The 461,373-nt window shown below is 44.5% G+C and carries 418 protein-coding genes, 2 tRNA genes, 1 other RNA gene, 4 pseudogenes and 4 riboswitches (2 of these 429 only partly in view); of the genes and pseudogenes, 225 read left to right on the forward strand and 200 right to left on the reverse strand.

Features of this window, described 5'->3' with window-relative positions:
- Window positions 1-703, forward strand: the 3' portion of a protein-coding gene (locus L1D23_RS08790; protein ID WP_239865631.1) for a DNA topoisomerase III. 1,262 nt of this gene lie to the left of the window's left edge; only the last 703 of its 1,965 coding nucleotides appear in the window; its start codon lies beyond the left edge, outside the window; the stop codon is at window positions 701-703.
- On the opposite strand, the gene L1D23_RS08795 is transcribed toward L1D23_RS08790, so the two are convergent.
- From L1D23_RS08795 to L1D23_RS08805, 3 genes are all read right to left on the reverse strand, one after another.
- Window positions 700-1,485, reverse strand: a complete 786-nt coding sequence (locus L1D23_RS08795; protein WP_239865633.1) for a helix-turn-helix transcriptional regulator — start codon at window positions 1,483-1,485, stop codon at window positions 700-702. The genes L1D23_RS08790 and L1D23_RS08795 overlap by 4 nt on opposite strands.
- A 14-nt stretch (window positions 1,486-1,499) precedes the next feature.
- Window positions 1,500-2,033, reverse strand: coding sequence for a YbhB/YbcL family Raf kinase inhibitor-like protein (locus tag L1D23_RS08800; protein ID WP_239865636.1), 534 nt, complete (start codon window positions 2,031-2,033; stop codon window positions 1,500-1,502).
- A 121-nt stretch (window positions 2,034-2,154) separates the two neighbouring features.
- Window positions 2,155-2,835: an SDR family oxidoreductase gene (locus L1D23_RS08805; RefSeq protein ID WP_239865638.1), complete on the reverse strand. Its 681-nt coding sequence runs from the start codon at window positions 2,833-2,835 to the stop codon at window positions 2,155-2,157.
- A gap of 148 nt (window positions 2,836-2,983) precedes the next feature.
- Here L1D23_RS08805 and L1D23_RS08810 point away from each other — a divergent pair, with 148 nt between their 5' ends.
- Both L1D23_RS08810 and L1D23_RS08815 read left to right on the forward strand, forming a co-directional pair.
- Window positions 2,984-3,910 (forward strand): histone deacetylase, encoded by a 927-nt coding sequence (locus tag L1D23_RS08810; protein WP_239865646.1) that lies wholly within the window; start codon window positions 2,984-2,986, stop codon window positions 3,908-3,910.
- 8 nt (window positions 3,911-3,918) lie between these two features.
- A complete protein-coding gene (locus L1D23_RS08815; RefSeq protein ID WP_239865648.1) occupies window positions 3,919-4,401 on the forward strand; it encodes an NUDIX domain-containing protein in 483 nt (160 codons plus the stop codon).
- Window positions 4,402-4,481: 80 nt separating this feature from the next.
- Here the strand turns inward: L1D23_RS08815 and L1D23_RS08820 are convergent.
- The 5 genes from L1D23_RS08820 to L1D23_RS08840 all read right to left on the reverse strand — a co-directional run bounded on the left by L1D23_RS08820 (window position 4,482) and on the right by L1D23_RS08840 (window position 7,871).
- Window positions 4,482-4,572: transfer RNA gene (locus L1D23_RS08820), tRNA-Ser, on the reverse strand.
- A 158-nt stretch (window positions 4,573-4,730) separates the two neighbouring features.
- Window positions 4,731-5,480: an antibiotic biosynthesis monooxygenase gene (locus L1D23_RS08825; RefSeq protein WP_239865650.1), complete on the reverse strand. Its 750-nt coding sequence runs from the start codon at window positions 5,478-5,480 to the stop codon at window positions 4,731-4,733.
- A 200-nt stretch (window positions 5,481-5,680) separates the two neighbouring features.
- Window positions 5,681-5,757: transfer RNA gene (locus L1D23_RS08830), tRNA-Pro, on the reverse strand.
- A gap of 53 nt (window positions 5,758-5,810) precedes the next feature.
- The gene (locus L1D23_RS08835; protein ID WP_239865652.1) at window positions 5,811-7,619 is read right to left on the reverse strand and encodes a DUF3413 domain-containing protein; all 1,809 of its coding nucleotides are present in this window, start codon (window positions 7,617-7,619) and stop codon (window positions 5,811-5,813) included.
- 27 nt (window positions 7,620-7,646) lie between these two features.
- Window positions 7,647-7,871: a YejL family protein gene (locus tag L1D23_RS08840; RefSeq protein WP_239838202.1), complete on the reverse strand. Its 225-nt coding sequence runs from the start codon at window positions 7,869-7,871 to the stop codon at window positions 7,647-7,649.
- 85 nt (window positions 7,872-7,956) lie between these two features.
- On the opposite strand from L1D23_RS08840, the gene yejK (L1D23_RS08845) reads away from it, so the two are divergent.
- Entirely contained in the window at window positions 7,957-8,958 is a 1,002-nt protein-coding gene (gene yejK, locus L1D23_RS08845; RefSeq protein ID WP_239865654.1) for a nucleoid-associated protein YejK, read from the forward strand.
- A 119-nt stretch (window positions 8,959-9,077) separates the two neighbouring features.
- Entirely contained in the window at window positions 9,078-10,316 is a 1,239-nt protein-coding gene (locus L1D23_RS08850; protein ID WP_239865656.1) for an Hpt domain-containing protein, read from the forward strand.
- 170 nt (window positions 10,317-10,486) lie between these two features.
- Here the strand turns inward: L1D23_RS08850 and L1D23_RS08855 are convergent, their stop codons facing one another.
- From L1D23_RS08855 to nhaC, 4 genes are all read right to left on the reverse strand, one after another.
- On the reverse strand, window positions 10,487-11,941 hold the full coding sequence (locus L1D23_RS08855) for a sucrose-6-phosphate hydrolase (protein ID WP_239865658.1): 1,455 nt from the start codon (window positions 11,939-11,941) through the stop codon (window positions 10,487-10,489).
- 68 nt (window positions 11,942-12,009) lie between these two features.
- Window positions 12,010-13,389 (reverse strand): PTS transporter subunit EIIC, encoded by a 1,380-nt coding sequence (locus L1D23_RS08860; RefSeq protein ID WP_239865659.1) that lies wholly within the window; start codon window positions 13,387-13,389, stop codon window positions 12,010-12,012.
- Between the two features lie 207 nt (window positions 13,390-13,596).
- Window positions 13,597-14,325 (reverse strand): GntR family transcriptional regulator, encoded by a 729-nt coding sequence (locus L1D23_RS08865; protein ID WP_239865661.1) that lies wholly within the window; start codon window positions 14,323-14,325, stop codon window positions 13,597-13,599.
- Window positions 14,326-14,539: 214 nt separating this feature from the next.
- On the reverse strand, window positions 14,540-15,973 hold the full coding sequence (nhaC, locus tag L1D23_RS08870) for a Na+/H+ antiporter NhaC (RefSeq protein ID WP_239838206.1): 1,434 nt from the start codon (window positions 15,971-15,973) through the stop codon (window positions 14,540-14,542).
- A gap of 446 nt (window positions 15,974-16,419) precedes the next feature.
- Between nhaC and asd the strand changes: the two genes are divergently transcribed.
- The gene (gene asd / locus L1D23_RS08875) at window positions 16,420-17,535 is read left to right on the forward strand and encodes an aspartate-semialdehyde dehydrogenase (protein ID WP_239838207.1); all 1,116 of its coding nucleotides are present in this window, start codon (window positions 16,420-16,422) and stop codon (window positions 17,533-17,535) included.
- Window positions 17,536-17,628: 93 nt separating this feature from the next.
- Here asd and L1D23_RS08880 read toward each other — a convergent pair whose 3' ends face one another.
- Both L1D23_RS08880 and L1D23_RS08885 read right to left on the reverse strand, forming a co-directional pair.
- Complete coding sequence (locus L1D23_RS08880) at window positions 17,629-18,468, reverse strand: ion transporter (RefSeq protein WP_239865663.1); 840 nt, start codon at window positions 18,466-18,468, stop codon at window positions 17,629-17,631.
- Window positions 18,469-18,518: 50 nt separating this feature from the next.
- Window positions 18,519-19,157: a YchE family NAAT transporter gene (locus L1D23_RS08885; RefSeq protein WP_239838209.1), complete on the reverse strand. Its 639-nt coding sequence runs from the start codon at window positions 19,155-19,157 to the stop codon at window positions 18,519-18,521.
- Between the two features lie 638 nt (window positions 19,158-19,795).
- On the opposite strand from L1D23_RS08885, the gene adhE reads away from it, so the two are divergent.
- On the forward strand, window positions 19,796-22,498 hold the full coding sequence (adhE, locus tag L1D23_RS08890; protein WP_239838210.1) for a bifunctional acetaldehyde-CoA/alcohol dehydrogenase: 2,703 nt from the start codon (window positions 19,796-19,798) through the stop codon (window positions 22,496-22,498).
- 229 nt (window positions 22,499-22,727) lie between these two features.
- Here adhE and minE read toward each other — a convergent pair whose 3' ends face one another.
- From minE to minC, 3 genes are read right to left on the reverse strand one after another with little or no spacing between them, the layout of a single operon-like run.
- Entirely contained in the window at window positions 22,728-22,991 is a 264-nt protein-coding gene (minE, locus tag L1D23_RS08895) for a cell division topological specificity factor MinE (RefSeq protein ID WP_239838211.1), read from the reverse strand.
- Window positions 22,992-23,804, reverse strand: a complete 813-nt coding sequence (minD, locus tag L1D23_RS08900; RefSeq protein ID WP_239838212.1) for a septum site-determining protein MinD — start codon at window positions 23,802-23,804, stop codon at window positions 22,992-22,994.
- Between the two features lie 18 nt (window positions 23,805-23,822).
- Window positions 23,823-24,485, reverse strand: coding sequence for a septum site-determining protein MinC (minC, locus tag L1D23_RS08905; protein WP_239866759.1), 663 nt, complete (start codon window positions 24,483-24,485; stop codon window positions 23,823-23,825).
- A 161-nt stretch (window positions 24,486-24,646) separates the two neighbouring features.
- Here minC and L1D23_RS08910 point away from each other — a divergent pair, with 161 nt between their 5' ends.
- Together L1D23_RS08910 and L1D23_RS08915 are read left to right on the forward strand one after the other, a co-directional pair.
- Complete coding sequence (locus tag L1D23_RS08910) at window positions 24,647-24,928, forward strand: YcgL domain-containing protein (protein ID WP_239838213.1); 282 nt, start codon at window positions 24,647-24,649, stop codon at window positions 24,926-24,928.
- A 61-nt stretch (window positions 24,929-24,989) separates the two neighbouring features.
- Window positions 24,990-25,961 carry a lytic murein transglycosylase gene (locus L1D23_RS08915; RefSeq protein ID WP_239865665.1) on the forward strand — a complete coding sequence of 324 codons (972 nt, stop codon included), beginning with the start codon at window positions 24,990-24,992 and terminating at the stop codon, window positions 25,959-25,961.
- Window positions 25,962-26,037: 76 nt separating this feature from the next.
- Here L1D23_RS08915 and L1D23_RS08920 read toward each other — a convergent pair whose 3' ends face one another.
- Complete coding sequence (locus tag L1D23_RS08920; protein ID WP_239865666.1) at window positions 26,038-26,286, reverse strand: YkgJ family cysteine cluster protein; 249 nt, start codon at window positions 26,284-26,286, stop codon at window positions 26,038-26,040.
- 278 nt (window positions 26,287-26,564) lie between these two features.
- On the opposite strand from L1D23_RS08920, the gene L1D23_RS08925 reads away from it, so the two are divergent.
- The gene (locus tag L1D23_RS08925) at window positions 26,565-26,972 is read left to right on the forward strand and encodes a DUF2850 domain-containing protein (RefSeq protein ID WP_239865668.1); all 408 of its coding nucleotides are present in this window, start codon (window positions 26,565-26,567) and stop codon (window positions 26,970-26,972) included.
- 145 nt (window positions 26,973-27,117) lie between these two features.
- Window positions 27,118-27,567 carry a YcgN family cysteine cluster protein gene (locus L1D23_RS08930; RefSeq protein WP_239865672.1) on the forward strand — a complete coding sequence of 150 codons (450 nt, stop codon included), beginning with the start codon at window positions 27,118-27,120 and terminating at the stop codon, window positions 27,565-27,567.
- Window positions 27,568-27,696: 129 nt separating this feature from the next.
- Here the strand turns inward: L1D23_RS08930 and L1D23_RS08935 are convergent, their stop codons facing one another.
- The 14 genes from L1D23_RS08935 to gap form a co-directional block, all read right to left on the reverse strand.
- Window positions 27,697-28,377: a hypothetical protein gene (locus tag L1D23_RS08935; RefSeq protein WP_239865673.1), complete on the reverse strand. Its 681-nt coding sequence runs from the start codon at window positions 28,375-28,377 to the stop codon at window positions 27,697-27,699.
- 8 nt (window positions 28,378-28,385) lie between these two features.
- A complete protein-coding gene (locus L1D23_RS08940; RefSeq protein ID WP_239865675.1) occupies window positions 28,386-29,135 on the reverse strand; it encodes an SDR family oxidoreductase in 750 nt (249 codons plus the stop codon).
- A 1-nt stretch (window position 29,136) separates the two neighbouring features.
- A complete protein-coding gene (locus L1D23_RS08945) occupies window positions 29,137-30,294 on the reverse strand; it encodes an MFS transporter (RefSeq protein ID WP_239865677.1) in 1,158 nt (385 codons plus the stop codon).
- A 2-nt stretch (window positions 30,295-30,296) separates the two neighbouring features.
- Entirely contained in the window at window positions 30,297-30,800 is a 504-nt protein-coding gene (locus L1D23_RS08950) for a cupin domain-containing protein (protein ID WP_239865678.1), read from the reverse strand.
- Window positions 30,801-30,817: 17 nt separating this feature from the next.
- Window positions 30,818-31,978: an acyl-CoA dehydrogenase family protein gene (locus L1D23_RS08955; protein ID WP_239865679.1), complete on the reverse strand. Its 1,161-nt coding sequence runs from the start codon at window positions 31,976-31,978 to the stop codon at window positions 30,818-30,820.
- Between the two features lie 3 nt (window positions 31,979-31,981).
- Window positions 31,982-33,409 (reverse strand): FAD-dependent oxidoreductase, encoded by a 1,428-nt coding sequence (locus tag L1D23_RS08960; RefSeq protein WP_239865680.1) that lies wholly within the window; start codon window positions 33,407-33,409, stop codon window positions 31,982-31,984.
- Window positions 33,410-33,426: 17 nt separating this feature from the next.
- Window positions 33,427-34,485 (reverse strand): GNAT family N-acetyltransferase, encoded by a 1,059-nt coding sequence (locus tag L1D23_RS08965; RefSeq protein ID WP_239865681.1) that lies wholly within the window; start codon window positions 34,483-34,485, stop codon window positions 33,427-33,429.
- 414 nt (window positions 34,486-34,899) lie between these two features.
- The gene (locus tag L1D23_RS08970) at window positions 34,900-35,601 is read right to left on the reverse strand and encodes a LuxR family transcriptional regulator (protein ID WP_239865682.1); all 702 of its coding nucleotides are present in this window, start codon (window positions 35,599-35,601) and stop codon (window positions 34,900-34,902) included.
- 458 nt (window positions 35,602-36,059) lie between these two features.
- A complete protein-coding gene (locus L1D23_RS08975; RefSeq protein ID WP_239865683.1) occupies window positions 36,060-37,637 on the reverse strand; it encodes an alkaline phosphatase in 1,578 nt (525 codons plus the stop codon).
- Window positions 37,638-38,071: 434 nt separating this feature from the next.
- Entirely contained in the window at window positions 38,072-38,428 is a 357-nt protein-coding gene (locus L1D23_RS08980) for a hypothetical protein (RefSeq protein WP_006962936.1), read from the reverse strand.
- Window positions 38,429-38,629: 201 nt separating this feature from the next.
- Window positions 38,630-39,556, reverse strand: a complete 927-nt coding sequence (locus L1D23_RS08985; RefSeq protein WP_239865684.1) for a ChaN family lipoprotein — start codon at window positions 39,554-39,556, stop codon at window positions 38,630-38,632.
- A gap of 71 nt (window positions 39,557-39,627) precedes the next feature.
- Complete coding sequence (gene rlmA / locus L1D23_RS08990) at window positions 39,628-40,458, reverse strand: 23S rRNA (guanine(745)-N(1))-methyltransferase (RefSeq protein WP_239865685.1); 831 nt, start codon at window positions 40,456-40,458, stop codon at window positions 39,628-39,630.
- A gap of 116 nt (window positions 40,459-40,574) precedes the next feature.
- Complete coding sequence (locus tag L1D23_RS08995) at window positions 40,575-41,459, reverse strand: D-hexose-6-phosphate mutarotase (protein ID WP_239865687.1); 885 nt, start codon at window positions 41,457-41,459, stop codon at window positions 40,575-40,577.
- A gap of 156 nt (window positions 41,460-41,615) precedes the next feature.
- Complete coding sequence (gene gap / locus L1D23_RS09000; protein WP_006962931.1) at window positions 41,616-42,611, reverse strand: type I glyceraldehyde-3-phosphate dehydrogenase; 996 nt, start codon at window positions 42,609-42,611, stop codon at window positions 41,616-41,618.
- A gap of 336 nt (window positions 42,612-42,947) precedes the next feature.
- Here gap and msrB point away from each other — a divergent pair, with 336 nt between their 5' ends.
- Window positions 42,948-43,352, forward strand: coding sequence for a peptide-methionine (R)-S-oxide reductase MsrB (msrB, locus tag L1D23_RS09005; RefSeq protein WP_239865688.1), 405 nt, complete (start codon window positions 42,948-42,950; stop codon window positions 43,350-43,352).
- A 54-nt stretch (window positions 43,353-43,406) separates the two neighbouring features.
- Here the strand turns inward: msrB and L1D23_RS09010 are convergent, their stop codons facing one another.
- Window positions 43,407-44,228 (reverse strand): DUF2989 domain-containing protein, encoded by an 822-nt coding sequence (locus tag L1D23_RS09010; protein ID WP_239865689.1) that lies wholly within the window; start codon window positions 44,226-44,228, stop codon window positions 43,407-43,409.
- Between the two features lie 108 nt (window positions 44,229-44,336).
- Here L1D23_RS09010 and L1D23_RS09015 point away from each other — a divergent pair, with 108 nt between their 5' ends.
- Window positions 44,337-44,624: a DUF1315 family protein gene (locus L1D23_RS09015; protein ID WP_239838228.1), complete on the forward strand. Its 288-nt coding sequence runs from the start codon at window positions 44,337-44,339 to the stop codon at window positions 44,622-44,624.
- A gap of 62 nt (window positions 44,625-44,686) precedes the next feature.
- Here the strand turns inward: L1D23_RS09015 and L1D23_RS09020 are convergent, their stop codons facing one another.
- From L1D23_RS09020 to L1D23_RS09035, 4 genes are all read right to left on the reverse strand, one after another.
- Entirely contained in the window at window positions 44,687-45,181 is a 495-nt protein-coding gene (locus tag L1D23_RS09020) for a YchJ family protein (RefSeq protein WP_239865691.1), read from the reverse strand.
- Window positions 45,182-45,199: 18 nt separating this feature from the next.
- Window positions 45,200-46,417, reverse strand: coding sequence for an EAL and HDOD domain-containing protein (locus L1D23_RS09025; RefSeq protein WP_239865693.1), 1,218 nt, complete (start codon window positions 46,415-46,417; stop codon window positions 45,200-45,202).
- Window positions 46,418-46,481: 64 nt separating this feature from the next.
- Window positions 46,482-47,228 carry a UDP-2,3-diacylglucosamine diphosphatase gene (lpxH, locus tag L1D23_RS09030; RefSeq protein ID WP_239865695.1) on the reverse strand — a complete coding sequence of 249 codons (747 nt, stop codon included), beginning with the start codon at window positions 47,226-47,228 and terminating at the stop codon, window positions 46,482-46,484.
- A 56-nt stretch (window positions 47,229-47,284) separates the two neighbouring features.
- Complete coding sequence (locus L1D23_RS09035) at window positions 47,285-47,779, reverse strand: peptidylprolyl isomerase (RefSeq protein ID WP_006962924.1); 495 nt, start codon at window positions 47,777-47,779, stop codon at window positions 47,285-47,287.
- A 203-nt stretch (window positions 47,780-47,982) separates the two neighbouring features.
- Here L1D23_RS09035 and cysS point away from each other — a divergent pair, with 203 nt between their 5' ends.
- Together cysS and L1D23_RS09045 are read left to right on the forward strand one after the other, a co-directional pair.
- Window positions 47,983-49,368: a cysteine--tRNA ligase gene (gene cysS / locus L1D23_RS09040; protein WP_239865697.1), complete on the forward strand. Its 1,386-nt coding sequence runs from the start codon at window positions 47,983-47,985 to the stop codon at window positions 49,366-49,368.
- A gap of 68 nt (window positions 49,369-49,436) precedes the next feature.
- Window positions 49,437-50,015 carry a thymidine kinase gene (locus tag L1D23_RS09045; RefSeq protein WP_239838233.1) on the forward strand — a complete coding sequence of 193 codons (579 nt, stop codon included), beginning with the start codon at window positions 49,437-49,439 and terminating at the stop codon, window positions 50,013-50,015.
- A gap of 84 nt (window positions 50,016-50,099) precedes the next feature.
- Here the strand turns inward: L1D23_RS09045 and infA are convergent, their stop codons facing one another.
- The 3 genes from infA to aat form a co-directional block, all read right to left on the reverse strand.
- Window positions 50,100-50,318, reverse strand: coding sequence for a translation initiation factor IF-1 (infA, locus tag L1D23_RS09050; RefSeq protein WP_001040192.1), 219 nt, complete (start codon window positions 50,316-50,318; stop codon window positions 50,100-50,102).
- Window positions 50,319-50,398: 80 nt separating this feature from the next.
- Window positions 50,399-51,097, reverse strand: a complete 699-nt coding sequence (locus L1D23_RS09055) for an arginyltransferase (RefSeq protein ID WP_239865700.1) — start codon at window positions 51,095-51,097, stop codon at window positions 50,399-50,401.
- Window positions 51,094-51,816, reverse strand: coding sequence for a leucyl/phenylalanyl-tRNA--protein transferase (gene aat, locus L1D23_RS09060; RefSeq protein ID WP_239865701.1), 723 nt, complete (start codon window positions 51,814-51,816; stop codon window positions 51,094-51,096). The genes L1D23_RS09055 and aat overlap by 4 nt, the downstream gene beginning before the upstream one ends.
- A 17-nt stretch (window positions 51,817-51,833) precedes the next feature.
- Here aat and L1D23_RS09065 point away from each other — a divergent pair, with 17 nt between their 5' ends.
- Window positions 51,834-52,289 (forward strand): glycine zipper 2TM domain-containing protein, encoded by a 456-nt coding sequence (locus tag L1D23_RS09065; protein WP_239838277.1) that lies wholly within the window; start codon window positions 51,834-51,836, stop codon window positions 52,287-52,289.
- Window positions 52,290-52,448: 159 nt separating this feature from the next.
- Window positions 52,449-53,729 (forward strand): 3-phosphoshikimate 1-carboxyvinyltransferase, encoded by a 1,281-nt coding sequence (gene aroA, locus L1D23_RS09070; protein WP_239865702.1) that lies wholly within the window; start codon window positions 52,449-52,451, stop codon window positions 53,727-53,729.
- A gap of 39 nt (window positions 53,730-53,768) precedes the next feature.
- On the opposite strand, the gene L1D23_RS09075 is transcribed toward aroA, so the two are convergent.
- Window positions 53,769-54,017 carry a YciN family protein gene (locus tag L1D23_RS09075; protein ID WP_239865703.1) on the reverse strand — a complete coding sequence of 83 codons (249 nt, stop codon included), beginning with the start codon at window positions 54,015-54,017 and terminating at the stop codon, window positions 53,769-53,771.
- A 355-nt stretch (window positions 54,018-54,372) separates the two neighbouring features.
- Between L1D23_RS09075 and topA the strand changes: the two genes are divergently transcribed.
- From topA to L1D23_RS09095, 4 genes are all read left to right on the forward strand, one after another.
- Window positions 54,373-57,000: a type I DNA topoisomerase gene (gene topA / locus L1D23_RS09080; RefSeq protein ID WP_239865704.1), complete on the forward strand. Its 2,628-nt coding sequence runs from the start codon at window positions 54,373-54,375 to the stop codon at window positions 56,998-57,000.
- 508 nt (window positions 57,001-57,508) lie between these two features.
- Window positions 57,509-58,726 carry a glucose-1-phosphate adenylyltransferase gene (gene glgC, locus L1D23_RS09085; RefSeq protein ID WP_239865705.1) on the forward strand — a complete coding sequence of 406 codons (1,218 nt, stop codon included), beginning with the start codon at window positions 57,509-57,511 and terminating at the stop codon, window positions 58,724-58,726.
- Entirely contained in the window at window positions 58,716-60,173 is a 1,458-nt protein-coding gene (glgA, locus tag L1D23_RS09090; RefSeq protein ID WP_239865706.1) for a glycogen synthase GlgA, read from the forward strand. Before glgC ends, glgA begins: the two co-directional genes overlap by 11 nt.
- Window positions 60,174-60,338: 165 nt before the next feature.
- The gene (locus tag L1D23_RS09095) at window positions 60,339-61,142 is read left to right on the forward strand and encodes an alpha/beta hydrolase (protein ID WP_239865707.1); all 804 of its coding nucleotides are present in this window, start codon (window positions 60,339-60,341) and stop codon (window positions 61,140-61,142) included.
- Here L1D23_RS09095 and L1D23_RS09100 read toward each other — a convergent pair.
- From L1D23_RS09100 to torD, 5 genes are all read right to left on the reverse strand, one after another.
- Complete coding sequence (locus tag L1D23_RS09100; RefSeq protein ID WP_239865709.1) at window positions 61,139-61,450, reverse strand: DUF2007 domain-containing protein; 312 nt, start codon at window positions 61,448-61,450, stop codon at window positions 61,139-61,141. The two genes, L1D23_RS09095 and L1D23_RS09100, sit on opposite strands and share 4 nt — an antisense overlap.
- Entirely contained in the window at window positions 61,447-62,142 is a 696-nt protein-coding gene (locus L1D23_RS09105) for a TVP38/TMEM64 family protein (protein ID WP_239865711.1), read from the reverse strand. Before L1D23_RS09105 ends, L1D23_RS09100 begins: the two co-directional genes overlap by 4 nt.
- Before the next feature lie 138 nt (window positions 62,143-62,280).
- Complete coding sequence (locus tag L1D23_RS09110; protein ID WP_239838244.1) at window positions 62,281-62,874, reverse strand: TfoX/Sxy family DNA transformation protein; 594 nt, start codon at window positions 62,872-62,874, stop codon at window positions 62,281-62,283.
- Window positions 62,875-63,058: 184 nt separating this feature from the next.
- A riboswitch (cyclic di-GMP riboswitch) is annotated at window positions 63,059-63,145 on the reverse strand.
- A gap of 145 nt (window positions 63,146-63,290) precedes the next feature.
- Window positions 63,291-64,298 (reverse strand): HTH-type transcriptional repressor PurR, encoded by a 1,008-nt coding sequence (gene purR, locus L1D23_RS09115; RefSeq protein ID WP_239865720.1) that lies wholly within the window; start codon window positions 64,296-64,298, stop codon window positions 63,291-63,293.
- Window positions 64,299-64,514: 216 nt separating this feature from the next.
- On the reverse strand, window positions 64,515-65,162 hold the full coding sequence (gene torD, locus L1D23_RS09120; RefSeq protein ID WP_239865721.1) for a molecular chaperone TorD: 648 nt from the start codon (window positions 65,160-65,162) through the stop codon (window positions 64,515-64,517).
- Window positions 65,163-65,399: 237 nt separating this feature from the next.
- On the opposite strand from torD, the gene torR reads away from it, so the two are divergent.
- Window positions 65,400-66,113, forward strand: coding sequence for a two-component system response regulator TorR (gene torR, locus L1D23_RS09125; protein ID WP_239865723.1), 714 nt, complete (start codon window positions 65,400-65,402; stop codon window positions 66,111-66,113).
- 52 nt (window positions 66,114-66,165) lie between these two features.
- On the opposite strand, the gene elyC is transcribed toward torR, so the two are convergent.
- Complete coding sequence (elyC, locus tag L1D23_RS09130) at window positions 66,166-66,969, reverse strand: envelope biogenesis factor ElyC (RefSeq protein WP_239838248.1); 804 nt, start codon at window positions 66,967-66,969, stop codon at window positions 66,166-66,168.
- A 114-nt stretch (window positions 66,970-67,083) separates the two neighbouring features.
- Here elyC and cmoM point away from each other — a divergent pair, with 114 nt between their 5' ends.
- Genes cmoM through mukB form a run of 4 tightly spaced genes read left to right on the forward strand, consistent with a single transcriptional unit; the run spans window position 67,084 to window position 74,381 of the window.
- Entirely contained in the window at window positions 67,084-67,875 is a 792-nt protein-coding gene (gene cmoM / locus L1D23_RS09135) for a tRNA uridine 5-oxyacetic acid(34) methyltransferase CmoM (protein ID WP_239865725.1), read from the forward strand.
- A gap of 2 nt (window positions 67,876-67,877) precedes the next feature.
- Entirely contained in the window at window positions 67,878-69,215 is a 1,338-nt protein-coding gene (gene mukF / locus L1D23_RS09140) for a chromosome partition protein MukF (RefSeq protein ID WP_006962904.1), read from the forward strand.
- Window positions 69,196-69,924: a chromosome partition protein MukE gene (mukE, locus tag L1D23_RS09145; RefSeq protein ID WP_006962903.1), complete on the forward strand. Its 729-nt coding sequence runs from the start codon at window positions 69,196-69,198 to the stop codon at window positions 69,922-69,924. The genes mukF and mukE overlap by 20 nt, the downstream gene beginning before the upstream one ends.
- A complete protein-coding gene (gene mukB, locus L1D23_RS09150) occupies window positions 69,921-74,381 on the forward strand; it encodes a chromosome partition protein MukB (protein ID WP_239865726.1) in 4,461 nt (1,486 codons plus the stop codon). The genes mukE and mukB overlap by 4 nt, the downstream gene beginning before the upstream one ends.
- Before the next feature lie 113 nt (window positions 74,382-74,494).
- Here mukB and L1D23_RS09155 read toward each other — a convergent pair whose 3' ends face one another.
- From L1D23_RS09155 to L1D23_RS09180, 6 genes are all read right to left on the reverse strand, one after another.
- The gene (locus L1D23_RS09155) at window positions 74,495-75,475 is read right to left on the reverse strand and encodes an alpha-L-glutamate ligase-like protein (RefSeq protein WP_239838252.1); all 981 of its coding nucleotides are present in this window, start codon (window positions 75,473-75,475) and stop codon (window positions 74,495-74,497) included.
- Between the two features lie 4 nt (window positions 75,476-75,479).
- Entirely contained in the window at window positions 75,480-76,985 is a 1,506-nt protein-coding gene (locus L1D23_RS09160) for an inactive transglutaminase family protein (protein ID WP_239865727.1), read from the reverse strand.
- A gap of 8 nt (window positions 76,986-76,993) precedes the next feature.
- Entirely contained in the window at window positions 76,994-77,740 is a 747-nt protein-coding gene (locus tag L1D23_RS09165) for an ATP-dependent zinc protease (protein WP_239838254.1), read from the reverse strand.
- A 224-nt stretch (window positions 77,741-77,964) separates the two neighbouring features.
- Window positions 77,965-78,939, reverse strand: coding sequence for a tRNA 5-methoxyuridine(34)/uridine 5-oxyacetic acid(34) synthase CmoB (gene cmoB / locus L1D23_RS09170; RefSeq protein ID WP_239865728.1), 975 nt, complete (start codon window positions 78,937-78,939; stop codon window positions 77,965-77,967).
- 64 nt (window positions 78,940-79,003) lie between these two features.
- On the reverse strand, window positions 79,004-79,741 hold the full coding sequence (cmoA, locus tag L1D23_RS09175; RefSeq protein ID WP_239865730.1) for a carboxy-S-adenosyl-L-methionine synthase CmoA: 738 nt from the start codon (window positions 79,739-79,741) through the stop codon (window positions 79,004-79,006).
- A 93-nt stretch (window positions 79,742-79,834) separates the two neighbouring features.
- Window positions 79,835-80,701 (reverse strand): DUF72 domain-containing protein, encoded by an 867-nt coding sequence (locus L1D23_RS09180; RefSeq protein ID WP_239865732.1) that lies wholly within the window; start codon window positions 80,699-80,701, stop codon window positions 79,835-79,837.
- A 275-nt stretch (window positions 80,702-80,976) separates the two neighbouring features.
- Here L1D23_RS09180 and aspS point away from each other — a divergent pair, with 275 nt between their 5' ends.
- A complete protein-coding gene (gene aspS / locus L1D23_RS09185) occupies window positions 80,977-82,755 on the forward strand; it encodes an aspartate--tRNA ligase (protein WP_239865734.1) in 1,779 nt (592 codons plus the stop codon).
- A gap of 79 nt (window positions 82,756-82,834) precedes the next feature.
- Here the strand turns inward: aspS and L1D23_RS09190 are convergent, their stop codons facing one another.
- Window positions 82,835-83,527 carry a pseudouridine synthase gene (locus L1D23_RS09190; protein WP_239865736.1) on the reverse strand — a complete coding sequence of 231 codons (693 nt, stop codon included), beginning with the start codon at window positions 83,525-83,527 and terminating at the stop codon, window positions 82,835-82,837.
- A gap of 307 nt (window positions 83,528-83,834) precedes the next feature.
- Between L1D23_RS09190 and L1D23_RS09195 the strand changes: the two genes are divergently transcribed.
- A complete protein-coding gene (locus L1D23_RS09195; protein ID WP_239865738.1) occupies window positions 83,835-86,060 on the forward strand; it encodes an NADP-dependent isocitrate dehydrogenase in 2,226 nt (741 codons plus the stop codon).
- A 93-nt stretch (window positions 86,061-86,153) separates the two neighbouring features.
- Here the strand turns inward: L1D23_RS09195 and cspD are convergent, their stop codons facing one another.
- Complete coding sequence (gene cspD, locus L1D23_RS09200; RefSeq protein ID WP_006962882.1) at window positions 86,154-86,375, reverse strand: cold shock domain-containing protein CspD; 222 nt, start codon at window positions 86,373-86,375, stop codon at window positions 86,154-86,156.
- Window positions 86,376-86,840: 465 nt separating this feature from the next.
- Between cspD and clpS the strand changes: the two genes are divergently transcribed.
- The gene (gene clpS, locus L1D23_RS09205) at window positions 86,841-87,161 is read left to right on the forward strand and encodes an ATP-dependent Clp protease adapter ClpS (RefSeq protein ID WP_239838261.1); all 321 of its coding nucleotides are present in this window, start codon (window positions 86,841-86,843) and stop codon (window positions 87,159-87,161) included.
- A gap of 42 nt (window positions 87,162-87,203) precedes the next feature.
- Window positions 87,204-89,477: an ATP-dependent Clp protease ATP-binding subunit ClpA gene (gene clpA, locus L1D23_RS09210; protein ID WP_239865740.1), complete on the forward strand. Its 2,274-nt coding sequence runs from the start codon at window positions 87,204-87,206 to the stop codon at window positions 89,475-89,477.
- Window positions 89,478-89,526: 49 nt separating this feature from the next.
- Here the strand turns inward: clpA and L1D23_RS09215 are convergent, their stop codons facing one another.
- The gene (locus tag L1D23_RS09215) at window positions 89,527-90,159 is read right to left on the reverse strand and encodes a YdcF family protein (protein WP_239865742.1); all 633 of its coding nucleotides are present in this window, start codon (window positions 90,157-90,159) and stop codon (window positions 89,527-89,529) included.
- Between the two features lie 14 nt (window positions 90,160-90,173).
- Complete coding sequence (locus tag L1D23_RS09220; RefSeq protein ID WP_239865744.1) at window positions 90,174-90,995, reverse strand: NAD(P)H-binding protein; 822 nt, start codon at window positions 90,993-90,995, stop codon at window positions 90,174-90,176.
- Between the two features lie 183 nt (window positions 90,996-91,178).
- Here L1D23_RS09220 and L1D23_RS09225 point away from each other — a divergent pair, with 183 nt between their 5' ends.
- A complete protein-coding gene (locus tag L1D23_RS09225; protein ID WP_239865745.1) occupies window positions 91,179-91,913 on the forward strand; it encodes a transporter substrate-binding domain-containing protein in 735 nt (244 codons plus the stop codon).
- A gap of 40 nt (window positions 91,914-91,953) precedes the next feature.
- Here L1D23_RS09225 and L1D23_RS09230 read toward each other — a convergent pair whose 3' ends face one another.
- The gene (locus tag L1D23_RS09230; RefSeq protein ID WP_239838266.1) at window positions 91,954-92,187 is read right to left on the reverse strand and encodes a TIGR02647 family protein; all 234 of its coding nucleotides are present in this window, start codon (window positions 92,185-92,187) and stop codon (window positions 91,954-91,956) included.
- Window positions 92,188-92,641: 454 nt separating this feature from the next.
- Here L1D23_RS09230 and focA point away from each other — a divergent pair, with 454 nt between their 5' ends.
- A complete protein-coding gene (gene focA / locus L1D23_RS09235; protein WP_239838278.1) occupies window positions 92,642-93,484 on the forward strand; it encodes a formate transporter FocA in 843 nt (280 codons plus the stop codon).
- 64 nt (window positions 93,485-93,548) lie between these two features.
- On the opposite strand, the gene L1D23_RS09240 is transcribed toward focA, so the two are convergent.
- Together L1D23_RS09240 and L1D23_RS09245 are read right to left on the reverse strand one after the other, a co-directional pair.
- Window positions 93,549-93,689 (reverse strand): hypothetical protein, encoded by a 141-nt coding sequence (locus L1D23_RS09240; protein ID WP_239838267.1) that lies wholly within the window; start codon window positions 93,687-93,689, stop codon window positions 93,549-93,551.
- A gap of 222 nt (window positions 93,690-93,911) precedes the next feature.
- Entirely contained in the window at window positions 93,912-94,703 is a 792-nt protein-coding gene (locus L1D23_RS09245) for an ABC transporter permease (protein WP_239865746.1), read from the reverse strand.
- Between the two features lie 481 nt (window positions 94,704-95,184).
- Here L1D23_RS09245 and torE point away from each other — a divergent pair, with 481 nt between their 5' ends.
- From torE to L1D23_RS09265, 4 genes are all read left to right on the forward strand, one after another.
- Window positions 95,185-95,364 (forward strand): trimethylamine N-oxide reductase system protein TorE, encoded by a 180-nt coding sequence (torE, locus tag L1D23_RS09250; RefSeq protein WP_239865747.1) that lies wholly within the window; start codon window positions 95,185-95,187, stop codon window positions 95,362-95,364.
- 47 nt (window positions 95,365-95,411) lie between these two features.
- A complete protein-coding gene (gene torC, locus L1D23_RS09255) occupies window positions 95,412-96,596 on the forward strand; it encodes a pentaheme c-type cytochrome TorC (protein ID WP_239865748.1) in 1,185 nt (394 codons plus the stop codon).
- Between the two features lie 24 nt (window positions 96,597-96,620).
- On the forward strand, window positions 96,621-99,083 hold the full coding sequence (gene torA / locus L1D23_RS09260; RefSeq protein WP_239865749.1) for a trimethylamine-N-oxide reductase TorA: 2,463 nt from the start codon (window positions 96,621-96,623) through the stop codon (window positions 99,081-99,083).
- 299 nt (window positions 99,084-99,382) lie between these two features.
- Window positions 99,383-101,323 carry a metallophosphoesterase gene (locus L1D23_RS09265; RefSeq protein ID WP_239865750.1) on the forward strand — a complete coding sequence of 647 codons (1,941 nt, stop codon included), beginning with the start codon at window positions 99,383-99,385 and terminating at the stop codon, window positions 101,321-101,323.
- Between the two features lie 106 nt (window positions 101,324-101,429).
- Here L1D23_RS09265 and L1D23_RS09270 read toward each other — a convergent pair whose 3' ends face one another.
- The 3 genes from L1D23_RS09270 to L1D23_RS09280 all read right to left on the reverse strand — a co-directional run bounded on the left by L1D23_RS09270 (window position 101,430) and on the right by L1D23_RS09280 (window position 105,671).
- Window positions 101,430-103,133 (reverse strand): protein adenylyltransferase SelO family protein, encoded by a 1,704-nt coding sequence (locus L1D23_RS09270; protein WP_239865757.1) that lies wholly within the window; start codon window positions 103,131-103,133, stop codon window positions 101,430-101,432.
- A 248-nt stretch (window positions 103,134-103,381) separates the two neighbouring features.
- Window positions 103,382-104,329 (reverse strand): chemotaxis protein CheV, encoded by a 948-nt coding sequence (locus tag L1D23_RS09275; protein WP_239837364.1) that lies wholly within the window; start codon window positions 104,327-104,329, stop codon window positions 103,382-103,384.
- Window positions 104,330-104,453: 124 nt separating this feature from the next.
- Window positions 104,454-105,671, reverse strand: a complete 1,218-nt coding sequence (locus L1D23_RS09280; RefSeq protein ID WP_239865759.1) for an ROK family protein — start codon at window positions 105,669-105,671, stop codon at window positions 104,454-104,456.
- Between the two features lie 299 nt (window positions 105,672-105,970).
- Here L1D23_RS09280 and pyk point away from each other — a divergent pair, with 299 nt between their 5' ends.
- Window positions 105,971-107,413 carry a pyruvate kinase gene (pyk, locus tag L1D23_RS09285; protein WP_239865761.1) on the forward strand — a complete coding sequence of 481 codons (1,443 nt, stop codon included), beginning with the start codon at window positions 105,971-105,973 and terminating at the stop codon, window positions 107,411-107,413.
- A 79-nt stretch (window positions 107,414-107,492) separates the two neighbouring features.
- On the opposite strand, the gene L1D23_RS09290 is transcribed toward pyk, so the two are convergent.
- Window positions 107,493-108,236, reverse strand: coding sequence for a YciK family oxidoreductase (locus L1D23_RS09290; RefSeq protein ID WP_239837361.1), 744 nt, complete (start codon window positions 108,234-108,236; stop codon window positions 107,493-107,495).
- Between the two features lie 88 nt (window positions 108,237-108,324).
- Here L1D23_RS09290 and sohB point away from each other — a divergent pair, with 88 nt between their 5' ends.
- Entirely contained in the window at window positions 108,325-109,386 is a 1,062-nt protein-coding gene (gene sohB / locus L1D23_RS09295; RefSeq protein WP_239865762.1) for a protease SohB, read from the forward strand.
- Between the two features lie 61 nt (window positions 109,387-109,447).
- Here the strand turns inward: sohB and L1D23_RS09300 are convergent, their stop codons facing one another.
- Window positions 109,448-110,899, reverse strand: a complete 1,452-nt coding sequence (locus tag L1D23_RS09300) for a DEAD/DEAH box helicase (RefSeq protein ID WP_239865763.1) — start codon at window positions 110,897-110,899, stop codon at window positions 109,448-109,450.
- A gap of 101 nt (window positions 110,900-111,000) precedes the next feature.
- Window positions 111,001-111,567: a rhombosortase gene (gene rrtA, locus L1D23_RS09305; RefSeq protein WP_239865764.1), complete on the reverse strand. Its 567-nt coding sequence runs from the start codon at window positions 111,565-111,567 to the stop codon at window positions 111,001-111,003.
- Between the two features lie 3 nt (window positions 111,568-111,570).
- On the opposite strand from rrtA, the gene L1D23_RS09310 reads away from it, so the two are divergent.
- Both L1D23_RS09310 and L1D23_RS09315 read left to right on the forward strand, forming a co-directional pair.
- Window positions 111,571-112,176, forward strand: coding sequence for a DTW domain-containing protein (locus L1D23_RS09310; RefSeq protein ID WP_239865765.1), 606 nt, complete (start codon window positions 111,571-111,573; stop codon window positions 112,174-112,176).
- 104 nt (window positions 112,177-112,280) lie between these two features.
- Window positions 112,281-112,380, forward strand: a riboswitch (purine riboswitch).
- Window positions 112,381-112,462: 82 nt separating this feature from the next.
- Window positions 112,463-113,473 (forward strand): adenosine deaminase, encoded by a 1,011-nt coding sequence (locus L1D23_RS09315; protein ID WP_239865766.1) that lies wholly within the window; start codon window positions 112,463-112,465, stop codon window positions 113,471-113,473.
- A gap of 30 nt (window positions 113,474-113,503) precedes the next feature.
- On the opposite strand, the gene L1D23_RS09320 is transcribed toward L1D23_RS09315, so the two are convergent.
- From L1D23_RS09320 to L1D23_RS09330, 3 genes are all read right to left on the reverse strand, one after another.
- A complete protein-coding gene (locus L1D23_RS09320; protein WP_239865767.1) occupies window positions 113,504-114,820 on the reverse strand; it encodes an anti-phage deoxyguanosine triphosphatase in 1,317 nt (438 codons plus the stop codon).
- A gap of 45 nt (window positions 114,821-114,865) precedes the next feature.
- Window positions 114,866-115,465, reverse strand: coding sequence for a 5'-deoxynucleotidase (gene yfbR, locus L1D23_RS09325; protein ID WP_239865768.1), 600 nt, complete (start codon window positions 115,463-115,465; stop codon window positions 114,866-114,868).
- Between the two features lie 75 nt (window positions 115,466-115,540).
- Entirely contained in the window at window positions 115,541-116,755 is a 1,215-nt protein-coding gene (locus L1D23_RS09330) for a pyridoxal phosphate-dependent aminotransferase (RefSeq protein ID WP_239837342.1), read from the reverse strand.
- A 219-nt stretch (window positions 116,756-116,974) separates the two neighbouring features.
- Between L1D23_RS09330 and L1D23_RS09335 the strand changes: the two genes are divergently transcribed.
- The 7 genes from L1D23_RS09335 to L1D23_RS09365 all read left to right on the forward strand — a co-directional run bounded on the left by L1D23_RS09335 (window position 116,975) and on the right by L1D23_RS09365 (window position 124,481).
- Entirely contained in the window at window positions 116,975-118,282 is a 1,308-nt protein-coding gene (locus L1D23_RS09335; RefSeq protein ID WP_239865769.1) for an isochorismate synthase, read from the forward strand.
- On the forward strand, window positions 118,283-119,992 hold the full coding sequence (menD, locus tag L1D23_RS09340; protein ID WP_239865771.1) for a 2-succinyl-5-enolpyruvyl-6-hydroxy-3-cyclohexene-1-carboxylic-acid synthase: 1,710 nt from the start codon (window positions 118,283-118,285) through the stop codon (window positions 119,990-119,992).
- A complete protein-coding gene (gene menH, locus L1D23_RS09345) occupies window positions 119,982-120,767 on the forward strand; it encodes a 2-succinyl-6-hydroxy-2,4-cyclohexadiene-1-carboxylate synthase (protein WP_239865772.1) in 786 nt (261 codons plus the stop codon). Before menD ends, menH begins: the two co-directional genes overlap by 11 nt.
- 29 nt (window positions 120,768-120,796) lie before the next feature.
- On the forward strand, window positions 120,797-121,663 hold the full coding sequence (gene menB / locus L1D23_RS09350; protein ID WP_239865773.1) for a 1,4-dihydroxy-2-naphthoyl-CoA synthase: 867 nt from the start codon (window positions 120,797-120,799) through the stop codon (window positions 121,661-121,663).
- 124 nt (window positions 121,664-121,787) lie between these two features.
- On the forward strand, window positions 121,788-122,774 hold the full coding sequence (gene menC, locus L1D23_RS09355) for an o-succinylbenzoate synthase (RefSeq protein WP_239865777.1): 987 nt from the start codon (window positions 121,788-121,790) through the stop codon (window positions 122,772-122,774).
- Window positions 122,774-124,147: an o-succinylbenzoate--CoA ligase gene (menE, locus tag L1D23_RS09360; RefSeq protein WP_239865779.1), complete on the forward strand. Its 1,374-nt coding sequence runs from the start codon at window positions 122,774-122,776 to the stop codon at window positions 124,145-124,147. Before menC ends, menE begins: the two co-directional genes overlap by 1 nt.
- A gap of 160 nt (window positions 124,148-124,307) precedes the next feature.
- Window positions 124,308-124,481, forward strand: coding sequence for a hypothetical protein (locus L1D23_RS09365; protein ID WP_239865781.1), 174 nt, complete (start codon window positions 124,308-124,310; stop codon window positions 124,479-124,481).
- Here L1D23_RS09365 and L1D23_RS09370 read toward each other — a convergent pair.
- The 3 genes from L1D23_RS09370 to L1D23_RS09380 form a co-directional block, all read right to left on the reverse strand.
- Window positions 124,478-125,401, reverse strand: coding sequence for a putative sulfate exporter family transporter (locus L1D23_RS09370; RefSeq protein ID WP_239865783.1), 924 nt, complete (start codon window positions 125,399-125,401; stop codon window positions 124,478-124,480). The genes L1D23_RS09365 and L1D23_RS09370 overlap by 4 nt on opposite strands.
- A gap of 110 nt (window positions 125,402-125,511) precedes the next feature.
- On the reverse strand, window positions 125,512-127,383 hold the full coding sequence (locus L1D23_RS09375; protein WP_239865785.1) for an MFS transporter: 1,872 nt from the start codon (window positions 127,381-127,383) through the stop codon (window positions 125,512-125,514).
- Between the two features lie 27 nt (window positions 127,384-127,410).
- A complete protein-coding gene (locus L1D23_RS09380) occupies window positions 127,411-128,001 on the reverse strand; it encodes a TetR-like C-terminal domain-containing protein (RefSeq protein ID WP_239865787.1) in 591 nt (196 codons plus the stop codon).
- Window positions 128,002-128,193: 192 nt separating this feature from the next.
- Here L1D23_RS09380 and L1D23_RS09385 point away from each other — a divergent pair, with 192 nt between their 5' ends.
- Together L1D23_RS09385 and L1D23_RS09390 are read left to right on the forward strand one after the other, a co-directional pair.
- Window positions 128,194-129,072 carry a Tim44 domain-containing protein gene (locus L1D23_RS09385; RefSeq protein ID WP_239865789.1) on the forward strand — a complete coding sequence of 293 codons (879 nt, stop codon included), beginning with the start codon at window positions 128,194-128,196 and terminating at the stop codon, window positions 129,070-129,072.
- A 101-nt stretch (window positions 129,073-129,173) separates the two neighbouring features.
- Window positions 129,174-129,494: a DUF1244 domain-containing protein gene (locus L1D23_RS09390; RefSeq protein ID WP_239837330.1), complete on the forward strand. Its 321-nt coding sequence runs from the start codon at window positions 129,174-129,176 to the stop codon at window positions 129,492-129,494.
- A 74-nt stretch (window positions 129,495-129,568) separates the two neighbouring features.
- On the opposite strand, the gene L1D23_RS09395 is transcribed toward L1D23_RS09390, so the two are convergent.
- Window positions 129,569-130,633, reverse strand: coding sequence for a PLP-dependent cysteine synthase family protein (locus L1D23_RS09395; protein ID WP_239865790.1), 1,065 nt, complete (start codon window positions 130,631-130,633; stop codon window positions 129,569-129,571).
- A gap of 120 nt (window positions 130,634-130,753) precedes the next feature.
- Here L1D23_RS09395 and L1D23_RS09400 point away from each other — a divergent pair, with 120 nt between their 5' ends.
- Complete coding sequence (locus L1D23_RS09400) at window positions 130,754-131,221, forward strand: Lrp/AsnC family transcriptional regulator (RefSeq protein WP_239865791.1); 468 nt, start codon at window positions 130,754-130,756, stop codon at window positions 131,219-131,221.
- A gap of 122 nt (window positions 131,222-131,343) precedes the next feature.
- Here L1D23_RS09400 and tesB read toward each other — a convergent pair whose 3' ends face one another.
- Window positions 131,344-132,204, reverse strand: a complete 861-nt coding sequence (tesB, locus tag L1D23_RS09405; RefSeq protein WP_239865792.1) for an acyl-CoA thioesterase II — start codon at window positions 132,202-132,204, stop codon at window positions 131,344-131,346.
- A 191-nt stretch (window positions 132,205-132,395) separates the two neighbouring features.
- On the opposite strand from tesB, the gene L1D23_RS09410 reads away from it, so the two are divergent.
- Window positions 132,396-132,824 (forward strand): YbaY family lipoprotein, encoded by a 429-nt coding sequence (locus tag L1D23_RS09410; RefSeq protein WP_239865793.1) that lies wholly within the window; start codon window positions 132,396-132,398, stop codon window positions 132,822-132,824.
- A 24-nt stretch (window positions 132,825-132,848) separates the two neighbouring features.
- Here the strand turns inward: L1D23_RS09410 and L1D23_RS09415 are convergent, their stop codons facing one another.
- Window positions 132,849-133,151, reverse strand: a complete 303-nt coding sequence (locus L1D23_RS09415; RefSeq protein WP_239865794.1) for an MGMT family protein — start codon at window positions 133,149-133,151, stop codon at window positions 132,849-132,851.
- A 50-nt stretch (window positions 133,152-133,201) separates the two neighbouring features.
- On the opposite strand from L1D23_RS09415, the gene L1D23_RS09420 reads away from it, so the two are divergent.
- The 3 genes from L1D23_RS09420 to ffs all read left to right on the forward strand — a co-directional run bounded on the left by L1D23_RS09420 (window position 133,202) and on the right by ffs (window position 136,329).
- A complete protein-coding gene (locus L1D23_RS09420; RefSeq protein WP_239837324.1) occupies window positions 133,202-133,942 on the forward strand; it encodes a hypothetical protein in 741 nt (246 codons plus the stop codon).
- Window positions 133,943-134,119: 177 nt separating this feature from the next.
- Window positions 134,120-136,111 (forward strand): GGDEF domain-containing protein, encoded by a 1,992-nt coding sequence (locus L1D23_RS09425; RefSeq protein WP_239866760.1) that lies wholly within the window; start codon window positions 134,120-134,122, stop codon window positions 136,109-136,111.
- 121 nt (window positions 136,112-136,232) lie between these two features.
- Window positions 136,233-136,329: signal recognition particle sRNA small type (gene ffs / locus L1D23_RS09430), an RNA gene on the forward strand.
- 78 nt (window positions 136,330-136,407) lie between these two features.
- Here ffs and L1D23_RS09435 read toward each other — a convergent pair.
- Window positions 136,408-136,827, reverse strand: coding sequence for a VOC family protein (locus L1D23_RS09435; protein ID WP_239865795.1), 420 nt, complete (start codon window positions 136,825-136,827; stop codon window positions 136,408-136,410).
- Between the two features lie 266 nt (window positions 136,828-137,093).
- Here L1D23_RS09435 and L1D23_RS09440 point away from each other — a divergent pair, with 266 nt between their 5' ends.
- Window positions 137,094-137,489 carry a DUF2391 family protein gene (locus L1D23_RS09440; RefSeq protein WP_239837322.1) on the forward strand — a complete coding sequence of 132 codons (396 nt, stop codon included), beginning with the start codon at window positions 137,094-137,096 and terminating at the stop codon, window positions 137,487-137,489.
- Here the strand turns inward: L1D23_RS09440 and L1D23_RS09445 are convergent, their stop codons facing one another.
- The 10 genes from L1D23_RS09445 to L1D23_RS09485 form a co-directional block, all read right to left on the reverse strand.
- The gene (locus L1D23_RS09445) at window positions 137,490-138,029 is read right to left on the reverse strand and encodes a mechanosensitive ion channel family protein (RefSeq protein WP_239837321.1); all 540 of its coding nucleotides are present in this window, start codon (window positions 138,027-138,029) and stop codon (window positions 137,490-137,492) included.
- A complete protein-coding gene (locus L1D23_RS09450) occupies window positions 138,029-138,964 on the reverse strand; it encodes a CorA family divalent cation transporter (RefSeq protein ID WP_239865796.1) in 936 nt (311 codons plus the stop codon). The genes L1D23_RS09445 and L1D23_RS09450 overlap by 1 nt, the downstream gene beginning before the upstream one ends.
- Before the next feature lie 305 nt (window positions 138,965-139,269).
- Window positions 139,270-139,554 carry a hypothetical protein gene (locus tag L1D23_RS09455; protein ID WP_239865799.1) on the reverse strand — a complete coding sequence of 95 codons (285 nt, stop codon included), beginning with the start codon at window positions 139,552-139,554 and terminating at the stop codon, window positions 139,270-139,272.
- A complete protein-coding gene (locus tag L1D23_RS09460) occupies window positions 139,551-140,108 on the reverse strand; it encodes a DUF1629 domain-containing protein (protein WP_239865801.1) in 558 nt (185 codons plus the stop codon). The genes L1D23_RS09455 and L1D23_RS09460 overlap by 4 nt, the downstream gene beginning before the upstream one ends.
- Before the next feature lies 1 nt (window position 140,109).
- On the reverse strand, window positions 140,110-141,741 hold the full coding sequence (locus tag L1D23_RS09465) for an AHH domain-containing protein (protein WP_345779102.1): 1,632 nt from the start codon (window positions 141,739-141,741) through the stop codon (window positions 140,110-140,112).
- Complete coding sequence (locus L1D23_RS22295) at window positions 141,734-142,522, reverse strand: DUF4150 domain-containing protein (RefSeq protein WP_345779103.1); 789 nt, start codon at window positions 142,520-142,522, stop codon at window positions 141,734-141,736. The genes L1D23_RS09465 and L1D23_RS22295 overlap by 8 nt, the downstream gene beginning before the upstream one ends.
- A gap of 359 nt (window positions 142,523-142,881) precedes the next feature.
- Window positions 142,882-143,919: an HlyD family secretion protein gene (locus L1D23_RS09470; protein ID WP_239865810.1), complete on the reverse strand. Its 1,038-nt coding sequence runs from the start codon at window positions 143,917-143,919 to the stop codon at window positions 142,882-142,884.
- Between the two features lies 1 nt (window position 143,920).
- Window positions 143,921-145,237, reverse strand: a complete 1,317-nt coding sequence (locus L1D23_RS09475) for a glycosyltransferase (protein WP_239865812.1) — start codon at window positions 145,235-145,237, stop codon at window positions 143,921-143,923.
- Window positions 145,227-146,582, reverse strand: coding sequence for a diguanylate cyclase (locus L1D23_RS09480; protein WP_239865814.1), 1,356 nt, complete (start codon window positions 146,580-146,582; stop codon window positions 145,227-145,229). The genes L1D23_RS09475 and L1D23_RS09480 overlap by 11 nt, the downstream gene beginning before the upstream one ends.
- Before the next feature lie 586 nt (window positions 146,583-147,168).
- Window positions 147,169-149,127: a chitin-binding protein gene (locus L1D23_RS09485; protein WP_239865816.1), complete on the reverse strand. Its 1,959-nt coding sequence runs from the start codon at window positions 149,125-149,127 to the stop codon at window positions 147,169-147,171.
- A gap of 568 nt (window positions 149,128-149,695) precedes the next feature.
- On the opposite strand from L1D23_RS09485, the gene L1D23_RS09490 reads away from it, so the two are divergent.
- Window positions 149,696-151,861 (forward strand): S9 family peptidase, encoded by a 2,166-nt coding sequence (locus tag L1D23_RS09490; RefSeq protein ID WP_239865818.1) that lies wholly within the window; start codon window positions 149,696-149,698, stop codon window positions 151,859-151,861.
- Window positions 151,862-152,145: 284 nt separating this feature from the next.
- Window positions 152,146-153,960: a ricin-type beta-trefoil lectin domain protein gene (locus tag L1D23_RS09495; RefSeq protein WP_006959159.1), complete on the forward strand. Its 1,815-nt coding sequence runs from the start codon at window positions 152,146-152,148 to the stop codon at window positions 153,958-153,960.
- A 65-nt stretch (window positions 153,961-154,025) separates the two neighbouring features.
- Here the strand turns inward: L1D23_RS09495 and L1D23_RS09500 are convergent, their stop codons facing one another.
- Window positions 154,026-156,029 (reverse strand): M4 family metallopeptidase, encoded by a 2,004-nt coding sequence (locus tag L1D23_RS09500; protein ID WP_239865820.1) that lies wholly within the window; start codon window positions 156,027-156,029, stop codon window positions 154,026-154,028.
- A 475-nt stretch (window positions 156,030-156,504) separates the two neighbouring features.
- On the opposite strand from L1D23_RS09500, the gene L1D23_RS09505 reads away from it, so the two are divergent.
- Genes L1D23_RS09505 through L1D23_RS09525 form a run of 5 tightly spaced genes read left to right on the forward strand, consistent with a single transcriptional unit; the run spans window position 156,505 to window position 162,130 of the window.
- Entirely contained in the window at window positions 156,505-157,638 is a 1,134-nt protein-coding gene (locus tag L1D23_RS09505; protein ID WP_239865822.1) for an efflux RND transporter periplasmic adaptor subunit, read from the forward strand.
- On the forward strand, window positions 157,631-158,902 hold the full coding sequence (locus L1D23_RS09510; RefSeq protein WP_239865824.1) for a TolC family protein: 1,272 nt from the start codon (window positions 157,631-157,633) through the stop codon (window positions 158,900-158,902). Before L1D23_RS09505 ends, L1D23_RS09510 begins: the two co-directional genes overlap by 8 nt.
- Complete coding sequence (locus L1D23_RS09515; protein WP_239865826.1) at window positions 158,899-160,113, forward strand: ABC transporter permease; 1,215 nt, start codon at window positions 158,899-158,901, stop codon at window positions 160,111-160,113. The genes L1D23_RS09510 and L1D23_RS09515 overlap by 4 nt, the downstream gene beginning before the upstream one ends.
- Window positions 160,114-160,116: 3 nt before the next feature.
- Window positions 160,117-161,400, forward strand: coding sequence for an ABC transporter permease (locus L1D23_RS09520; RefSeq protein ID WP_239865827.1), 1,284 nt, complete (start codon window positions 160,117-160,119; stop codon window positions 161,398-161,400).
- Between the two features lie 25 nt (window positions 161,401-161,425).
- Complete coding sequence (locus L1D23_RS09525; protein ID WP_239865828.1) at window positions 161,426-162,130, forward strand: ABC transporter ATP-binding protein; 705 nt, start codon at window positions 161,426-161,428, stop codon at window positions 162,128-162,130.
- On the opposite strand, the gene L1D23_RS09530 is transcribed toward L1D23_RS09525, so the two are convergent.
- The 4 genes from L1D23_RS09530 to L1D23_RS09545 form a co-directional block, all read right to left on the reverse strand.
- A complete protein-coding gene (locus tag L1D23_RS09530; RefSeq protein WP_239865829.1) occupies window positions 162,131-162,676 on the reverse strand; it encodes a hypothetical protein in 546 nt (181 codons plus the stop codon).
- Window positions 162,677-162,752: 76 nt separating this feature from the next.
- Window positions 162,753-162,986, reverse strand: a complete 234-nt coding sequence (locus L1D23_RS09535) for a hypothetical protein (RefSeq protein WP_239865830.1) — start codon at window positions 162,984-162,986, stop codon at window positions 162,753-162,755.
- A gap of 10 nt (window positions 162,987-162,996) precedes the next feature.
- A complete protein-coding gene (locus tag L1D23_RS09540) occupies window positions 162,997-165,039 on the reverse strand; it encodes an NHL repeat-containing protein (RefSeq protein WP_239865831.1) in 2,043 nt (680 codons plus the stop codon).
- A gap of 242 nt (window positions 165,040-165,281) precedes the next feature.
- On the reverse strand, window positions 165,282-166,463 hold the full coding sequence (locus L1D23_RS09545) for a lytic polysaccharide monooxygenase (RefSeq protein ID WP_239865832.1): 1,182 nt from the start codon (window positions 166,461-166,463) through the stop codon (window positions 165,282-165,284).
- 436 nt (window positions 166,464-166,899) lie between these two features.
- Here L1D23_RS09545 and L1D23_RS09550 point away from each other — a divergent pair, with 436 nt between their 5' ends.
- From L1D23_RS09550 to L1D23_RS09570, 5 genes are all read left to right on the forward strand, one after another.
- A complete protein-coding gene (locus L1D23_RS09550; RefSeq protein WP_239865833.1) occupies window positions 166,900-168,783 on the forward strand; it encodes a methyl-accepting chemotaxis protein in 1,884 nt (627 codons plus the stop codon).
- 178 nt (window positions 168,784-168,961) lie between these two features.
- Window positions 168,962-170,404, forward strand: coding sequence for a serine protease (locus L1D23_RS09555; protein ID WP_239865835.1), 1,443 nt, complete (start codon window positions 168,962-168,964; stop codon window positions 170,402-170,404).
- Between the two features lie 190 nt (window positions 170,405-170,594).
- Window positions 170,595-172,082: a M28 family metallopeptidase gene (locus L1D23_RS09560; protein WP_239866761.1), complete on the forward strand. Its 1,488-nt coding sequence runs from the start codon at window positions 170,595-170,597 to the stop codon at window positions 172,080-172,082.
- Between the two features lie 330 nt (window positions 172,083-172,412).
- Complete coding sequence (locus tag L1D23_RS09565) at window positions 172,413-174,308, forward strand: methyl-accepting chemotaxis protein (protein ID WP_239865837.1); 1,896 nt, start codon at window positions 172,413-172,415, stop codon at window positions 174,306-174,308.
- Window positions 174,309-174,335: 27 nt separating this feature from the next.
- The gene (locus L1D23_RS09570; RefSeq protein ID WP_239865842.1) at window positions 174,336-176,009 is read left to right on the forward strand and encodes a pyridoxal-dependent decarboxylase; all 1,674 of its coding nucleotides are present in this window, start codon (window positions 174,336-174,338) and stop codon (window positions 176,007-176,009) included.
- A 68-nt stretch (window positions 176,010-176,077) separates the two neighbouring features.
- Here the strand turns inward: L1D23_RS09570 and L1D23_RS09575 are convergent, their stop codons facing one another.
- Window positions 176,078-177,274, reverse strand: coding sequence for an outer membrane protein transport protein (locus L1D23_RS09575; RefSeq protein WP_239865844.1), 1,197 nt, complete (start codon window positions 177,272-177,274; stop codon window positions 176,078-176,080).
- A gap of 3 nt (window positions 177,275-177,277) precedes the next feature.
- Window positions 177,278-179,554, reverse strand: coding sequence for an Ig-like domain-containing protein (locus L1D23_RS09580; protein ID WP_239865846.1), 2,277 nt, complete (start codon window positions 179,552-179,554; stop codon window positions 177,278-177,280).
- A gap of 625 nt (window positions 179,555-180,179) precedes the next feature.
- Between L1D23_RS09580 and L1D23_RS09585 the strand changes: the two genes are divergently transcribed.
- The 6 genes from L1D23_RS09585 to L1D23_RS09610 all read left to right on the forward strand — a co-directional run bounded on the left by L1D23_RS09585 (window position 180,180) and on the right by L1D23_RS09610 (window position 186,899).
- Window positions 180,180-181,808: an ABC transporter substrate-binding protein gene (locus L1D23_RS09585; protein WP_239865848.1), complete on the forward strand. Its 1,629-nt coding sequence runs from the start codon at window positions 180,180-180,182 to the stop codon at window positions 181,806-181,808.
- 138 nt (window positions 181,809-181,946) lie between these two features.
- Window positions 181,947-182,867: an oligopeptide ABC transporter permease OppB gene (oppB, locus tag L1D23_RS09590; protein ID WP_239865850.1), complete on the forward strand. Its 921-nt coding sequence runs from the start codon at window positions 181,947-181,949 to the stop codon at window positions 182,865-182,867.
- A 15-nt stretch (window positions 182,868-182,882) separates the two neighbouring features.
- Window positions 182,883-183,785: an oligopeptide ABC transporter permease OppC gene (gene oppC, locus L1D23_RS09595; protein WP_239865852.1), complete on the forward strand. Its 903-nt coding sequence runs from the start codon at window positions 182,883-182,885 to the stop codon at window positions 183,783-183,785.
- A 50-nt stretch (window positions 183,786-183,835) separates the two neighbouring features.
- On the forward strand, window positions 183,836-184,807 hold the full coding sequence (locus L1D23_RS09600; RefSeq protein WP_239866762.1) for an ABC transporter ATP-binding protein: 972 nt from the start codon (window positions 183,836-183,838) through the stop codon (window positions 184,805-184,807).
- Complete coding sequence (gene oppF, locus L1D23_RS09605) at window positions 184,804-185,796, forward strand: murein tripeptide/oligopeptide ABC transporter ATP binding protein OppF (RefSeq protein ID WP_275667256.1); 993 nt, start codon at window positions 184,804-184,806, stop codon at window positions 185,794-185,796. Before L1D23_RS09600 ends, oppF begins: the two co-directional genes overlap by 4 nt.
- Before the next feature lie 158 nt (window positions 185,797-185,954).
- Window positions 185,955-186,899, forward strand: a complete 945-nt coding sequence (locus L1D23_RS09610; protein WP_239865854.1) for a glutathione S-transferase family protein — start codon at window positions 185,955-185,957, stop codon at window positions 186,897-186,899.
- 101 nt (window positions 186,900-187,000) lie between these two features.
- Here L1D23_RS09610 and pta read toward each other — a convergent pair whose 3' ends face one another.
- Together pta and L1D23_RS09620 are read right to left on the reverse strand one after the other, a co-directional pair.
- A complete protein-coding gene (gene pta / locus L1D23_RS09615; protein WP_239865855.1) occupies window positions 187,001-189,166 on the reverse strand; it encodes a phosphate acetyltransferase in 2,166 nt (721 codons plus the stop codon).
- A 118-nt stretch (window positions 189,167-189,284) separates the two neighbouring features.
- The gene (locus L1D23_RS09620) at window positions 189,285-190,481 is read right to left on the reverse strand and encodes an acetate kinase (RefSeq protein ID WP_239865857.1); all 1,197 of its coding nucleotides are present in this window, start codon (window positions 190,479-190,481) and stop codon (window positions 189,285-189,287) included.
- A 345-nt stretch (window positions 190,482-190,826) separates the two neighbouring features.
- On the opposite strand from L1D23_RS09620, the gene yfbV reads away from it, so the two are divergent.
- Window positions 190,827-191,279 carry a terminus macrodomain insulation protein YfbV gene (gene yfbV, locus L1D23_RS09625; protein ID WP_239837284.1) on the forward strand — a complete coding sequence of 151 codons (453 nt, stop codon included), beginning with the start codon at window positions 190,827-190,829 and terminating at the stop codon, window positions 191,277-191,279.
- A gap of 111 nt (window positions 191,280-191,390) precedes the next feature.
- Here yfbV and ald read toward each other — a convergent pair whose 3' ends face one another.
- Window positions 191,391-192,515 (reverse strand): alanine dehydrogenase, encoded by a 1,125-nt coding sequence (ald, locus tag L1D23_RS09630; RefSeq protein ID WP_239837283.1) that lies wholly within the window; start codon window positions 192,513-192,515, stop codon window positions 191,391-191,393.
- A gap of 174 nt (window positions 192,516-192,689) precedes the next feature.
- On the opposite strand from ald, the gene lrp reads away from it, so the two are divergent.
- Together lrp and L1D23_RS09640 are read left to right on the forward strand one after the other, a co-directional pair.
- Window positions 192,690-193,184, forward strand: coding sequence for a leucine-responsive transcriptional regulator Lrp (lrp, locus tag L1D23_RS09635; RefSeq protein WP_006959094.1), 495 nt, complete (start codon window positions 192,690-192,692; stop codon window positions 193,182-193,184).
- Between the two features lie 196 nt (window positions 193,185-193,380).
- A complete protein-coding gene (locus L1D23_RS09640; RefSeq protein WP_239866764.1) occupies window positions 193,381-196,281 on the forward strand; it encodes a DNA translocase FtsK 4TM domain-containing protein in 2,901 nt (966 codons plus the stop codon).
- A gap of 119 nt (window positions 196,282-196,400) precedes the next feature.
- Here the strand turns inward: L1D23_RS09640 and dsbB are convergent, their stop codons facing one another.
- Together dsbB and nhaB are read right to left on the reverse strand one after the other, a co-directional pair.
- Window positions 196,401-196,922 carry a disulfide bond formation protein DsbB gene (dsbB, locus tag L1D23_RS09645; protein ID WP_239865859.1) on the reverse strand — a complete coding sequence of 174 codons (522 nt, stop codon included), beginning with the start codon at window positions 196,920-196,922 and terminating at the stop codon, window positions 196,401-196,403.
- A gap of 94 nt (window positions 196,923-197,016) precedes the next feature.
- Complete coding sequence (gene nhaB / locus L1D23_RS09650; protein ID WP_239837281.1) at window positions 197,017-198,606, reverse strand: Na(+)/H(+) antiporter NhaB; 1,590 nt, start codon at window positions 198,604-198,606, stop codon at window positions 197,017-197,019.
- A gap of 692 nt (window positions 198,607-199,298) precedes the next feature.
- On the opposite strand from nhaB, the gene fadR reads away from it, so the two are divergent.
- The gene (gene fadR / locus L1D23_RS09655) at window positions 199,299-200,138 is read left to right on the forward strand and encodes a fatty acid metabolism transcriptional regulator FadR (RefSeq protein ID WP_239865861.1); all 840 of its coding nucleotides are present in this window, start codon (window positions 199,299-199,301) and stop codon (window positions 200,136-200,138) included.
- 76 nt (window positions 200,139-200,214) lie between these two features.
- On the opposite strand, the gene L1D23_RS09660 is transcribed toward fadR, so the two are convergent.
- Window positions 200,215-201,384 (reverse strand): DUF1887 family protein, encoded by a 1,170-nt coding sequence (locus L1D23_RS09660; protein WP_239865863.1) that lies wholly within the window; start codon window positions 201,382-201,384, stop codon window positions 200,215-200,217.
- 147 nt (window positions 201,385-201,531) lie between these two features.
- A complete protein-coding gene (locus tag L1D23_RS09665) occupies window positions 201,532-203,523 on the reverse strand; it encodes a methyl-accepting chemotaxis protein (RefSeq protein ID WP_239865865.1) in 1,992 nt (663 codons plus the stop codon).
- Between the two features lie 224 nt (window positions 203,524-203,747).
- Here L1D23_RS09665 and hinT point away from each other — a divergent pair, with 224 nt between their 5' ends.
- The 7 genes from hinT (at window position 203,748) to L1D23_RS09700 (ending at window position 209,868) form a co-directional block, all read left to right on the forward strand.
- Window positions 203,748-204,098 (forward strand): purine nucleoside phosphoramidase, encoded by a 351-nt coding sequence (gene hinT / locus L1D23_RS09670; RefSeq protein ID WP_239837277.1) that lies wholly within the window; start codon window positions 203,748-203,750, stop codon window positions 204,096-204,098.
- 106 nt (window positions 204,099-204,204) lie between these two features.
- Window positions 204,205-205,599: a hypothetical protein gene (locus L1D23_RS09675; RefSeq protein WP_239865867.1), complete on the forward strand. Its 1,395-nt coding sequence runs from the start codon at window positions 204,205-204,207 to the stop codon at window positions 205,597-205,599.
- Window positions 205,596-205,985 (forward strand): YcfL family protein, encoded by a 390-nt coding sequence (locus L1D23_RS09680; RefSeq protein WP_239837275.1) that lies wholly within the window; start codon window positions 205,596-205,598, stop codon window positions 205,983-205,985. The genes L1D23_RS09675 and L1D23_RS09680 overlap by 4 nt, the downstream gene beginning before the upstream one ends.
- 73 nt (window positions 205,986-206,058) lie before the next feature.
- Window positions 206,059-206,649, forward strand: coding sequence for a penicillin-binding protein activator LpoB (gene lpoB, locus L1D23_RS09685; protein ID WP_239865869.1), 591 nt, complete (start codon window positions 206,059-206,061; stop codon window positions 206,647-206,649).
- 18 nt (window positions 206,650-206,667) lie between these two features.
- Entirely contained in the window at window positions 206,668-207,522 is an 855-nt protein-coding gene (locus tag L1D23_RS09690) for a phosphotransferase (RefSeq protein ID WP_239865872.1), read from the forward strand.
- A 100-nt stretch (window positions 207,523-207,622) separates the two neighbouring features.
- On the forward strand, window positions 207,623-208,165 hold the full coding sequence (ycfP, locus tag L1D23_RS09695) for an alpha/beta hydrolase YcfP (protein WP_239865874.1): 543 nt from the start codon (window positions 207,623-207,625) through the stop codon (window positions 208,163-208,165).
- 413 nt (window positions 208,166-208,578) lie between these two features.
- Window positions 208,579-209,868, forward strand: a complete 1,290-nt coding sequence (locus L1D23_RS09700) for an NAD(P)/FAD-dependent oxidoreductase (protein ID WP_239865876.1) — start codon at window positions 208,579-208,581, stop codon at window positions 209,866-209,868.
- A 98-nt stretch (window positions 209,869-209,966) separates the two neighbouring features.
- On the opposite strand, the gene L1D23_RS09705 is transcribed toward L1D23_RS09700, so the two are convergent.
- The 4 genes from L1D23_RS09705 to L1D23_RS09720 form a co-directional block, all read right to left on the reverse strand.
- A complete protein-coding gene (locus L1D23_RS09705) occupies window positions 209,967-210,512 on the reverse strand; it encodes a GNAT family protein (protein ID WP_239837270.1) in 546 nt (181 codons plus the stop codon).
- 61 nt (window positions 210,513-210,573) lie between these two features.
- Window positions 210,574-211,344, reverse strand: a complete 771-nt coding sequence (locus tag L1D23_RS09710; RefSeq protein WP_239865878.1) for a peptidoglycan binding protein CsiV — start codon at window positions 211,342-211,344, stop codon at window positions 210,574-210,576.
- A gap of 54 nt (window positions 211,345-211,398) precedes the next feature.
- Window positions 211,399-214,860, reverse strand: coding sequence for a transcription-repair coupling factor (gene mfd / locus L1D23_RS09715; RefSeq protein WP_239865880.1), 3,462 nt, complete (start codon window positions 214,858-214,860; stop codon window positions 211,399-211,401).
- A gap of 7 nt (window positions 214,861-214,867) precedes the next feature.
- Entirely contained in the window at window positions 214,868-215,437 is a 570-nt protein-coding gene (locus L1D23_RS09720) for a PilZ domain-containing protein (protein WP_239865881.1), read from the reverse strand.
- A 165-nt stretch (window positions 215,438-215,602) separates the two neighbouring features.
- Between L1D23_RS09720 and lolC the strand changes: the two genes are divergently transcribed.
- From lolC to lolE, 3 genes are read left to right on the forward strand one after another with little or no spacing between them, the layout of a single operon-like run.
- Window positions 215,603-216,811 carry a lipoprotein-releasing ABC transporter permease subunit LolC gene (lolC, locus tag L1D23_RS09725; RefSeq protein ID WP_239865883.1) on the forward strand — a complete coding sequence of 403 codons (1,209 nt, stop codon included), beginning with the start codon at window positions 215,603-215,605 and terminating at the stop codon, window positions 216,809-216,811.
- Window positions 216,804-217,490 carry a lipoprotein-releasing ABC transporter ATP-binding protein LolD gene (gene lolD / locus L1D23_RS09730; protein WP_239865885.1) on the forward strand — a complete coding sequence of 229 codons (687 nt, stop codon included), beginning with the start codon at window positions 216,804-216,806 and terminating at the stop codon, window positions 217,488-217,490. Before lolC ends, lolD begins: the two co-directional genes overlap by 8 nt.
- A 1-nt stretch (window position 217,491) precedes the next feature.
- Window positions 217,492-218,736 (forward strand): lipoprotein-releasing ABC transporter permease subunit LolE, encoded by a 1,245-nt coding sequence (gene lolE / locus L1D23_RS09735; protein WP_239865887.1) that lies wholly within the window; start codon window positions 217,492-217,494, stop codon window positions 218,734-218,736.
- A 103-nt stretch (window positions 218,737-218,839) separates the two neighbouring features.
- Here the strand turns inward: lolE and L1D23_RS09740 are convergent, their stop codons facing one another.
- The gene (locus tag L1D23_RS09740) at window positions 218,840-219,370 is read right to left on the reverse strand and encodes a DUF2062 domain-containing protein (protein ID WP_239837263.1); all 531 of its coding nucleotides are present in this window, start codon (window positions 219,368-219,370) and stop codon (window positions 218,840-218,842) included.
- Window positions 219,371-219,378: 8 nt separating this feature from the next.
- On the opposite strand from L1D23_RS09740, the gene L1D23_RS09745 reads away from it, so the two are divergent.
- From L1D23_RS09745 to kdsB, 5 genes are read left to right on the forward strand one after another with little or no spacing between them, the layout of a single operon-like run.
- Complete coding sequence (locus L1D23_RS09745) at window positions 219,379-221,610, forward strand: DNA internalization-related competence protein ComEC/Rec2 (protein WP_239865889.1); 2,232 nt, start codon at window positions 219,379-219,381, stop codon at window positions 221,608-221,610.
- Window positions 221,611-221,641: 31 nt separating this feature from the next.
- Window positions 221,642-223,390 (forward strand): lipid A ABC transporter ATP-binding protein/permease MsbA, encoded by a 1,749-nt coding sequence (msbA, locus tag L1D23_RS09750; RefSeq protein ID WP_239865891.1) that lies wholly within the window; start codon window positions 221,642-221,644, stop codon window positions 223,388-223,390.
- A gap of 3 nt (window positions 223,391-223,393) precedes the next feature.
- Entirely contained in the window at window positions 223,394-224,401 is a 1,008-nt protein-coding gene (gene lpxK / locus L1D23_RS09755; protein WP_239865893.1) for a tetraacyldisaccharide 4'-kinase, read from the forward strand.
- On the forward strand, window positions 224,382-224,561 hold the full coding sequence (locus tag L1D23_RS09760) for a Trm112 family protein (protein WP_239837259.1): 180 nt from the start codon (window positions 224,382-224,384) through the stop codon (window positions 224,559-224,561). The genes lpxK and L1D23_RS09760 overlap by 20 nt, the downstream gene beginning before the upstream one ends.
- Window positions 224,561-225,313, forward strand: coding sequence for a 3-deoxy-manno-octulosonate cytidylyltransferase (gene kdsB / locus L1D23_RS09765; RefSeq protein WP_239837258.1), 753 nt, complete (start codon window positions 224,561-224,563; stop codon window positions 225,311-225,313). Before L1D23_RS09760 ends, kdsB begins: the two co-directional genes overlap by 1 nt.
- A gap of 30 nt (window positions 225,314-225,343) precedes the next feature.
- Here the strand turns inward: kdsB and L1D23_RS09770 are convergent, their stop codons facing one another.
- The 6 genes from L1D23_RS09770 to pflA all read right to left on the reverse strand — a co-directional run bounded on the left by L1D23_RS09770 (window position 225,344) and on the right by pflA (window position 232,840).
- Window positions 225,344-226,882 (reverse strand): SpoVR family protein, encoded by a 1,539-nt coding sequence (locus L1D23_RS09770; protein WP_239837257.1) that lies wholly within the window; start codon window positions 226,880-226,882, stop codon window positions 225,344-225,346.
- 10 nt (window positions 226,883-226,892) lie between these two features.
- Complete coding sequence (locus L1D23_RS09775; protein WP_239837256.1) at window positions 226,893-228,164, reverse strand: YeaH/YhbH family protein; 1,272 nt, start codon at window positions 228,162-228,164, stop codon at window positions 226,893-226,895.
- Window positions 228,165-228,301: 137 nt separating this feature from the next.
- On the reverse strand, window positions 228,302-230,236 hold the full coding sequence (locus L1D23_RS09780; protein WP_239837255.1) for a PrkA family serine protein kinase: 1,935 nt from the start codon (window positions 230,234-230,236) through the stop codon (window positions 228,302-228,304).
- A 506-nt stretch (window positions 230,237-230,742) separates the two neighbouring features.
- A complete protein-coding gene (locus L1D23_RS09785) occupies window positions 230,743-231,243 on the reverse strand; it encodes a YfbU family protein (RefSeq protein WP_239865894.1) in 501 nt (166 codons plus the stop codon).
- A gap of 124 nt (window positions 231,244-231,367) precedes the next feature.
- Window positions 231,368-232,033 (reverse strand): energy-coupling factor ABC transporter permease, encoded by a 666-nt coding sequence (locus L1D23_RS09790; protein ID WP_239865895.1) that lies wholly within the window; start codon window positions 232,031-232,033, stop codon window positions 231,368-231,370.
- 66 nt (window positions 232,034-232,099) lie between these two features.
- On the reverse strand, window positions 232,100-232,840 hold the full coding sequence (gene pflA / locus L1D23_RS09795) for a pyruvate formate lyase 1-activating protein (RefSeq protein ID WP_239865896.1): 741 nt from the start codon (window positions 232,838-232,840) through the stop codon (window positions 232,100-232,102).
- Window positions 232,841-233,067: 227 nt separating this feature from the next.
- On the opposite strand from pflA, the gene L1D23_RS09800 reads away from it, so the two are divergent.
- Window positions 233,068-234,948: a methyl-accepting chemotaxis protein gene (locus tag L1D23_RS09800; protein WP_239865897.1), complete on the forward strand. Its 1,881-nt coding sequence runs from the start codon at window positions 233,068-233,070 to the stop codon at window positions 234,946-234,948.
- Here L1D23_RS09800 and L1D23_RS09805 read toward each other — a convergent pair.
- From L1D23_RS09805 to L1D23_RS09815, 3 genes are all read right to left on the reverse strand, one after another.
- Window positions 234,945-235,946, reverse strand: a complete 1,002-nt coding sequence (locus L1D23_RS09805) for a lipid A deacylase LpxR family protein (protein ID WP_239865898.1) — start codon at window positions 235,944-235,946, stop codon at window positions 234,945-234,947. The genes L1D23_RS09800 and L1D23_RS09805 overlap by 4 nt on opposite strands.
- Before the next feature lie 173 nt (window positions 235,947-236,119).
- The gene (pflB, locus tag L1D23_RS09810; RefSeq protein ID WP_239865899.1) at window positions 236,120-238,396 is read right to left on the reverse strand and encodes a formate C-acetyltransferase; all 2,277 of its coding nucleotides are present in this window, start codon (window positions 238,394-238,396) and stop codon (window positions 236,120-236,122) included.
- Window positions 238,397-238,694: 298 nt separating this feature from the next.
- A complete protein-coding gene (locus L1D23_RS09815; RefSeq protein ID WP_239865900.1) occupies window positions 238,695-240,242 on the reverse strand; it encodes a DUF3360 family protein in 1,548 nt (515 codons plus the stop codon).
- Window positions 240,243-240,918: 676 nt separating this feature from the next.
- Between L1D23_RS09815 and L1D23_RS09820 the strand changes: the two genes are divergently transcribed.
- The 4 genes from L1D23_RS09820 to L1D23_RS09835 all read left to right on the forward strand — a co-directional run bounded on the left by L1D23_RS09820 (window position 240,919) and on the right by L1D23_RS09835 (window position 244,072).
- Window positions 240,919-241,689: an ABC transporter ATP-binding protein gene (locus tag L1D23_RS09820; protein WP_239865901.1), complete on the forward strand. Its 771-nt coding sequence runs from the start codon at window positions 240,919-240,921 to the stop codon at window positions 241,687-241,689.
- Window positions 241,690-241,758: 69 nt separating this feature from the next.
- Window positions 241,759-242,529 (forward strand): ABC transporter substrate-binding protein, encoded by a 771-nt coding sequence (locus L1D23_RS09825; RefSeq protein WP_239865902.1) that lies wholly within the window; start codon window positions 241,759-241,761, stop codon window positions 242,527-242,529.
- 121 nt (window positions 242,530-242,650) lie between these two features.
- Complete coding sequence (locus tag L1D23_RS09830; protein ID WP_045974540.1) at window positions 242,651-243,391, forward strand: ABC transporter permease; 741 nt, start codon at window positions 242,651-242,653, stop codon at window positions 243,389-243,391.
- A 3-nt stretch (window positions 243,392-243,394) separates the two neighbouring features.
- The gene (locus L1D23_RS09835; protein ID WP_239865903.1) at window positions 243,395-244,072 is read left to right on the forward strand and encodes an ABC transporter permease; all 678 of its coding nucleotides are present in this window, start codon (window positions 243,395-243,397) and stop codon (window positions 244,070-244,072) included.
- 56 nt (window positions 244,073-244,128) lie between these two features.
- On the opposite strand, the gene L1D23_RS09840 is transcribed toward L1D23_RS09835, so the two are convergent.
- Together L1D23_RS09840 and L1D23_RS09845 are read right to left on the reverse strand one after the other, a co-directional pair.
- Complete coding sequence (locus L1D23_RS09840; protein WP_239865904.1) at window positions 244,129-245,811, reverse strand: aspartate:alanine antiporter; 1,683 nt, start codon at window positions 245,809-245,811, stop codon at window positions 244,129-244,131.
- Window positions 245,812-245,992: 181 nt separating this feature from the next.
- Window positions 245,993-246,259 (reverse strand): GrxA family glutaredoxin, encoded by a 267-nt coding sequence (locus L1D23_RS09845; RefSeq protein ID WP_006959039.1) that lies wholly within the window; start codon window positions 246,257-246,259, stop codon window positions 245,993-245,995.
- Between the two features lie 282 nt (window positions 246,260-246,541).
- Here L1D23_RS09845 and L1D23_RS09850 point away from each other — a divergent pair.
- A pseudogene (locus L1D23_RS09850) lies at window positions 246,542-247,690 on the forward strand (iron-containing alcohol dehydrogenase); the annotation flags it as partial.
- Window positions 247,691-247,844: 154 nt separating this feature from the next.
- Here L1D23_RS09850 and L1D23_RS09855 read toward each other — a convergent pair.
- From L1D23_RS09855 to L1D23_RS09875, 5 genes are all read right to left on the reverse strand, one after another.
- Entirely contained in the window at window positions 247,845-248,699 is an 855-nt protein-coding gene (locus L1D23_RS09855) for a MurR/RpiR family transcriptional regulator (protein ID WP_019276064.1), read from the reverse strand.
- A 277-nt stretch (window positions 248,700-248,976) separates the two neighbouring features.
- Window positions 248,977-250,623, reverse strand: a complete 1,647-nt coding sequence (gene panP / locus L1D23_RS09860) for a pyridoxal-dependent aspartate 1-decarboxylase PanP (RefSeq protein ID WP_239865908.1) — start codon at window positions 250,621-250,623, stop codon at window positions 248,977-248,979.
- 140 nt (window positions 250,624-250,763) lie between these two features.
- Window positions 250,764-251,279: a hypothetical protein gene (locus tag L1D23_RS09865; protein ID WP_239865909.1), complete on the reverse strand. Its 516-nt coding sequence runs from the start codon at window positions 251,277-251,279 to the stop codon at window positions 250,764-250,766.
- A gap of 111 nt (window positions 251,280-251,390) precedes the next feature.
- Window positions 251,391-252,296: a lysine exporter LysO family protein gene (locus L1D23_RS09870; RefSeq protein ID WP_239865911.1), complete on the reverse strand. Its 906-nt coding sequence runs from the start codon at window positions 252,294-252,296 to the stop codon at window positions 251,391-251,393.
- A gap of 30 nt (window positions 252,297-252,326) precedes the next feature.
- Window positions 252,327-253,247 (reverse strand): HDOD domain-containing protein, encoded by a 921-nt coding sequence (locus tag L1D23_RS09875; protein WP_239865913.1) that lies wholly within the window; start codon window positions 253,245-253,247, stop codon window positions 252,327-252,329.
- A 346-nt stretch (window positions 253,248-253,593) separates the two neighbouring features.
- Here L1D23_RS09875 and L1D23_RS09880 point away from each other — a divergent pair, with 346 nt between their 5' ends.
- Window positions 253,594-254,181, forward strand: coding sequence for a TfoX/Sxy family DNA transformation protein (locus L1D23_RS09880; protein ID WP_239865916.1), 588 nt, complete (start codon window positions 253,594-253,596; stop codon window positions 254,179-254,181).
- Window positions 254,182-254,258: 77 nt separating this feature from the next.
- On the opposite strand, the gene L1D23_RS09885 is transcribed toward L1D23_RS09880, so the two are convergent.
- The 3 genes from L1D23_RS09885 to L1D23_RS09895 form a co-directional block, all read right to left on the reverse strand.
- The gene (locus L1D23_RS09885; protein ID WP_239837237.1) at window positions 254,259-254,813 is read right to left on the reverse strand and encodes a hypothetical protein; all 555 of its coding nucleotides are present in this window, start codon (window positions 254,811-254,813) and stop codon (window positions 254,259-254,261) included.
- 171 nt (window positions 254,814-254,984) lie between these two features.
- Entirely contained in the window at window positions 254,985-255,482 is a 498-nt protein-coding gene (locus L1D23_RS09890) for a response regulator (protein WP_239865922.1), read from the reverse strand.
- Window positions 255,483-255,494: 12 nt separating this feature from the next.
- Window positions 255,495-257,429: an ATP-binding protein gene (locus L1D23_RS09895; RefSeq protein WP_239865923.1), complete on the reverse strand. Its 1,935-nt coding sequence runs from the start codon at window positions 257,427-257,429 to the stop codon at window positions 255,495-255,497.
- A gap of 179 nt (window positions 257,430-257,608) precedes the next feature.
- Here L1D23_RS09895 and L1D23_RS09900 point away from each other — a divergent pair, with 179 nt between their 5' ends.
- Window positions 257,609-258,877, forward strand: coding sequence for a DUF945 family protein (locus L1D23_RS09900; protein WP_239865924.1), 1,269 nt, complete (start codon window positions 257,609-257,611; stop codon window positions 258,875-258,877).
- Between the two features lie 145 nt (window positions 258,878-259,022).
- Here the strand turns inward: L1D23_RS09900 and L1D23_RS09905 are convergent, their stop codons facing one another.
- Entirely contained in the window at window positions 259,023-260,087 is a 1,065-nt protein-coding gene (locus L1D23_RS09905) for a PQQ-dependent sugar dehydrogenase (protein WP_239866765.1), read from the reverse strand.
- Window positions 260,088-260,342: 255 nt separating this feature from the next.
- Here L1D23_RS09905 and L1D23_RS09910 point away from each other — a divergent pair, with 255 nt between their 5' ends.
- From L1D23_RS09910 to pheT, 6 genes are all read left to right on the forward strand, one after another.
- The gene (locus L1D23_RS09910; RefSeq protein ID WP_239865925.1) at window positions 260,343-261,131 is read left to right on the forward strand and encodes a TetR/AcrR family transcriptional regulator; all 789 of its coding nucleotides are present in this window, start codon (window positions 260,343-260,345) and stop codon (window positions 261,129-261,131) included.
- A 180-nt stretch (window positions 261,132-261,311) separates the two neighbouring features.
- The gene (locus L1D23_RS09915) at window positions 261,312-263,702 is read left to right on the forward strand and encodes an MMPL family transporter (RefSeq protein ID WP_239865926.1); all 2,391 of its coding nucleotides are present in this window, start codon (window positions 261,312-261,314) and stop codon (window positions 263,700-263,702) included.
- An 11-nt stretch (window positions 263,703-263,713) separates the two neighbouring features.
- Window positions 263,714-264,514 (forward strand): outer membrane lipoprotein-sorting protein, encoded by an 801-nt coding sequence (locus tag L1D23_RS09920; protein ID WP_239865928.1) that lies wholly within the window; start codon window positions 263,714-263,716, stop codon window positions 264,512-264,514.
- A gap of 62 nt (window positions 264,515-264,576) precedes the next feature.
- Entirely contained in the window at window positions 264,577-265,704 is a 1,128-nt protein-coding gene (locus tag L1D23_RS09925) for a hypothetical protein (RefSeq protein ID WP_239866766.1), read from the forward strand.
- Window positions 265,705-266,076: 372 nt separating this feature from the next.
- Window positions 266,077-267,060: a phenylalanine--tRNA ligase subunit alpha gene (gene pheS / locus L1D23_RS09930; RefSeq protein ID WP_239865930.1), complete on the forward strand. Its 984-nt coding sequence runs from the start codon at window positions 266,077-266,079 to the stop codon at window positions 267,058-267,060.
- Window positions 267,061-267,078: 18 nt separating this feature from the next.
- Window positions 267,079-269,484, forward strand: coding sequence for a phenylalanine--tRNA ligase subunit beta (gene pheT, locus L1D23_RS09935; protein WP_239865932.1), 2,406 nt, complete (start codon window positions 267,079-267,081; stop codon window positions 269,482-269,484).
- Window positions 269,485-269,745: 261 nt separating this feature from the next.
- Here pheT and L1D23_RS09940 read toward each other — a convergent pair.
- From L1D23_RS09940 to L1D23_RS09955, 4 genes and pseudogenes are all read right to left on the reverse strand, one after another.
- Window positions 269,746-270,440 (reverse strand): annotated as a pseudogene (locus L1D23_RS09940) (IS1 family transposase).
- 39 nt (window positions 270,441-270,479) lie between these two features.
- A complete protein-coding gene (locus L1D23_RS09945; protein ID WP_206604316.1) occupies window positions 270,480-271,055 on the reverse strand; it encodes an MOSC domain-containing protein in 576 nt (191 codons plus the stop codon).
- A gap of 94 nt (window positions 271,056-271,149) precedes the next feature.
- Window positions 271,150-271,764, reverse strand: a complete 615-nt coding sequence (locus tag L1D23_RS09950) for an HD domain-containing protein (protein ID WP_072606199.1) — start codon at window positions 271,762-271,764, stop codon at window positions 271,150-271,152.
- Between the two features lie 172 nt (window positions 271,765-271,936).
- Window positions 271,937-272,581 carry a hypothetical protein gene (locus tag L1D23_RS09955; protein ID WP_238832285.1) on the reverse strand — a complete coding sequence of 215 codons (645 nt, stop codon included), beginning with the start codon at window positions 272,579-272,581 and terminating at the stop codon, window positions 271,937-271,939.
- A 520-nt stretch (window positions 272,582-273,101) separates the two neighbouring features.
- On the opposite strand from L1D23_RS09955, the gene L1D23_RS09960 reads away from it, so the two are divergent.
- Window positions 273,102-274,307, forward strand: coding sequence for an MFS transporter (locus L1D23_RS09960; RefSeq protein ID WP_072605143.1), 1,206 nt, complete (start codon window positions 273,102-273,104; stop codon window positions 274,305-274,307).
- Entirely contained in the window at window positions 274,282-275,238 is a 957-nt protein-coding gene (gene yidZ / locus L1D23_RS09965) for an HTH-type transcriptional regulator YidZ (protein WP_239865934.1), read from the forward strand. Before L1D23_RS09960 ends, yidZ begins: the two co-directional genes overlap by 26 nt.
- A gap of 247 nt (window positions 275,239-275,485) precedes the next feature.
- On the opposite strand, the gene L1D23_RS09970 is transcribed toward yidZ, so the two are convergent.
- From L1D23_RS09970 to L1D23_RS10015, 10 genes and pseudogenes are all read right to left on the reverse strand, one after another.
- Complete coding sequence (locus tag L1D23_RS09970) at window positions 275,486-275,644, reverse strand: hypothetical protein (RefSeq protein WP_178338961.1); 159 nt, start codon at window positions 275,642-275,644, stop codon at window positions 275,486-275,488.
- Complete coding sequence (locus tag L1D23_RS09975) at window positions 275,637-276,383, reverse strand: zeta toxin family protein (protein ID WP_239866768.1); 747 nt, start codon at window positions 276,381-276,383, stop codon at window positions 275,637-275,639. Before L1D23_RS09975 ends, L1D23_RS09970 begins: the two co-directional genes overlap by 8 nt.
- An 85-nt stretch (window positions 276,384-276,468) precedes the next feature.
- Complete coding sequence (locus tag L1D23_RS09980) at window positions 276,469-277,020, reverse strand: tyrosine-type recombinase/integrase (protein WP_239865936.1); 552 nt, start codon at window positions 277,018-277,020, stop codon at window positions 276,469-276,471.
- A 247-nt stretch (window positions 277,021-277,267) separates the two neighbouring features.
- A pseudogene (locus L1D23_RS09985) lies at window positions 277,268-277,664 on the reverse strand (DUF3360 family protein); the annotation flags it as partial.
- Between the two features lie 34 nt (window positions 277,665-277,698).
- On the reverse strand, window positions 277,699-278,205 hold the full coding sequence (locus L1D23_RS09990) for a DUF2165 domain-containing protein (RefSeq protein WP_019277034.1): 507 nt from the start codon (window positions 278,203-278,205) through the stop codon (window positions 277,699-277,701).
- Entirely contained in the window at window positions 278,202-278,930 is a 729-nt protein-coding gene (locus L1D23_RS09995; protein ID WP_239865938.1) for a metallophosphoesterase, read from the reverse strand. The genes L1D23_RS09990 and L1D23_RS09995 overlap by 4 nt, the downstream gene beginning before the upstream one ends.
- The gene (locus tag L1D23_RS10000) at window positions 278,908-279,540 is read right to left on the reverse strand and encodes a VUT family protein (protein ID WP_239865941.1); all 633 of its coding nucleotides are present in this window, start codon (window positions 279,538-279,540) and stop codon (window positions 278,908-278,910) included. Before L1D23_RS10000 ends, L1D23_RS09995 begins: the two co-directional genes overlap by 23 nt.
- Window positions 279,541-279,543: 3 nt before the next feature.
- On the reverse strand, window positions 279,544-279,864 hold the full coding sequence (locus L1D23_RS10005; protein WP_239865942.1) for a hypothetical protein: 321 nt from the start codon (window positions 279,862-279,864) through the stop codon (window positions 279,544-279,546).
- A complete protein-coding gene (locus L1D23_RS10010; RefSeq protein ID WP_239865944.1) occupies window positions 279,851-280,357 on the reverse strand; it encodes a helix-turn-helix transcriptional regulator in 507 nt (168 codons plus the stop codon). Before L1D23_RS10010 ends, L1D23_RS10005 begins: the two co-directional genes overlap by 14 nt.
- Before the next feature lie 594 nt (window positions 280,358-280,951).
- Complete coding sequence (locus L1D23_RS10015) at window positions 280,952-281,881, reverse strand: aminoimidazole riboside kinase (protein ID WP_239865945.1); 930 nt, start codon at window positions 281,879-281,881, stop codon at window positions 280,952-280,954.
- 194 nt (window positions 281,882-282,075) lie between these two features.
- Between L1D23_RS10015 and L1D23_RS10020 the strand changes: the two genes are divergently transcribed.
- The gene (locus L1D23_RS10020; protein ID WP_239865946.1) at window positions 282,076-283,074 is read left to right on the forward strand and encodes a LacI family DNA-binding transcriptional regulator; all 999 of its coding nucleotides are present in this window, start codon (window positions 282,076-282,078) and stop codon (window positions 283,072-283,074) included.
- 14 nt (window positions 283,075-283,088) lie between these two features.
- Here the strand turns inward: L1D23_RS10020 and L1D23_RS10025 are convergent, their stop codons facing one another.
- Window positions 283,089-283,532, reverse strand: a complete 444-nt coding sequence (locus L1D23_RS10025) for a hypothetical protein (RefSeq protein WP_239865947.1) — start codon at window positions 283,530-283,532, stop codon at window positions 283,089-283,091.
- Window positions 283,533-283,568: 36 nt separating this feature from the next.
- The gene (locus L1D23_RS10030) at window positions 283,569-284,909 is read right to left on the reverse strand and encodes an MATE family efflux transporter (RefSeq protein ID WP_239865948.1); all 1,341 of its coding nucleotides are present in this window, start codon (window positions 284,907-284,909) and stop codon (window positions 283,569-283,571) included.
- 104 nt (window positions 284,910-285,013) lie between these two features.
- Between L1D23_RS10030 and L1D23_RS10035 the strand changes: the two genes are divergently transcribed.
- A complete protein-coding gene (locus L1D23_RS10035) occupies window positions 285,014-285,970 on the forward strand; it encodes a LysR family transcriptional regulator (RefSeq protein ID WP_239865949.1) in 957 nt (318 codons plus the stop codon).
- An 88-nt stretch (window positions 285,971-286,058) separates the two neighbouring features.
- On the opposite strand, the gene dld is transcribed toward L1D23_RS10035, so the two are convergent.
- Complete coding sequence (dld, locus tag L1D23_RS10040; RefSeq protein WP_239865950.1) at window positions 286,059-287,768, reverse strand: D-lactate dehydrogenase; 1,710 nt, start codon at window positions 287,766-287,768, stop codon at window positions 286,059-286,061.
- A 681-nt stretch (window positions 287,769-288,449) separates the two neighbouring features.
- On the opposite strand from dld, the gene L1D23_RS10050 reads away from it, so the two are divergent.
- Complete coding sequence (locus L1D23_RS10050; RefSeq protein ID WP_239865952.1) at window positions 288,450-288,989, forward strand: TetR/AcrR family transcriptional regulator; 540 nt, start codon at window positions 288,450-288,452, stop codon at window positions 288,987-288,989.
- Between the two features lie 115 nt (window positions 288,990-289,104).
- On the forward strand, window positions 289,105-289,647 hold the full coding sequence (locus tag L1D23_RS10055) for an outer membrane beta-barrel protein (protein WP_239865954.1): 543 nt from the start codon (window positions 289,105-289,107) through the stop codon (window positions 289,645-289,647).
- A gap of 68 nt (window positions 289,648-289,715) precedes the next feature.
- Here the strand turns inward: L1D23_RS10055 and L1D23_RS10060 are convergent, their stop codons facing one another.
- Window positions 289,716-292,076, reverse strand: a complete 2,361-nt coding sequence (locus L1D23_RS10060) for an ATP-binding protein (RefSeq protein WP_239865955.1) — start codon at window positions 292,074-292,076, stop codon at window positions 289,716-289,718.
- Window positions 292,069-293,130: a cytochrome c peroxidase gene (locus L1D23_RS10065; protein WP_239865956.1), complete on the reverse strand. Its 1,062-nt coding sequence runs from the start codon at window positions 293,128-293,130 to the stop codon at window positions 292,069-292,071. Before L1D23_RS10065 ends, L1D23_RS10060 begins: the two co-directional genes overlap by 8 nt.
- Before the next feature lie 183 nt (window positions 293,131-293,313).
- Here L1D23_RS10065 and L1D23_RS10070 point away from each other — a divergent pair.
- The 13 genes and pseudogenes from L1D23_RS10070 to L1D23_RS10130 all read left to right on the forward strand — a co-directional run.
- A pseudogene (locus L1D23_RS10070) lies at window positions 293,314-294,585 on the forward strand (TolC family protein); the annotation flags it as partial.
- 159 nt (window positions 294,586-294,744) lie between these two features.
- Window positions 294,745-295,584: a HAMP domain-containing sensor histidine kinase gene (locus L1D23_RS22215; RefSeq protein WP_275667291.1), complete on the forward strand. Its 840-nt coding sequence runs from the start codon at window positions 294,745-294,747 to the stop codon at window positions 295,582-295,584.
- Window positions 295,585-295,891: 307 nt separating this feature from the next.
- Window positions 295,892-296,350, forward strand: coding sequence for a hypothetical protein (locus L1D23_RS10080; RefSeq protein ID WP_239837193.1), 459 nt, complete (start codon window positions 295,892-295,894; stop codon window positions 296,348-296,350).
- A 29-nt stretch (window positions 296,351-296,379) separates the two neighbouring features.
- Window positions 296,380-299,301, forward strand: coding sequence for a DUF4150 domain-containing protein (locus L1D23_RS10085; protein WP_239865963.1), 2,922 nt, complete (start codon window positions 296,380-296,382; stop codon window positions 299,299-299,301).
- Window positions 299,302-299,309: 8 nt separating this feature from the next.
- On the forward strand, window positions 299,310-299,930 hold the full coding sequence (locus tag L1D23_RS10090) for an AHH domain-containing protein (protein WP_239865965.1): 621 nt from the start codon (window positions 299,310-299,312) through the stop codon (window positions 299,928-299,930).
- 2 nt (window positions 299,931-299,932) lie between these two features.
- Window positions 299,933-300,568: a DUF1629 domain-containing protein gene (locus L1D23_RS10095; protein ID WP_239865967.1), complete on the forward strand. Its 636-nt coding sequence runs from the start codon at window positions 299,933-299,935 to the stop codon at window positions 300,566-300,568.
- 171 nt (window positions 300,569-300,739) lie between these two features.
- The gene (locus L1D23_RS10100; protein WP_239865969.1) at window positions 300,740-301,360 is read left to right on the forward strand and encodes a DUF1629 domain-containing protein; all 621 of its coding nucleotides are present in this window, start codon (window positions 300,740-300,742) and stop codon (window positions 301,358-301,360) included.
- Between the two features lie 178 nt (window positions 301,361-301,538).
- Window positions 301,539-302,048, forward strand: coding sequence for a DUF1629 domain-containing protein (locus L1D23_RS10105; protein ID WP_239865971.1), 510 nt, complete (start codon window positions 301,539-301,541; stop codon window positions 302,046-302,048).
- Window positions 302,049-302,268: 220 nt separating this feature from the next.
- The gene (locus L1D23_RS10110) at window positions 302,269-302,841 is read left to right on the forward strand and encodes a DUF1629 domain-containing protein (RefSeq protein ID WP_239865972.1); all 573 of its coding nucleotides are present in this window, start codon (window positions 302,269-302,271) and stop codon (window positions 302,839-302,841) included.
- 80 nt (window positions 302,842-302,921) lie between these two features.
- Window positions 302,922-303,542, forward strand: coding sequence for a hypothetical protein (locus tag L1D23_RS10115; RefSeq protein ID WP_239865974.1), 621 nt, complete (start codon window positions 302,922-302,924; stop codon window positions 303,540-303,542).
- Window positions 303,543-303,865: 323 nt separating this feature from the next.
- The gene (locus tag L1D23_RS10120; protein WP_239837186.1) at window positions 303,866-304,078 is read left to right on the forward strand and encodes a cold-shock protein; all 213 of its coding nucleotides are present in this window, start codon (window positions 303,866-303,868) and stop codon (window positions 304,076-304,078) included.
- A gap of 380 nt (window positions 304,079-304,458) precedes the next feature.
- Window positions 304,459-304,605 (forward strand): hypothetical protein, encoded by a 147-nt coding sequence (locus L1D23_RS10125; protein WP_239837185.1) that lies wholly within the window; start codon window positions 304,459-304,461, stop codon window positions 304,603-304,605.
- 7 nt (window positions 304,606-304,612) lie between these two features.
- The gene (locus tag L1D23_RS10130) at window positions 304,613-304,813 is read left to right on the forward strand and encodes a hypothetical protein (protein ID WP_239837376.1); all 201 of its coding nucleotides are present in this window, start codon (window positions 304,613-304,615) and stop codon (window positions 304,811-304,813) included.
- Window positions 304,814-304,943: 130 nt separating this feature from the next.
- Here the strand turns inward: L1D23_RS10130 and L1D23_RS10135 are convergent, their stop codons facing one another.
- From L1D23_RS10135 to L1D23_RS10175, 9 genes are all read right to left on the reverse strand, one after another.
- On the reverse strand, window positions 304,944-305,954 hold the full coding sequence (locus tag L1D23_RS10135) for a LacI family DNA-binding transcriptional regulator (protein ID WP_239865981.1): 1,011 nt from the start codon (window positions 305,952-305,954) through the stop codon (window positions 304,944-304,946).
- Window positions 305,955-306,081: 127 nt separating this feature from the next.
- Window positions 306,082-307,821, reverse strand: a complete 1,740-nt coding sequence (locus L1D23_RS10140) for a sodium/solute symporter (RefSeq protein WP_239865983.1) — start codon at window positions 307,819-307,821, stop codon at window positions 306,082-306,084.
- On the reverse strand, window positions 307,814-308,809 hold the full coding sequence (locus L1D23_RS10145; protein WP_239865985.1) for an ester cyclase: 996 nt from the start codon (window positions 308,807-308,809) through the stop codon (window positions 307,814-307,816). The genes L1D23_RS10140 and L1D23_RS10145 overlap by 8 nt, the downstream gene beginning before the upstream one ends.
- Window positions 308,810-308,848: 39 nt before the next feature.
- On the reverse strand, window positions 308,849-309,823 hold the full coding sequence (locus L1D23_RS10150; RefSeq protein WP_239865987.1) for an ester cyclase: 975 nt from the start codon (window positions 309,821-309,823) through the stop codon (window positions 308,849-308,851).
- A gap of 438 nt (window positions 309,824-310,261) precedes the next feature.
- Complete coding sequence (locus L1D23_RS10155; RefSeq protein WP_239865989.1) at window positions 310,262-311,542, reverse strand: TRAP transporter large permease; 1,281 nt, start codon at window positions 311,540-311,542, stop codon at window positions 310,262-310,264.
- Window positions 311,539-312,102: a TRAP transporter small permease gene (locus L1D23_RS10160; protein ID WP_239865991.1), complete on the reverse strand. Its 564-nt coding sequence runs from the start codon at window positions 312,100-312,102 to the stop codon at window positions 311,539-311,541. The genes L1D23_RS10155 and L1D23_RS10160 overlap by 4 nt, the downstream gene beginning before the upstream one ends.
- Before the next feature lie 65 nt (window positions 312,103-312,167).
- Complete coding sequence (locus tag L1D23_RS10165) at window positions 312,168-313,163, reverse strand: TRAP transporter substrate-binding protein (RefSeq protein WP_239865993.1); 996 nt, start codon at window positions 313,161-313,163, stop codon at window positions 312,168-312,170.
- A 251-nt stretch (window positions 313,164-313,414) separates the two neighbouring features.
- Entirely contained in the window at window positions 313,415-314,374 is a 960-nt protein-coding gene (locus tag L1D23_RS10170) for a substrate-binding domain-containing protein (protein ID WP_239865995.1), read from the reverse strand.
- Between the two features lie 148 nt (window positions 314,375-314,522).
- Complete coding sequence (locus L1D23_RS10175) at window positions 314,523-315,272, reverse strand: aldolase/citrate lyase family protein (protein ID WP_239865996.1); 750 nt, start codon at window positions 315,270-315,272, stop codon at window positions 314,523-314,525.
- A gap of 290 nt (window positions 315,273-315,562) precedes the next feature.
- On the opposite strand from L1D23_RS10175, the gene hisD reads away from it, so the two are divergent.
- From hisD to L1D23_RS10195, 4 genes are read left to right on the forward strand one after another with little or no spacing between them, the layout of a single operon-like run.
- Entirely contained in the window at window positions 315,563-316,855 is a 1,293-nt protein-coding gene (gene hisD, locus L1D23_RS10180; RefSeq protein ID WP_019277691.1) for a histidinol dehydrogenase, read from the forward strand.
- A gap of 1 nt (window position 316,856) precedes the next feature.
- Entirely contained in the window at window positions 316,857-317,591 is a 735-nt protein-coding gene (locus tag L1D23_RS10185; protein WP_239865998.1) for an SDR family oxidoreductase, read from the forward strand.
- 47 nt (window positions 317,592-317,638) lie between these two features.
- Window positions 317,639-318,634 (forward strand): cupin domain-containing protein, encoded by a 996-nt coding sequence (locus L1D23_RS10190; protein WP_239866001.1) that lies wholly within the window; start codon window positions 317,639-317,641, stop codon window positions 318,632-318,634.
- A gap of 10 nt (window positions 318,635-318,644) precedes the next feature.
- Window positions 318,645-319,367, forward strand: coding sequence for an alpha/beta fold hydrolase (locus L1D23_RS10195; protein WP_239866003.1), 723 nt, complete (start codon window positions 318,645-318,647; stop codon window positions 319,365-319,367).
- Window positions 319,368-319,414: 47 nt separating this feature from the next.
- Here the strand turns inward: L1D23_RS10195 and L1D23_RS10200 are convergent, their stop codons facing one another.
- A complete protein-coding gene (locus L1D23_RS10200; protein ID WP_239866005.1) occupies window positions 319,415-320,311 on the reverse strand; it encodes a LysR family transcriptional regulator in 897 nt (298 codons plus the stop codon).
- Window positions 320,312-320,466: 155 nt separating this feature from the next.
- Here L1D23_RS10200 and L1D23_RS10205 point away from each other — a divergent pair, with 155 nt between their 5' ends.
- From L1D23_RS10205 to L1D23_RS10235, 7 genes are all read left to right on the forward strand, one after another.
- Window positions 320,467-320,865 carry a RidA family protein gene (locus tag L1D23_RS10205; RefSeq protein ID WP_064487605.1) on the forward strand — a complete coding sequence of 133 codons (399 nt, stop codon included), beginning with the start codon at window positions 320,467-320,469 and terminating at the stop codon, window positions 320,863-320,865.
- Window positions 320,866-320,929: 64 nt separating this feature from the next.
- Window positions 320,930-322,390, forward strand: coding sequence for an aldehyde dehydrogenase family protein (locus tag L1D23_RS10210; RefSeq protein ID WP_239866007.1), 1,461 nt, complete (start codon window positions 320,930-320,932; stop codon window positions 322,388-322,390).
- Window positions 322,391-322,456: 66 nt separating this feature from the next.
- Complete coding sequence (locus L1D23_RS10215; RefSeq protein ID WP_239866009.1) at window positions 322,457-323,446, forward strand: membrane dipeptidase; 990 nt, start codon at window positions 322,457-322,459, stop codon at window positions 323,444-323,446.
- Window positions 323,447-323,560: 114 nt separating this feature from the next.
- The gene (locus tag L1D23_RS10220; protein ID WP_239866011.1) at window positions 323,561-325,162 is read left to right on the forward strand and encodes a BCCT family transporter; all 1,602 of its coding nucleotides are present in this window, start codon (window positions 323,561-323,563) and stop codon (window positions 325,160-325,162) included.
- A gap of 93 nt (window positions 325,163-325,255) precedes the next feature.
- Entirely contained in the window at window positions 325,256-326,992 is a 1,737-nt protein-coding gene (locus tag L1D23_RS10225; protein ID WP_239866013.1) for a hypothetical protein, read from the forward strand.
- Window positions 326,989-327,720 (forward strand): DUF3726 domain-containing protein, encoded by a 732-nt coding sequence (locus L1D23_RS10230; protein ID WP_239866015.1) that lies wholly within the window; start codon window positions 326,989-326,991, stop codon window positions 327,718-327,720. Before L1D23_RS10225 ends, L1D23_RS10230 begins: the two co-directional genes overlap by 4 nt.
- A 177-nt stretch (window positions 327,721-327,897) precedes the next feature.
- A complete protein-coding gene (locus L1D23_RS10235; protein ID WP_239866017.1) occupies window positions 327,898-328,455 on the forward strand; it encodes a thiamine phosphate synthase in 558 nt (185 codons plus the stop codon).
- A gap of 31 nt (window positions 328,456-328,486) precedes the next feature.
- Here L1D23_RS10235 and L1D23_RS10240 read toward each other — a convergent pair whose 3' ends face one another.
- Window positions 328,487-329,971 carry a carboxypeptidase M32 gene (locus L1D23_RS10240; protein ID WP_239866018.1) on the reverse strand — a complete coding sequence of 495 codons (1,485 nt, stop codon included), beginning with the start codon at window positions 329,969-329,971 and terminating at the stop codon, window positions 328,487-328,489.
- A gap of 266 nt (window positions 329,972-330,237) precedes the next feature.
- Here L1D23_RS10240 and L1D23_RS10245 point away from each other — a divergent pair, with 266 nt between their 5' ends.
- The gene (locus tag L1D23_RS10245; protein WP_171354491.1) at window positions 330,238-330,852 is read left to right on the forward strand and encodes a LysE family translocator; all 615 of its coding nucleotides are present in this window, start codon (window positions 330,238-330,240) and stop codon (window positions 330,850-330,852) included.
- 36 nt (window positions 330,853-330,888) lie between these two features.
- On the opposite strand, the gene L1D23_RS10250 is transcribed toward L1D23_RS10245, so the two are convergent.
- The 3 genes from L1D23_RS10250 to L1D23_RS10260 form a co-directional block, all read right to left on the reverse strand.
- Window positions 330,889-332,262 carry a sodium:alanine symporter family protein gene (locus tag L1D23_RS10250; protein ID WP_239866019.1) on the reverse strand — a complete coding sequence of 458 codons (1,374 nt, stop codon included), beginning with the start codon at window positions 332,260-332,262 and terminating at the stop codon, window positions 330,889-330,891.
- Window positions 332,263-332,371: 109 nt separating this feature from the next.
- Window positions 332,372-332,476: riboswitch (glycine riboswitch) on the reverse strand.
- 293 nt (window positions 332,477-332,769) lie between these two features.
- A complete protein-coding gene (locus L1D23_RS10255; protein WP_239866020.1) occupies window positions 332,770-334,116 on the reverse strand; it encodes a carboxypeptidase-like regulatory domain-containing protein in 1,347 nt (448 codons plus the stop codon).
- A complete protein-coding gene (locus tag L1D23_RS10260) occupies window positions 334,103-334,321 on the reverse strand; it encodes a hypothetical protein (RefSeq protein ID WP_239866021.1) in 219 nt (72 codons plus the stop codon). Before L1D23_RS10260 ends, L1D23_RS10255 begins: the two co-directional genes overlap by 14 nt.
- 449 nt (window positions 334,322-334,770) lie before the next feature.
- On the opposite strand from L1D23_RS10260, the gene L1D23_RS10265 reads away from it, so the two are divergent.
- A complete protein-coding gene (locus tag L1D23_RS10265) occupies window positions 334,771-335,013 on the forward strand; it encodes a hypothetical protein (RefSeq protein ID WP_239837173.1) in 243 nt (80 codons plus the stop codon).
- A gap of 45 nt (window positions 335,014-335,058) precedes the next feature.
- Here L1D23_RS10265 and L1D23_RS10270 read toward each other — a convergent pair whose 3' ends face one another.
- Window positions 335,059-335,397, reverse strand: coding sequence for a 50S ribosome-binding protein YggL (locus L1D23_RS10270; protein WP_239866022.1), 339 nt, complete (start codon window positions 335,395-335,397; stop codon window positions 335,059-335,061).
- A 459-nt stretch (window positions 335,398-335,856) separates the two neighbouring features.
- On the opposite strand from L1D23_RS10270, the gene L1D23_RS10275 reads away from it, so the two are divergent.
- The 3 genes from L1D23_RS10275 (at window position 335,857) to L1D23_RS10285 (ending at window position 338,933) form a co-directional block, all read left to right on the forward strand.
- Window positions 335,857-336,588 (forward strand): chromosome partitioning protein ParA, encoded by a 732-nt coding sequence (locus tag L1D23_RS10275; RefSeq protein WP_239866023.1) that lies wholly within the window; start codon window positions 335,857-335,859, stop codon window positions 336,586-336,588.
- A 133-nt stretch (window positions 336,589-336,721) separates the two neighbouring features.
- The gene (locus L1D23_RS10280) at window positions 336,722-338,494 is read left to right on the forward strand and encodes a bifunctional diguanylate cyclase/phosphodiesterase (RefSeq protein WP_239866024.1); all 1,773 of its coding nucleotides are present in this window, start codon (window positions 336,722-336,724) and stop codon (window positions 338,492-338,494) included.
- Window positions 338,495-338,543: 49 nt separating this feature from the next.
- The gene (locus L1D23_RS10285) at window positions 338,544-338,933 is read left to right on the forward strand and encodes a ribosome recycling factor family protein (protein WP_239866025.1); all 390 of its coding nucleotides are present in this window, start codon (window positions 338,544-338,546) and stop codon (window positions 338,931-338,933) included.
- Window positions 338,934-338,938: 5 nt separating this feature from the next.
- Here the strand turns inward: L1D23_RS10285 and L1D23_RS10290 are convergent, their stop codons facing one another.
- A complete protein-coding gene (locus L1D23_RS10290) occupies window positions 338,939-339,901 on the reverse strand; it encodes an integron integrase (protein ID WP_239866026.1) in 963 nt (320 codons plus the stop codon).
- Between the two features lie 280 nt (window positions 339,902-340,181).
- Between L1D23_RS10290 and L1D23_RS10295 the strand changes: the two genes are divergently transcribed.
- From L1D23_RS10295 to L1D23_RS10350, 12 genes are all read left to right on the forward strand, one after another.
- A complete protein-coding gene (locus tag L1D23_RS10295) occupies window positions 340,182-340,700 on the forward strand; it encodes a hypothetical protein (RefSeq protein ID WP_239866027.1) in 519 nt (172 codons plus the stop codon).
- Window positions 340,701-340,865: 165 nt separating this feature from the next.
- Entirely contained in the window at window positions 340,866-341,264 is a 399-nt protein-coding gene (locus L1D23_RS10300) for a VOC family protein (RefSeq protein WP_239866029.1), read from the forward strand.
- Window positions 341,265-341,410: 146 nt separating this feature from the next.
- Window positions 341,411-341,746, forward strand: coding sequence for a zinc ribbon domain-containing protein YjdM (locus L1D23_RS10305; protein ID WP_239866031.1), 336 nt, complete (start codon window positions 341,411-341,413; stop codon window positions 341,744-341,746).
- 128 nt (window positions 341,747-341,874) lie between these two features.
- Entirely contained in the window at window positions 341,875-342,300 is a 426-nt protein-coding gene (locus L1D23_RS10310) for a hypothetical protein (RefSeq protein WP_239866033.1), read from the forward strand.
- A 99-nt stretch (window positions 342,301-342,399) separates the two neighbouring features.
- Window positions 342,400-342,915 carry a lipocalin family protein gene (locus tag L1D23_RS10315; RefSeq protein WP_239866769.1) on the forward strand — a complete coding sequence of 172 codons (516 nt, stop codon included), beginning with the start codon at window positions 342,400-342,402 and terminating at the stop codon, window positions 342,913-342,915.
- 316 nt (window positions 342,916-343,231) lie between these two features.
- A complete protein-coding gene (lamB, locus tag L1D23_RS10320) occupies window positions 343,232-344,434 on the forward strand; it encodes a maltoporin LamB (protein ID WP_239866035.1) in 1,203 nt (400 codons plus the stop codon).
- Between the two features lie 259 nt (window positions 344,435-344,693).
- Window positions 344,694-345,068 carry an MmcQ/YjbR family DNA-binding protein gene (locus tag L1D23_RS10325; protein WP_239866037.1) on the forward strand — a complete coding sequence of 125 codons (375 nt, stop codon included), beginning with the start codon at window positions 344,694-344,696 and terminating at the stop codon, window positions 345,066-345,068.
- Window positions 345,069-345,173: 105 nt separating this feature from the next.
- The gene (locus tag L1D23_RS10330; protein ID WP_065741652.1) at window positions 345,174-345,605 is read left to right on the forward strand and encodes a GNAT family N-acetyltransferase; all 432 of its coding nucleotides are present in this window, start codon (window positions 345,174-345,176) and stop codon (window positions 345,603-345,605) included.
- Window positions 345,606-345,753: 148 nt separating this feature from the next.
- A complete protein-coding gene (gene def / locus L1D23_RS10335; protein WP_006962566.1) occupies window positions 345,754-346,260 on the forward strand; it encodes a peptide deformylase in 507 nt (168 codons plus the stop codon).
- 35 nt (window positions 346,261-346,295) lie between these two features.
- A complete protein-coding gene (locus tag L1D23_RS10340) occupies window positions 346,296-346,691 on the forward strand; it encodes an NUDIX domain-containing protein (protein WP_038510990.1) in 396 nt (131 codons plus the stop codon).
- Window positions 346,692-346,830: 139 nt separating this feature from the next.
- Window positions 346,831-347,214, forward strand: coding sequence for a DUF4345 domain-containing protein (locus L1D23_RS10345; RefSeq protein WP_239866039.1), 384 nt, complete (start codon window positions 346,831-346,833; stop codon window positions 347,212-347,214).
- A gap of 1 nt (window position 347,215) precedes the next feature.
- Window positions 347,216-347,551: a hypothetical protein gene (locus tag L1D23_RS10350; RefSeq protein WP_239866041.1), complete on the forward strand. Its 336-nt coding sequence runs from the start codon at window positions 347,216-347,218 to the stop codon at window positions 347,549-347,551.
- Window positions 347,552-347,584: 33 nt separating this feature from the next.
- Here the strand turns inward: L1D23_RS10350 and L1D23_RS10355 are convergent, their stop codons facing one another.
- On the reverse strand, window positions 347,585-349,135 hold the full coding sequence (locus L1D23_RS10355) for a DHA2 family efflux MFS transporter permease subunit (protein ID WP_239866042.1): 1,551 nt from the start codon (window positions 349,133-349,135) through the stop codon (window positions 347,585-347,587).
- A 3-nt stretch (window positions 349,136-349,138) separates the two neighbouring features.
- A complete protein-coding gene (locus tag L1D23_RS10360; RefSeq protein WP_239866043.1) occupies window positions 349,139-350,194 on the reverse strand; it encodes an HlyD family secretion protein in 1,056 nt (351 codons plus the stop codon).
- Between the two features lie 132 nt (window positions 350,195-350,326).
- On the opposite strand from L1D23_RS10360, the gene L1D23_RS10365 reads away from it, so the two are divergent.
- Together L1D23_RS10365 and L1D23_RS10370 are read left to right on the forward strand one after the other, a co-directional pair.
- Window positions 350,327-351,235, forward strand: a complete 909-nt coding sequence (locus L1D23_RS10365; RefSeq protein WP_239866044.1) for a LysR family transcriptional regulator — start codon at window positions 350,327-350,329, stop codon at window positions 351,233-351,235.
- 115 nt (window positions 351,236-351,350) lie between these two features.
- A complete protein-coding gene (locus L1D23_RS10370; protein WP_239866045.1) occupies window positions 351,351-352,070 on the forward strand; it encodes a transporter substrate-binding domain-containing protein in 720 nt (239 codons plus the stop codon).
- Window positions 352,071-352,105: 35 nt separating this feature from the next.
- On the opposite strand, the gene L1D23_RS10375 is transcribed toward L1D23_RS10370, so the two are convergent.
- From L1D23_RS10375 to ribB, 3 genes are all read right to left on the reverse strand, one after another.
- Complete coding sequence (locus L1D23_RS10375; protein WP_239866046.1) at window positions 352,106-353,071, reverse strand: hypothetical protein; 966 nt, start codon at window positions 353,069-353,071, stop codon at window positions 352,106-352,108.
- 270 nt (window positions 353,072-353,341) lie between these two features.
- Complete coding sequence (locus L1D23_RS10380; protein WP_239866047.1) at window positions 353,342-353,491, reverse strand: hypothetical protein; 150 nt, start codon at window positions 353,489-353,491, stop codon at window positions 353,342-353,344.
- A gap of 18 nt (window positions 353,492-353,509) precedes the next feature.
- Window positions 353,510-354,169 carry a 3,4-dihydroxy-2-butanone-4-phosphate synthase gene (ribB, locus tag L1D23_RS10385; RefSeq protein WP_019274638.1) on the reverse strand — a complete coding sequence of 220 codons (660 nt, stop codon included), beginning with the start codon at window positions 354,167-354,169 and terminating at the stop codon, window positions 353,510-353,512.
- 93 nt (window positions 354,170-354,262) lie between these two features.
- Window positions 354,263-354,405, reverse strand: a riboswitch (FMN riboswitch).
- 249 nt (window positions 354,406-354,654) lie between these two features.
- Between ribB and L1D23_RS10390 the strand changes: the two genes are divergently transcribed.
- Window positions 354,655-355,053, forward strand: coding sequence for a VOC family protein (locus L1D23_RS10390; protein WP_239866048.1), 399 nt, complete (start codon window positions 354,655-354,657; stop codon window positions 355,051-355,053).
- A 35-nt stretch (window positions 355,054-355,088) separates the two neighbouring features.
- Window positions 355,089-355,625: an NAD(P)H-dependent oxidoreductase gene (locus tag L1D23_RS10395; RefSeq protein ID WP_239866049.1), complete on the forward strand. Its 537-nt coding sequence runs from the start codon at window positions 355,089-355,091 to the stop codon at window positions 355,623-355,625.
- 66 nt (window positions 355,626-355,691) lie between these two features.
- Here L1D23_RS10395 and L1D23_RS10400 read toward each other — a convergent pair whose 3' ends face one another.
- The 16 genes from L1D23_RS10400 to L1D23_RS10475 form a co-directional block, all read right to left on the reverse strand.
- Window positions 355,692-358,052: a DNRLRE domain-containing protein gene (locus tag L1D23_RS10400; RefSeq protein WP_239866051.1), complete on the reverse strand. Its 2,361-nt coding sequence runs from the start codon at window positions 358,050-358,052 to the stop codon at window positions 355,692-355,694.
- Between the two features lie 56 nt (window positions 358,053-358,108).
- Complete coding sequence (locus tag L1D23_RS10405) at window positions 358,109-358,726, reverse strand: DUF1566 domain-containing protein (protein WP_239866053.1); 618 nt, start codon at window positions 358,724-358,726, stop codon at window positions 358,109-358,111.
- On the reverse strand, window positions 358,723-360,282 hold the full coding sequence (locus L1D23_RS10410) for an ethylbenzene dehydrogenase-related protein (protein ID WP_239866055.1): 1,560 nt from the start codon (window positions 360,280-360,282) through the stop codon (window positions 358,723-358,725). Before L1D23_RS10410 ends, L1D23_RS10405 begins: the two co-directional genes overlap by 4 nt.
- A 365-nt stretch (window positions 360,283-360,647) precedes the next feature.
- Entirely contained in the window at window positions 360,648-361,670 is a 1,023-nt protein-coding gene (gene trpS, locus L1D23_RS10415; RefSeq protein ID WP_239866057.1) for a tryptophan--tRNA ligase, read from the reverse strand.
- Between the two features lie 421 nt (window positions 361,671-362,091).
- Complete coding sequence (locus L1D23_RS10420; RefSeq protein WP_239866059.1) at window positions 362,092-363,351, reverse strand: Y-family DNA polymerase; 1,260 nt, start codon at window positions 363,349-363,351, stop codon at window positions 362,092-362,094.
- 1 nt (window position 363,352) lies between these two features.
- Complete coding sequence (umuD, locus tag L1D23_RS10425) at window positions 363,353-363,754, reverse strand: translesion error-prone DNA polymerase V autoproteolytic subunit (RefSeq protein ID WP_239837135.1); 402 nt, start codon at window positions 363,752-363,754, stop codon at window positions 363,353-363,355.
- 407 nt (window positions 363,755-364,161) lie between these two features.
- Entirely contained in the window at window positions 364,162-364,542 is a 381-nt protein-coding gene (locus tag L1D23_RS10430) for a hypothetical protein (RefSeq protein WP_239866061.1), read from the reverse strand.
- 77 nt (window positions 364,543-364,619) lie between these two features.
- Window positions 364,620-365,855: an integrase gene (locus tag L1D23_RS10435; RefSeq protein ID WP_239866063.1), complete on the reverse strand. Its 1,236-nt coding sequence runs from the start codon at window positions 365,853-365,855 to the stop codon at window positions 364,620-364,622.
- 257 nt (window positions 365,856-366,112) lie between these two features.
- Window positions 366,113-367,537 (reverse strand): DNA cytosine methyltransferase, encoded by a 1,425-nt coding sequence (locus tag L1D23_RS10440; RefSeq protein ID WP_239866065.1) that lies wholly within the window; start codon window positions 367,535-367,537, stop codon window positions 366,113-366,115.
- A gap of 65 nt (window positions 367,538-367,602) precedes the next feature.
- Complete coding sequence (locus tag L1D23_RS10445) at window positions 367,603-368,460, reverse strand: 3'-5' exonuclease (protein WP_239866067.1); 858 nt, start codon at window positions 368,458-368,460, stop codon at window positions 367,603-367,605.
- A gap of 20 nt (window positions 368,461-368,480) precedes the next feature.
- Window positions 368,481-368,837 carry a hypothetical protein gene (locus L1D23_RS10450; protein WP_239866069.1) on the reverse strand — a complete coding sequence of 119 codons (357 nt, stop codon included), beginning with the start codon at window positions 368,835-368,837 and terminating at the stop codon, window positions 368,481-368,483.
- Complete coding sequence (gene yejK / locus L1D23_RS10455; protein ID WP_239866071.1) at window positions 368,837-369,841, reverse strand: nucleoid-associated protein YejK; 1,005 nt, start codon at window positions 369,839-369,841, stop codon at window positions 368,837-368,839. Before yejK (L1D23_RS10455) ends, L1D23_RS10450 begins: the two co-directional genes overlap by 1 nt.
- 38 nt (window positions 369,842-369,879) lie before the next feature.
- Window positions 369,880-370,116 carry a hypothetical protein gene (locus L1D23_RS10460; RefSeq protein WP_239866073.1) on the reverse strand — a complete coding sequence of 79 codons (237 nt, stop codon included), beginning with the start codon at window positions 370,114-370,116 and terminating at the stop codon, window positions 369,880-369,882.
- A 241-nt stretch (window positions 370,117-370,357) separates the two neighbouring features.
- Window positions 370,358-370,735, reverse strand: coding sequence for a hypothetical protein (locus L1D23_RS10465; protein WP_239866075.1), 378 nt, complete (start codon window positions 370,733-370,735; stop codon window positions 370,358-370,360).
- Window positions 370,732-370,980, reverse strand: coding sequence for a hypothetical protein (locus tag L1D23_RS10470; protein ID WP_239866077.1), 249 nt, complete (start codon window positions 370,978-370,980; stop codon window positions 370,732-370,734). Before L1D23_RS10470 ends, L1D23_RS10465 begins: the two co-directional genes overlap by 4 nt.
- Before the next feature lie 164 nt (window positions 370,981-371,144).
- Window positions 371,145-371,414: a hypothetical protein gene (locus L1D23_RS10475; protein WP_239866078.1), complete on the reverse strand. Its 270-nt coding sequence runs from the start codon at window positions 371,412-371,414 to the stop codon at window positions 371,145-371,147.
- A 245-nt stretch (window positions 371,415-371,659) separates the two neighbouring features.
- Here L1D23_RS10475 and L1D23_RS10480 point away from each other — a divergent pair, with 245 nt between their 5' ends.
- Window positions 371,660-372,427 (forward strand): hypothetical protein, encoded by a 768-nt coding sequence (locus L1D23_RS10480; RefSeq protein WP_239866080.1) that lies wholly within the window; start codon window positions 371,660-371,662, stop codon window positions 372,425-372,427.
- Here the strand turns inward: L1D23_RS10480 and L1D23_RS10485 are convergent.
- Window positions 372,412-373,329, reverse strand: a complete 918-nt coding sequence (locus L1D23_RS10485) for a S24 family peptidase (RefSeq protein ID WP_239866082.1) — start codon at window positions 373,327-373,329, stop codon at window positions 372,412-372,414. The genes L1D23_RS10480 and L1D23_RS10485 overlap by 16 nt on opposite strands.
- An 88-nt stretch (window positions 373,330-373,417) precedes the next feature.
- On the opposite strand from L1D23_RS10485, the gene L1D23_RS10490 reads away from it, so the two are divergent.
- From L1D23_RS10490 to L1D23_RS10680, 40 genes are all read left to right on the forward strand, one after another.
- The gene (locus L1D23_RS10490; protein ID WP_229629112.1) at window positions 373,418-373,612 is read left to right on the forward strand and encodes a YdaS family helix-turn-helix protein; all 195 of its coding nucleotides are present in this window, start codon (window positions 373,418-373,420) and stop codon (window positions 373,610-373,612) included.
- 69 nt (window positions 373,613-373,681) lie between these two features.
- Window positions 373,682-374,230 (forward strand): toxin YdaT family protein, encoded by a 549-nt coding sequence (locus L1D23_RS10495; protein WP_239866084.1) that lies wholly within the window; start codon window positions 373,682-373,684, stop codon window positions 374,228-374,230.
- A gap of 55 nt (window positions 374,231-374,285) precedes the next feature.
- Entirely contained in the window at window positions 374,286-374,417 is a 132-nt protein-coding gene (locus L1D23_RS22220; RefSeq protein ID WP_275667261.1) for a hypothetical protein, read from the forward strand.
- On the forward strand, window positions 374,414-375,118 hold the full coding sequence (locus L1D23_RS10500) for a hypothetical protein (protein ID WP_239866086.1): 705 nt from the start codon (window positions 374,414-374,416) through the stop codon (window positions 375,116-375,118). The genes L1D23_RS22220 and L1D23_RS10500 overlap by 4 nt, the downstream gene beginning before the upstream one ends.
- Window positions 375,111-375,899 carry a hypothetical protein gene (locus L1D23_RS10505; protein ID WP_239866088.1) on the forward strand — a complete coding sequence of 263 codons (789 nt, stop codon included), beginning with the start codon at window positions 375,111-375,113 and terminating at the stop codon, window positions 375,897-375,899. Before L1D23_RS10500 ends, L1D23_RS10505 begins: the two co-directional genes overlap by 8 nt.
- On the forward strand, window positions 375,896-376,624 hold the full coding sequence (locus tag L1D23_RS10510; protein WP_239866090.1) for an ATP-binding protein: 729 nt from the start codon (window positions 375,896-375,898) through the stop codon (window positions 376,622-376,624). The genes L1D23_RS10505 and L1D23_RS10510 overlap by 4 nt, the downstream gene beginning before the upstream one ends.
- Window positions 376,621-377,178 carry an MT-A70 family methyltransferase gene (locus L1D23_RS10515; RefSeq protein ID WP_239866092.1) on the forward strand — a complete coding sequence of 186 codons (558 nt, stop codon included), beginning with the start codon at window positions 376,621-376,623 and terminating at the stop codon, window positions 377,176-377,178. The genes L1D23_RS10510 and L1D23_RS10515 overlap by 4 nt, the downstream gene beginning before the upstream one ends.
- Window positions 377,178-377,759 (forward strand): hypothetical protein, encoded by a 582-nt coding sequence (locus L1D23_RS10520; RefSeq protein ID WP_239866094.1) that lies wholly within the window; start codon window positions 377,178-377,180, stop codon window positions 377,757-377,759. The genes L1D23_RS10515 and L1D23_RS10520 overlap by 1 nt, the downstream gene beginning before the upstream one ends.
- Before the next feature lie 297 nt (window positions 377,760-378,056).
- Window positions 378,057-378,701, forward strand: coding sequence for a hypothetical protein (locus tag L1D23_RS10525; protein WP_239866096.1), 645 nt, complete (start codon window positions 378,057-378,059; stop codon window positions 378,699-378,701).
- Window positions 378,702-378,704: 3 nt separating this feature from the next.
- The gene (locus tag L1D23_RS10530; protein ID WP_239866098.1) at window positions 378,705-379,913 is read left to right on the forward strand and encodes an XRE family transcriptional regulator; all 1,209 of its coding nucleotides are present in this window, start codon (window positions 378,705-378,707) and stop codon (window positions 379,911-379,913) included.
- Window positions 379,914-380,076: 163 nt separating this feature from the next.
- Window positions 380,077-380,361, forward strand: coding sequence for a DUF1515 domain-containing protein (locus L1D23_RS10535; RefSeq protein WP_239866100.1), 285 nt, complete (start codon window positions 380,077-380,079; stop codon window positions 380,359-380,361).
- Window positions 380,358-380,786, forward strand: a complete 429-nt coding sequence (locus L1D23_RS10540) for a M15 family metallopeptidase (protein ID WP_239866102.1) — start codon at window positions 380,358-380,360, stop codon at window positions 380,784-380,786. The genes L1D23_RS10535 and L1D23_RS10540 overlap by 4 nt, the downstream gene beginning before the upstream one ends.
- A 54-nt stretch (window positions 380,787-380,840) precedes the next feature.
- Window positions 380,841-381,110 (forward strand): hypothetical protein, encoded by a 270-nt coding sequence (locus L1D23_RS10545; protein ID WP_239866104.1) that lies wholly within the window; start codon window positions 380,841-380,843, stop codon window positions 381,108-381,110.
- Window positions 381,111-381,299 carry a hypothetical protein gene (locus tag L1D23_RS10550; RefSeq protein WP_239866107.1) on the forward strand — a complete coding sequence of 63 codons (189 nt, stop codon included), beginning with the start codon at window positions 381,111-381,113 and terminating at the stop codon, window positions 381,297-381,299.
- 595 nt (window positions 381,300-381,894) lie between these two features.
- Entirely contained in the window at window positions 381,895-382,365 is a 471-nt protein-coding gene (locus L1D23_RS10555) for a DUF1441 family protein (RefSeq protein WP_229629126.1), read from the forward strand.
- Entirely contained in the window at window positions 382,346-384,439 is a 2,094-nt protein-coding gene (locus L1D23_RS10560) for a terminase gpA endonuclease subunit (RefSeq protein ID WP_239866108.1), read from the forward strand. The genes L1D23_RS10555 and L1D23_RS10560 overlap by 20 nt, the downstream gene beginning before the upstream one ends.
- Window positions 384,436-384,642 carry a hypothetical protein gene (locus tag L1D23_RS10565; protein ID WP_038511857.1) on the forward strand — a complete coding sequence of 69 codons (207 nt, stop codon included), beginning with the start codon at window positions 384,436-384,438 and terminating at the stop codon, window positions 384,640-384,642. Before L1D23_RS10560 ends, L1D23_RS10565 begins: the two co-directional genes overlap by 4 nt.
- Complete coding sequence (locus tag L1D23_RS10570) at window positions 384,635-386,122, forward strand: phage portal protein (RefSeq protein WP_239866110.1); 1,488 nt, start codon at window positions 384,635-384,637, stop codon at window positions 386,120-386,122. Before L1D23_RS10565 ends, L1D23_RS10570 begins: the two co-directional genes overlap by 8 nt.
- Window positions 386,115-388,286 carry a head maturation protease, ClpP-related gene (locus tag L1D23_RS10575; protein WP_239866112.1) on the forward strand — a complete coding sequence of 724 codons (2,172 nt, stop codon included), beginning with the start codon at window positions 386,115-386,117 and terminating at the stop codon, window positions 388,284-388,286. The genes L1D23_RS10570 and L1D23_RS10575 overlap by 8 nt, the downstream gene beginning before the upstream one ends.
- 77 nt (window positions 388,287-388,363) lie before the next feature.
- On the forward strand, window positions 388,364-388,696 hold the full coding sequence (locus L1D23_RS10580; protein WP_239866114.1) for a hypothetical protein: 333 nt from the start codon (window positions 388,364-388,366) through the stop codon (window positions 388,694-388,696).
- 1 nt (window position 388,697) lies between these two features.
- Window positions 388,698-389,030 carry a hypothetical protein gene (locus L1D23_RS10585; protein WP_239866116.1) on the forward strand — a complete coding sequence of 111 codons (333 nt, stop codon included), beginning with the start codon at window positions 388,698-388,700 and terminating at the stop codon, window positions 389,028-389,030.
- Complete coding sequence (locus tag L1D23_RS10590) at window positions 389,008-389,535, forward strand: phage tail protein (RefSeq protein ID WP_239866118.1); 528 nt, start codon at window positions 389,008-389,010, stop codon at window positions 389,533-389,535. Before L1D23_RS10585 ends, L1D23_RS10590 begins: the two co-directional genes overlap by 23 nt.
- Window positions 389,501-389,998 carry a hypothetical protein gene (locus L1D23_RS10595; RefSeq protein ID WP_239866120.1) on the forward strand — a complete coding sequence of 166 codons (498 nt, stop codon included), beginning with the start codon at window positions 389,501-389,503 and terminating at the stop codon, window positions 389,996-389,998. Before L1D23_RS10590 ends, L1D23_RS10595 begins: the two co-directional genes overlap by 35 nt.
- Window positions 389,967-390,665, forward strand: a complete 699-nt coding sequence (locus L1D23_RS10600; protein ID WP_239866122.1) for a phage baseplate assembly protein V — start codon at window positions 389,967-389,969, stop codon at window positions 390,663-390,665. Before L1D23_RS10595 ends, L1D23_RS10600 begins: the two co-directional genes overlap by 32 nt.
- On the forward strand, window positions 390,662-390,994 hold the full coding sequence (locus L1D23_RS10605) for a phage baseplate protein (protein ID WP_239866124.1): 333 nt from the start codon (window positions 390,662-390,664) through the stop codon (window positions 390,992-390,994). The genes L1D23_RS10600 and L1D23_RS10605 overlap by 4 nt, the downstream gene beginning before the upstream one ends.
- Window positions 390,991-391,971: a baseplate J/gp47 family protein gene (locus tag L1D23_RS10610; protein WP_239866126.1), complete on the forward strand. Its 981-nt coding sequence runs from the start codon at window positions 390,991-390,993 to the stop codon at window positions 391,969-391,971. Before L1D23_RS10605 ends, L1D23_RS10610 begins: the two co-directional genes overlap by 4 nt.
- Window positions 391,955-392,575, forward strand: a complete 621-nt coding sequence (locus tag L1D23_RS10615; RefSeq protein ID WP_239866128.1) for a phage tail protein I — start codon at window positions 391,955-391,957, stop codon at window positions 392,573-392,575. The genes L1D23_RS10610 and L1D23_RS10615 overlap by 17 nt, the downstream gene beginning before the upstream one ends.
- A complete protein-coding gene (locus L1D23_RS10620; protein WP_239866130.1) occupies window positions 392,572-393,861 on the forward strand; it encodes a phage tail protein in 1,290 nt (429 codons plus the stop codon). The genes L1D23_RS10615 and L1D23_RS10620 overlap by 4 nt, the downstream gene beginning before the upstream one ends.
- Window positions 393,862-393,871: 10 nt before the next feature.
- On the forward strand, window positions 393,872-394,438 hold the full coding sequence (locus tag L1D23_RS10625) for a hypothetical protein (protein WP_239866132.1): 567 nt from the start codon (window positions 393,872-393,874) through the stop codon (window positions 394,436-394,438).
- Window positions 394,439-394,549: 111 nt separating this feature from the next.
- Window positions 394,550-394,756, forward strand: a complete 207-nt coding sequence (locus L1D23_RS10630; RefSeq protein ID WP_239866134.1) for a hypothetical protein — start codon at window positions 394,550-394,552, stop codon at window positions 394,754-394,756.
- Window positions 394,756-395,934, forward strand: coding sequence for a phage tail protein (locus L1D23_RS10635; RefSeq protein ID WP_239866136.1), 1,179 nt, complete (start codon window positions 394,756-394,758; stop codon window positions 395,932-395,934). Before L1D23_RS10630 ends, L1D23_RS10635 begins: the two co-directional genes overlap by 1 nt.
- Window positions 395,934-396,422 carry a phage major tail tube protein gene (locus L1D23_RS10640; protein ID WP_239866137.1) on the forward strand — a complete coding sequence of 163 codons (489 nt, stop codon included), beginning with the start codon at window positions 395,934-395,936 and terminating at the stop codon, window positions 396,420-396,422. The genes L1D23_RS10635 and L1D23_RS10640 overlap by 1 nt, the downstream gene beginning before the upstream one ends.
- Window positions 396,423-396,886: 464 nt before the next feature.
- Window positions 396,887-397,066 carry a hypothetical protein gene (locus tag L1D23_RS10645; RefSeq protein ID WP_239866138.1) on the forward strand — a complete coding sequence of 60 codons (180 nt, stop codon included), beginning with the start codon at window positions 396,887-396,889 and terminating at the stop codon, window positions 397,064-397,066.
- Between the two features lie 65 nt (window positions 397,067-397,131).
- Window positions 397,132-397,803 carry a phage tail assembly protein gene (locus L1D23_RS10650; protein WP_239866139.1) on the forward strand — a complete coding sequence of 224 codons (672 nt, stop codon included), beginning with the start codon at window positions 397,132-397,134 and terminating at the stop codon, window positions 397,801-397,803.
- Window positions 397,804-397,959: 156 nt separating this feature from the next.
- On the forward strand, window positions 397,960-400,701 hold the full coding sequence (locus L1D23_RS10655; RefSeq protein ID WP_239866140.1) for a phage tail tape measure protein: 2,742 nt from the start codon (window positions 397,960-397,962) through the stop codon (window positions 400,699-400,701).
- A gap of 24 nt (window positions 400,702-400,725) precedes the next feature.
- Entirely contained in the window at window positions 400,726-401,106 is a 381-nt protein-coding gene (locus tag L1D23_RS10660) for a phage tail protein (RefSeq protein WP_239866141.1), read from the forward strand.
- On the forward strand, window positions 401,090-401,293 hold the full coding sequence (locus L1D23_RS10665) for a hypothetical protein (protein WP_239866142.1): 204 nt from the start codon (window positions 401,090-401,092) through the stop codon (window positions 401,291-401,293). Before L1D23_RS10660 ends, L1D23_RS10665 begins: the two co-directional genes overlap by 17 nt.
- On the forward strand, window positions 401,293-402,264 hold the full coding sequence (locus tag L1D23_RS10670) for a hypothetical protein (protein ID WP_239866143.1): 972 nt from the start codon (window positions 401,293-401,295) through the stop codon (window positions 402,262-402,264). Before L1D23_RS10665 ends, L1D23_RS10670 begins: the two co-directional genes overlap by 1 nt.
- Window positions 402,265-403,512: a site-specific integrase gene (locus tag L1D23_RS10675; RefSeq protein ID WP_239866144.1), complete on the forward strand. Its 1,248-nt coding sequence runs from the start codon at window positions 402,265-402,267 to the stop codon at window positions 403,510-403,512.
- Window positions 403,513-403,575: 63 nt separating this feature from the next.
- Window positions 403,576-403,866, forward strand: coding sequence for a helix-turn-helix domain-containing protein (locus L1D23_RS10680; RefSeq protein ID WP_239866146.1), 291 nt, complete (start codon window positions 403,576-403,578; stop codon window positions 403,864-403,866).
- A gap of 729 nt (window positions 403,867-404,595) precedes the next feature.
- Here the strand turns inward: L1D23_RS10680 and L1D23_RS10685 are convergent.
- Complete coding sequence (locus L1D23_RS10685) at window positions 404,596-405,189, reverse strand: phage antirepressor N-terminal domain-containing protein (protein WP_239866148.1); 594 nt, start codon at window positions 405,187-405,189, stop codon at window positions 404,596-404,598.
- Window positions 405,190-405,890: 701 nt separating this feature from the next.
- Window positions 405,891-406,223, reverse strand: coding sequence for a helix-turn-helix transcriptional regulator (locus tag L1D23_RS10690; RefSeq protein ID WP_275667270.1), 333 nt, complete (start codon window positions 406,221-406,223; stop codon window positions 405,891-405,893).
- 241 nt (window positions 406,224-406,464) lie between these two features.
- Here L1D23_RS10690 and L1D23_RS10695 point away from each other — a divergent pair, with 241 nt between their 5' ends.
- On the forward strand, window positions 406,465-406,647 hold the full coding sequence (locus L1D23_RS10695) for a hypothetical protein (protein ID WP_239866150.1): 183 nt from the start codon (window positions 406,465-406,467) through the stop codon (window positions 406,645-406,647).
- Window positions 406,648-406,942: 295 nt separating this feature from the next.
- Here the strand turns inward: L1D23_RS10695 and rplY are convergent, their stop codons facing one another.
- Window positions 406,943-407,221: a 50S ribosomal protein L25 gene (rplY, locus tag L1D23_RS10700; protein WP_239837134.1), complete on the reverse strand. Its 279-nt coding sequence runs from the start codon at window positions 407,219-407,221 to the stop codon at window positions 406,943-406,945.
- A gap of 339 nt (window positions 407,222-407,560) precedes the next feature.
- Here rplY and L1D23_RS10705 point away from each other — a divergent pair, with 339 nt between their 5' ends.
- The 7 genes from L1D23_RS10705 to L1D23_RS10735 all read left to right on the forward strand — a co-directional run bounded on the left by L1D23_RS10705 (window position 407,561) and on the right by L1D23_RS10735 (window position 415,214).
- Window positions 407,561-408,289 carry a glycosyltransferase family 2 protein gene (locus tag L1D23_RS10705; protein ID WP_239866151.1) on the forward strand — a complete coding sequence of 243 codons (729 nt, stop codon included), beginning with the start codon at window positions 407,561-407,563 and terminating at the stop codon, window positions 408,287-408,289.
- Window positions 408,290-408,481: 192 nt separating this feature from the next.
- Window positions 408,482-409,141, forward strand: a complete 660-nt coding sequence (locus tag L1D23_RS10710) for a winged helix-turn-helix domain-containing protein (RefSeq protein ID WP_239837132.1) — start codon at window positions 408,482-408,484, stop codon at window positions 409,139-409,141.
- A complete protein-coding gene (locus L1D23_RS10715; protein ID WP_239866153.1) occupies window positions 409,134-409,583 on the forward strand; it encodes a hypothetical protein in 450 nt (149 codons plus the stop codon). The genes L1D23_RS10710 and L1D23_RS10715 overlap by 8 nt, the downstream gene beginning before the upstream one ends.
- A 190-nt stretch (window positions 409,584-409,773) precedes the next feature.
- Window positions 409,774-411,015 (forward strand): efflux RND transporter periplasmic adaptor subunit, encoded by a 1,242-nt coding sequence (locus L1D23_RS10720; RefSeq protein WP_239866155.1) that lies wholly within the window; start codon window positions 409,774-409,776, stop codon window positions 411,013-411,015.
- Complete coding sequence (locus L1D23_RS10725) at window positions 411,002-414,073, forward strand: efflux RND transporter permease subunit (RefSeq protein WP_239866157.1); 3,072 nt, start codon at window positions 411,002-411,004, stop codon at window positions 414,071-414,073. Before L1D23_RS10720 ends, L1D23_RS10725 begins: the two co-directional genes overlap by 14 nt.
- A gap of 3 nt (window positions 414,074-414,076) precedes the next feature.
- Complete coding sequence (locus L1D23_RS10730) at window positions 414,077-414,769, forward strand: winged helix-turn-helix domain-containing protein (RefSeq protein ID WP_239866159.1); 693 nt, start codon at window positions 414,077-414,079, stop codon at window positions 414,767-414,769.
- The gene (locus L1D23_RS10735) at window positions 414,762-415,214 is read left to right on the forward strand and encodes a hypothetical protein (protein WP_239866161.1); all 453 of its coding nucleotides are present in this window, start codon (window positions 414,762-414,764) and stop codon (window positions 415,212-415,214) included. Before L1D23_RS10730 ends, L1D23_RS10735 begins: the two co-directional genes overlap by 8 nt.
- A gap of 48 nt (window positions 415,215-415,262) precedes the next feature.
- Here L1D23_RS10735 and L1D23_RS10740 read toward each other — a convergent pair whose 3' ends face one another.
- The 6 genes from L1D23_RS10740 to L1D23_RS10765 form a co-directional block, all read right to left on the reverse strand.
- Window positions 415,263-416,066 (reverse strand): N-acetylmuramoyl-L-alanine amidase-like domain-containing protein, encoded by an 804-nt coding sequence (locus tag L1D23_RS10740; RefSeq protein ID WP_239866163.1) that lies wholly within the window; start codon window positions 416,064-416,066, stop codon window positions 415,263-415,265.
- 99 nt (window positions 416,067-416,165) lie between these two features.
- On the reverse strand, window positions 416,166-416,909 hold the full coding sequence (locus tag L1D23_RS10745; RefSeq protein WP_239866165.1) for a DUF481 domain-containing protein: 744 nt from the start codon (window positions 416,907-416,909) through the stop codon (window positions 416,166-416,168).
- A 218-nt stretch (window positions 416,910-417,127) separates the two neighbouring features.
- Window positions 417,128-418,471, reverse strand: coding sequence for an ATP-binding protein (locus L1D23_RS10750; protein WP_239866166.1), 1,344 nt, complete (start codon window positions 418,469-418,471; stop codon window positions 417,128-417,130).
- Window positions 418,461-419,120 (reverse strand): response regulator transcription factor, encoded by a 660-nt coding sequence (locus L1D23_RS10755; RefSeq protein ID WP_239866168.1) that lies wholly within the window; start codon window positions 419,118-419,120, stop codon window positions 418,461-418,463. The genes L1D23_RS10750 and L1D23_RS10755 overlap by 11 nt, the downstream gene beginning before the upstream one ends.
- A 12-nt stretch (window positions 419,121-419,132) precedes the next feature.
- Complete coding sequence (locus L1D23_RS10760) at window positions 419,133-419,525, reverse strand: PepSY domain-containing protein (RefSeq protein ID WP_239837122.1); 393 nt, start codon at window positions 419,523-419,525, stop codon at window positions 419,133-419,135.
- 81 nt (window positions 419,526-419,606) lie between these two features.
- Window positions 419,607-421,346: a DEAD/DEAH box helicase gene (locus L1D23_RS10765; RefSeq protein WP_239866170.1), complete on the reverse strand. Its 1,740-nt coding sequence runs from the start codon at window positions 421,344-421,346 to the stop codon at window positions 419,607-419,609.
- A 73-nt stretch (window positions 421,347-421,419) separates the two neighbouring features.
- Between L1D23_RS10765 and rsuA the strand changes: the two genes are divergently transcribed.
- From rsuA to L1D23_RS10780, 3 genes are all read left to right on the forward strand, one after another.
- Window positions 421,420-422,121: a 16S rRNA pseudouridine(516) synthase RsuA gene (gene rsuA / locus L1D23_RS10770; protein WP_239837120.1), complete on the forward strand. Its 702-nt coding sequence runs from the start codon at window positions 421,420-421,422 to the stop codon at window positions 422,119-422,121.
- A 160-nt stretch (window positions 422,122-422,281) separates the two neighbouring features.
- Window positions 422,282-423,487, forward strand: coding sequence for a Bcr/CflA family multidrug efflux MFS transporter (locus L1D23_RS10775; protein ID WP_239866172.1), 1,206 nt, complete (start codon window positions 422,282-422,284; stop codon window positions 423,485-423,487).
- Entirely contained in the window at window positions 423,487-424,146 is a 660-nt protein-coding gene (locus L1D23_RS10780) for a DUF2913 family protein (RefSeq protein WP_239866174.1), read from the forward strand. The genes L1D23_RS10775 and L1D23_RS10780 overlap by 1 nt, the downstream gene beginning before the upstream one ends.
- A 34-nt stretch (window positions 424,147-424,180) precedes the next feature.
- Here L1D23_RS10780 and L1D23_RS10785 read toward each other — a convergent pair whose 3' ends face one another.
- Complete coding sequence (locus L1D23_RS10785; protein ID WP_239866184.1) at window positions 424,181-425,614, reverse strand: DUF2867 domain-containing protein; 1,434 nt, start codon at window positions 425,612-425,614, stop codon at window positions 424,181-424,183.
- A 102-nt stretch (window positions 425,615-425,716) separates the two neighbouring features.
- Here L1D23_RS10785 and L1D23_RS10790 point away from each other — a divergent pair, with 102 nt between their 5' ends.
- From L1D23_RS10790 to nhaA, 5 genes are all read left to right on the forward strand, one after another.
- Window positions 425,717-427,093 (forward strand): MATE family efflux transporter, encoded by a 1,377-nt coding sequence (locus tag L1D23_RS10790; protein WP_239837116.1) that lies wholly within the window; start codon window positions 425,717-425,719, stop codon window positions 427,091-427,093.
- Window positions 427,094-427,216: 123 nt separating this feature from the next.
- Entirely contained in the window at window positions 427,217-427,888 is a 672-nt protein-coding gene (locus tag L1D23_RS10795; protein ID WP_239837115.1) for an ABC transporter ATP-binding protein, read from the forward strand.
- Complete coding sequence (locus L1D23_RS10800) at window positions 427,869-430,322, forward strand: FtsX-like permease family protein (protein ID WP_239866186.1); 2,454 nt, start codon at window positions 427,869-427,871, stop codon at window positions 430,320-430,322. The genes L1D23_RS10795 and L1D23_RS10800 overlap by 20 nt, the downstream gene beginning before the upstream one ends.
- 135 nt (window positions 430,323-430,457) lie before the next feature.
- Complete coding sequence (locus L1D23_RS10805) at window positions 430,458-431,444, forward strand: lipocalin-like domain-containing protein (RefSeq protein ID WP_239866770.1); 987 nt, start codon at window positions 430,458-430,460, stop codon at window positions 431,442-431,444.
- Between the two features lie 253 nt (window positions 431,445-431,697).
- Window positions 431,698-432,879, forward strand: coding sequence for a Na+/H+ antiporter NhaA (gene nhaA, locus L1D23_RS10810; protein ID WP_239866188.1), 1,182 nt, complete (start codon window positions 431,698-431,700; stop codon window positions 432,877-432,879).
- Window positions 432,880-432,929: 50 nt separating this feature from the next.
- On the opposite strand, the gene L1D23_RS10815 is transcribed toward nhaA, so the two are convergent.
- Together L1D23_RS10815 and L1D23_RS10820 are read right to left on the reverse strand one after the other, a co-directional pair.
- Window positions 432,930-433,547, reverse strand: a complete 618-nt coding sequence (locus L1D23_RS10815; RefSeq protein WP_239866189.1) for an OmpA family protein — start codon at window positions 433,545-433,547, stop codon at window positions 432,930-432,932.
- 2 nt (window positions 433,548-433,549) lie between these two features.
- Entirely contained in the window at window positions 433,550-434,863 is a 1,314-nt protein-coding gene (locus tag L1D23_RS10820; RefSeq protein ID WP_239837111.1) for a TolC family outer membrane protein, read from the reverse strand.
- A gap of 308 nt (window positions 434,864-435,171) precedes the next feature.
- Here L1D23_RS10820 and L1D23_RS10825 point away from each other — a divergent pair, with 308 nt between their 5' ends.
- The 5 genes from L1D23_RS10825 (at window position 435,172) to nspC (ending at window position 445,246) form a co-directional block, all read left to right on the forward strand.
- Complete coding sequence (locus L1D23_RS10825; protein WP_239866194.1) at window positions 435,172-437,145, forward strand: cadherin domain-containing protein; 1,974 nt, start codon at window positions 435,172-435,174, stop codon at window positions 437,143-437,145.
- 49 nt (window positions 437,146-437,194) lie between these two features.
- Entirely contained in the window at window positions 437,195-439,342 is a 2,148-nt protein-coding gene (locus L1D23_RS10830; RefSeq protein ID WP_239866196.1) for a cadherin repeat domain-containing protein, read from the forward strand.
- 512 nt (window positions 439,343-439,854) lie between these two features.
- The gene (locus tag L1D23_RS10835; protein ID WP_239866198.1) at window positions 439,855-442,752 is read left to right on the forward strand and encodes a pyridoxal phosphate-dependent class III aminotransferase; all 2,898 of its coding nucleotides are present in this window, start codon (window positions 439,855-439,857) and stop codon (window positions 442,750-442,752) included.
- A gap of 18 nt (window positions 442,753-442,770) precedes the next feature.
- A complete protein-coding gene (locus tag L1D23_RS10840; protein WP_006962502.1) occupies window positions 442,771-444,015 on the forward strand; it encodes a carboxynorspermidine synthase in 1,245 nt (414 codons plus the stop codon).
- A gap of 97 nt (window positions 444,016-444,112) precedes the next feature.
- A complete protein-coding gene (gene nspC / locus L1D23_RS10845; RefSeq protein ID WP_239866200.1) occupies window positions 444,113-445,246 on the forward strand; it encodes a carboxynorspermidine decarboxylase in 1,134 nt (377 codons plus the stop codon).
- Between the two features lie 37 nt (window positions 445,247-445,283).
- Here nspC and L1D23_RS10850 read toward each other — a convergent pair whose 3' ends face one another.
- Entirely contained in the window at window positions 445,284-445,796 is a 513-nt protein-coding gene (locus L1D23_RS10850) for an ACT domain-containing protein (protein WP_239837106.1), read from the reverse strand.
- Window positions 445,797-445,982: 186 nt separating this feature from the next.
- The gene (locus L1D23_RS10855; RefSeq protein ID WP_239866202.1) at window positions 445,983-446,879 is read right to left on the reverse strand and encodes a DUF3943 domain-containing protein; all 897 of its coding nucleotides are present in this window, start codon (window positions 446,877-446,879) and stop codon (window positions 445,983-445,985) included.
- A 193-nt stretch (window positions 446,880-447,072) separates the two neighbouring features.
- Here L1D23_RS10855 and L1D23_RS10860 point away from each other — a divergent pair, with 193 nt between their 5' ends.
- Window positions 447,073-448,314: a CinA family nicotinamide mononucleotide deamidase-related protein gene (locus L1D23_RS10860; protein WP_239837104.1), complete on the forward strand. Its 1,242-nt coding sequence runs from the start codon at window positions 447,073-447,075 to the stop codon at window positions 448,312-448,314.
- A 232-nt stretch (window positions 448,315-448,546) separates the two neighbouring features.
- Window positions 448,547-448,798 (forward strand): hypothetical protein, encoded by a 252-nt coding sequence (locus L1D23_RS10865; protein WP_045973853.1) that lies wholly within the window; start codon window positions 448,547-448,549, stop codon window positions 448,796-448,798.
- A 52-nt stretch (window positions 448,799-448,850) separates the two neighbouring features.
- Here L1D23_RS10865 and yfaE read toward each other — a convergent pair whose 3' ends face one another.
- The 4 genes from yfaE to ubiG form a co-directional block, all read right to left on the reverse strand.
- Window positions 448,851-449,129 carry a class I ribonucleotide reductase maintenance protein YfaE gene (gene yfaE / locus L1D23_RS10870; RefSeq protein WP_239866204.1) on the reverse strand — a complete coding sequence of 93 codons (279 nt, stop codon included), beginning with the start codon at window positions 449,127-449,129 and terminating at the stop codon, window positions 448,851-448,853.
- Window positions 449,129-450,262: a class Ia ribonucleoside-diphosphate reductase subunit beta gene (nrdB, locus tag L1D23_RS10875; protein WP_239866206.1), complete on the reverse strand. Its 1,134-nt coding sequence runs from the start codon at window positions 450,260-450,262 to the stop codon at window positions 449,129-449,131. Before nrdB ends, yfaE begins: the two co-directional genes overlap by 1 nt.
- An 81-nt stretch (window positions 450,263-450,343) precedes the next feature.
- Entirely contained in the window at window positions 450,344-452,626 is a 2,283-nt protein-coding gene (gene nrdA, locus L1D23_RS10880) for a class 1a ribonucleoside-diphosphate reductase subunit alpha (protein ID WP_239866208.1), read from the reverse strand.
- Window positions 452,627-453,093: 467 nt separating this feature from the next.
- The gene (ubiG, locus tag L1D23_RS10885; RefSeq protein ID WP_239837100.1) at window positions 453,094-453,801 is read right to left on the reverse strand and encodes a bifunctional 2-polyprenyl-6-hydroxyphenol methylase/3-demethylubiquinol 3-O-methyltransferase UbiG; all 708 of its coding nucleotides are present in this window, start codon (window positions 453,799-453,801) and stop codon (window positions 453,094-453,096) included.
- A 287-nt stretch (window positions 453,802-454,088) separates the two neighbouring features.
- Between ubiG and gyrA the strand changes: the two genes are divergently transcribed.
- The 4 genes from gyrA to L1D23_RS10905 all read left to right on the forward strand — a co-directional run.
- A complete protein-coding gene (gene gyrA, locus L1D23_RS10890; RefSeq protein ID WP_239866211.1) occupies window positions 454,089-456,719 on the forward strand; it encodes a DNA topoisomerase (ATP-hydrolyzing) subunit A in 2,631 nt (876 codons plus the stop codon).
- Between the two features lie 308 nt (window positions 456,720-457,027).
- Window positions 457,028-458,911, forward strand: coding sequence for a methyl-accepting chemotaxis protein (locus L1D23_RS10895; RefSeq protein WP_239866213.1), 1,884 nt, complete (start codon window positions 457,028-457,030; stop codon window positions 458,909-458,911).
- 151 nt (window positions 458,912-459,062) lie between these two features.
- Complete coding sequence (locus L1D23_RS10900; protein WP_239866215.1) at window positions 459,063-460,604, forward strand: YjjI family glycine radical enzyme; 1,542 nt, start codon at window positions 459,063-459,065, stop codon at window positions 460,602-460,604.
- 9 nt (window positions 460,605-460,613) lie between these two features.
- Window positions 460,614-461,373, forward strand: partial view of a YjjW family glycine radical enzyme activase gene (locus L1D23_RS10905; RefSeq protein ID WP_239866217.1) — the 5' portion only. 110 nt of this gene lie beyond the right edge of the window; only the first 760 of its 870 coding nucleotides appear in the window; its start codon is at window positions 460,614-460,616; its stop codon lies off the right edge, out of view.

Here is a 461,373-nt window from a genome sequence, read left to right on the forward strand (position 1 = left end):
TCCAGCCGCAGTTTATGCAGAAGCGAAGCTGGTGTTTGACATCGCTGGCGGGACTTTTATTGCTAAAGGTCGCCAGCTAGTATCGGCCGGCTGGAAAGCGCTGATGGGAAAAGTGGATGATGACGACGCGGGCGTTGATGCGGTTCCCCCACTTGATGAAGGCACGGTGCTGACTTGTCGCGAAGGCGAGATCAAAGACCGTAAGACTGAGCCACCTAAACACTTTACTGAAGCGACTTTACTGCAAGCGATGACAGGCATCGCACGTTTTGTTGAAGACAAAGAGCTGAAAAAGATCCTAAAAGAAACTGATGGGCTAGGTACCGAAGCGACTCGTGCAGGTATTTTGGATACGCTGTTTAAGCGTCAACTGCTGCAACGGCAGGGCAAAACAATCCTCAGTTCACCAGCGGGAAGAGGGCTAGTGCATGCGTTGCCTTCTGAATCGACTTATCCTGATATGACCGCGCATTGGGAGCATCAACTTCAGGGAATGGCTGAACGAAATCAAGCCTACGGACCGTTTATGCAAGCGCTGCAGACGCGGATTGATGATTTAATGCATCAAGTCAAAGGCGGCGAAGTACCTGAATCGCTTCGTCACCTACCCAAAGTTGAACGCCCAACCTTTAAACGTAAACGACGTAGCTCTGCGAAATCTACTGGTCAAAAACGCACTTCAACTAGGCACAAAACGGGTTAACTACGATGACCAATCGTGTGCTGATATTCTCTAGGCGTTAAACCAAACCTGTCCTTAAAACGCTGACGAAAGCGTTCTTCCGACTGATAACCACACATCTGTGCAAGTTGATAGCCATCGTATTCGCGCCTTTGCATCAATTGCAATGCATGGTTAAGGCGCACCTCTGCCAGCAAGTGACGATATTGAATGCCTTCCTGTTTTAGTTTACGGATCAGTGTGGCTCGGCTCATACCAAAGTGATTGGCAACGCCTTCCAAGTTATGCTCGTTGGCTGGTGAGATAGAAAGGTATTGAGTAAGAGTCTGTGTCATTGACGTTTGAGAAGAGGGAAAAACTTTATGCAGAGCACCTTGCTCTGCCAATTGCTGATAAAGCGGCATTAACCAGTATTGCTGAGTGTGGGTACTCATCGCTTTCAGGTTCACTTTTGCCAGAATATCAAGAGTGTCTCTGACGGACTTACTAACTAAGCAATAAGATGAATTTAAAGAAGAGTGGACTGACTCGCTCAGGCGAAGCATTTCTTGATCTGGCGAAGAGTGAAAACTGAATACTCTTGATAGAAATGGCCCTTTACCCGGTAGATTGGCAAAGTTCCATGAACTGGCAGCACTGCACAATATCAGCGAGTCAGGCGTTAGCGTGACAGATTCTTCCTGCCAGAACAATCTTTTGTTGCCCGATAAAATCTGGATGATACTCGGGGAGTGAATCGTCACATTTCTCAAAGCTTGTAAGTGCAGGGCACGAAACTCAGTGATCTGAAATTGGTGAGCCATCACTCCTCCTTCAATTAGCGGGCATAGGTTGCTGTTAGGGTTGCTTTCGCTAATGCGATGCTGTTAAGGGTAAAGCCAACCACAGCCGCTGGCGTATCCTCACCCAGCTCCAGCTTGGCTTTTGGTAGCGCCCAAACTGTGAACTGATAACGATGCATACCATCACCCACGGGTGGACAAGCGCCACCAAAGCCTTTGGTGCCATAGTCGATACGGGTTTCTAAGCCCCCCAGCTTGCTGATATTTGCCCCTCTAGGTAGCTGACTGACGCCCGCGGGAATATCGAGTGCAATCCAATGCCAAAAGCCACTCTCGGTCGGCGCATCTGGGTCGTAAGCTGTAATGGCGAAACTCTTGGTGCCCTTTGGTGCGTTGTCCCAGCTTAACTGCGGCGACAAATTATCGCCTGAGCATCCCCAGCCAGCAAACTCGAAGGTCTTATCCATTGGGTGACCTTCCTGAATATCCTGACTCGTTAGATCAAAGGCGAATGTGTTGCCTGACAGCATCAGCCCAGCTGTCATTAGTGCTAATGTGGTGGTTTTCATGTTGAGCTCCTTGTGTCTGATTTAGTGTCAGTTTAACGAGCTCAATCTGTTTCTATGGATCTAAAAGTATAATATTTAATCTAATTTTAGTTAAAAGTGATACTTTTTGTTGATTTTGATATTACCAAGGAAGTGCGCTGCCATCATAGTTGATAAATTCACCAGAGCGGCTGATATCGGCACTCTCGATCACGTCAACAAGTCCCGCTGCGGATGTTTGCGTATCAATTAACGCATTTGGCCCACCCATTTCAGTTTGTACCCATCCAGGGTGGAGTGCCAAAATGGTGAATCCTTGACTGGTAAGGTCGTTACTCAGGCTTTTCACTACTGAGTTAAGTGCGGCTTTCGACGAACGATAGATGTAACCGCCACCAGATGTGTTCTCTGTCATGCTGCCGACCTTGGAAGAGAGACAGACAACTTTCTTCAAATTGCCTTTTGCTAGGTTTGGAAAGAGTGATTCAACGAGCTTAAGCGGTGCAATGGTGTTGATTTCAAAAACTTTTCGCCACTCGTCGATATCAGTGTTACCAAAGTCGTTACCTTTTGGCCCATAGTAGCCAGCATTATTGATCAGCAAATCAATGGCAGGCAGAGCATTGGCGAGCTCATTCAGCCCTTGATAATCAGTGACATCAAATGGATGGCACGTCAGCTTGTCGCCTTCCAGCTCAAGGAGCTCCTGTGAACTTGCCTCTGAGCGATAGGTTGCGTGAACCTGCCAGCCTTGAGCAAGATAGTTTTTGACTAAGCTTAGCCCGATACCACGGTTAGCTCCGGTGATTAGAACAGTTGTCATAGTGGTCCCTAGTAAATTGTTGTAGCTATTTTGCTCAGTGGTTAATGTAAAATCAACTTAACAAATGATAATTATTACTATTTGTTGAGAGTTACAACCGTGATGCAACTTGTTACCATACTCAAAACTCAAATATCGACTGATATCAATGATCCCACTGATTTATCACTCCATCTATTCAGAGCTGCCTTTACCTCAAGGCCACCGATACCCGATCCATAAGTATCGTCTGTTATTCAATGAAATTGAGAAAGTGCGCTATCGGGACAAACAATGGCAAGCGTTGTTTCATTATTGTGAGCCACAAGCTTTGACACCTGATGAAGTGATGATGACGCACTGTAAGCAATATGTCTCTGAACTGTTTTCTGGTCGTTTGCCCGCGGCGCGTATGCGACGTATTGGTTTCCCGTGGAGTGAGTGTCTTATTGAGCGCACGTTGACATCCGCTGGTGGAACTTGCCTGACAGCTGAAAAAGCGATTGAGCATGGTGTGGCTATCCACCTGAGTGGCGGATACCACCATGCACATTATGATTTTGGCAGTGGTTTTTGTTTGCTTAATGATTTGGTTTTGGCGGCAAAACGTGCACTAACATATGATGGTATCGAAAAAGTGCTGATTGTTGATAGTGATGTTCATCATGGTGATGGGACGGCAACGTTATGTGCAGATCAGGATGACATCGTGACGCTATCCTTTCATTGCGATAAAAACTTTCCTGCACGTAAGCCTGACTCAGATATGGATGTGGCTTTACCACGTGAAACCAGTGATGAAGAGTTTCTTAGCTCGTTTTCCTCAGTTGTCGAAATGGCGATTAATCTGCATCAACCGGATTTTATCCTTTATGATGCGGGCGTAGACATTCATCAAGACGACGAGCTCGGTTACTTCAATGTTTCTACTCAGGCGATTTACCAACGAGACGTTGCCATGTTTGAGCTGGCGAAAACAAATGTACTTCCGATAGGTTGTGTTGTTGGAGGCGGCTACCGCACTGACCACAGCGAATTGGTACCGATCCACATGCAATTGCTGAATGCAGCTTTGCAAGTTTATGGAAATTATTAAGGTGAACAATGGAACATAGAATTCGCGCGGCGGGCATACTTATCGATAATGACGCAATTTTGCTTTTGAAAGTTAAAGACTTTTCAGGAGAGTATTGGATCCCACCAGGTGGTGGCATGGAAGAGGGGGATAGAAGTTCAAAAGATTGTGTCGTGAGAGAGTTTAAAGAGGAAGCGGGGCTAGATATTGAAGCCGGAGAGCTGATTTGTGTTCGCGAGTTTTTTGAAACGCATAGAAATCGCTATCACTCAGAATTCTTTTATCGTGTTTCTCACTATGACGGTGAGCCTCATATTGAGAACCTGCTTGGGCTCAATGACGAAGATTATATTCAGTCTGTGGAGTGGGTGGCTTTGGGGGATGTGAGTGGTAAGCGTATATATCCGAAAGAGCTTAAAGATAAGGTATTAGAACTGATTGATACCGAGTGCTTTTCTATCCATTTAGGTAGTTATACACAAGGTGATAAGGAAGATCTTAATCGATTGTAGAATAGGGATCGTGCTCAGCAGTGATTATTATAGGCGTCTAAAACAAGAAAACCCCAGCCTTAAGGCTAGGGTTTTTAAAATGGCGGAGAGATAGGGATTTGAACCCTAGATACGCTATTAACGTATGCCGGTTTTCAAGACCGGTGCTTTCAACCACTCAGCCATCTCTCCTTTGTTGACGCGAATGATATAGAGGTTGGTTTTTCTTGTAAACCCCTAATTTTACTGATTGCTTTAATTGTGAACACTTAGTGCAGAAAATGAGTTCAAGTGCGTGCTTTTAGACCTAATACATCGCATAACAGAGGTATTTGGTCGTAACGAGTTGATCAATGTTGTAAGAGCTCAATGACTTGATAGGTTTGAATGCCAGCAAGAACACCTTGCTCCCAACCTCCTTCAACTAGGGTCTCTGCCTTTAGCTTCAATGCGGCGGCCACGTCACCATTAAAGTGAGCATCTACTGCGGATTTATCCGAGAAGAAATCAACGATACCGAATTGATTTCCACCGAAATGTACAGCAAACCAGTGGAGAGTACCGGGTTCTTGAGTCGATACTATCTCGGCGCCTTGTCTGAGTAATTCACTCAGTGTTTGCTCTTGTCCGCTTTTCGCGGCAAGAGGAATGTAAGTGGCGATTTTGACAGAGTTATTGGCATTTTCACTGACTTTAGAGGCAATAATGTCGGCATTATGCATGTTGGGTAGTACACCTTCAGCCCAGCCACCCTGTACGAGGGTCTTGGCATTCTCACTAAGCGCTTGAGGAACAAGTCCAGAGAAGTGGGTGTCCTGAGCTGCTTGAGAGCCGAAAGCATCAAATATGACAAAAGTGTTTTTATCCTTATTCTGAAGTGCCGACCAGAACAGAGTGTCGGGTTCGTTTTCTTGAACGAGTTGCGCGCCAATGGAAAGAAAATTGCTTAGCTCGGTGCTTTGGCCTTTCTGTGCTGTAATTTTAATCACACTGGCTCTCTTGAGAGCTTGCTCGGTTGGTTCTGCATTAGCGCCCATTGCGATAGCAAAAATAGAGAAAATGGAGCACACGCGCGAGATTGGGCTTATGATTTTTAACATCTTGTATACCTCTTCATATGAGTAGTTTGGTTTGAAGCAAAGTATACTTTTCTGATTTTTAGGATAAATAGCGCTTATTCGGACTTATAGTTCTATTTAATAGGACAAAAAAGGGGGCATGATTGCCTTTGTCTACCTTATTTAGGACGGGTGAGGGTGAAAACAAAAAAGAGAGCCGAAGCTCTCTTTTCTAGGTGTAATGGTCGGACTGACTGGATTTGAACCAGCGACCCCCGACACCCCATGACGGTGCGCTACCAAGCTGCGCTACAGTCCGATACCTGTAATTTACCCATTATTTTCGATGGGGTCAATCACTAACGCTATGATTTAGTTACTTTTTACGTAAAAACGTTGCAGCTCAGTCAAACCTTGCATTAGGACTGGCAATGTCGGATTCTCATCTTGCAAGCGTTGGTAGTTACTGTCGTACAATTTGTAGTTACCAAACTTATCGATGACTGTCGTGTCTTTGTTGGTGATCAGTGCCAGTTCCCTTGTGTCCCCTGCTAGGATCCATTTTCTAGAACGCTCGTCAAACAAGTTTTGACCGCTACTAAAATCCGAAGGATTTGAGGACACACCAAGCAAATCTTGGAGTAGTGTCACTGATAAGTCTAAATGGCTGGTGCGATGATTGTACTTTCCTGCGACTTTTCCTGGCCAATGAATAACCATTGGCACTTGAAGCTGGTAGCGACTGTAGTTGCTATTTGAGCCCCAGCTGTTCGTTCTTGTCTCATTGAACTCGGTACCGTGATTAGATGTGATAACGATAATAGTTGATTCATCAATATCGAGCTCTTTAACCTTCTCAAACAATACACCCAGTTCTTGGTCGGCGTTGCTAACGGAAGTGTGATACCCCTGTTTCAGCGTTTCTAAGGTCGATTTTTGACTGCCAGAGTTTTCATTGTAAGCGTTGAAATTATCGACCGTGGTGAGTTCAATAAAGCTGAACCAAGGGGTTTTCTTCTGTTGAGCAACCCAATTCGCCCACGCGTTAATTGCCTGAGTATCGGGAGATGTGGCGTCATTAAATGCAATGCCTGTAAAGTTCAGACCACGGAATACGGTTTCACCGTACAAATTATCATCGAAGTTGTCACCGCTGAACAAACCAAAGCTATAGTCTTTGTCCAAGAATGTATCAAGTAAGATAGGACGGGAGCCTTGAGTTTTGATACTGCTGACGTAGCTACTCGGTAGGCCATAAAATAAGCCAAATACACCGAAAGTATCATTACTAGAGCTATAGTGATCAGTAAAGTTAAGGTTCTCGGAAGCAAATTCTGCTGCGTTTGGCATCAAATCGGATGTTAGTACATCCCCCCTTAAGTTATTGACGCTCACGACCAAAACATTCAGCGGGTTTGCTCTTCGATGAAATTCAAGCTTCTCAAGAGGGTAGCGAACTAAATCTGAGTTAGCTTCGCTTTCTTTCAGGCGTTGAAGGTACTCTTCTCGATCCAGTAAACCGTGACGTTCCATAAAGGATTTAGCTGTCATCGGGTAAGACAGAGGGAAATTGGCCTTCTGCGCGGTAATCGGATTGTAGAAATAAGCATCAGCCCAGACGTATATCAGGTGACTGGTTATAAAACTGACAAAGAAGAGGGCTGCTATAGGGCGACCAACGTGTTTATGCGACAGGCGACGTTGCTTGCGCCATACCCACTCAGATAATGCTAACTGTAAGAGGAAGATAAGTGGCAACACGACAAATAAGTGTTGCAAATCAATGCTGATGGAGCTGCCTTCTTCGCTAAATAAGACTTCCCAAACAACAGGAGTCAGATGAAGGTTAATCTTTTGATAGGCCTGAGTATCAATCAGAAGTACCGTCAAACCGACGGTAGCAAAGCAAACCGCCACCAAGCGAAACAGCTTGCGTGACGGTATCAAGAAAGTCAGCGGAAACAGAACTAATAGGTAGAGTGCAAAAACGAGAAAACCGAAATGCCCAACCCAAGAAACGGCCAGATAAAACTGTCCTAAAAGGGTATCGGGCCAAGGAGATTGAGTGATATAACGGGTACCAATTAACATGGCCGCTATGATGTTGAAAAAGGCAAACCAATGCCCCCAACCCACTAAACGCGATACGCGTTCGCCGTATGTATTTCCGTTATCTACCATGTACTGTTTTATTGTCCGTTTATTGTTCTAGTGAGTGTTTTCTTCAATAGAAGACAACAGTGCCTGAGCAAATTTTTCAGCAAGTGCTTTACGTTGTGAAGCATTAACGTTTTGATTTAAGACATTGGTAGCGATATTTCCCGCAATCATCAAAGATAACTCAGGACCCGCACCGTGTTTGTCTAGCACTGCTGCAACTTCTGACAGAATTGCTTCAATTTTGTCGTCGCTGTATTTAGATGTGATCGGCATAAAGACTCTAATGGTGATAGTAAAGCGGCTTATGATAACCTACAATGCCTCGCAACTGAAACCTACACGACGATAAAAATTCATCATGAGTCTTCATCTTTCAAACGTTATCTTACACCAGCTACGTAAAAACGATTCTGACGAACTTGTTGTTAACTTTCGAGCTAATTCTCTTGAGAATGACGCATCGACGGAAAACCTAGTTGCAGAGCTGCATCGTGTCTTTAATTCTAAAGCAGGTAAAGGATTTGGTTCTTTCAAGTCTGACAGTGAATTTCAAAACTGGTTGCATGAACTTCGTAAGGGTGAGAAAAACTTTTATGATTTCTCACAAGAAAGTGCAAATCGCCTGAAAGATGAGCTAAGTAAGTACCCATTTGCAGATGAAGGCATTCTGGTGATTGCCGAATATCAGTCTCTGGCGACAGATTATCTATTCGTTGCCATTATTCCTTCAAACCAAAGCCTAAAAGTAACAGAAGGTCTCGAAATTAGTGCCACGGACTATCTTGATCTGAGCAAAATGGATATTGCTGCACGTATTGACCTGACCAGTTATGAAACAGATAAAGAGTCGAACCGCTACTTAGCTTATATCAAAGGACGCGTTGGGCGTAAGGTGGCAGATTTCTTCCTTGATTTCTTGCAAGCTGAAGTTGGGCTGGATACTAAGCAGCAAAACCAAGTTTTGATGCAGGCGGTTGAAGATTTCTGTGCAGATTCGAAATTAGAGAAAGACGAAGCCATCAGTTATAAAAAGCAAGTGGCTGACTATTGTAACGAACAAATCAAGAGCGGCGATGAAGTTCAGGTCCGTGAACTCTCTGGTGAGCTTCCTCCTTCTCAAGATGGCACCAGTTTTCTTGATTATACCCAAGAGCAGGGTTATGAATTGGAAGACAGTTTTCCTGGTGATAGAACGACAGTTCGCAAGCTGACGAAATACGTTGGTGCAGGTGGAGGTTTAAACATTAATTTTGATAGCCTGCTGCTCGGTGAGCGCGTTTTCTATGACCCTGAAACTGACACTCTAACCATTAAAGGAACACCACCAAATCTCCGTGATCAGCTGACCCGTAATCGTTAACCACTATATTATTTAATCTAGAGTTGGGCTAAGTCGAAGAAATATGCACTTAGCCCTACTATTCTTAAACTTTGCGTATATGCTTGTAATTATGGAATTTATTCAAACACGAGCATGACATGAAACGCAAAGCGCTTAAGCTGTGCTGGCTAGTTGTAATAGTCTGGGTGATAGGGATGACAATGTTCACTCTGAGTTATCGCTCCAACGTGATGACAATGAACCAGATCAGTGAGTTAAGTAATAGCATTGATGAGTTGAAATATTCGCTCTTTCAAGAACCCGCTTATCGCGCAGAACTGACCGATGGGCAGTCTCTCAACTTGCAATTGATCTATGCTCTTCGCCTCCAAATTGAAGCAACATATCAACAAAATTGGCTGACACCTGATATCAATCAATTGCTCTACACAATGGATCGGTTTATTGAGCAGACCAGAGTCTTCTTGGATAACGAGCTTGATTTGATTGCATTAGTTGATCAAATCCAATTTGTTCGAGCTAAATACCAGAGTTCCCCTGATCTGGAATTATACTATTATCATTTGGGTGCGAATGTTCTGGAAGCTTTATTTAGCTCCAACAAATCAAACCCTCAAGTTTTCCGAGAGCTGGATCAACTGTATGTCGAATCTGAATCTCTGCCTACCTTGCAAAAGAAAGATCTTCAGATGCTATTATCGCAAACGTCTTCTGTTTTAGGAGGATATGCGCAAGGCAGTTATGCCATTGAAAAAATGATTACACACTCTATCCATAATCAGATCAACCTAGTGGAAGCACAATATCAATCGCAGCAACATTACTTTATCATAGGTGGTGGTGTTTTTAGTGGGCTTTGCTTACTAGTAATGATGTCAATAGTTTATCGGTTTACAGGAGTTCAGCAAATGGTCGAACGTCCCGAAAAAGAAGCAGACAACTCTCCCGAAGAAGTTCAATCTATTGTTGAAACAACAGCAGAACCACAGCCGTCGCCTGTTACAGCTGCAAATACATGGTTAAATGATGGGCCAGAAATTGATTTGGATGGCATGCTTGATGCTTTGGGGAATGACTATGAATCTGTGTGTATGTTGCTGCAGGTTTTCGTTGATGATCATACCGGGGATGCAGAGCGAATCACACAACTGCTGAATGATTCTCCGGATGAAGCCTTACGTAAAGCACATAGTTTGAAGGGCGTTGGGGGAAATTTGGGGGCCTTAAAGCTTCGTGAATCAGCCGGTAAAGTCGAACAGGCAATTAAAGAGGATATTGATTCTGTTGCAGTTTTACTTGATGAGCTTAAAGTGCGCTTAGATAAAGCCATTCTTGAAGCTCAGACGTTTCTTAAACAACAAGAAGCTAATGGTTAAGTATAAGGGTGAGTCTTTATGAAAAACTCACCCCAAAGTTTAAGATTGTAAGTATTCGCTACGTCTTGATCGACATATAGACTCAATACTCTTCAATGTTATTAACATCGAAAACCCTATTCACTCATCATTGATGTAAACCATTTATTTACTCACAAATGCTTTTGAAATCATCCGTTGTCGCATCGGTCGGTTTGATTATACATATGAATTGGAGACAAGTAGTGCAAGGTTGCGCTCGCTTGCTCAAGCTCCAGTCGGTTTAAATCGTCAATAAAGATGCGCGACGTGAATACGGTTTTGCCGTTGTCTGCAAAAATCTCAATCGCTGAGTTATCTACGAAGATGCGAATGCGTTGTGCCTGTTCTACACGCTGGGCGTAGCGAACCGTGCCAAAGGCTTCAGCATGAACATGAGATACATGCGTTCTGTCTAATGTGAACTCTTCGCGATTACCGCTAAACACCATGCGCTCACCTGCAGCGTTTGCAAAGCTAATAGAGAAGGTTTCGTTAACCTCTAGCTCCAGTTCGAAGGCTCGTGAGGTGAGTTCTGCGCAATCATTGACGGTTTCGGTGCTAGCACGCAGAGCTTCTAGCTCTTTCAACGGTGCTTGGATCAAGTAGTCACCGTCAATCGTTAGTTCACGAGGTAGTGTGAACATGTGTGCCCAGTTGTTTTTGTCTGTTGGATACTCACTCTTTGAGTTGCCTAGCCAGCCAATGAGAATTCTGCGTCCTTGGTTATCTAGATAAGTTTGCGGTGCGTAAAAGTCGAAGCCTTTATCGAGTTCGCGATAACCTTGGTTGTTGAACTCTTGAGTGTCGAAGTTGATGCGATCACCCACCATGTAAACCACAGAGAAAATGTTTTTAAGGTCGTACTTGTTATCTGAGCTCACACCTTGTGGAGAGAAGATGTAAACGCCGTTGTCATCTTGCTCGTAGTAGTTCGGGCACTCCCACATGAAGCCAAAGTCGCTCAAGCCGACATCGATATTGCCTACGTACTCGTAGTCATTAATTGCGTTGCCGCGGTAGTAGGCTAGCTTGCCTTTCTCATCATGGCCTTGTGCACCAATGAGCATGTGGTATTCGCCGTCGCGGTCCACCAAGATTGGATCGCGAAACTCAGAGGTATAAGACTCAAAATTTACGTCAACTACGACGCCTTTCTTGTCGATCTTGCCTTCTTTGTCCATTACGGCCATGACTTGGGTTGGGAAGCGGCTTTGCTCTTCATCCAATAGGTTGGCTGTGTAGAACAGGTAAAGTTCGTCACCTTGAGGTACACCAACACCTGTGTAGCAGCCGTGGTGGTCGTACGTTTGATCTGGGTACATGGCAATGCCGCGATCGGTGAAATTCACAAAGTCTTTGGTTGAAACGTGATACCAGTGTTTTAGACCATGTACCGGACCGAGTGGGAACCACTGATAGAACAGGTGGTGCTCACCATTGAAGTAGCTCAGGCCATTTGGGTCATTCAATAAACCATGCTTAGGGGCAATGTGGTACGTTGGGTAAAATGGGTCGGTCTGCGTAGTACGCTCAATTTCCGCAAGGTACTCAGAACTGACTTCATCGATTCGTACAAAACGATTCTGACGGTTAGAAAAATCCATAGAGACTCCTAGGAGAGCGGGGCTCTCCCATCAAAAAACAGTATAAAAAGGAATGCGTTCGGTTCGGATTACTTGCTAGCTAGCGTTTCAGGCTCTTTGTAGAACAGCTTGGTTAAAGCGAATGCAGTGATTGCACCGACTAACATAACCACAATGTACATACCTAAACCGCCACCAAGATAAAGTAGGATGCCTGGAAGCATGGTTGCGCCTGTACCTGCAGAGCCGATGCCTGCGATAGCACCGATACAGCCACCGATAGCTCCGCCTAGACAGCCATATAGGAATGGCTTTACGCGTGGCAGTGTTACTGCGAACATCGTCGGTTCGGTGATACCAAATAGTGCTGGCAGCGTGGCACCAAACATGCCTGAACGTTTAACCTTGTTGGTTTGCATGGTCATCACGGCCATTGCTGCGCCAAACTGACCTGCAATTGCTGCTGTACCTAGTGGGTTGATGAAGTCGAAACCTGTGTCTGTCACCATGGCGATCGTAATAGGCACGATAGTGTGGTGCATACCGGTTACCGCCATGAACTGGATTGCGCCGCCGTAAATTAGGCCACCAATACCGTATGGAATTTGTAGGAAGTAAAGCACCGCTTCTGTGATCAACTTTTCCGCGCCAAGTAGGATTGGACCTACAAATACTAAGCCCGCAATCAGCGATACAAGTAGCGTGATGAAAGGCGTAATAATGAGATCCAACACTTCTGGGATGTATTTGCGTGAGGTGCGCTCAACCATGGCCGCAAACCAACCCATAAATACTGCTGGAAGAATTGAGCTTTGTAGACCTGTCACCGCAATGTCAAAGCCCATGAATGGAATCATTAATGCTTCAGCGTTACCAAATGCAACGTCCCATTTGCTCGCAAGTTGCGGAGCAACGAGCATCAAACCGAGTACGATACCGAGAACAGGGTTACCGCCAAACACACGCATGGCAGACCAAGTCACCAAAACTGGGATGAAGATAAAGGCGGTGTCGGTCAGAACCTGCGATAGGATGTTTAGCTGAGGAGACAGCTCAACCCCAAAGCCATTGACCAATAGGCCACGCAAACCCATAAGCAAACCGGTTGCGACCAAAGCTGGGATAATTGCGACGAAAATATCAGAGAAGGTGCGCGTTACTGCTTGGAAAGTGCTAACTGTCTCTTTTTTCTCTTCAGACTCGATTGTCTCTTCAACTGAGTCGTTACCTTTCATGATAGCGAACACCTTACCGACAAAACCTGTACCTAAGATCACTTGGTGTTGACCGTTTTGAAAGAAGTAACCGTGTACACCTTCTGTTGCGCTGAGTCCTTCAGCGTCTACTTTCGAGTCGTCCTTGGCGACAACACGTAGACGTGTTGCACAATGATTTAGCTGAGCGATGTTCGCCTCTCCACCGAGTAAGGCCATAACGGTATTCGCTACAACGTTCGCATCTCGCGCCATATGTTTTGTCTCCTAAGAGTGCAAAGAAATATCAACCTGTATTTAACTTGTATTTATGGTAATGCAGGTGGGATACAGGTTGTATTTTTCCTTTCCATTTTTTGTTGTTCGTCACACTTGTTATCTATCTTAAATGCATGTGATTGCTTATTTGTTGATGACGGAAATAAAAAAATAGCCCACATTTGTGGGCTATTAACTGTTCAATTAGACGCGTGCGGTGATTTCAAAATCGTATAAGCTCGACTTGTAATACACGATGGAGTACTCGTAGATTTTCCGCTCTTCATAGAAGTTCTGCGATTGGTTAATCAATATCGGCTCTAGTTTATCGGCGGCTAATAACCGCTGTGCATCGTCATCTGGTAGGGTGGGGATGAGTTTTTGTTGTGTCTTGACCATCTCAATGCCATGGCGGCTTAAGTATTCGAACTTGGAACCTTCTAAATCCTCTTTGGTGAGATTCGGTAGCAAAACACGAGGAATATAGAATTCTTCGTAGGATACCACCTGATCTTCGATTAAGCGCAAGCGGCGCGCGAAGTTTACCGGATCGTCCTGAGCGATGTTGAGCTTTTGAGCAACCAATTCAGTTGCTGGTAATACTTGAAAGTCATCGACGATGTTTTGTGCCTCATGGCCTGAGCCCGCAGCCTCTTTGGCAAAGCCCGACATCGACAAAAAGTCATGCTTAAGTTTGTTGGCTTTTACAAAGCTGCCTTTGCCTTTTTCGGAAAAAATGTAGCCAAGTCCGGTCAGTTGCTGCAGTGCTTTGCGCACAGTAACACGGCTGACTTCAAGCACTTCAACGAGTTGATTTTCCGAAGGCAGTTTACTGCCCGCCGGGTAGGTACCTTTGTCGATTTCTTGTTTAATCTTTTCCGCAACTTGAATGTATAAGGGTTGCAGTTTTTTTGGATCGAATAGCTCAGTCATAGTGGGATCGCAATAAAGGCTCCATTTAGAAGGAAGGCTTTGAAGATAAGCAGTGCGTTTGAATTGTACTTAAGTGGCTGAGATTCCGCCATCGATAGCTTATGACAGAGCAAGAAAAATGAAGGGGGGAGTGAAAGGTATCAATGATAATAATGCAGACTCGTGCCTTCGAGGCACGAGTCTATAGAACCCGAGTTGGGTTGTAACTACGCACTTAAGCGGTTTGCTTGCTGAGCTCTGGTGTTTCTTCTGCACTTGCTGGGGCAGTAGGTTCGCACTTGTCGACAAACCAACCCATGTAAGAAGTGATTACCGTGACCAAAATACACACGAAGCTTAGCCACATAAATGGCGCGTATGAAAGAGTGGCTACACCCAAAATACTGGCCATGTAGATACCGTTATCGCTCCACGGCACCATACCGGATGTCAACGTTCCACCGAATTCAGCGTTTCTAGAAAGGTTCTTACGTTTGTAACCAAGGCGATCATAATTCTTCGCGCAGATTTTTGGGGTAAGAATGAGAGATACATACATTGCAGAACCGAACACATTGCCTAGGAAAGCGGTACCAATGGTGCTGGTGGCCAGTGAACCTGGGCTTTGTACGCGTCGTTCAAATAGTTTAGCGATAGTTTCCAGTACACCAACTTTATCGAGCAGGCCACCAAAGCCCAAACCAAACACGATTACTGCGACTGAACCTAGCATAGAAGACATACCGCCACGGTTTAAGATCGAATCGATAAAGCCAACCCCTGATTCAATGTGGAATGGAGCCCATGCGGTGTTAAATGCTTGAAGGAAGTCGACATCTTGAATCATGACAGCCCAGATAATACCTAGTAATGATCCAAAACTGATCACTGGGAAGGAGGGCATACGCATCGCTAACAAACCAAGTACAATCATTACAGGGACAAACGAATAAGGTGTGATGTAGAACTGTTTCTCCATCGCATCAATAACTGATTGAACCTGCGTCATATCAACGTTGCCAGCATAGTGGAAACCGAATGCAGTAAACATAATGCCGGTGATGATGTAGCTGATCAGAGCAATCGGCAGCATTCCTTTAATGTGTTCAACCACTTCAACATTGGACATTGATGATGCCAGAATGACGGAGTCTGACAGTGGAGACATCTTGTCACCAAAGTAGCAGCCTGACAAAACAGCACCTGCTGTGATTGGTGCAGGTACGCCTAGCCCTTGACCTATGCCCATCATTGCAATACCCGCTGTACCTGCGGCACCCCATGAAGTGCCCGTTGCTAATGCTGTCAATGAACAGATGATCATTGTCGCAAGTAAGAAGATAGATGGGTGAATCGCTTTAAGACCGTAATAAATGATGGTTGGGACAATACCGCCTGAAATCCAAGTCCCCACGAGTGCACCAACAGCAAGAAGGATTAAAACAGCACCAAGACCATTAGAAATGCCGTTAAGTGCTGCTTTTTCTAAGTCTTTGTATTGGTGACCAAGGCGAATACCAAGCACCATAATGACAAACCAGCCAATATATAGGGCTAGCTGAATGGGTAAGTCGAGCTGAGCGGTGAATGAAAAAGCCATTAGCAAAAATAAACCAAGCGCAACGATAACTTGCAGCAGGCTTGGTAAACGGGGGGTGAGTTGCGTCATGCAGAGCCTCTTATATGTGTTATAAGCCATATGCTCCAACAAGTATGGGGGTGGAACATATTGAGATAATTTACTCATTTGGGTACGCAAAGCACTTTACATGAGTCAGAATAATATTTCGAACAAATACAACTCCGATGTGATTTAAATCTATTGATGTATTTATTTCTAGTTAAATATATTAACAATGGTTAAAGATAATGGTTTTAAATGATGGTTTTTGTAAATGGCTTGTAGCACGAAGATTTCTTCGTTGTGCGGTAAATTGTATGTATTGTTGTAAAAAGTCATGAATATGCAAACAAGAGATAAAAAGTCATTTGAGGCAGAAATTTAAAAAAAGGATGCAAAAGTGACAGAATAGGGGAATTTTTCCTTGAGATTTTGTTGGGAAAATTGAAAGATTGTGGAAGTCTTTTTTAAATAATGTACACGGAGAGTTGAGAATGAGAGTAGGTTTAGTCGGTTGGCGTGGCATGGTGGGTTCTGTTCTAATGCAACGCATGGTTGAAGAAAAAGACTTCGATCTTATTGAGCCGGTATTTTACAGCACTTCTCAGGTAGGTATCCCTGCTCCAAACTTAGGTAAAGATGCAGGCCTTCTGCAAGATGCTTTTGACATCGAAAGTTTAAAACAGCTTGATGCCGTTGTGACTTGTCAAGGCGGAAGTTATACAGAAAAGGTGTATCCAGCACTTCGTCAAGCGGGTTGGAAAGGCTACTGGATTGATGCTGCATCAACGCTACGCATGGCGCAAGACTCTATCATTACGTTAGATCCTGTCAATATGGCTCAGATCCAACAAGGCATCCATGGCGGAACCAATACGTTTGTTGGTGGTAACTGTACCGTGAGTTTGATGCTGATGGGTTTGGGTGGCCTGTTTGAAAAAGGCTTGGTTGAATGGACCAGTGCCATGACTTACCAAGCTGCTTCTGGAGCTGGGGCGCAAAACATGCGTGAGCTAATCTCGCAAATGGGTGTCATTAATGATTCCGTGAGTTCTGAACTGGCGAATCCTTCAAGCTCCATTCTTGAGATTGATCAGAAGGTGGCAGACACTATGCGCAGTGGTTCGTTCCCGACTGATAAGTTTGGTGTGCCACTAGCGGGCTCTTTGATTCCTTGGATCGATGTGAAACGCGACAATGGCCAGAGTAAAGAAGAATGGAAAGCGGGTGCAGAAGCAAACAAGATCCTTGGCTTCCAAGAGTCGCCGGTGCCTATTGATGGTACTTGTGTTCGTATTGGTGCGATGCGTTGTCATTCTCAAGCGTTGACCATCAAACTTAAACAAAATGTACCGATGGATGAAATCGAAGAGATGATCGCGACGCACAACGATTGGGTGAAAGTGATTCCTAATGATCGCGATATTACAGCAGAAGAGTTAACGCCAGCGAAGGTGACTGGAACTCTGTCGATTCCTGTAGGCCGCCTACGTAAAATGGCGATGGGGGATGATTTCCTTAATGCCTTCACTGTCGGTGACCAACTTCTTTGGGGGGCGGCAGAGCCACTTCGTCGAACGTTGCGAATCATCCTAGCTGAAAAAGCATAATCATTAGTGCAAATGTACCCCGCTTTTGGGTTTGGTTTGTAAAAATAGAAAGGATTGACGCTGAACGTCAATCCTTTCTCATTGCTCTAACATCTAATCTTCAACGACTATCCTTCGGTCAGGGTCGGCCAACTTACTTCCACAGTGTTTGCAATGTATAGCATCTGAATCATGCCCTGAACGAGAGCAGTTTGGGCAGCGGACTAGGCTTTTATGAGCATTCATCTCTTGATGCAGTTCAGCAGTGATAATGCCGGTTGGTACTGCAATGATTGAGTAGCCCATTAGCATAGTGATGGAAGCGATCGCTTTACCGAGAATGGTTTGTGGGACCAAATCACCATAGCCAACGGTCGTGATAGTGACAATGGCCCAATAAATACTTAGGGGAATACTGGTAAAGCCATTTTTAGGGCCTTCGATAACATATATCAGCGCGCCAAAAATAATTACTAGGATTGCAACCGAACTGAAAAAGACGAAGATTTTTCTCCGTGCCATCAACAGAGAGCGTAGCAATATATTCGATTCTTGTAGATAGCGCACGAGTTTAAGTACGCGAAAAATCCGTAAGACCCGAATGGCGCGAATCACTCCCATAAATGAAGCAGAAGGGAAGAATAGAGTCAGGTATGTTGGCAGGATAGCCAGTAAATCGATGACACCATAAAAGCTCTTAGCGTAAGCCACTGGCTTTGGCGAGCAGTAGAGTCGCAGTAGATACTCTAAAGTAAATAAGCCGGTAAAGGTATATTCCAGATAGCGTAATTCTGTCGCCCACTTAGCATGAATGGTGGGTACTGACTCCAGAACCAGAACAATGAGCGAAGAGATAATGGCAATAATCAACGCGATGTCAAAGGCTTTTCCGGCCCGAGTATGGGTACCAAAAATAATGACATAAAGTTGATTTTTCAGTGATTCTTTGGACATGATAGAAAGACTTACGAAAAGATCTTTCTATCATAGCGAGTTATTTGTTATCAGGCTAATCCTGGAAACAGGTTACGCAGGCCATTGGCAATGAACTCGATACCGAGCGCACCCAAGATAAGCCCCATAATACGTGTGATGACGTTAATACCCGTTTGGCCTAAAAACCGTACAATCAGTGGTGCTGAGCGGAATAGAAACCAAGAACAAAGACAGAATAAGCTGACGGTTATAATAATACCGACAGTATCTAACATGGTTGGGTAGCGTGCGCCATAAACAATGGTTGAGCTGATGGCACCAGGCCCAGCCATTAATGGCATCGCGAGGGGAACAACACCTATTTGTTCACGGCTGACATACTCAGATTTCTCTTGTTTGTTCTGTTTATCCTCACCTAATTTACCACTCATCATTGAGAAAGCGATACTAAGTAGTAGCAGACCACCTGCGACACGGAATGAATCCAGTGAAATGCTGAACATATCCAGCAGCATCTGACCGGCGAGTAAAGACACTATTAATATGATGGCAACAGCCAAATTAGCGGTGGTGGCCGTCTTATGTTTTTCTTCCAGCGTCATATGACCAGTGAGAGAAACAAAAACCGGCATGATGCCGACAGGGTTGACGGCGGCAACTAAGCCTAGAAAGAACTGTAAAAAAATCGCAATTTCGAACGTTTGCATTACGCATGCCTACACAAAGTAAAGACCAGAACAGGATCACAAGAGTGACAAGCGGAATATAGTCGAAAACTTGCTGAGTCACGAATGAAAAAATCTAAAGCTAATCTGAATTCATTACTGAGAAAATCTAATTTCTGACAGAAACGTAAACACAGATGACACAATTTGTTACGTACAATGTGTATAAGTTTCCATTTGACTTACACAAACGTTAACACTTACACATTTTTGATAAAAACAGAGAGGGATTATAGTGCCTCACTTTCTATAGGTTATAAGCTTAGTAGCACAATGTTAGTGGATCACATGTAAGTTCGTGGTCAATAAATGAAACTTTTTTACAGTTTGTGTTCGATTAGATATTTGAGATATACAAATGTTGGAAATTTTCTGAGTATTTTGTTTTTTCTTTATTTGTTTAATTTCAATTGCTTATGTGTAATCGTTGAAGTTTAATACCACTAAGTAGGTAAATAATTTTTCAGAACTGATCTGGGTCAATTTTTTTCACAACTTGAAATAATATAATCAGCTCTGAAAGCAATTTACTAAGAAGTACTGGTAATTTAGATAGCGATACGAGCACAGTTTTCTTACTAAAAAGTTTTTAATATTTTGTTAATTTTAGGAGAATCCCTATGCCTGTAACTAATATGGCTGAACTAGATGCAATGATTGCTCGCGTTAAAAAAGCGCAAGAAGAGTTCGCTACTTTCTCTCAGGAGCAAGTAGATGCGATCTTCCGCGCTGCGTCTCTTGCAGCTAACCAAGCTCGTATCCCGCTAGCTCAGCAAGCGGTTGAAGAATCTGGTATGGGTATTGTTGAAGATAAAGTCATCAAGAACCATTTTGCGTCTGAGTTTATCTACAACAAATACAAAGATGAAAAAACCTGTGGCATCCTAGAAGAGGATGACAACCTAGGTACTATGACTATCGCAGAGCCTGTAGGTATCATCTGTGGTATCGTCCCAACGACTAACCCTACTTCTACTGCAATCTTCAAATCTCTTATCTCTCTGAAGACTCGTAACGGTATCATCTTCTCGCCACACCCACGTGCGAAGAACTCGACTAACGACGCAGCTAAACTTGTTCTAGATGCAGCAGTCGCAGCAGGTGCTCCAAAAGACATCATCGGTTGGATCGACCAGCCATCTGTAGAGCTGTCTAACGCTCTCATGAAGCACGACGATATCGCTCTTATCCTTGCAACTGGTGGTCCAGGCATGGTTAAAGCCGCTTACTCTTCTGGTAAGCCAGCAATCGGTGTAGGTGCAGGTAACGTTCCTGTCGTTATCGATGAAACCGCTGACATCAAACGTGCTGTAGCTTCTATCCTTATGTCTAAGACTTTCGATAACGGCGTAGTATGTGCTTCTGAGCAGGCTGCAATCGTAGTTGACGAAGTCTACGACGAAGTTAAAGAGCGTTTCGCTTCTCACAAAGCTTACGTACTAAGCAAAGCTGAAGCAGAGAAAGTTCGTAAAGTTCTTCTTATTGACGGTGCACTAAACGCGAAAATCGTTGGTCAGCCAGCGCCAGCAATCGCTGAAATGGCGGGCGTTAAAGTTCCAGCAGACACTAAAGTTCTAGTTGGTGAAGGTCTAGGTAAAGTATCTTACGACGACGCATTTGCTCACGAGAAACTATCTCCAACGCTAGGTCTATTCCGCGCTGACAACTTCGAAGACGCAGTGGCTCAGGCTGTAACTATGGTTGAGATCGGTGGTATCGGTCACACGTCTGGCCTATACACTAACCAAGACGTTAACGCAGACCGCATCCGTTACTTCGGTGACAAGATGAAGACAGCTCGTATCCTAATCAACATCCCGACGACTCACGGTGGTATCGGTGACCTGTACAACTTCAACGTTGCACCTTCTCTAACTCTAGGTTGTGGCTCGTGGGGTGGTAACTCTATCTCTGAGAACGTAGGTCCTAAACACCTAATCAACAAGAAAACTGTAGCGAAGCGAGCTGAAAACATGTTGTGGCACAAACTACCTAAGTCTATCTACTTCCGTCGTGGTAGCCTTCCTATCGCACTGAGCGACCTAGAAGGTAAGAAACGCGCATTCCTAGTAACTGACCGTTTCCTATTCAACAACGGTTACGCGGATGACGTAGTTAGCCTGCTTAAAGCTCAAGGCATGGAAGTTCAAACTTTCTTCGATGTAGAAGCGGATCCAACGCTATCTGTCGTAGAGAAAGGTGCTGAAGCAATGAAGAGCTTCCAACCAGACACTATCATCGCGCTAGGTGGTGGTTCTCCGATGGATGCTGCGAAAATCATGTGGGTTATGTACGAGCACCCAGACACGCACTTCGAAGAGCTTGCAATGCGCTTTATGGACATCCGTAAACGTATCTACAAGTTCCCTAAAATGGGTCAAAAAGCTGAGCTTGTATGTATCACTACTACTTCAGGTACTGGTTCAGAAGTTACACCATTCGCGGTTGTTACTGACGACAAGACTGGTGCTAAGTACCCACTAGCTGACTACGAAATCACGCCAAACATGGCTATCGTAGATGCTAACCTAGTGATGAACATGCCTAAGTCTCTAACAGCATTTGGTGGTTACGATGCCGTTACTCACGCTCTAGAAGCTTATGTATCTGTTCTTGCGAACGAATACTCAGATGGTCAAGCTCTACAAGCACTTAAGATGCTTAAAGAGTACCTACCATCAAGCTATGCGAACGGTGCAAACGACCCAATCGCTCGTGAGAAAGTACACAACGCAGCAACTATCGCTGGTGTTGCATTCGCGAACGCATTCCTAGGTGTTTGTCACTCTATGGCGCACAAGATTGGTGCCGAGTTCCACCTACCACACGGTCTGGCGAACGCACTACTAATCTCTAACGTAGTACGTTACAACGCGAACGATAACCCAACTAAGCAGACTGCATTCTCTCAGTACGACCGCCCACAAGCACGTCGTCGTTACGCTGAAGTTGCTGACCACCTAGGCCTAAGCCAAGAAGGTGACCGTACTGCTCAGAAGATTGAGCGTCTACTAGCATGGTTGGATGAACTAAAAGTTAACCTAGACATTCCAATGTCTATCCAAGCGGCAGGTGTTGCTGAAGCTGACTTTGTTGCTAAGCTTGATGAACTAGCTGTAGAAGCGTTTGATGATCAGTGTACAGGTGCGAACCCACGTTACCCTCTAATCACTGAGCTGAAAGAAGTATTACTAGCGTCTTACTATGGTAAAGCGTTCGTTGAAGGTGAAACTTTCGAAGGTACGACAGTCATCAAGAAGAAAGCTGATCAAGTTGCCGCGAAAGCTGCACCAAAGTCAAAAAAAGCAAAAGCTAGCGCATAAGTAGGAGCGTTGGTGTTGAGATAGGTTTTCGCTAGCACGAAACCTAACAATCGGGAAAAGATCAAGCCCCAATCGAAAGGTTGGGGCTTTTTTCGTTGTGATAGAGATGGAAAGAAGTTGATACTAGTTGGTTGGTCATAAAACTTGCTCGCATAAAAAAGCCAATGTAAAAACATTGGCTTTTGAAACATGTCGTGTATACGTGCCTACGCATTGAAGTGAATGATAACTACTTCTCGTCGTCTGGAAGTTTGACATTCAGCTCTAGTACCGAAATGTCGTCGTCCTTATGCTCAAAAGAAAGATCAACCATCGATGGGTCTACGGCAACGTATTTACCGATCACTTTAAGGATATCTTCCTTTAGCTGTGGTAGGTAGGACGGTGATGGGTCACCCTGACTACGACGCTCTGCTACTATAATTTGCAGGCGCTCTTTGGCTAAATTTGCAGAGGTTTTTTTCTGCGGACGGAAAAACTCAAGTAATGACATTTAGCCTCCGAATAGTCGTTTGAAGATCCCTTTCTTCTGCTCGGTTAAGAAGCGGAAATCCACTTGTGAACCTAACAGGCGCTCGACAGTGTCGTCATAAGCCATCCCCGCATCTGTGTCGTTATCGAAGATCACTGGTACACCTTTGTTTGAAGCGTTGAGTACTGCCTGACTTTCAGGGATAACACCAAGCAGTGAGATATGCAGAATCTCTTCGACATCTTCTACGCTCAGCATCTCACCTTGTGTCACACGTGTTGGGTTATAACGGGTGAGAAGTAGGTGCTGTCTTACTGGCTCAAGGCCTTCTTCTGCTCGGCGAGACTTAGAGTCCAAAATACCAAGAATACGGTCCGAGTCACGCACTGAAGATACTTCAGGGTTTGTGGTTACAATCGCTTCATCTGCAAAGTATAGCGCCATCAACGCACCTTGCTCGATACCTGCCGGAGAATCACAGATGATGAAGTCAAAACCCATGTCATCTAATTCATCAAAGACGCGACGAACGCCTTCTTTGGTTAATGCATCTTTATCACGCGTCTGAGAGGCTGGTAGGATAAATAGGTTATCCGTACGCTTATCTTTGATCATGGCTTGATTCAGCGTCGCTTCCCCGTTGATGACGTTAACAAAGTCATACACAACTCGGCGTTCACAGCCCATGATTAAATCGAGGTTACGCAGGCCAATATCAAAATCGATAACTGCGGTTTTCTTTCCTTTTAGTGCCAAGCCTGAAGCAATAGCGGCACTTGACGTAGTTTTACCTACACCACCTTTACCTGACGTGACAACAATAATGCGTGCCATTATGTGTTCCTTATAATCTTAAACGGTTAACAACTCGAACTTGAGCGAGTCATTGTCCAAACTGAACATAATTTTTTTCTGCCAGAATTCATCAGCAAACTGTTCGGTAAGCCAATAGTGCCCGGCAATCGACATTAATTCGGCATTGAGCTTATTGCAGATGATCACCGCACCTGTGTTTCCACTGGCACCAGCAATCGCGCGACCACGAAGTGTTCCGTGAATATGAATAGAACCATCTGCAATAACCTCGGCACCCTCACTGACGTGGCTTAACACGACCAGATCACAGTCCTTGGCGTAGATCTGCTGACCAGATCGTACCGGAGTGCGAATTATCTTGGTTGGTGCCATTTTTGCTGGAGCCTGAGAAGGGGATTTACTGGCTGACATAACAGCAAAACCAGCCTCTGAAGCCAGATTCTGAGTGCGTTTATCGCGACACCCTGTCACGCCAACAGGAATCATACCCGCCTGTGAAATTCCTTGTTTTAGTCTCGCAAAGTCAATATCACCATCAACTTTTGAAATATTGATGACAACAGGGGCTTGAGCAAAAAAAGCCGGTGCTTGTTCGACTTTTTCACTGAGAAACTGAATAGTATTTTCAACATCGTTATTTGAAAGGTGTAATACGGACAAAGTAAAACTACTACCTTTCAGGTCCGGTGAACTCGACATCTTTTTTGGAAACCTCGTAAGGACGTTGCCTGAGACTAGGGTTGTCATGTTATATTCCCACATTAAGCACAGCAAGTTATCTTGCACTCATTTGAGTGTTTTGCTCTCAAAAATAGCGAAACATTGACGTTCTCTGAATCTCAACAGACAAAAGGCTTCCCATGCTTTGTGCAATTTACAAAAGTTCTAAAAAAGAAGGCGCATACTTATACATCCCGAAAAAGGATGATTTTTCACAAGTTCCTGACACATTAATGCAAATGTTTGGCAAACCTACCATGGTAATGATGGTGAACTTGGATGGGCGCCAACTGGCTCAAGTCGACATTGAGAAAGTGAAACAATCAATGAAAGAGGAAGGTTTTTTCCTTCAGTTGCCGCCACCACCGAAGAATCTATTAGACGAATATAAAGAACAGAAAGCGCGCCAGCAATCAGAATAACTTCTCTCTTCTATAATAGGGAAGTTATTGGCGACTCATAATGTTGCTCAAGGAGGGCAATGTGAAAAAAATATTGTCAGTCATACTAGGTGCAACGATTGCGAGCTCAGCTTTTGCCAATGAGCTGAGCTTTGAGCAATACGTTGAAGGATTAAAACAAGAAGCGCGAACCAAGGGCATTTCTGAGCGTACGATTTCAGCAGCCTTTGAGGATGTGGCATATAAACCACGGGCCGTGAAAGCCGATCGTAACCAACCAGAAAAAAAACTCACACTGGATGAATACATTCCGCGAGCGGTGCCTGACTGGAAAGTCAAACAGGCTAAAGAGCTTTACACCAAGCATAAAAGTGAGCTTGAGCGTATTGGTGAGGAATACGGCGTTCAACCTCGATTTATTGTCGCGCTTTGGGGCGTTGAGAGTAATTTTGGTAAATTTACCGGTAATTACAGCGTCATTGATGCCTTATCGACCATGGCTTATGACGGTCGCCGTGAAGCATTTTTCCGTAATGAAGCGATGGCGGCGTTAACTATCCTAGAAGAAGGCCATATCAAAGCTGAAAACATGAAGGGGTCTTGGGCTGGGGCGATGGGGCAATGCCAGTTTATGCCGAGTTCTTTCCTAAATTATGCTGCGGATGGTAACGGTGATGGCAAGAAAGATATTTGGAACAACGAAAGTGACGTGTTCGCTTCGGCGGCCAATTACTTAAGCCAGTCTGGTTGGACCGACTCTTATACTTGGGGGCGTCAGGTTAAACTACCAAATGGCTTCGATACCAGTATTCAGGGGCGCAGTGAGGCAAAAGGAAAATACCTTCAGGAGTGGAGCAAGCTAGGTGTGACGCGTTACGATGGGCGTCCACTTCCCAAACTGGATGAAGATATTAAAGCCTGGTTGATAGCCCCAGATGATGCGAATGGCCGTGTTTACCTAGTTTACAATAACTACAATGTATTGATGAAGTGGAACCGTTCGTACTATTTCGCTTTGGCTGTCAGCCATTTGGCCGACAGAATCGTATTGTAATTGTTCTGAACAGGAGCTCTTTGGAGCTCCTTTTTGTTTGTGATGCTTTGCCTGAATCTGCCAATAAGCCGTTAACTTATGTCAGTCTTTCAAGTTCGGTTATGTTGTCGAGCGCGTGTTGGTTGGTGTCACCACAAACGACAGGACAAGGCTTGAATTCATAACAAACTTTCGGCCTTTCAGGCTTACCAAATAACTTACACAAATTGTCTTCGTTGAGCTGAACACACCGTATTCCCGCAGGTTTGCCTTTTGGCATACCAGGAATTGGAGAAGAAATACTCGGTGCGATACAACATGCTCCACAACCCAATCTGCATTCCATACTTACGATCTCATTAAAAATAAGGGCGCGATAGTAGCAAAAAAGATCGCGTATAGCAGTATAAAATTTATGCGTTATTTCTATAGCCAATTTAATAACGCTGTGGATTTGGACGCCTGTATATTTTGTGTGAATAGTGGAAGAGAGCGAAAAATTGAATGGTTTGCTCTGATTTAACTATTTGTTGGTTTTGAACGTACTCCGCTAAGCTTAGAGGCTAGGGAGAGCGCTTTTTTGGCGTTTTGGAATGAAAAATATAATTAGGAGTGTTGTGTTAAATGAGCACTAAAAGCTTTTGGGCAAAGCATTCCATTAAAATACTCTCTGTTATTGGGTTTTGTGGATCGATTATGGTGGGTGTTGGCATCTACTTAATGGTTGATCATGAATACCAGTTGGCGCGTCAAGAATTACTGGGTGTCTGGGAAGAGTCGAACGTCGCAACTTATGCTGCAAACACACTTCACGTAGCAGAAGAGGGTATCTATTGGAACGAAGATTTAATTAGTACACACTTCTTGTTTGATGGTGAAACTCTGGCGTTCAATTTAGGTAATAGTCAACAGCGTTACCATTTGGATCGCTTAAGAGGTACTTTGGTACACCTTAATGGCACCTATAAAGCTAAATATCTCAAGCAACCTACAAAAGCTTACTCTTTAGGTCATCCAATGAGAGGCCGCTAAATTCTTTGGATGATGGCTTATCAAGCCGTTTTCGAAAGTGCTAAAATTACTGTTATCACGGCTTCGTTCAGTATGAAAATTCCCCTTGAACTTTACTCGCCTAAACGGTATAAATCGCTCCCCTTGTCCGATACGAAGTAATGTTATGAGTCAGCCATTTTGGGAAAGTAAATCACTAGAACAAATGACCGAGCAAGAGTGGGAAGCCCTCTGTGACGGCTGTGGGAAATGTTGCCTACATAAGCTCATGGATGAAGATACGGATGAAATCTATTACACCAATGTGGCTTGCAGCTGGTTAAACAGTAAAACCTGTTCCTGCAAAGATTATCCCAATCGCTTCACATCAGGAGAGGAATGCACCAAACTCACCCGAGAAGACATCGATGATTTCACTTGGCTACCACACACTTGTGCTTATCGCTTATTAGCAGAGAAGCAACCTATTCCTGAATGGCATCCTCTGATCACAGGGTCTAAGTCGGCGATGCATGCAGCGGGTGAAAGCGTACGCAATAAAGTAGTGTATGAGATTGATGTGCTGGACTGGCAGGACCACATCCAAAACTTACCTGAATGGGCTAAAAAGAACTAGCGCACTTTTAAACGTTGATCATGGTTTTTCAGTAAGTCTTACCTTTTAACCTGTGGCCATGAAATTTAATAAATTTATTATTACCAATAATAATGAAGCCACAAGTTACCTTGTGGCTTCATTTATTAACTAAGAGAAAGCGTCACTAAAGATATTTTTCGGCACTGCATGGAGTTCTTTTGTTAAACGTTCACGCAAAATATGCGACGTATCAAATCTACCCGATATGTATACTTCCGAATGAGCTAGCGTTTTATATTCATGCTTTATCTCTTCAAACAGAAGGTCGATACCACGAGGCGATTTTTCAGTTTTTACGACTGTGGTCAACTTCAAGTTCTGATACCGTGCAACCAAATCGTTCAATTCCTCTAATGCGTATAGTTGCTTTTCTTCTCTAGCGACCCAATAAACATGTACATCTCGGTTTGGCGAAATTGCAAGGGAGCTCAGCAAGATTGAACGAACATAAGAAAAGCCTACACCACCTGCGACTAACAGTACTGGCGCACAAGAGTCTTTTCTCAGAACCGCTTTCCCCCCCAGCTTGACTAGCCTTGCTTGCTTGCTCTCAAGTAACTTCTCTAACCCGTTTTTGCTGGTATGGGTTGATGCAATGTGTAACTCAATCAGCTCGGACTCCATTTCTGGGGACGCGATTGAATAATAACGACAATTATCAGAACCCACAGCAAGTGCCATGTACTGCCCAGCTTGAAACTCGAGGGGAATGCTTGGCTTTAACATGACTTTCTGCACATGCTGATTCAGTGGTTCTGAAGACACGACCGACAATTCAATATTACTCATGCTTACTCCTAGTGACTAGCGCCACCATCGATGACGAAATCGTGGCCTACAAAAAAGCTGGCTTCATCCGAGCTGACCCAAACCACTGTATTCGCAACTTCCTCTAGCGTCGCTATGCGGCCAGCAGGGATCAGTGGCGCAAAGCGTTTATTTCGCTCTTCCCGTGATTCTCCGGGAAGCAGCGACATATCGGTGTCGAAAGCACCTGGGCTAACAGTATTAATTCGGACTCCTTGACCGATATATTCTTTTGCAAGTGAGCGAGAAAGAGCCTCAAGTCCGGCTTTGGAAGCGGCATAAGCGGAAAGGCCGGGAGCCGTTAGGTTTCTGCCTATCAGTGAAGATATATTGACAATGACCCCCTTGTTGCCCTTTGACATCAAAGCTAGCTCTGCATTTAAACAGCGCCATGTGCCAGTTAAGTTGATATTTATCAGTTGCTCAAACTCTCCTTCACTTAACTCCCCCGCAGCAAAACTACCCGCATTGTTAATGGCAATATCGATGTGATCGATCTTTTTAGAAATGCGATTAAACAAATCTTCGACACCGTCTTGGCTAGCCATGTCAAATGGAAAAGTATGATAAGCCCCACCGAACTGCGCTAAGCTAGTGGCTAAATCATCCAGCTTAGCTTGATTTCTTGAGGCTAAGAGCAAGTTTGCTCCAAGCTGCGCATATGTACGAGCAAGCTGTGTACCAAGGCCACCAGCCGCTCCTGTAATCAATATATATTTGCCTTCAAATGACGTATTCATACTATTTTTCCATTTCCAACACTAACGAATTGTTTTTCAAATAAGGGAGTAGGCTAACTAAGCCAAGTAGTGCTAAGGCGACACCGAACCACAAAGGAGCACTCCAGCCGTATTTTGCTTGCACCAGCAGTCCGCTTAACCATGAACCTACGACAATGCCGAGATTAATCACAGACATGTGTAAAGAGTTAACCAATGCGCCATTGTTCGAAACACGCATGACACGAGTGACCATTGCTGGGTTCATTGGCAGTCCGACAAATCCGATAATTATTGCGCACGCTATTGCGATGGTTGCGTTAGTAATGTTTAACGCCATCAGCATTAAGGTTGTCGCGAGTATCAGCAAGCCGATAACCATGATTTGCATTGCGTACTTGTCAGCCCATCGACCGACAATGATGTTTCCTATAACCGTTGCAATACCATAACAAGCGAATAGAGCGGGTAACATGGATGGGTCGAGCCGCGTTGCTTGAGTGAATATTGGTGCAAAGAATGTAAAGGCAGAGAAGGTCGCGCCAATGATTAACCCACTGGTGCAATAGGCTGCCCATAGGCTCTTATTCTTCAAAGTGGCCAGCTCGGCTTTAATTGATACGTTCATTGGGCGGGGGGAGTTAGGCACAGAGAACATCACAATGACAGTACACGCTAACGTTAGTAATGCGACGAGCCAAAAACTGAATCGCCAACCAAAACTCTGATCGATTTGCGTCGCCATGGGTAAACCCACCACACTTGCTATCATTATTCCAGCCAAGACAATGGACGCCGCTCGGCCTTGCTTATCACTATCCACCATGCCAACTGCGATAGAAATAGCGACTCCAAAGAATGCAGATTCAGCTACGCCTCCAAGGACTCTAGACACAACCATCGTCGAATAGTTGTCTGCAACAGCACCAATAATCTGACTGACAAAAAACAGTAACATTAAAAATATCAGGGATGATTTTTGCCTGAACCTGAATAACAACAGGGTCAAAACCGGTCCACCAACAACAATGCTTGCTGCAAAAATAGAAACTAGGAAACTGGCCATTGGAACGCTAACGTTCAGAGCATCTGAAATAGAGGGCAACATACCCGCAACCATAAACTCTGAAGTGGTCATGGCAAAAATGCTGAGGCTTAATATGTATATAGATAAATGCATGTTTATTTTCCTATTGCATTAGTTGTATTTACAGCAGGTTGGAGGTGATATTTTTTCCCGACCGAGACAGCATGGTCATGCAGCTCAGGGGTGTACTCGATAGGTGCGGTGCCAGGCTTAGCTTTTACTCCCGCTTCCAAGAAGAATCGTTCTACGCCGCTTGGGTTAAAGTAAAAAAGTAATCGAGCAGCATATAGGCCGACGTTCTTGAAACCATGCTCCGTATGCTTAGGAATGAAAATGGTGTCACCTTCTCGTGCAATCTTTTCTTCACCGTTTAACATGATATTTACCTGTCCGGACACCACGTAAATAATTTCATCGGCATCTGTGTGGAGGTGACCAGGGGCTCCACTGCCCGGAGGAATCGAAGAGTCGAGAAAACTGATACGGCCATTAGTCGTGCTTTTATCAAGCTTTACGGTGTAGACATCCCCGCTAAGCCAAACGGACTCACCATCTGACGCCGAGACTAACCTGGGCTTGGTACGATTTGTTGTATTCATTGAATTTTCCTTAACCACTAAATAAATGGGTTATTGCTTTTGCTTGTCAGTAGTAATTCACCACTGGCGGTCAAAATACTTTGCTGGGCGACGGCATGCTGACAAATCGTATTCACATCACGGAGCCATTTATCCATAGGTGATTCTTGCTTGTAGATAGATGCACCACCGACCAAGTCATAAAGTTGCTGGATGATGTCTCTGCTTGTTTGAAATGCTTTAAACCTTGCCACTGCTGTCGCGACGCGCAGTTCTTCACTGAGTGGTTGCGACGTTTCTAGTGCATGCCATTGTTGCTGTAAGGAGCTGTATACCGCGCTACGAGCGGCCAAGAGATCGGCTTCACAACCTGCGATGACAGTCTGTACTCTAGAGCTTTCAAGCCAAGGAACGCTCAACGTACGATCAAACTTGGTTGGAGCTTTGGCTCTTACATAGTCAATGGCTGCTCTGGCAATTCCTAGCGGCACACCAGACATGTTTCTTAGAATCGCTTCAGGGGAGTCATGTAAAGGTCCTTTACGATAAGGTTCGCTGAAGCTAAAGCTATGTTCGTTAGGGACATACAATTCATTGGCACTGTAGTCTAAGCTTCCGCTTCCCTGTAACCCAGTTGTATGCCAACCGTCTGCAATTAGATATTCACTTGGCTTGGCAATCATGACGCGCCATATCGGCTGGCCATCTTCATCTAAAACTTTCTTACCGTGCTCATAAACGAAACAACCAGCGCTGACCAAATCACTATTTGAAATCCCACTACCAAATCGCCATTTTCCAGTCACTAGATAGCCCCCTTCAACTCTTTCAGCCTTACCTTGAGGGTGTATCCAGCCAGCGGTAATGAAGTTAACGCTCTTGAATAGTTTTTTAGCGACAGAGTCTTCTAGGTACCCAGAATAGATCCCAGAGTCACTTCCGATCATCACGCACCATGCGACAGCAGCGTCAACCTGAGCGATCCTTTCTATCAGTTGGGTTTGCTCCATTGAATTAAGTTCAGCTCCCCCCCAACTTCTGGGAAAGTTCATCGCAAATACGCCAGTATTTTTTAAACTTTGAGCAACATCCGCTGGTAGACGACGTAACTGCTCAATCTCATTAAGCCGAGGTTCAATATGAGGCAAAACTTCTTCTAGTGCGCTGAAAATCTTTAGGTATTCTTTATTTTGGCTCATCACTTATCCTTGATATCTGTCGTTACTAAATAGGTGGTTTGAATCGATTACCTCTTTCAAAGAAGCGATAATGTCACGTGATTGGGGATCACTAAGTAGATGCTGTGACCACTGGCTATGGTTGACGTCTAATCGGTAGGGCTTAAATCCAGCAGCGAAGAACATGTCGTACAGCATATCTAAAGCTTGATGCGCTCTAACCGCCTCCGGTGAGTACTTTTTAAAGCGAATAGCCACGACCAAATCAATCACTGATTCATCAAGTGCGTTTATCGTTGCACCACAGCGAATTTGGGTTTGCTGATAAATGTGCTCAAAAATCTGGTAAGCCTTGGTGATGCTTTCCCCTGAAAAGGGAAGTAGCGGCAAGAAAAATAACCAACCTGATTCACTACTATCGACATGATGATGATCGGTGCCCAATGTGGCCTGAAGCAAGTTGTCGTTCTGGCTCGCATCTCCGCAATGGGCGGCTGAGACTAAGTTAGCAACGGTATCCTGATGGTATTCGCCACTATTAGTGATTTGGCAGCTGCTGAAGTTTGAAGATTGTTCGATTAAGGTTTCGATCAATTGACAACGGTTTGCCACGTCACGCTCCATACCATCGATACACAGATGGACAGTAAACGTTTTGTCTTTACCGCCGTAAGTTTCATTTGCGGTATCATCATAGACTTTTAATACACCGCTATTGAGGCCCTGAGCGCACCAATACTGCAATTCATCAATCGCTTGTTCTAAGTATGGCTGCTCGAATTCAATGCGTACCACCTTGGATGCTTCACGTTTAGGCCAAAGCTTAAATACTCCAGCGGTAATGACTCCAAAATTAGACTGAGTAAATAGATGCAGCAGTGATGGCCCGACTCCAACCGAATAAATCGGTGTTTTTTGATTCTCTGGCCACCAACCAAGCTTCACTTTGCGACCATCGGAGAGCAACACTTCCAATCCAAGGAGATCTTTGATTCTTTGATGGCGAAGCCCAACACCTCTGTCCAGTGAGTTACCAAGCAAACTAGAGTGTGCTGAAGATGCGGTGAGATTTATCATCCATGCTTCATCTTTCAATTTTGCAGCTAGCTCTCCTTGTGATACCCCAGGTTCAATCACAGCATAACCTTGTGCAAGGTTTAGTTGACGAATACTGTTCAAGCCTGACATGGAAACTAATACACGCCCATCGGTTACATCTTCTTTGGAGCCCAATCCCCAGTTAAACCCCGTACTGACTGGATGAAGTTTTATCCCTTCGTGATGTGAAGCCAAGTCTATGAGCTGCTCGACGTCATCTACCGAGGTTGGATGAATTGACCCGCAACTCTTACGCGGGCGAAATTGGCTGACATTTTCCCCCAATGTATCGGCATAACACACTTTTTCACTACCAATGTGTTTAGCAACTTGCTCCAAATACTGCTGGCTCATGCGATTTTTTCTCCTTTTTAGCAATAAAATGGACTTATCTTGGTGTAACTTATTTGAGTACTGAAACTGCCATCTTGATTCTTTAATCGACATGGGCATGTTGACTCTCTGACATAACCGCATGACTTCGCGACTCTTTCAGAGGCTTCATTACCTTCTTTAATCCCTAGCTCAATGCGAACATAACCTGCTTCGGAAAAAATCCATTGCGTGAATAAGTTAAGTGCTTTTGTGGCATACCCTTTACCTCTATGCTCTGGGAAGATCCCATAGCCAACATCAGCCACTTTAGGCGGGACAACTGGACGCAGATGTACTCTTCCAACTACTTGTTGACTGCAGTTTTCAACTACAGATGCTGTAATGCCAATACCGAGAATGTTGTTGAGTCGTGCCTCTTGGCAGTAGTGCTTGACCTCTGCATAAGATCTAACGGGAAAGATTGACCAGAATGCGGCAATGTCGTCCTGTTGCTCTGTGAAAAATGCATCACAGTGTTCGCTGACCGTTGGGATAATGGTTAGTGAACCGTCAGTTACTCCACATTCTGGGAATATTGGAAATTGGTGGTAGGGCTCTACATCATCCGACAATACAAGGGTCAAACAAGTTTGTATTTTGTGTCCTATGGAACGCTTAAAAACGCCTACTGGGCTAAATCCAACTTCTATTGCAGAGGCAATTAGTGATTCATAAATAATCGGTATATGCGTATGAATTTTCTTCTGTTTGTCGTTCTGAAGTTTGACGAACGTGGTTTGCAAATCCTGATAGACAGTTTGAATATCTTCTCGCTCATAATCATCCCAATCCAATTCATGTACGATGATATCTGGAGCCTCACTATCAACAATTAATGTAGAGTGTTGTTCATAAGCGACGTTGGGTGTTTTAATTTTGGTTTGTAGCGATTTACTTTCAAAGCGGGTCACCCTAGCGTGTGACAGCCTACTTAGCATGCTGTTGTAATCTCCCCTTTCACTGCTAATCAGTGTTGTCAATGGAGGATTCTTTAGTATTATTTCTGAGGCCTTTCCATAATCGGTTTCGCTTTCTAAGCCTTGATGTGTGTTCATTTACTTCCTCTGTATCTTTCAATCAAAAGCCTAGAAAACATGCCTAGGCGAGAGGGAGTAATATAAAACGCAACAACTCAGTAAGGTACTATCCTTATAGATAGGTTAGTAAAAATATATCTAACGATGGTTTATATTCATAAATTGACAAAAAAGTCATTTTTAAAAGTAAGATGTTATTATTTTATTTGTCATTATAGGGTTTTACCAAATAGATTTAGATGATAAAAAAATCAATATATTAAGTTTTCCTATTAGGCAAAGTCTGTACTAATTTAGGTATTGTCCCTAAATGAATTTTTGCCAGGGAAATAATAAATTATAGGTAAGGTTATCGTTTAATAAGTCAATAAGGAGGGAGGTATAGAGTAGTTATGGAGCGAGAAGTTGAGCGATTGGGGCGCTCATTACCAGCTATATTAGGCCTAGCTCTGTGTATCTTCGAATGGCTTGTTTGATGTTATTGGCGTTTATCTTCTTACACAAGTTGGAGACATGATACTTTACGGTCACATGCTTGATACCAAGGATAATAGATATTTCTGAGTATGTTTTCCCCATACAAGCCCAATGCAATACTTCTCTTTCACGTTCAGTGAGGTGTATCGGTTTAAGATCTTTTTGAACTTGTTGTGATAGTAATGCTACGACTTGCTGATGGGTGTCAATCAGTACCATCTGTAATTTGTCCTCGCAAGCTTTAACTAAGTTATGAAATTCTGTCTCATGTTCGATATCACATACAGTCAATGCGGCAAAGTTGTTGAGGTGATCATGCAAAGTGAAAGTATACCCTGTCACCATGTCCTTTCTCTTGCTCGAATCAACCTCTACTCCTTTAATATCTTCAAATTTAGTGGAGTTTTCATCAAACCATGAAAAAGGTGCTATTGATTTTCGAGCATGCTTAATTATGGGATCTTCTTTATACAGTTTATCTTTCTTATATTTGGCTAACCAGAAATCTGGAAAGTTTGAAACCATTGCATGTGATGACATTTCTTTTTTAGAGTAAATTACATAAGAAAAGTAATGTATCCCGAAGAAATTCAACTTTTCAGCAATGGTACTTAACATTTTCCTGCTTAGCAGCATTTCAAAGTCAGTATAATTCATTTTATACACTAATATATTTCGTTACATCCATATCTTCGTCAGTATAACTCTATGTGTCATATTGTTTAAGTTATTTTTAGATAAAATAAATGTATATTTAAATAGCTATGATTGAAAAAATACAATAGTGGTCGCTTTTATTAAATAAAATATGAGGTAAGGCTACACTTTTACTTTTATGGGGTGATAGACCGTATTTTTTAATCGTGTTCGTCGTATACACATTTTAAATGTATATAGTAGATAGGCAAAAAGACGAGTAAGGTATTTAATACTAACAAACCAGCATCAGCGAAAATGGCTAGTGGGCTTCTATGTTGAACAAACCCATGGAATTGAGAATTAGATGAGGAGGAATAGCTCTGATAGGTAATTATCTTTACTTTGACGGACTAAAGCCCGCTTAAGTCGTATAGAACGCCTCTAGTTAGAGGCGTTTATCACAGGGCTAGTCTTGATTATTTTACCTGCGTCTTAATGTACTCGCCCAATTCTGAATGGTGCATGATTTTTGAGACAGGAATGATCGCTTCTGCTGGCCCCCAGGCAAACACGTTTACCGGTGTATGCGTGTGCGTACCAGTGCCCCACACGATGTTTTGGCTGGTGGCTTGCTCACGTGCAAGCAGGTTACCGCGGTCGTTATATGGGAAGAAGGCGTCGAAATCATTGATTGCTGGTACTTCCTCGGCGGCCAAGTACTTATGCCCTGCTAAACGATAGGGGTTGGGTTTGCTGGCCAGAACATTCGCTGCTTGACCGGAAGTGATTGGGAATTCGGTATTCTTGTTCACCAATTCAGCAAATTTAGCTGCAGTTTGTTGATTTTTTGCGAGTTTTTGGAATTCACTGACAATACCATAGTAACTTTTCTTTTGATTATAAAGGTTATCTAGGATCTGGAAAGAACCGAAATTAAAGTTAGGTGCATAGCTGCGCTCAGCAAACGCTTCTCCCTTTCGAGCTTCTGGCTTGGGTAGATCTTGAGATGAGTAGCTGAAACCAAATGACCCCGTTTCGTGATCAGCAGTGACAATCACAATGGTATCTTCACGGCCTTGTGCCCATTGGTAAACAGTATTGACGGCTTCATCAAATTTAAGCATTTCATGTAGCATAGTGCCGGCATCATTACTGTGTCCTGCCCAGTCAATTTGGCCGCCCTCAACCATGAGGAAGAAGCCGTCTTCGTCCTTAGAAAGGATATCCAGAGCTTTATCGGTCATCTCTTTAAGGCTTGGCTGCGTGCGGTCAGGGTCATCTTTGCTTACGCTGTAAGCAATTCCATCATTCATACCAGAGTATGAAAACAGGCCAAGTAGTTTGTTGCCTTGCACTTTAGACATCATTTCACGGTTAAACGCCAATTGATACCCGCCTTGCTGAGCTTCATTAAGAAGGTTACGTTCATCTTTACGTTTAGATTTAAGATAAACATCGCCCTGAGTCAGAGTCTTCAGTTGATTGTATGTTTCACCTTTTTCGTTGGTTGACTGTGGAATCCAGTGGCGAAGCCCGCCTGATAACATTACGTCGACGCCAGTATCTAACATGTCAGATGCGATGTCATTCTCTAACGAACGGTGAGGTTGATGTGCGGCAAAGGCGGCTGGAGTTGCATGGGTCAGACGTGTATCTGAAACCAAACCGGTGGCTTTGCCCATGCTTTTGGCTTTTTCCAGTACGGTCTGAACATGGTTGCCTTGAGAGTCAATACCGATCACTTCAGAGCCTGTATAAATACCCGTTGATAACATAGTTGCGGAGCAAGCTGAATCCACAACAATCGCATCTTCCGGGTGGGTCAGAGAGGAGCCAATCACGCCTTCCTGAGCAAGTTTAAATAATGCCGTTGGTTGGCCTTGATAAATAGAGTTGGGAGCTTTGTTCGCGTAGGTTTCAAGCAGGCCAACCTGCTGTGGGCCCATTCCGTCGCCAATCATTAGGATAACGTTTTTAATTTCTGCCGAAAGAGCGTTAAAAGAGAGCGCAGAAGTCGCGACTGCCGCGACAAGAGGTTTGGTTAAGTGCTTCATCGAATTGTCCTTATTTGTAAAAGCGTCCCGATTAAATCACTGTTACATTTCATATTTATTTCATCAATGATGTAATTTATAAAATAACCTCGATCATTGTATTTTGTGCTTGATGACACAAAAACACCTCATGGTAGAGGTTATCAGATGATAGGGAAGGCTAAGACGGTAGCGTCTACTATGAGTGCGGTGAACTCTACAACCTCTGTATGGTTAAAGTGTTGAATTCAGCTTTTACACAGGAGCTTGTTAAAAGACAAGAAGATACGGGGCAAACTAAAAAGGGCTGCTTGTTATGAGTCAGGACGAGCCTCATTAGTCATTATAAATCAGTCGCCAAGTCGGGTAGGGGGCCAGAAGCAGGGCAGAAAAATACAATGCTTGTTTTGACAAGCATTTGTCTTAATAGGAAGTCGCAATAGGTCGAAATAAATCTATATCAGCGCCAGAAGTATGCCGCCTACTGTTGCCGCAGCGGAAAGATATTGCCCCGCAGAATAAGCACCGTCATCTTCTTCTTTGATTTCGTCAGGCTTATCAATACCTAACGCTCCATGCGTGAAGGATTCAACTTTATCGCCGACCGTTTTATCTGCTTTTTCAGCGGCTTTGGCTTCTTTATCAATTTCCTGTAAAGCGGCAAGCAACGCTTTTCCTTCATCAGAAAGCGTGACTTTGTTTTGCTCCACTTTCAGTGGCGCTGGGCCATTATTTGGCTCACTTTGGTTCGCTTGAGGCTTGACCTGCTGGGCTGGTGTCAGCTTCGCTGGCTCCATTCCTACTGGTGTCATAGCGATCTCCTTACATCATCCTCATGGAATATATCGACCAATGAGTAAAAAACTTGTGCAAAATATGCCGATTTTGTATGAAATACATTCAAGCACAAAGTGTGCCTAATTTATTGGTTACCTACAAAAGCTGGTTATTAAGTGAAATTACATGATGTTAGCTCAATGCTTCTTGTGAAAGTGAGCAAAATAGAGGCCAATTCAGAGGCAAGATAAATCCTCATTCCGTTTTGCTAGGCTATGGTACGCTTTCATACGATTTTCCCTTTGAACATATCGTACTGGTGGGTTGAGCACTTGCAGTTGGTAATCCTCGCTGTCAGAAACAATTTCTCCAGTTGGAGTGATCACTATTACCTTGAGCTCAGGGCGTCTTGAAAGGATGGAAGCTTTTGTTCCCAGGCCTTGTTCTATATGAAACTTTCCGGCGATATGAAGGACTTGAGTGGCAGGGTTCTTATCTAGGTAGCGAGTGATACTTTCTGCCATGGTTTCATCCCATGTGATTTGAGCCGCAAATTGTTTTTCCGTTTGTTCTGGCTTACCGTGGTGCATAGAAGCCATGAATTTATCCTTGTATGGGCTTGAGCCAGTGTTGACTTGTCCAGCAACGTTAGAGCGTTGTTCTGGGGGGAGCTCGTCGAGGTAGTGAATACCGTGGCGCCCTATACAGCGTACAATGGGTTTCGGCGCATTAGCGGCAATGACATCGATTTGATTTGCTTTTGCCAGTTCAATTAAAGGGCGATAGTCGCTTTCATAATTTGGCCAAGCGTTGGTCTCTTTAATCAGAGTCTGTTCACCAATTTCGCCTGCGAGGTATTGATCAACAACATCTTGGTGATCACGCGAAAACTGCTCCATGGAGAGAGCAATATTCTGATCTTGCGATATCAGCATTTTTAACAGTTCTGTTTGAAAGCGGTGGATACCGGAGTGGGTATGCCACTCACCGATTAAGATGACATCGGCGTGCTTAACTTTATTGGGTAATTGCGTGAGAGAAATCGGCTTAGCATCAGGCGTAAAAAGCTGATAGTCGTAGAAACTGGATACCTCGTATTGAGGCGATGTTGAACAAGCCGATAATACCAAGCAAGTCAAAGGGATAGTGAGATGCTTATGCATGAAGTGCCTCCAAAATATGATGTGTGCATACTAATGGAGGCAGAGGGATAACTCAATCTAAATGAGAACTATTATCCTAAGTGGGGTTGCTTGCGATAGATACGAATCATGAAGTCTGCCTCGCATTCGAATAAGGTAGACGATTTTAGTGAATCGCGCAGTTCCTGACTCGCTTTCCAAGCAAAAGGTGTCATTTGAAGTAAGTCGTACGCATCCCCCTCTTTGAGTGACATCATGTAATTGAGTTGGATTTCTTCTTCAAGACTGAAACCTTCTATGGTTTCTACTAGTTGATTGTGTAATCGGACATCAGTATAGATGCGTTCACGAAGTTGATAGAGGTGTCGGCCCGCTGGAGTTACCGTGATAACGATACCATTTTCATTAACCACTCTAGATAATTCTTCAGCTTTACATGGCGCGTAAATACGCAGTACGGCATCTAAGCTCTTGTCAGCAAAAGGTAGACGAGTACTCGATGCCACACTGAATGAGCAGTTGGTGTAACGCTTGGAAGCATAACGGATAGCTACCTTGGAGATGTCTAAACCATAAGTGACTGCACTCGGGTGTTGTGCAGAGAGTTGTACGGCCACTTCCGCTGTGTAATAGCCCTCACCACACCCAATATCAAGTAATTGATGCTGGGTGTCAGTGAGATACTTGGCACAAATCTGTGCGACATTTTCTTTTAATGGACGATAGTAATCTTTTTCTAAAAAGCGACGTCTTGCTTGCATCATCTCTTTGTTATCACCAGGATCTTTAGAACGCTTGTGTTGAACGGGCATGAGATTGATGTAGCCTTCTTTTGCTAAATCATAAGCATGGTTGTTATCACATCGATATGTGCGATCAGTCAGCGATAAGCTCTGATGACATAAAGGGCAGGTATAGGACATAAAGCTCTCTTGGTGATAAGAAGAGCGCGAATTTTAACAGGAAGCAGGTTTTGAGACTAGCGTAAGAGCTGCGGCTTAAGGCTAAAAAGGCAGGATGACCTGCCTAAAGAAAAGAGTTATTGCGCAGAAATTACGGTGATGAGTTGATGTGACTCGCCGGGGTAAAGGGTTTTTCCGAGATCAACACTTGGTGCATACAGAGTTGATTCAACACACATCATGGTTTGGTAGCCATTGTTAGGCATGTCAGCCATGCTTTGTGCGCCTTCTGCCCAAGGGTTCCACAACACTGCTGAATTATGACCTCGGTTCTCCACGCTTAGTGTCCGCTCCAATACAGGGTCTTGCACCAAAATTTGCGCTTCTGGCTGAGTGTAAACACGGTCAATCGTATCGGTGAGCTGAAGAATTTTACCACCTTGGCAGACTTCGCCTGCTTTCAGGCTGTCGATGTATTCAGGGCCCATACCTGTTGTTTGCGTTTGCTTGATGTCGCCGACGTTTAGGTAAGTGTGCAGCGCGCCAGAGAAGGTCCACTCTTTGTCATCGATGTTCATGACTTGCAATGTCACTTTCAACTCATCACTGATTTCAACGATAAGACGAGCATCGAACATGTGCGGCCAGATATCGTGAATCTCTTCAGTCGGGAACAACGCCAATTCAACGATCACACCTTTGTCATTTTCACGGTGCTCTACCAGCTCCCATTCTGCTGTGCGGGCAAAGCCATGAGCTGGAGCGGCAATACGACCAAACCAAGGCCAACAAACAGGAATACCACCGCGGAGTGCCGTTTTACCATCAAAGATAGCCTGCTCGCTCATCCAGATCAGATCGTGTTGATCTGCTGGGGTAAACGATACGACATGACCCCCATGGAGTGCGATGCCTGCCGTTGCTTTTTCATGAATGACGCGGACAATTTTCACCTGATCAACTTCGACGATGGTGACATTATCAGAGAGCACGGCTAGAGCTGGGAGAGTTTTTAAATCCATGTATTGTTTCCTATCGCTGGGAGAGAGCTTTTTCGATACGCTAGCACATAAAATGAGCGTCGAGCTTTCTTCCTCTCGAATATCAGATACTAAAAAGGCGACTCTAAAGTCGCCTTTTTCAACTTCTTCAACGAAATTCTTCGCTAAAAGCTTACATTACTTAGAAATGTGAGCAATTAGGTCTAGAACTTTGTTTGAGTAGCCGATTTCGTTGTCGTACCAAGATACAACTTTCACGAAGTTGTCAGTTAGCGCGATACCAGCTTTAGCATCGAATACTGAAGTCTGAACTTCGCCGATGAAGTCTTGAGAAACAACTTGATCTTCAGTGTAACCTAGAACACCTTTTAGCTCGCCTTCAGAAGCTTCTTTCATTGCTGCACAGATAGCTTCGTAAGATGCGCCTTCTTTAAGGTTAACAGTTAGGTCAACTACAGAAACGTTCGCAGTTGGTACGCGGAAAGCCATACCAGTCAGTTTGCCGTTTAGTTCTGGAAGCACAACGCCTACAGCTTTAGCTGCACCAGTTGAAGATGGGATGATGTTCTGAGAAGCACCACGGCCACCGCGCCAGTCTTTAGCAGAAGGACCGTCTACAGTTTTTTGAGTTGCTGTAGTAGCGTGAACTGTAGTCATAAGACCAGATTCGATACCGAACTTGTCGTTAAGAACTTTAGCGATAGGCGCTAGACAGTTAGTTGTACAAGAAGCGTTAGAAACGATGTCTTGACCAGCGTAAGTGCTGTCGTTAACACCCATTACGAACATTGGAGTTGCGTCTTTTGAAGGACCAGTCAGAACAACTTTCTTAGCACCAGCAGTGATGTGCTGACGTGCAGTTTCGTCAGTTAGGAAGATACCAGTTGCTTCAGCAACAACGTCAACACCGATTTCGTCCCACTTAAGGTCAGTTGGGTTACGCTCAGCAGTAACACGTACAGTCTTACCGTTAACGATTAGGTTACCACCTTCTACTTCAACAGTGCCGTTGAAACGGCCGTGAGTTGAGTCATACTTAAGCATGTATGCCATGTACTCTACATCGATAAGGTCGTTGATACCTACAACTTCGATGTCGCTACGCTCTTGTGCTGCACGGAATACGAAACGACCGATACGGCCAAAACCGTTAATACCTACTTTGATAGTCATTATAGTTGCTCCACAACTTAATTTCTGATTAAAGATAACTGGTAGTAAAATTACAGAATCCAGTCAAAATCTGCAACAGATAATCGGACTTAACTTGTTTAAAGTCAAAAAAAAGCGTCGCTTTTTTTCACAATCAGCCGTATTTGACTATCTTTTGAACGGATTACAGGTTTTTTGTCTAACCAGTTGACGTAAAATAGATCAGATGCTTTCAATCTTGATGAAAGTTTAACCATCCTTTTATGGTTTCAAAGTATGTGCTACAAACATTAAAGTACGCAAGTTTTTACAAAGAAAAAGTCACAGTAATAGTGATAAAAGTGGAGAAAAAGAAAAGTGGAACAGGATATTAAAAAAGTTGTAAAACCAGATAAATACTGGCGTGAGCAGCTTTCTGATGAAGAATATAGAGTCTGCCGACTTCAGGGTACTGAAGCCCCGTTTAGTGGCAAATTACTCCATAACAAGGAGACGGGGGTTTACGCCTGTACTTGTTGTCAATCGCCACTGTTTCAATCTGAAAATAAATATGATTCTGGGTGTGGTTGGCCCAGTTTTGATGCTCCTATTAATGATCAAGCCATTCGATATTTAAAAGATCTAAGTCACGGAATGGTGAGGACTGAGATTCGATGTGCAGTATGTGACAGCCACCTTGGTCACGTTTTCCCTGATGGCCCCAAGACAACTGGCGAAAGGTTTTGTGTAAATTCAGTGTCGTTAATTTTCAACAATTCATGAAAAAGCGGTGACGAAATCACCGCTTACTGTTTTATCCTTTCAGATTGTTGCCACTCAGTTGAAGCTAGGAACCATATTCCTTTGAAAACTACCGCTCTCTAAAGCATTTTCAATAGTGTCGGCAATACCATCAAGCTGTTCATATTTTTCTTGGCTGAACCCGTAAAGGATCTGCATTTCTTGCTCTGAACCGATAATAGGGACATCGAATCGCTTGGCAACCATTGCCCAAACGTATGCCTGCTCTTTGCGATCAAGCTGATAGGTGATGCTGGCAAGTGTTTTGAAAATCTCAGTATTGAGGTTTTTACCTCCGCTCAATTCGAGAGATTTATTGAGTAAGTCGACTGTTTTCTCCAGATCTCGACTGGTATAGAAAGTTGCAAGTGCATACTGCATTTCTGCCGTTTCTAAGGCTGGAGTGCCTTCTAATTGTAGAAAGCTTCGCTGAGCTTGGTCATCTCCGGTTTGGCTCCAAAGAAAATAGAGCGATTCAGGGGAGTTAGATTGACGGATCCGTTCGATTAACTTTTCTAAGTCTTCACCTGAGTTCATTAAAGCATTAAACCGCCTTTCTTTAAGTCCAGCTTGCTCAATGGGCTGGATTTGAGAAGCGAGTTCAAGGCATTTTTTGTATCCAGCAAGGAAACGGTACTCCTCAATAATGTTGCTATCGGTGGGCTGTTTTAAAACTTCATAGCGGTGCCAAATCAAATCAGTTCGAGGTACTCGACATTGACCATCATTCATATTAAGTCGTTCGCATTGTAAACTCGGGTTATCAGCGCACAGCTTGTCAGTATTCTGACGATTTTCGAAGCACCCTATTAATGCTATGGGCATGCTAAAGATGAGTAGTGCTTTTATATGCTTCATATTTTGATTTGCTTGTGATCCGTTACACTTATTCTTTGGTGCAATCTTGACTCAGAATGCCAGCCAGTTATGTTCTTTCCATCTCGGTTACAACTTTAAGGATAGACCATGGACGCAGAGCAGTTAATTAATGCCATTACACCAGAGGCATATGAGCGTCTATTATATGCTGTAGAAACGGGGAAGTGGCCTGAGGGTACATCACTTTCTCAGGAGCAGCGAGATTCATGTATGCAAGCTGTGATGTTGTATCAATCTAAACATAATTCGGAAGCTCAGCATATGACAGTGGCTCAAGGTGGAGAGATCAGTTTTAAATCTAAAGCAGAACTGAAAAAGCAATTCAAGCAAGATCAAAACGATATAATGAGAGTCAACCCGAATAAAGACTCTTAATCGCTGATGAAATGTAAAGAGCAGGGACACACTAGCCCTGCTTTTCATTATTCAATACTATTTTATCCGCAGCATTTTTTAAACTTTTTACCACTGCCACAAATGCATGGATCATTGCGTCCTACTTTGAGATTTTTGACTGATTGAGTCAGCCTTGAATCGACCTCAGGTTTGGGAAATGTCCCATCAATATAGTACCAAAGCCCATTTTCTCTCACAAAGCGCGAACGTTCTTCCAAGCAGTGTTGCACACCTTCCTCGTTGAAATAGGCTCTGAATGACACAAAGCCTTCGTCTTTATTAGAGCCTGGTTCACAACTTGTGACTTCCAGTTTATACCAATCGCTTTCTACCGACTGTTCAATGCCCTCACGTTGCTCACTGGCTTGGCAAGTCGGATGGTATGTATTGATGACATAATCGACGAGACGCTTTACATGGGCGCTATAACGGGAACGCATTAATTGTTCTGGGGTGGTTGCTTTCGCGTGATCAAGATGAATAGGCTCACAGCATTCGCTGTATGCCTTGTTATTACCACAAGGGCAGTACTGCATGACGGCTCCGATGAACTGTTATTTGGTTGAAACTGAGAGCAGATCGGCTGTCCACTTTAGTGATTCTTCATAGCAATCGCTTAGGTCTTGTGGCTTGAGTCCTAAAGACTCACAAAGATGCGATACCTCTTCCCAATCTGCCAGCTCGTACGCTTCTGTTAACATAAGAATTTTGCCTAGTATGCCTGCATTTTGTGTCAACGCTAGTTTTACTGACTTATCGATGGGTATTTCGTTCACAATTTGTTCTAAGGGCTTATCGAGTAGGCTATCAAGTAAGGAAAAGATTCCAGTGAGGAAGGCTTGGCCAGACTCAGGCTGGGTGGCCAGTTTTGTGCCCAGTAGTTCACAGTATCGCGCTCTTTGTATCGATAAGCTGTAAAGGTAGTCTGGCTTATTGTCTTGAGTGGAAGCCAGAGAAACTAATGAAATAAACTTCCGTAGCTTCTCTTCGCCTAAATAAACCAGTGCTTGTTTAAAAGATTGAATTTGCGTCTGAACAATGGATGAAGAATTAACAAAAGACAGCAGTTTAAAGGAAAGGCTAACGTCTTTACTAATCAGGGACTCTATCTTTGTATAGTCCAGATCATCTTTGGCAATCTCTTGCATAAGCTGAATGACGGTAATGAAAGAGGCTTCTAGTGCTTTACGTGACAACACTTCGGGTTTACTAAAAAAATAGCCTTGAAAGTATTCAAAACCCGCTTTTTTGGCCTGTTCAAACTCTTCATAGGTTTCTACTTTTTCGGCCAAGAACAAAATATTAGAGCCTGCTAACTTCATCATAAATAAGCGGGCTTTCTCTATGGGCACTAATCTGATATCAAACTTGATGATAGAAACATAGGGTAAGAACGCTTTCCACTCTTTACTCGGGATAAAATCGTCCAGTGCGATTTTGTACCCCATTTTTGCCATCTCTCTGATTGCATCCAATAACTCTTGTGTGGGGGGGCAGTCTTCAAGCACTTCAACAACCATATTGTCCTTGGGAAACATGGTTGGGACTTTGTTAACGAGGCTTTGGTAGGGAAAATTAATGAACCCCAATTTGTCCCCGAGTGTTTCGTAATGCGTACTAAGAAAGTGGTCAGACAATAAACGACTGGTTGCGAGCTCAGGATCGATTTCAGGGAAGGTGTTTTTAGGACCGTCCCTGAAGAGAAGTTCGTACCCTACAGTTTGTTTATCTCTGTTTAGTATGGGTTGTCTGGCTATGTAAGAGTTTTTCAAAACCTAATTCCAACGTCTTATTAGTCATAAAATCGGCCGAATTCCAACCAATAAGTAAGAGAGATTAGTTGGCTTGTTTTATTGAAGCCTGAAATGGCCTCGCTTCCAACTTGAAGCTATTTTTAGCATAGACCAGAACTGAGCCTTGAGTGTACCAATCCCCTAAAACAACACGAGTTTTTTCAGTATTTTGAACTGTGAACACATGAATATTAGGGCGATGAGTGTGACCATGAATCATCAAGTCTACCTGATGTTTTGCCATAACCGCTTCAACTTCTGACTGGGTGACGTCCATGATGTCGAGGGATTTTGTCTGCTTGTCAGAACGTATGTCAGACTGAACTTTAGCGACAATCTTCTTTTTGATGAACATTGGAATACGGTTAAATATCCATTGTAGCCATGGTTGATGCACTTTCTCTCGGTACTGTAGGTATTTGACATCCTCAGTACATAGCGTGTCTCCGTGCAACACGACGGTTTTTCTACCATACAAATCAATCACGGTTTCATCGCCTAACAAGGTCACGCCAGTTTGTTTAGCGAAGCGCTTTCCGACTAAAAAATCACGATTACCTTGGGTGAAATAACATGGAGTACCTGAAGAGGTAAGATGCCTAAACTCGTTACGAATTTGGTTAGCAAAATCAGAGCTATCATCATCGCCAATCCAGAACTCAAATAAGTCACCGAGTACGTACAGCGCATCTGCATGAATGGCTTCTTCACGCATAAAACGGATAAAGCAATCAGTAATGTCTGGTGTGGTTGGGGAGAGGTGGAGGTCTGCGATAAATAGTGTGGTCATATTTTCTGAGCCTGAAGATAGAAGGAGGGAGAGCAATGTGCTCTCCCTCACAATCATTATTCTTCGATTGTGGTGCCAGTGATCACAACGTCTTCAAGAGGTACGTCTTGGTGCATGCCTTGAGAGCCAGTGCTAACGCCTTTAATCTGGTTAACGATATCCATGCCTTCAACCACTTCAGCGAACACACAGTAACCCCAACCGTCTAGGCTTTCGCTACGGAAATCTAAGAAAGTGTTGTTGTTCACGTTGATGAAGAACTGTGAACTTGCTGAATGAGGTTCCATAGTACGCGCCATTGCCAGCGTACCTACTTTGTTGCTTAAGCCGTTGTTTGCTTCGTTTTTGATGGGAGCGCGAGTTGCTTTTTCACGCAGACCAGATTCCATGCCGCCACCTTGGATCATGAAACCGTCGATAACACGGTGGAATAATGTGTTGTCGTAGAAACCATCACGGCAGTACTGCAGGAAGTTCGCGCAGGTTTCTGGTGCTTTTTCTTCGTTTAGTTCAACTTTGATGTCACCAAAATTAGTGTGAAGGGTGATCATGATGATGTCCTTTATTTATGACTTTGACTTAAAGTCTGAATTCTATATGAACTTTTACCACTTTTATACGTGAAAAGTGTCTATCTAGGAGGGATTAATGAGTTTGTTGACGTCTTTTTAAACATTTCAGGGATGACCTAATGGCTTGCATATTGGTATACTGAACCACTACTTTGTTTCACCTAAATAATCAGATAGAGATCATGTTAAAGATATATAACACACTCACAAGACAGAAAGAGGAATTCAAACCAATCAATGCTGGCAAAGTCGGCATGTATGTCTGTGGAGTCACCATCTATGATCTCTGTCATATCGGTCATGGTCGTACATTCGTTTCTTTCGACGTAGTGTCTCGTTACTTGCGTTACCTGGGTTATGATCTTACCTTTGTCCGCAATATTACGGATATTGATGATAAAATCATCAAGCGCGCGAACGAGAATGGTGAAAGCTGTGATTCTTTAACAGAGCGCCTTATCGGTGAAATGCACGCTGATTTTGATGCTCTGAATATGAAGCGCCCGGATGTTGAGCCACGTGCGACGGAGTTTATTGCTGAAATTATCGAGCTGGTTGAAAAGCTGATCGAGCGCGGTTTTGCATACGTTGCTGACAACGGTGACGTCATGTTTGAAGTTGGTCAGTTTGATGAATACGGTAAGTTGTCAAAGCAAGATTTAGATCAGCTTCAGGCTGGAGCACGCGTCGATGTAGAAAGCGCGAAACGCAGTCCGTTAGACTTCGTGTTATGGAAAATGTCTAAGCCTGGCGAGCCTACGTGGGAATCTCCATGGGGCGCGGGTCGTCCAGGTTGGCATATTGAGTGTTCAGCAATGAACTCATCTATTTTAGGCAATCATTTCGATATTCATGGTGGTGGCTCGGATCTTCAATTCCCGCATCACGAGAATGAAATCGCTCAATCATGCTGTGCGCACGACACTCAGTATGTGAATACTTGGATGCACAGTGGCATGGTGATGGTCGATAAAGAGAAAATGTCGAAGTCACTGGGTAACTTCTTTACCATTCGTGATGTGCTTGGTCATTATGATGCAGAAACAGTTCGCTATTTCCTAATGTCAGGACATTACCGCAGCCAGTTGAACTACAGTGAAGAAAACCTGAATCAGGCTCGTGCATCTCTTGAACGTCTCTACACCTCGCTACGTGGCTTAGACCTAACAGTACCAGCTGCTGGTGGTGAAGAGTACGTTAAGCGCTTTACCGAAGCCATGAACGATGACTTCAACACACCAGAAGCATATTCTGTGCTGTTTGATATGGCTCGTGAGATCAATCGCATTAAGAATGATAACTTAGAGCAGGCGAGTGCAATGGGGTCATTAATGCGTGAATTGGCGGATGTGATTGGTATCCTTCATCAAGAGCCTGAAGCTTTCTTAAAAGGTGATGCTGCAGGTAATGATGACGAAGTGGCTGAGATTGAAGCGCTTATCAAACTGCGTAACGACTCGCGTGCTTCTAAAGACTGGGCCAATGCCGATATGGCACGAGATAAGCTAAATGAGATGGGTATTGTTCTCGAAGATGGTCCAGAAGGAACCACTTGGCGTCGTAAATAACTGATCTTTTCTAGGGCTGTTAATTCAGCCCTTTTCTTTTTTATAACTTTTTATACGGGTAGCAACTAGTGGCTCAGATGTATTTCTATTACTCAGCAATGAATGCGGGTAAATCCACCACTCTTCTTCAATCCTCTTTTAACTACCAAGAACGTGGCATGACACCTGTGATTTTTACAGCCGCTTTGGACGACAGATACGGTGTGGGTAAAGTAAGTTCTCGTATTGGTCTTCAGTCAGATGCACACCTATTTCGTGCGGACTCTGATTTGTACCAAGAAATCGCCGCACTAAATGAAGTCGAAAAGCGTCACTGTATCTTGGTTGATGAGTGTCAGTTCTTGACCAAAGAGCAGGTCTATCAGTTAACTGAAGTGGTGGATAAGCTTCATATCCCGGTCTTGTGCTACGGCTTACGCACAGACTTCTTAGGTGAGTTGTTTGAAGGCAGCAAATACCTTCTGTCTTGGGCTGATAAACTGGTTGAACTGAAAACCATCTGCCATTGCGGACGAAAAGCAAACATGGTGATCCGCACAGATGAGCATGGTAATGCCATTGCTGAGGGCGATCAGGTTGCGATTGGAGGGAATGACCGCTACGTATCAGTGTGCCGCCAACACTACAAAGAAGCGCTTGGAAAATAAAGTGAATAGACAACAAAAAACGGAGCGTTAGGCTCCGTTTTTTGTTGTATTCGACTAATTCGGATTGCGCAAAGCAATCAGAGATTAACGAGCACGGAAGACGATGCGACCTTTGGATAGATCGTATGGAGTCATCTCTACAGTTACTTTGTCACCAGTAAGAATACGGATGTAGTTCTTACGCATTTTACCAGAGATGTGAGCAGTAACTACGTGACCGTTTTCTAGCTCAACACGGAACATTGTGTTTGGAAGAGTATCAAGGACAGTGCCTTGCATCTCAATTACGTCTTCTTTAGCCATTTAATCCTCTTTTAAAAATGGATAATTTCTACCAGCTTAGCGTGCCGATAAAAATGAAATAAGTAAAGTTGGGGCGTATTCTACCCTTGCCAACGCTGATTTACTAGCCTTTGATGACTCTGAAAGCGGACTTTGTAATTCATTGCCGGGCATTCGTCAATCTGATAACCCAAATAGAGCCACTGTTTTCCTTGTTGGCGGCAGTATTCAAGCTGAAACATCACACCCAGAGTCCCGAGAGATAATTCGTAATCTGGGTCGAAAAAGGTGTAAAACGCGCTGGCGGAGTTGGAAAGAATGTCTGTGACGGCGATAGCAATCAAACGATCTTGGTCGTAAACATGTAGATACTGAGTGTTAAGCCAGTGACATTGAGAAAATTTGGCAAACTCATTCTGCTTAGGAGGGTACATGGTTCCGTTACGATGGCGAACATTAATATAGTGAGAATACAGTTCAAACCAGCCAGGAATCATTTCATCTCGCAGTTCCCAAGTTAAATGCTGTGCTTTATTACGCAAGCGCTTTTGACTTTTGGAGAGCTCAATATCTGGGATAGAGACTCTGAGTGCTTGACAAGATTGGCAATGATCACAATGTGGCTTATAGATTGTATCTCCACTGCGTCGAAACCCGTTCGCCAGTAACACTTCATAGCTTGAAGCGGTGTGCATGGCTGGATCTAGAGCGACAGCCACTCTCTCTTGCTTATCTTTGAGATAGCTACAAGGGTGACTGTCGGTCAAGCCAATGCGGATTTGTTGCAGATCGGAACTCATTGATTCTCCTCTGATGCCAGCTTAAGCCACTGAGATTTAAAACTGTGGTCAAGCAGCTTTTCCTGTCTTAAGGATAGCAGGCTTTGCATAAACACTTCTCTCTCCATAACTTGCGCTCCTAGAGACTTTAAATGAGGGTTCATGACCTGACAGTCGATCAGTTTGCCGTTCATTGAGGTGAAATATTCGCAGAAATACCATAACGCGATTTTGGATGCATTGGTTTCTCGGCTGAACATAGACTCTCCACAGAATACTTGGCCAATCGAAAGCCCATACAGACCTCCAATTAACTCATCATGGTTCCACACCTCGACAGAATGGCAGTGGCCAAGAGAAGCCATTTGCTTATACGCGGAACGCATTTCCTCATTCAACCAAGTTTCATGTTCTGAGCGCATTGATGCACAGTGATCAATGACGGACTCTGTTGCTAGGTTGATACTGATCCGATATTGATGCTTTCTTTGAAACTTTTTAAGACTTTTAGCCGGTTTAAATGTCTTAGGATCAAATACAGCTCTCGGAGATGGGCTCCACCATAAAAGAGGCTCACCTGGCCCATACCACGGGAAAATCCCATTCTGGTAAGCGAGCAAGAGACGATCTGGAGAAAGGTCGCCACCGAATGCAAGCAAACCATTTGGATCATTCAGGGCTTCGCATGGAGGTGGAAACCAAAGTTTGTCTTCGTCGAGTTCAGTTAAATAAATCGCCATGACGCAGGAGAACTATGATGAAAAAATGGCTTTGGATCTTATTCATTTTTCCGCTCGTTGCCAATGCAGCATATGAGAGAAATCAGGCCAGACCTGTGAATCAAGTCGTGTTTGGTGAAGTTGATTCCGTTCGTTATCTCACTCAGCAAGATATTGTCAAAGCTGAATTATCTGGCTGGGAAACGCTGCTTGGCGCTGTCGTGGGCGGTGTTATCGGCAACCAGTTTGGCGGAGGAACTGGGAAGGAAGTCGCCACAGCAGTAGGCGCTGTGGCGGGGGCGGGCATTGCGCACAATCGAGCGAATCAAGAATATAAAATCGAGTATAGGTTGGTCGAACTGCTGATTAAAACAGAACAAGACAAGCTGATTGACGTTATTCAGGATGTCGACAACACCATGTTGTTTGAACGCGGTGACAAAGTACGGATACTGTATTTCGATAACGGTGTAAGGGTCGATAAAGAGTATTGATTCGCCCTATGTATTGCTATTGCATAAGCCGAATAAAAGATCGCGACTAATTGTGATTTTGGTCTAGTTTTAGGTGTCGATTTTAGATAGGCTGCAACTACGAAGAATTGTTCATCGCTTGCTTAGGAAGGCAAAGCGATCAAGGAATAACGAAATTTAATGGAAAGCCTTACGTTACAACCTATCAATAAAGTCAATGGTGAGGTCAACTTACCAGGTTCAAAGAGTGTTTCAAACCGTGCGCTACTGCTTGCAGCTTTAGCGAAAGGGACGACTCGTCTTACTAACCTACTCGATAGTGATGATATTCGTCATATGCTGAATGCATTGACAAAGCTTGGTGTGAATTACACATTGTCACAAGACAAAACGGTGTGTGAGGTTGAAGGTCTAGGTAAAGCGTTTGATGCGCCAGAAGCCTTAGAGCTCTTTTTAGGTAATGCGGGAACGGCAATGCGACCTCTCGCTGCTGCTTTATGTCTGGGTAGCGGAGAGTATGTGCTGACGGGCGAGCCTCGTATGAAAGAGCGCCCGATAGGTCACCTAGTTGATGCACTTCGTCAAGCTGGTGCTGATGTTGAGTACCTAGAAAATGAAGACTTTCCTCCACTGAAAATTAAAGGAACAGGCCTGAAGGGCGGTACGGTTGAAATTGATGGTTCGATCTCAAGTCAATTCCTGACGGCATTCTTGATGTCTGCGCCGCTGGCACAAGACGATGTAACCATTAGAATCGTTGGTGAGTTGGTGTCGAAGCCATACATCGATATTACTCTGCACATCATGTCGCAGTTCGGTGTTGAAGTAGAGAACAATGACTACCAGGAATTTGTCATCCGTAAAGGCCAGTCTTACGTTGCTCCGGGTGATTTTCTAGTCGAAGGTGACGCATCCTCTGCGTCCTATTTCCTCGCTGCTGCTGCGATTAAAGGTGGGGAAATTAAAGTAACGGGCATTGGTAAAAAGAGCATTCAAGGCGACATTCAATTTGCTGACGCATTGGAGAAGATGGGCACCGAAATTGAGTGGGGAGATGATTATGTGATCGCCCGTGTTGGTGAGCTTAATGCGGTTGATATGGACTTTAATCATATCCCTGACGCTGCAATGACCATTGCGACCACGGCCCTTTTTGCAAAAGGTACGACAGCGATTCGCAATGTCTATAACTGGCGTGTCAAAGAAACCGATCGCTTGTCTGCAATGGCAACGGAGTTGCGCAAAGTGGGGGCTGAAGTGGAAGAAGGTGAAGACTATATTGTTGTAACACCGCCAGAAAACCTGATCCATGCAGCTATAGATACCTATGATGACCACCGAATGGCGATGTGTTTTTCTTTGGTGGCATTGAGTGATACCCCTGTGACCATCAATGACCCGAAATGTACGTCAAAGACCTTCCCGGATTACTTTGACAAGCTGGCTTCTTTAAGTTGCTAGAAATAAAAGCCCTGACGTTGATTATCAGGGCTTTTATCTTCAGTCTTTTAAGGAAAACTCTGTCGAAAGGTGGTGCGCTAAGTACTTGAACATGTTGAACACTGCGGTGGTGTTTGCTGTCGGTAACCCTTCACTATCCAAGAAGTAATTCCCCTTAAACATTAAGACATCGTCCTTTTCTTCGACACTGTCTGCACGCATACCTTCAACATAATCTTCGTGTTCCTGAATGAGGTGGTTAGCAATCAACAGCAGTTCGAATTTGGAAATAGCTTTCTTGTCGGTCATGTTTTATTACTCGTTTATCAACGCATCTCTATAATAGAAGCAATTGTAAAAGGGTTGAAGCTCAAAGCCATTGCGACAGATCAATCCAGTGAACCTGACGGGATAACTTAGGTTTTGTGACCGGAGGCATAAATTCTTTCGTTGCAGTAGCAGAAGCAATGGAGCCGCGTTTAGTATGTGGCACTTTCGAAGCACCGAGACAATTGCCATTCGTCGATTTGTCGACCAGTCAATGTTGAATTTTAAAAAAGATATTGATCTTCTTGGTTTCTCGCTCAATAGTAAAAAAAGAAGCAATATTTTAAGTATGTCGTGCGTTAAATCGCGAAATCATATTAAGGACACTTGAGTCAATATGGGTAAGTCACTCGTTATTGTGGAGTCGCCTGCTAAGGCTAAAACCATCAATAAGTATTTAGGTAAGGACTTTATTGTTAAGTCCAGTGTGGGTCATGTACGCGATCTACCTACCGCCGGTCAGAGTACCGGCCAAAAATCAGCGGCTGTCTCAACGAAAGGTTTGAGTGTTGAAGAAAAAGCTCGAATCAAAAAAGAAAAAGACCGCAAAGCACTGATCAAAAAAATGGGTATTGACCCATTTAATGGTTGGGAAGCGAATTATCAGGTTTTGCCTGGTAAAGAAAAAGTGGTTGCGGAGCTACAGAAGCTCGCGAAAGACGCAGATAGCGTCTACCTCGCAACCGATTTGGATCGCGAGGGAGAAGCTATCGCTTGGCACCTTCGTGAGATCATCGGTGGCGATGAAGAGCGATACAAACGAGTTGTCTTTAACGAAATTACTAAGAACGCGATTCAACAAGCTTTCCAGAAACCGGGTGAGCTCAGTATGGATGGTGTTAACGCCCAACAGGCACGCCGCTTTATGGATCGTGTTGTGGGCTTTATGGTTTCACCACTGTTGTGGAAAAAGGTCGCGCGTGGCCTGTCTGCTGGCCGTGTTCAATCGGTTGCGGTAAAACTATTGGTTGAGCGCGAACGCGAAATCAAAGCGTTTGTTCCAGAAGAGTTTTGGGATATTCACGCGGATACGAAAACTGCTAATAAAACGGATTTCCGTCTTCAGGTTGCCCAGAAAGATGGTGTGGCGTTTAAGCCATCTAATGAAGCTGAAGCGCAGTCAGCGATTGCTGTTCTGGAAAAAGCAGCATACGAAGTTTGTAAACGTGAAGACCGCCCAACGTCGAGCAAGCCTTCTGCTCCGTTCATTACGTCAACGCTTCAGCAAGCCGCCAGTACTCGTTTAGGTTATGGTGTTAAGAAAACCATGATGTTAGCTCAGCGTCTGTATGAAGCGGGTTATATCACGTATATGCGTACCGACTCGACGAACTTGAGTGCAGAAGCAGTAGAAGCGGTTCGTGGGTTCATTGGTGATGAGTATGGTGACGCTTACCTTCCGGCTAAACCGAATGTCTATGGTAGCAAAGAAGGTGCCCAGGAAGCTCACGAAGCGATTCGACCTTCAGATGTGGCAGTGAAAGCTGATGATCTGAAAGGCATGGAAGCGGATGCGCATAAACTGTATTCACTTATCTGGAATCAGTTTGTCGCGTGTCAGATGACACCGGCGAAGTATGATTCTACGACAGTGAGCGTCAAAGCTGCTGAGTACACGCTTAAGGCCAAAGGCCGCATTCTTAAATTTGACGGCTGGACGCGCGTGCAGCGTCCATTGGGTAAGAATGAAGACCAGATACTGCCTGCCGTTCAGGTTGGTGACAAGGTTGATTTGATTCAATTAGATCCTAAACAGCACTTTACCAAACCACCTGCACGTTTCACTGAAGCGGCTTTGGTTAAAGAGCTTGAGAAGAGAGGTATTGGTCGTCCGTCAACGTATGCATCCATCATCTCGACCATTCAGGATCGTGGTTACGTTAAAGTTGAACAACGTCGCTTCTATGCTGAAAAAATGGGTGAAATCGTAACGGATCGCTTAGACGATAGCTTCCATGAGTTGATGAATTACGAGTTCACATCTCGCATGGAAGAGAAGCTTGACCAAATCGCGGAAGGTGAAGCGAACTGGAAGAAAGTGTTAGATAATTTCTTTGGTGACTTTACTAGTGATCTTGAAAAAGCAGAGCAGGACGAAGAGCAAGGGGGCATGAAGCCGAACCATATCGTTTACACTGATATCAAGTGTCCGACGTGTTCGCGTGAAATGGGGATTCGTACCGCCTCAACGGGCGTATTCCTTGGTTGTTCAGGTTATGCTCTTCCGCCAAAAGAACGTTGTAAGACCACCATCAATTTAGGTGATGAAGAAGGCATTATCAATGTTTTAGAAGAAGACGTTGAAACAGCAGCACTTCGTGCGAAAAAGCGTTGTCCGATCTGTGAAACCGCTATGGACGCTTACTTGATTGATGATAAGCGTAAACTACACGTGTGTGGTAACAACCCTAACTGTGATGGTTATGTTGTTGAACATGGCGAATACAAGGTGAAAGGGTACGATGGTCCAGTTGTCGAATGTGACAAGTGTGGCAGTGACATGGTTCTAAAGAACGGTCGCTTTGGTAAATACATGGACTGTACCAGCGAGACATGTAAGAACACGCGCAAGATCCTGAAAAATGGTGAGGTTGCGCCACCTAAAGAAGATCCAGTTCATCTTCCTGAGCTACCGTGTGAAAACTCAGATGCATACTTTGTATTACGTGATGGTGCTTCAGGTTTGTTCTTGGCAGCAAGCACTTTCCCTAAGTCACGTGAAACTCGTGCTCCTCTTGTGGAAGAGTTAGTTAGATTTAAAGATCGTATTTCTCCGAAATTCCATTATTTGACAACGGCTCCAGAAAAGGATCCTGATGGGCTTCCAATGGTGGTACGTTTCAGTAGAAAATCGAAAGAGAACTACGTTCGTTCAGAAATAGATGGAAAACCATCGGGCTATACTGCGCTGTACATTGATGGTAAATGGGAAATTACTGATAAACGTAAGAAAAGCGCAAAGTAGAGTAGTACGTTTAAATTGAATGGGAAAAGCAGCCTAGCAATAGGCTGCTTTTTTATTATCTGTAGGCTAGGTCGGAATGGGATTTATTGTTTGTTATAAGCCATGTCTTGAGTTCATTAAACTGCCATCTGTTTTTCATATAATTGTGACAACAAAACGCGAATTGCGATCTAAGTCATTACTTTGTAGGCGTTGTGTTAATGGTCTGTTTTATCTGACTATGAATGTGTGACTTACTTCAGAGCCATACAAAGCAAACTTTATCGCGTTCAAGGTATAGCATCTTTTAAATTGTAAATTTAACGAAATACGGTAATTTATAGTAAACCCTGTGCACAGTGAAACTATCAATTTCAGATGAAACATAAAATGGATTTATGTGCGATTGACAGGCTAAAAATTCCATTTCGTATGTCTGCATGAGTTCAGGCTCGCAACGAGGAAGACAAAGATAAGTCCCCGATATACAAGCTTATCTGCAATTAAAAATTATTATGGAGAATAAATAATGGCTGGTGTTTTAGGAATGATCCTTGCTGGTGGAGAAGGCTCTCGCCTTCGTCCGTTAACAGAGTCCCGCAGTAAGCCTTCGGTTCCTTTTGGTGGTAGTTATCGTCTTATTGATTTTGCTCTCAACAATTTCGTCAATGCTGACTTAATGCGCATCTATGTACTGACTCAGTTCAAATCTCAATCCTTGTTCCATCACCTTAAGAAAGGGTGGAATATAAGCGGCATTACTGATCGGTTCATTGACCCTATCCCGGCACAAATGAGAACGGGTAAACGTTGGTATGAAGGTACTGCGGACGCCATTTACCAGAACCTTCGTTTTATGGAATTAGCTGAGCCTGATCAAGTCTGTATTTTCGGTTCTGATCATATTTATAAAATGGACATCAAGCAGATGTTAGATTTCCATAAAGAAAAGCAAGCATCTCTGACGGTTTCGGCATTGCGTATGCCGCTATCTGAAGCTTCTCAATTTGGTGTTATTGAAGTCGATAAAGAAGGGCGGATGGTTGGGTTCGAAGAAAAGCCGACACAGCCTAAGCCGATTCCTGGTGATCCTCAACATGCATTGGTTTCTATGGGCAACTATGTTTTTGAAGCTCAGCCTCTGTTTTCTGAACTGATTGAAGACGCGGACAATCCTGAATCATCCCATGATTTTGGTAAAGATATCATTCCCAAAATGTTCCCGCGCGGTGACGTGTTTGTTTATGACTTTAGCACTAACCGTATTACAGGTGAAAAAGAAGAAGTTTACTGGCGTGATGTAGGGACAATCGATGCTTACTGGGAAGCGCACATGGATTTGCTTGAAAAAGACGCCCCCTTCTCTCTATATAACCGTAAGTGGCCATTGCATACCTTCTACCCAGCACTTCCACCAGCAACGTTTACCGACTCTGATAACGGTCGTGTGCAGATCATTGACAGTTTAGTGTGTAATGGCAGTTATATTCGCGGGTCCCGAATTGAAAAGTCTGTATTAGGATTCCGCAGTAATATTGCATCTGCGTGTGATATTAGCGAAAGTATCCTCTTGGGTGACGTGAAAGTCGGTGAAGGCTGTATGTTACGTCGCGTTATCGTCGATAAAGATGTAGACATCGCACCAGGTACACAAATTGGTGTCAATTTAACGGAAGACAAAAAGCACTTTCACGTGTCTGACGATGGAATTGTTGTCATTCCTAAAGGAGCACGAGTTGGCTACTAAGAATTTATCTATTCTGTTTGTAGCATCGGAAGTTGAAGGGCTGATAAAAAGTGGTGGTTTGGCGGATGTAGCCAAAGCACTGCCTGAGGCTCTTTTCAAACTGAATCAAGATGTACGAGTAACATTACCGGCTTATCAAAACATTCCTCATATTGACTCTGCCCCGATTGTGTTGGAGACGAAGCTGGACTATTGGCCTCATACGGAATATAAAGTTCGCGAATTGGGCCTTGTTGGGTTGAAGGTATACGCTATTGATTGCCCGAAATATTTTCAGCGCCCAGAAATGTACGCAGAAAATAATCAGGCATATAGCGATAATGGTGAACGTTTTGCTTTTTTCAGTGCCGCCTGCTTGGACATGTTGGCCAAGCTAGGTTTTCAACCCAATATTATTCATGCTAACGACTGGCATACGGGCTTCGTACCTTATTTGCTAAAACACCGATACGTCCAAGCTGAGTTTTTCGCAGAAACCAAAAGTATCTTGTCAGTGCACAATGCGGTGTTCAAAGGGGTATTCAGTTATGAAGAGCTGCAATTTCTTCCTGAGATGCATACCCGATATGCACCTGACGCTGCTGTAAGCCCAACGCATGTCACTATGCTCAAAGCCGGAGTCATGAGCGCGGACAAAATCAATGCTGTGAGCCCGACTTATGCTGAAGAGCTAAAGACTGAGCTGGGAAGCCATGGTATGGCAGCGGAGTTTAAGCACAGAGAAGGTGATTTAGTTGGAATATTGAACGGTTGTGATTACTCGGCATGGAACCCTGAAACCGATCCGTATTTGCCTGTTAACTACAAGCCAAATCATCAAAGTATGGTGACAGGGAAGAAGGCCTGTAAAAAGGCATTGCAAGAAAGGCTCGGCTTGGTCGATAGCGATGTTGCAATGTACGGCATGGTTTGTCGGTTGACGAATCAAAAAGGGGTTCACTATCTCCTGCCGATTTTAAGTCAGTTTTTACGCCATGATGCCCAACTTGTCATAGTGGGGACAGGTGATCCTGTCCTTGCATCTAAGCTTAAAGATATCGAAGCTTTACACAGTGAGAAGTTCAAATTCGTAGAAGCGTACGATAATGAATTAGCTCACTTAGTTGAAGCAGGTTCTGACTTCTTCCTCATGCCGTCAGAATTCGAACCTTGTGGCTTAAATCAGATCTACAGTATGGCTTATGGTACATTACCGATAGTGCGTGGTGTGGGAGGGCTGAAGGACAGTGTAAGTGATTATGATGTTGACCCTGATACTGCCACTGGTTTTGTGTTTGACTTACCAGAGCCAAAAGAATTGCTGCTCACTTTACAACGTTCTCTATTGCTATTTGTTCAGAACCCTAACGAATTACAACGTGTTCAGCTGCATGCGATGCAACAGGATTTTTGTTGGAGTAAAGCGGCTGATGAGTATCTGAATTTGTATCTGAGCGCATTCAAATAATACATTTTGCTATGAAAAAGGGCGCCTATTACGGCGCCTTTTTAGTAAAATTTAGGGTTAATTTGTGGTAATGATGAGTGCAATTCGCATAAGCTGACTTAAAACTGCATAAGTTTGTGATACTCTCCTGACACATCCCCTTTGACCTAATGAACTGAAGAATTTATGAGTGACCGTCTTCTTTTCCATAAGACATATTTGCATCCAACTAGCCAAGAGTGGGTGGTGTTTGTACATGGTGCAGGGGGGAGCTCATCCATTTGGTTCAAACAGATCAAAGCTTATCGCCAGCATTTCAATCTACTTCTGGTGGATCTGAGAGGACACGGCAAATCAAGCCCATTTCTAAAAGAACTCATATCCAATCGCTATACATTTAAGGCGGTGACAGCAGATATTCTTAAAGTTCTGGATCATCTGAAAATTTCTTCCGCTCACTTTGTGGGCATGTCGCTAGGCACTATTATTGTGAGAAATCTAGCCGAAATGTCGACAGGAAGAGTTAAATCGATGGTTTTAGGAGGCGCTGTAACACGCCTCAACACTCGATCTCAGGTTTTGGTTAGGTTAGGCAACATGTGCAAGCATATTGTGCCCTATATGTGGTTATATCGCTTGTTTGCTTATATTGTTATGCCACAACGAACTCAGAAAGAGTCTCGCCACCTGTTTGTTCGTGAGGCAAAGAAGCTATGCCAGAAAGAGTTCAAACGTTGGTTCATCCTCACGGCAGAGGTGAACCCCTTGATGCGTTACTTTAAGGAGCGTGAATTACCGATCCCAACATTGTACTTAATGGGAGAGAGGGATTACATGTTCATTCGTCCTGTAAAGGAGATGGTGGCTGCGCATCGCAGAAGTACACTGCTGGAGATTCCGGATTGTGGGCATGTTTGTAATGTTGAACGCCCTGAGGAATTTAATCAGTACTCGATTGCGTTTATCAAAAGTCAGAGCGCGCATGCTTAGACTGGGCTTGTTGCCCTACATTGCCAGCATACACCAAACTGAGCTTCATTTGATTCACCACACTTTTCACAATGCCACTCGTTACCGAAGTCGGACTGTTTAAGATGCTGTTCGACCATTGTGCAGGCTTGTTCTGCCATTTGAGTATCTATTAGCCAAACATAAGGTTGTGAGCTTTCACTGAAGGGTACTTCTCCTTGCAAGCCAAAAATGCCTTCTCCCCTTACTTCACAATCGATATGGTTCGATTTAAGAAGCTCACAGATAATATGAGCTTCTGGTGGGGTATTTGCAGTGAATATCTTCAAGAAGAGCTCCCATCTTGAGCTTGAGGTACACCTTTAATCTTACCCATCACCCATTTAGTCACAACAGGGAAAAGTCCTAGTAGGGCGAAAGATGCTAATACAGATGGAGAAACAATGCCTGATAAGCTATCAATTTGCGCCAGCTGTGTCCCCGCATTCAGGTAAACGGCAGTACCTGGTAACATACCCAATTGACTGATTAAATAGAACCTGGCTGTTGAGATCGGTGTTAACCCCATCAGCAGATTGATGAGGAAAAATGGAAATACTGGGATAAGACGCAATGAAAATAAGTAAAATGCACCATCTCGCTCAACACCCTGATTAATGGCCTTCAATTTGTCACCAAACTTACTTTGTACCCAGTCTCTGAGTAAGAAACGGCTGCTTAAAAATGCCAAGGTTGCACCTATGGTGCTGGCAAAGGAAACGAGCAGTAAGCTGGTCCAAAAGCCGAATAGCGCAGCGCCAAGTAAGGTAACCACGGCAGCTCCTGGAATTGAAAATGCGGTAATAGCGATATAAGCCAGAAAGTATGTAACGGCGGCCAATGTAAAGTTATTATTGATGTATTCGGATAGCGCCGCTTGCTGAGCTTTGGCGTTTTCTAATGTTAGGTATTGTCCGAAATTGATTCCGAGAAAAGCAATTAGGATAACCAGTAGGATACCTAACACAAGCTTCTTATTCATAACGACTTCCTCTGTTTTGAGCTTGAGGCAAACGCGCTCAATAAAATTGTTAACAAATAAGAACTGTTTAGCAAAGATTAAATTTCATCAGCTATGAAAAAGCCAACCTATTCGGTTGGCTTTTAAACAATTAGCGACTTAACTATTGAGTTTATTGACTAACTCCTGACGGCGCTCAGGAGGAATGACTGACCAATGTTTGCCATTGATAGCCCCTTCTAGAGCCCAGAGCAGTTCGAGTGAAACATCCGCTGAGTGGGTTGCCTGAATAGCTTTAAACGCTTCTACAGAGCCCGCTTCCTCTAGATTTTCCACGCTCTCGATTCCTGCTTTCTTGAGCATTCGCTCGGTTGCAAGGCGGAGGTTAGGTAAGTCCTTGAGGCGATTTGGTCGAGTCTTCGCTTGCGATGTTTTTTCTTTTTTGGCAATGGCCAACGCACTTTGTGCCAACGCAAGGGCACGAGTAGGGCAAGAAGCTACATCATCCGTTAAAGCAAAATATTTGGTAACGACGGGAAAGCCTCGTTTTTTATAAACGTAGGGTTCTAAGCCTTCAGATTTGAATTGATTAGCCAGCTTGTCGTCGGCGCGGATATGGAGTTTATCGTTAACTACCAATGCGAACATTGTGTCGTCTGCGAAGATTCCGAATCCACCGAACATCGAACGTGACTTTATACGACCAAGCTGATCAAAAAGTCGCATCGAGTCTTTAAGTATTGGTTTATCCATGCTGTGTTATCTCGGTGTATATTATTATACGCCACCAAATTCAGGTCCGAGAGATTAGCAAAATAATGCAGATAAAGTGTCAGTAAGGTGTCATACCGAAATAAAATTCACTCGCTAATCCCTGAGTTCTAGAAAGATTATAGAGTGTTGTTTTAAACGATACGGATCGTTTGCATCTTTGCCCATCGGCAACCCCGCTACCTTTCAGTCTCCTGAGTCAGGCCGGAAGCTTTGCGTCCCACTCTTTCGAAGTGGTTTGCCCTGTTCGTGGCATTAGTCGAACATTTTAAGGATAAATAAAATTTGAGGTAAGTATCACATCTTGATTAATCAAATGTGATCTTGGTTCAAGTAAATTGCTTTAAAATGATATGTCCGACCAATAGATTGAGCTATCAGTCGGATGACAGCTAATGCTATTTGTTTAAGTTGTATACGGTATCGCGCACAACGATCTCAGGGTGCATTTCGAATACACGCTTCTCGTGTTCTTTGTCTTTGATGCGCTCAAGTAAAATTTCAAACGCATTTTTACCAACGCGACGTTTAGGTTGGTGAACTGTGGTTAGTGGTGGTGAGAAGTACTCGGCAAGTTCAATATTGTCGTATCCAATCACAGAAATATCTTCAGGAACACGAATACCTTTTTGCTGAAGTCGACTCATTAAACCTAATGCCATGGTATCGTTGAAACAAAATACGGCAGTTGGTTTGTTGTCCATAGCGACAATTTTATCGGCAGCCAGTACAGCGGTATCACACTCGAAGTTACCTTCAAGAATCCAGTTTTCGTTGACAGAGAGGTTGGCTTCATCCATCGCTCGTCGGAAACCTTGGATGCGCTCTTGGCATGCAGCTTTTTCGAAGTGACCACTGAGACAAGCGATATCTTTGTGGCCATTATCTATCAGATATTTAGTCGCTAGGTAGCCACCTTCTTCTGAATTGTCGATGATTTTATCGGCTTGAGAGCTTTCAGGTCCCCAATCCATGACCACTTTTGGAATATCCTTATGGCGGTCTAGCATCTCACTTAATTCTTCTGTGAGGTCAGAACACATAACGAGGATACCGTCTACGCGCTTTTCCGCTAGCATACGGATATAGTCACGCTGTTTCTCGTAAATGCCGCCAGTATTACACAGGATCAATGTGTAGCCCTGACGGTAACAGTAGCTTTCTACGCCGTCGATGACTTCAGAAAAGAATAGGTTGGTCGATTGGGTAACAAGCATACCGATAGTTCGAGTGCTGTTACATTTTAAGCTTCGTGCGACCGCGCTTGGTGCATAATTCAATTCGGCAACGGCTTCCATGACTTTTTCTTGTGTTGCTTCAGCAACAAAGCGCGTCTTATTGATCACGTGAGAAACTGTTGTAGTTGACACGCCAGCTAGGCGTGCCACATCTTTAATAGTGGCCATAAGGTTCTGTCCTGTCGATGACTGCCAGGAAGTATATTCAGAGTGTAGAATAATTCGGCAGAAAGTATCAGAAACACAAAAACCGCTTTATTCAGCGGTTTGTCTCTAGTTCGTTCATTTTTATCGTTTGCGGTCACGATTCTAGACCGCAAACAGAAGAAGAGCAAATAAAAAACGAAGGTGTGATAAGTTTTAAATCACAGATTAACAATAAGGTTATTCACCTTTAAGATAGGTGCAATCAAGTTCAAGAAACGCAATCAGTAATGAAGCTGTTGCCGCATAAAACCCAAATTCATCCAAAGCTTGGCACTTTCTAGTGAATTGTGGAATCCAACTTAAAAGATGTTTATGAATAAACTGTTCCTGCTCGATAAAAGCATCTTCCATGTGGCGTTCTTGTTCTAACTCGTTGGAGCGGATAATCAAGTTTCCTAAAAAGTCGAGCTCAATCGCGAGGTGATCCGCAGGTTCATTCAGCGCTTTATCAACGTCTATGCCGTGTTTGGCCATTAGCTGTTCCATGTCTGTTGCAGGCTGATCATTGAGAAGCCCAGATTTGCCTATGTACACGGAAGCGTAGGGTAGCGCTGAGTCTTTGTCTGACTTTAGAAACAAATCGCAGAAGTCAGCGGCCAGTTCGAGCTGGGCATCTTCGCGATCGATAAGACGATTGAGTGTATCGACTAATTTGTTTATGGCCGACTTCAGATGAGGGTTTTCTCCCAGCCCAGTCAGAAAGGAACGGATTTCTGCTGAGTGATACTGCTGGAGGTTTTCTTCTGTTAACTCCTTGGCAAACAGGCTGGATAACCACCAGTAGATTTCAGCACGTTTTTCGTTGAATGCTTTGATTTCTTGCATTGGTTAAGACTCCTAGAAATTCTATTTATCAGTTTAACGAATAAAAATGAATAGCGGTAATGGCGGTTGTTTCAGATTGAGTGCAAAAATGGAAAGTTATTAATGGCCTAAGCGAGGTTTGTTTTGAATCAATAAAACATCGCCTTTCTGGTTTGAAAGCGGTCAAAAGCTAGAAATGTGACTGATTATGAATAGAATGAATCAGAGACAATTTCAAAATGTAATTAAGTGGTGTAAATGAGCTATCACGTATTAGTTGTAGAGGATGATGCCGCCACTCGCAGTAAACTGGTTGGTTACTTTCAGAATGAAGGTTACCAAGTGAGTGAAGCGGAAAGTGGAGAGCAAATGCGCGATACACTGCAAAATCATGCGGTTGATTTGGTGATGCTTGACATTAACCTACCTGGTGAAGATGGGCTAATGCTCACTCGTGAGCTTCGCAGTCAGTCTGATATTGGTATTATCCTCGTTACAGGACGTACGGATAGCATTGATAAAATTGTTGGTCTTGAGATGGGGGCCGATGATTACGTCACTAAACCGTTTGAACTTCGAGAGCTGCTTGTTCGGGTTAAAAACCTCCTTTGGCGTATATCGGCAGTACGAAGTGCTGGTGAGCTGAGTGAGCAGAAAAAAGATGATGGCAATATTGTACGTTTTGCGGAGTGGACCTTTGATGTGCAGCGTCGAGCATTGAGTAAAAATGGTGAGCCAGTGAAGCTGACTAAAGCAGAATATGAATTGCTAGTTGCTTTGTCATCATACCCAAATCAAGTCCTGAGCCGAGAACGTATCTTGAATATGATTAGCCATCGAGTTGATGCGCCGAATGATCGCACCATTGATGTTCTAATAAGACGTATGCGCGCTAAGATGGAATTTGACCCCAAGAACCCGCAGATTTTTGTCACGGTACATGGCGAAGGGTACATGTTTGCAGGTGATTGACCTAAACAGATAAGCAAAAAATACCGAGGCATGCCTCGGTATTTTCATTTGATTAAACGTTACTGTCGGAAGCGTGTACTGCTTTCTCTTCGTAATCGGATGCCCAGTCACGTAACGATTGCCAGATGCGGCCCAGCGTTTCATGCCAATAGCGCTCAGTTTGCTCAAGATAGACCGCTTTCGGTGTGTACTTAGCCCACGCCTGAGTGACATTATCATGAGCCAAATAGTTGGTTGGCGCAGGGTAAGGCTTAAGGCCGGCAGAATGGAATTCATTCAGTGCACGTTTCATGTGGCTGGCGGAAGTGACCACGACCAATTTTTTGCGCTTAACAAACGCAGCAGCTTGCCTTGCTTCTTCCCAAGTATCCTTCGCAGTTTCCAGCAGAATAATATCCGACTTTGAAACGCCTAATGCGAGCGCAACTTTGGCCATCATACGAGCATTACTGACTTCAGAACCGCCTGCGTAACCTGACAGAATCAGCTTAGACCCTGGGTAGATACGCATGATGCGTATCCCTTCCGTCAGGCGCATCAGGCCGGTGCGACTTAACTCAGACGTGGGAGGGATTCGGTCGTCCACCACGTGGCCACTACCTAACACCATGACATAATCGATCGTCTCATCGACCGGAAAAAACGCAGAATACTGACGCTCAAGTGGCATCAGGAGACGAGATGAAACTGGCTGGAATGCAATGAGAAAAATGCCAATGAAAGAGAATAGAACAACAAAACAGCCTGTTTTTTGCTTCCTTGTAAACATAATCAGCATCAGACCTAAAAAACCGATGATCAGCATTGCTGGCAAAGGCATTAAAAGGGATGACACTACTTTTTTCAGCTCAAACATACTTAAATAGTCCGAAAAAACACCAATTGATTTTAATTTAAGAGAATCCCTCTTTATATCTGCCTTTCTTATGACAGAATAGCAGCACGATTCGACATGATAACCTAAGCCGCCGTGACTGAAGACCGCAATTTCGACGATATTGCCCACAAATTTGTAAAAAACATCTACGGCTCCGACAAAGGAGAGATACGCCAAGTTATTGTTTGGGAAGAACTTGAACAACTACTATGTGCGGTTAATGGTAGCAGGAAAAGCCTCGATGTGCTGGATGCAGGTGGTGGATTAGCACAAATGTCGCAAAAGCTGGCTAAACTCGGACATCGAGTCGCTTTATGTGATCTATCTTTGGAAATGCTGCAACTAGCAAAGCAGGATATTGAAAAAAATGGCTTGCTTGAGCAGTATCGCTTGATTCATTCGCCAGTCCAGAACATTGCAGAGCATCTGGAACAGTCCGTTGATGTGGTCATTTTCCATGCTGTGATGGAGTGGTTGGCAGACCCTAAGCCCGCTTTAGAAACGGTGCTTGAGCAGGTGAAACCGGGGGGCGCAGCTTCCATCATGTTTTACAACCATCATGGTCTGGTCTACAAGAATGTCGTATGTGGCAACATTCCTCATGTATTAGAGGGCATGCCGCATCGAAAACGATTTAAGTTACAGCCGCAGAAAGGGCTTAAACCAGAAGAGGTCTATAAGTGGATTGAAGACGCTGGCTTTGAAATCTGTGGCAAAGCTGGTATTCGCTGTTTCAGTGACTATATCGGAAACAGAGAATACATGGGCGACTATAAGACAGAAGATGTGGTAGCACTTGAGCGACAGCTGTGTCGACAAGAGCCCTACCTCTCGCTAGGCCGATACATACATGTATGGGCCAAAAAGAAAGAAGAACAGGAATAATAATGAGTGAGATGACTCTCAACGCTGCTGAGCAACCCATCGATGAATTGGTTGGCTGGGTAAAGCAGCACGATTTCTCATTAAACCTGCCGACTGAACGTCTCGCATTTCTCATCGCTATTGCAGTGCTTAGCAATGAGAGGTTTGATGAAGAATTGGGTGAAGGTGAATTGCACGACGCATTTACTATCGTCACTCGATTATTTGAGGATACCGGAGAAGCGTCTGCTTTCCGGGCTAACAACGCAATTAATGAGATGGTAAAGCAGAGGCTGATTAGCCGCTTTACCAGTGAAGTGAATGATGGCGCAAGTATTTATCGCTTGTCGCCGCTCGCGATTGGAATTACGGACTATTATGTTCGCCATCGTGAGTTTTCTAAGTTACGCCTCTCTATCCAATTGTCGATGGTGGCGGATGAAATGGCGAAAGCGATTGAATCTGCTCAGCAAGGCGGGACGCCGGGTCACTGGAAAAAGAACGTTTATGGCGTGCTCAAATATTCCGTGGGTGAGATATTCGATCAAATTGATCTCAACCAACGTGTTATGGATGAGCAGCAACAATCCGTCAAAGTGCAGATTGCTGAGCTACTGAACAAAGATTGGCGTGAAGCGATCAACAACTGTGAAGAGTTGTTATCTGAAACGTCTAGTACGTTACGAGAACTGCAAGATACGTTACAAGCCGCTAGTGACGAGCTACAAACTCAAATCCTTGATATTCAGGAAATTGTTTACGGACAAGATGAACTGGAATTTATTGAGGAGGCCTTGTTTGGCTTACAGATGAAACTAGATCGCATCACCAGCTGGGGCCAACAAGCGATTGATTTATGGATTGGATACGACAGACACGTCCATAAGTTTATCCGCACCGCAATTGATATGGATAAGAACCGTGCCTTCAGCACGCGTTTGCGTCAGTCAGTCAAAGACTACTTCGACACACCTTGGTATCTCACTTATGCTGATGCAGAAAGGTTAGTCGATCTCCGTGATGAAGCACTGGTTCTTCGAGATGACGAAGTGACCGGACAAGTGCCTCTGGAAGTGGAGTATGAAGAATTCCAACAAGTGAATGATGAGCTTTCTGAGCGCATAGGTGACATGCTCAAAGTACATAAAGAGCAGGGTACAGCTATCCATCTTGGAGCCGTATTACGCGACTATCTAGCACAGCATCCGCGCACTCATCATTTCGATTTAGCTCGTATCGTCATTGATCAAGCAGTACGTCTGGGTTACTCAGAATCGGATTATCAAGCGATTCAGCCAGACTGGCAGGCAATTAACGAATACGGAGCAAAGGTACAAGCAAATGTCATCGACCGATACTAATGATTACATGTCAGAAAATCTGGCAAAAGCGATTTCAAATCCACTTTTCCCGGCGCTAGACAGCATGCTTCGTGCCGGACGTCATATTTCTACCGAAGATCTCGACAATCACGCGCTGCTGTCTGACTTTGAAGTTGAGTTGTCTTCATTTTACCAGCGTTACAACACTGAATTGGTGAAAGCACCGGAAGGCTTCTTTTACCTTCGCCCTCGCTCTACGTCCCTGATTAACCGCAGTGTGCTGTCTGAGCTCGACATGTTGGTGGGCAAGGTCTTGTGTTTCCTCTACCTAAGCCCAGAGCGCTTAGCCCATGAGGGAATCTTTACCAATCAGGAACTGTATGAAGAGTTGTTGGCTTTATCGGATGAGAAAAAGCTGATGAAGCTGGTCACCAACCGCGCGACTGGTTCAGATTTAGATAAAGAAAAACTGTTTGAAAAAGTCCGCACTTCTTTGCGCCGTTTACGCCGCCTAGGCATGATCATCAACATAGGTGAAACCGGTAAATTTAGTATCAGTGAGTCGGTATTCCGCTTTGGTGCTGATGTCCGTGTGGGCGACGACATGCGCGAAGCGCAGTTACGCTTGATCCGTGATGGTGAAGCTGTGGTGCATACCAAAGAGCCAAGCCAAGGCAGCTTACTGGCAGAATCAGAACAAGGTGATGAGTCATCTCAATCAGAAAAATTAGAAGAAGGTGAAGCATGATTGAAAGAGGTAAATATCAATCGCTGACCATGGTTAACTGGAACGGCTTCTTTGCGCGAACCTTTGACATTGATGGCTTAGTTACTACGTTATCCGGGGGTAATGGTGCAGGTAAATCAACCACAATGGCGGCATTCATTACAGCCTTGATACCTGACCAGACGCTGCTGCATTTCCGAAATACGACCGAGGCGGGCAGTAGCCAGTCTTCACGTGACAAAGGCCTCTACGGTAAATTGCAGCCAGGCGCGTGTTATGCGGCACTGGATGTCGTGAACTCACGTAATCAACGCTTACTATTTGCAGTGAAGCTGCAGCAAGTCGCGGGTCGCGATAAGAAAGTGGATATCAAACCGTTCGTGATTCAAGGGCTGCCAAGCAGTGTGAAGCCGACGGATATTCTGATTGAAAGTGTTTCTGCGACTCAGGCGCGTGTTCGTCAGATCAACGAAATCAAAGAGTCAGTCGCGCAACACGAAGGTGTTCAGCTTAAGACTTTCAATTCCATCGTCGATTACCATGCACAAATGTTTGAATTTGGCGTGATTCCTAAGAAGTTGCGTAACTCTAGTGACCGCTCTAAGTTCTATCGCTTAATTGAGGCGTCGCTGTACGGTGGTATTTCGAGTGCGATTACCCGCTCATTACGCGATTACCTACTGCCTCAGAATGGTGGCGTAAAGAAAGCTTTCCAGGACATGGAATCGGCGCTGCGTGAAAACCGCATGACGCTTGAAGCGATTAAAACGACTCAAGCAGATCGAGACCTGTTTAAACACCTCATTACTGAATCGACGAATTACGTGGCGGCTGACTACATGCGCCATGCAAACGATCGTCGCAATAAGCTGGAGCAGACTCTCTCTCTACGCTCCGAACTGTTTGGCTCGCGTGAAACATTGGTTGAGCAAAACAGCTTACTTAATCGAGTTCAAGAAGAGCTGGAATTGCTGGTGGAGTCTGAATCGGCTCTAGAGCAAGACTACCAAGCGGCCTCCGACCACTTACAGCTTGTCCAGAATGCACTGCGTCAGCAGGAAAAGATCGAACGCTACCAAGAAGATCTTGAAGAGCTGAGTGAACGACTTGAAGAACAGATGATGGTCGTTGAAGAAGCGCAAGAGCGTGTTCTTATGATGGAAGAGCAAGCGACGGTTGCGGAAGAAGAGGTCGACAGCCTTAAGACTCAGTTAGCGGATTATCAGCAAGCGTTGGACGTTCAGCAAACCCGTGCGCTTCAATACCAACAAGCCGTTCAAGCGCTTGAGAAAGCGAAAACCTTGCTGGGGGATGAGGACCTTACTGCTGAGCGCGCGCACTCGATGGTCTCTGAGCTGAAAAATCAGGAATCAGAGAGCACGGCAGCGTTGCTGTCGGTGAAACACAAACTGGATATGTCTTCAGCCGCCGTTGAGCAGTTTGAGACGGCGCTTACCTTGGTCCGTAAGATTGCTGGCGACTCAGTGGAGCGTAAAAATGCCGCTGAAGTTGCAAAGCAGTCGATTCGTCAAGCGCGAGATGCTGAGCAAATTGCACAAAATGAACAACAATGGCGTGCGCAGCATCGCGATCTTGAGCGAAACCTCAATCAACAGCGCCAGGCGCTTGAATTAGTCAGTGCTTATCAGAAACAGCATAATGTGGAATTGGTTGATGAACTGACCTTTGAGCAGGAGCGTGAACGTCATGCGATGCAGGTTGAATCTCTTGAGATGGCTCAAGAAGAGGTTCGCGAGCAGCGCAGTGAACAGCGCCGTCTCGAACAAGAGGCTGCGGCGGAAATAAAGAAATTAGAAGCCATCGCACCGACTTGGATTGCTGCTCATGATGCTCTGGAAGCGCTCAAGGAGCAGAGCGGGGCTGACTTGTATGACAGTCAGGCTGTCATGTCTCAAATGCAAATCGTACTTGAGCAAGAAAAGCAACAGTCATTGGCCAAAGAAAAGCTCGCAGAGCGCCGTACTCATTTAGAGAATGAAATTGAGCGGTTAGCGTCACCGGGTGGCTCCAATGATCCTCGCCTGAAAGGCTTAGCTGACACACTAGGTGGTGTTTTGCTGTCAGAAATTTATGACGATATTACCATTGACGATGCGCCTTACTTCAGCGCAATGTATGGTCCATCTCGTCATGCCATTGTGGTTTCTGACTTAACAGGTATTGAAGAAAAGCTGGTTGAGTTAGACGATTGTCCTGAAGACCTTTACATCATTGAAGGTGATATCGATGCCTTTGATGACAGCTCATTCGATGCGGAAGAACTGGAAGGGGCGGTTTGTGTTCGCATGAATGATCGCCAGATGCGTTACTCACGTTTTCCAGAAATTCCTCTGTTTGGTCGTGCAGCGCGTGAACAACGTTTAGAGCTGCTACGTAATGAGCGCGAAGAAGTGGTAGAGCAGCATGCGAAAGCTGCGTTTGATTCGCAAAAACTTCAGCGTCTATATCAGGCATTCAACAACTTTGTTGCCAAGCACATCCAGGTTGCTTTTGAGGCCGATCCTGAGCAGGCTTTGATGATTGTGCGTGACAAACGCACTCAGGTGTCTCGTGTGCTAGCAGACTTAGACGCCAAAGAGCAGCAGCAACGCTCTCAATTGTTAGCGAGTAAGCAGGCGTTGTCCTCGCTTGATAAATTAGTACCGATGATGGCGCTGATTGAAGATGATTCACTGACACTGCGTTTCGAAGAGCTTGAAGAAAAAATCGCTCAGCTGTCTGAAGCAAAAGCATTTTTGAGCAGCCACGCGAAAACAGTCGCTGAACTGGAAAAAATTGCCTCAGCACTTGAAGCCGACCCTGAGCAATTCGATGCGCTGGAAGCCGAATATAAGGCCGCGGATGTTCAGTTACAGGAACTGAAGAAGCAGATCTTTGCATTGTCTGACTTGGTGGAGCGTCGCCACTACTTCTCCTATTCAGACTCTGTTGATCTGCTTAATAAGAGCAGTGAATTGAGTGAGCAACTCAAAACTAAACTTGTTGAAGCAGAGAGGCAGCGTACTCGCTCTCGTGATGAGCTGAAACAGGCGCAAGGGCAAATGAACCAATACAATCAGGTATTGGCTTCCTTGAAGAGTTCTCATCAGGCTAAGCAGGAAACGGTTCAAGAATTTAAGCAAGAGCTTCAAGAGTTCGGTGTTACTGCAGATGAAGGCGCACAAGAGCGCGCCATGCGTCGTCGAGACGAGTTGCAGGAACGTCTGCATACGTCACGCAGTCGTAAGAGTGAATACGAGCGTACCATCACGTCGACTGAGCTGGAAATGAAAGGTCTGGCAAAACGTCTTAAGAAGGTTCAGAAAGAATACATTGAGCTGCGCACCTTTGTGGTTGCAGCGAAAGCAGGTTGGTGTTCCGTACTGCGCTTAGCACGTGAAAATGATGTTGAGCGTCGCTTGCACAAGCGTGAACTGGCGTACATGTCAGCGGATGAGTTACGTTCGATGTCAGATAAATCGTTGGGTGCATTGCGTCTGGCGGTTGCCGATAACGAGGACTTGCGTGATGCATTGCGTCTGTCTGAAGACAATGCACGACCTGAACGCAAAGTGCTATTCTATATCGCAGTATATCAGCATCTTCGTGAACGTATTCGTCAGGATATCATCCACACCGATGATCCCGTTGAGGCGATTGAAGAGATGGAAGTGGAGCTTGCTCGATTGACCGAGGAGCTGACGCAACGTGAAAATCGTCTGGCAATCAGTTCTGAATCTGTGGCTAGTATCATCAAGAAAACGATCCAGCGCGAGCAAAACCGTATCCGCATGCTTAACCAAGGATTATCGAATATTGCCTTTGGTCAAGTGAAAGGCGTTCGCTTGAATGTGAAGATACGTGAAAGTCACGAGATTTTGCTTCATGGTCTAGCTTCACAGCAAGAGCAACACAAAGACTTGTTTGAGACCTCTCGCTATACCTTCTCAGAGGCAATGGCGAAGTTGTTCCAGCGTGTTAACCCACATATCGATATGGGTCAACGTAGCCCACAAGTTCTGGGTGAAGAACTGCTGGACTACCGTAACTACCTTGAGTTGAGTGTGGAAGTCTGCCGTGGTTCAGACGGCTGGTTACAAGCTGAATCAGGCGCTCTGTCGACGGGTGAAGCGATCGGTACCGGCCAGTCTATTCTTCTTATGGTCGTTCAGAGCTGGGAAGAAGAATCTCGCCGATTGCGTAGCAAAGATATTGTTCCTTGTCGTCTGTTGTTCTTGGATGAAGCTGCGCGCTTAGATGCCAAGTCGATTTCGACCTTATTTGAGTTGTGTGACCGTCTCGATATGCAACTTCTGATTGCCGCGCCAGAGAATATCAGCCCAGAAAAGGGCACCACTTATAAGCTTGTTCGTAAGGTATTTAAAGACCATGAGCATGTGCATGTGGTTGGTCTACGAGGTTTTGGACAAGCAGAGCAGAATAAGTCAGAAGCTCAGGAGCTGATTGAAGAGCTGTAATAGATACCCATAAAGGCGGCGGTAAAGTCGCCTTTCTTTTATCACTCCAGCACATATCGTACATAAAAAAGCCTGCTTGTGATGCCAAGCAGGCTTTTTAATAATTGATGTGATTAGAACTGAGCGGTAGAGCCAAATTGTTTGGCAGCGTAAGCCACGCGTTCTTCCGCACTAGGGTATACCCTTGGAGCGCCAATGCTTTCGATATGGTGCAAACGTGGCAACAACCCTGCACCATTGGCAATTTGTATTGCTAAGCCAGGTCGGGCGTTGAGCTCTAAGACCATTGGGCCTTCTTCTTTATCCAACACCATGTCAGTCCCCATGTAGCCAAGCCCCGTCATTTCCCATGCGCTAGAGGCCAGCACTAAGAGTCGCTCCCAATGCGGGACTTGAAGAGTAGAGAGATCTTTATCAGTGTCGGGGTGATGAGTGATAGGTTGGTCAAACTGAACAGCACGGATCGCCTTACCGGTGGCGATATCGATACCGACACCCACGGCACCTTGGTGAAGGTTTGCTTTACCATCGGAAGCTGCAGTTGAACAGCGCATCATCGCCATCACTGGATAGCCTTTAAATACGATGATTCTCACATCAGGCACGCCCTCATAGCTAAAGCCATTGAAGCAGTCGTCGAACTTAATTAAGTTTTCTACGACGGCAACGTCATTTTTACCACCGAGAGAGAACAGGCCTGCTAATGCGTTACTGATATGACGCTCAACATCTTCTTTATTGATCGTTGAACCAGAAGGCTTAGTGTAAACCCCGTTTTCATGTGAGGTTACTACCAAAATGCCTTTTCCCCCGCTACCTTGAGCGGGTTTAATCACAAAGCCAGGCCAGTCTTTCACCATGTTGTGGATGGTTTTCACTTCCGCTTGATTGCGAATCACACCAATCAACTTAGGTACTGTAGCTCCTGCCGCTTCAGCAATAATTTTTGTTTTCAGTTTGTCATCCACCAGTGGATATTTAGAGCGATCATTGTAGCGACCAATGTAACTGTGGTTACGTTGGTTCATGCCCATAATCCCCTTATGACGAAGCTTATTTGGCGATGTAAACTGCGAAGTTAAACGTGTCAGCATCGTTTTAGTCCTCCGCTAGTGGTTTAAAACGACGTAGCTCTGTTAGGCGGTAGCCGGTGTAAGTACCAAGCAGTAGGATACCTGCTAACACAATCAGCTGAAGGCCGATAAAGTTGAAGGTTAGATGCTGAATGTACGTGTTGGTCATCGCGAGATAAACCAGAACTGCGGTAGCCAATGAACCACCACCTTGAAGCACCACCTCTTTCGCACCTTCTTCTTCCCATAGGATTGACATTCGCTCGATGGTCCACGAAAGGATGATCATTGGGAAGAAGGTAATCGATAGGCCTTCTGTTAAACCAATTTTAAACGCCACAACTGTGAACACGGAGATGATCATGATAACAGTGATAATTACAGCAGAAATTCTTGCGACCAGAAGCAAGTTAAGCCTTGAGAGATAACTGCGAATGACGAGACCAGTCCCCACAATTAATAAGAAACCCACAATACCAGTCACAAGCTGAGTTTGAACAAAAGCAACTGCAATCAAAACAGGCATGAAGGTACCAGAGGTTTTCAAGCCAATGATGACACGCAAAAAGACGACGATCAGAGCCCCAATCGGGATCAGCATGATGGTTTTAAACATCGCTTGCTCTTCAAGTGGCAGACTGTGAATAGAGAAGTTCAGTAGCCCGTCCGCTTCAACTTTATCGAGAGTTGCCTGCTTTGGAGAAACTTCTTGGGCAATCATAGAGAAGTGGACTTGGCTATTTTGGCCACCAATGATGTCAAGCAGCGAGACGTTTGACTCATCCCATACAAGGATGTTCTCAGCGATGACCTGGTTCGCATTTTCGGGATTGAAGAGTTGCCATTCTTTACCATCCCATACTTGGTTCATTTGCTGGATTGTCTGACGTCGACGGCCATCTTCGAGTTCAATGACACCTACTGCTTTGCTTGGAACTTTGGCATAAGCGAGAATCTTATCGACCGCATCCACTTTAGACATATTGTTTAGCAAGAGTGCAGCGTTTTGGTTGTCTGAATCGTTAAGGGTTTTAATCAGCTCACGGGTAAAGGTAATATCATCGGCGGAGCGCTTGTTAGCACGTTCAATGAGCGAAACGGCAGCGGCTTCTGTTGGGCCATCAAATGTTGGCGGGATGATGTCTTGATTAGGTTTGAGCGGTTCTACTTTTGCTTGTGGGTCAACAAGAAACTGGGCTTTGTAGTAGATTGTTTGAGCTCCCACTGCATGACGAATAGACCACTCCGCACGTCGACCTGTTTCGGTGTTGACATATGAAACGCCATAGCCAGGAGATGACGATGACTCACTAATGAGCGTGAATCCGTTTTGAGTATGAGGGGCGGCTAACGACGCCTTGACCGGTTTAGCTTGAGCATTGAACTCAATACGAGCTTCAATATCCCAAATTTGGCGGGTTTCTCCTGGAGTCCAAGGAACGCCGTAAGTCTGATGTCTGAACAGGCTTAAAGCGATGCCTGCAATAATCAGCAGGATGACCGATATGTAAAAGGGGACTTTAGACGTCATAAACTACCTTATTGTTTTTGTTCAATTTCCGTTTGGATGTACTTCTTGCTGACATCCACCACTGCAATATCTCGGATAAATTCACGACCCAATAACACAGGATGGGTCATTTGTGAACGATCTGCCAAAGTGAACTGTGTTTTTTCGTGAATCTTGCCCAATCTTACCCACAATTCGACCACAGCTCTGCGCTCCATCTCATCATTTGTGGCTTGGCGTATTTTTACGAAGCGAATAATTGGAGCTTCAATCCAGTTCGTATCATCCAATGGGGTCACACCATCAGATAAATGAAAACGCACCCAGTTTTTTCCATTGCGTTCAAATTGTTCGATATCGACTGCATTTAAAGAAGAGGTTTCAGCTCCGGTATCGATTCGACTGTCAAAAGTCTGCTTAATTGAATCGATAGTGACTCGTTCGATTGCGCCTAGCAACAACTCTTGGGAAGGAGGCGGTGTAGCTTGAAGTGAGGTCGAAGTGATGACTGGGTCACGGCTTCTCTTCATTTCAGCCATAGTCTCTGTTTTAAATTTGAGCAGTTCTTTATCTAACGAATCGATCTTGGTTTGTAGGCTTTCAATGTGTTGGGCTTGACTACTCACCTGTTGCTCTAGGTGAGTAAATTTTTGCGTGAGGCTTATTTCTGAAGATTGGATTGCTGCAAGGGTTTCTTGATGGTATTGCTCACCGTTAATAAGTGTGCAGCCTGAAAGTAACGCAATTGAAATGACCGGAGTCAACTTGGTAAACATTGAGAATCCTGCATGAGATGTAAGTTGTTTATAAAAATTAGGAGTTTAGAACATTCCTAGCCCAGCTCACAAGGCACATTGCCAACGCAAGCCGGATCGAGTAACGATTAGTGATACACTGCAAAAAATAGGATGCAGTGCGCATCCTAAATTTTAGAGTCTTTTAAGTTTCAGATTAAGTATTTGCCCGACCTAAAAAGTTAGGAATCTGTCAAGAATTAGTCTTAATTAGGTTTTTTCGCGACTAGGATGGCTCGGCGTGGTGCAGGGTGACCTTCGACCGTTTTTCTTGGATCATTCTGGTCGAGATAGTCGGGTAGAGAATTGTGAGTCATCCAGTCTGTGGTACGCTGTTCATCAACGGATGTGATATTTTCATCGACGATACGTACGTCCTCGAACCCAACTTGCTCAAGCCATACTTTGAGTGCTTTGGCCGATGGGAAAAAGTACACATTTCGCATCTGAGCATATCTATCAACAGGTACTAAAACCGACGTTTCATCTCCCTCAATGACTAAGGTTTCTAAAACAAGCTCTCCCCCGGCGATAAGCTGATCTTTGAGTTGAATAAGGTGATCGAGCGGGGAGCGTCGATGATAAAGTACTCCCATGCTAAATACGGTATCGAACGCTTCTAGCTTTGGTAGCTGCTCAATTCCTAATGGTAAAAGGTGCGCACGCTGATTGTTGCCCATTAATTTACGCACTGCTTCAAACTGGATCAGGAATAGGTGGGACGGGTCAATACCAACACACAAGCGGGCATCTTCGCCCAACATGCGCCACATGTGATAGCCATTACCACAGCCTACATCGAGAACACTACGGTTCTTAAGTGGTGAGATATGCGGTAGGACTCGATCCCATTTCCAGTCACTGCGCCACTCTGTATCAATGTGAATACCGTGTAGATGATATGGGCCTTTACGCCAAGGGTGGAACGTACGAAGCAGACTTTCTAGCTTTTTCAGCTCACCATCGTGAAAGGGTGTATCGTTGGCAATGGTAACTGAGTTCTTCAAATCAACCTGATCTGGAGAGCCTTCGGGAATCTTGTTGAGTGCTTTTAGCCAGCGACTAAAATCACCATGTTCTGCGTTTTGCCAATCGGTTAGTTGCTGAGGTAAAACATTAAGCCATGGCTGGAGGCGCGTATCCGTGGCAATTAACTGATAAAAATTGGCAAAGTTAAACATAGTTTTTCACTGATAATAAATTAAACAATTTAGCTCAATATGCTGAGCAAACGACTCATTTTTGCTACTTTATAGCGAACATTGAACCAAAGTTGAAACATTGGAACCAGACATCGAAGCTACTAAAACCGATTTCGGCAAAGCGTTCTTTGTGTTCTTTTTTCGAGTCAGGGCGCATGACGTTTTCAATCGCACTGCGCTTTTGACTGATCTCGAGTTCGCTGTACCCATTCGCACGTTTAAAGTCATGGTGAAGGTCAATAAGCAGCTCATTCGAGACTGGGTCTTCGAACACATATTTTTCCGAGAGAATCAATATCCCACCGGGGCGAAGGCCTGCGTAGATCTTCTCAAGTAAAGTATATCTGTCTTGTGGCGAGAGAAATTGTAGGGTGAAGTTAAGTACTACGACAGAAGCGTTTTGTATTTCAATATTGCGAATGTCTGCTTCTACCACATCCACAGGTGTATCGCTGCGGTAAGCATTGATGTGCAGCTTGCAGCGCTCAACCATGGCAGACGAGTTATCGACGGCAATGATTTGGCAACCTTCCTGCTGAATATGACGACGCATGGATAAGGTTGCGGCGCCGAGTGAGCAGCCAAGATCGTAAATATTCGAATGCGGTTTAACGAACCTTTCGGCCAACATACCAATAGCAGAGATGATGTTGCTGTATCCAGGGACAGATCGCTGAATCATATCAGGAAAGACTTCTGCAACACGTTCATCAAACGTGAAGTCTCCTATTTTATCGATAGGAGCGGAAAACATCGTATCTGGATTGCTCTTAGGGTTCATAATCGATTCTCTGACAAGTGTCGCAGTCGCATCAAAAAAGGCGCGTATTTTATGAGAAAATCGCGCCCGTGTCATGTGTTGAGACAATTCTACTCAGAACATCTGTAACTGCGAATTGCCATCGTTGGCCGGGAATGCTGATAAGTCAGGCAATTGAGTAGTGTTTTGCAGCATTTTGTACAAATTACCCGCAAGTTCTGGCGCAATAATATTGTCGGCGGTATGAATCATTACATAAGGTTGTTTACCTTCGGCTATCCACTCTGGTAGCTTTTTCAGCCAAGGGGTGAAAAAAGCGTAGTTTTCAGACTCCGTTGGATGACCGATAAAGCGAATCATGGGGTGTGAGGCTGTGGCGATGGCGTGCACTGGGACTTTAGGTTTCTTTTGCTGTGCGTCGATGATGGCTTCATTGTCCGGTTTTGCTGCAAACACAGGGCGGCTATCCATGATAATCCGGTCGTAGCCTTTCTCGTACAGCCACTGGTTTAATTGACGTTCTTCTTCACCTTTGGCGAAAAAAGCAGGATGTCGAACTTCAACGCCAATAGGGAAGTTGGGTGGGAATAAATCGCAGAACCTTTGCAGATCATTTAGATGTTCGGGGCCAAAAGCAGCTGGTAACTGAATGGTCCACTGGCCAATGCGGTCATGCAGAGGTGCCATGATTTGCATGAACTCGTTGAGTGGCCCTTTGCTGCCTCGTAGCATTTGTTGGTGAGTGATCGCTTTAGGCAGCTTAAAAGTGAACTTGAAATCATCATGCGTCGCAGCTCGCCAGTTCTGAACTGTCGACACACTCGGAGTGGCGTAAAACGTCGTATTACCCTCAACAGTATGAAAAACTTGGGCGTATTTTTCTAACCTTTCAGCTGGTTTGGTCCCACTGCCATAAAAGCTTTGTTGCCAGTTGTTATGTGACCACATGGTGAGACCAAGTCGAAGAGGTAATTCGTTCATATCTAAATGTCTTTGACTGTTTTGCTAGATACTTTACGAGAGTTTTGAAGAGAGTGATACTTTCGAGCTATAATCAGCGCCAATTTTTTCTGATTGATGTGGTTTTGCTCTTTTATTGCGCTAAAAAGCATCAAAACCGGATAAATAGCAATAAATTGTATTCTGAGTAGTCGATTTTGAATGACTTTCAGCGTATAAATGGATCTTTGCGCTATCAGCTAGGAAAACGCTGATATCGAGTAATTAACAAATTTAAAGAGATTGGGAAATTCATTATGCGTACCCATTACTGTGGTCACCTGAACAAGTCCCTTGCAGGACAAACTGTAGAACTTTGCGGCTGGGTTAACCGTCGTCGTGATTTAGGCGGTCTTATTTTTATCGATATGCGAGATCGTGAAGGCGTCGTTCAGGTAGTTGTTGATCCAGATATGGTAGATGCGTATGAAGTAGCTAACACACTTCGTAATGAATTCTGTATCAAGCTAACTGGTGAAGTTCGTGTTCGCCCAGATAGCCAAGTAAACAAAGATATGGCAACGGGTGAAGTTGAGATCATCGCGAAAGGCCTTGAAATCATCAACCGTGCTGACGTTCTGCCACTAGACTTCAACCAAAAGAACTCTGAAGAGCAGCGCCTGAAGTACCGTTACCTAGATCTACGTCGTCCTGAAATGAGCGACCGCATTAAGCTACGTGCTAAAGCGTCTAGCTTTGTTCGTCGTTTCCTAGATGACAATGGTTTCCTAGACATTGAAACGCCAGTTCTAACTAAAGCGACGCCAGAAGGCGCACGTGACTACTTAGTACCAAGTCGTGTTCACAAAGGCAGCTTCTACGCGCTTCCTCAGTCTCCACAGCTATTCAAACAGCTGCTAATGATGTCTGGTTTTGACCGTTACTACCAAATCGTTAAGTGTTTCCGTGATGAAGACTTACGTGCTGACCGTCAACCAGAATTCACTCAGATCGATATCGAAACGTCTTTTATGACGGCTGATGAAGTTCGCGCAACGACTGAGAAAATGGTTCGCGATATGTGGCAAGAGCTACTCAACGTAGACCTAGGACAATTCCCAGTAATGCCTTTCTCTGAAGCGATTCGTCGTTTCGGTAGCGATAAGCCAGACCTACGTAATCCACTAGAGCTAGTAGACGTTGCTGATCTAGTGAAAGACGTTGAGTTCAAAGTATTCTCAGGCCCTGCAAACGATGAGAAAGGTCGTGTTGCGGTAATTCGCGTACCAGGTGGTGCTTCTCTAACTCGTAAGCAGATTGATGGCTACGGTGAATTCGTTGGCATCTACGGTGCGAAAGGTCTTGCATGGATGAAGGTTAACGACCGCGCTGCAGGTATGGAAGGTATCCAATCTCCAGTGGCTAAGTTCCTAAATGAAGATGTGATCAACGGCATTCTGGATCGCACTCAAGCTGAATCTGGCGACATCATTCTATTCGGTGCGGATAAAGCGAACACAGTTGCAGAAGCAATGGGTGCACTTCGTCTAAAACTGGGTAAAGACCTTGAACTGACAGACGAAAACGCATGGGCTCCGCTATGGGTTGTTGACTTCCCAATGTTCGAAGAAGACGACGAAGGCAACCTGCACGCAATGCACCACCCATTCACTTCTCCATTAGGTGTGAATGCTGAAGAATTGAAAGCAAACCCAGCAGCAGCGAATTCAAATGCTTACGATATGGTTATCAACGGCTACGAAGTTGGTGGTGGTTCTGTTCGTATTCACAACGCAGAAATGCAGGCAGCGGTGTTTGATATTCTTGGTATCGATGCAGAGGAACAGCAGCTTAAGTTTGGCTTCCTACTGGACGCTCTGAAATTCGGTACGCCTCCTCATGCAGGTCTTGCATTCGGTTTAGACCGTCTGGTTATGCTGTTATGTGGTACAGAGAACATCCGTGATGTTATCGCGTTCCCTAAAACAACAGCGGCGGCGTGTCTACTTACCGATGCACCAAGTGTTGCAAACCCAGCAGCACTGGAAGAGCTTGCGATTGCAGTAACGGCTGCAAAAGAGAAAGACGCAGAATAAGCTTTTCGCTGATAGTGAATGTAAACGGCGCTTCAATTGAAGCGCCGTTTTTGTATGTTCGGAGTCACAGTGGCTGCAATTAGATCAGGATTTCTTTCCATTCACCTGGCTGTAATTCACCTAGCTTAATATCGCCCATTGAATATCGAATTAGACGTAGGGTTGGGAAGCCAATATTAGCGGTCATGCGGCGAACCTGACGGTTTCTTCCTTCGATAATGGTGATTGCCAGCCAAGTGGTCGGAATATTGGCCCTAAAGCGAACAGGAGGGTTACGTTCCCATACACTGGGCTCTGCCATCACTTCAACTTTTGCTGGTAGAGTCATGCCATCTTTAAGCTCAACACCCTTCCTCAACTTATCGAGATCAGACTCTGATGGTGCGCCGTCAACTTGCACCCAATACGTTTTCGGTGACTTAGATTTTGGTTGAGTCAGCTTGGCCTGCAGTATGCCATCATTAGTCAGTACCATTAGACCTTCGCTATCTCTATCGAGTCTTCCTGCCGCATAAACCTCTTTGACTGGGATAAAATCTGCTAACGTTTTTCTACCTTCTCCATCAGTGAATTGACTCAAGGTATCGAAAGGTTTATTAAACACGATCACCTTGCGATCTTCAGGGGCTATTTTAGGCTTAGTACTCGCCGGCTTTTTACGGTTCTTTGATGAATGATGTTTGGTTTTATTGGTCGAAGCTGGGCGTTTAAAACCGGGCTTATGTGAACGTGAAGAGGGCGAGGAGGACTCACGGCGTGAGCGTGTTGACATGTTAACTACCTTGCAAAAATGTAAACGAAGTGTGGGCGAAAATTTTCAAAGCCACCCATTTTAGGCTATGATGTGCGCGCCCGAAAACAGGATTGGTGCACAAGATAATAGACTATTCCTCCGATTTTGTTTAATTATAAAAGTACAGTTCTCATGGATCTTACGCTTCAAACAAAAAACGTAAGGAAAAAACAAAAGAGACAATAAAATCGCAACAAGTGAGGGGATGACAAATCAAACTTGTTAGCGGACACACAACCCAAAGCCGTTCATCCGACGGACTTTGTAAGAACAATAGGGAAATTTCATGCCTACAGAAAAACCTACAATTATTTACACCATCACTGATGAAGCTCCTGCACTAGCAACGTATTCACTGCTACCAATCATTCAGTCTTTCACGGCTTCATCTGGTATTGATGTTGATACTCGTGATATCTCTCTAGCTGGGCGTATTATTGCAAACTTCCCAGAGCATTTGACTGAAGAACAACGCATTGGTGACGCTCTATCGGAGCTGGGTGAGCTGGCAAAGACGCCAGAGGCTAACATCATTAAATTGCCGAATATTTCTGCTTCTATCCCACAGCTTAAAGCAGCAATCAAAGAACTTCAGGACAAAGGCTACAATCTGCCTAACTACCCTGAAGAGCCAAGCACGTATGAAGAAGAAGCTATCAAGGCAACATACGACAAAATTAAAGGCAGTGCGGTAAACCCAGTACTGCGTGAGGGTAACTCAGATCGTCGTGCCCCTCAGTCAGTTAAGAACTACGCCAAGAAAAATCCACATTCAATGGGCGCATGGTCGAAAGACTCCAAGTCGCATGTATCAAGCATGTCAGATAGTGATTTCTTTGGTAGTGAAAAGTCTCACACGGTGGATGGTGCGACAGAAGTTAAAATCGAATTTGCTGCTGCTGATGGTTCTGTGAAAGAGCTGAAAGCACCATTTGCTCTGCAAGATCAGGAAATCATAGATTGCTCAGTAATGAAGAAAAAAGCGCTAGTTGATTTCTTTGAAAAAGAAATTGCTGACGCAAAAGAGAAAGACGTTCTTTTATCGCTGCACATGAAAGCAACGATGATGAAAGTGTCGGACCCAGTGATTTTTGGCCATGCTGTTAAGGTTTACTACAAAGACGTATTTGCTAAGTACGGTGACGTATTTGAACAATTAGGTGTTGATGTAAACAACGGTATTGGTGATGTTTACGCTAAGATTGCCGCTCTACCTGCAGTTCAAAAAGAAGAAATCGAAGCTGCGCTGCAAGCTGTTTACGAAACTCAACCACCGCTAGCTATGGTTGATTCAGATCGTGGTATCACTAACCTTCACGTGCCAAGTGACATCATCGTTGATGCTTCTATGCCTGCAATGCTGCGTTCTTCTGGCCAAATGTGGGGTCCAGATGGTAAGCAGAAAGACACCAAAGCGATGATCCCAGATCGTAGCTACGCAAGCATCTATCAAGCGGTTATCGATTTCTGTAAAGAAAACGGTGCGTTTGATCCAACGACAATGGGTAGCGTGCCAAACGTAGGTCTAATGGCTCAGAAAGCGGAAGAGTACGGTTCTCACGACAAGACTTTCATTCTTGACCAAGCCGGTACAATCCGCGTTGTTGATGCTGCTGGTGTAGTACTACTAGATCAAGAGGTTGAGGAAGGCGATATCTTCCGTATGTGCCAGGTGAAAGACGCACCGATTCAAGACTGGGTGAAACTGGCGGTAACACGTGCTCGCGCAACGGGTGTTCCTGCAGTATTCTGGCTAGACGAAAATCGAGCACATGATGCTCAGCTGATCAAGAAGGTGAAAGCTTACCTGCCTAACCACGATACATCAGGTCTAGAAATCAAGATCCTAGCACCACTCGATGCATGTAAGTTCTCTCTAGAGCGTATCAAAGAAGGTAAGGATACGATTTCTGTTACAGGTAACGTATTGCGTGACTACTTAACGGATTTATTCCCGATTCTAGAGCTTGGCACGTCTGCCAAAATGCTCTCAATCGTGCCACTGATGAATGGTGGCGGTCTGTTTGAAACTGGAGCGGGTGGTTCTGCGCCTAAGCACGTTCAACAGGTTGAGAAAGAGAACCACCTACGTTGGGATTCTTTGGGTGAATTCCTAGCGCTCGCGGCGTCTCTAGAGCACCTAAGCACTGTTACTGGTAATGCGAAAGCTCAAGTATTGGCAGATGCACTAGACAAGGCAACAGGTGAGTTCTTAGATAACAACAAGTCTCCTTCGCGTAAAGTGGGTGAGTTAGATAACCGCGGTAGCCATTACTACCTAGCGACCTACTGGGCGCAAGCTCTCGCATCACAAACAACAGATGCAGACTTGGCAGCAGAATTTGCTCCTATAGCCGAAGCATTGTCTTCTAACGAAGATACTATTGTCGCTGAGCTTAATGGGGCACAAGGTGTTGCTGGTGAACTGGGTGGTTACTATGCTCCTGAGTTTGAGAAAGCATCAACTCTGATGCGCCCAAGCGCAACACTAAACGCTATTATCAATCGTTAATTCGTTGATTAAAAATAAAAAACCCGCCAATTGGCGGGTTTTTTGGTTGCGATCCACCGGTAGTTTACACCGATGAACGACATTGGCAGCGTGTTATTTAATGGCTTGAGCTTCTACGGGCACCACAGAGCTGGCGTGATACCCTTTAGGTCCTTCTTCTACTTCAAATGTGACTTGTTGACCTGCTTTCAGAGTACGATACCCGTCCATCTTAATGGTGGAGTAATGAGCAAAGACATCCCCGTCTTCACCTTCCGGACAGATAAAACCAAATCCTTTGGCATTGTTAAACCATTTTACTGTACCTGTAGCCATGCTATACATCCCTCATGCATATTGTTACTGAAGTTGTGTGATTACACGATGAATTCCGTGTGTAAACAGAAAGTGAATATCCATTCAGCCGCTGCCAAATTTTAAGTCACTATTTGACCAATGTAGCCAATGATTGAACTCAGTCAATAGGAAAAACGTATCACACTCAACATATTTGCAAACAAATCACCTTTGTGGTTTACATTTTTGCAAAGAGTTTCAGGGTAATCCGGTCTGTTCTATTAATGGAGTGAATGGTTTTTGGTGTCTTTTTAATCAATTAGATAGAGAATGCAGTTTAATAGAAATCTTTTATTTGCAGCGATACAATTGCTGCATTAGTCTCTAAGTAAGGGCGTAAATTTGCTTGGCTCAAATTGTTCTTACTTATAAGAGCTAAATCGATAACTTCTGCGCAGTGAAGTGGTAAAATTACCTTAAGCAACTTTCTAAACACGATTAGTCATGAGCAAGCAATTTGAATGGGTCACTCCAGACTCTGATTTACTGGAGCTAGAAAAAACAAAAGTAAAGCCGCCGTCCATGTATAACGTTGTTTTGAATAACGATGATTACACGCCAATGGACTTTGTTATTGACATCCTAGAGCGTTTTTTCTCTATGGATATAGACAAGGCAACACAAGTGATGCTCAAAGTGCATTACGAAGGCAAAGCGATATGTGGCACATACACCGCGGAAGTCGCAGAAACCAAAGTAGCGCAAGTCACTATGTATTCTCAAGAAAATGAGCATCCTTTGCTTTGTACAATGGAGCAAGCGTAAAGCTGAATCAAGCAACATGAGTTGCTGCCAAAGGAGGTACTTATGCTGAATAAAGAGTTAGAGTCGAGTCTAAACGGCGCATTCTCTCGCGCTAGAGACAAACGACATGAGTTTATGACCGTCGAGCACCTCCTGCTAGCATTGTTGGAAAACGATGCAGCAAGGGAAGCCCTTCTTGCTTGTCAGGCAGATATTAATGCCCTTCGAAACGAGTTAGATATCTTCATAGATCAGACCACACCACTTATCCCTGAAAATGATGAAACTCGTGAAACCCAACCTACTTTGAGCTTTCAACGTGTCTTGCAACGTGCGGTGTTCCACGTGCAATCGTCAGGGCGCAGTGAAGTCACTGGCGCTAACGTTTTAGTCGCAATCTTCAGTGAACAAGAGTCGCATGCGGCCTACCTTCTTAAAAAGAATGATATAAGTCGTCTAGATATTGTTAACTTTATTTCCCATGGAATCACTAAAGCTTCAAGCTCAAGTGATGATGCCTCTTCATCGGATTCTTTCAGTAGCAGTGATAATACTGAGGAAGCAGGCTCAGAAGAACGTTTGGAAAGCTTTGCTTCCAACTTGAACCAGCTGGCTAAACAAGGTCAGATTGATCCTTTGATTGGCCGAGATAAAGAGCTAGAAAGAACCATTCAAGTATTGTGTCGCCGCCGCAAAAACAATCCACTTCTAGTCGGTGAAGCGGGTGTTGGTAAAACTGCGATTGCGGAAGGCTTAGCGTGGAGAATTGTTGAAGGACAAGTTCCTGAAATTATTAAAAACAGTGTAATTTATTCTTTGGATATTGGTTCGCTACTGGCTGGCACCAAATATCGTGGTGACTTTGAAAAACGTTTTAAAGCAATTTTGAAGCAGCTTGAAAAAGAAGATGATGCGATTCTTTTCATCGATGAAATTCATACCATTATTGGTGCTGGTGCGGCGTCTGGTGGTCAAGTTGATGCTGCTAACTTGATTAAGCCTCTGTTGAGTAGCGGTAAATTACGTTGTATCGGTTCAACCACGTATCAGGAATACAGCAATATCTTTGAAAAAGAACGTGCACTATCTCGCCGTTTCCAGAAGATAGATATTGTTGAGCCATCTCTAGATGATACCACCAAAATTTTGATGGGCCTGAAACCTAAATACGAAGCCCACCATGAGGTTCGTTACACCAACAAGGCATTACGTGCTGCCGTTGAACTTTCGGCCAAATACATCAACGAGCGTCACTTGCCAGATAAAGCCATTGACGTGATTGATGAGGCTGGTGCTCGCCATCGTCTAGCGCCTGCAAGCCGTCGTAAGAAAACCGTTGGTGTGGCCGATATTGAGGCCATGGTAGCGAAAATGGCACGTATTCCTGAAAAATCGGTGTCTTCTTCTGACAAAGAGATTTTGCAGAATCTTGATGAGAAGATGAAGATGCTAGTGTTTGGTCAAGATGATGCGATCGATGTACTAAGCGAAGCCATCAAGCTGACGCGAGCTGGCCTTGGTGCCGATAATAAACCTGTAGGTTCATTCCTATTTGCTGGTCCTACAGGGGTAGGTAAAACGGAAGTTACGGTTCAGTTGTCGAAATTGATGGGCATCGAACTGCTTCGCTTTGATATGTCCGAATATGGTGAACGCCACTCAGTGAGCCGTTTGATCGGTGCGCCTCCTGGTTATGTCGGTTATGATCAGGGTGGTTTGTTGACTGATGCAGTGATCAAGCATCCACACTCCGTTGTGCTTCTGGACGAAATTGAAAAAGCGCATCCAGACATCTTTAACCTACTGCTTCAGGTTATGGATAACGGCACACTGACAGACAATAATGGTCGTAAAGCCGATTTCCGGAATGTCATTCTGGTCATGACTACTAACGCAGGTGTTCAAGAGACAGTTAAGAAATCCATTGGTCTTATCCAGCAAGATCATAGTCATGATGCGATGTCGGAAATCAAGAAAGTCTTTACTCCTGAATTCCGCAACCGTCTGGATAACATCATTTGGTTTAATAGCCTTGATGAACATGTTATTCACCAGGTGGTCGATAAATTCATTGTTGAGCTGCAAGCGCAGTTGGATGCGCGAGGAGTGTCACTTGAGGTATCGGATGATGCTCGCCACTGGCTGGCTATAAAAGGTTATGACAAAGCGATGGGGGCTCGTCCTATGGGACGTGTTATCCAAGAACAGCTTAAGAAACCTTTGGCCAACGAATTGTTATTTGGTTCCTTGGTTGATGGCGGTACGGTAAAAGTGAACCTGAAGAAAGATGAACTCAAGTTTACTTACTTAAGCGAGAAAGAAGAAGCTATTCATTAAAGTAGCGTTATTCAAGAGAAAAGCCAGAGCATGCTCTGGCTTTTTTGTATCAGCTAAAGATGCCTTTTAAAGCAAGGTAGGAGGTTTCGATATGTGCAGGAATCTCTTGCTCAATCTGAAAGCCCTTTTTGGGATAAGCTTTGATTCTTTCAAAGTCTCCTAACATGGCAGTTACCGTTAAATCTAAAGAAATGTCCTCATTGAAGTAGTCAACAAACATCGTCTTGGGCGAGGTTACACAGACATTCTCAACGGTATTCGGCCATTGTTTTATAAATGTGGCGTATGCACGTCTTTCCATATAAGGCTTTTGCACTAAGATAAACGAGCGAAGGTCTAAATTGAGCATATCTAAAACTTTAGCGGTATATAGTACATTTTCACCGGTATTGGTGGCCTTATCTTCGAGAATGATATCACTAGCTGGCACACCAAGATCTCTCGCGATAGCCGCAAATGTGTGTGCTTCTGATTGGTCAAACAGACCGTCTGTTTGACGCCCTTGACCACCTGAAAAGATGATTTTCTTTGCCCAGCCTTCCAGATATAGTTTCGCAGCGTACTCGGCAACGCGAATATCGTTACTGCCGAGTACAAACAAGCAGTCTGATTGTTGTAGTGGCTGGGAAAGTTGCATGTATTCCCATAGGCTTTCAATGTGCTGAAACAACTTTGTTCTCATTGTCTTTCCCTAGATTAAACGAGTTCAAGCGTGTGTTGATAGTGAAAGCGATAGCCTAAGCTTATCAAGCGATCAGCCAATATCCGTTTGTCTGCACATTGCACGATAGGGGGAAGTGATGCATCAGATTGAATACTGTCGAGGGCTGCTTGATAAAATTCTGCTTTGCTAACGGTATTTGGGGTGGTTGCATTGGCTACTACATTCTTACAGTTCAATGCTAGGAAGCTGGTGGCTCCAATGGCATCTGTTAGATGGAGCATATTAGCAGGGGCAAGGTCACTAACCTGCTTCAATTTGTTGACGAAGCGAGATGGGTGGCGATTTGGGCCAACTAATCCACTGCAGCGTACAATACCGTACTCTAGACCAGAATCAATCACATGTTGCTCTGCCTGAAGCATTACTCTTGCGTTGTCAGTAAACACATCGCTGTTAAGAGCATTCGATAAAGACGCATACTCTTCATCTAATGCTTGCGCCAAATTTGGATAGACAGTGGTTGAACTGACCATGACGATTTTGGTGACGCGAGCAACTTGGCAGGCTTGAACAAGTGACAACCATTGAGCTGCGTATTGTGTGCCGTTGCCTTTACGAAACCCAGGGGGGAAACAGCCAATCACAATCTCCGCATGCGTTTTTTCTATGGTTTTAACAAGGCTGGTAGATTCGCTTTGTAAATTTATTTTCACCCCCGATAGTTGTTGTGACTCGAGTTCTCTAACTCCATTGTCTGTTGTGCGGCTTACAAACACTTTGTGGCCTATGGTTTCGAGGTAATGGGCGAGAGGTTTACCGAGCCAACCACCGCCAATAATCAATATTGTTTTCACACTAAGCCCTTGTTCGATACGTTTTTATTTAACTAACTATGTGGAAGACCTATGAAATAATCAACTGTTAGTTTTTCGAGTTTATGCTGTGTGCCTATTCGTGTTGAATGTTTACAGAATGGCGTTAATTGTGTCTATGATTAATAGTGAGTGAGTTATCCGATCCTAGTTTTAGGGGCATTCATGAAATGGTATTTGTGGTTATGGGCCGTTGTGTTTTCTTCAATGGTAACGGCTAATCAGAAGATCTATATGACGTCATTGGAGTGGCCGCCATATTCTGGTACGGATCTCCCTGAGAATGGCTACTCAGTAGCGGTGGCTAGAGAGGCATTTGCGGCGATGGGGTATGAGCTGGTTGTAGATTTTCAACCATGGGTTCGCGCTGTGGCGTTAGCCTCAAAATCCGACAAATATGTTGGGTATTTCCCAGAATATTATTTTGAAAACTCAGAGTTTATTTTCTCGGATCCTATCGGTAGTGGGCCATTAGGCTTAGTAGAAAACGCTCGTTACCCAGTTCGGTGGGAGACGTTATCAGATTTGAAGCACTTTCGAATAGGTGTAGTGCAAGGGTATATCAATACAACAGAGTTCGACAATATGGTTAAAGCTGGTGAACTCCAAGTCGAGGCATCCGCTAACGATGCAAGGAACATTCACAAGGTGGCAAAAGGTCGATTGGATGTCGCGGTGATAGATCCAAATGTCTTAGAGTATCTGATTGGTATTGATGTAAGAGAAAGCTTGTTAAGGAAACGTTTACGAATGAATGCCAAGTTACTAGAAAATAAAATGCTATACATGGCATTTAAAAATCAGCCACAAGGGCAAAGCATCAACAAAATATTTAATCAAGGTTTAGAGAAAATTGATATCGAATCGATTGTCAGTCGACTATCAAAGTCAACTGACTAAGAATCTCGTGGTTAGAGTCATACGCTCGTTTATGATAAGACTAACTAGATAAAACTCTGAGGATTTTGTCTGCATGTTCAGCGACTTCAATCCCTTCATCTGTTAGATAACCACCATCAGGCAGAGTACACAAGCCTTTATCAAAGAGCCTTTTCACGGCCGTCTGCATTTCTTCTGTTGCTTCGTGGTGAACTTTAATACCAGTTGCAGAACTGCTAATGTCAAATTGCAGTAGCAGGTTGAGTTCGGCCATCTTATCAGCGGTATATTTCATAATAAATCCTTAAAGAAAGTACTAAAACAACCATATTCCTCATATTGTTATTCAGCAATTATAGGGAGATAGAAATGTTACCTACCACTTAGTTTGGATAAAAATTCGCTTTTGTTTGATTGGATTATGACCAGTTGATGGTTTGTATTGATCAACCTCCCTAATGCTAAAACTGCATAAGGTAAGGGGTTGATATGTAAATTTGAACTAATGCTTGAGGTCAGAGGTATTTCTTTTAAGCTATATTTCTTAATTGCTTGATAATCATATATATTTATTTTTCCTTTTCTTGAGTTATGCGCATTTTTCTCCTTTCATGTTAGGCAGCTTTGATTGAGTAACCTGTGTTTAAATTGGGTCTCAGCTAAGTTTGGTAATTAAAGCTTGAATTTGATCACTATAAGAGTAATTATCCGCGCCCACAAATCCACATTATTTAGAATGTCTTTGCATGATGAATTTAAACCAGTTTGATTCTTTACTGCCGCCACAGATGGCGGAACGTGCCGCTGAAATTGGGGTTGGTAAGGCAACGAAAGACCCAATGAAGTCTTTCCTATTGGCGATTTCTGCCGGTATTCACATTGGTATTGCATTTGTTTTCTACACTATAGTGACCACTGGTGCAGGTGACTTACCATGGGGAATCACGCGACTACTGGGTGGTTTGGCTTTCAGTTTAGGCTTGATTCTTGTCGTTGTCACAGGGGGAGAGCTTTTTACCAGCTCTGTGTTGACTCTTGTGGCGAGAGCTAGCGGCAAGATCACTTGGAAGATGTTAATGAAAAACTGGATCGTGGTGTACAGTGGCAATCTTATTGGCGCGCTATTATTAGTGATTTGTATGTTACTTACCAAGCAGTACATGTTTGATAGCGGGCAGGTTGGCTTAAATGCAATGGCGATTTCACAGCATAAACTGCACCATAGTTTTATCTCAGCGGTTGCGCTAGGCATTATGTGTAATGTCTTGGTGTGTATAGCGGTATGGATGACATTTAGCGGGCGCACACTCACGGATAAAATAGCCGTTATGATCTTACCCGTTGCTATGTTTGTCTCCGCAGGTTTTGAGCACTGTATCGCGAACATGTTTCAAGTACCTATGGCGGTTGGCATTAAGTTTTTTGCTCCCGATGAGTTTTGGCAGATGACAGGGGCTAATATCGCGGATTATGCCGATCTTAATCTTCTTAATTTTATTACCAATAACCTTATACCTGTGACCTTGGGTAATATCATTGGCGGCGGTGTTTTTGTCGGGGTGTGGTATTGGATGATCTACCTAAGAGATTAGTTTTGTTGGACTATATAAGATATAGGCTCGTTGAAAAACGAGCCTATTTTGATTCTTTTACTTCTCAGTGTATTTGACGCCAAGATTCTTCAATGATGTCATCCAAAGCCAGAATTTCTTCGGGCTGAGAAACAAGCCAATTTCGTGTTTCATTGTCTTCCCATTGAGAAGTCTCGGTTGGGTTAGAAGTAGCGCCAATTTGCATTATCTGTATCCTTACAAAAAGCTGACTACGGCAGTGTAAAGTTAGCATTTGACGTTTTTATGACGATAATTGGATTTGATTGGTAGGCATATGAATCTTATGTCCTTTTATTTTCTAGCTTATGGCGGTTATAGGATCAGGACTTATCCTGAAAGCGATGACATGGTTATCCACAGATTTTGTGGATAAAATCTTTCCTCCGTTTAAGGCATATCGCCTAGGCTAGGCTTTTCCTAAGCTCACTAAGATTTTCCCTTCCTTATTAATGCAATATCGGACCGTAAGCGACAGGGTCAGGCTGATTGAGATAGACAGCATGACAAAGATCGCAATCATGATCATTACTTGATATTTGATCGCGACGATAGGGCTCGCTCCTCCCAGTATTTGGCCTGTCATCATTCCAGGTAGTGTCACTAAGCCACTGGTTGTCATCGATGCTAAGGTCGGCGCAAGCGACTTCTGGATTGACTCACGAACAAATGGCAAAGTTGCAAATTTAGGTGCTGCTCCCAACGCTATGGCAGCTTCATACTCGCTATGGCGCGTTTCCATAGCGGTGAAAATGTTCTGCAAAGCCACAATGTTACCACTGAGAGAGTTGCCTAGCAGCATACCGGCCAAGGGGATGAGGTATTGGGCATTGAATAGTGGTTGTGGCTGAATGATCAAAAAACAGATGATAAACAACAGTGGTAGTAAACCAATGAGTAAACCTGCGCTGACAGGGTATATCAACCTTTGTTTGGGTAACTTTACTTTACTGATGATGGAACTGGCACCAATGAGAGTCATGGCCATCAGCCAAATACCATTGATAGTTAAGCTGTTGAGCTCAAATAAGTATTGAAGATAAACACCGACCAGCAATAACTGGATGGTCATCCTTGCCACACTGATGAGTGTTTCTTTTTCAATATTGAGTCGATAGTGTCGGCTGATTAACAACGGAATCGCCAATGTACAGAAGAATAAGGCCAGCATTGGCCAGGAAATATCGACAGCACCGCTCATAAGCCCTCCTAAAAAGCAATATGTATTGTATCCCTAAAATCTTATGAAGAATGGATTTCAGTGAAAAACTGTTCTCCAAAGCTTCACCAGCACCATCTTTAAAGGCAAGAAATCCGCTTATTTTTACTCTCGATTTGAAACAAAGGTGTAACAAGTTTGAGGATTTTATGTGGAGTGTCGCTTGCTGCAAGCCGGAATTTTTAGCCTGTTATTTCACTTTATTGTTGCTTAAGTGTTGCGTTTTAACAGTTTGTTTACTGTTAACAAGTTTTCATAATTTCAAGCATGTTGACATATGAATTATTAATCAAACACATATCTGGATGAGCTCAAAAAAGTGCTGAATAACAAGCTTTGTAAGGACGGATTTAATTGAACCCTACAAATAGTATGGTCTAACATTTTTATCTAGAGATTATGAAAAAGGCAAGCTCAGCGATAAGAGCTATCCAATAACACTAAATACAAAATAGGCAAATGTATGAGTGATGTTAACAAAATTAAGAGTGGCGAAAAACGCTCGCTGGAGTGGAAATCTTTCCTCTTTATCGCGGTTGTTCTCTTCCCGGTTCTGAGTGTGGCTTTCGTAGGTGGCTACGGATTTATTGTTTGGATGCTACAGGTGTTCTTTTTTGGACCTCCTGGTGCACATGGCATGTAAAGCACTGAGCTCATTTCCACATTTTGAAAAATTTAAGAGAGCAAACCATGAAATCATTGATTGTTAAATTGTGGCGCACTATGACGCGCCCAGCGGTTCATATCAGCCTCGGTGTGCTGACGATGGGCGGCTTTATTGCTGGTGTCATCTTCTGGGGTGGTTTCAACACAGCACTAGAAGCGACTAATACGGAAGAGTTCTGTATTAGCTGTCATACCATGCGTGACAACGTCTACGTTGAACTCCAAGAAACGGTTCACTGGAAAAACCATTCAGGTGTGCGAGCTACTTGCCCTGATTGTCACGTTCCTCATAACTGGACCGATAAAATTGCCCGTAAGATGCAAGCCTCTAAAGAAGTATTCGCCCAAGTGTTTGGTAACTACGACGAACCAGGTGTATTTGAAGAGCGCCGTATCGAACTCGCTAAACACGAATGGGATCGCTTCTCTGCGAACAAATCCTTGGAGTGCAAAAACTGCCACAACTATGAGTCAATGGACTTTGAACAAATGTCCCCAACGGCTCGCATCCAAATGAAGCAAGCGGCGGAAAAAGATCAGAGCTGTGTTGACTGCCATAAAGGTATTGCGCACAAGCTTCCAGCCGGTATGGACAGTATTGGTGGGATTGTTGGTGAGCTGGAGCAGCTGACTTCCAGCACAGATTACTCCGTGGGTAACGCCTTGGTGAGCGTTCGCCATCTACCTGTCTATTTTGATGAAACGGGGGCTGAAGAAGCAGGCCTGCTTAACCCAGCATCGACAGTTACAGTTCTAGAAGACAAGGGCGAAATGATGAAGGTTGAGATTGATGGCTGGCGCAAAGCAAAAGGCTTTGGCCGTGTCATCCAAGAAGACTTTGGTATGAACATCGCGGTGGGTTCATTGCTAAAAGAAGCGGCGACCAGCGATGAAATTGTCACTAAAGGCGAGAAGAAAGTCGATGAACTAACGGGCCTTCCTTGGGAGAAAGTGGCAGCTACAGTTTGGATGAGAAAAGAAGCAATGCTAAACGACGTGACGCCTATCTGGGAAAAAGCGAGCGAAGCCTATAAGACCAACTGTTCAGTTTGTCACACACAGCCTGATGAAGCGCACTTCGATGCGAACACTTGGCCCGGTATGTTCAACGGTATGTTGGCGTTTGTTAACTTCGACACAGATAGCGAAGCCCTAGTATTGAAGTACCTACAGAAGCACTCTTCAGATTTTGCTGAAGGTCATCACTAATAAGCGTCGGATGGAGTAATTGAAATGGCTATTACACGAAGAAGTTTTCTTAAAGGTGTAGCAACGACCAGTGCAGCATCAGTCATCGGTCCAAGCTTATTGGCATCGGCTTCTGCAAGTGCAGCAGAAACAACAGGAACATGGAAAGTATCGGGGTCTCATTGGGGCGCATTCCGTGCTCATATCTATGCGGGTAAAGTTCAAGAGATCAAGCCGCTAGAAACAGATACCAACCCAACTGATATGATCAACGGCATCAAGGGGGTGATTTACAACCCGTCTCGTGTCCGCTACCCAATGGTGCGCCTAGATTGGTTGAAAAAGCACAAGTACAGTGCCGAAACTCGCGGCGACAATCGCTTTATTCGTGTCACTTGGGATGAAGCTTTGGATCTGTTCTACCGTGAGTTAGAGCGCATTCAGAAAGACTATGGACCTTGGGCATTGCACGCAGGCCAAACGGGTTGGCGTCAGACAGGTCAATTCCATAGCTGTACCAGTCACATGCAGCGTGCAGTGGGTATGCATGGTAACTTCATTACAAAAGTTGGTGATTACTCAACTGGCGCTGGCCAGACGATTCTGCCGTATGTATTGGGTTCGACAGAAGTTTACGCACAAGGTACATCGTGGTCTGAGATTCTGGAAAACTCAGATAACATCATCCTATGGGCTAATGATCCGGTGAAGAACCTTCAGGTTGGTTGGAACTGTGAAACTCACCAGTCATTCCCTTACTTGGAGCAATTGAAAGAGAAAGTCGCTAAAGGCGAAATCAACGTACTTTCTGTTGACCCAGTGAAGAACAAAACTCAGCGTTTCCTACAAAATGATCACTTGTACATTAACCCAATGACTGACGTTGCGTTTATGTTGGCGGTCGCTCATGTGTTGTACAACGAAAAACTTCACGATCAGAAGTTCATTGATACCTACTGCCTTGGTTTCGACGAGTTTATTAAGTACGTTCAAGGTGAGACGAAAGACAAACTTGAAAAAACACCGGAATGGGCGGCTGAGATTTGTGGCGTAAGCGCTGACAAGATCCGTGAATTTGCGCGCATGCTGGTTAATGGTCGCACACAGATCCTGATGGGATGGTGTATTCAGCGTCAGGAGCACGGTGAACAGCCTTATTGGGCGGCGGCAGTTGTGGCGTCAATGGTCGGTCAAATTGGTCTTCCGGGTGGCGGTATTTCTTATGGTCACCACTATTCTGGTATCGGCGTACCTTCAACTGGCTTCGCTGCACCGGGTGGTTTCCCACGTAACCTTGACCAAGGTATGAAGCCAAAATGGGACAACAATGACTACAACGGTTACAGCAAAACCATTCCTGTTGCCCGTTGGATTGACTGTCTGTTGGAACCGGGTAAAGAAATTCGCTACAACGGTAGTAAAGTGAAGTTACCGGGTTACAAAATGATGGTGATTTCAGGGAACAACCCGTGGCATCACCACCAAGATCGCAACCGTATGAAGAAGGCCTTCAAGCAGCTTCAGACAGTGGTGACTGTAGAGTTCGCTTGGACTGCAACGTGTCGATTCTCTGATATCGTTCTACCAGCTTGTACTCAGTTTGAACGTAATGACATCGACGTCTACGGCTCATACTCAGGTAAAGGTTTGATTGCGATGCACCGTCTAGTGGATCCATTGTTCCAATCTAAGACAGACTTCGAGATCTTCACCGAGCTCAGTCGTCGATTTGGCCGCCATAACGAGTACACGCGTGGTATGGATGAAATGCAGTGGGTTCGCTCATTGTATGATGACTGTCGTGCGGCAAACAAAGGTAAGTTCGACATGCCATCGTTCGACGATTTCTGGGAACAGAGCGTTCTTGATTTCGGCGAAGGTAAACCTTGGGTTCGACACGCTGATTTCCGTGAAGATCCAGAAATTAACGCACTTGGTACTCCTTCTGGCTTTATTGAGATTACCTCCCGTAAGATTGGTCGTTATGGCTATGAGCACTGTCAGGAACACCCAATGTGGTTTGAAAAGACAGAACGCTCACATGGTGGACCGGGTTCAGACAAGTTCCCATTCTGGCTGCAATCGTGTCACCCGGATAAACGCCTGCACTCGCAAATGTGTGAGTCGGAAGAATTCCGTGCAACTTACGCGGTGCAAGGTCGTGAACCGGTTTACATAAACCCTCAGGATGCGAAAGATAAAGGCATTAAAGACGGTGATTTGGTTCGTGTGTTTAACGACCGTGGTCAATTACTAGCAGGCGCTGTTCTTATGGATAGCTACGCTCGTGGTGTTATCCGTATCGAAGAGGGTGCCTGGTATGGTCCTCTGAACGAAAAAGAAGGGGCAATTTGTACCTATGGTGATCCAAATACGTTAACAATGGATATCGGTTCTTCGGAGCTTGCTCAGGCAACCTCTGCGAATACATGTATCGTTGATTTTGAGAAGTTCACAGGTAAGGTCCCCCCAGTGACGTCATTCGGTGGCCCAATCGAAGTCGCCTAAGTGTGAGTAAAGCGAGCCTGCTATATATGAATTAATATATAGCAGGCTTAGTATTGTTTTTTAATATTTTTCAGTCTAAATAAAAACCACTTAATTTTATAAGTTTATATTAATTTCCCTTCGCATATATTTCGTTTATCAATTAAGTTTGACTTATATTGATGTTTTTATTATTTTGAAATATTTAATGAAAAAATAATTAAACTTAATGTCATGAAATTAAAATCTCACTTAACCAATATCTATTTCTCTTAATATTAATTAGTAGAGATTGTTTTGTGAAAAAGGAAATTTTGGCATTGTCAATAGTATTGACATTAATGGGTTGTCAGGAAGAGGATAATACTATCTCCCTAACGACAAATGGAAAAATTGATTTCATTATTCATCCATACCTTCAGATGCCTACTAGTAATAGTATGACGGTACGTTTTGAGGCCTTGGATGAACATACTCAAGTTTGGGCTAGGCCTAAGGAAAGCTCTGAGGAGTTTATTATTGTAGAGGCGGATTTGATCGATGAATCTATTTCTAACACTAAAACAGCTGTGCTCAATGACCTAAAACCATCAACTGTGTATGAGTATTATATCGTTGCTCTTAACTCACAGGATGAAGGAAAAATAAAATCCAAATCCCCTAAATTCGCCTTTAAAACTTTACCAGAGCAAGGGGATAGCTCAGAACTTAATATTGTTGCGATAGGCGATACTCAAAATGGTGATACGATTGGTGTTTTGAGCGATGTCGTTAATAAAGGGATCATTTCTTACGCATGTGAAGGGAACGAAGCCACATGTGCAGATAATATATCAGCAATTACTATTGCGGGGGATGTCGTCTCTACAGGTAACGTTATGGAGCATTGGCGTCATGAGTTCTTTGAACAAATGAAGAATATTACTCCTTATGTCCCTTTAATTACGGTCCCAGGAAACCATGACTACTATGATGGTTCAAACTTAGGTATATACAAGCATTTCTTCGAAAAGCCGACCAATGGTGTTGAAGGGTACGAAGAAACTTGGTATTCGATTGATTTAGGGCGTTTACGCATTATAGGTTTAGACAGCTTCCCCATCTCTCATGATCATTCGAATTTTCAAAGAGACGTCATGAGAACCCAACGTCAATGGTTGAAAGACAAACTCAACACAACGCAGAATAATGAAGATATAAAGTATGTATTTTCTATGTTCCATCATCCGTGCTTGTCTGAGCTGTGGATCACAGGTGAGAGCTTAGGTTCCTGTGAGTTAGTCGCGGAAACAGAAAACTATTCAAAAGCGACGGGGCATATCTCTGGGCACTTTTTCGGCCATACTCATGCTTATTCCCGTGGGCAGTCGATGGACACCAATCACCTTTGGGTTAATGCATCAACCTCGCAAGGCTATCGAGAGCCGATTCATGACACTCATATGCTATATGATGTACAGGATTACAATACATTTGCGATCAGCAGAAGTGAATTTGGTTTTAATATCCTGACCTTTAATGCCAATGGTAGTGAGAGTGTCAATATGAAGCGATACTCTGCAACGGTGGCAAGTAAAGTCGGTGGTTATGGCTCACTTCAAGACGGGTTTGAAATGACAGATGAAGTGACAGTGACGCCAGGCAAGACAGTGCTTCCTGCTCCACAAATTGTCTCACCGAATGGAGAAGTGGACAGCAAGGATATCATGCTTGAAATAAGCCATAGTGATCCTGATTCGATTTATGAAGTGCAGTGGCAGCTATCGAAAGACGCTGAGTTTGAAGGCGATGTCTATGATTTATGGGGCAACCATACACGTAAGCACAATGTGATGCCTCAGCCGAAAGAGGGGGAAGACCCGGGTGATGAAGTGGATCCAACGTGGCGTGAAGGCGATCTAGTCGATAGTCAAGAAGGAGTGGACCTTACAAAATTAGATCTGACTAATTTTATTAATAAGTTTTATATCGGTGGTGATGAAGCTTATAAATGGAGTGACCATATTTACACTCTAAAACATGAGATTATGAGCAAAACCGATTCTGATGAAGACACTTTAGTTGAAGCGGGTGATGTTCGTCGTGAAAAAGTGACTCATACCAGCGCATACGATCGATTCTTAGGTCAGGGCAACCAAGCGCCACAGTTCGACATTCAAGATGGTGATAGATGGCACTGGAAAGTACGTGTTCGTAGCGCCGATTTGAACTGGTCTGACTGGAGTGACACTGGGACTTTTGAGGTCAACCTTCAGCCTTAACGTATTATTCAATCATACGGTGACATACTCATGAGTATGTCACCGTTACTTAGTTCACGCTGTTCATTTAACAGATAGACGTATCCAGTCAAGCTTCCACTTCGGATTATGAAGAGCAGCTATAATGAGAGATACCACCTGCTGAGAAATACTCTAACGGTCTTAGCTTGTAGTATTTCTCTTCGACCTCTTTGGATTGCTCACCATACGGATCCGCTAATATCTCTTGTAACTCATGGATAAGCGCAAAATTTCCCTGTCTAGCTTGCTCATAAGCGGGGACAATAAGCCATTCGCGCCAAGTGTATTTAGGGTTCACTTGCTTCATGTCACGAGAGATAACCTCGATACCTTTTTCAACATTGAGTAACTCACGCCATGATGTTAACCACTCACTCCACTCGTTTTCTAACGTCTCATCAGGCTCTGCGTAAAAGCTCTTGGCGATTTCAGAGACTTCTTGTGGAATTTTTGAAAGCTCACGGAAAAATATAGTGTAATCGACATGAGTCTTCATCATCAGAGTCATTAGGGAATGAAACAACTCAGCATCAAACGTGTCGAGCCCTAATTTGTCTGCCCACATTTGAGTGATGTTGTCTTGCATCAGTGAAGAGAAATCTTGGCGAATCTCATCCAATTGATCGATAAGCTCTGGGGAAGACTTTAACAGAGGTTCTATTGCGCTACAGAAAGATTCAAAGTTTTTTTCCGCAGCTAATGGCTGGTTAAAGAAGGCAAAATGACGACCACCCCCTGTCCATGGTTGGAAGTAGGGCTCAAAGCGCTCGCAAAATCCGAAAGGGCCATAGTCCAAGGTGAAGCCACCTATAGCGCAATTGTCACTATTGAAGTTACCTTGGCAAAATCCCACACGTAGCCAGTTAGTCACTAGGAGCCCCAGCCTGTCACGAAATGCCATTGCCAGTTTCAGTACTTTGTCCATTAGAGGAAGCGTGGCATCGATCTGATCCTTATACTCTCGCTCGACCATATGTAAAACCATCATCTCCAGTTCTTTTAATGCATTCGGATGAGCTTGGCTTCGTGCTCTTCGTCCAAAGAGTTCAAGTTGGCCAACCCGTAAGAATGAAGGTGCAACACGTGTGGTAATCGCTACAGGGTTCGATACCATGATGTCGGGATCTTGTGAGCGGGAGCCTTCTCGGTACCAAGGGCGATCAACAGTATCAGACTGAGAGACAAATAAGCTTAAAGAGCGAGATGAGGCAACGCCGAGAGCATGCATATGCTCCTGAGCGAGAAACTCTCGGACACTGGATCGCAGCACGGCACGGCCATCTGCACCGCGGCAGTATGGAGTGGGCCCACCACCTTTTAACTGCATTTCCCAGCGTTGGTGGTTGAGCACACCTTCAAACACAGAAATCGCCCGTCCATCACCATAGCCATTGCCTGTTCGAAATGGGCACTGGTCGGTATATTCATTCCCGAAGATCGATAAAGCATAGCCTGTCGCCCAGCCGATATTGCGCATAGGAGCTGGGACACAGCTGACATCGCCAGAAAACAGGCGTTTAAACTCCTCGCTATGGGCAAGAGTATCGTCTAATCCCAGTTGTTTAAAAAACGCTTGGCTATGACTAACGTAGACAGGGTCAGTAATGGGAGTTGGTTTTACGGGAACATAATGACCTGAAAAGACCTGCCTTGGAAAATGATCTTCGCCGTTTTCTGTTGCGTCAGGATCGGGAAGAAGCGTATCGAGTAAAGAGTAGTCCGAGGCTTGAGCAAAATGGCTTAGATTATCAATAGCCGCAGAGCAGCCAGTCCTTTCTTGTTGACTCATGGTGTTTATCATCCCGAATATAGGTGTCATCTACCACAATGATACGTTGGTTAAGACTAAAAGGCATCATTGTGCTGTAAGGGGGAATGTTATTTGAGCTGAGCGGTAACATTTATTGTTTTTCAGGGGAAGTGGTATACGACACTTGGACACAGGCCGAGTCAGGCTGGAAACGCTAGTGATAACACGATATTTAGGCTCATAGTATTAACTAATGAGCCAAATCTATAACTTAAATAGAGGGAGCGTTATCTGGTTAAAATGTCACGTAACCGATCTTGGGCGACTTCTACCAGCAAATCAGGCTGGAATTTAGAAATAAACCGGTCACAGCCTACTTTTTTCACCATTGCTTCATTGAAGCTACCACTTAGCGACGTATTCAATGTGATGTACAGATCTTTCAATTTCGGATCACTGCGAATCTCGTGAGTCAGCTTATACCCATCCATTTCTGGCATTTCGGCATCCGTGATCATTAGCAGTAATTCACGAGGAACATCTTTACCCTCTTCACTCCACCCTTTAATTAAATGAAGAGCTTCAAGGCCGTCACGACATTCAAGAATATTCAGGCCAAGCTGAGATAAGGTTCCTTTGACTTGAGCTCGAGCGGTGGAGGAGTCGTCAACAATCAGAACATTACGACCGACCATCTGAGCGGCCAATTCTTCGTCCAATACGCCTTCAGAGATGGATACATCATAGTCGATAATTTCAGCCAACACTTTCTCTACATCAATGATCTCAACAATTTGGTGTTGGTCATTATCTTTGGTGTGAGTGATGGCGGTTAAATAATTCGCACGTCCTGCTGTTTTGGGTGGGGGCTGGATTTCCGTCCAAGCAGTGTTGACGATATTGCGCACTTGACCAACCAAGAAGCCTTGAACGGTACGGTTATACTCAGTAATGATCAGGTTCTGTTCTTGATCTTCTTGTCGAGATGGCGGGAAGCCAATCGCACTTCGTAAATCAATAACAGGAACTGAGACACCGCGTAGAGAAGCGACACCGGTAATGTTGTGATGTGATCCTGGCATTTTAGTGAGAGGTGGGACTTTGATCACCTCACGAACTTTGAATACGTTGATTGCAAAGAGCTGACGGCTGTTAAGACTGAACAGCAACAATTCCAATCGGTTTTCACCAACAAGATTCGTTCGCTGATCAACGCTATTTAAAACTCCGGACATACGATCTCTCAACTACTTTGTAATATATCAAAAATAGCCTAAAGCCAGGCTAAACAAAAATAAACCCATACAACTTGAAGGTTATATGGGTTTACATAAAAGATAAAGCTTCTTAGCTAGGAGCTTAGCCTTCTATCACTTTCATCAATAATAAACCGTCGTAAAGTGCCTGCTTTATCAAGGCTGCACCGGGCATGGTTGCCTGCTTATAGAAACGAGATTCGACCACTTCAAGGTCCTGATGATACACGGGTAAGCTTTGTTCCTTGATGCAATTTTGAATGGCTGGATAAAGGACAGCTTTCGCCTGGTTGATGGCTCCACCAATGAGGATTTTTTCAGGGTTAAACAAGTTAATGACAATGGCGATAGCAGAGCCTAAGTAACGGCCTAGTTTTTCAACTGCATCGACTGCAAGAGGGTCACCGTTGGCGGCGGCTTCACAAATGTCTTCAACGGTCAGTTCCTCGATTTCCGATAAAATTGACGCTTCGCCGTTGGCTAGTCGCTCTGATACCTCACTCCGGATAGCCTGAGAACTTGCGACCGTTTCCAGACAGCCACGATTACCACAATGACAAAGTTTACCATTCGGGTCGATTTGAATATGACCAAGTTCACCGATGTTACCGTGACGCCCTTGAAGCACACGGCCATCAAGGACAATACCGGCACCAAGACCATGGTGGATAGAAATCAGTACCGAGTTTTCGTTTTCCTGAGAATGACCAAACAGCTTCTCCGCCAATGCCCAAGCGCGAGTGTCATTGGCAATAAAAACAGGTAATCCCGTTGCTTTGTAAATTTCAGGGCCGAGAGAAAGGTTCTCAACATTATAATGCGGCATCTGTAAGACAATGCCTTTTTCTGAATTGACCAAGCCAGGTAAGGTGAGTGCAATACTGGTGACACGATCTAGTTGCTCAGAATAAGTCTGGAAAAACTCTTCTATTTCATGGAGTAAGCGAGCTAAGACGTCATCTTGATCAATTTCATGAATGTCGATTTTAGTGTCAATCAGAACATCACCACCCAACTCGTGCAATGCGATTGTCAAATAGCCGCGCCCAAGGCGCATCGAGAGAAACTGCCAACCCTCATTGTTCACCTGTAAGCCAACAGCCGGGCGTCCACGGCTGGTCGCTTCCTGAACGGTGGTTTCATGGATAAGGTGAGCATCAATCAGCTCTCGAGTAATTTTGGTGATACTTGCAGGGGCAAGCTCACTCTCTTTTGACAAGTCAATCCGAGAAATAGGGCCTTTCTGATCAATGAGTTTATATACACGGCCAGCATTGACCTGCTTGATATGATCAATATGACCTGGTTGAGCCATGTACATAGGGTGCTCCGAATATCAACAACTGAGCAATTTTTTTACTTTGCGAAGTAATTGTGAAGAGCTTTGATAGATTGCCGTGACAAGCATCACGGATAAACATGATTCTTTGGGCGTTCAATCAAATTGCAAAACAGATATCACATTTAACTCTGCATTTTTTTGCATTAATAAATATGTCTTTCGAGCGAGATAAATTACCCCTAAATCTCTCATAAGTCAGTATTTTGCATATACTCAATTAGGGTCTCTATTTTTTCATTAATGACTTACGGATCCACGGTTTGATCAAGGAAATCATCATGACAGCTATACAAAGAAGAACAAAAATCGTCACTACGTTAGGTCCATCGACGGACAAAGAAGGGATTCTAGAAGCGATCATTCAGGCTGGCGCTAATGTTGTCAGAATGAATTTCTCACACGGTACTGCAGACGATCATATTCAGCGCGCGACCCGCGTACGTAATATTGCAGCTCAACTGGGGACTCATGTCGCTATTCTGGGCGATCTTCAAGGGCCCAAAATTCGGGTATCAACATTCAAAGACAATAAGATTCATTTGACTGTTGGTGATACCTTTATCCTCGATAGCGATCTCGCACAGGGGCAAGGTGATCAAAATGCGGTGGGGCTTGATTATAAGGAGCTGCCACAAGATGTCTCAACAGGTGATATCTTACTTCTGGACGATGGTCGTGTGCAGCTACAAGTGACCAAGGTATCAGGTAATCAAGTCATTACGAAAGTCCTTATTGGCGGTTCACTTTCCAACAATAAAGGGATCAACAAGAAAGGGGGGGGGTTGTCAGCGGATGCCCTAACTGAAAAGGATAAAAATGACATCAAGATTGCTGCGCAAATTAAAGTGGATTACCTAGCCGTTTCATTTCCTCGCAATGGTGAAGATATGAAATACGCTCGCCGCTTGGCAAGAGATGCAGGGCTAGAAGCGAAACTCGTCGCGAAAGTAGAACGTGCAGAAACGGTTGAAAGCGAAGAGAACATCGACGATATCATATTGGCATCAGACGCTGTCATGGTTGCACGTGGTGACTTAGGGGTAGAAATTGGTGATCCAGAACTCATCGGTGTCCAAAAACAATTGATTCGCCGTGCGAGAAGTCTCAACCGTACCGTTATTACTGCCACTCAAATGATGGAGTCGATGATCGAAAACCCTATGCCTACTCGTGCAGAAGTCATGGACGTGGCGAATGCGGTTTTGGATGGTACTGATGCAGTGATGTTGTCTGGTGAGACGGCAGCAGGGAAATATCCCCTAGAAACTGTGCGTTCAATGGCTGAAGTCTGTTTGGGCGCTGAGAAAATGTCGGCAATTAACCGCTCTAGCTACCGTATGGACTCTGTATTTAAAGGGAGTGAAGAAACTATTGCGATGTCGACCATGTTTGCTGCAAACCACATGGAAGGCATCAAAGGTATTGTGACTCTAACGGAGTCAGGCCGGACGGCACTGATGATGTCTCGGCTCAGTTCAGGCTTGCCAATCTTTGCTTTATCACGCAATGAGAGTACCTTGAATCACACTGCACTGTATCGCGGGGTCACGCCTGTTTACTTTGACTCCAAAGGCGAGTCAGGTTTACCCATGGCCGTATCAGCAGTCGGCTGTTTGAAAGCAAAAGGCCTGCTGCACGATGGTGATTTAGTGATCATCACTCAAGGGGATGTCATGGATGTGGTTGGTTCGACTAACTGCATGCGAATACTTTCTGTCTAAAATTGCAGACAGAGTGAATTGATGGGATAAAAAACGCCTTGTGGAAACACAAGGCGTTTTTGTATTAGCGAATGATTATCTACTTCTTCGGCTGAGCATCAATACACTGACCACGCACGTCTTTGCTTTCGTTCGACATCAGGTGAAGATAAAGCGGCATGATATCCAGTGGCGTTTTCAGCAACTCAGCGTCTTCTGCTGGGTAAGCCTTCGCGCGCATGGAAGTGCGTGTACCGCCTGGATTAATCGCATTGACACGAATGTGTGTATCGCTCAACTCATCTGCCAGAATCTGCATCATGCCTTCCGTTGCGAACTTAGATATCGCGTAAGTGCCCCAAAAAGCACGGCCAGCATGGCCTACCGTGGATGAAGTGAATATGACACTCGCATCTTGTGACTTGTGTAGCAGGGGCAAAATCGCCTGAGTCATTAGGAATTGTGCTTTAACATTAACCTGCATGATATCGTCATATGTGTCTTCGCCAATCTGATCAAATGGGCTCAGTACACCCAGTTGACTGGCGTTGTGTAACACACCATCAAGCCGACCAAATTGACTACCAATGGTATCGGCCATATCAAGATAGTTTTGCTTGCTTGCGCCTTTCATATCCAGAGGAATGATCGCCGGTTGAGGGTAGCCAGCAGCTTCAATTTCATCGTAGGTTTGCTCAAGCTTCTTCACTGTACGACCTAACAAAATGACCGTAGCACCGTGCTGAGCGTAAGAAAGAGCGGCTTGCTTACCGATGCCGTCACCGGCACCAGTGACGAGAATGACTTTGTCTTTTAAAGCATCTGAGGAAACGGAATAATCCACGACATGCATCCTTATTGTAATGTTCTGCTTTATGAATCCGTAAGATGGTGGTTACAATACACTAATTCGCATATTAGGGGATATAACATTGGAATTTTTGTTGGACTACGGGCTGTTTTTAGCCAAGATTGTGACTGTTGTAGTCGCAGTGATTGCGATTCTTATTATTGCCAAAGCCGTAGGTGGAAAAAGTGGTGCTGCAAAGGGTGAGTTGGAGATCACCAACTTAACGGATCAGCATAAAAACACTGTTGAGCAGCTTGAGCATCACCTGCATGATTCAGCGTTTATTAAAGCGCGTGATAAAGCTGAGAAGAAGCAAGAAAAAGAAAAAACCAAGACACGTGAGAAAGAAATCAAGCAAGCCTCAAAAGACGGTGATTTGGACAGCAAGCGTGAGCCTCACCTATTTGTTCTGGATTTCAAAGGCAGCATTGACGCCAAAGAAGTCGCGTCACTACGCGAAGAAGTAACCGCAATTCTCGCGGTAGCTCGTGAAGGGGACGAAGTACTACTGCGCCTAGAGTCTGGCGGCGGTATGGTACATGGTTATGGTTTAGCATCGTCTCAACTGGATCGTATTAAGGCGGCTAAGCTGCCACTGACGATTGCGGTAGACAAAGTGGCTGCCAGTGGTGGTTACATGATGGCATGTATTGCTGACAAGATTGTTTCAGCACCATTTGCAATCGTAGGTTCCATTGGTGTGATTGCCCAGCTACCTAACTTCAATAAAGTGCTCAAGAAGTACGATATCGAGTATGAACAGCTCACAGCGGGCGAATACAAGCGTACCTTGACCATGTTTGGCGAGAACACCGATAAAGCGCGTGAGAAGTTCAAACAAGAGCTCGAAGAAACACATGGCCTATTTAAAGACTTTATTCGTGAGCGTCGCCCTGAGCTTGAATTAGATAAAGTGGCCACTGGTGAACACTGGTTTGGCACTCAGGCGCATTCACTGGGTCTGGTTGATGAAATCAAAACTTCTGATGATCTGGTTGTGGAAGCGTGCAAAGATAAAACAGTCTTAGCGATTCACTACGTAGAGAAGAAAAAGCTGACCTCAAAGCTTGCTGGATTAGCAGGTGAAGCGGCTGATAACGTACTGATGAAGCTGATTGATCGTGGTCAGCGTCCTATCGTGTAAGCTGACTTCTTTTGTTTAGTTAAATGAAAAGCCCCTCAACTGAGGGGCTTTGTGTATTTGGTTACTGTGCTTTAGGTTGCGAATGGTTTGGCTTGCGGTGTGCTGGTCTACGACGTTTCTGTCCATTATTGCCAGCCTTGTTTGAGGCTTTGCTAGTACTAGAGCTGCCATCCTGACGTTTACCACCATTATGACTCTTGGAGCCATCACCATTGGGTTTGTTATGGCCAAAATGACGCTTGTTTTTCCCCGCAGGCTTATGGCCACGAGCATTGTCACCTGAGCGCTGACCATCGGCATGGTCGACTTTTGGCTTCTTAGGCTTTTTCGGTTTCTTAGGTTTGATTGGGCGAGTGTCCAACTTAGATTCCGGCAGCACATTGACGGGCTTATAGCCTTCCAGCTCCAACCGAGGTAATACTTGCTGGATGAGTCGTTCAATACCAAATAGTTCACTGGCTTCTGCTGCTTCAACTAAAGAGATTGCTTTGCCGACTTCACCCGCGCGGCCAGTACGGCCAATTCTGTGGACGTAGTCTTCTGCTACGTGAGGCAGTTCGAAGTTGACAACCTGAGGCAGTTGAGGAATGTCGATACCACGTGCGGCAATATCTGTGGCAACTAATACACGCACTTCTCCGGATTTAAAATCAGCCAGTGCCTTGGTGCGTGCGCCTTGGCTTTTGTTACCATGAATAGGCGCCGCCGTAATACCTTGATCATTAAGGTAATGAGAAAGTCGGTTAGCTCCGTGTTTGGTACGGCTGAAGACTAGAACTTGTCTCCAATCACCATCTTTGATGAGCTTCACCAGCATCGGTGCTTTTTTACGCTTATCCGCTGGGTAGATAGATTGTTCAATGGTAACCGCAGTGGAGTTCTCAGGGTTAACAGAGACTTCGACCGGATCATTGACTAGACCTTTGGCTAGTTCGCGAATCTCTGCAGAGAAGGTTGCAGAGAACAGTAGGTTTTGGCGCTTCTCTGGAAGCAGGGCGAGAATTTTACGGATATCGCGAATAAAGCCCATATCCAACATGCGATCCGCTTCATCCAACACTAAAACTTCCAGCTGAGAGAAGTTAATTGCATTTTGCTGGTATAAATCGAGCAATCGCCCCGGAGTTGCGACAAGCACGTCAGTGCCTTTACGCAGCTTCATCATTTGTGGATTAATCTTCACTCCGCCGAATACTACATTCGACGTCAGGCGTTGATAACGGCTGTACTTAAACACGTTTTCCTGAACCTGAGCCGCCAATTCACGGGTCGGTGTCAGCACCAGTGCTCTCACATGGTTGCCTTTGACTCGGGTGCCATTATCTAATCGTTCTAGAATAGGTAATGTGAAGCCTGCGGTTTTACCCGTACCTGTCTGAGCCGCTGCCATGACATCTTTACCTGCTAACACTGCGGGAATGGCTTGCTCCTGAATTGGAGATGGTTTGTCATAACCCTGATCATCGATGGCTTTGAGGAGCGGGGCAGAAAGGCCTAAAGCGGTAAAACCCATAAATTGTTCTCTGTTTAAGGTGAGATAAGTGCTCTGGCGGCAATCGACCACCAGCAAAAGGGCGCCATTCTGAGCCCTTTGGTCAGGAACATCAATAGAAATTATCGCTGAGAGCGGTTAAGTCTTGTCTGAAAGTTTAGCTTAGTCGTGACAAAAGCAAGCACGAGACCTGCCAATGCGCCAAACAGATGAGACTCCACGGCTACACGGGCATTGATTAACTCGCTGGTCGATTGCGAGGCGCCCATGGTCATTTCCCAGCCCACTTTAGCTAATACGCCAATGACAAGTAACCAGCTACCTTTACGACCTTGTAAGGATTCCAGAAGCGCATAATAGGCAAAAATGCCATGTAGCACACCAGAAAGACCAACATAGCTAGTCATGCTTGTTGTCAGGTTTAGTACACCCACGGATAAGCTAATCACGAACAATACACAGAGCAGAGAAGTCACTCTTGGTTTAAACAGGTAAGTGATAACCCACAAGCCAGCCAGATTCATGCCTAAATGAGCATAGTTGGTGTGGGTGAAATTTCCTGTTAGGATTCGCCACCACTGGCCTTCAGAAATAAGTTGATAATGCCAGTATGTCAGGCTGGCTAACGGCTCGAACTGCACGCCTAGGCAGACTAAGCTGATAGCAATTAACAGAAGAAGTAAACGCACGCTATGTCCCGATATTGTTCTCAATGTGGTAAGTCACTCAAAGCTTGTATTTGTGAGTGGATACAAAGCCTAACATCGAATGTTGAGTTGGTCATCTTACAGCATCCGACAGAAACAAACAGGCCCATGGGCACAGCGCGTATTCTCAGACTCTCGCTTGAGAATAGTTACCTGTTTGAAGGTGAAAATTTTACTCAGCATAATGAGCTGAATCAGCTGTTGGCTGAGGAAAGCTATCAACATTTTGTGCTTTATCCGGGAGAAGTGTCTGTCAGCCATGAAGAGGTGACTAAAGCCGTCTTCAGAGAAGAAAAAGTACGGATTATTTTGCTCGATGGCACGTGGAAAAAAGCGTACAAAATGTGGCAATTGTCTGAAAATTTACAGGCATTACCTTTAGTACATTTGCCGGAGAACCTACAGGGAAATTATCGTATTCGCAAAGCTCCCAGTGACAATAGTTTATCTACCGTGGAGGCTGGCTACCATATCCTGACTTTGCTGCAACCAGAGCAAGACTTCACCCCATTACTTGATACGTTCAATCACATGATTGACTTTCAAATCAAGCAGATGCCACCCGGTGTGTTTGAAAAAAATTATCGGTAATAAACGCAAACTCGCCATTTGAGGTCTAAAATTATTTTCAAGCGCAGCGTTGTACAGTGAATCTTTGTCAGGATATGATTACGCGCAATCGTTTAGTTATGGCTGTTACGTCATAACCGATGCTTCGTATAATCCCACTGATAGGGTGTGGGAGTCTCTACCTGAAACCGCAAATTTCAGATTACGAAGAGTGAAGTGCATTGCGCTTTTCTCTTTGTATGTCTGATTATCTTCACAAGAGAAAAGCGTTTGTTGAATACCAATCGAATTGAATGGGGAGACAAGCGTGAACCAAACAGAATTTATTCGTCAGTTACCAAAAGTTGAGTTGCATCTGCATATTGAAGGTTCACTTGAGCCTGAGATGATGTTTGAACTCGCATTACGCAATCAAGTCGCGCTGCCATTTACCACGCCTGAAGAGGTCAAAGCCGCGTATGAGTTTACTAACCTTCAGTCATTCCTTGATATCTACTATCAAGGTGCCAACGTGTTGATTCATGAACAGGATTTTTACGATTTAACCTGGGCTTATTTGTTGCGCTGTCAGGCTGACAATGTCATCCACACCGAGATCTTCTTCGACCCACAAACTCATACTGAGCGTGGTATTGCGTTTGACACCGTGATCAACGGTATTCACCGCGCTTTGCAAGATGCGAAGACGCAATTGGGTATCAGTAGTCGAGTCATCATGTGTTTTTTACGTCATCTGGATGAGCAAAGTGCCTTTGTCACCTTAGAACAAGCATTGGCACACAAAGATAAAATCATTGGTGTTGGTTTGGATTCATCGGAAGTGGGCCACCCGCCAGAGAAGTTTGCTCGTGTTTTTGCCAAAGCACTCGAGGCTGGTTTTCTCACGGTCGCCCATGCAGGAGAAGAGGGGCCTGTTGCCAACATTTATAATAGCCTTGAATTATTGAAAGTGTCGCGCATTGACCACGGCGTGCGCTGCGCCGATGATCCGAATCTGGTGGTGTCGCTGGCACAGTCGCGTATGCCGCTGACGGTTTGCCCACTGTCCAACACTAAGCTCAAAGTATTTGAGGAGATGAAGCAACACAATGTTGTCGGTTTATTGAGGCAAGGGCTGTGTGTAACGATCAACTCAGATGACCCGGCCTATTTTGGTGGCTATATGACAGACAACTTTCTAGCTGTAGCAGACAGCCACATGTTGACGCAAGAAGAGTTGGCGCAATTTAGTCGCAATGCGATTGAAGCGAGTTTTATCAGTGACAGTGAGAAGCAACGTCTAATGAGCCGACTCGATGAATTTGTCGACAGGTGTTAGAAACAAGCGGAGCATAAACTCCGCTTTCTGTTAATGAGATGAGAACAACTGCTGGTGCAGTCTCTGAGCATGGCCGTCAGTCATCGATGAAATATAGTCCGCAATCACACGATAGCCTTCACTTTCACAGCTCATTTGTTGCCATTGATGGCGAATCGGTATTGGCAGTAATCGCTCAGGATCGGCACTGAGGGCTTCAAAGATATCCATAATGATCTGTTGCCCCTTGTACTCGACAACTTGAACATGAGGCACCTGAATCACATACTCACTGACAAAGCGCTTAAGTATCTCGAGTGCTTGTGCCATTTCAGGTTCTAAATAAGCATTAAATGCCAGCAGTTCACTTTCGAAAGGCGCGTCAACAGGCTTTATGGAAATACTGGTGAGTAATGCGTTCACCATGCCACCAATGGCGTCTTTACGCTGGTGGTGAGTACCGGAAAATAGCATCTCTGTAATGGAGTCGATATGGGCTTCAAACCAAGGCTCACCACTCTCCGAAAGCAAACTCGCCGCGCCTTCTATCCACTGGTGTCTTGTCACCATGCCAAGCACGACTGCATCTTCGAGATCATGCACTCCATAGGCAATGTCATCAGCCAGTTCCATAATGGAGCAATCAATGGATTTAAAGCGAGTTTTCTTGTGTTGATGCGGCATTACGTTTTCGTCACGCATCTGGCTGAACCGTTGCTTATCGGTTTCACTCAGCGGGGCAAGTACCCAGTCAAAGAGAGACTGGTCACAGTCATATAAACCCTTGGCGGGTGACCATTCCTTTGCTTTGAGTTGGCGCTGATGAGAGACGCTGTCTGGAGCGACATCTGCGTACGTTTGACTGATAAGAGCGGGGTATTTGATCAAACCAAGTAATGTCCGCCGTACGAGATTCATGCCAAAATTCTCAGTATAAGGCTCGAGCTTGGTGACAATGCGGAATGTTTGTGCATTGCCTTCAAAGCCGCCGTGCTCTCGCATCATATAGTTGAGGGCGACTTCACCGCCATGCCCATATGGTGGGTGACCGATGTCGTGGGCTAAGCAAAGTGAGTCAATTAAGCTATCACTCGGCAAAAGGTCGCGAAATTTTGGCTGTTTCTTTTTTATCTGCGCAACGATTCCCGTTCCTAACTGGGCGGCTTCGAGAGAGTGAGTAAGCCGAGTGCGGTGAAAATCGTCGAAACTGTTGCCATGAACCTGAGTTTTTGCCTGCAAACGTCTAAACGCTGCCGAATGAAGAATTCTCGCTCGGTCGCGTTGATAAGGACTGCGGTGATCGTCGCGACGGATCTTATGTTCGTCATCGTGGCGCTCATCCCATAAGGAGCTGATTTTGAACGTCATAATATGACCTTTGCTCTTATAACTTTACCAACCATTCTTTATTACCTAGCTAATCTCGTCCAGAGATAATTCAAAGCTTGGAGCGAATGTCGTGAGGAAGTAGTCCATTTCTGGGGTTCGTCTTTCCTGTAAAGTGACATCAAGGCGCTTCTTCGCCAGTGCATATTCGTGATTACCAGCGCTGAGCTCTTCAAGGCATTTCAGATAGGCACAGATAGTGTCGGCTTGCTTGACGATGATTTCGTCGTCGGGGTAGGCGGCTTGAGAGACCAAGTAAGGGGCAAAATCTTCTTGAAACTCTTCGGGTAACATCGACAGCAGTTTCTTTTCGGCGGCGGCTTCTATCTTCTTATATTCTTTTGCTATTTCTGGGTTGTAATATTTAACTGGGGTGGGAAGATCCCCAGTCAGCACCTCACTGGTATCATGGTACATCCCTAATAACGCAATCCGCTCGGGGTTGAGGTTACCACCAAATTTCTTATTTTTGATGAGTGCTAGAGCGTGAGCAACAAAGGCGACTTGAAGGCTATGCTCTGAGATATTCTCAGTCGATACTGAACGCATCAGAGGCCAGCGCTGTATCAGTTTCATTCGAGCAAGGTGGGCGAAGAAGTGACTTTCTTTGGTTTTACTTTCTGTCATATATCTCCCTCCAAAATAAAAAAGAGCACTCATTGAGTGCTCATTAAGCATATGAAAAATCGAATCTAATTACTACTACTGACTATAAGTCGATAGGAATCGTTCAAAACGACCAATCGCCATCTCAAGATCTTCTACGTGCGGGAGAGTGACGATGCGGAAGTGATCGGGTTTCGGCCAGTTGAAGCCAGATCCCTGAACCAATAGAACTTTTTCCTGAATGAGGAAATCAAGAACCATTTTCTGATCGTCTTTAATGTTATACATCTTAGTGTCAATTTTGGGGAACAAGTACATTGCGCCTTTGGGTTTGACACAAGATACCCCTGGGATCTGATTGATCAGTTCAAAAGCGCGGTCACGCTGTTCCAATAAGCGGCCGCCAGGTAGGATAAGCTCATTAATACTCTGATAGCCACCCAGTGCGGTTTGAATAGCATGTTGCATCGGTACATTGGCACACAAACGCATTGAAGCCAGCATGTCCAAGCCATTAACGTACCCTTGAGCGAGATGTTTCGGGCCGGTGAGGAACATCCAGCCACCACGGAAACCACAGACGCGATAGGCTTTGGAAAGACCGTTAAAGGTAACGGTTAAGACATCATCAGAGAGTGTTGCGACAGAAGTATGCGTTGCCCCATCATAGAGTACTTTATCGTAGATCTCGTCAGCGAAGATGATCAACTTGTGCTGGCGCGCAATTTCGATCACTTCCAAGAGAAAATCACGGCTGTAAACAGCACCTGTTGGGTTATTGGGGTTAATTAAGACAATTCCCCTCGTCTTTGGTGTGATTTTTTTGCGAATGTCATCGAGATCGGGGTACCAGTCTGCTTGTTCATCACATAGGTAATGCACTGCTTTACCGCCAGACAGAGCAACGGACGCAGTCCAGAGAGGGTAATCCGGCGCTGGAACAAGCATTTCATCGCCATTATTTAGCAACGCCTGCATCGACATGACAATCAGCTCAGAAGCCCCGTTACCGATATAGACATCTTCAACATCTAAAGAGCGAATCCCTTTACGTTGATAGTGCTGAACAACGGCTTTGCGCGCGGAATAGATGCCTTTTGAATCACAGTAGCCTTGTGATGTTGGTAGGTTACGAATGACATCAACTAAAATTTCATCTGGGGCATCAAAACCAAATGGGGCTGGATTACCGATATTGAGCTTCAGTATTTTATGCCCTTCTTCTTCCATACGCTTAGCATGTTTGAGCACAGGCCCTCTAATGTCATAGCAGACATTATCGAGTTTTGATGACATCCCGATATTTTGCATTGTATAAAACCTAGAAATGATTGTATTTCTTTATTAAAGTACATCAAAAAGCCCTTTGTTAGAATAAAAAACTGAGGTATGGCGCGTTTTTGTATGCACTTTGCTCGTTTGCAATCACAGGATCATGCAAAAGATGGGCTACAACCTTGATCTGAATAAGGTCTATTAATAGAGTAGCGAGATAAAATGAATAAGAATCCCTAGGCATACGAGGCTGATTTGTCACACTTTCATCAAGCCGTTACTGAACTGATTGAACGCGTAAAGGATGCAGAAGGCGGCGTAAACCGTCTGGTTCAAGTTCTTGAGGAAAAACCTGACTTTGCATTTATCGATTGGCTGGAAGCTCAGCCACTCTTCCCTAAGTTTTACTGGCAGTCTCGCGATACCCGTGAGGAAGTGGTAGCGCTGGGGCAGCTACATACCTTTGTCGACCCGGCACCCGCTTACACGATTTTAGCTGATGGCCAGCGAGTATGGGGGGGGCGTTCTTTCGACGGTCAGACGGAGAAAAATCGTCGCTGTATGTCCTCTTTCTTTTTCCTACCACAAGTTGAGTTAATTCGTTTCGATGACCGTTGGTCATTGGCCGTTAATCTCACTGCGGAGAAGCACCGTACTCTTGCAGGGCTGAAGAAACTTCAGATTGATGTTGGTGCATTGCTTCCCGTTTCAGCGCAGATCAAAAGCATCAGCCACATACCGGAAAAGCCGCAATGGTCTGAACTGGTTGAGAAAGTTCTGACTGGTATAGAGAATGACGACTTTAAGAAAGTGGTACTGGCCCGCAGAACTTCCGTGCAGATGGACTGCGCGGTAAGTGCTGCGCAGCTACTGAAATCAAGTTATCTGCAAAACCACCATAGCTTCCACTTTATGCTCTCTCTGGATAAAAAGCACAGTTTTATAGGCTCTACACCGGAACGTTTGTATGCCAGACAAGGTCAGGAGCTCTACACTGAAGCTTTGGCGGGCACGATAGGCCGAGGCGACAACGCCAGCCACGATATGGAATTGGCAAATTGGTTATCGCAAGACAGCAAGAATCTTAATGAGAACCAATATGTGGTCGATGACATTATCGATCGACTAACGCCTCACTCGGAGCATGTCGAGGTTGAGCAAGAAGTCCGCTTGGTTAGGCTGCGTAAAGTTCAGCACCTTAAGCGCAGTATTCACGCCCACCTCAAAACTGGAGTAAATGGGGTTCAGTTGCTGAGTGCCTTACAACCGACAGCGGCTGTTGCAGGACTGCCACGCAAAGAATCAATGAAATTTATTCGAGATAATGAGCCCTTTGCACGTGGCTGGTATGCGGGGTCGATGGGGTTCATCAGCCACCAGCGCGCCGAGTTTTGTGTTGCAATACGCAGTGCTCTTATTCTTGGTGAGGAGATCCAGTTATTCGCAGGTGCAGGTATAGTACCGGGGTCTATTGCCGACAATGAATGGCAAGAGTTGGATAAGAAAATGTCAACATTGCTGTCTTTGATTGCTGACACACCCCCGCTGGGAGTGGCGTCATAAATGAGTCTGCACAATCAAGCCATTATGAACCGTATTTGGTCTCAGGTACTGCTTGAAGAGTTATCTCGCTTAGGTGTCAGTGAAGTGTGTATTGCACCGGGTTCGCGTTCGACGCCTTTAACGCTGGAAGCGCATCAAAATAACAAGTTGAAACTGCATACGCATTTTGATGAGCGAGGTTTAGGTTTCTTAGCTCTCGGTTTAGCGAAGGCAAGCGATAAGCCAGTCGCATTGATTGTCACATCCGGAACCGCTGTCGCCAATCTGTTGCCCGCAATAGCAGAGGCAAAACTCACAGGTGAGAAACTGGTCGTGCTAACTGCAGATAGGCCCGTAGAATTGGTTGGCTGCGGAGCCAATCAGGCGATCAATCAAGTGGGGATATTCTCCTCTCATGTGAGTGCCACTCTTGAGTTACCCAGCCCTTCAGAGTCAGTAGCGCTTAAATGGTTGCTGACTTCCATAGATCAGAAAATGTCTGAACAGGCAGAGCAAGGCGGTGCGATTCACATCAATTGCCCATTTCCAGAGCCTTTGTATGGCTCTGAGTCGAAAGGAATATTTCAGGCCTATCTTGATGAAGTAAAAACTTGGCTTCACTCTGATATGCCTTATAGTTGCAAGGTTCGAACTCAGTCCTTGCCCTCGCTTCACGATGTCAGTTCTTCTGATAAACCGGGGGTGATTGTCGTGGGTAGTGTCACCTTAGAAGAGGCCCAACAGGCGAAACAATTAGCCGAAACTCTGGGCTGGCCTTGTCTGTGTGATCCGCAATCGGGAGTTTCGTCTCCTTTCGCACATTATGATCTTTGGTTGCAGAATTCTACTGCGCAAGCGGTGCTAAATCAGGCTCGTGTCATTGTGCAGTTTGGCTCGCGGATTGTATCGAAACGTCTCAATCAGTGGATATCTCAGCAAGTCGAATCGAGACAAGCGGATTACCATTATGTTTCTCCCCAAGTTGATCGCAACAACCAAAATCATTTACCACAAACTCATCACGTTGTCGGCATTGGGGTTTGGATAGAGAGTTGGCTGCGAGAACGTGTTGGCGGCAAGAATGTTCACTATGGCTGGGCAAAGGAGTTAGAGCATTATTCACAATGTGCAGTGGCACTATCTGAACAAAGCCACCAGTCAGTCAATGAAATTGCTTTGGCTAAATCAGTCAAAGACTTACCACAACCAACGCAGGTCTTTTTGGGCAACAGTTTATTTGTTCGGCTGGTGGATATGTTTGGTTCGATGCCAAACCTTGAAACGTTTAGCAACCGAGGTGCATCAGGGATCGATGGGCTGATTGCGACTGCTGCGGGAGTTGTACGTGCAAATCCTCAACCCAGCGTATTGTTTATTGGTGATACCTCAGCGCTGTATGATCTCAACTCGCTCTCTTTACTGACCCACGAAAAAACGCCACTGGTGATTGTCGTAGTTAACAATGACGGAGGGGCTATCTTTGATTTGCTCCCTGTCCCCCAAGCACAAAAACAGCCTCTCTATCAGATGCCTCATGGTTACACTTTCGAGCATGCTGCGATGCAATTTGGCATTCGATACCAAAAACCGACCACTCTTGCCGCTTACAGTGAGTTAGTGAGTCATCATTTACAGCAGGGTGAGGGCGCATTGCTTGTCGAAGTACAGACACCTCCTGAACAAGCCTCCTCACAACTGAAAGAGATAACTCAGCGACTTCATGCTCTATAGCTCCTTCCACAATACGGAGAGCCACGATAGCTCTCGACCTGTAATTGTTTATCTGCATGGCTTGCTGGGTAGCAGTGAAGATTGGAGTGCCTGCAGGCAATTGCTCCCCGAATATTCATCGTTATGCATCGATCTGCCCGGTCATGGCATGAGCAAATTGATGCATTGTCGCGATTTTAAAACGTGCTGCGATCAAATATCTGACGCTTTACTCACTCAATTTCCTCACCATCCCCCTATAGTGTTAGTGGGTTATTCAATGGGGGCTCGAATTGCGATGGTAGGGCTCACTCAACAGTATTTTTCCGCACATAATATTCAAATGCTTATTTCTGAAGGTGGTCACTTTGGGTTGCATGATCGTGCGGAAAAAAATGCTCGATTAAACAATGACTCTCGTTGGGCTGAGCGATTTCAAAATGACCCCATTGAACAAGTGTTAAACGATTGGTATCAGCAGCCGGTATTTAGTTCACTAAATCATGAGCAAAGACAAACAATCATTGATAAGCGCAGTGCTAATCTAGGTCCATCCGTCGCAAAGATGCTGATGGCGACAACCTTGGCAAAACAAGATTACTTGCTTGAGTCATTGGCTGATTTAAGCATGCCGATACATTACATTTGTGGTGAAAAAGATATGAAGTTCAGTCAGCTGGCTGAACAGAGTGGTTTGTCTTTTAGCCAGGTAGCGCAAGCTGGGCATAATGTTCATGTGGAACAGCCCGAAGCATTTGCCGCGATTATTCAATCTCAAATTCGCGCTTTCTTCTAACAGCGCAATCTCAACAAACAGGAATCACCATGGCAAAAACAGTCGGTATTTCAGAAGAAGAACTCTATGCTCCAGTGCACTGGAACGATTGCACGGGCGAATATGCAGATATTCAGTACCATAAATCCGAAGATGGTATTGCAAAGATCACCATTGCTCGTCCTCAAGTCCGCAATGCGTTTCGCCCTCAAACTGTCAAAGAGATGATTAACGCACTGGCTGACGCTCGTTACGATGAAGGCGTGGGTGTGATCATTTTGACAGGCCTTGGTGAAAAGGCTTTCTGCTCGGGTGGTGACCAAAAGATCCGTGGTGATTATGGTGGTTATCAAGATGATTCCGGCACTCACCACTTAAATGTATTGGACTTCCAGCGTCAAATTCGCACTTGCCCCAAACCCGTCATTGCGTCAGTAGCTGGCTGGGCAGTCGGCGGTGGCCATGTTTTACATATGATGTGTGACTTGACCATTGCCGCAGAAAACGCTCAGTTTGGTCAGACGGGGCCAAAAGTTGGTTCGTTTGATGGCGGCTGGGGTGCCTCATACATGGCTCGAATTGTTGGGCAAAAGAAAGCGCGCGAGATTTGGTTCCTATGCCGTTTCTATGATGCTCAAGAAGCACTGGATATGGGGCTAGTGAATACAGTTGTGCCTCTTGAAGAATTGGAAAAAGAAACGGTTCGTTGGTGTCGCGAAACTCTGCAGCACAGCCCGATGGCACTGCGTTGTCTCAAAGCCGCTCTGAATGCTGACTGTGATGGTCAGGCCGGTCTTCAAGAGTTGGCTGGTAATGCGACTATGATGTTCTATATGACTGAAGAAGGTCAGGAAGGGCGGAATGCGTTCAATGAAAAACGTCGGCCTGACTTTAATAAATTCCCTCGTAATCCTTGATGTGTTGTTTTGGGTAATACGTGAAGATAAAGGTGCTTAACTCAATACTTTTATCTGCCATTGAAGCCCAAAATAGTGAACAGCATAGATTGAAGATTACAAAATAATTAGAAGGGATATTGGTATGAGAACAGCCAAGCTGTATCGCTACAAGCTGCCGATGGACAGCGGTGTGATACTGAGAGAGCAAAGACTCATGGAACGAGAAGGCTTTGTGGTTGTACTAGAAAACAACGGGGAAATCGGTAGAGGTGAAATTGCACCTCTACCGGGGTTTAGTATTGAGAGTATGGATGAGGTTTCATCTCAACTAATAGAGCAACTAGCCATGTGGCAGAGTGGTAAACCCTTTGATGATAAGGAGTTGTACCCCTCTGTGGCTTTTGGGCTATCTATGGCTGAGCTGGAACTGAACAATGGCCTCCCTGACATGGGGTGCTATCAGGCTGCACCTTTGTGTTCAGGTGATCCGGATGAACTGCTGCCTAAGCTCCACAGTATGCAAGGTGAGAAAGTAGCCAAGATCAAAGTAGGGTTGTATGAACCTGTCCGCGATGGGCTCATCGTCAGCCTGTTTTTGGAGTCCATTCCAGACCTTACGCTAAGACTAGATGCCAATAGCGCTTGGACGGCCGAGAAAGCGCAACAATTTGCTAAAAAGATAGCGCCTTCATTGCGTCAAAGAATTGCGTTTGTTGAAGAGCCGTGCCAAGCACCGGGGGATAGCTTCTCTTTTGCGATTGATACGGGTATCGCGATTGCTTGGGATGAAACCCTTCAACACGCCATTCGCAAGGATGATTTTAAACTCGAGGACTTTAACGGTGCTAAAGCCATTGTGATTAAGCCTACCCTTATTGGCTCTGTCGAACGCTGTGTCGAGCTCATAGAAGAGGCTAAAAAGTTGGGGATCAAGCCGATTATCAGCTCCAGTATAGAATCGAGTTTAGGTCTGACTCAATTGGCTCGCTTTGCCCACTGGCAATTGCCAGAAGAAGTTCCAGGCTTAGATACGATAGGTCTGTTTGCACAGCAGCTAGAAGTTACTTGGCCTGGCTGTGATCTTCCGGTGACTTCTCTGTCAGATCAGTCACTAATCTGGCAATCTTAATGCACAACCAACTCTCTCCTTTGAAACAATGGGCTCAGTCGAGCCCATCTTCATTTGCTCTGGATCATCAAGATCAGCAATACTCTTGGGCTGAGTTGGCTGATCTTGTCGATGAAGTGGCGTCCAATCTTTGTGAGCAGGGTCTAGTACAAGGTGATGTGTTTACCTGCATTAGTAAAAACAACTTAGATTTATTACTCGCGTACTTGGCTTGTATGGAGATTGGAGCAATATGCGCATTGGCCATGCCGCAAACACCAGCGGAGCTTGAAACCAAGCTAAAGTCACTTTACCCCTCTTGTATTGAGCCTAAAGTCTGGGTATCGAAATCTGATTCACTGCTATCTTCATTGTCGACATTTGATGTCGGACGTTCAAATTCTCATCACTATTGCTCAGGTTATCAGCCAGATAATATCGCCTCTATCGTGTTTACCTCAGGTTCAACGGGCAATCCCAAAGCGGTTGCACACACTAACGCGCAACATATTGCTTCTGCCTCTGGTCTATTGGAAGTGTTTTCCTTTAAACAGGACGATTGTTGGTTGCTAAGTTTGCCTATGTATCATGTGTCTGGGTTAGCCATCGTCTATCGTTGGTTGTATGTTGGGGCTACATTGAAACTAGGAAGCGGAGTTCTGGTTGAAGATATTCGTCAAGTGACTCACGCATCGCTGGTGGCTACGCAATTACAACGTCTTTTGGAGAGTGGTTCGCCACTTGATTTAACCCATGTCTTACTCGGCGGGAGCCATGTCCCATTGTCATTAAGCCAAAAAGCAGCACAGCAGGGGGTGGAAACCTGGTTGGGCTATGGGATGACTGAAGCAGCGTCAACCGTGACGGCAAAAAGAATCGACAATCGCGACTCAGCAGGCAAAACCTTACCTAAACGTCGAATCCGGCTTAAAGGGCAAAGAATCTACATTGGCGGTGAAACTCTGGCTTGTGGTTACTATCGATGTGGGGTTGTGGAGCCTATTACACGCGATGGGTGGTTTGACAGTAAAGACTTAGGTGAGTGGGTTGAAGGCGAACTCAAAATTATTGGTCGAGCTGACAATTTATTTATCTCAGGTGGTGAAAATATTCATTGTGAAGAAATTGAAGCAGTGCTTAACCGACTTCCCTACATCGTGCAGTCAGTCGTGATCCCTGTGGAAGACAGCGAGTTTGGCCATCGCCCAGTTGCAGTGATTCAAGGACAGCACTCTCTAAACGTTGTGAACATTGAGCAGGAACTCAGTAAAGCTTTGACACGCTTCAAATGGCCAGTTGCTTACTATGAGATGCCAGAATCACTGTATCAGTCAGGAATTAAAGTTTCTCGGAAAGCGGTAAAAGATTGGCTTTTGAGTCAGCTAGAGCAGTAAAGTGATGCGCCAGTTGTAGCGCCACTTCAAATATTGTCGTTAATGGACAGGCAACTTAGTTGAATTGGATCTTTCATAGTCCAAATCTGAATTTATCAAACTTATAACTCTATCTCATAATAACTTCGGAAATATGAGGATATGGATATAAGAGGCGTGGATGAAAGCCGTTATCGTGTTGGCAATATTGATTCAGATTCTGGTTGCTGTGCAAAGTGAAGGATTAGTACGCTCACTGGCGGAATTATCTGCGTTTGTTTTTGTCGTTGCTTTGGTACTGAGGTATCAAAGGCACAAGCGCAGAAAGCTGAAAGTAGAACCAGAAGAGCTTTAACTGAGCGTTAGCCATGTCAGTGAGCTGACAGAGATCACAATCCACAATGTAATACCGAACATCAGAGGTTTTGGCCCAGCGGATTTGATCTTTTCCACCGAAATTCCGCAGCCAATCAAAAACAAACACACTACCAACGTCCGTTTCGCGACATCAAATATCCCTTGATAAACCACCTGAAACTGAGGAAATAGATCGCTCATTGCAATAGCAGCACAGTAGAAAAAGATGAAGTAGGGGATAGTGATTTTCTTCGAGTCACTGCGGAATAAAAAGGCGCTGAACAATGCAACCGGAATAATCCAAAGTGCTCGCGCCAGTTTTAAGGTTGTTGCGGTGGTAAGTGCTTCCTCACCGTAGGCGGATGCCGCGCCAACGACGGACGAAGTGTCATGAATAGCAATCGCTGCCCATATGCCGAAAGTCTGTTGGTCGAGGTTTAATGCATGACCAATCACTGGGAAGATAAATAATGCGATGGAGTTTAGGACAAAAACCGTTGCTAGAGAAAGGCCGATTTGTTCATCATTTGCTTTGATGGCAGGGGAAACAGCCGCAATCGCACTACCGCCACAGATTGCTGTTCCAGAAGAAATCAGGTAACCCGTTTCTGCATTGAGGCCAATGGCTTTTGCTGCCCACCAGCCTATGAACAAAGTGCCGATAATAGTGGTAATGATAAGACCTATACCATCTGAGGTAACAGCAAGGGCAGTTTTGAATTGAATGCCGAAGCCCAAACCGACGATTGAATAAGCCAATAGTTTTTTGGTCACTTTTGCTAGATTAAAATCGTGCGGTACCATGCCCAATGAAGCCAACAGAAAACCAATCACCAATGCGGTTGGTGAGGTAATCCATGGTGTTAGGCATACGATTAAGGCTAACCAGAATGGCAGTGGCTTTTTCATCGTTGTCATTACAAAAAATAGCAGTCAAAGCAGTCGGTGAGTGTAACGAAATCCGGCCGATTAGTAGATTTGAATGAATTGAACATACGTTCAGATTTAATGAACGTATGTTCGCGGAATTATTTCCAATCACCTCGTAATTTAGCTACTTTCGCTTGCATCAGAGCTGTGTTAGCTGCGGATGGCTCGACGGGCTGACCTGCTTCGATCTCTAACTTAGACCAAAAGCGAGTAGGCAATCCACTGCAGGCTTTGCCTTTATAGCGGCTAAAGAAACTGCCCCACAACCCTTTAATTGCCATTGGGATCACAGGAACAGGGCTACGCTTGAGGATGATATCCATGCCGCGCATGAAGTCGTTCATCTCCCCATCGTCAGTTAAGCGGCCTTCTGGAAAAATACACACGAGGTGACCTTCGCTAAGCGCTTGTTCAATCTCACTGAAAGCTGTACGAATGGAACGGCGATTGGATGCGGAAATGGGGATAACACCTGCACGTTTGAGAAATCGACGCAGAGGTGGCAGGTTGGCGTAGTCTTCTTCCATGACAAAACGGATCAGTCTAGGGCAAACGGCACTCAATAGTAATGCATCCATATAACTCACGTGATTACAAACAATTAATGCCCCCCCTTGTTCAGGCAGGTGGTGTAGGTTTTTATGCTTCACCCGATACATGGTATGCGTGAGAATCCAGACGATGAATCGTACCGCAAAAATGGGTACGCGTAGGAATAGAGTCACCGCAACCACCAGATTCATTACTGCCAGTAGAAGAAATAGTTGGGGAATACTTATGCCAATGAGGGCAAGGCAGACAATGCCGAGGACCGCACTGCCCACCATAAACAGTGAGTTATAGATGTTGAGTGCTGCAATGACCTGAGCTCGTTCTGTGACTTTGGCGCGCTGTTGCATCAATGCGTATAAAGGGACGATAAAAACGCCCCCAGATGCCCCAAGTAGGAGCAGTGATATAAATACTGGCCACAGGGGCTGATAAGCGACAAAGTCGGTGAAAGTCTCAAATTCAGGCAAGTTAGCAGGGACAGACATCGCCATTAAGACACCAAACGCGCTAATTCCTAAACTGCCAAGAGGGACGATTCCGATTTCAATTCTATGGTTAGACAATTTATCACAAGCGAGTGAGCCTGCAGCAATACCGACAGAGAAAAGAGCCAACAAAAACGAGACTGCACTTTCGCTACCATTGAGGTAAATTTTAGTGAAGTTAGGGAATTGAGTCAGATAGGCGGCTCCTAAGAACCAGAACCAGCTAATTGCCATCAAAGCTTGGAAAACCGTCTTATCGGACTTGGCAATAGCGATGGTGTTACGGGTTTGCTTGATGGGCTGCCAGCGGAATTTCAAGTTTGGCGCACAGGCGGGGGCTTCGGGAATTGAGCGACTCGATAGGTAACCAAAGAACGCGAATACCACCACGCTTGCTGCGGCGATATATTTTGCACTCTCTGCAGAGGCGATAAGGCCTGCACCCAATGTGCCGAGAAGAATGGCGAGGAAGGTCCCTGTCTCAACCAAGGCATTACCCGGTACCAGCTCTTGTGGCTTAAGTTGCTGAGGTAATAACGCATATTTCACTGGGCCAAAAAATGCGGATTGTGTCCCCATAAAGAACAGCAAAATTAACAGGATGATGTAGCTTTCGGTAATAAAACCAATTGCCCCTAGGCACATGATGCCAATTTCAGCCAGTTTGACCTTCCGAATAAACCACGATTTCTCATATTTATCAGCTAATACTCCTGCGGAGGCAGAGAAAAGGAAGAAAGGCAAAATGAATAAGCCTGCCGCTAGGTTGATGAATAGATCACTGGAGATAGGTAAGGCTCCAGCACCCGCAAAAGCAACAAACAACAGTAAAACGTTTTTGAAGATATTGTCGTTGAAAGCCCCAAAAAACTGGGTGATAAAGTAGGGCAGAAATCGTCTCTGCCCTAAAAGAGAGGTTTGGCTGTTTGGCATGATGATCCTTGTTCCTTTAGGATGCGATTACCAGTTCGCGATGTAATGAGAGAGTAAGTTGTCTATCAGCTCTTTGCCGTCAATAGGCTCAGCTGCGAAGAATTTATCGTCAACGCTTAGTAAGGTAATACCATGAACACCAGACCACAGAACACGGCTGGCTTGCAACACTTCCTTTTCGGAGCGATGAGGGGCAATGATTTGCAAGAGCTGCTCGAGCATACCTGTCATATTATCAATGCGTTCAGCTTGCCATTCAGGTAGGGTTTCCCCATTCATGTTGTGCTCAAAGATCAGCTGCCAGCGGTGTGGGTGGCGCTGGGCAAAATCGTGATAGCAATAGGCGAGTTCATATAAGGCGGTTTTAGGGTTTTGGCTTTTTGCGACAACCACTTTTGCTTCATTGGCAAGTTCATCGAGAGTTTGTGCCACAGCGTGGAGTAGCAATAAATTATAGTTGCCAAAAACATTAACCAATGTGCTGGGCACGTAGCCGATCATATTCGCCACCTTTCGCAGACTTAACTCGTGATAGGAGTTTTCGCTCAGGAACTCTTTGACAGTATCTAAAGTGAGAGCGATAAGCTCTTCACGCGTATGATCGTTTCTACGGGCCATGACAAAATTTCAAAAATGAACAACGTTCAATATTCTAATAAGGCTGTGTGATAAGCGCAACTGACTATGTTCGAATTTGCAATACTTTGATACATGTATTCGTCTTTCGCATATTTCATTCTTTAGAGACAAAAGTTACTATTGCTCAATAAGTATAATTCTTACCTTATACAGGAAACCCTAAGGAAAAATATGAAACGACTTTTTTCCCTCGTTGCTTTGCTAATGGTGTCTGTTGCTATTACTCCTATCGCGGAAGCGAAGAAGTTTGGCGGCGGTAAGTCATTTGGTAAGAGCTTTAAAACAGCTCCTGCACCGAAGCAACAACAGCAAAACACAAACACGATTGGTAAAGATCAGGGCGCCAAGACGCAAGGGTCCAGTAAAAAAGGATTAATGGGGGGGCTACTGGGTGGCCTTTTAGCGGGTGGCTTACTCGCAGCATTCTTTGGTGGCGCGTTTGAGGGTATTCAGTTCATGGATATTCTTATTATGGGCTTGATTGCTTTTGTTATCTTCAAACTGATGAGAGGGTTGCTTGGCTCCAAGCAAGGCAGCATGAATCAGCAGAGACAACAGCCTGCATTTGGTGGTTCAGCACCAAAGTTTGAACAACCGAACGTTCATAACTTTGAGCAGCAGCCTCAAACAGGTGGTCAAAGTGGATTCGGCTTTGGCTCACAAACGGATATTCCACACAACTACCCACCAGGTTTTGATCAGTCAGCATTTATTAATGGTGCGCGTGAGCATTACCGTATTCTGCAAGGTGCATGGAACCACAACCAACTTGAAACGATTGAAGAGTATGTCTCTCCGAGCTTGTTTGAAGACCTAAAAGCAGAACGTGCGAAACTAGATGGTGAGCAACACACTGATGTGATGTACGTCGATGCAGAAATCGTTCGAGCTGACCATGATGCAAGCAAAGCGCAGCTTAGCTTACAGTTTAGCGGCCGCTACCGTGATGCAGTGGAAGATGTTGAAGAAAACATTGAAGACATCTGGCACCTTGAGCGTGACCTAACGGTACCTAACGCTCCATGGTTGATTGTCGGTATTCAAGGTTAAGCACAATTTGTAATAAACGCCCAAGCCAAATGCTTGGGCGTTTTTGTATTGGGCCAAGACTTGATAAGATAATCGATACAGAACAACAATAGGTAAGTAAAGTGGCTGAATTTAAATATAAAAACCTTTCACAAGAAGAGCAGGATAAACTGGATGCAGCGGTGTTTCGTCGTTTACTCTCTCATCTTGATGAGAATAAAGACGTGCAGAATATTGATCTGATGATCCTTGCAGGGTTCTGCCGTAACTGTTTCAGTAAGTGGTACAAAGCGGAAGCGGATACCCAGGGTTTTGAGCTGGATATTGATGATGCACGTGAACGTGTCTATGGCATGACTTACGATGAGTGGAAACAAAACCACCAGCCGAAAGCGACACCTGAACAACTTGCGGCTTTCGAAGCGCGCCAGAAAAAAAGCTGATTCGGGTATACCGATATGAAAGCGCCACTCAGATGAGTGGCGCTCGTATTTCCAACTGACGTTGTTATTGTTATCTAGATTTGGCCAGTTGCTTCAAACGTTTCTAATTTCGTGAGATAAGGTTGCAAATCGCCGATGTTTTCTTCAATCCACTGACTATTGTAGTACGTATCTAGGTATCGCTCCCCACTATCACATAGTAGCGTCACTATTGACCCTGTTTCACCACGCGATTTCATTTCGCTTGCCAGTTGAAGAACACCGTAAAGGTTCGTCCCTGTAGAGGCACCAACTTTGCGGCCAAGAATTTTTTCTAACCAGTGCGCAGTCGCAACGGAAGCAGCGTCTGGAATTGTACGCATTTCGTCAATCACACCCGGTATAAAACTTGGCTCAACACGCGGACGGCCAATTCCTTCAATCTTACTACCACAATCGCCTTTTAGCTCAGAGTTGCCGGTTTTGAAGAACTCATGGAATACAGAGTTTTCTGGGTCGACAACACAAAGCTTGGTTGAGTGTTTCTGATAGCGGATAAAGCGGCCTATTGTTGCGGAAGTTCCTCCTGTTCCTGGGCTCATCACAACCCAAGTTGGTACAGGGTTATCTTCAAGTTCCATCTGGCTAAAAATAGAATTTGCGATGTTGTTGTTACCGCGCCAGTCAGTTGCGCGTTCAGCGTAGGTGAACTGATCCATATAGTGACCGTTAAGCTCTTTGGCTAAACGATGTGACTCAGCGTAGATCTGATCGGAACGCTCCACTAGGTGAGCTTGGCCTCCATAGAACTCAATCTGTTCAATTTTCTTCTTAGCGGTACATTTAGGCATGACGGCTATGAACGGCAATCCAAGTAAACGAGCAAAATACGCTTCTGATACAGCGGTACTGCCAGATGATGATTCAATGATGGTGGTTTCGGGACCGACCCAGCCATTACAAATGGCATAGAGAAAGAGCGAACGAGCCAGACGGTGTTTTAGGGAGCCTGTTGGGTGTGTGCTCTCATCTTTCAGGTAAATATCAATACCTTCCACGCTGGGTAAGTCGAGCTTGATCAAGTGAGTATCCGCTGAACGTTGGAAGTCGGCCTCAATTTTTCGAATCGCATTATTAATCCAGTTGTGGTCTGTACACATGAAACATCTCCTTAGCATCGTTATGCTAATAATTTATCTATATGACAGGAGAAATACTTTGCCTTATTGCCTTTAATTTGCTTTATTTGGAGAAAATTTTTCTATCATGAGGCGGTGGGTATGGAACTGGACAAAGTGGACCGAAAGATCCTTGCGTTGTTACAACAAGATGGAACTTTGTCATTAAATGAACTGGCAGAAGCGGTGAATTTAACGACAACACCGTGTTGGAAACGGTTAAAAAAGCTAGAAGAATCGGGTGTGATTGAAAAGCGAGTGGCGTTGCTCAATCCAGAAAAACTGGATTTATCCTTTACTGCCTTTGTGTTGGTGAAAACCAGCGATCATTCTCATGAGTGGTACAGCCAGTTTGTGTCTACGGCCTCTGATTTTCCTGAGGTGATGGAGTTTTATCGAATGGCTGGAGAATACGACTACATGATGAAAGTTCAGGTCAAAGATATGCAGTGCTTTGATAAATTTTATAAAAAGTTAGTCAACTCCGTTGCTGGTATATCCAATGTGACCTCCACTTTTGCCATGGAACCTCTCAAATACACGACAGCGTTACCAATTGGAGATGCTTAAGAAAGAACGAGGTGGGTAAAGCTTAATAGGTCGTTGAGTAGTGAGCCCTGATGAGGGGCTCAAAGTAAACTTGATTTCTTTGAGCACTCAAGAGTTTGATATAGTGTCGCCTTGGGGAGGAATTACTTGGTAAACCTCATCACCCCTTCCTGAACCGCAGAAGCGACTAGGTGGCCTTGACGGTTATAGATCTCCCCTCGAACTAAGCCGCGAGTGTTACTTGCGGTAGGGCTCTCGATGACATACAGCAGCCATTCATCCATCTTAAAGGGCCGATGAAACCATATCGAGTGGTCGATGGTTGCTACTTGAAAATGCGGCGTCATCAATGACACACCGTGTGGGTGAAGTGCTGTCACTAGAAAACCCCAGTCAGAGGCGTAGCCCAGTAAGTATTGATGGATTAATTGGTTGTCTGGTATTTCTCCGTTGGCTTTAATCCACAGATACTGTTTCGGATCTGTTTTATGTGGTTTGAGTGGATTCACAACGTTAACAGGGCGTGTTTCTATGGGCTTTTCACCGCAAAACGCCGTTTTAATCTTCTCTGGCAAAAATTCAGCAATTTTCTCTGCGTGCTCTGATTCAGATGCATAATTCTCGGGGCCTGGGATATCAGGCATCGTATTTTGATGCTCAAAGCCCGGAGCCTCACCATGGTAAGAAGCGGTGAGGTAAAAAATAGGGCGACCATTTTGAATCGCCTTGACGCGACGAGTACTAAAGCTTCGGCCATCTCTCAAGTTTTCAACATCATATACGATAGGCTTCTCAGGATCGCCAGGATAGAGAAAATAGCTGTGGAATGAATGCACCGTACGATCGTCTGCAACAGTGTATCTCGCGGCGGATAAAGCCTGACCAATCACTTGTCCCCCGTATACTTGAGGCAGTCCTAGGTTCTCACTTTGGCCTCTGAAAAGCCCTTCCTCCAGCTTTTCAAGTTGCAATAATTCCAGAAGTTCCTTGAGAGGCTTGCTCATTCAAATACCTTTAATAAATGAATCAATATAGGTTATTTTAAGCATAAATTGATAAGTTAAACAGTTGATTGAACAATAAGTTATAAAAATATTTTTAATGTCGGCTCTGCATAGTGATTAGGGTTAGCGTCATGACAAATCTGAGCTTGAAACTTATAATCTTCAGAGTTTGAATGGTTTAGAGAGTCTCTATGAAAAAAGTATTAACGCTAATCATCTCTACTTTCCTTGGCTTGACCATGCTTGGTTGCCAGTCTCCTGAGAAGCCAGCAGAGGAAACCAAAGTGAGCTCGATTACAGGAACTATTTCATATCGTGAACGTATTGCTTTGCCTAAGCATGCACTGGTGACGGTGACCCTACAAGATGTGTCTTTGGCTGATGCTCCTGCTAAGGTTATTGCTAAGCATCGATTTGAGACGAGTGGCATTCAAGTGCCAGTTGAATTTGATTTAGCGTTTGATCCAAGAAAAATACAGGCTCGTCATACATACAGTGTGAGTGCTCGTATTGAGGTGGATGGACGACTTCGTTTCATCACTGACACTTCTTACCCAGTGATTACTGATCCACACCAAACTAGCCATGTCGATATGATGTTAATTGGTGTAAGAAACTGAGTTTGGCTGGCTACCGATGGCAGTCTAGGGCTGCCATCGGTACTTTCGAAGGCTGATTTTTCCATCGTTTGTCACTTCAACATCCTCAGAAATCAACAACTCCCTTTGTCTCACCAAATCTTCACCTTTGAGCGATATCCTACCTTGACTATTAATGACTCGGAACCAAGGCAGTTTGGAATCATGAGGTAGTTTTCCGAGAGCTTTTCCTACGTGCCTTGCGTACCCAGGGTAGCCAGCCAGTTTGGCGACCTCTCCGTAAGTGGTTACTTTTCCACACGGAATTTGGTGAATCACCGCAAAGATTTGCATTAAAAACTGGTCCATAATGATTTTGTCCTAGTTCGATTTTTCCATGGAAGGGATAAGGAGAGGGCATGGTATTTTCTACTTTTCAGTTCTTAGTGACAACCTTGTTGGCTGTTGTTTGTGCTCGAGCTATCAGCCTTAGTGATGGAGACATTCCAGTCTTGGCATTGGTGATTCCAGCGTTGTGGGTATTTCCGCAAGGAGGCGTTGTCGGACTTATTTTGATGGCCGCTCTGACAACCTATGGCTTGACATTACCCTATCAGCCGATCGCGCTGTCGATCAGTCAATGGATACTATTTCCATTATTGATGGTCGTCTTTTCAAGGCGCAGTAGCATCGGCGTGTTGCTTATGGCTGCGTTGATAGTCGTGACGCTTCAAGTCGGTATCATGGTCACTCAAGCTGGGGGGAAGCTTGGCGGAGAGCCCATGGTCACAGTAGTACAAACATTATCAGTGGTGGTGATTTGGTGGGCGGCAACGCACTGGCAATCTAACAATAAGCACAGTTGGTGGGCCTTGGGATTAATATTGCCACTTTGGATGGCAGACTTATCTTATGCTGCGTTAGTCGCACTTTGCATCACAGGCATCATCGCTGCAATGGAGAGCTTAGCGAAATTAGAGAGCTTTCGTTGGAGCAAACTATTGTGCTGGACATTACCTACAGTGGGGTTTGCAGCGTTAGTCGTCACACCTAGTGTGGATGTCCCTAATCCGGTCTTTGTGGTGTGGATATGCCTTCTCGGAACGGCTTGGATGACTGATTATATTTTGCGCAGCTCCGATGAGGAAGCGGATCTATAGTATTTAACAATGCTTTGCATTTAAACTATGTGCTAGAGCGATTTTACTTATCTATGCCAGAGTTGCGCATATTTTGAATATTACTGATTGTGTCTGCACGATAGTAATCACTGCAGTGGTGAAGCCTTTTTGTTGTTTTCTATACCTAAAAAAAGAAATATTAATTGGGTAGTGGGTCTGTTTCTGGCTATCTGTTTTTTGCCAGCTCAAGCACAGACTCCACCTTATAAAGTTGCGGTAGAAGCCGACGATGTTGTTACTCGCGTCTTATTTGATGCTGTTGCGTCTGAGTTTCGACTTGATATCGAATATGTTTATTACCCAAGTTTTGACGCTATTCTCAAGTCTGTGAAAACAGGGAACAGTGATTTTGCAGCCAATGTTACCTATACCCCAGACAGGGCGCTCTATTTCGATTTTTCCGGCCCGACCAATATTGAGTATACCTACGTATACAGCCTAGATAATGCCACATTAGATAAGTTATACACTGTAGGTGTGCCTAAAGGAACGATTTACCGAGAGCTGATAGAAGCTGCTTTTCCGTCGATGACTTTGGTTGAGTATTCAGGACAAGAAGAAGCTATGCAGTTGCTGCAGTCCGGCACCGTCGATGGAGTCGTAGATGCGATTAACCAACTTAAACCTATGTTGCTAGCAGGGTTTGATGCCCAACTGCTTAATCATCAGATCTCCATTAAACCGGTTTCCATTGTTTCCACTAAAGGTCGTCATACTCAGCTGCTTAGGACGATTGAACATTATATTCATGGTGCTGAGGTTCAGAAGCTATTACGTGAATCCATCCGTCAATACCAGTTTGAAATACGGCAACAAGCATTGAGGCAGGCCGTACTTAATAGCGGTATCAACTTTAATCGGCCGCTTAGGGTTAAAATCGAAAACATTGGTCAGTATGCCACTTATCATAGTGATGGCTCGATGACAGGGATCACCGCTGATATTGTTCTTAAAGCATGCGATATTCTAATGTTGAATTGTCAGCTTGAAAGTACCGCAGATGAATCTTGGGAAAGTATGTATGGTGATTTGCTTGCTAAGCGAATTGATGTGCTTTCTCCGATTGCTATTTCAGAAGCTCGCAAAGACTTAGTGTACTACAGTGATCCATACTATCGGCCTGAAGCGATACTGGTTAAACGTGAAGGCTATAAAGACAATGTATACAGTAATGTCTCAGAATTAATCATCGAGCGTATTGGTGTAGTGAAGGACGATTATTATGAAGAGTTGCTGAGAGGGCTACTTCCCAAGAAAGCGCTGCTGACGTACGACAGCAGTGAATCGCAGCTACAGGCACTAATCAATCATGAGGTCGACTACATTGCGATCAGTCGAGCGAACTTTAATATACTGTTGCGAGAGTCAAAAGACTTACTCCCTCTAACTGAAGATCCATTAATAGGGGGGTACTACACTTCTGATATTGCGATCGGATTTGCCAAAAATCAGGTTGGGGAATCATTAGCCCCCCTATTTAGTCGTGCATTAAAAATGATTGATACTGAGCGAATTGTAAAACGCTACGACTATCGGCCTGATTGGAAAGCTACTCTTCAGGCGGAGCAACGTTTTTCGCGTCAGAGCAGGGCGCTATTTATGTTGGTGCTAGGTTTCTTAGCCATCGTCGCGATTTATTTACACAGTCAGTCTAATACTGACAACCTGACTCGACTTAATAATCGACGTGCCATGCATAGGCGCTTTCGTTCAGGTATTAATGCTAATTACACCTTGCTCTATCTAGATATTAATCGCTTTAAGTTCATTAATGACACCTATGGCCACGAAATTGGTGATCAAGTTCTTCGAGCGTTGGCGGGCCAGATTGAACTCTATTGGAAGGGGTACGGCTATCGAATTGGTGGCGATGAATTTATACTTGTTGGCCAGCTAGATTCAGTCACACTAAATTCACTGTTAGGAAAACTTTCTAAAATTCATTTTGTTTCTGAAGATCATCAAGTCTCGTTGGATATTTCCATCGCGATTGGGGTGTCCTATCCACGAGAGCGTTTTATGGCGTTGCAAGAAGTTCTTAATGAGGCTGACCAAGCCATGTACGATCACAAAAGGAAAAAACACCACAGTATGATAAATCACCAGTCTGATGAGCAAAATGTTGTTCCTTTGACTAAGGGTGGTTAACGACTAAGCACTTGACACTAAAACGGGGTTAATATTAAGAATTTCCCTTGAATTACCCTCAGTGATGACTGATAATCCTCCTCACTCCTTAGCCGTGCTAAGGAAACAGAATCTATGGAGGCCCTGGTCCTCCCGCAACAATAGCTCGTGAACTCGGTCAGGTCCGGAAGGAAGCAGCCGCAGCGAGTGACTTGTGTGCCGGGATGTGGCTGGGGCTTCCACCCATTTGAAAGCCCGCAAAGTTATTTGCGGGCTTTTCTGTTTTACGCGAGTGATGATGGTCTGAGTTATACGTTCTAGCTCGATAAGTTACGTTGTGTAGGGATATCTGTTAGGTATTCGACAAACTCAACCTCAAACCCTGCAGGGTCAATGAAGTAGACGTTCTTACGATATGGCTCTTCAGCACCTGGTTTTGCAATTGGGAATCCAGCTTTGACAAGCCGTTCAATGACTTCGTCTATGTTATTAGTTACATAGGCAAAATGAGCAAGTCCAACTTGATGACCTTGTAGATCGCGGTTTGTGCCTTCACCATGATCGCTCATGGCGATATATTGGTAATCATCACCAAAGTGTAGCCAGTTTCTCTCCTTACTGTACCATTCTCCCGTACCTTCAGCTCGGATGTCCCAATGGGGAAAAGCGGTTTGATAAAACTTCAACATTTCAGGAATGTCCTTAACTACTAAGTTTATATGCTCTAGCTGGATCATGACTTTCTCCTTTATTCTCTTAGCCAACGAGATACAGCTTAAAACCTCAAGTTAAGTTTAGGTAAAGCGTTTTTTTCATTTTTTAACAGTGACACTGAGCAGAATTAAGTATGATTCTTTGCTTGTTATGACACATCACTTGATTGGGTTGTGCTGTTTGGATCGCTCAGGCAAGGGGCGTGAGCTAAAAAGTGTAGGTTGGTATCGGTGCGATGGAGCGCTATGATGTTGAGTATAGTGGATTTGTTTAGTAAGGTTCCTTTGATATGAAGTTGAGTTTTAATGCTCAAGATGCCAGCCAGATATTTGTGGGTGCCTTTGCTCTCGCTGTCCCCGTCGCTTTTTCTGAAGAAGCTTGGCGTTTAGGAGAAACGCTCCCTGGTGCCAAGCTATGGCTATTGTTCGGTCTCTCTGTGATCTTTCTTGCCTTATATACCTATGAAAGTGTTTTTCAACGCACTATCTCGAAGCGAAAAATGGTGTTTGTGTTTCGAATCATCACCGCTTACCTTATGGCAGCGTGCGTTGTCGCTTTAGTCCTTTATTGCTTAGATAAGCTGCCTTTCTGGGAAGAACCTATGGTGGCTTTCAAACGGGTGGTTGTCATCACTATGCCCGCTTCTATGGGAGCTATTATTGTTGATAGTTTTGATAAAGAATAACTATTTTGAAGGCGGTAGAGGCTCTGCTTTGCCTACAATTTTGATGACTCCCTTCTGCAACAGCAACGTATTGGGGTAGGTGATGATGTTGCCATTTTCATGCCGTAATAAAACATGAAACATGGTGATATCTATTATGACCCCACTGATGTCTTCATCTTTTTCACAGACTTTAACTTGATCGCCAATACGATAAGGGAAGACGAAAAAAATCAATACGCTAGCCGATATGTTGCTAAGAATTGACCATTGAGCGACTAAAGCCACGCCTAAGACGGCGAAGATTGAGGAAAGAAATAGTGAAATATCGCCGTAACCAATGCCAAGAAGTAGAATGAACATGGCTGCAAATAAGCAGAATGTTGACACGTGGAACACTTTGACCACAAATTGTGTCCGTGCCAAGGTCACCTGTTTTTTCTCTGCGACGGTGATTAGAGCCCGCTTACCGATACGGCGTAAACTGATATAAACCAATATTAACAAAGCGCCCAAGATAAGCTGTTGCAATATTGGCTGAGTATGGAGCCATGTTGTCATTAAAGAAACCTCATTTTTCTTAATAGTATTACTTCTGCAACTACAACGATCAGTATACACGCACAAAGTATCGTAAATGCGATTGGGTTATCTGTCCCAGGGATCCCTCCAACATTGACACCCAGTAGTCCAGTGAAGAAACCAGCAGGCAGAAAGATACCTGCAATGACAGAAAATAAATATGTATTTCTGTTCATTATCTGGGTCTGAACCTGATGAATATGGCTCAGAGCTTGATTAATCTGCTCTAGGTAAAAATCTATGGATTCGTTTAAACGAGCTACAGTATCGAGAGCGTTTTTTAAATGATGTTCTTGCTGTTGTAGTGAGGGAACATTGGCCTGGAGTAAGTCATCAAGAGCATATCGTTGAGGTTTTAGATAGCGACGTAGACGGAGAAGGCGAGAGTACAGCGCGTTCAGCTCATCCAGATCTTTAACGTCAGGGGTATCAAACCTGATCAGTTGCTCCTCTACAGGGTGTAGGAAGGCAGCGATGGCGTCACTGATGCGGTTAATCATCGACACTAAAAGCTCCGAGATATCACAAGGCCCAGCTCCTTGCTGAAGAGCCTCAATTAACGTTGCAACAGCTTTAGATGGAAGTTTCCTTGTTGAGATCAAAGCACCTCGATACCAGAGAATTCTTATACTCAACATATCGTCAGGTTCGGCGCCTGCATTTAGATTGATTCCGCGTAAAATAAACAGAAAACAATCTTTACCGTATGATTCAAATCTAGGGCGTGTATCGTCTGCAAGCAAAGAATCAATTAAAGGCTCTGGAAGATCTTGAGTTTGCAGCCATTCGCGCAGACTAGCTGCATCTCGTTGGCAATGGTACCAGTGATCAGGCAATACGTTATCTGTGAGAGTTGCTAATGGCTCAGATTTTCCTTGAGAAAAACGCCAGCCTGAAATCAAGAAATCACTCATAGTGATCCTCCTTAGTTGCGAATTACCCCTATGGTAGACGCTTGTTTTTCATTTAATGGATTTAGGGGTTGCTGTCAACTCTGTTCTTGACTAAGAAGATTGAAAAGCAGAAGGGAAGAAGGCTTTCACACATTTACCTGGCCAGAATATTTCGTAAAGCTTAACGCTTTTTTAAGCTTACAAATGAGAAAGGTGCACTTATTTAGGTGCACCTTGTTGAAACTGTAAGTGAGACTAACCAGAGCGATGCTCTATAGGCCCTGTCACTTGATCCGCTAGGGCTTGAATTAATGCCGGCTCGAACTTTAGCCATCTTTGCTATAGACGATACCAGATTGATTTTTTCCTGCATCGTATTGACTTTGTAAAACCGCAGGCAAGAAAACGTACATTTCTTCAAAAGGTTCCCCATCAGCTTCATAAAATACAGTTGCTTCGGTTTTGAATTCATCAGGTATAGTTAGTGTATTCCTTACAAACACACCTGGCGATGGGAAAAACACTAACACTAAATCAGCCATTCTAGGGAACAAAGGGTTTACCTCTGTCTCTGCTAATAAGCCGGGCTGCTGAAACTTTTGTTCGATCATGCAAACTCCATCGGTATAAATTCAATTCCACTGACGCCAGCGGCTTCTAATGCATTTTTAACTTTTTCGCTCACATAGTAAGGATCTTTGTAAGTTGTTAAAGTGAAGCAGTCATGTTCGATATGTGTTGATCTAAATTTTTCTACATCTAGAATTTCTTCCAAAACGCTAGTGTATCCGCCTAGTGTCTTACTCAAGTCCTCTGCTTCTGAGGCAACGGGGTCGAGAAAATCGTAATGAGCCGTAATGTTAATAAATGCATATTCACTTGAATCATCATCATTTTTAACATCAACAGGGATAAACTGAATACCACTGAATCCATTGTCAAAAAAGACTTCTTGCACTTTCTTACTTGCTAGCATCCCTATTGGGATTTTTAAAAAATCAGATATGCCTTTCTCACTATATTGCGTATTGACATAAATTAAGGGTCTGCCTTTTAAATACTTACAACAAGGGTGGTAATATTGAAGTACCGAATTCCATGGACTTTGAACGGTAAATGACCCTTCCCCTGATTCGAACTTTTCGAACATTAAATAATAGTTCATTTTAATAACCTAGCTTGGATATTTGAGGCCCTAAGTAAGGTATACGGATTAGAGCATTTTTAACGGGAGCTTTGATAAAAGTATGATGTTGGCTAATATCAAGCTTAGCTGCGTTTCTATGGCGACACGAAGCAGAGTCAGCTTTAATGTCAGCATGTTTAAGCATATTACAACATCCTTTGCCACCGCTTTTATATGTATCAAAACAAGTTTTGTCTAGAGCACCGCTTCTTTTGAACTGCGTCACTTTTTTGTATAGCATTAGGCTAATGGCCTTAAGTTTATTAACAATCAATTTTCCTGCTTGATGGCCCTTTTCATCACAGTATTCGGAGCTTTTTATTTTTGCCTCTAGTTTCTGGAGTTCTTTTTCCACCGTTTTTACATAAGGGGATGTTTTTGGGTGGCTACCTGAGTGTATAGGCATTTCGTAAAAGCATGCTAGCTCTGGAATACTTGGTAACACAACTATATTGTGCCAATCATTAAAGTCGTAACCCAAGTGAGGTAACTTATTGTATAGGAAATCATTCTGCCTCATTGCTTCAACGGTAATCAAGTGATGTGCTTGCAGGTTGGATTCTGCGCTGTCAGATTTTTTTTTAGTCTCTCCTATAGCTTTCATTTCATCGAAAAGTTTTTTTGCTTGGACTCTATCCCATAGTTGCTGGGGGCGTGTATATTTTTTTCCATCTATCGTTTTGTCATAGCAACGCCCATATAGAGGGTGGTTTTGAGGGGAAGCACTCACTCGACCGTTATGTATCTTCAATAAATCCCAGGGGTAATGACCGTTTCCTTTTATTTTCTTGCCTGTCTTTTTATCTTTTGAATCCTGAGTTCCTCGTTCAGTACATCCGTATTTTTTATCTTTTTCCTTATAATACTTACCCTTGAATCCATTTTTTTCACAATATGTAGCTGATGCCGCCTTAGGTTTATTTTTGCCTACTTTTTTCTCACATAACCAACATTCATCCGGCTTTTTGTTTTTCTTGTCTTGGCTGACTTTTTCATCGTGGTTACCAGCCTGCGCAGTACTCTTTTGTTGATGAGAGCCGTTTGTTGAGCGATGCTTACCACGTGATACTGACTGATCAAGCAAATCTTTAAAGTACATCAGTGCATCTGGAACATTTTTCTCGGCTTCTTTTTTGACTGTATTGAGGGTTGTTTGGAAACCAGCAATTTCTTCAGCGTAAACGGGATATCCAAACCAACCAGCGTACTTAGCTAGCTCGTCTAGTACGCTGTTGAAGCTTTCAATACTTTGGAAAATGATTTCCAGTATCTCGTATTTGATGCTGTCCCAATCAATATTTTTGATAAACTTATCAACATCGCCTTTTCCAAATCCACGCAAGACAGCAAATAACTCATCACGTGATTTTTTCTGCTGAATAGCTTTACCGATTCCTTTCATCACTGAGCCAAGCATAGGAATCGCGCCAATAGCTGAAATCACAAGATTGACCCAAGCTTCTGTTGATTTTCTCTTTTCTTCGTCACAGAGGAAGAATATGTTAGCCGTTATATCTCGAGCATCCATAACTTGATCTATACCGGGAATGACACCCAATACAGTGTTTAAGAAAATCTGACCTGAGGTTGCATTTTCATTGAAGTCATCCAATGATGACACCCCAGATCCAGCCGTGTACAGTTTGGTTTTGATTTCGTTGGGCTTCCCAAAAAGCGACTTGGCCTGTTTTGGTCTGTTCTATTAGCTCGTGAGGATTAAATTCCTTTTTGTAGTAAGGGTTTTTATTCGTATTGTCATATTGGGGATCTGGTTTAAATTCTCTTTTGTCTTCCCCAAAGTCTACTATAAACGTGCCAGGAGCAACGTTGCTTACTTGGGCTTTACCGTCTTTATCTAGTTGCCCTTCGAAAAGGCTTCCTGTTTGATCGGTTAACTTATAAGGAGCTTGAAAGCCTTCACCATCATCGTAGGTAACATGTAAATCAACAGTATAAGTCCCTTCAGCTTCTTCTGTGACAGTGACAGAAGGATTTTGGGCACCGCCAAGACACATAGTGTTGGCTTTGTTCATTGTCATTTGGTCTGACAAACGACAAACACCTTTTCCTTCCATTGAAACGGTTGGAGAGGCTGAGATGAACTCGGCTTCAGCTTCTATAGTGCCTGACGCGACACCTTTCTTATCGCCCCCCGCATCACCGGTACTTGCTGCGAACTTACTGCCTTTAATCGCAATACTATTGCCGCCATCCATTGATACGGTGGTTGTTCCATCTGCTAGATCAGCGGATTTTGCATTATTACCATATGGGATAGGTACAACGGCATTACCGACTGTGGTCAGACAAACGTCGGGCAATGTGGCATTGGCTTCACCGCCGGATCCCTTATGAACTATGCTGAGTCCATTTGCACAAACTGTTACACCCATGATGCACCTTGAGTCATTAAACAAATATTGATCAATGATATAAAATAAAGCGCACATCAATCTCACTAAATTCATAGTTATAGTGAATTTTCCGCACTTCTAATTCACCAAATCGATGGTTCTTGGCTGTATGTCTCACAAAATGGATGAAATTATGTTGTTGGTTTTTTTTGCGTGAACGATATTTTGATGGTATCCGGTTGGATTATTCTTGTTAATGACGTCGATGTATTTCTGTAGTGAAGTCACTTGTTACTAATGAATAGAAGTGCTGTGCTAACAGGATGGTCAGGGATTTGGTAAGTAAGCGCGTAATGTGAATATTCAAGGCTTGAGGGGAAAAGTCTCAAGCCTGTTTGCTAAAAGGATACTTCTACACTCACACCTTCAATCCAACGTTCTTCAGGGATAGGCTGATCGAAGCTCAAATTGACTTTTAGGTAGGCTGGTTGTCCTTCAAAAGGGCTTTGTAGCTCTTGCGGTAACTTGTTCACAACTTCAACTTGGCTTGATACTGTTGCTGTGTAGGTTTCTCCATCTGGATATTTCACTTTGGCACGAGTGCCAATGGTACTGAAGCGCAAATATTTTGGATCGAGAAATGCGGTGATCTCGGGCGTTGCATTTTTTGCGATCGTAATAAGAGGCGTGTTTTCGAAAACGCGCTCTCCTTCAAGGACATGAATGTCAATAACCCTTCCTGAAAATGGGGCCTTAATGGTTAAGCTTTCTTGAGTTGAACGCTTGACGATAAACGCTTTCATCAGAGAGCGGTATTCGGTGGCGATGGGGCCTGCCAGTTTGGTTTCAGTGTCGGCACGTTTTGATTCAGCGTAAGCAATTTTTTGGCTGCTTAACTGGGTGTTAAGAGCGTTAGTGATGTTGACCATTGAGACATAGTCGACCTCAGACACTTGGCCTTGTGAACGGTACGTATCGTAGTTTTGCTGGATTTCCTGAACTTTATCAAGGTTACGCTTTGTGTGGTTGATTGCCTCAGCATATAAGGCTTCAATGTTGAAATCTTGACCAGTCGGTAGTTTTAAAAGCTCACTCTTAATGAAGTTTAGCTCTTGATCTAAAGCAGGATCACTCAGTAGTAACAAGGTTTGCTCGTGGGACACTGTTTTTCCTACATCCGATGGTATCGGGCCGACAACACCTGGGTGAGTGGCGTTAATTGTCACTGGATGTGAGGTAATGATGGCTGGTGCCGTAACCAATACTTGTGTTTTAAACAGGTAGTAAGCCATCGCTATTAATGGGCTAATGACGATTGCTAGAATCAGGTACCAACGTAGGCGATAACCGCCACGCTTTGCCTGACCATAGACGACTTTAACGCCACCCTCAGATTGTGGGTTATTCTTTTTATCTAAATGAAAATTCACTTTCATATTAAAATCTCTTACCTTTCTTTAGTACCCACCAAGGCGCCATGCTTGATTCTTCATGACTTCTTCTGACGACTTCATTCACCACCGCAAACGCGGTAATTAATCGCATCAGAAATTGATAAATAGGGTAGAGTGGGAGCCATTTTATCGTTTTGAGATCTTGTCTCTTTCGTTCAGACACTAAGCCGATATACACAATAAAAATGACAAGTGATAAGAAAAGATAAACACAATACAACATGAGCGTAAGTGCTAAAACGAAGGGGGTGGGGTAGCTGTAAAAAATAAACAAAGTGAAGAAAGCGACCAAAAGCGGCAGGAGGACGTTTTGAATCACCCCATATACCATGATGGAAATGAAGTTTCCCCACCCCAATAGAGCAGGAGATAGGCCATCTTTGTGCTTACGAAGGAAAAGAAACAGTAAGTCACCATCCCAGCGAAGCCTTTGTTGTATCAGACCTTTTAAGGTATCTGGCACATCAGTATGACCAATAGCATGTGTGGCGAAAGCAAGCTTGTTTGTAGGGTATCTGCATTGATACTGCTTGAGACGCATGGTTAAATCTAAGTCTTCCGCAGTGTGAGTATCCCACCCGCCAACCTGTTTGAGAATACTCTTTCTGAACGCGCCAAAGGCACCTGAAATATTGTTGAGGACACCCCAATTAGCCATGCCGGTTTTCCCCGCTTGCATTGAAAGCATGTACTCCAGAGACTGCATTTTAGTCAGGATATTCTGGCTGTGATTCCTCACTCGTAAAGCACCACCACTGGCAATGACATCTGCTGAAGAAAATGATGTCATCATTTTGCAGGCCATATCGTTATCAAAAGAGGTATCGCCGTCAACATTGATCACTATGTCACCGGAGGCAATAGATAACCCCGCATTCAAGGTAGAAACTCTTCCTCCTCGCTGCCATTTGGGAATAACACGCACTTTTCTATTCTTCACTTGGGCATGGTGTTTGACGCCTTCAACAGCGGCTTGATATGTGGCTTGGTTTTGTACTGCGCCATCAACCACGGCAAGAATCTCAATAGAACCCGGGTATATTTGCTCAACGAGCGTATCAATCGTAATACCGATGGCTTCCCCTTCTCCGTAGCATGTGATGACAAAGCTAATGGCAGGAAAGTGTTGCGGTTCCTTTACTGGCGCACGGTACGCCCAACGAAAAATGCCAGTGAGAACTAGCAGATAAAGCGGGAGTTCAATGATGATCATCAGAGGAAAAAGCAAAAACCACAGCTCTTGGTTGTGTAAGAGCATTCCCCTGAAATAATCAAATAACGTCAGGCTATCAGACAGCATAGATTTCTCTCAGTAAAGCTTCTAACCAAGACTCAGGATCCCCGTTAAGTGCGTGGTCAGGTAGGCTTCTGGCAAACACATTTAGTTCGAAATCGTCTTCTTCAATGAGTTTGCTCAGAGCGGAAAGCTTATTCTGTATAGCTGACAAGCTAGAGTGGTGAGTTTTTGGCATGAGCACTAAAAGCACATCTTGCTTATACTGACAGCAGATATCGGTATCTCGAAACAAGCCGCTCAAACGGGCGGTAATTTGCTCGATCAAAGCGAAGAGTTTTGTATCCCCATGTTGTTGACCATAGTGGTCAATAGAGGGCAGATAAAGTGCAAGGATCAAATGGTTTTCATTATGCCTTAACGCGACTTTATTTAGCCAACTGATCAGATTAACAAAATAGCCAGCCTCGACTTTGCCTTTGATAGACAGTTCAGGAGCTTGGGTGGCTTTTCCATGTTGGTAGATGTATTGACCGGATTCACCCAGTTTATATTGGTAGATCTTTCTTTCGATCAGTTCATGTAGAGGAACTTTGGAATCGCAGCTCATACATTGAGTGATGGTCGACGCTTCGACAAACATATTTGAGCAAGTGTGGCACTTCTGGTTTTCCAATGGACGGTCATAATCAACCCCTATATGTCGAAGCTGGGTAAGGCATTTAGGGCAAGCTAATTTGCCTTTGCGAGTAAAGGCTTGTTGATCATCGACATGCCCACAGGTAAAACAGTGCAGCGAGCTTTGTGATTCGATGTCTATGCTTTGGCAGCTTGGACACACGTCGACATAGTTTAAGTGCCCACTGTTACACTGAGAGCAAATGCGAATTCGATCGATCAGGTGCTCTTTTTCTAAGATATTACGGCTCTGCTCAGACAAAGCATAGCGGTATGCGGAATCTAGCTCTGGATATAAAAATTCGATAAGAGGGTACTGATATATAGTCGGTTCGCTGACATTTTTGAGTGAAGTAATTCGGCGTTCACGATTGACTCCTAGCCAACCAATAATAGGGTCAAGAGCCTGAATATCTGATGCCGTTGATAGCTTTTTTTGCGTATTGTGCCATAGATCGAACGCTGTATTTTCGTCAAACAAACCGTCGGTTAAGCAAGTTGTTAGCGTGTTTTCTTCTGTGCTAAAAAGGCACCAACTCCATCTCAACTTTTGCTGATAGAATGCTTTGAGAGTTTCCTTTTGAGTGTCTTGATTTGAAAAGGCAATACAAGCCGCACCGCCAAAACCTTCAGGCAGTTCCTGAACCGAGCGAACATAAATCACTTTGTCAGTAAGATGGCTAGAAGGTGGAGTATCACTGAGCCAGTAAAAGTTTTTAATGGGAGTGGGCATGGTTAGTCTCATTAGGTCACAATTCTGACAGTAGAGCCACTAGATATCGGAGACGAATCGAGGGCGTACCGTCGCAAGTTTTTAGTTAAACAATCGTCGTGCAATAGATACACAAACAACGTAAATTACAGGCCTTTCCCTTGTGTATAGAAGGGAGTCAGAGCCAAGTTATTTCTCGTCTAACTTCCACAGTGTTTATCCCTAACGAACTTTTTCTCACCTTGGCCCAAAATTAAGTTGAGGCTGATTAAACAATAGGTGGCTGTCTCATTTCTGAGAGTTGTCGAGTTTTAATTATGAGTCATAATTTTTTAGGTATTTATATAAATTTTTATAACATAATTTAATCCAATAAGATTTTAAGTTATTGTTTTGTAATTACTTTTTTTGATGAAACTTGTTGTGTCAGATTGCATTGATCATATGTGTATATCCGCATTTATTGAATTAAAGCTTAAAAGTGCATTTAATTATGAGGTTTGTTGAGTACATTTATTCAATGTCAGGTACACGACAAGCAGTCACATGTTTTCAAAAGAAAAGCTGGAGGGGGGATCCTCCAGCCTTGTTTAATGTTCAGCTTGAACTAAGGAACCAGTTTCCACGCCATCTCCCAGTACAGTCCGACACCCGGTTCATACTGATTGGAAGATTCAGACCACTGCTTGCAGTAACCACTGGCTTGACCATCTAGGCATTGATATATGTTGCCATCCTTTTCTTGAAGCACCTGAGTACCAGCTTGATAGCTTTCTAAGCTTTTAGGAAAAACATAATCATAACGAGGCAGTGGATTGGTATTTGTCACAGATAATAACCAGTGTTTATAAGTCTCAGTCGCTTCAGGTTTAGTAATGAACACTAAGTGATCGCCATTCAACTGCAGAGCGCCATTGCCGGAGCGATAGTCTGGCGCAGTTTCAAGAAAACCTCGTGGTTCAAGCACCTCTTCGATCAGTGGTAGGTTAGCCAATTCCGCGATAGCTTCTCCAGTATAGGGAGGGACAAAACTGTCTTTCAGGCCATATAGCATGCCAATAGGAGTGACTTTTTCGTCTAGGTAACTGACTCCTTCACCTATCTCAAACTCAGTTTGCATCATTGACCAGAATAGCGACGCTTCGGATCCGGTTGCAGACTTTGGAACAATGCCTTGCCATGATACAGAATCTGATGTGTAGGTGACGGAATTAGTTAGAATACGGCCAAAGTTCGTCCCCGGTACTTGTAGGAAGCCACCGTTTAGCCCTTGACCGGCCGTCGTAGAGAGGAAGCCATGGCCTAAAATGGTGCCGAGTGATGTGCCAAGGAAAGTGATCTTACTTTTATCAAGGTCAGGTACACCATCAGGAGAAGGTAAGAAGTCCAACTCCTGCAGTGAGGTATTAATGGCGTTGAGAAGGGTGTGCATATCTAGGTTACTCTGAACGGCACCACCTGGTAGGCTAGCGGCATTGTCCGGTGTCATGATTGAGCCCACGTGATCAGAATCATCTTCTGCTCGCGAACCGTGCCATACCCAGTCAATGGCGATCACTGCATGACCATCTTCAAGAGCTGGTGCTGCAACGGATTTGGCATCAGACTGGTCGCCATTCAAACCGTGGGCGTATATGACAACAGGGGTTGAATGAGATAGCGACTCTTTAGGGAATAAAATGGTAAAGTCTAACCACACATTACTTGGCTTATTGGTGATGCGGCCTGTTTGTTTGTCTCTAAAGTCCATGGCCTGCATGCGACCTTTGAGTGAGTAAACCACTTCATTGCTGTCGTGTACATAGCCAGAGTTATCCCAGTCGAACTCGACTTTTGGTGTGGCCTTAAGCACCTTCTCTTTTAATGGCGCAAATTGCTTGGTTGCTTCTTCTTTTGTCACGGTTGTAAAGACGGTGAGCGATACAATCTCTTCTCTTGTGATCCCCTTAGCTTCGAGGTATTGAATGTAAGGCTCATAGAAATTGGAGAGTTCGGAACCATCCTGGCTTAAAGCTTGTGTGACACCGTTAGAGGGACGAAAGTCATGGCCGTTGTCGCTTTTCAATGCATTAGTGACCACCGCGATATGTGTATTGCCGTAGTTAAACCGGGCTCTTGGGTAGACTGACATTATGTGGCTACCATCGGCTTTAACCTCTGCAGGTTTGCTAGACAATGGTGCAACCGGTACCCTCTCATCAAGGCTGTAATCAAAAACCTGAACGCTATCTCCGCCATCACTTGGTAAACTTGATGGATCAAATGACTGGTGGAATTCGAACAGCACTGGCGCTGCGACGGAGAATCCATTTTTGCCATTGATGATGTCTTCAGGGGTAAAACTTTTTGGTAACTCGTGAATGAAGTTGTTAGAAAAGATTGCGTTCTTTATGTTTAGGCGCAGGCCTGTGTCAGACTGACTATCCTTCTTTGTAAAAGCCTGATTACTTGGCCATGGTAACCCACATGAGTCGCTAGTCAGCGGATTGCAGTGTGTAGTATCTGTCGCTCCCCATGCGCTGCCTGTTAAAAATGCCATTCCCAATGCTAACTTGTTTAGTTTCATCGCTTTCTACTCGCCTTCTTGTTGTCAACGTTTGTTAGTTTTGTCTTCAGCGTGCCTTGCTGGTGGGGTAAAATTACCCTTATGCATCCAGTTGCTTTTTGACTATATGGCGAGGAGAAGGTAAATGGTTCAGAATGATCATTAATAGTTATTAATTTTTATTTGTTCATTATTTGAAATGATTATTAAGGCTGTTTCTGATAGTTTTGTTGTTTCAACTATCTGATATATAATTCTATTTTTTATATTTGTGGTTAATCCAAGATTCAATTTATTCTTCTGTTTGTATAAAGGCCGTATCAGATTAAGCTTTTTGTATCGACACTTGACTCCATGAAGTCTTAGAGTCGTCATGACAAACTTCCAAATCATACGTCTGTTGCTTATCTTCACGATCTCTTTCCTTGTCAGTGGTTACTTACTTTCGACATGGTATGGGTTTATATTATTTGAACAGTGAATGTATGTTTGATAGCGTAACTGGCTGTTAAGTATAAACATTAGTGGATTTTTACTGAGTGTTAAGATAGTAATGATTCATTGATTCTGCTGTTTTAAGGATCGATAGATGCGTTTTCCCCTAACTACATTAGCTGTATCTGTGGCGCTTATTGCTGGATGCAGCTCTCAAGGAGTTCAAACTGTGGCTCAACCATCCCAAATAGAACTCGCGGCTCAGCAAGTTCCGGCTCCAGTAGCCCAAAAGCAACCTTATGTCCTTAACAATCATGGTGATCGCCGCATAGATAACTACTACTGGATGCGTGATGATGAAAGAAAAGATCCTGAGATCTTGGCGCATTTAGAAAAAGAAAATCAATACACGGATGCGGTGTTAAAACACACTGAACCGCTACAGGAAAAACTATTCCAAGAGATCAAAGGGCGCATTGCAAAAGATGACAGTTCAGTTCCAGTGAGAAAAGGGAATTATTTCTACTCGAACGAGGTGTCTGGTGATAATGAATACCCTATCTACCAGCGCGCTAAAGATTTTTCAGGAACGGATAAGACCGTTATCTTAGACGTCAATGAGCTGGCGAAAGAGCACGAATTTTTCAGTACGGGTGGCTTGTACGTTAGTCCAAATGAGAATTTGCTGGCGTACGGTGAAGATACCCTAAGCCGCCGAATTTACACCATTAGAGTCAAGGATATTACCACAGGCGAATACCTCAAAGATAAAATAGAAGGAGCGTCGAGCGGTGTCGCTTGGCAAAATGACAACCAAGCTTTTTATTACATTAAGAAAGATCCTCAAACCTTACTGGGCTATCAGGTCTATCGTCATATGTTAGGAACGCCACAAAGCAGTGATGAGCTGATTTACCAAGAAGATGACAGCGCGTATTACATGTCTTTAGGCAAGAGTAAAGACGGCGAACAAGTTTACATCTTCCATTCCAGTACGGAGACAAGTGGTGTCTCTGTTATTGACGCTAATGATCCCTATGCTAAGGCTGAACCTTTCTACCCGAGAGAGGAAGGCATCCAATATAGCATCGCGAAACTTAACGACTGGTATTTTATCTACACCAACTATCAGGCTGTGAACTTTCGTTTAATGAAAGTACATAAGGACCAGATGCATGATAGGTCGAAATGGCAGGACGTGATTGCCGCGGATGATAAAACTCAACTGGTCGATTTTACGCTGTTTGAGGACCATTTAGTTTATGAGCAGCGTAAAGACGGCTTAACCACGGTTAAGGTGCGTCAGCTTTCGACGGGCAAGGAATTTCCATTAGCCTTTAACGACACCGCGTTTGCGGCTTACATGACTGGCAACCGAGAGCTCGATAACTCAAAGGTTCGTATTTACTACAGTAGCCTGACGACGCCGGGGACGTATTACGATTTCGACCTAGAGTCAGGTGAATCCGAAATCATGAAGCAAACGCCAGTACTTGGTGATTTTGATGCCGATAACTACCAATCTGAACGTATTATGATCACCGCTCGAGATGGGAAAAAAGTGCCGGTTTCACTGGTTTATCGTAAGGATAAGTTCAAGAAAGATGGCACGAATCCTATCTACCAATACGGTTATGGTTCATATGGTCATACGATCGATCCAACTTTTGGTTCAGCGCGTTTGAGCTTGCTGGATCGCGGATTTGTCTATGCGATAGCGCATATCCGTGGCTCTGAAATGTTGGGAAGACCTTGGTATGAAGATGGTAAAAAACTGACCAAACAGAATACTTTCAATGACTTTATCGATGTGACCAAAGGCTTAACGGAAGCTGGTTATGGGGCCAAAGATAAAGTGTTCGCCGTTGGTGGATCTGCGGGTGGTTTGTTAATGGGAGCCGTTATAAATCAAGCACCAGAGCTGTATCGAGGCATTGGTGCTCATGTCCCGTTTGTGGATGTAGTCACAACCATGCTGGATGAGTCCATTCCTCTGACAACCAATGAATACGACGAATGGGGTAATCCGAATGATAAGACATACTATGAGTACATGTTGAGTTACTCACCGTACGATAATGTCAAAGCGCAGAGCTACCCGAATATGTTAGTGACAACAGGCCTGCATGATTCTCAAGTTCAGTATTTTGAGCCAATGAAATGGGTGGCGAAATTGCGAGAACTGAAAACGGACGATCATGTGCTGCTGTTTAAAACAGACATGGAGGCGGGGCATGGTGGCGCATCTGGCCGCTTTAAGCGTTTACGAGAAGACGCACTTGAATACGCCTTTTTCTTAGATTTGCTCAGCGAAGAGTAAAAGTTAGCCAAGTTACTGATATGCCCGCCTGTGCGGGCATTTTTATAGACTAAATAAACTTAACAAAAATAGGGTATTTAAAATAACCTTTTCATATATAAATAAAAATCGCTCTAGATAAAACCTGAAGTACCCAGCTTGATTTTTGTAGTAACCATTCACGATTCTAATGTTTGTTCACTTTTTGCGATTGATTTGCGGAACAAAGATCACCACTCTACGTGCCGTCCAGAGCTGAACTATCACTCTGGTTTATATAAAAACTAACAACGTAGAGCTTTATAATGAAAAAAATCATCACCTTGTTGTCTATCTCGGTGCCTTTGACAGCTGTTGCGGACAATGCACGCATAGATGCATTTATGACGGCGTTTCACGCCAATCCGCAAAAAGTCATGGATGCGTTACCAGAGAAAGAAGGAGACGAATATCAAACCATGAGTGCTGAAGAGCTTGAGCGCTTCAGAGATCAAATGCGTGAAACGGTTATGGAAAGAGCAGAGCCAGTGATTGCTCCTCGATTCTCAGCAAACCTGAACAACGATAACCCAGCGCGTCTGGTTGATGTGGGTAATGCACTGATTCGCAATCTGGTTGAATTGGATAGTGCGGCACCAGATTCAAAATATCTGGACGTTCAGCCTTGGTCTGATACTTACTGGCCTTTGTACTCCGGCGCAGCCGCGTGGCGTTATTCTGACCGTGAACTTTACGCGTCAGATTGGCAGGAATACTACGATTTTTCACATACCATCAAACCGTTGGATAGCTACTCGAGCGAGCAGCGCCACTTACTTTCTCCGGCAGAGAAGTATGACTTATTGGTCGGGGATAAAAACTTCACGCTGACTAAGCGTTCGTGGGACTCGGGTAAAGGTTACTATGAATCTCAGGGTAAAGTAGAGCGTTGGATGGGACTTTGCCATGGCTGGGCTGCGGCGGCTTACATGCTTCCTCGTCCTGAAAAGTCGATTACGGTACCTGATGCCAATGGAGAGATGCTTAAGTTCTATCCGTCAGACGTTAAAGCTTTAGGTACACTGCTTTGGGCTGAAGCGCCGTTCAATACACGTTTTATTGGTGGTCGCTGCAATATTCAGAACCCTGAAAAAGACGAAAATGGTCGTGTTATCGAACCTGACTGTGTGGACAACAACCCAGCAAGTTGGCATTTATCTGTACTCAACCAGATCGGTATTACGGGTCGTAGTATGATTATGGATGCGACATATGATTACCAAGTCTGGAACCAGCCGATCCTTGGCTATCAGGTTAAGTACTTTAACCCAGAGACTAATCGTTCATCAGGCAATCCAGCCGATGTGACCATCGCGATGGCGGACTACAAAAAAGACAAGTTCACTCAGTATCGTGCATCACGTGCAGTCTCAGTTGTTGGCGTACAGATGGTTGTTGATTATATGGTAGAGACGAATCCAACTCATCGAAACTACGACAAGCCAAAGCTTGATGGCGTATCGCGAGTAACGTATTACTACGATTTGGAATTGGATGCGCAGGGCAATGTGATCGGAGGCGAGTGGTATCAGAATCGTCACCCTGATTTCCTTTGGACACCAACCCCTGAAGCGGTAGCGAAGTCCTACTACGATGGCAGTGGCGAATGGGATGTGACTCAGTCAGTTCCACAGAGCTGGCAAGATAGAGCGCCTAAAGCGTCTCGTTATACTCAACCTATGACTTCTGTTGTTTCAGCTTTGTTTAGTGCGGCTTCAGGCGATGAAAAACCAGCAGAGCAATGGAAACAAATTGCTACTCAAGGTAGCCAGTGTCTGGACGTTGAAGGAAGTTCTGCCACTCCGGGAGCTCGAGTATACGGCTGGAGTTGTCACAGCGGTGACAACCAACTTTGGCAACTAACGACTGAAGGTAAGATGATCAGCAAGGTAGCACCTGGCCTATGTCTGGATCAGCAAGGTTCAAGCATCACTATGGAAACTTGTAGCCAGCGCCCGAATCAGACATGGCGAATGGAAAATGGCCAGCTTAAAAATAGCCTAGATAACGCGTTGAAATGGAATTCCAACAGTTGGTTGGTCCAAGCTGACGTCAATGGCAGTCAGTGGTCTTGGAAATAAATCACTAAAACAATAACAATGTTCTCCTTATTAAAGAGCCCGCGTGCGGGCTCTTTTTTCATCGATTATTGAAGGCAGCTGCCTTCAAATGACCAGTACCAGTAGTAACTGTAAGGATCGGCTCCCCAGTTAGTTTGAGTTGCGACAAAGCGGTTCCCGTAGGACTGCACCTCGGTGCCTTGTGGGTAATAGTAATAAGGTGACCATTCTTCTAAGTTGGCGCACAAGTCATGTGGTTCTGGCGTCGGTTCTTCGAGATAAGCACTAACGCCAACATAGGCATCTGAGGAGCTACGCGCACCTGTGACCATCACATAAACATCGGCATCACCTATACCGCTAAAACCACAGTATTCGTTGTTATCGCGGTTGGTGGAAGCACAATCATGATCCGACAGTGAAGCAGGACGATTGATCGCGACATACATATCAACATTGCCGTAGCCGTTATAGGTTTGTACCCAGATATCCTCAGCTGGTGCATTCTTCAACACAAAGTGTTGCTCGTCATTACCCGCTGATTCAATCGCATTTGGCGTATTGATTTGCAAGCTTACGATATCGGGGGTAGGTGTCGGCTCAGGATCTGGCTGTCCAGAAGCGCACTGTGTCACGTTAATACCCACCTGAGCGAACGCGTTGTTCACCGCGGAAGTGTCGTATCCCAGTTCATGAGCCGCTTTACAAACACCTTCAGCGCCCTGTTGAAAATCTGAGTTTGGTCGCCAGTAAAGTTGGTTAGCGGTAGCATAGGCGATGAACGCTTTTTTGATGTCCCAGTTTGAGCTGGTCGCGAGATGGTAAAACGCCTTGTTGAACACACCGGAGCTGTGGTGGACGTCGATACCGTTGTAATACTGGTTGATATGGTCAATGGAAACGCCGTCTTTGCTTGGCTGAATGAAGTAACGCATGGCATCAGAGTACTTCATGACATGTTCGCCCATTTTCCAGTTGAAGCTACCGTGAACGTACTGGCTGAGTGCCGCCGCAGCGACATCAGAGAAGGACTCATTCATCCCACCTGACATACCACGGTATTCCAGACCAGAGTTCTGCTCTGTAAAGCCGTGGCTGACTTCATGCGCAATCACATCCCACGTGGCCAGTGGATACATTGACTGGTTACCATCACCAAAGGTCATCTGGCGACCATCCCAGAATGCATTGCCATAGTTAGAGCCATAATGAACCCGCATGGTCAGTTTTTGCTGAATAGGCCGGGTGTTTAACCAATCCATGTACATATCGAAAACGCGTTGACCAAAATAGTGTGCGTCATTCATTGGAGCATAGGCCCCATTCACGCTGCGGTAGTTATTTACGTTACAGTCAAACTGATGAACTTGTCCACCGTATTGCTGGTTGTTCATATTGAGTGTGATGACATTTGGGCTGTCCATTTGGCAATACTGGTTAACTTCAAAGCCGCCGTATTGCGTGTTAGGGCCGAAGTAGTAGCGACCACTTTTGCGGTTACCACCTGGTCCTTCAGCTTCAATGAAAGCAATCCCTTCCCACCGGTCAAGCACGTCACCGGACTTAGCATCGACTAGAGTAATCGGCCTTGAAGGTCCCATACCATTCATCTGAATAAAGTCGACTTTGTAGACCAAACGAGCGATCTGTTGCTCATCTTGCCAGATCATTAGTTCAGCATTCGGATCGCGAATTGCTTGGGAAGCAAAGCCTTGGTTATTGCCTTTTGCCAGCTCTATCGCTTGCTTTGCGTTGAGCATAGGTAAGGTAGAGCCAATATCGGCATCAATGCCTGTTAAGACTTTTCCGTCAACAGGTATCACTGTACCTTGGGCGGAAACTTGAGCGACTAAAGACTGGCCGTAAACCGGCACACCATAGTGTAGCTGTTGCTTGCGAAGCAGTGTCTGCGGGCCAGCTTTCACACGACTTGCATCCTGATAAGCCAGCGGCTGATTGGGTGCTGAAAACGCCCGTGTTGTCGGCGGATTAAGGGCTTGGGAAAGGTCAACTTGAGAGTAGTCAACAACGTTGGCAGCTTGAGAAGCGAAAGCCATTGGAAACAGCATAAGTAAATTAACGTTACGCATACTTCACCTTTGTAGTTATTTTTCAATTGATTGGGGCAAAAATTGCGTGTGTAGAGTAGTGATATACTGCTGAAATTATAAGTGCAATTGGTTTTATATGATGCTTGGGTGCAAAACATTTAAGCGCTTCTCAAATAAATGAGAGGCTGAGTCGAAAAGTGGCTTTTTCTATTTCATGTTTGGTGCTTTATGGTCGCGCCTGACCAGGCATGATGGTGTGGTTAGTTGTGAGATGCCTAAAGTTAGCCAGTGCCTAAACCGGCATTCATAACTTGTTAGAATAAATTTAGATTAATTTACTGTCCGGTGGGCCAGCTTAGGTGTATTAGTTAAGTCTTTTGCATTGTCTAAACAGGCCTACAAACTCATACAATCTGTGACTGTATTCATTACACAAGTGTGCTGTATGATTTTCGGAACTTAATAATCTTAGGGTAGTCAGATGGCTACATATCAATCTCATTGGAAGTAAAGCATGGCGAAACGTTGGCTCTTGTCTGCTGCGAGCATCGCATTGCTCGGCGGTGGCGCGTATTTTTATCTGCAATCCTCGTCTCAACCTGAAAGCTTGCCCACCTTGGTGGTGGAGAAAGGAACGATTGAGAAAGAAGCCGTAGCGGTAGGTAAAATTGTTCCAGCGCATTCAGTCTCCATTAAATCTCAAATCGACGGTATTGTTGGGGAGATTTATGCGCAAGTGGGAGAAAAGGTTAAACAAGGGCAGGCGCTAATCAAAGTGCGCCCGAACCCTACGCCACAAGCATTGACCGATGCCTCTACAGAGCTGATGAGCAGTGAAGCCACCCTTGAATCGGCTAAGCAAAAACTAGCGAACTTAGAGAGCTTAGTTAAGCAAGACATTATTCCAAGCAACTACGACGATTACGTTAGCGCGCGATCGGAAGTTAAATCAGCACAAGCTGCAGTGCTGCAAAAACGTCAAAACCTTGAGTTGATTCAAAGCGGTGAGGCATCCATTGGTGATGCGCGTCTGACTTCGACCATTTATGCGCCGATTGATGGCACAGTGTTGAACCGAAAAGTGGAAGTGGGCGAACCGATCATTTCGACTGAATCGAGTCAGGCTGCGACAGAAATGATGTCTCTCGCAGACATGAACAGCCTGATTTTCAAAGGCAGCGTGAGTGAGCACGACGCAGCGCAATTAACACCGGGTATGCCAGTTCTGCTGACGGTCGCGCCATACCCTGATGTACAGATAGAAGGGGTTTTAACCAAGGTAGCGATTCAATCGGAGAACCTCAATTCACCTGAAGATACATCGACAGTAAAGAGCTTCGATAATGGCTTTGAAGTGGAAGTTGGTGAACTAAAAATTCCACAAGACGTTACATTACGTTCGGGGTTTTCTTCCACGGCACAAATCACGCTCAAGAAATCGGAAAACGTGCTGACTTTGCCAGAGCGTGCACTGCAATTTGAAGGGGATACGCCAAATGTGCTGATTCCTGATAGTTCAGAGCAGGGTTTCCATAAGCAAAAGGTCAAGCTTGGTCTATCGGACGGAATCAATGTTGAAGTATTAGAAGGTGTTGAGCTCGGTGAAGACATTATCGATAACAGTATGATGGGAGCTGTTCATGGCTAAACATCATCTCTCATATTTTGGATGCGTATTGCTGGCTGCAACCTTGAGTTTCCCCAGCTACGCCATTTCTATCGAACAAGCTTGGAAGCAAGCAAAACAAAGTGACCCCGATTACGAAAAAGCCAAGATTGGTGTCCAGATTGGTGAAACAGGTGTTGCCTCTAGTCGTAGCTCGTTGTTGCCATCTTTAAGTGCGACCGCATCAGCGAATTGGAACGAAGACAGTGACAATACTAATACTTACGGTGCAACGTTATCCCAAACAATATGGGACAGCAGCCTTTGGTCTGACTTAGATGAAGCACAAGCAAACTATCTGCGAACGGAGCTGGAGCTATCTCAGGCTCACAATGAATTAGCCCAGAAGCTATTGGCGACTTATCTTGATGTCGCTAGTGCACAAGGTGATCTTCTACTGGCAAAAAATAAGCTGGAAGAAGGTAATAAGCTGCTGAAGATTATCGAAAAACGTTACCAGGCGGGTAAAGTCAAATCGATTGACGTTGAAGAAATTCGAGCCACTCTGGTGACCGATAAAGCGGGAATCCTCAGCGCGCAGGCTAAGCTAGAAGAAAAAAGAGCCGAGCTTGGGGCGCTCATCAACCAGATGCCTGAGCATGTTGACCAAATTCGAACCGATAACCTGATTCAGCCTCCGATGTTGGTTGAGTCCCAAGAACAATGGCTTAAGTTGGCGAAAGACAGTAGCCCAGAGCTGTTAGTCGCCGCACAAAAGGTCAAAGCCAGCGAGTTCGCACGCCAATCAGCCAAAGGCGGCTATTACCCAACGGTAAAGGGTAATCTTGGCTACAGCGACGATGACAAATATTCTAACGGAGAGTTTAATGCCGGGCTCACCTTGAGTGTACCAATTGACCTCAACGGTGCGACACGCGCTAAGGTGGACGAAGCGTCTCTGAATATATTGAGTGCTAAGCAGGACTTGCGCAGGGTTGAAATTGATATTCAGAAACGCATTGTCCAGCAGTTTACTCAGGTCGACATCAATTGGAATCAGGTTCTGATGGCCAATGAGGTGGTTGAGTCCCGTGCTAAGGTGTTGAGCAGTAAGGAAAAGCTCTACGATGCTGGACTTCTCGAAGCATCGGAAGTAATTGATGCTCATAACAATCTGTTTGATGCGAAGAACAGTTTGCAAAACAACCTCTACAACTACTGGCGTCAACGCGTTGGTTTGCTGCAAACGGCTGGTAAGCTCGACGACAATACGATGGCCCTCATTTCTCAGGCCTTTCATTCATGAGTAGCTTGCTTCAGCAAACTTGGCAGACTCTGATCGCGCATCGGATGAAAAGCATTCTGGCCATTATTGCGATCGCTTGGGGTGTTATCTCTGTGGTGGTGCTGATTGCACTTGGGGAAGGATTCTACCGTCATCAAAGCCAGTCTTTTTCATTTATGGTGAACAACGTGCAGGTGGTTTTCCCGTCTCAAACCAGTAAGCCTTGGCAAGGATTACCATCGCGTCGTGAAATCGATATTCCACAAGATAAAGTCGAGATGATTAAGCAGTCGGGCTTTGTTAAGGAAGTTGCGTCCGTGTATGCCAAGTGGGATGCCAGTGTCACGAATATCAAAGGACAAAATTTAGCTCGCGCCGTGAGTGGGATTGACCCTGCTTACTTTGCTCTTGCAGAGCGGAAACTTCAGACGGGTTCCCGCAATATTTCACCGAGTGACATTGCGAGCCACACTCGCGTTGCAGTGCTGGGCGATCAGATTGCCAAAATGGGTGGTATCGGGATAGGTGAGGAGGTCAAAGTTAATGGCATTCCTTTCTTGGTTATTGGTGTACTCAGCGACGAAGACACCGGTATTTCTTTTGGTGATAGCCGCAGAGTTTTCATCCCGCAAACCACCTATCGCGATCTATGGAACGATAAACCTTGGATGCTGTTGATGAAACCGATAGATGGTATGGACTCTGCCTCGTTCCGAGAGAGTATTGTGCGCTTTTACGCTAAGCAGCTCCACTTTGACCCAAGTGATAAGGATGCGGTGCGTTTGCCTGACTTTAGTGAGGGAGCAGCTGTGATAAGCGGTATTCTTCGCGGGATTCAAATATTTCTTGGAGCCAGCGGTGCAATGACAATGGCGGTGGGGGCACTTGGTGTAGCGAACATTATGTTCCTTTCGGTCACTGAACGAACCCGAGAAATCGGTGTGCGATTGGCGATAGGGGCAACACAGGTGTCAATACTGAGCCAGTTTATCATTGAGGGGTTGATACTGGTCGCCGTTGGAACTGCCATGGGGTTAATGATCTCGTTTGCGCTGGTGGCGCTATTGGGCACTGTTGCATTACCAGAGTGGATTGGTTCGCCAGTGATTACCCCTGACTCGATTGCGTTGTCATTACTGGTCACCGTGGTATTAGCGTTAATGGCGTCTTACTTCCCTGCAAGACGAGCTTCGAGACTGACGCCGGTGTTAGCGCTGAGTGCGAGGGCTTAAACAATGTTGCTACCAATGAGACAGATTTTTCAGGAAATGGCAGCAGAAAAGCTGAGGTTAGGGCTGACAATATTGGCAGTTGCTTGGGCGACCTTATGTATTGCGGCCATGTTAGCTGTGGGAGAGGGCATTCGCCAGGGAGTGCTGAAAACCGCGCAAAATGGTAATGGCAATTTGATCTACCTGACAGGTGGGATGGCAACCGTAGATTATGGCGTGTTCCATCAGGGCAAGCCGCTGACGCTAAAAGTCGATGATGCCGATGTCGTCAGAGCGCTGCCGGAAGTCAAAGCTGTAGCGCCGACGGCACTATGGGATGAGCGCATCACGGTTGGCGATCGCGGTACATGGCGAGAGCCACTTGCAGTCACCACTGACTTTCGAGCTATGACCAACCTTGCTCCGCTTTCGGGTGGTCGCTGGCTCAACCCGCTTGATCAGAAAGAACAACGTAAAGTTGTTGTACTTGGCTATCTGTTAGCTGCAGATTTGTTTAACTCAGAAGATGACTTTAACTGGTTTGCGACTGTAACACTGAAAGTCAATCCGGTTGGGGAAAAGGTCAAAATCGGCAGTGAAGAGTTCACAGTGGTTGGAGTACTGGAAAAAAACAGTGCCGATATTGAGCAGGGTGATCCCATTAATTACTCCAGCTTTGTCCCGCTCTCCACGTGGCAGCGCTTTCATACTAGTGGTGATATAGCTGGTATTAATGTTCAACCAAAAAGTGGTGTTGATAGAGTCAAATTAGCGAAAACCATTCGTCAGGTGATAGCGCGCAAGCATGGTGCCAGTGTTACTGATCAGCAGATTGTTCAAGTAGAAGATATGTTCTTGAAGCAAAAAAGCATGCAGCAGTTTCTAGTTGGCTTACAAAGCTTTCTTGGCATCATTGGTTTTGTCACACTCGCGGTAGCGGGAGTCGGTATTGCCAATGTCATGTACGCTACCGTGAAACGTTCAACCCGAGATATTGGTGTGCGAATGGCTGTGGGCGCGACGCCCACGGCGATTCGGCTCCACTATCTGGTTCAGTCGCTCATGACGATGGTGATGGGTGGGGCTCTCGGGCTTGCAGTCACTTACGCATTGGTATCTGCAATTAGTTCTGTCAGTCTCGAAGGCAATGTTTTTTATGAACGCTTGGGCAAACCTGTCCCAGAGCTTTCTTGGGTTGTAGTGGCAATTGTGATTGCGACTCTGGTTGTCATAGGCGTGGCGTCAGCGTGGTTGCCAGCGAATCGCGCCGCTAAGGTGACACCTATGGAGGCGTTACAAAGTGAATGATGTGGTCAAAAAATCAGGAGTCACTATGTCAGATAATGCATTGGTTCAATTAACGAATCTTTGTAAGTATTACTCAAGCGGTGAAGTGGAAGTTCGGGCACTAGATGGTGTAGAACTGACGATTGAGCAGGGCGAGTTTCTCTCTATTCTCGGCCCTTCAGGTTCGGGTAAATCTACTCTGATGAATATGCTCGGCTGCTTGGATAAACCAACCGATGGCGATTACTTGCTTGATGGGCAGAACGTGGCAACACTGAGTGCTAATGAATTAGCGGGAATACGTAACCAGAAAATCGGGTTTGTTTTTCAGAGCTTCAACCTGCTTGAATACGCAACGGCGCTTGATAATGTCGCGTTGCCTTTAGTGTACTCAGGTATCAAAGCTAAAGAGCGTCGCCAGCGCGCGGCCAAACTGCTGGAACAGGTTGGGTTGGGCGATCGTCTCGATCATAAGCCGAATCAGTTATCCGGTGGTCAAAAACAGCGTGTAGCGATTGCACGAGCACTGGTTAACGATCCGCAGATTATTTTGGCAGATGAGCCGACAGGTGCTCTGGATTCCAAGTCAGGCGCTGAAATCGAAGCTTTGTTTAACCAGTTACATGCGGAAGGACGAACCTTAATTATTGTTACGCATGACAATACGCTGGCTGAACGAACCAAGCGTATTATCACCATCAAGGACGGTAAGGTGATATCAGACAGGCTACCTTTTCATAAGGCAGTGTAGTTATGGTGAGGTGACACAAAGAGCAAGTGCTCTTTCGCTGGACCCATCAATGGCCGTTGCCCCTGCAACGTCTGCGGTCGCACCGCCTGACGAATCCAGTGTCACTTCGACCCAAGTACTGCCATTGAGTAATGTGAAATATACCGCAGAGACAGGCCAAGCATAGGAACCCGAGGTATCACCGAATTCCGCCACACTATTGGCATTGATGAATGAGGTATAGTCTGTTAACGGCGGAACGCCGCTGTATACCCCATTACAAAAGTTTAAAATTTCAGTGGCGTTCATTAAGGCGTAGGTAACGGTGCCTTCTGTGATTGATGAGCTGTATGTGTAACCAGCAGTTGTTACCTCATCCGTAGTGGGAGGGCAATAATATGTTTTAGTTACGGATGCACTTGTGCTGTCTAAGTGTGTCCCTTGATAGGAGGCAACATTACAGCCCATATGTGTGATGGTACCAGTATCTGAGTCCGAATTAGAATCATCTAAGTTGAGTTCACCGTCATGATGACACGCCGATATGGCAAGCGCTGTGGCTAACATGAATGGTTTCCTTACCATATTTACACCTTATGTGAGCGATACCTATTAGGGAGTATAGATGAAGAATACCGCTTATTTAATTTTCATGTGGAGGAGATAAGTTGTGATTGATGGCATGAGCCTGATGAGCACTGTGCCACTCCTCAAGCTTTTTACGGGTTTCTTTTGAGGATGGCTGATTGAGGCAGTGTTCAGTGACGCACTGGTACTGCTGAATCAGCTTGTCACTGGCTTCAACTGATTGTTCAGAAATGTCAGTTGTTGCTTGCTTCAGACGTTTGGTCTTTGCTTTGTCGAATACTGATGTCATGACGCTCTCCTTAGCTGATTTTATATACGTTGACGCGATTCAAAGCGCAGTCAGGTAGGTAAAGGGTTTGATTGTGCGCATGGAGAAGGTAGGGCATCCATAGTTCGCCTTTGCTTGGATCTGCGCCAAATCCACTAAAGCTATCGATAAACTCGCCTTGTTGATCGAAGATTTTAATCGCGCGGTTGACTAAATCCGATACAAACAGCTTACCCTCATCAAAATCGATACTGGTCGGCAACAAGAAGTTGTCGTTGTCTGTGCCGTAACCTTGTTGGCCAAAGCTACCTATGTATTTGTCATGACGGTCATAAATGACGACTCGGTTGTTGTTCTGATCGGTAATGTATTTGTGCCCGTCTGGCGTGATGGTGATGTCTGTTGGAGTAAAGAAATCTTGGTCACCGTGACCTTTTTGGCCGAATGTACTAACTAAGCCAGCTATCCCTTGAGCATTCAGTCGCCAGCGACAGATACGGTTATTGCCAGAATCGGCAACGTATATATCTCGGCTGACTGGATCCACCGCGATTCCTTGAGGTTTAAACAATTGCCAGTCAGCGTGGCCTAAACCGCCAAAATAGCTAAAAGGCACCAATTCACCGATGAACTCGTCATATTGATAAATAGTGACAATACCGCTGATGTAGTTACTCACAACCAGTAACGGGAGTTCGGGGTTAAGATGACCAATTAATGGCATGGCAGGCGTAAGAGAGCAGATACCCAAAGACCCAGGAAGCAGCGGTAAGCTGTTTGGCATGGCAGTGTCTGGACGATTGTATTCAGTCGCTTGAAGCTGATAGTTACCTGCATCAACTAACCATAGCAGTTGACTAGAATCGTTAAACTGATCGCCAAGGAAGATGCGGACCCAAGTTTGCTGCCATCTTTGCGTCCATTCGAGCTGTGTGCTCAAAGCCATCGATACCCAAGACGGTGCATCAAGTTGGTGTATCGAGTTTAGCCACTTATCTTGTTGCTGGAAGTGCTGATCCCACCATGCATTGAGCAAAGGGTATTGGCAGGTGTATCCACTTTGAGCGGCGGGTGAAGTATTACCTGCCACTGAAGTGACGAAGTGAAGCTGGCCTTTTTGATCTCGCTCATCACTTAACTGGTCAACAACTATGGTTGTTGTCGGCAACTCAGGAGATAAATCAGCCCAATCAACTTTGTGAATTTGAACGGAAGCTAAGATAGGCTCAGTGATCAGTAATGTATCCTGATGCATTTTGGTGATCTGAATGGGGGAGAAGAGTCCATTCAAGCTGCCTGAGAAATGCCCATCGATGTCATAGACCGATATGGAATATGGTTTCGCGCCGGGTATAAGAATACGGTTATCAATAATTGATACATCACGAGCGAGGTCAATGCCTTCTAGATAGGTTTTTCCGCTGGCAAAGGGGACTGGCTTGCCATCCCAGTCGCAGCGAACTATCGTGGCGAATCCGGTATTCGCAACATATAAGTGGCCATTATTATCGCAGCTTAGGCCTTGTGGCCAAAGAAAGTGCACCGGCTCCTGTGCATTAATAACATTAATGTCCTTTAGCCAGTTTCCATTTTCATCAAACACGACTAAACGACTCTCGTTGTCAGGCCCTTCGTAAAACTCATCAGCGACACATAGTTTCCCTTTATAAAACGCGAGCCCATTAGGCCCTTCGAGGTTAACGGGTTCACCCGCACCGAAGCGGTGAATGGATCGAATGTTTAGCGCTTGATTGTATTCAAGGATATGGATGCGTTTGTTGGCAATGTCGCTGACATAAATCCATGGTTTTTCTGGGTGAGGAAGAAGGCGAAAAGGCATATTAAACTGTTGGCTGCCACTTCCCACTGAACCAAAACTGGCGAGTAACTTTTTCATTTTTCTATCAAACACCAACAAACGATTGTGTGCGGTATCTGCCAGCCAGATGCGGCCGAAGCGATCGATGCAATTGCCTACTGGCGTATTAAGAGAAACATTCCCTGCCGCGCGGCAGGGGAGGCTCGGCAATTGGGTGACCTGCTTGCCGATATAAGTATGATATGCAATTCCCATGGTTCTAGCCTTTTGACATAAGTTATATGTAACTCAATACATAACTTTAGCAGTCAAAAATGACAGTACCACGTCGCCACTAATATGAACGAACGCTGTTTATTTGGCCGCGTTTCAGTGTCACTTCTAGTTTTTCGTTTGAGATAGCGGGATATGCTGACTTTTATGAGCCTGATTTATCAAAATCCAACCCCCAAGGAATCATGGGGGGTGGATTAGCACAAGCAGATGTTGAGGCTAGACTAGCGCCATACACCCCAGTCTCCGGTAGTGCCCGGTTCTTCGCCCCGTGTCCACCATTGTGCTGTCCATAAACGGCCGTTATGAGTGACCACATCACCTTGCTCATAAGTGCTGTCGGCAGACCAAGCATTATCCGGTTGCGTTGGCGGTGGCGTATCACCTTTCACCAAGGACAACTGATAGCTGAAGTTTGCGGCTGGAGCGTGAACTTGATTGGCATGGATATTCGAAGAGTCATACATATAGTGGTTCATTTCAGCATGCCAGATGCCAATAAACCAAGCGCCCGTTGTCAGGCTGTTAAATTGCCCAGCCAACTCCGCAGACCAAATTTCTTCGCTGGTATTGTTAGCGGCGATCGCCAATGAAATATCGTGCTGCTCGCTGCCGTACTGGTCAAAGGTACGGAATCGAACGGTATCTCCAGATTCCACTGGCCCAAACCCTTGCGGGACATAGTAACCAAGTACAGAGAGGTTATTGCCCGGATCGGTTGGATCCGTCGGGTCGGTAGGTGTGCTGCCATCCCCATTGAAGGTAATGTCACTACAGTTATAAAAGCCTTCACCGGCTGGATCTTCACGTTGCCAGCGGGTATATAGGATGGCATCACCTGTTCTGTTAGCAGGCAGTGTAACTGTCATTCTGTATTTTTTGTCCGAACCGACGGCAAGGTTACCTGCAGTATCAACCAGATCCAGATCAGACCATGTTAGTGGTTGGCTAGCGTCGTATTCCGGCTTACTAAGGTAAAATTGCCAGTAAGATGGGTTGTGTGGAGCGGTGGCGTTAAACACCAATTCAAACTGATTGTTAGAATCCAGTGATAATGCTGTTTTTTGCCAATGTGGTGAAGCAACATCTAGCCCTGCTTTTGCACTGTCACCAGCACTACACAGTGCGCCATCCCTGACGATAGCCTGTACATGCGCCATGTCTCGATAGTTTGCTACATTGGCTGCCACTTCGTTACGCTGTACAAAAGGGTAGGCACCGGACTCATCAAACGCCGCCTGACAGGCGGCGTTGGGAATTTGGTCGTCCCAAAATCCACCATCGAGGTAGCAGGTATTCTGGCGTGCACTTGGGAATTCAACCCAACCGTGGGCGTTAACATTAATGGAAGCTAGAGCTGTCAGGCAGCCCATGGTCGCTAAACTGACATTCAAACAAGATTTCATAATCGTTCCTTGTAATGGTTATTGATCATCTGGAAGCACTAGCGATGTGCTATCAGAGATCTCAACCTAGCAAGGATTTTATAAATTGATGTGTTAGGTGACTAATAAGTCGTCGCATTGATGTCAATTTGCCACATTGTTCCCATCGATAAGTAATGTATTGCTGGCTGTTAATTTTCCCTTCGAGTCACTTCAAAAATTTTATTTACTCTTATTGGTATAGATTCATAAGTCATCATTAAGTTGATATTTACCAATAAAAATAGTTCGTATGACTGTTTTATTTTAAAGTGTGAAATAAATCCGTGATAACCATACAAAGAATGACTCTTTAAATGGGAGGCTCAAAGCGGGTACGTTATCTTTGCAATTGTGTAGGTGAGCAACTAAAGCTTAGTACTGCATGATGATAAAAATAATCAAACAAGGTTGTCCTATGTTTAAAAACTTGTCTTTAAAGAACAAACTGGCATTGTCAGCCAGTATTGCCATTATTGTTGGCGGTTTATTGGTAGAGCTATTGTCTTTTCGGGCTTCTTTACAGCGTTTAGATATTGAAGTGACTCAGCGACTAGAAAGTTCTACAGCTTCCTACAACCAATATGTGTCTGATTGGATCGAATCTAAAGAGCGAGCGCTGACGTCAATCGTGCCTGATGCCAATATGGATTCGATAGTCAGTAACCTCAAGCAAGTTAAGAACTCTGCAGGTTTAGATAATGTATTCCTTGCTTATCCCGACGGTTCTCAGGATAACGCTAATGGTGTCGTTTTACCGCCGGGTAATGACGATCCGCGTAAATGGGGGTGGTACATCAATGCGATGAAGAACCCATCCAAGGTTTTCATGGACAACCCAACGGTAGCGGCAGCGACAGGTGCAAATGTGGTCTCTTTAGGTAGCGTGGTCAGTCTAGGTGGCGAAAACGTTGTGTTGGGGGCGGATGTTGAAATTACCGACATTATCTCAGGGCTAGATAAAGTCATCCTTCCCGGTGAAGGTTACATGTTTATCGCCAACCAACAAGGTAACGTTTTCACACACCGAGATACAAAACTGCTTAATCAGCCTGTACAACAACTTGGACTAGACTTCGGTGTGATTCAGCAGGCGATGAGTTCAGGCAGTGTTGTTTATACGGATGTTAATGGCGAGCTAAGTGTCGTGTATGCAGCACCGATTCAAGGGACTCCGCTCATCACTGTTACTGTGTTGAATCGTGAATCCTTAGTGGCTCCTCTCTACAGTGCAGTGTGGGGGCAAATCGCTGTAACTGTTCTTGTGGTGATTGTCTGTACCTTCTTGTTCAATATGTTGTGTGGCATTTTGTTCCGCCCATTGACCAATGTCTCCAATGCGCTAGAACAAATCGCACATGGTAGTGGTGATCTTACTCAGAGACTAGAAGTTGATAGTAATGATGAAGTGGGTCAGCTTGCTAATAACTTCAACACCTTTGTCGGTAGTATGCATCAGTTGATTGCTCATATACGAGAGCAGTCCCAGCAATTATCTCAGCAATCGGAAGTTAGTAACCAACGTGCAAACCGTAATGTGGATGAGATAAACCATCAGCAGCAGGAAATTACTATGGTGGCAACAGCGGTAACAGAGATGGCCTCTGCAACTGCTGAAATTGCTTCTCATGCTGAGCAAACCGCGCACTCTGCGCAAGGTTCGGCGAAAAACACCGAAAATGGCCGTGCTGTTGTTCTGGAAAACAAAAACTCCATTAACCGTCTCGCCAACGAGCTGCAAGAAGCAAGCAATGTAGTTGGAGAATTAAACCGCCACTCTCAGGATATTTCAACCGTTCTGGCGACGATTCAAGGTATTGCTGAGCAAACCAACTTGCTGGCACTGAATGCAGCGATTGAGGCTGCGCGTGCAGGTGAACAAGGACGAGGCTTCGCGGTTGTTGCTGATGAAGTTCGAGTGCTTTCTCAGCGTACTCATGATTCAACTGAAGAAATAAAAGCGACGATCGATACGCTGCAAGTTACTACCGGTAATGCCGTTAAGTTGATGGAAAACAGTTCCGCTCTGGCGACGCATTCTGTGGAAGATGCGGACAAGGCGAGTGTGGCATTGGAAGAGATTAATACTGCCGTTCAAACCATTAGTGACATGGCGACACAAATCGCGACAGCGGCTGAAGAGCAAACCCATGTAACTAATGAAATCACACAAAATATCACCTCGATCAAAGATGTCGCTGATCAGTTAGTTCATAGTGCTCAGGAAAGCTCGCAGGAAGCGGGCACAGTGAAGGGACTTTCTGGCGAATTAATGGCTAAGGTTTCGACATTTAAACTCTGATATTTCAATAAATTATATCCAGATAAAGGCACTCTTCGAGTGCCTTTTTATTCACCTTAATAAAGCGACCTGTTCAATTTTCTTTACTCAAAAGCAATTATGCAATTGATTGCTTATTTGTTTTTTCCGCATATGTTTGTTTTTGGGACAACACAAATAAACCAAAAAGGAAAAAACAATGAAGACAAATTTATGCAACGTTGGGTTGGCTATTGCATGTCTTATCACTCCAGTCGCGATGGCAGACACAGCGTTGCCTGTCATTGCTGATGAAGTGAAATTCACACTGTCAGATGCAGAGCTGACCGGTATTTCGGGTCAACATCTGAGTCAAGTAGTGAAACATCAAGGGGCTGCGTTCATCAAGTTGCACTTCAAACAACTTTCACTGCCAAAAGGGGCTATTTTACGTGTTAAATCCGCCACGACGGATGAGGTGGTTGAGTACACCGACAGTCAGCTAGATTGGTTCGCACAATCTATCTCAGGCGATGCACTTGTTATCGAACTGATTGCGAATGCCAAAGGCCAGCAAGGACAGCTTGAGCTCGATTATTACATGGCAGGTAAAGATACGGCGGATCAGGAGATATCGACGCTTTCCACCTGTGGGGTAAACGAGCGAAAAGATGTGGCGTGTTGGGAAGATTCACATCCAGAGAAAGTCGCATGGACAACGCCAGTAGCGCGATTGCTGATCAATGGTCGCAGTCTATGTACCGCATGGCGTGTAGGCCCGGACAACCGCATGTTTACCAATAACCACTGTGTTGAGAGCGAAACCGAGCTGAAAAACACCGAAGTTTGGTTTAACTACCAACGCTCAACGTGTAACGGGTCAATGTCGACGACCGTCAAAGTGATGGGTGACCAAATGCTCAGCACAGATTATGAGCTGGACTACACGCTTTTTACTGTTGATGACTTCGCCAAAATCGCCTCGTTTGGTTATCTAGGTCTGGATGCGTCTGAGCCGACCTATGGAGATGGTATTTATATACCACAACATGGATCGGGTAACCCGAAAGAGCTCGCGATTGAAAGCGACCAAAATGGCTCCGGACTGTGTCAAATTGATGTTGCCTCAGCCAATGGCCGTGGAGTGAACACCGATACAGGTTACTTCTGTGACACTATTGGCGGCTCTTCAGGTTCGCCAGTACTCAAAACCAGCAGCAACAAAGCCATTGCGCTGCATCACTTTGGTGGCTGTGAAAACCAAGGGGTTAAAATCAGTAAAATCTGGCCAAAAGTGGCGAGCCATTTTAACAACACTCTGCCCGATGGCATGGTTGAACAACCAGGAAGTGATATCACCGAGCTGAGTCTAGATACACCGTTGTCTGGTATTACGCTCACGAAAGGTGAACAGAAAATGTATGTCCTTCGCTCAGATAAACGCACCTCTGACGTCACGGTGTCTATTGCATCGGGATCGGGTGATGCTGATCTGTATGTTCGTTCAGGACTTCAACCAACCAGAAGTGCCTACGACTGCAGACCATATCGCTCTGGTAATACGGAGTCGTGTGATGCAGTGGATGCGAGTGAAGATCTTTACATCATGATCAATGCGTACAGCAATTTTTCAGGTGTTACCTTGTCTGTAACGGCAAAATAGTCTGAGTCAAGCTTAGGGCACTTCGGTGCCCTTATTAACTATTCTTGGTATTGATATAAAGATGACAACTTATTGTTACGACTTGATGTGAAACGAATAATTCTCAAAATGTAAATAAATATCCTAAGTTTTGGTGATTTTATAAAACTCCATGGAGGAGATAATGAACTACACTAAAACGCTTTTGGCTATGGCGCTTTCCACGGCTTTCATAAATGCACACGCAGAAGACAAAGTATGGATATCAATCGGTGCTGATGCATCCAAAACAGTAGCGAAATCAGGGGCACAAGCTGTGCTGCCGAATTCACTGGCTAGTAGTGGGAGTGTTTGGATCGGGCAGGTTGATGAAACGGAACTGGCAGAATTGTCTCACAATATGCATGAAGAGCATCATCGCTGTGGTGGCTATATGGTTCACTCTTCCGCTCAGAGTGCAATGGCGGCGAGCGCTATGCCATTGTCCCTTAATAGTTTCTCAATCCCTGACATTTCCCAGCAAGCAACAGTCAATGCTTGGTTACCGCAAGTTGATCCTGCGCAGATTACTGGCACTATCACTTCGCTGACGAGCTTCAACAACCGTTTTTACACCACCACTTCTGGTGCTCAAGCGTCTGATTGGATAGCCAGCGAGTGGCGTTCCTTGGTTTCTGGCCTGTCTAATGCCAGTGTTGAGCAGTTTTCTCACTCAGGTTACAACCAGAAATCTGTGATCTTGACGATTCAGGGTTCAGAAAGCCCTGATGAATGGGTTGTGATTGGTGGTCATCTAGATTCCACTATTGGCTCACGAACGGATGAACACACAATTGCCCCCGGTGCTGACGATGATGCGTCGGGCATCGCAAGTGTGACTGAGATAATTCGTGTTCTGGCTGAGAACAACTTCAAGCCTAAACGCTCGATGGCCTTTATGGCTTATGCCGCCGAAGAAGTAGGGCTACGTGGCTCTCAGGATATTGCCAACTCCTACAAATCTCAGGGCAAAAATGTGGTGTCTGCCCTTCAGTTGGATATGACCAACTATCAAGGCTCTGCACAAGATATCGTCTTCATCACTGATTACACCGACAGCAGCCTAACGCAGTTTTTAGCTAGCCTGCTTGACGAATACCTACCAGCGTTGAGTTATGGTTATGATCGTTGTGGTTATGCGTGTTCTGACCATGCCTCATGGCACAATGCTGGGTATTCTGCTGCGATGCCTTTTGAGTCAAAGTTTAATGACTATAACCCTAAGATTCACACCTCTCAGGATACCTTAGAGAATTCGGACCCCACTGGTGCTCATGCAACCAAATTTACTAAGCTTGGTCTTGCTTACGCAGTGGAGATGGGGAATGCCTCTGGGGATACACCACCTGTTGATAATGTACTACAAGATAGTGTGCCAGTGACGGGAGTCTCTGGATCGGCAGGTAGTGAGCTTGCCTACCGTTTTGAACTAACCTCTTCAAAAACACTTGAGGTTAAAACATCGGGTGGCTCAGGTGATGTGGATCTTTACGTTAAGTTCGGTTCGGAAGCCAGTAAGCAGAATTGGGACTGCCGACCATACCGTTATGGAAATAGCGAGACTTGTACATTCAGTAATGCCACACCGGGTACTTACCATGTTTTGCTAAACGGATACTCTTCGTTTAACGGTGTCACGCTTGAAGCTTCCACACGCTAAGAGCGAATTATTGATGGCTCTTTATAGGGCCATCTTACCTAGCTTTCATATTGTTTAAGCCGCTGAATTAAAGCATAAAGAATATAGACTTCCCCGATTTTCTCATCGCTTTTTCCTTTCTAAGGATAATAAATTTATATAATAATTGTTGCATATATTTGTGATATCAAGCTAAGGTAATTGTGTTGGCTGGGTGTATAGACGGTTTGATGTGGGCACAAGCTCACGATTTGCTGATAATTGTTCAGCAACCTATATACAAATTAAAATGCAGACCGGAATTCATCCTTACGTTCTTTTTATCGCTCGTTCATGAAGTGAGGAGGCGTAATGAATATAGGTTTTAAAACGCGTATCTATCTCGGTGTCGGTTTGCTGGTGACCATCTCTTTGATTGTTCTTGGCACGCTGAACATCCTATCTATGAAAGAAAAAATGGTCACGTCGTTGATAAATGAGACTCGAAACAAGCTGAGTTTTCATGTGACTGAACTTGAGCAGTTGATGCAGTTCCGTATCAATGCTATTGCCACCGGTGCAGAGCAATTCGACCCTAGCTTATCTGATGCTGATAATCTGAAAATGGTTAATCTACTTGCCAAAAGCGCAGGGATTTCTAATGTCATCATGACCTATGAAGATGGACGTAACTATATGTCTGTCGAGAGTAGCAATCAATTCGACTTCAGAACTCGTGATTGGTACAAAGCGGCAAAAGTAGCTTCCTCAGTGGCACTGACAGATATTTACCAAGACAAAGTCACTGGTGAAAAGGTGGTGAGTGCGACCATGCCTGTTAAACAAGGTGGCAGAGTTGTGGGGGTGTTACTGGGTGATATTCAGCTCGGCGAGATCATCCGAACAGTTAGTGATATGCGTTTTGCTGGTGGTGCCGCGACACTCACTGATCAAAATGCCGTGTTTTTTGCTAGTGATGACCCTAATGATATTGGTCGTACACCATCGCAGGTGAGCCCGAACTTTATTGAAATGGAGCGGATGTTTAGCTCAAGACAAGCGGGGCACTTGACCTTTCCATACCTTGGTATTCAATTTGATGGCTATTTTCAGCGGGTGAATCTCACTGACAATATGTACTGGACATTAATGGTGTTTGTTGATCAAGCCACCGCCTTGGCCCATGTTGACCAAGCGGAACAAGAAGCGATCATTACAGGCTTTTTGCTTTTCCTTGTCAGCTTTGGTGCCATCTTTGTTATTCTTCACTACGCATATAAGCCGTTGCTAGGTTTAAAATCTGCAGTTCTAGACTTGTCACAAGGCAACGGGGATTTAACTCAACGCCTTGAAGTCAGCAGTAATGATGACTTAGGAGAAATCAGCCAAGGTTTTAATCAGTTTGTCGAAAACCTACAGCAGATGATGTTGCAAATTTCACAAGCGAGTCAAAGCATTTCTTCCAGCCTTGTCCAACTCGGTCAAACCGCAAAAGAGAATGAATCGAAACTTTTGAACCATTCGAGCGAAACTGAGCAAGTGGTCACCGCGATTACTGAAATGAGTGAGAGCGCACGGACAGTGGCTGAAAATGTTCATCAATCCAATAGAATTACTGAAGCGGCGAGTGGTGAGGCGCAATCGTCACTAGGTATTGTTAATACCGCAGTATCGACCGTCAGTGCGTTGGTCACTGAAGTTGATGATATGTCTGGCCGAATTGTCAGTATGAAGCAAGACGCTAATCGCATCAGTGAGGTTCTGACCGTCATTGGTGAAATATCCGAGCAAACGAATTTGCTGGCGCTGAATGCTGCTATTGAGGCGGCACGTGCAGGTGAGCAAGGCCGGGGCTTTGCTGTCGTTGCAGATGAAGTCAGAGCGCTTGCTGCCAGAACACAAAACAGCACGACCGAAATCTCTGACATGTTGAGCCAACTTCTTGATGGCACTGAAAGTGTGGTTCGTGCGATGGAAGCGACGAAAGAGCAGTGCCAATCTACGGCAGAGAAAACGTCAGAAGTGTCAGAAAGTCTTGGCATGATGAGTGTTTCGGTGAAAGAAATTGACGATGTCAGCACTCAGATATCGGCGGCGACGGAAGAGCAAAGTACGGTTGCTGAAGAGTTGAGTCGCAACATGTTATCCATCAGAGAGATTGTTGAATCGTTAGTGAGCAGTGGTCAGCAAACCGTTGCTGCGACAGAATCTCTCAGTGAGTCCAACCATGAGTTAGAAAGGTTAGTCGCCAACTTCAAATTAAAATGACTCTTTTAAGCCACTAGGAGATGAGGTATGAACCATACTGCAACACTCGAAAAAGATGGCTTAAAAGCGAATGCGTTATCCCCCCATTATGTGAAGAAATATAATGAGGTGATTCGCCGTTTTTTTAGTCGTGATAAGCGGTTATGGCCCCTATTTGCCTCCCCTGAGGTAAGTATGCTTGCCAGTAGAAAATCACCTTTTTCCACCCAAGATTATCGTCAATTGGAAAAAGCTCTGCGTGAGCGTGACGATATTCCAGAGCGGATGCATGCGCCTGCAGAGGCATTTGATCCATTAGCTTTGTTTGCTGCCCATCACTGCAAAGATTGGCAAGATCCAACGTCGGTTGAGAATGTTATCTCGACACCTTGTGACCCTGCAATTCATGGGGCGATGTTGGCGACATTGAAAAACCCAAACTTAGTCTACAGCGAGTATGCGGGTATGGCTGTAGAGCTAGAGAAAATGGTCGTACGTCAGATTGCCCGATTAGTTGGGTACGATCCGCAAATTGCTGGAGGCCTATTTACTCAGGGTGGCACCTTTTGCAATCTTTATGGGTACCTGTTTGGGTTACGTAAATCATTCCCAAAGTCGAAATCACAAGGAGTGGCGGGGCGGCGATTTTGTATGGTCAACTCTGAATCGGGGCACTACTCAAATATGACCAACTTGTCCCTTTTAGGACTTGACCTTGAAAGACAGGTTATTCGGGTACGTATTAATCGAAATAATCAGATTTGTCTTGATGATTTGGAGTGTCAATTAGAGACTTGTTTCAAGCAAGGGGTCGTCGTTCCAACCATAATGCTGACTTGCGGCACTACTGATACATTCGCGATTGATGATGTAAAACGAGTACGTGACTTGTCTGAGCGCTTGTCTCGCAAATACGAAATGACTCGTAAACCTCACATTCACGTCGATGCCGCGGTAGGCTGGAGCTTATTGTTTTTTCTGGATTACGACACTCAAGACAATCCACTCTCCATTAATAACGCCACTTTAACCAGCGTACGCTACCTAAAGAAGATGATGGCTGGTCTGAAAGAGGCCGATTCATTTACCGTTGATTTTCAAAAGTGGGGCTACGCGCCTTATACCTCGAGCTTGTTAATGGTCCGAGACAAGAAAGATTTTGAAGACTTGAGACAAGAGCCAAGCTACTTTTCTTACTTCGAATCTCAGCTTAAACAAAAGACGCATTTGCAATCAACTATCGAGTGTTCGCGCGGTGCGGTCGGTGTTTTTTCTGCCTACTCTGCGTTGCAGTTCCTTGGTAAAGAAGGTTATCAGGTTGTGCTAGCACATGGGCTACAAAACGCTAATTATTTTCGCCTGAGACTGAGCGAAATACCCGGATGTAAGGCGGTGTGTGAAGGTAACCATGGTCCATCTGTCGCGTTTCGACTTTATCCTAAAGACACGGTTTCAGTGTTGCACCTTCATGAGAAAGAACTGTCCATCAAGCAAGGTGATGCTACGGTCGATGATCTGGTTAAGAACACGTTTTATCATCGAAATCACTTTCTTAAGCGGCAAAGGCAGGGGCTTAATACTAATTGGGTAGAGTCCATCACTCATACCGACTACGACTTACTAGGGAATTGTTTGCCACTGCCGGGAGAAAAAGCCGTGTTTTTGAACCCGTACACCAAGCGATGTCATATTGATGAGTTTGCAGATTATTTGATTAGCTAGGGCGGTGCTGACTTTTAGTTCAGAAAAGCCAGCAGAGATGCTGGCTTTGATTGTTCACAACTCGCAATCTAGAACGAGTAGTTTAGTTGTGCGCCAAATAACCAAGCGCTGGCATTCACCGTTGCCTCGATGTTGTATTCGTCAACAATGGTTTGCGATTCATTGATTGCTGCTTGTTCGCCTTTCAGATAACCAATGGATAAGTCTAAGGTGAGTTGATCCGTTGCTGCGTATGAGCCACCAAAGGTAAACCAGTGTCGGTCTGTGTCAGGAATAGACAGTGAACTGATTTGGTCGACAGGTGAAAGGTCATACATATAACCTGCTCGTAACTCAATCTCTTTGTTTAGATAGTGTGTTACACCAACAGAAACATGACCTGCATTCTTCCATTCATAATCTTTAATCGATGTACTGTAGTTTTCCGAAGTCAGCTTATCAAACTCAGACCAAGCAACATACTGTAGGCTGTAGTGTGCGGCCCACTTAGCATTGAGTTTGTGATAGCCGGAGAACTCAACGATATCTGGAAGAGGAATATCAACACTATCAGTCTTACCTTGTTCCCAAGCGTAGACATCGCCTTCGGCTGTTAGCTCAGGGCTGTATCGGTACGACAGTCCAAATCGGTTGTTTTCATCGACAACATAGGCAACACCTAGGTTAAAACCAAGTCCTACGCCGTCTGCATCAATCCGAAGTGGGTTAGCACTATTAGGTGTCCGAGATATCTCGCCCTCACCGTAAATAATATCGATGCCACCACCAAGAGACCAAGCTTCATTTAACTGGTAGGCCGCAGAAAAGCCAGCATTGATGCTGCTAAGGTAAGTTTTTCCACCAAAGATCGGAGCTTCAAAGCTATCTTCAAATTCAACGTCGGTACCAAAGTTTGAGTGAACCGTCGCGCCTAGCGTCCACTTTGTTCCCTCAAGTGGGTATACAAGGTGAGCGTTAGGCACCAAGGTGCTGTTATCGAGTCCTGTATCGTCAATAACTTGGGTTGTTGAGCTTGGTGGCGTGTAGCGAATATTGCTGAAATCTACTTGGCTGGCGATATTCACTGCACCGACTGAAAACATTGGCTTGTCGATCAAGCTCATGGCTGCTGCGTTTTTTGATACAACAGAAGCGTTGTCGGCAATAATGGCATCGCCGGCATAGGCACGCCCTAAGCCAGTCGCTGACTGGGCGTTAAGCTGAAAGCCTGCTGCGTGGCTTTGCAGAGCAACGAGAGGTAATGTGTAGATTACGATCTTTTTCATGGATTAATTTACCTCTTCACTGTGGGCTATATCATCAAAGTCATTAGTATCAATAATGTTCTCATTATCAGTTGCGTCTAGAGTGATATCTTCACCTTTTGTCTGGATCATTTCCAAAACCGCATCTTGTTGGGTTTGACGAGAGGCTTCCACTGCACCCAGTTCAGAGATTGAAGGCAGTCCAGTTTCATCCATTGGCCCCTCATAAGGGAAGAGGTATGTGCCGTGCCCACCAACAGTTGCTCTGATTACTCCTCTAAGTCCATTTGGATCGTTTGCCGTCTCCAAAATAGGCTCCAATCCAAGAGCACGAATCAAAGGTTCTGTGCCGGTCATCGTATTATTGTCTGCTGAATTAGGTACCACAGTGTCAGGCATGTAGTCCCCTATCTCACAAGTACCTCGACAGGTGCCTTTTGCTTCAATCAGTAATGTTGGTTGTTTAGCTTCGCGTTGGCGAGAGACTTTACCCGCTGGGTCTGAACTGTCAATGGTCTGTTGAACACCCTGACGGAGGATTGGAATGACGGCAGCATAAATCTCGTCTTCTAACATAGTGATACTATCTGCTAGTGCATCAGAGTTTGCTTCAAGCGCTTCAATACATTCTTGGTTGCTGTTTTCAGGCTGACATAAATTAGGCAGCAAGGTTTCTGCAATGCCACGTTGAACATCCGGGGACTTCTTGACGGATTGTTCCATCTCTGGCCCTAGTGTTAATGAAGATAAAGTGACGTTAACTAAACCTTGACCAGGTACGGCGAAAGTGGACGTTTTTAATCCTAGGCCTTCGATGACCTCTGAAGGGGCAGTTGTCCCATCTGGACTAAAGGTGGCTTCAGTCGTCATCACTGACATAATACCGCCCAATGAGTGGCCGACGAGATGTACTTCTCGGTCTTGGTCTGGGTGACCAAAATTTAGGGCCCATCTCAGCCCAATAAAGTCACTGACGGCTTGATGTAAGTTCGCTCTTAACGCTAGCGGTGAAGAAATATTAATAAAGTAAGACTTGTCTATTGCGGCGCTAATCGGGAGACCGTTTGAGTCATTTACAATTCGACTGCCATGGTAAGGCATATCGATAGCAGCAACGATATACCCGTTATCCGTGTACTTCTTCGCCATCAACTCTGCCGATGTTCTATCCGCGGTAATACCATGATTAAAGATAACTACAGGGTTAGTGAGATCTTCAATGAATGACGCAGCTTTGTCTGGGGTATTGGTATCGTCATTCTTCGGTAAGTAAAAGTCGACGTCAATTAAAGTTGAAGAATCGTTGTAAACTTGGATTTTCGTATCGTTTTCTTCAAACCCTTTCTTGGTTAGTGCTTCCCCATTCTCACCGGTCATCCAGCGATACATAGAAGGGCAGCTTGCAATAGGGTCGAAGCGGTCTAAAGTACAGCCTTCACTATCTGCAATTTCTTGTGTGAAGGGTAAATAATTATTAGTGGTGAGTTTAGTGGAGACTATCACCCATCCCTTTTTTCTATCGATCTTGTGATCTTCGGTACTCAAACTCATATCAACCCTTGGAGCTGGGACACTTGTACGAGTTTGTTCCACTATGGTGTCAATAATGGCGTAACTATTTTGGGTCGTAAACTTAGCGGCATAAACGAGGCTGTGTGGGTTAGCAGTTGTGTGGTAAACATCGACAGCCTCTTGAGTGGTGCTTTGTAGCCATTGTTCGTGCTCATCTAATTCATTTGGAGATGTATTAAGTAGTTGAGTGAATCCGCTTGAAGGCTGTAATGGCGTGCCTTGAGTGGTTTTTACGCCATTTGTGACAGCAAGGTAGTAGGAAGTACCAGGTTGCAGGGCGGCACTACACTGGATAGTTAACTGGCGACCATCACTTGTCAGCTTGGTACCGTCAATTTCATTTCCTGAACTATCCAGTAGCAGTACGTTACCTACTAGCGACGATGGGTCTATAGCAGGTACTTGACCCGAATTTACGCTATCCAGTGGGATCTCGATAGGTTCCACACAGAGTCCCCAACCGTCAACTGCAGCAAAGCTGGTTTCAAAACTTTGGTAGTAGGCCTCGTACTCTTCGCGCGTTGAGTAATTTTGAATAGAGGAAGGTTCATTGGGTAGGGAGATAGTACCATCCTCATCGTAACCATAGCCATCGTTCGGCATTGGGATGCTGTTAGAGGAAAATGGAACTTGTACCGCAATGTTTTCTGTCGTGCTTTCTTCACCATCGCAGCCAGCGAGCATAAATGCGGCAGATAGTGAGATAGCTAGTATATTGAGCTTTCTCATAATAGAGGTGCCTATACAGTTGTGGGGGTAGCGGTATATGAATGCTCATACGGCTCTCTCACAAATGATTAAGCTTAAAAAAAGCTAATAAAAACCTAAAAATACTTATTTTTTATAAACTTAACCATTGTTATTGAGATGTTAAAAAATGTATGGGTCGAGAAGGGTGTCTAAGTGTGGAGCGGAGCATATATCTTGTGCAACAGAGTGATTAACTTCACAGAATGCTATTTTGGTAAGACGAAAGTAGTTAAATGTTAGCTTGCTTACATAACTTTTGTTAAAACTTTTGCACAATCTTTAGAATAAGATGCTAAAAACAGGTGTCTTATTAGATTAATTGGCATTTCAATCTAAGTCTGAATAATTTCTTATTCTAATAAACTGGGAATCCTTTTTTCAGTAGTGTTTTTTACCAAAATGTTGCACTGGTCGGAGAATTAAACGATTTTTCGCTACATTTTTATGGCAAATTACACCGATGATTGATAATGTGTGCTGCAATCTTTATAGGGCTTTAGATTTTTGTGCTTAATTTTTGCACTAAACAGATCTAAATCACTGTCCGTTCTAGTGGCCTTATGAAGACGTCATGGATGCAAATGAAAAACTTGGAGTTTTACTCATGTATAAGAACAAAATCACTCAAGCCCTTCTTCTAGGTGCAGGTCTGGCTGTCGCCGCTACTTCTACCGCAACACTCGCTGCAGATGTTCCTGCAGGAACTCAGTTAGCTGAAAAACAAGAACTAGTTCGAGGTAACGGTACTGAGGTTGCGACGATCGATCCTCATAAATCTCAAGGTGTACCTGAATCTCACGTTATTCGTGATTTGTTAGAAGGCTTAGTGAATCAAGACGCAGATGGTAATACTGTTCCGGGTGTTGCAGAGTCTTGGGAAACTACGGACAACAAAACATTTACTTTCCACCTACGTAAAGATGCGAAATGGTCTAACGGTGACCCGGTAACGGCTGGTGACTTCGTATACAGTTTCCAGCGTGCGGTTGATCCTGCAACAGCTTCACCATACTCTTGGTACATGGAATACACCAAGATGGTAAATGCAAAAGATATTGTTGCTGGTAAGAAAGACAAGAGCGAACTTGGCGTCAAAGCAGTGGATGATCATACTCTGGTTGTTGAACTAGAAACTGCAGTGCCTTACTTTGTAATGATGATGGGCCATACAACGGTTAAGCCTGTTCACCAAGCAACGGTTGAGAAGTATGGTGATCAGTGGACTAAGCCAGAGCACTTTGTTGGTAACGGTGCATTTGTTGTAGATAAGTGGGTTGTCAATGAGCGTTTGGTACTTAAACGCAACGAAAACTATTGGGACAATGAGAAAACAGTTCTTAATAAAGTGACATTCCTACCAATCGAAAACCAAGTAGCGGAAATGAACCGCTTCCTAGCTGGTGAAATCGATATCTCTTACGAGCTACCTATCGAGCACTTTAAACGTCTTAAAAAAGAGCATCCAGAAGAAGTATCAGTAACAGGCAACTTGTGTACATATTACTACCTCTTCAATACTAAGAAAAAACCGTTTGATGATGTCCGTGTTCGTAAAGCGATTTCTTATGCGATTGATCGCAGCATTGTGACAGATGCGATTCTTGCTCAAGGCCAGAAGCCTGCTTATTTCTTAACACCAGAGATCACTGCTGGCTTTAATCCAGAAATGCCTGCCTATGGTCAAATGTCTCAGAAAGAGCGTAACGCAGAAGCTGCTCGCCTTCTTGAAGAAGCGGGCTATGGAAAAGATAATCCGCTGAAATTCAACCTTCTGTACAACACATCGGAAAACCACAAGAAAATTGCTGTAGCGCTAGGTTCTATGTGGAAGAAAACATTAGGGCTTGATGTTACTCTTGAAAACCAAGAGTGGAAAACTTACTTATCTACTAAAGATTCTGGTGATTTCGAGGTAGCGCGAGCTGGATGGTGTGGTGACTATAACGAAGCGACGTCATTCCTAACGCTAATGAAGAGTAATAACACCACTGGTGGTGTTCATTACGACAGCAAAGCCTACGATGAAATCATCGATAAAGCGCTGAAGTCGACTTCAGAATCTGAGCGTGAAGCTCTTTACCTAGATGCAGAGAAACTTTTAGCTAAAGACATGCCTATCGCACCTATCTACCAGTACGTGAAACCACGTCTGCTTTCTCCAAAGGTTGGAGGCTTCCCAGCAAACAACCCTGAAGAGAAAATCTATTCTAAAGATCTATACATCATCAAGTAACCCTTACTTGATAGAACGATAAAATATTGGCCTGCATGTTATTGATGACATGCAGTGCCTTTATTCAATCTAAATTCGTAGAAATTTGATTGATTCCTTCATTAACTTTTAACCGTCACAGACTGAAAGAGTGAGTTTATGCTTAAATTCATCGCGAAAAGGATATTTGAGGCGATCCCAACCATGCTGGTTTTGATCACTGTATCTTTCTTTCTTATGCGTTTCGCTCCTGGTAACCCATTCTCTAGCGAACGTCCATTACCGCCAGAAGTTATGGCGAATATCGAAGCTAAATATGGGCTAGATAAGCCAGTATTTGAGCAATACACCACGTACTTAACTAACGTTATCCGAGGTGATTTTGGCCCTTCATTCAAATACTTAGACTATTCAGTAAATGAATTGATTTCAGTGGCACTGCCTGTATCAGCGAAAGTTGGTTTCATCGCATTTATATTTACAGTAATCATGGGTGTCAGTATAGGTACGATTGCAGCTTTGAAGCAGAATACTTGGGTTGACTACACCATAATGTCCACTGCCATGTTAGGTGTAGTAATGCCTTCATTTGTATTGGCTCCTGCACTTATCTATCTCTTCTCGCTACATTGGAACATATTTCCCGCTGGTGGTTGGCAAGATGGAAGCTTGAAGTATTTAGTGCTACCAGTTATTGGTATGTCACTGCTTTATGTTGCTACGTTTGCACGTATCACTCGTGGTTCGATGATTGAAACCTTAAACAGTAACTTTATCCGTACCGCTCGCGCGAAAGGTCTAAGTTACCGTTACATCATCATCAAGCATGCACTTAAGCCAGCGCTTCTTCCTGTTGTTTCATACATGGGTCCTGCATTTGTAGGTATCATCACAGGTTCAGTTGTTATCGAAACCATCTTTGGTCTACCAGGTATAGGTAAGCTATTTGTTAACGCTGCATTTAACCGTGACTACTCGCTAGTAATGGGGGTAACCATTCTGATTGGTTTCTTATTCATTCTATTTAATGCGATTGTAGACATCCTACTTGCAATGATTGACCCGAAAATTCGCTACTAACAGGGACGTTTGGTTATGTTAACGAAAAAAGAAAACCTAGAAGCGATTGAAAAGTTCTCAGAAAATTTAGAGATCGAAGGTCGCAGCTTATGGCAAGACGCTCGCATCCGCTTTATGCGTAATAAGGCAGCGATGGTGAGTTTGTTCATCCTATTCTTAATGACGCTAGCGGTTATCGTTTTACCGACTATTGCGCCATACACTTATGATGATACTGACTGGTACGCTATGCATGTTGGACCAAATGCAGAGCACTGGTTTGGTACAGACAGTTTAGGTCGTGACCTTTATGTTCGTACCTTGGTGGGTGGCCGGATTTCACTGATGGTCGGTGTAATGGGGGCGTTTGTAGCGGTGTTGATCGGTACACTTTACGGTGCAGCTTCAGGCTTTATTGGCGGCAAAGTAGACCGTGTCATGATGCGTATTCTTGAAATATTATACGCAGTACCGTTTATGTTCCTAGTTATCGTACTAGTGACCTTCTTCGGTCGTAACATCATTCTGATCTTCGTCGCGATTGGTGCGATTGCGTGGCTAGATATGGCACGTATTGTACGTGGTCAGACACTTAGCTTACGCAGTAAAGAGTTCATCGAAGCAGCGCACGTTTGTGGTGTGAGCAAGTGGAAAATTATCACTCGTCACATTGTGCCAAATGTACTTGGTATTGTAGCGGTTTACTCAACGCTTCTAATCCCGAGCATGATTTTGACTGAATCATTCCTATCATTCCTTGGTCTTGGTGTTCAGGAGCCAATGACAAGTTGGGGCGCCCTTCTTCAAGAAGGTGCTCAGACAATGGAAGTAGCAATCTGGCAGCTTGCATTCCCTGCAGCATTCATGGTTGTGACTCTGTTCTGCTTCAACTACGTTGGTGACGGTCTGCGCGATGCGCTGGATCCTAAGGACAGATAAAACTGAATAGCAAATAAAAACAAAAGCTATAAAAGATTAAGGAAGCAATGATGAGCTTATTAGATGTCAAAGATCTGCGTGTCGAATTTACCACTCAAGATGGTATCGTCACCGCAGTAAACGATTTAAATTTTTCTCTGAATCAAGGCGAGACTCTAGGTATTGTAGGGGAGTCTGGTTCAGGTAAATCACAGACTGTATTCGCTATTATGGGATTACTTGCTAAAAACGGCATTATCTCAGGTAGCGCGAAATTTGAAGGTAAAGAGATTCTTAACCTTCCAGAAAAAGCACTCAACAAAGTACGTGCCGAACAGATCGCGATGATCTTCCAAGACCCGATGACGTCTTTGAACCCATACATGAAAGTCAGCGATCAGTTGATGGAAGTACTGATGCTTCATAAAGGTATGGGCAAAGCTGAAGCATTCGAAGAATCAGTACGCATGCTTGAAGCCGTGAAGATTCCGGAAGCACGTAAGCGTATCACTATGTACCCGCATGAGTTTTCAGGCGGTATGCGTCAGCGTGTGATGATCGCGATGGCGCTATTGTGTCGTCCTAAACTGCTGATTGCCGACGAACCAACAACGGCACTGGATGTGACGGTTCAAGCGCAGATTATGGAGCTACTTAATGAACTCAAGCATGAGTTCAATACCGCTATCATCATGATCACTCACGATCTGGGTGTTGTTGCGGGTTCTTGTGACAAAGTATTGGTTATGTATGCGGGCCGTACAATGGAGTACGGTACTGTCGATGAAATTTTCTATAATCCTAGCCACCCTTATGCTGAAGGTCTGCTAAAAGCGATTCCTCGTCTGGATACAGAAGGTGAAATTCTACCTACAATTCCGGGTAACCCGCCTAACTTACTTCGTTTACCACAAGGCTGCCCTTACCAAGAGCGTTGCCACCGTGTAATGGAGCGTTGTAAGAAAGAAGCGCCAATCTTAACGCCATTTGGTGATGGCCGTCAGCGCGCATGTTTTTCAGAATGGGAGGCTTGGAGCAAATGAGTATAGATAAGAACCTAATCCTAGATGTTAAAGATCTTAAAGTCCACTTTAGCATCGCGTCTAAGTCGGCATGGCCATGGTCTAAGCCTTCGAATCTGAAAGCCGTCGACGGTGTTAACGTACGCCTTTACGAAGGTGAGACACTAGGTGTCGTCGGTGAGTCAGGCTGCGGTAAGTCGACATTTGCTCGAGCAATTATCGGCCTTGTTGAAGCAACGGACGGTGAAGTCGTTTGGCTAGGGCAAGACCTAACCAAGATGCAAGACGTTCAGCGACGTGAAACACGTAAAGATATCCAAATGATTTTCCAAGATCCTTTGGCATCGCTAAATCCGCGTATGACAGTGGGCGACATTATTGCTGAACCTCTTGAAACTTTTTACCCTGAGCTATCAAAGCAGGAAGTAAAAGATCGCGTCAAAGAGATGATGGCGAAAGTAGGCCTTTTGCCAAACGTGATCAACCGCTATCCGCATGAATTCTCTGGGGGGCAGTGTCAGCGTATTGGTATCGCTCGAGCACTTATCTTGAGACCTAAGATGATTATTTGCGATGAACCAGTATCGGCGCTAGACGTGTCAATCCAAGCTCAGGTTGTAAACCTACTTAAAGAGCTACAGAAAGAACTTGGCTTATCACTAGTATTCATCGCTCACGATTTATCGGTAGTTAAACATATTTCGGACCGAGTGTTAGTGATGTACCTAGGTAATGCGGTTGAGCTTGGTGAAGCAGAAGCACTGTTTGCCGATCCAAAGCACCCGTACACTCGCGCGCTGATGTCTGCAGTACCAATTCCTGATCCAAAGCTTGAGCGCAACAAACATATTGAGATGTTAGAGGGAGATCTTCCATCACCAATCAGTCCTCCCTCGGGGTGTGTATTCCGTACTCGTTGCCCGCAAGCAACGGAAGCGTGCGCTAACACCAAACCGTCGATTCAGGGTAATGATGTACATGCCGTATCTTGCCTACATGTTAGTGTCTAATCGATTCAGCCTGTGACGGGCTTAAGCGCGGCATCCTTCGGGAGTCGCGCTTTTTTTACTTCAAATAATTCGAACAACAAAGCCAACTTATTCTGCTTTAGAGTACGTTGGCTTTTTCTATACTTAGCCCATAAAGATGAACCAGTTGAGAGTGAGATATGGGTAAGTTAGTTGAAGGTAAATGGCATGATGTTTGGTACGATACGAAAACCAGCGGAGGTAAGTTTATTCGCGAAGATGCGGGTTTCCGAGATTGGGTAGAAAACAAAGCTAATGCGAAGTTTCAGCCTGAATCTGGCCGCTATCATTTGTATGTTTCTCTAGCTTGTCCATGGGCTCATCGCACCCTGATATTCAGAAAGTTGAAACAGCTAGAAGCGCATATTGATGTGACTGTGGTATGTCCAGATATGATGGGAGAGGGGTGGCAGATGGGTTTGCCTGAACCTTTATTCGGTCATACGCGCATGCACCAAATTTACACACAAGCAAAACCAAACTACACAGGCAGAGTGACGGTGCCTGTGCTGTGGGATAAGAAACATAATACTATCGTGAGTAATGAATCCTCAGAAATCATTCGCATGTTTAACTCTGAGTTTAACGAGCTTACCGGTAATTATGATGACTATTATCCAAGTGATTTGAGCGCTTTAATCGATGAGTGGAATAACTATATTTATCCTAATGTGAATAATGGCGTATATCGCTGTGGTTTTGCGACGACTCAAGATGCATATGAAGAAGCTTACGATAGCTTATTTGATGCGCTTGACCGTATTGATGCTCATCTTGCAACGCACCAATATCTTGCGGGTAGCCAGATAACGGAAGCCGATTGGCGATTGTTTACGACACTGATTCGGTTTGATGCCGTTTATGTTGGCCATTTTAAATGTAACAAACAGCGCATTTCGGACTACTCAAATTTGCATGGTTATATGAAAGAGCTGTATCAAGTTGAAGGCATCGCCGATACGACAGATTTCTATCATATTAAGCGCCATTATTACTTTAGCCACACAGGCATTAACCCAACACAGGTAGTCCCGAAAGGTCCTGAACTTGATCTAGAATCTGCTCATGGGCGTGAAAGCCTCTAGTGTCGGATTGAGGTATAAGTAAGCAGAGTGTGTTTAAGAGAAATAATGAATATAAAAAAGCCCTCTAAAAATTAGAGGGCTTGATTCGTTCAAAGGGATTATCAGTTAACCACTTTTTCTTCTGCTTGTGCGGCTTGATCGGCCTGAATCGCTGTGAGTGCGATGGTGTAAACAATATCGTCAACGAGTGCGCCACGAGACAAATCGTTTACAGGCTTACGCATGCCTTGCAGCATTGGACCGATAGAGACAAGGTCGGCTGAGCGCTGTACCGCTTTGTATGTCGTGTTACCCGTGTTTAGGTCTGGGAATACGAATACCGTTGCCTTACCGGCTACTGGAGAGTTAGGTGCTTTAGAAGCAGCAACGTTTTCCATGATAGCCGCGTCATACTGTAGAGGACCGTCGATAACTAAGTCAGGACGCTTCTCTTGAGCAATTTTAGTCGCTTCACGTACTTTATCTACGTCTGCACCCTTACCTGATTCACCAGTCGAGTATGAGATCATTGCCACGCGTGGGTCGATACCGAATGCCGCCGCAGAGTCCGCAGATTGGATAGCGATTTCAGCTAGTTGTTCTGCTGTCGGATCTGGGTTGATCGCACAGTCACCGTAAACCAATACCTGATCAGGTAGTAGCATAAAGAATACAGAAGACACGATAGACGCATCTGGTGCTGTCTTAATGATTTGGAACGGAGGAACAATCGTGTTTGCGGTGGTGTGAACTGCACCAGAAACAAGACCGTCTACTTCGTCGTTCTCAAGCATCATGGTACCAAGGAATACGGAGTCTTGTAGCTTCTCACGGGCAACAACTTCCGTCATACCTTTGTGACCACGTAGCTCAACCAGACGTGCTACGTAGTTCTCACGTACTTCATCAGAGTTGATAATGGTAACGCCAGTACCGAGTTCAACGCCTTGCTGCGCAGCAACGCGCTTGATTTCTTCTGGGTTGCCAAGAAGTACACACTCTGCAATGCCACGTTCAGCACAGATGGCTGCCGCTTTAACTGTACGTGGTTCATCACCTTCGGGAAGAACAATACGCTTACCTGCACGGCGTGCAAATTCAGTAAGCTGGTAGCGGAATGCTGGTGGGCTCAGACGGCGAGACTTTTGAGTGCCCTCCGTCATAGACTCAATCCAGTTGCCATCGATGTGGCCCGCAACGTGTTCGTTAATAAACTCGATACGCTCTTTATCGTCTGCAGGAACCTCAATAGAGAAGCTCTGTAGGTTTAGAGACGTCTGCCATGTGTTTCCTTGTGCCTTAAAGATAGGCAAACCTGAATCGAACGCTGGCTGACATAGGCCAACGATCTCTTGTGGAATGTCATAACCGCCAGTGAGAAGAACTGCACCGATTTCAACACCGTTCATTGCTGATAGCGCTGCAGCTACAATAACGTCTGGACGATCTGCGGAAGTGACAAGTAGTGAGCCTGGTCTAAAGTGCTCGATCATGTTTGGCAAAGAACGTGCACAGAAAGTGATGCTCTTGATACGGCGAGTATTGATGTCGCCTTCATTGATGATTTCCGCATTCAGGTGCTTCGCCATGTCGATTGCACGAGTAGCAATCAAGTCGATGCTCCACGGCACACAGCCAAGAACACGAATTGGAGATGTGTTAAAGATCTCCATTACTTTCATTTCGTTCTGCTTCGCGCTATCTGCATCGTCAAAAATTTCAGATAGGTCAGGGCGAGTACGGCCTGCTTCATCAACAGGCGCATTAAGCTTGTTGATGATAACACCAGAGATATTTTTATTCTTAGTACCGCCGAAGTTAGAACAAGCGACTTCGATACGCTCTTTCAGCTGTGCTGGGTTATCTGTACCAGGTGTTGCGACAAGAACGATTTCTGCCCCAAGTGTTGCAGCAATTTCTGCATTCACTTGGTTAGCAAATGGGTGTTTGCGAGTTGGAACTAGACCTTCGATCAGCGTAACGTCTGCGTCTTTGTTGATCTGGTTATAACGTTCTACAACCGTTTCTAGCAGCTCATCCATGTTGTCGTTACCGATAAGGCTCTCAGCAACAGACATCGCCATTGGCTCACCGATCTTCACATCGCTATTATGGCCAACGATAGTGGAAGTGAGATCCGGTTGATCACCACCAGAGCGTGGTTGACAAATCGGCTTGTAGAAAGAAACTTTAACGCCTTTGCGCTCCATAGCGCGAAGAACACCCATGCTTACGCTAGTAAGACCAACACCAGCGCTGGCAGGGATAAGCATAATAGTACGAGACATTCGTAGAGTACCTTTAGCTATTTTAGATAAAGCCCAACTTCGTATTCCTAGAGTGGAATAGGAGTTACGCCCCTTAGTAAGAAAACCGGCTGACTTTACAGTCAGCCGGTGAAGTCAATTAAAGACCTGCTAAACGCGCAGTATCTTCCGCAATGACAAGCTCTTCGTTAGTTGAGATAACCATCGCTGGGATGCGGCTGTCGGCTGTAGTGATAGTACCTTCGCCACCGAAACGTGCTTTCAGGTTAGCTTCACCATCTACTTCAATACCGAATACGCCTAGGCGATTTAGAACCATCTCGCGAATTGGGCCAGAGTTTTCACCAATACCGCCTGTGAATACGATCGCGTCTAGACGACCTTCTAGAGTCGCAGTGTAACCAGCCACGTATTTCGCTAGGCGGTGGCAGAATACGTCCATCGCGCGAGTTGCTTCTTCTTTCTCGCCGTAGTTATCTTCAACGAAACGACAATCAGAAGTCACTTCGGTCAGACCTTGCAGGCCAGACTCTTTAGTTAGCATAGTGTTGATTTGCTCTACAGAGTAACCAAGTGCGTCGTGTAGGTGGAAGATGATTGCAGGGTCGATATCACCACAACGCGTACCCATTACTAGGCCTTCAAGTGGAGTTAGACCCATAGAAGTATCAACTGATTTACCGTTTTTGATTGCACAAACAGATGCACCGTTACCTAGGTGACAGTTGATGATGTTTAGTTCATCTGCAGGCTTACCTAGACGCTCAGCTGCTTCGCGAGCGATGAATAGGTGAGAAGTACCGTGCATACCGTAGCGACGGATACCGTGCTCTTTGTACAGGTTGTATGGAAGTGCGTATAGGTACGCTTCTTCTGGCATAGACTGGTGGAAAGCCGTATCGAATACCGCTGACATTGGCAGGCTAGGGAATGCTTTTTGAGCGGCTTTGATACCGATGATAGCCGCTGGGTTATGCAGAGGTGCTAGTGTTGCACAGTCTTCGATACCTTTAAGAACGTCATCAGTGATAAGAGCAGATTGAGTGAATTTCTCACCGCCGTGTACAACACGGTGGCCCACTGCTTTAAGTTGCTCGGCAAGTTCTGGCTTAGAAGCAAGAATAGTTTCAACGATGAAAGAAAGCGCTTCATCGTGTGCTGCGCCTTCACCTAATTGTGCTTCGTGCTTACCATCCAGTTTCCATTTGATACGTGCTTCAGGAAGGTGAAGACATTCAGCCAGACCTGTTAGGTGCTCGTTGCCGTTTTCTGCATCGACAATCGCGAATTTAAGAGAAGAACTACCGCAGTTTAAAACTAAAACTAGCTTTGACATGAGTGACTACCTGTAATAATCAGTTAGGATAAAAATTAATCACAAGAATAGACGAAGCGAGAAAGGCTGCGTACTAATCTTGGTCAAAAAAACGTCGAATTCCGTATAAAAGACAGCAGTGATTCCCGAACACTGCTCTTGCATCCGCTGCAGAAAGGTCCCGAGAGTTGCTTAAATTGTAAATAACGGCAACAATGAGATTGTGGGCCTGCAAAGGATAACGATAATAGCCAATAATAACAAAAAAATTTGAAAGAATATTAACTTTCATCAATTTTTTACGCTGAAAGTTGAATCTTTCAACTGAATTTTAGTTTGGGCCCAATACTGAAGTGAGAGAGTCCTATGAGTAATAAAGCCGGTTTAGTTAATAACCTACGTGACGGGCAGAAGTACATGGATACTTGGCCTATGCGTAAGGAACTCAATTTACTGTTTCCAGAACAGCGCATCATCAAAGCCACCAAGTTTGGGGTGAAAGTGATGCCCGCAATCGCAGCGATCAGTGTTCTCACTCAAATGGCCTTCAATAATTACTCGGCAATGCCACAGGCTGTCATTATGGCGTTGTTTGCTCTTAGTTTACCGGTTCAGGGGATGTGGTGGCTTGGTAGTCGTGCAAATACTCAGCTTCCTCCTGCGTTGGCAGGTTGGTATCGGGAAATTCATCAGAAGATAGTAGAGAGTGGTTTTGCGCTTGAACCAATGAAAAGCCGACCTCGTTATAAAGAACTCGCTCACATCTTAAATCGTGCCTTTCGACAGCTAGATAAAAATGCTTTGGAGCGTTGGTTCTAAATCAAAGCAGTACCACTACGTGAAAGTGATACACGGCCTAGCTAAATTTCTTATTTCAAACAAAAAAACGCTCACCTCGGTGAGCGTTTTTTTAGTTATTGCTATCCAATATTAGTTGAACATAGCGATAGCGTTAGCTGGTTCAACGTATTCTAGATCGAAGCTTTCTGCTACTTCTTTACACGTAACTTTACCGTGAATAACGTTTAGACCTTCTAGGAAGCCTTTGTCTTCAAGAAGTGCTTCACGGTAGCCTTTGTTCGCTAGCTTAACAATGTAAGGCAGAGTTGCGTTGTTTAGAGCGAAAGTTGAAGTACGAGCAACGGCACCTGGCATGTTCGCTACACAGTAGTGAACTACGTCATCAACAATGTAAGTCGGGTCTGCGTGTGTTGTCGCATGTGAAGTTTCGAAACAACCGCCTTGGTCGATTGCAACGTCAACAACTGCTGCGCCTGGCTTCATCTTAGCGATGTGCTCTTTAGTCACTAGTTTAGGAGCAGCAGCGCCTGGAATTAGAACTGCGCCGATGACTAGGTCTGCTTCTAGAACATGCTTCTCAATAGCATCTTCTGTAGAGTAAACCACTTTTGCGCGACCTTGGAACTCTTCGTCAAGACGACGTAGGGTGTCTACGTTGCGGTCTAAGATTGTTACGTCTGCACGCAGGCCAACAGCCATACGAGCGGCGTTAGCACCAACGACACCGCCACCTACAACCACTACTTTCGCTGGCTCAACACCTGGAACACCACCTAGAAGAAGGCCGCGTCCACCGTGAGATTTCTCTAAAGTTTGTGCGCCTGCTTGAATAGACATGCGACCTGCTACCTCAGACATTGGAGCAAGTAGTGGCAAGCGACCCATATTATCTGTTACAGTCTCATAGGCTATACAGACAGCTTTGCTCTTGATTAGCTCTTCAGTTTGTGGAAAATCTGGTGCTAGGTGCAAATAAGTAAATAATATTTGCCCTTCACGAAGCATAGCTCGCTCAACAGCTTGAGGTTCTTTAACCTTTACAATCATTTCTGCTTTCGCGAAAACGTCAGCAGCGGTAGGAAGAATGGATGCGCCTACAGCGATGTAATCATCGTCTGAAAAACCGATGCCAGAACCGGCTTTGGTTTCTACAAAAACTTGGTGACCTTGAGAGACTAGCTCGCGAACGCTCGCTGGGATCATACCAACACGGTACTCGTGGTTTTTGATTTCCTTAGGTACGCCAATAATCATCCTGAATCCTCATTTTATTTTGGTTGTATAAACTATATTAGTTGCATTAACTGCATGTAGGGTAATTCTATCGAATTAACAACTAGTATAGTTGGGTTACAATAAAATTTGATACTGAATATTAAAAAGTTGTAGTATATTTTTTTGCAAGGAAGTAATAAGGTGGAATAAAAAATGGCAGACAACAATAAGAAGCCGTCTAAGGATCTAGACCGTATCGATCGCAACATTCTAAACGAACTGCAGAAAGACGGTCGTATTTCAAACGTTGAACTGTCTAAACGAGTTGGCCTTTCGCCAACGCCATGTTTAGAGCGTGTTCGTCGTCTGGAGCGTCAAGGGTACATTACGGGCTATACAGCTTTGTTAAACCCGCAGTTCCTTGATGCATCACTTTTGGTTTTCGTCGAAATCACGCTAAACCGTGGTGCACCAGATGTGTTTGAACAATTTAATGCAGCGGTGCAGAAGCTCGACGATATTCAGGAGTGTCACCTTGTATCCGGTGACTTTGACTACCTGTTGAAAACGCGAGTGTCGGACATGAGTGCATATCGCAAGCTCCTTGGCGATACGCTTTTACGTCTTCCTGGTGTTAACGACACACGTACGTATGTTGTGATGGAAGAAGTGAAGCAGACAAACCAGTTAGTTATCAAAACGCGCTAATCTTTATTAGAGCAGCGAATACCTTTCGATATTCTGACTTAAGGTAATTGGGTTTTAAGTCCCAATATGGTTAAATCGATAGTCCGAGTGGCATAGCTGCTCGGACTATTTTTTTCCTTACTGATTAGCCGGATGGATGTTCCATCGTATGAACGTCTTGCTTGGAGTCAGTATCACGCAGTTGATTAAGTTGGTTATGTTCAAAGAGAACAAAAATAAAGTTGAAACAATAATCAAAACTGGAGAAGAGCCTCAGTCCTCTCGTCTTGATGGGCCTCAACGCCTTAAAGAGTGCAGTCTTATTGTGATTGTACTGTCTTCTATATTATTGTCTGTCGCATTATTCACCTTCAGCCCTGCTGATCCTTCTTGGTCGCAAACGGCTTGGGGAGGAGACATTAACAATGCAGGCGGCCTTGTCGGTGCATGGATTGCCGATACTCTGTTTTTCACGTTTGGCTCTCTTGCCTATCCCATCCCTGTGGTTATTACCGTTACAGCTTGGGTGATGCTCAGAAAGCGTGATGAAAATGAATCTATTGATTTGATGCTATGGGGCACACGTCTTCTAGGTTTAACGATACTTATCCTGACGAGCTGTGGTCTTGCAGATATTAACTTCGATGATATTTGGTATTTCTCGTCTGGCGGTGTTGTTGGTGATGTTTTAACTAGCCTTGCGCTGCCAACTCTCAATATTTTAGGTACAACACTAGTGTTCCTATTTTTATGGGGCGCGGGTTTTACTTTGTTAACTGGGATCTCTTGGCTCACTATTGTGGATCGAATTGGGGAAGTGGCAATCCAAGCGCTCACGAGTCTGGTTAATAGAGTTCGGGGTGAAAAGGAAGAAATTCTTGAGCCCCAGCTTGTGATGCCTCGAGAAGAAGCTCCTCAGGTGAATGATGCTGTAGAGCAAGAAGACGTCTTGTTCACAAGGGAACCTGATAAAGCACCACGTCGATTCAATATCCACATGCCTGAAGTTCATAAAGAATCAGTAGTCAATGTTCCCATTGCCGATTGCGCAGTGGTTGAACCTCAAGCCTCAGAGCAAATTACTGAGCCGGAGCCTGAAGTTGCTCATCCAGAGCGAGCTGACTTTTATGATGAAGTGTCTCAAGAGGAACGTACTAAGCAATTGGGTTCTACAATCGAAGAGCTAGAAGCGGTTGCTCAAAGTGAGGATGACTTTGCCATTCAAGAGCAAGCCACTACCTCAGAAGCTACCCATGTCGTGGAAACTGAGGAAGTACCCGATATGGCTGAAAAGCCAAAAACTATTGATGGCTCCGTTAACGAGATGCCGTGGAATAGTGAAGAGGGTCATGAAGAGCATGAGATTGTTGAACCAGTTATTGATCCTACCGAGCTTGAGCGCATTTCAAGTCATGTTGAGCCCGGAAGCACCCAACAGGAACCAGTGATTTCGACATTTGATGTGGCAGATAATGATACTTCGGATCCTGCATTAGCTGAAGAAGGCGAAGATGAAGATGTAGAGGCGTTCCAAAATATTGTCGCTGATGCTCAAGCGAAAGTCACCGCACAGCAGAATCCATTCCTCGTCCAGAAAGAAGCGAACCTACCAAAACCGAAAGAACCAATGCCGACATTGGAATTGCTTTATCACCCTGAGAAGCGCGAAAACTTCATCGATCGCGAAGCATTGGAAGAAATTGCTCGCTTAGTTGAATCTAAGCTTGCTGATTATAAGATCAAAGCCGAAGTCGTTGATATTTTCCCTGGACCGGTGATTACTCGATTCGAGCTAGATTTAGCGCCAGGAGTGAAGGTGAGCCGTATTTCCGGCCTTTCGATGGACTTGGCTCGTTCATTGTCAGCGATGGCTGTCCGAGTAGTGGAAGTGATACCTGGTAAACCCTATGTCGGCCTTGAGTTACCGAATATGAGCCGTCAGACAGTCTATTTCTCAGATGTTGTTGGCAGTCAGCACTTTATTGAAGCTAAATCTCCGACAACCGTAGTACTAGGTCAGGATATTGCTGGCGAAGCAGTCGTCGCTGACTTGTCGAAGATGCCGCACGTTTTGGTCGCAGGTACTACGGGGTCAGGTAAATCGGTTGGTGTGAATGTCATGATTTTAAGTATGCTTTACAAAGCGACGCCTGAAGATGTTCGCTTTATCATGATTGATCCGAAAATGCTTGAGCTGTCGGTATACGAAGGTATTCCTCATTTACTTTCTGAAGTGGTGACGGATATGAAAGATGCATCGAACGCGCTGCGTTGGTGTGTCGGTGAAATGGAGCGTCGATACAAACTGATGTCCGCGTTGGGTGTTCGTAATATCAAAGGCTTTAATGACAAGCTTAAGATGGCAGCAGAAGCAGGGCATCCGATTCACGACCCACTGTGGCAACCGGGTGACAGTATGGATGAAACTCCGCCATTGCTGGAGAAATTGCCATACATAGTCGTCATTGTCGATGAGTTTGCCGATCTGATGATGGTGGTGGGTAAGAAAGTAGAGGAGCTGATTGCTCGACTTGCTCAAAAAGCACGAGCAGCAGGGATTCATTTGATACTGGCGACGCAACGACCTTCTGTCGATGTTATCACCGGTTTGATTAAAGCTAATATCCCAACTCGAGTGGCGTTTACGGTATCGACGAAAACTGACTCAAGAACCATTCTTGACCAAGGTGGCGCTGAATCACTATTAGGTATGGGTGACATGCTTTATCTACCTCCGGGTTCTAGTCATACGGTGCGTGTACACGGTGCGTTTGCATCGGATGATGACGTACATGCTGTGGTAAATAACTGGAAAGCGCGCGGTAAGCCAAACTATATTGATGAGATCACCAATGGTGATCAAGGGCCAGAGGCATTGTTGCCGGGAGAAAAACCTGAAGGTGAGGAAGAAATGGATCCGTTGTTCGATCAAGTCGTAGAGCATGTCGTTCAGTCTCGTCGAGGGTCTGTATCAGGAGTTCAGCGACGATTTAAGATCGGTTACAACCGTGCTGCACGGATTGTCGAACAACTGGAAGCTCAAGGCATTGTGAGCGCGCCGGGGCACAATGGTAACAGAGAAGTGTTAGCTCCAGCACCTGGTCGTGAGATGAACTAATGCCATCTGAATAATGGATGACAAATCAAAATGAAAGGGTTGACCATATGAGCCAACCCTTTTTTAATTTCTAGCTTCTAGCTTCTAGCTTCTAGCTTCTAGCTTCTAGCTTCTAGCTTCTAGCTTCTAGCTTTTGTAAACTGCGCAATAACGATAACAGCCAGTGCCGCTAAATTTGCTGCAAAGATGACAACTAGCCATTGTGGCATGGATAGTGACAGGAATTGCCAAACGACTTTGCTACAGTCTCCAAAGGCTTCAAACATCCAAGGTGCCCATTGGTTAAGAGGTGCCCAATCTGGGAAAGTGACGAATAAATCGCAGGTGGCAAAGGGAGACGGATTGAACTGATAGTTAACGTGCTCTAATGCCAACATTAAACCTTTATAAGCGCTGGCACCCCATGCCGCTAAACCAAACCAACGTATCGCTGTATTGTTCGGAGCGGCTAAACCAATCAGAGCCGCTACACCAACGCCCAGCATGGCAACTCGCTCATAGATACACATCACACAAGGTGCGAGTAACATAACATGTTGAAAATATAAGGCAGCTGCTTCAAAGAAAACGACAAAAGCAAGTAATAGCAGCCAAGATAGGCGTATTTGGGAAAAATGCTTGATGTTAGAAAGAATGTTCACAGAGTGGTCCTGTTATAAAAAAAAGCTCTGACTAATCAGAGCTTTTTATCTTGGAAAAGTTTCGACTTCAACTAAAAGTTTTGATTTTTAGTGATTAATGTCCACCGGATACTGCTTGGATAACTTCACCTGTATGCTGTGCAATCCAACCTGCGTCATAGAACCATGCCGTCATTGGCTCTACAAGATAGATGATACCGGCTAAACCGACCAACGCTAAGACGACGGTATAAGGCAGAGCCATGATCACCATTCGCCCGTACGACAAGCGAATTAGAGGCGCTAATGCTGATGTTAGTAGGAATAGGAAAGCAGCTTGTCCGTTTGGTGTTGCCACTGAAGGTAGGTTAGTGCCTGTGTTGATAGCGACTGCAAGTAAGTCGAACTGGTCACGACTGATGATACCTTCGACTAAAGCCGTTTTGACTTCATTGATGTATACCGTACCAACGAAAACATTATCAGACACCATAGACAGTAAACCATTAGCAATGTAGAACAAAGCTAGCTGAGCACCTTTATCTTCGACATGAAGAACCGTATCGATAACAGGCTTGAACAGTTCTTGGTCGATAATAACAGCAACAACAGAGAAGAAAACAGCCAGTAGTGCGGTAAATGGCAGGGCTTCTTCAAATGCCTTACCCAAAGAGTGCTCTTCAATCACGCCCGTGAATGCGGTTGCTAAGATAATCACTGAAAGACCAATCAAACCAACGGCGGCCAGGTGAAGTGCCAGACCTACAATCAACCAGACTGCGATCGCACCTTGGATCCATAGCTTGGCGACATCTTGCTTGGTACGTGTCTTACGCTCTGCATTATCGAAGTCAACCAGAATCTGACGAACATTATCAGGAAGTTGAGCTCCGTAACCACAAATTTTCAGTTTTTCGACAAGAACACAGGTGATGAGGCCACAAACAAAAACCGGAGCTGTCACTGGCAACATGCGGATTATGAATTCGCCAAACTGCCAACCTGCTTGATCGGCAATAATTAGGTTTTGTGGTTCACCCACCATGGTCATTACACCACCGAGTGCAGTACCGACACCTGCATGCATCAATAATGAGCGTAGAAATGCACGATAGTTTTCCAAGTCATCACGCGTGAGCTCTGAAAGATGATCGTCTTGAGTGTGGTCATGTGAGGCGGTTGAGCCTTTTCCTGATGCAACTTTGTGATAAATAGCGTAGAAGCCCACTGCCACGCTAATAACAACAGCGATGACCGTCAGCGCATCTAAGAAGGCAGACAGGAAAGCCGCTGCGAAACAAAATGCTACTGAAAGTAGGCTCTTAGAGCGAATGCCGAGAAGAATTTTGGTAAAGATAAACAGCAAGAGCTGCTTCATGAAGTAGATACCGGCAACCATGAAGACCAGCAGTAAAAGAACCTCAATGTTGGCGACTAATTCGTGCTTTACTTGCTCGGGGCTAGTCATACCAATTGCTATCGCTTCAATAGCGAGAAGACCACCAGGCTGTAGAGGATAGCATTTTAGGGCCATCGCAAGCGTAAAAATAAACTCTGCAACCAGTAGCCAACCAGCAACAAATGGGTCAACTAAGAAAAAGACAATGGGGTTGATAATGAGAAATGAAATGATGGCAACTTTATACCAATCTGGAGCTTTGCCTAAGAAGTTCTTAATGAAAGCATTCCCGAGTGACATCGGCATGATACTAATACTCTTAAATGTTGTAATGAATAGACACTGCGTGTGCTTGTATCTATATCTGAACAAAATTTGGTTTGAGCTACCGCAATTAAGTGAACACGTAGCGGACAAAACAAATGTTGAAACAGACCTGATTCAACAGTGACTTAGAAAAACAACATAGAGAAATATGTCATGTGGCCTTGCCAAGTCACTCCCTGAGAAAGACAAGCACTCCTTACTTCGGTCGCAACTGTACTCCTCAAGTTAATTTAGTCAATAATAATGTTTATCTTGATAAAATACTCAGTGGACTTTTGTTTAAAAACGCGATCCGAGTGGCGTTAAAGTGGGATGAGAGTTGTGAAAAAAAACAATTCATGGCAGCTCAGGGATGAAAAGGCTGAATAAGACAGATTATGTCATTATATTGAATGGAAATGAGCCAGTTACTTTGCAAATATAAAAAATTAGTTTTTGCATTGGAAGTCAATACCTATAAGGGCTAATAAGTATTAACTTTTTATTAAATCTAAAATAAATCAGCTTTGACTCAAAGACATAATAACGCAATCTATCAGCTTAAATTAGAGCTTTAACTCCATTGTTGGTTTGGGGCATGTTTACTGTAGGTTTGTTTCCGATACGTGAGAACTAGTGGTATGATGAGTTCTATTCGACCCTATAAATAAAAATATTGGATAGTTAAGTTAATGGTCATTAAGGCAAAGAGCCCTGCAGGTTTTGCAGAAAAATACATCATTGAGAGTATTTGGAAAGGGCGCTTCCCTCCAGGCTCTATTCTTCCCGCTGAACGCGAGCTCTCTGAATTAATTGGGGTAACCAGAACGACACTGCGTGAAGTGCTTCAGCGCTTAGCTCGTGACGGTTGGTTAACCATTCAACATGGTAAACCGACTAAGGTGAACCAGTTTATGGAAACATCGGGGTTGCATATCCTCGATACTCTGATGACTCTTGATGCAGAGAACGCAACATCTATTGTTGAAGATTTGCTTGCGGCACGTACTAACATCAGCCCTATCTTTATGCGTTACGCGTTCAAAGCGAATAAAGAAAGTGCAGAGCGCACTATTAGCGGTGTCATTGAGTCTTGTGAAAGCCTGTTAGCTGCGGATTCTTGGGATACCTTTATGGCGTCTTCTCCGTACGCTGAAAAAATTCAGCAGCACATTAAAGATGATGGTGAGAAAGACGAAACGAAGCGTCAGGCTACTTTGATCGCTAAGACCTTTAACTATTACGACTATATGTTGTTCCAGCGTTTGGCTTTTCACTCAGGTAACCAAATCTACGGTTTGATCTTTAATGGTCTTAAGAAGCTCTATGATCGCGTAGGGAGTTACTATTTCTCTAACCCAGAAGCGCGCAATTTGGCTCTACAGTTTTACCGCGACTTGCTAGAAGTTTGTGAGACAGGTAACCGAGACAAAATCATCGTGGTGGTTCGCCACTATGGTATGGAAAGTGCGCAGATTTGGAATGAGATGAAAACGTCTTTACCGACGAATTTCACTGAAGACGATTGCTAATCGTTTAGTTTAAATGAAGAAAACCCGCTATCATGGCGGGTTTTTTGTATTATTAGAGTTATGTTTGAAGGCAACGTTAGCAGACATCACAGTCATCGTAACCACCGGCTTCTTTAAACCAGTTGGTAAGGTGTGTTTTGAGATCTTTGAGCTCATCAGGACCGATCAAAGCCAAGCCCAAATCTTCAGCCCGAGTGATATCGTTGTAGCGCAATGGTCGGAAGCTAACCAGCATAGCACGAGCCTGTAAACCGCCAAGCAAATCCCTTAGTGATTCCAGTTTGTACAAGGTGTCGTCACCATCGTCGCGCATTCCCTTCGTTTTACATTCAATGATATGAAGTTTGTTATTTGCTACAGAAGCCACGTCTAATTCATTGCGTACTTCGCGGTCTCCAAGCTGACGGTAGACTTGGACGTTGAGTGAATGATCTTGAATAGTAGGCATGTCTTTTTGGATTTGACGTACTGTGCTATGAACCAGAGTTTCTAACCATTCACCGTTAGAAAAACGTCGAGCATCTTCATCTGCGAAGGTCAAGATCCCATTCTCATAAGTGGCGATTTCAGCTTCTACTAGGTCACTGAGCAGCATGTTAAGCTCACGATAGCCTTGCTGCTTTTCAGACAGCGCCACATCGAGTTTTTGCTCTTTACGGCAGGTTGTGGCGAGGTAGTTAAGTGTAGCTAAACCAGGCCCTAGTTCAAGAGCGTTACTGGCCCAGCGTTCACCGAGTTCATAGAGTTTCTGATCAAGCTGCGGGGGGAGTTGTTGCTGATTGAATTCGCCACGGGCACCAAATACAGTGAGATAGTCGTCAATAGTAATACGATCTTCTACCTGAGTGTCTTCCTTTCCATCAGGGTATAGCCAACAAAGGCGATCACTGTTTGGCTCGACGACAAAAATAGGCCAATGGAAAGTACGAAATACTTCGTATACCGAGAGTAGGCGGTGACGTAGGCCACAACTTGCATTAAGTTTGACATCCTCCCCACGCACACTCAGGTCATCGGCAAGTATGCCGACGGCACGCTTTATTCGCGATGTATTGGCCACATTTGGAATCTCAAAAAACTCTGATGTGATGTTTCTTTTGGCCAGAACACTATGTAGACGATGGTACATATCTTTCTGGCTTTTAACGCCTATAAAAACAATGTGATCACTGACGGTTCGGTTATCCAATAATGGTGTGACTAAACGAATTGGGTCCTGATCAATGATGCCAACATGAACTGCCATAAACCTTCCTCATGATTGGCTTGCAAAAAATGTGAAGTGAGAAGTGGGCAAGCCTTAGTAACCATATAACGACAGCGCATATAAAAAACAAGGGCGATTAATAAAATTAACCGCCCGAGATGAATTATTTGCATTGTCTTTACAAAACTAGAGTTTAAAGCGATGTACTAATTCACCTTGCTGGTTAGCTAGCTGGGTTAAGTCGGTGCTGGTTTGCGCAATTTTCGCCATTGCTTGATAACTAGAATCAGCAATTTGATTGATCTCATCAATGTTGCGAGCAATTTCTCCAGTTGTTTCGCTTTGCTCTGCCGCAGCCTGAGAGATATGGCCACTCATTTGGCTAATTTCTATGATCAGTGCTTGAATTTCTTCCATGGCACTATTGGCATTGGAAGCCTGAGCCACCGATTGATCCATATCCTCCATACAACTTTGAATGACCTTGTTGGCAGAGGTGGAGCTATTTTGTAGGTTGCTGATCATGTTTTCGATTTCTGATGTGGACTCTGTCGTACGTTGCGCTAGTACTCGAACTTCGTCCGCGACGACCGCAAAGCCACGACCTTGCTCACCAGCTCGCGCAGCTTCGATGGCTGCATTTAATGCCAGCAAATTGGTTTGCTCGGCGATATTGCGAATCACATCTAAAATTGAGCCTATCTGACTGCTCATCGATTGGAGATCTTTGACGGCATCAACGGATTGAGTTAAGCGTGTTTCAAGTTGGTTAATCGTTGTAATGTTGTCGTTCATTATCTGGCGACCAGATTCTGAAGCGCTTTCAACTTGCTCGACCATCTGTTGAGAGCTTTGCGCACTTTGAGCAACCTCTTGAACAGAGTGAGCCATCTCAGTCATTGCCGTTGCAACATTCGCGGTTTGCTCGCGCTGTTGACTAAGTTGCGATTGTGCCTGAGAGGAGGTTTCTTGGTTAATACTGGCAGTATTGGTTAGGTTGTCTGACGCACTGTTTAATTTTTGCAAAATATCGTGGAGGTTATCCGCCAGAGAATTGATGTGTCCACTGACTCGGCTAAATTCGTTGTTGTAGCGTATCTCTATTCGTTTAGTCATATCACCTTGTGTCAAACTCTCTAGAGTTGAGAGGATACGAGTCAGAGGTGACCGTACGCTATGGGCAATGTGATAGCCAATACCTATAGCAAGGGCTATGACGAGAGCACCCAGTGCGACAGAATTGATAACACCTTGATCATATACCTCACTGGCTTCTGCAAGAGAAGCGTGAAGGCTGTCCTGAGCTGCTTGACCAAAGGAAGTTAAGACTGCCATTGTATTATCGACTTCTAAGGTCAGGTTAGCAATGTTAGCGTAAAGGGCTGCTTTCGCTTGAAGGTAGGACGCATGCTGGTCGAGTACGCCGCCTTTTTTTCCGATATCAGTGGTGAACTGCTGAACAGACGCATCGAAAACTTGCTTGATCTCTGGCATCTGAGCGGTCAAACCGCGGTAGGCATAATTAAGGTGGGTGACCGCCTTTTTGTTTTTGGCTACGGCCTTGTTGACGAATTCTAGATCATTGCTTGCCAGAGCATCAGAAGTAATGACCTCAGCATCTTTTAGTTTGATAAAGTAACTTTTAGCCATCACTTTAACCGAAATACTACTTTGGTCATCGACATATTCTTTCATACCCACACTGAGCTCAGAATGTAGGCGTTGGAAGCGGCGAGATGATTTCTGTACTTCGGCTTGAGCAACAAACATGTCGCGATAGTTACTCATAGCGTCGTCGGCTTCGGTGAAGTATCGCTGCTCCATCTCTTTAAGCTGTTCGATACTGGTCAGTAGTTCGGTATTTCCATCACTCGCTTTGGCTAAATCCAGAAGCGCTTGACCGTAGCGTTGTTTTGCTTGGTCAAATTGTCCGCGAATCTCCTCCATGCGACTTGAGCTCTGCGTTGTCAAAAAGTCCTTAAAAAGCTTGTCGGCAGAGAGTAGGTAAACGCTGGTCTGGTTAGATTGTGACACTAAAGGTAAAGCGGTGTTTGAAACACTGCCAAAGTTGGTGTGAATTTGTTGCATCCCTCGCATTGTCATAATAGTTGAAATAACAAACATTATGATGATCAATGCAAACCCAGCGTACATACGCTTGATCACTGAGCCTCTCATAGATCTCTCCCTAAAACTTACTTGTCTTAAAAAATTAACAAAAAGAGAGGTATTGTATTGAGGGTGAGACGCGCATTTTATGACGCATCATACAAATTTAGCCATCTACTACTATCAGTACGGTGTATATGTTAAGTGAACACTGTTTTTTATTGTGATCTGGACAAGCTTAGCGCATACTCCATGGAAACGATCAACGATAACAACGCTTAATGGAGTGCTTCATGGCTGAAGAAACCATTTTCAGTAAAATTATTCGCAAAGAAATCCCTGCCGACGTGGTTTACCAAGATGACCTCGTTACCGCATTTCGTGACATCAACCCTCGTGCGCCAAGTCACATTTTGATCATCCCTAATAAATTAATCCCAACAACGAATGATATTGAAGAGGCGGATGAAGCCGCGATGGGGCGCATGTTCACTGTCGCGCGTAAGCTTGCTAAAGAAGAGGGCATTGATGAGGACGGTTACCGTTTAATCGTGAACTGTAATTCTCATGGTGGGCAAGAGGTTTATCATATCCATATGCATTTGGTTGGCGGCCGTCCACTTGGGCCAATGTTAATGAGTTAAAGATATATTTCTTATAAGGATGGCGGTATTCATACAAACTTTTTATTAATGCCGTTGTCCAATCGCGACGATGATGAAAATCTAATAACTAATTTCGGAGTACGAAGTGCGTAAACACATTCGACTCGCATTCGTGATATTCAGCTCTGCTGCACTTTCTGCCTGTGCCAATTTTTCTGCTGGGAACTTATTTAGTCATTACAGCGCACAAAATGATGAGGTCTATCAGTCAGTCAAAGCAGGTCAATATCAAAAGGCTGAAGAAGCCTTACCTGAAAATGTTGCTGGCGATATTCTGGATAACTTTGAGAGAGGCAGAGTTTACTTGCTTAATCAGCAGTACGCTGACAGTAAGTCCGCGTTTGAAGCGAGTGACCAAGCGGTTCGAGTTCAGCAGGATAAAGCAACAATATCTGTCACAGGGACGGCGACAAGTATTGGTGCTTTGGCTGTCAATGATAATCTGGACATATATACACCGGCTGATTACGAGCTAGGCTTTTTACACCTTTATTTGGGCTTGAGTTACCTCAAGAACAACAGCCTTGAAGGTGCGTTGATTGAAATGCGCCGTGCAAATCAGGTTCAGGAGCAAGCTCGTAAGGACAGAGAAAGAGAGCTAGAGTCTGCCCAGCAGGACTTACAGGCTCAGGGATTAACATCGAACCTTGGTAGTATTTTATCGAGCTACCCAGATGCGGGTGAAACCCTACAGGCGGTACAAAATGGCTATCTGTTGTATTTATCGGCTTTGCTTTATGAAGCGGATAACTCCTTAAACGATGCCTATGTGGATTATCGGCGTGCATTAGCCGTGATGCCAGATAATGCTGAGATCATTGATGGCGCTAAGCGAGTTGCAAAGCGACTAGGCATGAATGAAGACCTCGTTCAGCTAGAGAAGTATTACGGTGAGGCCCGTTACTTAAGTGACGACGAAGCAAGAGTTATCGTCTTAGAAGAGCAAGGTATCGTCGAGGCGATGCGTGGCTGGAAGCAGTCCTTACCTCTTTACGATGGTCGTGGCAATGGGGCGTTGTACTCTATCGCATTACCTTATTACCCTCAGCCAGTTAGCCAGTCGTTTACTCCAGTACAGCTCAATAATAATAAGCTGCGTAGTGACTTGCTGACAGACGTTAGCTTGATGGCGCAGAGAGACTTGTCTGAGCGAATGCCAATGATCATTATCCGTCAGGCATTACGGGTTTGGGCCAAGGATGAGCTGCGTAAGAGTGCAGCCCAAGATGATGAACTTGGTAATGCCTTGCTCAATATTTGGAATACATTGACAGAGCAACCGGATACACGCAGTTGGATTACTTTACCTGGAGAAATTCGTAGTAGCAGTGCAGTCGTGAAGCCAGGGAAACAGGTGATTCATGTTGCGGGTCAGGAGTACCAGTTTGATGTTGAAGCAGGTCGTACTGCTTTAGTTTGGGTCTCTCGTCAGGGAGGCAGTGCTACAATTTGGCATAAACAGTTAGGAAAAATTCGATGAAAAAATGGCTTATTGCAGTAATGGCTGCTTTGGTGATGGTTGGCTGTTCTAGTAACACAGCAGGGCTGCGGATTGATGGTCAGTCGCAAACCGTTTTATTTGGTGACAACGTCCTCGCAGGGCGCCTGCAAATCGAAGATATCTCAACAACGCAAGTTGATGGCCGTGCTCGGGGGATTGTCCGCTTAGCGAGTCAATACCAGGGTGATCAACATATTCAGTATCGCTTTTACTGGTATGACGATGAGGGTCTAGAAGTGAATAGCAAGTTAGGTCCTTGGCGTCAGGCTATCGTCCGTGGCATGGAAACCATTGCTATTTCTGAAGTTTCAGTGAATCCGAATGGTACTCAGTTCCGTGTTCAGATTCGCGAAAATGAACACTAAACCGAACTAAAGTTCATTAACTTTAGTCATACACTCATAACATAAGATTCTATAAAAGTTTGAGGAACCAAGAATGAAAAAAAGTGTTATTGCATTACTTGGCTTAGCTGTCATTTTAGGCGGCTGTTCTAATAAAGTGAGCTACGGTGATGCACAAGCGGTGGAAACCACGACAATCGATTTTGGCTCAACCGATCTGCAAAAGATTGCAGGTGAAATGGTTGATAGCATGATGGTGTCTGGCTCTGTTTCTGCGATCACTCGTGATTCTCGTCCTATTGTTTTTGTCGAACGCATCAAGAATAAAACAAGTGAACACATTGATACTGAATCTATTACCGATACTATCAGTACTAAGTTGTTGAACTCAGGTAAATTCCGCTTTGTTGATATGGACCGAGTTGAGTCAGTTCGTGATCAGCTTAATTTCCAGAACAACGACGAATTAGTTAACCAGAGTACAGCTATCCAGTTTGGTAAGATGGTAGGGGCTCAATACATGCTATACGGCAACCTGTCGAGTATTGCTAAAGCTGGTGGCAGCGATAAAGATGTCTATTACAAAATGACCATGCGTCTCATGGATCTTGAAACAGGTCTTATTGAGTGGGCCGATGAGACTGAAATTCGTAAGCAAGAGTCTAAGAGCTTCTTAGGGCTTTAATTGATAGAGGAGTGATTTATGGCCAGGATGTCATGGCATGAAGCATGTCAGCTAGACGATTCATTAAAGTCATTGGATCACTTCTTTTCTATTGCTCCGGATCATGCTCAAACGTTAACCGGAGGATTGACCAATCGCTGCTGGAAGGTGGTTACCCAAAGCGGCGATTGTTTTGTTTGGCGACCTAACACACCAATCACTAAAGCCTTTTCCATTTCCCGCTTTCAAGAATATCAAATTCTATCTGCTGTCGAAGAGTTTCAACTTGGGCCTAAAGCTATTCAGATTAATGAGCATGGGCTACTAGTCAAATGGATTGAAGGGGAGTCGTTGGCTGATGGCTTACCTTTTGATTCGTTACTCAAAACGATGATTAAGATCCACAGTTTGGACACCACAAGGATTCCGGTTACTCCGTTTAATTTTACCGCTCGTGTTGACCATTACTGGATGCAACTACGAGAAGAGTTAAGATCTAACGACTATCTGGATATTTACCAGCAATGGCGCAGTTCACCAAGTCTGGCTGATGTTGGCTTAGCACTTTGTCACTTAGATTTAGCGGGCTATAACATGGTTAAACACTCAGAGGGCATTATGGTGATTGATTGGGAATATGCAGCGATTGCAGATCCTCGCTTGGATTTGACTCTCAGTATCGGTGTGGTAGGGGAAAAGCCACTAGAGTCAGTATATCGGTATTGCCAGCTAAGAAACATTGATGGAGTCGATGATTGGGTCGAGGGTGTCCTTGCTTGGCAACCCAGAGCAACCATGATGGCAATGCTTTGGTATTTATTGGCCTATCAGCTTTGGGGAGATGAGCAGTATTTAACCCAAGCCCAAGCTTTACGCGACACATTTTGTAGCTAAGATCACTGTTTGAACGTCTGACATACTTAATTGTTTACGCTGACTTTAAAACCTTTCTTTTCGTGGTAGATTTAATGGATAAGAATCGAGGGTGATATGAATGATTATTTACTTACATGGTTTTGATTCCACAAGTCCAGGAAACCACGAAAAAGTGCTTCAGTTGCAGTTCATTGATGAAGACGTCCGCTTTATTAACTACAGCACTTTGCATCCTAAGCATGATATGCAACACCTACTCAAAGAAGTTCATAAAGCGATTGAGCAGTCTGGGGATAGCGATGCAATTATTTGTGGTGTTGGATTAGGTGGCTACTGGTCTGAGCGAATAGGCTTTTTATGTGGTATCAAGCAGGTGATTTTCAATCCTAACCTGCACCCAGAAAAAACAATGCAGGGCCGCATTGACCGCCCTGAGGAGTACGAAGATATCGCCACCAAATGTGTTGAAGAATTTCGTACCAAGAATAAAGACCGTTGCCTCGTTATCCTGTCCAAAGAGGATGAAGTACACGATAATCGAAAAACGGCTGATGAATTAGGTCTTTACTATCAAGTGATATGGGATGAAACGCAAAGCCACAAATTTAAGAAGATCTCCCAACACCTACAAACGATGAAAGCTTTTAAGTCTGCAAGTTAATCGTTTTCTTCAATTCAGATGAATAATAAGCGAAGTGTGTCTAGCACTTCGCTTTCTTACTTCCCATTCATTTCAACATCGCGACAAATTTAAGAGTAATTGATGTAATCTTTTGTTGCGTGGCATATTTTGCTCTATATAATGAATCTATTATAAATTTTTTGATAAATATCAAAAAAAATTGAGAGCGAGTGTAGAGCTTGCCCACAGAATGTTAATTATCTGAGCAGATTGGCTTTGATCTCAGAAACATATTTTCCAATTAACGTGTCCAACATTACAAACGAAACCTCTAATTGCCTTGACGTCGTAAGACTGAAACCTTTTTCAGCAGACCGGCATGAAATCACACAATTTTATCGAGACGAATCATCGGCTCGAAACCTATTTTTTATTTCTAGAGGATTGTTGCTGTGACTCGAATTATCGTAGTAGGTGGTGGTGCAGGCGGGCTTGAGCTTGTTACTAAACTTGGCCGTACATTGGGTCGAAAAGGGCGAGCGAAAGTAACCCTTGTCGACCGGAAAGCAAGCCATTTATGGAAACCTCTTTTGCATGAGGTAGCTACAGGTTCATTAGACGAAGGGGTCGATGCTCTAAGCTATCGCGCACATGCAAAAAATCATCATTTTGATTTCCAAATGGGTAGCCTTGAGGATATCGATAGAGAGCGCAAAGTCATCAGGCTGGGCGAACTTAGAGATGAACATGATGAGCTTTTAATGCCAGAACGTGAACTTGAATATGACATTCTCGTCATGGCTCTTGGCTCTACTTCCAATGACTTTAATACTCCGGGTGTCCGTGAACATTGCATTTTCTTAGATAGCACTGAACAGGCACACAAGTTCAGAACTGAGATGAACAATGAGTTCCTCAAATTACACGCCAAGCATGGCCATGGCACTGTTGATATTGCAATTGTAGGTGCGGGTGCAACAGGCGTTGAATTGTCGGCAGAACTTCACAATGCCGTAAAAGAGCTTCGCACCTATGGCTTTGGTGATCTTGACTCCAGTAAGCTCAATGTCAACTTAATCGAAGCTGGTGAACGCATTCTTCCTGCTCTCCCACCACGAATTTCCAGTGCAGCGCATCATGAGCTGACCAAACTAGGTGTGAAGGTTCGTACTACGACCATGGTCACAGAAGTCGGTGATGATGGACTACTCACCAAAGATGGAGAAAAGATTCCTGCTCAAATTATGGTTTGGGCTGCAGGCATCAAAGCTCCGGACTTTGTCAAAGACATTGGTGGTCTTGAGACTAACCGTATTAATCAATTGGTGGTAAAAGATACGCTACAGACGACTCGTGATGACGATATTTTTGTTATCGGTGATTTGGCTCAGTGTACACAAGCAGATGGTTCTTTTGTTCCCCCACGAGCCCAAGCTGCGCATCAAATGGCAAGCTGCGCATTTTCTAACATCGTTGCGAAGTTGAATGGTCGAGATCTGAAAGCCTATGTCTATAAAGATAAAGGTTCTTTGGTGTCTTTGAGTCAGTTTTCGACCGTAGGGAGCTTGATGGGTAATCTAACCAAAGGTTCTATGATGGTGGAAGGTCGCATTGCCCGAGTCGTTTATATATCGCTTTATCGCTTACATCAAATGGCGTTACATGGCGTGTTCAAGACGGCTCTAATTATTTTGATGGGGCGGATCAACCGAGTCCTTCGTCCAAACCTCAAGCTACATTAATGCTGGAAACGACAAACAAAGAGCACTAACGAGTGCTCTTTTCGTATCCACTATCACAATATCCCACCGCTAAGCGTCTCGGGTTCAAGAGGAAGCTATCAGCGATTGTCTGGGAGGATTGAATAGACAAAACCTTGTCGAGGTTGACCGTTAAAGAGATAGCGGTTTGGAGCGCTGACTTCGTATTGAGCACCACACGATTCCGCTAACTTTTGACTCGGCTTATTCTCCGGATCGCACACCACCTCGATGCGAGTCACTTTTAGTTGAGAAAAGCAAAATTCAACTAATGAATCGAAGGCTTCTTTGGCATAGCCTTGTTTCTGATAAGCATCGCTTAGCCAGTAGCCGAGGCTTGCCATGTTGAAGGTATGGTAGAGTTCGTTAATGGCGACCATGCCAATCAGCGCATTATCACATCGGCGGTATACGCCAAATCCATAGGCTTCTGATTTCACCCAATTGAGGCGCGTAGCTAGAATGAATCTCTCTGCTTCTTTGGTTGAAAATTGGGCATGGCACCAGTCTATCCAGCGGTGTAGGCTCGGAGAGCTTGTGACGCAATCAGCCAACTTGGTAGCATCTTCTTGTGGAATGAGCTTTAAGACAAGCCGAGGGGTAATGATGTGGTAGTCTGGGCTCATATCAGTCCTTGATAGTAAAACAGCCCTATCTAGGGCTGCTTGTTATTTGGTTTTATTCTGCTTACTGAGCGACTCGACGTACTTGAATGATCATACCGAGTAGTGGGTGATCTAGGAAATGGGTTTCAGTACTTCGCATGCGTCGTTTTTGATCCATCCGGTAACTCTTTAAGAATTCCTCGGTATGAAGAGTTGGAGTAACGTCTTCCATTAAGCCAGCCTGAACTGGCTCATCTGTGAGTGTGTTTTCGGTCGTTGTTAAATCTACAGGCTTGGACTCGAAAGAGACTTCACGAACGCTCGGAGACTTCAAATCTAGTTTTAAGTCTGCATAAAGGTAGTGCTCGACGTAAACCTGAAGCTTACCATCTAACTCATAGAGTGGTTTAGCGATAGTTTCTTCTGTTACGCCATCAATAACTTCCGTACCTGCAGAGTATCTTTGTGAACCGTCAGCGTTAAACTGGCCGGAAAAATCGCGTCCAGCTTGGATGTGAAATGTAGGGGCAACGTGACGGTTACCGTCTCCTTGACGCCAAGCGGTATGTAGTAAGACTTTGAAACCCGCATGATTTTTCAACTTCTGAACCTGAGAGTTCAGCTTATAAGACGAAGCTGGTAGAAGCTCTACTCCTTTTCGCGTGCGATAGTTGGCATCATTTAAGTTACCCACCTTGTTCATGGAAATCTCAGGGAGCGAGTTCGGCCAAGATTCAGCGGTTTGCTCAGGGTTAACCGCACGCTTAAAAATGATCACTTCTATATCAAATTGGCGCTGTGCCCATGACGGCATAGCAACAACAAGAAGTAGTAGCGGGATCAGCTTTTTCATTACAACTCCATAATCAGGTGAATACACCTTGGAAAATTAGTCAACCTGATTAAATCAGGCTTGTGGCAGTAGGTTCAGCTTGAACTCAGACAACATGTCACCGATAAATTGAATTCTCTTACGTCTGTCGACCAATGGTACCGTAAACTTGAACTTAGTTGGGCCTTCCATTGCGAATTTTTGTGGCTGAGATTGCAATAGTTTAACTAAATACGCTGGATTTATGTCAGCGTCAGGATAGAACTCGATGAATCCGCCTTTGTCATGCGCTTCTATTTTCTTGACTTTAATAGAGGCCGCTTCAAGTTTCATTTCTGATACTGAAAGTAAATTTTTAGTGGCATCCGGTAATAGCCCAAAGCGGTCTATTAACTCGATTTTGAGATCATCGAGTTCAGCTTTATCGGACACGCTGGCTATTTGCTTATACATCGAAAGACGGGTGTTGATATCCGGTATGTAGTCATCGGGAAGCAGGGCAGGTAAACGCATTTCAACTTCCGTTTGCTCTCTGAGTAACTCATCCAGAGACGGTTCTTTGCCTTCTTTTAATGCTTCGACTGCTTGCTCAAGCATTTCCATGTACAAAGTAAAACCGACCGACTGTATCTGTCCGCTTTGCTCATCACCAAGGAGTTCTCCGGCACCACGAATTTCAAGGTCGTGAGTGGCAAGGGTAAAGCCCGCACCGAGATCCTCGAGCGAAGCGATGGCATCAAGGCGTTTGATGGCGTCTTTCGTCATTGCTTTAGGGTGAGGCGTAAGTAGGTAAGCGTAAGCTTGATGGTGCGAACGCCCTACACGACCGCGAAGCTGGTGCAGTTGCGCAAGGCCTAGGTTGTCAGCTCTGTCCATAATAATAGTGTTAGCTGTTGGGACATCGATGCCTGTTTCAATGATAGTTGTACACACCAGCAGATTAAATCGCTGATGGTAGAAGTCATTCATAATTCGCTCAAGTTCGCGCTCTCGCATTTGGCCGTGGGCGACGGTGACTCGGGCTTCTGGGATCAGTTTCTCCAAGTCAGCGGCCACTTTTTCGATGGTTTCTACCTGATTATGTAGGAAATACACCTGACCACCGCGCATGATTTCACGTAGCACGGCTTCTCTGACTACGGCATCGTCATTTTGGCGAACAAAGGTTTTTATTGCTAAGCGTCGAGCTGGAGGCGTGGCTATGATGGATAGATCACGCATGCCGCTCATTGCCATGTTCAAAGTCCGTGGAATTGGTGTTGCAGTGAGAGTCAGAATATCTACATCCGCGCGCATAGCCTTCATTTTTTCTTTCTGGCGTACGCCAAACCGGTGTTCTTCGTCGACAATTAACAGGCCGAGGTCTTTGAATTTGATGTCATTAGACAGCAGTTTGTGAGTGCCGACCACTAAGTCGACTTTGCCGTCTTCAATATCTTGTAAAACTTGCTTCTGTTCTTTGGCAGTTTTAAAACGTGACAGGACTTCGACGCGGATGGGTAAGTTGGCAAAACGATCTCTGAAGTTTTCGAAGTGTTGCTGGGCGAGTAACGTCGTTGGGACTAATACCGCTACTTGTTTGCCGTTATCTGTTGCAACGAAAGCAGCGCGCATAGCAACTTCTGTTTTACCGAAGCCGACATCACCACATACCAATCGATCCATGGCTTTAGCTTGACACATGTCAGACATCACAGCGTTGATCGCCATGGATTGGTCGTCGGTTTCTTCAAATGGGAAGCCTGCTTTGAACGTGGCGTATTGGTCTCTGTCTAGGGCAAACTTGTATCCCGGTTTGAGCTCACGCTTAGCGTATACATCCAAAAGCTCAGCCGCGACATCGCGTACTTTTTCCGCTGCTTTACGTCGCGCTTTTGCCCATGCCTCACCGCCTAACTTGTGTAGAGGAGCGGATTCTTCCGCACCACCAGAGTAGCGGCTGATTAAGTTCAGTGCAGATACAGGCACGTAAAGTTTGGCGTCATTTTGGTATTCAAGCGTAACGTATTCGGTTGTCATACCGCCGGCTTCAAGTGTTTGCAGGCCTATATAACGTCCAATGCCGTGGTCAATATGAACTACGGGCTGACCTGGTTTGAGCTCGGCGAGGTTACGAATAACCGCATCACTATTGGTTGCCTTTCGGTCTTTACGACGACGTTGAATGACTCGGTCGCCAAGTAAGTCGCTTTCGCATATCAAGGCAAGCTGATGCTCGCCAAATAAAAAACCATGTTCTGAAGCGCCGAGCACTAAGGCGAACTTATCTTTGCTCTCCATGGCAGCTGAAAAGCTATGATGCTCAACGGGACGAAGTTTTATTCGTTGTAAAAGTTCAAGAAGGGCCTCTCGACGGCCTTCTGACTCGACAGAAAAAATGATCTTACCAGTGAAACTTTCGCTGAACTGACGAAGTGCCGACATGGGTTCTTTGTTTTGGTGTTGAACCGCTAAGTCCGGTAGAGCCTGAATCGCTGGGTTAGTTCGACCTTGCTTTTCTACAACGGCATCACTTGAAAGCTGCACTTGTGGCAGAGATTTGAACTGGCTAAATAGCTCGTCTTTTTTCAGCCACAGCTCTTCAGGTGGCAATAAAGGTCGCAGAGGATCGATTTTACGTTGATCGTAGCGATAGTCGACATCCGCAAGAAAATGATCCACAGCATCTTCTAAGTTGCCGACCGTAATCAGTTGGCTATCATCTGCGATGTAATCAAACAGTGTTTCAGTTTGTTCAAAAAAGAGCGGCTGCCAGTATTCTATGCCTGCAGGCCAAGTCCCTTTCGAGACTTGTATATAGACGGATTCGGGTTCGCGCCTAGCTTCAAACCTTTGGCGCCAGCGAATACGGAAATCCTCAATTGCGCTTTCAGTGGTTGGAAATTCATGGGCTGGCAATAGACGAATTTCCTGAACGTCTTCAATAGAGCGCTGATTTTCTGGATCGAAAGTGCGGATTGTATCGATCTCATCATCGAAAAAGTCGATTCTAAATGGGTCATTAGCTCCCATAGGGAAGAGGTCGAGAATAGAACCACGACTGGCATATTCTCCAGGCCCAAAGACCTGATCGACATGTCGGTAGCCAGATTTTTCTAACTGAATACGCAGCTTTTCAAGAGAGTAAAGGTCACCAACTTTGACCATCAGTGTGTGTTGCAACAAAAAGTCCCGAGGAGACTGCCTTTGCAACAAGGTACTCACCGGAACGATGGTAATACCACTGGTTTGAGTCGGTAATTGGTATAGACGCGCAATACGATCGGAAATGATTTCCTGATGTGGTGAAAAGTTATCGTATGGCAAGGTTTCCCAATCAGGGAACAGTGCGATCTCTTGGTCAGTAAACTGCTCAACTTCTTGCAACAGTTTCAATGCTGTTTGCGGATCGGCAACAGCCAATAATGTATGGCTGGAGTGTTGATTAGCAAGTTCAGCAATCGCAAGCGCCAGGCTGGCGCCCTGCAGGTTACCGACCTGTTTTTTATCTCCGGCGCCTGTCGGGCTAGCCAGATTGAAAAGCGATGTAATAGGCATAATAGAATTATTGTTTGTCGCGGTTTAGTGAACGTTGACGAAGTAATTTTTGTTGCTGATAGAGAGCGGCTTTGATCAGAAGGTCTTCATCCTGATCACGCAATAGGTCGTATTTTACCGTAATAATATACTGGTCGTCTTGTGCTTGACAGTTTTCAACGTGGCCGTAGCAATAGATGGCTGCGGATGGGTGTTCCATGAACATTTTGACGCGAGCTTTGGTATTTAATTCAAGCCTGTGATTTGTGGTGTAGCTGAATTTACTGGCGCCAAAAGACAAGGTCTGATGCCTACATTGCTCATCATCTTGCTGAGAAAGCATAAAGGTTAACAGTAAATTTAGCTTTGCATTTTGAGTATCCAATAACTCAATCACATGCCTGAAATCATTATTCTTTAGTTCGGCACGAGCGTTGTCGTTTAGAAGGTCAAGGTGGCTGAACTCACTGGCGACTAAAAACGGTGCAGGAATTTCACTTTCAAACTGATCATAACTCGGAAATGCTCCGTCTTGAGCCAATGGCTCCACATTAACGGTCATTTTGTGGTGAACAGTGAAGTATTCTTGATCAGACATGTGAAAATTCCTTTAGGTTATCCTTTGATTATCGCTATAAGAAGCAACTAATCAAGGTATGTCATTGTTTATCACACATTTTGACGTCTAATTGGCATTTAGGGGCTACAACCTCTAGCTATAAATCGTTACAGTATCGCTTATCAAACGTTATTGGTTTTATATATGTTCCATCCGGTTTCCACCTTTATTGGCTTACGCTACTTACGCGGCCGCTCAGGTGATAGGTTCAGCCGTTTTGTTTCCTACATGTCTACCGCAGGTATCACGATTGGTGTGATGGCTCTCGTGACGGTGCTTTCAGTGATGAACGGCTTTGAAGCGCAGCTTAAAGGGCGCATTTTAGGTGTCTTGCCTCAGGCGATTGTGTCTGAAGTGGATGGCAAAACGCCTTATACTGAACAAGCTCCTGATTTCGCCAAGCAGTTATCAACAGCTGCGCATCCTGAGCCCATTGTACAAAGCGAAGCTGTGGTTCAAAGCTCTGACAATCTTTCCGCAGGCCTACTGATTGGCATTAAACCTAGTGATCATGACCCTATTGAGTCGCATTTGGTTGCTGGTCGGTTGTCATCTTTGCAAGCAGGCAAATATCAGGTGTTCATTGGGCATACTTTAGCGAGAGCAATAGATGTTTCGCTTGGTGACAAGGTTCGTTTAATGGTCACAAGTGCCAGCCAGTTTACGCCACTTGGTCGAATTCCAAGTCAACGCATATTTACCGTTGCGGGGATTTATAACACGGGGTCAGATGTCGATGGCCAGTTAATGTTGACCCATATTGATGATGCGGCACGATTGCTACGTTTCAAAAAAGACACGATTACGGGCTGGCGATTGTTTTTTGATGATCCTTTTGTGGTTGGCGAGCTCAGTAAGATGCCTCTTCCTGACAGTTGGCAATGGCAGGATTGGAGAGATCAACGAGGTGAACTGTTTCAGGCGGTCCGAATGGAAAAGAATATGATGGGCTTAATGCTAGGTTTAATCATTGGCGTCGCTGCCTTCAACATTATTTCAGCTCTGATTATGGTTGTAATGGAAAAGCAGTCAGAAGTGGCGATTTTGAAAACTCAAGGAATGACAGATAGACAAATTCTGGCGATTTTCATGGTCCAGGGTGCGAGCAGTGGTGTCATTGGCTCGCTCATGGGCGGGACTTTGGGTGTTCTACTCGCCAACAACCTTAATACGTTACTTGATGGTGCAGGGGTTGCTTTGTTCGCAGTAGGCGGCCAGTTGCCGATCGTTATCAACCCTATTCAAATAGCTATCGTGGTTGTTCTTGCTATTGCACTCAGTCTGCTGGCAACACTTTTTCCGTCTTTTCGTGCATCTTCCGTTAAACCAGCTGAGGCTTTGAGATATGAGTAACCTGCTTCAATGTCATAATATTTGTAAAACCTATCGCGAGGGTTCTCTAGATACTCAAGTACTTAAAGGGGTCAGTTTCGAACTGAAGAAAGGTGAGTTAGTCTCCATTATTGGCTCTTCAGGCTCAGGAAAAAGTACTTTGTTGCATATTTTAGGAGCGTTGGATGATACCACTCAGGGAGAAGTCACTTTTTTAGGGCAGAGCTTGTCTCAGTTGAGTTCGAATAAACAAGCTAAGCTTCGCAACCAACATCTTGGCTTTGTTTATCAGTTTCATCACCTGTTGGCGGACTTTAGTGCGCTGGAAAATGTTGCGATGCCACTGCTTATCGGTGGAACTAAAACAGCCAAGGCGAAAGAGGCGGCAAAAGCGCTGCTGGACAAAGTCGGTTTGAGTCATCGTATTGATCATCGTCCTTCAGAGCTTTCTGGTGGTGAACGGCAGCGTGTCGCTATTGCTCGAGCACTAGTCAATAATCCGGCCCTTGTTTTAGCAGATGAACCCACGGGTAACTTAGATCACAAAACAGCGCTCGCTATTTATGATCTGATGCGCGAATTGAATGAGCAATCCGGTACCGCTTTCTTGGTCGTGACTCATGATGGGGAGTTGGCTAGCAAGATGGATCGTCAATTACACATGCAAGATGGTTTGCTACTCAATGTGCAGGAGGCGTAATTTGTTCTCATCTCTTTCCCTGTTTATTGGTGGTCGCTTTAGCCGAGCAAAACAACGCAACAAAATGGTGTCGTTTATTTCCTTGTCTTCCACGATTGGTATTGCGGTTGGTGTGGCAGTGATCATCATTGGTTTGTCGGCAATGAATGGGTTTGAGCGCGAGTTAAAAAATCGCGTGTTATCGGTGATCGCTCATGGTGAGTTTGAAGGAGTTCGCGGGCCGATAGAGGGATGGCTGTCTGTGGTTGAGCAAGCGGAGAAACACCCTAAAGTGGAAGCAGCAGCGCCCTACGTAAAGATCACAGCTTTGGCGGAAAAAGGTCAACAGCTTAAAGCGCTTGAAGTCAGAGGTATCGATCCCGAACAAGAGTCAGCGGTTTCTAATATGAGCCAATACATTGATGCTCAAGTGTGGAAGCAGTTTAGAGCTGGAGATAAGCAAGTCATTTTGGGTCAAGGGGTAGCAAAGCTATTAGGTGTTTCTCAAGGCGATTATATTACGCTTATGATCCCGACATCGGGTTCGACTACCAAGGTTCAGGCTCCTAAACGCGTTCGTGTCAGAGTGGTGGGATTACTTAAACTTAATGGGCAGATTGATCATAATTTAGCATTGGTTCCTCTGAAAGATGCTCAGCAGTACGCTAAGTTGGGTGAGGCCGTTACGGGGGTCTCTTTAAGAGTCTCTGATGTCTTGAATGCAACGCAAATTGTCCGAGAGGCAGGGAATACACTGAACGTCTATGTTTATTTGCGTAGCTGGCAACAGACGTACGGTTTTCTGTATCGTGACATCCAGCTTGTACGAACAATTATGTATGTAGTTATGGTACTCGTCATTGGCGTCGCAAGTTTTAATATTGTCTCTACACTAATGATGGCGGTGAAAGATCGCGCTTCAGAGATTGCAATATTACGAACCATGGGGGGAAGTGATGGTCTCATCAAGCGTATTTTTGTCTGGCAAGGAGTCTTCTCTGGAGTGCTCGGTAGTCTAGTTGGAAGTGTCTGTGGCGTTTTAGTGGCAGCGAATTTAACTGAACTGATCAAAGGTCTCGAGGGGTTAGTTGGACACCAGTTCTTATCTGGTGATATCTATTTTGTTGATTTTCTTCCTTCTCAAATCAACTTATCAGATGTGGGGTTGGTTTCAGGAACGGCAATCGTTTTAAGTCTACTCGCGACTTGGTACCCAGCATCGCGTGCCAGCAAACTCAACCCCGCTGCTGTATTAAGCGCAAAATAGAAGTGCTAACGAAAAAAGGACCTAAGTGGTCCTTTTTCATTTTTAGTCGACATAACCGTTTCATGTTCTACTAAGTTTGGTCGAATTCTGATCAGATTAACTTCTACTTCTTAAGTAACCCGCCTAATCTAATCTTTCGTTGTTGCCAGCTACGCACAACAGAGTATCGCCACAGAGCTGTAATACCAAAGTAGCCAGCAATTGCAGAGGCGATACCGCAAATAATGCAGCCAAGTAGGAAAGGGGGGCCGATAGTGCTCATCTGGTGCAAGATAAACTCCCACGATAACTCAAAGTGAAAAGCCTGTGGAGGAGTGTGCATTACCCAAGCGCCCACTTTGTACGCAAAATAAAACAGCACTGGCATGGTAATGGGGTTACTTACCCAAACTAAAGCCACGGATAAAGGAAGATTAACGCCACAAAGAATGGCCAAGCCAGCGGACATGATCATCTGGCTAGGGAGAGGAACGAAAGCCATAAATAGGCCAACAGCAAATGCCCCAGACGCAGAGCGGCGGTTTAGACACCATAGGTTTGGGTTGTACAGCACGTTGCCAAAAATTTTGAGTGCTTTCTGACGCTTTATTACTTCGTGGTCAGGCATAAAGCGTTTGATGAATTTTCTTGGCATAGGGAAATATGACTCTCTACTTTAATTACTGGACGCTTATTTCGTTCTCTTTCCTTATATCAACCGCTCAATTTTGGTGGTACATGCCATCATGGGAGTGGTTGTTTCCCTGTCTCTTGACCCTGATGCTCAGCATAAGCTCAAAATCGCTGAGGTGGTGTGCTGGTTTTGTATTCGCATGCTTGATACTCGTGGTACACAGTAACCTTTTACGTCACCAGCAAGCAATCCTTTTCCAAGCTGGTCAGGATATTACCATAAATGCGAAGGTTGACAGCTTTTTTAAGCAAATAAGTCACGGTTTTCAAGGGGAAGCTGTGGTGAGATCAATTAACGGTAAAGACTTACACATTTTATTGAGGCCTAGAATATGGCTTGCCTCACCTGACATGCTTACCCTAGGTGATGAGATCACCGCGAGAGTTAAGCTTAAGCCTATTGTCGGTTTACTCAATGAGGTTGGTTTCGATCGCGAAACGTATGCGTTACAAAAGCGTATTGTGGGTAAAGCCACTGTCAAAGTGAAAGCGCATTATTGGGTTCGTCAGTTAAGTACTATTCGTTATAGCTTGTATCAGCAAGTTGCGGACTCTATAGATCTCCTGCCAAGCCGTGGGATAATTTTGGCCCTGACGTTTGGTGTTCGTGATGCTCTGACCGCTGAGTTAAAAGAACACTTAAAAGCCAGTGGGCTCAGTCATCTCATCGCTATTTCGGGGTTACATATTGGCATTGTTTTTTATGTCGGTTGGTTGTTAGGAAAGTGGGTTTTAAGAGCTTTGCCTAAAGCAGTACATGCTCCCTTTGTCATTGCGATTGCATTAGCAAGTACATACGCATGGTTAGCCGGGTTTTCCATTCCCACTCAAAGAGCACTTTGGGCATGTTGCTTAATGGTGCTCTTGCAAGTCTCCTTTAAGCGTCTTCCTGCTAGCTACAAGTGGCTGATGATTCTATCTTGGTTGTTGATGCTTGACCCATTTTCATCGACGTCTTCTAGCCTCTGGTTATCCATGTGGGCCGTCGCGATTATTCTTATTTTTGTTTCATTACATCCACGCGCAAGTTGGATAAATGCACTACGACTACAACTGGTATTAGTGGTTGGAATGACTCCGCTTGTTGCGGCTTCTTTTTATGGTCTTAGTTTAAGTAGCTTTTTATACAATTTAGTCTTTGTTCCTTGGTTCAGTTTCATTGTGGTCCCAATGACATTGTTGGCGTTGATGATGGAGTGCCTGTTGAACGCATCTTTTATGTGGGGATGGGTCGATGTAGTTTTAAAACCAGTATTGTTTGCAATTCCCCTTGCTGAGAATGGTTGGGTGACTCTTAGCCAACACCAAATAGCTTTATTATTTCTGGGATTTTTCTTCTTGGTGCTGACTCACTGGCTAAGCCGTCTAGGCATGGCAGCTATAGTGATTTGCTTGTTTATCCATACTATCAACTGGAGGACTCCCCCAGTATGGCAAGTCTTTGTTTTAGATGTTGGTCACGGCTTAGCCATTGTAGTGAAGCAAGGTTCTCACGCCATTGTTTATGACACAGGTATGGCTTGGAGCGGAAGTAGTATCGCAGAGCAAGTGATCACTCCTTTTCTCCACTACCATGGAGTCGATGAGATTGATATGTTGATTGTATCTCATTCGGATATGGACCATTCAGGAGGAATGGAACATCTCATTCAATATTGGCAACCAAAAAAACTGATTGCAAGTCAGCAAATAACGGGTGCTCAAGCCTGCCTTAGAGGGAGTGATTTACAGTGGGGAAACCTGGAATTAGAGTTTTTGTGGCCATCCAATGTGGTCAAGCGAGCATACAACCCGCATTCATGCGTTGTACGACTTTTTCATCCTGAGTTCCAGCAATCCGTTTTGTTATCTGGCGATGTGGATGCCATTGTTGAGTGGCTGCTGGTAAGAGAGGCTGAGTTACTTGACAGTGACATTCTCATTGCTCCTCATCATGGCAGCCGGACTTCATCAACTCCCCGTTTTATAGAATCAGTTAGTCCAGAATTGGCCATAGGCTCAACGGCCAAAGCAGGGAAGTGGTTTTTGCCTCATCCAAGTGTTGTAAAAAGATACCAAAAGTTAGGGGCTCAATGGCTCGACACTGGTAGTGCTGGACAAATTAGCATCAGCTTTTATCCACTAGAGTGGAAAGTGGAGGCAATCAGAGCAAGGAAAGGTCGGGCTTGGTATAGGCAGACGCTACGTAAGGGGGTAGAATAGCGCGAATATTGTAAGAAAAATAAGCAGTTCTATGTCTCTTAATCAAGATGAAACGACCCTGCAGACTTTTAAGCGTCTCTGGACCTATATTCGCCTGTACAAAGCGGGTCTCGCTGTCGCGGTCGTTGCTCTCATTATCAATGCGGTTGCGGATACTTACATGGTATCGCTACTAAAACCTCTACTGGATGAAGGTTTTGGGGATACCGAATCTAATTTTCTTCGCACGCTGCCTTTCATTGTTTTTGGCATGATGGTTCTTCGAGGACTGAGTGGATTTGTTTCTGCCTACTGTTTGAGTTGGGTATCAGGCAACGTCGTTATGTTAATGCGTCGGCGGATCTTTAGTCAGTTTATGCATATGCCGGTGTCTTATTTTGATAAAGAATCCACAGGTGGGTTGCTGTCTCGCATTACTTATGACTCAGAGCAGGTAGCAGGTGCCACCAGTCGAGCCCTAGTCAGTATTGTTCGTGAAGGTGCAAGTATTATCGGTTTACTGGTACTGATGTTTTGGAATAGCTGGCAACTGTCACTGGTACTTTTCATTGTCGCACCACTTGTTGCTTGGGCCATTGGTATTGTTTCAAAGCGGTTTCGTAAGATATCTAAGAGTATGCAAGACACTATGGGGCATGTGACTGCATCTGCGGAACAGATGTTAAAAGGGCATAAGGTCGTACTAAGTTATGGAGGCCAGGGGGTTGAACGAGAGCGCTTTGATACTGTGAGCAACCAAATGCGCCAGCAGTCGATGAAGCTGGTTGCTGCACAAGCCATTGCCAACCCTGTGATTCAGATCATTGCTTCTATCGCCTTGGTTGTGGTGCTTTTCTTAGCGAGTGTGGATTCGATTAAAGAACAGCTGACACCCGGTACCTTCACGGTCGTCTTTTCCGCTATGTTTGGACTATTACGTCCACTGAAAGCTCTCACCAATGTGACTTCAGAGTTTCAGCGAGGTATGGCGGCGAGCCAAACCTTGTTTGCCTTAATGGACTTGGAAACAGAGCAAGACAACGGTCAGTATGAGACTGACAAAGCTCGTGGCGAAGTGACTGTAAAAAATGTGACGTTTACTTATGAAGGGAAAGAAGCTCCAGCACTGCGAAATGTGAGCTTTAGTATACCTAAAGGCAAAACGGTCGCACTTGTTGGTCGTTCTGGTTCGGGTAAGAGTACCATTGCTAACCTCTTTACCCGTTTTTATGACGTTGATTCAGGCAGCATCGAATTAGATGGTCATGATATTCGGGATTACAAGCTGACCAACCTCCGTAGTCATTTTGCGCTGGTTTCGCAAAATGTGCATTTATTTAACGACACCATTGCCAATAACATCGCTTATGCTGCCACTGAGGATTACAGCCGTGAGCAGATTGAAGAAGCAGCTCGCTTAGCTTATGCGATGGACTTTATCGATAATATGGATGATGGGCTGGATACCATTATTGGTGAAAACGGGACAAGCCTTTCCGGCGGTCAGCGTCAGCGTATCGCCATTGCCCGCGCTTTATTGCGTGATGCACCAGTTTTGATTCTCGATGAAGCGACCTCTGCACTTGATACCGAGTCAGAAAAGGCTATTCAGTCAGCATTAGATGAGCTTCAGAAGAACAAAACGGTACTTGTGATTGCGCATAGATTATCTACGATCGAAAAGGCCGATGAGATTCTGGTCGTTGACGAAGGTGAGATCGTTGAGCGTGGTGATCATGCCACCTTGATAGAGAAAGACGGCGGGTATGCGCAATTGCATCGAATTCAGTTTGGTGCTTAAACGGTGATTGAAAAAATCTGGTTTGAAAACCATCCTATTCGCTATGTTTTGTGGCCCTTGTTGTGGCCACTTAGCCGAGTTTTTTGGATGATCAGCCGAGCTCGGCGTCAAGCATTTCAATCGGGTAAAAAAGACAGCTATAAAGCGCCTATACCTGTTGTAGTCGTGGGTAATATTACCGCTGGTGGTAATGGTAAAACACCTGTTGTGATTTGGCTGGTGGAGAAACTCCAAGCAATGGGATATTCACCAGGGGTCGTTTCTCGCGGTTATGGCGCGAAAGCGCCGTGCTATCCTCTGCTAGTGGAAGAGCAAACATCGACCAAGCATTGTGGTGATGAGCCTAAACTTATTTTCAAGCGCACCGGTGTGCCTGTTGCAGTATCTCCTGTGCGCAGTGATGCCGTGAAAACTTTGCTTCCTCTTGACGTAGATATTGTCATTACGGATGATGGTTTACAGCACTACGCACTACAAAGAGATGTTGAGATTGTGGTGGTAGATGGCCATCGTCGATTTGGCTGTGAACAGCTCATACCTCTTGGCCCTCTACGTGAACCAACAGAGCGGTTAGCCTCGGTTGACTTCATTATCACCAATGGTGGTCAGGTAAGAGAGAATGAAGCTGCCATGACATTGACACCTAAGCTTGCTGTTAACCTGAAAACAGGAGAAACAGTGCCTGTAAGCCATTTAGACCAGCTCGTTGCGATAGCTGGTATTGGGCATCCTCCTAGGTTTTTTCACACGTTGGAGGCTCTTGGCGCGTCTCCTGTTGTAACCCAAGGTTTTGCCGACCACAAAGATTTTGAACCGTCAGAGTTGAGAGCCTTGGCAAGTCAAGGCCAACATTTGATTATGACAGAGAAAGATGCAGTAAAATGCGCGAGCTATGCAGAGCTAAACTGGTGGTATCTTCCGGTCACTGCTAGTTTTAGTGCTCTAGATGAGACGCGTATTTTGAGTAAGATTAAAGAGGTTAAGGAAAAGTATGGATCATCGTCTGCTTGAGATTGTTGCTTGCCCAGTGTGTAAAGGCAAACTAACGTTTGATAAAGATAAACAAGAACTGATCTGCAAGTTAGATCGCCTTGCTTACCCTATCAAAGAAGGTATTCCTGTTTTGTTGGAACCAGAAGCGCGCGAGATGAGCATGGAAGAGGGGCGATAATGTCGTTTACTGTTGTCATACCAGCGCGATACGAGTCCACTCGTTTGCCCGGTAAACCATTAGCTGATATTGGTGGGAAACCAATGGTTCAGTGGGTTTATGAGCAGTCTTTACAAGCCGGTGCAGAAAAAGTCATTGTGGCAACTGATGATGTGCGGGTTGAGAATGCTGTTAAAGCATTTGGTGGTGAAGTTTGTATGACGTCTGCAGAACATGAATCGGGAACTGAGCGTTTAGCTGAAGTCGTTAAGGTCATGAAGATTCCAGATGATCATGTGATCGTGAATGTTCAGGGGGATGAACCGCTGATCCCGCCTACCATTATTACGCAGGTGGCTAATAACCTTGCTGCAAGCCAAGCTCCAATGGCGACCCTAGCGGTAGAAATCTCACATGAAGACGAAGTTTTTAACCCGAATGCTGTGAAAGTTCTAACGGATAAAGATGGTTATGCGATGTATTTTAGTCGTGCAACTATACCTTGGGATCGAGATAATTTTGCCAATGGTGGAAAAACGGTTGCTCAACCTCTGATGCGTCACATAGGAATATATGCCTATCGTGCTGGCTTTATTAATACCTATATCAACTGGGAACCAACCACCCTAGAGAAAATCGAAAGCTTAGAGCAACTTCGTGTACTTTGGTATGGTGAGAAAATTCATGTTGAGGTGGCGAAAGAAGCGCCTCCAGCAGGAGTGGACACACCAGAAGACTTAGAGGTAGTGAGAAAACTCATTGCTAACAAATAATGAAAGGCCCCAGCGGGGCCTTTTTTATGGTTAGATTTTACCATCGTAGTCGTTGCGTTTAGGGCAAGTACCGAGAATCTCTCTTCTACCTGACTCTTTGACCTCTTCAAGAATGACATCAAACCCCCAAAGGCGATATAAATGCTTCAAGACTTCATCATAGCTATCGTCAAGTGGAATACGGTCATGTGGCACATACTGTAGTGTGAGTGAACGATCACCTCTAACATCGACATTGAAGACCTGAATATTCGGCTCAAGGCTGCTTAAGTTGTATTGGCCTGCCAATTTTTCACGAATGTCCCGATAACCAAGGTCATTGTGGATAGCTGTGACTTCGACGTAGTTCTTCCTATCATCATCGGTAATGGCAAAAAGCTTAAAATCACGCATTAGTTTAGGAGAGAGATATTGACTGATGAAGCTTTCGTCTTTGAAGTTTTTCATTGCAAAGTGAACGGCCTCGAGCCAATCCGTTCCCGCGAGCTCTGGGAACCATTCTTTATCTTCGTCAGTAGGTTCTTCACAGATTCTGCGAATATCACGGAACATAGCGAAGCCTAAAGCGTAAGGGTTAATGCCGCTGAAGTAAGGGCTGTTATAGGCAGGTTGAGCCACCACACTGGTATGACTGTGAAGGAACTCTAAAATGAAACGTTCGGTCACTAGCCCTTCGTCATACATGTGATTGAGTATGGTGTAATGCCAGAAGGTTGCCCACCCTTCGTTCATCACTTGAGTTTGCTTCTGAGGGTAGAAGTATTGGCTGATTTTTCGCACTATACGAACGATTTCTCGTTGCCAAGGTTCAAGTAGTGGTGCGTGTTTTTCAATAAAGTAGAGAATATTCTCTTGTGGCTCGGATGGGAATCGGACTTTCGATTCTTCTTGCTCTACTTTCCCTTTGGGCACGGTACGCCATAAGTCATTGACTTGAGATTGTAGATAAGCTTCTCGCTCTTCCTGACGCATTTTTTCTTCTGCAATAGAGATTTTTTCGGGGCGTTTATAACGGTCAACACCAAAATTCATCAGAGCGTGGCATGAATCCAATAAGTCTTCTACCTCTTGTACACCATATTTTTGTTCACATTCCGCAATGTAGTTTTTGGCAAACAGTAAGTAATCGATAATGGAGCTTGCGTCTGTCCATGTTTGAAACAGGTAATTACCTTTAAAGAAGGAGTTGTGACCATAACACGCGTGTGCCATAACTAGTGCTTGCATAGTCACTGTGTTTTCTTCCATTAAGTAGGCGATACAAGGATCTGAATTGATAACAATTTCATACGCAAGTCCCATTTGACCATGTTTATAGCCTTGCTCCGTCTGGATGAATTTTTTGCCAAATGACCAGTGATTGTAGTTGATGGGCATACCGATACTTGAGTAAGCGTCCATCATCTGCTCTGACGTGATGACTTCGATCTGGTTAGGGTAGGTATCCAGACGATAGTGATCGGCGACACGTTTTATTTCTACGTGGTAGCGTTCAAGAAGGTCAAATGTCCAATCTGGGCCATCTGGCAGCGTCTTTTTCTTCGTTGCCTTTTTCGTTTTCGTTGTCATAGCGGCCTCCCTAAGCGGTTTCTTTTTTGAATAGCTCTCGGAATACTGGGAATATGTCTTCGACACTGCGAATGTTTTTCATTGCAAAATTATCAAAGGCACCTTCCAGTTTCTCGTACTCATGCCATAGGGTCTGATGAGAGCGGCGCGTGATTTCGATGTAAGAGTAATATTGACAGGTAGGTAGTAGATTCTTTGTTAATAGCTCACGGCAACGTGGTGAATCATCTGCCCAGTTATCGCCATCAGAAGCTTGTGCAGCGTAAATGTTCCAATCTCCCACTGGGTATCGTTCTGCGACAATTTCTTTCATTAACTTCAGAGCACTTGATACGATGGTGCCGCCTGTTTCCTGAGAATAAAAGAATTCATGTTCGTCCACTTCTTTTGCTTGCGTGTGATGGCGGATAAAAACGACATCCACGTTTTCGTAAGTCCGGGTTAAGAACAAGTACAATAAAACGTAAAAACGCTTGGCAATATCTTTGGTTGCTTGATCCATGGATCCTGAAACATCCATTAAGCAGAACATTACCGCTTGGCTTGATGGGATAGGGCGTCTTTCATAGTTTTTGAATCTAAGGTCAAAGGTATCGATGAAAGGAACTGTGTCGATTTTCCTTCTTAGGTCTTTAATTTCTTTTTTAAGTCTTTTTTCTTCAAGTAGCTGAGCAGGTTCACTCATTTTTACCTGATCAAGCTCCTGCTCAAGTTCTCTTAACATCCGCTTTTTACCTGCTGTCATTGCTGTTCGACGTGCAAGAGACTGCTGAAGAGATTTAACAATAGCAATGTTGGCAGGAACACCGGCAGTTTGGTAACCCGCTCGGTGTGTTTTCCATTCGGTGATTTTATGGATCTGATTTTTTTCCAGATTGGGAAGCTCTAGATCTTCAAACAGAATGTCTAGGTATTCATCTTTTGAAATTTGGAATACGAATTCGTCTTGCCCTTCACCGTCGGGGCTAGCATCACCCTCACCAGAACCTCCACCTTGACCGCCCCCTTTAGGGCGCTCAATTTTATCACCAGTAATAAACTGGTCATTACCCGGGTGGACCCGCTCTTTTACACCGCCTTTGCCTTGGTGAAAAATAGGCTCTTTTATATCTTTATGAGGTATCGCGACATCTTCGCCTGTTTCGGTATTCGTGATTGAACGGCGATTGACTGCGTCTGCGACAGATTCTTTGATTTGTTCTTTATGACGACGTAAAAAGCGTTGGCGGTTTACCGCGCTCTTATTTTTTCCGTTCAGTCGTCGGTCAATAAATTGCGCCATGAGTCACCCCTCTTTTGGTACATGCCTTTGTGACAGGGCATGCATCTTGTTCGCGTCCAATAACCTGCCAGAGCATGAATCTGGCAGGTACTTCATTGGCTTTCCTCTTCTAGCTCCGAGGAAGGTTATCTCAGCTATTAAGATGATTTACGCACGCGTAAATACCATTCCGATAGCAAGCGAACTTGCTTCTCTGTATAGCCTTTCTCCATCATGCGAGCGACGAAGTCGTCATGTTTCTTCTGATCTTCAGAAGAGGTTTTCGCATTGAAGGAGATAACGGGTAATAGTTCTTCCGTATTTGAGAACATTTTCTTCTCAATAACAGTGCGGAGTTTCTCGTAGCTTGTCCAAACAGGGTTTTGTCCGTTGTTATTTGCACGTGCACGAAGAACAAAATTCACTATTTCGTTACGGAAATCTTTAGGGTTACTAATACCTGCCGTTTTCTCTATTTTCTCTAGCTCATTGTTCAGTGCAGAACGGTCGAAGAGCTGGCCTGTTTCTGGGTCACGATACTCTTGGTCCTGAATCCAGAAGTCCGCGTAGGTGACATAGCGGTCAAAAATGTTTTGACCGTATTCAGAATAAGATTCTAGGTAGGCGGTCTGAATCTCTTTACCAATAAACTCAACGTAGCGAGGCACAAGATACCCTTTGAGAAACTCAAGATATTTCTCTGCGGTTTCTTGAGGGAACTGCTCACGTTCAATTTGTTGCTCAATTACGTAGAAAAGGTGTACTGGGTTTGCAGCGACTTCAGTCTGGTCGAAATTAAACACTCTTGACAAGATCTTGAATGCGAAACGCGTTGATAAACCTGACATGCCTTCGTCAACGCCCGCAAAATCACGGTACTCCTGATAGCTCTTTGCTTTTGGATCGGTATCTTTTAATGTTTCACCGTCGTAGACGCGCATCTTAGAGAAAATTGATGAGTTCTCGGGATCTTTTAGTCGAGAGAGAATGCTAAATTGAGACAGTAATTCCAGTGTACTTGGTGAACAGGGTGCTTTGGCAAGCTCTGAGTGATCAAGCAGTTTCTGATAGATTTTGACTTCTTCGGAAACACGTAAACAGTACGGAACCTTGACGATGTATACACGATCGAGGAACGCTTCGTTGTTTTTGTTGTTACGGAAAGTTTGCCACTCGGATTCGTTTGAGTGGGCAAGTATCATGCCATCAAATGGAAGGGCAGACAGACCTTCGGTACCGTTGTAGTTGCCTTCCTGGGTGGCTGTTAGTAAAGGGTGAAGCACTTTGATTGGTGCTTTGAACATCTCGACGAACTCCATCAAGCCTTGGTTAGCTCGGCACAAAGCGCCTGAGTAACTGTAAGCATCTGGGTCGTCCTGAGAGTAATGTTCTAACTGGCGAATATCCACCTTACCGACAAGTGAAGAAATGTCTTGGTTGTTTTCATCACCAGGCTCAGTTTTGGCAATTGCAACTTGATCCAAGATGGAAGGTCGTACTTTTACCACTTTGAACTTAGTAATATCACCACCAAATTCGTGTAGGCGTTTTGCTGCCCATGGGGACATGATCGATCGCAGATAGCGTTTTTCGATGCCATATTCGCGTTTTAGTAGCTCCCCATCTTCGCCTACGTCGAATAAACAGAATGGATGGTCGTTGACTGGGCTGCGCTCTCCATCAGCGGATAATACGTAAATTGGTACTTGCTGCATGAGCGCTTTCAGTTTCTCTGCCAAAGAGGATTTACCGCCGCCAACAGGGCCGAGCAAGTAAAGAATCTGCTTACGTTCTTCCAAGCCTTGAGCTGCATGTTTCAAGTAAGAAACGATTTGTTCAATCGCTTCCTCCATCCCATAAAAATCTTTGAAGGTTTCGTAACGGGAAATGACCCGATTCGAAAAAATTCGGCTTAAGCATGGATCTTGCGCTGTATCGATTAGCTCTGGTTCGCCGATTGCCATTAGTAGACGCTCTGCGGCATTGGCGTAAGCACTTTTGTCATCTTTACATAGCGTCAAGAATTCCTGTAAAGATAATTCTTCATCCTTGGCAGCTTCGTAGCGCGCTTGGTAATGGTCGAAAATACTCATAATGAATTCCCCTCTGAACCTGTCTTTGTAGACAATCAACCCGCATAGAAAAAACAAATCCTTTCCTATTAAAGACTAGTCGGTTTTTAGAATTTTGCTTAAAAAATATGTGTTTATTTGCAAATTGTGACATTTGACCACTTGTTAAATATCAACAAAAAATTAGAGGAATCGAATGCAAAGTGGTTGATATTTACTGTGTGAATAAATATGGCCAATGGATATCATTTTTGCCAACTAAAACAGAGGATTGCTTATTGATAATGAGTTCTTTTATGAAGTCTTGTTCTGTATTGAGTGCTTAGATGGCCATTTCTATTAGGAAGTCGGCACCTTATTGTGGAAAATAGCAGCATTAAATTGGCTGTTTGACTTGCTTTTCGTAACACCTCAAATTCAAGACAGCTGGTTGTCACCAGTTTTTGGTTTGGCGTACGTTTTTTAGAGATTGTTTCTGAAAACAAAAAGGGCTGCCAATTGACAGCCCTTTTCATTGAAACGATAGGTCAAGCATTAAAAATTTGTTTAAGTTCATTGCTGCACAGATGATATTGGCGAGGGCAGTTGCGCCAAGTTATCAGCATTCGTCGGTATTTTTCCAGCATTGGCATTTGTGCATTGAAATGATGATCGCCTTTATCAAACTGAGAATATAAGCCTTCAGAATCGACAAGAAATCTCACGTAGTGAACTTGCTGTGCCTCAGTCGCAATGTCGAAACCGAGGAAAGCCAAACGGCGTTGATCGATATCTCGCTGCTCTGTTTCAGACAGCATTTTGGCAGACTCTTGCATAGCATGAAACATTTCCATGATATCAATGATTTCTCGGCATTCCGCTTCTTTCAAGCAACCGAATTCTTTGTCCAGTTCTCGTATCTGAAGTTCGTAACCGCGTTCAACGATCGTTTGTAAACGGCTGTATTTCGCGGCGTTCTCTGGATTCAACTGAGACATGAGGTAATACTGGTTAGATAGGATCAATCGTTGAGCGTTAGTCATTTCCATGGTGGCCTCACTAAATAATCTAATACATCTTTAATGTGCTTAGGTTATCGTTTCATTCCACCATGAAACATGATCTCAAACCATGTTTATTATGAAAAATGTAAAGAAATTTCAGTTTTGATGGTTACTTTTTATGGTAGTGGTTATAGATGTAATCGCGGTCGGAGAAAACCCGTAGCCATTCAGGCTTGAACACTGCAAACATCGCCATCGTCATGCCGTTCAACAGCCCTTCAGGAAAAGCAAGTAATGGGACAAATACCATGTAGTTGTCGACTACGGTTTCCCAGTCGTATGATCCCTGTATCACATGGTAAGCAGAGTTGATGAGCAGATGTGCGCTTCCTGTTAACGCGCCATTGAAAAAACCGGCTACGAATATAAAGACAAATATGTTTCTAGGTAAGTACCGGTAGCTTGTGAGAAAGATAAAATAGCTAATGGCGATTGGTAATAGGCAGGAAAGAAGAAGATACTCTGGCAGTTCAGTGAAACTGCGTTGGCCAAATAAGGCTAATAACAAAGAAATGATGATGGATAAGCAATAGGCACTGCGCCAACCATACATTAGAGTCAAAGAGGTCAGCGCTAGAAAATGAATCGACAGCCCTTCTTTGACACCTGCTTGTGCAGACCAAAGAGCAAATAAGGCCAAGATGACAGCGAAAGTTAGGTGTTGAAAGCCTCGCTCTGCGCTGAGCTTAGGCCAGAAAGTGTAGTAGACATCTTTCCAGATAAAATTAATTGAAAGCAGGACGATAACGAGCGCGAATAGTTCGGATAGCAACAAAGTGACCTCAAAAAAATACCAGCCTGATAGGGCTGGTATTTTTTACGAAATAGTCACTAGATGGTATCAATATTTTACGTTTGAGTGATACTGCTCAAGGATTGAAACAATATTATCCATGGTTTCTTTTGAAGGTGGATTCGTCCCTTCTAATGGGTATTCAATGCCTAGCGCTTCCCATTTATGTGCGCCCAATTTGTGATATGGAAGCAACTCCACTTTTTCAATGTTATCCATGTCTTTAATGAAGTCTCCCAGCATGTGTGCGGATTCCTCATCATCAGTATAGCCAGGGACCACGACATAACGGATCCACGTTTTTTGACCAATGTTATGCAGATAACGTGCAAAGTCTAGGGTTCGCTTATTAGATACCCCGATAAAGTCATGATGAATTTCGTCTTTCATATGTTTAAGATCGAGCATGACAAGGTCTGTCGCTTCCAATACTTGATCAATCACTTCAGTATGTTTGCGAATATACCCATTCGTGTCCAAGCAAGTATGAATACCCTCTGCTTTTGCTGCTTGGAAGAAATCTCGTACGAACTCAGGCTGAAGCATAGCTTCGCCACCTGAACAAGTTACGCCACCACCTGAAGCATTCATGAAGTGACGATAACTTTTCGCTTCACTGATGATCTCATCAACCGTGACTTCCTTGCCTCCATGTGTGTCCCACGTGTCTCGATTATGGCAGTACATACATCGCATTAAACATCCTTGCATAAAGACAATAAAGCGAATACCTGGTCCATCAACTGTTCCACAGGACTCGAAAGAATGGATACGGCCGGTTGTTGACATGTGTACATCTCTAATTAGTGATTTGTTCGTTATTTTATTACAAAAAGTAGGGTTTAAATAGCACTTCAGGGTTTTATCGCTAAGTTTTTGCTGACTAATAAAAAAAGCGCACATAGACTAAAATGTATGTTATAAAAATGTTGCCATTAGTGATTTTTATAATAATTGGTATACATATAGGCTAGGCAAGTTATTGGCTACATCCGTCTGATGTTAAAGGATTTTCTATGAATATGCTTGCGCTTTCACAGAAACAAAAAGTGACTCTGTTTTTAGTTGTACTGACAATAGGGTTTGTCACTCTCGCTGTTTTTACTTCTTCAAGGCTGACTCATATGAGTGAGCAGTATCACCACAGCGGTGATATTTCATCTGGTTCGATTTCAATCTATCAAACTCAAAGTAAGATACTAACGCTGAGTAGCGAATTAGATAATTTGGCAGGCTCACAAGTCGCACAAGCGAAGCAGGATATAGCTGATATAGTTGAGGCTGTTAATAACGATGTTTCCTTTTTAAATACGCTTAATCTTAAGCGTTATGGAGGCGAACTAGAGCAGAGTATTAACAATTTTCAAACCACAGCAATACCATGGCTAGAGCTAAAACAGGAACTCGGTTTTAATATTGATGAAGGAAAGTTGGGCGAGCTGAAGAAGCTAGCTAGTATTATTGAACAGAAGATTGCTGAAACGGGCATGGTGACGCTTAACTCTGACTTCCAAGCTATGGTTAAGTCCCAACAAAACTACTTACTCCAGCCGAATGAACAAAACCTCAAGCTATTCAACAGGGCGATGGGGGCGTTTGAAAGTATGTCTAATGTCTACGCTATGTTGGAATTGTATGAGAAAGAGATAGAGCAATACAAAGCGACATTTGTTCGTGTCAGTGAGCTTTCTCAGCAACTTGGCAGTGTTGAGCAGCAACTTATTTCAAATAAAATTCAACTGACGCAATTGATTGCTTCTATTACCAGTGAATTAAGCGGCATCAGTTCTGAGTATCAAATGTCAGCTGAGAAGTCATCAGAGCAGACTCTTTGGTCTATTCTCGTTGCCTGTATTATTTTGGCTGTTTTCACTATTGCTATTTTCATCATGCAAAGCACTTCATTGTCGCGCTCTTTAACTAAGACCAGAGAAATACTTCATAACGTTTCAGCAGGCGATCTTTCTAAGCGTATGGTGTTAACAAAGAACCCTAATGATGAGTTTAATCAACTGGCAATTAGCATTAATGAAAGTTGTGAGAACCTTGGTGAGTTGGTTTCTGGGGTACAAGAGAGTGGTCAAGCGCTATCGGGCAACGCGGCTGAGCTTAATCAGGGGTTGGATAAGCTGGCGCATCACCAATCAGAAGTACTTGGACAGACCCAATTGCTAGCCTCAGCTACCGAAGAAGTCAGTGTGACAACACAAGAAGTGTCGAATTCATTGGAATTTGTCTCTGAAATCAGTCGTTCTTCAACTGAGTCGGCGGAAAAAGGTGCGCAAATCATCGGAGCTGCAATTGGCTCTCTGGAAGAAGTGGGCTCGATTTTGACATCTGCCGCAGGACACATTCAGCAGTTGGAAGAAGCGTCTTCCAAAGTTGACTCAGTGATGGAAATCATTAACGGTATTGCCGAACAAACTAACCTTCTTGCTCTAAATGCGGCCATTGAAGCTGCGAGAGCTGGCGAGCAAGGCCGAGGCTTCGCTGTCGTTGCTGATGAAGTTCGTAGCCTTGCTGTAAGAACGGTTGATGCAGTGGCGGAAATTTCGGAAACGATCGATACCATGAAGAAAGAGAGCGCTGAAGTGATTCAATACATTGGTCAATCCGAAACATCGATGCGTACAGGTCAGGAAAAAGGTCATGAGGCCATGCAGGCACTGCGAACCATTACGGAAAAGGCGGATGAAGCCTCTCATCAAACGGATGTAATTTTTGCATCAATTAAAGAGCTAGCAACAACCAGTCAGTCAATGGCCGATAATATGACTCAGATTTCCAGCGCAATGAAAGAGCTAGAAGAGAATAATGAACAGTTGCGTTCCGTCAGCCAAGTTGTTGAGCAAAGAGCTGGCAGCCTCAATAGTGACTGCCAGAGGTTCACGATTTAAAAGAATGCGTATAACGCGAGGCCACCTGTTCCGTACATTGAGTCTTTCGCTTCTTTGTAGTCAGGTGTTTTGGCCGTCGCTGTCACCGCAGCGCCAAAGTGTTCATTATACCAAGCAAAGCCAGCCATTGCGCTGGCTTGTTTTTCTTCTAGTGTTACATCATAGATACTTGGGTTTTCACCGTTGCTATTAGCGTAGTCGACCACACCTGAGCGGTCACCTTCGATGGTAATATCGTTAAAGCGGTAGCGAGCTTCAATGCCACCGAATACAAACCAACCGCCTTTAGAAGCACCTAGCATTCCTGCACGGAATGGGTTTTCGTTATCAATGTTGGCAGCGCCCATGCTACCGGCTAAATCTGTTCCCCAGCGGAACATAAAGCCTGTTGATACATCACTGCGGAAATTACCAGCGTTCACTTCTGAAACGTTCGAAATTTCCCAGTCTGTATTTGCCATTGCACGATCACGCCAAAGGTTAAAATGACTGAGGTACCCAATGCCACCTACAAATTCATCATCGACTTGATAGGCCCAGCCACGAGGTTCATCAGAGCCGGTAATACCGTGGACGATATCTTGTGCCTGGTCAGCTAATGAGCTTTCACCTGTTGTACCCAAAGTTAAATTGAAACGCTGGGCTTGCTGAGGATGAAGACTGATGTAATTAAATTCAGCATGAAGGTAGCCTGCGTAAGGGCGTTCATTGGGCATAGGAGTTGTCGCTTCAATATCTGAAGGGGTATACATTTTATGGCCAAGTGTGAATTCATATTTATCTAAAGACGTACCACCCCAAAATGATAAGCTCATTGGGTTGGTTAACCAATTGGGAGTGACAGCATCAGAGGTATAGGTGAGAAACAGTCCGTTGGTATAATCCTGATCGACACCGAATACGCCATCATTATCGATAGAAAACGATACAGTTGAACGTTCTGAAGCGACGGCGCTTGAAGCCAACAATATCAAGGGAAGAGTGCGTAATAGGTTCATTTCAATACATCATTTCTGAATGGAGCCTAGATATTACTCCATATCGTATTCATCAGAGAGGAAAGAAAGAAAATTGAAATATAAATGTGGCTTGAGTCTAACTTTTGATTTGCTTCGCAATAAAAAAGCCCCGCTTAATTATGAAGCGGGGCTTTAAAGTCAATCAACCAAACTTATAGTGATTCGGTGAAAGTACGTGCGATAACATCTTGCTGCTGTTCTGCAGTCAGAGAGTTAAAACGTACTGCGTAACCAGAAACACGAATAGTTAGCTGTGGGTATTTTTCAGGGTGCTTAACAGCGTCTTCTAGAGTATCGCGGTTAAGTACGTTCACGTTTAGGTGCTGACCACCTTCGATACCTGCTTCGTGGTGGAAGTAACCATCCATCAGACCAGCAAGGTTAGCACGCTGTGAAGTCTCTTCTTTACCCAGTGCATTCGGCACGATAGAGAAGGTGTAAGAGATACCATCTTTCGCGTGAGCAAACGGCAGTTTACCAACAGACGTTAGAGAGGCTACCGCGCCTTTTTCATCACGGCCGTGCATTGGGTTTGCACCTGGAGCAAACGGAGCGCCTGCGCGACGACCGTCTGGCGTGTTACCAGTTTTCTTACCGTATACAACGTTAGATGTAATAGTAAGGATAGACTGAGTAGGAACAGCATCGCGGTAAGTCTTAAGCTTACGGATCTTGTTCATGAACACTTCTACTAGTTCACAAGCGATGTCATCTACGCGAGCATCGTTGTTACCAAATTTAGGGTAATCGCCCTCGATTTCGAAGTCGATTGCAATACCATCTTCGTCGCGGATTGGTTTCACTTTCGCATGTTTAATTGCAGATAGTGAGTCAGCTGCGATAGATAGACCTGCAATGCCACAAGCCATAGTACGGTAAACGTCACGATCATGTAGCGCCATCAGTGCAGACTCGTAAGAGTACTTATCGTGCATGAAGTGGATGCTGTTTAGTGCAGCAACGTACTGCTTAGCTAACCAATCCATGAAGTGGTCTAGGTTATTCCACACTTCGTCGAAGTCTAGTACTTCGGAAGTGATCTTAGGCATTTCTGGACCAACTTGCATCTTCAGCTTCTCATCAACACCACCGTTGATTGCGTAAAGCATAGTTTTCGCAAGGTTAGCACGAGCACCGAAGAACTGCATTTGCTTACCAACAACCATTGGAGATACACAACAAGCGATTGCGTAGTCGTCTGACTCCATGTCAGGGCGCATTAGGTCATCATTTTCGTACTGGATAGAAGACGTATCGATAGATACCTTCGCACAGAACTTCTTGAAGCCGTCAGGTAGCTGCTCAGACCAAAGTACAGTAATGTTTGGCTCTGGAGAAGGCCCCATTGTGTATAGAGAGTTTAGGAAGCGGAAGTTAGTACGCGTAACTAGTGTACGGCCGTCAAGACCCATACCACCCATAGACTCTGTTGCCCAGATTGGATCGCCAGAGAATAGATCATCGTACTCAGGAGTACGTAGGAAACGAACCATACGCAGTTTCATCACGAAGTGGTCAATCATTTCCTGAGCTTGTACTTCAGTGATCTTACCAGCAGCGATATCGCGCTCGATGTAGATATCTAGGAACGTCGAAGTACGGCCTAGAGACATAGCCGCGCCGTTTTGAGATTTAACCGCTGCTAGGTAACCGAAGTAAGTCCACTGGATTGCTTCTTGTGCAGTTTCAGCAGGACGAGAGATGTCACAACCGTATTTCTCAGCCATAACTTTCATTTGGCCAAGTGCACGGTGCTGCTCAGCGATCTCTTCGCGCAGTTGCATAGTCATTTGAAGATCTTCGCCATTCTCAAATTTCTCTTGTAGAGAAGCGAATTGAGCTAGCTTGTCTTTAATTAGGAAGTCGATACCGTAGAGCGCAACGCGACGGTAGTCACCGATGATACGACCACGGCCGTATGCGTCTGGAAGACCAGTTAGAACACCAGATTTACGACATTTTAGGATATCAGGAGTGTAGATATCGAAAACACCCGCGTTGTGTGTTTTACGGTAATCTGTGTAGATTTCTTTGATTTTAGGATCCAGTTCACGACCGTAAACTTTACAAGAACCTTCAACCATGCGGATACCACCGTTAGGGATGATAGCGCGCTTAAGAGGAGCATCAGTTTGAAGACCAACGATAGTCTCTAGATCTTTTTCGATGTAGCCTGCATCGTGAGCAGTGATGGTAGAGATAACGTCAGTATCGAAGTCAACAGGTGCGTGAGTTGAGTTCTCAATTTTGATACCTTCCATTACCTTAGCCCAAAGCTTGTTAGTAGCTTCAGTACCTTCAGAAACTAGGAAAGATTCGTCGCCTTCATACGGTGCGTAGTTCTTCTGAATGAAATCACGAACGTTTACTTCGTTTTGCCAATCACCTTCAGCAAAACCTTCCCAAGCTTTAGCAAATTGCTCTGCCATGACATACCTACCTTTTTAGTAGAAAAAACACGTACCTGTCTGATCCGTTGAGCGAGTCAGGTTCCCATCGCTGGGGCGGTACACTCTTTATGAATAACAATATGTATAGTTTCTAATTGTGATTACTGAAAGCACTACAAACTATAAATATTGTTACTTTCTGATACGGTTTCTTATTAACTTGGTTTCAAGGTTAAACTAAAAAAAAGTTGCAAACCTTAAACTAAATCAATAAATCCTCAAAAAACTCGATAAAAATAGGGTGGCAAAGCTTGCCACCCACAAAATAATTGAATTGTTATAACCAAGCTTGGATGCCGTACTGGCCTTCAAGCATGCCAACCGCCAGCATAGCGACGAGACAGATAACGAGTACGCCAACTGGGATCACTATCTTGTCGACAAATGACAGGCGAGCAGCACGTTCTTTATCACCAATCAGGCCATTATTATCGAGTAGCATAGTCAGAGCCCAAGCAAGTACAGGGTTGACGACAGCAGAACCAAAGATACAGATACCTGCTGCTTGCGAATCTTTCGAGTCTTTCACCATCTGCATACCCGCTTCGAGTAGAGGAAGTGAGACACCAACAAGAAGAGCTACACGCATGACAGGAGGCCATACTGCGATATCCATTGGGAAACCAAGGATTGCAATAATCATTACTAGAAGACCTAGAAGGATAGCTCCGCCAGGGATAGGGCGTTTTGCGATCGCTGCTGGGATCATGTAAGTACCCCAAGATGAAGTGATGTTACCACCACCCACAGCTGTACCCACCATCTGACGAACAGAACACATTGTCATGGTGTCATCAACGTCCATCAGTACTTTTTCAGTCTTTTTAGGGTAGTTCAGTTCTTGGAAGATACGGTGACCTAGGAAGTCAGGAGACCACATAGCGACTGCTAGGATTGCAAACGGTAGTGATGCAATGAAGTGTTCCATATTAGGAAGACCTAGCATCCAACCTTCTTCGGTGCTGCCCCACCAGTACACTGGGTTTAGGTTAGGAAGACCTGTTTCCGTGACGAATTTAATGTCGAAACCTGCGCCAAGTACGAGTGCAATCGCTAAGCCTGTAAATGCACAGACGGGAATCGCAAGCCAACGTTTGTTTACTTTTGCCAAGAACGCATATAGAGCAATGGTTACGGCTAGGACAATCAGGCCAACGTAGCCCATGCTGCCAGCGGCTACTGTGTCCGATTGAAGACCTACAGCCCAAGCTTGGATTGAGTTTATTTGGCTCATGGTTCCAGTTAGGCCGAGGAAGATCAACAAGCCGCCAGCAGTACCTTGTGAGGTCAAATTAACGAGCTTAGACCCGCCTTTGAGGAAACTCAGTAGCAGGCCGAAGATACCGATAAGAATCGCCAATGCAAGAGGGTGCGCGCCAGCTAAAGCGATGGTACCGATTAGAGGGATCATTGGACCGTGGTTACCAGCTAGGTTTGCTTTCGGGTTAATAAAGCCGGAAGCCAGTACACAGAAGAGCAATGCAGGAATTAACATTTCTACACGAGCAACTTCGATAGCAAAGTCTTTACCTAGGTTGATGTGATCCCATGCTGCGGTCAGACCTTCAGCCCATGACATCATTACGGCGGAATACATTGCAATAATGCCGATGGTCCCTGCTAATGCGGGGACTAAATCTTCGAGCTCAAAGCGGAAGTCACGACCAGGTAAGTTTAAACCGAAGCGACGAGGCTTCATGATTTGTAGTTCATGATCTAGATAATCTGAACGGCTTACAAACTCGGAAGCTGGGCGGTGCAGCTCACGATAGCTCTTCTCTTCGATATCCGAATCAGAGTGCGGTTTATTGACTGCGTCTGACATAGATTCCTCATATTCTAAAAAGTTAATAATTCTTCAAAGAGTCGCCCGTAATTATTGTAGGTAGACGATCTTATTAAAAACCTGACTCAGCTTCCTGCATTTGGGTCCTTGAACTATTGTCTGTGCGGTGTGTTTAACGTGCTTAAGCATAGACGATAGAAAAGACAAAAATTGGCTTATTGAGGCTTTTATCTTTGTGGCGAGTGTAACGTGCTAACCCTAAAGAGTGATTGATTTAGATCACTTTATGAAAGAATGTGAAAGAAAACTACAGGGTGATTGAGATGATAATGAGTTATTGAAATTCAAAGTGAAAATAATTTTCACAATGTGATTTTTTCGACTTTTGAAACAACATCAATATTAGACTCTTTATCACTATTGAGAGAATTGTTGAGATAGATCTGGTTTTTATAAAAATGTTAATTTATCGGTTCGGTAGATAATGTGTTTATAAAAATGATTTATGCGCATTATGGAGATAATTGCACTATAAATTGAATGTTTAATCGTATAAAGTGGTTATATATCTCAAAAATGAAGGTTAATAATTTGTTGCATGTTGCTCTGGGGAGTGCTAGTTTGTAGCGAAATATGGGTGGAACCCAGCAGTTAACCAACCACAAGAGCCGTACAAAGGGTTGGTAAAATAATAAAAGACAGGGAGTATTAGCGCATGAATGATGTACCAGCGCTGGACATAAAGGAACTGCACAAAACATTCGGGCAAAATGAAGTCCTTAAAGGTATCTCGCTTGAGGCACACAAAGGGGATGTTATCTCCATTATTGGTTCATCAGGTTCAGGTAAAAGTACCTTTCTAAGATGTATCAACCTTCTTGAAACGCCTACCGAAGGTGAAATTTGGGTAAACGGTGAGTTGATCCAAATGAAAAATAATCGCCAAGGTGAGGCTATTCCAGCCAACGAAAAGCAAGTACAGCGCATCCGTTCTAGGCTTGCCATGGTATTTCAAGGGTTCAATCTTTGGTCGCACATGACCGTTCTTGAAAATGTTATTGAAGCGCCAGTACACGTGTTAGGCGTACCTAAAGCTCAGGCGTTGGAGAATGCCGAGCTGCTACTCAAAAAAGTTGGCCTGTACGAGCGTAAAGATTATTACCCTGGTCACCTCTCAGGTGGACAACAGCAACGTGCGGCTATTGCACGAGCATTGGCTGTTGATCCTGAAGTGATGCTATTTGACGAGCCTACCTCTGCACTTGACCCAGAGTTGGTAGGTGAAGTGTTGGGTGTAATGCGAGATTTGGCTGAAGAAGGCCGAACCATGTTGGTTGTAACGCATGAAATGGCATTTGCACGCGATGTTTCTAACCATGTCATGTTCTTACACCAAGGTTTAGTGGAAGAGCAGGGAGACCCTGCTAAGCTCTTCACTAACCCAGACTCAGAACGTCTACAGCAGTTCATCTCATCAATTTACTAAGCTTGCATTTACAGCAGGCTAACGACAGACACAATATAAGATAAAAATCACAATCACAGGAGTATGGAAATGAAAAAGTGGTTAGTAGTTGCAGCTTTGGCTGCTACGGCAGCAACAGGTGTGGCTCAAGCGAAAGATTGGAAGACAGTTCGCTTTGGTATTGAAGGTGCGTATCCTCCATTTAGCTGGACAGAAGCGGATGGCTCTCTTAAAGGCTTCGACGTAGACATGGCAAATGCTCTATGTAAGGAAATGCAGGTCCAATGTAAGATCGTTGCGCAAGACTGGGATGGCATTATTCCTTCTCTACTAGCGCGTAAATACGATGCAATCATTGCTGCGATGTCCATCACTGAAGAGCGTAAGAAGAAAGTCGATTTCACAGGTAAATATGCTCAGATTCCTAACAAGTTCATTGCGAAGAAGGGCGCAGGTCTTGATTTTGACAACCTAGATGGTCAAAAAATCGCGGTTCAACGTGCTACAACTCACGATAAGTATCTAACTGATAACTACGGTGACAAAGTAGAGATCGTACGTTACGGCTCTTTTGACGAAGCGTATCTTGATCTAGCGAACGGTCGTGTGGCTGCGGTTCTTGGTGATGCATCAGCTCTAGAAGAAGGTGTTCTAAACAAAGAAGGTGGTGAAAACTACGAGTTTGTTGGCCCAGCACTGACTGATGCTAAATGGTTTGGTGAAGGTATGGGTATTGCTGTTCGCAAGCAAGACAAAGACCTTACTAAGAAGCTAGATGCTGCAATCTTATCTCTACGTGAGAAAGGTGTTTACCAAGAAATTGCTGCTAAGTACTTCAAATACGACGTTTACGGTCAGTAATCATCGAAAAGCGACCGCTGGTTCTAGTTCCTAGAAGTAGCCAGCGGTCGAATTATATCTATAGCTTGTTGATGGTTATATAAGTCAGTAAGCTTTGAGTCTAGGGATCAGGAACTCACCTATGCTGGATTTACAAGGATACGAAGCCTCTATATTTAAAGGGGCCATTGTGACCATAGAAGTAGCATTGCTTTCGCTGCTGCTTGCGATGGTTTTAGGCATGCTGGGCGCATTGGCAAAAATGGCGCCATACCGCTGGGCACGCGCAATTGCAACACTTTACACCACAGTTATCCGTGGTATTCCCGATTTAGTTTTAATGATGCTGATTTTCTTCGGCGGACAAATTCTGCTTAACAATAGCTTATATGCCATTAATGAATCATTGAATGAGTGGTTTGCTTCTAGTGACCCAAATCATGAATGGACGTCATACCTGCCGGATTACATTGATGTCAGTCCATTTATCGCCGGTGTGCTTACGATTGGCTTTATTTTTGGTGCTTACATGGCGGAAACTTTCCGTGGTGCAATCATGGCTGTGGATAAGGGCGAATTAGAAGCGGCAAAAGCTTACGGGATGAGTCCAGTCTTGGCCTTTCGACGCATCCTTTTACCTCAAATGATCCGTCACGCGTTGCCTGGATTTGGCAATAACTGGTTAGTATTACTAAAGACAACAGCGTTGGTTTCCATTATCGGCTTGGAAGATATGGTCCGTATGAGCTCACTCGCTGCGGGTTCTACTAAAATGCCGTTTACCTTTTACATGGCTGTTGCGATCATTTTCCTTTTCTTCACCAGTGTATCGACGGGCTTGCTCAAGCTTGTAGAGCGCAAATTCAGTATTCATGCGAGGTAAGAAATGGATTTCTCACTGATTATCGAAAGTTTACCTATTTATCTCGAAGGGTTGTGGACGACTGTGTGGCTGGTGGGGCTCGCGCTGATTATTGGCTTAGTTGTGGCTATCCCACTGGGCGTGGCGCGTAACAGTACCAACTATTTAATCAATGGACCAAGTTGGGCATTTATCTACTTTTTTCGAGGTACACCGCTGCTCGTACAGCTTTATTTGATTTATTACGGAATGGATCAGTTCTTCCCAGTGAAAGACACTCTGTGGGAAAACGCTTGGTTTTGTGCTCTTGTTGCTTTTGTTCTCAACACATCAGCATACACGGCTGAAATTATCCGTGGTGCTATTAATGGTTTACCTAAAGGTGAAGTTGAAGCGGCTAAAGCCTATGGAATGGGGACATTTATGACATACCGTAGGATCATTTTGCCAAGCGCTTTGCGTCGAGCATTACCTGCTTATAGCAACGAAGTGATCTTTATGCTTCACGGTAGTGCGGTTGCAGGTATCGTCACGATTGTGGACCTCACAGGTGCGGCACGATTGGTTAACTCTCGCTACTATGCGCCATTCGAATCTTTCTTAACGGCTGGTCTATTCTATATGATGTTGACGTTTATTATTCTTTGGTGTTTCAAATACGCAGAGAAACGTTTCTTGGCATATTTGAGGCCGTTAAGCTGATTGGTTTAGAATTAGAAAAGGCTCCCATCTGGAAGCCTTTTTTTAGGTTTATGTAATCAGCTAAGAATGATCAAAATTGTACCGGCTAAGGTCATTAAAATGTTGGCAATGGCATAGGTGCCAGCGTATCCAAGTGCTGGAATGGTCGATTTAGCATAATCGTTAACGATATCCATTGCCGGAGCGCAGGTTCTAGCACCAATAATGGCACCAAAAAGCAGTGCTCGGTTCATTTTGAGGATATAAGCTCCAACCAAATAGGCAAGAGCGACTGGAACGACACTAACTAAGAAGGATAAACCAATCACCTGTGGGCCAACTTGCGCTAAATGCTCAAACATTTTACCACCGGCACTTAAGCCAATGCCAACCATGAAGAACATTAAACCTAGATCCTTAACCATGTTTAGTGCGCCTTGCGGTACATAGCCAAACGTGGGGTGATTGGCTCGTAAGAACCCCAAGGTAATACCTGATAGCAGCAGGCCGACGGCATTACCTAAGCCAAACGAAACTTGACCAAAAGTCATGGTAATGAGGCCGAACAGGATGCCGAGTATGAAAAAACTACAAAAAGCGAGCAAATCTGCCATTTGGCTGTGAATTGAGATGAAACCGATTTTTTCCGCTAAGCCACGAACACGGCTCTTTTCGCCACTGACCTGCAGCACATCCCCTTTCGCCAGAACAATGTCCAAATCCATAGGCATTTCGATTTGTGCTCTTACTACGCGGTTCAAAAAACAGCCGTATTCGGATAGATTCAAGTCTGACAGACGCTTACCGGCGATAGAGTCACTTTTTACGACGATTTCTTCTTCAACGATGCGTAGATCTAAAAGATTTCGGTCGAAGACTTCTTTCCCGTTTCTAAAGCTAGGATCCAATCGAGCATGGCTGTCTGGAAAACCAACCAGTGCGATTTCGTCGCCTTGTTGCAAAATAGCGTCACCATCAGGATGGGCGAGTATGCCATTTCGACGAATACGCTCAATATAGCAGCCAGTTTGTCGATAGATACCGAGTTCCCTCAGGTTTCTACCATCAATCCAGTCGATCAGCTCCTGACCGACACGATAAGCACGAATAATGGGCAAGTAGACCTTACGTTGTCCTGTGTTTCCTAACCCACGCTCTTGAGCGATTTGCTGAGCAGAATCTGATAGGTTCTGCTTTTGCAACTTGGGTAGCAATTTAGCGAACATAATCATGCTGATCAAACCAATCAGATAGGCCATGGCATAACCAACAGACAGGTTTTCAATCACTTGTGAAAAGTCCATCCCGCGAGGGGTTGTGGCTAGTCCAGAGTTCAGTGCATCTTGAGCCCCTACAAGTACTGGTGTCGCGGTTAAAGCTCCCGCCATCATGCCAGCAGAAAGACCGAAATCAAGCCCTAAGCCGTGGCTGGAAAAATAGGTAATACATACAGCGGTTGAAAGCACGACCATACTGAGAATGAAGTAGTGTTTTCCATCCCTAAAGAAAATACCAAAGAAGTTTGGACCTGCCTCAATACCTACGCAGTAAATAAAGAGCATAAAGCCAATCGTCAGCGCATCAGCATTAAACGTAAAGCCTAAATGCCCCATAATCAGTGAAGTCAGGAGTACTCCTATGGAGTTGCCAAGTTGAAGATTTCCAAAGCGAATTTTTCCGATTGCCAGGCCGATGGCAAGGACCACAAAAATGAGAAGGATAGGATTTTGCTCAAGCAAATTTACAACATCGATGTTCACTGGGCAGCTCTTGTTTCAGTGCCATAGGGTAAGTGTGCGAATTGTATCTGAATATTGCAAAATGATAAGTGAAAAATTTGATAATTTACTATTAGCTGACTTGAGTAACGAATTCACAATATTGATTTAATTCAAAATGAAAAGAAGCCGCTTAATAAGCGGCTTCTTTAATTCGTGATAATTACTCGTCAAAAAGACCTAGATGCTCTTTTGCATACGCTTCAAAGTCATCACAACCACCAATGTGCTCTTGATCGACAAAGATTTGTGGAACCGTTTCAACTGGTTTACCTACTGTTTTTTCTAGATCAGCTTTTGAGATACCTTCTGCATGGATATCAACGTAACGGTAGTTGAAGTCGTCGCGCTTAGCTTTAAGCGTTTCAGCATGTTCTTTTGCACGAACACAGTAAGGGCATGCTGGGCGACCAAAGATAACTACGAACATAATGTCTTTCTCCTTTATTTTGTTACGTGCAACTATGCACGAATAAAAGTAGGAAATAAAGATGCAATTACCTGTTGATTTGATAGGTAAAAGCTATTGACGTCTTTTTGTACGTTATCCGTACAAGTTTACCAAATGCATGTGATAGTTAACTTGAGGGCTTGCTCGCGAAAGTCTTATTTTTTATAGGGTTAATGGATGCAAGTTGCACTGAATCAATTTAATTTCTATCGCTTCAAGGCACTCTATTCGTTGTATGTATCAAGCAGGGAGTGTTCGGGTATGTTCCAATTCATGACTTCCACCCGAATTATTTTTGGTGAAGGTTCGCTGCAGTCATCGCTTTCTATTCTCAACCAATACGGTTATAGCGTGTTACTTGTTTCGGGTCAGAGCCTAGATAGGGCAAAAGTTGTAGTCGATTATCTAGAATCTCAATCAATGCGTTATCAACATGTGTCGGTGTCTGGTGAGCCAAATATTACAATGGTGGAAGAAACAGCGTTAATTGGGAGAAAGTTTAAACCTAATATGGTCGTTGCGATTGGTGGGGGTAGTGTTCTGGATATGGGCAAAGCGTTGGCAGCGATCATTCCCAATCAGGGCGATGTATATGATTATGTTGAAGTGGTTGGGCGTAGTGTTCCCTTAAAAGCCAAGCCTATTCCTTTCATTGCCATTCCTACAACGGCAAGTACGGGTTCTGAAGTCACACGTAATGCAGTTTTACGCTCCGGACAAGATCAAGTCAAAGTCAGCCTACGTAGCCCTGATATGTTAGCGGATGTAGCCATCGTTGACCCAACGTTGACCTATGGTACAGACCTTTATACATCGGGCAGAGGAGCGATGGACGCTTTCACACATTTGATGGAAGCTTATGTTTGCGGAGATCCGAACCCATTGACTGATATGATTTGTGAAGAAGGGCTTCGGCGATTGAGTACTTCAATTCTCTCTGGATGCCTTGACGATAAGCCAGATGCACGTTCTGACCTATCCTTCGCCGCTATGTTGGGAGGGATGGCGAGCACTAATGCTAAGTTGGGTGCTGCTCATGGTTTGGCGTCTGCTTTAGGCGGTAAGTTAGAAGCTCCGCATAGTGTAATTAGTGCTCGTTTAGCACCATATGTGATGTCGGAAAACATTAAAGCGGCTAAAATAGTGGGTCGGCATGACGTCCTTAAGCGTTATAAAAATATTGCAAGGATTTTGACAAGACGAACAAATGCTAGACGAGAGGATGCAATACTTTGGGTAAACATGATGCTAGATAAATTATATCTCCCAAAGCTGGATCAATTCGGTATCTGTAGCACTTCGTTTGATTTGGTTGCTGCTGACGCACTCAAATCTGTCGCTATTAAAGGTAATCCTCTTCCACTCACCCAAGATCGGTTAGTTTATATTCTTAGACAAGTATGCAATTGCCATGGCGAAAATGGTAGGCAAAAAAATATGACCGAGTCACAAGCAACTGCTCGTGTCTTAGGTGGTGAGCTTAAAAGTAGAGAAGTTAAGACACAAAACTCTTAGCCAAGATTTAGATGGAGGGTAGAGAAAAGGAGCGACAAGCGCTCCTTTTTTAAAACTGTGACAGCTTATCGTATCGAGAATCTTTAAGTGCATCTTTTACACGTTTTAAGTTCTCTCTGAAACCGGAACCACGGCGCAGCGTAAAGCCTGTTGCCAGTACATCGATGACCGTCATTTGTACAACACGACTTGCCATTGGCATGTAAACATCGGTGTCTTCAGGAACATCCAATGAGATTGATAGCGAGCTTGCTTTATCCAGCGGAGAATCTTTAGCGGTAATAGCGATAACCGTTGCGCCATTTTCGCGTGCTAGGTTGGCAATTTCTACCTGGCTTTTAGTACGGCCTGTATGGGAAATTAAAACAATGACATCGTTATCAGTACAATTGATGCAGCTCATACGTTGCATCACAATGTCTTCAAAGCAGGTAATTGGGATGTTAAAGCGAATAAACTTATTCTGAGCGTCTCGAGCCACAGCCGAAGAAGCACCAAGGCCAAAAAATGATATGCGCTTTGCCTGAGTAAGCAAATCCACAGCCCGGTTAATTTGCATTGAGTCTAGGCTGTTCTTCGCAACATCTAAACAAGCCATTGTAGATTCAAAAATCTTATGGGTGTAAGCATCCGGTCCATCGTCTTCCTCTACGTTACGGTTCACATAAGGTGTTCCGTTTGCGAGGCTTTGCGCTAGATGAAGTTTAAAGTCGGGGAAGCCTTTGGTGTCCAAGCGGCGGCAAAAGCGGTTAACAGTTGGCTCACTTACGTCTGCCATTTTGGCCAGTGTCGCAATACTAGAGTGAATTGCTGTCTGAGGAGAAGCCATAATAACTTCAGCCACTTTACGTTCAGACTTGCTAAAATTCTCTAGATTTTTCTGAATTTTTTCTAATGTATTCATAGTGTTCACGAGGGTATAGAGAACAACTCACTGGATATACCTGTTCATTAAAAGGTTACAAGTCGTCACCTAAAGGCAATAACTATCCAGCGCCATGGGTCCAGTATAAACCTAAGCAACAGATTTACAGTAATTTTTATACAGTTCAATTAGTGAGAATATGACAAGCCTCAAACTAAACTTTGCCAAAACTACACAAATTATCGTTATATGCAAAAGTTTTCGCGATTTGAGGCCATCGATGTTTGGCAAGTTACAGCTTTTTAGAAAGAAATTTTCAGTTTTCTTTGATTTTTTGAGCAGCTGATTGGATTCTTGCCATTAGTTTTGGCGCTTGTTGAGCAATTTCTCTTTGCTCATCCAACACCATACCCAAAATATCTCTTCCTGTCAGTGGGTTAGCTAACACAACTCGAAAAACTATCGTATTTAGCCTATCCCACTGCTCAGGATTTAAGCGAGTACGCGAAACAAACGATTTGCCCGTTTCTCGCTGTCGTTTCTGGATAAATTGAGTTAGTTCATTCAGTAGCTCATTGAGCTCAGACTTTTGCTGGTTGTTTGCTTTCTCAAGAGCGCGACGAATGTCGGAAGGAAGATAGCGATAGGTGAGTAGGCAAAGTTCTGGTTCCGATACCAATTCGAAGTCGTCTTGTTGTTTGATCAATTCGGCAAAGTACTTGGCTTTCTCAATACTTTGGTCGATCAAGAGCTCATAGCCAGGCCGACTAATAATATGCATCGCAGCATAGACTAACATGGCCATCCCAGATCGAGAGCCTTCAAGTGTATGGCTGCCAAGATCTTTAGAACCTTTCCGCAAGATATATTGTGCGTGGTGCTCGATGGACTTCATCGCTTCCGGATCTTTGAATAGCACCATACCGGCGCCCATTGGAATATATAGTTGTTTATGGGCATCAATGGTAATTGAGTCTGCAAGCTCTACACCATTGAGAAGATGACGATAATTGTTCGACATCAAGGTTGCGCCACCCCAAGCTGCATCAATGTGGAAATGGCAGTTTTCATTGCGACAAATTTCTGCAATATCAGCAATGGGATCGATTGAACCTGTTTCCGTTGTTCCCGCGACACCGACCACAGCAAAGGGCTTGATGTTTTGTTGCTTAAGCTGAGAGATGCTGTCTCGTAGTGCTTCTGGGCAGATACGATTGTTAGCATCGGTTTTTACCGCGACTAGGCCTTCCTGGCCAATCCCAAGTACATCTGCAGCCTTCTTTAGTGAGTAATGCCCACGCTCTGATACGAGTACCGCTAATCCTTCGTAGCCGTAATGTTTCATCGCTTTGAAAAGGCCTTCTTTTTCTACGCCTTTAAAGTGACCTTGAGCTTTTAAAGCGTTGTTGCGCGCAACCCAAAGGGCGGTAATGTTGGCAATGGTACCACCAGAGCAGAACGCACCTAGTGAGTGATTCGCACTGTGCATCCATTGGGCGTAAAACTCATCGTTTTGATTGTAAATAAGGCGGTGCAGCATGCCGAGCACTTGGCGTTCTAAGGGGGTAAATGCTTTAGAAGTCTCGATTTTTACTAAATTTTGGTTTAGCGCAATCATGATCTTTGACAGCGGCATCAAGAAATAGGGTAGTGCCGAGGTCATATGACCAATAAAACTTGGTGCAGAGGTGTGCACAGAGTGGGAAACCAAGGTATCAAGTAAGTGCTGGGTATGTTCGGAAACAAACTCGGGCTGCTCTGGAAGCGAAGCGTTAGAGAAATCTTTCTCAATTTCCTTAAGTGGTTTTTCTTCCGCGACAATATGTTCTCGCAAAAACTGGTTTAGATTTTGCGATAGCTTCTCTTCAATTTTCGTTAGTGTTGAGTCTGGCCCTTCAGGGACTGTGAAGATTCGGAGTAAACTCTCGAAACTCACGTCAGCCGTTTTGTGTTCCGATACCATACAGCTCATTGCTCTTATCTTTTTTGTTGCAGCGCGACAATCTAAACGAAAACGGGCGCAAAGTCCCGTCTTAATTATTTGAAATTCTTTTCTGCAATAAGAAGTTTGCCACCAGCAAACTGGCTTGGTGGCAAAGCATATTACGTGTCACAGGCAATGGTTTCTAACTCTTTAATTGCCTGATTGTAGCGCTTAAGTGCGTCGTCTATTTTAGTGGGGTGACTTAAGAGATCGGCAAACGCAGAGCGAAGGTCGTAGTTCTTCTCATGTGGCTTAGACTGACGATCGCTAAAGGTTACCTGAGCTAACCTGCCCAATTCGTCGCTGCGTGAAGACAAGGTTTTGATGTCTTTTTGCTCTAGTTGAAGCCATGCTTCGACCGGTTGACTGGTTGCTATTTTGGATGGGTCGTTTTCAAGGTAGTAGTGAACCGCTGCACGGTTTAACTCAAAATGGTTTTTTCGACCTTCCAAAAACCACTCACTGACTTCTTTAAGATCAGGATATTGCTCAGAAGTTAGCTTTGCTAGATCTTCGTACCAATGTAGAGAAGCATCAACATAAGCGTCGTATTTCTTGGACAAACATGCATTGTCAGCAGCGGCAACCATAGTAGAGGTCGCGCCTAACAGCAATGCAATCAGTAGACGTGTCATAATGTTTCCTTTTGAAGAATAGTTATTATAAAACCACTAAATTAGCAATCGCTAAATTATTATGTGTGGTCGAGCCTTAATATAGTGAATCTAAAGATAAAATCATGCGATCTAGCCTGCAAGAGAGACAAAGAAAAGCATCAATACGGGCACTAAAAGGCTTAATATAAATCCACTCACTATCGCAATGGGTACACATCGGACACCTCCTGTAGTTTGGATGACAGGCAATGTGAAGTCCATCGCCGTTGCACCTGCATAGCCAATTGCAGTGCAAGGCCGAGAGCGTATTGCGAGGGGAATCAATACTAAGGCAATCAGTTCTCGAAGGAGTTCAATCATAAATGATGCACCTCCATAAACGGGGCCAAAAGCGTCACCCATCAAAATACCCGCTAGAGAATACCAGCCAAAGCCAGAGGCCATTGCCAAGCCACGGTAAAGATCGATATCTAATAGGACGGCTGCCACAATACCCCCAATCATAGAGGTTGCGATGATCACTAAGGCGATGATCATACCGTGTTTGTTGAGTAATATTTGGCGAAGCGTCAGGCCACTATTGCGCAGTTGGATGCCGATGAAAAATAGTAAGACAAACAGAATCCATTCGCTGGCTGTGTCTACCCAACTCAAATCGATCGGCAACATTAATCCTGCGAACAAACCACCTCCGACAACAGCAATGAGTTTGACGGACTCCATGGCCATGCTTGAGAGAGGGATCTTAGTTTGTTTGGCATCGGTTTCTATAGGCAAAAGCTTATCGAGGATGGGCAGAGCAGCCAAATTACTCAGGCTAAGACAAGTAAAGAATACGGCAACGTATTTGAGGATGAGCTGTAGGTTTTGCCCGAGGTTATCCAGCGCAGCAAGACTTAAGCCCATTAGTGCTAAGATGACATAAATCAGGTTTGCAGTAGTTGCGTTGATTTTATCAAGAATGGACGACGTGGAAATCGATATTAAATACCCTACAACAAGTGGGGCAAAGATGAATATCATCCCTGAGAACATGTGGCTTCCTGTGTACTGGTACGTTAAGCGCTAAAGTCCACTAGCGCTGATTAACTCATTGATCTGTGTATTGAACTCAATATCACTTAAATTACTGAGCTTGTACAGTATATCTGCGCCAGTTAGGTCAAATTCAACCGTGTGCTCGTCGATTTCTTCATCTTGTCGACGGAACATCAGAATGTGATTGGCAATGCGTGCTATATCTAGGTAACTCACATCAACACTTTGTCTTTGATGCAGTTGATTGGTTGCGACTTCCAAGAAATCACTGTCAAATCCCCAATGCTTTAACACCAGTCGGCTCGCATTGGAACATTGGTTATTGAAAATCTGAAAAGCGATATCTTCATCAAGATAATTACCTTGTTCAAGATACATGTGGTATTCATTTACGATACAAAATAAGCCGATATCAGCGAGTAAACCAGTGAGGAGGGCTTTATCTGTTTCGAGATTACTATACTTAGGGGCGTTAGCTTCTTTAAAACCCTTCACAACCATCACCATGGTGGCTGCCAACTCACGTGAGTTATGAGCGCTATTCACTAATACTTCATTACAGCCGCGACTCAAATTAACGGAGTGTTTCAACTGCTCTATAGCCTGCGCTGTTACGATATCGCGTACTCGTAGAATACCCAAGCGAGATACCGCAGTGACTAAATCGGTGCAGGTTATGTTACGGCGATTAAATATGACAGAATTAGCCACGCGAATGACAATAGCGGCAAGGCCAGGATCTTCAAGCAGGCGGTCTGCAATATCCAACACTGTGGTTGAATCTTGGGTACATAATTTTTGAATGTTTAAAACAACATCGGAAATCGGCGGCAGTGTAATTTTGCCCGAGTTAATGGCGTGTTCAACTAACGTTGAGAATTCAGACTCGATGCCTTTGACTAAAAGCTCATTGTTTTCCGGAAGCCAATAAAAGGATAGGTGGTTCATGCATGATCAGCTAAAGATTGTACTTGTTACAGTTTAACTTCCATATCTAATGTTATGCAAATTATTGATAAGTTAAATGAGAGTTTTTGTCCGGTGTATTTTAGCCAGTGAAGTCTGTAAACCCTACTTGTGTGATATTAGTCTCGATTTTATATGAATTTAGTTTTATTGGTGTGAGCTGTGCACAGACTTATTTTTTATCGTTAACTATCATTTATTGTACTTGCAGTCAGTATGCTAATAACAACATAAACCATAGCTTTGCTGGCTGATTTATCTTTTTCGCTTAAAGCTGCTGCTATCTGGTGATCGAAAATAATCGGGGTTTTCTAGATTAGAAGGATCAATGGATATGACAGAGCAACAATTTATTAATTATGTTAACAAGTTTGGTAATTTCCAAAAGCGTTCAATGTTTGGTGGAACGGGGCTCTTCAAGCAAGACGCTATGTTCGCATTAATCAGCGCTGATAAGGTGTTTATTCGAGGTGGAGAATATCTAGACGACAAATTGGCTACACTGGGCTGCATTAAGTACCGTCACGTGAAGAAGCAAACAACGGCAACGGTCAATTACTACGACATTACTCAGCTATTTAATAATCAAAGTGAGGTGTTGGATGAGATTGTTGAGAACTCAATTAAGTTTTCAGTATCTCAGCGTCACTATAAGAAATCATCCGCGAGTCGACGTTTACGTGATTTACCCAACATGCAGTTGACTCTTGAACGCATGGTAAAAAAAGCAGGCGTTGGTGATGTTGATACGTTCTTGCAGCTAGGTGCGCCAGAAGTATTTTCCAAGGTCAAGGCGACTTACGGTAATGATGTTGATGTCAAATTACTGTGGAAATTTGCAGGTGCGATTGATGGCGTGCATTGGAAATTAATTCAAGAGCCACGTAAACGCCAGTTATTGGCGAGCTGCGCATAGTCAGTGTGAGGAAATACCATACTGGAAAAGAAAAGCCGAGGTCTGAGTACCTCGGCTTTTTTGCATCTTGTTCTTGATTAGAACTTGAAGCGTGTGGTGAACATGAGCTGATCACCATAGAAATCATTGATGCGAGCTTCAGCACCAAGAGAGAACAGCTCTGTTGAGTGAAAACGAACATACGCTGCACCAATCCAGTCGTCATTGTCTTCGATGGAGACATAACCGGCTTTACCACCAACTTCAAGCTGTGGCCCTAACCATTGGCGTACGCCAAGATTGAGCTCCATGCCTGTATCTGTGCCTTTCCCTGCTTTGCCACCGAAATCCACTAAACGAAATAGCATTTCACCAGTGAAATCGGCCCAGTTGTTGATTGGGGCGTGAAAGCCAAAACCAGCGGCTGCGTCGTAGTCGCCTTCGAATTCTGAATCAACTCGACCAATAACGTGAGCATTCGGGTGGATAGATTTGCTTGCAGCCGCACCAAAGGTTACAGGGCTTGCACCAATGCGAGCTTCCAGATAATCGTAGCTGAAGTTACTCATTACGGTTGGGCTGTTTGGGTCGGTCTCTGCAAAAGCTTGACCAGATGCTAGCACTAAGGCTGCAGCTAAGATTGTTTTACGCATACAAAAGAAAACCTATTCTTGTTAATTTCCTTGGTCAGGTGCAACGGAGTGCTGCCATATCGCGACATGATAATGCATTGTCACAGTCCGACACTACAAAAAATGTCATTGTTCTGTCGTCATTTACATGTTTAAGCAATCAATATGCCAAAAAGTATAAGAAATAGTGACTTATTCACCAAAACTCATTCTGTTTTTTGCGACGGCATTTAAAATTTGTTCGGTATCGAGCACTGCAGACCAGGACATTAAATCGTGACTGTTCTCGATCATATATTGGGTTAGTTGATTTTTAATGACATCACGTAACTCTTCGCCGCGCCAAGGCTTAGCAATGTAAAAGTGCAGACTCGAATGATTGACCGCTTCCACAGTGTCTTCTAGGCCTGCTTGACCAGTTAGCAAGACTTTCCGCGCGTTTTTTGTGGAAGGGTTATCGCTTAGCTCAATCAAAAAACTGATCCCAGTTTGCTCTGGCATAATGTGATCACACAGGATCAGTGCCAGGTGTCCGTTTTCTTTTTCTACATCTTCAATAATAGATTTAGCTTCCGATACTGACTCGGCTGCTTCGAGAACGAAATACTCTTCGAAGCATTCTAAGTCTTGAATGACACTATCTAAGACTTCACGCTCATCATCGACACATAAGATTAAGTATTTTGGCATATTAATTCCTTACTATGACTTGTGCGTTTTGAAAGGTAACCAAACGGACATACGGGTAAAGCTTCCCGCTTCGGATTGCACTTCAATCTTACCGCCATGCTGATTCACAATTTGTTGGCAGACCGATAGCCCAATACCTAACCCGAAATTCCCTTCTTTCTTGGTCGTAAAATTAAGGGCAAAAATTTGACGCTGTAAATATTGAGGTATTCCTGAACCATTATCTTCAAAAGATATCACCACCCATTTCTGATTTTGCGCGTGATGAATTTCAGAGCGGATAGAAAGCTTTCCTTTTTTAGGTAAAGCATCAATGGCATTCGAAACTAGGTTGGTCCAAACTTGCTGAAGAGCAATGGGCATACATTGTATTGGGGGTAAGTCGCAATATTCTTTCTCAACAGTATGCATCTTGAGCTTGTTTTCAAAGATAACTAAAGTATCCTCGATGCCCTCATGGATATCGGCTAGGCGAAAGGTCTCATCGTCAGGGCGAGCATAGCCTTTCAGACTCTTAACCATATCGGCAATACGCTGAGCACAAACATTGATTGATCTTAAAGTTGAACCAACCAAATGATAACGTTCTAGTGTATTTAGCTCATCAAATATTGTAGTACTGGCTTGCTCAGTATTGTTTAGCCAGGTTTGGTTTTCCTCTAGTCCAAGCTTTACTAATTTTTTTGCAATACGTCGATCACCCACTTGAGACTCAATCTTTTTCGCTAACAGGCGCTCTTCAGAGGTAGATCTTGGTTTGGACACAAGCGAATTAGATAAAATATCAGCCCCTAGTACCGCCAATGGCTCATCCCTATGATCACTCACCAGTTTACCAATGTTGGTTGTAATGGTCTCTGTACCACGCAAAATAGCAGCGATAGGGTTGTTGAGTTCGTGGGCAACTCCCGCGACTAACTGGCCGAGCATGGCCATCTTTTCTCGTTCTATCAATTGTTGGTGTGCTGACTCTAAGGATTCTAGAGTCTTTTGCAGTTCAAGTTTGGTATTGATGCTACGCTGCAATCGACGATTAAAATGCCGTAAGAGAAGGTTGGTAAAGAGGGGGAGCAATGCTGTGTTTGAGTGCATTACTTTGGCGAACACGTCTCTATCCAGCTTTATCACCTCGGTCTTTTTTAATGTGAGTGCCGTAGAGAAAGAAGGCTCGCCAGTAACAAACGACATTCCTCCAACAATGTTCCCTTTTGTGTGGCGGACGACCTCTCTTTGTACTCCTTGGTCATCTTTTTTATAGAGAGCGACTTCCCCTTCGGTAATAAACCAAAGAAATCGATTCTCTTCACCTTCTTTCGTCAGTAAGTGTTGTGAGGAGTAGGTACGGCATGCACGTGTGTCGTCGGTATCTGAGAAAAAATCATGAAGAGCGGAGATAACCTGTTTTGCCAGTTCTTGATCTGAGAGTTTGTGATGGTCGGTGATGAACCCTTCTCGGTAGCTGCGCATCTTCAACTCAATATGTGAGCGAAGCAACCGCTGCTGATCAAGTATCTGACTATAAGAGAGAAGGTTATCCTTATCGTTTTCTAGTACGAAGGTGGTCAACTCTTTCTTAACCGTTTTGTATACGAGGTTATCTTGGAGAGGCTTGGTTAGGCAGTGGTCTAGTCGCCCTTCGTTGACAGCAGACAAGATGGCTTGGATATCTTGTCCGCAGCTGATTAAAATTTTACGCGCACTTTGAGTGTGAGCGCTTTTGTCGAGTTGGATTAAAAAATCAGCCCCATTAAAGTTTTCATGATGACTGGCAAGGACGAGGGCGACGGATTGTTGGTTTTCCTGACAAAAGGAGAGTGCGGCATGAGCGTCGTCGAGCGTATCTGCAGTGTGGATATCGAACCTTGCAGCGAATTGACTCAGCTCTCGTCGCAGTTGCTCTACACTAATGGGATTGTTGTCTAAACAAAGTAAGGCATACTGATTCACGATTCTCGTTCGTCTCTTTCTGAACTCACCAATCTGGTTTTACTCTAACAAGGATTGAACAAGGGGACTGAGACACAGGTTTTAGATTCCTTTACGATTTGTGAAGAATGCCAATACTCTGATTTAACTCAATGTTTTTTGGTGTAAACTGCAATAAATACTTAAGTGAAGATAAATACATGCATCAGTTGAAAAAATACGGCGCTATTGGTGGCGCCATCTCTTTGGCTTTGTGTTGGCCGTTGGCGGTTGGGCAGATAGGGCAGAATGTTATTCATGACGGGATTGCCCATTTGAGCAATGACTCCCTGAAAGCGGAAATTGTTTCTTACGATCGCGGTTATCTGTCTTCTGAAGTTCAAACTCGCTATACCATCGTCGACCAAGAGCTTGCCAGCCAACTTGGCATGGATGGTCTACCAAGTGAATTTGTCGTAAACAGCCATGTGTCTCACGGTTTGCTGAGTTTGAAAGCAACGTCAACGCTGAACGATGTCGAACAGTTTCCTCTGACATTGACCACGGTCACACAGCTAAATGGCAATACGGATTACGTTTTGGATCTTGATAACTGGCATCAATCGACGGAGGGTGAAGGTGGAGCTATGGTGTCTGTGACGCCTTCTTCGCTCAAAGGGCACGTTACCGTCCTAGGTGAGATGAGCTACGATCTCGATATTCCGTCAGTGGAGATAGATTTCAATAGCGGCGAGAAAATGTTGCTTACAAATATCAAAGGTTCAGGTCAGGGCAGAAAGCAAAATAGCTTTTGGTTAGGTGACCAAGAAATCAATATCGCCGATATCTCTGTACTTGATTCGAGCCAAGCGCGACTTTTCTCAATGAAAAGTGGCCAGTATCAATTCTCTTCTTCCCTTGATGATGTTTCTCAACGTGTGAATAGTCAACATATTGTCAGTGCAAGTAAACTCCTGATGTCTGAGGGTGAAGCGGATAACTTAGTTTTGGATCTAGAGTTTGGTGATTTAGACAGTGACTCATTTGAACACTTAGTCAGTATGTATCAGAACAATCCTGTACTGACTACTGATGATATTCAAAACGCGATTCCTTATGTTGAGACGTTATTCTCAAAAGGTTTCTATCTCTCGATGAACAAGATGGCGCTGACTTTGGGGGATGATGGTGAGTTTGAGAGTACATGGAAAATTACAGTGCCTGAAGGAACCAGTAACGTTACACAAAATCCCGCTATGATTCTTCCTTCTTTGACCGGTAACCTTGACACCTTTTTCTCAAAGGGGTTAGTCGATCAGTATCCATTTATCAAGCAAGGTATCGATGACGCGATTGTTATGGAGTTTGTCAGCCAAAATGAGCAAGGCTATCAAATTCAAGCAGAGCTTAAAGATGGTAATCTTGTATTTGAAAATGGTAAGCAAATTCCTCTTATCGGTATCTTATTACCTGCAATGATGCAGCAATAAATAATAGTGTTTGTTGCTTACAGGGTAAGATTCCTTCATCCATTGATGGGCCTGCTTTGATTGCTGAGGTTCATCTTTTTTATGCAGGTAGGTCGCCAATACGACCTACCTTTGAGCTGAGGTTGCTCCATGGGTTGTAGTTGTCTCAAGGATGGTTTGGAGTAAGGCGGTATATATTACCTCGGTCGGTACTAAAGAAGAGTTCATCTTTGGGGCTGACAGTAATATGTCGGATACGCTCATTGAGCTTCTCTAGAATACGAGTTTCACCAACGGCTCGATTATTGTCATCAAGAGTGACCACATTTATATGAGTAAGCTTCAGCGATGGGGCAAGCAGCTTTCCATCCAAGTCTGGGTAGTTCTTGCCTCGATACAATAGTAGGCTTGATGGCGCAATAGAGGGTACGTAAACCTTAACCGGAGGCTCTATACCTTCTTTTTCCTCAGACTCTCCGACATTGATAGGGCCCCAGTACTCTTTTCCGTGAGAAGTAATAGGCCAACCGTAGTTTCTTCCTTTCTTGATCCGATTAATCTCATCCCCACCTCTTGGCCCATGTTCGATAGACCAAAGTGTTTTGGACTGGGGATCGTAATACAGGCCTTGCGGGTTTCGATGACCATAACTCCATATCTCCTTTGCCGCTCCTTTTTGTTTGGCGAAAGGGTTGCCGTTAGCAGCTGAACCGTCTGGCAATAAACGAAGGATAGAACCTGCGTGGGTATTGCGGTCTTGACCGTTATCTCTTTCCCCCCGATCACCCACACTCATGTATAAGAACTGCTCATCAAACGTAATGCGGCTGCCATAGTGGCGGTTGGTAGATGAGTAGGAAGTGGAGGTGAAAATATTCTTCCAGTGAGATAATTTGCCTTCAGAGAACTGAAACGTGGCAAGTGCGGTGTCCGAACCATTAGTAGTACGTTTGCTGTAGGTCACATAAACTTGGTTGGCATCAAATGGTGACATTGCAATGTCAAGTAATCCACCTTGACCGTTTGCGTATAACCCTGCTGGGTTGCCCATCAATCTTGTGCTTTCCCCTGTCGTGATATCCACTGACAATATGTGTCCATTACGCTCTGTGACAAGCAAAGTATTGTCATCTGCGAATGTCATTCCCCAGGGAACCAATAAGCCAGATGCCACTTTTTCTACCGCATAGTCCATTGCCAATGCCTGATTTAACCAGCATGTGAGAGTCATTAAGGGTAGGGCTAAGTATTTGATCACGTTAGGTTGTCTCCCTAGCTCAGATAGTTCATAGAGTGTAGCACGATAATAAATCATCGTTTTTATGTATATATTTCACATTACCCCTTTTGTTTGGCTAATGTTTGGTCTATTATGACGAAGTGTCAAAAATGACGATTCGTCATGAATGGTGTTTATCACGTATTTAGTATTCGTGTTACAATTGGAGAGTTGAGGAGCAACGAACGGGTACGGATCGAAATAATCATGTTTGGGTTTAACTGCAAAAAAAGTGATAAGAAAGACAATGCAAGTTGTGGCTTTGGGTTAACCAAAAAACAACAAGCGATTGCCGATAGAGAAGTGGAACTGATATTGCTCGCGAAAAAGCTAGTTCAAAAGGAAGGGTGGAGCAACCTGACCATGGACAAGCTAACGGCGGCCAGCCCTTACTCGAAAGGTACAATTTACAATCACTTTAGCAGTAAAGAAGACGCGATTGTTGCGCTATGTATTCATTCTTTGAAAAGCGAAGCGGTGTTATTTGCCCGTGCCGAAGAATTTGAAGGCAAGACTCGGGAAAAGATCATGGCTATGCATGTAGGCTATCGTATCTATGCTCGCATGGAGCCGATTTTGTCGATGTGCGCATTGATGGCAAAAAACCCGTGGGTGCTTGAAAAAGCATCGCCTGAACGGGTTCGAGAGCTAAATGAATTGGAAGAGCAAGTCATTGAAAGTGCAGATCAGCTAGTCAACTATGCAGTGGAAACTGGAGACTTGAAGTTTTCTCCGGGAATAAGCTCAGATGCAATTGTGTTTGCTAACTGGTCAATTGCCTTCGGCTCAAATGCTCTGACGCAAAACGCGTCTAATAGCCGCTGTATCAATCGCTTACAGGACCCATTCTCCGTGTTACATAATGCCAATATGTTGTTGGATGGACTGAATTGGAAACCGCTTTCAAGTGAGTGGGATTACAAAAAAACTTGGCGCCGGGTCGAACAAGAACTTTTTAGCGAAGAGCTAGAATACCTAGAATCGGTCGGACGCTAATACCATTCAGTTCAAATAAAGCCCGTTATGGGTTTTATTTATCACCCTAAGTGACGAATCGTCAAAAAAGGCACTCAGTAGCGCTTGAATTTTTCAAGCGTGAGCTTTGTTACTTAAGCACCAGCATCTGCTGGTTTTTAAATAACAACTTTTGACGAAACGTCACAAACGGAGAGTGTGATGACATCTGCCAACTCTAATAATCATCAGCCGCATTCGTGGCTCACGTTACCCACACGATTCAGTGTATGGGTGTTCCTATTGACCTTAGCACTGGTCATTACTGCGACTTTAGGGGGAAAGAATCTCTATTTTCGCGGAGACTACAACATTTTCTTTGATGGAAAAAACAAGCAATTATTAGCGTACGAGGAGATACAAACTACCTTTGCAAAGTCCGATAATCTTGCGATTATCATTTCCCCACAAAGTGGTAACGTCTTTGAGCCGAAAACGCTCGAATTGATACAAAAACTCACCCGTGATGCTTGGCAAGTTCCTTATTCAAGCCGAGTTGACTCCATTGCTAATTATCAGCACACCGAAGCCATTGAAGATGATCTGATAGTCGAGGACCTTCTGTTGGAAGATTATCCTCTGACCGCCGAACGCATCGAGAAAGTGAGAGCAATAGCCTTATCCGAACCTGTGATAAAACATGCGCTTATCTCTGAAAAAGGAGATGTGACCGTGGTGAATGTGACTGTCCAATTACCGGAAGTCGATGAGACTACTGAAGCACTTGAAGTGGTTGAAGGGGTCGACCAGCTGTTGAGCAAATACGGTGAGTTATATCCGCACGTTGAATTTCACAAAGCAGGGATCATCGCGATGAACCATGCCTTTATGGTGGCTGCTCAAGATGATACTTCGACCTTAGTGCCAGCTATGTTGTTAGTGATACTGGTTTTCCTGACGATTATGCTGCGCTCTTTTCTCAGTGTGATTGCTACGTTAGTGGTGATCATTGGTTCAGTGGCAGCAACCATGGGGCTATCAGGTTGGGCCGGTATGTTCCTGAGCACGGCGACCGTCAATATTCCCACGTTAGTGATGACTTTGGCCGTCGCAGACTGTGTTCATGTCATTGCGACAATGCGTCAAAGCATGCAGAAAGGTCATTCAAAACAATATGCTATTGATCAAAGTGTCTCGATAAACTTCATGCCTATTGTCATCACTTCGGTGACGACTGCACTGGGCTTTCTGATGATGAATATGTCCGATTCTCCAGTATTGAGGGATTTTGGCAATCTGGCGGCACTCGGTGTCATGTTAGCGTGCTTCCTTTCAGTCACTTTGTTGCCAGCGCTTCTCAAACTGTTACCCATCAAGGTGAAGGAGAAAGCGTTAGATTCTGGTGAGACTTACGATTCCATGGACAAACTGGGGGATTGGGTTGTCAGCAATCGAAAAGTTTTGTTGCCGCTGTCTGTCATTGTGATTACTGTCTCTGCCGCTCTGATACCTTTGAATAAAGTTAACGACGAGTCAGTGAAATATTTTGACTCGCGCAATGAATTTCGACGCGCGGCTGACTTTATGGAAGAGCGTATCAGCGGCATGACAACCATCAGCATTGCAGTGAAAACACACGAATCTCAGGGGATAGCCGATCCTGAATTCCTCACAACCATCAGTGAGTTTACTGATTGGCTGCGTACCCAGCCGGAAACCGATCACGTGGCAACGCTCTCCGATGTGTATAAGCGCCTTAATAAGAACATGCACGGTGATGATGACAGTTATTACACATTGCCATTACAAAGGGAGTTAGCTGCACAATATCTTCTGTTGTATGAGATGTCTCTACCGTATGGATTGGACCTCAATAATCAGATTAATGTAGATAAATCATCCATTAAGCTTGTCTTGACAGTTGATAATTTAGGCAGCGTTGAACTGGTTGCCTTGGAAAACAGGATTTATGACTGGTTCAAGGAAAATGGTCAACAGTACGAAGTTGTTGCCTCAAGCCCATCTTTGATGTTCGCACATATCGGTGAAACCAACATGACGAGCATGTTGTCGACGTTGCCTATCACTCTGATACTGATCTCTGGACTGATGATATTTGCACTACGCTCTGTGCGCCTTGGGATGATCAGCATCGTGCCTAACATGGCACCTGCAATTATTGGTTTTGGTTTGTGGGCTTTGTTATCGGGGGAGATCAATCTTGGCTTATCTGTCGTTGTCACACTCACCTTGGGTATTGTGGTTGATGATGCTGTTCACTTCCTCTCTAAATACCAGCGCGCGCGTAAACAAGGACAAAGTGCTGAAGAGGCTGTGCGTTATGCATTCCATACAGTCGGTCGAGCTCTATGGATTACTACTATTGTTTTGGTCGCAGGTTTCACAGTTCTAGCTATGTCCACTTTCAGACTTAATGCGGATATGGGCCAATTGAGTGCCATGGTTATCTTTATCGCTTTGGTGGTGGACTTTGTTTTCTTACCTGCACTGTTAATGCGATTTGATACCGCAAGTTATGCGCAGGAAAACCAATCGCAGCCATCAGCGGCCACGCCAACTCAGCCATCAGCGGCTCCTCAGACACAAAGTTAAAGGAATACACTATGAAACGTTCAAATTACTCATTGTTCAAATCGATTGCATTGTCTTCACTTCTTATGCTTGGTGGTCAGCCCGTGGCGCTTGCCAACGTAGAAAAAGGGCTTGAAATTGCCACTGAACGTAAAGCACGTGATGAAGGTTGGGGAGACTCAGTCGCAACTATGCAGATGATCCTCAAGAATGCTCAGGGGGAAAGTAGTACTCGTGAAATGCGCCTTAAGTCATTAGAAGTAGCGGATGATGGCGATAAAGGTTTGACGATTTTCGATCAGCCGAGAGACGTCAAAGGTACAGCATTCCTTAATCACTCGCATACCACAGATGCTGATGACCAGTGGTTGTATCTCCCCGCTCTAAAACGGGTTAAGCGCATTTCCTCACGGAATAAGTCTGGCCCGTTTATGGGTAGTGAATTTGCCTACGAAGACCTAAGTTCGTTTGAGTTAGAGAAGTATACTTTCCACTATTTGCGTGATGAGCGAGTGAATGGCAGTGACACGTTCGTATTAAAGCAGATACCGACTGATAAGAATTCGGGTTACACCAAGCAGCAGGTCTGGTTGGATAAAGAACATTATCGACCAATCCAAATTGAGTTCTATGACCGAAAAGGCTCATTGCTGAAAACGCTCAAGTTTGATGATTATCAACTTTACCTAGATAAATATTGGCGTGCTCACAAAATGGCAATGACGAACCACCAAACGGGGAAAAGTACGTTACTCACCACCAGTAATCTTCAATTCCAGACGGGTTTGAGTGAGCGAGATTTTGAGAAGAATATTCTTAAAAGGGTGAAATAAGGGGCGTTATGAACAAAGTATGGAGTAGAGCAGGTCGCGTGGCGGCCTGTATTTCACTGACAATGCTTGCGATGCATTGTTATGGTTTTGAGCTCTCAGGTCAGATGAACCTCGAACATCGGCAGTTCTTTTCGGATGGATTGCAAGGGCAAGATAAAGGTCAAAGTTCTATCGTCCTGCAGCCTGAATTCTATTGGGAGATCAACGATAGCTCTGATTTTACCTTCACGCCATTTTATCGCCTAGATAGCGAAGATGATGAGCGAAGTCACGGTGATATACGAGAAGCGCTGTATTTAACCTACTGGGATGACTATGAATTACGTGCTGGAGTGGGAAAAGTTTTCTGGGGTGTCACTGAGTCTGCACATTTGGTCGATGTCGTAAATCAAACGGACTCGATTGAGGCGGTAGACGGTGAAGACAAATTAGGACAACCCATGCTACATCTGACCTCAGTCAAAGATTGGGGAGTGCTTGATACCATGGTTTTGCCTTACTTCCGCGAACGTACTTTTGCAGGGCAGGATGGCCGTTTAAGACCGGCATTGCCAGTATCAGAGGATGTGATTTATGAGTCTTCGCGAGAAGAGCAACATGTCGATTTTGCGGCGAGATATTCTCAAATGCTGGGTGACTGGGATCTAGGGCTGAGCTATTTTCAAGGCACCAACCGAGAGCCGTATTTCCGGCTTCAGGGGACAGACTTGAAGCCTTATTATGCACAGGCGAAGCAAATCGGTGTTGATGTTCAGGGGATTGCTGGTGATTGGTTATGGAAACTCGAGAGTATCTATCGTGACAGCTTTGATCATCACATTGGATTGGTTTCAGGATTTGAATATACCATTGTCGGCGCATTAGGCAGTGTTTGGGATGTTGGTCTTATTACTGAGTACCTTTATGACAGTCGTGGCAATAATGCTCAAAATGCAGGTCAAAATGATGTGTTCGTTGGCTCACGATTTGCACTTAATGATGAAGATGGTAGCGAAATATTACTGGGATTCACTCAGGATCTGGATAACAGTGATGTGTTCAGCGCTAAGTTGGAAGCCTCAAGCCGGCTAACCAATCACCTAAAATGGCGTCTTGATGGGTGGTGGTTTGAGAATGATACACCGGATGACTTATTGTACTTCGCTCGTAAGGACGATTTCATTGAAGTATCGTTAGAGTATTACTTCTAAGTCGTTAGCCAATAACGCTTATTAGTTGTGTATTTTTTCCTAAAACAGGGAGCTCAATTTGCTCCCTTTTTTTGCTTTTAAACATTTAGCGTATTCTGTAATGGCTGAGCCACACAATATTCTGCAACGTATGTGCTATACCTAAAGGGCTTACTTTCCTCTACCCAGTTCCCTCAACGATTAAGCTCCAAATTGCCGAGCTTATTGAACTCGAACAATCATTAAGCTGATTTTTTACTCAAAGAGCAGTCGAATCCCGATTTCAGATTGGATTTAGACCTCGCTTTCGTTACTATGTAAAACTATTTAAAAATACCAAAAATCCCTTGTGGGAACCCTTATGGACACTACCAAAAGGTAGATGAGGAAACGATGCAACATCTAGAAGAGATCATTGCTAATGCGAGCGCAGCAATTGAAGCTGCTGATTCGCTAGTCGCACTTGATGAAGTGCGTGTTCAGTATCTAGGTAAGAAAGGTGAGCTAACGGCTCAGCTTCAAAGCCTAGGTAAACTACCACCAGAAGAGCGCCGTACTGCTGGTCAAGAGATCAACAAAGCAAAAGGCGCGGTTCAACAAGCGATAGCTGCACGCAAAGACGCACTGCAACGTGCAGAGCTAGAAGCGAAGCTGGCTGAAGAAACTATCGACGTGACTCTACCGGGTCGTCGTATCGAGAACGGTGGTCTTCACCCTGTGACTCGTACAGTTGAGCGTATTGAACAATTCTTTGGTGAGCTAGGCTTTAACACTGAGTCTGGTCCTGAGATTGAAGATGCATTCCACAACTTTGATGCATTAAACATCGCAGAAGATCACCCAGCGCGTACTGACCACGACACGTTCTTCTTTAACCCAGATTTAATGCTACGTACGCACACGTCTGGTGTTCAGATCCGCACGATGGAAAATGGCAAACCACCATTCCGTTTCATCGCTCCGGGCCGTGTTTACCGTAACGACTATGACCAAACGCACACGCCAATGTTCCACCAAGTGGAGGGCATGCTAGTAGACGAGAACGTAAACTTCGCACAGCTTAAAGGCATCTTGCACGACTTCTTATGTAACTTCTTTGAAGAAGAGGTTGAGGTTCGTTTCCGTCCTTCTTACTTCCCATTCACTGAGCCTTCAGCAGAAGTAGACGTGAAAGGTAAGAACGGCAAATGGCTTGAAGTTCTAGGTTGTGGCATGGTTCACCCTAACGTACTACGCAGTGTAGGCATCGACCCTGAGAAATACTCTGGCTTTGCATTTGGTATGGGCGTCGAGCGTCTGACTATGCTTCGTTATGGCGTAAACGACCTACGTGCGTTCTTTGAGAACGACCTTCGTTTCCTAAAACAGTTCAAGTAATCCAGAGGGTTCATCACAATGAAATTCAGCGAATCATGGCTTCGTGAGTGGGTAAACCCTGCGGTATCGACTGACGAACTTACACACCAAATCACAATGGCAGGTCTAGAAGTAGACGACGTACTACCTGTTGCAGGCTCTTTCACTGGCGTGAAAGTAGGTCAAGTGGTTGAGTGCGGTCAGCACCCAGATGCTGACAAATTGCGCGTGACTAAAGTTGATGTAGGTGGCGAAGAGCTACTAGACATCGTTTGTGGCGCATCTAACTGTCGCCTTGGTATCAAAGTTGCGGTTGCAACGGTGGGTGCTGTTCTACCGGGCGATTTCAAAATCAAAAAAGCAAAACTACGTGGCCAACCGTCACACGGCATGTTGTGTTCATTCACTGAACTTGGTATCGACGTAGAATCTGATGGCATCATGGAGCTAGCAGAAGACGCAGTCATTGGTACGGATTTCCGTGAATTCCTTGGCCTGGACGACGTAACCATCGATGTGGATCTAACGGCTAACCGTGCTGACTGTTTCAGCATCCGTGGTCTAGCTCGTGAAGTCGGTGTTCTAAACCGTGCTGATGTGACCCAGCCGACAGTTGCTCCAGTTGCTCCAGCGATTGACGACACGGTTTCTATCGAAGTGAAAGCGACAGCAGCATGTCCACGTTACCTTGGCCGTGTGGTTAGGAACGTAAACGTTCAAGCTGAAACTCCACTATGGATGCAAGAGAAACTGCGTCGCTGTGGTATCCGTTCTATCGATCCAGTCGTCGATATCACTAACTATGTTCTTCTAGAACAAGGTCAACCAATGCACGCGTTTGACCTAGCAAAAATTGAAGGTGGTATTGTCGTTCGCATGGCGGAGCAGGGCGAAAAGCTGACTCTTCTCGATGGCAACGAAGCAGAGCTAAACGCAGATACTCTAGTGGTAGCAGACCACAATAAAGCACTGGCTATAGCTGGTATTTTCGGTGGTGAAGAGTCGGGTGTAACGGCTGAGACCAAAGACGTACTGCTTGAGTGTGCATTCTTTGCCCCTGATCATATCCGTGGTCGAGCTCGCAGTTACGGTCTTCATACGGATTCTTCAATGCGTTTCGAGCGTGGTGTGGATTATGCACTACAAACGAGTGCTATGGAGCGCGCCACAGAGCTGCTTGTTGACATCTGTGGTGGTGAAGTTGCGCCTGTTGTAGCTGTTGAGTCAGAAGTTGACCTTCCGGTTCCTAACACTGTGGCACTACGTCGTACTAAGCTAGACAACCTTCTTGGCCATCATATTGCAGACAGCGATGTGGTTGAAATCTTAGAGCGTCTTGGTTTAACTGTTGAAGCTACAGAAACGGGTTGGACTGCGACCGCACCGACTTGGCGTTTTGACATAGCTATCGAGCAAGACCTAATTGAAGAAGTAGGTCGTATCTACGGTTACGATAATATCCCTAACCAAAATCCAGCAGCAGCACTTAAGATGCACGACCACGTTGAAGCGAACATTCCGCTAAAACGCGTCCGTAACCTACTTGTTGACCGTGGTTACCAAGAAGCAATCACTTACAGCTTCGTTGAGCCAGAGCAGCAAAAGCTTGTTGTTCCAGGCGTAGAGCCGCTGATCTTGCCATTCCCAATTTCTGCGGACATGTCAGCAATGCGTCTAGGTCTGATCCAAGGTCTACTAAACACTGTGGTTCACAACCAGAAACGTCAACAGCCACGTGTTCGTCTATTCGAATACGGTCTACGCTTCATCCCATGTGAGTCTGCTGAAAACGGCATGCGCCAAGAGCCTATGCTTGCAGGTGTTATCGCAGGTACTCGCAGCGAAGAGCATTGGGACATTGAAACCAACACAGTTGATTTCTTTGATCTGAAAGGTGACCTAGAAGCGGTTCTTGAGCTTACAGCCAACGAAAACGCGTACTCTTTTGCTGCGCTTTCTGCTGAAGATAAAGCAGCGAACCCAGCACTTCACCCGGGTCAATCTGCTGCAATCATCGTTGATGGTAAGCAAGTAGGTGTAATCGGTACAGTTCACCCTGAGCTAGAGCGTAAGTTTGGTCTAAACGGCCGTACTATCGTATTCGAAGTGGAATGGTCTGCAATCAGCACTAAAGTGATCCCTGAAGCAGTTCAGCTTTCTAAGTTCCCATCAAACCGTCGTGATATCGCGGTAGTTGTTGATGAAGCAGTAGCTTCTGGCGACATCGTTGCAGCATGTCTAGAACAAGGTGGCGAGTTCCTGAAGGATGCGAAACTGTTCGACGTTTACGTTGGTAAAGGCGTTGAAGAAGGTAAGAAGAGCCTAGCAATCGCACTGACGCTACAGTCAGTTGAGCGTACGCTTGAAGATGTAGATATCGCTGGTGCGGTTGACGCTATCGTCGCTCACGTATCTGAGAAGTTTGGTGCGTCACTGCGTGACTAATCACTTCTGATTAGATAGAAAACCAAAGGCCTCGCAATTGCGAGGCCTTTTTGTTAGATCAGGAAACGGATGCTAACTCATTATTGGACAGAAACGGGTTAGAGTCGGTACTCTAAGCCGTTTGGTTCGGATTAGGTTTTATTGGGCAAAGCGAAGAAGATAACTTTGTTGTTCGAGAGCATTGGCTGCTGGCGCAGTCAAAAGAATGCTATTGCCTATTGACCTGAGAGAGGGTCGTGTATTCAATGAGTTGATCGCCTGTTAGGCGTAGTACGCCCGTTCAATGAATGTGCCAATGACCTTGTCATGCATCTCAGACGATTTCGAATAACCCAGCGTTTTCCGATTTAACCTCTTTAGCCGAGTTCGCAACGTAAGGTTTTCTCGCTCGATTCTTTGTGTGAAAAGCTTTCCAACCAAGTGTTTCTGCTCCGGCAGGCTGTCATAAGCATTGAAGCCGTCGGTACACCAAACTTCCACCTTGAATGCTGAAAGCCGCTGCATTAATTTGCCAAAGGTTCTTCGGCTCCGGTTACCAAACGCGTGGGCAATGATACGTTTCAAACGCAGCTCCCTGGCATACCAGATCCAACGCTGCTTTTTCTTGCTGCCGACAAATGACCACTGTTCATCTACTTCGCAGATTAGCTGAACCTCTACCTTGTCCAGGGGCAGAGTTGTTACGCACCGTGGTGTGAGTTTTTTAAGGCGCGAACGACAGTATTGATGCTGATATTCAGCACCCGTGATGTGTCTCTGATACCCGCATTGTTCATTGCCAACTCGACAACCTGCGCTTTGAGCCCCGGCGGACAGGCTCGGTAGCAATAGTCGAGCTGAAAGGTTTTGCGTCAGGACTGGCAGCGGTACCTTTGGTGGCCCCCGCTACCTGTCCCATGTTTTCTGACGAATTCAGTTTGCCGGCAGAACCGGCACTTCACTTCAACAACGGCCACTCTATCTCTCCCCTTAAAGAGAAGGATTTTAGCGCCAAATCAACCGTTTGAATACATGACCGATTTCCCAGCAAATAGAATTTTGCTTTTATCAATATCGTCTCGATTTCTTATTATGTTAGGAACTGCTCGACAATAGCTCTTAGATAAACCAATATCAGAAACAAGTTCAGAAACCATGACTGGTTTTTCTCTTTTATCCAAATACCATTTTATTCTATCTGCTAGTTGATAAGGAATGCTCTCATATTTTTCAGGAAGAATCGTTAACTTATCACCACATTTAATAATACCTTCATGGACGATTTGTCCCAAATACCCTCTCTTATGGGCCACTTTTCTTGTACTTACTAAGTTTTTTATTTTAGCACATGGCTCACAATGAAAAGTCAACCTTATCTTTGCAGATCCTACTTGTAGAACTGTACCAGAGGGGAGGGAGTGAATATTAATCTCTTCATCATTAATAACTATGTTTTCTTTAAGCTGTCCAGCTTTAAGATTAAACTCTTTCAAAGTAGAGCTGGGTAGTATCAAAACTTGTCTAAAGGTATGACACTTTATATGACCATCAATCCCATCGTTATTAACCGATATTTGTTCTTTTCGTGTCATGAACGAATCTTGGTTACTGTTTTTTATAAACAAAGAATCTATCATTACTACATCATCGTTTTGTAAATTTTAATGAAATACCACATTGGATTACCTACTCAATACTATCAATCATGTTATCTACTTCTGAAATAAGGATACTGGCCATGTTTTCTAAAATTTCCTCGTCCATTGTATATTGAGGAAGTTTATATGCAAAGTGGTACTCATCTTTACTCCAGGTTTTAATCCCTGCCTCATTGTGTTGTGCCTGAGCTTCTATTTTATCTAATGCATGTGCAACTCGTGCCTCATAACTTTCGTTGGATTCATATTCCCACCATAAACTGTAAATATCTTCCCCTAACAAGCTAGGTAGATTTGATTTTATTTTGTCTATAGCCTCTTTTTCCAATAACTCTTTGCGTTTTTTAGCTTCTAAACTAGAAGATGACTCAGTAATCGGCATATCACCAGCGTATATCTCAACTAAGTCATGCACGATGATTATTTTTAAAAATCGAGCTACATCAAGCTCTTTTTTTAGGTAAGGGAGTACCATAATACCTAATAAAGACATTCTCCAAACATGCTCTGCAACACTTTCTATACGACCATCCGATAAAACACTATGACGTAACTCTTTTTTTAGATTTTCTGAATCAGAGATAAAATTCCGTAGCATTACTGCCGTTTTAAAATTAACGCTACATTCTGTACTTTGTTCCATTTAACATATCCAATGAATGATTTATATAAGTTAAAGTAAAAAATCGAAGAGTGTAGTGATTTATATGAAATAATATAACCTAAACTAGATCTACTACACTCGAAACGGCATAGCCGATTTATTTCTGTTAGTAAACTACTATGTTTCCAATAATAAAAACAATGTAAGTTGATTAAGCTGCATTCTCTACTTGTTCTCTTGGAATTGAAAACGATGTTTTAGCTGCACTAATAAAATCAGGTTTATGACCAAGTCTTTTTTCAGTATTCTTCAAAGATGAATCCCAATATTTTTTAAATGTTTTCTCACCGACATTTTTGATATCCATATGAGCTAGGTGTAACACATCTTCTGGAGATTCTTTTAGTTCGTAGTCATATTGTGGCTTAGGCTTGATTCTAAATGAAATTTCTGTAAAAGGAGCTTGCCTTGTTTCAGGAAAAAAAGAAAATGGGCCAAATCCTGTAACCCAAGACACTTTATCTTCATATTTAACACGAATACCAAAGCAGTCATAGTTATTATACTTTGCTTTTTCTATAATAATGTTCTTACATTTTTCAAGTGAGTATATAAGAGTACATAAATCATACATACTATGAACATTAGGAAAGATAATTGAAAGAGTGCTCACTTCAGAAGATCTTTTGTAAAAATCTATTACATGATCAATTTCGTGCGGATCAATGGATGTTAAAACAGTTTGCCCCCATTCATATTTTTTAGGGTCTTTCGCAGCAACAGCTGCAAATACACACCCAGCCTTGCCAGAACGGTAAAACTCTAGTTGTTTTTCTTTGATTTTTTTAATATTCATAATGACTTTTTTGTATTTAAAGGTTAAGGGTGATAAGTTCAACCTATACAAATACTCTTAAAGTGTACCAAGATAATACTCACTTTTGGCACTTCAATTCATTGCATAAATCCGGCGCAAACATATATAAACCACAACCAAACCTCAACAATACAGTTACAATGAATAACATTAATGTGACAGGTGATAAAAAAACATATGCCAACAATTTATCAAAATAACAACAATCACTCATTTCAAAGAGATTGAATTATAGTGGATCCAACTAATCTTCCCTAAATAGCCCTTTGGCACTCAACGACGTTTAACTTCCTCCCAATAAGCGTAGCCGCTCACCGAATATAATGATCTGTTAAGACAATAAGTTAAATTGGGTTGTGTAAATCCTTTACCTGTGAAGCTACAAAATCAATCGTTGTGCATGTCGCATATGGAAAAACTTGTTTTCAAAATGGTAACAAGCCAAACAGGGCAATGTTGCATATCATCCTCGTAAACCCAATTCGTCTGCGAGGTAAGAATGGAAGAAGTTAATTTACCCCGATATCTAATGTGTAGCTTTGCCTTTGTGTTGCTGTATCCTACGGCAATAGATCTCTACTTGGTTGCTTTACCACAAATCGCCAATGACCTGTCTGCGAGCGAATCACAACTTCATATTGCTTTTTCTATTTACCTTGCTGGTCTAGCTTCGACTATGGTTTTTGTTGGGCGAGTTGCTGATTGTTTTGGGCGCAAGCCTGTTGCCATTTGCGGTGCAGTGATATTTACCCTTGCATCAATGTTCGCGGGTTCTGCTGAGACTAGTGATAGTTTCCTAATAATGCGCTTCTTCCAAGGTGTAGGTGCCGCATGTTGCTATGTCGTGGCCTTCGCCATTTTGCGCGACACTTTAGGTGAGCAAAAGCGAGCTAAGGTTCTGTCGATGCTCAATGGAATTATCTGTTCTATCCCGGTACTTGCCCCCGTGATCGGTAATCTGATTATGATCAAGTTTCCTTGGCCCGTGTTATTCACTGCCATGGCGATAATGGGTGTTGTGATAGGTTTAATTGCTTGCTTTGTCTTGAAAGAAACCTTACCTAAAACCAAGCGCACAACTTTAGATGTGAGTGGAGATTCGAACGAATCACTATCTAATCGCTTTTTCATATCGCGCGTTATTTATACATCTTTAGGCGTCACAGCGATTCTCTCTTATGTAAATACATCACCAATGATAATAATGGATTCGATTGGTTTTACTCGAGGCGAATATTCAACCACGATGGCACTACTCGCGATGGTTGGTATGACTACATCGTTTTCAGTCCCATTTGCTCTGTCTTACTTCAAACAAACCACATTGATGTTCGCTGCACAAATGACCAATTTTTTGTCGGCTATCGTTATTCTCGCGGCTCACTTGAATAGCGATAGTCCGACACTCTATATGGTAGGGTTCACTCTGCTCAGCATGAGTTTCCCTATGGGGTTTGGTGTGGCGATGAGTCAGGCGCTAAGTCAGTTTTCTCGTAAAGCTGGTCAGGCAAGTTCTATGCTTGGCATAGGGCAGGTTTCTTGGTCTGCACTTTACATTTGGTTGATGGCGACGTTGGGTGTGTCGGCTGTGATGATGTTAATGATAGCGTTGGTTGCCAGTAGCGTTATTGGGCTCTCTATAATATTATTATTTCCAAATCATAATGTTAGTGAGCCTCATGAAGAAATCTCTTGCCCGACTTGATCTTAATTTACTGCTCACTCTGCAATTGCTACTGCAAGAGCAGAGTGTCACTAAAACGGCGAAAAAACTTAATGTGTCCCCCTCCTCGGTGAGTAAGTCTTTAGGCAAATTGCGCGCTTGGTTTGATGACCCGCTTTTTGTGAATACGCCGCAAGGCCTAAAGCCAACAAATCTCGCGACAAATGTACAAGAGCTTTTATCAGACTGGATGCAGATCGGTAACCAGATTGTTTCACTCAGAGGTGATGATGTTCCAAGCGGAGTGAAATTTAATCTTGGAGTAGAGTCGCCATTGTCACTCATCATGGTCGACGAACTTACCAAACGAATCCATGATTTTTATCCAGACTCAACGGTGAAGTACCATAACTGGGATGAGGACTCATTAGATGCCATTACTAGCGGTGAAGTGGATATTGGTTTTACTGGCCGCGAAAGCCATCCTCGCTCCAAAGAGTCGTTAGAACTTCTACCGTATTTCATTAACTTCGAAGTGTTGTTCTCAGATTTACCTATGGTGTATGTCCGCAAAGATCATCCTGCGCTCAAGCAAGAGTGGAATTTAGATACTTTCTTAAGCTATGCCCACATCAATGTAGCATGGGAGAAAAATGACAGTTGGGTATTGGATGAGATTTTGGCTGAGCAGGGATATACCCGAAACGTTAGCTTGACGATGGCAAGCTTCGAGCAAGCTTTATTTGTTGCAGAAAAGCCCGACCATCAAATGTTAACCACTGCACCAAAATATTGTCTGCGATACTGCGAACAGCTCCATCCAAACTTAATCGCATTGCCTATCCCAATTGCTGAAGACTATCAGCACAAGCTACTGATTCCATTTACTATGATTTGGCACAAGCGCAATAACCAGAACCCTAAAATCGTGTGGTTGAGAGAGACGATAAAGAGCCTTTATGGTACAAGGTGAACGGTTAATTGACAGCTAAAACGAAGGAGCGAGGTCTTGCCTTCCCTTAGGTTAAAATTTTGAACTATAGTATCCACCTCGATGTTGGTCTCAGCTTGTTTGGGGGCATCAACGTGCCAGAACAAAGCGGCCTAATGAGAGGCTGGGCAATAATGATGTAGATGCAGAAGGGATATTTACGGGAGTTGCTGGGCTTTGAAGCTGTAGATATGCCAATCATAGTTCGTGACTGGCGAGCCGAATACAATTATCCCTGAACAGAATGGGCTTTTTGGATAGTTTTGTTCTGAGACTCTGTCGCTGCGATAATGACTCGTTTATAAACCTTACTTTTATCACCAACAGATGCGTTGCGAACAAATCTCGCAAGTGGTGAGGTAGCATTGTTGGCTTTAGAATCAATCATCACGCTTCTCCTGGTGCATGCTAGCACCTACGATTTCTCTTACAACTTCCAGAGTATACGCTGGATCCAAATACGGTTGCAAACTGCTCACGTCGCTGTGATGGCTGTGGGTCGTTCCATCGTTATCTTTAAGAAGCAAATCCACCTGGATGTGAGTGCCATATTTTTCTTTAAGTTGTTCGATAACTTGCTGAGAACCAAAGAACTGTTCAACAAAATGCTCTGGTAAGATTCTTCGCCCTTCGACCTTCTCTCTTGCCTTTACAAAGTTCCACGCCAGCTCCGGTCGTTGATAGACAAAAACCACTAATACCATCCTGTCCTTTCTTAGCGAGCGGCTAATGTTTTTATCCGCCACATGAACGCTAGCCAACGCTCCATCCAGAAGAAAGCTCTGGTTATTCTTAAAAATCATATCCATGGCACGTTCAACAAGAGTAATCACCGCCGCTTGGAATAAGTATGAATTGTTACCATTGTAATCTTCAAACTCCTCCCTTAAATCATCGGGATCTAAGCGCAAAACATGCCCACCATCCTCGGTTAAAGCTGCGACCAACTCCTTAGAAGACTCAGTTTTGCCTGCGCCTGGAGATCCACTCATAAACACAGACACTGGCTGCTGCTCTGGAATGTAGATACTGGTGTCGGTCAGTCTGCGGCAAATCCTAGTACGATTTTTCTTAGCAAAATCCAAGGCCTTTTTCTGAATAGCCAACTCGCTGGGTGAAAGTTCCAAATCATCTTCTCCAGTGGAAAGAAATCGCCTGCAACCCAAAGAGGCACAGGCAATTTTCACGTTGTATCGTTTATACAGCTTTTAGCTAATCAATATATTCAAAATGGATTATATCAACCACATCTCTATATATCTGTACCGCCCTGATATTTTTTGTTCTCGTATAGATCAGTGTTGCCTTAGTCCTCCGCATGGAGTGGGTCCCATACTGCGCAGCGTCAAGTCCAAGTGTCGTTGCCCACTTTTTTATGATGTGGGCATAGAAGGAGTAGCTCATTGGCACCCCAGTTTTTCTGGGCCTGGGAAAGATAAAGTCCTGCGGGGAAAGTTGACTGACAAACAACCACTGGCTAAGTGCGTGTTGAGTTTTTGCTGTTATCTCAAACTGAACATCCCGTTGCGTTTTGCTTTGCGTGAACAGAATTCTGGGATGAATGATGCCTGTCGACGAAATGTCGCAAACTCTAATTCTAAGTAAGTCACAAGACCGGAGTTTACTGTCAATCGCGAGATTTAAAAGCGCCAGTTCCATCAAATTGCCCTCTATCTCAAGGCGTGTGCGGATCCGCCAGATATCTTCGAGTTTAAATGGCTTCTTTTGTCCTAAGTGTCTTCTCTGTTTATTAGTAGTCACCATGCTCCACCTCCATCGGTTGTTTGAGTGACTAGATAATTTTAGAAATGACAATTTTGGATAATATTTCCTAATGCGAGCTGGGAATCAGCACTTTACTTGGGGCAAATACTCTAAGAAGAAATGGGGCAAAAATGAGCTAGCTGTTCATCACCTCAGAAACCAAAGGCCTCGCAATAGCGAGGCCTTTGTGTTTTTCGGAGATAACCGAGAGGTTAAATTCCCACTGGCTTCAACCCGTACCTAGCGGTTAGCGAAAGCTAGGGATAATCGCTGCTATCCCTGGCAGAAGTCCAACTAACGCCATCACACTGGTTAGCACCACAGCCCGGCAACACCCAGCGGCTCATCTTGCTCAATTCACCGCTACGTTCTTTGCAACCGACTAAACCTAAGTTGTCTAACAGCATAGTGAGCGACCAACCAAATGCAGGGTTTACTAGCGCTGATGAAAATACAACGATGGCGGCAGATTGAGTGGTTTTCCCTTCGCGCGTCATTTCCATGCCAGCTTCTAGTAATGGGACGAATACACCAACGATTAGTGCAACACAAAGTACAGGTTGCCAGATAGCTAAATCCATCGGGTAGCCCCAAATTGCGGCGATGATGCAAAACAGAGCCGTTAGCAAAGCGCCAGCAGGAATCGCAATGTAGATCTTTATTACTATTGGTAATGAACTAGTCGTTATTTGGTCTTGGCATCAGGACATAAATCAACGTCAGAATGATAAACATAGCGAAGGTGTATGCCTTCATCTGGCCATTCCATGAGTTTGCCCACATCGAGAACCACTCAGCGCCAACCACGCCAAAACCGAAATACCACACACCTAAAGCGACGGTGACACCGGCTACATAGAAAGCCTGACCTTTGGAAAATCCGGCCGCTTCACGTTTGAAGAACATAATTACCGCGCCGATAACGCACAAAGCGCCCGCAAGGAACTCAAGTGCGATGATCAGATTGTAAAACACAGTGTGAAGTGTAGGAGAAGTGATCGCACGTCCATACAGGTTATCGCCTGTAAAAAATGCCTTCATTTGGTCCATAGCCAATACGTGTTGCACAAATTGGAAGTTTGTATTGTAGTCAATCACATTGTTATAGCTGACCAGTACGCAGAATACCCCCACATACATCGCGACAACGGCTTTCGAAATATCGAGAACCAAGCTTAATCTCATAGCACAACCTCATTTACAGTTATTGTTTGTTTTGAAATAGTAAATTTGTTCATTCCGATACGTTCACTTCGATTGTATTCGGGAATGGAGTGATCAAATCCATAAGCGGTTGCTGGCGCCATGTACTGCGTAACACCTTCTTTGGTGCAGGTAATATGATCATGGCCATGACCACAAATAACTTCTCTGACGCCAGATTGCTTAAGGATGTTGAATATCTGTTGGTCGTTCTCAAGGCAGATAGCCTTCATCCACTCAGAGCCAACACGAATGACAGGGTGATGTACGACCACAATAGGATCTTTCTTCTTACGGATTTGCTTTCTCAGGTGAGCGATACCGCGATTGTCAATTCTGCCAGAGCCGAGAGGGTGCTGAGCATCAATAGGTTTCTGACTTGAGTCGAGGAAGATGAAATCGCGCCCTGCAATCTCACATTGATCCACCACCTGAATCAAAGAGCCCTTCAACTCATCTTTCATCAAAACGATATCGTCATGGTTACCTGCAATGGCATAAACCTGTTTTTTGCTATCAATGTGTTGGGAAACGAAACTCAGCAGCTTTGCATAATCGCCTGATTTAGGGCCACAGCAGATATCACCGGTCAGCAGAATTGTGTCGCAATCACTATCAGCATTTGCAACATTCAGCGCCTTCTTAAGGTTTTGAAAGCTCGATTCATCGCTCAAATGGCAATCGCTAATTTGAAACACAGTACTCATGTTTATTCCTGATCAGATTAATAAGTAATAGGGTTGGTCCTAGCAGAATCAGCTGCGCAACCAGCTTTTTAATGCTCGCCCAGAACATAATGTTCATTAGTAAGCTGCTTTCTTTGACACCTGAGAAAGCTAGGATAAGGAAAAGGTTAACGTCAGCGAGAGCAACGATCAGTGTTGCCAGCACAATTCTGATGCCAATGCTTTCAATTTTCAATGAGTTAAATAGCACACCAAACAGGAACATTGAGACGAAGTAGGCACACAATGAGGATAAGTAAATTCGGTAATTACTGAGATTGTAGATTAAATCGAAGCTCTGGTTGTATGTCGATTCAGTATTCACTCCAGGGAGCATTGCCGCGATGTACATCAAGCTTATAAATGACAAGTAGCCAAAGTAAGCGAAGGTAATACATTTGAAGTACACGTCTGGAGAGCGTGTGGCCATGATAATCGATGAGAAAAGATAAACAAACGGGTAGGTGAAGAATCCCGCCGTAAGATGGATACCAAAGAATTCGACCGCTTTTGCTGCAGCTAGGTTTGATGCAGTTAGGAAACAAAATAGCCCTAGAGTCGCAAGCATGGTTGACTTTTCTAGTACGTTCATTAGTTATTGTTCCATTTGGTGATAGATAGCAACAAAGTTTTCATTACTTATATTGAGTTTTTTCCTGATTGAAGGAGTAAGTAAGCTTTTCATCGTTACGGTTACCGGAATATCGGAGATTTCCATTTCGACAGTTTTTTCTTTTACATTGATCGCACGAATTCTTTTATCGGTAATGGAATACTGTCCTTTGTGAAGATTAACATCGTGCTTATCGATATAAGCGTGCCTAAACATCTCCTTGTCAATAAATCCCACCAATCCATCGATAGAATAGAGTCGAGAGCGTTTTTTCCTTATTTTGAAGAAGTTATATTTTGACATTCTTTAGTTGCATTATTGGATAATCATTCTTGTGAATTATTCTATTTGAAGAGATAAATAGAAATTTATTATCTTCTTCAATGGCTTTTCTCAAGACAATTTCACCAGTTTCTGTGAGGCAAATATAATGATTTTTGTTTTTCAAAGGCGGAGTGAACTTTTCAAAAATCAACTGGCTACTTTTGGGTAAACTGTCAATAAGGTGGTTATTTTTAATAAAAACATCGACACCTTCATGTTGAGATAGTCTAACAATTTCAGATTGCAACGAGTCAAAGTGATGAGATGAAGTCACTTCATCTGAAAGGTCAGAAAAGGTGATGTTGTAGTAATCACAGATCTTTCCGACTGTATCAATGGTGGGGTTACTGTTTTTTCCTGAATACAGGCTGTATAGAGTGCTGTATTTTATGCCCATTTCCTGAGCGAGGAATTTTACACCGCCTATATCATGCTTACTCTCTGTAATAAGCTTTATTATCTTGTTTATCATTTAATAGTCAACCAAACGTGATTTAATTCATGCTTGTAATTCATTAAGATAAATTATTTTGATTTATTTTAATGAAATATGTAATTTTTATTTGTTTTCCGTGAATCTAAATGTTTTTAGGCTATTAATCCAGAGTTAATTATCAGTTAATTGCTCTGGTTGAAGTCGCAACCTGTTTAATCGGGAAATAATTATATTATTGCCAATTGTATTCTTATTGTTTGGAATCACAGCCTGCCTTTTGGTGGGCTTTTTTCACTTTCTGGTCCTAAAATGTGAGTTAGCAGTACTCCGATTTTAGTAGTGGCTACTCCATGATGAAGCTAAACGAATATAAAACGTGTTAGTCTTATTAGGAATAACCTTAAAGTTTCTACCCTATGAAAGCTAGCGTTTAATCATGCACATAGATGGCTCAGTGGTCCCATTAACTGGTATTCGAATGGGGAGCACCAAAAAGTAAAATACCCCGCCTGAAGCGGGGTAGGAGTGAGCTAAAAACATGTTTTAGCTACGGGGGACTGTTCTCTGCTATGTTGTTGCAGCGTTGCCTGACTCTTGGCCGGAGCGAATACCGTTTTTACTATTCTGAACTTACCTCTGAATATATTCCTCTAGAGCCTGATAGGAAGGCAGAGCAGTCATAGCGCCTTTCTGAGTAGTAGCAAGTGCGCCACAGCCATTAGCCCATTTTACCGCAGACTTAATGACCTCAAGCTGCTGCCAGTCATTATATTGAGACAACTTAGCGAGCAAGCCTCCGACAAAAGCATCGCCTGCACCTGTAGTATCAACGGGTGATACTGCTTGGCTAGCAATAAGCTGTTGTGTTTTTTCAAACAGGACTAACGCACCTTTCGCTCCCTGAGTGATTAAGACTAGTGTATTTTTAAACGGTTTTAGTGCTTCCACACCTTGTTCAAGGGTATCGCTGCCTGTCAAAAACAGCAGCTCATCATCCGAAAACTTGACGACATCAGCCAGCGCAATTGCTTCACGTACGATAGGTTTGAGCTCTTCTGGATTTACCCACACCTCTTCTCTTAAATTAGGGTCAAAACTTACATATCCACCTGCGGCTTTAATCTGACGCATCGCTTCCAGTGTGCTGCTGCGACTTGGCTCGTTCGCTAGCGCAATTGAGCATACGTGCAGCCACTGATCCTGGGTGAAGGTCGGTAGGTCACTGCTTTCAAGGAATTGGTCTGCACTAGGCTTGACCATAAAGGTAAAGCTTCGCTCACCAGAATCATCAAGGTCAACAATAACGGTCGAAGTGCGCTGTGCTTCGTCGAGTATCATCATCTGCGTATCGACTTGCTCTTGCTTGAGTGTCTGTTGCATAAAACGGCCGAGGGGATCTTGCCCGACACGACCAACAAAAGCGGCGTCACCGCCCAATCTGGCGATGGCGACTGCCACATTAGCAGGCGCGCCACCTGGGCATTTCAAGTAGCTGGACTCGCTATCTGGAATTAGGTCTACAACTGCATCTCCTGTTACCCAAACTCTGTTTTTCATCATTGCATCTCTTACTTAACTAAATTAAGCTGATTGTATAGCTAAAACGATTTAGCGATCTAGGTTTGCAGAGATCATTTATCACGATAAAGATCAAATTGTGATCATTGTCAGAGTCTAAACATGAGAGCGCAGTGGCGTTGATTGAACTAGCAGCAAGGCAGGCTGATAAAGACACCGAGTAGGAAAAGAGAATAATGGCAGGTAAAAAAMTAAAGTTGGCAGACATCGCTGCATTGGCGGGTGTTTCCAAGTCAACAGTGAGTTTTGTGCTCAATGGACACGCAAAAAAGCACCGTATTCATGAAGACACGGTGGAGAAAGTACAGGCTATTGCTGAACAGTATCATTATAAGCCGAGTATCTACGCCAGAGCGCTCAAGTCTAAGCAGACCTATACCGTAGGCTTAGTCATTCCGGATCTTGCGAACATGGGTTTTGCGAACATTGCTAAACGGTTGGAAATACTGTGTCGGAATAATGGTTATCAGCTACTGATCGCCTCGTCCGACGATGATCATGAACAGGAACAGCAGGCAGTAAAGAGTTTGATTGAACGGCAGGTGGATGTCCTGCTAGTGGCAACTTGCATGATGGATGACACCTTTTACCAACCTATCAGTCCAAGCACTCCAGTAATTTTCTTTGACCGTATATTAGAAGATAGCGATTTCATCAATATCAAAACCAATGCTGAACAAGCGACGAAGGAAGTGGTGGCTCAATTAGCCTTAAGTGGTGAAGAGTGCGTGTATATCGGTGGTCAGCTTAACTTGTCTACGAGTCGAGATCGTTTTAAGGGCTATCAGCTCGGGCTTAAGGATGCAGGTGTGCGTTTTGATGATCGCTACGTGTATACCAAGGATTATCAACCTGAGTCAGGCTACGAGCTCATGGCACTGGCTGTAGAAGATCTAGGGCGTCTACCTAAAGCCGTGTATACCGCCTCGTATTCATTGTTGGAAGGGGTTTTGCGTTTTTTGACCGAGAAGAACATGCTGGATGAAGATATTCGCTTGGCGACCTTCGATAACTACGACATTCTGGATTGCTTACCTGTGAAAATTGACTCGGTTGAACAGGATTGCGAGCTGATTGCTCAGACACTATTTGATTACGGACAAGCCATTCTAAAGCAGCCGGAGATGAAAACAGGAATTACGGTATTGCCCGCTAGAATTAATCGTAGGCGCTAATCCCTTGATTGGCCTTACATCTCGATATTTGCGGCTGTGAACCTTGATATCGGTGATTTGTCTTTGGATTGATACCAAAAGGCTGGCATTGCGTTGAGAAGGCCTGCTTGTTTTAAGACGTTCTTTTCTGCTTTGGTAATGGTCGCGTAATACAGAAGGCTGTCGAGAATACGGCGTAATGCTCTTGGTGTGAGTAAACCATCACGCCAGTAACGTTTGATTTCTCCGGTGATCACTTCGTGCGGAACCAGCGGCTCAAGCTCAGCGTGCTTAATGATAGTGAGGGAGCGAGAACGAGGGCAGTGCTGGCGAGCAAGCTCCCAATCGGGCTTACCTTTCTTGGTGAGGTAATTTTCCCGGAAGCAAAAGTAGCTGAAATAGAATCGCTCGATGCTGTGCCAGCGTTCGGCTTTTACTTCCAGAAAAATATGTTCAAATTCAATATCGAGGTCTGTCATCGCTTCTCTCACTCATGGTCGAAGCGATACTACCGACTAACCCATGGCTACGGCAAGAGAATCTGTATTGCGTTGCTTTTTAATCGCCAGCAGAAGCTGAACAAGTAGCAACACACCTGTGACGCCTAGACCAATACCGATACCGCCCCAGATGCCGCCCAAACCAAAGTCTGGCAGTAGAAGCCATGCAGCAGGTAGGCCAAACAGCCAGTAGCCAACAGCCGTCACTACAGTCGGCCCAACAACAATCTTCATGCCGCGTAGCAGGTTAATCGCCAGTAGCTGCCACGCATCAACAATGAAAGAGAGCGCGACTACCCATAGAACGGCGACGAGCAGTGTTGAAAGCTCAGCATCCAGATTGAAAATGGAACCGATCAGCTCAGGCCATAACGTGAACACACCTGCTAGTACTACGCTGATCACTGTCGTCAGGCCAAAGCTACGCAGGGCTGTGCGCTTAATACCATCATAGTCTTCCGCACCGTAGTCCTGACCGACCAAAATTGCTGCGGCTTGCGAGAAACCAAAGTTGATGTTCCAGGTGAAGCTCAGGCATTGCAGCAAAATTTGGTGCAATGCGAGCGCGGCGATACTGATGGTGCCTGCCATCAAAGTGCCACCGTAAATCAGGCCGTGTTCAAGCAGCGCAGCCAGTGCAATAGGCAAGCCCATCGCCAGTAAAGGTTTAAGCAATGATAGCGAGTATTCTTCTGTATTTTTCCACGGCGCAAACGGCTTGTATTCAGGGCGCTTAAACACCCAGTAGCCGTAGCCCAGCATCACAATGAATGCTGCTAAAGCGGTACCCGCCCCAAGTCCTGCCAAGCCAAGCTCTAGCTGGAAAGCAAGTAAATAGCTGATAGGTACGTTGAGTGCAACCGTCAGTAACGACATCACCATGATTGAACGTACATTACCGAGCGCACTGGTTAAGCCGCGCAGCACCAGTAGCATCAGAGACGGCAACATGGCCCATTTTAATGCGTCTAGGTATTCCATAGCTGGGCCAGCGAGCTCTTGAGGCTGCTTCGCCAGTGCCAGTAGTTGCGGTGCATATGCAAAACACAAGGTTAAGATCGCAGACAGGATCACCGTCAGTAGTACAGCCCCTTTTACGGCTAAGCGGATTTGCTGATTGCCGTATTCTGGCCTCGCAATACGTTGACCATAAGCAATTGCAATTAGATTCGCCACACAACCCACGGTGCTGCTCGCCACAATAAAGACGAAACTATAGATGGACGCACCCAATCCTCCAGCTGCTAGCGCAGACACACTGAGTCGCGACATCATCCAGACATCAGTCAGAACCAGTGCCATTGCGATGAGCTGCGAAATTATCAGTGGAAATGCCAGAGAGAGAATTTTTTTCATTGTTTGCCTCGTGATCGTTATCACAATAAGGTACGAGTTTGCTGGCTGGCCTTCAAATGACATTTATGCCACTCTTACATGAGTTCAGATCATGCGAGTGAATTATGTCCCCTTATAACCGTCTCCCTTATTCACACAACGGATTGAAAGTCTTTGAATCTGTGGCGCGCCTTATGAGCTTTACCAAAGCAGCTGATGAACTTAATGTTACCCAAAGTGCAGTCAGCCGTCAGATAAAGCAACTTGAAGATGAGCTAAAAGCATCTCTAGTGAGCCGAAAACATCGAGCGATTGAGTTAACAACGCAAGGGAAAGATCTCTATGAAGTGCTGCGCAAAAACTACGTTGCGCTAGACAGCTTGATTGCTCAGTGGGCGGTGCCGAATAAGAAGCGTATTGTGATCAAAAGTGCGCTAAGTTACGCCACGCGTATTCTGATGCCTAAGGTTGCGATGCTCAACGAGCGATACCCTGAACACGAGATTGTCATCATCCCATCGATTGAAGAAGATCCACCGCTTGATTCTGAAGACTGCGATCTGCTGATCGTGAACACGAGAAAGCGTGAGCGATACCAGAATCGCTCAGATGTGACCTTTCTTCGTGATGAGTTTATGGCGCCGGTTTATGCTGAATCCCTCTCTAAGCAGCATATTCAGTTAAGTGACGTTCTGACGTTGCCACATCTGCATGCCACTCTTGATCATCAGGATTGGAAAAACTGGTTAAGCAACGCTGATCTGAAAGGGGCGAAAAAGGGCAGGGATACCGTGTTCTTCAGCTTGGATTTAGCGCTAAGTGCCTGCCTATCCGGCCAGGGAGTGACAGTGACGGATCTGTTGTTGGTATTACCTGAACTCAAGCGTGAGTTTCTCAAATGCCCTGAACAGCTTTCACTTCAACATAGCGACTGGCAATACTACTGTTATCAACGTAATCATTCTCCCATGATCAGTGAAATCCTTAACTGGTTGGTCGAACAGACTCAAAATGAGCTGAACCAACTCAAAGTGCTGTGCGACAAATTTGGCTGGAGCCAGAATAACGTAGCTTTGGGGTAATGTAGCAGAGGGATCGTGAGAAGGTCTCTGAGCTCTTTGAGTTAAGAACTGAAAAAGCTCAGAGTGGGTCTTATTTTAAATAAGCCTGTTAACTGCCACAGCAGCTACAGTTACGTTTGTACTTACTCATTTTACCGATACCCGGGTTAAAGGTATTGGTTGGATCCAATGAGTGGTAGAACTCCTGAAGCTGCTTTTCGGCTTCATAGAGGTGGCCTACGTTATGCTCTGCTGGGTATTTGGCGCCTTTATGAGTTAAAAGCTCAAGCATTTTCTGTTTGATCTTCTTCGTATCCGCGCCTTTTCTGAAGATGTAATCCTGATGGAAAACATGACACATAAAGTGACCGTAGTAGAGACCCATAACCAAGTCTTTGGTAATCTCTTCTGGTAGCTGTTCCACCCAGTCAATGTCATTTCGGCGCAGAGCAATATCCAACGCCAGAATGTCTTCCACTTCATTGGAGTGAATGGTTTCATAGCGAATCGCAGCACCCGCAGCCGCAAAGCGATGAAGCAGAGCTTTCTTGCCTTCATCAGCATCACAAACAAAGTATTCACACCCGTCCTGCTTAGACCAGACGTTCTCCAGGTACTCTTTCGCTTCATCGATACCACCATCACTCATTTTTAGGATCAGATGGTGCTCGTACTTATCTCTGAATTCCAGCATGCGCTTAGGAAGGTGCTGTGGGAACAGTTTGGTGAGCCAGTAAAGCGTAATATCTGGCAAATCTTTAGATACAAACGGAATGCGTTTCAGGATCGACTCAACTTTTGCTTTTAGCGCAAAGAACTTAGGCAATTTGTCAGTGCCTAGATGATGAATCGACAGGAAGACATCTTTACCGTAAGTTTCCGCTAAATTGAAAATGTCACGATGCATGTATTCGCCCATTTCTGGTAAATGTTTAAAGCCACTCAGCATGTCACGGCGTAGCATCGTCATCTTTGCTGGATCGCTACAGCCGATATAGAAAAGCTGCTCTTTTTCAGCGACAGGGTTAGTATCGACACGGACTGCAAACACTGCCAGCTTACCTGCACAACCACTGGCTTCAAACAGGCGTCTGGAATCAGCATTAAAACGGGAAGGGGTTTCTGCATCGACGTCACGGACGCGAGCCTCGTACTCTTTGTCTGATGCCATCGCGTCACTGTGGATAATCTTAGAAGGGTCAAAGTTACCTTGTTCAACATTGGTCAGAATCTCTTCTGGTGTTTCACCAAGGCCTTCGATGCCTAAATGATTCACCAACTCCAGTTTGCCTTCTTTGGTGACCTGGCCAAACAGCGCTAATTCCGTATACGCAGGGCCGCGTTTGACTAAAGCACCACCGGAGTTGTTGGCAATACCACCAACAACTGTTGCGCCAATTGAAGAAGAACCAATCACGGAATGAGGCGCACGGTTAACGGACTTAAGCTTCTTCTCAAGTTGGTGAAGACTCACACCCGGTAAACTGATGATCTGTTTGCCGTTTTCAATCAAATGCAGCGAGTTAATACGCATGATGTTGATCACCACAACTTCACGGTCGTAATCGTCACCACTTGGTGCAGACCCTTCAGTCAGACCGGTTTTGGCGGCCTGCATGATCACAATGCAGTTCGCTTCTACCGCGGCCTGAAGCAGGCGCCACTGTTCAACTAATGAACCGGGAAACAAAACGGCCAGTGCTTTGCCTTTACCCGAGCGGAAGCCTGAGCGGTAATATTCGGTTTTTTTGTTATCGGTTAACACATGGTCTTGGCCGACAATGTCGATGAATGTCTGAATTAGCGCTTGATTACTCATGGCGTCCCTTTGCTTCCTTTGTGACGTGCTTGTTATTTTCTGGTTTTGCATATTTTAAATTCGAAACTCAATTCGAACCAGAAGCAGAAATTCACACTTGTGTGTTTTCTCGGTCAATAAAACACGCTTTGGAAGCTGAATCTCCAAATATCAATCACTTAAGCTAGTATTATTCTTCGATTATTGGAAGAAGTATCATTGTCTTTTTCCAAAATTGACATAATAAGTGAGGGGCTAGAGGCGTTGAATTGTAAAAAATAAGTGATCAAACCCTCACTTGGCCCAATGATTTGACGTTGGTAGGTATAAAGAAGAAATAAGCGGCAGTGAACCATCAATGCCACTTTTTATAGCAAATCGAGGACCCACTAGGGTAAAGACGGCAATAGCATTTTTTTCATTGTTTTTCTTACCTCTGAACCTCCAATGATAGCAAGAAACAAAAGGCCGCCTGGTATCAATATTGCCATCAGTATCGGCCTTAATATGTAAGAGAAACAAAATAAGCTTGGGATAAATACTGTCCATCTGCATAGCAGAGTCATGACTTCTTTGAGGGATTCTTTCATTACGATTTCCAAAAATAATTGAGCGCGCTCAATTATTAAGTGAGCGTGCTCAATTTGTCAACTCGTTTGGGTATAGGTATGATCTAACAGCGATATTTGGGATGAAAAAAGCATGGGTAAGAGAGAACAAACAAAAGAGCGGATTCTTAGCGCTGCATGGGAATTGTTTGAAACGCAGGGGTATCAGGAAACATCTACTCGCCAGATAGCAAGGCAAGCAGGCGTTGCTGATGGTACAGTCTTTAGTCATTTTGAAAACAAGTTAGCGATCTTACGTGAAGGGATGCTCAATCAGCTTACTCTACTTGCTGAACAAGGGCAGTCCAGGCCAGTTAATGGCATGTTGGAAGCGGGGATGCAGTTTGCGGCAACCTATTATGGTTATTATTTTTCCAATATAAACCTAAGTCGAGCTCTGCTTAAAGAGGTGATTTGGGATATGGACTATTACCAGTCTTACAATGATGCAGTGTTCGCATACTCAAACTTATCTGCCAATCCAGCAGAGAAAATACCCCTATTTTTAGACTGCTATTTTATGACTTTGATTACTCACCTGAGTAAACCAGAGCCAAGTATAGAAGCTGCCTTGAAAGAGCTAGAGTGTAAATATCGCTCTATATTAAATAACACAGCGTCAGAGGACATGTAGGCTGCTGCGAACCGAAGACAATATTATGACAAAGTCATACAAAAAGAATATACAACATGTTGAGTTGTTGTGTTATTTTCCGCTCCTGTTTCGTGTCTATGATTAATAATCAGTTATGAAAAAAGCGCTTTTATTATTGCCATTATTACTGTCTTCAACGGCATTTGCAGGGAATCACCAAATTGGATTTGGGATTGGAGGAGGTGGTACGGACGGTCCTAACGATTGGAGTGACTCAGGTTTTGCGGGCAAGATTGATTACGCGTATCAATTCCACCCGAACTTTGCTGCGGAGTTTGGTTACGCTGCGGTTGAGGGAATGACCAGTAACATCGTTACTACCGTGTTGGGGACAACCAAGCAAGAAGTGACATACTCCACGGGGTTTGCAGGTTTGAAAGCGGGTGTGTCTCCTATCTCTTTCCTTAACCTCTATGCGGTTGGAGGCGTGAATTATTCCGATGTTGAGAAAACTTATACGCCTTCCGGCGGGACGGAAAGAACGGATTCTCACACCGGATTGCACCCATACTATGGAGTGGGTACTGAGCTGATATTTTTTAGTACCCTTGGTCTAAACCTAGAGTATAGGAAGTTTGTGTTGGCTGATGATTTTGAGTCCGATGTCGTCTTTGCTGGTATGAATATTAAGTTCTGATTTTAGTGCAAGTTTATAGAGATAATGAACGGGAGTAGCATGAAAATGCAACTCCCGTTTTTGGTCACCTAGCCAGTCTTGTTATGTGGACGTAACCTAGCAATCAATCGACTGGCTTCATGGCGGTTTACCATGAGTCGGTTGACGAGTTTTTGCAACAGTTCGAGCTCTGGTATTTCTCCTTGCCTCGCCATATCTTCTGCCTGTTTTGTCAGGACTAATACCTCACCCATAGAGAATTCAAGTGCGATACCTTTAATGGCATGAAGAATGGCATGAAGTTCTGTTGGTGTAGCATTGGAGTGAGTATCGATGAGTGAATCTGTTTTGGTATCCAGTTCAAATATCAAGGATTCAAGTAGCTCGATTTTTTCTATATCTTGCAGTTCAAGCTGGTTGAATAAAGGGCTTTGAGAGACTTCTTCTTCCGTAAGTGGCAGTTTGTCAACTGAGGTACGAACCAGCGTCGACACTTTATGGCTGGTATCTTGTGGAAGATGCTTCAGGGCGTCCGCCACTTCACGATGCGAGATAAAGTCTTGCAAAAATTGATGGATAGCGTTTTGCAAGCTGCTTTTTTGCAATGGTTTCGTCAGGACAAAGTTTGCCCCACGACGAATAAACTCGTCGTGGGCTTCCTTAAATACATCGGCGGTACAGGCAAAAATGACGGTGTTGAGTTTGAGTTTGGTGCGTATATGTTCAATCGCATCAAGGCCGTTCATATTTGGCATGTGGTTGTCCATGATGATCAAATCATAGTGGGAGTGTTTAAGGCGGCTAATCGCTTCTAACCCATCATTGGCATGATCGACGAGTAACCCCATAGATTCACAGAATTTTTTCGCTACCATTGCATTCACTCGGTTATCTTCAACCAGCAGGATGGTGAAGTTGTCTAACCGGATATCGTTACTGGGAGCGGGCGCTTCTTCCTCGTTGATTTCAAGCTCTTTGATCTCAAAAGGGATAACTAAGCTGAACTGAGTACCTACGTTGACTTGACTGGAGACCGAGACTTCACCTCCCATCATTTCCACCAACCGCTTCACAATTGAAAGGCCTAAACCTGTGCCACCAAACTGGCGTGTTGTTGAAAGCTCAGCTTGCTCGAACGGAGTGAAAATGGCGTCGAGTTTATCATCTTCAATACCAATGCCGCTGTCTGTAACTCGAATACAAACATTGGCAGGCGTCTCGTTATCGAGTGAGAATTCGATTTCAACTTTACCAGTATGAGTGAACTTTATTGCGTTGCCGACCAAGTTAAAGAGTATTTGCCGAGTTCGAGAGAGGTCGCCGTGAAGTTCTATATTAGGTGGAATCTGATTACGAATGACAAATTGCAAACCTTTATTTATTGCTTGAGAACCTAAGGTTTTCTCAAGGCTAAGAATCAGCTCGCCAATAGAGAATGGATGGATTTCCAACTCAAGTTTGCCTTGTTCAACTTTTGAGAAGTCCAAAATATCATTAAGAATAGTCAGCAGGTGCTGCCCCGAGTCGATGAGTATTTGAGCCTGCTTCTTTGTCTCAAGTTCTTGAGATTCGTCTTTGATGATCTGAGCAATACCTAAAACCCCGTTCATTGGCGTACGCAATTCATGGCTCATCGTTGCAAGAAAAATCGACTTGGCTTCATTGGCTTTTTCGGCATTCTCGGTGGCCACTTGATAAGCGAGGTTATTACGGTTGAGTTCAGCAATACGTGCGATAAATCCAAGAGTAGCTAGTGCTGAAAACAGTAAGGCAATACCGATTAAAACTTGTGATATCGTGTTTCTAAGCTGCGTTGAAGTGGTTGTTAACCCAAACTCTGTCTGTTCAAGAAATTTGATACTGTCGTGCGACAAGAGTTTTGAGAGTAAGTTTTCTCTTTGGGTGTTGAGTTGGATAAAGGTTCGGGTAAAACGTGCGACCTCTTCATCGGCAGCGATGACGTTTTCATCCAATAAATAGGTGAGAAGCTGATCGAGTGGTTGGTTGTTGGTATCGAACTCACCTTCATTAGCTAACTTGTTTTTTAACGAATGTAATACAAACTCCCTAGCCACAATTAAACCTATGGTTTGATCGAGCATTTTTATCAGGCTGGTGGCTGAAGTGTGGAAGTCATTGAGAAGAACTTCCGTCGGTAAGTGTTTAAACCAAGTAGAATGTAGAGCGGTGGCTTGGTGTTGTTGATGAAATTGCTGCAGTTCTCGTTCTAGGTTAACCAGTTGGTTTGTGACTTGGTAGGGCTCAGAGATACCTTGGATGGAGGCACTGATGATTTCATCTCTCAACTCGATGACTTCATTGCCCATAATTCGTACTCGTTTATCATATTGAGCCAGCTTATTGAGTTCGACATAGGCCAGATAAACATATGTGCACGACCCAATAAAGATAAGGGTTGCAAACGCAAAAAGGAGTTTGATTTTATTCATTTTCAAACTCCTGCAAAATACTTGGCCTGTCGCCAGTTAAGGCATGGAGAAAATCTTCTATGTGGTGAACAGTCTGGTCATCGAATGTTTTACCCAATTGACTTTTACCCATAATTTTTATCGCTTCTGATAAGTGCTGTGTTTTACCATCGTGAAAATAGGGTGGAGTCAGAGCGACATTTCTCAGGCTAGCCACACGGAAGAGATAGAGATCATTTGAGTCTTTAGTACTATTGAAACGCCCTTTGTCTGCAATACGGCCTTTGCCGATGGTGTCTTGTCCAAAATAGCCAAAGCGCATGACCATGCCGCCACCAACATTTTGCCCTTGGTGACAACGTATGCAACCTTCAGTTTGAAAGGCTTCCCAGCCGAGTTTCGCGTCTGCGCTTAGTGCACTCTCATTGCCTTTCAAGTACTGGTCAAAGGCGGAATTTGGTGTGTTCAAAGCTCGTATGAATTCCACCAGAACTGTCTTGATACTGTATTCGTTGATTTCCAAATCCGCTTTGGTGAAATATTGTTGGTAAACCGGAGATTGCCTGACATATGCGATAATATCAGGCCAGTTTGAATCCATTTCAACGACATCATGTATAGGGCCATCAAGCTGATCATGCAAGCTGTTGACTCGTCCATCCCAGAAAAATCGATAGTTGAACCTGGAGTTGAATACAGTTAAAGAGTTGCGGGTACCTTGCCCGTTCACGCCTGTCGAAACTGCTGTCAGTTCTGCGCCATTGGTTCGCAAATTGTGACAGGACTCGCAGCTGACTTTATTGTTGGAAGAGAGATTGGCATCGCGAAACAGCACCCAGCCAATTTTGGCTTTCTCCCGATTGAATTCGACATCTTGGGGGATTGGAGTAATCAAACCATAGTCTACCGCCTCTTCTTTAGGTTCATCAGCATCATGGCTGTCTGGCTGAGAAGAGTGAGTATGAGCTTCACCGAGATCAGAGTGAGTTGAGTAGGAACGCACATTTCCCAGCAGTAGTAAACCGATTGCTGCTGAGACAAATAAGCCTAACCATAGTAATGTCCGTTTTTTCATTTTATGTTCCGCTGTACTAGATCTAAGCTTCGTCCTGTAAGCCTTACTCAAAGTCTAGTTGCATACTATTTTTGAAGTAATATCAAGCCAGTAAAAAGTATAGATTACTACTTTAGTAGTGGTGGCCCTATCTTAACCCCTTCGTTTGTTACCTTGCTTGCAGATTAGCGGGAGATAACAACGATGACATTGCGATATTCTATTCTTGCACTGACGCTAGTAGGCGTTATGGGTTGTGTGTCGGGAACTAGTGCAGACTTTGTCAGACAGGCTGAGCAGAATAGAGCCCAGTCTGTAGAGCAACTGCTGGGGCAGGTGGTAGCCGAGCGACAACTTTCACTTGAGGCTGACGAAATTAGCCCTCCGACTCAACTAACCGACTTAGTCCAACTGCCTGAGTTAGAGAAATACCTTGATGCGGCTTTCGAAAATAGCCCCAGTCTGCAGCAGAGCGTGATCGCGTTAAAAATTGCTTATGCCCAGCAAGGAGTTACGGTGGCAGACCAGCTGCCTACGGCGAATGCCAGCTTTACAGGTCAATCGAAAGAAGATAGCGACGACAGCTACACTGGTGAGGTGACCGTGAGCTGGGAGCTGGATCTATGGCAAAAACTGGCAGATAGCAGCGAGGCAGCACGAAAAGATGTTGCGGCCTCTCAGGCAAGCCTGCAATCAGCAAAAGATTTGTTGGCGGCCAATATCATGCGTAATTGGTTGGAAATCAGCGTCAACCAGCAACTACTTGATATTGAGCTGAGAAGGTTGGATGTGTTGGAAAATAACGAGGTGTTGGTACTAGAGCGCTATCAAGTGGGACTAGGCAGTCTGGAAGACTTAGATAACGCGAAAACCAGCACGGCGTCGACGCGCTCAACTGTCGCTGAGTATCAAGAAAATCTAGAACAGAGCAGACGCAGCCTCCAACTGTTAACCGGGCAATGGCAATCCGAGTTGCAGCAACCAGAGGTAGCGATGACGTTTCCACAAGTCGTCAACCCTCTCGATTCTCTTGCCCAGCAGAATATGGCAGGCCGGCCAGATCTACAATAAGCTTTCTACAATATCGAAGCAGAAGCCCTTCGTACCGACGCTGCTTACAAAGCTATGCTGCCATCGTTCGGCTTGACGGCAAGTTTAACGGATATTGCCCAGTCACCCAGAGAAGCCTTGCTAACAGATCCACTGTGGAGCTTACTCGGAAAACTATCGGCGCCACTATTTCAGGGTGGAAAGCTTAAATCTCAGGCCGAAATTGCTCAACTTACCACAGAGCAAAGCTATTGGGCTTATCAGGAAACCTTGCTCACAGCGATCAATGAAGTGGAAAACGCTGTTGGGCAGGAGTATTCGCTTGAACAGCAGCAATTGCATCTTAATCAAGCCTTCACAAGTTCGAAGCGTAGCTTTGTCAGTTACGAAGAGAAATATCGAAAAGGGCTGGTCGACATCTTGAATCCAAACGAACTGGTTCTCAATGAAGTACTTAAAAAAGTTGTTGGAGTCCCTCTTATTGAATCGCCGAAAGCGGGCTATTTCGCAATGAAAATGGAGCACAAAGGAGACGTCAGGTACGCGTCGGTGTTGTTTCTCGATAATGAATTTTCTCCGGGTGAAATGCCCCAGTTTATCTACATCGTGTTTGTTGCCATCGCTGCAATCTTGGCGTTTTCTTTGATACTTATTGCTTTTATTCGTAGTGTCTCGACTCCTGTTGAAGAACTCAAAGATTGGGCAAAATCTCTGGACAAAGAAAAGCTCAGCCAGCCAATTCCGGGGTTTGACTACAGGGAGCTCAACACATTAGCAGAAATTATTAAATCCAGTCTCAGCTCTGTACAGGAAGGCCTTGAACGAGAGCAGCGCTTTTTGGGTTATGCTAGTCATGAACTAAGAACGCCGATTGCTGTCACCCGTACCAATTCAGAGCTACTGAAAAAGATGATCCTCAAGAAGTTGGATGAGGACAAGCAGCTTGAAGTGTTGGAACGCATTGAGCGTACAGGGTACACAATGACAGATTTGACTGAAACGCTATTGTGGCTCAACCGACAAGAAGACAAGACACTGCCATTCAGTGATCTCGTGATTGGTGACCTCATTACTCAGATCGATCATGAACTCGAATATTTACTGCAAGGAAAAGCGGTCAAAGTTAGCCTCAATGTAGATGAGACGAAGCATTCATTACCACTTGGGCTATGTCGAATTGTGATCACTAATCTCGTTCGTAACGCGTTTCAGCATACCTATCAAGGCGAAGTGTCTATTGAACAAGCCGAAAGTCGTCTGGTTATCACGAACCGCAATCTTTCCCATGGTGAAAGAGAAGAAGAGCTGGGTTTCGGCTTGGGGTTAGAATTGACCGAACGGCTGATCAGCCAATACGGGTGGTACTATGAGAATAGTGCCATCGAGTATGGCCGACGTGTTGAAGTACACTTCACATCTCTCTGATGTCAACCACCCCTTGAATCCGTACCAACATGTGCACTGGTAACGATTAATCGTCTGGTGTGTCTGAGTCAGTATGACTCGACAAAAATAATGAGATTGACATCACATAGTTTGGTTCATCTCTAAAGACTAGGATTGGTCAAAATGACGGTCTTAACTTTCCTTATGGTGGCTTCGGTAGGTGTTATGAGTGGTTTGTGTTGTTATTTTCCTTGCATATAAATAAAAGTCTTTCTTTTTTGACATTACGTGATCGAATCTCGTATCGGTAGAATAATAGGTTCTAATATTATCATGCGATCTTTCAATGATGCTGGAACCTTTTACTGATTCTTCAACGTTAAAGCAGGATGCTCGTATTGGCTGGGTAAAAGAAGTACACCCAGAAAGCCACCGAGTCAAAATCGACTTCTTTGGGAATAATTACGGGCAGCCTGTTTGGGCGGCTTTGGGCAGAGGCTTTACGCGCTCAGAGATTCATTTGGCAATCGATAATCAACTTGATTGTCGGATTGAATTTGTTGGCGATGACCTTGATGTCCCCATCCTGACGGATATTTATCTCTCATTAGCAGAGCGAAAAGAGCTGGTGATCAAAGCCGAACGTGTAGTTCTAGAAGGCACAGAAGAAGTCACGATTGGATCTGGTAACGTCACAACGAAGTTCAGTGGTAATGATGGTCGTATTACGACTAAGGCGACATACATTTCGAGTCATGCTGAAAAAGTTCATAAGATTAAAGGCTCAAAAGTCACGTTGAACTGACTGTAGATAAGAGATAACTAGGAGTAGATATGTCAGTCACTATCAATGCGAATGGGCTCAGTATCGTCCATAAAGGCTCGGGTGGGGAGGCTAACGCCACTTTGCCTGATGTGTGCCTTACAACTGTAGGCCCTTCAGTTGTGCCTATTCCATATGGTAACAACGCTAAGTCAGCGGATCTAGTCGAAGGTACTACGACAGTCACAGCGGACGGTGGTAACAGCATTGCTTTAAAGGGCAGTAAATTTGCTAAAAGTACGGGTGATGCCGGAGGGGACAAAAAAGGTGTGGCATCGGGTACGATAGAATCCGAGGCGGAATTCATATCCGCATCACCGAATGTGGTCATCGAAGGGAAAGGTGTCGCAAGACTTTCTGACCAAATGACGATGAACAAGGCTAACACTATGTGCCTTGGTGGAGTGCAAAACCCATCGGTTACCGTGAGTGAAGATGAAGAAGGGACTTATACCGTCTACGTTAAGGCAAGGTACCCGGATGGAACGCTACTGAAAAATGCAGACTTTGACATTACCGATGTTTCTGGTGGCGCTCTGTCTCCTGGTCATTTTGATGACTCTGGTAAGAGCAAAGTATCAGGCTTAAAGCCCGGTCAAATCAAAATTCTTGCCAAAGAGAGTACCGATGAATTTGTCACAACTCCTGTTCGTATCACCAACCCGCACTACTTGCCGGATTACAATGACTATGACTTTTTTGATAGGTCTGCTCAGGGACAGCAAACTTTCTGGCACCCGAACCGTATTGCCCCGCCAGTAGAAGGCTGGGGAACCATGGGGCCTAGCCTCACCGCTGACCGGTATTTTGCCGATATTGTAAAAGCCGAAACGAAAGCCCACTTCGAATTTAGACACCCTGATTTTCAGTTCAGCGTATTGGCAGAATCGCTAATCGCGGGAATTGATAGTCTCTCTGATACCAGTTTTGACAGTGTACTGGCGAACGGCTTACCTATGGTGATGGAAGAAGGGGANACGAAAGCCCACTTCGAATTTAGACACCCTGATTTTCAGTTCAGCGTATTGGCAGAATCGCTAATCGCGGGAATTGATAGTCTCTCTGATACCAGTTTTGACAGTGTACTGGCGAACGGCTTACCTATGGTGATGGAAGAAGGGGAAATACTCTCTGTCTTATTTCGTTTACCTAAGCATGAAACGGCTGACCGTATGCTGGCTTACATGCGTGCTCGTGGCAAAGGTAACCCGCAGGTTTTTATCAACAACTACTCTTGGGATAAGGCTAAGAAGACACTCAACACTGAACTTGAAGGTCTACTTAGTAAGATAAAGGGGCGTGTTGAGTCTCTGAAGTCTGAAGCGAGTCGGTTGAATTACGTTTACTTGTCTTCCGATATCTATGATAAGCATGTTAGTACCATTGATACTTACGCTAAAAATCTGGCCGATAACCTCAGCCAAGCTTTCAAGCGTATGAAGAAGAAAGCTAGCCAACTTATGAGTGATGTGTCGGCTGTCTCGGTCATTCAAGCGCCCGATCATGTTTATTCTGCCGAAGCAGGAACGATTGAGGTGGTGGTAAATGCGATACCGAAGATAGATTTAGAGGAGCAGAAATGGGTCAAGGTCCGTGCAATATACTCTGATCGATGGCAGACACCTATCTATGCTCAAAACCTCAAAATAACCGCTAACTCGGTGGTGCATGAAGAGAACGTATCACTCAATGCTCTACCCTTGAATAGCACGGAATCTGAAACCATAGATTTGGCTGTCGAAACAAATCAAGTCGAAGGTGGTGTAGCGGTATTTGACACATTAAAGCCTAACACAGATATCGTGACTGCAGAGTTCGTTGGTGAGCCAGGTATTGAGGAGCAAATAGTCAATATCCAAGACAGCGTTGAGGCAACACTTGATGGTACATACAACGCACTTGTTGAGGACATGAAAGGGTTCCAACAACAATGGGATGAAGAGGGTTACTGGACTTTAGGCGATGGTGTGATTGACGGTGCACAAGCTTGGGGCGCTGATATTGTTGATATGTTGTCTCCTAGTTTTTGGGGAGATGCTGCGGACACTATCTCAGATTTATCTTCTTCTGCTGTCGATAAATTGGCGATTTATTCAGTCGATAAGTTCAATTCCATCACCAAGGCAATGCTTAATGAGAAGGGGCAACTGAAAAATCCGACTTGGGTATTGGAGACATTAGGAAGAGAGTTTGACTCATTCCAAGATAGTGTTTTTGAATCTGTCGATGAAGCGATTGAAGATGTGAGTAAACTATACGCGGAAAGTCAAGATGTGGTGCGAAAGCTAGAGTGTATTGCTAAGCATCGACAGACGATTCTAGAGCTGCCGCAGAAAATCTCTAATGGTGATGTCGATGCGGTCGAAACCTTTGTTGACACGGTGTTGATGGAGCTTGACTCTGAATGGGCACAGGAAATAAAGAGCCACGAGCAGTTCCCTAACGCAATGGCAATCATAGAAGATCACGACACGATTCTGACCTATGTGACTTATCTGTCTTTAATGCTTGAGGCTATTCCACCTAACTTCTATTTCTACTACGGCGGTAAAGCGGGCACATATTTGATTCTTGAACTGATTCTCACCGTTGTGCTGGCTATTTGTACGTTAGGCACAGGAGCAGCGGCTCGTATTGCGACACTGGTAGCACGTTTTGCGGGAGGTGCTAAGAAGGTCAAAGGAATAAGAAATGCGGCTAAAGCATTGGATTCATTTATTAAGGCTGTGGAAAGCTTGATTGATGTACTGTCTGATTATCAGGAGCTAGCAGAAAAACTGGTTAAACGCCCACTTGGGAAATTTAAAGGCAAGCCTGTTACAACCATGACAGCGAAAAAGAAAGCGGTTAAACGAGACGCAAGCTGTAGGCTTTGTCATTCCAACCAACATAAAACGCCTCGTTATAAACGGGGTGAGTTAGAGTATATATAGAGTTCACTATGGCTAAAGGATATAGAGAAGCTGTAATGGATCCGGCTAAATTGGATCCTAGTCACCCCACAAACCATGGTTTTCAAATGCAGGTGCACCACCTTTTATCAAAACAAGGTGTAAAAAAAACAGGTAACGGCGAAAAGCTTAAGTCTTACGGATATGATATCAACTTGCCCGGTAATTTAGTTGCTTTACCTTGCACTTTGGAAGGAGCATGTCATTTACAAGTTCAATTACATAGAGGTGATCATCCTGCTGTTATTGATACTAACGATAATGATGGCGAGCACCCCAAGAGTTACCATAAATTTGTTACCAAGCGAGTAAAAGACGCCTATATGACCATAAGTAAGCGTTGTGAAAAGCAGGATAACCCTGGTATTCAGCGTTATATGGACTACCACAGTTTGTTGATATTACGTAAGATTCGTAGTTTTGAGTTGCCCTTAACTAATGTTGCCAAAGCTTTTAAGCGTGGGGGCGTTGGCTGCTTGGGTGCTACAACAGTGCCAGAGCTAAGGTTAAAGTTGGAGGCTAACCCCAAAGAGTGTACATGCAATGGAAGAAAACATGACAAATTCAGTTCTTTTACAGAAATACCCTATAATCTAGCAAGAGGAAAATAACTTTGAGTGCGCTGAATATTTATGATGAATCTTATTACATTATTTTTTCTGATGATGACTTTGAAGAGTATGATAATGACTTAACTCCAACTCAATATACGGCCAATACTCATTGGGATTTTGAAAAGCTGACCTTTGGTATAAAGCCACTCACCTTTGTTGCCGATAATGAGAATTTGGATTATTTGCAGCAAGATTACGCAATAGCATTTAACGTTCCGAACTTTGTGGTCACAGCCAAACTTAAAGTACTGCTTGAAGATGGCCTTTACGGCAGTCAGTTTTTCCCAGCAATTATCCAAGATGAGAACAGTAATGCTGTTGAAGGCCTCTGGGCACTGAATACTTTTCAACGCTTAGATTGTGTTGATTTTAAAAGAAGTCAATATTTTATGCCAAGTGATGGAACCAAGGAAATTGATGGATTTACTATTAAACCCGATATGGATAACTATCGACTTAGAAAAGATGTTCTAGATTCTATTCCAGAAAATGAACGTTTGATTTTTCAAGTGGGAAATACAACTTCAGGAGAAATTTTCTTCCATCAAAAAGTCGTCGATGTTTTTAATAAGCATGGTGTTAAAGGTATTAGATTCTTCAAAGTGAGCGAGTATCATGTAGGTGATGAGTTCTAAAATAGAAGTGCTGCATTCTATTTATGAATGGTTAAATTACTTATTTTGAGGAGTAAATATTTTCTATTTAGGTTTGAGTAAGCCTCAATTTAAAGGAGAATATTCTCCATTATTGGTTATATGATTGACTATATTATACAGTCGATATATTGATTTAAAGGTCCTTATTAAGTGAACAATTACAATGAAGATTACTATTTATTGTTTGCAAATCCAGACTATGAAGAATATGACATTGAACCTGATGACTCTTCAGCAAAGCGCAACTATGACTCAGAAGAGCTTGATTTTGGACAAAAACCTTTAATCTTTACAACCGAAACATCTGATTTGAGCTTTGCTAGTGGTGATTATGAGATATTTTTCCCAATAGGCAGTATTGTTGTTACGGACAAGTTAAAGGTTGAGTTAGAAGAAGGCTTATACGGTTCTAAATTTTATCCTGCCATTGTAAAAGGTGAAGATAAAGGAATCAGAGAGGATGTATGGGCGCTGAATGTCTTTAAACCTTTGGATTGTTGGGACCGAAATAAATCAATTGCCATGTACCCTGGAGGGGCTAAGTCCTTGCAAGGAATAGATGTTCTGCCTTCTATTAAATCATTTCATCTTTCTCATGAAGTTCTAGATGAAATACCTGAGAATGACAGGCTGATTTTTGCAATGGATAATACTGACGTTACAAATATATTTGTTCATAAACTAATTGTTGATATTTTCTCCAATAATAATATCAAAGGAGTAAGCTTTTTCAAAGTTAGTCAATATCGTTTTGGAATGGAATTTGTTTAGAATTTCACTCAAACCCTAAATAAGTTATTTATTATGGGTTAAGACAAGGTAATACTGTGAATATTTATGATGAATCCTATTATATTATATTATATTTCCGGATTATGAATTTGAGGACTATGACAATGACCTCACACCAACCTCATATACGGCAAGCACTCATTGGAAGTTTGAAAAGTTGAGTTTTGGTATAAAGCCACTTACTTTTGTCTCTGATAATGATAATTTGGATTATTTGCAGCAAGATTACACTATAGCATTTAGCGTACCGAACTTTGTGGTCACAAACAAACTTAAAGAGCTGCTTGAAGCTGGCCTTTACGGCAGTCAGTTTGTTCCTGCGATCATTCAAGATGAACAAAATAATGCTGTTGAAGGCGTTTGGGCACTGAATACTTTTGATGACTTAGATTGTATCGATCTAAAGAGAAGTCAATTCTATATGCCAAGTGATGGAAGTAAGGACATTGATGGGTTTTCTATTAAACCAGATATGGATAATTACCGACTTCGAGAAGATGTGCTGGATGCTATTCCAGAAAACGAACGTTTAATTTTTCAGATCGGAAATACATCAAGAGGAAAAATCTTCTTTCATCAAAAAGTAGTCGATATTTTTAAAAAATACGATGTTAAAGGCATCAAATTCTTTAAAGTCAGTGAATTTGAGTATGGGGACCAACATTAAAAATTCGTGACCCCAAAGACAACTAATATTGTTGAGCTTGATATGAGATGCTTCAGAGTATTAAATATATGTCTAACCCAATGAGGAAGGGAGTTACCGCTCCCACCTTTTGTCGTTGATGGGTTCTATTGCAACATTATTAAATATCGGGCTAAGACTATTCAGCATTTAATGGACATTTAACCATCTGACGTATGTTCTTTAGAAGTTGGGACGTAAAATGAAATACGATCATGAATACTACATTATGAGTCCAGATTATAATGTTGAAGGATATTCAGTAATACCTTCTGATTCTACCAATCTTCGCAGGTTTCATTACCGTGAACTCGTCTATGGAGAGCCGGCGTTAAGATTTAGCACCAAGAATGGTCAAAAGTTAGATGCTGATGTAGAAATGTTATTCTGCACACCTAGCTTTATTATATCTGAAGATCTAAAAGAGGTTTTTGATGACGGCATTTATGGCGGAAAACTGTATCCGGCAATAATAAACAACACCAAAGATAATTACTTTTTAATTAATATATATGAATCTCTTGATTGTTGGGATAGAAATCGCTCAGTTTATGAGCATGATGATCCTGATGATGAACCACATGTTATAAAATACAGCCTAAATCACGTTATTCTTGATGAAATTCGGGAATCAGAGAGATTGGTCTTCAAGATGGGGGGAGATGACTTAGCTCCAATAGTTGTACATAAAACCATCAAGAGGAAGCTGGAGAAAAAAATTCCTTATCTCAAATTTTATTCCATTGAAAGTTATCAACTTGGAGATGAATACTAAAGGGCATGGTATTTTGTTGATTCGTTTATCGTGGAATACCAAAACGATCAGGTATCAAGTCAGACGTCTAAGGTAGGAAAATGAGTCGATTTAACGACCAATACTATATTGTTTTTAAAAACTATGATGAAAATACTTTGTACCTCACGACACATGATAGGTCCGACCATCGTGACTATGAGTTTACGAAGCTAAGTGGTAATGAACCTATGTTTTTTGAAAATGGTTATCGTGAGGAAGACTTGGCGAGAGGAATATCTAGGCCGATTACAAAAGCACACTTGGATTCTACTTACCCAGTGATTGCGGATGAAGTTAAACAGTCTTTAGGTGATATTAGCAATGATTGTTTTCAGCTGTATCCAGCTATCATTGTTGATGATCACGGTAAGTATCATGACAGTTATTGGGCATTTAACTTATTCCAAAAGATGGATGTTTTGAATCTAGAAAAGTGTCAGATTGATGATTATGACCCGGAAGATACCAGACACACAATTGACCAATATTGCTTAGATAATGATAAGCTGTCAGCGATACCTGAGAATGAGCGCTTGGTCTTTATGCCAAAATTCAGCGATTACCCTCATATTATGATGCATGAGAAAGTAGTGAAAGTGTTTAAGAAACACAACGTCGATACGCTTAACTTTGTCAAAGTGTCTGATTGGGTGATGGGGCTACAGTTTGTAGAGTCTTGATAAGTGTGCATCTCGGCCGCCATGCAACAGTGGTCGAGATGCAGACCTGAGTCGATAGAAGTTATCATCGTTTTAAGTAGATTGTGCTTATTTTTAACTTGTTGATTTGTAAAGATATTAAAAATAATCAAATAAATAGGTATCTATTGTGCTCATACAGTGTATAGTGGCTACCAGCTCAAAACAGTGAGCTATTGATAACTTATTTAGTTCAAGATCTTCTCAGTTTTTTTCGATTTGACTCGTCATATCTATCCTGCGATACCTTTTTCTTCATTCCTTATTTAGTAGCTCTATTTTCAACTCAATCTATCGAGATATACATGTCAAATAAAACAACTGGCGCAGTAAAATGGTTTAACGAAACAAAAGGCTTCGGATTTATCACACCTGATAATGGAAGTGCTGATCTATTTGTTCACTTTAGATCTATTGCTAGTGATGGCTTTAAAACTTTAGCTGAAGGCCAAAAAGTATCTTTTAACGTAGAGCAGGGCGGCAAAGGCCCACAAGCAGCTAACGTTACAGTACTGTAAGAATTTTGGTGAGATCTTGCTAGCTTCCTAGTTATGGCGAGATCTCTCCCTTTAATCACTTATTAAGGAGTGAAATGAATAGAAGAAGTAATCGAAAAACATATTGGTATTACGTATTGCGTGAGCAGAGAATACCTAAAGAGAAAAGTTAATTGTACCAAATTAAATATTACCTTAATCACAATAAAGACTCTTGGTCATCGACCATAAACCAACTCAATAGCGACGTTTTAAGGCGTCATATCCTCCCGAGAGTACATACTCACTGCCTTGACTTGAATTTCACATTCTGTGAATTCGAAAATACTGGGGAAATAAAAAGTTCACAAGGTATGGTCTTGGGACACTTTTATCTTTCATCAGGCAAAGGAGATTAGGCTTTGAAAAAAGCAAGTGGTCGTAAATCGAAAACAGAAAATTTAGAAAGCGATGCCAATGGTGATCGTAAAGAAAATATTCACACAGTTAGAAAAAAGATTGAGAATATTTTATTAGAACGAGAACAAAAAAAGCTATGGGAACTGTGAGATGAAAATGAAAAAACCTTTAAAAAAATCAAGTAAGAAACTTCGCAAAAGTAACTTCGAAGAGCGATTTTCTCTCATGGTAGCCGAATATAATAAAGCGAAAGAAGTGCTTGATTCTATGGCCGAAGGCAGCCCTGAGCATATTAAACAGAAAAAAAAGTGTGAGACTTTGTTCGCAAGTGCTGAACGTTTCATCAACGCAAATTAGAAGCTTCTTAATCGCTTAATATCCCTCATATTGTAGGTATCTTATTTGGTAAAGGTACCACTTCAGTTACCCAACCTCAGCTTTACCCATTTAGCATTCAGAATCATTCTAGAAAAGCATGAGCCGCGACTCACTCACGGCTGGTCGTGCGTCGTTCAATCCGTTTAACTGGCACCATCATTTTGACCATGCTGGTGTTTTGCTCGTTGATTTGATCTACCACAATTTTGACGCTTTCTCTGGCTAGGCGTTTGAAGTCCTGCCTGAATGTTGTGAGTTGATAGCTAAGCCACTCGGTTTGAGGGATATTATCAAAACCGATCACCTGTAAATCTTCAGGAATACGTAAGCCAAATTCATAGCGAGCGACATCCATTAACGCCATCGCCAGATTGTCCGTCGCGCAGAACACTGCATCAGGGCGCTCTGTTCTTTTTAGCAGCTGACGAATATCGTCAAGCGCGGCGGTATAGTCGTAGTTTGCTTCAACAACTTGAGGAAGCGTACTTGTCAAATCTTCAAACTCACTACAGAAGCCTTTTTGGCGTTCATCATTGGTGAAAGTTGGTACTTCGCCTGTTAGATAGACGGGATGTTTCGCGCCGCACTCAACTAATAATTGTGCGGCTTGTTGGCCTGCTTCATAGTTATCGCTGATCACGTAACTACTTTTGGTTCCCTCGACGACACGCGCGTATTGAACAATGGGAATATTGAACTCTTCACACTCTTCATAGAGGCTTTTGTTGAACGTGGCAGAAGCCGCAATCACGCCGTCTACTCGGTACTGGAAAATATTCGGGATAGAATGATTTTCTTTGTCGTCAACTTGCCACGGAATCAAAACTGCTGAGTAACCCAGTTTTTGCAGTTCTGACGAAATGAGCTGCAGGGTTTTCATATGAATTGGATAATCAGCATCAGGAAAAACCAAGCCAATCAGCTTTGATTCGTTGGTTGTCAGACTACGTGCAAACGCGTTAGGGCGGTAATTGAGCGCTTTCGCCGCTTCGTAGACTTTCTGTTTCGTTTTCTCTGACACTGAACTGCCAGGGATAAAAACGCGTGAAACGGTCGATTGAGAAACACCGGCGAGTTTTGCGACATCTTTCGAAGTCACCGTCTGCTTAGTTGAGTTCATGGACCATCATTCATTTGGTAAGAAATTCACAGCAAGCCTAACATAAATAGGTACGTAGTCATAAAAGGAAAAAGCCTTACTCTATTCAAAGTAAGGCTTTTTCACTTTGATTGGGTACAACCCAGAACTATTCAGCTGTTTCAATCTGCTCCGGTTTGGCCGTTTTAGAGCCTCGTAGTGAGTAGACAGCGTAAGCGACAACACTGATTGCAACCACAATTGAGCTGCCACGAACAAAATTAATAAGCATTGGTGCATTATCGGTAAAAGCGTTAATGCCCCACAGCAGAATCAATGAGAAGACAAACATGACCAGCAAGCCATAACATGGTGCGTCAATCTTTCCAGGGATAACGTACCAGCCATCTTCTTTGACAGGCTTGTTCAGACGAGCGTATTCCGCCTGTTGTCCTTTGATGGTGTATAGGTGCATCTCTTCCTGTTTTCCTGCCAGAAGCAAGCTTGCAGCATAAGCCACAACAGCGTTGACCACGACACCAATCACGCAGTACCAAGGCCAAGCGATATCAGTAGCTACCGCGACATACCAGATGGCGATAAAGCTGGCGAAAACACCGATAAGCAGGCCTTTTTCTGTGATGTGCTTTGAGTAGAAACCCAGTACAAACATACAGAAGCTCGCACCCACGAAATAAGAACCTGCTTTACTCAACACTTCAAGCACCGAGCCTGTGCTGGTTGCGAACATCAGAGCGGGAATGATGACCAGAATCGCCCAGGCAACAGTGAAGACGCGAGATGCTTTCAGATAATGCTCTTCAGATTCGTTCTGCTTGTAAAAACGCTTGTAAAAGTCTGCTACCGATACCGTCGCCATAGAGTTGAATGCTGAGTCAAGGCTCGACATACTTGCTGCCAGAATCGCTGCAGCAATGATGCCCATAAGACCCGGCATACCATACTCACTGGCGTAGTGAAGAATAATTGTATTGCCGTTTTCAAACTCTTTACCGTCGTAATACGCGTTGAACAGAACACCAAGTAGAATGAACACGAAGTAGATGAAGAAGGCGACGTAACCCATCATCAGCATGGCTTTCTTCGCATCACCCATGCTTTTCGCTGCCATACAGCGTTGAACCATCATCTGGCTGCCACCGTAGACCGTTGTGTGGAACATCGTCATGGCGATCACCCCAGCCCAGATAGTCGTTACCTGACTCAAATCCATGCTGGTTTGCAGAGCATCTGTCATGCCTTTGGCTTTTAGCTCGGCCATTACATCGGTCATCGGCTCTGGCATGCCATTCCACACGGCTTCGATAATGATGAATGCACCAATGAAAAGAATCACGGCTTGAATCACATCGGTCCAGATAACAGCGGCGATGCCGCCCATGACGGTATAAATCAGCGCAATGGCAGTAACGATCATGATGCAGTACACCACGTCTATTCCTGTGATGAACTCCAGTATTATCGCTGTCGCGTACAGTACCGCAGCTGAGCTTAACGCCTGTTTTATCAGGAAAATGAATGATAAAGTCACACGTGACGCTTTGCCGAAACGTCTTTCCTGATATTCGTAGATAGAAGTCAGACCGTTGTTGTAAAAGAATGGCATAAATACAGCAACGATGAAGAAGATCACCAACGGGTAGTTGAGGTGAATTGCGATAACCGACAAGCCTTCTTTGTATGACCATGCCGGACCGCCCAAGAACGACATCGCACTGACATAGGTACAGACTACAGAAATACCTATTGCCCACCATGGGATATTTTTATCACCGAGCGCGAACTGATTCGCCGAAGTCACTTTCTTGCCGACCACAGCGCCCAGTACTAAGGTTAGGGCGATGTAACCGCCAAGAATGGTCCAGTTCAGTACACCAAACTCATGCATAATTAGGTCCTTCTAATTGTTCTTTCATTTGGCCGAAGACGTCATAACCAAGTTGAAGCAGAATATGGATGATATCAATCGCTACCCAGTTTTCTTTCAGCAAGTTACCTTCTCGTCGCCAGATATCCATGACGCGAAGTTCGATATTTTTTCCTGTTGGAGCAAGGCCTAACCAGCCACTGTGACCCGTATGAGTACCATGCATGTGAGGCCAGCCTCCAGTGGATACGTAGTCATTTTTAGCCAAAAAATTGAGCTCTATATCAACACTTCGATCGGGGAAGGCGAAGACAAAAGGAGCTTGATGGTGGTTGCGGAAGCCTTTGATGCCGCGTGTGGTTCCGATACCTGCTGGGCCATACCACATAAAGTCTTTATGCCAGTAGTTTTCCAGATCCATAGAGTAGAGATCTTTGCCGTCAAAACGACCAAGACATGCCAGCATATCATTGACTAGTTGACCACTTTTGGCACTGGCCTCGTCACACACTTCGGAGCTTTGTATGCCGTCAGCAGTAGCGGGAGAAGGAATCAATCCATCGTGACCTAGACTTTTACGCAGAGGATTAACATTAGACTGGTTCATGACATCGATAAAATCTGGGATCATGTAAGATTCAGTGATCTGATCATTTTCGATACACACCATCTCTGTGTATCTGAGATACAGGGTTTTTCCTGTTGCCGGAATACCGAACAGTGGTTGTTCAAAAGTACCTACAAAGTAACCGGTTGAGTTGTACCAAGTACGACCTTCAAACTCACCGTTCATCACGATCATTGGGCGCCGCTCAACATCAGGCATTGCCGTGACCAAAGGTGATAGAAACGAAGTGTGTGCAGCATCTGGGCCGTTCAGGTCATTGACTGGGTGAGCGACACACCATTTTACATCAGGGTTCAGCGCTTGCTGAGCGACGATTGCTTGCTCGCTAGGGCTGGCTTTGAAGTATCGTTGATAAAAGTGTTCAATGATATTGAGTGACATTTTGCTTCCTTACTGAATGTGGGTTTATGACTGGGCGGCTTAGCCTTGCTGAATCAGAATCTGCTTCCAGATCGCGGTTTCGTCGATCAGCGTAAACTCGCGACGCAGTCCCCATGGGCCAAATTCAGCATGGCTGATGCCCATGATGTAAACGTCTTTACCTGTTGGTTTACCAAATGCGCCATAACCTTCGTGCTTACCATGCAGAGACCAGCGAATCGCGGCGCGTGGAGACATCATTGGATCTTCTCGACCAATGCGATGGTGAACTTTGAACTCGGCATTTGGGAATGAAGAACGTAGTGAAATCCAGAAATGATCAATTTCGCTGTGTGATAGAGCGGTACGGCCGCCGCTGTACTCACCGATACAAGCTCGGTCGTATTCACGTGGGATGGCGGAAAACTCAGCATTCATGATGCTGTTAAGAATGGCTTCGTATTGCTGACCATATTGATTGTCATTGCCAACGCCAGTGTATGGGCCCTGCATATCGACATCTGGAGTAAAAGGGAAGGAAGCTTTTTCGACGCCACCTTCGAAATCAATTTGTTTTCGGGCGAACTCTTCGGACGTCATGCCGAGCTGTCTGGCGATGTCTGCTTGGTCGCGTACTAGCCACTCATCATTAATCTGATTGTTGATGGCATGGCAGTCAGCGATGATGCGAAAACGCAACTTGCTGTTCGTTGCTTTGCCATAGAAACCATCGCTGCTGTGTGTGGCTGTCGAAATGATACGGTGGGAGGACAACATGCCTTGCTCTGGCGAACCAGACCAGATGACATCTTCTCCGTAAAGCGTACGGTCAGGGAACTCGGCCAGTGTGGCCATGGTCGCGCTGATAACATCGTCGTTACCTTGCACAATAGACAAAGGTGTACGCACAACAATATCGGGTGAGTAATAGTGCTCAAGGGTATTTAGGCCGCGATCCTCCCAAATCTCTTTTGTAATCCCCAAAATATAATCGGGAAAATCACGCCATTTTTCATCAAAGCCAACCATGGCCATACCTCACCTCCTAAACTGGTCATTTTTTTTGGTTACGTATCCAAAATGAATGCTTGGGGTGTTATTGTCAACGAGTTGTTAATGTAATGTTTTAATATCGTGCTAAAGATCGGGTTTTTAACATTTGTTCGAAGTTTGTTCAGGTTAATTACTCTAATACGCACCAATGTATCGAGTCTCGGTTGAGGTAATAACTGACTTTAAATGATATATAAGGATGATAATCAGAGAGTTACTGTTTATCTCGTTGATGGCTAAGGAAACTAAAAATGGGTATTTGAGGATTTGTGTTCAGAAGAAAAAAGTGGATGCTAGAGCCCATAAGGTGGCAATAATCGTACATGTTTCTAACCTAACTCAACAAGAATTACATTGCATACGAATTCTTTATGACGCCACCTAGTGATTTGAGCTAGGTGGTGAAATCTGTTCGGAGAGTTACGAGAGCATTTCCGGCAAGGACAGAGAAATAGCGGGTATGAAAGTGATCAGCATGAGTGCAACAATCATTGCGCCAATCCAACCAATGATGGCTTTGGATAACGATTCAATCGGTACTTTGCCGACCTGACTGGCCATAAATAGGTTGGCTCCGAGTGGTGGCGTTACAAACCCAATCGCTAGGTTAACAATCATTACAATACCAAAGTGAACAGGATCCATGCCCAGTGCGGAGGTTATCGGCAGGAGAATAGGAGTCAGAATTACGATCGCAGCTAAGGTCTCCATGAAAGTTCCAACAAGTAGTAACAAGATATTGATACACAGCAAGATCAACAGTTTGTTCTCAGTAATGGTTAGAATGAATTGAGCGATTTCAGTCGGTAGGCGTTCGAGGGTCAAAATTCGACCAAAGGTGACGGAAGCGCCGACAATAACCAAAACGGCACCGACCAAAAGTGAGGACTCTAAGATGATCTTGACAACTTGCTTAGCGTTCAGTTCTTTGTAAACAAACATGCCGAAGAACAAGCCATAGAGAACGCCAATGGCGGCTGATTCGGTTGGAGTAAAAATGCCTGAGTAGATCCCCCCTAAAATGATCACTGGCAGTAACATGGCCCAACTTGCGTCTTTGAGCGCAGACAGACGTTCGCCCCAACTGGCTTTGTGATCATTTCCAGCATAGCCGCGAATTTTGGAAACTATCAAACAGTAGCCGATCAATACCAGACCAACCACCAGACCTGGGATGATTCCCGCCATGAACATCTTAGTGACAGAAACTTCCGCGGTAATCGCGTAAACAATCATGACTACAGAAGGAGGGATAATCACACCGATACCACCTGATGAAGCAATCAGAGCACCTGCGAAGCTGCGGTCATATCCTTTTTTTACCATAGATGGAATCATTGTGAGGCCGATGGCGGCAACGGTGGCTGATCCTGTACCTGAAATGGATGCGAAGAACATACAGGCAACAATAGCGACAATACCCAGCCCTCCGGTGAAGTGGCCGAAAAAGACTTCTGCCACATGAAGGAGGCGCTTGGATATACCTCCTTGACTCATCAGGTTACCTGCCAGAGTGAATAGCACAACAGCTAGTAGGGGGAAAGAGTCTAGCCCCGTCACTAAACCTTGAACTAAGAACTCTACGTTAAGGAAAGGTAGACTCATGATGGCTATCATACTGGCGGTTGCCAGCGCGATGCCAACTGGTACACCGATCAGTAGTAGCAGACCGAAACTGCCGAATAAGAGTGCGGATGTCATGCGTTTAGCTCCTGCAGTCGATTAGGTGCTTTGTATTTCGCTTGTAACTGGCGATACCTATCACTGCAAAATCGCGTTGGCTGAGAGGGGGATGACAGCCTGCTGATGCGCTGATAGATACTGATGATTAGACGCAGGATACTCAGAATCGCACACACTAGTACTGAGGCATACAAGCAGGCCACAGGGATCTCCATCGCAGGTGCAATTTGACCGAGCTGAAGGCTACGGCTGATAACCTTAAAACCAAACCAGGCAACGACACTGCTGAAGATCAAATAGATGATGTCTGAAATGATCAGGCTGATTTTGGGTAAAACCCCAGGCAACTTATCGACAAATACTCGGATTCGGATATGTCGGTCATGTTTGATGCAATAGCTGATACTGAGGTACATCGCCCACACAAACAAATAACGAGATAATTCTTCAGCCCATGCAATAGTGGCGTCGAACAGACGTAAAGCAATTTGCAGGCAAAGAAGGCCTGTCATGGTGGAAATAGCAATGACAATCAAGCTAGGTTCAAAATATTTATCCAGTAAGCGAAACCACTTCATGTTCAGCTCCCAAAGCAAAATCATTGGCTTCCGAAACTATGTCCTCGGAAGCCACAGAGTGAAAATTACAGGCGGTCAATTTCAGCGATAACGCTGTCAAACAGCTGTTCGCCTGTCTTACTACGCAAGTCTTGGTAAACGGCAGCGTTCATTTTGTTCTTCATTTGCTCGCGTACAGCCTCTGGCACCTCATTAACCGTCATGCCTTTCGCTTTCAAATCTTCAATCACGTCCCGATTCTGTTGCGCTGCCCACGTTCTTTGTTTTGCGATGGCTTCTTTTGTTATTTCATTGATAAGAGCTTGTTGGTCAGCCGGTAGGGAATCCCAGAATGCTTTGTTCATGAACAACACATAGTTGCTATATATATGGTTGGTTAGTGACAGGTAGTTCTGTGCTTCGTAAAAACGCTCTGCATAAATAGAGTAGATAGAACTTTCCTGAGCATTGATCAGACCTTGTTGTAGCGAGGTGAAAATCTCACCCCAAGACAGTGGTGTTGGTGCTGAACCGATGGATTTCCAAGCATTGATTTGACTTGGGTTCGGCGCCGAACGAATTTTCAACCCTTCAAGATCTTCTACGGTGTTAATCGGCTTCTTGTTGTTGGTGACATTACGGAAGCCTAGCTCCATAAAGCCTAAACCGTGAAAACCTTTTGACTCCATTGCTTTCAGTAGAGGCTGCCCGATTTTATCGCTATCTAGCGCTCGGTGTGCCTGCTCTTCACTGTCAAACAGGTAGAAGGTATCAAGAACATTGAATTCTGGTACATAAGGCGCGAGGAGAACTGAGGCTCCGAACGTCATTTGCAAGTTACCTTGCTGAACCAATTCTGTTGTTTCGCGTACATCACCAAGTTGGCGCGCAGGGTAAATTTCTACTTCCAATTCACCGTTTGAACGCGACTCCAGCTCTTGTTCGAAGTAGAGCATAGCCTTGTGTACTGGTGATGTTTCCTGACTATCGTGGCCAAGACGAATTACATTGCTTGCAAACGTATTCATGCTGCTAATGGTTAACCCAAAAACAGTTAATGACGTAATGATGGTTTTTTTCATGGTTCTTCCTTGTTTCTGGTATGACCTTTGAGCATTCATTTAAAGATCACACACGCTTTTTTGCTTTATCAGTGTTTTTAGCAATTCATATCCATTTGCATACGAATCCAAAAATAAAACATGAAATTAACAAGTCAATAACAAAGTGGAAAACTTGATATGAGATTCAGTAATAAATAAAGAAAATACAGTAAGGATCACATAAAAAAAGCCTCGTCATAGAGACGAGGCTATAAGATGTGATGAATTTATTATCGGGTGGTACTGCTACGTTCAATTAGCCTGCCTTGCTCCAGAAGATACTCACCCGAAGCATCGGCATTGTCATTGATACGCGCCATCAAATCTTCGACTGCGCGACGTACTATTTTATCGACAGGCTGAGCGACGGTGGTTAAGTCGTAAGCTGGCCAGCCAGCCATAGGGATGTTATCGACGCCCATCACCGCATAATCTTCCGGTATTGAAGCGCCTGCTTTTCTTAGTCCATCCATCAACCCAAGAGCGATGATGTCATTGGCACAGAAGATCGCTTCCGGTTTCACCGTATGTGCCTGAATCTCTGCTGCGGCCTCCATCCCTGCATCAAAGCAGTATTTTGCTTGAATAAATACAGGGGTTGGAACACCTAACTCTTTGAGCTTTGATGAGAAGCCAAGCCAGCGCTCTTCGCTGGTCATTGAACCTGAATCGCCACTGACATACGCCAGTTGTTTGTAGCCTTTTTTCACCAGATACTCGGCTGCATCTTGGCCTGCCTGGCGGTTATCGACACCGGCACAGTTAGCATTGATGCCATTGGTATAACGGTTGATAAGACTCAGGTGAACACCAAATTTTTCGCACTGGGCAAAAGCGCGTGAAGTCAGACGGCTGGTGGCGATGATCAGGCCATCAACCTGATACTCAATCGCACGTGAAATCGCTAGATCAAGGTCGTCTTTGTCAATTGGACACAGAACCACCTGGCCGCCACGTTTCTGGATTTCCATCGCTAGTGCACGTGATTGCAGGTCATACATCGGGTTTGACTCACTGTCTAACGCAATAGCGACAAGGCCAGAACGATTTGAGATCAGGCTACGAGCAATGGCGTTGGGTGTATAACCGAGCTTAGCGGCGGCATCCATCACCATCTTACGTTTCTTCTCGCTGATGCTAGCGGTCGGGCTGAACGCTCGTGATACGGTCGACTGAGAGACGCCGAGCATTTTCGCGACGTCTATCGAAGTTACTTTCGCTTTAATGGTGATACTCCTTTCCGTGGGTTTGCTGACCCTTTATCTGCCAGAGTGTATGGGGTAGGGGATTTCCCTGTCTAGCGTTGAGCATTGATAGAGATTAAATATCGGATAAAACTCAGGAATTCATCACACTTCTTTCTTGCCTGAAGCCATCGATGATCATTTTGTGCTCTGACCCGACGCCAAAGAAATTAACACCAAGCTCGCTCCAGTCTTTTGCTTGCTGCGCTGTGGCAACGAACATACCGACGGGTTTGCCACAGGCTTTGGCGGCTTCAATAATCTTGATGCTTGCTTGTCGCACCTGATCGTCATTTACGCTTTTAGCGCCATACGCCACGGTGAGGTCGACCTGACCAATAAACAGGGCATCAATACCATCAACTTGAGCGATGGCTTCCACATTGTCGACACCTTCGGGATCTTCTATCTGAGCCACGACCACAGTATTCGCTTTACTGTCAGCTAGGTGTTGAGCCATAGGTTTGGTTGCGTAGCTTGCAGCGCGGCTGGAGCCCGCATAGCCGCGTCCCCCTTTACCGTAGTGGCATGTCTTAACGATTTTCTCTGCCTGTTCTGCATTGCAGACATGTGGGATCTGAACACCTGTCGCACCACAATCCAAAGCATTAAGAATGGTGGCGGGCTGGCTGTCTTGAACCCGAACCAGACAGGGTAGCTGATTAGCGCGGGCAGCAAGGACACACAGGTCAAGAGACTGACGGTCAAACGGAGCGTGCTCGGCATCGAGAATGATGAAGGATAATTCAGACAGTGCCAGCACTTCAATAATGTGGGGGTGAGGGGTTTTAACAAAGGTTCCGAGTAAGGCTGGCTGGGCCAGCATAGATTTGAAATTAGTCATAGAAAACACTCCACTGCAAAGGTATGCAAAAGTTAGCACGAACAAATGTAAATGATCAGTGAGTTTTATGTGATGTAAATAACGTTTTTGATTATTGAATCATCGATTGATTATGTCTTTGATGCCTTTCTTTGTCTTTTAGTCTTATTAAAACAACTAATTAGAGAGGCTTTTAGGCTTGCGTACGATTGTCTTGAAAATTGTTAAATTTATGTTTAATCTAATTTTGCATTCGTATCCAAAACTACAAAGAAGCAATTGTCAGTCTAAACCCTCAAGGAGAAAATCGCATGGCACGCATTTTAAAGAACGGAATCACTGAAGAAGCATCAGCATCAAATGACGCGAAAGTACGTCAGATCGTAGAGAACATTCTGGCTGATATTGAATCGAAAGGTGACAGCGCCGTACGCGAGCTTTCAGAAAAATTTGATAACTGGTCACCAGAGCAGTTTCGTTTAACACCAGATCAGATTCAGGCATGTGTTGATGCGTTAGATGAGTCAACTCGCCACGATATTGAATTCGCTCAGGAGCAAGTACGTAACTTTGCTCAAATTCAGCGTGATTCAATGAAAGATGTTGAAGTTGAAACCATGCCGGGTGTAGTTCTGGGTCATAAGAATATTCCGGTTAATAGCGTAGGTTGTTACATCCCAGGTGGTAAGTACCCGCTAGTTGCGTCTGCTCACATGAGTGTACTCACTGCAAAAGTGGCAGGCGTAAAACGAGTGATTGCTTGTGCCCCGCCATTTAATGGCCAACCAAATGTGGCCATCGTCGCGGCGATGGCGATGGCTGGCGCTGATGAAATTTACTGTTTTGGTGGCGTTCAGGCGGTAGGTGCAATGGCGTTGGGTACTGAAACCATTGCCCCTGTCGATATGATTGTTGGCCCAGGTAACGCGTTTGTTGCTGAAGCCAAGCGTCAGTTGTTTGGTCGTGTGGGTATCGATTTGTTTGCTGGTCCAACGGAAACGCTGGTTATTGCTGATGAAAAGGGCTGTGACCCAGAACTGGCAGCAGCAGACTTATTGGGTCAGGCTGAGCATGGCTACAACTCTCCGGCTGTTCTTCTAACAAACAGCGAGACGTTTGCCGAGGAAACGATCAAAGAGATTGAGCGCCAGTTGACGATTCTGCCAACGGCGGAAGTCGCAGGCAAAGCATGGGCAGATTACGGCCAGGTGATCGTGTGTGACAGCTATGAAGAAATGGTTGAAGTTGCAGATGATATCGCCTCAGAACACGTTCAGGTGATGACGGAAGATCCAAAGTATTTCCTCGACAACATGTCTAACTATGGTGCGCTGTTCTTAGGTCGCGAGACCAACGTTTCTTACGGTGACAAATGTATCGGTACGAACCATACGCTTCCGACAAAGAAAGCGGCTCGCTACACCGGTGGTCTGTGGGTAGGTAAATTCATCAAGACTTGTACGTATCAGCGTGTCACTGAAGCGGCATCTCTGAAGGTCGGCGAATACTGTTCTCGCTTGTGTGCACTGGAAGGTTTTGCTGGGCACAAAGAGCAAGCGGATATTCGTGTACGCCGTTACAAAGGCAAAGTAGAAGAGGCTTAATATGTCGAAACTTGCCTTAGTTACAGGCGGCAGTGGCGGTCTAGGGGCCGCCATATGTCACAAGCTGGCTGATTCCGGCTACCGAGTTGTCTTAACGTACAACAGCAATCAACAGTCGGCGCACAAAGTATTGTCAGAGTTGTCTGGTGAAGGTCACTTAGCTTTTCAGCTCAATGTGTCGGATTCGCAAGCGATAGATTCGTTAGCCAGTCAGGTCAATGAAATTAACGGCCAACTGGATTTGCTGGTCAATTGCGCCGGTATGACAAAGTTTGTCGCGCATTCAGATTTGAGTGGTTTGAACGACGAGCTGTTTGACCAAATTTTCCAAGTCAATGTTCGCGCACCGTTTGCCATGGTTCGCGCCTGTGAATCTTTGCTACGTGAGGCCAAAGGTTGCGTGGTGAACATTACTTCCATCGCTGCGCAAACCGCGATGGGTAGCAATATTGCTTACTGTGCGAGTAAATCCGCCGCAGAGAATATGACTCGCTCATTGGCAAGAGCGCTTTCACCGGATATTCGCGTCCTTGCAGTTGCTCCGGGGCTGGTGGATACCGAGTTTGTTAAAGAGCTCGATGACAGCTGGCGCAATCAGCAGGAGCAGTCGACACCACTGAAACGTCTTGCCAGTGATGAAGAGGTGGCGAATGCAGTCTACGCCGCCGCGGAAGTGCTGACGTTCTCAACGGGCAATACAATTGCTGTCGATGGTGGCAGACCTCTTGGTGCCTGATTGCGGTGATTTGATACCCAAGAAAAGAACAACTACTAGGATTATCTATGACTCTACAAAATCGAATTAACGACAATCTTGTTCGTTACATGGAGCTGATACCGGGAACCAGTGCGTTTATCGATGCACGTACTCCGGGCAGTGACCTAAAAGACAACTTCTGCATCATAGGTGCAGGCGTCGCTGAAAGCAGCCGTCAGCATGTTCACATCCGCGAAACGGCGGGCTTCAATATTGGTGCAGCGGGCCAGCCTCCGGGTATTAAGAATTCGCTTCATTCTCACCGAACCGCTGAGCTGTTTGTTGTATTCAAGGGACAATTCCGCTTCTATTGGGGAAATGAGGGTGAACATGAAGCGGTACTGTCTTATGGTGATGTGATTTCAATTCCGACCAATCTTTTCCGTGGTTTTGAAGTTGTCGGCCGTGATTATGGTTTCATGTATTCCGTACTGGGTGGTGATGATTCAGGCGGTGGTGTGGTTTGGCATCCTAATGTGATCAAAGACAGTCAGGGCTATGGCTTGTATTTAAAAGCGGACGGCACATTAGTTGATACTGTTGACGGTGACCCTGTCCCACAAGAATCAGAGTTGATGCCGTTGCTGACGAAAGAGGAAATGGCTTCCTTTGATAACTACACCGCTGAGCAGATGAAACCATTTGTAGCGCTAAAGAAAGACTACCGCCCGATTGAGAATGATTTTTCCGCGCCGAACGTCAAACAATACGCGCTAACTGGTCATCCTCTGGCTGATTACGATTTTCAGGTGAAAAGTGAAGATGATGTTAGCATCATGGCGTATGAACTCACAGAGGGTGGTTCCATTCCTCAGCATAGCCGTGATGAAAAGCAAGTATTGATTAACTTTGATGGTGACACCGAAGTGGTTGTGAACCACCAAGGCGAACAAGCCAGCCTTATCCTTACTCGAGGTGATGTTTTTAGTGTACCGGAAGGTGCCTCATACTCACTGATGAACTTGCGTGGTAACAGCTTCACATACTGTGTACTTGGCTCTGACAAGCCAGCTAAACCTTAAGGAGTGCAACATGACACAACCACTGCCTTTGATCTGGTTACCCGGATTACTGTGTGATGGTGCACTGTTTGAAGATGTGAATCAGGCACTGCCTCAATGGGTAGCGCCTGAGTGCGTTTCACTGGGTGCATTGCCTACCATGGAACAACTAGCGGCTGATGTGTTGGCTAAAGCCCCACAAGAGTTTGTGCTTGGTGGTTTATCCATGGGGGGCATTTTGGCGTTTGAGGTGTATCGTCAGGCGCCGGAGCGAGTCAAAGGTTTGATTCTGATGGATACCAACTCGGCGGATGAAAAACCGGAAGTCTCAGAGAAACGCTACGCACTGGTTAATAGAGCGTTAAAAGGTGAGTTCGACCAGATTACAGCTGAGGTGTTGATGTCGGTGTTGATCCATCCAAGTCGTGTTAACGAGGTGGAGCTGACGGCGAGAATCGAGCAAATGGCGCTCAATGTTGGCCTTGAAGCTTTCCAAGCTCATGCTGATGCGTTGGCGACAAGGCCTGACGCTCGGCCACTTCTAGCAGACATCTCGGTTCCAACCCTCGTCATTACCGGCAAAGATGATTTGCTGTGTCCTATCGACAATCACTTACTGATGGCTAAGCACATCCCAGATGTGACGTTGCACGTATTACCAAGCTGCGGTCACCTCTCCAGCATGGAGCAGCCAGACGCCGTAGCACGGCGCATATCCGACTGGCTGACACTCAATCAGCCACAATGGCTTTAGCCATGACCCCGCTCATTTTGGCGGGGTTACTTTTATCGACCAAACAATCAATCCTGACTGTCATGATCCTGATAGCTTAAGTACTCCACACATAAATCGTGAAACGCTTGTGCCTGCGGAGAAATGGTTCGGTCGCTGAGAGTGAAGATACCGATTTGTCTTTCCAATGGCGGATCGATAAGTGGTATCCACACCAATCGGGTTTCATTGGTAGGGAAGGCCAATTTCGGCAGGGTTGTGACACCGATGCCCAGTTCTAATACGGAAAACAGCGAGGTAATGTTCTCTACCGAGTAAAGGGCTTGCTGACTTAGAGCTCGGGCAGGCGTCGGGTCAAGCAAAGTGCAGGTCCCGTTACGAATAAATGGCTGCTTGAGCAGTGTTTGCCACTCAATGCCTTCTCGGCTAGTCGCAATTGGGTTATCACTCAAACACACCACACCAATCGGGTCGGACAATAATGGCGTGAACGTCATGTTGTCATCATCGAGATGAGAAGGGTTTCCCAGTGCTAAATCAACCTCGCCAGAGAGTAATCTCGCTTCGACCCCTGCGGCATTGTCATCAATCAAACTGACTTCTACGTTTGGGTGCTGCTCGCAGAATGCCCCTAAAACGCTCGGAATGAGTTTAGCGGCGACAGAGGGCACACTGGCAATTTTTACCCTTCCTTGCTGGCCGGCTGCAGCAGCTCGCAAATCATTGTCTAGCGCTGTGTAGATATTGAGAAACTGAACGATTTTCGGCAAGCAGATTTCACCAAATGGGGTTAACTTGGCTTTGTTACCCGCTTCGAATAATGCTTGTCCCAATATCTTTTCCAGCTCTTTTATTGATGTGGATAATGCGGCCTGAGAACGGTTGGCGCGATGTGATGCTGCGCGAAAACCGCCTTCTTCGACCACCATCACAAAATGCTTTAATTGTTGAAATTTGATGCTCAACTCGGACTCCTTACCATCCCTTTATTCACCATAGTCTCAGTAAGGTGATAAGTTTTTTTTATCGAATGTAAGAAATTTACCGTTCGATTTATCGTCTGTCAAAGTGCAAGATTTAACTATTACGAAACAATTTTGTTACAAAAGGTTGAAGGCACGTGAATACTCAAACTCAAAAACACCCAGTCAAAACATCACTGTTCGCCTCAAAGGCTCCTCTGGAATGGGCGATTGTTAATAATGGCACTCTCTATACCGCGCAAATCCCGATTGATGCCACTGGTGCTGTCGTGGAAGGGGGTATTGAAGCGCAAACCCGTCAGACATTTAACAACTTGGTGCACACCCTAGAATGCGCAGGCGAGTCACTGGACTCTGTTCTACAAGTGCTGATTTACGTGACTGACCGCGAATATCTCAAAACGGTTAATCAAGTTTACGCCGAGTACTTCAACGCGCCGTACCCAAATCGCGCTGCCATGGTCGTTGCTGGCCTGGCAAGAGAAGAAATGTTGGTGGAGTTTGTCGTTTACGCTTCTGCGAACCAAGCCCAGTAACCCCTTATTACGAATAACTGCCTGATGGCGAGTAAAGCCGTCAGCAAGAACAAAGGAAGCAATCATGACATCATTAAACAAGGTTCAGGCCGAAAAATCGCTCTACATTGGCGGCGAATGGCAATCAGGCATCAATACCGTTGCCAACATTAACCCATCCGACATCAGCGAGAATCTTGGTGATTTTGCTCAGGCGAGTGAAGCTCAGGTTCAAGAAGCTATTCAGGCGGCTAAGCAGGCTCAACCGGAGTGGGAAAAAACACCCATCGAGCGCAAACAGGCAGTACTGCAAGCGATTGGTGATGAACTGATTGCCCGTTGCGATGAGCTAGGAAAGTTACTATCGAGTGAAGAAGGTAAGCCGTTTGCTGAAGGTCGCGGTGAAATCTACCGTGCAGGCCAGTTCTTCCAATATTTCGCTGCTGAAGTGTTACGCCAGATCGGCGATAACGCTGCCTCCGTCCGTCCAGGGGTCTCTGTTGAAGTGACTCGCGAAGCCGTAGGTGTTATCGCCATTATTTCTCCTTGGAACTTCCCGACTGCAACTGCTGCTTGGAAGATAGCACCAGCGCTGGCATTTGGTAACAGCGTTGTTTGGAAACCTGCCAATTTGACGCCAGCCAGTGCCGTTGCACTGACTGAAATTATTCATCGCCAAGGGCTGCCGGCAGGCACATTTAACTTGGTATTGGGTAGCGGTTCTCAAGTTGGTAACACACTGATTAATTCAACAGACGTGAATGGTGTGAGCTTTACTGGCTCCGTCGATACAGGGCGCAAAGTGGCGGCGGCAACAGCACCAAACTTTGTTCGCTGCCAGCTTGAAATGGGCAGCAAAAACGCCCTAGTGGTTGCCGATGATGCAGACATTCAAATTGCAGTCGAAGCAACCATCGCGGGTTCATTCTCCGGCGCGGGTCAGAAGTGTACAGCCTCTTCACGTTTAGTGGTGATGGACGGGATCCATGACGCTTACGTAGAAGCGCTGATCAAACGCATGAGCGAACTTAAGGTAGGCCATGCGTTGGAAGAAGGCATCTTTATGGGCCCTGTCGTCGATGGCAATCAGCTAGAGGCAAACTTCGAGTGGATTGAGAAAGCACGTCAAAGCGGTGCTGAGCTAGCGTTTGGTGGCGAGCGTTTGAACCTCAAACACGATGGCTACTACATGTCGCCAACGTTATTCCTCAACACGCAAAACAGCTGGGAAGTGAACCAGGAAGAGGTGTTTGCACCAATGGCGAGCGTGATTCGAGTTGCTGACTTAGATGAAGCGATTGCCGTCACCAACGATACTCGCTTTGGTCTGACTGGCGGGATTGTGACGCAAAGCCTGCGCACGAGTGCCATCTTCAAACAGCAAGCACAGACCGGCTGTGTGATGGTCAACCTACCAACTGCAGGGACAGACTACCACGTTCCATTTGGTGGCCGTAAAGAGTCTAGCTTTGGTCCTCGCGAGCAGGGCCAATACGCCAAAGAGTTCTACACCGTAGTGAAAACGGCATATCAACGTCCGTACTAAGTCTGCATTGGGCAGCCGCTGCGCTGCCCGAAATAGAGCGGTTCTAAGAATTATTGAGGAATGGTTATGTACCAACAACGAATCATCATTGATGGACTTCAGTACTGCAACTGGGACAGAGAGTATTTCCAAACTCTCAAGGCCAGTGGAATCACCGCAGTACATGCGACCATTGTTTATCACGAAAATGCACGTGAAACCCTGAGCCGATTTGCTGAGTGGAATTTACGTTTTGAACAAAACTCCGATCTCATCATGCCCATCTACTCAATGGCCGATGTGGAAACCGCTAAGCGACAAGGCAAGGTCGGTATCTTCTTTGGTGCGCAAAACTGCTCGCCAATTGACGATGAAATTGGCCTGATTGAGGTGATGCGCCGCCAAGGTTTGCTGATTATGCAGCTGACCTATAACAACCAAAGTTTGCTTGCGACCGGATGCTACGAGGCGAACGATACGGGCATTACTCGCTTTGGTAAGCAAGCCATCGCGGAAATGAACCGAGTGGGGATGATCATTGATATGTCCCACAGCGCGGAACGTTCGACGCTGGAAGCGATTGACCTTTCTTCCCGCCCGATTTGCATTAGCCATGCGAACCCGAGCTTTGCTCACGATGCGCTTCGTAACAAATCCAACACAGTGATTAAAGCGCTGACCGAGCGTGGTGGCTTGATTGGCTTCAGCCTCTACCCATTTCACTTGCCAAACGGCAGCCAATGTTCACTAGAAGACTTCTGCCAGATGGTGGCGAAAACGGCCGAGCTATTCGGTGTTGAACACCTTGGTATTGGCAGCGATCTATGCCTCAACCAACCACAACAAGTGTTGGAGTGGATGCGCAATGGGCGCTGGTCTAAGGCGATGGATTATGGCGAAGGCTCTGCAAGCAATTCGGGCTGGCCGGATGCGCTGCCGTGGTTTAGCGGAAGTAAAGGGATGGAGAACATCTACAACGGATTAATTCGTCATGGATTCAGTGAGTCCGAGGCGGGACAAATACTGGGTGATAACTGGTTTAACTTTCTGAAAAAAGGACTTGAGCCTATTTCATAAACCTTAACCCAAACATGGAGCAGCCCACCACTACAACTAAAATAAGGTGGGTCGTTGAATACACTCGTGTAGCTGGCCTGATGGCCACTACCGAAAAACTTCTGGAGTCAGCATATGTCTGATTTAACCAATAGCATGAAAGCTGCCGCACTGAACATGGCATCTGACAAATCACAGGCTAAGCACAATACGTCTGCCAATGAAAATTCGCCTGACAAGCTTGGGCTGAGTAATCCCGCTTTCTGGTATAGCGGTGGGTTTATCGCTCTGTTTGTTGCTTTAGCGCTCTATGATGGCGAGCTGTTGTCTAATCTGGTCAATGCAGGATTTGGCTGGTCAGTGAAAGTGTTTGGTCCATACTGGCAGTTGCTACTGCTTCTCACCTTTCTTATTGGCCTTGGGCTCGCTGCAGGGCGAACAGGTAAGGTGATACTCGGTGGCACAACCAAACCTGAAATGGATACTTTCCGCTGGACGGCGATCATTTTCTGTACCTTACTCGCTGGTGGTGGTGTGTTCTGGGCTGCGGCAGAGCCAATTGCTCATTACGTTAGCCCACCACCACTTTACGGCCCACAAGATAACCCTCAACAGTTAGCCGTCAACTCACTGTCGCAATCCTTTATGCACTGGGGATTCCTTGCATGGGCCATTGTTGGCAGCCTGACAGCTATTGTGGTGATGCATCTTCATTACGATAAAGGTCTGCCGCTGAAACCTCGTATTCTTCTCTATCCGCTTCTTGGTGAACGTGCATTAAAAGGCCATACGGGTGCGATCATTGATGCGTGTTGCATCATCGCGGTTGCTGCAGGGACGATAGGTCCAATTGGCTTCTTAGGTCTACAGGTTAGCTACGCGTTAAACGCATTGTTTGATATTCCCGACGGCTTTACTACTCAGCTGATCATTATTCTGTTTGCCATCGCACTTTATACTTTGTCTGCTCTGAGTGGTCTGAATCGTGGAATGCAGATGCTTAGCCGTTACAACGTAATTTTGGCTATCGCCCTGATGATCTATATCCTTCTATTTGGCCCAACGAACTTTATCTTCAACGGCTACATTCAGGGTGTGGGCAGCATGCTCGATAACTTCATACCAATGGCGACTTATCGTGGGGATGAAGGCTGGCTTAGCTGGTGGACGGTCTTTTTCTGGGGATGGTTCCTTGGCTATGGACCTATGATGGCAATCTTTATTGCGCGCATTTCCCGCGGTCGCAGTATCCGCCAGTTAATCTCGACTATTAGCATTGTGGCACCACTGGCGACCTGCTTCTGGTTTACTATTGTTGGTGGTTCTGGTCTGGCATTTGAAATTGCCGAGCCGGGCAGTGTCAGTAAAGCCTTCGAAGGTTTCAACCTGCCAGGTGCGCTATTGGCGGTTACTCAACAACTACCGTTACCTATGGTGGTGTCGGTGCTGTTCCTTATCCTGACGACGATCTTCATCGTTACAACCGGTGACTCCATGACGTACACCATCAGCGTGGTGATCAGTGGAGAAACCGAGCCTAATGCCATCGTTCGCACATTCTGGGGTGTCGCCATGGGTGTGACGGCGCTGATTCTGATTTCACTGGGTTCAGGCGGAATCTCCGCATTGCAGTCTTTTATCGTGATCACTGCGGTTCCGGTGTCATTGATACTGCTGCCATCACTTTGGAATGCGCCACAAATCGCAATCAAGATGGCGAAGGCGCAAGGGTACTAGTGACTACTTATTAACAACTAATAACGTGAACAGTGTGCGGAAATTGTCCGCACACTCCAACCATTCTTACAATAACAACAGGTGGTGAGCAAAATGGATGCACATCGTTCTACTTACACTGAAACATCGCTGCGCAATGCAGAGGTGGTCATGGCGCCAGAAAGGCTAGGAGCTATGCACCAGAATCGAATCAGTTTTGTACGCAGTCTGATTCGTAAAATGGCTAGACAACAATGGCAGGTGAGTCGTCATGATTGGCAACTTTGCCCGCAAGGGTTTGGCCATGTCATTTACCGACTTAACACCCCACACCATGTTTATCATCTCGTGGTGTTTTGTGATCAGATTGCAGACGAAGAGCGCAATGACAGAGTCATCGCGGAAAGGTGGGATGTCACGTTTGCCTTGGTTTACGGTGATGTTGATGTGAGTTTGCTTGAACAGTTGCGTGCCAATGTTCCGCTTCAGGAAGCTGGGCGCAACCCGAACAATGTGTTGGTGCTGGCAAGAGCAAATAAAAGTGTAAGAGTGTTCGAACATATTGTCTCGGCGCTGGCTAAAGGCCTTCAACCACAAGGCGAAGAGTTGGCACAGGTGGGTTATATCCTCAGAACAACAGCCGTGTATGGCAACGGTAAGTTTGGGATTGCGGACTTCAAGCTACTGGAGAACAATCCGGACTTCAGTCTGTCCTTCAGTGCGCAGATGTGTGCTGTGTACCTGCTACGTGAGTTCAGTCTCGATTGGGTGCATTACCTTGCACGTCAGCAAGGTGGCAATAATGCAGTTGAGCTAGACCGAGGACTGCAACGCTATCTTGGCGTCGGCAATGCCACTGGGTTGGGCATGGCGCCTTATTTGATTAATCACCCATGTATCGTTGATCAATGGATGACGGCCCGTGAAAGTGCTTTAGCGCTTGTTCTGGCAAAGCCATGCGATTCAGAGATGCATGGGCCTTTGAGTCAGTTATTGAATAAAGCCATCAAACACTTAGAGCAGGTCGTGACCATCAATCCGCATCAGGATACGTTGAATCAACAGGCGATTGCTGAGCTTACTATTATTCATAAAGATCTGGCGAACATCACCTCACAGCAGCCCAACTGGCAGAGTGTGATGGAGGGTTTGACGACCTACAGTTTGGAAACTCAAGAGATTGTCACTACTTGTTTGATTGAGCTTTACCCAGAACTAGTTAACGGTTTTGAAGAGCAGATGAACACCGACGAAACTTTGTCTGTTGCTACCGGCAAAAGTGTTGGTGATTTGCTTAGTGTGTTAAACGATAAGTATCGCTGGGCGATTGACGCCGATTACTCGCTGGCAGAAAATAACTATTGGTTCTGGTATCGCTCTCAGGATAAAGAAGAACCGAGACTTGGGGTTCGCGGAGAGGAATCCGGTGAAGACCGAGAGCTGCCGCTTGATATCGGTCGTCAGGTCAACCGCCTGTTTAACGCAGCCTCTCAGCAGCCGAGTGAGATGTCACTGGCTCAGTTTCTATTACAACATCCTCAATATCGCTCTGTGGCGCGTCGAGTCTGGACCTTGGGGCATCGCCAGATGGGCGATATTCAGATGAATGTGTTACGCCAAGATGCACTGCCTATGCACTTGCTGCGCTGTAAGCTGGCTTTCTTTGGTGCGACGAAATTTGATCCCCGCTCAGATCGCTGGGTACGGGTGACCTTTTTTCAAGGTGCGCCTTTGCTGGACGAAATCGGCTCAGAGCAGCACAACGATAATTGGATTTTCCCTTTGATGCCAACCGAAAGTGAGATCCAGAGTCGTCAGTCGAACAAGGTTCAAGGGGGAAACGCATTATGATCGTGTCACACAATGAGCTGGTTGCAGCAGTCAATAAAGCGTTCTTAGGCGCACGTCGTATGTGTGGTGAAGCGGATGTTATTGCCAATATGGTGGCCGATTTACAAATGGCGGGGCTGCATGGTGTTCGTCACTTTAATAATGCCAGTCGTTTTCTCGGTTTAGACTCTGACTGCGCGGTGTCGATTTCACAACGTTCTGATGAGAGCCTAGAGGTGGATTTGCACAATAGCAGTGTGGCTTGTCACTTACCTGCCGTGTTGGACTTTGCGCTGGAGAAAATGGCCCAGTCTAAAACCATTACTATTGAGCTTAAGCAGTGCCATAACCGTTGGCTGGCGTATAGCGAGTTTGTGAAGTTGGCAGCTAAAGGTATCGCGTGTCGTGCCCGCTGGACCAATGGCACCAGCCCTAAAAATGTATTGTACGTGTTAAATCGAGGCCAAATTGCACCGGAACTGTATTTCTCAGAGGAGAGCCGTGGTTCGATAGAAAGTTATCACTCGATGACGATTGAATTAGCGGTAAGTGATTTTGATGTCAGTGCTAGTTCGCAAGGCTACAACGTGTATGTTGATGCTAAGGAGCTCGTCGATGCACAGCAGTCCTCATGGCGAGAGGGTATTTTCGTTGAAGACGAAGAATGGGAATTACTAAAGCAGACCGCGACTGTGTTTCTGGTCGAGAATAGCGAACGTTCAAGGCAGGGTGCCGGAGAGCTTGCCTAATACTGAAAAGCCAAGGTCAAGACCTTGGCTTCCAAAGCAGTGAACTATAGGGCTAGTAAAATAGCGATGCTGTGCGTCGCTATTTTTGCTCAGATGACGATGGTAGTGAAAATCTCGCGCTCAAGTAGTAACATTTCGGCTGTTTCGCAGAATTTGTCGAAGAGAAAAGAGGCGCTAATGTTTTTACCTGCAAAGTATGCCATCACAAGCGATGCTAAAAGCCTAGATAAGTTGGCGCAATTACTTGCTTTGCAAAGCGTTGACAGTTTGTGCCAACTGAGAGCCAAGTCGTACAGTTTATCGTCTCTAAAGCAAGCAATTGGTCCCCATGTGAAAGGGGTTGTTTTGGTCAATTCTGCTTCCTACGATGGCACGGACTTAGCTCCTTTTCATGGCGTGCACCTTACCTCGAAAGACCTCTCAGATAAGGCTTTGATTCAGTCGATTCGTCACAGCGGCGCGCAATTTTTGGCGGCATCGTGTCACAATGAGCAGGAGATTGAGCTGGCGAATCAAGCGGGGTGTGACTTCATTACTATTTCGCCAGTGGAAGCGACGAACTCTCATCCTGATGCCACTCCGATTGGTTGGCAGCACTTTGCGGAGCTATCCAAACTGGCGAACATGCCAACCTTTGCCCTCGGTGGGCAAAGTACCCATAACGTAGAACATGCACAAAGCTACGGTGCGCACGGCGTTGCTGGGATTTCAGACTTTTGGAAGGTTGAGAAATGAAAAAGGCTGGTGAATTCACCAGCCTTAGCATTTAGCCTAAGTAGCGATTCTTGAGATGATCTTTAAAGAATTGCGCGTTGAGAGTGTCACCTGTTGCTTGCTTCACTAACTCATCTGTTGTGAGTAAGCTTCCCTTGCTCCAGATATTGTCTGATAGCCAGCTAAAGATTGGCGTTAAATCGCCAGCTTGAATGGCTTCATCAACATCAACAGTTTGCTTCATTGCCGCCATAAACTGCGCGGCATACATTGCCCCTAATGTGTAAGATGGGAAGTAGCCGAATGCGCCGTCGGTCCAGTGGATGTCTTGCATACAACCGTTCTTAAAGTTGTCTTTGGTCGACAGTCCAAGGTAAGCCTGCATTTTTTCATTCCACAGTTCAGGAACGTCAGTGTGTTTGATCTTACCGTTGATCAGGTCGCGCTCAATCTCGTAGCGTAAAATAACGTGAGCAGGGTAGGTAAGCTCGTCGGCATCAACACGAATGAAGTCTTTTTTCACGCGGGTGTATAGTTTGTGGAAGTTTTCCTGCGAGAATAGCGCTGGGTTATGGCCATCGAAATGCTTGGCCGCAAAACCTGCCAAATGAGCGATAAAGGCGTCGCTGCGCCCGACCTGCATTTCAAAAAATAGCGATTGAGACTCGTGAATACCCATAGAGCGAGCTTCACCAGAAGGTAATCCAGCTAGAGATTTTGGTAGTCCTTGTTCATAACGAGCATGACCCGTTTCGTGTACAATGCCCATCAGCGATTGAACGAACTCGTTTTCGTCGTAGCGAGTCGTAATACGCACATCCGATGGTACACCGCCACAGAATGGGTGCACACTCTCATCCAGACGACCATGTTCAAAGTCGAACTGCAGTAGCTTCATCACTTCGAGACCAAGTGCTTTCTGCTTGTCTGTTGCGAATTTACCTTCAGGTTGAATAAACTGCTCAGAAGACTGTTTTTCAATCACTTCATCGATAAGTTCTGGCAACCAACTTTTCACATTGCTAAATAAGGTGTCTAGAGAAGCAGAGCTGGTACCGGGCTCGTAAATATCCAACATAGCATCGTATGGAGTGAGTCCGTTTGCGTCTGCTCGGATTTGTGCTTCTTCCTGAGAAAGCTTCACTACCTCAGCCCAGTTCTTCTCGAACCCAACCCAGTCATTGTCACCACGTTGTGTACGCCATGCATGTTCACATTTAGAACCTGCAAGGGATTTAGCTTGCACCAATTCTTCTGGGAGAAGATTGGCTTGCTGCCACTGGCGTTTCAACTCGCGAAGTGTCGCCTTGTCATCTGTATTGAGCGATTCACCTTCGGCTTCTGCAAACCAGTCTGCCAGTTGAGGTTGAGTATGAAGGCCGTGAATATGAACCGAGAGTTCCGCCATGGCTTCAGAGCGAGCTTGGTTACCGCCGCTAGGCATAACCGCTGCTTGGTCCCAACCACAAATAGAAGCAAGGTGGCTGAAATGAGAGATTTTTTTAGAATGTGCTTTGAGTTTTTCGAATGCGCTCATGGGTCGCCTTCCGTGACTATTTAGGGGAAGGAAAGTGTATCAACCTCGCGTATTCAGACCAAGTACTATCCGGTTACATCCATTGGATTGAGTTCCTGTTAAATCACACTATTTCGAGTATTTAGTGATTTAAATGTTATTGGCGTGTCGGAAAAGAATTCCGTTTCGTTGTTTATTCACTGACGTTTTGATGATAGAAGAGGATTATCAAATGGCCTCGATGAATTCGAGAAGAGGCATAGAAAGGAGTAGATGTGATTAACAATATGGAAGCGTTTCTGATCGCCATTACCATTTTAACGCTAACACCGGGTCTGGACACTGCGCTGGTGCTACGCAATTCTTCCCGAGGTGGAGTGAAAGATGGCGTTGCCACCAGTCTAGGTATTTGTTTAGGTCTGTTTGTCCACGCGACGTTTTCTGCAATTGGTATCTCCGCTATTTTGGCTCAGTCGGCAGAACTGTTTAATGCAGTAAAGATGGTTGGTGCCGCTTATCTTATATGGCTGGGGGCGACAACTTTAAGAGAGGTCTGGAAAGGAGATGTGGCTCTGTCGAATATGGAGTCTCATACGCATAATCTGGATATGAAACGCTCTCTTCGAGAAGGCTTTCTGTCAAATATTCTCAACCCGAAAACAGCAGTTTTCTATCTAGCGTTCTTGCCGCAGTTTATCAATCCCGAGGGTTCGGCATTTTTGCAATCCAGTTTGATGGCGGCTATCCACTTTGTGATTGCCATGATTTGGCAGTGTGGCTTAGCAGGTACTTTGAACTCAGCAAAGAACCTACTTAAAAGCCCTAAGTTTATGCGCCGGATGGAAGCAACAACGGGAGTGGTTCTTGTTGGCTTGGGTGTGAAACTTATGGTGGAAGAATAAAAACAGCGGCTTTTAACCCGCTGTTTTTTTTATTGGTTAGCTCTGCATCTGAGGCTGCTTTATGTTATCGACAGCGGCTGAGAAATACGCTTTCGTTTCCTCAATCACGACATGACGTAGCAAGATCAAACCGATCAAGTTAGGTACCGCCATCAAGCCGTTAACGATATCGGCGATAATCCAAATCATATCGAGGTGTAGGAAAGCGCCTGATGCCACCAAAGCAAGGAAGATAACCTTGTATGGTAGAACGGCTTTGGTGCCGAACAAGAATACGACACAGCGCTCACCATAGTAGTTCCAACCCAGAATGGTTGTGAAGGCGAAGAAGATCAAACCAACAGAGACCAGAATAGGGCCAAGCGTTTCAGCATTCAGGCCAACAGCAAAAGCGTGAGTCGTCATCGCTGCACCGGCAAAGTCACTTTGCCAGGCTCCAGTCAGGATCAGTGCAAGGCCTGTCATCGTACAAATGATGATGGTATCGAAAAAGGTACCTGTCATCGAAATCAGACCTTGTCTCACACACGAATCGGTTTTCGCAGCCGCTGCTGCCATGGGAGCACTACCAAGACCAGATTCGTTAGAGAAGACACCACGAGCAATACCCGATTGGATGGCTAGCATGATGCTCGCACCAAGGAAGCCACCTGTTGCCGCCGTTTGTGTGAAAGCAGACACCAGAACCAGCTCGATAGCATTGCACAGTTGATCGCTATTGATGACAATCACGCTCAAACAAGCCAATACGTAGAACAGCGCCATCGTTGGAACGACTTTGCCAGCAACTTTAGCAATTGACTGAATACCACCCAGCGTGACAAACGCGACTAGTAGCGTCAGTACAACTGCGGATGCTTCGCGCGGCACGCCAAAAGAGATTTGGCTGGCGTCTAGAATCGCGTTTACCTGAGGGAAAGTACCAATACCGAAGCAGGCAACACCCAAAGCGAAGAAGGCGAATAGCGAAGCGAGCGTACGAGAACCCACCCCATATTGGAGGTAGTACATTGGTCCACCAACCATCTGGCCTTTGTCATCTACCTTGCGGTATTTAACAGCTAATAAGCATTCCGCGTATTTAGTCGCCATTCCGAACAGAGCAGCAAGCCACATCCAGAATAGTGCACCCGGACCACCAAGTTTTATTGCGGTTGCGACACCAACAATGTTACCTGTACCAATGGTGGCAGAAAGTGCGGTACAAAGAGCGGCGAAGCTTGAAACATCACCTGGTTTTTTAGAATCATCTTTGCTGAAAACCATTTTCAGTGCAGTCGGTAGGTGTCGAAACTGAAGTAAGCCTAAGCGAAAAGTAAAGTAGACACCGGTCCCCACTAACAGGATAAGCAGTGGTGGGCCCCAGACAAAGCTGTCGATAGTTTTAAGTAAAGATTGAAGGTTATCCATGATTTCCCCTTAATTGATAAAGCATTACTAAGGAGAAGAGTGAAAGGGTAGAGACGACAAGTCTCAACAAACGCTACAGGCAGAAAAGCGATCATAGCTAGGTTGTTCTTTTCACTCCTCTGTCCTTTTGCCTGAGAGTTTCACTACACACATTAATAGTATGAAGCTTGCTCCTTCGGCGACCGATTTAACGGTTCTCTCCAGAGGTTCCTCCAACTACAGTCCTCGCTGTTTTCACAGCACCTGAAAGATTTACTTCTTCGGTAGGTTATTTTGTCCAAATGTTAAAACTTGGTAAATAACCACTCTCCTGCAGTCTTCATTGGAACGATTGCTCGTAAATTAAGCAAAAGTTGGTTGATAGCACTGGTTGCTGTCAACGTGTGAACTCTATCATTATTTTTGTGTAATTCAATAATTATTTTGCATGTTCTACAAGGTGGGGAAACGATTGGAAATGTGAGGTATGGAAGAGCCTCTAATAAATTTAGAGGCTCAGTTAAAGGATTATTCTTTGTGTCGTGCATTGACGCTATATCTTACATTGTCATCCACGAAGTCATACTCAATTTGCGCGGGAGTAACGTCACATACTTCAGAGACAGGCGTTAAAGTGCCGCTCGTACCATAGCGAAGATCAAATTGAATAAATCGACTAGAGACATTATCTTGATCTCCTCTAGGAATTTCCTCTATGTACATTTCAGTATCGCGGCAGCGTCCCGAGATGTAAATGGTGGTAGAAAACATAATCGGCTCTGAAATAGTAAAGTCTTCGAGTGTGACATCTTGATATGTGCGACTGAGATCAATGGTTTGACTGGTGTAAGTCATCCTTCCAGCAAATTTTTCCGCGTAAAGGCTGCCACTCCAACCTCTTGGTACAGGTAAAGTGTATGCGCCATTAGCATCTGTTTTAGCGATGGAGAAGTAACCCCTTACGTCTGCGTTTTGAACGGGGATACCATCCTGAGAATACACATATCCTTCAATGTTCACTTTTGAAGTAGGGCGCGTAAATAGGTGCGAATTACTAATATCACCAATCAATAACGTGCCAGATTGAAACCCAAAACTAGATCCATATTGACTGCTTCCGTCTCCAGTCTGAAAGATGTCAGCCAATTGCCAAGACAACTCTTTACTTTTTTGGATATCGAAACGATAAACTTTACCTAGCGTGTCATCACCGATCATGAAGGTGGTACGATCTAGCTCCACATCATGACCGAAATCGCCTGTTTCGGTATCGATATCCGCTTGCTTGATCGTTTGCTGTAGGCTCCAAGATTCGTAGGGGTGGTTTCTTATGAAGATATGCACGTACGATGTTGTGTAGCTACTTACGACTAAAAAGTGTTTATTCACGTCAAACGCGAAGCCAAACTGACTGGATTGAGTCGGGGTTTTATCTGGTGACTCAATGACATCACCTAAGTGCCAAGTATTAAGATCTCTACTTCTGAAAATAAAGATACGCTCAGCCGAAGATTCGCTGATGTACAACTCGTTCGCATGACGGCGAACAGTAAATCCTAAAGATCGAAAAGTAGGGTCGGGGAAGCTATTGACGTCTAGTTTATCGACCAGTTGCCATTCCCCAGAGTTTCTGAGGTATACATAAACGCTTCTTTGTTTGGGATCGGAAATTGTGAGTAGCTGGTCATCAAGGTAAACAGACTCACCAAATAGAGAAAGTTGTGGATCAACGTCGTCTGGCAATTCGATTGTACTAGATAACGTCCAGTTCGGTTTGAATGCGTTCTCGCGCTCGTACAGCCAAACTTTGTGCTCAGAGTTGGAGCCGATAGCAATAAAGCGGTCTGTGTTGTAGACGTATTTATCGGTATCCACTGCCGGTAACCGGAAGCCTTGGGCCAAACTTCCAAACGCCAAAATCTTTAAAAATAATTTGGTTTCCGATGACACCGACGTTACGTGAAAGTGATGTTGTTCCTGCTACTTTGTCGATTTTTTGATAATCGGATAAATCAGGAAAATTGGGTGATGCATTTGTACTTAATGAAAATAAGGCAGCGAATAAGGCTAAATATCGCATGGAGGTCTCTCCTCACTAATGAAGTAGGAATTCATGGCGGAATGAGACTTACAACAAGTTGACTGCGGACTAACTTAAGCTCTCGATGAATATCAGAGCATGAGAAAAGTTAGATCTCGTTGCTCTGAAGAAGCCATACTACATATAAATCAATTGGCATATCAATAGCATTTCGAGTATTTATACTAGTTGATATATATAAAATTTTAACTAATTAAAATTATTGAGTTTTATTTGATTTAAAAACTATTGGATGGAGTGTGTTGAGGGTTTTAAATTGAGTTTAAACAAAATGACTATTTAGTGTCTTTTTGACTTTGTTATTGTTGTGTCTTATTGACTCAGATTAACTTGATGGAATTTTTATTTTATTGATTATATAGAGATTTTCAAGTTGGCAGGAAGAATGCTATGTAGAGAGAAAAACAAAATAATCTAGTGAGGTCTCTATGTTTGCTCAACCAACTCGCACCGCATTTAAAACACTTTTGACTGTTTCAAATATTGGACTGGTTGTCACTTTTCTCGCACTGGTGGTCAGCGTGCTGATTTCTTATCCATACGCTAACTCCTTCAGCCTGAATACTCAAATTGCGGCGCATATCAGTACCATCGTAATAGCTGCGTTTTTGAAAGTGAGTTATGTCACCCGATGCTTGGCGCAATACAATCTAGGTTTGGAAGTGAAATAGATATGACATAGTAATAGCGCCCTGAGTAGGGCGCTACTGCAAAGCTTAGAAGTAGTTCGCGTCAACCAGCTCGCTCACCTGCACTGATTTCACATCAGCTCGCGCATCAAGCCATGCAGCAACTTTGGCTTGCTGCTCTTTTGTTACGCTTTGATATCTTTCTGAGTGACAAATAAAGCCTTCAAACAACTCTAGGCCACCTCCACCAAAACTCAATCCAAGTGCATCGATGTAATCAATGAACTCGTCAACAAACGCGTCGTAGCTATCAAAGTCAGTGATCGTTGTTTCACAGCTGATTTCAAAGCCAAGCATCGCGAACTCACCCAAAAATAGCTTCTTCTGGATACGGCGTTTCTTATTTTCTAACTTATATGGTTTCATTATTTTGCCTCAAACTTTCGAGATAGTCCGTTATACCTTATATTTGATGCAGGCCCAAATTTAATTCTGTTAAAGCCTAGTCTTAGCCGTTTAGACTGAAAAGGTTGTGTTTTGTTACGATTAGCTTGATATCACATAACGAAACTGGAATGGGAATGTATATAATTGAATCAAATGGGTGTAAAACAAACTGAACTCTGACCCAACGCTCTTAAAAAATGGTATAAATGAATGAGTTAACAGGCTATTGAGGTTCTCGCAGAGTCTGGCTAAGGAGAGGGCATGACAAGATTGATTGCTATAGTTTTTTTGGTGGCGTTAGCGTTTGTGCTGATACGATATAGAACCAATGAAAAACTGCAAAAATACGTCGTCATAACACTGGTCTCTGGCTTTTTAGTTTATACCACGACATTAGTGGTTACGGAACTCATGCGCTAAATCTGTAGGAGCAAAGAATTGAACAACGAGTCTGAAGTTGAGAATGATGATGTTGTGGTCATCGAAGAACGGGACAAGCGCAGCTATTTGTATATTGTCATTGCAGGTGTCATAGGGCTAGCGTTAGGCGGCCTTGCCGGAGCCGTTGTTACGGCTGATAAATGGCAAAAAGCATATGATGGGCTGGAAGAAAAGTATCAGTCACTGGTTGAAGATAAGAAACAACTCGTGAACCAAGTCGAAGTTAAGGTTGCGAAAGTCGATGATGAAATTGCCGTTAAACTTCAGCAAGCCATTGATGAGCAGCAACAAGAGCATGAAGCGGCTCTGGCAGCGCTACGTTCTGAAGTGTCGGAGCTTGAGAAAGTCAATTTATCTCTTGAAGAACAACTGAATCAGCAGAAGCAGAAGATTGCTGAAGCGAACCGAGAGAATAATCAACTGAATCGACAGGCTGATATGCAAGCCACGATGTTTGAGCGGTCACGAGAGTTATTCCAACAAGAGCTCAAAGTTAAGCAGGAACTGGAAGCATTAGAAAAAGAACGGGAAGAGCTGGAGCCTAAAATCAAGCAACTCAAAAAAGACTGTGATTTGTATCTGGCGGGGACTTCTTGGGAAGCAAAATCTGACTCATGTGACAAGCAAGATGAAGCCAACTCTCGTTTAAGTCAGGTCAATCAGATGATCAGGGTACATCAAATGGATCTCAAGCAGATGAAAGCGTTGACTGACGAGTTAGGCTTATAGTCAAGTCTAACGAACTTGATATGAAACCTCTCTTATGAGAGGTTTTTTTACGCCTAAAGTGGGCAAGAAAACATTTTATTACTAATTTTAAGAGGTGAGGTAGTTAACGTTGCTAATGCAGTAAGGAAGCGGTGTGCATAAGAATAACAGTACAGAGTGGTTTCAAATTATTGCCAACCTTGCTTTTCTTTGTGCTGTAGGGGTTGTGTCTTATAGCCTAGTCAATCAGGATCACACCTGGTCGAGGATCTTCTTCTTATTCCCGATACTAATGATACTGTCTTTAATCTCGTCTGATTTAACACTTCGACATTTATTTTCATTCTCTGGTGTGGCTATGTTCTTAGTCGGCGGTCTGATTGAACCGTTTGATGTAGCTTCCATCCGAGATAGTTTAATGCTCATTCCTTTGTGCTACATCGTATTGTTCCCAGGTTCTTTGTGGCCGATCGCGGTGGGAGCGGCGCTCATCAATGGATATCTTTACCAATTAACGACCACTGACTTCGAGTTATTCGTCGAAGTGGCTACCGAAGTCAGTGCTATTACCATTGCATTGACCGTGATGTCATATTTCTATGTTAAAGCACGAGAACAAGCACTTACCTACAAGAAAGAGAGTGTCACTGACTATCTAACTAAACTGCCAAACTTGCACGCTTTTTACAGTGATATTAAACAAGTCAATGCCAGCAATGCTGACCATTTTGGCTTGCTGCATATTGGTCTTGAAGGGTTTAAGAATGTGAATGACCGTTTGGGGTATCGTCATGGTGATGTGTTGTTGGTGGCGTTTGCTAATCACATTAAGCAATTAGTTGGTGGCTATGGAAAACTGTATCGGTTGGGGGGAGATGAGTTTGTTCTTATGGTTGAGTCCACTGGGGTGGAACTGGTGCTTGATGAAGTAGTCGAGATTCTTGTGAGGCACAAAAAAACCTTATTTAACATAGATAATACCAGTCATAGGCTTGGGTTTTGCATTGGCGTCGCTTTTGCGAGAGACGTCTCTGAAAGTACCGATGTTTGGATTAAAAATGCCGATTTTGCATTGTACAAAGCGCGCTCGGAAGGAGCGGGTACAGTGTGCTGGTTTGATGAAGCCTTGCTGAATGAGACGATTCGCCAGCATCAGATAGAAACAGAAATTAAAGAAGCGTTAGCCAAAGATCAATTTGTGCTTTGTTATCAGCCGAAAGTTTCTACGACCACGTCGGAAGTGGTTGGTGCGGAAGCTCTGATTCGATGGAAACACCCACAGTTAGGGGCGATAACGCCAGCGGAATTTATTCCGGTTGCTGAGAAAACAGCGCAGATAGTTCCCTTAGGGCACTGGATTTTACGTGAAGCCTGTAAGCAAATTAAAGCTTGGCATGATGAGGGGATTGATATCTGTGTGTCGGTAAATGTGTCCAATGTACAGTTTGCTCACACCGATTTGTTTAAAGTGATCTGTGAAATTCTTAGAGAAGTGCAACTGCCTTCCCACTTATTGCAGATTGAGATCACGGAGTCCACATTGATGAAAGATCCTGAGAGTGTGACGGATATTTGTGGACAACTGCGAGCGTTGGGGATCTCAATTGCGATTGATGATTTCGGTGTGGAATACTCGTGCTTGAAGTATCTGAAGCAACTTCCGGTTGATGTATTAAAAATTGATAAGTGTTTTGTTGATGATTGTGCAATTCACGATTCCGACAGAATGTTGCTGAGAACGATAGTGCAGATGGGGCACAGTTTAAACATTAAAGTGGTCGCAGAAGGAATAGAGGATGAAGATCAACTGGAGGTTCTTCGTCAGGAGCGATGTGATGAATATCAAGGTTATCTGTTTTCTCAACCCCTGTCTGGTAAAGAATTTTTCTCTTTGTTTAATGTGAGTGCTAATAAAGCCTCGGCATAAATATCAGAGTAGGTTACAGTGCCCCAGTGTTATCCAATTGAGATACTAGATGCCTACCGATAAGCTGATTATTCCCCTCCCTTCGCTGATTCGTCGGATTGGTAGTGAACAGAACAAACAGTTACGTGTCATCGCCAAACAACATCACTGTGAGCTAAAGCGCATTCGTCGGTCTAGAGATTGGCAACTGATTGGCGAACCTGAAGCGTTACGTGAGCTGGTTAATTCTTTACATCAGCATGCATCGAATTTAGAGTTTGTGTTGAACAAACTAGAAGTGTTTATTGATTTCCATGCACCGCCTTGTGAGTCTCTTGCTGCACAGCTTGAGTACTTATTGCGTTCTAACTCTGCTATCACCTTAAATGAATTGATGGAGCAAACCGGATGCTCTCTGTCGGAAGCACGTAGCGCTCGGTTTGCTCTAGACGTATTATGAGCGAACTAGTTGAGGTGATCTAATGGGCTTATTGTGCCCGCGTAGTGCTGGCCTATCACATGGGTGTAGATCTGTGTCGTCTTAACGTCGTTATGACCCAACAGCTCTTGAACACTGCGAATGTCTCTGCCAGCCTGCAGTAGGTGTGTCGCAAAGCTATGGCGAAATGTATGGCATGATACCTTTTTGTTGATATCGGCTTTAGCTACAGCTCGACTCAAGGTTTTTCTAACGACACTGCTGTGAAGGTGGTGCCTAGAAGGGCGGTGATTGTGTGGGTTGTGAGAAATAGAAGGTGAGGGGAAGATAAACATCCAGCCGAGTTGTTGAAACGCGTTAGGATACTTTCTATGCAGTGCATTTGGTAAAGATGGGCCAATACCATGCTGGTTGTCAGCTAGCTGTAACTTTTTAGCTGCATCTATTTGTTGGTGTAACTGACTAACACACTGATGGCTGAGTAATGTCTGACGGTCTTTCTTGCCTTTTCCATCCCTCACGGTAATAGACAAGTTGTTTAAATCGATATCTTGTACCCGAAGCCTTAGGCACTCTGAGATTCTTAACCCACTTCCATAAAGTAATTCAATAATCAGTTTTTCTTTTCCATCTAGATAAGAAAGGATTTGCTTAATTTCACTCGGCGTCAATACAATCGGTAACTGTCTCTGCTTACTGGCTAAGCTAAACCCCAAATCCCCTAAATCAATTTTTAAATAGCTCTGATAGAGGAAAACCAGCGCATTAAGTGCCACCTTTTGTGTATTTACGGCCACATTACGAGAGTTCGCGAGGTAGGATAGGAATTGAGTTACTTCATATGCGCTCATATCTTGAGGGTGTCGTTTATCGTGAAAGAAAATAAACGAACGAATCCAGTACAGATACGATTTCTCAGTACGAATGCTGTAGCCACTTAACCTCATATACTCACATACCTCTCTAAGAAACGGGCTTTTCTCAGGCATTGAATCATCTTCGGTTCGTTTAGACCTGTACCTTTATAGCGACTTCCGTGAACAGAAAAGTGTGATTTTTGGCTTATTGTGAAGATTAAGAATGTTGTACTTGAAGTGACGTTCACATGTAGAGCTGTTCATGAAGAAATGAAGTGGTTGGATACTGGTTATCTATGTATATCCTCTTTATGTTACCAATTGAGTAATAACCTTTGATTCCAAGTGGAATCATTCTATATAATTCCTTTTATTTTTCAGATACTCAGTACCTAGTTTTAAGCTAATTATCATGCCTTTTTTTATTCTTATTACGCTCCTTTTTGTTTTATTAACCCTCTTTGCCTTGTACTTCTATTTTGAAGCTAAACGGAAAAAGGAAGCACAAGATGCGAAAAAAGCACTGACCGTGCGTGTCGAAAAAATGAAAAAGCGATTCAAGTCAGAAGCTCAGCAATGGATGTTTTCTGGAGCCTTGTCCAAGCAGGATGAGAGCACGATGATTCGATTGCCGAACTATTTTTTTGTTTTTCAGCCGATAACGCCTGAAAATGTAGAACATTACGAACAGTCATTAGAAAGCGTGTTATTGACGGTTAATGAAAAGGTGTTGCTCGTCCCTAATAATAGTGATGATGTCACTGTGACATGCGAGCCATTGTGTCAGTTTGTTCAGTCTCTACCATCTGCTGCTCAAGGCTACAATGCCAGCTTTTATCGTAATGATCTGCCTGTGCTCATTCAAAAGCTAAGAGATGCTGAGATTGAGCCAGTAGATGAGCGGAACCAAGAAGAGACAGAAGTTGCCTAAGGGCTTTTCACTTAAATAGAGAGCGCCTGTTGGCGCTCTTTTTACTGGCTAGCGTTTATTTCTTTGTTCGAAAATATTGAATGACTTGATTTAAATATGTGTGTTGTTGCAAATTTTTGTTGTTTTATGATTTCTCATCAATAACTTACATAATAAGGAAATGAAATGGCAGCATTAACCAAAGGTATACATCACGTAGGATTAACCGTATCTGACTTAGAAGCCAGTGCTCAGTTTTTTATTGAGCACTTAGGTTGGAATGAAGTAAAGAGGAACCCCGATTATCCAGCCATATTTGTTAGTGATGGCAATATCATGCTGACGCTATGGTCCTCCCAGGTTGCTAACCCTACTCCGTTTGACCGAAAAACGAATGTCGGCTTACATCATTTAGCCTTGCTTGTTGAAAGTGAAGGGCAATTAGATCAATTACGAGAGCAGTTCCTCAAATCAGGGATTGAGGTTGAGTTTGGTCCTGAGCTTGTTAAATCCGGCCCAGCCAAACATCTTATGTGTTACGACCCAAGTGGTATTCGAGTAGAGCTATTCTGGACTGGCTTGTAAAATAAGCATCTCAGAGACTATCAATGTGTTAAATATCCCCCTTTTGGGGTACTTAAAAAGCCTTTTCGTTGTTAAAGGTAATGGCTCGCTTAGAGCTAAAACTCGCAGTATCATATTGAAAAATAATTGTAGAGAAGTCTTTTAATATGTCATTTCCCCCATGTCCTAATTGCCAATCTGAGTATGTTTATCAAGACCAAGATCATCTGATTTGTCCTGAGTGTGCTTATGAGTGGAATCCAGCCGAAGTATTGGAAGCTGAAACTTTGCATGTGAAAGATGCCAATGGCACACTCCTCGCTGAAGGGGATAAGGTGACATTAGCGAAAGACCTTAAGGTGAAGGGAAGCTCACTGGTCTTAAAAATTGGTACGAAAGCAGTGATTCGACGTATTGTCGATGGCAAGGATCATCAACTGGACTGTAAAGTCGATGGAGCAGGGGAAATGATGGTAACGGCGCAATTTGTTAAGAAGGCTTAATCCGACCATGGATTAAACGCATTACTTGGAGAAAAGCTCATCAACAATCCGTTACCTTATTCCTGTTTGCTCGAGATTCATGTTGTTTTAAGATTGTCTAACAACATACAAGGCTAAAAAGGTTATTCATGAAGAAAACAGTGAGCTTAATTGTGATGCTAGGGGCTCTAATTGGTTGTGATGATGCAACGAAAGCCATCGATCAAGCGCAAGAAGCCGCCAATAAAGCGGTGGATGATATTCAGCAGCAAGTGGAGTCAATTGACTTGGATAAGTTAAACCTTGATCAGCTTGGCGCTGCAACTGAGTCTGCTAAAGAAATGGCGACATCTATAGAGGAGGCCATTAGCGTTGATTTTGATAATCCAGAAGCTTTGACCCAAGCTAAGGAGCATATTGCAAATGCATACAGCTGTTTGGTTGAAACTTCCTCTGAAACCACCGCTTCTGAACTAGTAGATCAATTGTTGTCGTCGGTGAATAGTGAAGATGCTATCGCTTTGATTGAGAATGGGGTTGAACAAGCCAAATTGTCACAAGAATGTATCATGTGAACTTTTTAATCCTATTCCCTTTCATATCTAAGTGATCCTTTATTGGCACTAAAAGGTTTGTGATTTTTACACCAAGGTTATAGACGACTGCGAGATATGATGAACAGAGTAATTTTTTTGCTAGCGGTACTTTTTATCAGCGGCTGTTTAGGAATGCCGAAAGATGTGAAACCTGTACAAGGCTTTAAAATCGATAGGTATTTGGGAAAATGGTATGAGATTGCAAGGCTCGATCACTCTTTCGAGAAAGGGCTCAGCCAAGTTACCGCAGAGTATCGCTTAAAACATGATGGGGGCATTAAAGTGATTAACCGCGGTTTTTCCGAAGAGCTTAGCGAATGGAAAGAAGCGGAAGGCAAGGCGTATTTTGTTCGAAGCGCAGATCAAGGCTATCTAAAAGTGTCATTCTTTGGGCCATTTTATGGCTCATACATTGTTTTTGAGCTTGAGAAAGAAAATTACGATTACGCCTTTGTGTCTGGGCCTAATAATAATTACCTATGGTTGTTAGCTCGCACCGCTTCAGTAGAGCAAGATGTCATCAACAAGTTTGTTGCTATGGCCAAAGAGAAAGGGTTTGACACGAACCGGCTTATTTTTGTTGAGCACAAATAGTATTCACTTGCTTTAAACTTTTCTATTTAAAATCAATGCTTAATTGGTTTTTCTCCTTGGTTTCTCCATTGTCCTCTATTTCTCTTTGAATGAATTTGAGCGGTTTTCTTATTCAGCCGCTCTATTGTCAAACCGATAACTAGCTCACTTATTAATATTTCTAATAGTTAAGGTGATCACAATAATTACAGTGATTGCTTTCCTTGGTCTACTTATCACTTCAGGATGGGATCGATCCCATGGGATTGTTCCCATAAATCATAAAATATACAAACTTGAGTGAATCAATTGAGCTTTACGCTACAAGGAAAGAATTATGAAACTATTACCTATTGCCAGTGCACTTTCTGTTGCCATTCTATCAACCAGCACGTTAGCCGCCACTTCTCCCGTCGAATTTTACGGCTACATGCGTGGTGGAGTCGGGCTAAGTAATGAGGGCGGTTCTAACAGCAAATGGGAAGTGAACAAGGTCGGTCGTCTTGGTAACGAAGATGATCTGTATGGTGAGTTTGGCCTGAAAAAAGAAGTCTATGCAGAAGACGAAGTCTCCTTTGTGGTTGACTCGATGCTTAAATACTGGGAAGGGCAAGATGAAAACTCCAAAGATCGCAGTGTTGAGTTAGCACAGCTGAACGTTCAGGCAACAGGTTTATTTGAAGATAAAGACATTACTATCTGGGCGGGTGAGCGTTACTACCAACGTCACGACGTTCATATCGTAGATAACTACTACTGGGACGTCAGCGGTATCGGTGGTGGTGTTGAACACATTAATATGGGGCCGGGTAAGTTGTCCGTTGCGCTTCTACAAGATACTGTGGCTGACGACTTAGATGATGGTCAGGAAACGACGGCTGTTATTGCCGATGTTCGATACGCTGGCATCCCAATGTGGGAAAATGCAGATCTGGAAGTCGGCTTGGATTATCACGCGGGCAACGAACGTAGTGGTCAGTCACTGGATGCCGACAACAGCCTGATGTTTACGGCAAGCCTTCAGCAATCACTGGACAATGGTTTCAACAAAACAATCCTACAGTTAGCGAACTCTGGTTACGCGGAGCAAATGACGACATTTGGTCACGGTAATGGTCTGGTTCGTGATGCTGCAAACAACGATGCGAAAGGTTACCGCCTGATCAACTGGGGTGTTATTTCTGTTGGAGACAAAATTGAATTTGGTCACTCTATCCGTTATGCCGCAGCCACAGATGTGGATGGTACTGCGACGGATGATTCCACACTCAGCGTGGTAGTTCGTCCGCTATACAAATGGACAGATAGAATGCGTACCATTCTGGAAATTGGTGGTTTCTCAGAAAAGATTAATAACGTAGACAGTGCAGGTAGCAAGTTTACTGTTGCACAGGCTTGGGTACCTAAAGCGGGTTTTTGGTCTCGACCTGAGATTCGCGTATTTGCTACTTATCTGAATGATGCAGAAAATGATAATGCTTTTGGTACAGGTAAGGACACAGAAATCAGTGTTGGTATGCAGGTAGAAGCTTGGTGGTAAGCGCTTCGTAATCGACTGACTTTTCTTACTGGGCGGGATAAAATTATCCCGCCTAAACTCTTCAAGGTAGCTCTTCTCAGATTTCACTTCTTTCTTGATAACACCTCATTGCTGTACCATTAGTTTTTCGCTAAGTCTCAATTGTTTGGCTACACCTTAACGGAAGTACCGACAGGTACCGTTGAACAACGATCACGATTTGTTCTTGATGCGCTAAGCTCTCGTTAACCTCTATCAATAAGTGACTGAAGAGATAAGCATGACTTACGAGCAGTTTAATCAGTTTTGTTCTGAGCTTCCCGCGACTACCCATATTGTGCAATGGGGGGATTCTCATGTTTGGAAAGTAGGAGGCAAGGTATTTGCTATCGGCGGTTGGGGCAAATCGGACAAACCCGCATTTACGTTTAAAACCTCCGCGCTAAATTTTGATTTTCTCAGCGATCATGATGGGTATATTCCTGCGCCTTACTTTGCGAATCGGGGTATGAAATGGATTCAGCAAGTGGAAACGTCAGGTGAACTCGATGAAGAGCTGGTGTACTACCTGCGAGAGTCTTATCGGCTGGTGGCTTCAGGTTTGAGTAAACGTAAGCAAAGTGAACTTGGGTTGAATCTGGAAGCGAAAAGCTAGCATCCTGTCATTTCCTTTCTCCAATCTATACTTTGTTTCTCGCGGTTGTTAGGATCCGCATTCGCGGCTGCACATGGATACAACTTACGAATTAAGTGACTCATTATGAATGTAGAAAATGTGCTTCCTGAAAATTTCGCAGAGATGCTGGATGTTTGGGAAAACTCAGTCCGAGCGACTCATGACTTCATAACAGAAGAAGATATTGAGTTTTTTAAACCTATTATCATTGAACAAGCTTTTCCGGCCGTCACACTGAAGTGTATAAAAAACGAAACCGGCAACATTCTCGGCTTTGTGGGTGTTCATGAAGCAAAAGTAGAAATGCTGTTTGTGTTAGACGCCGCGAGAGGCAAGGGAGTGGGGAAAGCATTATTGCAATATGCCATTAAGCATCTTGGTGTAAACAAAGTAGATGTGAATGAGCAAAACCCAATCGCGGTCGACTTTTATAAACACATGGGGTTCCATGTTGAGTCGCGCTCACCTGTTGATGATATGGGAAAACCATTTCCAATTTTGCATATGACGCTCTAAGTCTCGGTTTGTCGTCACTCAATCTGTTAGAAGAAACGCTCAAAGCTAATAACTTTGAGCGTTTCCGTATATATTCATTGTTTACAGTGACTTATATAGCCTAAATGATAGGTTATTTGCGCAATCTAATTTTCACATAAGGAACCTAATGGCTGTCTTAAAGATTCTTACCGCACCAGATCCAAAGCTAAAGATAAAAGCTGAAAAAGTATCGGACATTCAATCCGTTCAGACCCTAATCGATGACATGCTGGAAACACTCTACGCGACAAGTAATGGAATTGGTTTGGCGGCAACTCAAGTTGGCCACCGTGAGGCTATCGTGATTATTGACCTGTCGGAGAGCCGCGATCAGCCACTGATATTAGTGAATCCAGAAGTAGTAGAGGGTAAGAATCGAGCGATGGGACAAGAAGGGTGTTTATCCGTCCCGGATTATTATGCTGATGTTGAGCGTTACACATCTGTTGTCGTTGAAGCTCTAGATAGACACGGCGAACCTGTGAGGATTGAAAGTGATGATTTTCTTGCGATTGTCATGCAGCATGAAATCGATCACTTGGCAGGTAATCTGTTTATCGACTATCTTTCTCCATTAAAGCAGCGTATGGCATTGAAAAAAGTGAAAAAACACATCAAAACAATGGCAAGCTAAACATGAAAAAATGATAAATACAGGGAGTGTAATTAATGCAGCCTTTTGAATGTGTGTCATTTCTTTTAGTGGATAACAACCAAATACTGCTAGAAAAGAGATCGATACATAAAGCGAGTGACCCTGGCTTAACCTGTATTCCCGGTGGACATATAGAAGATGGCGAAACTCAGCCACAAGCCCTGTGCCGTGAGCTAAAAGAAGAATTAGATATTACTGCAAATCAGTACCATTACTTGTGTTCTCTTTACCATCCCACCTCTGAGCTACAGCTACTGCATTATTACGTAGTTAGTGAGTGGCAAGGTGAGATTAAAGCATTGGAAGCAGAGAGCGTAAGTTGGGAAAAGCTTGAATCAGATTCAGTTTCGATTGAGGCAGATAAGCGAGCGATAGAAGAATTCAAACGAGTGAATCATCATCTTTGTTAGTTAGGAGGGGGACTATGAACCAAGCTGAGGCATTGTTACCTCTTCTGCCATCGAATACAAAAACGGTGATCTACACTCATATCTCAAGCTCGCTCAGGTTAAGCCAAACTAGTGTTTTAGAGGTAGAGGAATCTTATCTATGTCAAAAGGCCTCATTCTACTGACTTCTGCCGTATTCTTTTTCTATGGTCTGGCGTTCGCTATTGCCCCGAACAGTATGCTTAGCCATGCGACTGGTGGATATGCGACTTCTGCATCCATGCTGGTTGATATGCGGGCAACCTATGGGGGTATGTCTGTCGGTGTCGCGCTTATCCTGTTCCTGCTTTCGCAAAAGCCGTCAACACTCACTGTAGGCTTGCTGGCTGTTATCTTTGTCAATGCGAGTATGGCGACAGGGAGAATCATCGGCTTGGTAAGCGATGGTGAAGCCAACAGCACGATGCATTTCTATCTCATGCTGGAAATTGGTGTGTCATTGTTCGCCCTGTATCTGTTTAAATCGGAAAAAGCAGGGAGTTGATATGCCAATAGCACATTGCACAATTTTGTCGGATTTGGTTTCCAAAGCAGAGACCGGTGAAGTTATTGAGCGCTGGGGCAGTTTGTCTGAGCAGCCTACCACAGATATGACCATTAATTTTGTTCGGGCTGAGCGGCAAGAGGGAAAGTCGTACCAAATCATTGCCAACCTTTTCTTACCGTCAGTCTGGTCAGAAAAGTCAGTGAGCGCGCTACAGTTGGGGTTGGCAAAAGCCTTATCAGAGAGTTTTTCTGTCGAGCCCAAAAACATATTGGTTATGACAACGGTTCTAAGTTCAGGCTTCGTGGTGGAAAATGGGCGTGAAGTGACTTGGTAACGTCGCGCCCAGATTTGTACCTTCGCTATGAATTTAGTTCTTCATATTAAGAATGAGTACCGCTGCTAACGCTAGAAAAGCGGTCATCATCAAGAAGACGTCGTTGTAGGCCATGATCGCGGCGTCGCGTTGCATGGTACTGAGTAAACTGGCTTCAGCTTGCATCAAGGCTGTTGCGGCGTCACTTCCAGATTGCATAAAGAAGGCTTGCTGCTGGTGCAGCGTGTCCCAACCTAATGTACTCACCGACGGCAGAGATTCTTTAATATGTGCGAGGTGTTCACGGGTCTTGTTGTCGAGCAAGGTCGCAATGATAGCAATACTAAAAGCACCGCCAAGGTTACGCATAACATTGGTCAGTGTTGAGGCATCTGGAGTGTCTAGCTTGCTGATGTTTTTCATCGCGACCAGAGATAACGGCACCATAATGAACGGGCTGCCAATAGCACGTAGGATCATCGACAGAATCAACTGGTGACCACTAAAATCTATCGTCATGTGAGTATTAACATAGCAACTCAAACCAAACATCGCGAAGCCAAAGGTGACTAAGTACTTAGGCTTGATGATTTGAGTCAGCTTCGGAACCAGTGGAAAGATCAGGAGCTGAGGAAAGCCCATCCACATCAGGACTTCACCAATCTCCATCGCGTTGTATTGCTGGATCTGAGTTAGGTAGAGAGGCAGCACATAGATTGAACCTAGTAAGGCCATGCCCAAAATCAGATAAGCAATACACGACATGGCAAATTGCCCATCACGCAGTAATCTCAAGTTCACTAGTGGTTTCTTGTGCTGTAACTCATTGATAACGAAGTACACTAAACTCACGGCGGAGATAATGCTTAGCGTGATGATAAAGCTAGAGCTGAACCACTCCTCACGGTTTCCTTCTTCCAATACTACTTCGAGACAGCCCAAACCTAACGCCATAGTCGCAATGCCGAACCAATCGGCTTTTTGGAGGGTATTTAGGCTGAGCTTCTCGTCATCCAATCCATAGCGAATCATTGTAATCACCAGGAGCGCTGGTGGAATATTGATATAAAAGATGTAGTGCCAGGAAAGATTTTCCGTTAGCCAGCCACCAAACGTTGGACCAATGGACGGAGCAAACGTAGCGGTAACACCGAACAACGCCATACCGACGGCTCGCTTGTTAATCGGAAGTAGCTGAATAACCAGAGAGAAGGCGAGAGGAATTAATGCACCGCCACTAAAACCTTGCATTGCACGGAAGACGATCATCGAGGTCATGTTCCATGAAAAAGAGCAAAGCAGTGATGACAGTGTGAAGATTGCTGTTGTCCAAGTCAGGTAACGACGCTTGCCTAGGGCTTTAGACAACCAGCCACTGAGTGGGATAGCAATCATCTCCGCGACTAAATAGGATGTCGAAATCCATGAGCTCTCATCCAGAGTCGCAGACAAGGCACCTTGTATGTCTTTCAGCGACGAGTTGGTGATCTGAATGTCGAGAATAGCCATGAAGGCGCCGATCAAGCCACCAAATAAAGCGATCCAGTGGCGTGTTGACACTTCATTCTCTTGAACGGCAGGTGAGTTTAAGGTTGCTTCCGACATGGATTAACCTCTGGTATCAATGGTTGCCACAACTGATAACCCCGGTAGTAATCGGCCTTTCAATGCTTGTTGGTCGGGGATGGTGATTTTAACTGGTACGCGCTGAACAATCTTGGTGAAGTTACCTGTCGCGTTCTCCGGAGGCAATAGCGCAAATTTAGCGCCAGTGGCAGGTGAAAAGCTGTCTACGATGCCTTCTAATGGTTGGCCTGGAAAGGCATCCAGCTCGATCTCAACTTTTTGTCCCTGATGAATGCCGCTCAACTGAGTCTCTTTGAAGTTAGCTTCTATCCAGACGTCACTCGTCGGCACCAAGCTCATTAATGGTGTACCAGCTTGAACCAACAGACCTTCACGCACACTGCGCTTGCCTACGATACCATCTACCGGCGCATAGATTTTGGTGTAGTCGAGGTTGAGCTGAGCTTGCTCGACGGCTGTTTGAGACTCAACAATGGATGCCTGAGCTTGTTTAATGTCGCTATCGATGACCGTGAGCTGATCGTGAGCAGCAACCAGACTCGCTTTCGCTTCATCCAGCTCGGCCTGAGTGACTTTTTGTTGAACCAGCATGTTGTCGACTTCATCTTGCGAAGCGTAGTTGCGTTTAAGAAGGCTGCGTGAACGTTGTACTTGCTGAACAGCGCGATCATATTCCGCTTTTGCTGAATCGACGCGGCTTTCTGCTTGATGGATTTGGCTTTGTTGCAAGGTTTGCTGTGCTTTTAAATTCTCTACACTGGACTGTGTGACGGTGAGGTGTGCTTTCGCTTGTTCGAGAGCAGTGCGGTAGTCACGGTCGTCAATTTGGACTAACAGATCGCCTTTTTTGACTTTTTGGTTGTCATTGACAAAAGAGTGTTCAATGTAGCCAGCCACTTTAGGGCTAATCGTGGTGATCTCTCCCTGAAGGTAGGCGTTGTCGGTGGATTCGAAGTACTGACCGTATCCAAACCAGTATCCACTGCCCAGCAAACCCAGTGAAAGCATAATGGCTGTCGCGATAAGAGGGGCTTTTCTGGTTTTTGCTGGCTTAGTATCAGTATGTGTATCTGTCATTATTTTTCTCGTATTCAGTTTTCATCTACGGCGGATGTTACAAATTGTAAATAATCTGGATTGATTGATAAGATAGGAAAAAAGAGAAACACTGTTGCAAAAATTTAACTAATTGAAGCGTAAGGTGATGAGATGGATTTGAATGCGATTACCGTTTTCGCACAAGTTGTTGATTGTGGGAGTTTTACTCATGCAGCGGATGCACTAAATATGACCAAGTCAACTGTGAGCCGAAAGTTAGTTGAGCTGGAAAAGCATCTAGGTGTGCGCTTGATCACGCGTTCAACGAGAAGTTTAGTATTAACACCGGAAGGTGAGCGGTTTTATCAATCCAGCCTGCAAATGCTGGAGATTATGAATCAGGCTGAGCTCGAAGTCTCTGCCAATCAGGATTTGATTCGTGGGCCTTTAAATGTGGTGTTGCCGGTAGAGTTGGGTCATCAAATCATGGGCTCATACATCAACGCTTTTCTCAAAGAATACCCCTGCGTCACCATAAACCTTGAGCTGTCGAATCGAGAAGTCGACATCATCGCTGAAGGCATTGATTTGTACGCGCAAATTGGTGAATTAGAAGACTCTGCTTTGGTTTCTCGTCCACTGACAAAATCACAGCGTGTATTGGTTGCCAGCCCAGAATATCTTGAGGAGCATGGAGGAATTGAGTCTCATCGTGACTTAATTCCACCGCATCAAATGGTTGAGGTATTTAACCGCGCGGTGAGGTTACCTAAATGGCATTTGATCCCGGAAGACGGAGACTCCTTGCAAATTGACCTGCCACACCGATTACGAGTCAACACCATTACCGCCTGTCTGAAAGCCTGTCTGGACGGGCTTGGCATTGCAGTACTACCTGAATTCATTTGCCGAGAGCACTTTGCTAACGGGCGACTTATACAACTGCTACCTGAGTATCAAATGCCAGAAGTGCTTGTGAGTTTGGTCTACGCAGATAGGCAACTAATGCCGAAGCGTAAAAAGGTCTTTATCGACTTTTTATTAGAGGCATTTAGCAAAGACCTTGTTGCACGTGGGTGAGCCAAATTCGCAAGCCTCTGTTATATCTGCTGGACTAGACTCTATTTAGAAGGATTGATAAAGGTAAGGTTTGCGAATGAGGTTGAAGTCTTGGCTTGTTAGTGTGGGACTACTGATGGTTACTTCAGTTTCCTACGCCAGTGATAGTGAACGAATTAAGATAGTTAGCCAAGAATGGTCCGGCTACACCAACAGCGACGGTACAGGCTTTTACTGGGAGATTATTAAAGCCGTTTTTCAACCTTTGAATGTTCCCCTTTCCCTAGAAGTATTGCCATGGAAACGAGCCAAGCATCTTGTCCGAAAACAGGAAGCCAGCGCTTATTTGGGCGATTACTTTTATCCAAACGCGGATGCGTTTCTATATCCACAATGGCACCTTAGTGTGGAAGAAGATGTAATTGTTGCATTTGCTCGAGGCTCGCTTGATTGGGAAGAGCTGCAGCTTTCATCATTGGTAAATAAGAAAGTCGCATGGGTTCGGGGTTATGGTTTTGAGAAGGGCTTCCTTAAAGATATTCCGCTTGAATTGGTAGAGGTAGACAGCGCCGAGCAAGGGATGAAACTTCTAAAAAAGGGCAGAGTGAGTGCTTTAATAGATTATCCATCAAGCATGGCTAGCTCAGAATTGTTAGTGACAGACGCGTTTGTTACTGAAGTTGTCAAGAAAGGGGAGAAACTTTACGTCGTATTTTCTAACACCGAGTCATCAAACAAGCTCATTGAGATGTTTGATACCCATATGCCACAACTTATCCAGTCTGGTGAACTAAAACAAATTTATCTTACTCATGGTCAAGATTATGAGGCTTACATGTCATCGATTGGGGAGTGATCTGTCAATTTAATACTGGCAGATCACTGGTATCACTATTCGCACTCTGGAAAATGTTCCTTTAAATCTTCAAGATCGGTAAGTACGGCTAGGTAAGTTGAAGTGTTGGCCTCTGTCTTTGGTTCTACGGTAGTCTTAGTTTTTTTTAGCATTCCCATGCTAGAGATTGTACTGGCGGATTTTAATGAAAGTTCCAAAGCTAGAAGTTCTTTCGAGAACCCTTTTAGGTCTTTCGCTAGTTCTTCGGTATTCAACGTTGCGGCGAGTTCTGATATTTTTGATTGGGTGTTGATGAAAGAAATAGAATCAGCGGCAATGGTTTTAGTAACGACTTTCAAATGATCCGATTTGCTTGCAGTAATCGCTTTGCTGTTGATACATGAGATCTTGAGTTCGTTGATGCTGTAGCCATTAACGATGGTGATCCCCTGAGTGGCGGATTCTCCTGAGGCTTTTAGGCTTTCCGAACCGCTGTCGGCGGAATGCTTGATAGTATCACTCCAGTTGTAGACCCTTACGTTTGTTCTATTCAATTCTTCCTGAAGAGTATTGGCGGCTTTATTGATGCTCTTACTACTTGAAGTGAGCGCTTTTTGGCATTCTTCTTCGTTACATGTGGCTAAATTTAATGTAGCGTTTGTGAGGGCCTGGTTGAGGTTAAAGGCGAGGGTTGAAATCGCGATTGGATCTTCGCTATCCGATTTATACTCATGTTGAATTACCGTTGCGTTGACTGGGTTACTACCTGATGATTGGTTAAAACAGTTTGAAGTCATTGGCGAGCGGTTTCTGTCTGAATAGCACAAATCTCCAATCTGATAAGTGAGCTGGCCATCTAGGCTTATTTGAGTCGTTTGCAGAGGATAAAAACGTATCGGGTCGTTAATCCCTCCTTCGTTTTTGGCGGTGTAGGTTAGTCCGTCAAAAACAGTCAGTTGGTTTGAGCTACTGCACGCGGCTAGGCTGGCAAGGCAAGCTGCGACTATGATTCCCTTATTCATTTGAATCCTTCCTTGGTGTTATATGAATTGAGATTAATATTGAAAGCTAATTATTATAGAAAACTCAATATTCATAAGTGATCTGTATCATAGTGTCTGATTTCTAGACTTCACCTTTGTCTAAATAGATTGTCTCCTCCAATGTTGTGCCTTTTCTTGCAGGTTATGATCTACTGCTAAAGAGTGGTGTAACTTAAAAGAGCAGGGTAAGACTCTTGATAAATCAGTAATAATGCCGCGCCGTTGCTAAGCGATGACGCGGCATAAAGCTTAAGGTCGTTGCAGAGGACGTGCTGTTGTATGAGTCAGAGCATTGAGACTGCTGCCTTGCGCAGCGAGAAACTGCTCAAAGGTTCGAATTCCTCCGCGATCGTCAATCCGTTGGATCGTCGCGATGGAGGAGACAATTCCTGTAAACATAGGCGTTACTCCTTACGATCAGCTGGCTAAAGCGCTGGTGTTTTGTAGTCGATAGGCGACGATGTCTTCGATCGTTAATACCGGCATCCCATGCTCTCGTGCGAACTCAACAATCTGTGGAGCGCGAGCCATGGTGCCATCAGGGTTTGTTACTTCACATAGAACGCCAGAAGGAGCTAAGCCCGCTAGAGTCATTAAGTCGACCGTTCCTTCTGTGTGGCCGCGGCGACTTAAAACGCCACCAGAGCGTGCACGTAAGGGAAATACATGCCCAGGGCGCGCCAAATCCTGCGGCTTTGCATCTGGCGCAATAGCGGTCTGGATAGTGGTGACGCGGTCATGGGCTGAGACGCCGGTGGTAACGCCTTTTTTAGCTTCAATTGAAACTGTGAATGCCGTCTGATTCGCACTGTCGTTACGGCTAACCATAGGCGGTAAATCGAGTTGAGTGGCTTTGTCATCCGTTAAGCACAGGCAGACAATCCCGCTGCATTCTCGAATCATTAGTGCCATTTGCTGGGGTGTGAGATGTTCAGCAGAGTAAATTAAGTCACCTTCATTTTCTCTGTTTTCATCATCAAGTAATAAAACGCCTTGTCCGCGCTTTAGAGCATCAAGAGCCGCGTTGACGCGGTCGATAGGAGTGCCAAATTCGGCAAGTAAAGATGTCTGATTCATGGTGTTTCCTTATTGTTTACCAGAATCAGGGCAATATGGGATAGAAGACAACGCAAAATGCACCAGCGTTTCGCAATGAAACATCTGGTGTGCATCAATTCTCTCTCATCCGGACTATAACCGTCGGCTCTGGCATCTCACCAGATCTGCTGACCTCGACGAATCGAGCGCTCGCGGGCTCATCTTGTTAAAGATATACCGCCGGTGGGGAATTTCGCCCCGCCCTGAGAATAAATATATGTATTAAGTACCCATTGTTATGGGCGGCCTTAGCATAGTGCATTTCGGGATTGCAGGGAATGGAAAAGTGACACAGAGTCTTTAGAGGCCGAGTGAGCAATTTGGACTCTTTCGTAAACAAGGTGCATCTAAGAAATTGGTTCTTGATCTCAAGTTAGGTTGAGGTTTTATCCTGCGTTTTCTTAGTTTCAAGGAGGCCCAGAGATGGGCCATCGCTGAGCACAGGATTTTGATAAGGAGCAACTATGATCCCAAGGAACTCAACATTGCGTGTCGCTCGACCAACGAACGAATTAGATACTCTCACCAATATGTATATCAACGGCTTAGGCTTTGAATTGCTGAGCAGCTTTACCGACCATGAAGGTTTTAGCGGAACCATCATCGGTCATCCAGCTCATCCCTATCATTTAGAATTTACACACCACTACGGCAGCCATGTTGCGCCTGCACCAAGTCAAGATAACTTACTGGTGTTTTACGTACCCGACGAAAGTGATTGGAAGCGTTGCTGTCAGAATATGCTCGATGCGGGTTTTCAGAAAGTGACCTCATTCAATCCTTATTGGGAAAACGTTGGATGTACTTTTGAAGACATCGATGGTTACCGCGTTGTATTGCAGCGTCAGGTTTGGGAGGCGTAATGGGCAATTTAGAGCATGTAAAATTAGATCGAGATATGCGAATCGCGATTGTACTTGGTTCGTCAAAGGCAGATGGCAATACACATCAATTCGCTGAAGCTGTTGCTGCGGTTTCCGGGGGGCGCGTGTTTGACTTGTCAGATTATGACATCACATATTACGACTACAAACATCGGAACGAATCCGATGATTTTCTTGAGTTGATGCATACATTGGTGGATGCAGAACATATAGTTTGGGCGTCCCCTGTGTACTGGTATTCGATGTCAGCTCAGATGAAAGTGTTTTTTGACAGGTTGTCGGACTTGACGGAGAACGACAAGCTTTTAGGTCGGCGATGGGCAGGAAAAAGCATGTCGGTCATTTCTACGGGTTATCAATCTACGTGTCCATCGTGTTTTATTGAACCATTTGTGATGACCGCTCGGTATTTTGATTTAGATTTCAGAGGCCACCAATATCTCTCTATTCAAACGGAAGCTGATCTTACGCATATAGAATCGGCTGCTAGAAAAGCGGCAGCGCATATCAACAGCCAGCAAATTCGTGAGAAAGACGTCAGCGTACAATAACTGTGAAAGCGTTCAATCTGGGCGTTGAAACTTTCGCCCAGATTGAAGCCGAGCTATTCGGAGTCGCTAATGATAAGTGACTGTTAAAACGGGGCCCATTCCCAGTTCGCGGGAGCTGATATCAAGACCATTGAGGCTCTTGGGTACAATGATAAGCCCAGTGTTTTCTCCGTTAAGCCAAGATTGAAGTAAGCCCGAGTTGGTCAAATCGATACGGTAAACACCAGTCTCTTTTGGTGAGAAGGTGGTTAGGTAGTCGCCAGAACCGCCATTATCGTAAATCGATTGCCAGGTCGCCGTCTGCTCATTCCAATTTTGATTGACGCGATACAATTCAAAATTGCCAGTCGAAGCATTGGTCACGTGTAATGCCAATATCACTGAATCGAATTCAACGCCTTCAGGTAATGCAGAGACATCAAACTTCATCAGCGCATTGGTTTTTCCATATTTGGTATCAAGCAAGTCAGCAAGTAAGCCGTCTGCATGATTGTTGAAGTTTTCAGAAGCTTTGCTGGAGGCGATAAAGGTATCGTCGCTGGTTGGTAACGATAATGAGTTAATAGGTGTCTCACAGTCTTTGGGTTCGTTATAGCTCACGACTAGTGCTGGTGGTGTACCTGTTTCGCTTGAATCAAAGTCAAGGCCATCTGTCGTACCGGCTGACGCGATGACTAGGCCAAAATTGCCATCATGCTCCCATAAGTCGAGTAGGTGGCTGTCGGTTAGATCAACATCGACCGTTCCCGTTGATGATGGTATGAAGTGGGTCAGTGTTCTTCCGGCGATTTGTTCACCATCCACTGAATTCCAGGTCGCCGATGAGTCTTTCCACTCCTCTGCAGCGACATGAACGCCATACTCTCCATAAGATTTGTTGGTGACTTGCAATTCAAGCTTAACACCGGCTATATCGACACAAGTTGGAATTGAAGATACGTCAAAGGCTATTAGGCTCATAGTACGGCCGTAGGTAGAATCGGATGCATCAGCGAGTAAGCCGTCTTCGTGTCCATCAAAGTTAGTCTCTGGCTGTGATTGTGCGACAAAAACATCTTGTGTAGCGGGTAGGCGAATGAACGAAGGGGAGGTATCAGGATCTTGATTTTTAAGTATCGAGAGACGATCCGCGGATTGAACTAATTCCATCGTTTCTCCGACTTCGTTGAGTGACCACCAATTCACGTTCTCGGGTAAACGGAGGCTATCCGCTTCTCTCTCCTCTCTTGTCAGCGTTGAAGCTGAAGCATCAAACTGCGCAGTTCGGACGGTCATGGAGTCTTTCAACACTTGAATGACTTTTACTTGCTGAATACTTGCTGCATCTAGCGTCCAGCTTTTAGGGTCATTAGCAGAGCGGGCTGCTGCCCCCCAACTGCCTTCACCGATGTACACTGTTCCTCCGGTTGGCGAACTAACAAAGTTGTTACCGTCCGGTTTTAGTTCTCGGGTCGCTTTGGTTAAGTGACTATCTGATTCGACAACGAGATTCATACTGTGCTGGTAAAACAACTCTGCCCACCAGCTAAACAGATCTGGGCTATCAGACTTGGATGAAACGTGAGGAAACATTGGTCTGTGGTATTGTGCCACGCGCCAGATGTTCTCTTCGCCATGAGTGGCCAAATCTTGTTCTAGCCATTCGTTCATTTGGGATGCATAGCTTGACCAGCCACTTTTTCGAAACTGGCTGTTCAGTGTATAGACGCGAAGTAATGGCGAAATGTTAACAACGTTGTAGGTATCAAAAGGATTACACTCGCCATTACCGTCAGCATCGACTCCAAACACTTTACACAGTGTTGAGTAATCGTAATCTTCGTGGTTGCCGTGGGTTGGAATGAATGGGTAGGTACGTTTGTACGCTTTGCCATCTATCTGATCACTGGAAAAGGTCAATGCCCAATCGTCTAAGTACTGAGCCATTTGCGACGCGCTGTTTTGGCTGGTGTAATCGCCGCCGTGAAGAATGAATAAGGGGCGAACCTTTGCTACTAGCTGATTCCCCATTCTTCGATTGGTCCACCCTGTGCGAGTATCGCCCCCAGCGATCATGACAAACTCACTATTGTCTATAGGAGCGGTGCGGAACCAAAAGCGCTCACCACAACCTTGTTGGTCACAGACACGATAGTAAATGGGGGAATCCGGCGTCAGGTTATCCAATCGGACAAAATAGCTGAGTAAGTCGCCAGCAAATACATGATCGTAGCTAGGTTGTTTGGTTAGCCATGTGGCTTCATCGGTTGACGTTCCATATTGCACATAGGGTTGTTCACTCTCGCCGTTAGGAGAGAATCCAATGACCGCTTCTCGCGCAGGGTCACTGTCCCAGACTACTCGATGATATTGTGTCGCGGCTCCCGCATTCAGGCTGGTGAGCCCGGCTACGGCTAAAAGTGACAATGTTGCAATCCTTCGAATCATAATAAAGTCCATAGTTTATGGGTTAGAGTCGGTCTAAACTGACCATGAAAATTCGACTACCGATCTTGAGTGACCAAGATTAAAAAGGCGGCATTTCGATAGGGAAGGGTTTTCACTTGGCCATCACGAAAGTCAACGGCGTTTGCCCCTTCGCCCAATCGAGAGTAAAAGCCGCTTAAAGGAATCGAATGGTCTGCTGTCCAGTAATCACCTTTGCGCACCCTAGGAAAAAATCCGCCACTGATTTTGGCCTGCCCATTTGGAACCGAGAGGTTAATCAGTGTGGAGAGCTCGTCCGTTGTGGGGACTCGCCAATCACTGCGGCCACACAAGGATTCGGCGTTGGTTCGAGTGACATGGTCGAAACTGTCGCAGCGACCATCGTCAAAGAAACAATCGCCGCGATCTGGGACACCTCGCGTGCCATCAAACCATGAGTACGACCAATACGAATCATGGATGTTTTCAGAGTCTGTTTTTACTTCCCAGAGTAATCCCGTTTTCTTATCCAACACGCAGCTCCAAGGCCCACTCCAGATATCGATGGGTTGACCTCCCATAGTTATCTTTTGCCATCGTGATGGTTGTGGTTCTTCTTGCTCAATAGGGTTGAAGTAAGCGATGACTACTAAGCTTGAAATCAAAGTAGCGAGTATCGACAGTCGTTTGATCATTGTGTTACCTCAAGTGCTAAACGTATGCCTTGAGCATGTCGCGTGTGTGCTATTTGGGAATGGTCAAAAGCGGCAACCCAAAGGCATACACCATCACGTATTGCAATGTCCTGAGCTGATCCTGTATCTAATTTTCGAGCGATTTCGAGTGACCATGCTCCGTTGTTCCACTGCCCAAATGCACGGACATCACCTCGGTCACCTTCAAACTGATTGGAGTTATGTAATACCGAAGGAAGGGTCGTCTTGAGGGGAGATTGCTCAATGTTATGTGAGTAAACCTTAGTGTCGTGCCAGCTCAGGTAAGGAGCGTGATTCGTAGATTGGTTGATAGACGAAAAAGAGCCGGTTAGGTCTGTATTAGGCAGTCGTTTCGGGGTGACGCCATTAGGTGAATACCACTGCCAATTCATGACGTAAGCCCCAGACTCTTTGCCGTCAGTGATATAGCCTGCGGTATAGCGCCTCTTAGCTGGGTCAACTTGCTGAGGAATAGTGAACGAATTGTCATCCGCCTGATACATGCCATTGGTTCGCACAGCCTTCCAATGCCATAGATCACGAAGGTTGTTATCTGGCGAATAGTGATAACCTTTGCCGTGCCAATTGGCAGGTTTTCCCTCTAGTGGCTTAGGCCCAAGGTGAGCGGTTCCATCGGCGCCTAGGTTGCATGAATTGGAGATCATGATTGCAAGTTTGTCTTCATAGAATTGCTTTTCGTCGAAGCGATAAAAGCCGTCTTCTTGGACTTGCCAACCTTTGTCTGTTTTAACTAGAGGGAGGTGATCCAGACTTTCAGTTGGATCATCCCAAGTGATGTGGAAGAAAATATCCTGCTGGTTGTGGATCGCTTTGATGCTGATGCGAGTATGGCCATTTTTAAACCCTTCTCCACCATAGGTTTCTACGTAGGTCGACGGTGTATTTTGCCAAATGGGCTCGTCGGCAATGCCATCAATGTTGATAACTTGCTCTGAAGGTAGGGTTGTGGCCGTCAGCACTGAAGAGGAAGTCAGAAAGATGCCCGCCCAAGGGAGAAGGGTAAGCGTTAGTACTGCTAATATTTGCAGTATTTCATGCTTGGTTATTCGAGTTGAAAAGATAGTGAGAAATGCCGCCACACCATATTGGAGAAAGTAACCGCCAGCGTGCAGAAATAAGTAAAGTAGTGCCCCGTGTGCAAGATAAAAGTGAAGCTTGCTTGCATCACCTGCGTAACCGCTAAGTAGCAGCCACCCAGTCACAATTAATGCAGGGAAGAGCACGTAGCTCACTTTAATGAAGCGTTTGTTAAATGCGTTGATGCCTCGATGCTGGCTCGATTTAACACTCGGCTTGAGCCTCCAACGATAAAGACAATATGAGAGCGCCAAAGCACTTAACGCAATACCGGAATAGATGTGGATGGAATGCAATTGCCCTTGAGGAAGCCACACTGAGAAGAAAAGCCATTGCGGATGGCTTACTGTTGCAATGCGAAAGCCTGTTAAAAGATTCATCAGAACACACAGCATGGCAAAGCCATGCAGCACGACCCAAAGTAGTGTCCGTTTCATTAAGCAGATTGAGTGAGTTGACAAAGGTGAGCCAACTTTAAAGTAAATGATTTAAAAGGATAGGATATGAATCACATATGAACTATGTTTAATATGAATTTCTTGTCACTGTAACAATTAGGGCGATGCGGAGACATCTATTCTATCAACTTAATAAACAAGGGTATTAGCCTTTAGCCCATATCACTCGTGGATTACATTGCTGGCGAAGCTACTTTAGTGCTGATTTATAGCAAAATGGTTCTTTAGAACAATGATGAATGGCGAGTAAAACTATGTGAAAAGGAAATGGCTCAGATCTAATCTGACAGGAACGAGTCGAAAAGGGAGTAACTGTCAGATCAGGTCTGAATTAATACATCAGTTCAGAAAATATTTAGTCCAAAGCTCCCTTTAATATCAAAAAGAACGGTCTCTGTTTTCTCTCTAGATGTTTGGCTTCCTTTCCTCAAAACATCAATTAATTGGGCGCGATCATTAAGAAACATCTGTCTTCTTTCTCTGATGGGCTTAAGTAGCTCTTGTAAGCATTCTTCTAGTATTTTTTTTGTTGTGCCGTCACCCAGCCCACCGCGTTGATAATGTTCTTTGAGTTGGCTGATATAATCCTTATCTGGATGGAAAGCATCAAGGTAGGTAAACACGACATTACCTTCGATGGACCCTGGCTCTTCTATTCTCAGGTGATTGGCGTCGGTATACATGGATTTGACCGCTACAGAGATTTCTTTTTCACTGGCACCGAGATTAATGGTATTGCCCATCGTCTTAGACATCTTATTTTTACCATCTGTACTAGGTAAACGGGGAACGTTACTGAGTAAAGGACGGCATTCATTTAAGACATCTTTTCCAGCTAATGAGTTTATTTTCCTCACTATCTCATTGGTTTGTTCTAGCATGGGTATCTGGTCATCGCCAACGGGAACTAGAGAGGCATTAAAAGCTGTGATATCAGCAGCTTGAGATATAGGGTAGGTCAGAAAACCTGCTGGAATAGAACGTTCAAATCCTTTGTTTTGAATTTCACTTTTGACTGTTGGGTTCCGCTCTAGCCGGCTGATAGTAACGAGATTACTGTAATACATAGTTAATTCGGCAAGAGCTGGTAGTTGTGACTGTAGACAAATGGTCGTTTTAGACGGGTCTATACCGACTGCTAAGTAATCTGCAACTACATTTAGGATATTCGAAGATACCTTTTTCGGGTTATGAGCGTTATCAGTAAGGCCTTGTATATCCGCAACAAGAATGGTTTGCTCATGAGTGTTCTGTAGGTCGACACGTTGTTTTAAAGACCCGACATAATGTCCGAGGTGCAATGGGCCGGTCGCTCTATCTCCGGTTAAGATAACTTCTCGTATTTCAGTTGATTGCTTTTTCAGCATGATTTTATCTCCTAGTTAAATAGGTTGCTACTGGAGATAAAAGAAGTGACATACTTAGCTACCTTCCAGCAGCTAAAGAATGTAAGAATTCAGTGCCGCTCTAATTAGAGCGCCACCAGAAGAAAGATGAAGTGAGTGCAGAAATATTGTTCATTCGAACAAGTTACCAATAAACATCCATAAAAACAAATCGTTGAAACCCCATTTTCAATAGAAAGTTCATGTCAGCAAGGGGTGACGCGTAACGAAAAATTCCCCTTTAAGTTGTAAGGGCACATACGTACTTTGAGCGTTCTGATATACATAATGTGGCTTGAGCTCGTCACGTATAGGCTCATTTCTGGACAACAATGATGTAAGTGAATGCGTGAGTTAAGTCATGGCTATCTTGTAGGATAGACGTTCAACAACATATAGAGTATTACTTACACGCAATGATAGGTATGTGTTGCCAGTTCGTTGTGTATTGTCTAGTGAGCAAATCTCTACGCATCGCCCATTTTTTCTGTATTCCCTGAGCGCCAAGAAAAACAGTATCTCTTCCGTATCGGTCATTGATGTTATCAAACACAGACATAAGCTTATCGTTATTTGGTTCAGGGTTGAAAAGGTCAGGTTGAGCATATCTACCATCAACCAAATCAAGCAAACCCACCCCAATTTTATAGTAAGGCACACCAGGCTTATAGATTTCTTTAGCCATGGCAACACAAGCTTTAGTTATCTGGTTCACGTCAGAAGTCGGGTAAGCGAAGCGGTGTATGGCTCTATATGAAAATGTTTTTTCATCATAAGAGCTACTTGCAGCGAAACAAAGCACCACTTTACAAAGTGACTTTTGGTTACGTGCTTTACGGGAAGCGATGTTTGCATGTTGGCTTAGTGCCTGAGTCAATTCATCAAGTGTCTTGATTCGTTCACCCACAGAGCGAGTTGAGTAAATCTGTTTTTTATCTTGCTGAACGTTATCCCATATTTTACAGCTTTCACCATTTAATTCTCTCACTGTTCGTTCGACTTCAACGTTAAAATTTTTACGAGCAAGACCAACAGGGTAATTCTTTAACTGCAGGGCAGTAGTAATGCCTAAGTGTTTAAAGTGAGTAGTTAAGCGCCTGCCAATACCCCAGACGTCAGAAACTTCGAATAAAGACAGAACCTTGTCTATATCTTGCTGATTTCCTAATACGCACACTCCCTGATGATCACGAATGTTTTTAGCGCAGTGGTTCGCGATTTTTGAAAGGGTGAGGGTAGGTGCAATACCAACGCAAACAGGTAAACGGCACTCTTTCCAAACAGCTTTACGCAGTTTTAAGCCATGCTCTTTTAAGTCAGGAATTGCAGGGTAAACACGCTCAAATGAAAGGAATGACTCATCGATTGAGTAAATATACTGTTGAGGTGCAAAGCGTCCTATTACGTCCATCATCTTTGATGATAAATCAGCGTAAAGCTCATAATTAGATGAGCAAACAATGACCCCTTTTTGCTCACACAGGTTTTTAACTTTGAAATAGGGCGTAAATTTAGGAATACCTGCTATTTTTGCTTGTCGGTTTGCCGCCACAATCACACCATCATTGTTTGATAGAACAACGACAGGTTTTCCTCTCCATTCTGGCCGAAACACTTGCTCTGCAGAGCAATAGAAGCTATTAGAGTCAACGAGAGCAAACATATTAGTCCAACAAGTAACAAGGCCTAAAGCAGCGAATGGAGCGTATAACGACGCCTTCTATCGAAAATGTGTCATATTCCATAATCGGAACAGGTCGATACTTTGGATTGGCAGAAAGTAGTAATCGCTTGGTTAAGTCGAATTGCTTGCACACAAACTCACCATTTATGTTTGCAACGATTATGTCAAGATGTTGAGCGGTAGGGTAGCGGTCTACAATCAGAATATCATTATCAAAAATACCAACCCCCTGCATCGAATCGCCTTTAGCTTGACCGATAAAAGTTGAGCTTGGGTGATCTATAAGGAATTCATTCAGGTCACAACCAAGTTGAGCGTATTCAGCGGCAGGTGACTCAAAACCTGATACACCTGCGCTTGCGTAGATTGGAATTACATGCATACAACCAAGTACTGTTTAAATACACAGTTCTTAGTTTGAGCCAAAGAGAGGCACAGTTCAAGCCGAAAGTGTAGGAAAGGGAGTCGGTTGACCAAAAAGACAGGTGACAAGAGAGCTGCGAGGTGTTTTTTAATCGTAGTGCACCAACATCCACACAAAACAAAAGTAATCATAGAATTATGATTATGAGTAAATATTGTTTTTGGGGCCCAAAACGGTGAAACCCCGATGTTGGTAGCTCTACGGGTGAAATCAAAAAATACTCATCTATTTCAACTAATTACGGGATGTTTTGCTTGTTAGTGTACTAATGAAAAATGCACAAAAACGGAAAATAAAAAATAATTAGAAATCATAAAGTTACAAATTAGAGACTACTGTATATCGACACCACTAAAATAGAGGTGTTAAAGCAAGCTAACTACATTGTTTGATGTGTCGATATCTGCCCCTTTAACTAACTCGTGTTCAGCTTTTCCATCGTAAAGCAGGGTGTAAGCCTTGCCTTCCAAATACGTCCCCACAACATAATGATGATTGGGGATCGTATATCCAATATATTCAGCTTCACTATCTAAGCAAAGGGCCCTGATAAACATAATCTTGACTCTACGAAGTCCAATGATATTTGTTGTGGGCAGGAACCCGCCAAACGGAGCTTTGAAGAAACTCCCGTTCTTTAATAGTAGGTCGACAGTGCCATCACAACTACGGTTTGCACCAATGACGCCGTTTGGACCAATCTTGTCAATACGATAATTTGAGCGAGCTTGAATGGTTTGAAACATATTAAAATGCAAAGTTATACTGTTCAAATATACAGTATAACTTCAAGGGAGTGAAAGTCGAGGTAGATAAAACGAGGTTAATTGGTGCTTACAGTGATTGGTGTAGCCTCATTCCAGATTGGCTTATCGCTACCAGTATAGATCTTAGTTGTCTTCTCATTTGCATGAGCCATTCTGATGGTTGCACTTTCTCCCATCTGCTCAATCAAGCGCGCGGATAAACCCCTAATCTCGTGATAGGTGGGCCGAAACTTCTTGTCAACATCAGAGTACAAGCCTAAAGAATCCCTAACTCGGCTAAACTCTTTGCTAATGTTCTGATGGTGAACCTGGTATGGATGATCGCAATCTTTTGCTACACCTCGGGTTGATTGAACAGGTTTGCGATGAACAACATAAGGGCAATGCAAGCGATCAGTTTTTGAAAGATCGATAATCTCCTTGATTGCTGCTGTTACAGGAATAGCAACTAACGAAGAGTCTGACTTCTTCACCTTTTCACGATGAATATAGAGCGTGCCATATACCTCATGACCATCCACATGGTGCGGAGCTTGGTCCTGATTCCAAACAACCCCGCACACACCTTCTTTTGGTGCGTTGATCTTATACTTTATCCGGTAAATCTCTCTAACAACATGAGTAGTTTGTAACGACAAAGCCATAGCCACCTTTAGATATAAAGGGGCAGCTTCGTAAATGGCCTCATAATCAGAAGGCAACAGATCTCTGCGAGACTTCTTGAAATCCTCCTTGGATACCTTGCGTAACTTCTTATTCACCATAAAGTTTGATTCGATGGCGCTTTCATCCGCTAAATAAGAAAACACCTTCTTCAAATTACTCACCTTGCCATTAAATGTACGCTTGGAGCTGTTCGAGTAGTTATCGTTTAAAAATTTATTTATATCTGCAAGAGACAAGTCCTTTGAATGCACATTACCTAAGGCTTCATTTAGCTTTTCGCATTCACTCTTAAATTTACTCAAAACCCCTTGAGATAGACCTTCTTCGGAGGAAACACGCTTAATCACAATAGGAAGCCATTCCGCTAAAGGCTTGTTGAAAGGATCTTGGGGCCTAGTGTTTCTTTTATTTGATGACTCCAAACTAAAGTGAGCTGCATTAGCACGATATTTCTCGTTGTATGCCAGCGCTGCTTGAATTGCCTGCTGCTCAGTTGTACCAGGAGGAAACATTTTAAGAGAACCGTCTATAACCTTGAAACGGAAGCGAACTTGACCACGATGTTTAACTTTGAGGAGAAACTCAGGATAGTGGGCGCGATCGCTTCTTCTTCGTTTGGGTGCCATTGATTAAGACTCCAAAAAGTTTAATAGCGCACTAGTAGTATCGCTCATAGGAGTTTGGGAGTCGATCAACACCAAGTATCTCCCCGTCGGGGTAGTTGTTCCTTTCAGTTTACCCCGCTTAATCCAATTAATAATTGTACGCGGACACATACCTGAGTCTGGGTAGAATTCCTCAATATATTGTTTTGGCTTAAGAGTTCTCATTGCACATCTCTCTATTGTCAGTTTTTAAAGCCGCTGGTCAGGCGGCTTAGCGTTTATGCGGCACGGCTTTGGATTAGCTCACATTCAACAAAGTTTGCTTTTACTAAAGCTTCTGGGATTACTGGAGAAACAGAGTTGCCAACTTTGGCTACCTGGTTCTCTTTAGTTAGCTTATTGCCTTGCGTGTCATGTGAGATCTTGTAGTCGCAAGGAAACCCTTGTGCTTTAAAGAGTTCGTGAGGCTGAAACATACGCAAACCGATATCTACAATTTGGTAGTCCTCGCCATTAATCTTAACGATCACTAGGCCGTGACGGTCTTTAGTGGTTATGGCATTTAGCGGCGCTTCAATGTTTTGAGCCCCACTAGTACCATAATAAGAAATCAAAAAGGCTCGGACTTCACCAAGATGGTTTCCACCGGCTGAAATAGTATGAAGAGGTTCCTCCATACTGTGCCCGATGTTTCCGTTCCTGAACTTGATTACATGACTGGTTACCAAAGCGAAGCTGCCACCTTTTGGGTGTGATGTGATTGTTCTGAGCGGCTCATCAATAGGCATGTTTCTTTGACTGGAAGCATTAGCACACTCAGTGATGAAAGGAACTTGTGCAACTTCAGGAACTAGAAATGGATTTTCCGCGTTAATAACGTACTTTTCGATCCCTTTAGCTATGCGTTCTAATGTCTTTGGTGCAAGAGGGCGTTTTCTACCGAATATCGAGGTTACTGGAATGCTCCAATCCACACTATCGGCAGCCGTTAAGTAAGGCTTCAGCCAATCTCCGTGAGTAGGTGACGGCCAGATTATTCTCTGATTATCATTTCGAGCGATCATAAAAAAGCGTTCTCGATTGGTTCCCGCGCCGAAGTCATTTGCTTTTATTAGGCGGTGACCTAAATCATATCCAAGTCCTTTGAAGATTTTTAGCTTAGCGTGCAGATTATGCTCTATGCCAATTGCTCGACATAGCTCAAGCCAATCTGGGTGCTTAGGTGATAGTCCGGTAGTTAGTGCAGAAATAAACGCTTTGAATGTTCTTCCTTTGCGCTTAGGACAAGGGCGATACTTCCCGTTAACTTCGATAAGCGGCCCCCAAGTTTGAAACTCTTCCACATTCTCAAGCATCATGACGCGCACTGGTACAAGTAAAGCCCAGCGAACTGCCACCCAAGCAAGCCCACGAATGTTCTTATCTACAGGACGATTACCTTTAGCTTTACTAAAGTGCTTACAATCTGGTGAAAACCACGCTAGGCCAACAGGGCGACCCGCGCACGCTTCAACAGGGTCAACATCCCAGACTGATTCACAATAGTACTTTGTTTCTGGGTGATTCATCTTGTGCATGTCAATTGCTGCTGGGTCGTGATTTATCGCTATATCGACATGGCGGTTTAGGCCGAGCTGCATGCCGATGGAAGCACCGCCGCCACCTGCAAAGTTATCTACTACTATCTCGTTTGGTCTTAACATACTTATCTCATTGCACTAGTTTGTCTGAAAAAGGCCGTTGGTCAGACGGCCAGAGTTAGGTTTGATTATCTGTATAACGCTTGCCAAATTTCGCTTACGTATCGGGCTTGAAACTTCGCATCGGCAAGGGCAGAGTGGTGAACACCTTCGCGCTCTAGTGTCGATTTAGGGTCAATCCCAAGAATATCGCGCCCTAACTTCACAATGGTGCGAACATCCATGTCGTTCCAGTGAGAGAAGTTAGGTTTGATGCGGGTAGATTCAAAGGCATTCTTAACAATCACGTTGTCGAACTCTTTGCCGTTGCCCCACAGGTACAAATCATTAGAGTGGCCCAAGTCAGCTAGCCATTGGTTGAACTCAAGTAAAGCGTCTTTTAATGATGATTTCGGAGTATCTTTTGCGTAGATGGCGCGCGCTTCTTCACTTTGCTGCAACCACCAAACGACTGTTGAAGAATCGATTTCGCCGCCGTAGTAAACTGAGCTATTAAGGTTGATGATTTCTTCAAAATCAGCGCCTAGTTCTCCGGTGCGCGGGTTAAAGACTACAGCGCCTATGCTTGTGAGTGGAGCTTTACTGCCTTTGCCCATGCATTCAACATCTATCATAATCTCGATTGGTTTAGGAACAGCCCACCATGCGAATGGTCCATCTTCTGTATCGTGAATCGAGAGAAGGAAAGAGCTTCTTGAAGGTGGTGTTGGTTCCCACTTAATGCAGGTTTCACCATCTTCAAACCATTCATCTATCATCTGTTGCTCAGCATCGCTCTCCATGGAGATGACTTTCATAGTTATATGGTTTTCAATTTCGAAAGCTCTAAGTTCGTCTTTTGAAACAATCTCGCCAAAATCTGGCAGTTCTGGATGAGTCCAAAAGCCCATTTCATCGCGTTCTACTGGTAGTTCTTTAATCTTCATTGCACTTAATTCCTTAGTTACTAGAGTTGGCCGTTGGTCAAACGGCCAAGATTGGGGTTAGTTGCGATTAGAGGCAATGCCTCATAGTTGCACTTATACAAAATTTCCTCAGGCCAATATTCGCCACTGCCATCTACGAGTTCTTCATCGAGCTCTTCGTCACTTGGGCGGTTTGTCACGTTGGTTTGTTTTGTTGTGTGAGTAATTTTGCCAACTTGTACTTGGTTTACTTGCTCATCCCAAACTTCATCCAAGTAGTAACGGATAGCCTTTTTTGATGCTTCTAGCGCTTCATCTTCCGTTGCAAAATACTCACTCTGGTCGCCATCAAAGCAAAACCAAGGTTTATCTGGTGTAGGGGTAAGCTGTCTTTTCATTACTTCGCCCTCACCAATTGATCACGCAGATTCGGTGGAGTGCCTTTAATCGTCAATGTATCTGTTTCTGCATCATAAAAAACGCGTTCGGCCAGTAGCTGGCGGTCAAAAGAAATATTCAAACCGCCTCCGGCACCTTTGAACTCCACCAACTGTTTGGCTATCGCTTTATTGGCAGGGAAGCTATCAGAAAGCTCATAACCGTTCTTTTCAACATAAGAGGCAAAGTCAGCGCCGTTAACCGCAGGAAGTTCACCAGACAACTCAGCTACCATAACCTCTTCGCCAGAGTTCACAGATTCAAAAATAATAAACTCCTTTACCGACTTACGAATGCAGTGGGCTTCGTCTGGGTCGTTGTTACCACTAGAAATAAAGTCTTCAACGGCTTGTTTGAGTACGGCGTTCTCAACCTTTGGCTCTAAACCGTTTTCGATCTCAAGAAAATCAAAGAAGAAGTCACTCACACCACGCCCAGAACGGCCACTTAGAAAGCTGACATAACGTTTTGAGTTTGGATTGCAGTTGAACTCCGTAAAGTCGATTCGAGCCGCGATAGTGATCTTCGAAACATCGATGTAGTTGGTGTGTCGAATATGAAGCCCTTGGTCAACTGTCATGCCATCAATAAAAGGTATGATAGACACCACTAAATACTCAGTAGCTAGAGACTGGTAGTGAGCAAATACGAGCAAACCTGTATCAGCAAAAGGGTATTTGCACAGTTCGGATAGAAGTCGGTTCGCTTGACCTTGAGTAAAGTCAGTAAAAGGAGCCGCTTTGCTCGATAGAGTGAGTTCAGAGCATTTAAGAAAATCACTCTCTTTCTTAAAAAAACCAAAGCCCTTATTGGTTTTCTCGTTGATGGCGCGGTGAATATCCATCACCAAGAATTCAGATTTAGCGTTAATACCACACTCAGTGGTTGGCATTTCAATGATCAGCTCGTCATGTTCATTTTTCACAAGGTTGAAAAGGCTGATGGCGATTAATTCAAGACTCATTGCACAAAGTTCCTTGATTGGTTGATGTTAGCCGTTGGTCAGTTCGGCATATCCGCAATAGGATTGCGGTTGTATTTTCGGTTAAACAATCGTCGAATCACGTAACTACGAATGATCGACACGATGGTAAAGAAAGCGCCAATTAGCAGGTTGTCGGTAAGTGGAAGGTGAACCCCAAAGAGCGGGAAGATAGTGAGCTGGCTTAACAGAGCCACTACATAACCGATCACCACGTTAATCACGCTTTCAATTAGGCTTTGTTTCTTACTCTGCATCGCGCTGGTTCCATGAGTAGCAAAGATAGAAAATGCTCACCACTAAAACATAAAGACCTAGTGTCATGATGCGTTCTCCTTTGCGCGTGGGTTCATTCTTTGAATAAACTTATTGGCTATTTTGATAGAGCGGTTGTAATCCACGCATATACCGGGATTGGTCGCTCGCTTGATTTGAGGGTATGGGCTTAGATCTTCGGGTATAGAAATGAGTATTTCCGAGTTTATTGAGTCTTTCATATCAAAGTTCCATTTGTGGTTGATAAATCCGAATACGGTTAATGGTATGCCAGCATGTGGCGTCACCTTTGAACAAGCCGCCGTCGCGTAACTTGGCGCAGCCTTGTGGTAGTTGCTCGCCACACTTGCTGCATTTGCCTAACTTGGTTTCAATCTTTGGAATCTCAGCATGAACACGGTGAATCAAAGATTGAAGCGCTTCCTCTTGAGCGTATGGCTCGGCAGGGTAGGCAAAGAAAGCACAAATATCGTCCAACTTGCTTTGCTCCTGCTCATTCAGAGATATACGCAAATCATGGTTACCACTGGCTTTGCGTTTGTCCCGCAACGTTTGAGCACGCTTGGCGTTCTGTTTGCGCTTGCGTTCCTCCGGTGTCATTTTGCTTTCGCCTTCTTTGAACGCTTAGGTTTAGAGGGAGAGAGCATCTGTTTCGCTCGTGCTAAGCACTCGTCAAATACTTTGCCTCGTGCAAACCCTGCGGTATTGCGATAAAAGTTAATGGCATGCTGAACAGCGCGGCGAATATCGGTGGCTTCGTGGCCGTCTTGCTCAAGTTGTTGGGCGATGTGTTTCCCAATGAACGCCTCTTGGTTATTGCGAAAATCAATAGAAAGAATACTCATTGCACTAAAATCCTATTTTGGGTAGGTGAATACCCGCAATCAGCCTAAATCCTTGATATTGGTGGTCAGCCAGATATATACTGATTGCGAGTCTTGGTTTATCTAAGTCTCATTGCACAAAGAACGCCCCTGTTGGTTTGGTCACCGATAGGGGTTTTCTCTTTCTAGTGGGTATTAACCCGCGCTTGTACCTTCGCTTGAAGCTCCACTACATCACCGAACAGCGCTTGAGCCTTTTCGAAGGTTTCTTGGTCGATCTGCAACTCTAAATGTTTAAACTCTTCAGCCCCTTCAAGAATAGAGTTGGCCGCCACACGAACGGGGTCATCTTTGCTAAAGCCAACAGTGCAGCTTCCAAGTTGACGGCTTACCGTATTGAGTAGTTGGATCTGGTTTAGAAACTGGTGCGTTTCATTCACGTCTAAAGTTTTCATAGTTAAGTTCTCATTACACAAAGTTCTCGAAAACCGATTGGTCAGGTCGGTTATTACCAAGCCGCTATAACAATCACATAAACCGTTGATTACCTATGAGTTGCTTCTCATATTTGGTGTTATGCAATCAATGTCATTGTTATGTTTGATAAGCTAAATTGTCTCTGACATTTAAGATGTATTTAAAAAGTACATTTTGGTTGTGTATGTGTCAAGTTCAAAATGGTTATTTTTTGGAAGGTAATATGAAAGTAAGGAATTTAATTGTCTCAATTGCGTGCTTTTCAACGGCTATAACTCTCTCGCCAACAGCAAGTTCTTTTGTAGTCTGGGGGTTGATTTTGGTAGGTGTGTTGAGCTTTCCTATAGTACTGTCTGGTTTAAATAGGTTACGAGAAAAGCAGGGTTTGAAAAGTTTCACCAAATTACATCAAATTGTTTTTGGTGTCGGTGGGATGGCGATATTTATAGCCATCTACAATATCGCTGGTACGAGCTTCAGTAACTTTGAGTCGAAATCTTTAGCAGAAGCTAAGGCTATGGCGATACATGATAGGCACAGCATTGTTGAGTCATATGTAAACGAGATTGGCATTAATGCTGAAGACAGTCATCTGATTTACAATTGCTTTAGTCATTTACTTAATACAAAGTCTGTCGAGCTAACCGTAGGAAAGGTTCTAGGCTGGTGCAAAAATGATTACTCAGATAACAAGCAAAAGTTAGCAGCCTACCTAAACTTTGATGAGTTTGAGAAAAATCTTAGTGGATGGGATGGTGCATATCGCCCATTAGAAAAGCAAATTAAAGCAGATATGCATGATAAAGACTCGTATGAACACGTAGAAACAAAATTTAGATTTGTCCTAGACCAAAAGCCTAGAGTGCATTTGGTAACTACATTTACAGGGAAAAATACTTATGGCGCTACAGTACGGCAGAGGGCGTTTGTCAATGCAGATATTGAGAGTGGAGCTATAGATCTAAGTACACTAAGTTACTCAGACATATAACTACCGATCACCACTCCGCAAACCTCTATCCCATCATCAAATATAGGTTGGTGATGTGGGTTGAGAGCTTTCAAGTAACGTACACCGAACTCATTTTCTGCTAGCTCTTTAAATGTATGGCCTTGTTCCGTACGAGCCACCACTCGTTTACCTGGCGTTGCTTCAACCTCTGGATCTACATAAATAATAGTCCCTTCTGGGTAGCTCTTGCCAAACGGGGCTGTCATGGAGTCACCAACGACCCTCAGTGCAAATGTACGACTAGAAGCGCTCGGAACAGGGCAAAGAATCATGTCGCAATCATGCGGTAGCACTTGAGATTCAGAGTTGCAAAACGCACCCGCTTGAACCCAAGATAAGATTGGTACGCTAAGCGCGGTAACTGGAATTACATTTTCAGTACGATGTTGCACTGTAGGTTCCAGAAGTTCCTGCTGTTCAGTTAGGGAGTTGCTTGGAAGTGAATACAAGTACTCTTTGGTTGTTCCCGCAATACTAGCAAGTTCTTCAACTCTGTTCCTATCTGGAATGCTTTCCCCTGACAACCATTTACGTATTGCAACCAGAGAAACTTTTCTGGATAAGTGCTCTTGAATATAGGTAGCTCTACCACGCTCTGGTATACCATGAGTTTCGCAAGCCTTGTTTAAATTTTCAGCAAACTTAGCTTTGTCAAAACTTCCATAGCTATGATCTATATCTAGCCAGCCTTCATTCTTGTCAAAACAAGTTTCAATATGACGGGCCATCTTAGGGCCGATGGCTGTTGTGGGGTTGCTCCCCATAAACCGACTAGTCTGCGTCACTGAACGATCAATTTTAGAAGCGAAAGCACTGATCCCCCCCTCTAACTGGGCTAGGAATCTTGCATTGTCGACTCTAATTTCTTCTGCTGTTTTCATACTTTAAAAGTAAACTATGTATAAATAAAGTACACGACGTTGAAAGGGTAATGTAATTACTTTAATATGTATCTCGGAGGTACTAAATATGTACGCAAACTATTGGCGTCAACTAGACGCTCATCAAAGAGAATCCCTAGCGAACAAACTTAACACTAACGAAGACTATCTTCGCCAAGTGCTATACGGCTATCGCAAGGCGGGAGCAAAGCTAGCAAACAAGATTCATCAACTAACACAAGGCGAGATAAGTAAATACAAGCTTCGTCCTGAGTACTTTTAATACTAGCGCATGCGAATCTCGCAGCATGACTGCGCGTGTTCTGTACAAACAACCAGCAAAGGAATCACCATGATATTAAGTTTAAAAAGCGTTACGCGTAACGCCATAGAAGGTTGGCGAACTGAAGTAAGCAAAGAATACATTGCAAACCGAATTGCCAGCATGTACCACCGTTTCAACCTCAAATTTGAAGTAGATGCCCAGCGTAAGGAGTTGTTAAAAGTACCCGGCACGGATGACAAAAATAACGCGCAAAATTTCTTCCGCTACAACGAGCGTACCAGTATTGAAGCCAAGGCCACTATCTTGGATCTACTACCAGCCATCATTATGGCCCTGCCTGTTGATAGAGCGTGTGACATGCTCAACAAGTTCTTTAACCCGCTTGGCTTCTCTGTCGTCAAAATTGGCGCTAGCCATAGCTCTCAAACTCGTGACCAGTTACTTACCGAACACAGCAAAGAAACCTCTGAAGCTTTTAGAGCTGTGATTTCACTGGGTGAGAACGCGAACATTGACCAAATTCGTGATGCTTACCGAGAAGTGCATGAGGCAAAAGAGTCTCACGAGCCTATCTTGGAGTACTTAGAAACACTGATCACCAAGAAAGCGGCGTAACCGGCTGACCACCATGATTACGCAAACACTAACCAACCTAAGAGAACTTTGTGCAATGAGTCTTACATTAATTATTTACCACGGCTGTAAAGTCTGGGTGGCCTGTAACGGCACCTGCCGTTTTGTTGTATCCCGTCAAAAGGCAGCGGAAATATTCGCATCAATGAAAGCGGGGGCGGCAGTATGAAAGTTGTCCCTATGATTTTTAATACCGAAATGGTTATTGCGCTCATGAACGGTCGAAAGACGGTGACTCGCAGACCAGCCAAAGGTGTTTCGTTTTCTGAAAGAGCAGGTTACGCGTTCAACGGCTTTTCCTACGGGATCGGCGCTAACCTACGAGAAACAATGAATCACATAATCAATCGACCAGCAAAAGCGGGTTGCCCTGCCAATATCGGTGATTTGATTTACGTGCGAGAGACTTTCGCTGCTCTAGGGCATGATGATTATCAACCAGTTAGCCCAATGTGCCTAACGGAGATACACGAGTATCGATACAAAGCGAGTGAGCCAGTTGGGCTCGCCAATTGTTCAGACCATGAGGTTCGAGGTTACAAATGGATCCCTTCTATCCATATGCCTCGAAGTGCAAGTCGATTGACTCTAAGAATCACTGACGTTCGAATTGAGCGGGTGCAAGACATTACCGAGGAGGAATGCTGGAAAGAAGGTATAGAAGACACCATTGGTATGTTCGATATCTATGAACTTTCCGACATGGCCAAAAGATGGGGCGGTACATTCGAGGATGCAAAGTCATCTTTTGCCTGCCTATGGGAATCAATCTACCAAGACTGGGATCAAAACCCTTACGTTTGGGTGGCTGAGTTTGAAGTTATCCATAAGAACGTTGACAAAGTATTAGCAGAGGTGGCCTGTGATTGAATTTCTAGATCGGCCCATCGCGTTTCATCGCTCCTTTGTCAAAATGGGCATTGGTATCACGGGTGCGCTAATGCTTAGCCAGAGCATTTACTGGAGCCGCAGAACGAACGCTTCTGGGTGGTTTTACAAAACGCAAGACGAGTGGCAAGACGAAACAGGAATGACTCGCAGAGAGCTCGATACAGCGCGCAAAAAACTGCGTAGTTTAGGCATTCTTGAAGAGAAAAAACAAGGCGTTCCTTGCCGAGTTTTCTACCGCATTAATGAGCCAAACTTGATTGCACAAATGGAGCAAACTAGTTTGGCGGAATGCGCCAAACTAGACTGCACGAATGCGCCAAGCAGTGGCGGCGGAATCAGCCAAACTAAAACAGAGACTACACAGAGACTACCAGAGACTACTACAGAAAAAGTAAACAAAAAGTCTTCCATCAAAGGGAGCTTGGTTTCTGATGATCAAGTTCCAACCATGCTAGTTCGTGAAGCATGGGCAGAGTATTTGGATTTCCGTAAGCGAATCAAAAAACCATTCAAAACAGAGCGAGGTGAGCGAACCCAGATGCTCAACCTGATAAAGCTTTGCCAAAACGTGGTAGGCATGCAACGGAAGATAATCGAACAATCCATCGACAACGAATGGCAAGGATTATTTGCACTCAAGCAATCGGGGTTGGCTCAATCTCGGGTAACTCAAGTCGAAGAATACTCAGAACAAACCAATCCTGAGGATTACGCACCGCCTCAGTGGTTTCGGGACCGAGAGTCAGGAGGTGAGCAATGAGCTTCTACCAAAAACTGCAGCAGGCTATGCCAGCCCATGTGGCTCCGTATACTCGTGAGCAAATGGCCCAAATCAATCAGCAAGCGGTGGAGTCTAAGAGCAAAGAGGTTTACCAAAACTTTCAGCAAAGCAAGGTTCAAGACTTGCTTGGCCGTAGTGGCGTAGGCAAAAAACATCTCAAATGTCGCTTCGATAATTACATCACTGAGAACCAAGGCCAGCGCCAGGCGTTCAATGTTTCGCACCGTTGGGTGTCGGAGTTCTTAGAGGGGAATCCAAAGAATTTCATTTTCTCTGGTTCTACGGGCACAGGTAAAAATCACCTAGCATGTGCAATGGCAAATGCTTTGATGAAGCGTAAGAAAACTGTTTTGGTGATCACCGTAGCCGAGCTGATGATGAAAATCCGCGATAAGTACAACAAGCAATCTGAAGTGACTGAAGCTCAATTTTTAAAGTACTTATCCCAAGTGGACTTGTTGGTTATTGATGAGGTTGGTGTTCAGCGCATGAACGACCACGAAAACATCATGATTAACACCATCATTGACTCGCGTTACACCAACGAGAAAGCAACGGGCATCCTCACCAACTTAAAGTCGGATGATCTAAACAACACGCTAGGTGCTCGTGTGATGGAGCGGCTACTAGAAAGCTGCGAGTGGGTGAGCTTTGCATGGGGAAGCTACCGTAAACAAACAACGCAATTGAGAGGGAGAGCATGAAAAAATACCAAGTTATTTATGCCGACCCTCCTTGGGCGTTTAACTCAAAGCGCACTGGCGGAAACATGAAGTCAGGTGCTGGGCAACACTATGGTTGTATGTCGATGGAAGATCTCAAGGCGTTACCTGTTGAACAACTGGCTGATGAAAACTGTTTGCTTGTGATGTGGTGGGTAGGCGCTATGCCACAAGAAGCCATCGATCTAGTGAAGGCATGGGGCTTTACTTTACGAAACATGAACGGTTTTGTATGGGAAAAGCTGACGGTGAAGCACAACCCGTTTTTTGGTCTTGGTTACTATACAAGGGCAGGAAGCGAATCAGCCATTATTGCTACCAAAGGTAAATTCAAACCTGCTTGTCGTAGCGTTCGAGCAGTGAGGCGAGCACCAGCAGGAAAGCATAGTGAGAAACCAAATGAGTTTCGTGAAGACATAGTTCGATTGGCCGGTGACGTTCCTAGGTTGGAAATGTTTGCTCGTGTTGCTGCAGACGGATGGGATGTTTTCGGAAATGAAGTAGACAACTCAATACAACTACAAGAGGTGGTGTAATGCGACCAGAAACGTTACTGGCTAAGTTTGGATTGAAAGGCATCAACTATTCGCAAAACGGTGGCGGTAAAGGCACATTTACCCTAGAAGAACAGCTAGCGATGGTTGGCGTCTCTTGGAATGAATCGCCCGTTGGTTTTTTGGTGTTGTTTGCTGAAATCCATCAAGACTTCCATTCTCGCCAAATGTTGGAGCAAGCGGTCATACTAGAGCTGATAGGTTTGACTGCAAAAACTAAGGGCCAAAAGAGCGAGCTTGCGTACAAAGCGATAGTGCAGGCGGCAATTACCGAGGCAACCAGCCCATTAGGTCAAATATGCCCAACGTGTAACGGCTCGGGCCATTACACAACGGAACGACGCCAAAAGCGCAATTGCACCTTGTGCGATGAAGGCCGTATCCAGTGGGATGAGCACAGCCGCTTTGCAGAGTTATGTTCTCACGAGTTTCGTTGCACTTACACCATGTTCAAGCGGAAATACTTGCCAATCTTGGTGCAACTTACTCGATGGCTGTCGGATCAGCGAACGGCGGCGGTATTGGCCTTAATGAAAACGATTGAAAGGGAGGAAGCGGCGTAGGTGCTAGCGGGTTCATAGACTAATTGAATACGATGCAACTCTAATATGGTTTATTTGGATGCAGAGTTGAAGATTGACATGTGTAAGTTGCGAGGTAGGGTTAATCACCTTAGGCTAATGGTGATCCTTACGTACTGATGTACAACACTTTTCTTGCTGCCTATAACCTAAACGCCCGTAAGGGCGTTTATTCTAATTGATTCATATTTTACTTAGAATTTTTTTAATGAAAACTTTAAAACTTAAGTTTTATGGTGTAAATTCGGGATAAGTAAATTCATTAATCAAGGATACTAAATGCAAGACGTTCAATCTCAACTGCTCTCTTATATTGTTTCCAATGTCCAGAAAGAGTTTTTTCAGGAGTTCCAAGAGCAAATTTTAATCAAGTACGGTGTTGCTGAAAATTTCCTGTCTGAAAACATTAAACATACACCCAAGGCTCGCTTACGGCCTCAGTTAAGACGTTATTTGATTGATGAAGCAATGGCTGAAATTGGTGGGCAGGTGATGTTTACTAAGCCTCGTGGTGAGCACTATCTAACCTACGAAGAAAATGGAATCGTAGTCTCTCATGTAGAAGTTGTTGCGGGGACGAAAGTTAGGAATGCGGTTCACAGAAAGCTGTTGTCATTGAGTAACGAAGCTCTTGAACCTCTACAGTATGATTTATTCAATACAAAGCTTGTAGAAAGTCAAACGAAATTACACATCGTAGTTATGGTGATTCATCCTACGGTTAAAGAAAGTTCTCAAATGACCCCGCAAGACATTTTGGTAGTGGTTCCATTTTCTAACTGGAAAGACTACCATGCGCTGCTATCTATAAATGAGTTATTAGAATCTTATGAATCCGAAGAGATTTATGAAAGTGATATGGCATGGCCTACACTTAAAATTGCTTTGGACGAAGAAGAAAGCAAAACAAGTAACGGTGAGTAAATCATGAAAACAGGTGTGGGTGGATTTCAGTCGAATAGATTAACTCAGGCCAGAGAAGCTCTAGGTTTAACTAAGGTGGCTCTGGCTACGTTAGTTAATGTATCTGGAGCGACTATCACCCAGTGGGAAAGTGGAAAACAGAACCCACAAGAAGATAAATTACAATTGCTGGCGAATGCTCTGGGTCAATCGGCACATTGGTTTTTGAAACCGATGCCGCATAACTCAAGTACACCATACTTCTTCCGGTCTCTATCGGCAGCGACAAAGTCTGGAAGGACTGTAACCAAGATAAAGTTAGATTGGTTAGCTGAAATTGCGGGTATTTTAGAAAAGTATGTAGATTGGCCTAGTTTGAATCTACCTAAGTCTGAAAAGTCAGTTCAAGCTATATCTGATATAGAGATTGAAGAGCTAGCAAATCAGTTTAGAGATAAGTTGAAGCTAGGTAGAGGTCCAATTAAGGATTTGATGCTAGCGGTCGAAAGTGCGGGTGTTATTTGCGGTAGAAGTGAAATTGGTTTTGATAAACTTGACGGTTTATCGAATTGGCAGAACGGAGGAAAGCGAGCATTTATTTTGCTTTCAACAGATAAACAGAATGCAATCAGGAGTCGCTTTGATCTCGCACACGAATTAGGACACATGATTCTTCATGCAAATGTAGCCGTACAAGATATAAGTCCTACTATCCACAAAGAGATTGAAAGGCAAGCAAATTTGTTTGCAGGCGCTTTGCTTATGCCTGCAGAGTCTTTTGCTCGCGATATAAGCAGACCAACGCTAGAAACCTTCTTGACACTAAAACCAAGATGGAAGGTATCAATTGCAGCAATGATCTACAGAGCTCATCAGTTAGAGATTATTTCAGAACTTCAGAAATCAAACCTCTACAAAAACCTTTCAGCTAAAGGCTGGAGGTTGAAAGAACCTTATGATGATCAGGTGCAATCTGAAAAGCCAAGGCTCCTATCAAGGGCATGTAATATGTTGATAGACGCTGGAATAACAAAAGATGATTTGTTAGATCAGCTTGGGTTAAAAGCGAATGTTGTCGAGGAGTTATGCGAGTTACCAGAAGGTTTCTTTAAGCCAGTTGACTTAGATAGCAATTTAATTTCATTTAGAGGTGCTTCTAAAAACAAGCTTCGAAGCACCCAGTCTTCAGATCTGGAACCTAGTAATGTGTTTAGCTTTGCTGCGAAGAAATAATAGATATTGTGGGTGAGTGTTGACAATCACCCCTAAATGGAGCACTATTACCACGATGTAAAACCTCGCCCACCTCGGCGGGGTTTTCTTTTATCTACGATTTATTACTTAAATGCGCCCCTTTCTTAACCGAAAGTCGGGCGCTTTTTTGTGGGCGCTATATATGTCAAATTCATGCAGTGATAAACATACTCAAGTTCATCACGATTCTAACCAAACTAAAATCTTAGTTACCGTTGCTTCTGCAGTGATTGCTGCACTACTTCTTTGGATTGGTGGAACGGTGAGTAGTAATCAAGTTTCTCTCGCAACACTCCAAGCTGACATGCTCAACCTTCGAGTCGATATTCAAGAAGCGACTGATAGAAGTGATCAGTTTCGAGAAGAATACAACTCAGATAAGCGAGATTTAGAGCACCGCCTACGAGCATTGGAGAGAAAGCAATGACTCAATTCTACTTAGGCAAGCGCAGCTTGACTCGTTTGCACAAACTCCACCCTAAAATGGCAGCATGTGTAGCACTGGCTATCACCTTCTTAGAGGAAGTGGATATCTCAGTTAGTGAAACGGTTAGGACCAACGAACGCCAACACAAGCTTTATTACGGAACACCGAAGAAAACTTGGACGCTAAACAGCAAGCACCTCATTCAAAGTGATGGCTTTTGCCATGCGGTTGACCTTGTTCCCTTGCTTGTTGGCAAAGTCGCTTGGGATAAATGCCCAGTAGTGGCAGAGGCCATGTTTAAAGCAGCCGAGGTGATCGGCATTCGTATTCGGTGGGGCGGTGACTGGAACCAAAACAGCTCTAGCAAAGATGAGCACGAAAGGGGTAGTTATGACGGCCCTCACTTTGAGCTCTTGAATGAATAGATAGGAATCTTATAACCAGCAGCCAATTGGCTGCTTTTTTTATGGAGGTGATCTGTGAAGCAGACGATCCTATTTGTACTAGCGACCTTAGCGATGTTTGTTACGTCAGTCGCCGTTGCGGCAACTGGTTTAACACCAGATCAAGAAGTACCCACATGGGTATATGCAGCTATTGGTGTAGTAACCACCGTCGCGGGTTTTATCGCTCATGTAGATGCTCAAGTGAGTGAAGAATTCAAAGCTAAGTGGCCTTGGTGGCTTCGCCTAGTTTGGGATTTTGCCGCGGGTAACTATAAGCACTCCCAAAACATTGGAAGTTTGTAGATGAAGAGCATAGTGGAGCTGCTAGCAAGGTTTTTTGCAGCAGTACTTAACCTGTTTAATCGAAAAAAGGCCAAAGAGTATGCGGATGATCCTGCTACTGCTATCGCTAATTCTGATGATGGGGTGCGCAGGTCTGACAAGACCTTTGCCGAACTGGCCGCAGAATCTAAACGTGATAGAACTGAGTGACGGCGGCGTCTGCCTCGACAAAGGCAGCGCTATTCGCCTCGCTGAGCTCCGGGCTCAGTTAGAAGCGATGTAAGTCACTTCGAGTGTATTACTGACCGCACTTGTTATCAGTTAGCGTCAGCATGTGATTGCAACGTATCCCGCATGTAGCCAATAGGCAGGGATGAGGTAGGAGTAGCGACCCTTTAAGGCATAAGTGAGCTAAAAGAAAAGACTGTGTTTTACAAATGGCTTTCGAACGAGAGCCATTGATAAAGCACCAATAATCACCACTTGGGCAGTCAATGCTAGTGACATTGCGATGCCGCCGTGCATTGCCAGGCTTCGGCCATTTAACAGCAGTGCCCAAAAGTGGTGACCCTATTCCTACGCCTCCCTAGGCAAGCGTTGGTTTCTCGCTGTTTCTCTATGTTAGCTAAGACCATGAAGTAACCTGACCCGTTGCTTACTCCTTACATGCGAGCGCACAGAGAAAGTCAAAAAGAAACAAGCCAAGGGCGAAATACCCTCATTACGGCTAACGTCAAGCTCAGGCGAAAAAGGCGTGACACTCGGAGAGACGAGACAACCAAATTTAACCTGTTCAGGGGTCATTATGAATAATGAAAAGCGCCTCTGGAATCTGACTGAGCTAGAGGTTTTCGGTTATCACCGCTCTACGATACGCAAAAAACTTAAAGCGGCAGGGATAGAACCAGTGGCTTACAAAGGCCAAACACCACTATATGACATTGTACAAGTGATGCCTTTTTTGGTTCAGGCCTCACGAAAAGAGTCTGATGCACCTGATCTAATGGGCTTTAAAACCGCCGCAGAGTTTCGCGCATACATTCAAGCTCAAACGGAAAAAATCAATCTTATGGAAGCTGCAGGTGAATGTGTTGCCAAAGTTGACTATGAGCATGAGATAGCGACTTGCATTGCAGACATTAAAAAATTCAAAGACAAGGTGATTACTCGAATTGAATCGGCCATCACCACTGTCACTCCTCAACAGTTAGAGGATTTAGAGAAGTTGTTAGATTTTGACTTAAAGGCGGTAGCAGATGAGCTTGAACACGTTTGATCCGCGTTTAGGTGTGCAGTTTGCTGATGCAGCTGCGATACGACGTAAGTATGCTCACTTGTGTCGCCCAACAGATAAAACGCCCGTAAAGGCCGCCGATGATGGTTTGTGGATCTCAGACGGAACAGACGTAACAAAGTTCTTGTCTAGCCAAGTTCCTTACATGCGCGAACCAATGGATTGTTTAGCTAGGCGTATTTATGAAGCGACTATCTTGATGGGGCCAGCACGTAGCGGTAAAACAAAAGGGCTTGTCGAGGGCTGGGTAAACTATACGGTCACTCAAGCACCTGGTGATATGTTGCTAATCTACTCCACCAAGAAGAAAGCAGAGAGCATGTCCAAAAAGGATCTGGCGCGCTGTTTTTTAGCAACAGAAGAAATCAATAACCTAAGAACTGGCCGCAAGTCAGACGATACTCTGACCTTTAAGCATTTTATTAATGGTATGAATCTAACGCTAGATTCCGCAACAGAAAGCAGCCTTTCCGCTGAAACCTATCGTTATGCAGGTTGTTCGGACTACGACCGTGCAGATGATGGAATAGGGCAAGAGGGTAGCAAATTCCAGCTAATGCTAAAGCGTATTCAAAACGCTAAGTCTTCCGGTATGGCAATGGCTGAAAGCTCTCCCGGTCGCGTTGTTCGTTCACCAGTTCCCGTTGAACAGTTGGGTATGCACGAGGCTCAGCCCTGCGGTGGAATCGCGCAGCTATTTAATCAAGGGGATCGTCGCCGCTTTTATTGGCAATGCGATGATTGTGGCTTTTGGTTTATGCCTTTGTTTGAAACTCTATATTGGGACGACAAATATCAAGATCCGCTTGATAAAGCCAAAAGCACAGTGTGCCGCTGCCCACGCTGCGAACACGTTTTTGAAGAAGAGCAAAAACAGCAAAAAGGGTTAGATGCGCGATGGTTCCGCGAGGGTGCTATTGATCAGTATGGTGAGGAAGTCACCGATGAAGACAAAATTCGTCAATCCAAATGGGCTTCCTTTTGGTTTGAGGGAGTGGTTGCCACATACCAAAGTTGGGAAAACCTAGTTTATCGTTACCTGACGGCTCAGAACTTGTTTGATGCGAGTGGTGATGAAGATTCGTTAATGTCCTTCTATAACGTTGACGTCGGTAGACCTTACATTCTCCAAACTGAAAGCAACGATATTGGCGCTCATGAGCTGATGGAAAAAGCGGTGGACTACCCACGCGCTGTTATTCCTAAAGATGGTCGATTTCTCATTATGAGTATTGACGTACAAGGCGGCAAAAAGAACGCTCGCTTTGTGGTTCAGGCCAAAGTCTATGGTGAAGGTTTGCAACGTTGGGTAATCGACCGTTTCGAGATCTTAACCAACCCAAACCGCAACAATGAACGTTTGAACCCGGCAGTGTATGCAGAGGACTGGGAACTACTCATTGAACAAGTGATTAAGAAGACCTACCCGCTAGCCGATGGTTCTGGCCGTGTCATGAAACCAGTTCTTACGCTATGTGACTCGGGTGGTAGTGGTGACAAAAACAAAGACGGCAAAAAAACCTCGGTAACCGATCAGGCTTATCAGTTCTATAACAGCTTAAAGCCTAAGAACTTGGCTCACTTGTTCCGTGTGGTTAAGGGAGCAAGCCGGGATATTGACAAGCTAGTAAAAGAGACCCATCCCGACAAGCGAAGCAAAATCGCCCACGGTGAAGTGCCGCTGTTGTTGCTTCACACCAACCGATTAAAGAACCGCGTTGCGGCCAGCTACTCTCGCCTAGAGTTTGGCTCTCGTTATTTCCACTTACCCAAGTGGGCAAGCCGAGAGTGGTACGAAGAACTCACCGCTGAATTTATCAATGACAAGGGCGATTGGGAGTGTCCAGCGAACACGGCCAACGAAACCACAGACCTTTGTTCTTACGCAGAAGCAGGCATGCACTATTTAGGCGGTGATGATATCGACTGGTCAAAACCACCTCATTGGGCTGCAGAGTGGCAACTTAATAGCAATGTGGTAGACGCCGATGTTCAACCTGAATTCGAACGCAAACCAAAGCGTCGTTACAACCATTCAAGAGGCATTTACGGATGACACCAATAGCAACCAATCGTGAGCGCCTTGCATGGTACTTAGCTGCTGAACAAAAGATCTTAATGCAACAGTCGGTAGAAACGGCAGAGGGTGAAAAGTTGACTCTTGCTAATCTCGGCACTGTGCGCGGTGAGATTCAACGTTTACAGCAGTTGATCGCCAATGAAAGGCGCAGTGTGGTGCGGAGGAACTACCTTGAATAGTCGATTAAATATGGTTGATCGCATCGTTGCTGTGTTTAGTCCCGAACGTGGGTTAAAGCGGATGTATGACCGCACGTTACTTAATAAGTATCGTGCGTCACTTCCAGTCGATCCGAAGACTAAGCAAAAGCGTTCATTCTCCAAAGAGGCGCCAAATCAGCTAAACAAAGGGGCAAAAGCGATTGCCCAGCGAGCGCGAGACGGGGATGAAAACAACCCGTTTGTGACTGCAATTCTTGATGAGTTGTGCGCCAATGTGGTGGGGCCGAACGGGATTATGGTTGAGCCTCAGCCGTTAGACCGTGAAGGCAATGTTCATATTGAGTTTGCGCAAGAAATTGCTCGTTGGCATGAGCAGCATTCGCTTAACCAAAACATTGATGCCGAAACATCCCGAAGTGAAACAGAGCTGCTGGCCTGTCGAACATGGTTACGGGATGGCGAAGTATTTGGTCGAATGTATTTAGGAAAGCACAGCGATATTACTTATCCTGGTGAAACGCCTTTTGCTATTCAACCATTCGAGCCTGACTATATCCCTCGCCACATTACGGAAGAAGAGGGTGGAGTCATAGAGGGCATTAAACGCAATGCGCTTGGTCAGGCGATAAGCTACCTAATCCAAAAGAACGCTAAGGGTTTTGAGTTTGTGGATGTGGGCGCAGAGTTCATGTGCCACCTCAAGTTTACTCGTCGTCTTCACCAAAATCGCGGTATCTCATTGCTGCACTCAGCTCTCGATCTGATTGGTCGGATTGAAAGCTACGATCTTTCTGAAATGGTCAGTGCAGAAATTGCTTCTCGTTTTGCTTACTACATTAAGCGAGATGTGAATTCACCTGACAATGATGATATCTCACGTGGTGGTGACATGTTCTTAGGCATGGGCAACTCGTTTGAACTCGGGCGAGGTGAAGATGCAGGGATTGTTGAATCAAACCGCAAAGAGGCCATGAGTTCACCGTTTCGCAGTAGTCAGCAACGTTTAGTGAGTGGCGCCGCAGGGGTAAACAACTCTTCAGTAACCCGCGAGTATGACGGCAATTACTCATCGCAACGACAAGAGCTGGTTGATTCTTTTGGTCGCTATCGCGTACTGCAACGTAAGTTCGTACTTAATTGGACCCGTCCTCAGTATCGCCAAGGGTTAACGATGGCGATATTTAATGGTGAGCTGCGTATTCCGAACAGTGTTGACCCAGCAAGTGTGCTTAATGCTATCTATCAAGCGCCAGTCATGCCGTGGATAGATCCAGCAAAAGAGATGACAGGCATCGAGAAAGGCACGCGTTTAGGTCTGGTTTCACTTAGCCACTCTCAGCGTGAGCGCAATATCAACCCACTTTCCACTCGCAAGGAAATCAAAGCAGAACGAGAGCAAATGAATAACGATGGCATCGTTAGCACCTCTGACCCTGCTCACAACCTTGCAGATAAAGTTCAAACCAACTCCAAAGGTGAGGGAACCTTCAATGCCTAAACAAACGGCACCAACTAAGAGTTGGTACACCTTAAAAAATGAAGCTTCAGATAAACCCGCGCAGCTCTACATTCATGGAGAGATTGGCGGATGGGATATCTATTCGATTGATTTGGTGAAAGCGCTTCAGCAAATCGGCGACAAAGATTTGATGATGCGTGTTCAAAGCTACGGTGGCAGTGTCTATGAAGGCTTAGCGATGTTCAATGCCATCAAAGCCCACAAAGGCAAAACGATCGGTGTGGTTGATGGTTTGGCTGCGTCTATCGCCACTTACATGTTGATGGCTTGTGATGAAATCCATATGCCAGAAAACTCAACGTTTATGATTCATAACCCTAGCATTGGTGCTTGGGGCGAAGAAGACGAGATAGAGAGCGCATTAACTCAAGTAAAAAATGCGAAAGCCACGGTTTCAAGTGCCTACGTTGAACGAAGTGGTAAGCCTCTTGAAGATGTTCTTTCTGCGATGGCTCAAGAAACATGGTTCACCGCACAAGAAGCACTAGACTGGGGATTGATTGATAAGGTCATTGACCCTGTCGATCTGACTAATTGCTTCAATGAAAAAGACGCCACTGAAATTGGCAAGTTCAAGAACGCGCCAGAATCTCTATTAAATCGCATCACGCTTGGTACGCCAGAGAGTAGCACCGAGCCTGATCTATCTAACCACACGGCACCTGCCGAACACTCTCAACCAGAACCAAACCAACCTTCTGAACAGGTAAGCGACATGCCGAAACCAAATGAACTAATCAATGCTGTAAAGGCAGAGAACCAACGTCAACAAGCGATTCGTACACTGTGTAATAAACACGGTGTTAACGCTGAGCTGATGAACACCATGCTTGAAGACATGGACTGCACTGTTGAAATGGCCTCCGCTCGTATTCTTAGCAATATGGACAACGACCGCGAGAACCTGCGGAACCTCTGTAACACGCTCAACCTGAGTGAAGAGCAAACTAACCAAGTGTTAAGCGATCCCAACTTTACGATGGAAAATGCTTCACAAAGTTTGATGAATATCATCGGCCAACAAAGCGCAGATGGCGGAGCGAACGGCATTACGCCAACACACGTCCATGCAGGTAATGGTAATCACGTTAAAGATGAGCTGCAAAACGCACTCAATGCGCGTTGTGGTGTAGCTAAGCTCGAAAAAGACAACAGCTTTGGTTACGAGTCTCTGTTAAACATGGCGCGAGCAAGCTTAGGTGTGAATGCTCGTAGCGCTATGACTAAAAACGACTTGGTCAACCGTGCAATGAATACTCAAGACTTTGGCGATATTGTTACCGAGTCTATCCGAACCGTCATGCGTGATGAGCGCGAAGCAAGCTCGCCACTTTGGCGTGAACTGGCGAACGTTGAAGAATTGCCAGATTTTCGTGAAACCGAACTGACCATGGTGAACGACGCACCGGACCTGATGGATGTAGGTGAAGACGGTGAGTACAAAGAAGCGATCTTGAAAGGCAGCGGAGAGCGTATTCAGCTAGCCACATTTGGCCGTGAGATTAAGTTCACACGCCAGTTCATTATTAACGACGACATCGGCCTAATTTCCAAAGTGCCGCGTAAGTTTATGCAAGCCGGTTATCGCTTAGCGGATAAGCTGATGTTTAACGCAGTTCTTAGCGGCAAAATGGGTGACGGCGGTGATGTTTTTAAAGACAAGGCGCAAGGCAATTGGGGCAACCTGAAAACAGGTATTACTGCAGGTGACTATCAGGCACTGATCATGGCGCTGCATAAAGTCTTTGCTACTGCAACCACCATTCCTCTTGATGGCAAGAAAGAAGGAGACCCACTGGATCTACGTGGTCAGATTCTGGTTGCCAGTCCAGATCATGCGTCGATGCTTGAGGCGGTTCTGAATACGGCAAGTAAACCCGATGAGTTCAATCCAGCCTATAAGAAGTTTGACAAGGTTGTTGAAACTGCGCGAGTTAACAGTATCAATGGTGCAATGGCGTTGACGGGTAAAGACTTCGATACCGTGTTAATGGGCTTCCTAGATGGTCAGCAAGACCCTTGGCTTGAAACGGGTGATGGTTGGAGTAGTGACGGCGCGAAATTCCGCATTACTTACGACATCACCTCCAAGGTATTGGATCGACGTGGTATTGCGAAAGCCACGTTCGCTGCTGCTAGCTAGTTGCTCGAAGTTCTAATCGAAGAGAGTACTTAGGTGCTCTCTTTTTGTTTGTCATTACAAAATTCAGAGAGATTCCTATGCAGATTGCAGAAGGTAAAAAAATTGCCGTAGTGGCTCCGGCAAGCGGCTTTGTGAAAGATGTGCCTGTACTCGTTGGGGCACTGGTTGTGGTACCAAGTTTTAAAGCCGAAGTTGGTGAAGTGGTCACTTGTACTTATCAAGGCTTTTACGATGGGCCAATTAAAGAAGGTGACTCGCCATCTTTTGGTTGTGAACCCGCTTATTTAGAAGCGGGGGCATTCACCAAAACGAAGCCAACAACCTCGGGTGAAGTTGAACAGCCTGTAGGCGTGTTTATTGATGGTGGTGTGTTGCTTACAGGTGAGGTAATCACCCAACTGGTTGCGTAAAATGAGTAGCCTTTTTGACAATGCCCGGGCTCTTGTTCGGGCATCCATTGCGGATTGCTTTGGCTCGCCTCAAGAGGTGTTTGCTAGTGATGGCTCACCAATAGAGGTGACGGGATACGTTAAAAAGCAGCAGCAAGGCGATCATATTGTTAGCCGCCTGCTAACTCACCAGATTGTACCTGAGAGCTGCTCGATGCAATACGAAGGTAAAACGTATGCTCTGGTGTATGAAGCCCCTCTAGAGAAGCAATCTAAATCTAGCCAAATCACCAATGAATATACCCTAGTGATCAATGTGAAAGGTTCATCTAATGGCTACTCAGAGTTTGACTAATACTAACCGCGCACTGCTTGATGCCGATTTTATTCAGCAATATTCTGCGTTCGAAAAAGAGCTACCGCAAGTTGTTCAACGGGCGGCCAGAGCGACGAATATGTGGCTGAGAACGGTGGTAAAAGCTGAACTTGGCTATGAGCTAAAGATCAGTAGTAAGGCACTTCAGTCTCGTTTTCGCACGTACAAAAACGGGCGAATATCCAAACTGTGGATCGGCCTTGATGACATTGCAGTACACCGCATAGGCACGCCAGTTCAAAATAGTCAGGGCGTGCGAGTGGGTAGCCGCTTTTACGAAGGTGCATTTATCTCGCCAATGGACAGCGGCGAGCTACTAGTGTGGCGTCGTAAGAGTCGCGCACGTTCTGATATTGAGTTGGTGAAAGAGGATATCTCACAAGATTTTGAGCATATCTTAGATTTCTATCTTCCCGAGATAAACCGAAAATTTCAGGAGTTCTTTAGCCGTGAGTTCAGAACAGTATTATCGAAAGCCGCGTGAGTGGGTGAAAGTCGTTGTTAAGCATCTTGAAGCAAAGATGGGTATTAAGATTGGAACTATCTACAAGCGCTCCGCTGAAGAACTAACCGAGGTAACGTTTACCTACCAGGTGGGTGAATCTGAGCCATTTAACCATTTAAGTCATGAAGAGCGCGCGCAACACCGTATAGAGCTGCGCATTATGGTAGAAGTGCCCACGTCAGTTCATGAGTTTGATCTCGAAGCGTTAGATGCCTCCTGTCGTATTGAGCGAGAGATTTGTAATGAATTTTTTGGTGATGGCTTTAATCATGAAGATGCAGAACTGGTGTCAAACTTACCTAGTAAGTTTGATCCAAGCATGGGTGTATTTGCTCGCACTGTGACCATGCGTCAGCAAATCTACCTAGGCCCGCTAGAAGAAGACTATGTAGAGCTTGTAGAGGAAAGCTATGAACTTAATTCGGAGACTTTTGAGCCTTGAGAAGAAGTTCAAGCAATTCATTGAGCAGCTTCAGGATATTGAACGGCGACTAGCAAACATTATCCGCATTGGGACAGTTGAGGCGGCTTATGAAAATACCGTCGATATTAAAAGCAGCTCGAATGATGCTAAGAACATTCCTTTCTTTGTTCCTGCGATGGGGCGCGTTCGTGATTATCGTCGCCCAACGGTCGGCGAGCAGTGCATCCTTATCAACCTTGGTGATGGTGACAACCTTAACAATGCCGTTGCTCTAATGGGGCTTCGTTCTACGCTGTTTCCTTTCCCATCACTCAATGAGAATGAGGTGGTAAGGGACTACGGCGGTGGCATGAAAGAGATCTACGATCTTGATGCAGGCTCACTGACTTGTGTTTACCCAGGTGGGAAAACGCTTCAAGCCGATTTAACCCATGAGGGTAACCAAGAACACACTGGCAACACCAACCGAACTGGGGACACGATCTCTACAGGTAGTATTGTGAGTACCGGATCGTTTAACCACCAAGGTGCATTTGCTGTTTCAGGCGGATCAGGTGGTGGTGCTGCGACCTTTGCAGGCGGTATGGATGTGACAAACGGGGATGTGGTTGTTGATGGTTACAGCGTTAAGTTGCACCACCATATTGACGACGAAGGCCGACCAACAAGCGAGGCGAAACCATGATTGGCATCGACCAAGAAACAGGTAAGACGGTGTTTAACCTTGATGCGTTGAGATGCAGAATTAAACGCGTGTTGACTACGCAATTAACTGAGCGGGTTAAGCGGCGCAAAATGGGTAACCGAGCACTTAGCCGGTTAGGTAAAAATCAAACGCCTTACGAAGCTTTAATTGTCCAAAACCTTTCTATAGAAGCGCTCACCAATCCACATAGCCATATTAAAGATGTTGTGATAGTCCGTTGCAAAGCTACCCCAAACAGCAACGGCTTTCGCGTGCAGGTATGGGGCAGTTGGAATGGAGAGCCGTTTGACGTGAGTACGAATGTATGACCGCATCAACCCCACAAGCTTTTAAAGTGCCAGATTTTGAGGAAACGCTGGACGCTTATATCGACTTTGCTGTTTACCATTGTGCCGGTCAAGATAAAGAAAAAGCTGCGTTGCTTCGTGAAAGTTTAGAAAACGATAGCGAGCTGCTTGCTCAAGTGATTCAGTCCATAGTGCTGAAATACATCTCTGATGTTAGAGAAAAGAACTACTGGTCATTGCAGATGTTCCGTAAGTATGTAACTGAATCGGACATGGTTGATTTACTTGCTCTGCAATATAGGTTGAAACGCCAAACACTGGTGAAAGAAGATACCAGTGTGCATCCTCCTAAGCCGGCCGTAATGGAGTCAAATGAAGACTTGCTAATGCGCTTTGACATGGCACCTTTTCAATTCCATACCACAGGGACGCGCATGGGGTATCGCTTTCATGCGTTAACGTTGGATGAACGCCCGAAGATCACGATGGAATCTCAAGAGAATGTAGTAACGGTTCGTTATGAGTTCCCAACTGATGTTGTGAGTAACCCCGTTAAAGATGCGCAGCCGAGAATGGTCGAGCCTAACTCGGGTAAAGTGTGTAACGCAATTTTAAGCCGAGAAACACCAACGGGTGAGCCTTCTCAAGAACTACTCGATAGAGTTAAAGCCTACCTAAACCGTGATGATATTGCGCAAGAGTCAGATGAGATTTCGGTTAAGGCGCCCAAGTTCAAAGATTACACCATCCATGTTATCGCAAGGACAGGGGCCGATCCTAACAACGACTTTACCCAAGAGCAGGGGACTGCCATTGCTAATGCGTTCGCAGAGAGCAAGTTTAAGCTGGATACGGACGTAGAAACGGATGAACTTGCCCACAAGTTCTACGAACAAGGCGTTCGCCCTATCATCGTGAAGCCAACGCAGGATATCGCTTGCGATTGGGATGAAGTGCCACGCTGCACAGGAGTGGTGATTGATGTCAGAGCAGAATGAACCATTCAACAGCGTTCAGCCTTCCAACCGGACCATTATTGAAGAGTCTTTGGAATACGCTTGGGTAAAGGTGCTCGAAAACCTTGAGTCTCCTTACCCAAACCTCAAGAATCCGTTACTTTGCCCAGACGAGTTTGTTTCATTGCTAGCTAGTGAGCGAGGTGTGCAAGACTGGCAACCCGGCGATACGTTAGAGCAGCAACGATCAACAACTGACAAAGCCTTTGAGATACATAGCAAAGCAGGAACGCGCTATGGGCTTCGAACGTCGATTGATGCGTTAGGTTTTAACTCCCAAGTGACCAAAGGTGCATTGGCGTACTCATTGGATGTCAGTGCAGAAATAGAGAAGGGTGAACTGAGCGAAAAGTTACAAACCCGCTTGTCTAGCCGTGTAAACACCTACAAGAGCGAGCGCGATACCGTTTCGTTAGAGCTTGCTCGTTCAGCTTTTGTTACTCCTTTTATTGGTGTATTCGCCGAGACGGGTGTGCTGAGTGATAGCGCTCCTTATACGTTCCAAGATTCAGAAGGCTATGTAACACCAAAATTGGGCGTGTTCCCAGAAACTTATGTATTAAACGATTCACAGGCCGCAACATGACGCAATTAACCGATACAGAACTTAATGACTTGGATACCCGTGGTTATATCACGACATTAGGTATTAACGCTGAAAAAAATGCTAAGTTGAACAATGAGACTGTAAAAATCACTCACCTTGTGGTTGATGGTGGTTTACTACCTAGTGACAAGTCTCCAGTCGATGTTACAGAGCTTGTTCATGATTATGGTGAACAAGCCAAGTTTGCCGCTTCTGTGGTTGAAGATGATCAGAATGAAGGTGGCTTCATTGTTCAGATTAATATCACTGCCGATCATCATATCAACAACGCAGGTTACAAGATTTGGGGCCTAGCCGCGGTGACGGATAAGGGCATCATCCATTCGTACCGCCGCGTTGAAGGGGATTTCAAAACCTACAATCCCAATAGCTCTAAAAGTTACACCTATCGTTTACGCTTTCTTACCTCGAATGCAGATGTGATCAGCTTTACTGTGGACCCGACGATTGTAATTGCTACCAAAGATGATTTGGATAAGGCAGTGAAAGAGCATGAAGATAAGCAAGACCCTCATCCTCAATATGCTACAGATGATGACCTCACTCAAGCCATGCAGCAAGCTGGAACTGACTTGTCCGACTTAATTTCTATTAGTCAGTTTTTGCCTTATGACGAAACGCGAAAGTATAAAACTGGCGAAATTTGCTACACCAAAGACCAAGTGACTAACGAGCTAAGCTATTGGCAGTGGTACTCAAACGTTGAATCTCTTGCTGGTAAATCACCACTACTAGATGCTAACCGTCACGTAGGTTGGTCAGATAACACCAAGCCGTTCTATTGGGTTCCATACACTGGCGATCAAGTAGGTATGCCATTTTTATGGCTTGATAATTCTGCGCCAGAGTGGGCGGTTATGGAGATTAACGTTGACTTGCCGATTGCTGTTTATTGGCGTTTAGCCCGCCGCTATCCGCATCTAGTAAGTGGTAATGTGATTAATACGGGTGAAATTCGTGGCGAATTCTTGCGTGTGTTAGACCAAGGTCGCGGCATTGATCCAGGTCGAACGATTAATAGCGTTCAGGATGCGTCAAAAAACTATTATACAGGCAGAGTTGGTGGTTATAACGGGGCTGCATGGGCAGATGGACTTGGATATGAAGAGTATACAGGCCGGAAAGAGAACGCCAAATCAACTTTGGTTGAATCAGGAAGTCGCGGTGAGTTGAGCCTTGCAGGGGGGACGCAAAATACGATGAGACTGTATACATGGGATAACATATCTAGAAACGTCGCTCGTCCAATGGCAATAGTGATTTAAGGTGATGAGTATGAAAGAGAAAGTTTATTATCCAATAGATAAAGAGACTAAAGAAATTCTTTCCCCTGTTAAAGCTGAATACCGTGGTGGTATTCATCATATACCGAGAGATGCTTTGGAGTCTGAACCTTTGCCATCAAAGCAAGGCTTTGCTGTAGTTGCGGTTCTTGATGAGTCTGGAAAGGCTATTGATTCAGAATACATCGAAGATCATCGAGGAAAGGCGATTTATGATGAATCTGACTGCACGAAATCGGAAGATGTTTCTGAACTTGGCCCCATCAAAAAGGGCTTCACACCTGATAAGCCGCAAACTGAATTCGATGAGCGTATCAATGACGCTTGGGTTACAAACGAAAGCAACAAATACATTGCTGAATACAACCAGGTTGATGATGCGCGTCGTGCTGCTTACTTTCAGGTTGTTACCCCGCTCATCGATGAGGCAAAAATCAAACGTGACTTGATTAAAACGCCGGAAGCCATCGCCGAAGCGGACGAACTAGATAAGCATATCTTAGCCGCTCGGCAGAAAATACAAACAGAAAACCCGTGGCCCACACCACCAACTAACTAAAGCCTGCTAACTGAGCAGTTTTTTTATACCCACTACACCGAAACCCAGACATTGCGCTGGGTTTTTTCTTATCCGAAGACTTTTACCGAAAGAAAAAACCGGAGCTTATCTATGGCGATGATCGCTAAAACAAAAAGCAAAACGCAGGATTACCCAATCCTCAAGCCATTGCGCCTGAATGGCCGTTGGTATCCGTTGGAAGAGAAAACCATCTCTCTTTCACTCGCACAAGCCCAGTTCCTGCTGTTAAGCGGAAAAGTGGGTAAGCCAGGTACTAAGCCGGCTATCGAAACCCAAACACAAAAGGAGGCTAAATAATGGCTGAACCAGCATTAGCTCCGATTCAAGATTTTGAAATGAATGGCGCAGAGGTCAATACCATTGAACCTCTTGTTAGTATGGGGCCGCTTGCTCAGCAGGTGGTTCACCTAACCGGTACTGCGACAAACAAAAACGCAGGGTTACCGCTTAACGAATCAACACGACTATGGGATTACGCCCATGCCATGTTGATGCTTGATAGCACAGGTGATCGTTCTGGCTCTCTGCCGCTTGTGGTTGAGTACCTGCTCAAGTATTGCCAGTGCATTTTATATGTCACGGTTGTGGCTGAAGGTGCAGACAACGCTGCGACTGAAGTAAACATTATTGGTGGTACTGATGCTGCGACAGGTGCCGTAACAGGTATTCGAACCGCTACATCGTGCGCGGAAACCCCAACCATTATTGCCGCTCCGGGCTTTAGCTCGGTCACTTTAGGGCAAGAGCTTTCGCTGATTGGTCGTGATGTGCGCTGCCGCCCAGTGATAGATGGGCCAAACACTAACGATATGGCAGCGGCGGAATTTGCTGCCAATTTTGGTGCAGAAGGCACAGGGCAAGACAAGCTAGCGATCATCGATCCTTGGTTTGTTACTAAGAGTAATGGTCAAGAGGTGACCTTACCTGCTTCCATTGCATTAGTTGCGGCCATGGCCTCTATCGAGGGGCATCAATCGCCACAAAACAGAGGGGTGAACTGTGAATACACATCACGCCATGTTTCGTACGTGATCAACAACAAAACGACACAGGCTAATTTCCTGAATAAGCATGGTGTGGTGACGATCTGCCGTACCCGAATGGGTGGTTATTCGATCATCGGTAACCGTTGTAATACAGGCCGCTTTATAGCTCATGTTGGCTTAGAAGACCTAATGGCCCGTAAGGTTGAAGAAACCTCTCAGCCGTTGATGGGGGAGCTGCTCACTGCTGACTTTATGAAGCAGGTGATTGATCGCTTAACCAACTGGGGCCAAGGGTTGGTAGCAGAAGAAGTCATCCCGAAGTTCAAAGCATACATTCACCCAAGCAAAAACACCGTTGAGAACTACACCTCTGGTCGTTGGTTTATTTGCTTGGATTACGGGCGCTACTCTCCGAATGAGCACATGGTCTACGAGATGTCGGTAGACAATGGCTTAATTGCACAATTTCTTGAAGAGGTGACACAGTAATGGCAGCTGATCGCATTGCAAGACGTATAACGGCACTACTCGAAGGTGTCCCGTGGATGAATGAGATTGTTGAGATCTCTATGCCGGAAATCACATTTAAAGAGCAATCGACAGACGGCTCTTTTTTAGAGATGGATGACATGGTTCGCCTTAACAAGCTCACCTGGTCGGTGAAAGTTCGTGGGGATCGCAAAGCGATTTCCCGTGTGCTTCGCAAGTTTATGATGAAGCCCGGGCAGTTTAACGTGACAGAGAAAGGGACCACTCGAACAGGTGAGCGATATGAAGAGTTGCACTCTCTATACACCACTGTTAAAAGCGTTAAACCAAACCCTAAAAAGATGGGCGAAAAACCAGAGATGACCATCGAAGGCACTTGTGAAGCTTACAAGCTCATTGATACAGGTGAGTTGATCCATGATATCAATGGCCAGACCGGACAGATGGTTGTATTCGGTGAAGACTTAATGGCTGAGGCGGGCATTTAAACATAGCGGCAAGTGTTGGATGCACCAATGCATGCCGCTAAAGTTTTGTTTGTTTGTTTGTTTGTTTGTTTAGTAAGTTGTGACTTATGGAGGGTAAAGCATTGGTTGACTATAAAGGCTTAGTAAACACAACTTATTTACCCGATTTGCGCTATATTTATTTACTAAGTTAGTGGTTTTAAGAATCTTGGTTGGTAATTAATATTAGTAAGTACGAAGGTTTATACCCATTATGGGGGTATGTAAATGTTGCTTTTGACCCTTTGCGGGTTAAATTGAAAGAATGTGCTAATTTTAGTAAGAAATGGGTTGCCAAAGGCAAGTGCCGATGATAGGTTTTGTCACGGTTTTACGAAACCGAGCGAGATAGAATTTTATTTAGTCATCCACTCATAATGAAATTTGCAGCAACAAATTTCGAGTGGATGACTAGGTCGAATTAAACCCGAATAAGGAAAAATTCAATGAGTATTCTAAGTCCCGAGCCCTTAGATGGCAACGAGATTCTTTCTGATGCACTACAGCGTGTAGAGTGCATTCTTCACTTAATGATCAACAAAGACAGTCGGCTAGACCTAGATGATACTTCAGTGGTTCACCTGCTAGAAGCATTACGGGATAAGCTCACCACAACACTTCATTAATTTTACGTTTTAGTTTTTAACCAAGCCCTCGCATTTGCGGGGGCTTTTTTTATGGAGCAAATTCAATGCTTAACAATACCAGTACCCTTAAATTCTTTAGTCGTGACCACGATCAGAGCAAAAAGTTGGAAGCGCAGCTTGCAGAGCTAAAGGCCAAATTAAAAGCAGTAACCGAAGAAACCCCGGAGCAAGAGCTAGAAAACCTGCAAAGCCAGATTGATAGCGTGCAAGCAGAAGTAAAAGCGCTACGAACTGTGGAGCTAAAGATACTTCCCATCGCCGAGTTCAAACGCTTGCCTCATATAAAGCTGGATGAAAAGAAAATGACGCACTTGCAAATCTTTGAGCAGCGCAAAGCAACGATTCTTAAGTGCAGCGAACTGACAGAAAAACAGTTTTCGGTAATCAAAGCGCCTGACTTTCACAAGATCTATTCAGATATTTGCGATTACATCCTAACTCCGTCTGACCTTGCTCAAGGTGATGTGTTAAATACCGACAAGTTTGAATTTGATTTGCTGCACCCATTCTCTAACGAAGTAGAAGAACAAATTAAACACATTCGTTTTAATGTACCTCTAACCTCGCATTCCGAAGCGTTGGCCGAACTGGTTGATGATGAAGAGCGTGAAGACTTTATGTTCCGTGTAGTCACTGGGCTAGAAAAATCAGACTTTGAATTCCTTTCTACTAACGATTACCTCGCGCTAAAACCGCAGGTGGGCGCTTTTTTTTAACGATTGGCGGCATTCTCGCGGCTGAGGATGTCGAAGCACTGATCGACTATATCCCCATGTACCGAAATACATCTGAAAGCGAGCTGCGTAAGTGGCCGCAAGATGTTGCGGTGCGTCGTTATCACCTCATCTTAGAGAAGCTTGGGGTTAATAAAGATGTCTGAAAAAATCAGCATAGTGCTCGATACGGTCGTAAAGGGCACTGAAGATATACTATCCACTACCTCTGCGACCGAGCGTTTAACCGCGGCCATTGCCGAACAGCGCAACGAAATTAAGCAGGTTAATGGTGACTTAAAGAAAGTCGAAGGCTATCAAGCCGCGATCAAATCGATTACACGTACTCGCGAACAGTATAAAAGGGCGACAGAGGATGTCGCTCGGTTATCCAAAGAGCAAGAAGAGCACAAGCAACACACGCGCGGGTTGTCAGTTGAGTATAAGAAGACTGAAAAGCAGATCCAGTCACTCAACACTGAGCTTAAAAAAGCCTCTCGTGATGGTGCGATTAAGATTCAGAACGAGTTAGATGCGGCAAACAATCGCTTAAACTCTCTGAACCATAAGATGGCCGAAGGTAAGGTTCGCACCTCTGAACTTAACCAAACCTACAAGAATGCGACCAAACGAGTCACCAAGTTAAGTGACAAGCAGGTTAGCCAAACGGATACACTCCGTCGCCTTGGTGGTGAGCTGAAGAAAGCGGGAGTTGATACCAAGAAGCTTGCTACGGAGCAATCAAGGTTAGAGAAGCAATCTAAAGAAGCGACTGCAGCCATTGCTAAGCAGAATGAACACTTGCAAAGGCGCAAAGCGATCACAGATAGGATTGAGAGCCGAAACGCCAAGCTTAGCCAGATTGGTGGTGATGCGACGAGTTTAGCGATCAAGGCCGCGCCGATTGGTGCCAGTGTTTGGTCTGCTGTTAAGAATGAGTCACTGTTCGCTGATATGAAAAAGGTGATAAATGCAGACCCAGAAGACGCGGCGCGGTTACGATCAATAAACTCATTAGATGATTGGTCTCTGAGAGTTGCTGCATCGGAACAAGGTGGTGGTCTAAGCAATTCAGAAATAAAAGCTATGATGACAGCCACATTTCAAAGTGGCGTGCAAGATATCGAGCAGGCCAAAAAAATAACGTTAGACACCATAAAAATGGGTGTAGCTCTAGACCTTGAAGGTGGGGAGGCTGGTGAAAAGCTGGCTGCTGTAGGCAGTTCATCGGGTTGGACTCATGATGAGTCCATGGAAGCGATCGCAATGGCAAACACGCTTTCTAATAATTTTAATGCTAAAGGTCGCGATATAGTTGATGTTATCGCTGCTCAAGGCTCAATGTTAAAGATGGCTGGTTTTGACAAAGCAGAAGGTGAAGCGCTTACAACTGCAATTTTAGCTACAGGAGCACAAAAAGATGTTGCTAAAACAGCGGTAAAGAACATATCTGGACGTTTAACTACTGGCTCTGCTGCTACCTCTTCACAACGTGCAGGTTTAGCCAAAATAGGCTATGTCCCGGAAGAGTTAGCAAAAATGATGCAAGAGGATGCGTCTGGGACTCTGATGGAGGTTCTTAACTCTATTGGTCAGCTTGATTCTGCAGAGCAAGGAGCAACAGTTAGTCAAATATTTGGTGAGGAAGTTAAAGGGGCAGCGTCTTCGTTGATCAAAAATACTGACTTGTTCAAGAAGGCTTTGGCTACAGCAAGATTATCTCCCGAAGATCACATGCGTGGTTTTGAAGAAGAATTTCAAACTCGTATAAGTTCTACTGAAAATAACACTGATAAATTTTTGAATAGCTTAAACAGGCTGAGCGTAGTATTTGGTGATGCGTTGCTGCCGACTTTCAATAACGTTCTTGATGCCGCAACAGTTGCTACAAATTGGTTAGGAGATTTCGCCAAAGCTAATGAGAAGGTTACTACCGCAATTGCTCTTGGCACAGCGGGATTCATCACCTTTAAAAGTGCGATGCTCGCGGCAAAGGCTGCCTCATTAGTGTTCGGCAACTCTATTGATAAAGGCAAACTGTTCCGCAACGGTTTAGAGCGAGAGACAACGGCAAATGGTAAAGCCGCTGCGTTTGCGGCTAGGCAGATCCGCAAAATGAATGCTGCTATGTATGACGTTGGTTCTGGCGGTCGTTCAGGAAACCTCGGTAGCGAAGCACGTAAGCGTTCAAAACGGGGACGAAGAACGCGCACACGTTCAAAGGGTTTGTTGGGCAAAGCGATTAATTTGGGCTCATCTGTATTTACTGGCAACCGCGGAGCAATCCCTCTCTCTATGGCTGGCGGTGGTTTAGCCATGATGCCTATGGTAGCCGGTGCGCAAGATGCAATTGATATTGGTGGTGACATTGCGCAAGGCGCAGGAAAGTTTGGGCTGAGCAAGTTACTAAGGCCACTTTCTATGGCGATCTCAGCGGGCAACATTGCGAGTGCCTTAGCAGGTGGCGATACCAAAGGTGCCATCGAAGAAGGCGGTGGATTGTTGGGTGGCTTAGGTGGCGCAGCAGCAGGGGCGGCTTTGGGCACTGCAATATTCCCCGGTGTGGGGACTTTGGTTGGTGGGTTAGCGGGTTCGTTAGCTGGTGACTTTTTCGGTGGTTCAATAGCTGGCTGGATTGGTGACGGTCTTACACCGGGTTCACCAAACAAACTGATGCCCCCTGAAGAAGTAGAAGCTCGTTTAGCGGAGAACCGCAAAAAGGAAGCAGCAGCAAAAGTGGCTCCCCCAGTAAAGGTTGATGCTCCTATTCAGATACATGCCGCACCAGGTATGGATGCGGAGCAGATCGCCATGGAGGTGAAACGTCAGCTAGAAGAGTCTCTTCATGTTGCTGGCCTTACCGTCGAAGAATCTTTATCCGTTTCATACATCGATACCTAATCATATAAATCCATTGGAGGTCTTATGTATCACTTAGTTGTCGGTGATGAGGTGTTCTCTGTTCAAGATCGAACGCCTATTTCTCGCTTAGCTCGTACCGATTACGGCCCTTACTCCGAAACCGCATTGATTGATGATGCAGATTCAGAACCCACCGGAAAGGCGCTCAGTAAACTCGCCTTATCTGCTACGTGGACACGGCCAAAAGCGGCGGATGCCGTAAATCGTATTCGCAAGTTGCTGAATGAGCCGCAGCAAGTGAGCGATGGAGACGGCTATAACCTTGGCCGTTGGACAATCTCATCTATCGAGGAAGTGAAGACTAGTTTGGTTCATAACGGTAAGGCAATGAAAACCGAAGTTAACATTCAGTTCTTGGAGAAACGCGGTGCAAGTACCAGCTAAAGCGGGTGAGCTAATCACCGATCTGCTACTCAAAAAAGTTGGCTCGGATAGCGATGAGGTAGAGGCGGAGTTTTATCGCCTTAACCCTCATGTTCGGGTTGATATCTTTCCACATGATTGCGTAGTGACGTTGCCACAAAATGTCACCAGTTCGCGCAAACAATCAGTAACAAGGAGTTGGGACTAATGCTCAAACTTGTCGGTAAGCATTCAGAGATGATCATAGGAAGTCTAAAGAACTGGTCACTCACAGACGGAAACGGAACAGAAGGGGATAGCTTAACGCTGTCCCTTTTTTCTGAGGGGATCACAGGCATTCCACCAAAAGGCGAAAAGTACAAGGTCTACCTTGGTGACGTGTTCCGTGATGAATTTCAGATAAGTAATCGCAAAGCCAAACTAAGCCCCAAAGAGGTGGCTTTGGTGTTATCAGTGGCGCCATTTAATAGAACGGATAACGATGGCTTTCGTGCTAAAAAATCTAACAGTTGGCATGACACACCGTTGGCGAAGATCATGCAGGATGTGTTGTTGCCACACGGCTACTCAGTTTTTGTCCATCCAAAATTACAAAATATTAAAATCGACATTAGCCGAACGGACGAGGGAGCTTCGGCATTTTTGAATCGTTTAGCGAAAAAGTTCGATGCGGTCGCCAAGCCTATTGGCTCAGTGTATGTGATGGCACCAAAAGGGGAGGTAAACAGTGCCAGTGGAAAGGCAATAGAAACGATTACGCTGTCACTTCCTTCAGACAACAACCCTAAGCTACCCAATTTTGTGAATGTAGAGATCGATCTTGATGGCCGCGAAGATTTTGACGGTGTTCGAGCTTTCTACCTGTCTACTGATGATGGTAAGCGGATTTCGGTTGAAACAGGTAGTGCTCCTTTTAAAGAGCTGGGTAAAGACTTTGATACCAAAAAGGAAGCCGAGCAAGCGTGCTTAACAGAGCTAAGGCGTATCTTGCGAGAAGGGCGAAAAGTCAACATTACCGCACCTGCCAACGCCGCTGCGTTTGCTGAAGGTATCGTTGTTCTGGATGAAACGTTTGAAAAGCTCTATCAGGGTACCTGCTCGATAGACTCTGTTCAGTTCAACGGCCAAGGCAAGCAGGCCAAAGTCATGACTATTCAAGCAACACTCACGGGGGTATAAATGGGTATTCGATTAAATTCCAATGCGTTAGTGGCACAAACGGTTAAGTGCAAAATCTCAGACGCGAAGATCAGGCAGTATGCGAAAGTACCTGGTGTGAGGCAGTTGAAGGATGAGCGCTATTCTCTCTACTTTATCTATAAAAAAGACCGCACCAAGGGAAGCTGGCGATTGATGTCATATAAAAATGGCAAGCAAGCAAGCGAAGTGTTTGCTAGCTATCCTCAAACTCCAGCTTTAAAAGCCACTAAGTTGGTGAAGCTGAATCGAGAGACTGGTGCCGCATTAGTTGAGCATGATTATTTTCCTTCACTTAACCACCTATTGGAGTGGCACATAAAACGTCAGGAACGTTTAAGCAAGCTATCGAAAAACAGAATTGTTGCCATGAAAAGCATGTTTGATTCACATTTGTGTCGATGCTTTGAAGGGTTAGGGGTAGAGAACATTACTCATTCTGAAATTGATGAACGCCTGATTGTTCCAATGCTAAGTGACAATTTTTCGTTGAGCTATGTGCGTAGCATGTTCCAGTTCGTTAAGGTCGCGGTGAGTACAGCCTACGAAGTTAAGAAGTTGAGTACGAACCCGATGGGCGATATGAAATGGACGAACTTCATCAAGCAGCCTATCAAACCTAAGCCGCCTAAGTTACTTCCGTTGAATGCTTTAGCAGCACTTGAGCAGATTGGTGGTGCTGAACCAATGGCTCATGCGTTGTGCATTATGATGCTTTATCACGGAACTCGCATAGGTGAAACACGATTGGCTAAGTGGTGTCACATCAATTTGGAAGCCAAGCAATGGCACATTCCAGCGCGTAACACGAAATCGAAGAAAGATATTGTGTATCCGCTATCTGATGAAATGGTTGAGTTCTTGGCTTCATACAAACAGTGGCAATTAAGCCAATACTACAAAGGAAACAATGTTTTTCCTTTAACAAAGCGAGACAAGTCGCCTATCCATGCTTCATTAGCCAGCAAGATGGTACGTGATGTAAGTAAAGGACTGTGGTCAGCTCATGATCTTAGGAAACTGGCACGAACAATTTGGGCAGACTTGGGGATTGATTATTTAGTGGCAGAGTCTTTGCTGAATCACGCTAAAGATAAGTTGGATATCGTCTATATCCATTCAAAGGTGGAGTTGCAAAAGAAAGATGCCCTAAATACCTATCATCATTGGCTAAAAAATTGCTGGCGAACCTGTCAAGCGCCAACATTTTTGTCTTCTATTTTTCAGTAGAAAGATCTTTTAAATCAGATCCTAATCTTATTCTCATTAAATATTAAAGAGGAGTGTCAGAGCATGGCATTTTTACACAAAAACGCACCAATCAACGGTGCTCTCATAGCTGCTGCGCGCAATTGTCCTCACCAGGTGGTACGAGTGAAGCCAACCAAAACCCAGCTTAAAGTTCTCGATGCGATCAAAATGGGGGAAAGTGTGACAGCGTTACAAGTGGCGGAACGATGTGATTTATCGTCCAGTTTCACAAGTACTTTGTTAAAAGGATTGGTTGAAAAAGGTTATCTCTCTCGTTACGGAGGTAGCCGTTCGCTTGGTGGAGTAGAGTTTAGTTACTCAATACTTGGGTAATCAAGATTGAAAATAGAGTATGCATACATGATTTCGAATGCTCAGTTGAAATTCACGCTGGATAGAAAATTTTATGTCTTTAAGCTTGGCTAGCATTGTTAGTGGTTTAAACCACTGTTAATATTCAAGTAAATAAACGTGGCTATATAAAGGCTTATAATTATTCATCTTTTGAATGTGTGATTTACTGTCTAGTAGCTGTTATTTGAATTAGAAGAGATAGATTATCGTGAGAAAAATTTTATTAAAGTCTTGTTTTATCACATGCCTTTTATCCGCTTTGACTTTACAAAGCTTCAATGTGTTGGCGGCTACAGGTTCAATCACTGGCAAGGTCCAAAAGCTACGGACGCATCAGTATTTAACTGGTGCATCATGGGATGGCGCTACTTGGTTTTGTTTGGATTCCGACGTTACAGTTGGCAACTGTCCTACAAGTTCCTGTGAGAGTGGGACAAAGTTAGTTATTGCTAGAAATGCTGAATCTGACCTTTTTTCTTTATTACTTGCCGCAAGGTTGAGTGGACAAGAAATTACTGTTCACGTGGATGATTCTTATAAGTATCTCGACACTTGCTTGGCAAGAATTATAGATATGTAGTTAAAGTTATGGACTTGAATCTAGTGAAAGGATGATATCTTAGTAACAGCGGTGAAGCTGAGCAAAGCTTCACCAGCCTAGATTGTAGGAGAGAATGGGAGAGCATTGTACCCACCCGCTTAAGCTGCTTATCTTAGTAAACTCAATGAGTTGTTTGCCACTTCAGTAATTTTATCTACCGCAGTATTTGCGACTTCCTTAAGTTGATCCACGGTAAAGTACCCGGGCTCTCTAAGAAGTTTAGGGATTTCTTCTAATCTGAACACCACGGAATCTTCGGGAACGATTTGCGTGCTAACAACATGGCCTTTCTCCATCACCATAAGTAAACGCATCGTCTTTGGTGGCATCACGGGCATGATTGGGTCTTCGTTCTGCTTGCTCCAGTATTTCCACAGCACATCATCACATTCGTTTTGGTATTGAATGACTTTGTCTCTGATGTCTACACGAACGCGATTAGGTTGCAGTGTTTGAAGCCAACCGAAAAGCTTACGTAGTGGAAGGCATAAAGTGTCGCGAGTTTTATTGTCTTGAGCAACTGTTGCTATAACAGCAACACTCCATCGTGATGAATTGTTTGAGAGCTTGCGAGATTGATAGCTCCACTCCATACCCATGCCTTCAACAATAGGCTTCATTGGGGTGTAAGGTTCGCCGTTGTGTTCAACGATAGTTAGGTTTGAACCGTGGAATGGAACTGTGATTTGAGAACTAGACATAATATGTCTCCTTGGGAAGCAATGAGTACATCACCACTCAACGAGACCAACCATTGGTGGTGAACTGAGTGAGATTGGTCTTGCCGCTCCCAAGGTTGCGGTGTGCCGAAGCACTCTCACCCAGCCCACCATAATTTGGATGTGCTGAAATGCACGCATAAAAAAACCAGCAAGAAGCTGGCGACTATGCGCCTTGGGAAATCAACGGGAGACCAATCCCGTCATTGGATTTTGCCAATGAGCTTTCATTATGATCGCTGTAATACGACAAATCAATATTGATTTATCTAGAGGGTATATATTCGACACATTTCTTAAAGTTCTGTTTTGCATAGTTATTCATTTGAGTTTGAATAAATACGATGAGTGCAAATTTAGTCACTGAACAACAGGAAAAGTTGGCACGATTCTACGAGCCCCAGAACGCCCACCAAGGTGGTTATTTTTTCGAGTGCTTGCATTCATATTTACTCTAAACGTAACCTTAGGTTAAACACTACAGAGCCAAATAGGTTCTTTGTGGGTGATCTATAGTGCACGCGCACGAACTGCGCATGAAATAAAAATTTTTCGGTCTCCTAAGGCACCACCACCAAGGGCTTATGCATGGCAATTCTGATTAATGAATTCTTATGCGTGATGCGTAACGCTAGATTTAATTGATTAGTTTGAGTGGAATTTAGGTAGGTGCGCTGTTGCGCTTATTTTTTGAGTGTCTTACCTAGAAGAACGAGAAACTTTAAATGAGCCTCTTGAACATCTGCAGGTAAAAGCTTTGCGGCTGCTTCAATATGGTTGGCTTTAGAGTAGTCGCCAGTATGAACAGTAACAGCTAAGTCAAAAAGAGTTATATCTAGAGCTTTTAGGTACTGTTCCATATGGAAGACAGTCATAGGAGTTTCGCCAGTTTCAAATCTTTGTAAAGTTCTTAATTTGATCCCAGTTTTCATAGAGATTTCTTCTTGAGTCATCTCTGCTTCTTCCCTATATCGCCTTAGTACAGCCACAATTGATGAAATCACTCTAACCCTCATCCGTCACATGTGGCGGTGTGTTACAGCAATCCCGCCATATCTGGCGTCCCAATTACAAAACATGAATTCACCCTAATAAATTAACAAGTAAAGTGTTTATTCTACGAGCTGAATGCAATGCTATTTTTGATATTAAGGATATCAATAGCTTACTTGTGGCAGAGCTTCTAAGTGCAAACTAAAAAATAAAACACTATTTACATATTAGTCAGTAATAATATAAATGAGCTAGGACGTAAGAATGACAACTGATGTAACAGCAGTGAATATGGATGATATTGAGGCGGGTTTAGGGCACCTAAGTTCTTTGGCCTCAGAGTTACATGACCAATCTATTGAGAGCGGCGATCACGATGTAGCGGTTAGGGCGGAGCGAATAGCCTATTTGGCTTGGATGCTATCGAGGCTGGGGAAACTAGCTTAACTATAAAAAGGCACTCAATTGAGTGTCTTTTTGTTTGCTACCATAAGCAGAATTTGAAGGTCATAGACTACTGTATAACGACACCATAACGACACCATAGTGACACCCATAAAATCTATGGTTAATCTAAGTGTTTGATTATTAGAATTAAACTGTGTTTTTGAGGGCTTAGAAACGGTGAAACCCCGATGTTGGTAGCATCGGGGTTTCGAATTTTTAGAAGTCTCGGTTGGTAAGGCCGATATTCTTTATGCAAAAGGCTGGATGTAATCCTATTTAATTCCTTGGTAGGGAATTAGATGCGGATGAAGTCCATGTGCTCAACTTTTGGCTTGAAAGCGTGACGTTGAACGTCTTGTGGCTTAACTTTTACTTCAGCGCCATCGATCACTAGAACGATACCTTCGTAAAACTCAGGCTTGTCCATTTGGTTAACAACGTCGTCGTGGTTAAGAACGATAGATACTGGCGCAGCCTCACCACCGTAAACGATAGCAGGGAATTGACCAGCGTGACGTAGGCGGCGGCTCGCACCTTTACCTAGTTCAGTACGTACTACTGCTTCAAATTTCATAGTATTTACTCTCAAATATGAAAAAATAACGTCACATTCTGCGATGCGACCTCGCGTGAATGTGGTAAGCGCTTTCGAGTAATTGGTAGTAACTCTTCAAGCGAGCGCGGATACTATCACTCTCTGGTTTTTCTCGCAATAGAAAACCCGCTTAACAAGGTATCTTTTGAGTAAATATTTTCAGTCGCTTACTGTCGATTGGACCAAATGCAAGATAGCCAATTGTCATCTCCAAACAAGTATTCAAATGAACCGAATCTGAATGTCTTTCTCACGCGTGATTAAGTCTCACCACAGTATTGTTCATATCGTAAATGATAGATCGACTGAGGAGTTTTTATGAGTCCAGTAAGTATTGTGGTTATCGCGTTGAATGAAGAGAAGAGAATTGGCCGCCTAATGGAAGATTTGAGCAAGCAGACACATCGCGATTTTGAAGTGATTCTTGTCGATTCAGACAGTGAAGACGCGACAAGAGAAGTGGCGAGCGCGTATGAGGCTTCTTTACCTGTATTGACCGTGCATAAGATGGATACACGCGGTGTGAGTCTAGGGCGTAATACGGGCGCATCTATGGCAAAGCATGAGCGTTTGTTATTTCTCGATGCCGATGTGCGACTAGCGCCAAACTTTTTAGCTAACGCCGTCAGCCAGTTAGAAGAAAAGCAGCTTGAGGTTGCGGGTGTGTATATGGGCGCCAAAGCTCTGCCTGTGGTACACAAGCTGGGTTATGGTTTGTTTAATTTAGGTCTGTTTACGACCCAGTATATTTTTCCCACAGCGGTCGGGGCGTGTATTTTCTCGACCAAACGTGTTCACGAGCAGTTGAATGGCTTTGATGAGCAAGTCGTTTTGTGTGAAGGCTGTGATTACGTGAAGCGTGCTAGCAAAACATGGCGCTTCCGCTTCTTGAATCTGACGTTCGGTTTTGATCCTCACCGCTTAGAACAAGAGGGTATTTTCAAAGTGGGCATGACTTACTTCAAAGCCAATGTGCGCCGATTCTTTTTCGGTGAAATGCGTAATAAAGAGATGGGAAATAAGTTTGGCCATTATAAAGAGCAGTAAGACTCAGGGTATAGTCACGTTTAAAGTGGCGCGTAATGAAGGGGGAGGTGGAGTACCTCTCTACGCGATTAGACTGGAATCTCGCTAGCAAAATCTCTAATAAAACTCAGCTTCAATCAGCTGAGTTTTTCTTTTTTATAATTTTTAAGATATGGTTAAGATATATAAATTACCTATATTCAGTCTATTACGATGCTGATAATTAATAATAATCATATTCTCAACTTGCTTGCGGGCTCAGTGGAAGATGCTGAATCCGGACAAAAAACTATGCTTGGCGGTAATGAAGTTGCGTTGCTTCAATACATGATCGAACACCCTCATAAACCTTTATCTAAGTCAGAACTTCTGGAACAGGTCTGGCACAAGAAAGGGGTTATTGTCGAAGAAAGTAGCTTGCTTCATTGTGTGTCAAGCTGTCGAAAAGCGCTTCAAGACAGAAACAGTGAAATTATCAGCACCATACGTGGTGTTGGTTATCAATTTAATGGTGATGTCAGAGATTATGAGCCTGAGGAAAACAGTGATGAGTCAGCTCAATCTACATCATTGAACGTTTCTGGAGAGGCGGATGCAGCGTCATCAGTATTGAGGAAGCAGAATGCACGCTATTTAGTGGTGTTTAGTTTGAGTGCTCTGGTGGGCTATCTTCTTATCTCAGCTATTCGTTCACCTTGGGTAGAAGCTGAGTATATAGAAACGCGTTACTTAGGGTGCACCGTACAGACGGATGAGCCGATTACTTTAGCTAACGTACGTGCCTTTCAAACAGGAAATCAGGTGATACTGGTGGATCAGGATGGGACGTCGGTCAGCTACCTTCCGGAAGAAGTGGAGGTGGTGTGTGAATAAGAAAATAACCCTTTTTAGTGTGATAGCAGGCCTACTTATTGGTGGACTGGCTGCTTACGCCAATTCACCTACAATGAATCAGAACTTTGATAGTCATACGCAAATTGTGGTGCCTGATCGAGAAGGGAGTGAGCTTGTTAAGATGCGTGCCTCACTGAATTTAAAGCGCTCTGGCCAATACGAGTTGTACTTCTTAACAGATAACATGATTGGATTTAATACGACGGGTCAGTACGATTTTAACTCTTATGGTTTATCGCTGATGCCCACTTCTGCAGAACGAGTGATCCCTGAAGGAAAAACACTGAACTTAATGGAAACGATGTTTAGTCAACGAGGAATGCATTCAATGGAAGAGCTAAAAGTGATCCGGATTGGTAAAGAGCAAACGATCTTGGTGGCGCCGAGATATTCTTACCTGTTTGTAACCGCTGAAAAATAATGTACAAAAACAGTGCAAAGCCAGCATCTTGATGCTGGCTTTTTTTATGCTATTTTTTCTTTAAAAACATGGCTTTGAGGTTTTTTTATAATGGTTCATGATTAAATATCATTCGCCTGACAAAGCCCTAACTTAGCAAGAAAAATCTTAGGTATAACAAGCGGCAAGTTTCATCAATTAGAGACAAATCATGAAAAATTACAAGGCGTTGCCACTGTCTATTTTATGTACTGCTAGCTCCGTGTTTGCCGTGAACGTGACAGCAGAAGAGCAAGCTCCAGCCACTCCGGTGACCGTAGAGATTGTTGCTGAACAATCCAGTACGGCTTCAATTAATGAAGTCGGGAAAATTAAAGCTACAGACTCAGCCGCGCTGACTTTCAGTGCAGGTGAAAAGCTGAAAGCATTGAACTTCAGTGATGGTGATGTTGTTAAGGAAGGTGAGTTGATTGCTCAGCTTGATGATGATCAAGCAAAAGCTGAACTGGATAAAGCAGAGAGCTCGTTGGCACTCGCCGAGTCTAAATTGAATCGTGTTTTGGCCCTCTTAAAGAAGCAGCCTGACTCCATGTCTGCGCAGGATGTTGAAGAATTAAAGCAGGAGGCCAACCTAGCGCGTGCTGATTTTCGCCAAAAGAAAACCGATATGCAAAATTATCAGTTGATTGCGCCCTTTGATGGCCAGTTAACGAACTTTACCCATTCTGTCGGTAGCCGTGTAGAAGCAGCAACAGCACTGGTTAGCCTTATTAAACTTGATCCGGTTGAAGTGCATTACTCGATCAGCCAATCAGAAGTTGGTAAAGCTAAGCTAGGTCAAACAGTGTCATTGACCGTGGATGCTTACCAAGACCAGACTTTCACTGGTACCGTTAATTACATCGCACCACTTGTAGACGAAAGCTCGGGTCGAGTCGAAATTCACGCGCATCTGGACAACCCTGATAATGCGTTGGTCCCTGGCATGTTTGCTAAGGTCTCCCAGACCGTTAGTGAGGAGCATGCTGAAGTGGTCGTTTCTCAAACGGCAATTGAGACAGACGGTGATGAACGCTTTGTTTGGGTAGTTGAAAATGAGAAGGCCATCAAGCGTCCTATCACTCTCGGTGAAAATACCAACAATGGCTATGTTGTGATCGAGTCTGGCTTGAATCTAGGCGAAACAGTGGTTGTTACGGGGCGTCAAAACCTAACTTCAGGCTCTCGCGTAGCGGTTAAGCAGACCAAGTCACAGCTCACACTGCCTTCTCGGACTCTACCAGCCCAACCTGAAAAACAGGTAGAGGAAGAAAAAACAGTAGCGGAAAATGAGACGCCGGTAAGTTCTGAAACTCCAGAAACAGAGGCTGCTGAAGTTAAGACAGAAGAGTCACAAGCGGTCGTGGAACCAACGGATACCAAAACTGAAGAGGTGACGGATGAAGCTTCCTGAGATATGTATTAAACACCCAGTATTTGCATCTGTTTTAAGTATAGCGATCGTTTTATTGGGTATTGTTTCTTATCAGAAACTGGCTATTCAATATTTTCCTGAACGTCAAACTGCTTCTGCGTCAGTAAGTGCTTCGATTACGGGAGCAAGTGCTGAGTTTATGTCGCAAAATGTGGCAGAAGAATTAATCACTGCTGTCACTGGTCTGGATAAGATTAAAACCATGACCACAGATTGCCAAGAGGGCAGCTGTTCTCTCAAAATCCAATTTGAAGATGGGATCAGTGATGTTGAGTACGCAAGTTTGATGAATAACTTGCGAAGCAAAGTGGATGGTATTTCTGATTTCCCTCCAGCGATGACTGACAAGCCAACGGTTACCGATGACTCTTCTGAGACATCGATGCCAAGTAATATCATTACCTTTGTCAATCGCAGTAGTTCGATGGACAAACAAGAAATGTTTGATTACATCAGCCAACAGCTTGCGCCTCAATTTAAGAACGTACTTGGCGTGGGTGGTGTATGGGGTCCATATGGTGGCTCTAATCGAGCAATTCGCGTCTGGCTGCAGCCTGAGCGTATGGCGGCGTTGAATGTTAGTGCGTCAGATGTGGTTGGGACATTGAGTACTTATAATGCCACATTTACTGCTGGTACGATTAAAGGCGAAGTTCGTGATTTCTCAATCAACCCTGTCAATCAGGTCACGTCTATCGAAGATGTTCGTGACTTAGTGATTCGTGTCGATAATGGCAACATCATTCGCGTTAACGATGTGGCTGATATTCAGATGGGAGAAGAGAGTTTAGAGCCTAGTATGCTGCACGTTGACGGCGATGTGGCTATGTCTTTGCAGGTTCTTCCTTTGAAGACTGAAAACCCAGTGACAGTGGCGAATCGCGTAAAAGATGCAATGGCAAGGATGGAAATGCCAGAAGGCATTGAGATGAAGATGGTGTACAACCAAGCGGACTTCATCGAAGAGGCTATCGACCAAGGGTTTATGACTTTGGTCGAAGCAATTGTCCTTGTATCTGCGATAGTGGTGCTGTTTTTAGGCTCGTTACGCGTCGCAGCGATCCCTCTGATCACTATTCCAGTTTGTGTCATTGGCGTATTTGCAGTGATGGCTTTACTAGGTTTTAGCATTAATGTACTGACCATTCTTGCCATTATTCTCGCCATCGGCTTGGTGGTCGATGATGCTATCGTTGTTGTTGAAAACTGTTACCGTCATATTGAAGAAGGGTTGTCTCCTTTCCAAGCGGCGCTTAAAAGCTGTAAAGAGATCGTTTTCCCCGTTATTGCGATGACTTTAACATTGGCAGTGGTTTACCTTCCAATTGGCTTAATGTCTGGTTTGACAGCGGATTTATTTAGACAGTTTGCCTTTACGCTGGCAGCGGCCGTCATTATTTCAGGATTTGTCGCTTTAACCTTATCTCCGATGATGAGTGCGTACATGTTACGTTCTGTTACGGTGTCACCAAAGTGGTTCCAATGGGTTGAAGTTAAGCTCAATGCAATGACAGATAAGTATATGGCTTATTTGAATGCTTGGTTTAAACGTCCACGTATGGTGATGTCAGGTACGGCTGCTTTGATTGCTTTGTCCATTGTCGCGGTCTGGTTCATGCCTAAAGTCCTTCTGCCAACAGAAGATACTGGCTTTATAGAAGTCACCTCTCATGGACCTGCTGGCGCTGGTCGTCTATATGACCTTGAAAATGCTGGTCAAATCAATGAAGTCTTTGGAGGAAATGATGCGATTGAAGCCAACCTTGCTTATATCGAAACCGCTCCAACTAACCATGTATTGTTGAAGCCTTGGGAAGAGCGCGATAAGAGTGCAGATGAAGTCATTGCAGAGATGAGTGCTAGAGCGAGTGAAATTATCTCCGCTTACACGACCTCTTTTTCAGTACGTTCTGCAGATAACCTTGATGTTGCGGACAATCTGATTCTGCAGATCACAACAGTCAACCGTGATCTGGATGAACTGTCTAATACTGCAGAAAAAGTGGTGAAGCTGCTTGAAGACTATGAAGGCCTATCGAACGTTGATAACTCAACGCATCGTGACCAGTTAAGGTTCGATTTGTCAATTGACCGTAATGCGATTGTATTATCCGGTGTTGACTACGCTAACGTTACTAATGCGATTTCAACTTTCTTAGGTTCAGTGAAAGCCGCGGATTTACAAGCCGATGATGGTTTTACTTACCCAATTCAGGTTCAGGTTAACCGTAAAGCGCTGGGGGACTTTAAAGTCTTAGATAAGCTTTATGTGAGCTCTGAATCGGGTCAGAGGTTGCCATTGTCTCAGTTTGTCTCAATCAAACCAGTAACTGCAGAATCGAACATCAAAACATATGGTGGTAAGGATGCAGCGGAAATTACGGCGGACTTAGTCCCTGGTTACAGCGCGGATGATGTTCAAGCCTTCATTGATGCTCAGTTGCCAGAGTTGCTAAAAGCGGGGCAGAGCTATGAATATGACGGTGTCATTAAAGAGCTTAATGAGTCCTCTGCGGGTATGCAGATGCTATTTGGTCTGGCATTGATCTTTATCTTCCTGATCCTTGCTGCACAGTTTGAAAGCTTCGTTGACCCACTGGTTATTCTGATCACCGTTCCTCTATGTCTGGTTGGTGCGATATTAACGCTCAGTGTATTTGGGCAGAGCCTGAACCTATACTCCAAGATTGGTTTGCTGACTTTGGTAGGCTTAGTAACCAAACACGGTATTTTGATGGTAGAGTTTGCCAACCTTAAGCGTAAAGAAGGGATGGAAGTTATGGAGGCGGCATTAATGAGTGCGCGTTCTCGTCTTCGTCCTATCTTGATGACGTCTCTGACGATGATCATTGGCTCTCTGCCTCTTGCTTTAGCTGAAGGCCCCGGTTCATTAGGTCGAGTGAATATTGGCCTTGTTCTGGTGGGTGGTTTGACAATTGGTACTTTCTTCTCCTTGTTCTTTGTGCCTATGGCTTATGTCGCTGTTGCTAAAATCCGCGAAAAAAGCTTGGCGCGTAAGCAGCTTGTGGAGGGCTAAGACGTGTTAATCATTAATGAAAGTCATATTCTTGATATTGAACAGGGGTATATCCATAGTCAGGGAAGCAATGTCCGCCATCCAATTGGAATCAATGAAATTGCGTTGTTGACTTACATGATTGATCATGTCGGAGAAACGTTAACCAAGCATGAACTGATGCATGAGGTTTGGTTGAAGCGAGGTATTGTGGTTGAGAGCAGTAGCCTGCTGCACTGTATCTCAAACTGCCGACGAGCCCTGGAAGATCGTGCGGGTGAAATCATCCGCACGGTTCGTGGAACAGGTTATGAATTTGTTGGTCGTGTTGAAAAGTATCAACCGGAGTCTAATCCAGAACCTGCTGAGGCCGCAGCCCCTGAGGTTGTCGAGGTGCCCGCTTCTTTGGCGCCAGCTAAAGAGACGTTAGGCAGTCGAATTGCGCAGTACCGTACCCAATTAATGGCCGTCGGTTTGTTTGCTTTCGGTGCTGTATCGAGTTACTTGATCGTCGAACACTCGCATTCGCCATTAGCGTACACGTCTTTCGAACAGCAAGAGTTTGCTTCTTGCTGGTTCACGCCCGAAAACAACGGAGCGAAAGTGAGCTACCAGAACGCGACGCTATATGATTTTGGTGAACTCACCTTGTTAGTGGATAGCAAAGGTCGGTCTTTGAGTTTCAGTGCAGAGAGTGGAGTAGTGAGTTGTGAATAAGTTATTGACCATCATTCCTCTTATCGCTGGTGCGGTTGTCGGAGCAGCGGTGTCTTACAGTGACGATAACCAACTGAATCGTCATATGATAAGCCACACGGTGGCACATGTGACTTCAAGTGATCCAGATGATAGTTTCTCTGCCACGTTGCCATTGCGTCTTGAGCTTACCTTAAAAGAGAACAGCCGTTACGACGTGTACGCGGTTTTACCGAAAAGCCGCGTGGGTTACACAGGTTCGGGTCGTTATGAACTTGATAGTGATGGTGTGTTCTTTGCTGTAGAAGAGCATGAACCGTTGGATATTGAACCTTTACGTCAAGGCATGGTTGAACAATTGTTTGTCAGGCCTGGTTCTTTTGACGGCCATATGAAAGTGGCTAAGTTGGGTGAAAATAGTGCTGCTCTGGTGGGGCACAAAGTCGTTTTGCATATGACTTATTAATCACGGGCTTTAATGGGCACAAACGGCAACTTTTCGTTGCCGTTTTTTTTAGCTTGAGGCTGTATCTGGAGAGAATCGATAAACAATAATACCTGGTTTATTGCCTAAATATTCCAGCATCGGACTATCAACGACTTTCCCTTCCTTAGATGAAGCATGTCTCAAAAGAGGAGTGTCTCCATTTTCTATGAAAATGCCGGTATGGGATACGTCTAATCCTCGCTTATGACTATAAATGCCGATCAGGTCGCCACTTTTTAGTTCTCTAATCAAAGCGTCATCGACAAATTCACGCGGAATAAAACTGATATCTTTGTACTTTATGGGTACAGAAGGGATCCAACGTTCACCCTCTGGGGTCTTTTGGTTGATTTGCTTGACCGTCGTAACGGCTCTCGCATCTAGCTGACGGGTGACATCCTGGACATGAAATGCACTGTCGTCTAACCAGTCAGAAAAGAAATGGCGACGTGTAATGAAATCAACGTTGCCGTAGAGATAACGTGCCAGCTTAAGGTTTTGGTCGAACTGGTTGAAGGAGTCCGAGAAGGCGAGGGAAGTCACGTAATCAAGTAGGGTAAAACAATCGACATGATTAAAGTTTCTAACCAACTCCTCCTTCTCTGAGTTGATGGAAGTGAGAGTGTTGGTTTCATAGTCGACTCCGATAAACAGCTCCGAAGTCTGAACGATACGCTCAGGTGTTGTGAGTTGATTGTCATTCTGAATCGCGGTTAGCACGTCCTGTTCGTCTATGCGTTTATCTTGAGTTACGCGTAGGTAGCTGGTGACAATACTGCCACCAACTATAGTGATGCCGGTAATAGTTAATACCAATAGGGCTTTATTCATTCGATCATCCTTGTCTCGCCTCTTGTTTTTATCAGTTTTGATGTTGTTTCATAACTCAAACCTAACGGAGTGTTAATCTAATTAATAAATGAAATAACCTTAAAAATCGTAACTGAGGCTCATGGTTGAGTAGATTTCATCGTTAGATTGGTCATCTGCCACTGTGGTGTTGTAGATATATTCCACATCGAAAACCAACGCTAAACTGCCCATGAGAATATTCTTCATATACGCTTTGGTGTTGTAATGGGTATTTTCTTCACCGTGCGCGACGTCAACGGCGGCCCCCACAGAAAAGGTTTCTGAAAACGATACTGAGCCATCAATATTCGAGGTTGCGATCACTTCGTAGTTGCGTAAAGAAGGGAATTCACTGTCGTTTGGCTGACGTTCAGATATTCGATAACCCGGACCGAGTGATACAGACAGTTTGGCTGTCTCTGTGTTATGCAGATAGAAACCGAGACCACTCATTAAAACCCATTGCTTGCGATATGTTCCGTATAGGTCATTCTCAAATCGTGTGGCAGCTTTTAAGAAGCTAGTCTTGGTATAATCGTAGGTTGAGCCTGCGTTGATCGTATAGCGATTGGCACCATCATCGTCGTTGTCAGCGTCTGTATAGTAACTCTCAAATCCACCTTTATGTTCCCATTGGTTCTCACTGTATTTTAAATTCAACGCAGTATTGTAAGACAGGGAGGAGCTGGTGTTTTCAGTGTAGATAAAGCCCAGTTTTGTTTGAGCTGTAAAAGGGTCTTTAGGAAGTGCCTCTTCAACCTCCGCATTAACTGTACTCGTACTTAGAGCGGCAGCAAGAGCAATAATTAACTTTGTTTTCATGAGAATAAAATAGTTCTTGAACAATATTTGCTCATTATGTTTGCCCACCTGAAAATGTTAACTGAATCATCATGAATAATGATTTGTCTCAGTGCTGTTGTTCTCAAATGATGTAAATGAAAGGCGCCGTTCAGAGCGAACGTACATAAAGATGTGGCGGCTGAAATCGGTTCAGATATGAAAAAGAGCAGGAGCCTGCTCTTGAGTTTTTAGTCGTTTTAGTGGGTGATTTTTAGCGATAATATGGCTTTCAGCCCTCCCATAGAACTTCGATCTAGTGTCAATTTACCGCGATAACTGTGGGCCATTTCACTGACAATGTTCAAGCCTAACCCTGTGCCTGGAGTCGTTTCATCTAGACGAACCCCGCGTTTGGTGACTTGTTCGAGTTTTTCATCAGGGATGCCTTTACCATCATCTTCAACAATGATGTCGATGGTTTCTGTATTGTGGTGATTTTGAGCGGAGTGAACGCGAATGATACTGTTAGACCACTTGTAAGCATTTTCCAAAATATTACCTATCATTTCATCCAAGTCGGTTTTATCTACGGCGGTAACTAACTCTGAGTCCAGTTCGTTGATCAAAGTAATATCACGCTCTGCATAGACTTTGTCGAAAGCCATTGAGATCGCATCCACACGTTTAGAAGGGTAGGATTTAACAGATAAAATGTTCTTAGAGCCCGCCATTCGAGCTCGGCCTAAGTGATAGTCAATCTGGTTTTGAATTTGATCGAGCGAAGGTTGAAGCTGTTGCTTTGTGTGTTCGTCTTTGTTGGCGACCTCATTTTTAAGGACAGAAAGTGGAGTCTTCAGTGCATGGGATAAATTCCCCGCATGGTGACGCGCCCGTTCTAACAACTCTTGATAGTGGAAAACCAAGGCATTTAAATCCGAAACGACAGGAGCGACTTCACGCGGATAATCTTCTTCAAGCTGGGTCTTTTTACCTGAACGCAGTTGAGAGAGCTCTTTGTGCATCTTGGTGAGTGGGCTCAGAGACCACTGCACTTGAATAATGATAAGGGTCAGGATGCCAAGATAAAGTAGGGCGAGTATAACCCAAAGTTGGCCCATCAGACTGCGTACCGTGTCTTCTATCGGTTGTTCATCAATACCGATAGTGACTTCAATTGGGCCATCATAATCTGGGTAGTACAGTGTGGACTCAATGTAAATGAGCTTTTCACCTCGTGCACCCAGCAAATCATGCTTGCCTTTTGGGGTTAGCACTTTATCCCATAGGGAGCGAGAGCGCAGTAAGTCTTTATCTGTTTTGGCGGACCAGTAAAGTCCACTGTATGGGCGGTTGAACCTTGGGTCCGAGAGAGGAGTGGTGATGGTTACATTGCCTTCCTCATCCGCCTCAATCGTAGCCGCGATCTCATCCATGTAAGTAGCAAGCTGAATTTTAGCGTCATCTTCCATGTAGACGTAAACTTGAGAAGGTACTGTAACACCTGCTGCGATGATCATGGCTGTTAGCCAGACAACAGCGGCCAGCACTAGACGGCTCTTTAGACTGAGCCGTTTGAGTAAATGCGTTTTTTTATTCGGCATTAAGCTGATATCCCAGTCCTCGTACCGTTTTGATGACTTTAGGGGCTATTTTTTTGCGAATGCGGCCAATAAACACTTCGATGGTATTTGAATCGCGGTCAAAGTCTTGTTTATAGATGTGCTCTACCAACTCGGTACGAGAAATAACCTTCTCAGGGTTATGCATAAAGTAAGCAACAACTTTGTATTCGAGTGCGGTTAGATCAACGGCTTGGCCTTGCCACATGACTTTAGATGAGCGTGTATCTAAGCTGAGGTTGCCGACTTGCATAACCGGTGAGGCATTACCCGAGGCTCGGCGAAGCTGGGCACGAATGCGAGCGATCAGTTCAACCATTTCGAACGGCTTAGTCTGGTAGTCGTCGGCACCTGCATTAAGGCCTTCAACGCGCTGAGTTAGGGTATCACGCGCACTCAGAATAATGATGGGTGTGTTGATGTTTTCATCTCGGATACCTTTTAGGACGGTCAAACCATCAAGCTTTGGTAGGCCAAGGTCGAGTACAATCGCATCCCATTCTTCGGACGTCGCACGGTAGAGTGCGTCAATGCCATCTGCTGACAGTTCAGGTACCCAACCGTTCTGTTCAAGGGCTTCTATGATTTGTTCTCCAAGACGAGGTTCATCTTCCACTACAAGTATTTTCATGGTGTTCTTCTTTTAGTTCTTAAGAGCTTGTTTGAAATTGCGGCCTTTGATGAGCATCATCTCGAGCGTTTTCGCGTTGTACTCAACTTTGATGATGTTGTTGTTGTAATTTAACTTTAGTTCGTAAATCCAGATGTCATCATCTTCTTCAAGTTCGACTTTGATAATGCGTCCGCGAAGGTCCTGTTCTACTGCAGCATAAAGATCGGAAAAGGGACGAATATAACCTTTACGAACAGCGTCATAAACTTCATCTTGATCTTCTTCGAATTCAATTTCTGTCCCAGCTTTATGGACATCTTGCACGAGAGCGTGCCCATCATGGTGCTTGTCCGCATAGGAGGGATAAGCAAGCACAACACAAAATGTGACGGCAAGGGCGCAGACTAACTGCTTATGATACATAGTGTTACCTTCTCGGAAATTCTATGGCTGAGTATAATAAATCTTTTCTGAATACAAAGTGAATAATATTGACGGAGCCGCTTAGTTGGTCAGCTCATCCTCAAAGATTTTATCGCGCATTTTCCAGAACCGGCCAGCTTTACGCGCGATCACAAACTGGGGTGGGCGGAAACGATGTTGATTATTGACCACTTTGGCCGGAGAAGTCTCATCAAAAGGACGATGTTTGTCCGCTAGGTGAGGGCGAACAAACATATTTTTGAATGTCTGCTTCTGTTTCTTGGTCGTTAAAGACCAGAATTCGTGCACCTGAGCCTGGTTTTCCCCCACATAAGAGACCTTGAGGCTACTTTTGCCTTTGTCATCTTTGTGAACACTCAAATCCATCGACAGGCACTCGAATACCAAGGCGTCTTTTAAATTTAACGCCTCTTTAAGCTTCTTGTCAGGATCCACTAAGGTTGCGTCGCATTCGTGACAAATTCGCGCAGCGATATCATTGTCTGCGCCGCACTCGCCGCAGTATTTGGCGCGGAAACGATAGTTACAGTGTTCTCGTTCACCTGTCTCTTCGTCTTCGAAAAAGCCCTGACATTTTCGGCCATAATGTTCAACTAAGAAGCCATTGTTATCCAGTTTTCCCCAGAAATTGTTGTTAAAGCCACAAGCCGGGCAGGGGATGGTAATGATTTCGCTGTCGGAGTCAGGTTTGGCATCACCCACTTCAGGCTGATAGAGATCGTAGCTGTTGCCTGCATAATCCAATACCAGACACTCTTCTTTGCCCGGAGAAAGACGTAGCCCTCGTCCAACAATCTGCTGATATAAGCTGATTGATTCGGTTGGGCGAAGAATGGCTATCAGGTCGACATGAGGAGCATCAAATCCTGTCGTTAACACGGATACATTAACCAAGTACTTAATTTTACGGTCTTTAAAATCTTGGATGATGGTGTCGCGCTCAGGTGTTGGGGTGTCGCCAATCACAAGAGCAGTTTGGCCCTCAGGAAGCAAACCGTAGATTTCTTGAGCATGCCGGACCGTTGCCGCGAAAACCATGATGCCTTGTTTGTCTTTAGCGAGGTGAATGATTTGCTCGACAATTTGAGGCGTCGCCCGTTTGGCTTTGTCGATCACCATGTCCAGCTCTGCTTCTTTGTAGCGGCCAGTCGTCGCGGGCTTGAGCTGTGAGAAGTCATAGCTAAGCACAGGAGCGTCCATCATGCGAGCAGGGGTGAGGAACTTTTCATCAAGCAAATAACGAATAGGCAGCTCGAAAATGCAGTCTCGAAAGAACCTAGGCTCTTCTGTTCTGACTAGGCCGCGTGTGTGATATTGGTAAATCCAACCCATGCCAAGTCGGTAAGGCGTGGCGGTTAAACCGAGCACTTTGATGCCCGGATTCAGCTCACGCAGGTGAGAAATCACTTTCTGGTAGCTGGTGTTTTTGTTATCAGGGACGCGGTGACATTCGTCAATCACAAGTAGCGAGAATTGGTTTTTGAAGTCATCGAGATTTCTGACCACAGACTGCACTGACGCAAACACCACTTGTTGGTCAGTTTCTTTACGGCCTAAACCCGCAGAGTAGATTGACCCTTTGAGATCGTACCCTTCGTATTTAGCGTGGTTTTGCTCAACCAGCTCTTTGACGTGCGCCATGACCAACACTCGACCTTTAGCCAATCTGGCGAGTTCAGCAATAACCAGACTTTTTCCTGCTCCTGTTGGTAGCACAAGGACGGCTGGGCTGGAGTGCTTGCGGAAATAGTGGATAACGGCTTTCACCGAGTCGGCTTGGTATGGGCGGAGTGTATACATAAATTGTGTGAAATAGCTCAACTATTTAGTCTAGTGGCTCTATAATACCTCACCTGATTAAGATGAGGTATTCATGCGTTTAGATAAATATTTGTGTGATGCACTGGGTGCGACACGTAAAGAAGCAACAAAAATCATTAAAAGTGGTGACGTCACCGTCAACGATATCGTGCAGAAAAGTGGTGCAGTGAAAGTGACGGACGACTGTATTGTCGAATGGCAAGGACGTGAGATCCAAAAGCCAGGTCCTCGTTACATCATGTTGTTTAAACCCGATGGTTTTGTCTGTTCGCATGAAGATGGATTTAATCAAACAGCCTTTATGTTACTCGACGAAGTGAAGATGGAAGATCTTCATTTTGCAGGGCGCTTAGATGTAGATACAACGGGTCTAGTGTTGATCACCGATGATGGTCAGTGGTCACACCGTATTACTTCGCCGAAACACAAATGTGAAAAAACTTATCGCGTTTGGCTGGTTGACCCGATTGGGGCTGATTATGTGGCACAGTTTGAGCAGGGCATTGAACTTCGCAATGAAAAGGCGGCCACTTTGCCAGCGAAACTGGAAATTGTTGATGAAGAAGAAAAAGAAGTACTGCTGACCATCACCGAAGGGAAATACCATCAGGTAAAACGCATGTTTGCGGCGTTGGGTAATAAAGTAGAGCACCTACACCGTGAACGTATCGGCAATATCATTCTGGATGACGAGTTGGAACCTGGTGAATATCGCTACTTGACGCAAGAAGAAATTGAATCAGTCTGGAACTAATCATCTAAGTTGGAAATAGTTTAGTTCCTACTAGGAACTAGTCTTTTATAGAGATATCGCTCAGTATAGATCGGCTATAAGACTCGTGGATGCGAGTCTCTCTTTTCTGTTTGGTTGCAGCACGGAAGCTGCATATCTAACGCAACCGAGTAGGAGATTTATGTCTGATACTGCATTAGAGCAAACCAAAGCACCCCAAATCACTTTTCTTCTTTTTCTTGTTCTGGGTGCCATCGGCGCATTGACGCCACTAGCCATCGACATGTACTTGCCCGCGATGCCGACCATCGCCCGTGACCTAGGCGTGGCAGACGGGGCAGTGCAAATTACCTTAACCGCATATACCGCAGGTTTTGCCATTGGTCAGTTGATTCATGGTCCACTCGCTGACAGTTATGGCCGTAGGCCCGTTCTGATCTTAGGCGTTTTGTTTTTTGGACTTGCATCTGTAGTGAGTGCCACCACAACGGGCATAGAAGCCCTGACTTGGGTACGTACAGCACAAGGCTTTGCGGGCGCAGCGGCGGCTGTCATTATTCAGGCTGTGGTTCGCGATATGTTTGATCGCGAGGATTTTTCTCGTGCTATGTCGTTTGTGACCTTAGTTATTACCATTGCCCCTTTGATAGCCCCTATGATTGGGGGGTATGTGGCGGTTTGGTTTGGCTGGCGTGCGATTTTCTGGATTCTGGCTGCATTTGCTGCGGTAGTGATTGCATTAGTCCTTTGGAAAATCCCAGAAACGTTAAGTAAAGAGAATAAGCAACCGTTTCGATTTGCTACCACAATGCGTAACTATGTCCGCTTATGTCGAAACCCGATTGCCATGGGATTAATTCTGTCTGGTTCATTTTCGTTTGCAGGTATGTTTGCGTTTCTCACCGCAGGTTCGTTTGTCTATATCGATATTTATGGCGTGCAACCTAATCATTTCGGCTATTTGTTTGCACTGAACATCGTGGCGATGATCATTATGACAACGATTAATGGCCGTCTGGTTAAGAAGGTCGGCTCCCATGCCATGCTCAGATTTGCTCTTTTGGTACAACTTATCGCCGGATTGGGACTATTTTTGGGTTGGATGCTTGACCTAGGGCTGTGGGGCACTGTACCTTTCGTGGTCCTTTTCATTGGTACCTTGTCGACCATTGGTAGTAATACCATGGGCTTATTACTCAGTGGATACCCAGCTATGGCAGGTACGGCTTCTTCACTAGCAGGAACGCTTCGCTTTGGCACAGGTTCTATTATTGGGGTTGTGGTTGCTGTGTTGCCAGATGGCGTCACTTGGCCAATGATTACTGTTATGACGGCGTGTTCAATTCTGTCCGCCGCATTTTACTGGATATTTGGAACAAAGGCGTAATGTCTCAGTACACTGTTGAAATACAAAACTTGGTCAATACCGCTCTAGAAGAATTGGCCGCTGATCATAAATCAGGTAAGGCTGTAGATGCGCCTGTGGCGAACAATCATTATCTGGTGCGTTGGGTGACCCGTGCTCTCAAATCACAACGCTTCCATCGCTGCGTGGTTGATGATCTCACTCGCTGGCAAAAAGCGGGGCGCTCAAAAGGTAACGAAGCTGGGCTGATGTTTACCTTCCAGCGTATTTCTAAGTTTTATGCTGACTTTTTCCCTCAAGGGGAAGCAGAGCGAGTGATTAAGGACAGTGAAATCAACACATTTCTTGATCAGATGGAAGAAGATGGTTGGGAAGTGTCAACGTCGGAGCAGCTTCTTAACTGCGGTAAAGTTCAGATTTTTACTGAAGGTCCAAACTCTTTCGCGTTGTGCACTAACCAGTGTGACGACTGCTTTGACGGCGAAACACTGATAAAGCCAATGAGTTGGTTTGTTCGTGGTAACCACGCGCAGTTTGTTGAAAAAGCATCAGCCGCAGGGTTCATGCTACACAAGATTACAGACTACAAATCAAACGTTAAGTACCATGGCGAGTATCTGGTTTATCCAGGTAACCAAGGAAATCATTTGGCTGAGATTCCAATCGGCTATCAAGTTTAGCTTGCTGTGCTTTTGGATTAGAAAAGAGCTTCCGTTAAGGAAGCTCTTTTGCTTTTCGAACAATGGCTTTCACCATGCCTTTAAATATAAACAGATGTGCAGGCATCATGGCAAACCAGTAAAGTAAGCCTCGTAGCCCTTGCGGGTGCCACCAGGCCGTTACGGTTAGCCTGCGCTTTTCTCCTAGATCTTCTAATAGGAACTCTAAGCGCCCTAGGCCAGGGCCTTTCATACCAAACAATAGTGACAGAAATTGCTCTTTTTCGCAGCGAATTACTTTCCAAGAGTCAATATAGTCACCCACTTGCAACTCAGGCCCAGGAGGAGAGCGCCGCACCGGTCGCCCCCCGCCAAAAAACAGATCGAGCCACTCCCTTGTACGCCACATTAGGTTGGCAAAAAAGTATCCCTCTTTTCTGCTGCCAATTTGCTTAATCACCTTCCATAGTTGCTCAAAACTCAAGTCTGTTTCTAGGCTGGCGCCAGTTTGTTTGGGGTAATAGCCGTAGCCTGCTTGCCAGCGGGTCAATGCAGCAGGATCGAAGCCCCAGACTTCACTGCGAACAAAATGACCTTCTTCGTCGATGCTTTTTTTAACCATTTGTTCGTAGCCGATAAGTGTTTGAGGGTAGCGTTGACGAATGTCATCTGACTCGGCGATAAAATCGTGTTCTAGACCAGAGAGCAACGCGGCACCTATGCTTGATGGAACTGAAGTGACAATGCCCAGCCAATGGGATGCGAGTTGGGGCGTCAGCAATGATGTTGACCAGAGCTTGATAGGTTTTCTAATTACGGCGCTAATGGTTTCAAATTGTTCTCGATAGCTAAGAGTATCCGGCCCTCCCACTTCGTAAAGCGCATGGCTGGTAGGGGATTCTTCGACCAGCTTTAGCAAGTAGTGATTGAGGTTTTCTAAAGCGATAGGGTTGGCTTTCGAGTCGACCCATTTCGGAGTGATAAGTAGAGGCATGTTATAGACAAAGTCTCGCATAATCTCAAATGCGGCAGAGCCGGGGCCTATAATCACTCCAGCTCGGAGTTCAGTCACGGGTACGCCTGCTTTGCGAATAATGTCGCCTGTCACTCGGCGTGCTTTGAGATGCTCGGAATTACCTGTCTGAGGTTGAATTGCGCTGAGATAGATAACGTGTTTGATATGGCTGTCTTTTAAGGCCAGTTTGAAGTTTTCAGCGAGGGAGAGTTCGTATTCAAGGAAGTCATGGCCGTGCGCCATCCCATGCACCAAGAAATACACGATCTCAAACTCTGGTACAGTACGAAGAGTTGCTTCTTGATCAGCGAGATCAAGATAAATGAGTTCAAGGTTGGGATGGGGAGTAACTCGTGCTTTCAAATACTCAATTTGCCGAGCCGCTGCTGTTACATGATAGCCTTTGTTACATAATTGAAGCAGCAATTGCGAACCCACGTAGCCGGATGCGCCCAGTACTAGCACTTTTTTCATCTCGACCCCTTATTAATAATATGGTTTATGAGCAAGGCTGATCATATAATAAACGGTATATTTTTCCCTTTCTATCATAGTGTTGTCGTTTGAGGTGAGTAATTGAGCACGGTCTCACAGATTCTATTCCATACACGCGGTGAGTTTTTGCGACGAATGATCGCTATCGCCTTACCCATTACGCTTCAAAGCATCATGTTCTCCAGTCGTGGCCTAGTGGACGTATTAATGCTTGGCCAATTAGGCGAAGCCGAGATAGCTGCGGTCGGCGTAGCAGCCAGAGCTACGTTTGTTACTACTATCATGCTAGTAGGAGTAACGACTGGTGGGGCTTTGCTTACGGCTCAATACTGGGGGGCGGCTGATCGGCAAGGCGTCAAAGAAAGTACTGCTCTAACTTGGCTGGTAGCAATGATTTTTGCTGCGTTTACTGTGGTGATTTTCATCCTGTTCCCGAGCGAAATTATGTCTTTGACCACCGAATCTCAGGAAGTGAATCAGTTAGGTAGTCAGTACTTGGTGATCACAGCAGTGACCATGTTTGCAGTAGCTTGTGTGGCCAGTATGTCTGTCGGTCTGCGTTCGATGCACAAACCCGGTATCAGTACCTTTTTCAGTGGTATTGGTATTGTGTCCAATATTTTTCTTAACTGGGTGTTGATCTTCGGTAAGTTGGGCTTCCCTGCAATGGGAATCAAAGGTGCCGCCATAGCAACTGTGATGAGCGGAGCGATTGAAGTAGCCACGTTGTTTGGTTATATCTACGCGAAAAAGCATCTTCTAGCGTTTGGAATTCAAGACCTCAAAGCAGTAGTGGAGTGGTCGCGAGTTGTACGTTTTCTAAAACTTTCTCTGCCCACCACGTTTAATTTCCTTGCTTGGGCGGGGGGGCTGTTTGCCTATCACGCCATTATGGGTCAGTCTGGTGTTCAAGGTCTTGCTGCGTTGTCTGTGATGTCTCCCGTTGAGTCCATTGCTTTGGCATTACTGATCGGCATGTCCAATGCAGCAGCGGTCTTGGTCGGTAACCAAATCGGAGCAAAGCACTATGAGGCGGTTTACTATCAGGCGATTGGCATGACCATACTGAGTTTGATGGTTGGCATTGTCGTTGCCTTGATCTTGTACTTATGTCAAGGCGTGGTGCTCGATGCTTTTAGTGCATTGACTGATGAGACTCGTGAACTGGCCGAGAAGTTTATGGTGATTCTCTGTTTTGGCATCATTTTACGTTCAGTCCCGATGATGGTGATCGTTGGTGTGCTCAGAGCGGGGGGAGATGTAAAGTTCTGCCTCTATCAAGACTTGATTGCTCAATGGCTAATTGGCATACCCCTAGCAGCATTTGCGGCCATTGGCTTAGGTTGGGAGCCTGAGTGGGTTTTCCTACTCTTTTTAACAGAAGAAGCCATTAAATGGGGCGGCTCTTTGTATAGAATGAAAACCCAACGCTGGATGAAGAATTTGATCGAAAATTAGACATGAATCGTTCATCTGATGTGTTTTGATGCATATCTTGTGATCCAGTATCCAAAATACTTCCTCCCAGCGTGGTTTTAGTGTAGATTCACAGTCCAATTTTGAACGATTAAGAGACTTTTAATGCTTCAGCTAACAGACCTATGTAAAGGCTATGTCGATGGTGGTGAGTTTCACCCTGTCTTACAAGGTGCTGAGTTGACATTAGAACAAGGTGATCAAGTCGCTCTGATGGGCGAAAGTGGCTCTGGCAAGAGTACGCTACTGAATTTGATCGCGGGTTTGGATACGGTCGATTCAGGAGAAATATGGTTTCCTAACTTCTCCATGCATGAAATCGCTGAAACGAAACGTACGGCCTATCGACGAAATAATATTGGTCTTATATTTCAGCAGTTTAACCTGCTTCCTACCCTTAATGTCGCTGACAATATTCGCTTCTGTCGACAGCTTAAAGGGCTTCCTGAGGACAAAGGGCTATGGCGCCAGATCCTCTCTGCTCTCGATTTAATGCCATTACTTGGGCGTTACCCTGAAGAAGTTTCAGGTGGCCAGCAGCAACGAGCCGCTATTGCTCGTGCGCTTTATATGGAACCCAAGATTTTGTTGGCTGATGAACCAACGGGAAGCCTTGACGAGCGTAATGCTGAAGCGGTTATGCGCCTACTTACCACACTGACTCGCCAGTTGGAATGTACATTATTGCTCGTGACACATAGTGAGCGTGTTGCCGAACATATGGAAGGGAGAATTCGTCTTCAAGGAGGGCAGCTTCATGTTATGGCCCGTAGTTAAAGCACTGCTTGGGCACTACAGACGCTATCCTTTTCAAATTCTTCTTGTCTGGCTTGGTCTTACGTTGGGTGTATCGCTGTTAGTGGGAGTAACCTCTATCAATGAACACGCTAGACAAAGTTATGAGCACGGTGAAAAACTTTTCTCTAATCCTCTTCCTTATCGTATACGCCCTAAACATGTGACCAATAAAATCCCACAGGGCTTTTATGTTCAGCTTCGCCGTGATGGGTTCAACCAATGTGCTCCCTTTGAAAGTCTGCGCGTGAGCATGGCCAATGGTACAGACCTTATGTTAGTGGGAGTGGATCCAGTTGCGATGCTGCAGTTCCATCCGGCGACCAGCATAAATGACTTCTCTTCTCTTAAGTTAATGAACAGCCCATATCCAATTATGGTGAGTTCAGATCTTGCGGCACATATGAAATGGCAAGATAACGATTTTATCGTCTTGAGTGATGGCAGCAAATTAGGCCCTATCGTTGTTGACACGCAAGAGCGATTAAATGGTACTCGAATTATTGCTGATATTTCTTTACTACGTATGCTAGAAAGAAGTTCAGGTATTTCTGTCATTGCATGCGGAGAGATGCCCCCTGAAAAGCTTGCTCGTTTGAAAGAGTACCTGCCTAATGGCATGAGTATCATGCGTAATTCTCGTGCAGAGTTGGAGTCGCTGACGAAGGCTTTCCACATGAATTTAAGCGCAATGGGGATGTTGGCGTTTTTAGTTGGTCTTTTTATCTTCTATCAAGCGATGTCATTATCTCTGACTCAAAGACAGCCTTTGGTCGGTGCGATGCGCCAGACTGGGGTCTCGGGGTGGCAGTTGGCGAAAGCTTTGTGTATGGAGCTTTTGGTTCTCATTCTGGTTAGTTGGCTTTGTGGAAGTGTCCTTGGCATTTTACTTGCCAACCAGTTGATTCCATCGGTATCAGCCAGCTTGGGTGATCTTTATGATGCCAACGTTGGGTTACTCATTGCGTGGAGTTGGAAGTCGAGCATTTACAGTCTATATATGACAGTGATTGGTGCTTTTGTTGCCTGTGCCTGGCCGCTGGTACGCTTGTTACGAGCGCAGCCAATTCGATTAACTGCTCGTCTATCATTGGTTCGTTTTGCAGGCATTGAGTTTGCCATTCAGGCTTTATTAGCGTGTGCATTATGTGTTGCTGCAATTGCGATTTATCAAGCTCCTCAAACTCAGGAGTCTGGCTTGGCAATCATTGGGTTAATGCTATTGAGTGTCGCCTTATTTACGCCGTATCTGATATGGAAAGTTTTCGATGGTCTTTCTTATTCTCTTAAATGGGTGAAGATTCGTTGGTTCTTTGCCGATGCTGCCGCTAGCATGAGCTATCGTGGAGTGGCAACCATGGCATTTATGTTAGCAATGGCTGCTAATATCGGCGTTGAAACCATGGTGGGGAGTTTTCGTGATACCACTGATAAATGGTTAAGCCAACGTCTAGCTGCTGATTTGTATATCTACCCCAATAATAGTGCGGCTGCACGCATGAGTGGCTGGCTCTCTAAACAACCGGAAGTGGATTCTGTTTGGTGGCGCTGGGAGAAAGAAGTCAACTCCAACAAAGGTGTACTTCAAGTAGTCAGCACTGGCGCTTCAGAAGGCGAGTTGGCTTCTCTTACGGTCAAGCTGGGTATTCCTAATTACTGGTATCATCTCCATCACTCTAAAGGCGTGATGATCAGTGAATCGATGGCGTTAAAGCTTGGTATCCGTCCGGGTGATTACATTGATTTATCGGGCAAGTTGGGACAAGGCTGGCAAGTGGTTGGCGTCTATTACGACTACGGTAACCCGTATAACCAAGTACTGCTTTCCCACCGAAATTGGTTGTATGCGTTTGCAGGAAATGGGACGGTAGCACTTGGCGCTGTCCTCAAGGATGGTGTTAACTCTATTGGTCTTAAACGGCGTATGGAATCTGTATTCCGTTTGAATTCAGAGCGTATTTTCGATAATGGCCATATCCATAAGCAGGCAATGAGAGTATTTGACCGAACCTTCTCCATTGCAGATACACTCGGCAATATTACATTGATTATTGCTGTGTTTGGTATTTTCTTTGCGACCGTAGCTGGCGAAGTATCGAGGCAAAGGCACGTGTCCTTACTGCGTTGTTTAGGCATGTCTGGTAAGGAGCTAGTTGTAATGGGAGGGCTGCAGTTGTTTGTCTTCGGTGCCATATCTATATTAATCGCATTGCCGCTCGGACTAGCTTTGGCCAACTTGGTTGTGGATATTGTTATAAAGCAATCTTTCGGCTGGACACTTGAACTGAAAATGATTCCTGAAGAGTATTTCCAGACCAGTTTAATGGCGATGGGCTCATTAATGTTGGCTGGAGCGCTACCTGTGTTGAGGATGATTCGAAATACGCCAATGAAATCGCTAAGGGATGCGTTATAAATGCGGAAATCAGTCCAAGCCAAAGTGATTGGCGTATTGATGCTGCTTATTTTTGCAGGTGTGATTGCTGGAGGAGTGTACCTTTGGTTCTATCTTGCCCCTCCGGTTACTCAGCAGGGCTCTGTTGAGAATGTGATGCAATCTAAATCGACCCAGGTGTTTGAGCCCGTATTACCAAATATCCCAGTTAAAATACCCCAAGACTTTCGCTTTCATGATGAGTATCAGCATGAGTGGTGGCACTTTTTTGCTAATGTTGAAGATATCAATGGCAAACAATACGGCATTCAATGGAGCTACTTCAGAGTGGCGATGGATGATAGAGAAGGAATGGGTTGGCAAAACCCTCAACTTTATGTATCCCACGTTGTTGTATCGGATAAAGACAAAGTATGGAAAGAGCAAAGGCTCGCTCGTGGCGGTATTGGTCAAGCGGGGATGGCTAATCGGCCTTTTCGTCTCTGGATTGATAACTGGTCTTGGCGCTCGCTAGGGCAAACTCCGTTCCCAGGACAGTTGAGTGCCGCGAGCGATAGTTTCAATGTTCAGCTAGAAGCCGTGGCTCATGGGCCTTATGTATTACCGGGTGATAAAGGCTACGTTGAAAAACACGATCTTCTGCCGATTGCGTCTTACAATCTCACCAGCCCATTTATTAAAGTAAAGGGTGCTCTTCAATTAGATTCCGGTCTGTTGGTTCCTGTTGAGGGTAGCGCTTGGATGAGCAAGGAATGGGGTAGTGGTCTCATTGTTGAGGGGCAAAAAGGCTGGGATTGGTTTGTCTTTCATCTTGATGATGAAACGACGTTATCAATTAGTCGTTATCGCCATGCCCAGCAATTACCTTATTTATTTGGCACACTGTCTCGCAATGATGGAAAGGTGGTTAATCTATCAGCAGAAGATATAACAATCGAACCTCATGAATCGACTCTATTTAGCAACGGAAAACGTATCCCGCTACAATGGGATATTCATATCCCTCGATATAATATTAACCTGACAACTCAGGCGCTTAACCAACAGCTCTGGCTACCGTTCGTTGTTCCTTATTGGGAGGGGCCAATTCAAACGACGGGCACTCATAAGGCGAAAGGTTTTATGCAGTTGACAGGATACTAAGTAAAAACGAACGACTAAGTGACTAAAACGCAGTTTCTCACTATTTGAGGAACTGCGTTTTTTGTTGGTGTTGGTAATTTTTTGAATTTACCTATAATTACTTAAGGAATAAGCGTTGCATTAGAGTGTTTATATCGAAAATTCCGAAGTTAAACATCCAAACAAGCGATTTTTCCTGAAGAATCGATATCTATAAACTCAGCTCTATTCTTTGTTCATCGTTTATTAACATAATAAATAAAAGGACGATATCATGAGTGATATTATTCGCGATTTCTTCAAAATGGAGTCAGCAGGGGGAATTCTTCTCGTTATCGCTGCTGCAATCGCAATGACTATAGCTAACACGCCACTTAACGATACTTATCAAACAGTGTTGCATTCTTATGTGTTTGGCATGTCGGTTTCACACTGGATTAATGATGGCCTGATGGCCGTATTCTTCCTTCTTATTGGTCTGGAAGTTAAGCGTGAGCTTCTTGAGGGGGCTTTGAAATCTCGTGAGACCGCGATTTTCCCGGCGATCGCTGCTGTAGGCGGTATGCTCGCACCAGCCCTTGTCTATGTTGCCTTTAACTACAGTAATGCTGAAGCCATTCAAGGTTGGGCTATTCCTGCTGCAACCGACATTGCTTTTGCGTTAGGTATTATGGCATTGCTGGGTAAGCGTGTCCCAGTCAGCCTGAAGGTATTCTTACTGGCACTGGCTATCATTGACGACCTTGGTGTTGTTGTCATTATCGCGCTTTTCTACACAGGTGACTTATCAACTTCTGCGCTTGCAGTTGGTTTTGCTATGACCGCAGCGTTGTTTATGCTCAACTCGAAGAAGGTCACTAAGTTAACACCGTATATGATCGTCGGGGCAATACTCTGGTTTGCTGTGCTCAAATCTGGTGTGCATGCGACGTTAGCGGGTGTAGTCATAGGTTTTGCGATTCCTCTTAAAGGAAATCAAGGTGAGAGGTCTCCACTCAAACATATGGAGCACGCACTCCACCCATACGTAGCCTTTGGTATCCTTCCAGTATTCGCTTTCGCTAATGCAGGTATTTCTCTTGAAGGGATTTCTGTCGAAGGGCTGACTTCAATGCTACCTCTAGGGATTGCTCTTGGTCTGCTGCTCGGTAAGCCTTTGGGTATCTTTAGCTTTAGTTGGATTGCCGTTAAGGCGGGCGTGGCGAAGTTGCCAGAGGGGATCACTTTCAGACATATCTTTGCGGTCTCTGTGCTATGTGGTATTGGATTTACGATGTCGATTTTTATCTCATCACTGGCATTTGGCCCAGTTAACGCAGAGTTTGATACTTATGCGAGGCTCGGGATATTGATGGGCTCAACGACGGCCGCGATAATAGGCTACGTACTACTGCACATCTCTTTACCAAAAAAGACAGCGCTGGCAGATAAGCCAGCGACTGAAGCTAATCAATAAATCTGAACAGTAAAAAACGCTCCTCGGTAGGAGCGTTTTTTTTCGATGAATTATTTTTCTATGACTGTGAAAATGGTCCATTCATCGACTACTTTTTCCGTTAAACCAACAACGGTAGCCGTGACTTTTCGGTTTAAAGCATGGGAGGTTTCGTCATCGCCATCGGCTTCCAGTCTCGTCTCACCATAGCCCACGATAGTTACTCGCTCTGGCTCGGTACCAAAGTATAAAAGTTCATCCTGTACGGCATGAGCCCGTTTCTTGGATAGTTCCAAATTATATTCAGGTGTACCGATTTTGCTGGCATAGCCTTGAATCTGTATGGAAGCGGATTGATATTTAGCTAAAAACTCAGCCATGGTTTGGATTTGATCAGAAAAGATAGGGTTAATTTCGTAAGAGTCGTTAGCAAAAAGAATCCTAAGCTGTAGTTCCTCCTCTTCTCTGACTGAAGTGCCGCAACCATCATTGTCTACTTGAGCATTGAGGGGCGTGTCTGGACATATATCTCTGGCATTGACGACACCATCTCTATCATCGTCGGTGAGATCTGATATCTGATTGGCGGTTGGTGTATCTATATAGTCGTATTCATCTTCGTTTGCCGTTAATGTGTTAGACATTGTCAGGCTTAAAACGGAGAGCGAGAGTAAGGTCTTTTTCAACATAATCAATACTCCACTCGTTGTGCCCACTCTGCTGGTACGTCAACCAGCAAAGCATCTAGCAGGTTACCGGTGGCATTCATCACACGATATTTTGCGTACTGTTCTGAGTAATGGGCATCGAGGTAATCTTTCCTTGCCTCGAAAAGCTCATTCTCAGTGTTGAGTAAATCAAGTAACGTTCGTTGACCAATGCGGTATTGTTTTTCGTATGCAATGACAGTCTCTGAAGCAGAGTCAACGTGGTCAGCCAAGAAGTTTTTCTGCTGTAGCGTAAGGTCAAGAGCACTCCAAGAAAGCCTTAAGCTTTCTTCAACTTGCCGATAGGCATTGCTGCGTAAGTCTTTTGCCTTGTTTAATTGATATGCGGCACGCTCGGATAAGTCACTATCTGAGCCACCATTGTAGAGGTTGTAACTGAGCCTAAGCATAGCTAAAGCTTCATCACTACTTCCAACATCTCCTCCCGCATCGTCCCGCCAAGTCTGACTGGCTTCGATTGAAATGGTTGGGTAATAATTGCCTTTAGACTGTTTGTATTGATAACGAGCAGAATCGACATCGACTTTTGATACTTGTATGACAGGGTGTCTATTGAATGCCACATCCAAGGCCTCATCAAGCGAAAGGGGCAGCATTGACTCATCCGCCCTCGGGTAGATCAAACCTAGAGGGGTCTGACCGACTAATCTCCTAAATTGGGTGTGAGTATCAACGAGATTATTTTGGGCTGCCAGTAAATTACCATGTGCTTTAGCAATACGGGCTTCGACTTGAGAAACATCTGCAGTTGACCCGATCCCTGACTCTGCTCTGCGCTTAATGTCTCGGTAGATATCTTTATGCACAGCGAGGTTACTTTCTGATAATGCCAGTACTTCGGTAGCCTTTACCGCATCTAGGTAAACCTGAGTTACTTGCAAAGCTAAATCGGAGGCATCTGCCCAGAGCTGAAGTCTGATCGACTCTGCTTCAGCAGCAGTTCGGTCCATATCGTTCAGTGTAGCGTTACCATCCCAGATCAGTTGAGTTAGGCTTATCGTCGCTTCCTTTCGTGTTAGGTCGGTATCTGACCGTCCAGTGGATTCTGCTGGGTTGATTTCTTCATAACCAATGCCCGCATCAAGATCGATACTAGGAAGATAGGCTCCTCCGGAAGCATCAGCTTGCTTTCGGGCGCTCTTATATTCATTGAAGGCACTTTTCAATTCAGGGTTGGTCGCGAGTGTGATTGCCACCGCTTGCTCAAGTGTTTGGCTATAACTGCTAAAGCTTATTGCGATAATGCAGCTTGCCAAAATTGTTTTTTTCCAGTTCAAGGGAGCCTCCTTTAATTTTCCTTGTTAGTAAAAAGGAGAGAGTATTTGGTGTACTTCAGGTGTAGACTTCGAACTTGAATACACTAATGGAAGCTTAGTAGAGACCGCTGCAATATGAGAATCTTTTCGAAAATAAAAAAGTCGAACCTTATCCGAGGGTTATAAACTTTCGTATGGACTTTTTTGTTATTAACTGGTGAGTCGATGGCGTGACGACTAAGGTTTATATCATGTATAAATGCGCGTTTTAAAAAACTTCTATCACTGGAGTAGAGGTTTTGCGCGTATTGCAGACCGAGGATCTGCTTATGAATGCCAAAACACTAGCGCCATTCTTAATGGCAAATACGACTGTTGTGATTGATATCAATGGCCAGTTAAGATCGCTGCTGCCAGGAGAAGAGCCAGGGCCGGGAGAAGTCGTTGTGGTAGTTGCTCAAGGGGACACAGCAGCGACGGATATTGATGCTCAGCTTATTGCCGACGATGGGGAAACGTTCGATATCAATTTGGATAATGAAATCGCCTCCATTTTTGAACAAATCGAACAAGGTGTCGACCCAACGCAAAATGAAGACTTTGCGACCGCCGCTGGGGGGCAAAATGGTTCAAGCCCTACAGGAACTGGGGATATTGAAAGAACGGGGGCTGAAACCCTCGCAGAGACAGAGTTTGATACCTCTGGGCTAGAGTCTCAAGGATTGTCTGAAACTCAGAGCCTGACACTATTGGATTTAGTCACACAGGCGTTATTTGTTGGGGATGACTCGGTCTCGGTTTTTGAAACAGATTCTCCTTTAGTTGTTAACGGATTAATTGAGGCAACAGAAACGGATGTGCCAACATTTGTTGTGCAAGATGATGTTGCCGGAGAACATGGTACTTTTTCTATTGATGCGGATGGTAACTGGACTTACGTTGCCAGCAGTGCGTTTGATGAGCTCAACATAGGCGACTCCTTGGTTGATGTATTTCCAATCGAATCTGCGGATGGCACTGTGGGTAGTGTGACCGTGACCATCAATGGTACCAATGACTTACCTCAATTTGTTGCGACCAATGACTTCCAGACTCAGAATGACGGTGACTTGGCCACATTTGCTTTTGAAGATGGAGCGTATACTTTCGATATCCCTGAAAATTCGTTATCAGGTGCGGTTCTTGGTCAAGTCGCAGCCGTTGACCCTGATAATGATGTGCTCATTTTTAGTATTTCAACGAACATTCAGAATGATGACGGTGAAGATTTATTCCAAATTGATCCTGATACGGGTGAAATAAGTTTTACAGATGCGGGGGCCGCTTCATATGCAAACGACTTTGAGCTATTGGACAATGTTCATCAAATTGTTGTTACGGTCACGGAGGGGGATGGCATAGGTGAACCCCAGTCAGTTGACGTAGATGTGTTCTTTAATGAGCAGAATAGCGATGACAACGTCCCTGTGTTTGAAGATACAGATGAAGATGGTGGATACTCTTTCCAATACAATGAAAATTCATTGGATGAGGATGTACTTGGTACGGTCTCTGCGAGTGACAGTGATGGAGAGAATGTCACCTATAGCATCACCACGAATGTGCTAAATGATGCCAATGAACCCTTATTCGAAATTGATGCGAACAGTGGTGAAATTAGTCTTACTGCGGCTGGCGTCACAGCATTCACTAACGACTATGAATTGGCGGCAAACGTCCATAATATTGTGGTGACTGCGACCGAAGATGAAGGTTTTGGTGAAGTAAAAACGACCGATGTAACNAACAGTGGTGAAATTAGTCTTACTGCGGCTGGCGTCACAGCATTCACTAACGACTATGAATTGGCGGCAAACGTCCATAATATTGTGGTGACTGCGACCGAAGATGAAGGTTTTGGTGAAGTAAAAACGACCGATGTAACTGTCGAACTGAGTGAGCTTAATCTCGATGATAACGCGCCTGTTTTCTACGACGGAGAAGAGTCTACAGAGAGCTACGCGTTCAGTTATAACGAAAACTCGGTAGACAGCGATGTGCTCGGTACGGTAGTCGCCATTGATGCCGATGGAGAGAACGTCACCTATAGCATCACCACGAATGTGCTAAATGATGCCGATGAACCCTTATTCGAGATTGATGCAAACAGTGGTGAAATTAGTCTTACTGCGGCTGGCGTCACAGCATTCACTAACGACTATGAATTGGCGGCAAACGTCCATAATATTGTGGTGACTGCGACCGAAGATGAAGGTTTTGGTGAAGTAAAAACGACCGATGTAACTGTCGAACTNCAGTGGTGAAATTAGTCTTACTGCGGCTGGCGTCACAGCATTCACTAACGACTATGAATTGGCGGCAAACGTCCATAATATTGTGGTGACTGCGACCGAAGATGAAGGTTTTGGTGAAGTAAAAACGACCGATGTAACTGTCGAGCTGAGTGAGCTTAATCTCGATGATAATGAGCCCATATTCCAAAACACCAATGAGCAAGGCGAATACTATTTTAGCTATGATGAAAACTCTACTGATGCCTATGTTATCGGTACAGTAAATGCGACCGATGCGGATGGAGAAGCGATAACTTACAGCATTAAAACCAACGTGTTCAACGATGCAGATGAAGCTCTATTTGAGATTGATTCGGGGACTGGTGCGATCAGCTTGACTGTCGCGGGGGTAATCGCTTTTACCAACGATTATGAGTTGGCGACGAATGTCCATAACCTTGTCGTAACCGCTACTGAAGTTGCGGGTCTAGGCGAAGCGAAGGCTACAGATGTCAATGTCACACTGGAAGAAATAAATTTAGATGACAACGCTCCTGTATTTGAACCAAATGATGGTGATCAATACTCCTTCTCGTATTTTGAAAACAATAATGATGAATACGTTATAGGTACAGTTTCTGCAACGGATGCTGATGGTGAAGCGGTTACCTACAGTATTAAAACCAATATATTTAATGATTCAAATGAGCCTCTCTTTACCATCAATCCAAGTTCAGGGGCCATATCCCTAACATCTGCAGGTGTCTTGGCATTTACTAATAATTTCGAAGCACTGGCGAATGTTCATAGCCTCGTAATAACGGCGACGGAAGTCGATGGTTTTGGTACACAAAAAGCTACTGATATTGATGTGGTTTTATCAGAGCTTAATGTGAATGAAATTCCAGTAGCGGAAGATTTTGATGTTGATGCCGGTGACGCAATTATTGTCCCTATAGTGTTTGATTCAGACGATGAGGCGTTAGACCACATATCTGATGAGGATGACGATTTTAATGATGTCCAGCTCAATGTGATGATCACATCACTTCCACAGTACGGAACCTTACTGTATACCGATGAATTTGGTGAAACACGTGTACTGACTGAAGCCGATCTTCATACCATTGGAGATGAAGTGGATGTTGATAAACTGTTTAACCCGGACAACATTACTTATGTACCAGGGGTTGGTGAGCCGTTTGAAATTGGCTATAGCGGTGATTCAGGAGACATCGTTTTAGATGAGGATGGTTTTTACAATTGGGGTGAATATGTCAGCGACACAGAGCGTCTTATTACACTGGAGAATGGTAATACGATTGGAATTAGCATCGCTGACAACAATGACAAACCCCTAAAACAATATACCGGAGGGGTTCCACATGTAGGCTGGGGGATAGGGGATACCGATGGTAATGGTATGAACACCCAAGAAACTTTAATTGTCGACTTTAGTGAGAATCCACTCGATGTGGTTACATTTGGTTTAGATGGTATGGGGGCTGAGTTCAACACTAATAGTAATGTTTATGTAGAAGTCACGTATACATTTGAAGATGGAACCACGCATGTCGAGCAGTATCAGAAAGATGAAGGAGACGTGGGTAATAGCCAAATCCTTTACGATTTTAGCTACTCGTCGCCAGATAATCCGATTGTACAAATGGAGTTGTCGTCAACAGGCGGGAACTGGGAGCTAAGATATATATCAGGCACTCAGGACATTACTGAAGATGTTACATTCGACTATGTGGCTGTTGACTCAGATCTTGCAGTGAGTAACGAAGCAACGGTGACTATTGATGTATCAGATTCACCTGAATATGAAGTTTTATCTGCTGATCTCGGGGATGAGTTGACCTCTCAATTAGGTAACCAGATGATGCTTGGAGACAGTGAGGACAACGTTTTTACTTGGCTCGATTCAACCCTAGATAGTGGGACAGATGTCATTGATAATTTTGAATTAGGTAGTGATCTAATAGACCTTACCGATATATTGCAAGATGACGATAATGTAGAAGTCGCCGACTTGATCGATAAGATTGAGTTGGTTGTTGATGAAGATGATGTGGTGCTAACTGTCACAGATGAAGGGAAGGAGCAAACCATTGTTATGGAAGGGGTAACCTCTTCATTTGAGGACGCAGGATTGATAGTCAACAATTCTATTACTGATGAGCTTAATATGCTTGCTCAAATATTAAAAACAGATGCAGCATAAGAGGTTTAAAATCAACAAAAGGCTGATGCTAGATCAGCCTTTTTGATACGTTGATAAATAATCGGAAAGCCAAAAATTAAAAAATGTTGCGAACTGTTTTCATTTTGTGATAACTTCGCGCGCAATCTCGGAGGTGAGTCGCAAAAAGACATTCTGGGGGATACGCGTAGTGAGCATTCAGGCTGAGTGAACACTCCGTAGGGTAGGTATCGGCAAGTCCTTTTGTCGATAGACGGGATACTGTTGTCGCTGTAGCGGCATGTTTATGGGAAACCCAACATTGAACTCACATAACAAACAACCATTAATCAGCTTAGTTCTTCCTAAATGCCCTGTTTTGCAAAACAGCAGCATTACTGAACCTTGATTTACCTATTGAACATGTAGTCCATCGAAATGATGGAGCGATTTCGTGTACGCGCTATTTGAGTTGCTAACACGAAATGGATAACTGTACCTGCTATTTGCATTTCACGTATGGCAGGAGAATTACATTTCAAAGGGATTAAATCATGAGCACAGCCTTTGAAGTCGATAACTCTGTGAATAACACGGCTATCGCAACACCATTTTCCACTCAGATTCCTGTTGTAGAGGGCGTTTATGATCTAACACCTGATCTGGTGTTACAAGATCAGGCCGAGCACGAATCAGCGGTACGTTCTTATCCTCGCCGCCTTCCTATTGCGATTAAGCAAGCTTATGGCGCACTGGTTGAAGACACTCGCGGTCAAGTATTTTTAGATTGTCTTGCCGGTGCGGGTACGTTGGCTCTGGGTTACAACCATCCAGAAATCAACCAGGCACTCAAAGATCAGCTCGACTCTGGTCTTCCTTATCAGACACTGGATATCGCAACAGAAGCCAAAACAAATTTCATACGCTCAGTGAAGAATTTTCTTCCTCAAGAGCTGAGCGAAAACTGCGTGATCCAATTTTGTGGTCCGTCAGGTGCGGATGCTGTGGAAGCTGCAATCAAACTGGCGAAGCAAACCACAGGCTGTAATACCATGTTTGCTTTCCGTGGTGCTTACCATGGCATGACAAATGGCACGATGGGAATGATGGGTAATCTAGGAACAAAAGCGCGTCGTACTGGCTTGATGTCAGATGTGCACTTTATGCCATTTCCCTACAGTCTGCGCTGCCCATTTGGTTTAGGTGGTGATGAAGGTGCAAGAGCCGGTATCCGTTACATTGAGCGTCTACTCAATGATGATGAAGCTGGAATCATGAAACCAGCCGCTATAGTTGTTGAGCCTGTTCAGGGCGAGGGCGGTGTTGTACCTGCGCCTGCGTTTTGGTTGAAAGAACTACGTCGTATCTGCGATGAGCACGGTATCTTACTGATCTTTGACGAGATTCAGTGTGGTGTCGGTAAATCAGGCTACAACTTTGCGTTTGAAGAAGCGGGCATTGTGCCAGACATTCTTTGCCTATCGAAAGCGATTGGTGGCGGTATGCCAATGTCGCTCCTGGTCATCAATAAGAAACATGATACTTGGCTGCCAGGTGAGCACACGGGCACATTCCGTGGTAATCAGTTGGCGATGGTCTCTGGGGCGAAAGCTCTGGAAATCATCGAGCGAGACAATCTTGTTGAGCACGCGAACGTTGCTGGTCAGTACTTGCGTTTAGGGCTTGAGTCGATTCAAAAACGAGTCAACTGTATTGCTGAAGTCCGTGGCAAGGGCTTAATGCTTGGTGTGGAAATCCGTAAACCCGGTACAGAGCGCAATAAATTTGGTGAGCCAGTCGCTGATGGTGAGTTGACCTTGGCGATTCAGAGAGCAGCCCTTGAACGCGGGCTGATGGTTGAAAAAGGTGGACGTGACGGTGCGGTGATTCGATTCCTGCCACCATTGATCATCACCTTTGAGCAGATCGACTTTGCACTTCGAGTGCTGGAAGAGGCGATTCTGGTCGCTGGTGGAAGTCATGTAGAGCCGCAAGACGCCAATCAGCAATGGAAGCAGCATTTCATTCATACCGGTGAGTCTGGCAGTGATGAGTTCAGTAAAGTCATGAATCACACAACTGCGGTAATGAAACAAGTCTTTGAACAAGTCGATGCGCCTTATTCAGGTCTTGAACCAAAGCAGTTAGAACAGGCGATTAATGCCGTTGATCTAAACAACAAAAATGCCTGTCTAACCGATGTGATTAGTGATACCGCTGAGTTAGTGGCGAAGAATGCTATTTTCACCCAGCACCCAAACTGTATCGCTCACCTTCACACTCCGCCGCTAATGTCTGCCGTTGCTGCAGAAGCGATGATTGCGTCTCTTAACCAGTCAATGGATTCCTGGGATCAAGCTTCTTCTGCAACTTATGTCGAGCAGAAAGTGGTGGATTGGCTGTGTGAGAGATACGAGCTTGGCACACAGGCTGATGGCATATTTACCAGTGGTGGTACCCAAAGTAATCAAATGGGTTTAATGCTGGCTCGTGATTGGATTGCAGACAAGCTGTCAGGACACTCTATCCAGAAGTTTGGATTGCCGGATTACGCCGACAAACTTCGTATCATCTGCTCGAAGAAATCTCATTTTACGGTTCAGAAATCTGCATCTTGGATGGGGTTAGGCGAGAAAGCGGTGCTAACTGTTGATGCTCATAACAACGGCACGATGGATGTTGCTCAGCTTGATGAAGTGATTAGTGAGGCGAAATCTCAAGGGTTGATTCCATTTGCCATCGTTGGGACGGCAGGAACCACTGACCATGGTGCAATTGATGATTTGAATGTGATTGCCGATGCAGCGCAAAAACACCAGATGTGGATGCATGTTGATGGTGCTTACGGTGGTGCACTGATTTTAAGCCGCCACAAAGAACGTCTAGCGGGTATTGAGCGCGCAGATTCAGTCAGTGTCGACTTCCATAAATTGTTCTACCAAACGATCAGTTGTGGGGCTTTGTTACTTAAACAAAAACACAACTTCAAGTATCTGCTGCATCATGCGGATTACCTCAACCGTGAGCATGATGAGTTGCCTAACTTGGTAGATAAGTCGATTGCGACGACGAAGCGATTCGACGCATTGAAAGTCTTTATGACGATGCAGAATGTCGGTCCAGATACATTGGGTGCAATGTATGACCATCTTCTCGAACAAACTCAGCAAGTGGCGGATCTCGTTCGTAGCGACGACAACTTAGAATTGTTGGCTGAGCCATCATTGTCGACCGTGTTATTCCGCGTAGCAAATGCTCAAGTAGCGGATCTGGACGAGCTGAACAAAGTCGTAAGACTGGAAGCCTTGACTCGTGGCGTTGCGGTATTAGGTGAAACCATTGTTGATGGTAAAACCGCATTGAAATTTACGATTCTTAATCCGTGCCTGACGATGGCTGATTTTGAATCTTTACTAATTAAAATCAATAAGCTAGCCGCTGAGCTGGCGTAATTAAGGTAACGGAAAACTATGGCAATTCTACAGATTGGTGCAGGCGGCGTTGGCTGGGTAGTTGCACATAAAGCTGCGCAAAACAACGAAGTACTGGGTGACATCACCATTGCATCGCGTACCGTGAGCAAGTGTGAAAAAATCATCGAATCTATTCAGAAGAAAAACAACCTGAAAGACCCATCGAAGAAACTGGAAGCGCGTGCTGTTGATGCGGATGACGTTGATGCATTAGTTGCTCTTATTAAAGAAGTTCAGCCTGACCTTGTCATTAACGCAGGCCCTCCTTGGGTTAACATGACGATCATGGAAGCATGTTACCAAGCAAAAGTGAACTACCTAGATACCTCTGTTGCTGTTGATCTATGTTCTGAAGGCCAACAAGTTCCTCAAGCTTACGATTGGCAGTGGGGCTACCGTGAGAAGTTCGCGGAAGCGGGCATCACAGGTATTTTGGGTGCTGGTTTCGATCCGGGCGTGGTTTCGGTATTTGCAGCTTACGCAGTGAAGCATCTGTTTGATGAAATCGACACCATTGATGTAATGGACGTGAATGCTGGCGATCACGGTAAGAAGTTCGCAACCAACTTCGACCCAGAAACCAACATGTTAGAAATCCAAGGTGATTCTTTCTACTGGGAAAATGAAGAGTGGAAACAGGTTCCGTGTCATTCGCGCATGCTTGAGTTTGAATTCCCGCTAGTGGGCAAGCACAAAGTGTACTCTATGGCGCACGATGAAGTTCGTTCTATGCAAGAGTTCATTCCAGCTAAACGTATCGAGTTCTGGATGGGCTTTGGTGACAAATACCTGAACTACTTCAACTGCATGCGTGACATCGGCTTACTAAGCCCAGATCCGCTAACGCTTCACGATGGTACGGTTGTACAGCCTCTACATGTACTTAAAGCACTGCTGCCAGACCCAACTTCTCTTGCTCCGGGTTATACAGGTAAAACTTGTATCGGTACTTGGGTTCAGGGTACGAAAGATGGCAAGCAGCGTAGCGTATTTATCTATAATAACGCTGATCATGAAGTCGCGTACGAAGACGTTGAGCATCAAGCAATTTCTTACACCACAGGTGTACCAGCGATCACCGCTGCACTTCAGTTCTTCCGTGGTGAGTGGGCGGATAAAGGTGTGTTCAATATGGAACAGCTAAATCCAGACCCATTCCTTGAGACTATGCCAAGCATTGGTCTTGATTGGCATGTTCAGGAACTAGAGCCGGGTCAACCTGTTATCCACAAACTAAAGTAAGCACTTATTGTTCTTAATTTGGATTTATAAGATTAAGCCGATGCACTAGTGTCGGCTTTGTTCGATTTTTACGGTATTAATTGGGTAAGAATATAAAATGCAAAAAAACGAACTGAAAACACCATACTTTATGATCAATGAAGATAAGTTGGTCGAAAATCTAGAAAAAGCCAAGCAACTCAAAGAAATCTCGGGTGTGAAGCTGGTATTGGCGTTGAAGTGTTTTTCTACATGGGGTGTTTTCGACATCATCAAGCCTTACTTGGATGGAACAACGAGTTCTGGTCCGTTCGAGGTTAAACTGGGGCATGAAACTTTTGGTGGTGAAACTCACGCATACAGTGTCGGATACAGTGAGGATGATGTCCGTGATGTGGCTGATATTTGCGACAAAATGATTTTTAACTCACAAAATCAATTGGCTGCATATAGACACATTGTTGAAGGCAAGGCTTCGCTGGGTTTACGCCTTAACCCAGGTGTGAGTTATGCCGGGCAAGATTTAGCGAATCCAGCGCGTCAGTTTTCTCGTCTTGGTGTGCAAGCGGACCATATTGATCCAGAAGTCTTTGAAGATATTGACGGTGTGATGTTCCACATGAATTGTGAGAACAAAGACGTCGACGCGTTTATTGGTCTGCTTGACTCCATCTCAGAGCAATTTGGTCAGTACTTGGATAAGCTTGACTGGGTGAGTATGGGCGGAGGTGTGTTTTTTACCTGGCCGGGCTACGACATCGAAAAACTTGGCTTAGCGCTTAAAGCCTTTTCTGAGAAGCACGGTGTTCAAATGTACCTTGAACCGGGTGAAGCTATCATCACCAAGACAACAGACTTGGTTGTGACCGTGGTGGATATCGTTGAGAACGTTAAAAAAACAGCGATTGTTGATTCTGCAACTGAAGCTCATCGCTTGGATACGCTAATTTACAATGAACCCGCTTCTATTCTAGAAGCTTCGGATAAAGGTGAGCATGGGTATGTGATTGGCTCTTGTTCATGTTTGGCGGGTGATCAGTTCTGTGAAGCTAGCTTTGATAAACCATTGGAAATAGGTCAGCGTCTTCATATCTTAGATAGTGCGGGCTATACAATGGTGAAGCTTAACTGGTTTAACGGCTTAAGAATGCCTTCTGTGTACTGTGAACGCTCAGGCGGTGAAATTCAGAAGCTAAATGAATTCGATTATTCAGATTTCAAACGTTCGCTCTCACAGTGGAGTGTCGAATAACCTAAAAGAGCAGCCTAATCGCTGCTCTTTGTGTTTATTATGCTTCCACCATGACTCGAATATCTTCGCTTAAGGCTTCAAGCTCTTTAGCTACATCGTCTATCTGAACTTCGGTTGGTAACTTCAATGCGATATTCGCCGTGAACAAGCTAGAGCTAACGCCTCCACCACCCGCGATAAACACACGCTGGCAGTCCATATCTAGAATATTAATGCCTTGATTGTCCAGAACATGGGTGATCTCATTAACAATACCCGCTCGGTCATTGGAGTCTAAGCGGACCTGATAGATGGCATCGGCATTGTGCGTATTACTTTCAGAGTCGACTATCTGGACCAATAACTCATCGTTGCTGCGAAAGGCCGCTTTAACTGCATCCGCTGACTCCTCAGGGAGTTCCACTTTTATGACTGCAGCGACCTGATTCTCAATAAAGTTCACTTTACTGATTAACCATTTACCTCCATTCTCGTGAGTGACCGCCGCCAACTGCTTGATCGTGGCAGGGGTTGCTTTACCAACAAAGTTGACGATAAATGTGCAATTCATAATGTGCCTCCTGAATGCAAGCATTTCTTTTTATAGAACTAAATTGAGTGTAGGAGTCGCAGAAAAGTTGGGTTTGATTTAGGTCAAACTTTAGCCTTGTCTCCTAGGTTATGGGGATAATGTTGTGCAGCAGGCATAAAAAAGCGGCAACTGAGTGCCGCTTTTTCAATGACTGTTGAGTTCAGGTTAAAAGCTGATTTTCATTTCTACGCCATAGAAGACGTTGTCGTAGCTGGCACCAGCATCCATTGCAAATTTCGCGGCATCCTGATTACCAAACCAAGGTTTACTATTATATTGAAATTCAGCGCTGCCGCCCCAAGCATTGCTTACCCAGCCGTGGATGTGCCCAACAGGGTTAAGGAAGAACAAGGTTACGTCACCCATGGTTTGAGAGCCCCAAACTTCACCGCCAGTCGCGACGATGTCTTGTTCTGCCTCAAACATCATCTCACCAACAACGGCGCCAAAGAAGGGCGTTATGAAGAGATCTTGCCATGATGGGACTTCAGCAAAGGCCTCTACACCATATTCCCAGAAGAAGGTAGAGAGAGTGGCAGAGTATAAAAAAGATTCAAATTCATTGAACCCAGCGTGACGGGCTGCTGTATAGTAAACACCACCAAAATAAGGGTGCATGACATAGTTTAAGAAATGGTCATCTCGGTCCCAAACCGGTCCTGAGGTTACATTATCTTTCCATTTTGTACCTAAACCACTCAAATCACGATCTTCTTCATCCCATTTTGTTATGGATTCCGGCAGTAGTGTCATCAAGCCAACTGTCGCAACACTAAGACCTAAAATGGTGTAAGTTTGGCCTTTGAGGTAATCCCAATCTTTCTCACTTTGTACAGTGAGATATCTAGGGAGTTCTGGCTCTTCAAGTTTTAATTCACTTTCTGTTAAACCTAAGGCATAACTATTGCTAGGCTTATAGGAATAAGAGTTGCTGAAAAGACTGTAGTTTTCGGTGTTATCTACGGTATAAGAGAACTCAATATGTTGAGGAGAATCGTAGATATTGGCATTGGCGCAAGCAGAAGCCAACAACATCAAAGCGGTGATGTGTTTTTTGTACACGGATAAACTCCACAGTCTATATCTTATTATGATCAGGCTCACAATTATCCATTAAAGCAAGAGGAATGGAAACCGGAAATTGTCTTAATTAAGAAACTTAGTTTCTTAATTACACTCAAACAATGAAAACATGCAGTTTGATTGTCTTTGTTTGTGACACAAAACCAAAGGCTTCCTGAAAGGAAAAATAATTATGTTGAAAATAGCGATGTTAAGTACCGGTGAAGAAGTCCTTCACGGCGATATCGTTGATACTAATGCGGCTTGGTTGTCAGAAAAATTCTTTCAACAAGGCTTTTCCCTATCGAAACGCTCAACGGTTGGTGATAGCCAGTCAGCGCTGGTTGAAGAGCTGATGATGTTGAGCTTTAACTGTGATGTTGTCATTGTAAATGGTGGATTAGGCCCAACCACGGATGATCTTAGTGCAGAAGCAGCAGCGCAAGCCTCGGATAAGGAGTTAGAGCTTTATCCTGAATGGCTAGAGAAGTTGGAGCAGTTTTTTAGTGCTCGCGGTGTTGCAATGCCAGAAAGTAATCGTAAGCAAGCTATGTTGCCACAAGGGTCGGTAATTCTGGATAATCCAATCGGTACTGCTTGCGGTTTCTTGTTGAACTTTAACGATTGTGATTTTTACTTTACTCCTGGCGTACCAAGCGAATTTAAGTTGATGACAGAGTCTCAGATTTTGCCACACCTGAAACAGAAGTATGCTGACGTTACCGGTTATGAATGTAGCAAACTTCATACCTTTGGGACCTCAGAGTCCGCGTTGTCAGATAAACTTGATAAAGTGCAGCTACCCGAAGGCTATTTCTTAGGTTACCGTTCCTATCTGCCTTATATTGAAGTCAAATTATTTGGCCCTAAAGGTGATTTAGATAACCGCGTTAAGTTACTTCAGCTGGTTTTCAACTTGATAGAAAGTAACGTGGTGAGCGTTGATGAATCAATGCAAGAAAATGTCGGCCATTTGATTCTCGAGAAAAAGCTGTCGATTTCGACTGCGGAGCAATCGACTCACGGTAGTTTGTCGCAATGGCTTCACTCAAACGAAGAAGCGGCTAATTACTGCGGCCATGGGTGGGTACTCGGTAATAAAGTGGATGTCGGGAACAGTGATAACGACGAACTTGCTGCTGCGTTTGCACTTGCAGGTGCGACCAAAGATAAATGTGCGACCGATATAGCCATCGCTACAGGTAAAGTAACGGAAAGAACTTTTTCAGTGGCTATGTCGGCAAGAGAAGGGGAGTGGGGACAGACACTCACCTTTAACCGAACGTTTTCCAGAACTGACCAAACGACCATTATCACGACAGTCGCAGCGGACATGTTGAGACGCTATCTCTCAGGAAAAACCATGTTTCCGAATTACAGTTCACTGACCAGGGAAAAAGAAATGTATGTCCCTCAAAGTGTTATTGCTGGCTAGAACAAGCTTAAAAAACTGTCAAACTCCTACCGAGCAGCATGCAGTAATAAGTGAATGAATATGTTTCTTATTACTCGCATGCTTTCATAAATATTTCTTAGAAGAAAATCATCTATCACTTAAATTGATGATTTTAAATAGATGCCAACTTTGTCGCTTATTTGCAACGTGCATTTGCTTCAATTGTGCTTAAAATGATAGTTCGTCGCGGGTTTTGCTCAGGGAGGTAAGCATGTTCCATCATTCAAAAATAATGGTTTGGTATCAGGTGGCGAGTCAGAAAGTTGTTTTAGGAGAGGCACTTAGCGATGATAATCAGGACGTTATTTCTATGTGGCTCCATGCTCCGGAAGAAAAAAATCAAGAAAATTCATTAGGCTACCGCTTGTCTTTATTCGATGATGACGGACGAGAGATTGCCGACAAAGCAGTGTCCATGTTGACCGCCGATGAGTTCTTATCCGGTATTCAGATTCGTGCCTAAATAATAAAATAAAACCCGGCATAACAGGCCGGGCTTTTTATAATTTGCATAGTTATGCGCGTTTTTCTTTTAACGCATAATTTACGCTTTCAATTTCAATGTCGGATTTAGCCTTGCAAATACAAGGTAATATCTCATCACTTTGCGTATATGCCATTGCAAAACCAACGTATTCCACTGTACCTTTGACTAGCTTGCAGCGGCAAGCGCCACAATGCCCGTCTCGGCAGTTGTATTCAGGTTCAATTCCTGCCTTTTCCATTGTTTCGAGAATGGTGTTAGAAGGATTAGATTGAATCGCAGTGATCCCATTGATTTTTATGTTGGGCATTACAGCTCGAAATCCTTAAAGTCGTCTGCGCGCACATCACTATCAATCTGACCTACTAGGTAAGAGGAGATCTCTGCTTCTTGTGGAGCAACCTGTACGTTATCGGAAGATAACCACGCATTAATCCATGGGATAGGGTTGGAGGTCGCTTCTGGATATGCGGCATCTAGGCCTACTGCTTGCATACGGATATTGGTGATGTACTCAACGTACTGACAAAGAATGTCCTTGTTTAGACCAATCATAGAGCCATCTTTGAAAAGGTACTCTGCCCATTCCTTCTCTTGCTCTGCGGCTGCTTTAAATAGATCAAAACATTCCTGCTTACATTCTTCAGCAATTTGCATGAAGGAAAAATCATCCTGACCGTTACGCAGCAAGTTAATCATGTGCTGTGTACCCGTTAGGTGAAGGGCTTCATCGCGAGCAATTAGCTTAATGATCTTCGCGTTACCTTCCATTAGCTCACGCTCAGCAAAGGCAAATGAACAAGCAAAGCTTACATAGAAACGAATCGCTTCTAATGCGTTGACAGACATCAGGCATACGTAAAGCTTTTTCTTCAGTTCATGAAGTGACACCTTCACTTCCTCACCATTGATGTTATGCGTCCCCTCACCATAGCGATGGTAGTCATTACTCATTTGGATCAGGTCGTCGTAGTATTGCGAAATGTCTTCAGCACGCTTTAGGATGTGCTCGTTTTCGACGATATCATCAAATACTAAGCCTGGGTCGTTTACGATATTACGTATGATGTGTGTGTAAGAACGCGAGTGGATTGTTTCAGAGAACGACCAAGTTTCGATCCACGTCTCTACTTCAGGTAGTGAGACTAATGGAAGTAGCGCGACGTTTGGACTACGGCCTTGGATAGAATCCAGAAGAGTTTGGTACTTCAAGTTTGAGATGAAGATATGCTTCTCATGCTCTGGAAGTTTGTTGTAGTCGATGCGATCGCTTGATACGTCAACTTCTTCTGGGCGCCAGAAGAAAGACAGCTGCTTCTCGATCAGCTTTTCGAAGATTTCGAATTTTTGCTGGTCATAACGAGCTACGTTTACGGATTGACCTAAGAACATTGGTTCTTTTAGCTGGTCATTTTTGTTTCGGTTAAAAGTACTGTAAGCCATGATGCCTCAATTCCTTTTAAGCCCCTCTCAGAGGGGCAAATAATCTGTTAAGCCTTGCTAATCCAATCGTTGGATTAGTGATTAGATCTTACAACCGCCGCCTGCACAATCGTCATCTTGTGGTTGTACTGCGTCTTTCTGGTCATCACTCGCGCCATCACGAGTGTTATGGTAGTAAAGTGTCTTCACACCATATTTATACGCAGTCAAAAGATCTTGTAGCAGTTTCTTCATTGGCACTTTGCCACTTTCAAAACGGCTAGGGTCATAGTTAGTGTTAGCTGAAATGGCCTGATCGACAAACTTCTGCATGATACCAACCAGATGTAGATAACCATCGTTAGAACCAATGTTCCAAAGAAGCTCGTAGTTATCTTTGTATTCAGTGAATTCAGGCACAACCTGTTTCAAAATACCGTCTTTCGATGCTTTAACTGACACGTAGCCGCGTGGTGGCTCGATGCCGTTTGTTGCGTTCGAGATCTGAGAAGACGTTTCAGAAGGCATCAAAGCAGTCAGTGTTGAGTTACGTAGACCATGAGTCATGATCTCTTCTCGCAAACCGTCCCAATCGTAATGAAGAGGTTCGTCACAAACTAGGTCAACATCTTTTTTGTACGTATCAATTGGAAGCAAGCCTTTCGCGTAGTTGGTCTCGTGGAAAGAAGGGCATTTACCTTGTTCTTTCGCCAGAGCAACAGATGCTTTGAGCAGGTAGTATTGCATCGCTTCAAAAGTACGGTGTGTTAGGCCGTTTGCACTGCCGTCAGAGTACTTCACGCCATTCTTAGCTAGGTAGTAAGCGTAGTTAATCACACCTACACCCAGAGTACGGCGATTCATCGTTGATTTGTATGCCGCTGGAAGTGGGTAGTCTTGATAATCCAGCAGAGCATCAAGTGCTCGAACAACCAACTCAGACAGCTCTTCGAAATCATCAAGAGACTTGATGGCCCCCAAGTTGAACGCTGAAAGCGTACATAGAGCAATTTCACCAGAGTCATCTTCTACGTTAGTCAGTGGCTTGGTTGGAAGAGCAATTTCCAAACATAGATTCGACTGACGAACAGGCGCCACCTCTGAATCAAATGGGCTGTGCGTGTTACAGTGGTCTACGTTTTGAATGTAGATACGACCAGTTGAAGCGCGCTCTTGCATCAAGATAGAGAACATCTCGATAGCTTTAACGGTTTCTTTCTTGATTGACGGATCGTTTTCGTACTTAACGTACAGACGTTCAAACTCGTCTTGATTCTCAAAGAACGCATCGTATAGGCCCGGCACGTCTGACGGAGAGAATAGGGTAATATTTCCGCCTTCAACTAAACGCTGATACATCAGGCGGTTTAGCTGCACACCGTAATCCATATGACGAACACGGTTCTCTTCTACACCACGGTTATTCTTAAGCACCATCAATGCCTGAGATTCACCATGCCATAGAGGGTAGAATACGGTTGCTGCGCCACCACGAACACCACCTTGAGAACAACATTTTACTGCTGTTTGGAAGTACTTGTAGAAAGGGATACAGCCTGTATGGAAAGCTTCACCGTTACGGATCTCTGAGCCTAGCGCACGAATACGACCAGCGTTGATACCAATACCTGCACGTTGTGAAACGTAGCGCACAATAGAGCTTGCTGTCGCATTGATGGAATCTAGGCTGTCTCCACACTCAATCAAGACACACGAACTGAATTGGCGGGTCGGAGTACGCACACCAGACATGATCGGTGTCGGTAGGGAAATCTTGAACGTTGACGTTGCATCATAGAAACGCTTGATGTAATCAAGACGAGTTTCTTTTGGATACTTAGCAAACAGACAGGCAGCTACAAGGATATACAGGAACTGAGCGCTTTCGTAGATTTCGCCTGATACACGGTTCTGGACGAAGTACTTACCTTCCAGCTGTTTCACCGCAGCGTATGAGAAATCTAGGTCACGTTTATGATCTATGTACGCATCGAGTTCATCCAGCTCAGCTTTTGTATAGTCTTCCAAAATGTGCTGATCGTATTTGCCTTTATCGACGAGCTTCGCCACATGGTCATAAAGCGTTGGTGGCTCGTACTGGCCGTATGCTTTTTTACGCAGGTGGAAAACGGCCAGTCGAGCCGCTAGATATTGGTAGTCTGGCGTTTCTTCAGAGATCAAATCGGCCGCTGATTTGATGATAGTCTCATGGATATCTGTTGTTGTGATTCCATCGTAGAACTGAATGTGAGCGCGAAGTTCTACTTGAGAGACAGACACATTATCTAGACCTTCCGCAGCCCAAGTAATGACTCTGTGGATCTTTTCTAGATCAATATTTTCTTTGCGGCCGTCACGTTTGGTAACGGTTAGTTGTTGGTTCATTCTGCTTAATTTCCCTAACAAAACTGATAAAAGCCGTGTTTTCGTGTAATTCTTGTAAAAATTGTTCCGGCTTTGTGATCAAAGTCTATCTATATATTGTAGTCCAAACACAACATATAGGGGTGTATTGCTGTGCGAGTTACAAGATAGTGCTATCTATGGTGCTTTTCAAGTTACAGATCTTGGATGACTTGTGGATAACTAACAAAATTGAAAATTTCAGTAAGTGGATACTAACCGATGGGATTAGAGTCTAATTGATTGTATAAAATTACCGTTTTAGGATCGGTTTATAAGTAACCACAAACAAAAAAAAATTCCTTGATCTTTCAGTCATTCTGAGCGTGATTTTGAGTCTGTATATTTTGGAATCAGAGCCCCAAAAATGGGCGAAAAACAACAAAAAAAGCGGGGTATATATACCACCGCTCTCTATAGGTTAGTCACATGAATAGTATGTCTAAATATTAAAACTTTTGCGTATGAACGATATAGTTGACGTCAACTTTGTTACCGAGTTTATAGGTATCCGTGATGGGATTATAGTGTAATCCAGTAATTCCCATTTCGGTTAGGTCGGTATGGTCAATCATTTTTATCAACTCCGCTGGGCGGATAAACTTCTCATGATCGTGGGTACCTTCGGGAACAATGCGCAATAGCTTTTCTGCGCCAACGATAGCAAATAGGTACGATTTAAAATTGCGATTCAATGTTGAGAAAAAAACATGGCCGCCGGGTTTAACCAAAGCTGCACATGCGCTGATGACCGACTGAGGGTTTGGAACATGCTCCAGCATTTCCATGCAAGTCACGACATCATATTTTCCTGGGTGTGCATCAGCGTGATCTTCAATTGTGCTCTGAATATAAGTCAGCTCAGTACCGGTTTCCAGTGCATGCAATCGAGCCACCTCTAGCGGCTCCTTACCCATATCAAGTCCAGTCACTGTTGCGCCTTCTTTCGCCATACTCTCAGCAAGAATACCTCCACCGCAGCCAACATCGAGGACGGTTTTGCCAAACAAACCATCGGCATTATCCAGAACGTAATTGAGACGTAGCGGGTTAATTTGATGGAGTGGCTTGAATTCTCCCTCCAAATCCCACCATCGAGAGGCCATTTCTTCAAACTTCTTAATTTCGTTTGGATCGACATTTTGTGACTGGGTCATAACTACTCTACTTAGCAACTGGTTTCCTTGAAACTGGAAGGCATTATAACTCCTAACTCTCAACACTCCATAGACAGGATCACTTTTCTCTTGAGGTGGTGAAAATATAACCATTAATCAGCAAGATAAAACTAGAGTGTGCAATTTCTCAGCATTTGATTCACAACCAAGCTCACAACCTGATAAAAGGAGAGGGAAAGTAATGCCGAACTGTTGATTTGTGTGTTATATTTTTGCACCTTAAACGTATTGTACATACGATCTATAAATAGAGGGATATTGGCTCTATGAGCGATCTAGCTAAAGAGATCACGCCCGTAAACATTGAAGATGAGCTTCGTGGTTCGTACCTTGACTATGCGATGTCCGTTATCGTTGGTCGTGCTCTTCCTGATGTGCGTGATGGCCTAAAGCCTGTACACCGCCGCGTTTTGTTCGCGATGAATGTGCTAGGTAATGACTGGAATAAACCATACAAAAAATCTGCCCGTGTTGTTGGCGACGTAATCGGTAAATATCACCCGCACGGTGATAGCGCTGTGTACGATACTATCGTACGTATGGCTCAGCCGTTCTCATTACGTTATATGCTTGTTGATGGCCAAGGTAACTTTGGTTCCATTGATGGTGACTCAGCGGCGGCAATGCGTTATACCGAAGTTCGCATGGCGAAGATCGCCCATGAGCTTCTGGCTGACCTAGATAAAGAAACCGTTGATTATGTACCTAACTATGACGGTACAGAACAAATCCCTGCAGTTCTTCCGACAAAAATTCCTAACCTGCTGGTTAACGGTGCTTCTGGTATCGCAGTAGGTATGGCAACCAACATTCCTCCTCACAATTTAACTGAGGTGATTGATGGCTGTCTTGCATACATCAATAATGAAGATATCACTATTGATGAGCTTATGGACTACATTCCGGGTCCTGACTTCCCAACTGCGGCGCTTATCAGTGGCCGTAAAGGCATCGTAGACGCGTACAAGACTGGTCGCGGTAAAATTTACATGCGATCTAAAGCGGAAGTTGAAGCAGACAAGAATGGCAAAGAGACCATTATTGTTACCGAGATTCCATATCAAGTGAACAAAGCTCGTTTGATTGAGAAGATCGCAGAGCTTGTAAAAGATAAGAAAGTTGAAGGCATCAGCGCACTGCGTGACGAGTCTGATAAAGACGGTATGCGAATTGTTATCGAGTGTAAGCGTGATGCGGTAGGTGAAGTGGTTCTAAACAACCTATACGCTAACACTCAATTACAAACGACTTTCGGCATCAATATGGTTGCGCTGAACAATGGTCAGCCGCAGCTATTCAATCTGAAAGACATGTTGAAGTGCTTCGTTGATCACCGCCGTGAAGTGGTGACTCGTCGTACTATCTATGAATTGCGTAAAGCACGTGAGCGTGCACATATCCTTGAAGGTCTTGCTTTAGCACTGGCCAACATTGATGAGATCATTGACCTTATCCGTAAAGCGCCAACACCGGCAGAAGCGAAGGCTGGCCTTGTTGCTCGTGGATGGGATTTGGGTAATGTTGCAGCAATGCTTGAACGAGCAGGTACCGATGCAGCTCGCCCTGAATGGCTAGAAGACCAATATGGTATTCGTGATGGTCAGTACTTCTTAACTGAGCAGCAAGCGCAAGCAATTCTTGACCTACGTCTACACAAATTGACCGGTCTTGAGCACGAGAAGATTCTTGATGAGTACAAAGCGCTACTAGATGAAATTGCAGAGCTAATGCACATTCTTGCAAGCACCGAGCGTTTGATGGAAGTCATCCGTGAAGAGCTAGAAGCCGTTCGTGACAGTTTTGGTGATGCACGCCGTACTGAAATTACAGCAGCAAGCCATGACATTGACATGGAAGAGCTGATTGCGCGCGAAGATGTGGTTGTGACCCTTTCGAACGCAGGTTACGTTAAGTACCAAATCCTAAGCGATTATGAGGCTCAGCGTCGTGGTGGTAAAGGTAAGAGTGCAACTAAGATGAAAGACGAAGATTATATCGAACGTCTTCTCGTTGCGAATACTCACGACAACATCTTATGTTTCTCGACTCGCGGTAAAACTTACCGTCTGAAAGTCTACCAATTACCGTTAGCAAGTCGTACTGCGCGTGGTAAGCCAATCGTCAATATTCTTCCTCTTGAAGAAGGCGAACGTATTACCGCGATTCTACCTGTTTCAGAATTTAGCCCAGAGAAGTTCATCTTCATGGCCACCGGTGATGGAACGGTTAAGAAGACGTCTTTAGATCAGTTTGCGAACGTACGTTCTAATGGTCTGATTGCGGTCAACCTACGTGAAGATGATTCACTCATTGGTGTTGATATCACAAACGGTGATAGTGACATCATGTTGTTCTCTCAAGCAGGTAAAGTGGTTCGCTTTAGCGAAGACAAAGTCCGTGCTATGGGTCGTACCGCTGCCGGTGTTCGTGGTATGAAGCTTGCCGAAGATGATCAGGTGGTTTCACTGATTGTTCCTTCGAACGAAGGTGATATTCTGACTGTGACACAAAACGGTTACGGTAAACGTACAGAACTTGCGGAATACCCAACGAAAGGCCGCGCGACTCAAGGTGTTGTGTCCATCAAAGTATCTGAGCGTAATGGTCCTGTAGTCGGAGCGGTACAAGTAGAAGAAGGCGATGAGATGATGATGATCACCGACGCTGGTACTCTGGTTCGTACACGTGTTGCGGAAGTGAGCCAAGTAGGTCGTAATACGCAAGGTGTCACTCTTATCCGAACTGCCGAAGACGAGAACGTTGTAGGTCTGCAGCGTATCGATGAAGTTGAAGAAGTGGACTTACCAGAAGGTGAGGAAATGGAAGGTCAGGAAGGGGAAACGGCTCAAGCTGCACCAGAATCAACCTCAGAAACGGATACAGACGAACAAGAATAATCGTTGATATTATCTTCAAAGCCGGGCCGTGACCCGGCTTTTTTATATCCAGAGTTTTAGTTAAGTAACCAATAGTAAAGGTGAAATGGGCCTCTCATTATTTAAAATATACAGCCAAACTTAGAGAGCAAGTAGGCTGTTTATAAATTATTGATAACACCATTAGTGACAAAGGTATGACGCCAAAAAAATAGCGTTAATACAGTCAGTTACAGCTAAATAATATTTCAATAATATTACGTGCATGAATGATAAATAGTCTATAAAATTCGCAGTCTCTGTCTGTTCCACAAATATTATTAACTATTATGAAACTGTCACTGAAACAAAAACTCATCGGTGCCAGCTTATTAGCCGTTGTGCTAATGGCGAGTGCACTTACTTGGCTTTCTGCCGACCAACTTTTTCAACAAACTCGTAACGGCGTTAATGCCCGAGCAGAGAGTCTAGCGACTGCTGCTTCGGAAGGAATTTCTGACTGGATTGCCATTCGTAAAGATATTGCCAAAGCGTTCAATGATTACAGCCAAGAGCAAGAGGTTGTGCCTTTTCTTCAACAAGCTCGTAAAGCGGGCGGATTTGACGATATTTTCCTAGGTACGCCACAAGGTGAGATGTTCCGCTCTCACCCTGAGCGTAACCGTGCCGACTACGATCCGCGAGTTCGCCCTTGGTATAAAGATGCAAATGCAGCTGGTCGCCAGATCATAACTACAGCGTATCAAGATGCGATTACCAATGCACTCTTAGTGACCATTGCCGAGCCCGTTCGTCGCAATGGCCAATTGGTGGGTGTTGTTGGTGCGGATGTATTGATTGACCAGCTGATCGACGACGTTATCAACTTAGATGCCGGCGAAAATGCCTATGCGATGTTGATTGACACGCAAAACGGTACATTCCTCGCGCACCCGAACAAAGATCTTTCCCTGAAGCCGGTGAATACGCTATCTAAAAAGCTAACCATGAATGCTATCGAGCAAGCGGCGAATTCTGGTGTGATGGAAATCATTGAACGTAAAGGGCAAGAAAAGTTCTACTTCTTCAAAAAGGTTCCGGGCACACAGTGGATTTTTGCTATTGAAATGGACCGTCAAACAGAAGAAGCAGCACACACCGCATTACTGAAAAACTTACTGCTGACGGCAACGATTATCACAATCGTTGTTATCGCTGTTGTGTCTTGGCTAGTGAGTTTCTTGTTCCGCGATCTTGGACGTGTCTCTCAAGCACTTGAAGAAATTGCCTCTGGTGAAGGGGATCTCACACAGCGCCTTGAGCCACGCAGCGATGATGAAGTCGGCCAGCTAGCGACGAACTTCAACACCTTTGTTGGCAATATGCATGTCATGGTCTCTAAGCTAAGTCATGTATCAGCGTCACTGTCTGAACAAGCTAAGCAGACGGCAGAGCACGCCGAAGAGCGCAGCGCACGTATTCGTCTCCAGCAAGATGAAATTAACATGGTTGCGACTGCGATTAATGAAATGGCCGCTGCAACCCAAGAAATCGCAGGCAATGCAGACAATACCGCACAAAACTCAACGGAGGCGGTGACGGCGTGTGTTCATGGTGGCAAGCAGGTTGTGCAGACTCAGTCTTCAATTCAGAATCTGGCACAAGAAGTTCAAGTTGCAACGGATGTGATCCAAGAGTTGGAAGCTCACGGTAACAGCATCAGTACGATTCTTTCGACCATCCAAGATATCGCTGAGCAAACGAACCTGCTTGCTCTGAATGCGGCGATTGAGGCGGCGCGTGCTGGTGAACAAGGTCGTGGTTTCGCAGTCGTTGCTGATGAAGTTCGAGTTCTAAGCCAGCGCACACATGCCTCGACGCAAGAAATTCAACAGATGATTGAAACACTCCAAAATACCACTGGCAAAGCGGTAAGCATTATGGGTGATAGCCGCCAGCTTGCAGACACCAGTGTGACTGACGCGGATTCAGCAGCGGTCAGCTTAACTCAAATTCAATCAGCGGTTGAGCAAATCAGCGATATGGCCACACAGATTGCGTCTGCAGCAGAAGAGCAAGCATCGGTAACGTCTGAAATTACACGTAACACAGTGGGTATCCGAGACGTATCAAATGAGCTTGCGGATGAAGCTCATGATGCTGCAGCTCAAGCCGCTCAGCTTTCAGAGCTTTCGTACGAGCTTGAACAAGAAATTGGTCGATTTAAGCTTTAAGTGCCTAATTAAAAAACAAAAGACTCGGTTGCTACTGAGTCTTTTTTTATTTGCTTTGATTTCCAAAATGGAAAAGAAGGTTGAAAGATATTTCAATTGTCGACATGGAGAGTAGATGTTTAAAATCCTTAAAAACAATAAGGAATAGACAATGTCTGAAGCTCTCAACTCTTTCCAACAACGTGTACAAGAAATTGTAACTGATGCCAAATTAAACCCTAAACAGAAGAATCAATTCTTAGCCTTAGAAGCAGAGGCAAGCCTCCCTTATATGCCTGTCTCAGAGCCTGTTCGTCTTGCAATGGAAGAAGGCATTTTATGCGACATGTTTGAAGGTCACGCACCATTTAAACCACGCTATGTCTTGCCTGATTATGCCAAGTTTCTTCAGCAAGGCTCTGAGTATTTAGAGCTTGAACCTGCGAGTGATTTTGACGATGCAATCAACTTGTTGACCATCATTTATCATCATGTGCCGTCAGTGACCAATATCCCGGTATATCTAGGCCAGCTTGATGATGTATTGCTACCTTATGTGGGTGAATTGAGTGAGCAGGCGATTTATCAGAAGCTCAAACGATTTTGGATCATGCTAGACCGAACTCTGCCTGATGCTTTTATGCACGTTAATATTGGCCCCTCGGATAATATTATTTGTCGGACGATCTTGAAGATAGACGCTGAGCTCAAGCAAATCGCGCCAAATCTGACCTTTATGTATGACCCGAACGTGACACCGGATGACTTGTTACGTCAGGCAACAAGTAACATTTGTGAGTGCAGTAAACCTCATATTGCGAACTACCCAATGCACGCGAGTAGCTACGGCGAGAAGCGATTTGGTATTGTGAGTTGTTACAATTCTCTGCCTTTGGCTGGTGGGTCGAACACTCTAGTCAGAATGAACCTTAAGCTGTTGGCGAACCTAGCATCAGACACTGAAGACTTTCTCAATCAACTGTTGCCTTATTACAGTGAATTAATGATCGAGTTGATGGACTCACGAAGTTCACATTTGCATGAGAAATCGAATTTCTTTAAAGGTTTCTTAACCAAAGAAGGTTTGATTGACGAAGCGCGCTTTGCGCCAATGTTTGGTATCTACGGCATGGCTGAAGCGGTGAATCTTCTTATGGAGAAGTCGGGAGAAAAGGGTTGCTATGGGCACGATTTAGAAGCGAACCAGCTAGGCCATCTAATTTCTGAGAAACTGGCTGAGATCGTGCAAGGCTCAGAGGTGAAATACGGCCTTGAAGGCAAGGCGCTTCTACATGCTCAAGGGGGAATAAGCCTTGATGAAGGAGTGACTCCGGGAGTTCGCATTCCATATGGCACCGAGCCAGACCCTGTCGCTTATGTGCAAGCGACCGCAAAGCACCATCAGCATTACATCTCTGGTATAAGTGACATCCTGACAATAGACGAAACGGTGAAATCAAACCCAGAAGCCATGTTTAATCTGTGTAAGGGAGCATTGAATCTAGGGTTTAGGGAATTTACGGCTAATGTTGCTTCGAATGATTTGGTGCGAGTTACTGGCTATATGATCAAACTGTCAGATATAGAGAAGTTCTCAGATCAGGGGTCGCGCAAGAATACGACTTTCCTTGGCGCAGAAGCCGCCAACAATACTGGGATCCTAGATCGGGCTCCACGAGTAGTGAGTATGGAAAGTCAGCCTGTTTACAAATAGGGTAAGCATATGAGCGAAAGGCAGGCCATCGTTAGCCGTATCCTAAAGTTCTCGTGCGTGGATGGGCCAGGTAACCGACTGGTCCTTTTCCTACAGGGGTGCAATTTTAACTGCATTAACTGCCATAATCCCCATACGATTAATTATTGTAATCACTGTGGGGATTGTGTCGAAGGGTGTCCGGAAAATGCTCTGTCGTTCGACACGAACCAGGAAGTCGTATGGGATGAGAGTAAATGTACGCATTGTGATCAGTGCATTGATGTGTGCACATATCGTTCTAGCCCTAAAGTAAGTCACTACTCGGTATCAGAAATCATCGAGCTGATAAATGAGCAAAAATGGTTTATCAGCGGCATCACGATCTCGGGTGGCGAAGCAACAATGCAGTTACCTTTCATCATCGAATTATTCAAATACATCAAAGCCGATTCGGAACTTAGCCATCTTACGTGTTTTATAGACAGTAATGGGTACTTAAGTCAGTCGGGCTGGGATCGAGTGCTTCCTTATCTTGATGGCGCAATGATTGACTTGAAGTCATGGCAGGAAGAGACACATCACTGGTTGGTTGGCCGTGATAATCACAAGGTGGTTCAATCAATACGTTATTTGGCTGAGAAGCAGAAGTTGCACGAGCTTCGCTTACTCCATATCCCGAACCGAAGCGATCTGGACAAAGAAGTCACAGAAGTCGCAAGTCTTATTAATACGCTGCCTGATAGCGTTAATGTGCGGCTTAATGCGTTTCAGCATCATGGAGTAATGG

It is taken from the genome of Vibrio sp. Isolate24, from assembly GCF_022398215.1.
In the GTDB taxonomy this organism is placed as follows: Bacteria; Pseudomonadota; Gammaproteobacteria; order Enterobacterales; family Vibrionaceae; genus Vibrio; species Vibrio coralliilyticus_A.

Excerpts from the sequence above, each read along its gene's own strand:
- L1D23_RS10035 (WP_239865949.1), top strand. The coding sequence starts at position 285,014 with ATGTCCCCTTATAACCGTCTCCCTTATTCACACAACGGATTGAAAGTC.
- L1D23_RS09845 (WP_006959039.1), bottom strand. The coding sequence starts at position 246,259 with ATGTTCGTAGTTATCTTTGGTCGCCCAGCATGCCCTTACTGTGTTCGT.
- L1D23_RS10350 (WP_239866041.1), top strand. The coding sequence starts at position 347,216 with ATGCCAATAGCACATTGCACAATTTTGTCGGATTTGGTTTCCAAAGCA.
- L1D23_RS08865 (WP_239865661.1), bottom strand. The coding sequence starts at position 14,325 with ATGACTGAGCTATTCGATCCAAAAAAACTGCAACCCTTATACATTCAA.
- L1D23_RS09720 (WP_239865881.1), bottom strand. The coding sequence starts at position 215,437 with ATGTCTGATCAAGAATACTTCACTGTTCACCACAAAATGACCGTTAAT.
- torA (WP_239865749.1), top strand. The coding sequence starts at position 96,621 with ATGGCTATTACACGAAGAAGTTTTCTTAAAGGTGTAGCAACGACCAGT.
- L1D23_RS10755 (WP_239866168.1), bottom strand. The coding sequence starts at position 419,120 with ATGAAAATACTTGTAGTGGAAGATGAACCTCGTCTTGGAGAACAAATC.
- L1D23_RS10155 (WP_239865989.1), bottom strand. The coding sequence starts at position 311,542 with ATGACATCCGCACTCTTATTCGGCAGTTTCGGTCTGCTACTACTGATC.
- L1D23_RS10530 (WP_239866098.1), top strand. The coding sequence starts at position 378,705 with ATGAAAACAGGTGTGGGTGGATTTCAGTCGAATAGATTAACTCAGGCC.
- L1D23_RS09500 (WP_239865820.1), bottom strand. The coding sequence starts at position 156,029 with ATGCGTAACGTTAATTTACTTATGCTGTTTCCAATGGCTTTCGCTTCT.
- L1D23_RS10740 (WP_239866163.1), bottom strand. The coding sequence starts at position 416,066 with ATGAATAAAGCCCTATTGGTATTAACTATTACCGGCATCACTATAGTT.
- L1D23_RS10705 (WP_239866151.1), top strand. The coding sequence starts at position 407,561 with ATGAGTCCAGTAAGTATTGTGGTTATCGCGTTGAATGAAGAGAAGAGA.
- infA (WP_001040192.1), bottom strand. The coding sequence starts at position 50,318 with ATGGCTAAAGAAGACGTAATTGAGATGCAAGGCACTGTCCTTGATACT.
- minC (WP_239866759.1), bottom strand. The coding sequence starts at position 24,485 with ATGTCGAGTTCACCGGACCTGAAAGGTAGTAGTTTTACTTTGTCCGTA.
- L1D23_RS09870 (WP_239865911.1), bottom strand. The coding sequence starts at position 252,296 with ATGTTCTCAGGGATGATATTCATCTTTGCCCCACTTGTTGTAGGGTAT.
- L1D23_RS10400 (WP_239866051.1), bottom strand. The coding sequence starts at position 358,052 with ATGATTCGAAGGATTGCAACATTGTCACTTTTAGCCGTAGCCGGGCTC.
- ycfP (WP_239865874.1), top strand. The coding sequence starts at position 207,623 with ATGATTATTTACTTACATGGTTTTGATTCCACAAGTCCAGGAAACCAC.
- L1D23_RS09665 (WP_239865865.1), bottom strand. The coding sequence starts at position 203,523 with ATGAGAGGCTCAGTGATCAAGCGTATGTACGCTGGGTTTGCATTGATC.
- cspD (WP_006962882.1), bottom strand. The coding sequence starts at position 86,375 with ATGGCTACAGGTACAGTAAAATGGTTTAACAATGCCAAAGGATTTGGT.
- L1D23_RS09065 (WP_239838277.1), top strand. The coding sequence starts at position 51,834 with ATGAAAAAATGGCTTTGGATCTTATTCATTTTTCCGCTCGTTGCCAAT.
- L1D23_RS10405 (WP_239866053.1), bottom strand. The coding sequence starts at position 358,726 with ATGATCAAACGACTGTCGATACTCGCTACTTTGATTTCAAGCTTAGTA.
- L1D23_RS10195 (WP_239866003.1), top strand. The coding sequence starts at position 318,645 with ATGACACAACCACTGCCTTTGATCTGGTTACCCGGATTACTGTGTGAT.
- L1D23_RS10585 (WP_239866116.1), top strand. The coding sequence starts at position 388,698 with ATGAGTAGCCTTTTTGACAATGCCCGGGCTCTTGTTCGGGCATCCATT.
- lpoB (WP_239865869.1), top strand. The coding sequence starts at position 206,059 with ATGAAAAAAAGTGTTATTGCATTACTTGGCTTAGCTGTCATTTTAGGC.
- L1D23_RS09520 (WP_239865827.1), top strand. The coding sequence starts at position 160,117 with ATGTTGCTACCAATGAGACAGATTTTTCAGGAAATGGCAGCAGAAAAG.
- L1D23_RS09585 (WP_239865848.1), top strand. The coding sequence starts at position 180,180 with ATGTATAAGAACAAAATCACTCAAGCCCTTCTTCTAGGTGCAGGTCTG.
- L1D23_RS09770 (WP_239837257.1), bottom strand. The coding sequence starts at position 226,882 with ATGACAACGAAAACGAAAAAGGCAACGAAGAAAAAGACGCTGCCAGAT.
- L1D23_RS10710 (WP_239837132.1), top strand. The coding sequence starts at position 408,482 with ATGCTGATAATTAATAATAATCATATTCTCAACTTGCTTGCGGGCTCA.
- L1D23_RS08950 (WP_239865678.1), bottom strand. The coding sequence starts at position 30,800 with ATGAATACAACAAATCGTACCAAGCCCAGGTTAGTCTCGGCGTCAGAT.
- L1D23_RS10815 (WP_239866189.1), bottom strand. The coding sequence starts at position 433,547 with ATGTTGAAAAAGACCTTACTCTCGCTCTCCGTTTTAAGCCTGACAATG.
- L1D23_RS10005 (WP_239865942.1), bottom strand. The coding sequence starts at position 279,864 with ATGTCAAAATATAACTTCTTCAAAATAAGGAAAAAACGCTCTCGACTC.
- mukE (WP_006962903.1), top strand. The coding sequence starts at position 69,196 with ATGTCATCGACCGATACTAATGATTACATGTCAGAAAATCTGGCAAAA.
- L1D23_RS10055 (WP_239865954.1), top strand. The coding sequence starts at position 289,105 with ATGAAAAAAGCGCTTTTATTATTGCCATTATTACTGTCTTCAACGGCA.
- L1D23_RS10630 (WP_239866134.1), top strand. The coding sequence starts at position 394,550 with ATGGCGATGATCGCTAAAACAAAAAGCAAAACGCAGGATTACCCAATC.
- L1D23_RS09575 (WP_239865844.1), bottom strand. The coding sequence starts at position 177,274 with ATGAAAAAGATCGTAATCTACACATTACCTCTCGTTGCTCTGCAAAGC.
- L1D23_RS10390 (WP_239866048.1), top strand. The coding sequence starts at position 354,655 with ATGATCCCAAGGAACTCAACATTGCGTGTCGCTCGACCAACGAACGAA.
- L1D23_RS09380 (WP_239865787.1), bottom strand. The coding sequence starts at position 128,001 with ATGGCCCGTAGAAACGATCATACGCGTGAAGAGCTTATCGCTCTCACT.
- L1D23_RS10655 (WP_239866140.1), top strand. The coding sequence starts at position 397,960 with ATGTCTGAAAAAATCAGCATAGTGCTCGATACGGTCGTAAAGGGCACT.
- nhaA (WP_239866188.1), top strand. The coding sequence starts at position 431,698 with ATGAGTGATATTATTCGCGATTTCTTCAAAATGGAGTCAGCAGGGGGA.
- L1D23_RS10900 (WP_239866215.1), top strand. The coding sequence starts at position 459,063 with ATGTCTGAAGCTCTCAACTCTTTCCAACAACGTGTACAAGAAATTGTA.
- L1D23_RS08955 (WP_239865679.1), bottom strand. The coding sequence starts at position 31,978 with ATGAGCCAAAATAAAGAATACCTAAAGATTTTCAGCGCACTAGAAGAA.
- def (WP_006962566.1), top strand. The coding sequence starts at position 345,754 with ATGGCTGTCTTAAAGATTCTTACCGCACCAGATCCAAAGCTAAAGATA.
- L1D23_RS09460 (WP_239865801.1), bottom strand. The coding sequence starts at position 140,108 with ATGAACTATTATTTAATGTTCGAAAAGTTCGAATCAGGGGAAGGGTCA.
- L1D23_RS10310 (WP_239866033.1), top strand. The coding sequence starts at position 341,875 with ATGAAGAAAACAGTGAGCTTAATTGTGATGCTAGGGGCTCTAATTGGT.
- trpS (WP_239866057.1), bottom strand. The coding sequence starts at position 361,670 with ATGCTGAAAAAGCAATCAACTGAAATACGAGAAGTTATCTTAACCGGA.
- L1D23_RS08795 (WP_239865633.1), bottom strand. The coding sequence starts at position 1,485 with ATGGCTCACCAATTTCAGATCACTGAGTTTCGTGCCCTGCACTTACAA.
- L1D23_RS08805 (WP_239865638.1), bottom strand. The coding sequence starts at position 2,835 with ATGACAACTGTTCTAATCACCGGAGCTAACCGTGGTATCGGGCTAAGC.
- L1D23_RS09245 (WP_239865746.1), bottom strand. The coding sequence starts at position 94,703 with ATGAGCGGTGCTGTCGATATTTCCTGGCCAATGCTGGCCTTATTCTTC.
- L1D23_RS09400 (WP_239865791.1), top strand. The coding sequence starts at position 130,754 with ATGGAACTGGACAAAGTGGACCGAAAGATCCTTGCGTTGTTACAACAA.
- L1D23_RS09280 (WP_239865759.1), bottom strand. The coding sequence starts at position 105,671 with ATGTACATGGCTCAACCAGGTCATATTGATCATATCAAGCAGGTCAAT.
- L1D23_RS09970 (WP_178338961.1), bottom strand. The coding sequence starts at position 275,644 with ATGATTGATTCTAAAGCCAACAATGCTACCTCACCACTTGCGAGATTT.
- L1D23_RS22220 (WP_275667261.1), top strand. The coding sequence starts at position 374,286 with ATGAGTCTTACATTAATTATTTACCACGGCTGTAAAGTCTGGGTGGCC.
- L1D23_RS09990 (WP_019277034.1), bottom strand. The coding sequence starts at position 278,205 with ATGAGATTAAGCTTGGTTCTCGATATTTCGAAAGCCGTTGTCGCGATG.
- L1D23_RS10110 (WP_239865972.1), top strand. The coding sequence starts at position 302,269 with ATGAAATACGATCATGAATACTACATTATGAGTCCAGATTATAATGTT.
- L1D23_RS10795 (WP_239837115.1), top strand. The coding sequence starts at position 427,217 with ATGCTTCAGCTAACAGACCTATGTAAAGGCTATGTCGATGGTGGTGAG.
- L1D23_RS09535 (WP_239865830.1), bottom strand. The coding sequence starts at position 162,986 with ATGACATCAGTATTCGACAAAGCAAAGACCAAACGTCTGAAGCAAGCA.
- rsuA (WP_239837120.1), top strand. The coding sequence starts at position 421,420 with ATGCGTTTAGATAAATATTTGTGTGATGCACTGGGTGCGACACGTAAA.
- L1D23_RS09190 (WP_239865736.1), bottom strand. The coding sequence starts at position 83,527 with ATGTCAACACGCTCACGCCGTGAGTCCTCCTCGCCCTCTTCACGTTCA.
- L1D23_RS09105 (WP_239865711.1), bottom strand. The coding sequence starts at position 62,142 with ATGAATAAGAAGCTTGTGTTAGGTATCCTACTGGTTATCCTAATTGCT.
- L1D23_RS10375 (WP_239866046.1), bottom strand. The coding sequence starts at position 353,071 with ATGAATAAGGGAATCATAGTCGCAGCTTGCCTTGCCAGCCTAGCCGCG.
- L1D23_RS09270 (WP_239865757.1), bottom strand. The coding sequence starts at position 103,133 with ATGAGTCAACAAGAAAGGACTGGCTGCTCTGCGGCTATTGATAATCTA.
- L1D23_RS10115 (WP_239865974.1), top strand. The coding sequence starts at position 302,922 with ATGAGTCGATTTAACGACCAATACTATATTGTTTTTAAAAACTATGAT.
- L1D23_RS10225 (WP_239866013.1), top strand. The coding sequence starts at position 325,256 with ATGGATGCACATCGTTCTACTTACACTGAAACATCGCTGCGCAATGCA.
- dld (WP_239865950.1), bottom strand. The coding sequence starts at position 287,768 with ATGAGTAATCAAGCGCTAATTCAGACATTCATCGACATTGTCGGCCAA.
- L1D23_RS10165 (WP_239865993.1), bottom strand. The coding sequence starts at position 313,163 with ATGAAAAAAACCATCATTACGTCATTAACTGTTTTTGGGTTAACCATT.
- L1D23_RS09545 (WP_239865832.1), bottom strand. The coding sequence starts at position 166,463 with ATGAAATCTTGTTTGAATGTCAGTTTAGCGACCATGGGCTGCCTGACA.
- L1D23_RS10690 (WP_275667270.1), bottom strand. The coding sequence starts at position 406,223 with ATGAGGGTTAGAGTGATTTCATCAATTGTGGCTGTACTAAGGCGATAT.
- pta (WP_239865855.1), bottom strand. The coding sequence starts at position 189,166 with ATGTCTCGTACTATTATGCTTATCCCTGCCAGCGCTGGTGTTGGTCTT.
- mukF (WP_006962904.1), top strand. The coding sequence starts at position 67,878 with ATGAGTGAGATGACTCTCAACGCTGCTGAGCAACCCATCGATGAATTG.
- L1D23_RS22215 (WP_275667291.1), top strand. The coding sequence starts at position 294,745 with ATGCCCCAGTTTATCTACATCGTGTTTGTTGCCATCGCTGCAATCTTG.
- L1D23_RS10645 (WP_239866138.1), top strand. The coding sequence starts at position 396,887 with ATGAGTATTCTAAGTCCCGAGCCCTTAGATGGCAACGAGATTCTTTCT.
- L1D23_RS10365 (WP_239866044.1), top strand. The coding sequence starts at position 350,327 with ATGGATTTGAATGCGATTACCGTTTTCGCACAAGTTGTTGATTGTGGG.
- L1D23_RS10250 (WP_239866019.1), bottom strand. The coding sequence starts at position 332,262 with ATGGATAACCTTCAATCTTTACTTAAAACTATCGACAGCTTTGTCTGG.
- pheT (WP_239865932.1), top strand. The coding sequence starts at position 267,079 with ATGAAATTCAGCGAATCATGGCTTCGTGAGTGGGTAAACCCTGCGGTA.
- L1D23_RS10680 (WP_239866146.1), top strand. The coding sequence starts at position 403,576 with ATGGCATTTTTACACAAAAACGCACCAATCAACGGTGCTCTCATAGCT.
- L1D23_RS10660 (WP_239866141.1), top strand. The coding sequence starts at position 400,726 with ATGTATCACTTAGTTGTCGGTGATGAGGTGTTCTCTGTTCAAGATCGA.
- L1D23_RS08825 (WP_239865650.1), bottom strand. The coding sequence starts at position 5,480 with ATGTTAAAAATCATAAGCCCAATCTCGCGCGTGTGCTCCATTTTCTCT.
- L1D23_RS09785 (WP_239865894.1), bottom strand. The coding sequence starts at position 231,243 with ATGGAAATGACTAACGCTCAACGATTGATCCTATCTAACCAGTATTAC.
- gyrA (WP_239866211.1), top strand. The coding sequence starts at position 454,089 with ATGAGCGATCTAGCTAAAGAGATCACGCCCGTAAACATTGAAGATGAG.
- L1D23_RS09875 (WP_239865913.1), bottom strand. The coding sequence starts at position 253,247 with ATGAACCACCTATCCTTTTATTGGCTTCCGGAAAACAATGAGCTTTTA.
- msbA (WP_239865891.1), top strand. The coding sequence starts at position 221,642 with ATGTCTCTTAATCAAGATGAAACGACCCTGCAGACTTTTAAGCGTCTC.
- L1D23_RS10025 (WP_239865947.1), bottom strand. The coding sequence starts at position 283,532 with ATGACAGACCTCGATATTGAATTTGAACATATTTTTCTGGAAGTAAAA.
- yidZ (WP_239865934.1), top strand. The coding sequence starts at position 274,282 with ATGAAGAAATCTCTTGCCCGACTTGATCTTAATTTACTGCTCACTCTG.
- L1D23_RS10560 (WP_239866108.1), top strand. The coding sequence starts at position 382,346 with ATGAGCTTGAACACGTTTGATCCGCGTTTAGGTGTGCAGTTTGCTGAT.
- L1D23_RS09760 (WP_239837259.1), top strand. The coding sequence starts at position 224,382 with ATGGATCATCGTCTGCTTGAGATTGTTGCTTGCCCAGTGTGTAAAGGC.
- L1D23_RS10580 (WP_239866114.1), top strand. The coding sequence starts at position 388,364 with ATGCAGATTGCAGAAGGTAAAAAAATTGCCGTAGTGGCTCCGGCAAGC.
- nrdA (WP_239866208.1), bottom strand. The coding sequence starts at position 452,626 with ATGAACCAACAACTAACCGTTACCAAACGTGACGGCCGCAAAGAAAAT.
- L1D23_RS09640 (WP_239866764.1), top strand. The coding sequence starts at position 193,381 with ATGTTCAAAGAGAACAAAAATAAAGTTGAAACAATAATCAAAACTGGA.
- L1D23_RS10345 (WP_239866039.1), top strand. The coding sequence starts at position 346,831 with ATGTCAAAAGGCCTCATTCTACTGACTTCTGCCGTATTCTTTTTCTAT.
- L1D23_RS09320 (WP_239865767.1), bottom strand. The coding sequence starts at position 114,820 with ATGACGTTCAAAATCAGCTCCTTATGGGATGAGCGCCACGATGACGAA.
- L1D23_RS09300 (WP_239865763.1), bottom strand. The coding sequence starts at position 110,899 with ATGGGTTTTACCGCTTTAGGCCTTTCTGCCCCGCTCCTCAAAGCCATC.
- L1D23_RS10460 (WP_239866073.1), bottom strand. The coding sequence starts at position 370,116 with ATGCAGAGTAAGAAACAAAGCCTAATTGAAAGCGTGATTAACGTGGTG.
- L1D23_RS10305 (WP_239866031.1), top strand. The coding sequence starts at position 341,411 with ATGTCATTTCCCCCATGTCCTAATTGCCAATCTGAGTATGTTTATCAA.
- L1D23_RS09745 (WP_239865889.1), top strand. The coding sequence starts at position 219,379 with ATGACTCTCTACTTTAATTACTGGACGCTTATTTCGTTCTCTTTCCTT.
- L1D23_RS10140 (WP_239865983.1), bottom strand. The coding sequence starts at position 307,821 with ATGCATGAGTTTGGTGTACTGAACTGGACCATTCTTGGCGGTTACATC.
- L1D23_RS09440 (WP_239837322.1), top strand. The coding sequence starts at position 137,094 with ATGAAGTTGAGTTTTAATGCTCAAGATGCCAGCCAGATATTTGTGGGT.
- torC (WP_239865748.1), top strand. The coding sequence starts at position 95,412 with ATGAAATCATTGATTGTTAAATTGTGGCGCACTATGACGCGCCCAGCG.
- panP (WP_239865908.1), bottom strand. The coding sequence starts at position 250,623 with ATGGTATCGGAACACAAAACGGCTGACGTGAGTTTCGAGAGTTTACTC.
- L1D23_RS08985 (WP_239865684.1), bottom strand. The coding sequence starts at position 39,556 with ATGCATAAGCATCTCACTATCCCTTTGACTTGCTTGGTATTATCGGCT.
- L1D23_RS09775 (WP_239837256.1), bottom strand. The coding sequence starts at position 228,164 with ATGGCGCAATTTATTGACCGACGACTGAACGGAAAAAATAAGAGCGCG.
- L1D23_RS10725 (WP_239866157.1), top strand. The coding sequence starts at position 411,002 with ATGAAGCTTCCTGAGATATGTATTAAACACCCAGTATTTGCATCTGTT.
- L1D23_RS08945 (WP_239865677.1), bottom strand. The coding sequence starts at position 30,294 with ATGCATTTATCTATATACATATTAAGCCTCAGCATTTTTGCCATGACC.
- L1D23_RS10190 (WP_239866001.1), top strand. The coding sequence starts at position 317,639 with ATGACTCTACAAAATCGAATTAACGACAATCTTGTTCGTTACATGGAG.
- L1D23_RS10215 (WP_239866009.1), top strand. The coding sequence starts at position 322,457 with ATGTACCAACAACGAATCATCATTGATGGACTTCAGTACTGCAACTGG.
- oppC (WP_239865852.1), top strand. The coding sequence starts at position 182,883 with ATGTTAACGAAAAAAGAAAACCTAGAAGCGATTGAAAAGTTCTCAGAA.
- clpS (WP_239838261.1), top strand. The coding sequence starts at position 86,841 with ATGAGCAAGCAATTTGAATGGGTCACTCCAGACTCTGATTTACTGGAG.
- L1D23_RS10475 (WP_239866078.1), bottom strand. The coding sequence starts at position 371,414 with ATGAAAACTTTAGACGTGAATGAAACGCACCAGTTTCTAAACCAGATC.
- L1D23_RS09740 (WP_239837263.1), bottom strand. The coding sequence starts at position 219,370 with ATGCCAAGAAAATTCATCAAACGCTTTATGCCTGACCACGAAGTAATA.
- L1D23_RS09395 (WP_239865790.1), bottom strand. The coding sequence starts at position 130,633 with ATGTGTACAGACCACAACTGGATTAATAATGCGATTCGAAAAATTGAG.
- L1D23_RS09075 (WP_239865703.1), bottom strand. The coding sequence starts at position 54,017 with ATGACCGACAAGAAAGCTATTTCCAAATTCGAACTGCTGTTGATTGCT.
- L1D23_RS08930 (WP_239865672.1), top strand. The coding sequence starts at position 27,118 with ATGAGTCAGCCATTTTGGGAAAGTAAATCACTAGAACAAATGACCGAG.
- yfbV (WP_239837284.1), top strand. The coding sequence starts at position 190,827 with ATGAGTAATAAAGCCGGTTTAGTTAATAACCTACGTGACGGGCAGAAG.
- L1D23_RS09690 (WP_239865872.1), top strand. The coding sequence starts at position 206,668 with ATGGCCAGGATGTCATGGCATGAAGCATGTCAGCTAGACGATTCATTA.
- L1D23_RS09410 (WP_239865793.1), top strand. The coding sequence starts at position 132,396 with ATGAAAAAAGTATTAACGCTAATCATCTCTACTTTCCTTGGCTTGACC.
- adhE (WP_239838210.1), top strand. The coding sequence starts at position 19,796 with ATGCCTGTAACTAATATGGCTGAACTAGATGCAATGATTGCTCGCGTT.
- L1D23_RS10550 (WP_239866107.1), top strand. The coding sequence starts at position 381,111 with ATGAAGAGCATAGTGGAGCTGCTAGCAAGGTTTTTTGCAGCAGTACTT.
- L1D23_RS10450 (WP_239866069.1), bottom strand. The coding sequence starts at position 368,837 with ATGAAAAGACAGCTTACCCCTACACCAGATAAACCTTGGTTTTGCTTT.
- L1D23_RS08960 (WP_239865680.1), bottom strand. The coding sequence starts at position 33,409 with ATGAGCCAGCAGTATTTGGAGCAAGTTGCTAAACACATTGGTAGTGAA.
- L1D23_RS08840 (WP_239838202.1), bottom strand. The coding sequence starts at position 7,871 with ATGCCGATCACATCTAAATACAGCGACGACAAAATTGAAGCAATTCTG.
- nhaB (WP_239837281.1), bottom strand. The coding sequence starts at position 198,606 with ATGCCGATGTCACTCGGGAATGCTTTCATTAAGAACTTCTTAGGCAAA.
- L1D23_RS09780 (WP_239837255.1), bottom strand. The coding sequence starts at position 230,236 with ATGAGTATTTTCGACCATTACCAAGCGCGCTACGAAGCTGCCAAGGAT.
- L1D23_RS08855 (WP_239865658.1), bottom strand. The coding sequence starts at position 11,941 with ATGGATTTTTCTAACCGTCAGAATCGTTTTGTACGAATCGATGAAGTC.
- L1D23_RS10445 (WP_239866067.1), bottom strand. The coding sequence starts at position 368,460 with ATGAAGATTAAAGAACTACCAGTAGAACGCGATGAAATGGGCTTTTGG.
- yejK (WP_239866071.1), bottom strand. The coding sequence starts at position 369,841 with ATGAGTCTTGAATTAATCGCCATCAGCCTTTTCAACCTTGTGAAAAAT.
- cysS (WP_239865697.1), top strand. The coding sequence starts at position 47,983 with ATGTTAAAGATATATAACACACTCACAAGACAGAAAGAGGAATTCAAA.
- oppB (WP_239865850.1), top strand. The coding sequence starts at position 181,947 with ATGCTTAAATTCATCGCGAAAAGGATATTTGAGGCGATCCCAACCATG.
- L1D23_RS10395 (WP_239866049.1), top strand. The coding sequence starts at position 355,089 with ATGCGAATCGCGATTGTACTTGGTTCGTCAAAGGCAGATGGCAATACA.
- hisD (WP_019277691.1), top strand. The coding sequence starts at position 315,563 with ATGGCACGCATTTTAAAGAACGGAATCACTGAAGAAGCATCAGCATCA.
- L1D23_RS09705 (WP_239837270.1), bottom strand. The coding sequence starts at position 210,512 with ATGAGCCCAGACTACCACATCATTACCCCTCGGCTTGTCTTAAAGCTC.
- L1D23_RS10060 (WP_239865955.1), bottom strand. The coding sequence starts at position 292,076 with ATGAATAAAATCAAACTCCTTTTTGCGTTTGCAACCCTTATCTTTATT.
- lpxH (WP_239865695.1), bottom strand. The coding sequence starts at position 47,228 with ATGACCACACTATTTATCGCAGACCTCCACCTCTCCCCAACCACACCA.
- L1D23_RS09905 (WP_239866765.1), bottom strand. The coding sequence starts at position 260,087 with ATGACTCTCACATGCTGGTTAAATCAGGCATTGGCAATGGACTATGCG.
- L1D23_RS09095 (WP_239865707.1), top strand. The coding sequence starts at position 60,339 with ATGAGTGACCGTCTTCTTTTCCATAAGACATATTTGCATCCAACTAGC.
- L1D23_RS10370 (WP_239866045.1), top strand. The coding sequence starts at position 351,351 with ATGGTTACTTCAGTTTCCTACGCCAGTGATAGTGAACGAATTAAGATA.
- L1D23_RS10325 (WP_239866037.1), top strand. The coding sequence starts at position 344,694 with ATGACTTACGAGCAGTTTAATCAGTTTTGTTCTGAGCTTCCCGCGACT.
- L1D23_RS09525 (WP_239865828.1), top strand. The coding sequence starts at position 161,426 with ATGTCAGATAATGCATTGGTTCAATTAACGAATCTTTGTAAGTATTAC.
- L1D23_RS09550 (WP_239865833.1), top strand. The coding sequence starts at position 166,900 with ATGTTTAAAAACTTGTCTTTAAAGAACAAACTGGCATTGTCAGCCAGT.
- L1D23_RS08800 (WP_239865636.1), bottom strand. The coding sequence starts at position 2,033 with ATGAAAACCACCACATTAGCACTAATGACAGCTGGGCTGATGCTGTCA.
- L1D23_RS09310 (WP_239865765.1), top strand. The coding sequence starts at position 111,571 with ATGTCCCGATATTGTTCTCAATGTGGTAAGTCACTCAAAGCTTGTATT.
- menH (WP_239865772.1), top strand. The coding sequence starts at position 119,982 with ATGCTCTATAGCTCCTTCCACAATACGGAGAGCCACGATAGCTCTCGA.
- L1D23_RS09275 (WP_239837364.1), bottom strand. The coding sequence starts at position 104,329 with ATGTCCGGAGTTTTAAATAGCGTTGATCAGCGAACGAATCTTGTTGGT.
- tesB (WP_239865792.1), bottom strand. The coding sequence starts at position 132,204 with ATGAGCAAGCCTCTCAAGGAACTTCTGGAATTATTGCAACTTGAAAAG.
- L1D23_RS08980 (WP_006962936.1), bottom strand. The coding sequence starts at position 38,428 with ATGACACCAGTAGGAATGGAGCCAGCGAAGCTGACACCAGCCCAGCAG.
- lrp (WP_006959094.1), top strand. The coding sequence starts at position 192,690 with ATGGCAGACAACAATAAGAAGCCGTCTAAGGATCTAGACCGTATCGAT.
- L1D23_RS10490 (WP_229629112.1), top strand. The coding sequence starts at position 373,418 with ATGTACGCAAACTATTGGCGTCAACTAGACGCTCATCAAAGAGAATCC.
- L1D23_RS10465 (WP_239866075.1), bottom strand. The coding sequence starts at position 370,735 with ATGACACCGGAGGAACGCAAGCGCAAACAGAACGCCAAGCGTGCTCAA.
- L1D23_RS09015 (WP_239838228.1), top strand. The coding sequence starts at position 44,337 with ATGGACGCAGAGCAGTTAATTAATGCCATTACACCAGAGGCATATGAG.
- lamB (WP_239866035.1), top strand. The coding sequence starts at position 343,232 with ATGAAACTATTACCTATTGCCAGTGCACTTTCTGTTGCCATTCTATCA.
- L1D23_RS08965 (WP_239865681.1), bottom strand. The coding sequence starts at position 34,485 with ATGAACACACATCAAGGCTTAGAAAGCGAAACCGATTATGGAAAGGCC.
- L1D23_RS08815 (WP_239865648.1), top strand. The coding sequence starts at position 3,919 with ATGGAACATAGAATTCGCGCGGCGGGCATACTTATCGATAATGACGCA.
- L1D23_RS10520 (WP_239866094.1), top strand. The coding sequence starts at position 377,178 with ATGCGACCAGAAACGTTACTGGCTAAGTTTGGATTGAAAGGCATCAAC.
- L1D23_RS10510 (WP_239866090.1), top strand. The coding sequence starts at position 375,896 with ATGAGCTTCTACCAAAAACTGCAGCAGGCTATGCCAGCCCATGTGGCT.
- L1D23_RS10315 (WP_239866769.1), top strand. The coding sequence starts at position 342,400 with ATGAACAGAGTAATTTTTTTGCTAGCGGTACTTTTTATCAGCGGCTGT.
- aat (WP_239865701.1), bottom strand. The coding sequence starts at position 51,816 with ATGGCGATTTATTTAACTGAACTCGACGAAGACAAACTTTGGTTTCCA.
- L1D23_RS10695 (WP_239866150.1), top strand. The coding sequence starts at position 406,465 with ATGACAACTGATGTAACAGCAGTGAATATGGATGATATTGAGGCGGGT.
- ald (WP_239837283.1), bottom strand. The coding sequence starts at position 192,515 with ATGATTATTGGCGTACCTAAGGAAATCAAAAACCACGAGTACCGTGTT.
- L1D23_RS09450 (WP_239865796.1), bottom strand. The coding sequence starts at position 138,964 with ATGAGTGATTTCTTGATTTCAGGCTGGCGTTTTTCTCAAGGAAAATCT.
- nrdB (WP_239866206.1), bottom strand. The coding sequence starts at position 450,262 with ATGGCTTACAGTACTTTTAACCGAAACAAAAATGACCAGCTAAAAGAA.
- L1D23_RS09180 (WP_239865732.1), bottom strand. The coding sequence starts at position 80,701 with ATGAACGAATTACCTCTTCGACTTGGTCTCACCATGTGGTCACATAAC.
- L1D23_RS10185 (WP_239865998.1), top strand. The coding sequence starts at position 316,857 with ATGTCGAAACTTGCCTTAGTTACAGGCGGCAGTGGCGGTCTAGGGGCC.
- L1D23_RS08920 (WP_239865666.1), bottom strand. The coding sequence starts at position 26,286 with ATGGAATGCAGATTGGGTTGTGGAGCATGTTGTATCGCACCGAGTATT.
- L1D23_RS09855 (WP_019276064.1), bottom strand. The coding sequence starts at position 248,699 with ATGAATACATTAGAAAAAATTCAGAAAAATCTAGAGAATTTTAGCAAG.
- L1D23_RS10210 (WP_239866007.1), top strand. The coding sequence starts at position 320,930 with ATGACATCATTAAACAAGGTTCAGGCCGAAAAATCGCTCTACATTGGC.
- L1D23_RS10340 (WP_038510990.1), top strand. The coding sequence starts at position 346,296 with ATGCAGCCTTTTGAATGTGTGTCATTTCTTTTAGTGGATAACAACCAA.
- topA (WP_239865704.1), top strand. The coding sequence starts at position 54,373 with ATGGGTAAGTCACTCGTTATTGTGGAGTCGCCTGCTAAGGCTAAAACC.
- torR (WP_239865723.1), top strand. The coding sequence starts at position 65,400 with ATGAGCTATCACGTATTAGTTGTAGAGGATGATGCCGCCACTCGCAGT.
- hinT (WP_239837277.1), top strand. The coding sequence starts at position 203,748 with ATGGCTGAAGAAACCATTTTCAGTAAAATTATTCGCAAAGAAATCCCT.
- L1D23_RS10835 (WP_239866198.1), top strand. The coding sequence starts at position 439,855 with ATGAGCACAGCCTTTGAAGTCGATAACTCTGTGAATAACACGGCTATC.
- asd (WP_239838207.1), top strand. The coding sequence starts at position 16,420 with ATGAGAGTAGGTTTAGTCGGTTGGCGTGGCATGGTGGGTTCTGTTCTA.
- clpA (WP_239865740.1), top strand. The coding sequence starts at position 87,204 with ATGCTGAATAAAGAGTTAGAGTCGAGTCTAAACGGCGCATTCTCTCGC.
- L1D23_RS09195 (WP_239865738.1), top strand. The coding sequence starts at position 83,835 with ATGCCTACAGAAAAACCTACAATTATTTACACCATCACTGATGAAGCT.
- L1D23_RS10145 (WP_239865985.1), bottom strand. The coding sequence starts at position 308,809 with ATGTCACTCAATATCATTGAACACTTTTATCAACGATACTTCAAAGCC.
- pyk (WP_239865761.1), top strand. The coding sequence starts at position 105,971 with ATGACAGCTATACAAAGAAGAACAAAAATCGTCACTACGTTAGGTCCA.
- L1D23_RS10750 (WP_239866166.1), bottom strand. The coding sequence starts at position 418,471 with ATGCCGAATAAAAAAACGCATTTACTCAAACGGCTCAGTCTAAAGAGC.
- L1D23_RS09910 (WP_239865925.1), top strand. The coding sequence starts at position 260,343 with ATGTTTGGGTTTAACTGCAAAAAAAGTGATAAGAAAGACAATGCAAGT.
- L1D23_RS10175 (WP_239865996.1), bottom strand. The coding sequence starts at position 315,272 with ATGACTAATTTCAAATCTATGCTGGCCCAGCCAGCCTTACTCGGAACC.
- yfaE (WP_239866204.1), bottom strand. The coding sequence starts at position 449,129 with ATGCCCAACATAAAAATCAATGGGATCACTGCGATTCAATCTAATCCT.
- L1D23_RS09950 (WP_072606199.1), bottom strand. The coding sequence starts at position 271,764 with ATGGAACAAAGTACAGAATGTAGCGTTAATTTTAAAACGGCAGTAATG.
- L1D23_RS08940 (WP_239865675.1), bottom strand. The coding sequence starts at position 29,135 with ATGAATACGTCATTTGAAGGCAAATATATATTGATTACAGGAGCGGCT.
- L1D23_RS10720 (WP_239866155.1), top strand. The coding sequence starts at position 409,774 with ATGAAAAATTACAAGGCGTTGCCACTGTCTATTTTATGTACTGCTAGC.
- L1D23_RS09530 (WP_239865829.1), bottom strand. The coding sequence starts at position 162,676 with ATGTTAGCCACAGCGCTTGCCATATCGGCGTGTCATCATGACGGTGAA.
- L1D23_RS10540 (WP_239866102.1), top strand. The coding sequence starts at position 380,358 with ATGACTCAATTCTACTTAGGCAAGCGCAGCTTGACTCGTTTGCACAAA.
- L1D23_RS09370 (WP_239865783.1), bottom strand. The coding sequence starts at position 125,401 with ATGACAACGATGAAAAAGCCACTGCCATTCTGGTTAGCCTTAATCGTA.
- L1D23_RS10470 (WP_239866077.1), bottom strand. The coding sequence starts at position 370,980 with ATGAGTATTCTTTCTATTGATTTTCGCAATAACCAAGAGGCGTTCATT.
- L1D23_RS09485 (WP_239865816.1), bottom strand. The coding sequence starts at position 149,127 with ATGAAACTAAACAAGTTAGCATTGGGAATGGCATTTTTAACAGGCAGC.
- L1D23_RS09505 (WP_239865822.1), top strand. The coding sequence starts at position 156,505 with ATGGCGAAACGTTGGCTCTTGTCTGCTGCGAGCATCGCATTGCTCGGC.
- L1D23_RS09820 (WP_239865901.1), top strand. The coding sequence starts at position 240,919 with ATGAATGATGTACCAGCGCTGGACATAAAGGAACTGCACAAAACATTC.
- L1D23_RS10135 (WP_239865981.1), bottom strand. The coding sequence starts at position 305,954 with ATGAACTCAACTAAGCAGACGGTGACTTCGAAAGATGTCGCAAAACTC.
- L1D23_RS10780 (WP_239866174.1), top strand. The coding sequence starts at position 423,487 with ATGTCTCAGTACACTGTTGAAATACAAAACTTGGTCAATACCGCTCTA.
- L1D23_RS09830 (WP_045974540.1), top strand. The coding sequence starts at position 242,651 with ATGCTGGATTTACAAGGATACGAAGCCTCTATATTTAAAGGGGCCATT.
- L1D23_RS09800 (WP_239865897.1), top strand. The coding sequence starts at position 233,068 with ATGAATATGCTTGCGCTTTCACAGAAACAAAAAGTGACTCTGTTTTTA.
- menB (WP_239865773.1), top strand. The coding sequence starts at position 120,797 with ATGGCAAAAACAGTCGGTATTTCAGAAGAAGAACTCTATGCTCCAGTG.
- gap (WP_006962931.1), bottom strand. The coding sequence starts at position 42,611 with ATGACTATCAAAGTAGGTATTAACGGTTTTGGCCGTATCGGTCGTTTC.
- L1D23_RS10600 (WP_239866122.1), top strand. The coding sequence starts at position 389,967 with ATGAACTTAATTCGGAGACTTTTGAGCCTTGAGAAGAAGTTCAAGCAA.
- L1D23_RS09055 (WP_239865700.1), bottom strand. The coding sequence starts at position 51,097 with ATGAGTTCCGATCTGCAACAAATCCGCATTGGCTTGACCGACAGTCAC.
- L1D23_RS22295 (WP_345779103.1), bottom strand. The coding sequence starts at position 142,522 with ATGGGTGTAACAGTTTGTGCAAATGGACTCAGCATAGTTCATAAGGGA.
- L1D23_RS09835 (WP_239865903.1), top strand. The coding sequence starts at position 243,395 with ATGGATTTCTCACTGATTATCGAAAGTTTACCTATTTATCTCGAAGGG.
- L1D23_RS09215 (WP_239865742.1), bottom strand. The coding sequence starts at position 90,159 with ATGAGAACAAAGTTGTTTCAGCACATTGAAAGCCTATGGGAATACATG.
- L1D23_RS10670 (WP_239866143.1), top strand. The coding sequence starts at position 401,293 with ATGCTCAAACTTGTCGGTAAGCATTCAGAGATGATCATAGGAAGTCTA.
- rlmA (WP_239865685.1), bottom strand. The coding sequence starts at position 40,458 with ATGTCCTATACCTGCCCTTTATGTCATCAGAGCTTATCGCTGACTGAT.
- L1D23_RS10805 (WP_239866770.1), top strand. The coding sequence starts at position 430,458 with ATGCAATCTAAATCGACCCAGGTGTTTGAGCCCGTATTACCAAATATC.
- L1D23_RS10760 (WP_239837122.1), bottom strand. The coding sequence starts at position 419,525 with ATGTATCATAAGCAGTTAGTCTGCGCCCTTGCCGTCACATTTTGTGTT.
- menC (WP_239865777.1), top strand. The coding sequence starts at position 121,788 with ATGAGAACAGCCAAGCTGTATCGCTACAAGCTGCCGATGGACAGCGGT.
- L1D23_RS09035 (WP_006962924.1), bottom strand. The coding sequence starts at position 47,779 with ATGATCACCCTTCACACTAATTTTGGTGACATCAAAGTTGAACTAAAC.
- L1D23_RS10265 (WP_239837173.1), top strand. The coding sequence starts at position 334,771 with ATGTTTGCTCAACCAACTCGCACCGCATTTAAAACACTTTTGACTGTT.
- L1D23_RS09600 (WP_239866762.1), top strand. The coding sequence starts at position 183,836 with ATGAGCTTATTAGATGTCAAAGATCTGCGTGTCGAATTTACCACTCAA.
- L1D23_RS09915 (WP_239865926.1), top strand. The coding sequence starts at position 261,312 with ATGACATCTGCCAACTCTAATAATCATCAGCCGCATTCGTGGCTCACG.
- L1D23_RS10765 (WP_239866170.1), bottom strand. The coding sequence starts at position 421,346 with ATGTATACACTCCGCCCATACCAAGCCGACTCGGTGAAAGCCGTTATC.
- L1D23_RS10555 (WP_229629126.1), top strand. The coding sequence starts at position 381,895 with ATGAATAATGAAAAGCGCCTCTGGAATCTGACTGAGCTAGAGGTTTTC.
- L1D23_RS09925 (WP_239866766.1), top strand. The coding sequence starts at position 264,577 with ATGCTTGCGATGCATTGTTATGGTTTTGAGCTCTCAGGTCAGATGAAC.
- L1D23_RS09020 (WP_239865691.1), bottom strand. The coding sequence starts at position 45,181 with ATGCAGTACTGCCCTTGTGGTAATAACAAGGCATACAGCGAATGCTGT.
- aroA (WP_239865702.1), top strand. The coding sequence starts at position 52,449 with ATGGAAAGCCTTACGTTACAACCTATCAATAAAGTCAATGGTGAGGTC.
- L1D23_RS09885 (WP_239837237.1), bottom strand. The coding sequence starts at position 254,813 with ATGCGTAAAACAATCTTAGCTGCAGCCTTAGTGCTAGCATCTGGTCAA.
- L1D23_RS09435 (WP_239865795.1), bottom strand. The coding sequence starts at position 136,827 with ATGATCCAGCTAGAGCATATAAACTTAGTAGTTAAGGACATTCCTGAA.
- pflA (WP_239865896.1), bottom strand. The coding sequence starts at position 232,840 with ATGTCAACAACCGGCCGTATCCATTCTTTCGAGTCCTGTGGAACAGTT.
- L1D23_RS10290 (WP_239866026.1), bottom strand. The coding sequence starts at position 339,901 with ATGCCTGAGAAAAGCCCGTTTCTTAGAGAGGTATGTGAGTATATGAGG.
- L1D23_RS10150 (WP_239865987.1), bottom strand. The coding sequence starts at position 309,823 with ATGGCCATGGTTGGCTTTGATGAAAAATGGCGTGATTTTCCCGATTAT.
- L1D23_RS10635 (WP_239866136.1), top strand. The coding sequence starts at position 394,756 with ATGGCTGAACCAGCATTAGCTCCGATTCAAGATTTTGAAATGAATGGC.
- L1D23_RS10685 (WP_239866148.1), bottom strand. The coding sequence starts at position 405,189 with ATGTCTAGTTCTCAAATCACAGTTCCATTCCACGGTTCAAACCTAACT.
- L1D23_RS09385 (WP_239865789.1), top strand. The coding sequence starts at position 128,194 with ATGAAACGACTTTTTTCCCTCGTTGCTTTGCTAATGGTGTCTGTTGCT.
- L1D23_RS10170 (WP_239865995.1), bottom strand. The coding sequence starts at position 314,374 with ATGCTCGGCGTCTCTCAGTCGACCGTATCACGAGCGTTCAGCCCGACC.
- L1D23_RS10130 (WP_239837376.1), top strand. The coding sequence starts at position 304,613 with ATGAAAAAACCTTTAAAAAAATCAAGTAAGAAACTTCGCAAAAGTAAC.
- L1D23_RS09955 (WP_238832285.1), bottom strand. The coding sequence starts at position 272,581 with ATGAATATTAAAAAAATCAAAGAAAAACAACTAGAGTTTTACCGTTCT.
- L1D23_RS09920 (WP_239865928.1), top strand. The coding sequence starts at position 263,714 with ATGAAACGTTCAAATTACTCATTGTTCAAATCGATTGCATTGTCTTCA.
- minE (WP_239838211.1), bottom strand. The coding sequence starts at position 22,991 with ATGTCATTACTTGAGTTTTTCCGTCCGCAGAAAAAAACCTCTGCAAAT.
- L1D23_RS09475 (WP_239865812.1), bottom strand. The coding sequence starts at position 145,237 with ATGCTGTCTGATAGCCTGACGTTATTTGATTATTTCAGGGGAATGCTC.
- lolC (WP_239865883.1), top strand. The coding sequence starts at position 215,603 with ATGTTCCATCCGGTTTCCACCTTTATTGGCTTACGCTACTTACGCGGC.
- L1D23_RS10895 (WP_239866213.1), top strand. The coding sequence starts at position 457,028 with ATGAAACTGTCACTGAAACAAAAACTCATCGGTGCCAGCTTATTAGCC.
- L1D23_RS10260 (WP_239866021.1), bottom strand. The coding sequence starts at position 334,321 with ATGCGATATTTAGCCTTATTCGCTGCCTTATTTTCATTAAGTACAAAT.
- L1D23_RS10605 (WP_239866124.1), top strand. The coding sequence starts at position 390,662 with ATGATTGGCATCGACCAAGAAACAGGTAAGACGGTGTTTAACCTTGAT.
- L1D23_RS09555 (WP_239865835.1), top strand. The coding sequence starts at position 168,962 with ATGAAGACAAATTTATGCAACGTTGGGTTGGCTATTGCATGTCTTATC.
- pflB (WP_239865899.1), bottom strand. The coding sequence starts at position 238,396 with ATGGCAGAGCAATTTGCTAAAGCTTGGGAAGGTTTTGCTGAAGGTGAT.
- L1D23_RS09995 (WP_239865938.1), bottom strand. The coding sequence starts at position 278,930 with ATGAGTACTGTGTTTCAAATTAGCGATTGCCATTTGAGCGATGAATCG.
- L1D23_RS10030 (WP_239865948.1), bottom strand. The coding sequence starts at position 284,909 with ATGAAAAAAATTCTCTCTCTGGCATTTCCACTGATAATTTCGCAGCTC.
- L1D23_RS10010 (WP_239865944.1), bottom strand. The coding sequence starts at position 280,357 with ATGATAAACAAGATAATAAAGCTTATTACAGAGAGTAAGCATGATATA.
- L1D23_RS10745 (WP_239866165.1), bottom strand. The coding sequence starts at position 416,909 with ATGAAAACAAAGTTAATTATTGCTCTTGCTGCCGCTCTAAGTACGAGT.
- L1D23_RS10380 (WP_239866047.1), bottom strand. The coding sequence starts at position 353,491 with ATGTTTACAGGAATTGTCTCCTCCATCGCGACGATCCAACGGATTGAC.
- L1D23_RS10675 (WP_239866144.1), top strand. The coding sequence starts at position 402,265 with ATGGGTATTCGATTAAATTCCAATGCGTTAGTGGCACAAACGGTTAAG.
- L1D23_RS10355 (WP_239866042.1), bottom strand. The coding sequence starts at position 349,135 with ATGTCGGAAGCAACCTTAAACTCACCTGCCGTTCAAGAGAATGAAGTG.
- L1D23_RS09445 (WP_239837321.1), bottom strand. The coding sequence starts at position 138,029 with ATGACAACATGGCTCCATACTCAGCCAATATTGCAACAGCTTATCTTG.
- L1D23_RS10865 (WP_045973853.1), top strand. The coding sequence starts at position 448,547 with ATGTTCCATCATTCAAAAATAATGGTTTGGTATCAGGTGGCGAGTCAG.
- L1D23_RS10000 (WP_239865941.1), bottom strand. The coding sequence starts at position 279,540 with ATGAACGTACTAGAAAAGTCAACCATGCTTGCGACTCTAGGGCTATTT.
- L1D23_RS09490 (WP_239865818.1), top strand. The coding sequence starts at position 149,696 with ATGCGTTTTCCCCTAACTACATTAGCTGTATCTGTGGCGCTTATTGCT.
- L1D23_RS09580 (WP_239865846.1), bottom strand. The coding sequence starts at position 179,554 with ATGAGAAAGCTCAATATACTAGCTATCTCACTATCTGCCGCATTTATG.
- L1D23_RS09890 (WP_239865922.1), bottom strand. The coding sequence starts at position 255,482 with ATGCCAAAATACTTAATCTTATGTGTCGATGATGAGCGTGAAGTCTTA.
- L1D23_RS10360 (WP_239866043.1), bottom strand. The coding sequence starts at position 350,194 with ATGACAGATACACATACTGATACTAAGCCAGCAAAAACCAGAAAAGCC.
- nhaC (WP_239838206.1), bottom strand. The coding sequence starts at position 15,973 with ATGACGCAACTCACCCCCCGTTTACCAAGCCTGCTGCAAGTTATCGTT.
- glgC (WP_239865705.1), top strand. The coding sequence starts at position 57,509 with ATGGCTGGTGTTTTAGGAATGATCCTTGCTGGTGGAGAAGGCTCTCGC.
- nspC (WP_239866200.1), top strand. The coding sequence starts at position 444,113 with ATGCAAAAAAACGAACTGAAAACACCATACTTTATGATCAATGAAGAT.
- L1D23_RS10785 (WP_239866184.1), bottom strand. The coding sequence starts at position 425,614 with ATGAAAAAAGTGCTAGTACTGGGCGCATCCGGCTACGTGGGTTCGCAA.
- torE (WP_239865747.1), top strand. The coding sequence starts at position 95,185 with ATGAGTGATGTTAACAAAATTAAGAGTGGCGAAAAACGCTCGCTGGAG.
- L1D23_RS10330 (WP_065741652.1), top strand. The coding sequence starts at position 345,174 with ATGAATGTAGAAAATGTGCTTCCTGAAAATTTCGCAGAGATGCTGGAT.
- L1D23_RS08810 (WP_239865646.1), top strand. The coding sequence starts at position 2,984 with ATGATCCCACTGATTTATCACTCCATCTATTCAGAGCTGCCTTTACCT.
- L1D23_RS10535 (WP_239866100.1), top strand. The coding sequence starts at position 380,077 with ATGTCAAATTCATGCAGTGATAAACATACTCAAGTTCATCACGATTCT.
- L1D23_RS08995 (WP_239865687.1), bottom strand. The coding sequence starts at position 41,459 with ATGGATTTAAAAACTCTCCCAGCTCTAGCCGTGCTCTCTGATAATGTC.
- L1D23_RS08975 (WP_239865683.1), bottom strand. The coding sequence starts at position 37,637 with ATGAAGCACTTAACCAAACCTCTTGTCGCGGCAGTCGCGACTTCTGCG.
- L1D23_RS10435 (WP_239866063.1), bottom strand. The coding sequence starts at position 365,855 with ATGGCACCCAAACGAAGAAGAAGCGATCGCGCCCACTATCCTGAGTTT.
- ribB (WP_019274638.1), bottom strand. The coding sequence starts at position 354,169 with ATGAATCAGACATCTTTACTTGCCGAATTTGGCACTCCTATCGACCGC.
- L1D23_RS09980 (WP_239865936.1), bottom strand. The coding sequence starts at position 277,020 with ATGGTGACTACTAATAAACAGAGAAGACACTTAGGACAAAAGAAGCCA.
- mukB (WP_239865726.1), top strand. The coding sequence starts at position 69,921 with ATGATTGAAAGAGGTAAATATCAATCGCTGACCATGGTTAACTGGAAC.
- menE (WP_239865779.1), top strand. The coding sequence starts at position 122,774 with ATGCACAACCAACTCTCTCCTTTGAAACAATGGGCTCAGTCGAGCCCA.
- L1D23_RS09330 (WP_239837342.1), bottom strand. The coding sequence starts at position 116,755 with ATGCAAAATATCGGGATGTCATCAAAACTCGATAATGTCTGCTATGAC.
- L1D23_RS10295 (WP_239866027.1), top strand. The coding sequence starts at position 340,182 with ATGCCTTTTTTTATTCTTATTACGCTCCTTTTTGTTTTATTAACCCTC.
- L1D23_RS09480 (WP_239865814.1), bottom strand. The coding sequence starts at position 146,582 with ATGCCCACTCCCATTAAAAACTTTTACTGGCTCAGTGATACTCCACCT.
- L1D23_RS09825 (WP_239865902.1), top strand. The coding sequence starts at position 241,759 with ATGAAAAAGTGGTTAGTAGTTGCAGCTTTGGCTGCTACGGCAGCAACA.
- L1D23_RS08885 (WP_239838209.1), bottom strand. The coding sequence starts at position 19,157 with ATGCAAACGTTCGAAATTGCGATTTTTTTACAGTTCTTTCTAGGCTTA.
- L1D23_RS09495 (WP_006959159.1), top strand. The coding sequence starts at position 152,146 with ATGAAAAAAATCATCACCTTGTTGTCTATCTCGGTGCCTTTGACAGCT.
- L1D23_RS10775 (WP_239866172.1), top strand. The coding sequence starts at position 422,282 with ATGTCTGATACTGCATTAGAGCAAACCAAAGCACCCCAAATCACTTTT.
- L1D23_RS09420 (WP_239837324.1), top strand. The coding sequence starts at position 133,202 with ATGGTATTTTCTACTTTTCAGTTCTTAGTGACAACCTTGTTGGCTGTT.
- L1D23_RS10625 (WP_239866132.1), top strand. The coding sequence starts at position 393,872 with ATGAAAGAGAAAGTTTATTATCCAATAGATAAAGAGACTAAAGAAATT.
- L1D23_RS09560 (WP_239866761.1), top strand. The coding sequence starts at position 170,595 with ATGGCGCTTTCCACGGCTTTCATAAATGCACACGCAGAAGACAAAGTA.
- L1D23_RS10640 (WP_239866137.1), top strand. The coding sequence starts at position 395,934 with ATGGCAGCTGATCGCATTGCAAGACGTATAACGGCACTACTCGAAGGT.
- L1D23_RS10495 (WP_239866084.1), top strand. The coding sequence starts at position 373,682 with ATGATATTAAGTTTAAAAAGCGTTACGCGTAACGCCATAGAAGGTTGG.
- L1D23_RS10080 (WP_239837193.1), top strand. The coding sequence starts at position 295,892 with ATGATGCTGGAACCTTTTACTGATTCTTCAACGTTAAAGCAGGATGCT.
- L1D23_RS09660 (WP_239865863.1), bottom strand. The coding sequence starts at position 201,384 with ATGGCAGTTCATGTTGGCATCATTGATCAGGACCCAATTCGTTTAGTC.
- L1D23_RS10160 (WP_239865991.1), bottom strand. The coding sequence starts at position 312,102 with ATGAAGTGGTTTCGCTTACTGGATAAATATTTTGAACCTAGCTTGATT.
- L1D23_RS09620 (WP_239865857.1), bottom strand. The coding sequence starts at position 190,481 with ATGTCAAAGCTAGTTTTAGTTTTAAACTGCGGTAGTTCTTCTCTTAAA.
- L1D23_RS10420 (WP_239866059.1), bottom strand. The coding sequence starts at position 363,351 with ATGTTTGCTCTCGTTGACTCTAATAGCTTCTATTGCTCTGCAGAGCAA.
- yejK (WP_239865654.1), top strand. The coding sequence starts at position 7,957 with ATGAGTCTTCATCTTTCAAACGTTATCTTACACCAGCTACGTAAAAAC.
- focA (WP_239838278.1), top strand. The coding sequence starts at position 92,642 with ATGAATTTAAACCAGTTTGATTCTTTACTGCCGCCACAGATGGCGGAA.
- oppF (WP_275667256.1), top strand. The coding sequence starts at position 184,804 with ATGAGTATAGATAAGAACCTAATCCTAGATGTTAAAGATCTTAAAGTC.
- L1D23_RS09010 (WP_239865689.1), bottom strand. The coding sequence starts at position 44,228 with ATGAAGCATATAAAAGCACTACTCATCTTTAGCATGCCCATAGCATTA.
- L1D23_RS09610 (WP_239865854.1), top strand. The coding sequence starts at position 185,955 with ATGGGTAAGTTAGTTGAAGGTAAATGGCATGATGTTTGGTACGATACG.
- lolD (WP_239865885.1), top strand. The coding sequence starts at position 216,804 with ATGAGTAACCTGCTTCAATGTCATAATATTTGTAAAACCTATCGCGAG.
- cmoB (WP_239865728.1), bottom strand. The coding sequence starts at position 78,939 with ATGTTTAACTTTGCCAATTTTTATCAGTTAATTGCCACGGATACGCGC.
- L1D23_RS09680 (WP_239837275.1), top strand. The coding sequence starts at position 205,596 with ATGAAAAAATGGCTTATTGCAGTAATGGCTGCTTTGGTGATGGTTGGC.
- L1D23_RS10050 (WP_239865952.1), top strand. The coding sequence starts at position 288,450 with ATGGGTAAGAGAGAACAAACAAAAGAGCGGATTCTTAGCGCTGCATGG.
- L1D23_RS10800 (WP_239866186.1), top strand. The coding sequence starts at position 427,869 with ATGTTATGGCCCGTAGTTAAAGCACTGCTTGGGCACTACAGACGCTAT.
- L1D23_RS10615 (WP_239866128.1), top strand. The coding sequence starts at position 391,955 with ATGTCAGAGCAGAATGAACCATTCAACAGCGTTCAGCCTTCCAACCGG.
- torD (WP_239865721.1), bottom strand. The coding sequence starts at position 65,162 with ATGCAAGAAATCAAAGCATTCAACGAAAAACGTGCTGAAATCTACTGG.
- cmoA (WP_239865730.1), bottom strand. The coding sequence starts at position 79,741 with ATGAACCCTAAGAGCAATCCAGATACGATGTTTTCCGCTCCTATCGAT.
- L1D23_RS09515 (WP_239865826.1), top strand. The coding sequence starts at position 158,899 with ATGAGTAGCTTGCTTCAGCAAACTTGGCAGACTCTGATCGCGCATCGG.
- purR (WP_239865720.1), bottom strand. The coding sequence starts at position 64,298 with ATGGCCACTATTAAAGATGTGGCACGCCTAGCTGGCGTGTCAACTACA.
- kdsB (WP_239837258.1), top strand. The coding sequence starts at position 224,561 with ATGTCGTTTACTGTTGTCATACCAGCGCGATACGAGTCCACTCGTTTG.
- L1D23_RS08970 (WP_239865682.1), bottom strand. The coding sequence starts at position 35,601 with ATGAATTATACTGACTTTGAAATGCTGCTAAGCAGGAAAATGTTAAGT.
- ubiG (WP_239837100.1), bottom strand. The coding sequence starts at position 453,801 with ATGACCCAGTCACAAAATGTCGATCCAAACGAAATTAAGAAGTTTGAA.
- L1D23_RS10590 (WP_239866118.1), top strand. The coding sequence starts at position 389,008 with ATGGCTACTCAGAGTTTGACTAATACTAACCGCGCACTGCTTGATGCC.
- L1D23_RS10485 (WP_239866082.1), bottom strand. The coding sequence starts at position 373,329 with ATGAAAACAGCAGAAGAAATTAGAGTCGACAATGCAAGATTCCTAGCC.
- L1D23_RS09865 (WP_239865909.1), bottom strand. The coding sequence starts at position 251,279 with ATGACACGTCTACTGATTGCATTGCTGTTAGGCGCGACCTCTACTATG.
- L1D23_RS08835 (WP_239865652.1), bottom strand. The coding sequence starts at position 7,619 with ATGGTAGATAACGGAAATACATACGGCGAACGCGTATCGCGTTTAGTG.
- L1D23_RS09570 (WP_239865842.1), top strand. The coding sequence starts at position 174,336 with ATGAACCATACTGCAACACTCGAAAAAGATGGCTTAAAAGCGAATGCG.
- L1D23_RS10500 (WP_239866086.1), top strand. The coding sequence starts at position 374,414 with ATGAAAGTTGTCCCTATGATTTTTAATACCGAAATGGTTATTGCGCTC.
- L1D23_RS10515 (WP_239866092.1), top strand. The coding sequence starts at position 376,621 with ATGAAAAAATACCAAGTTATTTATGCCGACCCTCCTTGGGCGTTTAAC.
- aspS (WP_239865734.1), top strand. The coding sequence starts at position 80,977 with ATGCGTACCCATTACTGTGGTCACCTGAACAAGTCCCTTGCAGGACAA.
- L1D23_RS09375 (WP_239865785.1), bottom strand. The coding sequence starts at position 127,383 with ATGCCAAACAGCCAAACCTCTCTTTTAGGGCAGAGACGATTTCTGCCC.
- L1D23_RS09160 (WP_239865727.1), bottom strand. The coding sequence starts at position 76,985 with ATGACGTCTAAAGTCCCCTTTTACATATCGGTCATCCTGCTGATTATT.
- L1D23_RS10430 (WP_239866061.1), bottom strand. The coding sequence starts at position 364,542 with ATGTTTCAAACCATTCAAGCTCGCTCAAATTATCGTATTGACAAGATT.
- L1D23_RS10860 (WP_239837104.1), top strand. The coding sequence starts at position 447,073 with ATGTTGAAAATAGCGATGTTAAGTACCGGTGAAGAAGTCCTTCACGGC.
- L1D23_RS08910 (WP_239838213.1), top strand. The coding sequence starts at position 24,647 with ATGCTTTGTGCAATTTACAAAAGTTCTAAAAAAGAAGGCGCATACTTA.
- L1D23_RS10245 (WP_171354491.1), top strand. The coding sequence starts at position 330,238 with ATGGAAGCGTTTCTGATCGCCATTACCATTTTAACGCTAACACCGGGT.
- fadR (WP_239865861.1), top strand. The coding sequence starts at position 199,299 with ATGGTCATTAAGGCAAAGAGCCCTGCAGGTTTTGCAGAAAAATACATC.
- L1D23_RS10230 (WP_239866015.1), top strand. The coding sequence starts at position 326,989 with ATGATCGTGTCACACAATGAGCTGGTTGCAGCAGTCAATAAAGCGTTC.
- menD (WP_239865771.1), top strand. The coding sequence starts at position 118,283 with ATGAGTCTGCACAATCAAGCCATTATGAACCGTATTTGGTCTCAGGTA.
- L1D23_RS09880 (WP_239865916.1), top strand. The coding sequence starts at position 253,594 with ATGGATATGACAGAGCAACAATTTATTAATTATGTTAACAAGTTTGGT.
- L1D23_RS09540 (WP_239865831.1), bottom strand. The coding sequence starts at position 165,039 with ATGGGAATTGCATATCATACTTATATCGGCAAGCAGGTCACCCAATTG.
- L1D23_RS10575 (WP_239866112.1), top strand. The coding sequence starts at position 386,115 with ATGCCTAAACAAACGGCACCAACTAAGAGTTGGTACACCTTAAAAAAT.
- L1D23_RS10235 (WP_239866017.1), top strand. The coding sequence starts at position 327,898 with ATGTTTTTACCTGCAAAGTATGCCATCACAAGCGATGCTAAAAGCCTA.
- mfd (WP_239865880.1), bottom strand. The coding sequence starts at position 214,860 with ATGCCTATTACATCGCTTTTCAATCTGGCTAGCCCGACAGGCGCCGGA.
- L1D23_RS10410 (WP_239866055.1), bottom strand. The coding sequence starts at position 360,282 with ATGAAACGGACACTACTTTGGGTCGTGCTGCATGGCTTTGCCATGCTG.
- L1D23_RS09225 (WP_239865745.1), top strand. The coding sequence starts at position 91,179 with ATGAAATGGTATTTGTGGTTATGGGCCGTTGTGTTTTCTTCAATGGTA.
- L1D23_RS09455 (WP_239865799.1), bottom strand. The coding sequence starts at position 139,554 with ATGATCGAACAAAAGTTTCAGCAGCCCGGCTTATTAGCAGAGACAGAG.
- L1D23_RS10650 (WP_239866139.1), top strand. The coding sequence starts at position 397,132 with ATGCTTAACAATACCAGTACCCTTAAATTCTTTAGTCGTGACCACGAT.
- L1D23_RS09710 (WP_239865878.1), bottom strand. The coding sequence starts at position 211,344 with ATGAAAAAGCTGATCCCGCTACTACTTCTTGTTGTTGCTATGCCGTCA.
- L1D23_RS10565 (WP_038511857.1), top strand. The coding sequence starts at position 384,436 with ATGACACCAATAGCAACCAATCGTGAGCGCCTTGCATGGTACTTAGCT.
- L1D23_RS09230 (WP_239838266.1), bottom strand. The coding sequence starts at position 92,187 with ATGAAATATACCGCTGATAAGATGGCCGAACTCAACCTGCTACTGCAA.
- minD (WP_239838212.1), bottom strand. The coding sequence starts at position 23,804 with ATGGCACGCATTATTGTTGTCACGTCAGGTAAAGGTGGTGTAGGTAAA.
- L1D23_RS10220 (WP_239866011.1), top strand. The coding sequence starts at position 323,561 with ATGTCTGATTTAACCAATAGCATGAAAGCTGCCGCACTGAACATGGCA.
- L1D23_RS09510 (WP_239865824.1), top strand. The coding sequence starts at position 157,631 with ATGGCTAAACATCATCTCTCATATTTTGGATGCGTATTGCTGGCTGCA.
- rplY (WP_239837134.1), bottom strand. The coding sequence starts at position 407,221 with ATGAAATTTGAAGCAGTAGTACGTACTGAACTAGGTAAAGGTGCGAGC.
- L1D23_RS10270 (WP_239866022.1), bottom strand. The coding sequence starts at position 335,397 with ATGAAACCATATAAGTTAGAAAATAAGAAACGCCGTATCCAGAAGAAG.
- L1D23_RS08935 (WP_239865673.1), bottom strand. The coding sequence starts at position 28,377 with ATGAGTAATATTGAATTGTCGGTCGTGTCTTCAGAACCACTGAATCAG.
- L1D23_RS09165 (WP_239838254.1), bottom strand. The coding sequence starts at position 77,740 with ATGTTTACCAAGTTGACTCCGGTCATTTCAATTGCGTTACTTTCAGGC.
- L1D23_RS10620 (WP_239866130.1), top strand. The coding sequence starts at position 392,572 with ATGACGCAATTAACCGATACAGAACTTAATGACTTGGATACCCGTGGT.
- L1D23_RS10525 (WP_239866096.1), top strand. The coding sequence starts at position 378,057 with ATGCAAGACGTTCAATCTCAACTGCTCTCTTATATTGTTTCCAATGTC.
- umuD (WP_239837135.1), bottom strand. The coding sequence starts at position 363,754 with ATGCATGTAATTCCAATCTACGCAAGCGCAGGTGTATCAGGTTTTGAG.
- yfbR (WP_239865768.1), bottom strand. The coding sequence starts at position 115,465 with ATGACAGAAAGTAAAACCAAAGAAAGTCACTTCTTCGCCCACCTTGCT.
- L1D23_RS09900 (WP_239865924.1), top strand. The coding sequence starts at position 257,609 with ATGCATCAGTTGAAAAAATACGGCGCTATTGGTGGCGCCATCTCTTTG.
- L1D23_RS10850 (WP_239837106.1), bottom strand. The coding sequence starts at position 445,796 with ATGAATTGCACATTTATCGTCAACTTTGTTGGTAAAGCAACCCCTGCC.
- L1D23_RS09960 (WP_072605143.1), top strand. The coding sequence starts at position 273,102 with ATGGAAGAAGTTAATTTACCCCGATATCTAATGTGTAGCTTTGCCTTT.
- L1D23_RS10240 (WP_239866018.1), bottom strand. The coding sequence starts at position 329,971 with ATGAGCGCATTCGAAAAACTCAAAGCACATTCTAAAAAAATCTCTCAT.
- L1D23_RS09155 (WP_239838252.1), bottom strand. The coding sequence starts at position 75,475 with ATGCTGACACGTTTAACTTCGCAGTTTACATCGCCAAATAAGCTTCGT.
- L1D23_RS09240 (WP_239838267.1), bottom strand. The coding sequence starts at position 93,689 with ATGCAAATTGGCGCTACTTCTAACCCAACCGAGACTTCTCAATGGGAA.
- L1D23_RS09805 (WP_239865898.1), bottom strand. The coding sequence starts at position 235,946 with ATGAACCTATTACGCACTCTTCCCTTGATATTGTTGGCTTCAAGCGCC.
- L1D23_RS08925 (WP_239865668.1), top strand. The coding sequence starts at position 26,565 with ATGAGCACTAAAAGCTTTTGGGCAAAGCATTCCATTAAAATACTCTCT.
- L1D23_RS10610 (WP_239866126.1), top strand. The coding sequence starts at position 390,991 with ATGACCGCATCAACCCCACAAGCTTTTAAAGTGCCAGATTTTGAGGAA.
- L1D23_RS10090 (WP_239865965.1), top strand. The coding sequence starts at position 299,310 with ATGGCTAAAGGATATAGAGAAGCTGTAATGGATCCGGCTAAATTGGAT.
- L1D23_RS09365 (WP_239865781.1), top strand. The coding sequence starts at position 124,308 with ATGAAAGCCGTTATCGTGTTGGCAATATTGATTCAGATTCTGGTTGCT.
- L1D23_RS10840 (WP_006962502.1), top strand. The coding sequence starts at position 442,771 with ATGGCAATTCTACAGATTGGTGCAGGCGGCGTTGGCTGGGTAGTTGCA.
- L1D23_RS08880 (WP_239865663.1), bottom strand. The coding sequence starts at position 18,468 with ATGTCCAAAGAATCACTGAAAAATCAACTTTATGTCATTATTTTTGGT.
- L1D23_RS10285 (WP_239866025.1), top strand. The coding sequence starts at position 338,544 with ATGCCTACCGATAAGCTGATTATTCCCCTCCCTTCGCTGATTCGTCGG.
- L1D23_RS10440 (WP_239866065.1), bottom strand. The coding sequence starts at position 367,537 with ATGTTAAGACCAAACGAGATAGTAGTAGATAACTTTGCAGGTGGCGGC.
- L1D23_RS10015 (WP_239865945.1), bottom strand. The coding sequence starts at position 281,881 with ATGATGAAAAACAGAGTTTGGGTAACAGGAGATGCAGTTGTAGACCTA.
- L1D23_RS10300 (WP_239866029.1), top strand. The coding sequence starts at position 340,866 with ATGGCAGCATTAACCAAAGGTATACATCACGTAGGATTAACCGTATCT.
- L1D23_RS08860 (WP_239865659.1), bottom strand. The coding sequence starts at position 13,389 with ATGGCGCGAGATGCGAACGTTGTAGCGAATACCGTTATGGCCTTACTC.
- L1D23_RS09470 (WP_239865810.1), bottom strand. The coding sequence starts at position 143,919 with ATGAAAGTGAATTTTCATTTAGATAAAAAGAATAACCCACAATCTGAG.
- L1D23_RS09565 (WP_239865837.1), top strand. The coding sequence starts at position 172,413 with ATGAATATAGGTTTTAAAACGCGTATCTATCTCGGTGTCGGTTTGCTG.
- L1D23_RS09415 (WP_239865794.1), bottom strand. The coding sequence starts at position 133,151 with ATGGACCAGTTTTTAATGCAAATCTTTGCGGTGATTCACCAAATTCCG.
- L1D23_RS10480 (WP_239866080.1), top strand. The coding sequence starts at position 371,660 with ATGAAAGTAAGGAATTTAATTGTCTCAATTGCGTGCTTTTCAACGGCT.
- L1D23_RS08850 (WP_239865656.1), top strand. The coding sequence starts at position 9,078 with ATGAAACGCAAAGCGCTTAAGCTGTGCTGGCTAGTTGTAATAGTCTGG.
- pheS (WP_239865930.1), top strand. The coding sequence starts at position 266,077 with ATGCAACATCTAGAAGAGATCATTGCTAATGCGAGCGCAGCAATTGAA.
- L1D23_RS09815 (WP_239865900.1), bottom strand. The coding sequence starts at position 240,242 with ATGTCAGACGCAGTCAATAAACCGCACTCTGATTCGGATATCGAAGAG.
- L1D23_RS10065 (WP_239865956.1), bottom strand. The coding sequence starts at position 293,130 with ATGAAAAAACGGACATTACTATGGTTAGGCTTATTTGTCTCAGCAGCA.
- L1D23_RS10120 (WP_239837186.1), top strand. The coding sequence starts at position 303,866 with ATGTCAAATAAAACAACTGGCGCAGTAAAATGGTTTAACGAAACAAAA.
- L1D23_RS09110 (WP_239838244.1), bottom strand. The coding sequence starts at position 62,874 with ATGGATAAACCAATACTTAAAGACTCGATGCGACTTTTTGATCAGCTT.
- L1D23_RS09945 (WP_206604316.1), bottom strand. The coding sequence starts at position 271,055 with ATGACACGAAAAGAACAAATATCGGTTAATAACGATGGGATTGATGGT.
- elyC (WP_239838248.1), bottom strand. The coding sequence starts at position 66,969 with ATGTTTGAGCTGAAAAAAGTAGTGTCATCCCTTTTAATGCCTTTGCCA.